Genomic DNA, 458,836 nt, shown 5'->3' on the forward strand with positions numbered 1-458,836 from the left:
GGCCGTCGGCAAGGGTAAAGGCCAGCTCCTGCACAAGGTTCGCACCGGCCTCTTGCATGTGGTAGCCCGAGATCGAGATCGAGTTGAATTTCGGCATGTGGTCCGAGGTATATTCGATGATATCCCCAATGATCCGCATCGACGGTTCCGGCGGATATACATAGGTGTTGCGCACCATGAATTCCTTGAGGATGTCATTCTGGATCGTACCGGAAAGCTTGGCCCGGTCATGCCCCTGCTCTTCCCCCGCCACGATGAAGCTGGCGAGGATGGGAATAACCGCGCCGTTCATTGTCATGCTGACGCTCACCTGATCCAGAGGGATACCGTCAAATAGGATCTTCATGTCTTCGACACTGTCGATGGCCACACCGGCCTTGCCAACATCCCCTTCGACGCGTGGGTGGTCGCTGTCGTATCCCCTGTGCGTCGCCAGATCAAAGGCAACCGATACGCCCTGCTGCCCTGCCGCCAGTGCGCGGCGGTAAAAGGCGTTGGATTCCTCGGCGGTCGAGAACCCGGCGTACTGCCGGATGGTCCAGGGGCGGCCGGCATACATCGTCGCCTTGACGCCGCGTGTATAGGGCGCGTCGCCCGGGATACCGTCCAAATGGGTCAGGCCGGCGATATCCTCGGCGGTGTACACGGGCTGTACAGCGATGCCTTCAAGCGTATGCCAGACCAGATCATCGGGGCCGCGCCCACGCAGTTCGCCTTCAGCCAGATGGCGCCAGCGTGCCTTGTCGCTCTTGGGGTCGGATGTCATGTGATTGTCCTCTTGTCATGTCGCCCGGCGGCGGGCTGATGCCTGCTCTTTTCCGGGTCGGGTCCTCTGTCAGTGTGGCCAGCCCATCGGCCCCGGCGGTCAGCCAGAACAGATCATCGGCGTATTGTTCTTGCAACGCCGCCACTTGTGCGGCGCTGAAAGGCTGCCAGCGGCCCGTATCGTCGGGCAGGATGGCAGGGTCTTCTCCGCGTTCAACCAAGGCGCGGCGCAGGGCCGGCAAATTGGGCGAACGGTTGAGCCAGCGGACCTCGCGCGGGGCGGGGGCCGGTATATCCAAACAGGTGTTGAGCAGCGCATCAGCGCGGCCTGCGTATTGTTCAAATGGGGCGATGCGAATCTCGGCCTCCGGCAGGGCGCAGGCCAGATCGGTGATCACATCGCGCCATCCACGCGGGCTGCGCGCAATCTCTTCGCGTGCGGCGGCGTCCGGCACACGGTGGCCACGTGCAACGGTATAGGCGGCGGCAGAGGCCCACCACAGGTCTTGTGCCCGCGTGCTCAGCACCACGCGGCTGACAATTCCGCCAAACGCGCTGCCGATGCGGGCCATACGTTCGCCGATGGCGGGGTATAACTTCCGCTGGCGCAGGCTGTGGCAAGAGGAGCCGATCATGTTTTCATCGCTGACCAGAAGATGCGTTACGCCGCGGTCAAGGCATTGCGCCACCTGCATCTGCACGCGGCCTTCGGCCCGGCGACACAGGTTGCGCCCCTTGGCCGCCGCTGGCTTGGGAAACAGCCCTGGAAAAACCGATTGCCGGGTGCGCGCCGGACCCCAATAGCCAATGGACTGTTCGGACAGGTCCGCATGGCTGTCGCGCAAATAATGCTGGAAACTGGTGGTGCCGCTGCGATGCGCCCCGATGTGCAGAATGATATCCATGACGGCGCGGCCCAATGCAGTGACAACGACCGCCCCGAACGGCCAAGACGCGGGGAACGCCCCAGTCATGCCGTCAGACCTCTTGCAATGAGCTTAATATGAAAATGCCCCGGTTTACCCTTCGCAATTGCCCCGCCAACCCCTATATCAGTAAGAACAGGAGCCTGAATGAAACGTCTTATACCGCTTGTTATTGCAGGGTTATTCGCCAGCGCCAGCCTTGCGCAGGATGTCACCACGCCAGAAACTGATCCACTGTTCTTGACGGCAGATATGGCTGATTTGAGCGAATTCCTTTGGAAAAAGCGGCCTGTTCTGGTCTTTGCGGATGGTGAAGACGACCCCGCGTTTGTCGCGCAGATGGAATATCTGCATGCCCGCGAAGAAGAATTACGCTTGCGCGACGTCATTGTGTTGACCGACACGGACCCCGCCGGGCGCAGCGCGATGCGGCTGAAACTGCGCCCACGCGGGTTCATGTTGGTGCTGATGGACAAGGAAGGCCGGGTTGAGTTGCGCAAACCCTTCCCGTGGGACGTGCGCGAAATCACCCGCAGCATCGACAAGATGCCCTCGCGCCAACGCGAGATCAGGGAAAGCAACGACCGCAAGGTCATCCGTTGATGCCCGCTCCCCCTGCTCCGCTGATTCCGATCCGGTTGCACCCTATTCGAACTCCATGATCACATCATCCACCGCCAGGCTGTCGCCTGCCGCTGCGTTGATCTTGCTGACCACGCCCTTTTTCTCTGCGCGCAGGTTGTTTTCCATCTTCATGGCTTCGATAGTGCATAGAATCTGGCCCTCCTGCACCTCGTCACCGACCTGTGCCTCCAGCTTGACCACCAGACCCGGCATCGGGCAGAGCAGCAGTTTGGAGGTGTCGGGCGGCATTTTTTCAGGCATCAGGGCAGCCAGTTCGGCCTGACGCGGGGTGCGCACATGCACCTTGAGGTCGGCGCCCCGGGTGCGAATACGGAACCCGCCCGAGATTTTGCCGACTTTCATCACCAACGGCTCGCCATCGACCGTCATATTGGCCAACTGGTTGCCCGGCGTCCAATCCCCGCTGACGCGGATGGTCTTGCTGTCGGCCGGCACCTGACCCGTCACCGCATCGCCAAACACCACGGTCGCCCCGTCGCGGTCGGCGTCGATGCGCAGGTTAAACGACTGACCCTGCACGGCGACATTCCAATCGCTGCCAACTTTACGTTCGTGGTTGTCCATCCGCCCGGACACCCGCGCGCGGCGAATTTCGGCGACGCGGTGCATCGCGGCCGTGGCGGCGGCAATGCGGCGCAGCGCGTCTTCGGGCAGGGTAACGCCGGTAAATCCCTCGGGGAATTCTTCGGCAATAAAGGCGGTCGTCATCTCGCCTGCGATGAAAATCGGGTGATCCATCACCGCCGACAGGAATGGCAAGTTATGCCCAATGCCCTCGACTTCGAAACTGTCCAGCGCGACACGCATCCGTTCAATCGCTTCGGCCCGCGTCGGCGCCCAAGTGCACAGCTTGGCGATCATCGGGTCATAATACATGGAGATTTCGCCGCCCTCGTACACGCCGGTATCATTGCGCACGACATGGGTATCCTGCGTGACCTCGGCAGGCGGACGATAACGGGTCAGACGGCCGATGGAGGGCAGAAAGCCACGGTATGGGTCTTCGGCATAGAGCCGGTTTTCGATGGCCCAGCCGTTCAGCTTTACATCAGATTGCCTGATCGTCAGCTCTTCTCCGTTGGCAACGCGGATCATCTGTTCGACCAGATCGACGCCAGTGATCATTTCAGTGACCGGATGTTCCACCTGCAACCGGGTGTTCATTTCGAGAAAGTAGAAATTTCGGGCGCCATCAACGATGAATTCGACCGTCCCGGCACTGGTATAACCCACGGCCTGTGCCAGCGCGACGGCCTGTTCACCCATCGCCTTGCGGGTCGCTTCGTCAAGAAAGGGGCTCGGCGCCTCTTCGACAACCTTTTGGTTACGGCGCTGGATCGAACATTCGCGTTCGCCCAGATAGATGCCATTGCCATGCGCATCACAGAGCACCTGAATTTCAATGTGCCGCGGCTGGGTTACAAACTTTTCGATAAAGATCCGATCATCGCCAAAGCTGCTGGCGGCCTCGTTCTTGGAGCTTTGAAATCCCTCGCGCGCCTCGTCGTCGTCCCAGGCAATGCGCATCCCCTTGCCGCCACCGCCCGCTGACGCCTTGAGCATCACCGGATAGCCGATCTCGCGGGAAATTTTCACGGCTTCTTCGGCGTCTTCGATGATCCCCATATAGCCGGGCACGGTGGACACACCGGCCTCCTGCGCGATCTTTTTCGACGTGATCTTGTCACCCATCTTTTCGATGGCACCAACAGGGGGGCCAACAAAGGCGACCCCGGCGGCCTCAAGCGCTTCGGCAAACTTAGCATTTTCGCTGAGGAAACCGTAACCAGGGTGCACGGCCTGTGCGCCACTTTCCTTGACCGCCGCCATCACCTTGTCGATGACAATGTACGACTGGTTGGCAGGCGGTGGCCCAATGTGGATCGCTTCGTCCGCCATCTGCACGTGCAGCGCCTGCGCGTCGGCGTCCGAATAGATGGCGACTGTGGTCAGCCCCATCTTTTTGGCGGTCTTGATGACGCGACAGGCGATCTCACCCCGGTTGGCGATCAGGATTTTGTCAAACATGGGCGGTTCCTCTGCTGCTTGTGATCAACGCAAAAAGCCGCGTCAGCCGAGGCTGCGCGGTGCGTGGTGTTAAAAATGGATCAAGACAACGGGCACGCCGGGGTGCGGCGTGATCCTTGATTGTCAGAAGGAAAGGATGGGCGGCGGTATTAGTAGCCGCGGCACTTTCCGGGGTTGAGCTGGCAATAGGCGACGTTGCCCGCAGCACCGATCGCTGCACCTTGCAGCAACGACCCGCTGGTGATCGCAGCAGCACCGGCGCCGATGGCTGCCCCGCCCAGTGCCTGTTCGCCAAGGTTGTCGCCGCAAGCGGCCAACCCGGCACATGCGCCAAGCGCGATAATGATCTTATGGATGGACATTGACCTGTTCCTTCACTGCTTCTGCCTACTCCGTTAACGCAGGGAGCCTTGCTTGGTTCCCGCCCGGAGTTATCTGTTGCCTCTGTGTAACCCTGCCCGCGCCCACTGGAAAAATCGGACAGCAATTCCAAGGGTTTGGCCTGCTGCCCGTTAGGGGAAGGGGTATGGTCTTGATGCTGAGCGGATCTATATAATGAAACCCGCCCCGCAGGATAGACATTGGCCGAAACAGCCGACGCGGCCAAGGGGCCAATCCCGGCTCGGCGGAAATCGGCAAAGCGGCGCTGAACGCGCAACGCAACTGGCGACAACGCGCCGATCACGTGTCGAATGCCTCGGGGAACGACGCGCGTGCCACGGGTACGTTCAACACCAACAGCGCCTCATAGCTGGCCGGGTCAAACGGATCTGTCGCAGGCAGCACCTCACGGCCGAAAAGCCAGGAAAGCCGCCCCGCATCCAGATTGCCGCGCTCAAACGGGTGTTCGCCAAAAGCTTCCCACAGCGCCTTCATAAAGGCGGCGTCGGCGCGTTTGTCGGGCGGACGTCGGTCAGACCGGCGTTCGCGCTTTGTAATTGGTGTGACGCCCTTGGGGTTGGGCCGCCGAATGGTGAATTGGAAATCGGTGCCGGGCAGACGCCCCGGAAAACCGCGATGTTTCAGCATATATGCCTGCATCACACACCCCTCCCGATTGCAGGGGTGCCGGTAGTGATGGCAGCAGGCGCGAACGCCTGCTGCCGGCCGACATTACTTGTACTTGCCGGTGTAGACTGGTTCGACCGAAATGGGCTCCGGGTCAACCACAACGTATTCTTCTTCTGTCTGGCCGCTTGTGCATGCGGCCACGGCAGCGATAAGTCCGAAAGCTGCCAGCAATTTGATGCTCTTCGACATCTAAGTCTCCTGTCACTGTTAGTGGGGCTCGGCACTGCGATACGCCTCGCCTGCCCCGATTCTGAGGTAAGGGATACTAGGGTATTCCTTGGCCACACCATAAGCGATTCAGTTGGCGATGGATATGGGGTGTCGCTCAATCGGCGGTGATGTGACTCCAAAGCCTCATTTGTTGCCTTGGGCGCCAGAAACGCCCCAAGATATAGTGGTCGCATTACAAACCTTCCCAGATGCAGGCCCCGTCCAGTGGACGGAAGGCCTCAAAAAACTGTGTCGCGTCAGGGTCGGGCACCCCAAATTCGGTGGCGCGATCCGCCAGCGAGACAACGATCACTTGCCCCTCCAGCGCATATTCCGTGATGTAGGGCAAGGCCATGGATTGGCACAGGTGCGCCATGTCGGGTGCAGCTACATCATAAGGGATCGCACCCGCCTCGCGGGCGATCTGCGGCGCGATAAAACGAAAGCGCAGCCAGACCTCGTCGCCCAGATCATCGACCAATACCTCTTGCAGTTCGACAGGCTGGCCCGACGGCACGTCGATGGCCAGCGCGGGGCTGGCGCCCAGCGTCAGAGCGGTCGCAAACACCGCCGCAAAGGTGCGCTGCTGACCTAGAGCGGCGGATAGACGCAGCATCCGCCTGGCAGCTGTGGCGCAGATATTACTTGCGGTAGTCATATGACCAATGCCCTGTGCTCCAGCCATGCTCTGGCACCAAACGCAGCAAAAGCAGACCAAGACCGGCGACGATCGCGACGCCACAGAGCCGGTTCGCCCACGCAATGCGCCCCGGTTCGCTGTCGGGGTGCGCGCGAACCTGCCGTGCAAAATGCACCGCGGCCCACATCACAGCAATGGTGATGAAAATATCCAGCCAGATCGTCGTACGGCTTGCGTACTCCCCGGCTGTCACCATGAGGCGAACCAGCAGTTTCCCGCTCAGATAGACGGTGACCGCCAACAACCACGGCCAACCGTTTGGGTATTGTTCTGTTTGTCTGGCCATCATACGCCCCCTTCAACCAAACCGTTACAGCGGAATATTATCGTGTTTCTTCCACGGCATGCTCGCCTTCTTATTGCGCAGCGATGCAAAGGCCCGCGCGACCCGTTTGCGCGTGGTACGCGGCTGGATCACCTCGTCGATGAACCCACGTTCCGCCGCGACAAATGGATTGGCAAAACGCGCCTCGTAATCGGCAGTGTGTTGCGCGATCTTCTCAGCGTCACCCAGATCGGCACGGTGGATGATCTCTGTGGCCCCTTTGGCCCCCATCACGGCGACCTCGGCAGTGGGCCAGGCATAATTGAAATCCGAGCGCAGATGTTTGGACGCCATCACGTCATAGGCCCCGCCATAAGCCTTGCGGGTGATCACGGTGACCATCGGCACTGTCGCCTCGCCGTAAGCAAACAGCAATTTCGCACCATGTTTGATCACACCGCCGTATTCCTGTGACGTGCCGGGCAGGAACCCGGGCACATCAACCAGTGTCAGGATCGGAATTTCAAAGGCATCGCAGAACCGTACAAAGCGTGCGGCCTTGCGGCTGCTGTCAATATCCAGACACCCCGCCAGCACCATTGGCTGGTTGGCCACCACGCCCACGGTGCGGCCCTCGATGCGGATGAAGCCGGTGATGATATTTTTCGCAAACTCGGCCTGAATTTCATAAAAATCTGCCTCATCGCCCAGTTTCAGGACTAGCTCCTTCATGTCGTAGGGCGTGTTGGCATTGGTCGGCACCAGCGTATCCAATGACGGCTCAATCCGATCAGGATCGTCAAAGAACGGGCGCACCGGGGGTTTTTCGCGGTTATTGGCGGGCAGCAGATCAACCAGACGGCGGACCTCGGCCAAGGCTTCGACATCATTTTCAAAGGCCCCATCGGCAACCGATGATTTGCACGTATGAGTGCGCGCGCCACCCAGTTCCTCAGCAGTCACAACTTCATTTGTCACTGTCTTCACCACGTCCGGCCCGGTGACAAACATGTAAGAGCTGTCTTTGACCATAAAGATAAAGTCGGTCATCGCTGGTGAATAGACAGCACCACCAGCACAAGGCCCCATGATCACGCTGATTTGCGGGATCACACCAGAGGCTTCGATGTTGCGCTGAAAGACTTCCGCATAGCCCGCAAGACTAGCCACACCTTCTTGGATGCGTGCGCCACCGGAATCATTGATCCCGATCACCGGTGCGCCATTCTGCACCGCCATATCCATAATCTTGCAGATTTTTTGCGCATGGGTTTCGGACAGCGATCCGCCGAACACGGTAAAATCCTGAGAGAACAGATAGACAAGCCGCCCATTGATGGTGCCCCACCCGGTGACAACACCATCACCCGCAGGACGTTGTTTTTCCATACCAAAATCGGTGCACCTATGGGCAACGAACATGTCAAACTCTTCGAAAGACCCCTCATCCAACAGCAGATCGACCCGCTCGCGGGCTGTCAGTTTGCCCCGTTTATGCTGCGCATCAATGCGCGCCTGGCCCCCACCCATACGGGCGGCTTCGCGGCGTTGTTCCAACTGTTCGAGAATGTCTTTCATGACGCACCCCTGCTATAATTTTTGCCATTCTATCGAAGCAGGCAGGGCAACCAAAGCGCAATTTTGCAAATTTGCAAATATATTGCAGCATTGAGATAGCAAATCGCAAAGCTGCAAATTACCTGGCGGCCCATGGACAATATCCAGAGCCAGGCATAATTCCTTTTGCATGTATATTGCGCCCCGCGTTCGTTTCTTAGACAAAACGACCCCGCCCCACATCGCCACCCTGATCCTGCTTGCGGGGCTGTCGGCCATGGTGATGAACATTTTTCTGCCCAGCCTGCCCGCGATGGCCGACTATTTCGGCACAAATTATGCCGCAATGCAGCTATCGGTGCCGCTTTATCTGCTCTTCAGCGGCTTCTTGCAGTTATTTGTCGGCCCGATATCAGATAATCTGGGGCGCCGTCGCGTGATGCTTTGGGCGATTGCGTTGTTTGTGGTTGCCACGGCGGGCTGCCTTTTGGCGCCAAATATCGGGACGTTCCTGTTTTTCCGCATGGCGCAGGCGGTGATAGCGACCGGTATGGTCCTAAGCCGCGCCGTGATCCGCGACCTTTATACCCAAGACCAATCTGCCTCGATGATCGGCTATGTCACCATGGGCATGGCGCTGGTCCCAATGATCAGCCCGGCTGTCGGCGGCGTGCTTGAACAAAACTTTGGCTGGCAGGCATCGTTCTGGGCGCTGCTTATCTTAGGCGGTCTGGTTGGGCTCATCACTTGGGCCGACTTGGGCGAAACCGCGCGGGCCACGGGCAAAACCCTGCGCCAGCAATTTGGCGAATACCCCGAGTTGCTGCGCTCGCCACGGTTTTGGGGCTACGCGCTGGCGTCCGGGTTCTGTTCAGGCGCGTTCTTTGCGTATCTGGGCGGCGCGCCATTCGTCGGCACGGTGGTGTTCGGCATGGAACCCGCGGTTCTGGGCCTGTACTTTGGCGCCCCTGCAATCGGGTATTTCGTGGGCAATTTCATCACCGCCCGCACGGCCACCAAACACGGCGTCAACAAGCTGGTGCTCTGGGGCTGTATCGCGAATGCGGTGGGCGGCATCGTGTCGCTGCTGATCTTTCTTGCGGGATATGGCACCCCGATCAGTTTTTTCGGCCTGATGACACTTGTCGGCCTTGGCAACGGGTTGTGTATTCCCAACGCGACCGCCGGTATGCTGTCGGTGCGGCCACATCTGGCCGGCACGGCATCGGGGCTGGGTGGTGCGATCATGATTGTCGGCGGTGCCGCACTCAGCGCGCTGGCCGGGGCGCTTCTGACTCCGCAAAGCGGGGCATATCCACTGCTATGGCTGATGCTGATCACCGCAATGGCTGGGGTGGCGTCGATCTGGGTGGTGATCCGCCGCGAAAAAGCATTGGGGCTTTAATCCGGCGTTAACTATACCCGCGCCACCTTGCGGTGGTTGGTTTGCAAAGTTAGGCTGTTGCAAACTGCAAACTTGCAAAGGCGGGCGGAATGGCGATTCAGAAACTCTACGCTGGCGTCAAATTACGCGAGACCCGCACCCGCGTCGGGCTGACGCAAAAGAACTTTGCCGCCCGCCTGGGGGTTTCCCTGCCCTATCTCAACCAAATGGAAAACAACAATCGCCCGGTCAGTACAAATGTCGTACTGGCACTTGCGTCTGAGTTCGGCCTGGATGTAACCGAACTGAGCAGCGGCGATGGCGAGCGTCTGGTCAGTGATCTGCGAGAGGCGCTGGCGGACCCGGTGTTTGCCGGGGACATGCCCGGCATGGCCGACATTCGCCTGACCGCCTCCAACGCACCGGGGTTGGCCCATGCCTTTCTCACGCTACACCAGAATTACCGTCAGGTGCATGAACGACTGGCGTCGCTGGACGAGGCGCTGGGGCGCGAAGACGCCCGTGCAACGCCATCGCCCTGGGAAGAAGTGCGCGATTTCTTTCACTATTGCGACAACTATATCGACGCCGTCGACCGCGCCGCCGAACATTTTGCATCGCGCGAAGGCGGGCATCGCAACATGCGCGTCGCGGCGGTGTCGTCGCTCGCCAATGCCGGCGTCCAGGTGATCTTTGACGACGCCGACCGCCTGCGCGCCTTTGACCCCCCCACCAAGACGCTGCGCATCTCGGCCCGTGCCGCGCCCGAAACCCAGACCTTTCAACTGCTGCTACAAATGGCGCTGACCCGGCAAGACGCCCTGCTGGAGGCGACCCTGGATCTGGCGCGTTTCCACAGCCGGGCCGCGCGCGATATCGCCAAGATTGGTCTGGCCAATTATTTTGCCGGGGCTGCCCTGCTGCCCTATGCGACATTTCAGGAAAAAGCCCAAGCCTGCCGCCATGATCTGGAGGTTCTGGCCGGGCATTTCGGCGCGTCCATTGAACAGATTGCGCACCGCCTGTCGACATTGCAGCGCCCCGGCGCAAAGGGGATTCCATTTTTCTTTGTCCGGGTGGATCAGGCGGGCACCATCACCAAACGCCACTCGGCCACACGGATGCAATTTGCCCGCTTTGGCGGCGCCTGTCCGCTGTGGAACGTGCACCGTGCGTTCGAGACGCCGGGCAGGTTCCTGCGGCAACTCGCCGAAACTCCCGATGGCGTGCGCTACATCTCTCTGGCGCGCGACATCTCCAAACCTGCGGGGCGCTTCGGCGCGCCGGTGCGACGCTATGCCATCGCATTGGGCTGCGAAGTGCGCCATGCGCCCGCACTGGTCTATGCCGATGGGCTGGACATAAACCGCGCGCAGGCATTTGAACCGATTGGGATTTCCTGCCGTATCTGCGAGCGTAAGGACTGCCATCAGCGGTCCGTGCCGCCGTTGGAACGCCAACTGGTGGTGGACCCAAATCTGCGCGACGTGCTGCCCTACCGGGTAGAGTGATCAGCGCTTGGCGCGCCGCCACCCCGCCGCGCGCGCCTCGGCCTCGGTGCAAAACCAGCGCTCACCCTTGGCCGTGTTGATCCGGGTCTTGGCGTAGAACTCCTGCCCCGGCAGGTGATAGATACGCGTGCCCTTGGCACTGATATTACCTTTGATTTTGCAGTCGCCGTTAGACTGCACCGTCATCGGAGCGCCGCTGCGCCTTGTGACGCGGTAGCGTGCAGGTGAGGTGGTTTTGAAGCCATGTATGCCCCGCCCGGCGACAAAGGCGGCCTTTTCGTCCAAATCATAGGCCATCGAATACTTACGATAGGCAAAGGCCAGCCCGTCCTGCACCAGCGCCTGCCCGACATCCCGGCCATCCGCCATACAGCGCGCCACGATCCGGTCATAGCGGTCGCGGTCCAGTGCGTCACAGCGCATCTGCGCGCCTTGATAACGGTCCCGCACCTGCCGCGTGGTCCAGTCGCCGCAGGCCCAGGGCTGTCCCCCCTCGGTCTGGCAGGTTTGCGCCGCCTCGAGCGCGTCGATGCCGTGCAAGCGGATACGCTGCCCCGCCACATCGAATGTATCGCCGTCAATGACCCGCGCAGTGCCGACGATCACCTCGTCCGCCTGCGCGACCGGCCCGAACGCCGCCGCCAAAAACAGCGTGAGGGCAAAACATGAACAAATTCTTAACATGGCGCAGGTATGCCGCCAGACTGGCCACCGGGCAAGTCCCTTTGTTAAGAAAGGTTAACGCACGCCTACCGCTGCGCCACTTGCCAGTTGGGGTGCAGCCAAGGTTCATCATTGGCGCGCGGCAACGGATCAAGGCCCAGCAGCAGGTCCGAAACTTTCTCCCCCACCATGATGGACGGCGCATTGAGGTTGCCGTTTGTGATGCGCGGAAAAATCGAACTGTCGGCCACACGCAGCCCCTCAACCCCAATCACCCGCGCCTGAGGATCGACCACCGCTTGCACGTCATCCGCGGCCCCCATCCGGCAGGTGCCACAGGGATGATAGGCACTCTCTGCGTGCTCGCGGATAAAGCCGTCGAGTTCGTCATCGCTTTGCAAATGGGCACCGGGCTGGATCTCGTGCTTGACGAACGGCTTGAACGCCTCCTGCGAGAAAATCTCGCGGGTGAGCCGGATACAGGTGCGAAATTCCTCCCAGTCATCGGGATGTGACATGTAGTTGAAACGGATCACCGGGTCGTCAGCGGGATCAGAAGACCGCAGCGTGACGTCACCACGGGATTTTGACCGCATCGGCCCGGTGTGGGCCTGAAACCCATGCCCCTCTGCCGCCGCCTGCCCGTCGTAGCGCACGGCGATCGGCAGGAAATGGTATTGAATATCAGGGTATTGCACGCCGGGCTTCGAGCGGATGAAAGCCGCAGATTCAAACTGGTTCGACGCCCCCATGCCCGTCTTTGTAAAAAGCCACTGCGCCCCGATTACGGCTTTGGACAGCAGGTTCCAGTGTTTATAGAGCGTGATCGGCTGACTTGCGGCCATCTGGATATACAGCTCCAAATGGTCTTGCAGGTTCTGGCCCACGGCGGGGCGATCTGCGACCACATCAATGCCATGCTCTGCCAGATGCGCGGCGGGGCCAATGCCCGACAGCATCAAAAGCTTGGGCGAATTGATCGACGATGCGGCCAAGATGACTTCGCCCGTGGCGCGGATCACCTCGATGCGCGCACCGCGTTTGACCTCAACGCCCACGGCGCGCCCGTCTTTGATTACCACCTTGCGGGCCAGCGCACGGATCAGCGTGACGTTGCCGGTCTTTTGCGCCGGGCGCAGATAGGCGTTGGCCGCCGACCAGCGCCGCCCGCCCCACACGGTCTGTTCCATCGGGCCAAAGCCTTCTTGCTGCTGGCCGTTGTAATCGTCAGTCACCGGGTAACCTGCTTGTGCGCCGGCCTGCACAAAGGCGTCAAATAGCGGATTGGCGCGTGGCCCGCGCGAGACGTGCAGCGGGCCATCGGTGCCGCGCCAAGTCGCATCGCCGCCATGGCCGCCATCGTGCCAGCTTTCCATGCGTTTGTAGTAGGGCAGCACATCGGCGAACCCCCAACCCTGCGCGCCCGTTTCCTCCCAATGGTCAAAATCCATTGCGTGACCACGGACATAAACCATCCCGTTAATGGACGATGACCCGCCGATGACCTTGCCGCGCGGACAGGCCAGTCGGCGCCCGCCCAGATGCGGCTCTGGCTCTGATTTGTAGCCCCAATCGTAGCGCGCCATATTCATCGGATAGCTGAGTGCGGCTGGCATCTGGATAAACGGACCTGCGTCCGTGCCGCCATGTTCGATGACGATAACGCGCCGCCCGGCCTTGGCCAGACGGTAGGCCATCGCACAGCCCGCCGACCCGGCCCCCACAATTACAAATTCAGCTTCCATAGTCACTTACCTTCCGTGATCCCACGCACACCCAGGGTCGCGCAACGCAGCGCGTGGCTTGTCCTTGGCGGCGGGAAATCGCATTCCATCCTTATGGTGGCGACTTGACGGATCAGACTGATCCTTCAAGCACCGCTCAGCCTTCGTTCATCGGCGCCTAGAATGGCGCTTCGACATCGCCCATACGTACGAAGACAGATTTCAACTGGCTGTAATAGTTGATCGCCGCCTTGGAGTTCTCGCGCCCGACACCAGAATTTTTCGATCCGCCAAAAGGGGCCTCGACGGGCGCGTCGTTGTAGCTGTTGATGAAACATGTGCCCGCTTCGAACCCGGCTGCCACGCGGTGGGCACGGGCCATATCGCGGGTGAACACCCCTGCGGCGAGGCCGAATTCAGTGTCGTTGGCACGGGCCATCACCTCGGCCTCATCCTCGAAATCAAGCACCGCCATAACGGGACCAAAGATTTCTTCACGGGCGATTACCATATCGTCGGTGACATCGGCAAAAACGGTGGGCTGCATGAAAAAGCCGTCACGCTCGATGCGCTCCCCGCCATAGACCAGACGCGCACCTTCAGCCTTGCCCTTGGCGATATAACCCAGCGCGATGTTCATTTGGTTTTCGCTGACCATCGGGCCAAAATTGGTATCTGGGTCCATCGGGTCGCCAACCACCGCGTTGCCCAGGCGTTCCGCGAGCCGCGCAAGGAAGGCCTCTTTGATGTCTTTGTGCACAAAGACCCGCGTGCCGTTGGAACAGACCTGACCGGAACTATAGAAGTTGCCCAGGATCGCGCCGCCGACGGCATTTTCGATGTCAGCGTCTTCGAACACGATCATCGGGGATTTACCGCCCAATTCCATGGTGACGTGTTTGATCCCCGAGGCAGCGGCGGCGTAGACCTTACGGCCCGTGGGCACGGAGCCTGTCAGCGAAACCTTATCGACGCGCGGGTCCGTCACCAGGGCATTGCCGACGTCGCCCATGCCCTGCACCACGTTGAACAGTCCGGCGGGCAAGCCTGCCTCGTGCAATATCTCGGCAACTTTCAACGCGCAAAGCGGGGTGGTTTCGGAGGGTTTGAAAATCATCGCATTGCCGCAGGCCAGCGCAGGCGCGCCTTTCCAGCAGGCGATCTGCGTGGGATAATTCCACGCACCGATGCCGACACAAACCCCCAAGGGTTCGCGCCGGGTATAGACCCAGTTTTCGCCCAACTGGATGTGTTCGCCCGTCAACGTCGCCGCTAGCCCGCCGAAATACTCCAGCGCGTCCGCGCCGCTGGTGGCATCAGCCACAGAGGTCTCTTGATAGGGTTTGCCAGTGTCCCATGTTTCCAGCACCGACAGATCATGGTTGCGGTCGCGCATCATGTCGGCGGCGCGGCGCAGGATGCGGCCGCGTTCGGTGCCAGTCATCGCGCCCCATGCGGCCTGCGCTGATCTGGCGGCAGTGATGGCTTTTTCGATAATCGCAGGTGTCGCGGCATGGACCGTCGCGATGACTTCGCCCGTGGCGGGGTAGATCACCGGGATCGGCGTGCCTGCGGTGTCTTCGATGTATTCACCAGCGATAAAATGGCTGGCCTTGGGTTGGGTATCATAGGGCATTGCAGAACTTTCTTGCCTTCGGCGAGGAATATTTAAGACCAAAAAGAGAGATCACTCTCCGCGGGGGAAGCGGTTGTTTTCTTCCAGCACATTCAGGTCCATGTGGTTGCGCATGTATTGTTCGGAGGCGAGACGCAGGGGTTGATAATCCCAAGGGTAATAGCCCCCCGAGCGCAGCGCGTCGTAGACCACCCAGCGGCGGGCCTGGGATTTGCGCACATCGGCGTCATAGGCGGGTAAATCCCAGCGGGCATCTGCCTGGGTTCGGAAATCTTTCAATGTGTCCGCGTGGGCGGGATCATTCGCGAGGTTGCTCAGCTCGTGTGGGTCGTCGTCGAGGTTAAAGAGCTGTTCGGGGTCGAGCGCGCAGCGGTTGTATTTCCATGCGCCCGCGCGCAGCGAGACCATCGGTGCATAGGAAGCTTCGGCGGCGTATTCCATGGCGACGGGTTCGGTACGTGCCACGCCCTGCCCCATCGGCACCAGCGACTGGCCAGTCGTCCATTCCATAACCTCGTCCATACTGACGCCCGCGAGGTCGCACAGTGTTGGGCAGACGTCGATGTTGCTGACCGGGGTTTTCTGTAGACCCGGTGTCATCTGCGGCGCGCAGATCATCATCGGCACGCGGGCGGCGCCCTCAAAGAAGGACATTTTGAACCATAGGCCGCGTTCGCCCAGCATATCGCCATGGTCGGACACAAAGAGAATGATCGCCTCTTGCCGCGTATCTTCGAGCGTTTGAAGGATCTCGCCCACCTTGTCGTCAAGGTAGCTGATGTTGGCAAAGTAGGCGCGGCGCGAACGGGTAATGTCGTCGTCCGTGATGTCAAAGCTGCGCCAGTCGTTGGCATCGAAAATGCGTTTGGAATGAGGGTCCTGTTCGTCATACGGGATTGCAGGCACCGTCGGGCGCAGCTGATCGCAGTCCTCGTAGAGGTCCCAGTATTTCTGCCGCGCGACATAGGGATCATGCGGGTGCGTGAAGCTGACGGTCAGGCACCAGGGGCGTTTGTCCAGCCCGCGCGACAGGTCGTAAATCTTGCGGGTGGCGTTGAAGGCGACCTCATCGTCGTATTCCATTTGGTTGGATATTTCGGCCACGCCTGCGCCGGTGACAGACCCCATATTGTGATACCACCAGTCGATGCGTTCGCCCGGTTTGCGGTAATCGGGCGTCCAGCCAAAATCGGCGGGATAGATGTCTGTGGTGAGGCGTTCCTCGAAACCATGTAGTTGGTCGGGGCCGACGAAATGCATCTTGCCCGACAGGCAGGTGTGATAGCCCGCGCGGCGCAGGTGATGGGCGTAGGTCGGGATCGACGAACAGAACTCTGCCGCGTTGTCATAGACGCCTGTGGCCGAAGGCAACTGGCCTGACATGAATGCCGCCCGCCCCGGCGCGCAGAGGGGTGAGGCCGTGTAGCAGTTACGAAACCGGGTCGACCGGGCCGCCAGTTTTTTCAGGTTGGGCGCATATAGGAAATCGGCGGGACCATCGGGAAAGAGTGTGCCGTTGAGCTGATCCACCATCAGGATCAGGATATTGGGCTGGGTCATTTGGCGGCTTTCAGCAACAGGTCGAGGGTCGACAAGGCGCTGGTGCGCGCGGCGTCAGCCGTGCCACGCCGCGACAGGGCCGCGCGCAGGTAAAGCCCGTCGATTAGAGCGGCCAGCGTATCGGCATCGGCCTCGGGCGTGGTGCTGATATCGCGCAGGGCATGGCGCAGGTTGGATCGCAGGCGGCGCTGATAGATGATCAGCAGGCGTTTTGTGTCCGGGCTGGTGCGCGATGCGGCATAAAGGGTCATCCAGGCCGCCACCGTGCCGGGGGCGAAATAGGTTTCGTCAAAGCTGGCAATGATAATTGCAGCGGCGCGGTCGCGCGGGGTCTTGGCCTTGGCCAAGTGCTTGCGCACCTCATCGCCATATTCAGACAGAATGTGGCGCATTGCGGCCAGAAATATCTGGTTCTTGCCGCCGAAATAATGATGCGCCAGCGCCGTCGACATGCCCGCACGTTTGGCGATCTGGCCTACGGTCACATCCAGCGACTGCGCAGCACCGATTTCGGCGATGGTCGCTTTGACCAGCGCATCGCGGCGAATGGGTTCCATTCCGACCTTGGGCATTGGATTCGATCCTTGGCGGTTGACCGCCTTAGGATAGGTGACTCTTTATTGACCCGTCAATCAAGAAAAACCTCAGACCTTGGCGGCAAGCGAAGGTGGCGTAATCTGTCGCTTTAGCATCGCCTCGCGCCAAGTGATGAATGTGACTGACCCCAGAATGACAGCGCCCCCCAGCACCACCCATATGTCGACCGGTTCGCCGAACACCACGAGGCCCAGCAGCGTCGCCCAGACCAGTTGCAGAAAAGTTACCGGCTGCGTCACCGTCACCGGTGCCGCGGCAAATGCCAGTGTCATGGTGAAATGCCCCGCTGTGGCGAAAAATGCCACCGCCGCCAGGAACAGCAGTTCATACCCGGTCGGCGCGATCCAGACCGGCAGGGCAAAGGGCGCCAGCCCAAGGGTGACAAAGATCGACAGCATCGCGACCACCATCGCCGGGCGCGCCTCGTCGGCCAAAAGCTTGGCCAGCAGGTACGATCCGGCAAAGACCACCGCCGCCACCAGCATCGCCAGATGACCACTTGAGACCTCGCGAAACCCCGGCCGCAAGATGATCGCCGCGCCCGCCAGCCCCAGGCAGACCGCCACGATCCGCCGCGCGGCCAATCGTTCGCCCAGGAATATCGCGGCCCCCACGGTGACATAGATCGGCGCGAGGTAATTCATCGCCGTGACTTCGGCGATGGGCAAGCGTGTCATGGCATAGAACCACAGGATTACGCCCACGGCATGCAGCAGCCCGCGCAGGCCAAACAGGCGCCATTGACGGCCGCTGACCGGTGTTGCCACCAGCGAGCGCAAGATCGGCAGCATAAACACCAAGCCGATGGCATAGCGCAGAAATGCAGCTTCGGCTGCGGGCAATCGTGGCCCCATATGTTTGACCAGCGCCGTCACCATGATAAAACAGGCCCCCGTCACCAACATCCAGAAAATCCCGACCACAGGGCGGTGTGCAACGGCAGAAGCTTCGACGGTTTGTGTCATGGCGCGACCCTTTCCCAATCCACCGGGAAGGGCAAGATCAGCGGAGAAAATTCTTCACATCGCAATCAATTTAATTGCGATCGCCCACATCGTCAGCGCGATCACAGCATCCAGCACCTGCCAGCTGCGGGGTCGGGCAAAAAGCGGTGCCAGCAGGCGCGCCCCATAGCCAAGGGTGAAGAAGAACACGAAGCTGGCCAGTACCGCGCCGGCGCCAAACGCCGCCCGATCAGAATACTGCGCCGAGATCGAGCCGAGCAGCACCAGCGTGTCGAGATAGACATGCGGATTGAGCCATGTGAGCGCCAGCAAGGTCAGAATGGCACGCGGCAGGCTGCGTGCGGCGCCGCCATCGGCCTCCAATACGTCGCCACCGTGCCAGGCCGACACCGCATTGCGCCAGCCATACCACAGCAGAAACGCCGCCCCGCCAAATCGCATCACCATCTCGAACCAGGGGGCAGCCTCTGCGAGTGCGCCAAACCCGGCGACGCCTGCCGCAATCAGCAGCGCGTCGGACACGGCGCAGGTGAGACAGACGGCAAACACATGTTCGCGCCGCAGCCCCTGACGCAAGACAAAGGCATTCTGCGCCCCAATCGCAAGGATCAGCGTCAGACTTAGGGCAAAGCCGGGCAGAAAGGACTGGTACATGGGGTGCAGGCTCCGGGCCGGACAATAGGTTGTCGTTGCTTACGCAGGCTGCGTTCATTAAGCAAACTCAATTAACTACGTCCAGATTAGGAAAACTAATGCTCGACAGCGCTCAACTCGCGGCCCTCGCCGCCATCCTGCGGCTGGGCAGCTTTGACGCGGCTGCGGGCGCGCTTGGCGTGACCCCCTCGGCAATTTCACAACGGCTCAAGGCGCTGGAGGATCGGGTGGGGGCGACACTGGTAAATCGTGGCCAGCCCTGCACCGCCACGCCCATCGGTCAGCGCCTTGCCAAACACGCCGAAGACATCGCACTGCTAGAGGCGCAGGCATTGGCGGCGGCGCGTCCCACAGGCGGCCCTGCCCCGCGCCTGCGCCTCGCCGTACCTGCGGACGTCATGGCGACCTGGCTGATCCCGGCGCTGGCGGCGGTGCCGGACCTCATGTTTGATCTGGTGATCGACGATCAAGACACCTCGGACGACTGGCTGCGCCGGGGCGAGGTCAGCGCCGCTGTCACCGGACAATCCCGCGCGGCACCCGGTTGTGACATCTGGTCGCTGGGCGCGCTGCGCTATTGCGCCACCGCCAGCCCGGATTTTGTGACCCGCTGCTTTGAACAGGGGGTGACTGCCGCATCACTCGCCTGCGCGCCGATGCTGGTATTCGATGCGAAAGACCAATTGCAACACCGCTGGATGATGCAGAAAACCGGCCAACGCCTTGGGCCGCCCACCCACCATCTGCCGTCGAGCCACGGTTTTGTCACTGCCGCCTGCGTTGGGCTGGGATGGGGTATGAACCCTGAAATGCTGGTGGCGCAGGATCTGACGGCGAGTCGACTGGTCGCGCTGGACGCCGAGATGCCGCTCGATGTGCCACTGTACTGGCAGGTGACGCGGATCATGGCCCCGGCGTTGGCCCCGCTGACCGCTGCCATCAGACACGCTGCGACCAGTGCCCTTGTGCCACCACAGGTTCAGACCACACCACCGGCCCCGATCTAGACCGTAATAAATCTGACACATTTAAGTGATCCAGGACGCGGCCCCTAGCGTAACCCTTTGTGCGACCCTATGTGCAGGTCAGAGTAAAAGGAACGATGTCATGTTAGACAAACAACAGAAGCTGGAAATCAGCCCCGCAGAACTGGCCGTGATCGAGGCAGCCCTGCACACGCAGTCAAAAATTCTTCACGTGCAGGCCAGCGCCGGCGGCACAGCCGCACGGACCCGCCTGAACGAGGTCAAACGCGTGCTGGCGCGCATCGCCCAGCAAACGCCCGCAGCGCAAGCCCCCTGCCGCACCCGCGCCTTTGGCTGGTTCAGCAAGCGTATGCCGGGCTGACCCGCGCACCGTCGAAACGGAAAAGAAAAACCGCCCATCTCTGACCAGAGTGGGCGGTTTTTTTGTCTCGGTCAAAGTCTGCGCATCAGACCCTAAAGCGCAGCCATTACCTCGTCAGAGGCTTCGAAATTGGTGGTAACGCGCTGCACGTCGTCGTCATCTTCCAACGCATCCACCAGCTTCATCAGCTTTTCCATGTTCTCAAGGTCCATGTCGGTGGTGGTGGTAGGTTTCCACACCAGCTTGGTCGAATCCGATTCGCCCAAAGATGCTTCGAGTGCTGTGGCCACGTCGTTCAGATCCGTGTCCATGCACCAGATCACGTGACCGTCCTCCGTGCTTTCGACATCCTCGGCCCCGGCCTCGATTGCCGCCATCATCACGGTGTCCGCATCCCCCACGGACGCGGGATAAGTGATCTCGCCCTTGCGGTCGAACATGAAACCCACGCTGCCCGTTTCGCCCAGATTGCCGCCGTTTTTGGTAAAGGTTGACCGGACGTTCGACGCGGTGCGGTTGCGGTTGTCGGTCATCGCCTCAACAATCACCGCCACGCCATTCGGGCCATAGCCCTCATAGCGGATTTCTTCGTAATCGTCGCCATCCCCGGCCTGCGATTTCTTGATTGCGCGGTCGATAACGTCCTTGGGCACGGAAACCGACTTGGCTTCTTTCACCGCCATGCGCAGACGTGGGTTCTTGTCCGGGTCCGGGTCGCCCATCTTGGCGGCCACGGTGATCTCCTTGGACATCTTGGAAAACACCTTGGCCCGAACCGAATCCTGACGGTTCTTGCGGTGCTGGATATTTGCCCATTTGGAATGGCCGGCCATGTATACCTCGTCTGGTTGAAAAACTCTTGCCACTCTATATGGCAGCCGCCGCATTGGAACAAGCCACAGCCCCATTCCCCACGTGCCCCGGTTTCTTAACGCCGAATTTGCCGCGGACGCCCCCCGTACTGCGCCAATCGACCGACCCGTTGGGCACCGCGCGGTTGGCCAGCTTGGGCCACCCATCCAAAGGCCACGCCAAATCTCACGCGCAACATCGGCTTTTACAACGTCAGCAACCAAGCTAGATACCTGCCCATGACAATAGATCAAATCATTCTCTTCAGTCTTTTCGGCGCGGTTTTCGGCCTGCTGCTCTGGGGCCGGTTCCGCTATGACCTCGTTGCTTTCTCGGCCCTGATGGCAGGCGTGGTGCTCGGCGTGGTGCCGACCAAGAACGCCTTTGATGGGTTCGGCCACCCCGCGACGCTGATCGTGGCGCTGGTGCTGGTGGTCTCGGCCGGGCTGGTGCGCTCGGGTGCTGTGCTGTTGATCACCCGCACGCTGGTCGATTCGACGCGCTCGCTTGGCGCGCATATCACGTTGATGGGGGCAATCGGCGGCGTGCTGTCCGCCTTTATGAACAACGTGGCGGCGCTGGCACTGCTGATGCCCGTCGATATCCAAACCGCCCGCAAGGCTGGCCGCGCGCCGGGGCTGAGCCTGATGCCGCTCAGCTTTGCCACGATCCTTGGCGGCATGGCCACGCTGATCGGCACCCCGCCAAATATCATCATCGCCTCAATCCGCCAGGAATCTTTGGGCGCGCCGTTCAAGATGTTTGACTTTGCCCCCGTGGGCGGCATCGCCGCCGTTGCCGGGCTGATCTTTGTGGCGCTGGTCGGCTGGCGGCTGATCCCGGCCCGCGATGATGGTCTGCTGGATGCCGAAGACATCTCGCAATACATCGCCGAACTCACCGTGCCCGAAGACAACAAACAAATCGGCAAACGCCTCGCAGAATTGCAAGAGACGGCAGACAAAGCCGATGTTGCGATCCTGGGCCTGATCCGCGACGGCCAACGCCGCTACGGCACCGCGCGCAACGTGTCGTTGCAAGCGGGTGATACGCTGGTCCTCGAAGCCACGCCAGACGCGCTTGACGAATTTCGCAGTACGCTGAGCTTTGCATTGGCCGATAGCCACCGCGAAAACCTGCTTAACGCCGGCGGCGAAGGCGTTGAACTGGTCGAAGTCGTGGTGCCCGAGGCTTCGCGTCTGAACGGGCGCACCGTGCAGGACGTGGGCATCACATGGCGCCAACGCACGGTGCTTCTGGGCCTGTCGCGGCGCGGCAAACGCATCACCTCGCAACTGCGCAACACACCTTTGCAGGCTGGTGATATTCTGCTGCTGCTGGTCCCGCGCGACACGGTTGCCCACGTCACCGACTGGCTTGGCGTGCTGCCCCTGGCTGACCGTGGGCTTGCGGTGACCCAAGACAGCAAAACATGGCTCGCCATCGGCATGTTCGCAGGCGCGGTTGTCGCTGCGTCCTTCGGACTGATCTACTTGCCGGTGGCCCTTGGGCTGGTCGTGGTGGGCTATGTGCTGACCAAGATCGTGCCTCTTGCAGAACTTTACACCCATATCGAATGGCCCGTCGTCGTGCTGCTGGGGTCCATGATCCCGCTTGGTGCTGCGCTGGAAACCTCAGGCGGGACCGAACTCATCGCAGGGGCGCTGGTGTCGCTGACCGATGGGCTGGCACCCTGGATCGTGCTGACCGTGCTGATGGTGGTCACCATGACCCTGTCGGATGTGCTCAACAACACCGCCACTACAATCGTTGCCGCGCCAGTGGGCATTCAAATGGCCCAGACCCTCAATGTCTCGCCCGACCCGTTTCTGATGGCTGTGGCAGTTGCCGCCTCCAGCGCGTTCCTGACGCCGATCGGGCACAAGAACAACACGCTGATCCTCGGCCCCGGCGGCTATTCCTTTGGCGATTACTGGCGCATGGGCCTGCCACTGGAAATCATCGTGGTCACCGTGTCGATCCCCGCGATCCTGTTCTTCTGGCCGCTTTGATCTCCTCTTTTTGGTCCTAAATATTCCCGGAGGTTTGGAGGCAGCGCCTCCAAAGGCGCATCTCATGCGCCTTGCCAAACGCACCCTTTGCCCCCTAGCGTGGCTGCAACATGGGGGGACTAAATGGACATCCTGATCAACGTCGTACTGCCGCTGTCGCTTGCAGTAATCATGCTGTCACTCGGCATCGGACTGACCGGGGCTGATTTTGCGCGTGTTGCCAAACACCCGCGCGCCTTTGGCATCGGCGCCATCAGCCAAGTCGTGCTGGTGCCACTTGCCGCATGGGCGGTGATCCTGGCCTTCGGTCTACGGGCAGAACTGGCGGTTGGCGTGATGCTGCTGGCCTTCTGTCCGGGCGGGGTCACCTCGAACATGCTTGCGAAACTGGCAGGCGGCGATGTCGCGCTGTCGGTATCATTGACCGCCGTGGTGTCCCTGCTCAGCATCCTGACGGTGCCGGTGCTGGCCGTTTGGGCAGTGGCGCACTTTATGGGGGATGCGGCTCCGCAGGTCTCTGTCACGACACTGGCGCTGGCGATGTTCCTGATCACCACGCTGCCAGTGGCCATCGGCGTCGCCATCCGCCGCTTTGCCGCCGGGACCGCCGATTGGGCCGAACCGAAACTTTCGGTGCTGGCCACGGTGCTTTTTGTTGTGATCGTGATCGCGGCCCTCGCAGGCAACTGGGCGCTTTTTGTCTCCAACCTTGCCAGCCTCGGCCCGGCCCTGATCACGCTGAACGCAGGACTGATGTGTGCCGGGCTGCTTTTGGCGGGTGCTGCGGGGCTGGCATGGCAGGCGCGCAAGACGATTGCGGTTGAAACCGGTATCCAGAACGCCACGCTGGGCATCACACTGGCAGCGTTGATCTCGGGCCAGTCGGATGGTTTTAGCACCTATGCCCTGCCCTCTGCTGTCTATGGCATCACCATGTATCTGGTGGCGCTACCATTCTTGGCGTGGTTTCGGCGCACAGCGTAACCGGCGGCCCAACGTAGGAAAGGCGCACCCACCGGGCGCGCCTTTCCTGTTCTCAGCTTACCGGCTGGCCTCAGACCACGTCGAGCGGATCTTCCTCGATTTCATCCGGCACGTCGGTCTCATCCGGCACGACACTCATCAAGGACATCACGTCTTCGATCACAATGTCACTGTCCGGTACCGCGTCGCCCACATCCCAGTTGGGATCATCGCTGGCCGACACGCCCAAGACTTCGCCGCCTGCCTCGTCTGAATCGACCACCAGGCGCATGCCCGACAGGTCAATGTCAGCAAAAGTCAGCGGCCCGTCGTCCGACCACAACGTAAAGTTGGTGGTGGTGACATTGCCATCGGCGCTGTCCGGCACCAGGCCAAACTGCAGACCGACGTCAAAGTTCTCGCCCACACCCGCACCGTTTGGCAAGGCAACGACGCCATTCGCATCCGTTTGGATATCGGTGACTTCGCGGGTGTTTTCATCCGGGAAGACGTTCAGCGTACTCAGGCCGCTGTTGTCGGCAAGGTTGAAGAAGATCCCGTCAATGTCTACCGGTTCGTCAGCGAAATCCGTCGGGGTCAGGTTAAAGTACAACTGCCCATCAGGTGTTTCCGTTACGGACACATTGACCTCGGCCGGATCGCCCAGCGTGAAGTTCAGCGTGGTCTTGCCATCACTGGGATCGGTCGGCTCGCCACCGCCATTGGTGCCACCAGAGCCAGAACCCTTCGTCCCGCAAGAACCGGAACCCTTCGTACCGCCAGAGCCGGAGCCCTTGGTGCCGCCAGAGCCGGAACCCTTCGTACCACCAGAGCCGGAACCCTTGGTGCCACCAGAGCCGGAACCCTTGGTGCCGCCAGAGCCGGAACCCTTCGTGCCGCCAGAGCCGGAGCCCTTCGTACCACCAGAGCCGGAGCCCTTCGTACCACCAGAGCCGGAACCCTTCGTACCGCCAGAGCCGGAACCCTTCGTACCGCCGGAACCAGAACCCTTCGTGCCGCCAGAGCCGGAACCCTTGGTGCCGCCAGAGCCGGAACCCTTCGTGCCGCCAGAACCGGAACCCTTCGTGCCGCCAGAACCGGAACCCTTCGTGCCGCCAGAGCCGGAGCCCTTCGTGCCGCCAGAGCCGGAACCCTTCGTACCGCCAGAGCCGGAACCCTTGGTGCCGCCAGAGCCGGAACCCTTCGTACCACCGGAGCCGGAACCCTTTGTGCCACCGGAACCAGAACCCTTCGTGCCACCAGAGCCGGACCCCTTCGTACCGCCAGAGCCGGAGCCCTTCGTACCACCGGAACCAGAACCGGTCGTACCGCCAGAGCCGGAACCCTTGGTGCCGCCAGAGCCGGAGCCCTTCGTGCCGCCAGAGCCGGAACCCTTACCGTCTGTGCTGCCGTCGTAAAAATTGGCCAGATTTTCGTCATACCACTTTGCGAATGACGATCCTTCAACGCCGCCGTTGTGATAGGATTTGGTGCCGCTGGCCTTGCAGCCCCCTGACCCCATGGTACCGCCCGAACCCGATCCTTTGGTACCACCAGAGCCCGAGCCGCGGCGATCATCGCGCGCCCACTTTGACCGATTGCCCCCTCGGCCACCGCCGTGGCCGTCCCAGCCTTTGGAAAATCTATACCCCATCGCTACAATCCCTCTCTGTATGCTCACGAAATTTTTTTACGCCGCAATAGGCATCAAATGCCCTGCGTGACCCTTAGGGATGAGAAATTAGCAAATCCGTCATAGTCTCGACAAATTCTTTCCATATTTTCATGAAATTAGACGAAAACCGAACCCTTTTCGGAAACAGTCCTGCGGCCGCTTTGGTATTGTCGTTCAACCGCCGCCAATACCGCCAGGCCGCACCGAATCAACTTTTGCAATCCGCCATGAAACGCCATGCTTTCGCCCCATAGGCGCCGTACCCCTGCCCGCAGAAAACTGTTACACCCGCGTCAGACATCACCGGAGGGCCCAATGGCAAAACCCAAAGAGAAAAGCGCACAGGCACAGATCGTCGCAGCGGCACGGGCGCATTTTGGTCAGGACGTCGCGCGTGTCTCTGCGCCCGGTGGCGAAAACCGGTCCAGCTTTCGGTTGCACATGACCGACCGCACCGTGATCGCCACACTGCGCCCGAATTTCCGCCGCACCCACCTTGAGGCGCATGTGCTGACCCAACTGGGGGCGCAGTGCAGCGACCTGCCAGAATGTCTGGGCGTTGTGGGCGACATCATGTTTCAATCCGACGTCGGCAAACGCCGCCTGAATGTCGAAATTGCCAAGGTCGACGCCCCGCAGCAGATCGACCTCGCCGCCGAGGCTGTTGGCGCGATCTTTCGCATCCACTCTGCCGCGCGCCGAACCGATCTCGACACGATCATGCCGCATCTGGGCAATAACCGCGACTGGGTGATGAATTTCGTCGATGCCGTCGATTTCCTGAAAGGGCTTGCCGGGGGTATCCCCGACAGCTTTGACCGCATCGCAGCCTACGAGCGTATCGACGCACCGGCGCAGCAATTCGTAAAATGGGACTGCCGATCGGGCAACGCCGCCATCGGACATGATGATCGGTTGCGCTGGTTTGATTTTGAATATGCCGGCCTGCGCCACGGCGCCGAAGACATCGCCTGGCTTATCGGTGACGAAGCCTGGCCAATCGCGCCGCAAGCTATGGTCGACGTGGTAATCGACGCCTTTGACCCGACCTGCGGCATCCCGATGGAGGACTATCTGGATTACCTGTCGGTCTACCTGACGTTCCACGCGGTGCAGCGGCTGAAACTGATCAGTAAAGAGGCCAAGAAACGCGGCTGGCTGAGCAAGGACCGCATCCGCCGCTATGACGATGCTGGCGTACACCCCGACTTTGCCGCGCAGATCTGCCGCGTCGGGGCATATTTTTCTGACCAGTCAGAGCTGACCGCACCGCTGACCAAAAGCTTTATCGAAGCGCAGCGCGGGTTCGAGACAATCGCGGCGCAGGAGAACCAGCGCCGCGCCTGACGGCTACCAGAAGAACGGGATGATCAGACTGACCAGCAACGACATCGACAGGTTCAACGGGATACCGATGCGCATGAAATCGGTGAACTTGTACCCGCCCGGCCCATAGACCAGCGTGTTGGTCTGATAGCCGATGGGCGTTGCAAATGCACAGGATGCCGCGATCATCACCGCCACCACCAATGGCCGTGGGTCCATGCCCAGGGCTGTGCCAAGGCTGATGGCAATCGGGGTCATGATCACCGCCACCGCGTTGTTGCTGACGATTTCGGTCAGCGTTGTGGTCAGCAAGAAGACCGCGAAAATCACGTAAAAGGGCGACAGGTTGGCCAGATTGGGTGAAATACTGTCGACAATCAGGGTGATAGCGCCCGAATTCTGCAAGGCGGCACCAACTGCCAACATCGCAAAGATCAGCGCCAACAGCCGCCCTTCGACAAATGAAAACGCCTCTTCCGCGTCGATGCATCCGGTGACCAGTACCAAGGCAACGGCAACGACCGCCAACAGCAGGATCGGCGCGACGTTAAAGGCGGCCAAGGTCACGATGCCCACCAGCGCCGCGATGGCAATCGGCGCATGGCCCCGGCGAAATGCCCGTGCCGACGGGTGCGAAACATCGACCATGTTCATATCACTGGCCAGACGCTGGATGTCTTCGCCGGCCCCTTCCAGCAGCAACGTATCGCCAACTTTTACAATCAAATCATCCAGTTGCAGCCCGATGTTCTGGTTGCGTCGATGCACCGCCAGTGGATAGACACCATAGCGCCGCCGCAGACGCATGGACCCCAGCGACCGACCGACCATGCGGCAGCCCGGCGTGATCAGCACCTCGACCGTGGTGGTTTCCACCGCCGAAACCTGATCCACCCGCCGCAGTTCCTTATTGGCCTGAAGGCTCAGCAGTTCGGTCATCTGGGTGCGCAGCACGACGCGATCCCCGACCTGCAACTGCACACCTGCCATGTTGCGCCGCAATGACTGATCGCCGCGCACCACGTCGATCAGCCGCACGCCTTCGCGCTTGAACAGCTGCACGTCCAGCACGTCGCGACCGATCAGGTTACTGTCGGTGGGGATCACGGCCTCTGTAAAGAATTTCATCTTGGATCTGTCCGACAGCATGTTCGCCATACTGTCACGCCCCGGCAGCAGCTTGTTGCCGAACAGCGCCATATAGATCAGCCCCCAGGCACAGACGACCAGACCGATCGGCATAATTTCAAAAATGCCAAAAGGCGCCAACCCCTGCGCGCGTGCAACACCATCCACCAACAGGTTGGTCGATGTCCCGATCAGCGTCAAAGACCCGCCCATGATGGCGGCATAACTAAGCGGAATCAACAGCTTGGATGCCTTGGTGCCCAGCGTGCGCGACAGTTGCACGACCACCGGGATCATCACCACAACCACCGGCGTGTTGTTCATGATGGCACTCGCGGCCATGACAGAAATGATGACCCCCACGACTGCGGTCTTGGGATGCGTCTTTGCCGAACGCTCCGCCAGCCGTGTCAGCACATCCAGCGCGCCGGTGCGCACCAGCGCGCCCATGATGATAAACATCGCCGCGATGGTCCAGGGTGCTGGGTTCGACAACACGGCAAGCGCATCGTCATAGGGCAAGACACCGATGGCCAGCAATAGTGCCGCACCCGCAATCGCCACCACTTCGGTCGGGAAGGATTCGCGCAGAAACAACACGAACATCAGGCCCACCACCACCAGTGTCAGCACAGCAGCTTCCATAGGCGAAAAGTTTAGAAATTCCATTCAGGACAGTCCAGTCATCCAGATCACAGCCCCTTCGGGCGGGGCCATGCGCAGTTTCGCTGATTGCCCTGCATGCCGCAAGCGCTGCCGTAACAGCCGACTATTTTTCGGCTCAGGGCGCGCTCGCCTGCAACAGCCCGCCTTGGCGCACCGGTACAACGCGTGTGGCGCGCCCGGTGCGGTTGTCGGTCTCGATATAGACGCCAGACAGGGTGGCCTCGCCATTGGCGGGGGTAAAGCGTTCACGCGGCATGCCGGTGATAAAACGGCGCATTGGCTCGGCCTTGTCCATACCGATGACAGAATTGTAATCGCCACACATACCCGCATCGCTCAGATATGCCGTGCCGCCGGGCAGGATCATCGCGTCTGCCGTTGGGACATGGGTGTGGGTGCCGACGACAAGGCTTGCACGTCCGTCACACCAATGGCCCATGGCCATCTTTTCACTGGTTGCCTCGCAATGCATGTCAACGATTACCGCCTGCGCCAGCCCACCCAAGGGGTGAGACTTCAGCACTGGCTCAAGCGCCGAAAAGGGATCGTCAAAGGGCCGCTTCATGAAAACCTGACCCAGCACCTGCGTGACCAGAACCTTGCGCCCATCCTGCGCCGTAAACAGACGTGCGCCCTGCCCCGGTGCCGATTTGGAAAAGTTCAATGGCCGGATGATCCTCGGCTCCTGCGCTGCATAGCTCAGCATGTCCTTTTGATCAAAGGCATGATCGCCCAGCGTCAAACAGTCCGCGCCAGCGTCCAGCAATGTTTTGGCATGCGCCCCCGACAGCCCCATGCCCCCGGTCGCGTTCTCGCCGTTCACCACGACGAAATCGAGCTTCCACTCCTGCCGCAGCCGCGCCAGATTTTCCGTGATCGCGCGCCGTCCGGCCCGGCCCATCACATCGCCAAGAAAGAGTATTTTCATGCCCATGACCTAGGCCGCGCATTCGAGACGAGCAAGCCCAAATCCCTTTTCGCTTTGCCAAATAAATCTCATCCGGGGTTTGGGGGTGGAAAACCCCCATGGTGTCGCTTGGGTCTTGGGATGCGCAAACCCCAGATGTCAGCTCCGCACCTCAGCCCTTCGGCACCTCGATAACCCCCGCCTCGGTCACGATCAGGTCCAGCGGCTCGTCCGTCGGCTCCAGCGGAATGTCATCACACTCTTGCCCGGCAAAGGCAAAACCTATCGCCAGCGTCGCCCGTCTGGCCCGCAACATTTCTAGCGTGCGGTCATAAAATCCACCGCCATAGCCCAGCCGCGCACCCTGCCGGTTGAACGCCAGCAGCGGCACAATCAGGATTTCCGGCTCGAAAAAGTCGTTATGTTCCGGGATCATTGCGCCAAAGGCCCCGGCCACCATCTGCGTTTCCGGCGTCCAGCGCGAGAACGACAGCGGGTGATCCGGCCACATGATCACCGGCACGCCGACCGGGCCATGGGCGCAGGCCTCGGCCATCGCGGGGCGTGGGTCAATCTCGGTACGGATCGGCATGAACCCCGACAGCGGCACCCCACGATAGCCCGCCAAAACCTCGGATAAATAACCCGCCTGCGCCCCATTGGCCCCGTCGAACAAGGGCTTTCGCCGGGCAAAGGCGTTTTTTCGCGCCACGGCTTTCGCCTGCGTCCAACCGTTCACAGCAACACCATGGCCGCCAATCCCAGAAAGGCAAAGAACCCCACGACATCGGTCACCGTCGTCACAAAAGCCCCCGACGCCAGCGCCGGATCAACCCCGACCCGCTCCAGCAAAATCGGAATGCCGGTGCCAGCCAGCCCCGCCACCACCATGTTAATTACCATCGCCGTGGCAATCACATAGCCCAGCGCGGGCGAGCCGAACCAGATGATCCCGACAACGCCCATCACCAGTGCAAAGATCAGCCCGTTGATCAGACCCACCAAACATTCGCGCCGGATCACCCGCCAGACGTTCGACCCGGTCAAATCGCGTGTCGCAATCGCACGCACCGCCACGGTCAGGCTTTGCGTCCCCGCATTGCCCCCCATCGAGGCGACGATGGGCATCAGCACTGCCAGCGCCACGATCTGTGCAATCGCCACTTCAAACTGCGAAATAACCATCGACGCCGCAATCGCCGTCACCAGGTTCACCGCCAGCCAGGGCAGACGCTGCTTTGTCGTCTCCAGCACCCGATCCGACAAAGACCCCTCACCAACACCCGCCAGTCGCAGGATATCTTCTTCGTGTTCCTCGTCCAGCACCGCCATGGCGTCATCAATCGTGATGACCCCGATCAACCGGCCCTCGTCGTCGACAACCGGGGCCGAAATCAGGTGATATTGGTTGAACGCATAGGCCACGTCCCCCTCGTCGCGCATCGCCGGGATCACCTGAAAGGTATCCTCCAGAATGTCGCGCAGCATGGTGTCGCGTTTCGACCGCATCAATTTGCCCAGCGTCACATTGCCAACCGGGTGCAGGCGCGGGTCGACCATCACGATGTGATAAAATTGGTCCGGCAGGTCTTCTTCCTTGGTCACGCGCAGATGGTCGATCGCTTGGCCCACGGTCCAGTGCTCTGGCGCCATCACCACCTCACGCTGCATCAGACGGCCGGCGGAATATTCCGGCCAGGTCAGCGCCTGCTCGACCGCGACCCGGTCAGAATCCTCCAGCGCGCCTAGGATGGCTTCCTGCTGGTCGTCCTCTAGGTCTTCGATCAGATCGACAACATCATCGCTGTCCATCTCGCGCACGGCCTGGTTCAGCACCTGTGGCGTCAGGATCGAAATGACTTCCTCGCGGATCGACTCGTCAAGCTCTGACAGGATTTCACCGTCAAACTCGCGGTCATACAGCCGGATCAGATCCCGCCGATCACCTTCGCTGATCTGTTCCAAAAGGTCGGCGATGTCGGCCGCGTGCAGCGGTTCCATCAGCGCGGTCAGCAGCGATTGATCACCGTATTCCACCGCATCCAGAATCGCGGAAACGGCCTTGCGATCCAACCGGTAAGCTTGGGTATCCGCTTCACTTTCGACGGGGGTCTGCATCTCTTCGATCTGGTCCGACATGCGCGTGCCCTCCGCTATCTATCCGGTTCGCGCGACCATAAGCATCGCGCCGATGGGACACAATGCCGCCTGCGACGCTTAACCGTTGTTCCCGTCTCCCACGCGGCATAAACAACGAATATGACAGAACAACATATCCTCCTTGGTCCGACACTCACATATACCGGCAGTCCGATGCAGGGGGCATGGCAGGACGCCGTGCACATCGACACCGCTGGTGGCGTGCTCATCGAAAATGGCCAGATCACCGCGATGGCCAAGGGCGAGAGCCTGACCGCTGCGCACCCACAGGCCAAGGTGACCCGTTACACCGACGCGCTGATCTGCCCCGGCTTTGTCGATGCCCATGTGCACTACCCGCAGACCGCGATCATCGCGTCATGGGGCAAGCGGCTGATCGACTGGCTCAACACTTATACCTTCCCCGAGGAAATGCGCCTTGCTGATCCGGCCTACGCGGCCGAGATCGCCGCGCGTTACCTTGATCTTACACTCGGCCAAGGCACTACGACCGTGGCCTCCTACTGCACCATACACCCTCATAGCGCCGACGCCCTGTTCGACGCCGCCGCCGCCCGCGGTCAGCGCATCGTCGCAGGCAAGACCTGCATGGACCGCAACGCGCCCCAAGGGCTGCGCGACACCCCGCAATCGGCCTATGACGACAGCAAGACACTGATCAACCGCTGGCACGGAAAGGGGCGCGCCACATACGCCATCACGCCGCGTTTTTCGCCTACGTCCACGCCAGACCAACTTGCCGCCCTTGGTGCACTCTGGGCCGAACACCCGACCTGCCTGATGCAGACCCACCTCAGCGAACAGACCGATGAAATCGCATGGGTGCGCGACCTTTATCCGAATGCCCGCGACTACCTCGACACCTATGAAACCCACGGGCTGCTGGGCGAACGCGGCCTCTACGGCCACGCCATCCACCTTGAGCCGCGCGAGGTTGACCGCCTGTCCGACGTCGGAGCAGCCCTTGTCCACTGCCCCACCTCCAACACATTTATCGGCTCCGGCCTCTTCGATATGGCCCGCCTCAGCGCGCGATCCATTCCCATCGGTCTGGCCACCGACACCGGCGGCGGATCGTCATTTTCCATGCTGCGCACCATGGCCGCGGCCTATGAAATCGGCCAGCTGCGCGGCACCCCGCTGCACGCGGCACAGCTGATCTGGCTCGCCACCGCCGGATCGGCCCGCAGCCTACATCTGCAAGAAAAGGTCGGCAGCCTCAAACCGGGGATGGAGGCCGACGTCACCGTGCTGTCACTGACCTCGACCCCTGCGATCACCCAACGCCACCAAAATGCCGCCGACATCTGGGAAAGCCTCTTTGCCACGATCATGATGGGCGACGACCGCGCCATTGCCGACGTCTGGGTCGCGGGCCAACGACGAGGATAACGCGCCAACGTCCCTGCCCCCCCTTCAGCCCATCAAATAAGATCAATCCCGCGCCCACCCCGCAGCGCGGGGGCCGCTTTCACCCTAACAGGGTGCCGCCAGCACCATCACCCAGACGTTACCCTCGGCTCTGGCCAGACCAAAACCGCGCACCTTGCGGTGCATTATATTCTGGTAATGCCCTTGCGATCCGGCCCAGCTTTGCATCACTGCGGCCAGTGACTTCTGCCCTTTGGCGATGTTTTCGGCCGCAAAGCACCATTTGTAGCCCTGCGCGCTGATCCGCTGCCCTACGGTTGACCCGTTTTTACCCTGATGGCTGAAATAGTCATGCCGCGCCATATCCTGCGCATGCGCAGCAGCCGCACGTTCCAACACTGGATCATAGACCACCGCCGCCCTGCCCTTGGCCGCGCGCAACCCGTTTACGGCCGACAACGCCGCCGGATCGGCCCAGACTGGCAGCGCCATGATTGCCAAGACCACCGTTAAAATCCGCATCATAATGCCAACTCCCGTGCCAGTTCGTTGTGCCGTGCCACCTGCGCCGCCAAATCAATCGTCGTTACCTGACCATCGCGCACCACTTGGCGGCCTTCAACAAAAAGATCCCGCACTGCGGTTGGCCCGGCCAGCAGCAGCGCCGCCGGGTCCCAACTGCCAGCACTTGCCACGCCGCTTACATCCCAGATCGCCACGTCTGCGCGCTTGCCCACCGCCAGCCGCCCGCAATCGGGACGCCCCAACACATCGGCCCCGCCGCGTGTGGCCAGTTCTAACGCTGTGCGCGCGCTCATCGCGTCAGCCCCACGCGCCACCCGCTGCAACATCATCGCCATGCGCGCTTCTGCCACCAGATTACCGCTGTCATTACTGGCCGATCCATCCACACCAATCCCCACCGGCACCCCCGCATCCAGCATCGCACGCAGGGGTGCGATCCCCGACCCAAGGCGGCAGTTGGAACAGGGGCAATGCGCCACACCGGTGCGGGTGCGCGCAAACAGGTCAATCTCTGCCGGGTCCAATTGCACGCAATGCGCATGCCAGACATCGTCGCCCAACCAGCCCAGACTTTGTGCATATTCTCCGGGTCGACAGCCAAAGTTGGCCAAGGAATAGGCCACATCTTCGGCGTTTTCAGCCAGATGGGTGTGCAGCATCACCCCCTTGTCACGCGCCAGCAGGGCGGTATCGCGCATCAATTCACGGCTGACCGAAAACGGCGAACAGGGCGCCAGCCCGACCCGGCACATCGACCCCTCTCGCGGATCGTGAAAGCCGTCGACCACTCGAATGCAGTCTTCCAAAATGGCGGCCTCCTCCTCCACCAACATATCCGGTGGCAGGCCCCCCTTGCTCTCGCCGATGCTCATCGACCCACGCGTAGGGTGGAACCGCAGGCCCAATTCAGCGGCCGCATGGATCGTATCCTCAAGCCGCGCACCATTTGGATAAAGATACAGATGATCCGAGCTGAGCGTGCAGCCCGACAGCGCCAATTCTGCCAGCCCCACCTGGGCCGACACGAACATATGCTCCGGTCCGAACCGCGCCCAGATCGGGTACAGTTTTTGCAACCAGCCAAACAACAGCGCGTCCTGCGCCCCAGGCACCGCCCGTGTCAGGCTCTGGTATAGATGGTGATGCGTATTTACCAAACCCGGCGTCACGACACAGCCATTGGCCAGTACAACCTCGCCGACGGTCTGCAACCCCGGCCCGATCGCGACAATCGCCCCATCGCGGATCAGAATATCGGCACCTGACAGCTCGCGCCGGTCGTCGTCCATGGTCAGGATATGATCCGCATTGCGGACAAGAATTTCAGCCATCAGTCACACTTCCAATGGCCCGTCTCATGAAAAGTGTGCGAGGCCGGTGGAAAACGGGCATGAAGAACCGACCAGCACCCATGTAATCCACGGTTGCAGGGCCGGTCAATCTTTACCGCCGCTAATGGTTAGCCAAAATCTCCAGCGCCTGCGCGTGGATTGCCGCATTGGCCGCTGCGATTGCGCGTCCGCCTTCGTGCACCGGGCCGCCACGCCAGTCGGTCACGATGCCGCCTGCCGCCTGTACCACTGCAATCGGGGCCTGAATGTCGTAGGATTGCAACCCGGCCTCGATCACCAGATCGACCTGCCCCGAAGCCACCAGCGCATAGGCATAACAATCCATACCATAGCGCGTAAGCCGCGCGCGGCTTGCCACGTCTTGAAAACCTGCGGCGTCCTGCGGTGTACCGACTTCAGGAAATGTAGTGAAAACAACCGCCTCTGTCAGATCGCGCGGGGTGCGGGTGGCCAGATTGCTGCGCCCATGCGGCCCCTCAAGCACGGCACCATCCGGCGCGCCTTCGAAGCGCTCGCCAATATAAGGCTGATCAATAATGCCGTAAAACGGCCCCGAGGCATCCGAAACCGCAATCAGCACCCCCCAGGTCGGCGTCCCGCTCATGAAACCACGGGTGCCATCAATCGGGTCCAGCACCCAGGTTAGACCCGATGTACCCGCCCGCGCGCCATATTCCTCGCCGAGGATCGCATCGTCGGGCCGCGCGCGTGCCAGTATCTCGCGCATGGCGCGTTCGGCGGCGCGGTCAGCTTCAGTTACCGGATCAAACCCGGCCGTCAGCTTGTTGTCCGTCGCCAGACCCACACTGCGGAAATACGGCAGGATCACGCGCCGCGCCGCATCCGCCATCTCATGCGCCACGCGGCGAATATCTGTATCAAATGTCATGTTTCTGACCTGCCAGCTTGCCCTGTGCAAGGCAAGCCAAAGCCACCGCGCCCTGCTGTCTCTTTTCAGTCTTATAGCCTGGACAGGGCGTTTGAAGGGGGCAACGCCCCCCAAGGCGTGCTCAAATTACGCGACGTCGCTCAGCACACGCGCAAGTTCAAACAACCGACGTCGCTGGTTTTCGGGGATCGCATAATAAGACCGCACCAAATCCATCGCTTCCTTGTCGCCCATCAGATCGACAGGCAAACCCCGCACCGGTTCAGCACCTTCTGCCGCCTCGTCCCGCAGACCTTCGAAAAAGAACGACACGTCGACATCCAGCGCATCGGCGATGTCCCACAGGCGCGACGCACTCACACGATTCGCCCCGGTTTCATACTTCTGGATCTGCTGAAATTTAATTCCCACCAATTCAGCAAGCCGCTGCTGCGTCAGGCCTGTCAGCCATCGCCGCTGCCGGATGCGCTTTCCGACGTGGATATCTACCATATGTGCCATGACATATTCTTCCCTATTGATAACACGTGCCAAAGTGCCAATGACGTTTGCCGAGCTTCGCTCCTCGCTCCTCAAATACCCGGAGTGGGCCAAGTCGGTTGATGCGCTCAGCATAGGCTTTTCGACCCATTCGGCAATTTATTTTCATCTGCATTGATTAATGTCAGTCGGGCGAATTCACAACCTAGGGTATTGTTCACAAGTTAAATGAATGACCGCCCCGGCGCGAAATCCCGCTCGGCGCGGCCGGAAATCTTGTCCGGTCACGCCGACGTTTCGAGCGTTTTCAAGGGCTTCGCGGCCACAGGTATAGGTAGTATCCGCGCAGATCAACACACGCGTTCGGCGTAGCGTTGGCACCACGCCAGGCGGCAAATCGGCATTGACCAGCGCGAAATCACAATAGGTTGATTCTTGCCGATCTGCCCGAAATTGCCCTGTTCCGCGCCCGCAATTGGCGAAACCGGCGTCACACGGCCCGCAGCCGCGTCGGGTGATTCACCGCAAATGCGCTGCGCAGCAGACCCGCCATCGCGCTGTAAACCTCGCCCGCAGCGGCATCCGACACGTAGAGGTTGATCAACTGGCACGGCAGTGCCGGCAGGCTGCCATTGTGGTCGATTTGTTCCAGATGCGGGGGCTGTGTGCCTTCAATCATCGCATGTACGGCCAGATCGGCGCTGACCGTAGCTTCGATGGTGCGGTCGCTTTCGGTATCCACGCTCATCTCCCACTGGATTCCCTTTTCATCCAGTGCCGCCACCACGCGGGGCCGGAAGGTACAGAACCGACAGAACGCCAGTTGCAGTGGCCGCTGCCGCCAGGCCGCGCCGCCGGCAGCACCCAGCCAGACCAAATCCTTTTTGATCAGGGTTTCGCCATTGCGGTCCAGGTCCACCTCGGTGGTGAGGATCAGATCGATGTCGCCCTTGGCAAAGCGTTCTTTCAGCGCGCGGGTGTGCGACGCATCCAGATTCACCTTCACCCGGGGATAGGCCGCATGGAACTGCTTCAAGACCTGCGGGATCGCTGGATAAACAATGTCATGCGGCACCCCTAGCGTGATCTCCCCTTCAAAGGCCTGATCGGTCAGGCGACCAATCACCTCGTCATTCAGCGCGATCATGCGGCGCGCATAGACCAGCAATTGCTCGCCCGAGGCCGTCAGCGCGATGGTGCGACCCGACCGGTCAAGCAATGACAGGCCCAGCATCTCTTCTAACCGCTTAAGCTGCATCGACACCGCCGATTGTGTCAGATGCAAGAACCCGGCAGCGCGGGTGACGCCACCGGAATCGGCCACCGCCACAAACGAGCGCAACGTCGTGATGTCGAGATTTCTCATATATCATGATCCTTGATGGAGTCTGCAACAAACATTCGTTTTCATTCTGCATCATTCACACCGATACTTCAATATACCAGGTGCAAAAAGGAATCGCATCACATATACTGAAGGATACCAACGATGACATATATCTCCAACACCGGCTGCGCGGCCGTCAGCGCGCCCAATACTCCAAATTCGTCGCTTCGGCAGTGGATCGCCCTGTGGCGCAGCCGCCGTGCTCTGGCGCGGCTTGACGCATGCCAATTGCGTGACGTCGGCATCACCACGGCGCAGGCAGCCCGCGAAACTGTCCGCGCGCCTTGGGATGTGCCGCAAACATGGCGGAACTGATCCACGATTTCACCGTGAAATCAGACATTAAGACCCTTGAAATATGTGCGCTCAGCCCCGATATTCAACGCAATACGTGACCGATGTCTTCGGCACGCCACTTTGCCAATTGGAGGTCATCACATGGCTGACGTGAATACCATCCGGTCAACGACCGGTACGCGCACCGCCGAAATCGACGCGGGTCTGCGCGCACATATGAACAAGGTGTATGGCACCATGTCTGTTGGCATGCTCATCACCTTTGCTGCCGCCTGGGCGCTGTCTGGTCTGGCGGTCACCACCGACCCTGCCGCCGGCGTCGCACAGCTCAGCGAAAGCAAGTATCTGACGCAACTGGGCTATTACCTTTACGCTTCGCCACTGAAATGGGTCGTTATGTTCGCCCCGCTGGCATTCGTCTTTGGCTTCAGCGCGATGATCAACAAGATGTCCGCCGCCACCGCGCAGACGGTTTTCTATGCCTTTGCCGCCGTGATGGGCATCTCGATCAGCTCGATCTTTCTGGTCTTCACCGGCTACTCTATCGCGCAGGTCTTCCTGATCACATCAATCGCCTTCGCGGGCCTGTCGCTTTATGGCTACACCACGAAAAAGGACATCTCCGGCTGGGGCAGCTTCCTGATCATGGGCGTAATTGGCCTGATCGTTGCGTCGATTGTGAACATCTTCCTCGCCTCCTCGGCGCTGATGTTCGCAATTTCGGCCATCGGTGTTCTGATCTTCGCGGGCCTTACCGCCTACGACACGCAAAAGATCAAGACCGAGTATCTGGCCCATGCGCACCACGGTGATACCGAATGGCTGGGCAAAGCGGCCATCATGGGCGCACTGAACCTGTATCTCGACTTCATCAACATGTTCATGATGTTGCTGCAACTCTTCGGCAACCGCGAATAATTCACGCCACTGCGTTGACGAAAACAAGGGCCGATCCTGCAAAGGGTCGGCCCTTTTGCATAGGGAACGCCGCCAATGACAATCATCAAATCCGGCCATGCCAAGACGAGGCAAAGCGCTTTAGATGAAGCTTTGGGGCCTTATACCGCACATCTGATCACCGACACAGCCGGGCTAACCCAGTTTGGTGCGCTCATCGAAGAGCTTTCTCCCGGCGCGCATTCTTCCTTCGCCCACTGGCACGCCAGAGAGGATGAAATGATCATGATGTTGAGTGGCGAAGTCATGGCAATCGAAGATGGCGTCGAAACCGTACTTGCGCCCGGCGATGCCGCCTGCTGGCGCGCCGGTGATCCGGTTGCCCATACTCTTTTTAACCATAGCGCCGCGGTCGCACGCTATATGGTGATCGGTACCCGCGCTGCGTCCGACAAAGTTACCTACCCTGAGCATGACCGCGTCCTGCATTTTGACCGCCCTGCAAAAACACGCCGCTATACCACTGTGTCTGGCAAAGAAAGCGGCCCGCCAGTCAAGTGACCCTGCCTTCTTTTTGGTCCTATATATTCCCGGGGGTTTGGGGGCTGGCCCCCAATTATGTCGTATCTGGGGACGTAACGACATCTCGCTCCAGACCGCGATCTACCCTTTAGCATCAAAGCCAGACATCCTAGATTAGCGTTCGTTCGGCCTCGCGACTACGCAAATTGAATGGCCACCGGGATTGCGCCCACCGCCCATATCCAGACAGCTGTCATCATACCGAAATTGCTGATAGGATCGCCCGGCCATAAACGCCAAAACAGCCACAATAATAAGGCTCACTGCGTATTTCAGCTGCATGGCGACTGCACATTACTCTTAACGACAACGGCGCATCCACAAATAAACATGGCCGCTTCGTTAGGCCAGCACACCAAACACCCGCCCCACCAGCGCTGTGACGGCCATCGCCATTGTACCCCAAACCACGACGCGCCGAATGGCGGGCCAGACCGGGGCACCACCCAGTTTTGCGCCACCGCTGCCCAGCAGGATAAGCGCCAGCACCGCAACCAGTGCCACAGCGGTCCCGCGCTGCCCCGCAGGGGCCAGCACAGCGGCAAGCAACGGAAGACCGCCCCCCAAACCGAACGCCAGCGCCGACGCCCCTGCCGCTTGCAGCGGATCGGCCTGCCCGGCCAGCCCAAACATGCCCAGTTCTTCACGCGCATGGGCTCCCAGTGCGTCGTGATCGGTCAATTGTTCCGCTACCTGAAGTGCCAGATCGCTCTCGACGCCACGGCTTTCCAGCCCTTCGGCCAATTCACTAAGCTCATAATCCGGGTCTTCGATCAGCGCCACGCGCTCGCGCTCTAGGTCCGCTGCCTCGACATCGGCCTGCGCCGACACCGATACATATTCCCCCGCCGCCATAGACAACGCCCCCGCCGTCAGCCCCGCGAGGCCGGTCAGCAGCACGTTACCATGGGTCATGCCCGCAGCGCTTACGCCGACCAGCAGACTGGCCGATGAAACGATACCGTCATTGGCGCCCAGAACGGCGGCGCGCAGCCAATTGCTGCGGTTGATGAAATGGCCTTCTTTGGGCATCGAATTCCGCTGTCGGCCTTGGCCGTTAAGTTAGTAGGCTTTCCAGATCGACGTATCGGCCGGGAAGATCACCGGTCGGTCGCCGCCAACCCCGGTAAAGCCGACGCTTCCGGTGGGCTTCGCACGGCTGATGGGGGCGCAGGCACCCAACAATAAAATCATGATCACGGTCGTCACTTTGGCAGTCATCTTGGCCTCCCCAGGCAACTTACTCCATTGGTATCGCCCGGAATGTGTGACAACGCAAGCTGCGCGCCGGATGTTGCGCGGATTGCCGGAGGGGCGCACGCCCCTGCGACGTGATGTTAAAGGTTACTGCGTAAAACCCATGGCTATCGCGATACCCGCCGCAGGACTTTCCACCCTGCGGCACCCGACAGGATCAGAGGCCAGGGGCAACCGGGCCATGTCGATGCATTGAGCATGCAGGGGAAACCCTGTCTCTTATATCCGAACTGGCGGCGCCGCCTCTTTAACAACGGCCTTACCACCTTTTCAGACAATCCTACCCGGCCTTACCCGGCAAGAACCGACCCAGCCCGGCACAATCCGGCCCAATCCGGCACAATCCGGCCCAATCCGGCACAATCCGGCCCAATCCGGCGTAGTGCAGCATCGCTGCGCCCAACAGGGCTGCGCGTCAGATGCAGACCCCCCCCGATGCTGTGATCCGCGTCAAAGCTTGATCGCTTGCATAACCTGCGGCTCCACCACGTCCACACCGGGTAACCCCTGCGCCAGTTCCTGCGCCGATTGCGCCAACGCGTCAAAGGTGCGGTAATGACAGGGGATCACCGTCTTGAACGCAAAATAGCGTTTCGCGGCATAGGCGGCCTGCGCCATGTCCATCGTGTAATAGCCGCCCGCCGACAGGATGCCGATATCGGGCTTAAAGTAGTCCCCGATCCAATCCATGTCCGCCATGATCCCAGTGTCCCCGGACATATAGATCGTGCGCCCTTCGCCTTTTATGACAAACCCGGCTTCGCTGCCCATATAGCGGCGGCTGCTGTTGGTCATCGCACTTGATGAATGTGAGGCAGGCACCAGTGTGGCCGTCACCTTTTCGCCCAACGGCGCGGTGCCACACATATTGAACGCATGACCTTCGGTTGCGCCTTGTTCGGCCAGAAATTGCGCTAACTCATACATGCCCGACACCGGCGCCTGGGTGGTCTTCGACACCTCAACCACGTCGGTGATGTGGTCAAAATGCGCATGCGTCACCAAAATCTGCGTTGCCCCCTCAATCGCGGCGGCGTGCTGGTCGGCGGGCAGCATGGGGTTATCATGCAACCATGGGTCGATCAGCAGCACCTGATCCTCGATCTCGATACGGAATGATCCGTGCCCCAGCCAGATGATGTTCATAAGTTGCTCCTTGGGTGATTCACTGACGCAACCGTAATGTGTTTTTCAACTATGGCGAGCCTCCGGCGACAGGTTTATTTACCAAGATGAAGACCGCAGGCCGGCCGCACACTTGCGAGGGCGCGTCTGGGGCGGTAGAGGACGGGCAAAGAGATGGAGATGTTCATGTCAATTGACGAAAGCACCGCCGCGCGCGTCGCGAAACTGGCCCGGATCAAGGTCGAGCCTTCGGCCCTGCCCGCGCTGGCGCAGGAATTCAACACCATTTTGGGGTTCATTGAGCAACTGAGCGAAGTGGATGTCGAGGGCGTCGAGCCGATGACCTCTGTCACCCCGCAAAAGCTCAAGCGCCGCGTTGATGAGATCACCGATGGCGATCAGCAGTCCAAGGTGCTGGCCAATGCGCCCGATGCCCGCGAGGGTTTTTTTGCCGTGCCGAAGGTGGTTGAATAATGACAGATCTGAACAAAATGGGCCTGGCCGAGGCCCGCGATGCCCTGCGCAGCGGCGACGTTACCTCCAAGGCGCTGACCGAAGCCTGCCTGTCTGCCATTGAGGGTGCCGGCGCGCTGAACGCCTTTGTCCACCACACACCCCAGATCGCAATGGATCAGGCCGCCGCCGCCGACGCGCGCATTGCCGCAGGCGATGCTCCCGCGATGTGCGGCCTGCCGATTGGCATCAAGGATCTATTCTGCACCAAAGGCGTGCCGAGCCAAGCGGGCAGCCGCATCCTGCAAGGGTTCCTGCCCGAGTATGAAAGTACAGTAAGCCAAAAGCTGCAAGACAGTGGCGCGGTGATGCTGGGCAAGCTCAACATGGACGAATTCGCCATGGGGTCGTCCAACGAGACCTCCGTGTACGGCAATGCCGTAAACCCCTGGCGGCGCGGCAATGACGACACGGCGCTGACGCCCGGCGGCTCGTCCGGTGGCTCTGCCGCCGCTGTGGCCGCTGATCTGTGCCTTGCCGCCACCGGCACCGATACCGGTGGGTCGATCCGCCAGCCCGCCGCCTTTACCGGCACCGTGGGGATTAAACCGACCTATGGCCGGTGTTCGCGCTGGGGCATCGTCGCCTTTGCCTCCAGTCTGGATCAGGCCGGACCGATGACCAAATCGGTGCGCGATGCCGCGATCATGCTGGGTGCCATGTGTGGCCACGATCCCAAGGACAGCACCAGCGCCGATCTGGCCGTGCCCGACTTTGAGGCGGCCCTGACCGGCGACATCCGGGGCAAGAAAATCGGCATCCCACGCGAATACCGCATGGACGGCATGCCCGAAGAGATCGAAAAACTGTGGTCGGATGGCATCGCCATGATGAAAGACGCCGGGGCCGAGATTGTCGACATTTCGTTGCCGCACACCAAATACGCCCTGCCCACCTATTACGTCATCGCCCCCGCCGAAGCCTCAAGCAATCTGGCGCGTTACGACGGCGTGCGCTATGGCCACCGCGCCAAGCTCGACCACGGCGATGGCATCACCGAAATGTATGAGAAAACCCGCGCCGAAGGCTTTGGCCACGAGGTGCAGCGCCGCGTGATGGTCGGGACCTATGTCCTGTCGGCCGGTTTCTATGACGCCTATTACAACCGCGCCCGCAAGGTCCGCACGCTGATCAAGCAGGATTTCGAGAACGCCTTTGCCGATGGCATCGACTGTATCCTCACACCTGCCACCCCCTCTGCCGCCTTTGGCCTGGGCGAGATGACCGATGCCGATCCGGTGGCGATGTATCTCAACGATGTTTTCACCGTGACGGTAAATCTCGCGGGCCTGCCCGGCATCGCCCTTCCCACAGGGCAGAACGCCCAAGGGCTGCCGCTGGGTCTGCAACTGATCGGGCGGCCTTGGGAAGAGGCTGATCTGCTGTCATCCGCCTATGCGCTGGAACGCGCGGCTGGCTTTGTGGCCAAGGCAGATAAATGGTGGTAAACCCCGGTTTGTTAAGCAACTGGCAAGAGCGGATCACATGATCACACGGACTATTCTAGCGATGACGGCGGGCGGCCTGTTGGCAGCCTGCCAACCTGCGATACCTGATTCCGGGCAAGGCGTGGGGTTTAACGACAGCTTTGAAGCGCAGCAGCAACAGCGCGACGCAGCGCTGGCCGGGGGCAACGTGCCGGCACCCGCCGATGTCTCGTCCACAGCGCTCGGCGCGGCGCCCCAGATCGCACCCGACGACGGCTCGCCCGAGGCAACTGCCGCCGAAACGGCGCGGGTTCTTGCCGCCACACGCGCGGGCGGCGCCAGCAATGGGCTGGGCAATGATGCCGCGACCAATTCCGGTATCGCACCGGTCAACGCCAGCCCCTCCAACCCGGCCCCGGCCGTGGTCAATGCGGCAGGCATCTCGAACGAGAATAACTTTGACGCCGTCGCGGGCGAACGCAGCATCGGCGACGACGCCGCGCGCATCGCCGCCAACCGCGCGCAGTATCAGGTGGTTCAGCCAGAAGCCCTGCCCGAACGCGCCAACAGTGGCCCCAATATCGTGGCCTACGCGCTGCAAACGAAACAGCCCGTTGGCCAACAGATCTACAGTCGGATCGGGTTGAACAAGGCGCGCAAGTTCGAACGCTCCTGTGCCGAATACAGCCACCCCGACCAGGCCCAGATCGCCTTTCTTGAGGCAGGCGGGCCAGAGAAGGACCGTCAGGGCATGGACCCCGATGGCGACGGCTTTGCCTGCGACTGGAGCCCTGTACCGTTCCGCCGGGCCGCCCAAGGCTGACAGGTGCCGACCCTCGACATCGCGGCGCACCCCTCGCCCAATTGCGGGCCACGCCGCGATGGTCTGCACCCGCATCTGATCGTGATCCACTACACCGCCATGACCAGCGCCAAAGCGGCGCTGGCGCGGCTCTGTGACCCAGAGGCCGAAGTTTCGGCGCATTACCTGATCTCGAACCACGGTGACGTGACGCAGATGGTGGACGAGGGCCAGCGAGCCTGGCACGCAGGTGCGGGGGAATGGGCCGGGCAGGACGACATCAACTCGCGCTCCGTGGGGATCGAGTTGGACAATCGCGGCGATCACCCGTTCTCAGAGCTTCAGATGCACGCGCTCGAAAGCCTGCTGGCAGGCATCATGGCGCGCCACAGCATCTCGCCCGCTGGCGTTATCGGCCATTCCGACATGGCACCGGGGCGCAAATCTGACCCCGGCGCGCGGTTTGACTGGGCGCGGCTGGCACGCCTCGGTCTGGCCCGTGCAGCGGGCAACGGCCCTGCCCCTGACACCGCCGATGCCGCAAGCTTCCGCAAGGCGGCGCAGGCTGCAGGTTTCACCGCCACCTGCGATGACGTCACGCTGCTTGATACCGTGCGCCTGCGGTATCGCCCCCATGCAACCGGCCCGCTGACCCCTGCCGATCTGGCGGTACTGCCAGACGCATAGACGCCCCGCCGCCCCCCGTTCACTTTGCAAATAAACTCTAATCCCGTAGCCGCCGCAGACCCCGCAGCCGCTATTGACGCGCGCGCAGCACAAGACTAGGTCAGCCAAGCGCGGAAGGCTGGATGGCCGCTTTGTTGATCTGCTTGCAGATCAACGGGGAGGAAAGTCCGGACTCCCAGAAGAAACGGTGCCGGGTAACGCCCGGGCGGGGCAACCCGACGGAGAGCGCCACAGAAAATAAACCGCCTTTGTGACGGGTCGGGCAACCGAAACCACCACAAAGGTAAGGGTGAAACGGTGGGGTAAGAGCCCACCGCGCCGCTGGCAACAGGGGCGGCATGGCAAGCCCCACCGGGAGCAATGCCAAATAGGGACCGCGTGCCGCCGATCTTCGGGTCGGGGGCGGGGCACTTCTGCCCCAGCAGGTCCGGGTTGGCAGCTATAGCTGCGTCGGTAACGGCGTGGTCAGAGGAATGGTCATCAAACGCCTTCGGGCGGGAACAAAATCCGGCTTATAGGCCTTCCGCGCATCTATTCCGGCCTTAGGACACATCAAAAAGGACGCTCAGCCATGGATCTGAACGGAAAAACCGTAATTGTAACCGGTGGCAGTGACGGGATCGGGCGGCATATCTGCCTCAAGCTCGCAGCCCAGGGCTGTCATGTGGCGGTGCTCGGCCGCAATGCCGAACGGCTTGATGCCGTGGCCGCCGAAGCGCGCGCCGCCGGCGCACCCAGCGCCCGCGCCTATGTCTGTGATATGCAGGTCACCGATCAGATCACCAGCACGGTGCAGGCCATCACAAATGATTTCGGCAGCGTCGACATTCTGGTGAACAATGCGGGCATCTGGCACAAGACCGGCCCGCTCGACACGATTGACCCTGCCATGATCGACGCCACTGTGGCCACCAACCTGACCGGCACCATCCACCTGACGCGCGCGCTGATCGGCGCATTGCGCAGCCGCCCCGAGGCTGCGATTTTGAACGTCGTGTCGAAATCGGGCGTGGTGGCGCAGGCCGGGCAATCGGTCTACACCGCCACGAAATACGGCATGCGCGGCTTTACCGAGGTGCTGAAACTCGACGAGGCCGACAGTGGCGTGCGCGTTGCGGGCCTGTACCAAAGCGGCACCAACACCGGGATGTTTGCCAAAGCAGGCGAAGACGTGCCGAACCATATTTTCACCGAACCGGATGATCTGGCAGATGTGGTGGTCTTTATGCTGTCACGGCCCGCAAAGCTGTGGATGCACGATGTTCGGGTAGAACTGTAACCCGGCCCGTCGCTTTGTGCGGCTTTTGCTGTTGACTCGGACCCGCATCCGGGTAAAAGCCGGACTTCAGAATTCACGCACGCCTCACCGGAGGGCTGTGCAGCAGGAGAAGAGATATGGCTAAGCCAACCACGATCAAGATCCGTCTGAACTCGTCCGCGGGCACAGGCCATTTTTACGTCACCAAAAAGAACGCGCGCACCATGACCGAAAAGATGGTCATCAAGAAATATGACCCCGTTGCGCGCAAGCACGTCGAATACAAAGAAGGCAAGATCAAGTAAGATCGCCTGACCTGACCGATTTAAAGGCCACGCCACTGCGCGTGGCCTTTTTCGTTTGCCCGGCCCGTGTTTGCCCGGCGCGTGTTTTCCCGGCATTGTATTGCCCGTCGCCCGCCCCCGCGCCGGGCAGCACCCGCCTGCCTATGCGTCATCCCCCCGGCGGCTGTCAGCGAGGTAATAGGTGAATATCCCCCCCGCCACCACGCCGACGACCAGCGCCTTGGCCGCGAACTGACCTGTTAGCTCACCGCTGAGAAACGCATAGATCACCGCCACCATTTGCCCCAGCATGACCGCCGCCGCCGCCAGCAGCGTCAGATAGGTCAGCCATTTGCGAATCGTCGACCGTTTTAATGCCGGGTCCACCGCCAGCCGGGCGCGGTCCCGCAGGCTGAGCCACAGGTACATCGGCACGGTGACCAGCAGCACCGCAACCGCCCATCGCATCTGGTCGAACGATCCACGCACGTCGGGCTCAAAGGCGCGGTCGATCAGCGCATGGAGCAAGGACACAAGATAGCACGCGCCAAACAACAGCACCCCGAACATCAAGGAATAGACAAAGAAATCCTGGGCCGACAACGTCGCCTGCGGCCGCGGCACGGGCGGCGAAAAGGGGCTATCAGCCCAGGCGCGCATCGCTTCGTCGACCTCGCGCACGCTCCACCCCGACTGTACCAGGACGGTTGCAATCTCGTCGCGCGATTTGCCCGTCGTCAGCGCGTCGCGCACAAAACGTGACAATTCCTTATTGCTGGCCATCCCCTGCCCCTTTTCTTTTGGCTGCGAAAAACGCCTTGAGCATCGTTTCCGCCTCGACCCCCGCTATGCCGTCATAGACCTGGGGCACATGGTGACACTGGGCGTGCGAAAACACCCGCGCGCCCTGCGCCACCCCGCCCGATTTGGGGTCGGCCGCGCCGTAGTACAGCCGCGCCACCCGCGCCGCTGCGATGGCGGCGGCGCACATGGCGCAAGGCTCCAGCGTGACATAAAGCGCGTGATCGACCAATCGCTCTGACCCTGCCGCGGCACAGGCCGCACGGATCGCCAGCATTTCTGCATGTGCGGTGGGATCGTTACGCGCGCGGGTCTCGTTGCCGGCGCTGGCCACCACCTGCCCGTCCGGCGCCACGACCACGGCACCCACCGGCACCTCGCCGCGTGCGCCAGCGCGGCGCGCCTCATCCAGCGCCCGGTCCATGTATGATCGAAATTCCATGTCCCCACATGGCCGCAAATGCCACCCTTTCGCAAGGCAATCAGATAGGATAAGCGCTAGGCATGAACGCAAAAACGCCCTCAGACACAACCGACAGTGACACGCCGAAGGGCGACCGCATCGCCAAGGTGCTGGCCCGCGCCGGCCTCGCCTCGCGCCGCGAAGCCGAGCGGATGATCGAAGCCGGGCGCGTGCGCGTCAACGGCGAACAGATCACCTCGCCCGCGCTTAACGTCACGCCCGCCGACAAGATCACCGTCGATGGCGCCCCCGTGGGTGACCCCGAACCGCCACGCATCTGGCTATATCACAAGCCCACCGGGCTGGTGACAACCAACCGTGACGAAAAAGGCCGTGGCACGATTTACGACGACCTGCCCGAAGACATGCCGCGCGTGATGTCCGTGGGTCGGCTTGACCTCAATTCCGAAGGGCTGCTGCTGCTGACCAACGATGGCGGCGTGAAACGGCGGCTGGAACTGCCCAGCACCGGTTGGCTGCGCCGCTACCGCGTGCGCGTAAACGGCCGCCCCTCGGACGAAGCGCTTGAGCCGCTGCGCCAAGGCATCACCGTCGACGGCGAGGATTTCCAGCCGATGACGGTCACCATCGACCGCCAGCAGGGCGCGAACGCTTGGCTGACGATCGGCCTGCGCGAAGGCCGCAATCGCGAGATCAGGCGCGCGATGGAGGCGGTGAACCTCAGCGTGAACCGGCTGATCCGTATTTCCTATGGCCCCTTCCAACTGGGCGAGCTGAAGCCCGGCGCGGTCGAAGAGTTGCGCCGCAAGGTGGTGCGCGACCAACTGGGCATGGAACTGGAGGACGACAGCGGCACCGCGGTCAAGAAACCCACCAGCATCCGCCGCGGCCCGCGCCGCGTGCCCGGTGGCTTTGGTGGTGCCGGCCAGCCCGGCAGACCGGGGCAAAAAACCGAAGGCGACGACAGCGCACCGCGCAAATCAGACAGCCGCAAGCCGGCCCATGGCAAACCCTACGCGGGTAAAACGGGCGCCGCCAAACCGGGTGCGGGACGACCGGGTTCGGGAAAACCGGGGGCGGGAACACCGGGCGGGGGAAAACCCGCCGGGCGCAAGCCGGGCAAGCCTCGGCCCAAGCCGACGCGGTAAGCGACCAACGCGCCACGACAGCCAGACAGCGTCAGACCTATCGCAGCGCGGGTCAGCCGCGCGTGATGCGATCGGGTGCCGCCCCCCCGTGGGCAGACGCCTTTGATTTCGGGCCAGGGTGCAAACCGTCATGGGTAATTCACATTGGCCCTCTATCCCCCTAAAGTCATGGAACCAATTTCAATGGGGGCCGTGCCATGACCGATCTTTTGACCTTTGAGAACCTCGGCAATCTATTAATGCTGTGTTTCCTGCAAGCGGTGCTGGGGTTCGACAACCTGCTTTATATCTCCATTGAAAGCCAACGCGCGCCGGTGGCCCAACAGGCCGCAGTGCGCAAATGGGGTATCGTGATTGCCGTGGCCCTGCGTGTGGTGCTGCTCTTTGCCATGATCCAACTGATCGACGCGATGTCAGAGCCGTTCTTTATCCTCAACTGGGAGGGGGTGCTGACGGGAGGCGTGAATTTCGCCACGCTGGTGTTCATCATCGGCGGGATTTTCATCATGTACACCGCCGTGAAGGAAATCGGTCACATGCTGGCCATCGAACACCTTGATACCGACGTGAACGCGAAATCCGGCAAATCGGCGGCGCAGGTGGTGATGCTGATCGTCTTCATGAACCTGATCTTTTCGTTCGATTCGGTGCTTTCGGCGCTGGCGATTACCGATGTCTTTGTAATTCTGGCCACCGCAATCCTGTTGTCCGGGCTGGCAATGCTGCTGCTGGCCGAACATGTCACACGTTTCCTCGAGGCCAACCGGATGTACGAGGTGCTGGGCCTGTTCATCCTGCTGATCGTGGGCATCGTGCTGCTGGGTGAGGCCGGACAGGCCGCCGCCCACGCCATGCATGACACCACGCTGGCCCTGCGTTTCTTTGGCTACGAAGTGATCCCGATGTCAAAAACCACCTTCTACTTTTCGGTGCTGGTGCTGGTGGCGGTCGAAGTGATCCAATCAGGCTACAGCCGCAAGCTGAACGCGGAACGCCGCACCGGCGCGCGACGTTGAGGCACTGGCGGGGCGGCGGGCTGCGCCTTATGCTGATACCGGAGGGGTGTAATGGCCAGATTGTTTCTATTTCTGATGTTCTTGGCGCTTGGCATTGCTATTGTCCTCGCAGTGGTGTCAACGCTCGCGCGGCTGGCCGACAGCGCGGGCACGGCCCTGGGCCCCATCTGGGGCAGTGAAAAAGGAAATCTGATGGCACCTACCCCGTTTCAGAAAATCAGCTATGTGGCCTTGCTGCTGGTGCTGCTGGGCGTGACCAGCGGCTGGCTGGGGGGGCTTTAGGCATGGCGCAGCGATACGGCGGTAAATTCAGCCCCGATTCAGACGCCGAGGTCGGCACCGCCACCCCGCGCCGACAGGTGACTGTTGATCCCGCAGGCGGGCGCGTGAACCTGTTGTTCCTGCCGCCGCTGGTGCTGGCCTTCAGCTCAATCGCCGGGGGGGCCGGGCAGCTTGTGCTGGGCCTGCTGGGCGCGCTTGTATTGGCATCCGGCGTCTGGCTGCTGCGTGCAGGGCTGCGCGCCGAGGCGGCCTATCACAGCCGCAAGGTGGCCCGCCGTCCGGCATGGCCACGCAAGATCTTTGCCGCCGTGCTGACGGGCGTCGGTGCTGCCATCGCGGGTTATAGCTCTGAGCCGGGGCTGGTGGCGCCGGTGCTGTTCGGTCTGGCCGCAGGCGGGTTGCATATTGCGGCATTTGGCGTCGATCCCATGACCTCAAAGGGGATGGAAGGCGTCGACGAGTTTCAACAGGACCGCGTGGCGCGGGTGGTCGACGAGGCGGAAAAACTGCTGGCGTCGATGTCTGACGCGATCAAACGCGCAGGCGACCGCCGGGCCGAGGCAAGACTGGCGCAATTTCAGGACACCGCCCGCACCCTGATCCGCACGGTCGAGGAAGACCCACGCGACCTGACGGCGGCGCGTAAGTTTCTGGGCGTTTACCTGCGCGGCGCGCGCGATGCGACGGTCAAGTTTGCTGATATCTTTGCCCGGACCGGCGACGCGCAGGCGCGCAGCGACTACATGGCCCTGCTGGACGATCTGGATCAGAACTTTGCCGCGCGCACGGCAAAATCTCTACTGGATGACCGCAGCGACCTGACGGTAGAAATCGAAGTGCTGCGCGAGCGGCTGTCACAGGAAGGGGTGCGCCTTGATGATGCAATGTTCACCCAAAACATTAAGGAACCCAAGTAAATGACTGAATCTGTTCGCGAAAAGGCAGGCCAATCTCAGGCTCTGGTCAATGAAGTCAACGCCGTGGTTCTGGCCGAACCCACGGACGCCAACGCTATAGTATCGCTTGAGCAGGCGGACGTGCCGCTGGGGGCCGAGATCAAAAAACGCATGGGCGAGATCGACATGGGCGATACACAGTCCATCGTGTCCTTCGGCTCTGCCGCGCAGGCAGAGTTGCAGGAAATCTCGCAGGCGATGTTGCAGGATGTGCGCAACAAGGACGTCGGTCCGGCGGGCGACAGCCTGCGCAGCATCGTCAGCGCGATCCGGGGGTTTTCAGTATCCGAACTGGACGTGCGACGCGAACGCAGCTGGTGGGAACGTCTGCTGGGCCGCGCCGCGCCCTTTGCCAAATTCACCGCGCAGTTTGAACAGGTGCAAGGCCAGATCGACCGCGTCACCGACAATCTGCTGGGCCATGAACACACGCTGCTCAAAGACATCAAATCGCTTGATCTGCTGTATGAGAAGACGTTGCAGTTTTACGATGAACTGGCGCTCTATATTGCGGCGGGCGAGGCCAAGCTGGCCGAGCTGGACAGCACCACGATCCCGGCCAAGGAAAAATCCGTGGCCAAGGCGAAAGAGGCCGATCAAGTCATGGTGGCGCAAGAGCTGCGCGACATCCGCGCGGCGCGTAACGATCTGGAACGTCGGGTGCACGACCTGAAGCTGACACGCCAGGTGACCATGCAATCGCTGCCCTCGATCCGTCTGGTGCAGGAAAACGACAAGTCGCTGGTGACCAAGATCAATTCAACCCTCGTGAACACCGTACCGCTGTGGGAAACCCAGTTGGCGCAGGCGGTTACGATCCAGCGCTCTGCCGAAGCGGCCACAGCGGTGCGCGAGGCGAATGATCTGACCAACGAATTGCTGACCTCAAACGCCAAGAACCTGCGCGATAGCAACAAGATCATCCGGCAGGAAATGGAACGTGGCGTATTCGACATCGAAGCGGTGCGACAGGCCAACGCCGACCTCATTGGCACCATCGAGGAATCGCTTCAGATCGCGGATGAAGGCAAAGCCAAACGTGCCGCCGCCGAAAAGGAACTCAAGGAAATGGAGGCCAAGTTGCGCGATACGCTGGCCTCGGCCAAAGCCAGCAAGACGGGTCTGGGCGATACCACTGCTGGCGCTGTTCCCAGCTGAAACGTGATGAGATTGCCTGTGCAACATAGGGGCCAGCGCCCGATCTGGCGCTTTGGCGTGGTGGGGATGGCCGCGGCGCTGCTGCTTGCGGGTTGTGACATGTTGCAGCCCGCGCAGCCTGCATCGCTAAAACCGCAGGCGCGGCCCGCTGCCGTTCCGCTGCCCCCTCCCGTTGTGGCAAAGCCGACCTCGCAGAAAAGTGCGATGCTGCGCAGCTATCTAAATCAGGTGCAGACCGCGCAACTGGGACAGGGATTGCTGCGCGAGGACGGCGGCGGAGAGGACACCCCCTATACCGCCGACATGCTGGCGCGCAATTTTGAGCAGATCGCGTTTTACAACGAATATGACGGCAACTTTTCCGGCCGGGGCGGACAAAGCCCGCTGCGCCGCTGGATCGAGCCGGTGCGCATGAAGGTTATCTTTGGTGATGGCGTGCCACCGTCGCAGCAGCGCTCCGATGCCGAGCATGTGCGCGCCTATGCCAACCGCCTGGCGCGGCTGACGGGGCATCCTGTGTCTGTCACCACCGGCACGCCGAACTTTCTGGTGATTGTCGCATCAGAGGACGATCGTGATCAGGCGCTGGAAGAGGCCGCAGCGCAGGTGCCGGGCGTCAGCGCCGGTTCGCTGCGTGCGATGCGCAATATGCGCCGCGACACCTATTGCGCTGTGGCAGCCTATGCTGCGGGGCCCGATGCCAATGTCTATACCGCCGCCGTGGCGGTGATACGTTCGGAAAACCCCGATTTGCTGCGCCTGTCATGTATCCACGAGGAACTGGCCCAAGGTCTGGGTCTGGCCAATGACAGCCCCGGCGCGCGGCCGTCGATCTTTAACGACGACGATGAATTTGCCCTGCTGACCAATCAGGACGAACTGCTGCTCAAGATGCTGTACGACGCCCGCCTGACCCCCGGCATGTCCGCCCAGGAGGCCGAGCCCATCACCCGCATCATCGCGCGCGAATTAACGGGCGGGCCATTGTGATGGGGCCACTGCCTGCCCGTCTGATGGCGGCTGAGGTGGCACTTACCCAAAGCCTTGATAAGCCCACCGCACCCCAATACTCTACCGCCAAATAGAACAAGGACCATTCCCATGGGCATTTTCGATTTCCTCTCCGGCCAGTTCATCGACGTCATCCACTGGACCGACGACACCCGCGACACGATGGTCTGGCGGTTTGAGCGTGAAGGCCATGAGATCAAATACGGTGCCAAGCTGACAGTGCGCGAGGGTCAAGCGGCGGTCTTTGTGCATGAGGGGCAACTCGCGGATGTGTTCACCCCCGGCCTCTATATGCTTGAGACCAACAACATGCCCGTCATGACATCGTTGCAGCATTGGGATCACGGTTTCAAAAGCCCGTTCAAATCCGAGATTTATTTCGTCAACACCACCCGCTTTAATGATCTCAAATGGGGCACAAAGAACCCGATCATCGCGCGCGATCCTGAATTTGGCCCGGTGCGCCTGCGCGCCTATGGCACCTATAGCGTGCGCGTGAGTGACCCCGCCAAGTTCCTGACAGAGATTGTCGGCACCGATGGTGAATTCACCATGGACGAGATCAGCTTTCAGATCCGCAACATCATCGTGCAGGAGTTTTCGCGCACCCTGGCCAGCGCGGGTATTCCCGTCCTCGACATGGCCGCTAACACCGCTGACCTGGGCAAGCTGGTGGCGACTGCCATCGCGGCGCAGATTGCGGAATATGGTCTGACCATCCCGGAACTTTACATTGAAAACATCTCACTCCCGCCTGCGGTTGAGGCAGTGATGGACAAACGCACCTCCATGGGTGTGGTCGGAAATCTGGGTGATTACATGCAGTTCCAAGCCGCCGAGGCCCTTGGCCGTGATGGCGCGGGTGGCGGCGCGATGCAAACCGGGCTGGGCGCTGGTCTTGGCATGGCCATGGGTCAAGCGGCTGCGGCACAGGCCGGGCCATGGGGCGCAAAGCCCGCCGCTGCCGCCCCTGCGGTTGCGCCCCCTCCTCCGCCACCGCCGCCGATGGAAAAGGTCTGGCATATCGCCGATGCGGGCGTCACCTCAGGCCCGTTTTCCAAGGCCGCGATGGGCCGCAAGGTGTCTGAGGGTGGGCTGGGCCGTGACAGCATGGTCTGGACACCGGGCCAGGACGGCTGGCTGCGTGCCGAGGATGTGGCAGAGCTGGCGCAACTGTTCACCGTGCTGCCACCGCCCCCACCCCCCGCATGACGCGGCAGGCGGTTTTTCCCGCCGAGCTGGCAGCACTTGTCGCCGCCACTGGTTTTTCCCCCGCCGTCCGCGCGGGGGACTTTCTGTTTCTGACCGGCGCAACCGGTGGTGATGCAGATGGCCAGATGCCCCCCGACGCCGACACACAGGTGCGCCGCGCCCTGACCAAAGCGCTGAGCGTCATCACGGCCGCCGGAGGCGACACCGACAGCATCGTGGAAATCACCAGCTATCACACGCAGTTGCGCGCGGATTTTGATGTGATCGATGCAGCCCTGCGCGAGGTGTTGGGCCTGCCACTGCCCGCATGGACCGCGGTTGAGGTCGCGGGCCTCAGGCGGGTGGGTGCGGTTGTGGAACTTCGGATCGTCGCCCATCTGCCTGGGCAGTGAAACTATATCCCGCGACGCTGCGTGGTTCTGTCATGCGCCTGCCCTTTCATATGCCCCACCGCCGCAGCGCCCTGAAGGTGCTGCATTGGTCGATGCTGCCGCTGCTGATCTGGTTTATTCTGGTCACACCAGAAGATGTGCTGCCGTTTGGTCCCACCGCCTTTCGCGCCCATTCCGCGCTGGGGTTGATCTTTGTTACCGCCTGTCTGCTCTGGACTGCCGATTACCTGCGCCGAGGTCTGGCCAGCCGACCGGGGCCGAAACTGCCACCCTGGGCGCGCAGGGTGCATCAGGTCATGCACCGCGCGTTGATCTGGGGGTTATTCGGCGTGGCGCTGACGGGGTTCGGCCTGGGTCTGACCGCGCCGCGCCTGCTTATGGCGGCGGATGTCCTGCCCATTGCCCCGCCGCTGAACCTGCCGCGCGCCCATGAGGTAATCGGCCAGATACATATCTATGAATTTTACCTGCTGGCCGGGCTGACAGCGCTGCACGCGGCTTTTCACTTGTGGCGGCATCTGGCCCTGCGCGATAACGCGCTGCGCATCATGATACCGAAACTTCTGCACCGGTTCCTTTAGCAGCCGGGCTTGCCGCCACAGCAGGCGACCACAGTAGCGTTGTTCTGACAGCAGTCGGTCATGAGATAGCGCATGACTTGACCAATTTGCGCAAAATCAACGGCATAGACCATCTGGCGCGCGTGACGTGTGGCAGTGATCAGCCCGGCGTCTGTCATCGCAGACAGATGAAACGACGCCCGCGAGGGCGCAGCACCAACCTGCCCTGCCACAGCGCCGGCGCTCAACCCCTCTGGCCCGGCCTGCACCAGCGATTTCAGCATCCGCAGCCGTGTGGCATTGGACAAGACCGCAAAAGCAGCCAGCGCACGAGTTTCATCCATATTTCAATTTCTCTTGAAGTTTCATCAAAGCTCTGCCAATTATATTTCAATGATTCTTGAAATGAAAGCTTAAAACCATGAATTTCGCAACCCTGCTAGAGACGCTCAGTGCCGCCCCCGCCGATCTTCCCCTGATCTTTGAAACCAGCGACGGCGCGATAGGCGCAGGCTATCACGTAACCGAATTCAAACATGCGCAGATCACCGGCATCGACTGTGGCGCGCGGCTGTCCAATTGGTCAGAGGCGACGCTGCAACTGCTCGATGGCGCGGGGCGCGCCCATATGCGGCTGTCGACCTTCACCAATATACTGCGCCAAAGCATTGCCCAAGTGCCCGGCCTCGGCACCGCGCCGATCCGCGTGGAATTTGCGCCGGGCAATGCCGGGATGCGCAGCTATGACATGCAGGCGCCCGAAGTTTTTGGCGACCGCGCCGTGATCCGGTTGCGCGACGCCCGCGCGATATGCAAACCCGCCCATGACAAGGGTGGCACCTGCGGCACGGCGGCGGACCAGCGCACAGGGGCAACGGCCACGACAGGCTGCTGCGCCTGAACAGTCCACCTGCGGTCGGTGCCTGCCGATCCCGTCCCCCGGCGTGCGATTTTTGCGCGCCGGGGCTGGCACGCCCCGTGCTTCGTCGTTAGGCTTCGGCGCGATTGCCCCCGCGTGAGCCAAGCTGACAGCCATGACTGACACCGATATCCCCCCGCCGCCGCCCTCTCCACAAGACGAACACCGCTTTCCCTGTGACACCTGTGGATCAGACATGCGCTTTGATCCCGCCGCCGCGCAACTGGTCTGTGATCACTGCGGCAACACCGACACCATCGCCGGCACCGGGCGGCATACGCAGCCGATCCGCGAGCTGGATTTTCGCGCGGGCCTCGAAGCGGCCTTACCGGATATGGAGATGGAGGAAACCCGCGTCACCACCTGCCCCAATTGCGCAGCTCAGGTGGAATTTGCGCCGGGCAAACATGCCACGGAATGTCCGTTCTGTGCCACGCCGGTGGTGGTCGACACGGGCACCAACCGGCATATCAAACCGCGCGCCGTGCTGCCCTTTGCCCTGACCGAAGATACCGCGCGTGATGCAATGACGGATTGGCTGGGTGCGCTGTGGTTTGCACCCAATGGCATTCAGGATTACGCGCGCAAGGGCCGCAGGATGCAGGGGATCTACGTGCCCTACTGGACCTATGACGCCGATACCAAAAGCAGCTATCGCGGTGAACAAGGCACCGTCTACTACGAAACGCGCACGGTGATGCGCGATGGCAAACGCGAACAACAGCAGGTGCAAAAGGTCCGCTGGCGCGCGGCATCGGGGCGGGTCAAACGGTTCTTTGACGATGTGCTGGTGCTGGCCTCGCTGTCCTTGCCCAAGACATATACCGATGGCCTACAGCCCTGGGATCTGACCGCGCTGGAACCCTATGCGCCGGAATATCTCGCCGGGTTCCGCGCCGAAGCTTACGGTGTGTCGCTTGAGGATGGCTATGCCCAGGCCCGCGCCCATATGGACCGGGTGATTGAGCGGGACGTGAAGTTTGACATCGGCGGCGACCGCCAGCGTGTACACGACATCCAGACGCAGATCAGCGATGTCACCTTTAAACATATCCTGCTGCCGGTCTGGCTGGCGGCCTACAAATACCGCGGCAAAACCTACCGCTTTGTCGTGAACGGGCAATCGGGCAAGGTACAGGGCGAACGCCCCTATTCAGCGATCAAGATCACCATCGCCGTGGTGCTGGGGCTGATCGCCGCCGCCATCGCGGGCTATTTCATGGCGCAGAAATGACGGCAGAGTATGACCAGTTCACCGCCCTGTTGCAGGGGCGGTATTCCTGCCGGGCGTTTCGCCCCGATCCAGTTCCTGCCGACGTGATCACCCGGATCGTCAGCGCCGCGCGGCGGGTGCCGTCATGGTGCAATGCGCAGCCTTGGCAGGTTACGATCACCACAGGCGCCGCGACCGACAGCTTTCGCACCGCGCTGATGCAGGCCGCCCAAAGCGACACCCCCGCCGCGCCCGATCTGACCTGGCCTTCAGGGTACAGCGGGGTCCACGCCGAACGCCGCCGCACCTGTGGTTTCCAACTCTATGGCGCCCTCAAGATTGAACGATCTGACCGGGCCGCCCGGCAGGCACAGATGCGGCGGAACTTCGCGCTGTTTGACGCGCCGCATGTGGCGATCGTGACCAGCGGGGCCGAACTGGGCCCTTACGGCGCGATGGACTGCGGCGGCTTTGTCACGGCCTTTACGCTGGCCGCCACCGCCCTTGGCGTCGGCACGGTGGCCCAGGCGGCCATCACCGCATACGCCCCCCTGGTCCGGGCGCATCTGGATCTGCCCGACAACCGGCTGGTGCTATGCGCCATCTCATTCGGCTATCCCGACGACACCGACCCCGCCAACCGGTTTCGCACCGAACGGGCCGAAGTTGACGACATCATAGATTGGAAATCCTGACATGCGCGCCTTGCTACAACGGGTCACAGACGCATCGGTCACCGTTGACGGATCGGTCATCGGTCAAATTGGCCCCGGCCTGCTGGTCCTGATCTGCGCCATGCCCGGTGATACCACAGCGACGGCCGATGCGCTGGCGTTGAAAATCTCGAAACTGCGGCTGTTCAAAGACGGCGCGGGTAAAATGAACCTAAGCCTGACCCAGACCGGCGGCGCCGCGCTGGTGGTCAGCCAATTCACCCTCGCCGCCGACACATCACGCGGCAACCGCCCCGGTTTCTCAGGTGCCGCCAAACCCGACGACGCCAACTCACTCTACGAACACTTCGCCGGCGCCCTCGCCGCGCTGGATATCGCCACCAAAACCGGCCAGTTCGGCGCTGACATGTCGGTCGCCCTGACCAACGATGGCCCGGTTACGCTCTGGCTGGATACGGCGGCCCCTTAACTCTTTTTGGTCTTATCTATTCCTCGGGGGGTCTCGGGGGGCAGACAGCCCCCCGGCTCTACGTCAAATGGGGCGGGGCAGACAGCCCCCCGGCTCCACGTCATATGGGGCGGGGCAGACAGCCCCCCGGCTCTACGTCAGCCACCCCGCGCTTGCCTCAAAACTCGACAACCGCCCGGATCGACTTGCCCTGATGCATCAACTCAAAGCCTTCGTTGATCTGGTCCAGCGTCAGCTTATGCGTGATCATCGGATCGATCTCGATCTTGCCGCTCATGTACCAATCAACAATCTTTGGCACATCCGTGCGCCCCTTGGCCCCGCCAAAGGCAGTGCCACGCCAGACGCGCCCGGTGACCAGTTGAAACGGCCGGGTTGAGATTTCGGCCCCCGCCGCCGCCACCCCGATGATGATGCTTTCGCCCCAGCCCTTATGCGCCGCCTCAAGTGCTGTGCGCATGACCTTTGTGTTGCCGGTGGCATCAAAGGTGTAGTCGGCCCCGCCTTTGGTCAGTTCGACCAGATGCGCCACCAGATCGCCCTCTACGTTTGAAGGGTTCACAAAATCGGTCATGCCGAAATAGGTGCCGATTTCGGCTTTGTCGTCATTCAGATCGACACCCACGATCTGATCCGCCCCGGCAAGCCGCAGCCCCTGAATGACGTTGAGCCCAATGCCGCCCAGACCAAAGACCACACAGCGCGCGCCGATCTCGACTTTGGCGGTGTTGATCACCGCGCCAATGCCGGTGGTAACACCGCAGCCGATATAGCAAATTTTATCAAAAGGCGCGTCCTTGCGCACCTTGGCCAGTGCGATCTCAGGCACGACCGTGTGGTTGGCAAAAGTCGAACAGCCCATGTAATGATGGATCGGCGTGCCATCCAGCATGGAAAACCGCGTGGTGCCATCGGGCAGCAGGCCCTGGCCTTGGGTGATGCGGATTTTCTGGCAGAGGTTGGTCTTGCCCGACAGGCAATACTCGCACTCACGACATTCCGGCGTGTAAAGCGGGATCACGTGATCGCCCACTTCCAGCGTGGTCACGCCCTCGCCTACCTCCAGCACCACGCCAGCACCTTCATGGCCGAGGATCGCGGGAAAAATGCCTTCGGGATCATCGCCCGAGCGGGTGAATTCATCCGTATGGCACAGGCCCGTGGCTTTGATTTCAACCAAAACCTCACCGCGTTTAGGCCCTTCGAGGTTCACCTCCATGATCTCAAGCGGTTGTCCGGCGGCAACGGCGACAGCGGCGCGGGTTTTCATCATGGGGGATCTCCTTGGGAATGATCAGGTATGTCTTTTGCCTATATGCCCTGCCGCGCGCCTAAATGTCCATTTCCGACAAAAGCGCCGCCCAAGACGCCCCGTGCATGTCACGGTCGTTGATCGCCCCCTGCACCGTGGGGCGCGGCAGGCTGATTTTGACGACGTTCAGCGACGCGATGTCGAACCGCTTGAGGTCTTGCGAATTGGCCCCCAGCAATGCTGCCACAGCAGTATTATCCAACCGTGCCACAACATCTTTGTACGCCGCGTCGGACCCGCAGAAGATGTCGATGGTCAGCCAGAACGGTCCCGCGTTTTTCGACCGGACCTTTTGGACGATATCGCCTAACGCGCTCATGGTTCCAGCACCTCCAATGAAAAGGCCTGCATCGGATCGTCCAGCGTCATGATGTGGTGCAGGGCAAATTCATAGACCGCGCCACGCGGCATTTCAGCAGGCGAAAACGGAAAGGCAAAGGTGGGCTGTTCTTCTTCCGAGGTCAGCGGATGGTGCAGCAGATAGGGGTTCAGCATCTTTCCCAACTCGTCGGCCAGCGCCATGTCGGGGGCCGTGATGATCGCCAGCACGCCCACCTCAACCGGGGGGGCTACATTGGTTTCCAGATCACCAAAGCTGGCGTTCTGCCCGATCAGGCGCAACTCGATACCATAGCTGTCGGGTGCTGCGTCCAGCCGGGCGGCGGCTTTTTCCAGGCATTTGCGGGTGATATTATCGGCCCAGATTTTGGCGTTCTGCACATAGCGGTGATCGCGCAGCAGCACCATCAGCACGGTCTGATAGCCCGCCACCCGCGCCCCTTCAAGTTTGACCGTGTAATCATCCGAAGCCACCCAGCGCGCGCCGGTAACATGCACGCGGGTATCATCCAGCGCGCGGTAATGGGCCTGCGTCACATCCAGATGCCCGCCCGGTTCATACAGGATGAACGGATCGGAGTTTTCATAAAGCATATGCGCAGAGACGGTATGCGGCGTCGCCTTTGCCCCGTCGGCCAGCGGGTGAATGGTAAACCCACCATCATCGTCAAATTCGACCATCAGCACGCCAGATTGCGGATTGCTGGCACATAATGCGCCACATTCACCGATCTTGGCGGCGTGCCATGCCGCGCCCGCGTCGATGCCCTGTTGCAGGGGCAAGGCCGCGATGATGGCCGTATCGGTGGTGCGCCCGCAGATGATGATATCGGCCCCGGTATCCAGCGCCGCCGCCACCTGTTCGGCCCCGGCCAGTGCCACGATATGGGTGCAGGCGCGGATGCCATCCGCGTCGATTTCCGGCGCGCCAGACAGCGGCGTGATGCGCCCCGCCTCAAAGGCCTCTGCGATGTGATCGGGGTCTTGACCGGACCGCAACACGGCGATGCGCGGGCCTGTGCCCTGCTCTGCCGCGATCTCGCGCGTGATGTCGAGCATCCAGTCAACAGCGCTGTCGCTGCCGCAGGTGCCTGCGGTGCCGATCACCAGCGGGCAACCGGCCTCGGCCTGCGCCGCCATCAGCCCGGCCCATTCCAATTTGATCGACGCGCGGGCGTATTTCGACACGCCGCGCCCCAGATACGAGGGGCCGCTGTCGGTCGATCCGCCGTCAATCGCAATGATATCAGGGCGCGCATCAACGCCGCGTTGCAGGGCCGCAAGGTCATAGTTCAGACCCAGCGCCCCGGAGGGGATCAATACCTTAACCATGGCTTAGTCCGTAACCGCCTGCGGCCGTTTCAGCAAGCCACGCATGAACATCGGTGCGACAAAGCCAGCGATGGCAAATATCCACAACCCGATGGCAATGGGCGATGAGAAAAGAAACATCGCATCCCCATCCGACAGCACCATGGCGCGGCGCAGGGCATTTTCCATGTTACCGCCCAGCAGGATACCAAGGATCACAGGCACCGTCGGGATATCCAGCTTGCGCAGAACATAACCCAGCACGCCAAAGCCGACCATCAGCAGCAGATCAAAATAGCTCCCCGAGAGCGAGTAGATGCCGACAAAAGATATCATCGTCACCCCCGGCAACAGCACCCATGCAGGCACCATCAGGATTTTCACAAAGATCTTCACCATCGGCACGTTCATCAAAAGCAGCACCACGTTGGCAATGAGCAGTGACGCGATCAGTCCCCAGACCACTTCGGGCCGGTCGGTAAACAGCGTTGGACCCGGTGTGATGTTCAGCGTCATCAACAACGCCAAAAGAACCGCCGTGGTGCCGGACCCCGGCACGCCCAGTGTCAGCATCGGCACCAGCGCGCCGCCCGCAGCGGCGTTATTGCCCGCCTCTGGGGCCGCGACGCCTTTGGGCACCCCGGTGCCAAAGCCGCCTTTGTCGCCCGCCAGAGCCTTTTCAGACATATACGCCATGAACGATCCCAACGAGGCGCCGGCGCCGGGCAGGATACCCGCGATGAACCCCACACCGGACGAGCGCAGCATGGTCCATTTCGTCTCGTTGATATCTTTCCAAGGGATACGCACCTTATCGAGCTTTACGCCGATCGACGATCCCTTACCGTGACTTTCAATAAAGAAGAACACCTCCGCAATGGCGAACAACCCGACAATGGCCACGAGGAAATCAACGCCGTCCATCAGGTGCATATTGCCATAGGTCAGACGCGGCATACCCGAGTTGTTGTCGACGCCGATCATCGCAATCGCCAGACCGATACACGACGCCAGCGCCGCCTTGGCCTGATTGTTCGACGCCATGCCACCCAGTGTGCAGAACGCCAGCAGATATAGCGCAAAATATTCAGCCGGGCCAAAGAGATAGGCAACCCGCGCCAGCATCGGGGCCAGCAGCATCAGCCCCACGGTGGCCAGAAACGCACCTACAAAGGACGCAACACCGGACAGGACCAGCGCATCGCCCGCGCGGCCCGCCTTGGCCATCGGGTAGCCATCCAGCGTGGTCATCAGTGCCGGTTCATCACCGGGGATGTTCAGCAGGATCGAACTGATCCGCCCGCCATACATCGCGCCGTAATAGACGGAGGTCATCAGCACCAGCGCGCTGGTGGCATCCAGCCCCATGGTAAAGGTCAACGGGATCAGAATTGCCACACCGTTCGAGGGCCCGAGCCCCGGCAGCGCACCAATGATCGTGCCAAGAAAACACCCAACTACCGCCAACATCAGCGTAAAGGGCGATAACGCCACGCCAAAACCCAGCGCGAGGTTTGCAAACAGGTCCATTGGCTACATCCACCCCTTAGGGAAACCGACCAGGCTGAGGCCCAATGCGTACTTAAAGACGATATAAAGTCCCACCGACAGGCCGACACCCGCCGCAACCGCAGGCAGGGGGCGCGGTGAGATCTGATAGCTCAGGATACCGGCGGCAATCGCCGTTGGAATAACAAAACCCAGCGGTTTCAACGCAAAGGCATAGGCAACCAGCACCACCACGGCCACAAGCAGCGCCACAAAGGTCGGTGCAGCGGGCCAGTCAGGGTCAGGATCGGGGCGCAGGATCATCACAAGCGATGAAATCGCAGCCACCGCACCGATCAGCATCGGAAAGGCCCGCGGCCCTACGGGATCAGCAAGAAAGCTGGTCTGAATTTGCGTCGCGCTGGCCATATAGGCCAGCGCGAGAAACAACATGACCAGACCGAAAATCCGGTCAGAGGCCATTACTGGATGACCCCCAGTTCCTTGGACATCGTGTTGATATCGGCAATCAGCCCGTCAACATAGGATTGGAAATCACCACCCACTTTGGTGAACGGGGCAAGACCATTGGCCTCCATCGCGGTTTTCCACTCTTCGCTGTCCGCGACCTGTTGCAATTTACCGGCCCATTCGTCGAACTTTTCGTCCGAAATGCCCTTGGGCACATAAAGCCCGCGCCAGTTCACCGCGACCACGTCATAGCCCTGTTCCTTGGCTGTTGGGATGTCGTCAAAGCCCGGCACGCGCTCTTCTGTCAGCACTGCAATCACCCGGACTTCGCCGGATTTCACAAACCCCACAACTTCTGACATGTCGCCCGTCATTGCTTGGGTAAAACCACCAACAGTCTGCGTGATGGCATCTGCGCCACCGTCAACACCAATGTATTTGATCTTTTTGATATCGGTGAACCCGGCCTCTTGAAGGATCATCAGTGGTTTCATGTGGTCAAACCCGCCCACGGCAGAGCCGCCAGCAAAAGCGACGGAAGAGGGGTCTTCCTTGATCTTATTGACCATGTCATCGAGCGTCTGAATTTCGCTGTCCTTTGCGACGACGATCACACCCGGATCGGCCCCGATGGCGCCCACGAAACGCACCTGATCGGCGGTCATCCCGGCGTAGGCGTTCTGTGCCAGACGTGTGGTTGTTGCCGACGAGGCGGCGATGATCAGATCGGCGTTGTCGTTCTGTTCGGTCACCACGTGACCAAAGGCCAGACCGCCGCCCGCGCCGGCCATGTTGGTGACCTGAATGGGTTTGTCGACCGCGCCGATGTCATACATGATCTTGCCGATCTGGCGGCAGGTGAAATCCCAGCCACCGCCGGGGTTGGCCGGCGCGATACATTCGGCGGCTGACACGGCCCCTGCCGCGCCCGTTGTCAGCACGGCACTGGTCATCAATGCTTTGAAAAAGCGGAATTTCATGGTTGTCCTCCCAGACTTGTTTTTCGTGAGACCGGTCCAGAATCAAGGTCCGGTCGGCGTCATCGTCCAACCCTAAAGGGTTCAAGAGCCACAGTGCAATAATTCTGTGGCTGGAATGTCGCATTCCGCCCCCCGGCCCGTCACCCCCCCCGATCAGGCGCGTCTGGTCGGCAGGTCAGCCAGTGATGGGCGCGTTTGATTTGATCCGGCGCAGCACGACATTCGTGGTGGCCGAATTCACCGCCGGTTGCAGGAACAGGAAACTCTCAAGAAACGCGTTATAGGCGTCGATGTCGCGGCACAGGATGCGCAGGTGGTAATCGGCCTGCCCCGTTGTGGCGAAACATTCCGTCACCTCATCGCGGGTCTGGACAGCGGCGATGAACCCCGCCAACGCCTGCGCGTCGTGACGGGTCAGATGGACATGCACCAGCGCCTCAAAGGCCAGTCCCATCGCCTGCGGATTGACGATTGCGGCATAGCGTTCAATCACGCCCGCCTGCTCCAGCGCTTTGACCCGCCGCCAGCAGGCCGAGGCAGAAATGTTCAGCCGCTCGGCCAATTGCGCATTGGGCAATCGCGAGTCCCTTTGGATCAGGGCCAGCAGTTTGCGGTCGGTTGCGTCCATCTGGATCATGGTAAATTCTTTCGGATAAGTGCCAGTTGGCAGCAAATCTATCCGAAAATCCCCCGTAATGCCAATTAGAAAGATGCGTAAATTCAGGCAAGCTGCGCTATATTACCGACAGCAAGGAGACCGACATGACCCAAGCCAGCCATGATTTCAGCACCTACCAACTTGACGACCGCTATGCCCGCACGACGGGTCGCGTGTTCCTGACCGGCACACAGGCGCTGGTGCGGATCATGCTAGATCAGGCGCGGCGCGACCGTGCGGCGGGGCTGAACACCGCGGGCTTTGTGTCGGGCTATCGCGGCTCGCCGTTGGGGGGGCTGGATCAGGAATTCTGGCGCATCGCAAAACGGGTCGAAGAAGCGGGCGTGAAGTTTCTTCCTGCGGTCAACGAAGACCTTGGTGCCACTGCCGTTCTGGGCGCGCAGCAGGCGCATCTGGATCCGCACGCCGAGGTCGAAGGCGTGTTTTCCATGTGGTACGGCAAGGGGCCGGGCGTGGACCGTTCTGGCGATGCGTTGAAACACGGCAACGCCTATGGCTCTGCCCCCAAGGGCGGCGTGCTGGTCGTCGCGGGGGATGATCACGGCTGTGTGTCGTCGTCCATGCCGCATCAATCGGACGTCGCGTTCATGTCGTGGTTCATGCCCACGTTGAACCCGGCATCGGTGGCGGAATATGCTGAATTTGGCGAATACGGCATCGCGCTGTCGCGGTTTTCGGGGACTTGGGTAGGGTTCAAGGCGATATCGGAAACCGTGGAAAGCGGGGCGTCGGTGGACCTCACGCCCGACCGCGTGTTCAACCAGCCTGAGTACACCGCCCCTGCGGGGGGGCTGCATGTGCGGCTGGGCGATCTGCCATCGCCGCTGATCGAAAACCGCATTCATGACAAGCTGGAGGCCGTGCAGGCCTTTGTGAACGCCAACCCGATCGACCGCCATATCTACGAGATCAAAGAGGCGCCTTTTGGCATCGTGACCACCGGCAAGGGCCACCTCGACACGATGGAAGCGCTGCGGTTGCTGGGCCTCGACGAGGGCAAATGCCGCGCCTTGGGGATCGACATTTACAAAATCGGCATGGTCTGGCCACTGGCCCTGCGCGATGCGTTGGATTTCGTGAAGGGCAAGCGCGAAGTGCTTGTGATCGAAGAGAAACGCGGCATTATCGAGAGCCAGTTCAAGGAGGCGTTTTATGACTGGCCCGGCTCCAAACCCGCGCGGATGGTGGGCAAGCACGACGAGAACCTCAAGGATTTGGTGCCATGGACGGGCGAGCTGTCCCCGCTGAAGCTTGCCCCGATCATCGCCGCACGGCTGGATGCGTTTTTCCCCGGCGAAAATCTGATCGAAAAGGCCCGTGCGCTGACCAATCAGCCGCCTGTTCTGCTCAACGTGCCGGGCGCCACCCGCACCCCCTATTTCTGTTCGGGCTGCCCGCATAATTCCTCGACCAAAGTGCCGGAGGGATCGAAAGCCAATTCTGGCATCGGCTGTCACGTCATGGCGTCTTGGATGGACCGCGACACCGCCGGTTTTGCCCAGATGGGCGGCGAAGGCGTGCCGTGGATTGCAACGTCGCTGTTCAACGGTGGCAAACATGTATTTCAGAACCTTGGCGAAGGCACCTGGTATCATTCCGGGTCGCTGGCCATTCGTCAGGCGGTCGCGGCCAAGACGAATATCACATACAAGATTCTATATAACGATGCGGTCGCAATGACGGGCGGTCAGCCAGTCGATGGGCCGGTTTCGGTGGCCGCCATCGCACAGGCCAGCCGGGCGGAAGGCGTGGCGCGGATCGCGCTGGTCTCGGACCGACCCGAGCTGCTGCCCAAGGCTGATTTCCCATCCGAGACGACGTTCGATCACCGCCGCGATCTGGACCGCGTGCAGCGTGAACTGCGCGACATACCGGGTGTCACGGTTCTGATCTACGAGCAGACCTGCGCGACGGAAAAGCGGCGCAAGCGCAAGCGGGGGCAGATGGATGACCCCAAGAAATTTGTGATGATCAACGATCTGGTTTGTGAAGGATGTGGCGATTGCAGCCTTGAATCCAACTGTTTGAGTGTTGAGCCGAAAAAGACCGAATTCGGCACCAAGCGTCAGATCAACCAATCGACCTGCAACAAGGATTATTCCTGCCTCAACGGTTTTTGCCCGTCTTTCGTGACGGTCGAAGGCGGCACAAGGCGCAAGCGCTCTGGCGCGGGATTAGATGTGGCCACGTTGTCTGCCGCTCTGCCGATGCCTGCCCTGCCCAAGCTTGACCAGCCGTTTAACCTGCTGGTGACGGGCGTGGGCGGTACCGGCGTTGTGACCGTGGGCGCGCTGATCACGATGGCGGCACATCTCGAAGGGTTGGGATCAAGCGTGCTGGATTTCACCGGCTTTGCCCAGAAATTCGGGACAGTTCTGGGCTATGTGCGCATCGCCGCCACACCTGATGACGTGCACCAGGTGCGCATTGATCAAGGTGCGGCGGACGCTGTGATTGGCTGCGATATGGTTGTCAGCTCCGCGCCCAAAGCATCGGCGCATTATCGGCGGGGAACGCGGATCGTGCTGAACCGGGCGGAAATGCCGACCGGCGATCTGGTGCTCAACCGCGACGCCGATCTGGCGATTGATGAACGCGAGGCGGTGATTGCCGCGGCGGTGGGTGCCGAGAACCTCAGCGCCTTTGACGCCAACCGCATGGCCGAAGTGCTGATGGGTGATGCGGTTTTTGCCAACGTTATGATGCTGGGATATGCGTGGCAAAAGGGGCTGGTGCCGGTGTCTCTGACAGCACTGGAACAGGCGATTGAACTGAACGGCGTGGTGCCCGACAAAAACCGCGCGGCCTTTGGCTTTGGCCGGGTGATGGCGGGTGATCCGCAGGCGATTGAGGCGCATCTGGCCCCTGCCCCGGTGGTCGATGATACCGTAGACGCCCTGATCGCGCGGCGGATGGAATTCCTGACGGATTATCAGAACGCGGCCTATGCGACCCGCTACAAGGCGCGGCTGGACGGGTTGGCGGCGGCACTACCTGCCGGGTCCGATGATCTGGTCCGTGCGGCGGCGAAATCCCTGTTCAAGCTGATGGCCTACAAGGATGAATACGAGGTCGCGCGGCTGCATCGTCAAGCTGGGTTTGCGGATAAGATCGCCGAGAATTTCGAAGGCGATTACAAGGTGAAGTACCACCTCGCCCCGCCGATGTTCCCCACCGGAACTGACGGGCGCGGGCGGCCCAACAAGCGGCAGTTCGGGCCGTGGATGGGGCCTGTGTTTGATGTGCTGGCACGGATGAAGCCCCTGCGTGGCACCTGGGCGGATGTGTTCAGCTATGGCGCGGATCGCAAGCTGGAAGTCGGGTTGATCGCATGGTTCGAAGGCGTCATGGCCGCAGCGCCAGCGTTGGCCCCGGATCAGGCGCTGGAGGTGCTGGCGGCACCGATGGAGATACGCGGCTATGGGCCGGTAAAGGAAGCGGCGGCAGAAAAGGTACAGGCTGAGGTGGCGCAGGCGCTGGCCTAGGCCGCGCTGTATGTCACCCGCCCGTTACAGATCGTTGCCACGGTGCTGGCCTGCGTAATCTCGGCCGGCGGCAACGTGGTGATGTCATGGCTCAACACCGCGACATCGGCCATCATCCCGGCCTCAAGCCGACCTTTGCGGGCCTCGTTGAATTCGACCCAGGCGTTGTCGCGCGTATAACTGGCCAGCGTTTCCATCAGGCCCTGGGTCTGGTCGCGCCAGCCCTTGCCCATGTCCTTTGGCGCGATGGCGGCCTTGATGTTGGTCATTACCTCAACACCGATCACCGGCCAGTCGGTTGAAAACACCACCGGCGCCCCGGTTTCGCGGATCTGCTGCCAGGCATAGGCGCCTGCGATCTGATGATCATGCAGGTACTTCGGCACGCCTTCTGACGGAAAGATATGACCAAAGGGCGCGTGCCCCGGCTGGATCGACGCCACCGCCCCAAGCTCGGCAATACGTGGGATATCGTCGGGGTGCATACATTCCAGATGTTCAATCCGGTGGCGGCTGTCGCGGGTGCCATTGGCGGCGCGTGCGGCCTCGTATGCATCCAGCGTGCGCCGGATACCTGCGTCACCGATGGCATGCACGACGATCTGCAACCCCCGCGCGTCGATGGCGGTGCAGGCGGCGTTAAACTGATCTGCCTCGAACACGGCATCGCCACAGGTGTCGGTGGTGCCGGGGTATGGCTCCAACATCAGGGCGGTGCGCCCCTCAATCACGCCGTCGATGAACATTTTCACATAGCCGGAATAGACCATATCGCCGGAATATTTGTTCTGCATCTCGACCGCCGCATCAAGCCTGTCCAACGTATCGTGGCTTTTCAGGTGCAGCGGCACGGCGGTGCGACAGAGCAATCGGCCCTCGGCCTCCAACTCACTCAACAGTTCAAGCTGGTAAAAATTGCCATCCATGCAGTGCAGCGTCGTGATGCCCTGTGCCGCGCAGTGGCGCTGACCTGCGACAATCACATCCTTGTCCTGTTCGCGTTCCTCCGGCGTTGGCGCTGGCTCGGGATCGCGCCCAGTGACCAAGCCCGCCAGATCGCGCCCGCCATGGCGGGTCAGTTTAAGGATTTCGCCAAAGGCATCAAATTCGCGGAACTCGCCCGTGGCCAGCCCGTCGTCCCCCATGACAACGGTCGCCCCGGCCTCAGTTTCCTTGCCGTGCAGCAGGCCTGCCAGTTCCAGCGCGGCGGTATTGGCCCAGACGGTATGGTGGTCGGGCGCAAACATGGCAAAGGGGCGGTCGGGGCAGACCTGATCCAGCTCTTGCCGCGTCGGCGTGCGGTCGGGGTGCAGAATGGCGTAATCGGCCTGCACGGCAAAGATGATGCGGTCGCGGGGATTGGCGGCGGCATAAGGGGCCACCACATCGCGCAGCGCCAGCGGGCCCTGCACGCCCATCAAATCAAGGCAGGACAGTTCAACCGAGCCGCCGAAAAGATGCACGTGGCTGTCGATGAACCCCGGCAAAACGGTGCCACCCTTGGCATCTATGATCTGACTGTCCGGCCCGGCCAATGCGCGCATGTCGGCATCCGTGCCAAGTGCTGCAATCTTGCCGCCCGCGATGGCCAGCGCCGTGGCGCCATCCGGCGTATCGGCAAAGGTGATCAATGCGCCGTTTAGAATGATGATGTCTGGAGTCTGTGCCATGGGACAAGCCTTTGCGCGGGACGGAAAAAGGGCGTGCCCGGTATAGGCACGCCCCAGCGGTTTACTTCTGTAGTTCAGTCCATATCTGGGTATAGATCTTGGACACTTCAGGTGGGCAGGTTTCGGCAATATACGCCGCCGCCTTGAGATCGGCAGGCACCACGATTTCAGGCGCTGATTTCATCTCGTCGGACATAAACTCTTCGGAGCCTGCGATGCCATTGGCGTATTTCGCGAAGGATGACAGCATCGCGGCATTTTCTGGGTCCATGATAAAGTTGATGAACAGTTTGGCGTTGTCGACATTCTTGGCATCCGAAAGGATCGCGGCATTGTCCATCCAGACCGGATAGCCCGTCTGAGGATAGCCAAAGGCGATGTCTGGGTTCTGGTCACGCGCGCGCATCGACGCACCGTTCCAGTTTACCCCGGCGGCTAGGTCGCCCTTGGCGTATTTTTCGATGTTGCCATAATCCATCGACAGCCAATCTTTCTTGGCATCGACCAGCGTATCGCGGACCTTTTTCAGCACGTCCTTGTCGCCGGTGCAGGTCTCTCCGCCGACATAGTGGATCGCCATCCCCATGACGTCGTTCATTTCAGGCACCACGTTAACTTTGCCCTTGAGCGCATCCGGGGTTTTGAAAATGATGTCGGCGGTGTTGATATCGCCATCGTATAGCGCTGTGTTCACGGTCACGCCCACGGTGCCCCACTGCCATGGCACCGAATGTTTGCGGCCGGGATCAAAGGCCACATCCATCCACTGCGGGTCGATATTGGCGTGGTTTGACAATTCGGCGGGGTCGAGCTCCATCAGCATGCCCTCGCCTACGAAGATCGGGATGTAGGTGCCCGACGGCACAACAATATCAAAGCCGTGCCCGCCGGCCTTGATCTTGGCCAGGGCCGTGTCGTTGCTGTCGTAATCGGTGATCGTCACCTTGACGTCATGTTCTTTCTCGAACTTCTCGATCATTTCGGGCGAGGTGTAGTTGCCCCAGTTATAGATGTTCAACTCGCCTTCGGCCATCGCGGCCCCGGCGACGGCGATCAGCGCCGTAGTGGTGAGAAATCTTTTCATTGGTCGTCTCCCTTTATTGTTGGTCGTTCTGTTGGTGGTCATGTTTATTTTTTGGCCCGGCTGACAAAGAAGAAGGCGATGACCATGGTCACCGATATCGCCAGAAGGACGGTCGAGATGGCGTTGACCTCGGGTGTGACCACCCGGCGCAACTGCCCCAGCATGTAGGTCGGCAACGTATCCTGACCTGCGGATTTCACAAACTCCGTGATCACCACATCATCCAGGCTGATGACAAAGGCCAGCATCGCCCCGGCAAGGATACCTGGCCAAAGTTGCGGCAATGTGATGCGCCGGAACACCTGAAACGGCGTGGCGTAGAGATCGGCGGCAGCTTGTTCAAGGTTCAGGTCCATCCCCTGTAGGCGCGCGCGGATCGGCAGATAGGCAAAAGGGATGCAAAAGGCGGAATGCGCCAGAACGAGATAGCCAAGCCCGGTGTACCCGGTCCAAACCTTGACGCTGGCAAAAAGGATCAGCAACGCCACGGCGGTCACGATCTCGGGCACCATCAGCGGCTGGTTGATGGCGGCAAAGACAGCGGCATAGCCCCGGAACGGGCGCACGCGGGTGGTGGCCAGCGCAGCCAGCACAGCACAGCCAGTGCTGATCAGCGCCGCCCAACACGCCAACACCAGCGACCGCACGGTGGCGTCCTGCACCTGCTGGTTGTCCCAGGCGCTGCGATACCATTGCAGCGAAAAACCCTCCCAGATCGCGATGGAGGTGCCGGCGTTGAAACTGTAGATCACCAGAAGGACCACAGGCAGATACAGCAGCGCAAAACACGTCAGCGCGATCGGGGTAAATCCCCATTGGCGGCGAATGTCGAAACCAGATTCCTTAGCCATGGTGCACCTCGTCTTTCCCGGCGGCCCGCACATAGAAAATCAGCGCCACCATCACGATAACCAAAAGCGTGATCGACAGTGCCGCCCCCAAGGGCCAGTTTCGCCCCTGCCCGAACTGCAACTCGATCAGATTACCCAGCATCAACTGCTTGCCACCGCCCATGACGCGCGGGGTCACATAGGCCCCAAGGCTGGGCACAAAGACAAGGATCGACCCGGCAATCAGCCCCGGTTTGACCAGCGGCAGGATCACCCGGCGCAGCACGGCAAAGCGCGTGGCGTAAAGATCATATCCCGCCTCGACCAGTGAAAAATCCAACCGCTCCATGCTGGCATAAAGCGGCAGCACCATCAGGGGCAGGTAGACATAAAGCATCCCGATCATGATCGCGGTTTCGGTGAACAATATCTGGATCGGCTGATCAATCACCCCTGCCCAGATCAGCAGCGAATTCACGGTGCCTTCATTGCGGATCAGCTCCATCACCGCGAAGGTGCGGATCAGCAGGTTGGTCCAGAACGGGATCATGATCAGGAGCATCCAGATGTCGCGGCGGTGCGGCGGCCGGGTGGCGATGAAATAGGCGGTGGGAAAGCCAAGGATTACCGCGCCAATAGTCGTCAATAGCGACAGTTTCACCGACCGCCACAGGATCGACAGATGCGCATCGGCAAAGCTAAGCGTGTCGTCAAAGATATCGCGCTGCAAAAAAACGTTGAACCAGGCGTCGGTGGAAAAATCCCACTCGATCCCGCCGTAATCACCCGGCGACAGAAACGAATAGGTCAGCGTGATCAAAAGCGGGCCAGAGGCCGCCACCACAAGGATGATCAGCGCGGGCGCCAGCAGCAGCCAGCGGGTGCGGGCGGCGCGTTTGTCGGCTTTGCTTGCCAGATCATCCATCGCTCAATCCTTCAGCACTTGGCCGACACCGCCGGGGAAACTGACCCCGACCGCATCACCGATGGCAAAGGGCGTGGCGGCACCGGGTGTGTTCTGCGCACGCACGACAAAGCGGTCATCGCCGCTTAGCGTCACATGGTAATGGGTGTCGGTGCCGAAATAGACGATGTTGTCCAGCCGCCCGGTCAGTAAACCCGCGTCGGGCGCGACAAGGCTGGCGTGTTCGGGGCGCACCGCCAAGGTGGCACCGCCGCCCTGCCCGCCCATCACCGCGCGCGCCTTGACGGTCTTGCCCGATGCCAGCTCGGCCTCTGCCACCGATCCGCTGACGCCCCGCACCGAGACGGACAGGAAATTGGTATCCCCGATAAAATCCGCGACAAAACGTTCTGCGGGATGTTCGTAGATATCGGTCGGGCTGCCGATCTGGCGGATTGCCCCTGCGTTCATCACGGCGATCCGGTCCGACATGGTCAGCGCCTCTTCTTGATCGTGCGTGACAAAGACAAAGGTGATGCCGGTTTCCGATTGCAGGCGTTTCAGTTCGATCTGCATGTCCTTGCGCAGCTTGAAATCCAGCGCGCTGAGCGGTTCATCCAGCAGCAACACCTTGGGTTTCGGGGCCAATGCCCGGGCCAGCGCCACGCGCTGCTGCTGCCCGCCTGATATCTCGCCGGTGCGCCGGTCCGCCATTTGGGTCATCTGGACCAGCGCCATCATGTCGTCGACCGTGGCGGCGATTTCGGCTTTGGGCTTGCCCAACATCTCAAGCCCGAAGGCGATATTCTGGCGCACTGTCAGATGCGGAAACAGCGCGTAGTTCTGAAACACCGTGTTTACCGGGCGTTGATGCGGGGGCAATTGCAACAGGTCCTGCCCGTCCATCGTGACCGTGCCCGCCGTCGGATCGACAAAGCCCGCGATCACCCTCAGCAGCGTTGTCTTGCCACAGCCCGACGGCCCCAGCAGCGTAAAGAATTCGTTTTCGCGGATCGTGACCGAAACCTCATTCAAGGCCATAAAGCGCGACGCCCCCGCGCCATACGCTTTGCTGACGTGATCAATTTCGATCATATGACCCCCCTCGGGTGTTTATGCGGCATTTTGCCGTCATTGTGGATGCCACAGCGCCCGGCCCCGATACGGCGCAGGCGCTCACAACCCAGTCATGTATGACTGAGCCGCGCCAATCGTCGGGCAAACCTGTATGGCAACAGCTTCACGCTACTCCGAAGCCAAAACACAAATCAAGCCAGTAGGTTTTTATTTGATCAAATCTTGAGGATAGCCAAATGGCTGCCTAAAAATCCATCACCCCAGAAGCTGCGTCTTGAAATCACCACGCAGTCCGGCCTCCAGCAACTCCAGATCGGGCGAGCAACTGCTGTACTGCGCCACCATGCCCGGCGGAATGACAAACGCGTCGCCCGCCGTCAGATCACGCGGGTCCTGGCCTTCGGCGCTTAACGTCATGCTGCCCGCCATCACAAAGCTGAAATGAATATCGGCGTCATGTTTGCTGGGCGGTGGGGTGCCGGTGTCAAAGCGTGCCACCTGAATGCCTGCCACGCCCTTGGTGCCGGCCGTGATGCCGGTGTCGCGCGCGGTGAACCCCGGAATGCGGAACGGCGCCCATGTCGCCTGATCCTTGATGTGATGCACAAAGGTCTGCCCATCCCATTCGCGCGCGGGGTCGCCGGTGCCGTTTGGCAGGGTCATATCGTGGTCGATGGTGGTCACGTGTTCTGCGGGCACGCCGATCTCGATCACCTCGATCTCGGGCGAGGCATGGACAACGCGGTGGCGGATACCCGGCGGCTGGGTCACGCAGTCGCCCGCGTGCAGGCGCATCATATCACCCTGATCTTCGTACAAGATGTCGACCCAGCCCTTGTAGCAGAAAATCAACTGAAAGCCGACCGTGTGGTAATGCACCATATCCGGCACCGGCCCGCCATCGGGGATGCGGATGTGGCTGGCGATGATTGACCCGCCAAGGCGCGACGGAATCAGATCACGGTAGTGCATTCCCGCGCGGCCAATCACCCACGGGGCCTCGTCCGCCAAGCGGCGCACGGCGAATTCGTGGCGCGTGACGGGCTGTTCCACCTGCGGACTGCGCGGCACGATTTCGACCCGCGTGCCGTTCGGGGCGATCAGGTGGCGCTGGCCATCGGCAAAACTGTCGGGATCGTCGGTCAGGATACGCAGATGTCCCGGCGCCACGTCCGCCCCGCGTTCGATCCGCACACGGATGCCATGGCCGGAAAAACTGGCAACCGACGGATCATCGGCGGGAAAAATATTCTCAAGCCGCATCCCCAATGTCTTGGTGAAAAAAGGCAGATCGTGGCGCAATTCCTGCGTGGGCAGCAGAAATTCAGCGAGGATATCGGATGGTGTCGTCATGTACTGGTCCCGTCATGTGATTTTGTCGCCACTTGATCGGTATCGTTTGTAACCGTCAACCGTCAGTCATCGCCGCGCTACACCCTGTGAAGTCCTTCCGCGGTGGCCAAAAATGTTAATTTTCCCAATATATTATGAGCCCGAGGCGCCGCTTTACAGTTATGCGTAGACTGCAGATGTAGCGGCACGGTCGAGGTCACGCCGCGATGGACACAATTGCCGCTAGTGACAGCACCGAGGCGCGATAGCGTCAAGACCGAGGCACCTACCTGCGGTGGAAAACGCGGCGATAATCCACCCAAAACACCTTATTTTGTTGACAAAATCAACTCCCAAGAATGTCCCAAAAGCAATCTGATAGCGACGCCTTTTCGCCCTAATTCGCGCCTAACTTTAGCCTAATCGCTCTCGAATTCTGGGCGAATTTACGGAGTTTTTGTCCACAATTAGAAAGGAAATAGAAATGTTAGCACTCCACCACACAAAGCGTGCCGCTGCGAGCGCCGCCTTGATCATCGCCAGCGCCACGTCGGCCCATGCCGCCGAAGTGGCAACGACCAACCTCAACGTCTCCGCCCTCGTGCTCGACACCTGCGTATTGTCGGCGGCAACGGGCGTGTCCTTTGCCTCCATCAACACTGCCGAGGCGTCTAACGAAGTCACCCCAGGTTCGGTGGCCGTGGTCTGCACATCGCCGCGTAGCGGTCTGACCGTCAGCCTTGGCGCCGGTGAAAACGCCAGCTCAGGCACGCGCTACATGGCTGACGCCACAAACAACAAGCTGCCCTACTCACTTTACAGCGACTCTGGCCGTCAAAGCGCTGTCGGCGTTGATGGTCTGATCTATTCGGGTGCCGTTTCGGCTGCTGTGCCGCTGGTACTGCCGGTTTACGGCCAGATCCCACAAGGCAACTACAACGCAGGTCTCTATTCCGACACCATTCTGGTGACCCTTAACTACTAATCCGCATCCCGGATCAATCGAGATATCAGTAAAGAGGAAACTCCCATGCCAATGTCGCGTTTCAAATCTCACCTGTCCTCCGCCACCCTTGGCGTTGCACTTATGATCACTGCGGGTGCCGCACCGGCGCTGGCCAACAACCTATCGGTATCGCCCACCCGCGTGATCGTGCCGAAGGCAAACCAAAGCACATTGACCGTCAAGGCCGATGGCAACGAACAGTCCATCGTTCAGGTACGGGTGATGGAATGGAAAGAAGGCACGGCACCGGACCGGCTGAAAAAGACACGCAACGTGGTGATCAGCCCGCCGGTGGCCCAACTGCGCCCGCGCCAGGAGCTGACCGTTCGCATCGTGCGCACCAAGAAACGCGCCGTGCGGGGCCGCGAATGTTACCGCGTGCTGGTCGATCGCCTGCCCGGAAAGGAACAAAGCGGCCAAGCGGTCAAGCTTCAGGTCCGCCACTCTGTTCCGCTGTGCTTTACCTCGTAACCCGACACTGTCGGTTCCCCTTGTAGCGACAGGATATGCACTGCGCTGCTCGGTGATCGCCCTGGGGGGGCCAAAAGGGAAAGATCATGGGAAAGTATTTTATACGCACCACGTTGATTGCTCTGGCTGCAGCTCCCTTTGGGTTGCGCGCCCAAGAAGACACCAGCATGCCACTGCCGATCACGGCCACTGTACCCGATGCGCCTGTGGATTTCATCGAAGACACACCGCTGTTTCTGGCCGTGTCGATCAATGGCCGCGATACGGGCCTTATTGCAGAATTTACCGCACATGCGGACGACAACCGCATTTCGATCCATCGCAAGGAACTGGGCGAAATCGGCGTGCGCGCGCCTGCCGGGCTGCGTGGTCAGATCTATCTCGATGCGTTGAAAGGCCTGCATTACAGCTACGATCAAAGCGCCCAGACGATCCATATTACCGCTGCCCACAAGGCCCTTCTGCCCAACGTAACCTCCGCCGCCCAGCGCCCTGAACACCTCGAACCCGAACGCGAATTCGGTGCGGTGCTCAACTATTCGTTGGCGACAGAGCTTGGCGGCAGCCAGACCCGCTCCGGGGTCGGGTTCAACGCCTTTTCCGCCTCGCTGGACGGCTGGGTCTATACCCCGATCGGCACGCTCAGCAATTCCGGATTCTACCGCTATTTCGACACCAATGGCGGGGGCGATTTCACGCGCCAAGAGACCACCTTTGAATTTCACAAACCTGACCGCGCGCTGACCCTTGCGGTGGGTGACATCACCTCGTCCTCCCTGCCCTGGAGCCGCGCCGTCCGCATGGCCGGCGTGCAGCTGCGCCGGGACTTCAGCCTGCGCAGCGATCTGGTGACGGATCAACTGCTGGCCTTTTCGGGTGCCGCCGCGGTGCCGTCCACAGTGGATGTCTTTATCGACAATAACCGCGCCTATAGCACCGAAATCAACGAGGGCCCGTTCCAGATCGAGGATGTGCCGCTGTACCACGGCTCGGGCGAAGCCGAGATCGTGATCCGGGGCCGCGACGGCACCGAAAAGCGCCGCAACGTGTCGTTCTTTGCCTCGCAAAACCTGATCAAGAAAGGCGTCGCCGATTATTCCATCGAAGCGGGTGTTGCGCGCGAGGATTATGGCCAGCAAAGCAATCAATACGGCCAAGATGCCCTCGTGTCGGCCACCATGCGCTATGGCGTCACCGACACGCTGACCCTGCTGGCCCATGCCGAGGCGAAATCGGACCTGACAATGTTCGGCGTGGGGTTTGCCGCTGTGCCCTATGCGCTGGGCGAGCTGACCCTGACCGCCGGTGGCAGCAAGTACCAAGATGACACTGCGGGGTTTCTCCACGGCACATTGCGCACGTCGCTCGGGCCCGTTGACCTGTCGATCAGCAGCACCCGCGCGCAGACCGGCTTTGCCGACCTGGCCTTTGCCACGGGGGTTGATTTTCTCGGGCCGGGTCAGGTCGCCAACGGATCGTTGCTGGAATTTCCCGAAGCGCTGGACGTGGTCAGCCTGGCCATTCCAGTGTCACGTGATGGCCGCAAGCTGGGCCTGAGCTATGTCAATTCGCGGCGCGCCACATCCAGCGATCAGATCGTGTCGGCCTCCTTTGGTCATTCGCTGAAAAAGGGACGTGGATCGTTCAACATCAGCGCATCGCATAACCTTGTTGCCGAAGAAACCCGCGTTGCCATGGGTATGTCGATGTCGCTGGGCAAACGCCGCCATGCACGCGCATCGCTGAACCGCGATGGGTCGGGCAAGACGTCGACCAGCCTGTTCGTGTCGAAATCCAAAACCGAAAAGATCGGGGCCTATGGCTATGACCTGCAACTGGACCAGCGCAATGGCGACCTGAACCTGCGCGCACGCGGCGAATACCGCAGCCGCTTTGCCGAATACGCCCTTGAGGCGCAGCAGGCCGGGTCCGACACCTATTTGCGTGGCCAGATGGATGGCGCGCTGGTGCTGAGCGGGGGCAAGATCACCGCCGGCAATTCGATCACCGACAGCTTTGCGATGGTCGATGTCGGCGTGAAAGACGTGCCGATCTACCTGCAAAACCGCGAAGTGGCCCGAACCAGCCGCACCGGGCGTGCCATCGTGCCGGGCCTGTCGTCCTTTCGCCGCAACCGCGTCTCGATCAATGTGGCCGACCTGCCCGCCGACGCCTTTGTGGGCATCACCGCCATGGATGTGGTGCCAGACCGGCGCGCCGGTAATTACGTCGATTTCGGCGGCTCGTCCTCGCAAGCGGCGTTGGTTGTGCTGCGGCTGGCCGACGGACGTTTTGTGCCTGCCGGATCGACCGTGCGGGTCAACGGCGGCGCTGACGAATTTGTGGTCGGCTATGACGGCGAAACCTGGCTTGAAAATATCAAGGCCAGTAACCGTATCAGCGTCAACACCCGCGACGGCACCTGCAACGCTGCGTTTGCTTACGCCGCGAGTGCCGATCTTCAGGATGTTGTAGAAGGGGTGGTGTGCTTATGACCTTCCTGCGCGGCATCGCCCTTGTCCTGCTGGCCCTGCTCTGCGCCCCGCGCGGTGCCGCGGCCGGGCCCTGTACCGCCTCTGTCACCGACCTGAACTTTGGCACCGTATCGGTGCGCGCCGGGGCCATCAACCAGACGTCGGGCCTGCTGGATATCCAGTGCAGTGGTCTGTTGACCATCTCGAGCGTCTGCGTGCATTTTGGCCCCGGCAGCGGCGGTGCAGGCGGCAATAACTCCCCCCGCTACATGCGCAACGCCCTCGGCAGTGCGCTTGCCTATGAATTACGCCCCACCGGCCTTGGGGCCGCCTTTGGCACCTTGAACACGATCCGGGTGCCGCTCATCATCGGCGCGCTGGGCATCGGCGGGTCGGCCAAGGTGCCGGTCTACGGGCAGATCGTGTCAAACAGCGTGTCCGTCGGATCGGGGATGTACGCGTCGACGTTTTCCGGCCCCAGCAATATCTCCATATCTTACAGCATGATCACATGTGACCTGCTGGGCGGCAGCGATCCGGTGACCGCCTTCACGGTGTCTGCCGATGTGGTGCCCAGTTGCGAGGTCGACGTGACGTCGATGAATTTCGGCACGATCCCCTCGGCACTGGCCGGGTCGGTGGACAATCAGGCAACCGTCAACGTGCGCTGTACCTCGGACACCAGTTATTCCATCAGCCTTGATAACGGCACCGGCATCGGGGTCACCGGACCGACCGGCCGCAAGCTGCGCAACCTGGGGCATAGTCTGCTTTATGGGTTGTATCAAAACGCCGCGCGCTCGATGCCCTGGGGCGATCAGCCCGGCACCACCGTCTCAGACGTGGGCGCGGGCAGCAATCAAGCCTTTACAATCTATGGCCGTATCTTTGGCGGGCAGAACGCGCGTGTCGGGGTCTATCAGGACTCCGTTGTCGTAACCATCAACTACTAAACACGCAACCTGCGGTAGCATCCTTTCCCCGAGGCTTGAAATGCCTGCCCGGATACGCAAATCTGTTGGCATATTTAATCACAGAAAGCATTTTCATGGCCCCTGCGTGGTTCACCCGGCATTTTTCACCTCTCTGCGCAGCCTTGATCGCCCTATCGGCAGCGGTGCCCGCCACCGCCGGGACGCTAACCCCCAAGGTTGATCCCGTCATGGGGTGCTTTGTCGAACTATCGGGTGACATCACCGACGGCGACACCGACAGGGTCCGCCCGCTGATCGAGGCGATGCATGCGAGTGACGGCTACCAATACGCCGAAGATCAATACTCCCAGACCAAAGGGCGGGTCTGCCTGAACAGCGGCGGAGGGTCGCTGCTGGAAGGGGTGAAATTGGCCAGCTACTTTGCCGCCAATGGCGTTGGCACCGCCGTCGCGCGCGGCAATGCCTGCCTGTCGGCCTGCGCAGTGGCTTTTATGGGCGGCACCACCAGCTATGAAAACGACACCGGCTATCAGGCCGACAGGGTGCTGCACCCCTCAGCCCGGCTCGGCTTTCATTCGCCCAAACTCAGCGTCAGCGCAGGGCAATATGATGAAATCGCCGTGAACAAAGCCTATGTGATCGCACTGAAAAGCGTGGCGACCCTGTTGGAAATATCGCCGCAAATTCGCTTTGCAAATTCCCTGGCGACCCGGATGCTGGCGACCCCTGCCGACGACATGTACATTTTAACCACCGTGGGCGAGGCCGCGCGCTGGCGTATCGCCATCGCCCCGATCAAGGAACCCAAGGCGCTGACCCACGACGGCATGCTCTGGTCCTGCCGCCACGTCGATGCGGCCGATCTCGATTATAGCGACCGCGGCATCGCCTATGGCGACGGCACGGTTTCACGCGACGCCGATGGCACATGGTTGGGCGTTATGTCCGACGGTTTCCGCCAAGAAGGCGCGACTGGCTGCGAAATGTCCTTTACCCCGCTCAAGCCGAACCAACGTCCGCGCAGCGTGCCATCCGGCTGGGCGACGATCACAGGAAGCTATGTGCATACCTGGACCTACCAGACCTATGCCGCCGCAACCCCGATTACCGATCTGATCCTACCCGACGACACCCGTGCCGTTCTGCGCGGGCCCCAGGACCAACGCCGCACCCGGCAGTTTTCAGGGCGCTGCATCGTGTTCAAAGGCACGACCATCATGGACAACGATCCATGCAACTTGGCGCGGGTCCAACAGCGTGACACCGAAAAGCGCAGCCGCACCATAGACACCTTCATCTGGCCGTCAGGGGCGAAAACCGTGGTGGAAACCAACGACGGCCCACAATCGACGGAACGGGTCCAACTTAACGGTGCCGACACCGTAGCCGAGATATGGTCAGATGCCGGCAAGGCCCAGCGCGCGGTGGTCGAACGATACGCGGCACAGAACGGCAACAGCAGTCCTCTGGTGGTGTGCTGGCCAAACCCGGCCACCGGAAACCGGTTTTGCTATCTCGATTCAGTTGCCTCGCACCGCACCGAGTTTTTCGAGGAGATCGACGAATGAAACGCCTCACCTTCATCCTTCTCACGCTGCTGCTGCCGCTGGCCGCACATGCCGAAAACCGCATCGCGCTGGTGGTCGGCAATGGCGCCTACGAGGTTATCGGCCGGCTGCGTAATCCGGTCAACGATGCGCGTCTGATTGCGCAGTCCCTGCGCGACGTCGGCTTTGATGTGACCGAAGTTGTCGACCAGACCGAGGACCAGATGGGCGATACCATCGACGATTTCGTGGCCCGCGCCCGCGATGCCGACGTGGCGGCGGTCTATTATGCCGGGCATGGGCTGCAAAAAGATGGCGAAAATTACCTGATGCCGATTGACGCCGAACTGCGCAGCGAAAGCGCCATCTCGCGCGAGGGGATTGCGCTGAATGACCTGACGGCGGCGCTGGCGGACGTGCCGATCTCGATGATCTTTCTCGACGCCTGCCGCAACAACCCCTTTGCCGAAGCCCTGATGAGTGCTGCGGCCTCCGATGGGCGCAGCGCGGGGATCAAACGCGGACTGGCGGTGGTACGCACCCCCGGCGACATGCTGGTCACCTTTGCCACCCTGCCCAATACCGTGGCACTCGATGGCGCGGCAGACAATTCGCCCTTTGCCATCGCTCTGGCACAGCATATGGGCACGGCGGATGTCGAAGTGTCGGTGCTGATGAAACGTGTCACGGCCGATGTCATGACCGCCACCGGCAGCGAACAACGCCCCCAGCAACTGTCGCAGATGATGACGGAATTCTACTTTAACCGCAGCGCAGGCGGAGGCGCTGCGGCGCCCACCAAGGCCGCGAGTACCCCCGCCCCGGTCAGCGCACCCGAACGCGCGCTCTTGTCAGTCTACCCGCCCCGCGTGACGGTGGGCGAAGAGGTATCGGTGGTGGCCGACCTCGGCGCGGGCTGTACGCCGACGTTTTTCAACCTCTCACCGGGGCGCAAATTCACCCCGATCCCGCTGGAGTTCTTCAAGAAAACCAGCCTCGACAATGGCCAGATCCGGTTTGAAATCTCGCCCGGGTCACGGTTTGGTCTGGTGGTGCAGGAACAGGACGAACCGGGTGAAAACATCCTCGGCTATTTCTGCCCCCCCGCCAGCCTGACTGACCGCGAGGCGCAGAAATCCGTGCTGCGTGACATCGTTGGCCAGATCGCCAAGGGCACCGAAGACGGCAGCGTCCCCGCCCCGGGTCACGGCAATGTCGCTTATCAGGCACGTCCCTATGTGATCCACTGATCACACCAGCGCGCGCGCTCCCCTGAGCATATCTTTTGGACCATAAATACCCTCGGGGGGTCCGGGGGGGCTGGCCCCCCCGGGCAGAACGCCACGGGGTTCCGGGGGGGGGGCCGCCCCCCCCCCGATTGCGACCGTCAATCTGGCGCGCGAAACCCGCCCATGTTGCCGTCCGCGATGAAACGTGCCGAAATCCACCCCGGCTGCGCGCCATCCTGCACCTGAAACCACAGTGCCTGACTGTCCTGCGTCACGCGGCAATCGCTGACTGTGATCCCCTGCCCGTCACCCAACTCGCCTACTATGGCAGTATCCAGCCCCGGTTCTACGCGCATGTTCACTGCCGCGCGGGTGGTGCGCTGCCAGGTCTCATCGAATGCCCAGGCGATGCCGGTGCGGTCCTGAGACCATGCCGTAAAGCTGCGGTGGAACACACCACCGGGACAGCCCAGCGCATCGGCCAGCACCGCCACCGTCGCCAGCGTCTCGGGCGGCTCGGCCAAGGCGCACCACCGATCACCCGGATGGCTGCCATCGGCGCAAGGCACCGGCGTGCGCGTGACATTCAGCAGCAGACGTTGATCCGCTGTCACCCCGATCTGACAGCCCTCACCCGAGGTAAAGGACGCCGAATATCCGGCCCAGCGGCGTGCATCCGCGAACTCCGACAGCGTCACCTCGCGCGCGTCCGACGCTGACAGGAAATCATATTCATCCGTGACAATAGTTGTCTCGACCGTCGAGGCATGCAGCAAGGACCGGCACATTGCCTCCACCGCAGACATCGGCAGGGCGTATGCATACACCGGGTTGGCCAGCGGCCCGCTGGTGACCGGTAGAAATCCCAGATCAAGCGCGCGTTGTCCCGCGCGCACCTCAAAGAAGCTATCCGCCTCGCGATGGTTCAGCGCCTCTTGCACCAGGATTACCGGATTGGTTTTGTCGCGCAAAATTTCAGTATAGCTGGCCATGATGTCGTAAGTCAGGTTCATCACCTCGCGCACCTGCGCGGTCTGCGTCGCCACATGCTCTGGCAACGCCCCCATGTGAAAACCCAGGCGCGCGCCGGTCTCGATAAGCCGCGACGCGTCCGATCCTTCAAAATCGCGCAGGGTCGCCGCCAGCGCAAAGGCCATCGCGCAGGCTGACAAGCACGCGTCCCCGTCCAGCACATAGGTCGCAATCAGCGCCGGGTCCTGCGAACTCAGGTTATCCTTCAAAGCCTTGCCCAGCTTGATCCCTTCAAGGAAATTGCCGCCCGGACTGTCGAGCACCAGCACCCAGGCGTAAAACTTCCCCTCGTCCCACAGCGCTTGCTGCATCTGTGCCAGCTTTTCGGCATCGCCGGTTTCGATCACACCGCTCAGCCGAAAGACCCCGTAACCGGGCGGCGCGCCAGTTTGATCAACGCCCTGGAATGCCGCAACCGGCTGATACATCAACCGCAGCGCGTCAATATGCCCGCGCAGGTCATCGCGCCGCTCGATGGTGGCGGCAGCGGCTGCCGTCGCGCTCAGGATCAGGGCCACCGATAGGGCCAGAAGGCGGTGCATCATGTCACCGCGGGATCAGGACAAGTTGCACCCGGCGGTTCTGCGGCCCAGCCGGATCAGAGGGTGTTTTCAGCCGTGCAAACCCCAGCCCCGTGGCCGAGGTCCGCGCCAGCGGAATCCCGGCGGCCTGGCTGACGAAATAGGCAACTTCCTGTGCGCGGCGCTGGGACAGATCACGGTTATAGGCGTCCGATCCCACGGCGTCGGTATGGCCAATAAAAGCCAAGGTATAATCCGCAAATCTCGGATCGCGCAGCACGGTCGATAACTCAGCCAACCGCTGCGCCTGATCGCCCCGGATACCGGCGGAATTGTAGTCAAACAGGATTTCCATATCTATCGACGGCAACGCCTGCGCGGTATTTACCTGCTGCGCCTGCCCGGTGGTGCTGGTCGTTGTGGTCGCGACCTTTTCGCGGTCAATCACACCCAGGTTCACAACATCGTCGATCGACAGGCTGGCCCCCGACCGCAGTTCGGAATTGTTGCAGGCCGCCGGGTCCAGCAGGCAGGTTTCAATGTCGCTGTTGGCCGCCGTTGCCGCCGGGGCGCTGTCACCGCCCAGATCAAAGGATTCCAGCGTCAACTCCTGCGCCGATCCCGGCAGCGCCGCGCACAGCGCCAGCGCTGCCGCGTACCATATGGTCGTTTTCCGTTTCATCATCTTTCTCCCTCCCTTGAGACGCGCCAATACAGCGGTCAGGGGCTTACGTTAAAAGTTACAAAGTTCGTGGCGCTGTTGCCCTCGTCCTGCGACACGCGGTCTGCAGCCTCGATCGCGATGCCGCGCAGCAGGGTCTGCGACCGGCTTGCCGCGTAGTCCCTGACCGCGGCGGCATTCATCCGCGCCGCCCCCAGCCCGCCTTCGCGGCAGAACGCCAGCATCGTGTCGTTGATCCCCGGGCTGTCAAAGCGCAGCCTTAGCCCCGATCCGGGATAGGGGATTTCACGGGTTTCGCCCGCCTCAAGAAAGGCTGGCCCCAGCAGGTCTTGCGGCAACTCCTCGATCCCGTCCTGACCTTCGATATAGAAAATCTGCAATTCACAACGCCGGGTGCTGGTGACAGAAAAGCGCAGAAAATCACCCACGTGCACGTCGGTCTGGGGCACGCTAATCGCCAGTTTGACCCGGTCGCCCGCAGGGGGCGCCACGGCGGCGGGCATCGGCAGGCTGACAGCGGGGGCAAAGGTAATCTCGCCCTGCGCCGACAACCGGTCCACCACATCGCCCAACTGCGTCTCAAACCCGCCCGCACCGTAGCCGGCGACAGAATAACCGCCCTGTGGGCGATAGGCCCGCCATTCGGTCAGGCGCGGCAGGACATCGGCGTAATGGGCCACGATCTCGCTGCGGTGCAGTTTTGTGCCTGCGTCCAGCCGCGCGATCCAATCGCTCAGCAGCAGACCCAGTTGGGCATCACCGGTCTGCCGCGCACGGTCACGAAATGTCGGCACATCCAGGAAAAACTCACGCGCCAACCCGGCCAGATCGACAGTATCGAAATGCTTGTCCGCGAGGTAGGTCATGATCTCGCCCCCGCCCGCCGACATCGGTGCAGCAAGGCTGGTGGGCCGCCCGGTCGCCGACACTTCGGTTGCGTTCAACGCCCCCAGCGCGTCCAGAAACGCGGCTGAATCGCGGCGGTAGATCTCGCTTAGCTCCGCGTTGTCGATGTACATGTCCAGCAACATATCGCGCTGATCACGGTCAAACCTCTGCGCGGCTTCGATCACGTCGCGCAGCTGATCGCGTTTGGCAATCATGCCGTTGGCGTGGCAGTCGAAACACGAACGGGCGTTTTCGATCTCGACGCCCTTGCCGATCGGCTTGTTGCGAAACGACACGATAGATGCAGGCCCGACCAGCAGACGCGCGCCCAGATTTGTCGACAGATAATACCCCTGCAAGCCATTGGGCAGTGAAAAGATCATCTCGCCCCCGTCGTGGTGAAAGCCCTGCGTCCCGGTGCGGGTCTGGGGTAATTCAAACGGGCCATCGGGATGCAGGACCAGCGATTGCAGCCCGTCATCCCCGGCAAAATCATAGGATTTCCAGTAATACCCCCCCTGCGGCAGATCGAACCGTTCCAGCATCCGATTGTGATCGGATACACCAGAGGCACCAGGCAACATCGCCGCCCGGATCATCTGACCATCCAGGATGGCACGGTCCACGTCCAGCCCCAGCCGCGCCTCCAGATCGCGGATGTGATCGGTCAGGCCCAGGAACATATCGTAATAGGGTGCTTCGGACGCGAAATGCGTGAACCAGTCGGCCCGCATCACGGGCACCGGGGTCTGCGTGGCGCGCGCCATTGTGCCCAGCACCGGATCACTGTCAGGGTCGACCGCATAGGGATAGGGCGTGGCAAGATCCGCCCATGCCTCGGGCGAAAAACCCGACGCGCGGGCGTGGTCGGTATAGACACCCGTGGTCAGCGCGGCCCACATGTCGGCAGTCCAGCCATAGTCGCGCATGTCGATGCGCACGATAGCACCTTCGGTGCCCGCAACCGGCGTCACTGCCACCACGCGCGGCCCCCGCGATACCGAATTGATAAACTTGTTCAGCGCCGCATGCAGATAGACTATCGGATTGCGCCGCGCGCCACTGTCGGCACAGTCGATCTCGGCCAGCGGCGTGGCGGCAAAACTCATGTAGCGTATATACGGGCGGTCGCGCTCGGCCAGCGCGGCCAGGTCGGTTGCGATCGACAGCATCCGCGCCCCCCGCGTGCCGCCCGCGAACAGCGGATGGGTCGCGGCACCGTCGGACACGGCGGCCCCGGTCTCGCTCTCACTCTCGGTCTTGGGCGCGGCTGCGGATGCCGCTTCGGGCGGGGCCAGCCCTTCGATCCAACGGCGCAGGGTACCGACCTCATCGGCCGTCATCTTCTGGCCGAGTGGCATCCGATCTGATGCAATGGATTCGTACAGCGGCGAGGCGTCGGCGTTGCCCGGCACCACGATGCGCTTGTCGAACGGCATGTCGGCAATGTCGCCGGTGGGAAAGACCGCCGAATACGTCTTGCCGGGCGCATGACAGGACCGGCAATGGGTTTCGATCACCTGATCCGCCTGCCCCGTCAGCGCAGCGTCTGTCCCGGCGGGGGCCGTTGCGGCGGCGGGGACGCTGGCGGTCACTGCACCGCTTGCCTCACAATAGGCATCTACCCGCGCCACCAGCGCCTTGGCACCAGTGGTGTCTTTCAGCACATCCTCGACGGGCGGCGTGTCAGCCGATGCGGCAGTTTGTACGGGCGCGGCTGGCGGCAGCGTCGCAGGGTCCAGCGGACTGCCCGACAGATAGGCATAGATTGCGGCGCGGTCTGCAATCGGCAGCGTCGCCAGCTGCGCCGAAATGCGCCGCATCGCGGGCGCGGTCATCGGGTTGCCGTTCAGCTTGCGCCCTTCGGCCAGCGCCCCGTTAACAAAGGCCTCGGGCCCAAAGCTGGCGATGCGTTCGGCGCTGATATCGGGGGCGTAATCCCCCAGCAGGCCCACCTCGCCCATAAACGGGCGGTCGGCGTCCAGATCATAGCGAAACCCAAAGCCGGTGTCGCGCGGCGTGTGACATTCGGCGCAGTGGCCCACCGCCTCGACCAGATACTGCCCGCGTGCCATCTGTGGATCGGCAGGCGGGATCAAGGCATCGCGGTCGGATGTCCAGCCGTTGAGAATTTTCTGGCTGACAAAACTGATGTCATGCGGCTTTGACGGGGCATCGGACTGCGGCAGGTCCGCCATATACGCGCGCAGGTCCAGCGCATCTTCGGGGCGCATCCGCGCATAGGCGGCAAAGGGAAAGACCGCCCCGTAATAGCGGTGGCCGTCGGGGTCCATGCCCCCCAGTACCGCATTCAGGAACTCCGCGTTCGACCAGCCACCGATACCCGCGCTGGGATGTGCGGTAATGTTGGGCGCATAAAGATCGCCAAACTTGGTCGGGATCGCGCGGCCACCGGCCAACAGGTTCGCATCGCCCTCGGTGCCGTGACATGTGGCACAGCCGGCAGCGGCAAAGATCACCGCGCCATTTGCCGCATCTGCGTCGTAATCGGCAAAGTCACCTGCGCCAAACGCCCCCTGCCCGACCGCGGCACTGCCACTGACCGCCACGGCAAGCGACGACGTCAACAGTACAAAAAGGTTCAGTCGGGGCATGGCAAATCTATCCTATCGAAATTCAAATTCTTCGTAATGCAGGCTGGCGGGGCGCTGGCCCATCTGTTTCAGATCACGCAACATCGCCAGACGCATCGGGGCCGGGCCGCAAAACCAAAGGCCCGCCGCGTTAATCGGCATATCGACAATCTGCACCAGACGTTCGGCACTCAGACGGCCATCGGTTGTGCTGGCGTGCAGCGTGACGTGAAAACCGGGGCAGCGCCCTTCGGCGGCGCGCAGACGGTCAAGGCCCAGCGCCTCGTCCGCATCGCGCAGGCAATAAACCAATTCAATGCGCCGGCTGTCCTGCGCCGTCAGACTGTCGGCAAAGCTGAGAAATGGGGTGATCCCGATCCCCCCCGCCAGCCAGATCTGATTGGCCTCGCCCCGGCGAAAATCGAATCCCCCATAAGGGGCCTCGACCGACATGGTGTCGCCCTCGGCCACCGACGTCGCCACCTGCCGCGTATAATCGCCCAGCGCCCGTATCGACACCTGCACAGACCCGTCCGCCGCGATGCGCGACAGGGTAAAGGGGTGCGGCTCGCGCAGGCCACGCCGGTTGAAACGCACCACGGCAAACGACCCCGGCCGCGCCCCCGCTAACCCGCGTCGGCCAACCGGCGTGGCAGAAATGACCGTCGCCAGCTTGTGCCGCTCCACCGTGTCGACGCGAAACCGCCGCCGCCGCAACGGGGCCAGCACCTGCGTATAGACAAAAGACCCGATGCCCAGCGCAGCCATCACGACCAGATACTGCGCCGTCAGCGCATTGGCGTCAAACGGCACTTTGACAAACAACTGGTGCAGCGTCAGGGCGACAAAAACCAGCCCCAGCGCCCGATGGGTCCAGCGCCAAATATGATAGGGCAGCAGGTCGCGCCGCAGCCGCGGCACCCGTTTGATCCAAGACAGCAACAACAGCGCCAGCAGCACCCAGAACGCATATTTCGCAATATCAACCGACGTCTTGGCCAGCCCCGTCGCCACGATCTGTCCATCAAGGTCCATACCGACAAATTTATGAAACAAGATCAGGGGCAGCACCGCAATTCCGGTCCATTTATGCACCTGATACAGTCGGTCCAGCCCCCCGGCGAGGCGGTGCACCACCGGCGGGCGCGTCGCCAGAAACAGGTTGAGCGCCATCAGGCAATAGGCCGACGCCCCGGCACACAGCGCGGCCACGCTTTGCACATTGGCCCGCCCCGCATCCAGCAGGATCAAAGCCCAAGGCACCACAACCCCAATAAACAAAACTGTGGCAAAGACGGGCAAAATCTAAAATCCTCTCGGCGGCAATATTACATAACCTGCGACAAAGCCCGATTCTGATCAATGCTAACAAGATGAAATTTCGTGATTTTCGCGCTGTTGTCACCGCAGCCACGCAAAATTCACGCAGGACTAGAAAACCTCGGTGCGATACCGCGGTGCGGGCTTTCATGCGGCCAATAGCCTGCCGCGCGGCCCGCATGGCTCAATACTTGCGGATCTGGTCAATCAACGCGCATTACCTCCCGCAGCGTCCATGGTGGCCACGAATAGAGGCCGCGCAAAGGCAGTGCCGACCGTAAAACCACCGCTTGATCAGCCTGAAATTAGCAAAAACGCCCCGTTCTTGCCCTGTTCTGCGCGTAAGCTCCTCTTGGCGGTGGCAGTGGCAACACGTAGACCTACCAAATCTGGGGGATCAACCTATGAAACACCCCAGAGTTATGTATCATCAGGGCATAATCCGGCAAAATTCCGCTGAAATCGGACCCGCCGACGAAGAATTCCACATGCTGCAACTAAAAGTAGAAGTCCTGTCACAATTTCGCCCATTTTCTCAGGCCAAATCGTTAACAGGACATAAACGCTCACAAATCCGCCCTGTCCCGCAGTACAAAGAGGTAGCCACCATGAGAATCCTTGCCGTCGACGATGATCCATTTATACTGGAACTGCTTCCGGTGGTGTTTCGCCAGGCCGATTTCCCATTTGTGAGCGTTGCCTCCTCGGGTCCTGCTGCGCTGGCCATGCTGGCCGACCCGGACGAAGAATTTGATTGCCTGCTGCTTGACATCGAAATGCCCGACATGGACGGCATCACCCTGTGCCGCCATATCCGCAACCTGCCCAACTATTCCAACAAGCCGATCCTGATGCTGACGTCGAAATCCGATGCCGCCTCGATCGAACGTGCCTTTTCGGCGGGGGCGAACGACTACATCACGAAACCCTTTGACGTCAAAGACATCGCAACGCGGATCAAAGTGGCGGAACGGATGTTGGAAAACACTGACAAAGCCCCGCGTCTTGACCCAAGGGTCATGGACGATGCTGCCCGGCCCGGCGTGCATGATTTCGACGTCGAAGATCCGGTGCATATCCACGGTGTCAGCCAATTGGTGCTGCCGTTTTCGCTGGGCAACTATCTGTCACAACTGTCGCGCAACCATCTGGACATTTGTCAGGTCTTTGCCGCCAAGATCGAAGGTATTGATGCGCTGTATGCAAATTGCACCAGCCGTGAATTTGCCGTCGCCGTGGCCGCAGCGGCCCGCGCCATCGCCAAGGTGGTCGATTGCCCCGAACTTCTGATGACGCATAACGGCAGTGGCACGTTGCTTTGTATCGTGACCGGCGACACCCTGCCCACATGGCCCGAGATCGAAGATTTGATCCAAGCCGCCTTGAATGACGAGGCCCCGCGGCACGGCGATGGTCGCGAGATGCAGGTCACACTGTCCGTCGGCGGGCCGATCCACCCCAACGCCAGCCGAACCCAGCGCGTCAGAAAGACATTCGACCGCGCCATTCGCCGGGTGGCGATGCGCCAGAAGGTCAAGCTGAACACCCCCGCGCCCGAAACACCGACGGTCTCTGCCGCGCACTAAAACGCCAAACAGGGGCGCCCCCCCGCGCAACAGCCATCATGTTACAATAAACCTCAGTCGCTGGTCGGCTGAGGTTTGTTTTTGGGGTGGTCACCTTTTGCCCGGCGCTGCACATCGCCCAAACTCGGCCGTGCCCCGTCGGCACCGCCCGCCGCCGTCAGTTGATCGGAAACTGCTTCAGGCACTGCCCGGCATTGCGGCGGTAATCCTCCAGCGTGTCGACCACGCCCCGGCGGTCACGCATCTGCACCATCGCCGCCTTTTTCTGCCGCCATGTCCCGCTGACGTGGCGATCCAGGATGCGCACGGTGATGCCCAGGATCACCTCTTTTTCGTCCTCGCCAATCAGCTCTGCTGCCGACAGCGCCACCGCCGTCAACGCCAGCGTATTGGCACAGCGCAGCGCCGCCGCCTCATTGCCCTCATAGACACGACCGGCACTGGCCTGCGCGGGCATCACAACCGCCAGCCCCGCAATCAGCCCCAACAGCGGGGCGATACGGCGCACCTCAAAAAACCTTGAACGTCATGGTTGTCAGCGACCGTTCGATGCCTTCGATGTCCAGCAAATGATCATTGATATACACCCCCACGTCCTCGCCCTTGGGGATATAAAGCTTCATCAGCAGGTCATAGTCACCCGAGGTGGAATACAGCTCGGAATGGATTTCGCGCAGGGCGATATCTTCGGCCACGCGGTAGGTCGTACCGGGGCGGCAACGGATCTGGATAAAGACACAAGTTGTCATGGGAGGCCTCTTTCGTGTTCCGCTCAGCGTCCCATATGGCGGCGTTGGCCGCAATCCCTGTTTCGGTCCCAACCCGATCACGATGTGCGGCGGCAACGGTCACGGCAACCCGGCCCGCACGGGGCTTGGCGTGGCGGCGCGCACTGGTATAAGGGCCGCAACACCAGCCCCGGAGAAGCCCCATGCGCACCGCCACCCTGACCCGCACCACCGCCGAGACCAACATCAAGGTCGAGATCAATCTTGACGGCACCGGCGTCTATGACAACCAGACCGGCGTCGGCTTTTTCGATCACATGCTGGACCAGCTGTCGCGCCACTCGCTGATCGACATGACTGTGCGCGCCAAGGGCGATCTGCACATCGACGATCACCACACCGTCGAAGACGTGGGCATCGCCATCGGTCAGGCGCTGACCCAGGCGCTTGGCGACAAACGTGGCATTCGGCGCTATGGCGCCTGCCTGCTGGCGATGGACGACGCGCAGCTGCGCACTGCCCTTGACCTGTCGGCGCGCCCGTTTCTGATCTGGAACGTGGATTTCCCCACCGCCAAGATCGGCACGTTTGACACCGAACTGGTGCGCGAATTCTTTCAGGCGCTCAGCACCCATGGCGGCATCACGCTGCACGTCGATGCGCTGCACGGGATCAACAGCCACCACATCGCCGAAGCGGCGTTCAAATCCGTCGCCCGCGCCCTGCGCGAGGCGGTCGAAACCGACCCGCGCACCGCTGATGCCGTGCCCTCCACCAAAGGCGCGCTGTAACAGATGCTGACTGCGATCATCGACTACGAATCCGGCAATCTTCATTCCGCCCACAAGGCGTTTGAACGCATGGCCCGCGAGGTCGACGCAGGCGAGGTTGTCGTGACCGCCGACGCCGACGTCGTCGCAAGCGCCGACCGTCTGGTGTTGCCCGGCGATGGGGCATTCCCCGCCTGTATGGAAGCGCTCAAAGGCGCCAGCGGCTTGCACGACGCCATGGTCGAAGCGGTCGAAACCCAAGGCCGCCCGTTTCTGGGTATCTGTGTCGGGATGCAGCTCATGGCCAGCATGGGCCGCGAATACCGCGATACCCCCGGCCTTGGCTGGATCGCGGGCGAGGTGACGGCGATCACCCCCGCTGATCCCGCGCTGAAGGTGCCGCACATGGGCTGGAACGATCTGGTGATCGACCATCCGCACGCCGTGTTCGAAGGGCTAAGCACCGGGGACCACGCCTATTTCGTGCACTCCTACCATATGGCGGTGACAAACCCAGCTGAGCGTCTGGCACATGTGGATTATGCGGGCGACGTGACGGCCATCATCGGGCGGGACACGATGCTGGGCATGCAATTCCACCCCGAGAAAAGCCAGACCACCGGCCTGCGCCTGATCGCGAACTTTTTGAACTGGAAACCATAAGGACCATTGCCTGCCGCTTGTGACTGGCTTGTGACGGGCGGGTGGCCTCGATAGTCCTTACCGCAGCCGCGTCCAGACCTCGTCACGGCAGTTGTCCCCGTCACAGGTATGCAGCTTCATCCGGTTGCCCTGCACCTGCATCCGCGTGTCCAACATGCGGTTGCGCGCTGGCTCCCACAGGCGGCCCGAATAGCTGCCATCGCCCTGTGGCACCATATCCCAGACGATCTTGCGCCCTACGAAACTGGACGGCGTATCATAGCCGCGCCGGTCCTTGGTCCGCTCAACCCGGCCACATAGGGCGTCGCCACAGGGTTTGGTGCGCACATGCACCACGAGCCCCGACCGGTCCGGGGCCGATTTCCACAGACCCAACGGCACGTCGGCCTGCGCAACAGCGGCGCCACTGACCAAAAATGCACTCAATATAGATATTTTACAAAAAGACATTGCATCACTCCCCCAAGCGATACCCGGCCTTTATCCGCTGCCCGAATAGGCAGCCCAAAGGCGCAGACCTAGCATAGACCTGCGCCCTGAGTCGTTCAATTGATTTCTAAAACGCGGGGGGTTACTTAACCCGCTGCCAAGTACCACCGCTCCGGCAAACACCCAGTACGCAGCCCTTCACATTCAGTGAATTGCCCGACAGCACCAGCTTGCCGCCGTAGGTCTTGTCGCGGTCTGGCGAATAGACCTTGCCGCCACCATAGTTGCCGCCGCCTTCATTCTTCATGTCCCAGATCATCTTGCGACCCTGGTTTTTAGACTTGAACGGCTTGTTGTTGGCATCAAAGGACTTTTCCAACGTGCCACAGATCGCCGCGCCGCATTCCACCACCTTGATCTGGCCGGAATTGCCGTTGTCATCCTTGATGGTCTGCCAGGTGCCAACGATCGGGTCCGCCGCATAGGCTGCCCCCGCCATGCTGATCCCCAGTATCGCCGCTGCAAATAGTTGTTTCATGATCTCTCCTCCCGATCTGCCACAACTCTGCGCCAACACAAATCATCCGGCAAGATTGACCTTAGGACACAAACCACAAAACGTTGTGCAACCTGCGCAAGGTTTTGCGATCTGCGCCCTGGGTCGCGTTGCATAATCTGCCGCTACGTGCAAAACCCCGCCCAAACTCAGCACAAAGGGCCGCGCCATGATCCTCTACCCCGCGATTGATCTCAAAGACGGCCAGGCCGTGCGTCTGGTCCATGGCGACATGGACCGCGCCACCGTGTTCAACGAAGACCCCGCCGCACAGGCCGCCGCCTTCGTCGATGCAGGCTGCGAATGGCTGCATCTGGTCGATCTCAACGGCGCATTTGCCGGCACGCCCGTCAACGCCGCCCCGGTCGAAGCGATCCTGAAACGCTGCAAAGTGCCCGCCCAACTGGGCGGCGGCATCCGTGACATGGCCACGATCGAGGCATGGTTGGATAAGGGCCTTGCCCGTGTCATCCTCGGCACCGTCGCCGTGGAAAATCCCGATCTGGTGCGCGAGGCCGCCGCCGCTTTCCCCGGTCAGGTTGCGGTGGGCATCGACGCGCGCGAAGGCCGCGTGGCGACCAAAGGCTGGGCGACCGAAACCGATGTCATGGTCACCGATCTCGCACGCTCGTTCGAGGACGCAGGCGTTGCCGCGATCATCTACACCGACATCATGCGCGATGGCGCGATGGGGGGGCCAAACATTGACGCCACCGCCGCACTGGCCCGCGCCGTGTCGATCCCGGTGATCGCCTCGGGCGGCGTGTCGTCTCTGGCCGATCTGGTGGCCCTGCGCGACACCGGCGTGATCTCAGGCGCAATCTCTGGCCGCGCGCTCTATGACGGCGCGATTGACTTGGGTGAAGCCTTGGCCGCCCTCGCCGACTGATTCCTCGCTCTGCCAACGGCCCGGAATCAAGCCGCAGGTGCCGGGCCATCGCCTGCCCGTCGCTCCCTTTAATGCGCACCGTTGGTGTGACGGGCTGACGATCTCAAAACCCCATTTAACCACGCGCACCATGTAACGCCCATACTGCCGACGGCCCGGAACAAGCGTAGCGCCGGGCCATCGCCTGCCCGCCCCACGGGGAGGCGATATAGATAGGCTGGGCGCACCTCTGATAACTCCCACCAAGGCTGCACTATAAAGCGGGGCGGATCAGCGTATTGGGTCGCCTGCCCGTCGCACCAAAGGTGCGCCATTCACGTTGGCACGCCTTTGGCGTGACGGGCAGGCGATGGCCCTCGGTTCGGATGTTACTTCGGGCGCCAAACAGGGTGTTTTTCCAATTGGCTCGAAGGACCGCTATGCGGACGAAGCCGCCCTTACCGACGCACTAGTCTAGCCTCAGTATCAGGCTAAAGTGGCCATTCAACTAATCGAAACAAGGGCACCATTCATGGCAGAGATACTTGAGCTTGTCGTGGCGTTCTTAGCGATGTGGATATATGGCACTGAAGATAATCCCAAGCATCCCTTCTGGCGAAATAGCGTAAGAATAATCGCATTCTCAGGGGTTTTTGTCTCAACGGCAGGCTTTTTAGGCTTGCTCGGGAACTTCGAGTTTCCTTTTCTCATCACTCTCATCTGGAGTTTTTGTTCTCTGATCGTCATTTCTGGAGAGTACTATGTGGGATCAAAGAAACTTTGTTTGGCAGCATTTATTGCATATTCGATTTGGTTGGCCGTCGCCATTGCTACAGAATTTTCATAAGGCGCTCTAGGGCTCAAACCAGACCCTCGCCACATCCAGCGCCTGTCCCCCGTCCATGGCACAGCCTCCGCGCCATGCGCACCACGTAACCCTTCGTGAACAAACCCACCGCGCGCGCCGTTAACCCCGCCCTCCGATGTCCCGCCGCTGTACGGCTGCTGTACAGGCTCTGTACAGAATACGCATGGCCAAACCCCTGCTTTTCAGGCCGTTGACCCTGTTTAGCGGCCCCTCCGTTGCGCCGCCCACCGATCGTTGCGTGCCACACCCTCGAACACCATCGCACTTGCCCCCCTCTGCGCACCCCGCTACATCACTCCCATGTTGAAAACCCGCATCATCCCCTGCCTTGATGTCGCCGATGGCCGCGTGGTCAAAGGCGTGAACTTTGTCGGCCTGCGCGACGCCGGTGATCCCGTCGATGCCGCCATCGCATACGACGCCGCAGGCGCGGATGAGCTATGTTTTCTTGATATTCACGCCACCCATGAAAACCGCGGCACCATGTTTGATCTGGTCCGCCGCACGGCTGAACACTGCTATATCCCGCTGACCGTGGGCGGCGGTGTGCGCACCGCGGCCGACGTGCGCGCCCTGCTGCTGGCCGGGGCGGATAAGGTCAGTTTCAATTCTGCTGCTGTGGCCGACCCCGATGTGATCGCCCGTGCGGCGGATCAATTTGGCAGCCAATGCATCGTCTGCGCCATCGACGCCAAGACCGTAAGCCCCGGAAAATGGGAGATTTTTACCCACGGCGGCCGCAAACCCACCGGCATCGACGCGGTTGAATTTGCACAGCTCGTCACGGCCAAGGGCGCGGGTGAAATCCTGCTGACGTCAATGGACCGCGACGGCACCAAACAGGGGTTCAACCTGCCCCTGACCCGCGCCATTTCCGATGCCGTCAGCGTGCCTGTCATCGCCTCTGGCGGGGTGGGAAATCTGGATCATCTGGTTGACGGTGTGATCAAAGGTCACGCCTCTGCGGTGCTGGCCGCATCGATCTTTCACTTTGGCGAATTCACCGTGGCACAGGCCAAACGCCATATGGCCGCCGCCGGCATCCCCGTGAGGCTGACATGACCCTGAATGATCTCTACACCACTATTTTAGAACGCAAATCCGCTGACCCGGACAGCAGCTGGACCGCGCAATTGCTGGCCAAAGGCCCAGAAAAATGCGCCGAGAAATTTGGCGAAGAAGCCATCGAAGCCATCATCGAAGCCGTCAAAGGCGACCGCGCAGCGCTCACGTCAGAGGCGGCGGATGTGCTGTATCACCTGCTGGTGATGCTGGCCGCGCGTGATGTCCCGTTGGACGATGTGCTGGCCGAGCTGGCCCGCCGCCAGACGCAATCGGGCCTTTCGGAAAAGGCTTCGCGCACAAAGGGTTAATCCCGCGGCGCTGGCTATTCTCCGATTTCGCGTTCGATTTCTTCACGTGGCGGTGTGCAGCCGCTGGCCGACCCCAATGCGACGATTAAAACAAGGCCCAGAAACACCGCCTTTACCGTTATGTTCAACATCCCGCGTCCCCCTCTGAGATGATCAGATGGGCGTAGCATAGCATAAATCGCCCCTGTTTTCACGGGGCTAGAGTTTGCTCGATATCACGCCCGTGGCAAATCCGCCCTGACGCAGCTCACCGAACAGCCGCTGATATTCGATCTTCGGACAGCGGTTCTGGATCACCGTCACGCCGCGCGCCTCGGCCTGTGCGGCCGCTTTGCCATGTTCCACGCCGATTTGCATCCAGATGGTCTGGAGGTCTGGAAACGCCGCCAGCGCCTCTTCTACGATGCCAGGCACCGCGTCAGAACGGCGAAAGATATCGACCATATCCACCGGCGTTTCGATGTCAGACAGTGCACCAACCACAGTTTTGCCAAACAGTGTCTCGCCGCTGTGCATCGGGTTTACCGGCACCACGTGATACCCCTTAAGGTCTAGATAACGCGCGACAAAATAGCTCGGGCGCACAGGGTTCATCGACACGCCCACCACGGCAATGCGGCGCGCACGGGTCAGAACATCTTTCAGCAGGGCATCGGAATATGTCATCGGTCGATCCTATGCAGCCCGCGCGCCCGGCGCAACGGCCAGCTGTGTCGTGGCCAGCCAGCTTGCCGCGATCATCACCGCCGCCGTCCCAAGGCACAGTGGCAGCCCGCCCAGTTGATAGGTCAGCCCCGACAGGACCGTGCCCAGCAGCCGCCCCGCAGCATTTGCCATGTAATAAAATCCGACATCCATCGTCACCCGCCTGGCATCGGTAAAGCTTAGGATCAGGAAGGAATGCAGCGACGAATTGACGGCAAAGACGGCGCCAAAGATCAACAACCCCAAGACGACAGCGCCCGTCAGCAAGGGCGAGGGTTCGGCCATGATCCACACCAGCCCCGCCAGCACGGCGGGTACAATTATCAACCCGCCAACCCAGCGGCGTGCCTGCGACAGCAATTCACCTGGGCCCCGTGACGCCGCGCGCAAAATTTGCGGCGCCCAGCCCTGCACCACACCGTAAAGGATGGTCCAGACGGCCATGAACGTCCCGATCATGAAAAAAGCCGCGCGGTTGCCGTCGTGGCTGCCATCCGACAGCACGGCATAGAAATAGATCGGGATACCCACAACAAACCACACATCACGCGCGCCGAATAGGAACAGCCGGGCTACGCTCAACCAATTGATATCTCTGTTCTTTGACAGAACTTCTGAGAATTTGGCCTCCTTGCGACCGACAGGAAGCCCCGCGGGCATACCGACCAGCACAGCCACGAGGATGACAAACAAGATCGCGGCCATTGTCAGTACCGAGGGCACAAATCCAAAGACACCCAGCACCACCGCCCCCAGCAGAAACCCCAGCCCTTTCACGGCGTTCTTGGACCCGGTCAGCACCGCAACCCACCTGAACAGCCCCGCATCCTCTGCCGGGGCAAGAATTTTCACCGCACTTTTCGAACTCATCTTGGCCAGATCCTTGGCCACGCCGGACAGCCCCTGCACCAGCATGACAAAGGCCACCGAGGCGGTGATGCCCCAGCCCGGATCAAGCTGCGCAAGGGCCAGAAGCGCCACGATCTGCAACATCAGCCCGGCATAGAGCGTTGAGGCGAGGCCAAAACGTGCGGCGATCCAACCTGCCGACAGATTGGTCACCACCCCCGCAACCTCATAGAGCACAAAGAGATAGGCCAATTGCACAGGGGAAAACCCGAGCGTGTGAAAGTGCAGCAGCACCAGCATCCGCAAGGCCCCATCGGTCAGCATGAACGCCCAATAGGCAGCCGTTACAGTGACATAGGCGCTGAACCCGGCCGGGCGCGTCACAGCGCGCCGCCCACCATCAGCGCCACGTCTACCAACCGGTGCGCATAGCCGTATTCATTGTCGTACCACGCATAGACCTTTACCTGCGTGCTATTCACGACCATCGTCGAGGGGGCATCGATGATGCTGCTGCGCGTGTCATTGGTATAGTCCGACGACACCAGCGGACGTGTTTCATAGCCCAAGATGCCCTTCAGCGGCCCGTCCTCGGCAGCGGCTTTGAACAGCGCATTTACCTCCTCCACCGTGGTGTCGCGGGCCATCTCGAAAACGCAATCCGTGATCGAGGCGTTCAACAGCGGCACGCGCACGGCGTGGCCATTCAGCTTGCCCGCGAGTTCGGGATAGATCAGCGTGATCGCCGTAGCAGAGCCGGTTGTGGTCGGTATCAGGTTGGTCAGCGCCGAGCGCGCGCGACGCATGTCCTTGGCCGGGCGGTCGACGATGGTCTGGGTGTTGGTCACGTCGTGGATGGTTGTGATCGATCCGTGTTTGATCCCAATCCCGTCAAGCAGGACCTTGACCACCGGGGCAAGGCAATTCGTCGTACAGCTGGCCGCCGTGACGATGTGGTGGCTGGCAGGGTCGTAGATTTCATCATTCACGCCGTAGACGATATTTGCGGTTGGTCCGTCCTTGACGGGGGCAGATACGATGACCTTTTTGACCCCCGCCGCAAAATACGGGGCCAACTTGGCCTCGGTCTTGAACGCGCCGGTGCAATCTATCACCACGTCAACGCCTGCCAGGGGCAAATCCTCCAGAGCGCGGCTGCTTGTCACCGGAATGCGAATTCCGTCGATGGTGATGGAACGATCATCCGATGCGAAATCCGCCGCCCACCGCCCGTGGATGGAATCAAACTCCAACAGATGCGCGTGCATTTCGGGGTCGCCAACCGCGTCGTTGATAAAGGCGATTTTCGCCCCTCGTTCCGATAAGGGACGAAGCGCGAGTTTACCAATGCGGCCAAGGCCATTGAGGGCGTAGGTGGTCATGTTGGTCTATTCCTGTGTCGCAGTTAATGTGCCAATCGCGTCGATGCGCCGTTGCAGCGAAGCGCCGTCTAGCGTTTGCAACGGCAGGGCGGTGAAGGCGCTGATCCTGTTGTGCAACGCTCCGTAGGTCTGATGAAAAGCCAGACGTTTTTCAGCGTCGGTGCCTTCGGTCTTTACCGGGTCCGGCATCCCCCAGTGCCCCGACACCGGCTGCCCCGGCCAAGGCGGGCAATCCTCGTTTGCGGCGCGGTCGCAGACGGTAAAGACAAAGTCCATGCGCGGGGCGTCGGGGGCCTGAAACGCCGCGATATTCTTGGCGTGCAGTTGCGATACGTCGTGGCCTTTTGCCACAAGCATTTCCACGGCAAAAGGGTTCAGCGCCGAGCGCTGCGCGGTCCCCGCAGAGTGGCCATTAAAGACCCCCCTTCCCAGATCGCGCAGGATGGTTTCGGCGATGATTGAGCGGGCGGAATTGCCGGTACAGACAAAGAGCACGTTCAGCTTTTCCCGCGCGCGCGGCGCGGCGGCGTTGAGCAGATCAGCAAGCTGCGGCGGACATAAATCCGCCCGCCCGCCGCAGCAGTCGAAAAACAACTCGTCGACTACCGCGCGGGTCGCATCAAGATTGATGGCGTATAGCAAACGGGTCCCGTCGCGCCGCTGAGTAATCAGGTCCGCCTGCGTCAGGGCCGCCAGATAGACCGACGCGGTGCTTGCCTTGAGACCCAATGCCAGGGCAATTTCACCCGCTGGCACCGCATCCGGGCAGCGGCGCATGAGCAGTCGAAACACTCCCATCCGTTGTGGATGACTGAGCGTCGCCAAGCGGTTGATCAACATTGATTCCATATTTCATGGATATTTAAAATATAGTCGCCCTGTCAAGAGTAATTCCTAAATCACGGTCGTCACACAAAGAGGGTGAGGCGATACGAGGAAAACCTGTCGTCTGCGTGACGACCCGCTAAGTCTGCGCGCCGACCCGCCAGCCCGGATTAGGCAAGCGTCGGGTGAAAACACGCACATCAAGTCACTGTTGATGCGCTTTGAATGATATAGGCGGATAAAATGCCCCTTTCCCACCGCCCTGCTTTGCAGCATCAATGGCGTCTTCACTCCTTAAAGGATCCAGCCATGACAAACTCAGACGACAGCGCAGTAAAAGTTCACTATATCTGCCAGACATATGTCGAAAAGCTGCCCCGGGTTGGTGAGCAGGTAAGTTTGAAAATCGACAAGCAATTTCAATACTCCACTGCATCGGAGGCCCAGAACCGGGCCGAACGAGAAGCCCGGTCCGAAACCTGCCTTGGTGCCGATGCCTACATGGTGAGCGAGGATCCAAGCTCTGGCGAGGTTGGCCCGCCGAGTTTTCTGGTCAGGCTCGGTGATGTCCCGGAAATCGACGATTTCTAAGGTTTCTGGGATTGCTGGGCTTTGTTGCACAAATCGGCCATATCTCTAACTTCCCCGTACCTCAGACCGATTTAGCCGACGGCTTCGTTGCGGGCTCGCGCTCTGGGCGTATCCTGCTTTCACATCTTGGCAGTTTTGCGCGGCGGGGTGACCGCATGGGCATTGCGTGCTGCAATCGCATCATGGCATTTGCGCGTATCTCCAGCGTTTCCGCGTCGATCCCTAGGTCTACCTTGCGCCACAAGCAGCGTTTGGGGCCACCATGCTTGCGAGCATTCCATTCCCCCTCACCCTCGGCCTTGATGCCGGTGCTATCCACAAGCAGGTGCAGCGGCCCCGCCGCCCCCTCATGTGGAATGGCAACGGATAATGATCTTAGGCGGCGACACAGAGTACTGAAGTCCGGCACCGACCAGTCCAATCCGCCACGTTTCAGCAGGTTCTCAACAAAACCAGTTGTTTACCGCAAGGGGTGACCAAACAGGACCTTCGGAGGCAGACAGGTTTGAATGGCAGCATCACTACAGGCTTGCTGCCATCCTCGTCGACCGGACGGCGTTGCCTCCCAAACCATCTCCGCATCAAACCAGAACGACAGCGATCCCCGTTTCTTAAGCGAAGATTATACTCTGCCCAGTTCCGCATTTTGTACGTCGTCGGTGTCCAGCTACTCATATCGGCCTGCTGCTACGCTGGGTTCATGTCGTTGAGCCTCCCCCTTTGAAGTGCTCCGCCCCTATAGTTCGGAAAGCCGAGGACCAGAGATGGCGATTAAGAGACCTAAGCCTGACGAGATTGTCGCGAAGTTACGGCAGGTTGAAGTTCTGATGGGGCAAGGCATGCGCCGGATTGATGCGATCCGGCAGATCAGTGTGACTGAACAAACCTCCTACCGTTGGAAGAAGAAGTACGGTGGAATGGGCACGGAACAGCTCAAGGAACTGAAGCGGCTACAGAAAGAGAACGAGCGCCTTCGGCGTGCGGTTTCTGACCTTACATTGGACAAGCTGATCCTAAAGGAGGCCGCATCGGGAAACTTCTGAGCCCATCGCGTCGGCGGGCCTGCATTGACCGCGTGCGCAGTCGGTTCAAGGTTTCTGAACGACGGGTTTGCCGCGTTCTGGGCCAGCACCGGTCCACACAACGTCGATGGCCGCCAAAACAGGTGCATCTTGTGCGACAATAATCGCGGTCATAGTCGGCCTCCTTTACAGTGTGGTTTGTGCAAAACCACTGTAGGGACCTGAGATTTGGCAATGACCACCTGCAGCGCTGTTTGAGGGCTGCGCTGGTGGCCATAGCCTCTCAATCAGCGTTATTCCGAATGTGTTATGGCCCTGAGTTCATCGCTGAGGCCGTCAGGGAATGGATTAAGACAGTTGGAGCAAAGACTGCATATATCGAACCAGGATCGCCCCTCTCGGGACATCGCCATGCGATGCCCTGCCGGGCAGTGCATCGGAGAACGGCTACTGCGAAATATTCAATGGACGGATGCGAGACGAATTTCTCAACGGCGAAATCTTCTACTCGCTGCGGGATGCCCAAATTTTTATCAAAAAGATGGAGGAACCACTACAACACCGAACGACCCCAAAGTGCATTGGGCTATCGCCCACCGGCACCAGAGGCCATCGTGCCGATGGGCCAAAGGCCAATCATGCACTAACTTTCAATTTGGACCACTCATGTGAGGCTGCTCAGCAGCGGATACCGCGGCCCCTTAACTCTTTTTGGTCTTATCTATTCCTCGGGGGGTCTCGGGGGGCAGACAGCCCCCCGGCTCTACGTCAAATGGGGGGCAACAGCCCCCGCGCGCGCCGCTCAAAACTCGACAACCGCGCGGATCGACTTGCCCTGATGCATCAACTCAAAGCCTTCGTTGATCTGATCCAAGGTCAGCTTATGCGTGATCATCGGATCGATCTCAATCTTGCCGTTCATGTACCAATCGACAATCTTTGGCACATCCGTGCGCCCCTTGGCCCCACCAAAGGCCGTGCCACGCCAGACGCGCCCGGTGACCAGTTGAAACGGCCGGGTTGAGATTTCGGCCCCCGCCGCCGCCACCCCGATGATGATGCTTTCGCCCCAGCCCTTATGCGCCGCCTCAAGTGCTGTGCGCATGACCTTTGTGTTGCCGGTGGCATCAAATGTGTAGTCGGCCCCGCCTTTGGTCAGTTCCACCAGATGCGCCACCAGATCGCCGTCAACGTTTGAAGGGTTCACGAAATCGGTCATGCCGAAATAGGTGCCGATTTCGGCCTTGTCGTCATTCAGATCGACGCCCACGATCTGATCCGCCCCGGCAAGCCGCAGCCCCTGAATGACGTTGAGGCCAATGCCGCCCAGCCCAAAGACCACACAGCGCGCGCCGATCTCGACTTTGGCGGTGTTGATCACCGCGCCAATGCCGGTGGTAACACCGCAGCCGATGTAGCAGATTTTATCAAAAGGCGCGTCCTTGCGCACCTTGGCCAGTGCAATCTCAGGCACGACCGTGTGGTTGGCAAAGGTCGAGCAGCCCATGTAGTGATGGATCGGCGTGCCATCCAGCATCGAAAACCGGGTGGTGCCATCGGGCAGCAGGCCCTGGCCTTGGGTGATGCGGATTTTCTGGCAGAGGTTGGTCTTGCCCGACAGGCAATACTCGCACTCACGACATTCCGGCGTGTAAAGCGGGATCACGTGATCGCCCGGTTCCAGCGTGGTCACGCCCTCGCCCACCTCCAGCACCACACCGGCCCCCTCATGGCCGAGGATCGCGGGAAAAATGCCTTCGGGATCATCGCCCGAGCGGGTAAATTCGTCGGTGTGACACAGGCCGGTTGCCTTGATCTCAACCAAAACCTCACCGCGTTTAGGCCCCTCTAGGTTCACCTCCATGATCTCAAGCGGTTGTCCGGCGGCAACGGCGACAGCGGCGCGGGTTTTCATCATCTTTAGGTCCTTTTCAGTTATTTTTCGGGCGGAGACTGCGCGCTTCTGCTGCCAGACAATCCAGATCAGGCGACGTCAGACTATTCAGAAATGCTTCCAAATCATCAATATTGGCCTCTGATAAACCCAAAGGCGCAATCAGAGGTGATTGTTCAGGATGGCCCGGACCACCCATATTGTAAAAATCAAGGACAGCGCGAAGCGTGTTCAACGCACCGTCATGCATATAGGGGCCTGTCATAGCTACGTTGCGCAAATTCGGTGTCCGGAACTTCCAGCGATCCGCCGGATCTTCGGTCACTTCATAGCGCCCCAGATCAGCCTCAAGCGGCGCGCTCACCGATTTCACACGGGCAAAATCAACATCTACGAATACGTCCGGCGCCAATTGTACCGTAACGCTTTCAGGCGGATGTTGCCGCTTTTGTTCACGCATGAAACCGTACCCTGTATCGTGCAGGGATTGATCGGTGAACAACGAAAAATCATCCGCCACTGTATGGCAAACTGCGCAATTAGCCTCGCCCATAAACAGATCAAAGCCACGTTTGACATCATCCTGCACCGCCTCCGCTATGCCGGCGAAATACCAATGATCAAATGGGCTGTTCCCGGCAATCAGGCTGCGTTGATAGGCGGCCAATGCTTGCCCGATGCGATCAAGAGATGCTTTCGCACCAAAAGCGGCGTCGAAATGATCAAGGTAATCCTGATCCCTGTTCAGAAACGACACAACCCAACCGACCGAAGGATTTGCCATTTCGTTACGTGCCACCATGGGCGCTATGAATTGCGTTTCAAGTGCCGGGTCACGCCCGTCATGAAACAGGGGGGCAAGAAACCCGACGTTGAGCAAAGATGGGGCATTGCGCTTTCCGCTACGACCCTCGACACCTACCGCGCGTTGCAGCTCCCATGTGGTAAAGCCCTGTTCGGGCACGTGGCACATGGCGCATGACATGGTGCCGTTGATCGACAGACGCCGATCGAAAAACAGCTCGCGGCCCAGTTCAATTTTTTCAATTGTAGGCGGGTTGTCCTCAGGGTGAACCATGGGTGGCAACCCCAATTGTGGCTCCATGCTCCGGCTGAGCGCCTTTTGCGCCCAATCCGCATCGCCCGCATGTTCGCAGTTTTGGGGCGCGATTTTATGATCTGTCCCATCTCGCGGCGTGTCGTAGGAATCGGCCATAGCGGCCGTCGCCCCGCAAGTCACGACACCAACGCCGAACAACAGGGTTTTCGCCCAAGACAGACAGGCCACTTAAAGCAAACCTTCTTCTAGCAGCAGCGTTTCGACATCGCCCATCAACAGCCGTGGATCAATCAGCCCCAAACCATAGATATTTCGGATCTGACCCTCGCGATCGACCAGATAGATGCGCAACAGATGGCTGATCTGCTCTTGGTCAGTTGACCGGTCCACAACCTGCCCGAACCCTTCGAGTATCGGGTTCAGAGCCGCCTGCCCCGAAGTCGTCAGCACATGCCAGTCAAGCTTTCTGCTGGCCGTGTCGCTTTGAGTGATGGGATAGGCGAATGCCTCAATCGCTTCGACCGTGTCACGCTCGGGGTCAAAGCTGATTGTCATCAATTGGACGTTTTCATGCAGCCCCGGAATTTTGGCGCTGGTGTCGTGAATATCAAACAACGTCGACATCGCCAGCGGACAGCCGTTGATATCCCCGCAGTTCAAGTAAACAAAGCTGACAAGTGATACCTTGTCTTGCAACAAGTCAGACAGTTTCCGGCTGTTGCCGTGGATATCAAGCACCCTGCCCTCAGGTGCCTTCTTGATTACATTCAAGGCATAGCTACCCGGTTGGGGTGGTTCAAACTGGAAGGCGTCGTTGTGTTCAAAGGCAGATGAAAATGGTTCAATCTTCTGGCGTTTTTCTGTGTCGCCAAATGCACCCAGTTGCCAGCCCGCGGTCGCGGACACGGCGACAACAAGAAACGACATTGATAAAAGGGCGAGACGCATCGCACACCTGCTTTGTGGTATGTTTCAGGAACGGGCCAGACCGCCCGAGGGCGATCCAGCGATTTATGTGGCTGTCGGATTAGCTGTACAGCGCCGCGCTGCCAAAGCGCATGATGTGCGCGCGGCCCAGCTGGGCTTCGTAGAAGTCGATCTCAAAATCGTCGATCAACGCGCTACCATCCCATTTGTAGGCTTTGACATATTGCGCGTCATCCGCGCCCTTCTTGTCCCAATTGCCCAAAAGCGATGACGTGAAATAGACTCTTTCACCATCCCAGCTTTGGCTGACCATATTAACCTGTGGCGCGATCTTCTTTTCATAAATCTGCTTGGGGTTATGCGGGTCGGACACATCGAACAGGCGTGTCATTCCGTCCATAAAGCTGTTTATCCACAGGGTTTGATCGTTCGCGGCGATGGAAATATCCACTGGCAATGGAATATCCGCCGGATTGCCGATATCGGCAACTTCCTTGGCCTGCCATTCTCCGGCATCGTCTTCGTAAATCAGCCAAAGCTTAGATGTCAGTGCAGTCGTCGAAAACGCATAGTTCGCGTTTGGCCCCCAGGGAAAACGGATCTCCAGTGGGGCACCGGGTACGTTGAACACTTTCTTGGGCTGGCGCGTGTGAAGATCCCATTGCACGATCGTATTGCCAAAGCGTTTCATCGCTTCGGGGTCTTGCAGCATCTGACCGAAATCCATCATGTAATTCGACCACCCGGTGAACGACGAGGTCAGCATGATGTTCTTGCGGATCAGCGCGCGAATATCATAGCCGTAGCCATCAGCGACAGCATCGCCCACCGCGACGGCGCCCTGCATGTCGTCCTCGGTTGGCATCCAGTAGGTGGCGATATATTCGCCGTCGTCGTTGTACTCGACCAACGCGGTACGCCCGCCGTGGTCTTCATCATTGCTTAGGCCGGTAATCATCATGCGGCCGGGAAGTGCAAAGAACGTGTGCGGCCCGACGACACCACCTGAATCCTTGACGAAGGTCTCAATGGTCTTGTGCAATGTGGGATTGCTGGGGTCGGTGTGAACGTCGAAAATAAACACCCGGTTGGTATCCAATCCACCGGCCCAGAAATACCGCCGATCCGCGCTAAAGCCGCCGTGGTGCGCCTCGTTGCGGCCGCCAACTGATACAGAGTTGATAATCTGCCCGCGCGTGTCTGATCCGGGCCGCACATCAACAGTGACAAGCTTGTCCTGCTCGTCACCCATACCTTCGACACCCAGTGTCCAGATATAGATATACTCCTCATGGCCTGTGATCATCGGCATGTAGGGCGATTGGCAAGTTTCATCCGCCGATGCGTTAAATGGCATCACGCCAAGCGCTAAGGCCGATGTGGCCAATGCTCCGAATTCTCGTCTATTCATGACTTCCTCCCTGTCATTTTTCATTTAGTCTCGTACGATCGTTATCCTTGTAAACTGCGGGTAGCCCCCGGTGTTTCGACATCGGGAAACTCTGGCTTCACATCCAGAACCGAACAATGCTGCAGTGCCGCCGCCGCACGAAGCGCCTGATCGGTCAGAACGGGCAGCAATCTGTTCTGGATTTGCGGTGCAATTCTCGCCGTTGGCCCCACCACGCCAATGCTGAACACCGACCCGATGCGATCTATGTGAATGGGGACAGCAACGCTGGTTACCCCTTCGTCAATCTCACCGTTACACACCGCATAGCCGTATCGGCGCACTTGCTTAAGCTCTCTTTGTAGCGTTTCAGCGTCGGTAATCGTATTGGATGTAAAGCGAACCGGGGCGGCATCGAGCAAATCAAGCTGCAAATCAGCGGCAAGATGCGCCGCAATTGCCTTGCCAGAAGAACAGGCATGAACCGGACGTGGCCCGAGGCCCGGATAGATATACGATACGGCCGGATCACTGGGCGTTTCGATAGCAATAATGTCCACGCGCCCACCGCGATACCGGGCAAAAAATGCCGTCTCGCCAAGATCACCCGCCATCTTCTGCATCATCGCCGACACAGCGCGGATGACATGGCTGTCTGCCTTACCGGTCAAAGCGATGCGGACAAACCGCATGCCAAGCACGTATCGCCCGTTTTCGACCTCGTCGAGAAAGCCACATTCCACCAACGCCGCTACATTTCTGTAAATCGTCGGCTTTGGCAGGCCCGTCATTGCCGTCAGTTCACGAACACTAACTGGCGCAGGAGCACCTGTGATTGCCTCGAGTAGTTTGATGAGTCTTTCTTGCATATGATTCTCATCATTCGGAATATTTTATCACATTTCAAGATATTTTATGCATCTCCTCCAATACTCAAGGTCACCCACGTCTTGATAAGAGAGCGGATAGCGCAAATACCAACGCACCGCGCAAAAGGATCAGGTCACGAGAGAAGCGAAGGTGTTTGAACGGAACTTCGCGCGGCATACCTCACCTGAAAACCCCGAAAACCGGCGAGACTAGTGGATTAACGCACCAGTCTGTTCGTTCGATTTTTGGGGATAGCTCACGAAGTTCTGCGCCAATATGCTGTGCAGACCTGCTTGGTCTTGTCGAGGCTCAGGTCATTTTTAAAATACTTACGCAGCTGCTGCGCGTTCGCGAATTCACCCGCAAAAAATGCATACCCGATGTCTGTTGTCGTAAGAGCTTGCGCATACTCGAGAATGGTTGCCTCGAATCTATCCGGGGCAACTGTATGAACGTGCAGTTTGGTTTGCGGCAAGTAATCGTGATGCGAAACACCCGCAGGCAGAGCGATGACGACATCACCCACCGCGTCACGGGGCAGCCGGGACATCAACTGTGCAACAGCAGGCAGGCCGGTGCCATCAGCGGCCAGAAAATAGCTCGCGGCCTCAGGCAGCGCGGTGATACCTACCGGCCCCATAGCGCCGATTTGTTGACCTGATCGCGCCTGCTGGGCCCAGCGGGAAATCAGACCGGAGCGATGGCGCACCACGTCGACTTCAACCTCTTCGGTCTCGGGGCGGATGTCTTTAAGTGTCAAATATCGCGCGTGAAGCGCGTTATCACCCGTGGGCCAGACCGGCGCGCCGTTGGCTCCCATCACCGGCCAGATTGCCGCGCGTGTGGGATCGCACGGCAAGATCAGTCGCACGTGCAACCCTTCGGTCTGTAACCTGGCTATATCGGGATACTGTAGGGTAACCCGCTGCATGCCCTTGAACAGAAGCGTGCTGTTCAGCACGGTTAGCAGGCGAAAATTACGCGGTAAGATGCCAACCTCTTGGGCGACACCTTCCCAGCGGATGGTTTGCGCCACTTCGGGGCTGAGCGCCGCGATATGCTGCACCATACCTTCCTTGGAAAACTGCATAGCGTTTTCGCCCGGCGCCCCAAGGGTGACATCAAGTGCGCGCTGCCGCAGGGCAAATTCCACCCGGTAGCCGTCCTGCTCGAACACATGGGCCCCTTCTCCATCGGCGCGAAAACCCATGCCGTGATCATCGCGGAGATGCGACAGTATTTGCGACAGCATATCTTGCGGCGCATCGAGCAAGAGGGTGGTCTTGGCTGAGGCAGTGATCATGACGATCCCTTTGCGGCTGCTGGGAAAAGCAAAAAAACGCGGCGCGCGAGGGACGCACCGCGTTTAGGCTCACCAGCTATGCGAGAGTTTCACGGTGACTTCACGGCCAGGGCTGTAAAAGTCTGCGTAGAATCCACCATAGGACGTGTGCTTTTCGTCAAATAGGTTGGTGACATTGGCTGAGAGCGACGTCTGCGCGGAGAGGTCGTAGGTCACCGCTGCATCTACCACGACAAAACTGCCGGTATCGCCCGTGGCGTTGCTGTCGCTGTAAAAATATCCGCCGTTGAACCGCGCCCCTAGACCAACGGTCAGGTCGCCCCGACCGACATTATCCCAGGTCCGGCTGGCCCAGATCGAGGCCACATTTTCCGACACCAGACCGGGCCGATTGCCGACATTGCCCGATGTGCCGTTCTCTTTGATCTCGGCGTCAAGGTAGCTGTAGGCTGCGGTGAAAGTATAAGCGCCCATCTCGGCCTTGGCTTCCAGATCCAGCCCACGCACCCCAATCTCCCCAATCGTTTCTGGCAAGTTGGTCACCGGGTTAGTGCGCGTGATGTTGGATTTCGACAGGTCATATACTGACGCTGTCAGCAGGGCATTGGTGCCTGCCGGTTGCCACTTGGTGCCCAGTTCAAACTGCTCACCCTCTTCCGGCTCTACGCCAAATCCTGCTGGCACGACGGATTGCGCATAGCTGCCGAAGATCGACACATCTGGTGTGATCTTGTAGCTCAGGCCGATCCGCCCGGTGGTCTCGCTGATGTCATTTGTCTGCACGGTATTGCTAAGATTGTTGTTCTGGGTGACATCGATCCAGTCATGCCGCAGTCCGAAAGACGCAATCAGACGTTCGTTCCAGTTCAACTCTTGTTGGACATAGATCGCCTTACCTTCCGTCTCGGTATCAAGATCAGCAAAGATCGGCACGCTGGCCGGGCGGCCCGTATAAACCGGGGTGTCGCGGTCCACCGAAGGCGCAGGCCCCCAGAAACGCTGATTGGATTCATCTGACCAGGAGAATTCGATCCCTGCCGTGGTTATGCTGGCCGCCCCCGCAAAAAAGCTCTCGTATGTTAGATGCATGTCGGTGATGAAGCTTTTGCCGGTGCTGTCGCTGGCAAAGAACGCGCGGTCGACTGTCGCATCGGCGGGTGTGCCATCGCTGACATAGGCATAGCCGAAGTCAGAGGCGCTGTCGCTATAGCGTAGGGTCCCTGCAAAGCTCAGCCCATTGCCGAAATCATGCGCGCCTAGTAGCGATACCGTCGTCCGTTCGGTGCCGCGATAATTGTAGTCCGGTTCGCCATAAAAGACATCACCGCGGTCAAAGTCACCGCCTGCCGGAAAGCCACCGCTACCCGGCACAGAGTCGCGGTTCAGGTGGTCGACGACAACGGTCAGTTCGGACGCGTCCGATGGCCTCCAGGTCAACCCGCCCATAGCGAAAAGTTCGTCATTCTCGGAATAGGGATATTCAAGCTCACCGTTACGCAACAGCCCGGTGAAGCGATAGCTTAGTGTGTCGGCCTCATCCAGTTTGTCACCAAAATCGACTCCGGTCTCGAGACTGCTGAAGGAATCGATCGAGGTGTAAACGCTGCCAAACCGCTCTGCACGGGGTCTCTTTGTGACGTAATTCACAGACCCGCCTGGATCCGAAACGCCAAAAGTAGATGAGGACGCACCTCTGATCACTTCGACACGTTCGAAAGCAAAAGGTTCCTCGCGCAAGCTGCCAAAGTTCGCCCCGAGGCTCAGCCCATCGCGATAGGTGTAGGCATCGAACCCGCGCAGGATGAAATAGTCGAACCGATCATCTGCACCGTAGCTGTTGGTGGTGACACCGGCGGTATAGTTCAGCACTTGTTCGACATTCGTGGCGCCACGCGCCTCGATGTCGCGGCTGGTGATCACGGAAACGCTTGCAGGAATGTCGAGAATTTTCCCTGACAACTTGCCACCTGAGCTTAACTCGGTCGCGACGATGGATTGGGCGTCCGCTGCGCCGGAATTTTGTTCGGCGACATCCAGGAATACATCATCAAGTTGAAAGCGGTCCTGCGCAATCGCAGTGCCTGATGCAAGCGTCGTGCAGCACAACAAAACTGATTTGAAAGAGCCGCGCCCAATGCGACGATAGCTTACGGGGGATACGGACATAGCGGGCTCCAGATGACATAGTGAAATACTCAGGTATTTCTTAGCTATAGATTTTCCAGGTGGCCAGACATATTCCGACTAATTTACTAAACTATTTTCATGCAGCCTGTTCTGGGTTTTTTGTGACTGTCCTGTGCCGCCCGATCGGTATCATCGCCGGCGTTTGTGATACCGGGTCTACGACGATGCGGCAGGTCAGCCCAAAGACAGAATGCACGAGTTCTTCGGTGAGGATTTCAGCAGGAGGGCCTTCGGCGTGAATGCCACAATCGGCCAATGCGACCAGGTTATCGGCATATCGCGCCGCAAGGTTTAAATCGTGCAGCACCATCACAATCGTTGTGCCATGATGGGTATTTAGATCAATCAATAGATCCAGAACTTCGATTTGGTGCGCGACATCGAGGAACGTCGTCGGTTCATCCAGCAAAAGAAGGTCCGTTTCCTGCGCCAAAGCCATCGCAATCCATACGCGCTGTCGCTGCCCCCCGGACAGGGTATCGAGTTCGCGATCTGCCAGCGTGTCTGTACTTGTAATGGTCAGCGCCTCAGACACGGCGCGATCATCGGCGGCGGACCAGCGCGAAAACAATCCGTGGTGCGGGTGCCTTCCCCGTCCGACTAGGTCAGCAACCGTGATGCCTTCTGGTGCTATGGGCGACTGCGGCAGCAGGCCCATCATCTGCGCCAACTTGCGCGACGGCATTTGATGAACGGACTGTCCATCCAATAGGACGCACCCAGATTTGGCAGGCAATATCCGCGACAGAGTGCGCAGCAGTGTGGATTTCCCCGAGGCATTACCCCCAACAATCGCTGTGATACGCCCCGCCGGAACAACAAGTGAGACATCCTTCAGGATTACGCGCTTTTCATAGCCAGCGCTGAGATCATGTGTTTCGAGACGACGTTCGCGGGTCACATGGAGCCCCCATTTTTGTTGGCATGGACAATAAGATACAAAAGGAAGGGTGCGCCTACGGCCCCCGTGACGACCCCCACCGGCAAACGAGACGGCAACAAGAACTGGCCGGTGAAATCTCCTGCAAGGACCAGCACCGCACCAATCAGCCCTGCCGCTGCCAACAAACCCTTTGAGCCGCGAAGCAGACGCGCGGCGATCGGGCCGGACAGGAATGCCACAAAAGCGATAGGACCTGTGGCTGCTGTCGCAAAGGCCACAAGGCCGACTGCCGCCAACGAAACTCGGAGCCGCGTGGCGTCAGCACGTACCCCCAAGGCCTCGGCGGTGTCATCGCCAAGGCGCAATACCTCAAGATCGCGGGCGGTCATCGCCAGCAACCCACCAAAGAACAACAGCGACGCCGCAACGGGCAGCACCTGAGACAGCTGGGCCCCATTCAGGCTGCCGGTTAGCCAACGCATGGCGTCGGCTCGGTCCCATGCCGGTGCTTCCAGCAGCACATAAGCGGTGACGCTGTCCAGCATGGCCGAGACACCGATGCCGATGAGGATCAGCCGCGCCCCGGCGGCACCGCGTCGCGAAGATAAGCCCCAGATCAACGTGGCCACACCGAGCCCCGCACCAACCGCAACAACCGACACAATCCATCCGTCGAAGGAAAGAATTACGATGGCAAATACCGCCGCCGCCCCGGCGCTGGCGCTGATCCCGATAATGTCGGGGCTGGCCAGCGGGTTGCGGAGCATGACCTGAAACGCCACTCCACCCAACCCAAAGCTAAGCCCTGCAAGCAGCCCCAACACAGCACGTGGAAGTCGTAACTCGGAAATCACAAAAGAAGCGCCGGCTTCGGACCGCCCCAGCAACGACGCGAGAACGTCAGGCGGCGCAGTACAGCCGCGCCCGCAACTGAGCGTGAGCCATGTCAACGCCGCAACCGAGGCCACCAATATGGCGAGCACTCCGACGCGACGCAGCTTCAGCCGATACCGGCCGGGGGCGACGGTAATGCTGGCTGCTCCTATCATAGCCCCCGCATCCTGCGGTTCCGGACCGTCCAGATAAAGAAGGGCGCACCCACAAATGCTGTGACGATGCCCACATCCAACTCGTTGGGGCGCGCAACGACCCGGCCAAGCACGTCAGCAAATCCAAGCAGGCTGGCCCCGGCGAGTGCCGACATCGGCAGCACGAATTTATAATCAGTGCCGACCAGCATGCGGCAAAGATGCGGCACCACCAACCCGACAAAACCGATTGGCCCACAAAGCGCCGTAGCCGAGCCGCACAAGATGATGGCCCCCGCAGCCGCGACGAGACGGCCCAAAACGACATTCTGCCCCAATCCCGCAGCCAGCTCCTCGCCCAGTGCCAGCGCATTCAGGATGCGCGCAGAGGCCAGGCTCAGGATCAGCCCGGCAGCAAAGAATGGTAAGGCAGGCAGGAATGTCTCAAAGCTTGCCCCGCCTACCCCGCCGACCTGCCAGGACTGGACACTGCCCGCGATGTCGTTGCGCGGCAGCACCACCGCGATGATAAAGGCTGTCACCGCAACCGACGTTGCCGTTCCCGCCAAGGTGAGCTTGAGCGGTGTCGCCCCACCCTGCCCGATTGAACCTATCACGTAGACAAACAAGGCTGTCAGCGCGGCCCCGGCAATGCCCAACCACAAAAAGGTCGCCGCACCGCTGATATCGAACCAGGCGATCCCCGTAACGACGAACAAGGCCGCCCCTGCATTGACGCCCAAGATACCCGGATCGGCCAGTGGGTTGCGGCTGATACCTTGCATAATGGCGCCCGCAAGCCCAAGCGCGGCCCCGGCCAAGACGGCCAGCGCGGTGCGTGGCATCCGGACCGCCACGGCCGCCGCGCCAATGCTTTCGACCTGACTAGTCACTCCGGCCCAGACCTCGACCCAGGTCACACTGCGCGCGCCAACCGTCAGTGACAGGCCTGTCATCAACAACAAAAGTCCGATCACCGCAACAATACCTGCGGTACGCTGCGGGCGATGGGATGTCATTCGTTGCCGCGCGTTGCAGCTTTGCTCAGCTGATTAAGGTAATCATCCAGCACGTAGTCGATCGACAGCGGGGTTGGATTCGCCGCCGTGCCCATCGGATCATTGGCCAACAGCACAACAGATCCGCGTGCCACTGCCGGAAACCGTGCAATCAGAGGGTTTTTCGAAAGTTCATCCAGACGCACTTGGTCGCCATAGGTCACCACGACGTCAACGTCGTCAAACAGGTCGATCCGCTCGGCGCTGACACGTCCCGAATATTTCCCGGCTTCGCTGGCCTCGCGGACCGCCTGCGGGGTGTCCATTCCGAGATCTGTTAGAAACTGAACGCGCTGGTCAGCGGCGGCGTAAAAACCAATAGTGCTCAGATCGCGCGGATCCAGATGGGTGACAAACATGCCGGTTTTCCCGGCCAGTTCAGGGTGCGCCGCGCGGGCCGCCGCAATCCGCTCTTCAACCTGCGCAACCATCGCATCCCCCTCGGCCAACATGCCCAGCCCCGCTGCGTTCTGTCGTATCATTTCACGCCAGGTGGTGGTCCAGGCGGCGTCTGGATAGGCAATAACCGGCGCGATGCGGCTGAGCGTGTCATAGTCGGTCTGGGACAGACCGGAATATGCCGCCAGAATGATGTCGGGCTGAGTGCTGGCCACCGCTTCAAAATCGATGCCGTCGCCCTCGTCAAAAAGCACAGGCGTTTGCGCACCCAGCTCAACCAGCTTGTTGGTGACCCAAGGCAGCAACCCATCGCCATCGTCATCGCCCCAAGATGCACGCGCAAAGCCGACCGGCACTATACCCAAGGCGAGGGGCACTTCATGGTTTGCCCAACCAACCGAAGCCACCCGCGCGGGACGTTCCGTGATCACAGTTTCTCCAAAAGCATGTTCAACCCTGACCGGGAATTCCTCTGCCACAGACGCAGTCGCAAAGAGGAATAGGCAGAGAAATGGCAGTGGTCTGAGCATGGCGTCTTCCTATTCCGATTCTTTTAGTCAACTATTGCGTGATATGTCGCCGCTGAACCGAATGCAACACTGTGAACTCTTTGATTTTCGTGCGAGGCGTGACCTTAGCGTCCCTCGACACTGACCGAGAAACGCCACTGCGCGCCGGGGGGCGGGGATGGAAACGGTGCTGCTTGTCGGACAAGGGCAAGCGCGGCATCATCCGCGCCGCAGAGCCGGAGCCGCGGGTGATCCCAGCCTGAGCCAACTGACCGTTCTGAGCTATAGAAAAGCTTATGCCCGTTGTGCCATTGGACTTCACGCGCGGCTTTCCTGCACGTGCGACGCGCTGCATCACCTTGCCGGGATAGTTGCTTACCGCTGCACCGCGCGAGTTGGCGGCAGCCGTGTTTCTCTGGCCCGAGCTGGTTGTTTTAGTGGCGTCTCCTGCACTTGGCGTTCCTTGGTATTGTTACGCGCAGCATTGCCCCGCGGTACCTTCGGCTTGGCCTGTGTAGCCTGAGCTGTACGCTCCGCCACGGTCATTTTATGCGCATGTTCTGCCAGCTTGGAATCCTTGCGAAGCAGCAGATTGGGTTCGGCATCCTATGACGTGTTCAAAGGCCGACTTGGTTACACAATGTGCGTCGCAGAAACCTTTTTGCTTGTGCGGAGGGGTGCTGCGTGAGCGATTTACGAGTAAGCATAGGGTCGGAAAATCTTGTGCTGTAGACCGCAGCGAATGACTGATTTCCGCCGCCTGACAGAGCCGGACATAAAACGCACAAGTTTTCGCAGTTGCGGCGAAAGACGGGGTTTTCGGCCTGGCCGACCTTAGTGTGTACCGCAGCGAAGGACCGCTCTCCGCCCTTGGTGTCGACCGACATGAACGGCCCATTCGGCTCCCGAATTACGTTCAAATTATGCGATGCGGCTTCCGCAAAGCTGACGTTCCCGCGACGCAGGCTATGTCAAATGGACCTACCCACTGATCGGGAGAGGGGACGAGATATTTCAGTCGTCGCCAAGGTTGCGTAGAATCCCATCAGCATTGATAATTGACTGAGCAATCTCAAACGTCGTCGTTCTTTTGGCCATAGCTTGCTTACGAATGACGGCGTAGGCTCCTTGTTCGTCAATCCCGTGATGCCGCATCAGGATAAACTTCGCGTCGTTGACCTTTTGCATGTTGCCTAGGCGATCGCGCAACTTGGACAGGTCTTTCTTAAATCTGATCTGTTCTGCCCAGTAACGCCTCGCCATGAGCATACTGCTGAGAACACCGGATGCACGCATCGGTTTTGTAAGCAAAGCGTGGGCACCGATCTCGAAGATCGATTCCAGCGTGGAAGGGTTCTCATAGCCGATCACAGCAATCACTGTCGGCGGCTCGTGTCCACTGCTGTTAAGGAAGGACTTGATGCGACTGGTTGGCTGATCCGTGACATCAATGAACACAAGATCGAATTTTTTTTGCAGGACCTCAGGCAACGGCCACGCGTTCTCGAAATTGCATCCAATCCGATTGACCTGCTGTAGCAGGTCGTCCGCGCTGCGGTCTCTTTGATGGACGACCAATGTGTGGAGGTCCCTCAACTCCTGAATGAAATCACTCATGTATCATAGCCTTGTTTGGATCACCTTCTGTGTCCTGAAGCTGCGGTCATGAATCTCAGGATACACCAGATAGGGATCGGGCTTGATAGAGCGGCGTAGTTTGTTTTCGATGACGAATTCGCCATCCACATCGACCCGTGCGATGCGCGATTGAAGGTACGTGTGGTTGTTGTCAGGGTCGATCTTGATCTGCCCTTGCGGGGCATCAAACGTCTGGCCCAGCAAAGCATCGTGCAGGCTCTCGGTATCCATCTCGCCAACCTCTTCAAGAACGGCGGCAAACATATGCATCTGGCTGTAAGCCGCCTCACAACAACTGGTCACGTCGCTAACGGTACCGAACTTCTCTTTGTAAGCCTTCAAGAACTTGCGGTTGGCAGGTGAGTTGATCGTGCGGAAATACGGCGCGGCAGTAATATGCCCCACAGCGGCCTCCGGGCCAATCGCGGCTATTTCGGCCTCGTTCGTAGTAAGACTACCAATCGGACATATGCGTCCATCGCCGCCAGCTGCATGATAGGCGCGATAGAAATCGATGCACATTTGTCCTACGACAGTCGAGAAAATCGCATCAGGCTTCATATCCACGATCTCACGAGCGATATCGGCAAACCCCACTGCGTCCGTGTCAAAGCCAAGGTAGTGCTCACCCAGAATTTCGCCGCCGCCTTGGCGTAGCACGTTTCGCATCACTCGGTTTGACTCGCGCGGGTAAATATAATCGGACCCTACAAAATAGATGCGCTTGCCAAACGTGTTCATCAGATAATTTGCCAAAGGCACGCTGTTCTGGTTGGGCGTCGCGCCGCCGTAGATCACGTTAGGCGAATATTCGAATCCTTCATAGAGAGTAGGGTAGAAAAACAGTGCGTTTCGCCGCTCGACGACCGGCAAAACCTCCTTGCGTGAGGACGACATGTAACAGCCGAACAGCGCCGTGATCTTGTCATCGACGATGAGCTTTTCTGCCATTTCGCCGTAGTTGGACACGATTGAGCCGGGATTGTAGCTAACCGGTTCGATCATGCGCCCCCGCACACCTCCGCGCATGTTGATTTCGTCAATTGCAAGAAGAGTGCCATTGAGCTGTGATTGCTCGATGATCGCCGTCACACCCGACGTCGAAAAGAGCATTCCAATTTTCCAGCTATCCTGCTTATTCACTACATCTATCCCTTTTCAAACATGCCCAAAGACGATTTTGTCAGCGTTCAGCCATGCGATCAGCCTGATTGAACTACCTCCTTCGGACATATCTTCCTTCATACCCGGTTCCAGCAGAAAGGTCGCCAGTGGAAACTCCAGATGCCGCCGCATGGCGCGCCTCAGTCCGCGAGCGCCGAAGCGCTTGTCATATCCCTGCTCGGCCAAGTATCCGCGCACGGCATCGTCGATGCTAATAACGACGTCATGTTTGCGCAACCTTCGATTGAGACCCTCCATCTCGACATCGACAAGCTCGGGCATCGTGTCACGACCCAGCCAGTTGAACGTGTCGACATGATCGATACGGTTCACGAATTCGGGTGGAAAACGATCCAGCAAACACGTCATCACGATATCCTGCGCGCGCGTGCGCCGATCCTTGACCTGCCGTTTGAACCTCGACAACAGTCCGGTCCGTCCCTCCTCCAGCTCCATCAATTCGCGTGCGCCAAGATTGGATGACATGAAGATGATCGCGTTTCGGAACGAATAGGTCCGCTCACCGGAGGCTACCGTAAGCAAGCCGTTGTCAAATACATTGAGCAGCGCCAGAACCACCTCGTTGCTGGCCTTTTCCAGTTCGTCCAGCAACACAATACCGGGCAAATTGCGGGTGCCTTCAATCTTTTCCGCGTTAAGAATGGTGGTCCCTTCTTTTGAGCCCACGTAGCCTGGAGGCGCGCCGGTGAAAGAGGCAGCGTAATGTTCCTGCGCCAGCGTATTCATGTCGATCCGGCACATGGCATCCGCGTCGCCATAAAGTGCGCGCGCAACCGTGCGCACTGTTTCCGTCTTACCAACGCCGGTGGGGCCGCAGAACAAAAGCGACGCCAGCGGCTTGCGTGGATCTCCGATATCGGCCCGCACCACTTTGAGAATTTCAAGCAATTCTTCAATCGCTCTATCCTGCCCGATGATTGAGCTGCGCAGCTCACGCTCAACCACGCCCATGTCGAAGGAAAATCGTGAGTTCAGGATACGGCCCCCCTCTGTGCATTTGGAGTGGCTAATCTCGCGGGTGTTTTCATCCGCCAGCGCACGATTGGTTTGCGCCTCACGTTGGGTCGCCTGTATGCGGTCGCTCAGAAACGGCATTGAAGATCCTCGGGATAATGTCGGTGGTAACGCAGCGCGCAAACGGCGCTGCGTCAGAGGTTTGTTGCCAGGTCGTCAACCGGCCTCTTTTTCCTTAGCGCCCGTTGGCAGATTTCCGACTGGACATTGCGCCGTGCCGATGGTTTCGCGGGTGATCTTATGAACATCCTCGCGGGTCTTTTCGGCGTCGTTGACCCAGTTGCGGTAGAATTCAAACGGGCAATCTGCCACTCCGAGATCGCCATCGCCTGATGCGTGGACCCCGGTATAACCACGATGCAGCAGCTTGAAGAGGTGGTTCTGCGACTGGTCGTTCGCCCGCGCGTCACGGATCTGGGATAGTGACATCTGAGCATATTGGATGCCCATTTCCTCGGTCCCGCATTCGCCTAACGTTCTCCCGTCGAAACCGATCAATGCGGAGTGACCGAAATAGCAGTAGACCCCGTCGAAGCCCGCCGCGTTGGCAACCGCCACATAGCAGTTGTTTGCCCACGCCATCGCCTTGGACATGATGATTTGCTGTTCCTTGGCTGGGTACATGTAGCCCTGACACCGCACAATCAGTTCGGCCCCCTTCATCGCGCAGTCGCGCCAGATTTCGGGGTAGTTGCCGTCATCGCAGATGATCAGACTGACTTTCATCCCCTTCGGGCCTTCGGCGACGAAGGTTTCTCCGCCCGGGCACCAGCCCTCGATCGGGCACCATGGAAGGATCTTACGGTACTTCTGTACGATCTCGCCTTTGTTGTTCATTAGAATGAGGGTGTTGTAGGGGTTCTTTTTCGGATGTTCCTCGTGGCGTTCTCCGGTGATCGAAAACACGCCCCACACATTGGCCTTGCGACAGGCACGGGCGAAAACTTCGGTCTCGTCGCCGGGAATGCTGGCGGCGGTCTCCATCATCTCGTCAGGGTCGTACATGATGCCCTGGGTGCTGTACTCGGGGAAGATCACCAGATCCATCCCAGGCAGGCCCTGTTTCATGCCAATGACCATTTCGGCGATCTTCTCGGCGTTTTCTAACACTTCTGCCTTGGTGTGCAGGCGCGGCATCTTGTAGTTTACGACCGCAACGCCAACGGTGTCGTCGCTGCTCGAAATATCTCCATGTCTCATTTCCTGTCCTTTCATATTGACCGGGTTGATTGTGGTAATGAACCTGCGTTTTCAGAATGTCAGGTGTTCCTCCACGACGGAGTCTGTTAGCTCGGAAGAGGTGCCGCTGAGAACGACACGCCCCTTGTCGAGCACGAGAAAGCGATCCGATGCAGCGCGCGCGAACGGCACGTTTTGCTCGACCAGAATAATCCCCAGTCCCCGGTCGCGGTTAAGCTGGATGATCGCATCCTCGATCTGTTTGACGATGTTGGGCTGAATGCCTTCGGTCGGCTCATCCAGCATCAGGATCTTGGGGTCCATCGCCAGAGCGCGGGCAATCGCCAATTGCTGCTGTTGCCCCCCCGACAGATCGCCACCCTTGCGCGAAATGAAATCCCTAAGCATCGGGAACATGTCGAAGAGGTATTCAGGAATGTCGCGTTTGCCGTCAGCGCGCGCGAAGGTGCCCATCAGGATATTCTCGCGCACCGTGAAGCGCGGGATGATTTCACGCCCCTGCGGGATATAGCCGATGCCCTGAATAGCCCGTTGCGGCGTGCTACACTTCAAAAGGTCGGTGCCGCCAAACTGCAAACCGCCTTGGCAATTGTCGGTAAGGCCCATGATGCTCTTGAGCAGGGTCGTTTTGCCAACACCGTTCCTGCCCAACACCGACAGAAACTCACCCGGTCTCAGATCAAAGGTCACACCCTGCAGGATCGGGCTTTTACCGTAGTAGGAATACAGGTTGTTAGCGCTCAGATGTTCCATGTTTCAGTGCCCCAGATACGCGGTCTTGACCGCTTCATTCGCCTCGATCTCTTCGATCGAGCCTTCGGCCAGCTTGGTGCCCTGATTCATCACGATGATCCTGTCGGCGACGGTGCGCACGAAAGACATGTCGTGCTCGACGACGATCAGAGTGTGGTTCGAGCTGAGCGAGCGGAAGATCTTGGCGGTGCGGTCCGTCTCTTGGATCGTCATGCCAGCTGTCGGCTCGTCCATCAGGATCAAGCGGCTGTCCTGTGCGATCAGCATGGCGATCTCCAGCCATTGCGTCTCGCCGTGCGACAGGTAGCCGGCGGGCTCCTCCGACTTGTCCGCCAACCCGACCAGATCAAGGATATCCCGCACCTTGGCGTTGCGGCGGACCGACGGATTGGTCAGCGCGTGCCAGATGCCAGGTCTCAACGATCGGGCAACAGACAGGTTTTCGGCGACTGTGAGTTCCTTGTAGACGGAAGGCACCTGGAACTTTCGACCAACGCCGAGGCGCGCGCGCTCAAATTCCAAGAGCGTCGAAATCTCGGTGTCATCTAATCGGATCGAGCCGCCTGTGGACTGCGTCTTGCCGCATATCAGGTCCAGTGTGGTCGACTTGCCTGCACCGTTGGGTCCCAGCAAACACAGGATCTCACCCTTCTCGACATCAAAACTCATGCCATCAACCGCCCTCAGGCCGCCGAACGTCACTTGCAAATCTCTGACTTCAAGCTGCGCCATGATCAGCCCTCCTGCTTTGAATTGAGGGAAGCATCGGCTTGCGGCATCTCGCGGCTGGGTGCGTTGCGACGCAGGGCACGGGCCGTGTCAACGATGACACCGTAGATTCCGCGCGGCATAAACATGACCACCAGCAGAAACATGACGCCCAGCATCATGTGCCAGCCTTCGACAAACACGTCCGACAAGCGGCCCTCGGCCAAGTTCACCAGGATCGCCCCGACTGCCGCCGCCAACACGGATTCGCGCCCACCGACCGCGCACCAGATGACGATGGCCAGACTGAACGAAACGCTCATGTAAGTGGGCGATGCAAACTGCAGCACCAGCGCGTAGATCATCCCTGCCAAGCCGGCGAGAGCCGCCGATATGCAAAAAATGACCGTCTGATAATTGGCGACATTGTAGCCGAAATACCGGGTCCGCTCCGGATCTTCGCGGATTGCGCGCAGGATCAAGCCAAACTTGGAATGTGTCAGGTAGAGCCCAAAAGTCAGCGCGCCCATCAAACAGCCAGCGACAAGATAATAGAAGGAAACGCTATAGATATCGACAGCCCAGCCGAACAAAACCAGCGGTGCCAGCCCGGTCAGACCATTCTGCCCACCAGTGATGCCCTGCTGCTCGATCACCAGAAGTTGGAACGCCACGAGGAATGCAAGCGTGATCACGGCAACAAATACCCCCGCAATCCGTGCGCGAAACATGAAGATCGCGATCAGTCCACCCACAGCCGCCGGCACAAGAAGCCCGGCCAACAGGGTAAATGTAAGCGAGTGAAAGGGCACCCATAGTAGCGGCAACGCCTCTACGTTGTTCCACCCCATGAAATCCGGCAGGCTCTGGCCGCTGGCCTTCAACTTAAGGTGCATCGCCATGGCGTAAGAGCCCATGCCGAATGTCGCGGCCTGCCCGAGATTGAGCAATCCGGCCGTGCCCCACGACAGCGCCAGTGCCATCGAGACGATGGCTAGGCTGAGGTAGCGTGAAAAGGTGTTCAACTCGAACGCATCGTAGCCGAAGAAGGCGGGCACTGCGAATAGGATCACCGCAGCAAAAACGGCCAGCCCCATAATATCATATGATAATCTTGTGTTCATCAACTCGCTCCTCAGCGGCGGGTGTCAGAGGGAAAAAGACCGCGTGGGCGGAAGCGGATCAAGACAATGATCCCCGCCAGAACGGCGATCCGCCCCAACGTGTCGTTGATCACGATCGAGAAAAGCGCGGTCACTTCGCCAATCAGCAGCGCAGCAGCAGCCGTGCCGACCAAACTGCCGAGACCGCCGACGATCACCACGAGAAACGCATCTACAACTAGGCCCGTGCCCATGGTGGGAATAGTGCTGAACAATGGCGTTATAAGCGCGCCCGCGATACCCGCTAGACCCGCGCCATAGGCGAACGTGACCGAGTAGACCTTCTTGGCCTCGATTCCGTAGCACTCGGAAATTCGGCGGTTTTGGATGATGGCACGCAGTTTCATGCCAAATTCGGTTCGGGTCATCAGCAGCAATGTGCCCGCCAGAATGAACAGCGAAAATGCAATAACGAAGAGACGATAATTGGACATCACAAGCGCGCCAATTTCGACATTGCCCGACAACCACTCAGGGCCGCGCACGAATTTCGACTCGGGGCCGACGCCCAGCCGGATCGCCTGCTGCAAGATGATCCCGATCCCCCACGTCGCAAGTATTGTATCCAGCGGGCGTGTGTATAGTCGCTGCACGATGACCTTTTCGATCACCCAGCCCGCCGCAGCCACGGCAAGGAAAACCAGCGGCAGAGCAGTGATCACGCCCAATCCCGCATGGGTTTGCAATGCCCAAGTGGCATAGGCGCCCAACATGACGAATTCGCCATGCGCCAAGTTGATCACGCCCATAGTGCCGTAAATGATTGCAAGGCCCAGAGCGATGATGAGCAAGATAGAGGCGATGCTCAGACCGGCAAAAACTTGGTTGAAAACTACATCCATTAGGACAGCCCTCTCCGTTAGTCCGGCTCAAGATGTGAGCCGGACTGTGTTGGGTGTTGAGGTTTCAGGTGATGTAAAAGGCCAGGGTCAGGCTTTGACCAGACCCTCGCCGGTGCATTCCTGCCCCGGATAGGCCGCAAAGGGCTTTGGTGCTATGCGCTCATCTGATTGCAGGATGACCTTGGCCTGCCCGTCCGACTGCCACTGGCCAACCTTTGGCCACAAATGGGAGTGCAGATTATCGTCGATCAGGATCTCACCCTGCGGCGCCATTATAGTCATACCCACCGCTGCATCGCGGATCGCACTGGGTGTAATGTTGGCCGGGTCAAGTTTCTCGAGCGCGGCCTTGAACTGATAGACTTGGAAGTAAGCCGCCTCACTGACAAAGTGCGTGACCTCATCCGCGCCGAACCGTGCCTTGTAGTTTTCGACAAACTTTTCATTCGCGGCCGATTCATGGCCCATGAAATACGGCGCAGAAGAGAAGTGGCCTGCCGCCGCCTCGCCGCCTATGGCCTTCACCTCGACCTCGGACCGGGTCAAGCTACAAACCGGCATCTTTTCTGGATCAAGTTCAGCCGCGTGATACTGACGTGCAAAGGCCACGTCCGAGTCGCCAACGAGGGTCGTGAATATCACGTCCGGTTCTTCGGCACGAATACGGTTGATTGCCGAGCTGAAATCGGAATGACCCATCGGCACGTATTCTTCGTGTACGACCTCGCCACCGAGTTCATTCAAAAGGATTCGACAATAGTTGTTTTCCTCTTTGGGATAAACATAGTTATTGCCTATCATATAGAATTTTTTACCAAAATTCTCTACCAGCCATGGAAGAAGGATGTCTTGCTGCTGATTGGGCACCGCACCGCCATACATAATGTTGCGGGAACACTCGCGGCCTTCATAGAGGGTCGGATACCAATACAGGTTGTTGCGCTGCTCGGCGATGGGCAGAACTGCCTGGCGGCTGGACGAGGTGTAGGAGCCAAAGACGCTTACACATTGATCACGGATCATCAAACGGCGTGCACGATCGGCATAGGTCGCTGGATCCGAGGCAGGATCTTCGATGATCGGGCGCAACTGCTTGCCATGTACGCCCCCCGCGGCATTGATCTCTTCGATCGCCATCAGCGCGGCGTCATGCAGCGTGTGCTCCACAACGGCCACAGCGCCCGTTAGCGAGAACAGCAGCCCGACCGGAATGTCGTCACTTGCTGCATATGCGCGGCTCGCGCTGCCAAGCAATGCTGGCATCGACAGCCCACCTGCGAACCCCATGGTTCCGGCAGCCCCCGCACGTCCAAGAAAATCCCGTCTTTTCATTGTTTCACTCCCCATTTATCTCACGACCGCGTCATGGTTAAACGCAAAAAAATAGCCCTCGACCGCAGTTGATGCTGCGATTGAGAGCTACATTGCTCGTGAATTTATGTATGAACTCGCATTTGAGCTCGACCCAATACTTCACAGAAAAGCGATTCTACGCAAGATAATTATTCACTCCGGCCAATCAATGGGAGATTCCAGTCGTCTTTGGGAAACCGGATCTGGCTCTGATGAACAAGAAACACAGGGGTTTGTCTTGTGAATTTGCAGTGATATGTGAACGCCGTAAGCTTGAGCTTCTCCCCATCCTCTGGACATGATCATGCGTCGATCAAGCTACTGCTTTGCACCTTCTGATTCGGCTTCATTGTTCAATTCCCTGCCGAGAGACCATAGCTGGCGGCTCGCCCCAAAGGCGAAGTGTGGCCGTTGGGGACGAATTCGAACCAGTCCACAATAAGACCGTGAGAGTGCCAGTTAAGCCGAGCCGAGAACATGTGTCTTGTTGTGCGCTATGCGAGACCTGTGGCGATGCAATACGGCGCCTGATTTCGAGATCATCTGAATGTTGGCTCTCAACTGGGCAACGTTGCGTCCTTGCAACTGCAGCGAAGGTCCGCAATCCGCCCTTCGTGTCCGATGACGCGAACGGCCCAGAGCCGACCTTGGGCGTAGTCCCCGAATGCTGCCGTCGCAGCCCGCATTGCTGCCATTCGCTGCGAAAACAATACCAGAATGTGCCCGAACTTACACTTCGCGAACCACGGTGGAGTATGCTGCGCTTACCCCATTGGATGCGCATCGCACATGTATCTGTTGCAAGGAACAGGAAAGACTGTAAGTTGCCTCTGTTTGATGTCTTGGGTTTGTCTGACTTCCCTGCGCCCTTTTCTATTGGAAGCTCCATGCGACTTAATGCCATTCTATATCACATCAGAGTGTGATGAATGCTTTTGAGTTTTTTTCGACTAAACACCCAACAGCGCAAGATGTGTGCGTCTGTAATGCCCGGGTGTCAGCCCTGTTAGCCTTTTGAAGGCGCGAGACAAATGAGCTTGGTCAGCGAAACCGGTTGCGTAGGTGACATCCGCAATTGGACGACCGCGGGACAGCAGGTCTTGGGCCTTGCGTAGGCGATACTGCAAATGCCAAGCGTGTGGTGGCAAACCTTCCAGCCGGGTGAAGCTTCGTACAAGACGAAACTGATCTATGCCTGCGACCTCTTCAAGATCAGCAAGGCTAACATTTTGATCGGTCCGGGACGCCAAAAATTCCTTGCAGGTTTGGATTGCACGGGCCTCGGTTCCTGTCTTGATTTGTGGCAGGGGCTCACTGGTATGTGCAGCCATGAACCGGCTCAGCACCGTCATGATTGCCTCTTCCTGCGCCAGTAAATCGGCCTCACCAAACAAATGGAACAGCGTCGCAAGCTTAGCGATTAGATCAGCATCTTCGATGACTGTGGCACATAAGAATTGTGCGCTTTTCGCGCCGGAGAACCTCTGAACCATCGCGGTTGGAATGGTGATTGTCCGGTAACACCAGCCATTATCATCCTGCGGCTCGCCGGCATGCACTTCGTTGGGAGGCATTGCGATCAGCACGCCGCGCCCGCCCAGATGGGTCTCTCCTCGGTACCGGATGCCCTGAGTGCCGTCATCCACCAGTGATAGCATCAACCCATCATGGCTATGGCGTGGAAACCGATGGTTGCGGAACCGTCCGCACACGATTTCCGTGCCGCCTAGCTCGTTCAACCGCAGGCCTTTGGGTATGTCATTACTCATGTCCATCGAACTTATTGATAGCTCAAGCAGCAACAAATCAAGTGTTTTCAACGGGGACAGAAAGTAAATTTGAGCGGAGGCAATAAATGCCAAGAACGTTCAAGAAATGCGCCTGGAACCCCGCCATCCTTCGTCTCAACATGCATTTATGGAGCAGGATGATGAATAAATCTTTACCACCGGGAGCAAACGAATACGAAACCCTTTGGCCCGGCGGGTCTATCGCTGTCCCCATTTTTGAACCCGCTCCCCGCCCCGCCAAATTAGACGGTCTAACGGTGGCTTTCGTTTGGGATTACGTGTTCCGCGGCGACGATATCTTTCCAATCCTCCAAGAGGCATTGGCGAAAGCGTACCCAACCATGACGTTCGTGAACTACGATACGTTTGGCAACACCTTTGGCGGAGACGAACATGGCGTCCGCGACCGTCTGCCAGAGCTGTTGGCAGCCAATGATGTTGATGTGGTCATTTCCGGTGTCGGGTGCTGCGGGGCATGTACGCCTGCGGTTATGCGGGCCAGTGCTGCGATTGAGCGGGCTGGCGTGCCGACTGCGTCGCTGGTTTGTCAGGGATTTGTGGCACAGGCCCATGCGATCTCACCAGGTCAGGGCTGTGCGGCGTTGCCAGTGGCCACTTTGCGCGGCCATGTCGACAGCCAGTCAGACGAAGAATTACGCGCTGCGGTGCTGGAACACACATTGCCGATGGTGATCAAGTGCCTGACCGAGGCACCCATTGCGCAAGGTGCCGGGGCGGATAGTTTTGCACCAGAGGATATCGTCGCAAGTGGGCCGTTTGAGGAGATCAACCGCATCTACGACGACAAGGGCTGGTCCGATGGCCTGCCGATCGTCCCGCCAACGCTCCAAGCCGTTAAGGCTTTCTTGAAGCACACACCCGACGCGCCTGATCGGCAGATTGGTGTTATACAGCCGTCGGGCTCTGCCATGACAATCTGGAATGTTGCCGTGAACGGCGTCATGGCGGGGTGCCGCGCGCAAGATATGCCCATTCTGGTGGCAATTGCCGAGGTACTCTGCGCCCCTGAATATGGTGTTGAGCATAGTGGGGATACCACTGGTGGCGATGCGCTGATTATTCTCAATGGTCCGATCCTTGAGCAGTTGGGATATAACTGTGAAAACGGCGCGATGCGGGACGGTGCCCGCGCCAACAATACGGTGGGGCGTTTCCTGCGGCTTATCTTGCGCAACGTCGGGGGGCTGCGCCCGGGAGCCGGAGACAAATGCACCTTTGGCCATCCTACGCGTATCGCCCTGGCAGAACATGAAGCCGAGGTTGCCAAGCTGGGCTGGCCTAGTTTTGCAGAGCAGCGTGGCTTTGCACCTGGCAGCAACCTTGTCACCATTGGCCGTTTTACCGGCGATACAGTTGTCGGGTCGGTCTATGGCCGCGATCCTGATGCGATCGCACAATACCTGGCCGATGGTTTGATCCGTCAGTCCGGGTGGGAGCTGATCTTTACTGTTGGCCTGGCCCCCGGCACGCACCGGCCTTTGGTGGTGATCAGTCCGATGATCGCCAAGACCCTCGCCAAGGCAGGTGTTGATCGCTCTGGGTTGCAGGAACTGCTTTTCAAACACGCCCGAATGCCCGCCTGGAAAATGGAGAGTTTTGTGGGAGCCTTCACAAACCTTGTGCCCGGCAGAAGAACGCTGAACCAGCTTCATGCCGAAGGCTTGGCCTCGGATCAATTCGCGCTGTCAGACGATCCAAACAGGCTGGTGCCAATTGTGGAACGGCCCGAGGACATCCTGTTGGTGGTGTCCGGCGATCCTTATCGCTCTAACGCGATTATCCTTGGCAGCAACGGCATCCACGGGTTTCCGACCAGCCGTGAAGTTCGTCGTCTCGACAGTGCGTAGCTGCCTGTCAGGCATGGGTAACACTGTGCCTGACAAAGGCCACCACGGCCACGAGAGATCTTAATAAAAGTGGCCAGACAAATGGCTGCACCACGTAACAGGGAGTTCGATATGCTCGATCATTTAGGACAAATTCCAGCCGATGCCGCGCGGCGCTATGGCGACATGACCGCGCTGGTCTTCGAAGACAAATCATTCAGCTTTAATACTCTGAACGCTCTGATCGAGGCGGCTGCGGGAGGGCTGAGCAATCTGGGCATAGCGCAGGGCGACACCGTCACGCTTTACGCCGCCAACTCATGGGAATGGGTCGTCAGCTACTATGCGATTGCGCGACTGGGTGCGGTCATCAACCCCGTCAACACAATGCTGACCCCGGCTGAGATTGAATATGTGGTGACAGATAGCGGTGCCAAGGCAATCATCGCATCCGCCGAAAAGATTGATGCCATAATGGGAGTGAAAGAGGTATCAGAGGTAGCCGCCATTATCTCGTTCGGAGACTACCCTGTAGAAGGAACCGTTTCGTTTAACGAACTGTTGGCCTCTGACGAAGTGGCCCCTCCGTTGAAAGATGTAGACCCAGGCGCACTGGCATCCATCGCCTATACATCTGGTACAACGGGCCACCCAAAAGGCGCGATGCAGTCGCACCGGGCCGTGATCATCAACAGCGCAATGACCAGCCAGATGCACATGCGTGGCCCTGATGATAAGGTCGTCAGCGCGCTGCCCTGTCCGCATGTCTATGCTAATGTGCTGATGAACGGGATGATGATGTGCGGCACAAAATTGATCCTGCACGCTAAGTTCGATGCAAGTGCAGTGCTGGCGGATATCGCGCATCGCAAAGCAACCGTGTTCGACGGCGTCCCGGCCATGTACATGTATTTGCTGAACTGCCCGGAATTGGCGGGTGCCGATCTTTCCAGCCTGACCAGATGCTATGTTGGCGGTCAGACAATGCCGATCGCGACGATGGAGGCGGTTGAAGCCGCATTCAACGTTCCCCTGATCGAACTGTGGGGAATGACAGAAATTGCCGGACTGGGCGCGACCCATCCGCGATTGGGTCAGAACAAACACGGATCTATCGGCTGTGCTCTTCCATATTGCGAGTTGCGGATCGCAGACGCCGAAGATCCGGCTAAAACGATGCCGACCGGTGAAGTCGGTGAATTGATGGTCCGCGGTCCGACGGTAATGATGGGGTACTACGGCGACCCGGACAAAACGCGAGAAGCGCTTGAGCCGGATGGTTGGCTGCACACGGGCGACCTTGGCGCAATGAATGCAGAAGGCTGCTTCAATATTGTAGATCGCAAAAAAGATATGATCCTGACTGGAGGGTACAATGTTTATCCCGCTGAGATTGAGCGGGTTCTCGCGACCCATCCCGCCGTCGCATTAGCCGCCGTCGGCAAGCAATTTGATGTTTTGAAGGGCGAAATCGCCAAGGCCTACGTGGTCTTGAAAGATGGCGCAACAAGCACCGAAGATGACATAATCGCCTTCTGCCGGGCATCCCTTGCCGCGTACAAAAGCCCTCGCAAGGTTCAGTTTGTGCAAGACTTGCCCAAAACAAGTACTGGCAAGATCATGCGCCGAGAACTTCATACGTTGGATGATGTTGGGGTAACTTAAGATTGAGACGCCCCGCGGAGCGGATGTCGTTACCATGCACCGCGACCACGGCGATCATGTCCCGGAAGGACTGCTGCGCACCGTCGTCCCCGCCGCCCCGGCAAGCTGGATCAAAGCCTTGGCAGACCATGCCGCGCTCAGCTTCGCCGATGCGTCGGCAGAGGCACCGCACGCGTCGCGGAAAGGGTTTAAGGTCTACCCCCTCTTCGCAGATTTCGTCGCCTCACGTGTCGAGAAATACGCCCGCTTCCCCTCCACCCCAGCGATTTTCCTAACCGGCGGCCAGCCTCCGCAGGTGGGAGAAACATTTCGACAGAGCGACCTTGCGGCGACCCTTCAGACCGTGATTGATGCTGAGGCAGATGCGCAGGCGACGACCGGCTGGACGGGCTCGCCGCTGCACGAGCCGCTTTGTCTGACGTCAGCGCTTATGGGTCCAAATAGCGTTATTTGATAAGAGAGTGTTGTTGGCACATGGCTCTGTTGCACAAAGCCTCTGATGTCCGAGGTTCCCCTTTCCCCGGACGGATTCATCCCACGGCTTCTGTGACAGGTATGCCAAGCGCGGTGTAGCCGTTCATGACGGCGATGCGGATCTGGACCTCCTCGACCTGTCGATCAAAGTCCCGCGCCATGAGGCGCTGCCCCAGCAGTTTCATACAGTGCATCTTCGTTTCGGCACGGCTTCGTCGGTGGTATCCGCTCCAGTTTCGCCAGATCGCACGGCCGAGATATTTCACCGCCCGCAGGGCCTCGTTTCTGGCGACTGCACCAGCGGTGACGGTCTTCCACGGCTTCGCGTTCTTGCGGGGCGGTATGACGGCCTGGGCGCCACGGTCAGCGATCGCATCATGGCACTTGCGGGTATCATAGGCGCCGTCAGCAGTGACGCTGCCGATCTCCTCGCCTGCCGGGATCTGGCTGAGCAGGTCGGGCAGGACCGGTGCATCGCCGATATGGCTCCCCGTGATCTCGACGGCTCGAACCTCCAGTGTTTGCTCGTCGATTCCGAGGTGGATCTTGCGCCATACGCGCCGTTTGGGGCCGCCGTGCTTGCGCGCGTGCCACTCGCCTTCGCCCTCAACCTTGATGCCGGTGCTGTCGATCAGCAGGTGCAGCGGCCCTTTGGAGCCACGATACGGGATGTTGACGGCGAGAGTCTTCTGGCGGCGGCTCAGCGTGCTGAAGTCGGGCACCGACCAGTCAAGGCCGATCAGGCGCAACAGGCTTTCGACGAACCCGGTCGTCTGCCTGAGTGCCATGCCGAACAGCACCTTCATTGTCAGGCAAGTCTGAATGGCAGTATCGCTGTAAGTCTGCTGGCGACCACGCTTGCCTACCGGCGCGACCTCCCAGCTCATCTCGGGATCGAACCAGATAGTCAGCGAGCCCCGGCGCTTGAGCGCTTCATTGTAGGCTGGCCAGTTCCTGGTCTTGTAAGTCGGGGGGGGTGTGTCTGCTCATGCAACCCAGCTACCACGCTGGATTCACGAGATGAATCCCTCACAGGATTTGTGCAACAGAGCCCTTCTGACCGATAAAGTGCGCAGCCAGGGAGTCATTCTGGCGAACACCTCAAAAGGTAAAAGGCGGGCGCGATTTACTATCGCCCATGAGCTTGGTCACTTTTTGATGGAGAAGCACCAGTTATCAGAAATTGGCGGCTTTCGATGTATGACAGGAGACCTGCGCGAGAGCAGAGAAGGACGGCAGCACCTAAGCCAAGAGACGCAGGCAAACCAGTTTGCCATTGCGCTTCTTGCGCCGACTTATCGCGTTGTACCGTTACTCAAAAAAGATCCGGACCTGCGCGACGCACAACGCATGCGCGACGATCTCGACATCAGTCTCGAAGCTTGTATTCGATTGATGATCAACAGCCGAGACGAGCCACTGGCGGCGGTCTGGTCTCACAACGGCCGTGTCCGCTACGTCGTAAGATCAAAAGAATTCCCGTTCATCTCACTCAATAGAGGAAGTGCCCTGCCCCGGTCATCGGCAGCGGTTCGAGCAATTTCCAACGGCACGTTGGGAATGACAGAGCTCTGCGAAACACACTCATCCGCGTGGACTTCCAAGCCAGAGTTGGAACTCTACGAACAGACCCGTTTGGGGAATAATGGGCATGCCGTAACGATGCTATGGGCAGATTTACCGGATGATGACGATGTTGACGATGGGAGCCCAGACGAGCTTGGAATGCCCGGATTCAGGTAGCAATTCCGTCGCTCGAAACTGGCTCCCTGTTTTTCCTAGCTTCTTCCCTGTTTTCGCCAGCTGCGTCCCTGTTCAGCGCGGTATAGTTCCCTGTTTCAAAATTAACAGGGAAATAGTTCGTAATGCTCTGTAATCATGTTGGGAATCGCGACATAGATCGCCAAATTTGGCTGTAGTCCGGCCAAAATAACCAAATTTCCCTGTTAATTCCCTGTAAAATAGGAAATTTAGTCTGAGATCGGTTCGACAAAGACTGTGACCTCCACCATTTCACTTCTTATCAACTGCTTAGACAAGTTTGTGATCTGGTGTGCCAGTATGGTGCGACATCAAACATGCATAGTGCATCCTATCTAAGCCTAAGCAGACATGGCATTTATTACTTCCGGTGGCCCATTCCGAGGAACTTTCACCCATGCCAGAAAGTCTCGCACGTTCGATTATCGCTAGGAACCCGCCTGCCCCGCGTCGCTCAGCGCCTCTCACGTGCTCTGATCGTCTCTGGACAAGCCGTGACCAACCAACCAACGGTGCAGGCCATGAGATATGATGAAATGCGCCAGCACATCGAAACCCACTTTCGCGCTGTCCTGCAAAAATACAAAGACCGCCTACTCTCAGAAGGCGGTGGGTCCGGTCAACGGGCGGACGCCCTGAGGCGATCAATAAGCCTCGTAGAGGACGACATCTGGCGTGAGGTAGCTCCCCCCGCAGCCCGACAAGCAAGGTAGGGACCTCCTGAGCCAATTTAAGGCCCGTGAGGGCATCGGCAGACTAACTGCTGAGCAGGATGGATTGCTATTGCAGGCATACCGGAAGGGCTACCGCAGTTTCTTGGCATCAGCGTTAGACTACAACGCTAATTTAGACCAGTACGACCTCTCCCAACCTTCCCACAGTCCACGGCAATCGACTGATGCCGCACACCCTCAAAGCACTGACACACAGCCAGACGTAATTGCCTATGACACAACGGTGCAGGACTATCTGAAAGAAGGGCAAAGGGGCGAGCTATGGGCCGCAAAGACAGTTAGCAAATAACCGATGCGTTAAAGCTACTTGGCATGATCACTGACAGTAAACCTACAGCTTACTTGACCAAGACAGATGCACGTGAAGTCAAGGACGTTGTAACTAAGCTGCCAAAGAATAGAAGCAAGGATCGCCGCACATGTAACTTGTCACTCGCTGACATGTGGGATGTTGAAGGGATCGACAAGCTCTCCACCCGAACAGTCAACGCATACCTCAGTACCTTCCAATCGTTTGCAACTTGGGCCGTGAACAACGGACACGCAACTGCGAATGTGTTTGCTGGCACACCGCTTCACGCGCGTCACGAAGAGCTGCCGCCAACTTCTTACATAGATTTGGGTGACCGCGCATGCTCTTAACATCGCCGTTCACGCTGGTAAGCTCTCCTTCACGTTCCGTGACATTACAGATGACGACCCCGAACTCGATCATTCCCGCCTTCTGAAAGGCAAACGTGGCAACAGTCGAAAACCTCCCATCGAATGTGCTCAGTATTTCGTGGAAAACCGGGTAAGAATTGGAAGATGTTTCACATCTGGCCCATTGCAGGCTTCTGAGGCTTCCACTTTCGCTGTATTGCGGCTTCTCTATTTTACACTGCCGTTTATTCACCATTCGAAACTTTGTTCACATCCCTTGCAAACGTTAAGGACACCCAGATGCAAAGCACCGGAACACAAGGCAAATCCAGCTACAGGTTATTCGGGCTTAGTGTCCTCTCAGACATTAACCTTCCCGAACTGGGTCCTCCTGCGAGCGATCAGGATTCGACGAACATGGACGTTTCCATCGAGCTTGGAGCAGTCGCCACTTCCCTAGAAGATGGCGTCCGTGTGCATGGTTATTTCGAGTTTAACAAAACAGAATGCCTCGTGGATATCGAGGGCATTGCCCAGCTTGAGATCTCAGGTGGGAAACGTATTGTGGTCGAGCCGGTTCAGGGAGCGGCAGAGAACGACATCCGGGCCTATCTCTTTGGAACCGGTATGGCAGTGCTGCTGCACCAGCGAAAATGCCTTCCCCTGCACATCAGTGCGGTGCAATCTCCGGCCGGTGTAATAGCATTCACGGGCGAATCTGGCGCAGGTAAGTCTACGCTGGCAGGTCTGATACATAAAAAAAGTGGCTGGCCGATGCTATGCGATGATCTGGCAGTCGCCACTCAAAGCGAAACCAGACCGATCCTGCATGGCGGAATGCTTCGACTAAAGCTTTGGAGCGACGCAATAGAGCGCCTGTCAGCAACAGCTGATATGACGACCCGCGACACCACGCGCGAGGACAAATATCACCTGATCTCTCCAAAAATGTTTGTAAATGGTCCACTGCCAATGACTGCGCTTTTGATGATCGGCGAATCCAACGACATATCAATCCGTCCCATAAACGGCGCGGCTGCGTTTTCTTCTATTATGAATACCATTTATCGCCCTGAACTTGTAAATATCTTCAATGACCGGGCGACGATTATGAAATATTGCGCAAAGATTGCTGAGCAGATAGACGTATATTCGTTTGAGCGTCCTTGGGATGTTTCTACTATGGACGAAGGCGCTGACCGAATTATCGAATATTTCTCCTGACCGCTCAGGGTTCGATAATACGAATTAATTCATATTTTTTTAGCTCGGTTATAAATTCCAAGACATCGGCTTCAAGTTCGGCTTGATCAACATCAAAACGGCTTGAAAGTTTTAATATTAAATCCGCAATCTTTGTAGGCCCATCAAGAATTGCGAATATTTCTGATCCAACCTCGTTTAGCCCCAGAAAAGATCCCTTGTCGTCATTGTAGATGACCAACTCATCGCCAACGCTTGCGTCAAAGAAATTTTCTACTTTTTCGATTACACTTTCTCGGTTTACGAGATATTCCCGATTTACGAGCATTCCACCCTCACGGATTCTACTTCTATAACATTCTATTAAACACATATTCAAACAATTCTGCTAAAGAAAAAGGGCTAGACCTTGCGAATGAGGCAAAAAGGTGCTATCTTTATGGAATTAATGATTACTGGATTAATATAAACTGGGGGAATGTAGGATGACTAATTTGAAAGAGTGGGCGAAGCCCGAAGTTAAGCAGCTTGGCGTTGAAAACACGCTCAGCAGACCTCCTGCGGCGCAGTCCGAGGCGCAACACAACTCGCAGCAAAATCACATACCAGGTCTAGCGTTTACATCCTGAACTGGCTTTGAAAATGAGACGTTAGTAACTCCGCAAGTATATTGCGGGGTTACTTTTTTGGCAGATCGAATGCGTCTACATAGCTCATGATAGGCGCATACTTCTCCATCTCTTCAACTCCAAAGACAACCATATCTCCTGCACTGAGCCATGCATGGGCCAGCATTTCATCTTTTTCAGATCCCGAACCTGTATTCGCCCCCAAGACAAGCGCATTTGAGACAGCGAAACGCCTTAGCATCGCCTTTCCTGCTATCGCAATCATCAGGCACGTAAAGCGATCGCCAAAGCTGCGCGCAACCGCGTTGATTGCCCATCTAACATCCCGGATATCGTCACGTGATACGGGTTGAGGCGTTCGCCAGTCTCCGGGCCGCTTTTGACCAAGCTTAGGAGCCTCTCGCACGAATCCCGTTTTTTTGACAATGATCCATGCCCGAGACAGGTGATAGATGGCCGTAAAAAGAAGGATCTTTCGACGCAGCGGTTGTCGCAAAAAGGTAATGAAACGGGACATTGGTTTCCTGTTGCTGTGTTGTTGGGGAATGCCCTATTATGACTGAGCAGCCTAATACAAATAGATAGTCGGTGACATTTTGAGCGCAATATTTGGACGTGTCGAGTTGTTTGGGCAACCCTTTGACCGCGAAAAGTTCAATGCGTCGCTGGACGCGATCTCGCACTACGGACCAGATGGTTCGGCGTCTGTGGTCACTGATAAATTCGGATTTGGCGTGCAGCGGCTCAACTTATCCAACAAGGACAACTCCGCATTAAACCCTGCAAGGATGGCTGATTTGGTCGCGGTGTCTGATGCCATTGTAAACAACCGCGCAGATGTTGAGAAGTCTTTGGGTATTTCTTCGGTGGACGCGCGGAGCCTGTCCGACAATGATCTGTTACTTCGGTCATATGCAAAATGGGGTCAGGCCTGCCCTTTGCACATCCAGGGCGATTACGCGATTGCGATCTTCGACCAGAGCGCGAATACTTTATTCTTGGCCAGGGACCATATTGGCACCAGGCCGCTTTATTGGGCGAAGCGGAACAAAACGTTTATTTTTTCGACCGATATCCGGGCGATCTTGGCCTGTGAAGATTATGATTGGCCGATAGACGACAGAACTGTCGGCCGCCATGTCATGGGCCCGTCACGTCCGCTGAGAACCACTTTCTACAAAGACATGAACATCCTATCGCCGGGGTGCAGTCTTTGGGTGGAGCGTGACCGCCTGCAGGAAAACCGCTGGTGGGATCCCCATAACGTACCGGAAATTCGGTACAAGTCCTCCGCCGATTATGTTGAGCATTTTCGCGAACTCATGGCGCGGATCGGCGCGGACTATACTGCAACAACGGGGAACATCGGATCACATATCAGCGGCGGCATCGACTCCAGTGCGGTAACAGCATTTGCGTCCAAAGCGCTTCAATCGAGAGGGCTGAATTTAACTGGCGCCTACACTTGGGCGCCGCCCGTCTCCGAAGAATACCCATTCTTGAGCAAGACCGACGAACGGCACAACATTTTACAGATCAGCGACGACTTAGGGGTGCCAGTGCGTTTCGGCACCGCGAGCGGAGCCACTCAGCACCACTATTTGGAATGGGAGCTGGAGCTAAACGGCATCGCAGACCTGTCGGACGAAGTGCCCGTATTGGAGCACGCAAAGAACGATGACCTTCGCGTTCTACTGTCAGGTTGGGGAGGAGACGAAGCGTTTTCCGCGCACGGAATGGGGTATCTCGCCTATACCCTGAAACACTTTCAAATCGCGGAAGCGCGAAAGGTTTTGAGGTTTTATACAGGCTCAAATCGTTTCAGACCTAGACAATCTGCGCGCAGATTATTGGAATGGGGTTTGACCCCATTGCTGCCCGATACACTTTACCTCCGCTTCGCACCGTTCGTGAACCTCTTCGAGGGTGGCGCCTTTGCCAGCCAACATGTCCTTTCAATGAACCTCGATCCAGCCCCTTATATCGGCGAAGATATCCGATTGATCAGCAACCCAAGACATTACCTGGCGAACCTGATGGGGATGCAGCATCTCAATATGCGTATGGAGACATGGGCCGCGTGGTCGGCTCAATTTGGGTTTCAGTACCGCTATCCGCTGCTTGATCGCAGACTTCTTGAATTCGTTCTTGGGATGCCAATGCGGCTATTTTTTGAGGACGGGTATGCTCGTTATCTGGCGCGGATGGTCACAAAGGATATATTGCCGGATCGATTAACAAAGCACGATCAGGCCAATGAGGTTCTGCGTGATGCCAATCACATTGCGTGTTGGAAGGCACTTCGGAATGATCTTCGTCAGGGAAAGTTCCAAGGCGAGAGCAAATGGATTGATCTTGAAGCCCTTAAAGAGAGGATTGAAGCGGCGCCAGAAGAGTTGGACCATTCTAACTTACCGGATCTTGCCAAGATCTTGGCCGCTGTTCGGGTCTGGCACATGGAGCAACGTGTGAACGCGATGTGAGGTTACCATGTTAGGTCTGGAGCGCTTTGTCAGGATGGTTGCAGATAGCGGGCATTGATTACGCGCGAGGCAGTTTCAGATGCCGTTCTGGACGATTGACGCAGTTTGGCACAGTGTTGCAATGTGGGAACAACTGTGTCCCTGCCCTCACCCCGACTGACGCGATACGTAGCATGCGCGCTCTGACTGGCGTTGGCGCGGCGCTCCTTGCATCTGAAGCGTCGTTGCACTGGACGGAAGCTATGCGTGATCGGCCTGTGGATGAGGCAGGCGCACGACTAGGCGTCGATGTGACAACTGTCGAAGGCCGTCTGCCAGCAACCGCGTATGCCCTCTTGCAGGAAGGGATAAGTAGCGGCGGGTATCCACTCCTGCCCAAGAAACCCGAATATACGCGCATCGGCGCCGAGGCAGCAGCGCTTTACGAGTTGATGAACCCTGGCACCATTCTCGAAACAGGCGTGGGCGGCGACCCCGCCAAACAGCGCTCTTTGCAAGATTTCATCGAAGCCGCTGGGGCAGCGTTCGCGCGCGGTGATTTACGGCTTCAAGAAGGTGAACTGGCGCAAGGCTGGGTCGATGATTTCCCTAAACTGACAGAAGATGAGCGCCGTTTGGGAGAGCTTCGAGGTTTCACCCCAGAAAGGATCGAACAATGGTTGAAAACGTATCCTGCCGAGGATCTGGGCCTACCGAACCACACCGGGACGCCGGTCCCCGACGCCCCCACCGACAACATCATTTCAACGCCGATCCCGGAATAGGCAGGACCAAATATCGTTGAAGCTCGACCTGGGACCGTAACGACACCTGACGGCAATAGTATCCTGCCATATGGCGGTAAGGGAGACGGCGCACTGTTCGACTACAAGGTCTGGGCTGAACAACCTTAAATACCCGAGATGTTTGGTCAAAAACCCATACGTTTCTGCCCTGCCAACCTAGAGCCGCCATTGGTGCGACCGCAGCGAAAGCTTGCTTTGTCCGCACAGCAGACCTCACTGCGCAACGCAGCGGATGACCGCAATCCGCCCTTAACGTGGGTGACGAGAACGGCCCATACCGGACCTTCACTTCGGCCTCAGTGAAGGTCCGCCCGATACACAACATTTTCATATTGCTTGTGCGGTCGTCATCGCAGAACGCCTCGCAGTCGCTTGGCCACAAGTCAGGGGGCGGGTAGATAAGCGGCGATCTCTTTTCCCCTGCCTGCCGCGTAGTCCTGCGCTACTTGGGTCCAGTCGATGCGGGCCGCTTGGGTCCAGTCTACGCCGACATACTTATCTGGCATAACCTTGCCTGCGGCATCCAGCGTTCCGGATTTGCCGTAATCCACGATCCGCTGCCCCTCCTCAAAGGCGTAAAGACTTTGGTCCCATCTTTCGCCTTTCAGGGTCAGCCCCAGGGACCGGGTAATCGGGCTGTATTCAGCGGTGAACAAGGTGCCGAAACCCTCCCCATAACGATCCTGCAAGAGCGGAGCGCGAAGAAACTCCCGATTGAGCCTGCGCGGTGCGACGCGAAGCCGATCCAGATGGGCGCGGCGTTCAAAGCTGCGGGTAAAGCCCGGCCGGTCGGCACGGGTCGGCGCAGTTTGGTGGTTGGTGGCTATGGCCTTCGACATCACTCTAATTCTACCGCCGGGAGAAAGTTCGATGCTTGCCGTGCGCCCCGAGGCATCCGCAAGCACCAGATTATAAGCCATATGCGACGGCACACGGCGCAAAACCTCCAACGCCTCTGGCACGCTGTCGCAGGTTTCCAAAATGTAGCGCAGGATTGTGGTCACGCCAAAGCCGGGACCAGTTTCAGACCGCCCGCCATAGGCAAGCGCCACAGAAAGCCCAGCGTCGTTGATGCCATCAGACAAGCCCCAGAGAAACTCCACCATCCCCATTACCGCACGACCAGTCCATTCCGTCCTCAGCAACAATCCCTCATTTAGGTCCGGCGACAAATCATAGTTGCGCACCAGCCGGACATCATTTGCATCCGCGATGGCGGCGAGCGAACAGCCCCCCAGATAGGTCGGCGGGCACCAAGTGGACAGGAACCGCGCCGCGCGATCCGAACCGCCGGCGATTAAGACCAGTCGGTCGTAGGTGGGGATCAACTCTGGCATGTGACGCTCGATGGCCGCGCGGCAATCCGCTCTGGAGGGGCCTTGGTCGCCCCCGCGCCCTGTGAACCATGCCTCATAAGCGGGCCATGACCGCTGCCAGCGCGCCGCCCATTTAGGTCCAGGGGTGGCTTCGCAAACGGCGTCAAAGGTCAGTGTCATCTGGGTCATATCAAGCGCCCTTTATGGGTTGTTCAAAGAAAAAGCGGATCATTTCAGCACTGGCATCCGGGCCTTTGGGATCAGTGTAAGACCCCTCCCTCTGGCCGCCAGACCACGCGTGGCCGAGCCCGGAAACAGTCCAATGTTCGAGCGTCGGTTCCCCGCTTGCAGACGCACAGCGCAGAACGGAATACGGCCGCCCGCCGTGGTTGCCGTGCTCGACCGTCTCAAGCGTCTGGCCCGGGCCAGTGTCTCGGACCTGCCGCGCCACCGCTTCGCCGTTAGACTGGTGAACGGTCGTGTCTGAAGTGCCGTGAAAGACAATCGTCGGAATATGCGATTTCTTCTGCAAAGGCTCCGCCGTCGGCCCTGCCATGGCTGCAAAGGCAGAGGCCACGTCCTTTGCCGATCCATAGGCCAAACCTGAATGCACGCCGACGGCGGCAAAGACGTCCGGGTAGGTCTCTCCCAGAATGACGGCCATGGCCGCCCCCGCAGACAGCCCCGCTACAAAGGTGCGGTCCTTGGCGATACCGTGGGTAGCGCAGACCTGTTGCACCATTCCAGCGAGGATCGCAGGCTCACCCGCGTCACGGCGTTGATCCCCACGGCTGAACCAGTTCCAGCAGGACTGCGTATTGTTGCGCCGCGACTGGGCGGGATAGACCACGATGAAGCGGTGCTTTTCGGCCAGACGGTTCATGCCGGTGCCTGCGGCAAAGTCCTCGGGCGTTTGCGTGCAGCCGTGCAGCATGACGACGACGCCACTGGCGCCCTCCGCAGCGGATGCAGGGATATAGGTGCGGAAGCTTCGACTGCCCGCCGTGCAGGCGAATGTATCGCTGAGAAAGCTGGCACCAGCTGGGATGTCTGCCGCCGGTGAGGCGGGTGGTGGGGTCGCGGCCCCCAGCTTTGACAGAAGATCGTTAATCGAAGGCATGGCAGGCAGTTCTGATGCGTGCAACGGCCCGGCCTGCCCGGCAAGGCCATGCTGTGCCAATGTGCGTTGCACCAGATCATTGGCAGCGATCAGGCGTGCATCAGGGGTCGCCCGGCGCATGGCACCGGCGTTAAAGAGTTTCATCTTATGTATCCTTGTTAAGGGGTGCGCATCTTACTTGATGCGGTCGGCGAGCGCCTTTTTGATATCCGCGCTGGCCTGTAGGGCGCCCAGCACGGTGATTGATCCGATTGTCTCGAGCGCCAATTGCGGGGTCACATCCGAGGCAATCCGCGCCAGCCCGACCACCTTGACATGCAGCACCTCTCCGGCCGCTTTCAGCGCTTCCAGATCAGCCACTGTATAATCGCGCAGGCCAAGCTCCATCGTGTGGCGCTCAAGCGACTTGCTCACCACGTCGACATGGTTCTCAAGCTGGTTACGGATTGCTGTGCGGATCAAGTCGGTTCGGTTTGAATAGAAACCTTCCTGCACCAGCAGGTCGATCCTTCCCAAATCCACATAGCCAAGGTTGATCGTGATCTTCTCGCTGTCAGGTGTCTTCTCACGCAGTTGCCGAATATTGCTCATAATCCAATCTCCATCCATATGGATGGTATATGGATGCCGCTTCGCCAAGTTGCAAGATCAGACGGCAGTAAAGTTCGCTCAAGCGCGCACCTCAAAGCTCCCCGTTTACTCTTCACCCCAGCGCACTAAATTTCTAACTAGATATCAGGTGGAGAAGAACACTAGTTATCAGGTGGAGAAGAACAGCAGAATGAACGCAACCGAGACAGCCCATGATGCTCCGTTTTCTGACCATGCTACGAACTTCTTTAGATTCTGATGGCCGGTGGTTCCTATCCCGTCACTCCGGACGGACGGTATTTTTTGGTAAAGAACCGTTTGTGGCGTTGCACTAATCCCGCCCTGCCCGAGGCGAAACGCGCGGCGCTTGTAAAAGAACTCATGCAAGCTCGCTCGGCGGTGAAAAATGCAAAGACGGATGAGGAAGTGAACGATGCGCGTGGACGGGTACATGCGGCCAAGGTGGCGTTGGGCGAACGTGGCCCGGTTTGGTGGAAAGACCGCGCGCCGGACGTGAACCGCCACCACCCAAAGAATACGCCTTACGTCGATTGGTGGCGCGGCCTGCCGCAGGATTAACCTGTGTTCTTGGCGATGGCGATACGGTAGATTCCGCTGAAAGACTTGGGATCGACCCGCGCACCACCTTGCTTGATTAGAATTGCTCCCTCGCCTTCCAGCCTGATTGCCTGTTCACGAATGGGTTCCATTAGAGGCCGCCACGCCGCGTCGTTCTGCCCACCAAGATGTCGGGCAACTTCAGAGGGACAAATGGTCTTGTTCGCACCCCGCGCTGCTGCGAGTTCGACAATAGCTGCGGCAATGCGCTCAGGATTCATCATTGGACCTCATGTGGCGAACCGTCCAGAACATCTATGTGCAACCCGTTGCGCGACGCTCGGTCCACCAGCGATACTTCCAGCGCTCCCCGGTTGAGGAACGCGCGGTCCGCCCACAGCATGAGACGCCAACCGCGCTTGGTTTCACGCCATTTTCGTCCTCGTATATCAATCTTCGAGGTAGCCGCATAGCCGTCGACCACCTTCTTGAGGTCCGCCAACTTCTCCTGCTCCAATTCCTACGTAGATGCATGCCGGCCAATCCTAAGCTGGTGATTGGTCCGTTTCCTTTCGCCTCCCGCGGGCTAAGTCTTCTTGGGAGCGCGCCTCAAGTCCAAGGCGGCGCAGGGTGCGCTTGGCGTCAGATATGAAAGACCCAGATGACAGTTCCTAAATCCCTTCAAGAAACCTCGAAGCGCGAGACGATCGCCGAGCGCACCAGTGCTGCAGCGACCGAAATCATCGATAAGGAAACCAGCCAGCGATTAGAAAAGACCGCTCGGCTGCGTCAAGCCCGGCTGAAGCAAGAGCAGGCTGGCAATCTCAAGACTTCGAAGACGGCCTGACTAAATGCGTGCCGGCCGATTTCATCAGTACAGGCTGAAAGTCGGTCGTCGCGCTTTTTCCCGAGCCTACACCTGAGCCCTTTTTCGGAGAAGACAGGCACGGCGACCAGCCCTTCGCACCTCATGGTGCAGTCTGCGCTGAAACTTCTTGTGGCTGTGAAGGCATGTCGTGTCAAAGCTTCTAAAGAAATCTTCGAGAGCTTCGCATGCTTGATGTCCCCTTAGCGGGACTTTGCTGCCGTTCGCTGCGGACGCACGGTTTCCGTTGCCGTTGAGAAGACCTCTTGGAGGAAGGGCGGAGCGAGGACTTTCGCTACTGTGGCGATTTGGCCTTGTTGTCGGGGATTAAGCAGCCATTCAGCATGAGTTGATTATAAGGAAGTCATCGACAAAAGGGTGAGCTCTTAACCAGTCGTCAACCAGCTACGGCGGCGGTCACGATAATTTCGACACGCAGGTCGGCATCCGCCAGTTTGGCTTCTCCGCAGGCGCGTGCTGGGGCTGCGCCTTGGGGAACCCATGCGTCCCAGACCTCATTCATCGCATCGAAATCCGCCATATCTGCGAGCCAAATCGTCGCCTGCAGCATATGCTCGCGCGAAGAACCCGCTTGGTGCAACAATCTGTCGACGCGACCAAGGCAGTCCTCGGTCTGTTCGACCACTGTGGTTCCGCTGCCGACTTGCCCACAGAGGTATACAACGCCCCCGTGTTTCACGATTTTGCTCATACGTTGATTGGTGTGGATGCGTTCGATCATGGTCATACTCTTTCAGGGGCCGGAAGGGGAGGAGTCGCAGGCTGGGCAGCGGTGTCGCGGCGGGTGAGATGGCGCAGGTAGCGGCGCTCGAACCCCCGGAAGGTCCATGTGATGCACAGCACAATGAGGAAATAGAGCAGGGCTGCGGTGATGAACCCTTCATAAGCGAGGTAATAGCGCCCGTTCAGCCAGCGCCCGACGCCCAGGATGTCTTGCAAGGTGATCGTGCTGGCGATGACCGAGCCGTGCAGCATGAAGATGACTTCATTGGAATAGGCGGGGATGGCGCGGCGGAAGGCCGAGGGCAGGATGATCCGGCGCATGCGGCTGCGGTAGGAATGGCCGGTAGCGATGGCCGCCTCGACCTCGCCAGTTGGCGTATCCGCAATGGCACCCCGCAGCAGTTCGGTCGTATAGGCGGCAGTGTTGAGCGTGAAGGCAATGAGCGCGCACCACCAAGCCGAGGACAGGATCGGGTCCCACAGGAAGCTTTCGCGGATCACCTCAAACTGGCCGACACCGTAATAGATCAGATAGGTTTGCACCAAAAGCGGCGTGCCGCGAAAGACATATGTGTAGCCCTGCACCAAGGGGTTAAAGACCCGGTGTTTCGACGCGCGGGCAATGGCCATGGGGATCGACAGCAAGCCGCCCAACAGCAGCGACAGGAAGGTCAGGTTAAGCGTCACCCAGACGCCGTAGATGAAGCGGTCAAAATTCTCAGCGATCAGGGCGATGTCGAGCGGGATATAGGTCAGCAGGTTTTCCATCATCACGCCCTCACCACACCGCGGTTGTAATGACGTTCCACCGCGCGCAGCAGTAAATCAGAGATGCCAGTCAGCAGCAGGTAGATGACAAATGCTGCCGCCATGAAGGTAAAGAGCTGTCCCGTCGAACGCCCGGCGGTGAAAGCGTTATAGACCAAGTCTTGAAGCCCGATGACCGAGACCAGCGCCGTGGTCTTGAGTTGCACCAGCCAGTTGTTTGTAAAGCCCGGCAAGGCAAAGCGGACCATCTGCGGCCAGATGATATGACGAAAGATCAGGGATTTGCGCATTCCACAGCTGATGCCAGCCTCGATTTGCCCGCGCGGGATCGCCATGATCGCACCGCGAAAGGTCTCGGTGAAATAGGCACCAAAGATTACACCGATCGTGCCTGCGCCTGCGGCGAACTGGCTGACCTCGACATAGCCCCAGAGGCCCGTAATCGCGCCGATATTATTAAGCGTCACCTGACCGCCAAAGAACACCAGCAGGATCAGCACCAGATCCGGCACCCCGCGCACGATGGTGGTGTACGCGCCGGCCAGTCGCTGGGCCAGACGGTTGGCGGAAAGTTTCGCCCAAGCACCGAGCAGGCCAAAGATCAAAGCGATGACCAGCGATGTGAGCGCCAGTTTGATCGTCATGATCGTGCCGTCGATCAATTGTGATTGGTATTCCAAAAGCAGGTTCATCGCGTGTTCCTCAAAGGATCATCAGGGCAGCGCGGGGCCGCCCTGATGAATGGTGTAAGGCGGAAACTCACTCGCCCTCGGGACGGCCGCCGTAGATGTCGAAGGGGAAGTATGTGTCGTTGATCTCGGCATAGGTGCCATTCTCGCGGATCGCGGCAATCGCTTTGCTCAGATCTTCGCGCAATTCGTCCTCACCCTTGCGCACCGCGATGCCCACGCCTTCGCCGTAGCATTCAACGTCTGTATGATCGCCGCCGAGGAAGGCATAGTCGGCCCCTGCCTCTGCACTCAAGAAGCTTTCCTGTGCGATCAGGCTGTCAGAAAGCTGCGCGTCCACGCGGCCAAGCGCCAGATCGCGGAACACTTCGTCTTGCGAGCCATAGAGGACGATCTCGGCATCGGGGAACAACTTTTCCGCATAGCACTGATGTGTCGCGCCGCGCTGCACACCGATGCGCTTTCCGGCCAGACCTTCGGGCGTGCCTTCGAAGTCGGCGTCCTTGGAGGCCACCAGACGCGCCGGGGTCTTGTAGTATTTGTCAGAGAAATCAATCTGGCGCTTGCGCTCTTCTGTGATCGACATGGAGGCCACGATGGCATCGAACTTGCGAGCTTTCAGCGCCGGGATCATGCCGTCCCATTCTTGCTCGACCAGTTCGCATTCACGCTGCATCTCGACGCAGAGTGCCTTTGCAATGTCGATGTCAAAGCCGACAAGCGTGCCGTCGGATTCCTTGGAGGAGAACGGAGGATAGGCACCTTCGACGCCGATGCGCAGCGTGTCTTGGGCAGCCAGCGGCAGGGCGACGGCGCTCAGTGCAATGGCAGCAACGCTGCTTAGGATGGTTTTACGAAACATGGGTTGGTCCTCTTTTGTGGTTGGTCAGTTCATGCGTGATAGAAACGCTTGGAACTCTGGGGTTTGCGGGTTGGAAAACAGCTCTGCGGGCGGGCCTTCTTCACAGACCTCGCCCTGGTGCAGAAATACGGTTCGGGTGGATACATCGCGGGCAAAGCCCATCTCGTGTGTCACGACGAGCATGGTGCGGCCCTCTTCGGCCAGATCACGCATGACGCCCAACACTTCGCCCACCAATTCAGGGTCCAGCGCCGACGTTGGCTCGTCAAACAGCATCACGTCAGGGTCCATCGCCAGCGCCCGGGCTATTGCCACGCGCTGCTGCTGACCGCCCGACAGATGCGCGGGGTAGTAGTCCGCCCGGTCCGACAAGCCGACCTTTGCGAGCAGTGCTTCGGCCTTTTCGCGGGCCTGTGCTTTGGGGGTGCCTTGGACGTAGAGCGGGCCTTCCATGACGTTTTCCATCACGGTCATATGCGACCAGAGGTTAAACCCCTGAAACACCATCGCCAGACGGGCGCGCATCCCTTCGACCTGTCGCAGGTCTTGCGGCACGATCTCGCCGCGACGGTTCTGCGTCATCCGCATTTGCTCGCCTGCCAGCCAGACCTCGCCGGAATTCGGCGTCTCAAGGAGGTTGATGCAGCGTAAAAAGGTGCTCTTGCCGGAGCCGGAGGCTCCAAGAATGGCGATTACCTCGCCTTTTTGCGCCTCAAGCGACACGCCTTTGATGACGTCATGCGAGCCGAAGCTCTTGTGCAGATCTTTGACTTTCAAGGCTGCGGGGGCGCTCATGCGGGTTCCTCCTGAGGGTGTGAGAGTGCGGCCAGCTCGCCCAAGGCAATCGGCTTGATCGGCGAGCGGGCACGGGGCGGGGCGATAGGATGGTCGGGCGGGGCGTCGGCGCTGAGCAGGCCGCGCAGCGTGGCGTCGCACATGCGGCCCTGACAGGGGCCCATGCCACAGCGCAGGGATGTTTTGATCTGGCGGTGGCCTTGGGCGCCTTCTCGGATGGCTTGTCGAATGGCACCGGCAGAGACTTCTTCGCAGCGGCAGACGATGGTGTTGTCTGATGGGGCAAGTACCTCGGTCGGCGGAGGGTATGCGGCATCAAGGAAGGGCCGAATGGCGCGGGCGCGGAACAACGCGGCGCGGGCGCGGGCGGCACGCTGATTGCGGGTGTCGCGGCTAATGCGACCAGATTGGCACAAGATACCTAACGCTGCCAATTCACCAGCCGCCGCAGCCGCCTCCGCCCCGATAATCCCAGCACCGTCTCCGGCCACATGCAGACCCGGCTGGTCGGTCGCACCCCAGATATCATGTTCGGGCTGAAAGGCAGCCTGCGCGGCGTTCCAGTGATGCGTGATCCCCGCAGCCCTTGTGATATGGGTGCCCGGGATCACACCCTGATGGGTCAGCAGCAGACCACAGGTGAGGCTTTGATCGCGCCCTTTCGTCCGGAAGGAAAACTGGATTTTGCCGCTCTCGGTCGTGGTGGCGTGGAAGCCCGACGCAGCGGTGTAGCGCGGCACAGCCGCTTTGCGGATCTTGGCAATCAGGCTCAGCCCTTTCAGCAAGGTTGGCAAGCCAAACAGGGCGCGGGGCAAATGGGGTGATGCACCCAGCATCTGCCGATACGTCTGTGTCTCGACCAGCGCCTGTGGGGGGTTTCCGGCGTCAATCATCTGCGCCGCTATCAGATAGAGCAGCGGACCAGACCCTGCGAGCACCGCATCCTTGGGCAGCATCCCAGCGGTCTTCATCAAAATCTGCGCGGCCCCTGCTGGCATCACACCGGGGAGCGTCCAGCCGGGAAAAGGCACAGGGCGTTCCTGCGCACCGGTTGCCAGCAGCACATGGGCAGCCGAGGTTGTCTGACTTTTGCCGCCGCGCGACCAAGTGACCTGCGGCCCTTTGTCGAGCCGCCAAACCATTGCGCCAGATTGGAGAGTGATGCCAGGATGCTCGAGTGCATCAACCAAATCCGCCCCGGCGGCATAGGCTTGGCCAAGAAAGCCGCGCTTGCTTCGGTTCTGAGCCACATTGCGATAAATCTGACCGCCCGGCTGGGGCTGTTCGTCCAACATCAACACCTGCAAACCGCCACGCGCCGCGACGGTTGCTGCCGACATGCCTGCGGGCCCGGCACCAATGATAATCACATCAACCTCAGCCACCTTGACCTCCGTTCAAATCACGCAGGCCCGTTTGGCGTCTGACGGTCATACCCTCGCGCAGAAGGGTCATGCAGGCTTGGGTGTTGGGCGTGCCATCGACCTCGACCAGACAGTCAAAACACACACCCATCATGCAATAGGCCGTGCGCGGTGCGCCCTGTGCAGTCCGCCGCGTCCACGCGCCCGAATGGGCCAGCAGCGCCGCTGCGACAGTGACCCCGGCGGGCGCAGTGGCAAGCGCGCCATCCAGCGTAAACTGCACACGATCCCCGGTCTCAGGCAGCGTGCGAAAGCGCGAAGCGACATTCATCGAAAGCCTCCAGATCAGGGGTGGCGGATGTATTCAGAATCCACTCAGCGAGCACGCTGGCGTGTAGTGGGGCCAGCGTGACACCGCTGTGGCAGGTCACCAGAAAGGCGCCGGGATTCGAGCCCGATTTGGCATAGACTGGGTAGCCGTCGGGCGACATGACCCGCAGCGCACCCCATGCCCGGACAACCCGCACATCGGCAAGCGCAGGAAAGACCGTGACCGCATGGTGCGCGAGTTTGGACATGATGGGCAAAGTCTCACGATCATCCAGCCCTGCATTCGCCTTGGTGCCGCCAATCTGCACGCCGCCCTCGTCGACCTGCCGGATGGTGCTGGACAGGAACGGCAGGCGGTCGCCCAGCTTCTCGGTGATCAGCAACTCGCCAAGCTGCGGCCGGACCTGTGTGATGAACCCAAGATCGCGGGCCAGAGTGGCAGCGCCCAGCCCGGCACAGAGTACGACCTGCTCCGTGTAAACGACTTCCCCACCCGCCAGCGCCAGCGCAAAACCACCCCCAAGTTGTGGCCTGATCGCGGCAACGGTGGCTCCCAGTGTCACACGCCCGCCCATCGCCTGAACCGAACAACGCAGGGCACGGAGTAAGCGGAGCGGATTTACATGGCCATCGCAAGGCGAGAAGCTTGCGCCGACAACCCTTGCTCCAATGTCTGGCATTTGGCTGCGCAGGTCATCCCCGTTGAGCATCTCATAGCTGGCGCGTCCGCCCAGATGCGCTGCTTGCTGGTCCAACTCGGCCTTGAAGGCGTCCATCTCTGACGGATCGGTAAAAAACTCGTAGCCCCCGGATTGGTCGAGTGCCACGTCAATGCCCGATAGCTCCTGCAACTGCTGCGCAAAGCCGGGCCAAGCCGCCAGCGCATCCATCGTCCAATGAGCGTAAGGCGCGAAATCAGCGCCTTTGCCTTGCCCCCAGATGAGACCAAAGTTCCCCTGCGACGCACGTGCATCACTGTCTACCCCATCCAACACCCGGACACGCCGTCCGGAAAATAGCAGGCCGAGCGCTACAGAAAGGCCGACAAGGCCGCCGCCGACGATGGTTATTTCAGGTGTGCGTTGATGCATGCGATTCCTCCATCATTTAGATCGCAGCATTGCCTTCATAAGAATAATCGTAATATTTTCGTAAATCATTCTCTGAGGTTATGAATCGCCATGCTCGCTCGGCTCACTCACCGTCAAATCGAAGCCTTCCGCGCTGTGATGGAGACCGGCAAGGTCACCTCCGCAGCTGTCGTCTTGGGAACAACGCAGCCCTCGGTCAGCAAACTAATTGCGGATTTAGAACGCGCGGCTGGCTTCGACATGTTCGAGCGGCAAGGCAGGCAGGTCGTGCCCACCCCTGAGGCGCGCGCGCTTTATGAAGAGGTTGAGCGGGCTTTCGTCGGGATGATGGAAATTTCCCGCGTCATTGAGGACATTCGAGACTTTCGGACCGGCAGCTTGCTGATTGCGGGGATGCCAGCACTGGCTCTGAAACTACTGCCCGATGTGATCGCCGAATTCATCGCAGACGAACCCGGAATCACTGTATCCTTGCGCATCCGAAGCTCTCAGGCGGTGCTGCGTCATCTAAGTTCGCAGCAATTCGATCTCGGCTTTGCTGCCTTGGACAACGACCATCCGGCTGTCCTGCGCCGCGAGTTGTTCACGGCACCAATGCTGGCCGTGCTACCCCTGTCTCACGAGCTTGGGCGGAAAACAGTGCTCTTGCCGGGAGATTTCGATCAACGCCCATTCATCGCGCTCGGCGCAGAAATTGGAACCCGCTCCGAAACAGATGCATTTTTACTCGCGGGCGGTGCTCGTCCTCGGATCGTTGCCGAGGCGCAATTGTCTGCGTCGATCTGTGAATTGGTGGCCGCTGGGGCTGGCATTTCAATAGTAGAGCCTGTGACAGCAACGCATTTTGGCAATCTCGGTAAGATCCTGGTGCGCCCTTTGTCGCCTGTTCAGCCATTTCGATATGATCTGCTTCTACCAGCCACGCGCCAACCGTCGCGCATAGCGGAGCAGTTTCTGAAATTAGTTGAAGCGCGGTTTGATGCGCTTCTTGGTGTTTAAGGATAGCGTCTCGAGCGAATTTTTTATCTTAACGAACGTGCGGGTCGAACGGCAGCTTCAGGAAAGCCGTGGTGCGGCAACGGCAGTTCAGGCAGAGGTCCGGGTAGGGCCGCCCCCTGCAAAGAATGCGATTCTGCGACTGCGAATAGCTTCACACTCGGCACGGTCACTAAGGGCTCTAACCTGCCGTTAGCTGCGGATGCACCCCGGAAAATAACGGGGCGCCGCCCCGAGCGCCCTCTTCTTCGGATTGCCGATTTTAGTTTGCGGGCGCGGCCAATGGTGGCTCTGCGCCCATGGTGTCGACCGACACGAACGCCCATAGCAGTCACCCAAACGTTGATCTTAAGCTGCGGTGCAGTCCGTCGAAGCGGTCATTCGTGTTGAACGTAGCATTCGGCGCTGTCAGACTATTCTAGGAGCGAGACTTTTTCGGGGAGGCCCCGTCGCTTCGGAGTTTGTCCAGAACAACAACCGACCCGGCAACCGATGCAAGGAGGAAGCAAGACTGCGGCGGGGCATCCGCGTGAACGGGTCAAGAAACTTTTTCCGAGCAGGGATTTCCGCTAACACTACCGACTTGCGTTAGTAGTGTTAGCGATGTGCTGTTCAAGGTACTGAGGATGGCTGAGCCTTGGTTATCGTGGTGGATCGACCAGATCGAGTTGAAGGGGCCAAAATAATCAATCCTTTAAATACTTCACCCGAATTTGGCATCATCCAAGCAGTCCTCGACGCAGCAAGGCAATTCGATGTGAAAGACCGAGCCTTCTTTCTCCACGCTTTCATAATGCAAGCGACCGTCCATTTGCTGTATAATCCGCTGAGAGATATACATACCAAGCCCCGTTCCTTCGCCGGAACGGGTACTGCTACCGTCGATCTGGCTAAAGCGGCCGAAAACGATCTTCTCGCTGTCCGCAGGAATACCACGTCCGTGGTCCCGCACCGAAACGCGCGCCAGACCGTTGTGTATGCTGAGCGAGATTTCAATCGAGCCGCCGCCTTCAGGGGTGAACTTGATCGCGTTGCAGATTACATTGTCAATTACCTGACGCAAACGGAACGGATCACCGGCGACGATTGGCACGATGTCCATATCGTTTTGGCGGATCAGCTCGACCCGCCGCGCGGCGGCCATCTGGTTGTTTTCTTCCAGCGCATTGCTCAACATCTGTGAGATGTCGATTTCCTCGATTTGCAGTTCGAACTCGTTCAGTTCCAGCTTCTGCACGTCGAGAACATCATTGATCAGCCGTAACAGGCGGTTGGCATTGCGCTGAGCAATCACCAACGCCTTGCTGACCGGCGCGGGCATCACACCGAGCTTACCACTCATTGCCATATCCAACCCGCCCTTCAACGACGTCATCGGCGTGCGCAGTTCATGGCTGACGACGGCAAGGAAGTTATCTTTCGCCTCGGCAGCCTGATGTGCCGCAGTCAGAGCCGATTGAAGGGATTTCTCGAAGTGCACCCTCTCGGTGACGTCGAAAAAGGTAACGCTCCAGCCGATATTGCGGCCAGCAGGATCAATCGGACAAGCGATATGGACGGCGCGCGGCTCATAAACACGATCACCCACACTAAATTGCTGACCAAATACCGCCCCACACAAGGGCTGGACATCGTTGATAAATGCCAATGCGTCGCTCTGCAGGCGCGCAATCGGGGGCGTCTCTGGCGTGTCGTCGTTGAACAATTGGGCCGCCGCGGCGGCGTTCCAGGAGATCGGTTTGTGATCCTTGTCGATGACCAAAACAGGATCGCGGGAGACGTCGAACAACGCGTCGCGCCCCAGCGCTTTGGTATCCAGGACACGGTTAGTGACCAACATCCAACTGTAAGCAATTAGCCCCAGCGAGAACATCATCGACGTCGGATCAATGCCGAAAACAGTGACCCCCGCAAAAACGTAAAGACCGTTGGCTGTCAGCGGGGCGCAGGTAACCACGACCAAGGTCATCAGCAGCACACTCGCACTGCCGCTTGTGCCCAGGATGCCGCGCACGAGCAGCCAGACCGCGCGGATGACAAAGCCATACAGCATTAGCGCCGATGCGAAAAACATAATTCCATGGACGTAATGTACGCGAGTGCCGTCCTCAGAGAGGTAGGTGGCTTCGGTGAACATCAGGTGATGCCAAGGGTCGGTCAGCGCTAAGAGCGAGATGACCGTTGGTATGCCGATGACGAGGCCACGGAGCATGGGAGTTTCGGTCAAATCCCGGCCGCGCACGAACTCTTCGATATGCAGGCACCACGTGACCGGCAAAACCGCGATTGCCAGCCACGCAGAGAGCGCCCAGACCAATTTGGGCTGAAAACCCGTCGAGGCAAGTTCCATCCCGAGTGAAAAAACCCACCATAAAATGGCGCAAAAAGAGGCAATGAAGTACTTTTTGCCTTCAAAATCATGGCTCCGCCAGATCCACGTCATGACAAGGAAGGCAAGCCCCCAAAGACCAGCGATCCCGATCAGCACTGGGTCGTATGAATATGTAAAAAACCCAGTCATCGTGCTGTGAACCTCATAATATACTTAAGTCCCGCGTGTGATCTCGCTTGTTATGCGGTGTAATATACTTGTTTTTGTGGTGAAAACATGGCGCAGCATTGCGGCGCGAACTCGTTAGATCATCAATCTGGAATATGAAGCCGTTCGATCAATTGACAGCATCCATCACTACGGTCTCGAAGCGGACCTTCGCGGCGGCTGCACCCAGAAAATTTAGAGGCGCAGTCCAGAGTGTGCGCTTTCTTCGGCTGGACCATTATAGTTCGCTGGCGCAGCGAACGTCCGATTCCCGCCCTTGGTGTCGATAGAGTCGGACGGCCCATGCGGATGATGACGGTTCCAGGGGTTGGTCCGATTGCCTCACTCACCATCAAAGCCGCTGTCAACGATCCGACGCGTTTCAAACGATCCCGCATTGTTGGCGCACATTTTGGCCTGACCCAGCGACGCTATCAATGCTGTGACTACGCCGATCCCGGTCGCAGCTTCAAAGCAGGCGACTGGGCTGTCCGCGCGCCGTTGCGGTATTTTCACTGCAAACTCGCCGTCTTGCACCAAGGCAACATGTTCTGAGTAGACCTTTAACATCGCATTCGAACGATGGGGGTACCGATGGGGCCAGAATGACACTGATGCCGCCAACATCCTGATTTTATGAGATAATGACTTTATAAGTGGTGCCCGGGGGCGGAGGTTGTGTTCCTCCTACAGGCACTTCTTCAGCTGGCATCTCCAGCAAAACAAGGGTTAGCGTCGTGGACCACCCGGTGTCAACAGGCACCAGATGGTCTACGGTTTGGTCTACGGTTTTTGTTTCGTGGCCTGTGGCATGCGCTTGCGGAGCATCTTCTTGCCCATCGCGAGTGCGAATGCATCTTGATCGATCTCTGGTTTCCCATTTACGAAGCGGATAATCCCGCAGTCTGCGCTGCCGGTCTTCCTCAGTTCGGGTAGGAACAGTTCAGCTAGCTCCCTGACGTCGCCTGCATCAGTGAGATGCCCACCCCAGATGTCTTCATGGGTAAGTTCGTATCCATTTGGCGCAGGACAGTAGCGCTCTTCGCCCATCATGAATAGACCATCCTCAGCGAGGGTCGGTGCAACAGTTCCCAAGACCCAAGACTTGAAGGGTTCGACAGCCTGCGCCTTGCTCACCAGAATAAGCATGTAGAGACCAGCTTCTGAGATGAGGTCCACTTCCTGCTGAGTGCCATTGTCATGCTCCAATACGTGAATGGTCCATTTCTTTGGGTGGAGAAGCCGGTGGCAGCTAGCGTCTTCAGGAAACCCGAGCAATTTCCAAAGTTGGTTGTCGAGTACGAACCACTCGTTTCCGTCTTCGTCCACAATGGTCTCAACGTGGATGGGCAGTGTGCAAAAGGTTTTGATGTCCATTGCGTTGGATGTGGTCATGGTAGTTCCTTTCCAGTTGTCGGAGAGCGTCACTGAGGGCGCATGGGTATGCTCGCGCAGGTCTTGAGTTCGCCCACAGAGGAGCGTTGTTGTGACGCGTTACAGGCAGGCTGTGGTGATGCGGCAAGATCAGACCAGCGAGGTGGTCGTTCCTTTGAGCAATGGTGGCACTTATTCCCCTGAGACCCGCCCCGGCACTTACCAGGAAGGGGGAAAACGCAAACGCCGCGCATATAGATAAGGCGCTGAGATATGCGCCCCCAAAACATCCTGAGGCACTGCAAGCCCGTCGCTTTAGTTAACTGCATGATGCCGGTGAAGGGAGCATCGGTTTGGGTCGACCTCGAGATGCTTGAGGTCTTTATGCTGCTATGTTCACCAGACCCTCGATGACCTCACCAGTGGGCGGGTCTGGAACTTCGCCTCGGACAACTTGAACGACACCTGCGTCCCATGGTGACATGCGGCAGTATCGATCAGCTGCTTGGGAGATCGTGCAGTGACCACGACAACCCCGATAGAACAGGTGCTTTTTGTCAGGGCTTGGATGAAGCAGCTTCGGCATGGTCAGTATCTTCCTGATCTTTGGTGATTGTCCTGTTCTGGCCAGCTGGACGACCTCCTGAAGGTATCCCAGGCGGTCGAACGGGGGCATGGAGTAGAGAGACTCCGCCATTCTCATGGCAAGTTCGAAGACCTCGTGTTGCTCCCTTCGGACCGTGCCATAGTTGGCAGCATTTACAGGCAGCGCCTTCCTGCGCTCTCGTTGTGAAAGGGCTTTGCAGCAACTTGCTGAACAGGACGTCTTGTTGGACCGGAAGGGGAAGGCCGTGCCACAGTTGCGGCATGTGCGTGAGGTGGGGCTGATAGACATAGATCGCTTTCTTTGAGGGTGACCCCTCAGCTGCGAACATCACGCTGGCCTCAGCTCGACTGAGCATGAGCTATGGAAAGACCCAGACCCCGTCCAAGCGGGGAACATGCAGGTCTTCTTGCTGAAGGGGGATGAGTGACGAAAAGCGTCGTCAGTACCTATAGGGGAAACTACAGGGACACTTGAGTTAGGCCCAAGGACCTAGGTGAAGACCCATGATCACAGAAGCAACTACACGTCGATAATGACAGCAGCCTTTCCATGCAGAGTAAAACCATGGGGTACTCAGGAAACGAGAAATTTGATCACTCTCGCAGACCCTGAGGGACAGGATTGTGGAGACCCATTGATGCTCTCCTCCACGACGACACTCATGATCATCGGATCATCAAGTTTGGTCGAGAAGGAGTCGCTTCTAGGACGATACACCGCGATGAGGAGGTAATAGACCTCGCGACACATAATGATGGGTCTTGTAATGGTGGCACTTAGTTAGGCTAGGTCGCCGCGCACATACTCTCTCCAACCAAAAACCACATTCGCGGGAGAGTAAGGGGTGAGGGGTAGGCATTGGTAGCTGAACTTCCCATAGCCACTATAGATTTAAGCTATAGAGGTCCTAGGTCTCCTAATGATTGACCAGTGCTGGACACCTCTTCGACAACGCCCAAGGTCTCTTCCCATATACGGACGCTGCGGTGGAGGCGAACCGACGGTACAGAGTGAATAACTGCAAAGCTGTTGAAGTCACAGCACGTTAGGGCATAGCCGAATGCAGAAACTTGGAATAACTTCAGAATTAAATGGGGCGATGAGTAATAGGATGACGCTAAACAGGAAGTCGAACTGATGTAACCTCAATGTTTGGGCTCGGTAAAGCTTCGATGCAATGCCCGAACCACATAACTAAAGTTAAAGATTTTTAAGGGGGGGGATGGAGACAAAATCAAATAGGCGGAACGGAACCTCTACCGATTCCCACAGTCCTCCGTTCTGATTTATGGGAATGTGAGGTGCAACCTCTCCAACAGACAAAACTGCAAGAAAAGTGGTTCTTTCCGATATCGACCAAATATGAAAATTGTAGTTATTAGAACGTTTCGCCGTCTGCCATTCAAAATTAGTTAAGTGAAATTTCGCACTAGAAACTGATGCAGTCGAGCACTTTGTTTCTATCTTAAGCGGCGTTTCATTCGATCTTGAAACCCGGGTGAGAACATCATAGCCATAATGATTGCTCTCTAGCGCCATCCACTTTGGCCTAAACCCTGTTCTATCCATTTCAAAACGCATCGACATTCTTTCACCAACCCGACCGGTTTCGAGTTTCTTCTTATCTCCTTCATTGCGCGTCAACGCAGCCAATTCATCCCAAAAGTCTATGGTTTCTTGGTCGAAATCATCAGCCAGACCAGCTTCATGAAAGAGTTGCAAGATTTCAGGAGGTGATTGCAGCAGAACTTGCATCCGTCCTCTTTTAGCTAGCTGCAACCAGGGGTCTCTACGTCTTAAGAAGTATTCTTTCAAGAGAAAGCGCAGCTGGCTCCTTGGCTGAGATAATTGAAGGCACGCTCTCCCGCGCTCAGTTACGATGTAACATCCCGCAGAATTAACACACACCCAATCAAGAGATTTCGCGTGACCTACAATTGTTCGCGTCGAAATGGGCCCAAAGTTGAGTGAGGCAAGCTGTTGGCTTTCTATCTTTTGTCGCTCAACAATAGAAAGCAAATTAATACATCCATAAGCGGCGCTGGGTGTAAGAAAAATTGCCATTACGGCTGACCAAACGTCGCGGCAAGTGCTTGAATATCTCCTAAGTCGAGGGCTGCTGTATCAAATTCCGCGTCTTCAGAAACTTGCAGAGGAGAGATGTTCAAATGGCTGTCATTTAAAACCCGGGCCATTGCATCAACTTTGACTCCAAGGCGGGTTCTAACCGTCTCATCGATGGTGCCAACGCACTCAATGACTTCAAGATGGGTCAGTTGGTCATTCGGCAAACCAAGCCTGTGAATCCGATCCTCCGATTGAAGGTACTGTGCCGCATTAAAGTTCCTGTCCAAGTAGATCGCGTGATGGCAAACTCGATGTAAGCTAATGCCCTCGCTAGCCGCTGCAGGGTTGGCGATCATGACCTGAACTTTGGGGTCGTCGTGAAACTTCTTGATTTTCCCTTCCCTGGTATCCTCGTCTTCGTCACTACCAGCGTCAACTCCACCATGGATGTAAACTGCTCCTAAATCACGGAAACACTCCGCCAGATATTCGACGTTCTTAACAAACGAAGTCCATACAAGCACTTTATGCCCATCCTTTGTCAGTTCTCGCGTCCGATTAATGACGTAACGAATTTTTGGACCATCGCCTTCAGCAAGAGCATCAGAAAGCTCATCAGCAAATTTAAACTCCTGTCGGTTTGCCAGCAACGCTGGATTTGAGACAAACTGAAGTAAACTGGTGACTGACCTACCGAACCTCCTTAGCGCAAACTTTGTATTTTCAGATAGTGCGCCTTCTGCCTCTCTAGCGATTTCACTTCGAAGGAGGCGGTAAAGTCTCTCCTGAGCTGGGTCCATCTCTAGCTTCTTAAGGCTTCTTAATACTTTAGGAAGCTTCAGTTCGGCTTTATTTGTCCGTACATATACCCTCTGAATAAGGTCGACGACAGAATCCACGCTAGCTCTGACTTCAGGATATAGGAAATTGAATTGTGGAATCAGGTCTTCAACGGACTGCGGCATCGGAGTCCCACTCATAATGAGCTTGCTTTTTGGAAGGTGTGAAAATTTCAGAATGGATTGGGTGGCTAAACTATTCTGATTTTTGACGCGATGGCTTTCGTCAAGAAAAACATGTACGTCGTTTTCAAACAGGAAACTCGAGATGTGGTCACTTACCCGAACGAGCTGTTGATATCCAATGATCATCAGTTTCGGCCGATCTCGAAGCTGGGCTGGGATTCTGTCTGTCTTACGCAACCTTTCAAATTGGACGTCCAATGCTGGAAGACATTCCTTAATTTGTTCATCCCACGCTGAGAAAGCATTTTTGGGAGCTACTACCAACAGATTATCACCTTCAGCAGCACAAAGAGCAAAGAAGGCAAGCGCTTCAGTAGTCTTTCCTGCTCCCGGGACGGAAAAGGTGGCTCCACTCCGTCTAGCGACTAATTTCGAAACATTTCGAACCTGCTGAACTGTTAACTCACGTTCAAAGCCAACCGATTTTAGTCGCTGCTTTAAATCTGAGCTATTAATGAGTGGTAGGTCCTCTGATAGGAAACTCTCCTGTCGTGTCCTAGCATCGTTCAACATATCATTGGCGATTGTTGAAATTGTAAAATGCTGTCCCGATCGAAGCTGGAAAGCAGAAATTACATTAAGAACTTCTGGGCGAATGGCCAAGAATGCCCACCAAGGCAACGAAACAGTGTAATTCCCTTCTCTCTGTGCGGCTTCCGACGCATCTAAGCAAACTCCGCACAATAATTTCAACCATTTTTGGTTTTCGTCACAAGGGCTCCAGCTCAAGACAGCTAATTTGCCGTCGTGTTGATAATCAAATGAGAGCAATTTAATTGGTCCGGGAACTAATGAAGTCTCTAATTTTATGCAACGATGCTTCTAACTCATCAAGCTGAGCACTTGCTCCTTCGATGATTGCTTCTGGGTTCAAGCCAAGGTTTATGGCTTCTGTAAGGAAAGTTTGAGACTTCTGTAAATTCTCCAACAAGTAATTTGATCTCAAAGCGTCACTCAGTTTTGACTTCTCGCTTTCCAAGGTTGCTGCAATGATGTCCTGAGCCTTCGTCAGGTTTCCCTTAGTGTTGTTAATTTCAGCGACAAGTTTCATGTCGCCTGCGCCGCCGTCGAGTGCGGATGATCCTCCGAATGCACTAACTGCATCATCGTCGACAGATGCCTCCAAATTCTGAGGGAACGCCTTTTTAAGTCGCTCTTTTACCGGACCGAGATGCTGGCCTAACTTGGGTATGAACAGATACAACCTTTCGCCTGCCGCGTCGGGATCATCAATATAGTGGAATGCCAGCTCCTTTAGCACCTCCCGGTCAGCCACACTGTCTTGCCCCTTCATAGCCTTGTTAAGACGTCTAAAGGTATGTTCGGTCTCTTTTAGTTCGGACCATATATTCTTCTTGTTTCTACTTTCTAAGTACTCTGCTCCTAAGCTTCGAATTTCGAAAAGCTCCTCGATATCTTTAGGCTTTTTCCCATACTGCTTAGCGAGATCTTGAGTGCTGTAACCAAATAGTTTCCGCTTCTGTTCGAACATTTTGGCTTCAGCGTGCCATGAGTAGTCACTCCTGATATCTCTTTCGATTTGCAGCCGTGATTCTAGTGAGTCAAGCTCTCTGTCGTCACATTTGCCCAAAACAACTACGTCGACATGGCTAAAATGAGAATATTTCGGTGCGTCTTCACGATAGAGTGCGCGCCAACAGCACAATCTACGGTTGCCGTTTATCACAAAGCCATTTTCGTCAAGTAAGAGAGGTTCAACTTGTCTGTTTTTTGGGTCTTTGAACTTTTCTAACAACCCTTCTTCACTGATCATATTACCCAGAATTTCATGTTGAGCCTCCTGAAGAGTATAAAGCTCCGGATCACCAGCAGAAAAAAAATCTTCGGCCTTGTTATGTAAAGTCACCCATTCTTCTTGAATTGAAGAAGTGCGCCCGTTCGCTATTCGATACTTCGGTAGGTCGATCGCAACCCTGATAATTGGAAAACTTGCAACTTGGCCTTGAAAGTTCTCTATCCGATGGAGGGCACCGCCTTTTTCCTTCGCCTCGTCGACCAACTCAGCAAAAGCCTTTCTCCGCGCGGGCAGAGGCATTCCAAAGCGATTGTCAGGAGTAGATTTCCCATGTTGCTGATTCATTTAATTACCTCAATTACTGAAATGAAATCACGGTTAACGGCATGTGAATTACTTTACGAAATATCGTTAGCTCGCTCTCAAGCCTGTCAGAGTTAGCTAGATTGTCACCTAGTTCTCTTGCTGCGGGGGCAGTAGGGAGGATAAATACGCCGACCCGAATAAGATCATTTAGATACATTTGTTGGAGCTTTATCAGATCGGCATACATGCGAGACATATTGCCAGACGTTTGAATGCAGAGTCCAACTCTATTCTTTTGAGAGGCAATAGTTATTTTTGACCCGTGTGCTACTTTGACAGTTCCCGTCCAGCCGTGCTTTTTTAGCTCCGTTAGAACTTCGTTTCGAAGTGTCGGACCGTAGCCCCGATTGACTGGAACCTGGCAGGCCCTCAACGCACGACGGATTTCACCGGCCTCTAGTTGCGGCAAAGCCTGATCGCCACCCAGATGCGAAAATTGAAACGTCTCCATAAAATACCGTTAATTGAGTGCTCATCTGAGCAACCATACTGTCCACAGGCGCGGCGTCCATCAGAAAATCCAGCCGGGCCTTCGGAAGCGTGCGCTGTTCGACCTTGGCGTATGACAGGTACCTCACACAACCATTCAATTGACGTTGTAAGGACGCGATTAAGACCATAATTTAAAGAGAATGGGGGAGCACTGGACGGGATTGATCATTTGAAACGCGCGGAAAATAGTGGGAAGAAGCTCACCGAACTCGAAGCGTCGATTGTAAAGGGCATGCTTTTGCGAGGCGACAGGCAACATGATATAGCCGCTTGGTTTGGCGTTAACGGAGGCAGGATCGGAGAAATAAGCAAAGGGCGGAAGTTCCTAGGCATAGCTCCTAGGACAAACAACCTACCGAGACCCGGGCCTTAACTTTCCGGCCAAGCCTCGGAAAGCCTAATTCATGAGTTCAGGAAGCTTAGGAGCAAAACTCGCGGCATTCTTAGTCATGATGATCTATCCCCCTGCACAAAGGCTCTGGCGATGAGCATGCTAGATCAGCTTGAAGCAATCCTTGCAGATTAAGGATTACAGCTTCGGCCGCATGAGCTTGCAGGCCATGATTGGTGCAGGCATAGCTACTTTCGTCTGATGCATTCAGTATTCGCTGGATCTCGTTGTTTAGACCTGCTATCGAGGCAGTGACGATTTGGAAGTGGACGAGCTGTGCGGGTTATCGATCTTTACGCGGGAGTAGGTGGTTGGGCCATGGGCTTCAAACTAGCTGGGTTCGAGATAACGAAATCCTATGAGTGGTGGCAAGCAGCCGCGGATACCCACCACGCGAACAGCTCGTCCGATGTAGTAGTTGGAGATATTAGGAAGCTCGACTTACGATCGCTCCCGAAAAACATTGATATCGTGGTAGGGAGCCCTCCTTGCACTCAGTTCTCTTACTCGAACCGCGGTGGGTCTGGCGATGTTTCGGATGGGCTGGTAGACCTAGAGAAATTTCTAAAAGTAATAAGACATGTTCGACCTAAGGCATGGGCGTTCGAAAACGTCCCGCGTGTGAAAAACGTCCTCGAACAGGAGCTTGCTACAGGAGGAACGCTACACCAGTACGCAGACCTTTTTGAGAATGCCTGCATTGAAGTTTTTGATATTTCTCAGTTTGGAGTTCCTCAAAGGAGAAAAAGATGCATTGCCGGAAGCTTTGATTTTGAGCTTCTACGATCATATTCCGAGGTGACTAGTCGTCCGACATTGGGTGACGTCGTTAATTTATTGGATGCTGGTCAAGACCCTATTTTTGCAACGCCAGCTCCTTTTGAAATTAGTGACAATGAGCCTGAGGAACCTCTTAATTGGGAGGAAGAGAGGTTCAACAGAGACATGAAAGTCGCTCATCCTGTCTATAATGGCATGCCATTCCCGGACCCCTTCGATAAATCAAGTAGAACCGTGACTGCGACATGCACCAGAGTCTCTAGAGAAAGCCTGGTGATTAGGGATGGAAAAAGTGCAAAGTTCCGAAGATTGTCCGTCCGAGAAAGAGCTTCTTTACAGAGTTTTCCAGTTAATTTTCAGTTTTTGGGCCGCAGCCACGCGCAGAAGCTTAAGATGGTTGGGAATGCGATTCCACCAGCTTTCACCTATCTCATCGCAGAAGCCATGAAGGGCACTCGAAAGGAAGACTTGCGCCCAACTTCAACCATTGATGCAAATGCTATACTGCCTTGTCATTCGGGCATTATTACGAAACCAGATAGCAGCGGGCGAACCTATCCGATTGCAAGGCGGTTCCGTTTCAGTATTCCTGAGCTTATCTTTAAGAGCGGAACGCGGTTCGAACTCTCGAATGCTGGCGGCTCTGAAAATTGGGAAATTGTATTCTATTATGGAGATTCCAAGCGCATCCAAAGCAAGAGGATCTTTCAAAGTACTGTTTCTCACGCTGCCTGTCGCTCCTCCAAAGAGCTACGGTTTCTCATTGAGGAAACACTTAAAAAGCTAGAGCTTTCGCTCGGTGCACTAGACCTAAAAAGTATGCAATCCACCTGGAACCATACAGGCACTGGACTACACCCTTTTAAATTTATCGACAATTTGGGGGACCTCGTGAAGTCTGAACTGGAAAGCAAGCAGTGGGCTGAGCTTGATCAGAAAAACCTTCAAGAATATGTATACTCAATTATTTACCCTCAACCGGATTCTGAACGAATTGGTGAGAAGAAGATTTCAAGATATCTTTCAGAAATAGCAATTGGGTCGGTGGTGGCAGCGTACCTGAACAGCAAACTGTCGCAATCTCCAAAAAGCGAATTTGAATGAGTATATGGGAAGAGACCTTGGGCGTTGTCGAAGAGGTGTCCAGCACTGGTCAATCATTAGGAGACCTAGGACCTCTATAGCTTAAATCTATAGTGGCTATGGGAAGTTCAGCTACCAATGCCTACCCCTCACCCCTTACTCTCCCGCGAATGTGGTTTTTGGTTGGAGAGAGTATGTGCGCGGCGACCTAGCCTAACTAAGTGCCACCATTACAAGACCCATCATTATGTGTCGCGAGGTCTATTACCTCCTCATCGCGGTGTATCGTCCTAGAAGCGACTCCTTCTCGACCAAACTTGATGATCCGATGATCATGAGTGTCGTCGTGGAGGAGAGCATCAATGGGTCTCCACAATCCTGTCCCTCAGGGTCTGCGAGAGTGATCAAATTTCTCGTTTCCTGAGTACCCCATGGTTTTACTCTGCATGGAAAGGCTGCTGTCATTATCGACGTGTAGTTGCTTCTGTGATCATGGGTCTTCACCTAGGTCCTTGGGCCTAACTCAAGTGTCCCTGTAGTTTCCCCTATAGGTACTGACGACGCTTTTCGTCACTCATCCCCCTTCAGCAAGAAGACCTGCATGTTCCCCGCTTGGACGGGGTCTGGGTCTTTCCATAGCTCATGCTCAGTCGAGCTGAGGCCAGCGTGATGTTCGCAGCTGAGGGGTCACCCTCAAAGAAAGCGATCTATGTCTATCAGCCCCACCTCACGCACATGCCGCAACTGTGGCACGGCCTTCCCCTTCCGGTCCAACAAGACGTCCTGTTCAGCAAGTTGCTGCAAAGCCCTTTCACAACGAGAGCGCAGGAAGGCGCTGCCTGTAAATGCTGCCAACTATGGCACGGTCCGAAGGGAGCAACACGAGGTCTTCGAACTTGCCATGAGAATGGCGGAGTCTCTCTACTCCATGCCCCCGTTCGACCGCCTGGGATACCTTCAGGAGGTCGTCCAGCTGGCCAGAACAGGACAATCACCAAAGATCAGGAAGATACTGACCATGCCGAAGCTGCTTCATCCAAGCCCTGACAAAAAGCACCTGTTCTATCGGGGTTGTCGTGGTCACTGCACGATCTCCCAAGCAGCTGATCGATACTGCCGCATGTCACCATGGGACGCAGGTGTCGTTCAAGTTGTCCGAGGCGAAGTTCCAGACCCGCCCACTGGTGAGGTCATCGAGGGTCTGGTGAACATAGCAGCATAAAGACCTCAAGCATCTCGAGGTCGACCCAAACCGATGCTCCCTTCACCGGCATCATGCAGTTAACTAAAGCGACGGGCTTGCAGTGCCTCAGGATGTTTTGGGGGCGCATATCTCAGCGCCTTATCTATATGCGCGGCGTTTGCGTTTTCCCCCTTCCTGGTAAGTGCCGGGGCGGGTCTCAGGGGAATAAGTGCCACCATTGCTCAAAGGAACGACCACCTCGCTGGTCTGATCTTGCCGCATCACCACAGCCTGCCTGTAACGCGTCACAACAACGCTCCTCTGTGGGCGAACTCAAGACCTGCGCGAGCATACCCATGCGCCCTCAGTGACGCTCTCCGACAACTGGAAAGGAACTACCATGACCACATCCAACGCAATGGACATCAAAACCTTTTGCACACTGCCCATCCACGTTGAGACCATTGTGGACGAAGACGGAAACGAGTGGTTCGTACTCGACAACCAACTTTGGAAATTGCTCGGGTTTCCTGAAGACGCTAGCTGCCACCGGCTTCTCCACCCAAAGAAATGGACCATTCACGTATTGGAGCATGACAATGGCACTCAGCAGGAAGTGGACCTCATCTCAGAAGCTGGTCTCTACATGCTTATTCTGGTGAGCAAGGCGCAGGCTGTCGAACCCTTCAAGTCTTGGGTCTTGGGAACTGTTGCACCGACCCTCGCTGAGGATGGTCTATTCATGATGGGCGAAGAGCGCTACTGTCCTGCGCCAAATGGATACGAACTTACCCATGAAGACATCTGGGGTGGGCATCTCACTGATGCAGGCGACGTCAGGGAGCTAGCTGAACTGTTCCTACCCGAACTGAGGAAGACCGGCAGCGCAGACTGCGGGATTATCCGCTTCGTAAATGGGAAACCAGAGATCGATCAAGATGCATTCGCACTCGCGATGGGCAAGAAGATGCTCCGCAAGCGCATGCCACAGGCCACGAAACAAAAACCGTAGACCAAACCGTAGACCATCTGGTGCCTGTTGACACCGGGTGGTCCACGACGCTAACCCTTGTTTTGCTGGAGATGCCAGCTGAAGAAGTGCCTGTAGGAGGAACACAACCTCCGCCCCCGGGCACCACTTCTTCGGTTAACACCTTGGTAACACTCCAGCTTTTATCTCGAGCTAGGAGCCGTAGACCATGTCGGCTCACGTTGCCTCCTTCATCCACTTCCGGAGAACGCTTAAAGGGTATCCAGACCCGTATCCGTGGCCTACACCTTCCGTTTGCCAGCCGCCGATCTGATCGACAACATCGGCAGGACACTCGATGGCCCTGAGGCGGTCCCGCATCGAGTGGCGGAAGCTGTGCATGGTGCAACCCTCTGGCACGTATTCCTTCATCCATTTATTCAGTGCTGCGCTTGCGGCGTTGGCGTTTGTGTTGACGGATTTGTTGTACCTTGGGAAGGCAAACTGAGAGGACCCATTTTGTTGGAGGATGCGTTCTGCTGCCCACCGGGCCTCACCCTCAAGAGGAACTTCTCGTTCACTACCCCTCGTCTTCAGACGACGCCAAGGGTGTTCACGGACCCGGACGGTAAGCGACCCGTCGTCTTCGCTGACAATGTCGTCCTTGCTTAGACCTGCAGCTTCAGCAAGTCGCAAGCCTGGGTCTGAAACCAAGGCAACGAGCCAGCGCAAATCATCGTCAATCTCCCGGCATTTGACCTGCACAACCTCCAGTGTATCTGAAGGGATTGGGTTGCGATCTGAAACACCTGCTGATCGGTCATAGTAGACCCCGGCAAATGGGTTGTTCAGCGTCAATCCCTGTTCGCTGGCGGCGAAATTCGTAACCGCTCGCACGGTGCCAAAGACCCTTGTCAGGCTGCTCCCTGCCAGTCCACGCGCAATCAGTGCGTCCCGGAACGCGTTCGCATCAGCCTTGGTGTAGATGTCGAGGTGCTTGTCGCCACAGGCATCAATGACGTAACCACACGCTCTCTCAGCTGCCCGGTGGAAGGTGACCGGACGCCCCTTGCCCTTCTGCTGAAGGTAAATCTCCACGGCCTCTGACAACAGCACAAATGAAGAGACACTGGCGTGTGGCATTGGAGGAGACCCAGCGATCGCCGCAGTTCCCAGCCGCAACATATGCTTTCCCGGCATGTCCGCGTCCTGAGACCTAAGGTGAAACCAGTAGTTATCGAGTTGATCTGCTGCCTTTCTGGCTCGCGCATCAGCGATCTTTGCCGATCGTGTCCGAAGCGAATAGGCGATCCGAGGTGACGAATAATGCCGAAGCAGCTCTTTTGGGATGCGACGACTGAAGTAGAATACACCGTCTTTTACGAAGGTGAACGTGGGTGAAATGGTCTCCGACATGGTCTACGGCTCCTAGCTCGAGATAAAAGCTGGAGTGTTACCAAGGTGTTAACCGAAGAAGTGGTGCCCGGGGGCGGAATCGAACCACCGACACGAGGATTTTCAATCCACTGCTCTACCCCTGAGCTACCCGGGCACGGGAGGCCCCCTAAGGGGTCGGGTGAGCGGGTTCTAGGGCGTTGGGCGCGGGGTGTCCAGCCCATTTTCGCAACCAATTTGCCTTCCTTGCATCAAGGACGAAAAAAGTTGCTCTAGTGGGGCTTTGGATCTGCATCCAGTGCGGCTTCGGCAGCTTCGATAGCGGCTTCGATGTCGTCAGGTTCCTGCGACGGTACGGCGTAGCTGCCGTTGAACCAGCGTGCCAGATCGACATCGGCACAGCGGCGCGAACAGAACGGGCGGTGGTCGGCTGTTACGTCGGCCTTCCTGCAAATCGGGCATTTCATGCGTCGCGCTCCGCGATCACCTCGGCCAAGACGGGGCGTGCGCGTTTGCGTTGCAATTCGTAATGGCCCAGTGGCGTCCAACCGACCAAAGTCGTCTCTACGTCGTCGCCCCGGAACGCAGCGCGCAGTGCGCTTTCGAAACTGCGGCGGTCTTTCTTGGGCATCGGTGCCAGATCCAGTGTGATTTGGCCGCCAAGGCCGCGCAGGCGCAGGGCGCGTGGCAGCGCGCGGGCGCAGGCCATATTGGCTTTGATGCCCGCCGCCAGCGACGCATCACTGCCCGTGTTCACATCAACAGCGACCAAGGCGCGCGTGGGCTCGACGTACATCGACGCACTGCCCCCAAGCGGCACATGAGACTGGCCGAGCGCGTCAAGCGCCTCCAGCACGCCGTGTTCGGCAAAGCCACCCGCCTCTGTAACCACTTCCGCGGGGGCCGCCCAATCGCGCCAGGCCAGCAGATGCGGCCCGTCGCCTTCGGAGAGGGTTTCCATTTCGTGCCCCGCATCGCCGGCAACCGTGTCGGCCAAGGTCAGCATCGCGGCGATGTCTTCGGCAATGTCCTCTGCGTCGGCCCCGGCGCAGGACGACCGCAAGATCACCCCCTGCCCGTCACCTGCACCGGCATCATGGGCAATCTCCAGCAGGCGATCACGCTCGGCTTCGTCCTTGATGCTGCGCGAAATATTCAGCCCCGGCGCATCAGGTGTTGCGATCGCGTAGCGCGACTTGAACAACAGCTTTTGCGTGACGGGGATCGCCTTGCCGGGTTCGGCGTAACCGCTGACCTGAACAAGAATCGTCTGTCCCGGCGCCAACCCCTTGATCTGGCGCAAAAAGGCCGACCCATCGGGGGTTTTCAGGAACATCCCGCCCTGCCCCTTTACGGGACGGTCGGCAACGGCGCGGTAAACAGTGCCCACACGGGGCGCGTCGCTGTCCAGATGCAGGTCTTCCAGCCTGCCATCCACCATAAGGGCGGCGGCCTCAACGGCGCCGAGGTGATCCAGAATAATTGTTCGGCCCTTCATGCGGTGCCTCCGTTCAGGGGGTATCCTGCTGCGCGCAGCAGGTTTGCAGCTTCGGCCAATGGCAGGCCGACAATACCGGTGAATGATCCACTGATCCAGGGAATCAACATGCCTGCTGGACCTTGGATGCCATAGCCGCCCGCTTTGCCGCGCCAATCGTCAGTGGCCAGATAGGCGCGCAGTTCTTCGTCAGACAGGGACTTCATCTTGACCGTGCTTTGCACGTCGCGCTGCCAAATCTTGTCGCCACGCTTGACGGCGACGGCCGTGATTACCTTGTGGCGTCGGCCCGACATCAGGCGCAAAAACGCCTCCGCCTCCTTGGCATTATCTGGCTTGCCCAGAATGCGTCGGCCTAGGGCCACGGTGGTATCGGCGCATAGCACGATATCGTCCACCCCCGCCGATACCGCTGCCACTTTCTCGCGCGCCATGCGCGCGCAATAAGGGCGCGGTAATTCGGCCTTCAACGGGGTTTCATCTATGTCTGGGGCGCGGATTGCATCCGGTACGACGCCGATCTGCGCCAGCAGTTCCAGCCTACGTGGCGATCCAGATCCGAGAATAAATTGCATTTGCCACTGGCCCCATAATCTACAGGCCAGCGGCCCAGCAAGGGCCGGGCGTGGCCCTGCCTGCGCTGTTCACCGCCCTCAGGCCGTGCCGCTTACTTGAAACGGTAGTTAATCCGACCCTTGGTCAGATCGTAAGGTGTCATTTCCACCTGTACCTTGTCGCCTGCCAGAACACGAATGCGATTCTTACGCATCTTGCCTGCCGTATGCGCGATAATCTCATGGCCGTTTTCCAGCTCGACCCGAAACGTCGCGTTAGGCAGAAGTTCCTTCACGACACCGGGAAATTCGAGCGTATCTTCCTTGGCCATGGTCTCTCCTTGATCAAAATACCCTCAATCTGAGGGCGCAGGCTTAAATGGGCGCATTTTACCCGATTTTCAAGGGGGATTCAGCGCAAGGCGACGTTTATCGCCATACCGTCACGCCCAGCCTGATCATTCCAGTGGCTTCGGTTGAGCACAATGCCGTCGCGGCGCACATGTGCGACCTGCGCCAGATCGACTTCGGCATAGGTCCAGCCGGGGGTGTTCACCTCGGCCACGTTGAGCACGCCGGTAGGCGGAAACCCCTTATCTGGCGGGCCAAACACCCCGCCCGCGCCAAAGGATTGGCCCAAAGCATAGGACCACGCGGCATCCCCCACGACCGAGGACATTGCCGTAATGCATTGATTTTCCAGCGCCCGCGCCATCGATCCGATGCGCACACGCCAATATCCGCCCAGGGTTTCGGTCACACTTGGCACCGCGATGATATCACAGTCAGACAGGGCGCGGCCCAGCAGGGGAAACTCACTGTCATAGCAGATTAGAATCCCGATCTTGCCCAGCGCCGTGTCAAACACCTGCAAGGCATTGCCGCCGATCACATCCCATTCCTCGCGCTCAAAACGCGTCATGATCTGTTTGTCCTGTACGCCGACCTGCCCCGTTGGTGTGATCAAACGGGACGATTCACCGGGCGGGTTTGCGTCGCCGCAGGACCAGAGGCCGCGACGATATGCACCCCGTGTGCTGCCGCCAACCGCAGGTGCACCGCATCCGCCTCGGCCAGTTTGTCCGAAACGGAAAAGAGTGATTTCTCCAGATCACCGGCCACGTCCAACCCGTCTAGCGTCGCCAGCTCCATCGCGCCGTATTCGGGAAAGACCAGCAGTTCCGCGCCCTCGCCCGCCGCCGTGCCGACCCATTCCGCCAACTTGTCTTCATACTGCGCCCACGAGGACAGAATATCGAGGGGATAGGCAGCGGTAGCGATTTTCATGGGGGAAGCTCCGGTAGGGTTCTGCGCAGTTTGCGCAGGTTTATACGCAGCTTCAAGGGGGCGCCCGGCGGGCAAGCATTAGTATGCGTTGTTTCACCTTTGCGACATATCCGGTATCAGCGCGTCATAAATACTTGACGCAACCGCGCCAGAGTTTCACAAAACCGGAAACCATCGGGGGCAGCCATGCTGAAAAAAGGGGTCACCCTGCGCGGAATCGAAATCTTTGAGGCTTTGGCGCAATCGGGGTCCGTGGCACAGACGGCGCAGGCCACCGGCCTCAGCCAACCCGCCGTTAGCCAGCAAATGCGCAACCTTGAGGCGGCAATAGGTGCTGAACTCATTGATCATACCCGTCGTCCCATGCGCCTGACGCAAGCGGGTCAGATGTTTCTGCGCCGCGCCGGGGCCGCCCTGTCGGAACTGCGCCAAGCCCAAAGCGAGGTCACGGTGATGGACCTTGCGCATCTAGACGAGTTGAACCTTGGCGTGATCGATGATTTCGACGACGACCTGACCCCACGCCTTGCCACGATCCTTGGCGACAGCCTGACCGAATGTCGCTTTCGCATGATCACCGCAGGCAGCAACGAACTTGGGCAGGCAATGCGCGAGAAACGTCTGCATATGGCGCTGTCAGCGCAGATCGACGCGCCGCTGGGGACGGTGCTGGAGTATCCGTTGGCGCGTGATCCGTTCATACTGGTAGCGCCTGCGGGCTGTACCGACGACCCCGCCTTCCTGCTGGCTGGCAATGGCTCCTTGCCGTTTCTGCGTTACGCGGCAGATCAGTTGATCGCGCGCCAGACTGACAGCTTTCTTGCCAGCCAAGGCTTTCAATTACCTGCACGATTCGAAATTGGCAGTCACTTGGCCCTGATGGCCATGGTGGCGCGCGGTATTGGCTGGGCAATCACCACGCCTCTGGGTTACATGCGCGCCGCGCGGTTTCATGATGGCATGGTGGTGCGCACCTTGCCCGACCCCGGCTTTGCCCGCACCATTTCGTTGTTTGCCGGGGCGGAATGGTCCGGGGCGGTGCCGCTTGATATCGCACAGACAATGCGCCGCCTGATGCAGACCCATATGATCGCTCCCGCCATTGCCCGTCTGCCCTGGCTGGCCGAGGGATTTCACCTGATTGATGCTGAATAGAGGCCCGACATGACCAAGATTGTAATCCTCACCGGCGCAGGCATTTCCGCTGAAAGCGGTTTGGAGACCTTTCGGGCCGAAGACGGGCTATGGGCGCAGCACCGGGTTGAAGATGTCGCCACCCCGGAGGGGTTTGCCCGCGACCCCCGGCTGGTCGTCGATTTTTACAACGCACGGCGCGCGCAGGCCGCCACTGTTGCACCAAACCCGGCGCATCAGGCGCTGGCGCGGCTTGAGGCATCGTTTGATGGTGAGGTGGTGCTGATCACCCAGAACGTCGACGACCTGCATGAACAAGGCGGGTCGGCGCGCGTGATGCACATGCACGGCGCGCTCAAGGGCGCTCTGTGCGCCACGTGCGATCATCGCTGGCCTGCGCCCATGGTCATGCAGCCAGGCGACCCCTGCCCCGCTTGTGGCGCATCTGCGGCGCGGCCTGACATCGTCTGGTTTGGTGAAATGCCCTATGACATGGACGTGATATTTGACCATCTGAGTGGCGCGGACATCTTTGCCGCCATCGGCACTTCGGGCAACGTCTATCCTGCGGCGGGCTTCGTGGCAGAGGCCCGTCGCGCGGGCGCACATACAATCGAATTTAACCTAGAACGCTCTGCCGTGGGCAACCAGTTTGCCGAACACCGGATCGGTTCCGCCTCACAAACGGTGCCGGCCTGGGTGGATGAGGTCTTGCGCGGGTGATCTTCATCTAGGGGCGGAATTAAGGGCCCGGCCCGCCGTCTGTTACGGACAAACAACGTCACGCCGTCCCAAAACGCAAAAACCCCGGTCCTTTCGAACCGGGGCCTTGCAAAATCTAACCTGTCGATGGCTTAGGACAGAACGTCAGCCGTCGCGCTGGACTTGGCGATCGCCTTTTTGATCTTCAAAGCGTTGACCGACAGTTCAACGTCCTTGGCTTTTGCCAAATACTTGTCCAGACCACCGCGGTGATCAACGCTGCGCAGAGCAGCGGCAGAGATACGCAGCTTGAAACCACGACCCAGCGCTTCGGATTGAAGCGTCACGTCGTTCAGGTTCGGCAAGAACCGACGGCGTGTACGGTTGTTGGCGTGGCTTACGTTATTGCCCGTCATCGGGCCTTTTCCGGTCAATTCGCAACGGCGCGACATGGGTTCATCCTTTTGTTTTTGTGTCTGGCCAGCGATCCGGCGTAACACATACATAGGGGCCGCGCAGAGCCGACCCTGAATTGGTTCGCTGGCTTTAGTGGGAATCGCGGCAGCCGTCAACCCGAACCGCCCGGCAGATGTGTATTTCCTTTTGCATCCGACGCCGGGATTTGCGATGCAAGCCTATGACCATACACATGCGCGCCCTTCTTGTTCACCTGTTTACCGCCACCGGAGCCGTTTTGGCCATGCTCGCCATGCTGGCAGCGGTGGAGGGCAAATGGGATTTGATGTTCCTCTGGCTGGTGATCGCCTTTCTCGTCGATGGAATCGACGGGCCGCTGGCGCGAAAATTCGATGTCAAAACCAATGCACCGGAGTTTGACGGCGTCTTGCTCGATCTGATCATCGACTACTTGACCTATGTTTTCATCCCCGCCTTTGCACTGTTTACCTCTGGCCTGATGGACGGATGGAGCGGTTGGGCCATGATCATCATCATCACTTTTGCCAGTGCCATGTATTTTGCCGACACCCGGATGAAGACCAAGGACAATTCCTTTTCCGGCTTTCCCGGCTGTTGGAACATGCTGGTGCTGGTGCTTTTCGCGCTGAAACCGGAATGGTGGGTCAGCCTGATCGTCGTGACGATTTTGGCGGTCGCCATGTTTGCCCCGATCAAATTTGTGCATCCCGTGCGCACCGAACGCTGGCGCACGGTCACTTTACCGATGGCGCTCGGCTGGACGTTCTTTGCCGGTTGGGCCGCATGGGTCGATTTCCACCCCCAAAGCTGGGCGCATTGGGGCCTTGTCGTGACCTCCATCTATCTGGTTTGCGCGGGCGCTTTGCAGCAGTCGACCGAACCGCGCGACAGCTAAAAAACCTCTTGACCTCAACCGTGGTTGAGGGCCCATCACTGGCCGCATGACCATTGATACATCCCCCTCTCGCGACGCCTATGTTCCCTGGACCGAGTTCCTGCGCGGTGGCTATGGCACGTCACTGGCGCTGGTTTGCTTGGGTGTCTGGCTGCACGCCGCCGACAGTCTGATTGTTGCCACCATGCTGCCCGCCATCCTCGCCGACATCGGCGGCGAGGCATTCGTCAGCTGGACGGTCTCGATCTATGAAATAGGTTCAATCGTTGCGGGTGCGGCCAGTGCGCTGCTGAGTATGCGCTACGGGCTACGCGCGCCGATGACCCTTGCCGCGCTGCTGTTCGGTGCGGGCTGTTTGCTAAGTGCCGTTAGCCCCGCGATGAGCCTGCTGCTGGTGGGGCGTGTGTTGCAGGGTCTGGGCGGCGGCGGGCTTACCGCGCTCAGCTTTGTTGCCATCGGGGTTTATTTTCCGCGCCGCTATGCCGCGCGAGCGCTTGCGGTTGTCTCGGCATTCTGGGGAATGTCAGCCTTTCTGGGGCCGCTGATAGGGGGACTATTTGTTGAATATGGCAATTGGCGGCTTGGCTTTGGCTTTTTTGCCGCCCAGGCCATTGCCCTTGCCCTATGGATTGCCCTGCGACGCGAAACGGCGCTGCCACCCCGCACCGCAGAGCACAGCCGCTTTCCGGTGTCGCGACTGGCGCTTTTGTGCCTCGCGGTCGTGCTGATCTCGACCGCAGGGGTTAAGGTTGAACTCTACCGCACCACCACGCTGATCCTGGCCGGTCTGATTTGTCTGGTCTGGTTTTTCCTGCGCGACACCCGCGCCAGCGCCGACCGCCTGTTCCCCAAGGCCCCGCTGGACCCGCGCCATGCGACCGGAGCCACGCTTTTGATGCTGTTGATGCTGCCGATGGCGACCATCGCGATTACCGCATACGGGCCCCTGCTGATGACGGCCGTCCACAACACGTCAGCCCTGACCGCCGGTTATGTGATCGCCTGTTCGTCCATCGGCTGGACCCTGACCGCAATCGCCGTCAGCGGATCAGCGGAAAAGCACGACCGCATGTGGATCGCGCTTGGCATGGGGGTGACCACGTTCAGCATTGTCGGCTTTACCTATGCCCTGCCTGCCGGGCCGGTCTGGGTCATTGCGCTGTTTGCCCTGCTCGAAGGCGGTGGTTTTGGCCTCGCCTATACCTTTATCCTACGCCGCATCACGGCGCTGGCAGACCAAGACGAGGTGCAGCGTGTCACCGGCGCCATCCCGACCATCCAGCGGATCGGCTATGCGCTTGGTGCCGCCTATATCGGGATCATCGCCAATGCCTCTGGCTTCCTGACCATGCAAACCCCGGCAGAGGCAGGTGCAGTGGCGCAGATCCTGTTCTTGTCCTGCCTGCCGTTGGCTGGCGTGGGATTGCTGGCAATGATCGGGCTGATCCGCCCGCATCCCTACGATCAAAGCCTTAGATAAGAAGGCTGGCAGCACCTTCATGGCGCAGCAGCGCCACCTTGGTTTCGACTCCGCCCGCCCCGGAAAACCCGGTCAGCCCCTTAGCCCCCATGACCCGGTGGCAGGGAATGATAATCGGGATCGGATTGCCGCCACAGGCCTGCCCCACGGCCTGCGCCGGCACGCCAAGGCGTTTGGCGATGTCGCCATAGGTCACCGTATCGCCAAAAGGGACCGCCAGCATCGCGGCACAGACGTCGCGCTGAAAATCGCTGCCCTTGATCCGCAGAGGCAGATCAAAGCCCTCGCGCTTGCCTGCGGCATAATCCGCCAACTGCGTAGCCGCATTGTCCAGCACCTGCGATGCATCCTGCCGCACAACCCGCGCCCAGCCAAGTGCGACGATGGCCCCGTCCTCTTCGGACAGGGTCAGATCGCCAAACTGGGTGGGCACGGTGCGGTACTTCATCCCCGCATCATGCGCTGTGTCGGCGCGCCGCTCAATCCGAAAGCTGCGCATAGTAGGCGCCGGGTTACCCCAACACCTCGCTCACCGCCGCATCACAGCGCCCACAGACGCCGGGATGTTTGTGAGTGCCGACATCGGGCAGCACTTTCCAGCAGCGTTCGCATTTCGCGCCCTCGGCCTTGGCAAAGATCACGGCCACACCATCGGTCTCTGGCATCCGGAAGGCATCTTGGGGTGCCGCATCGCCCGTCACGGTGATGTCTGACGTGATGCTGACATCTTCGAACGATACGCTTTCCAATGCCGCGCGCTGCGCCTCATCGGCGACGTAAACGACCGGCGCTGCCTCAAGCGATGCCCCGATCACCTTGTCGGTTCGCTGCACCTCAAGCGCCGCAGTCACCACCCGCCGCGCCGCGCGCACCTTGGCCCATTTTGCGGCCAAATCATCATCCAGCCAAGCAGTTGGCGTTTCCGGCATATCAACCAGATGCACCGAAGTTCCCTCGCTCGGGAAACGCTCCAGCCAGACCTCTTCCATGGTAAAGACCAACACCGGGGCCAGCCATGTGGTCAAGCGGTGGAACAGGATATCAAGCACGGTGCGCGCGGCGCGTCGCCGCAAGGTGTCGCCGTCACAGTACAAGGCATCCTTGCGCACATCGAAATAGAATGCGCTTAGATCAACCGTGGCAAAGGTAAAGACCGCCTGAAACACACCTTGGAAATCGAACTTGGCATAGCCATCGCGCACGACTTTATCCAGTTCAGCCACCCGGTGCAGCACCCAGCGTTCCAATTCTGGCATATCGGCGGGTTCAACCCGATCCGCCTCGCTGAAATCGTTCAGCGCGCCCAGCATATAACGCATGGTATTGCGCAAACGGCGATAGCTGTCAGCCACACCTTTCAGGATTTCATCCCCAATGCGCTGGTCCGCCGTGTAATCCGCCTGTGCTACCCAAAGCCGCAGAATATCCGCGCCATACTGCTGCACGATCTTTTCCGGCACGATGGTATTGCCGATGGATTTCGACATCTTCATGCCCTTGGCATCGAGCGTAAACCCATGTGTCACCACATTACGATAAGGCGCGCGGCCCGTGGTGCCGACCGATTGCAGCAGCGAGGAATGGAACCAGCCGCGGTGCTGGTCGGTGCCTTCCATATAGACATCGGCGATCCCGTCCTCGGAACCATCCTCGCGGTCGCGCAGCGTGAATGCGTGGGTTGATCCGCTGTCAAACCACACGTCCAGAATATCGGTCACCTGGTCATAGTCATCCGGGTTCACGATACCGGACAGAAACCGTTCTTTGGCCCCATCGGCATACCAGACATCCGCGCCATCGGCCTCAAATGCCTCGACGATCCGCGCGTTCACCGCCGGGTCACGCAGCAGGAAATCCGCGTCTGTCGGCAGCGCGCCCTTTTTGGTAAAACAGGTCAGCGGTACGCCCCAGGCGCGCTGACGGCTCAGCACCCAGTCGGGGCGCGCCTGCATCATCGAATGCAGACGATTGCGCCCGGATTTGGGCACCCAGTTCACATTGTCGATCTCGGTTAGCGCACGTTCGCGGATGGTTAGCCCGTGCATGTCCAGCCCATCGCCCACCACCTTGTCGATCGCAGCGAACCACTGCGGCGTGTTGCGGTAGATGACGGGGGCCTTAGAGCGCCATGAATGCGGATAGCTGTGCTTGATCTTGCCACGTGCCAGCAGCCCGCCGACCTCGATCAGCTTGTCGATGATCGCGGCATTTGCGTTGCCTTCCTTGCCGTTGGGCTTCAGGATCGCCTTGCCGCCAAAGAACGGCAGATCATCGCGGAAACGCCCGTCTTCCATGACGTTATAGGTGATGACCTGCGCCAACATGCCCAGATCGCGGTACAGCTCGTATTCCTCAAGTCCATGCGACGGCGCGCAATGCACAAAACCCGTGCCTTCGGTGGCGGTCACGAAATCGGCAGCCCGGAAATCGCGCAGGTCGTCCCATTCGCCGTTGCCGCCTTCGGCCCCAGCCAGCGGATGCTGGAGCGAGATTTTGGCAAGCTCGTCGTTGGTCACATCGCGCACACGTTTCCACATGCCATCCTCAAGCCGCGCTCGGCCAAGGACATCGGCAGCCAAATCATCGGCCAGCAGATAGCGATCCCCGACATTGGCCCAGCATTCGTCGGGCGTGGCTGTCACTTCGTAGAGGCCATAGGAAATGCCCTCGCCGTAAACCACGGCCTTGTTGCTCGGCATGGTCCAAGGTGTCGTGGTCCAGATCACGACCTGCGCGCCATCCAGATCGCCGCCGCTTTCGACCACTTTGAACTTCACCCAAACCGTGTGGCTTTCCTTGTCGTGATACTCGACCTCCGCCTCGGCCAGCGCGGTTTTTTCAACCGGCGACCACATCACGGGCTTGGACCCTTGATAAAGCGTGCCGTTCATCAGGAATTTCATGAATTCTTCCGCGATGACCCGTTCGGCGTGGAAATCCATCGTCAAATAGGGGTTTGCCCAATTGCCGGTGATGCCCAGCCGCTTGAATTCCTCGCGCTGCACGTCGACCCAGCCGCGGGCGAACTCACGGCACTCGCTGCGAAACTCGTTGATCGGCACCTGATCCTTGTCGCGGCCCTTCTTGCGGTACTGCTCTTCGATCTTCCACTCGATCGGCAGACCGTGACAATCCCAGCCCGGGATATAGCGCGCGTCAAACCCCATCATCTGATGCGAACGCACGATCATATCCTTGATCGTCTTGTTCAGGGCATGACCGATGTGCAAATGCCCGTTGGCATAGGGCGGGCCGTCATGCAGCGTGAAAGGCGGGCGGCCCTTTTTCTCGCGCAGGCGGTCGTACACGCCGATCTGCTCCCAGCGGGCGAGCCATTCAGGTTCGCGCTTGGGCAATCCGGCGCGCATCGGGAAATCAGTCTTGGGCAGGTTCAACGTAGCTTTATAATCGGGGGTCTCGGCGCACATGGCGGGCGTCCTTCGGGGTTTTGGGATGGCAATTATGGATGGGTCGGTGCGAGTGGCTCAAACACCTGTGCCCGGCGGCTCAATGGATCAGAGCGCCGGGGATATAATTCGAATAATGATCGCAGCAATGCGTGTCATACCGCGCTTATAAACAGCGCCCCCAGCCCCGACAAGCCCCATCGCCCCGGCTGGTTTCGGCCATGAATAGCCCTGCGGGGTCGGTCATGCACTGGGCCTGCCGCGCAGACGCAGAAACAGGCTTTCTTCGTCATTGTTCTTGAAAAACGGCACCGACGCGGGTGGCGAGAAATCACGCGCCCGCGCTTCGACCTCGGCCAACACCACTTCCGTGATAAAGGGCATGTCGAACTTGCGCGCCTCGCTCAGCGGCACCCATTGCAGATGCGACAGCTCATCACAGGCCGCGTCGAAATCATCCAGATCGCTGGCAATGTCGTCGGCATCCACCAAAAAGAACCGCGCATCGAATCGACGCGGGCGGCCCGGTGGAGTCAGAGCGCGAAACACGAACTGCAAGGCAGAGGCCGCAGGCAGATGGCCCGTGGCGGCAAAGGTTTTCCAATCATCAGAAACCGGACCCTGCCAGGCTCCGGGTGTGCCAAGCACAAGCCCGGTTTCCTCCCAAAGCTCGCGCACGGCGGCCACGGCAATGGCATGGGCCAATGTGGGGTCAGCATCTTCGCACAACCGCGCCGCACATGTTTGAGGCAGGGGTGCTGCGAGCGGCACATCGGCGTCGCCCACGTCGACCGCCCCGCCCGGAAATACAAATTTCCCGGGCATGAACACCGCCTTTGCCCCGCGCTGCCCCATCAGGATATGCGGCGTCACATGGCGATCTCGCAGAACGATCACCGTAGCGGCGTTGCGGATCTGGCTTTTATCAACGGTCATCTTGGCGCGTCCTTTGCAGGTCTACAAAGGGGGCAAGGTCACTCTGCGCGGCCGAAACCGCCCATTTCCTTGGCCCATTGGAACCCAATCAGCGCCCCCTTCAGTCTGGGCAGAAGGTAAAGCGACAGCGCGGTACATCCAACCGCAAAAATCGTAAACAGCGTCAGAGGTTCGGGACGCCACGTGACAAAGGCGATATGCAGCCCCGGTGCCATCAGGTGCCCCACGATCAGGATCGTCAGATAGGCTGGTCCATCATCGGCGCGGTGGTGGTGGAATTCCTGCCGACATACAGCGCAGTCGTCATTCACCTTGAGATAGCTGCGCAACAGCGGGCCAGACCCACAATTGGGGCACTTGCCACGCCAGCCGCGCAGCATTGCGGACCAGCGCGGCCGTTCCTGCGCATCCGGTAGCGCGGTGTCTGTTGATAACTCTTGGGTGTACTGCGTCATGTCTGCCTCCTCGGGCTTGGCCCTAGATGGCGCTTTGATCGGCAGAAATAAACCCCGCAGACCTGCCTTGCGGCGCCATGTCGCAAAGGGTCGAAATAAAATGGCGCTTGTAGCGACGGAAACGGATCGCTGCTCCGTTTGATACCTATCGCCGCCCAGACAGGGAGGTGATGAAACCACCGAGGAGTATAACAATGACAATGCTTACAATTGCAAAGATCGCTGCGCTGAGTGGGATGCTGGCGCTGGGTGCCGCTGCGGCCACGGCAAAGGAACCCGACGCCGCCGCGCGGTTCAAGGCGCTGGATGCCGACGGCAATGGCGAAGTGACGCAGGCCGAGATGCAGGCGCAAAGCGCCGCACGATTTGCAAAGGCGGACGCGAACGGCGACGGTTTTCTGACATCGAATGAATTGCAGTCCGCGGACGACGCCCGCCGCGCGGCACGGGCGAAACGGCTGCTTGATCGTCATGATGGCGACGGCAACGGAAGCCTTGATGCCAGTGAATTGGCCGAGATGGGTGGCAAACGCCAGTCCGCCCGCGAAGGTAAGATTATGGAACGTCTCGACACAAACAACGACGGCAAGCTGGCGATGGAAGAAATGGCGGCGCGCCATGACCCCGCCAAGATGTTTGCGCGACTGGACCAGGACGGAAACGGCACGCTAAGCGCCGAAGAATTTGCCACCGCCCGCGAACACGGCATGCGCGGTAAACATGGCATGCGCCACCACGACAAGCCGGTGACGGAGTAAAAGCGCCATTTGCCGGGCGCGCTTGTCAGTCACACGCCCGGCAGGTAGCCAGAAGTCATGAACAACGCCGCTCTGGACCAGACTGCCGCCGCCCAGGATGCAGAATTGTTGCTGCGCTACGCGGCGGGCGATCCGGCAGCAGCGCGTCTGTTGTCAACCCGACTGACGCCCCGGATCTATGCCCATGCAGCCCGTGTGCTGGGCGATCGATCCGAGGCCGAAGACGTCACACAGGAAACCATGCTGCGGTTGTGGCGCATCGCACCCGAATGGCGCGCAGGCGAGGCGCAGGTCAGCACATGGGCCTTCCGTGTGGTGGCCAATCTATGCACCGACCGGCTGCGGCAGCGCGGCCGTGTCTCGACCGGGCTGGACGACATCGACGCGGCGCCAGATCCGGCGCCGACGGCCGCCGCACAGATCCAACACCTGACGCGGTTGGACGCGCTACAACAGGCCCTGGCCACGCTGCCCTTGCGGCAGCGTCAGGCGGTGGTGCTGCGGCATATCGACGGGCTGCCCAACCCCGAGATTGCCGCCATCTTAGACGTGGGCATCGAAGCGGTGGAAAGCCTGACCGCACGGGGAAAACGGGCGTTATCGGCGGCCTTGGCCAGCCAGAAGGATGCATTGGGGTTTAACGATGAAACGGCCTGACCCAGATAGTGATATCACCGCGTTGGAAGACGTCTTTACGGTCGCGCGCGCGGCACCTCCCCGCCCGTCAGACACGCTGCAACAACGTGTGTTGGCAGACGCGTATGGCCTGCAACCGTCTGTCGGTCCCGCTGTGGGCACGGCACCTTTCTGGGCCGCACTCTGGCGGACATTGGGCGGCGCGCCGGGGTTGGGCGGGCTTGGGACTGCCGCGTGTATCGGGATTTGGCTGGGCATCGCACCGCCCGCTGCGGTGCCAGATCTCGCGGGCCAGATCTTTGCAACCGAGACCGCTTTGACCGATGGTACCGGCGATGACATCTTGGCAGAGTTCGACATCTTTGGCTGGGACAACGGCAGTGACGAAGGATAACGGAATGACACCGCAACGATATACATCAGGCCGCACACTACGATGGGCACTGGGGCTGTCGCTGGCGCTGAACCTGCTCGTGATCGGGGCTATTGGCGGTGCCGGCTGGCGCCACGCCCAAGGCGGACCAATGGGGTCAAACGCCCCAGGGCTGCGCAGCTACGCTTCACCCTATGTACAGGCGCTGCCCAAGTCAGACCGCCGCGCTTTACACACCGCCATGCGCAACGGTGACAACGCCAAACACCTGAGCCGCGACGCCCGGCGCGCCCTTTATGCCAGAATGCTGACCGCCCTGCGTGCCGACCCTTTCGACGCTGCCGAAGCGCAGGCGGTTCTGGCTGCGCAGTCACAAGCCGTGATGACGGTGCAGGCTGACGCCCACGCTGCATGGTTGGTTCAGGTCGGCGCGATGAATGCTGCGGCACGCGCTGAATATGCCGACGCTCTTGAGGCACGGCTTAGCCGTGGCAAACGCCATGGGGACAAAAGGAACCGCTGACGTCGACTTTCGCGATACCTGTCTCGCTGCATAAGTCCAGAAGACGCCTGCGGTACGGGCGGCCTTAGGTTTACGTTTAACCTGCCGCAAGCCGATGAGCGGGATTCGCATCGACGCTTGTGCTAAAACTCTTCCCAGCCCCCACCAGTGTCAGCCTGCGGCTCCATCGCGACGGCAGCATTTCCCACCTGTTGTGCGGCCAGCGCCCTGGGTGCCGATGGGGTCGCGGAATTTACCGCCACCGATTTACGGGCAGAAGCGGGCGTGTCCGACAGTCGGAAGCGGGCGACGGCGTTGGCCAAGGCATCTGCCTCGGATGTCAGGGCGTGGCTGGCCGCGGTGGTTTCTTCAAACATTGCGGCGTTTTGCTGGGTCACGTGGTCCAGTTCCGTCACGGCGCTGTTGATCTCGGCCAAACCACTGGATTGCTCGCGCGCCGACGTTGCGATGTTGGATACGCGGTTTGAAATCTCTGACACCGAGGTCACGATCGCCGCCAATGCAGCGCCCGTACGGTCCACCAAATCAACTCCCTGCTGAACCTGATCACCCGATGACGAAATCAACTCGTTAATCTCGCGCGCGGCATCGGAAGACCGCTGGGCTAGGGCGCGCACTTCGGTGGCGACCACGGCAAAGCCACGGCCTGCTTCGCCTGCCCGAGCGGCCTCAACCCCGGCATTGAGGGCCAGAAGATTGGTCTGAAAGGCAATGTCGTCGATCACGCTGGTGATCTTGGATATCTCCTGCGACGAATTTTTAATCCCGTCCATGGCATCTACGGCCCTGCGGGCCACCTCGCCGCCTTGCTCGGCGTTTTTCTGCGCCTCGGCGGACATCTTGCTGGCGTCGTCGGCACCCTCGGCGGCTGACCGCACAGAGGCCGTCAACTCGTCCAGGGCCGCTGCAGTTTCCTCCAGTGTTGCCGCCTGTTTTTCAGTCCGGCGCGACAGATCATCCGCTGCCGATGTGATTTCGGTAGTCTCGTTTCGGATGGAATCGGCATTATGCATCACCGACCCCATCGCGTCGCGCAGTGATGACACGGTGGCGTTGAAGTCTGACCGCAGCTTTTCATACGCCGACGGAAAGACAGTCGCGATGTCACAGCTCAGATCGCCATCTGACAAATTTGTAAGCGCTACGCCCAGTGCTTCCACCACGTCTTTCTGCTCCACCGCGATGCGGCTACGTTCGGCCTCAGCGCTGCGCATCGCATGATCCGCTTCGGTCACATCCGCCCCCAGGAACAAAAAGCTCTGCACATCACCGTCTGGCCCTGTAATCGGATTAAAGCTGCCTTCGACGATGCAGGGCTCTTGGCCCGGTTCCTTGTGCATTTCGAACCGGCCATGCAGCGCCGCACCTTCCAGAACCTGCGGGAACAAGGCCTTGACGGCCTGCGTATTGTTCAGGTTCTGACCAAATATCTGGTCGATCGGAGCGCCTGCCAATGCAGCACCTTCAACCCCGGTTAGTCGTCCGGCATTCTCATTTGCATCCCGCACCCGGCCCGCGACATCAAATTCGACGCGAATCTGGTTGCTATCAATGGTGCTGATCAAGACGGCATTTCGTTGCGCCGCCGTACGATCAGCCCATTCAACGACTGCGCCGATATGGGCGCCATCGTCGCTCAAGGCGGCGTTGATCTTGATGCTGATCACCCTGCCCCCGACACGCACATTTACCTCGGCGTTACTGGCAGCATCAGGTGTTCCCTGCATGCTCACCAGTGCCGCCTCCATATCCGCCATCGCCGACAAATCAGCGCCTTTAAGGCGTTCCGGTGCAACGCCGGGCCATACAGAGTTCAGGTCTGGCATAAGATCGCCCAACAACGTCGCACAGGACGGGTTGATCAAGATCACTTTAAAATCTTCATCCACCATCATCATAGAAGCTGATGAGCCCACAAATGCCGCACCGCGAAAGGCAGATTCGACAGACGCGAGTTTTGCGTCGGCCAGTGTCAGGCGAAAATCATCCAGTTTGGCAGCCATCTGGCCAATCTCGTCAGCGCGATTTGTGTGCGGAATATCAATCTCGTATTGCGCATCCGCCACCTGCACCATTGCCCCGCGCAACTGCGTGAGCGGGCGAGACATCCGCGATAGCAAAAAGTACCCTGCCCCGATCAAGGCGATGACCAACACCGCAAGCCCGATAAGAGCAGTCTGAAGCGTTTTGTCGGTCAGCGCCGCTGCGCTGTATTCATCGGTCCAGCCCGTGACGACAGATCCGACAATCGCGTCCTCACCACCGAACCGAACGGGGATTGCCACCAGCATTCCATTCGCGCTCATGGCAAGGCCCTGTCGTTCCAGCGCCTGTTGGGCCAGGGTCTGTGCCGCACCTTCATCAAAGGCGTCGGCTGGCGTGGTATACATGGATGCCCCGGCACTATCCGTGACCATGGCACCCAACGCATCCTGCCCAGCAGCCTGCATCACACCGCTGACGATTTGATCCACTGCGTCTACATTACCAAACTTGATTGATCCGCCCATCTGCATCGCCAGAAGGCGCGTCACCTCTTCGGCCCGGGCGGAGACCTGCAGTTCCATTTGACTGCGTTGATGAACATAGCTCGTTGCCTGCATCGTCGCGACAACCGCCATGACGCAGATCGCAACCATAAAGGTACATTTGAAAAACAGACTGCGGAATGGATTTAGCCGCCGATCGTCGATGCCCGCCTGCGTCATTGCAATTTCCTCTCAACACGCGTTCGCCCCACGAAAGGGGTGATTTCCACGGCAGGTTACGCAGGCAGGTCTTACATCGGCATTAACAGCGCCTCGCGCACAAAGAACTGCAAGCGCATGCAACAAGCCCTTAATAAGAGCGGGAAAAATACCGGTATGTTTAAGTTTTAGTAGAAGTTGAGAGATTTTTGCGACGATCTGGTGACACACTCGATCAGCCATAGCTGTCTGAACGGCGGCGTCACCAAACAAATCAGTGGTGCGGGCGGTGGGCGTTGAAACCTCGTATCTAGCGGTCTCAAAAACCATCAGCTAGCAAGCAACCCTCTGGAAAATAATGACACTTTGTTATCTCCCTGTATCATCTAGTCTCGACATGTACCTCTGAATACCATACCGAGAGGTGGACTATGGGGTGGACCGGGAGCGAGTGTTTATGGTCAAAAACAGGTTAAGCGCACGCGGTATTATGGCGCTGAAGTCGGGTAAGTACTGCGACGGCGCTGGGCTTTGGCTAGTAAAGTCGGACTTGAAGAATGGCAAATGGGTTCTGCGGTTAACAGTCCATGGCAAACGCCGTGAGATGGGTCTGGGTACTTGGCCAGACGTTAGCCTGGCCGATGCCCGAGAGAAGGCTGACGAAGCTCGGCGAGAACTGCGAAGTGGCTGCGATCCTATCCGAGAACGGCAAAAGCGGCGCATGGATGCCCAGCGAAATCTGCATCTGTTTCGAGATATTGCTAGGGATGCGTTTGATGCTCGAAAAACGGAACTAAGAGATGACGGAAAAGCTGGGCGCTGGTTCAGCCCGCTTGAGTTGCATGTTCTTCCAAAGCTCGGCCATGTCCCCGTTGCGGACATCACTCAGATTGATTTGCGTGATTGCCTAGCTCCAATCTGGCACACAAAGGCAGAGACCGCACGCAAGGCGCTGACCCGAACCTCCATCTGTATGGAACATGCTGCAGCTTTGGGTATTGATGTCGACTTGCAAGCGCCCAAGAAAGCCCGCGCATTGCTCGGGAAGCCGAACCATACCACCACCAACATCCCCGCGCTTTCGTGGCAAGACGTTCCGACGTTCTATCAAAGCCTAGATGAAGGAACCGTTACGCATCTAGCTCTTCGGCTTTTGATCCTCACTGGTGTGCGTTCTAGGCCGCTTAGATTCATGAGAGAAGAACAAATTGAAAATGATCTCTGGATCATACCGGCCGACCAGATGAAAGGAAGAAAAAATGCGACTTCTGACTTCCGAGTGCCACTCCCCGCTGAGGCCTTAACCGTTATTGCCAAAGCACGAGAGCATGCGCGTGATGGCTACCTCTTTCCCAGCGTTCGCAAGGGCGTCATCTCCGACGCCACCATGTCACGCTTAATGGAACGTCGGAACATGCAAGCTCGCCCGCATGGATTCCGCTCAAGCCTCCGAGTTTGGCTGGCAGAAAAAACAGATGCGAGCCATGAGGTGGCGGAGACTATGCTTGGCCATATTGTGGGCAGTTCCGTCGTGCGTGCTTATCGGCGAACGGATTTCCTCGAGCATCGCCGTGCACTTCTCGAGCGCTGGGCGTCGCATTTGACGTTAGGTTCTACTTCCCTATTTAGTCTGGAAGGTAAATGACCATAGAAAAACGTTATCTCCCGTTGTTTGATAAGGAAGGCGCGTGGGCCCTCCAACGTCCAGATCTATATGTCCTGATCCGCATGTCTGTGCGAGAAGATCAGGGAGACGATATCGTCGAGCAAAGCTATAAGTATATGGTTGAAGGCTCCGACAATACTCGGGCCGGTTTGAACGAAGTAGAAGCTTTACTCGAGCAGAAATACATTAGCGGGCATAAGATTGATCGGCGGTATGCAGCAATGGTATTGACGGAGTTGGTACGTCTCAGCTTGAACGGTGAAGAACCTACCGTGGGCAAAGCGCTCAAATTGGTAGCCCACGAATTGCGAGCAGAAAGTCCACAGACCCAAGAAGAGTCATATATAGGTCGGGCAAAAACCGCCTTCAGCAAATGGCGCAGTACTTGCCATCTACAAGCAGCATTTCGCATCCAAATTGCGGGCTCAAAAATCTTCGAAGCCGATCTCGAGCGGTTTAACAAATTTCTTGCGATAGCAAAGGCCCTAGAGATATTCGTAGATGATACATGTGCTCGAGGAAAGCTGACTTGGAACCCCTGGCGTGTTCCCGAGCAAATCGCTCCGGCCTTTTCAGGGCAAATAACTCGGCTTAGTGCTGCGGAACGAGCACTTATCTCAACACCATATCGCACGCCGTCGAAGCCACTTGATTAAAACGCTAGCCTAACAATTTGTTGCGTAGGGCGGCGGTGCTCCACTTCAATGAAAACCTACCATGGACCTGTCGCGGTTTGATGCCGCTCCTTTGATAATTGTTACGACAATGCTGCCGTCGAAACGTTCTTCAAAACCATCAAGGCAGAGCTGATCTGGCGACGGTCATGGGAAACACGGCCGCAAGCCGAGATGGCAATCGTCGAATACATCAACGGCGTCTACAATCCGCGCCGCAGCCATTCAGCACTGGGCTGGAAAAGCCCAGTCGCTTTCGAGCGGAAGGTGGCCTAAACGAGCACCGGGGGCGGCACGAAAGCGCGACAGGTCCACCAGACCTCCTCACCGCGAAGTCGTCACCCGATTTTCGCCCTACTAGCGCTCGCTATCCGAACATGAAAATTCGGGCCGAAAGGCTCATGCTTAGATGAGCGAATTCTGAAATTTACACTATACTGCAGCGTCATTTCAGTTGTGATTTCCACGTCTTGCCGCAAAAATTTGGATGATGACGGCCAAGAATTTTACAAAAGAAAGCAAGAAAAGTACGTGAGATTTTCCGTTTTACTGTTTAAAAACAAAGCAGTTATCCTACAGGCGTAAGGATACACAAAACAGAACAAATCAATAATTATATTTGTTGGTGATGGCTGTGCGAACCAGCAACTGGCTGGAAGCGTCCAAGTGTTGAGGCCGGAACAAAGACATCTGGAAGTCCGGACATAGCTACGAAAAAAAGAGGGGGGTAAAAAAACTTTGACCCTCCCGACCCCAAGTAAATCCGTCTCTAACAGCCTCACCCTAAATCGCATGGAGGCACCTGAAAACATGTCCAATCAATCAATTTCTCTCGGCGCCAGCGTAGATCCGTTGCTCAAGGTTGGTGAAGCAGCCGAAGTGCTCGCAATCAGCATACCAAGCTTTTGGCGCCGTGTGGCAGATGGCTCAATTCCAAAGCCAATCAAATTTGGAAAATCGTCACGCTGGCTGCACTCGGAAATCCAAGAAGTAATCGAAGAAGCGAAAGCTCGTCGCTAAGGCAAAGCTACAGCTGCGCCAAGTCGCCTAAGTAGCAACCGGCTAGCCACCTCCAACATGCATCTGAATACGCCAGAGTTGTGCTCCCGGCATGGTCAGACGCCCTGTCTCGAAAGGTATTCACATGAACGGCGAAATGGTATTTGCCCAGTTCGGTCTGCAACAGATGATGCGGTTGTTCCGAAATCTTGAACATTCAGAACTTGGGCTGCTCATGCGCATTGCACTCGAAAACTGTTTGATGCAGGGACCATTAAAACTCAACAACTCTAAGCTTCCAGGTCTTCTCGGATGCAAGACAAGAAAGACATTTCTGCGCCAGATCGAAGCGCTTAAGAACAAGGGTGTAATACGGGAAACCGAAGAAGGCCTTATTGCCGACATCGCAGAAACGGCTATTGAGCATTTTCAGAAAAAATCTAAGGACGCCGCGCGAGCGGTCAGCGCTCGCAAAGACCGCCAGATGCCCTGCAGTGAAACAGAGCCAGAGCAGGCGGAAATTTCTCCGGTGCAGGGGGAAGTCGGCGATAACAATGCTGCTTCATTTGGTCGTCGAAACGCGGTCAGTAAGGTGGAGGGGGGCGTCGCGTTGCCTATCGATCGCCTAATTGAAGACCTCAAACATCTTGCAGAGAGCAATGGGCAAGGGAACCTTTCTGACGAGCTATACGAATTTAGTGAGAAGAGGCTTGTCGAGACATGGCTCACGCTCCCCCTCTCTCCTGAAAAAATTGCTGACAAAGTTACCAAATTACTAGTTCAAAAAAACAAAAAAGGCGGAGGTAAGATCTCATCTTGGAAGTACTTTGACCCAGCAATAAAGGGGATGGTCAACGCCGATGCTGCAACGTTTCAGTAGCGAAAATAGATGCGTTCGCACGCAGGTTTAATTAGGCAAAATGTCCAATTTAATGCGGAAATCCGCGCTGGGTGTTTAGGGAGTTCCATGGGGTATTACTTACAAGGCCAAAAAACATGACATTTGGAGCCAAAAATTTGAGAACGCCAATAGAATGGGGCGAAGAAGAAGACTGGCAACCACAGGTGCCTTATCCACAGCTCGAGCCGCTGGTTCGAAGCTGTCCATTCGAGCTTGTTACAGGGCGCCGCCATCTTGAACTCTGCATGGATTGTCTTTTCAAAAGTTGTGAGGACTTGCGCGCGTTGGGGCTGAATGATGATGGCGATCCGTTGCCAACTTCGGCGCGAGCGAGGTGTGGAGCGAAAACCCGGAAGGGATCAACTTGCAAATTACCAGTTATGCCGGGAAAGTGCCGCTGCTGGTTCCACGGTGGCGCGTCTACAGGACCAAAAACTGCGGAAGGTCGTAAGCGCATTGCGGAAGCTCAGCGCAAAAGGTGGGCTAGCCGTCGGTAGCTTGGTCTACGAGGTGTCGAAAAACTTGTGTTCCACCCCATGCGTCGCCGTCGAGCCAGAGTGTTGATTGTCACCGAGAACTGGCCCGGCATTGTCACCGAGACTTGACCCACCCAGTTTTTATGTTCTTTGCGTTATGATGGCGTCAATGCCGCGGTCTCCTTTCGTTTCTTCTTGGCTGTCGCGGAGCTGGCTTTGAACCGGTAGCTGTCATTGCCGGTCTCGAGAATGTGGCAACGATGTGTGAGGCGGTCGCGGAGCGCGGTGTAGGGAGGTGGTCCTAGAAATTCGACCAGTTTGCAGCCTTGTTAAGATGGATCAGGGGTTTATTTAGGCTGCTAAGCTCATTGGTTCTGTTTTGCTTTCATAGGACTCGTCTGGGGTCAATATGCCGTGTGCCGAGTGGGGTCGTTCCACGTTGTAGTAGGCCAACCACTTTCCGATACCAGCTCGCGCCTGTGAACCTGTTTCAAAGGCGTTCAAATAGACGCACTCATACTTCAACGATCGCCAGAGCCTTTCGATCATGCGGTTGTCGCGCCATGCGCCTTTCCCATCCATGCTGATCCTACGGCCTGCTCGGCGCGGCGCTGGCGTGTGGCCCATTCCCCGACAACACGACGGCCGCCCTTGAATCCACTTGCCCGCAGCCGGCGCCAGAGTTCGGCGCCGTTCCGGCAGCCGCCCGCCCATTCCCGCTTCAACTGTGGCAGCCAGAGGGTCAGGCTGCTCTCGCGGATGCGGAAAACGTCCTCACGTTCGCCGCGAACGATTTGGCGGACCAGACCTCGACTCAGCCCGGTAAGGCGCACAATGCGTCTGATGGGAGTGCCGTCATTGGCCATCTGGCGCACCATCCGGTTGGTCTGCTGGCGGCGCTGGAAACCCTCATATTGCAGCTTCTCCGCCGCCGTCAGCAGTTTTGGATCCAGTGTCTTCGCCCCGATCGACTTGCGGATGGCAGCCATGCTCAGCTAACACTGTGCTCACACGACACCTGTGTCGGATCCGGACACCAGTCGGACACTTAGAAAAAAGCCCCGAGCGTACTAACGCGTCGAGGCCCTTGTTTGTTGGTTGCGGGAGGGCGCAACCAGCGTTGTCGAACAAAGATAAAGTGCAGGATCTAAGGACAAGTTAGCGCCGTTGCCGGACGAACGGGTAACTCGCGAACTGTACTGATTTTGGCGCGAACGGCCCTTACCGGCCATTCATTACCAGCTCCGGCGCCGCGGCGCAGCTTCACCAGACCGGTCGTTCGTTAATTGCGCAGCGGAGTCCAACTTGAAGACCCCTTGGCAATTTCCGAAGCGAGCGAGATATAGCGCGTAGAGCGGGATCTACACGACCGGCCCTGACTTACGGTTCGCGAAATTGTGGGGGGAGGGAAAGTTGCCTACCCTAAAGAACCGTTGAGCATGACGCGCAAGTTTGGCCGACTTGAGCAAGTTGAGTTCACGCAGTTCGCAGCCTTGCATTGCAGGCGGCTGGGCTAAAGCCGCAACCTTGACCTCGCTGCGGATCCTCAAGTATGCAAACAATGAACTTTACGCGCGTATAAATCCTGAAATCGAGGCGCAACATGGCCCCAACTAAAATCCGCAACATGGAAGAGTTCGCGGCCATCAGCGGCATCTCCCGGCCTACGCTCTCGAAGTATTTCAATAATCCTGACAGCGTCCTGAAGTCGACCCGACAGCGCATCGAGGCTGCGCTGGAAAAGCATGACTACAGGCCGAATGTCTATGCGATGAACCAGAACCGGCAGACGACCCGGAACATCGGGGTCATCGTGCCCAACCTCGCGGACCCGTTTTTCAACGAGATCGGACGTGCCGTAGAGGTCGCCTGCATTGAGGTGGGCTACAGCCCCATCCTGCTCAGCTCTCATGGCAAACCGGAACTCGAGGCGGAAAACCTGGAATCTCTGCGGTCGCTGAAACCAGCCGGTGTCCTACTGGCACCTTTTGGGCGCGGGTCCGACAGCAAAGCCATCGAGAAGTTCGGCAAGGATGTTCCAATGGTGCTCTTCGATGCTAATATCAGCGATACGGGGGCGGCTTTTATCGGCACCGACAACTTCCAGAGTGTCGGCTTGATCGTCGAATACCTCTGTCGCAGTGGTGAGCCGCCCTGTCTTTTCGAGATGGAAACCCCATCCAATCCGAATGCGATCAAACGGCGCCAGGCCTATCAGCGGAGCATGGAGGTCCACGGATTTGCCCCGCATATCTTTCAGGCGAAAGGCAGCGGTTGGGATTTCGAGGAAATCGGCCAGTCCGAAGGGGGCGCCTTGATCCGCGACGGGGCCTTTCCAACCAACACCGTTCTGTGCAGTAACGACCGACTGGCGATTGGCATGTTGTCGGCAGCCTACAAGCTTGGGCGCAAGGTCGGGCATGGTGCGGATTGCGACATCCGCATCGCGGGGCATGACGACCACCCTTTCTCGCGGTTCACCTGCCCATCGCTGACCACGATTGCACAGGATTATGCGGCTATCGCGGAGCGCGCCGTAAGCTCGCTTTTTCGAATCATCGACACTGGAAAAACGCCTCCCGAGCGCGACGAGACGCTCTTCGAAGGCAAGCTCGTGCTGCGCGACTCTGCCTAAGCTACAATCACCAAACAATAAATTGGTTAGTATTTACGCGCGTTAAAAATAAATTGACTGCGCGCAAGGTCAGGTCGTAGGGTTTCTCCACATTGGACGTTCAGGGAGGAACAAATGTCCCAGCTCAAATCGCTATATGCCGCGACGGCCATCTCTGCGCTGACCACCGCGGGCGCCTTCGCCGAGACCACCGTCACCATTGCCACCGTCAACAACGGCGACATGATCCGCATGCAGGGTCTGGCGTCGGAGTTCGAGGCACAGCATCCGGATATCAAACTCGAATGGGTGACATTGGAGGAAAACGTTCTGCGCCAGCGCGTAACGCAGGACGTGGCAGCCAAGGGCGGCCAGTTCGACGTGATGACAATCGGCACCTATGAAGTTCCGATCTGGGGCCAGCAGGGCTGGCTCGTGTCCCTGAACGACATGTCCGATGAATGGGACGCGGATGACCTTCTGCCGGCGATCCGCGACGGTCTGACCGTGGATGGCGAGCTCTATGCCGCGCCCTTCTACGGCGAAAGTTCGATGGTCATGTACCGCAAGGACCTGATGGAGAAGGCCGGTCTGGAAATGCCGGAGGCGCCGACCTGGGAATTCATCAAGGAAGCCGCCGCTGCGATGACCGACAAGGAAAACGAGATCTACGGCATTTGCCTGCGCGGTAAGGCCGGTTGGGGGGAGAACATGGCCTTCCTGACGGCCATGGCGAACTCCTTCGGAGCGCGCTGGTTCGATGAGGACTGGCAGCCGGAACTGAACGGTGCGGAATGGACCGAGGCGGTCAATTTCTACATGGACCTGATGCAAAACTACGGCCCTCCGGGTGCTTCGACCAATGGTTTCAACGAGAACCTGTCGCTGTTCCAGCAAGGCAAATGCGGGATGTGGATCGACGCCACCGTCGCAGCGTCCTTCGTGACCAATCCCAACGATTCAACCGTAGCCGAAACGGTCGGCTTTGCCCTGGCGCCAGATAACGGGCTGGGACGTCGCGGCAACTGGCTCTGGGCTTGGTCGCTGGCCGTTCCGGCCGGATCGGATGCAACCGAGGAAGCCAAGACCTTCATCGAATGGGCGACTTCGAAGGATTACACCGCGCTGGTCGCCGAGAAGGAAGGCTGGGCCAATGTACCCCCCGGCACCCGCACCTCGCTCTATGAGAACCCCGAGTACCAGGAAGCCGCCCCCTTTGCGGAAATGACACTGGGGTCAATCAATGCCGCCGATCCGACCAACCCGTCGGTAAAGCCCGTGCCCTATACCGGCGTGCAGTTCGTCGCGATCCCGGAGTTTGCAGGTATCGCCACGCAGGTCGGCCAGGAAATCTCCGCCGCACTGGCCGGGCAGCAATCGGTCGAAGAGGCGCTTGAAAAGGCGCAGACACTGACGCTCGACGAGATGGACGCCGCCGGCTACTGACGCGGCGCGCTGCGGGCGGTACACAACGCGCCGCCCGCTCCCCCTGTTCTTTTTCGCGCATTCACCGTTTGATCCAAGGATGGCCCCGGGGCCGTCAACAGGAGAGATCAGCCATGGCGACTCAAAACTCCCGATCCGCGGCCCGCCTGATGATGGCACCCGCCGTGATCCTGCTGCTGGGATGGATGCTTGTCCCGTTGGTCATGACCCTGCTGTTTTCGTTCAAGAAATACCTGCCTCTGCGCGGCGGTGATCTGGGTTGGGTGGGGTTCGACAACTACTTCCGCTTTGTGACCTCCAGCGCCTTCTGGCCCTCGGTATCGGCCACGCTGATCATCGTCGGCGGGGTCCTGATCATCACCGTGGTTCTCGGTGTCCTGCTGGCGATCTTGCTAAACCAGCCGATGTGGGGCCAAGGTATTGTCCGTATCCTCGTGATCTCACCCTTCTTCGTGATGCCCACCGTCTCGGCACTGGTGTGGAAGAATATGTTCATGGACCCGGTGAACGGGCTCTTCGCGCATATCTGGAAGTTCTTCGGCGCAACCCCGCTGGAGTGGCTGAGCCAGGCCTCGATGCAGTCCATTATCCTGATCGTCTCTTGGCAGTGGCTGCCCTTCGCGACCCTGATCCTGCTCACCGCGATCCAGTCGCTTGACCGCGAGCAGTCGGAAGCCGCCGAAATGGATGGCGCGACCCCGCTCCAGCGATTTGCCTATGTCACCCTGCCGCATCTGGGCCGCGCCATCACTGTTGTGGTGCTTATCCAGACGATCTTCCTTTTGGGCATCTTCGCCGAGATCTTCGTCACCACCCAAGGCTCCTTTGGCACCCGCACGCTGACCTACCTGATCTATCAGCGCGTGTTGGAAAGCCAGAACATTGGGCTTGGCTCCGCCGGCGGTGTTTACGCCATCATCCTCGCCAATATCATCGCCATCTTCCTGATGCGCATGGTTGGCAAGAACCTCGATAAGTGAGGAGACCATCATGGCACGCGCAGTCACATCACGACGCAAGATCATCAATACCGCCGCCGCATGGACGGTGGGCCTGCTGATCTTCTTTCCGATCCTCTGGACGATCCTCACCAGCTTCAAGACAGAGGCTACGGCAATCGCCGACCCGCCGGTCTTCATCGGCTTCGAGTGGACCTTGGCGAACTACGCCACGGTGCTCGAGCGGTCGGATTATGCCCGCTTTCTTTGGAACTCCATCATCATCGCGGGCGGATCGACCATCTTGGGCATTCTGGTTGCCGTCCCCGCCGCGTGGTCCATGGCCTTCGTGCCGTCCAAGCGGACCAAGGACATCCTGCTGTGGATGCTCTCTACCAAGATGTTGCCGGCGGTCGGAGTGCTCTACCCGATCTACCTCATCTTTATCAAACTGGGCCTGCTGGACAGCCGCACTGGATTGGTGATCGTCCTCATGCTGATGAACCTGCCGATCATCGTCTGGATGCTCTACACCTACTTCCGCGAAATCCCCGGCGAGATCCTCGAGGCCGCGCGGATGGATGGGGCCAGCCTGAAGGAAGAAATCCTCTACGTGCTGACGCCGATGGCGGTGCCCGGGATCGCCTCGACCCTGCTGCTGAACTTCATCCTTGCCTGGAACGAAGCCTTCTGGACGCTGAACCTGACGGCGGCCAAGGCGGCCCCGCTTACGGCCTTTATCGCCAGCTATTCCAGCCCTGAGGGACTGTTCTACGCCAAGCTCAGCGCGGCATCGACCATGGCCATCGTGCCAATCCTCATCCTCGGCTGGTTCAGCCAGAAACAACTTGTCAGCGGTCTGACCTTCGGCGCCGTCAAATAGGAGACACGGGAACAATGGGACGTATCACACTGGACAAGGTCTCCAAGAGTTTCGGCGATGTAGAGGTGATCCCGCCGCTGGACCTGACCATCGAAGACGGCGATTTCACGGTCTTCGTAGGCCCCTCGGGCTGTGGCAAGTCGACCCTGCTGCGGCTGATCGCGGGGCTGGAGGACACCACCGGCGGGCAAATCCGCATCAACAGCCAGGATGCGACCCATGTGCCACCAGCGAAACGGGGTCTGGCAATGGTCTTCCAGTCCTACGCGCTCTATCCGCATATGTCGGTACGCAAGAACATCGCCTTTCCGATGAAGATGGCCGGTGTCCCCGAGGACGAACAGGCGCGCCGCATCGAAGGGGCGGCCAAGGCCCTGAACCTCACCGATTACCTCGACCGTCGCCCTGGGCAGCTGTCGGGCGGCCAGCGCCAGCGGGTGGCCATTGGCCGCGCCATCGTGCGCGAACCGGCAGCCTTCCTTTTCGACGAGCCGTTGTCGAACCTCGACGCGGCACTGCGGGTGGGCATGCGGCTGGAAATCAGCGAGTTGCACAAGCGCCTGCGCACGACGATGATCTACGTCACCCACGATCAGGTCGAGGCAATGACCATGGCCGACAAGATCGTGGTGCTCAGGGCAGGCCACATCGAACAGGTCGGCAGCCCGCTGGAACTTTACCGCGCTCCGCGCAACACCTTCGTGGCGGGTTTCATCGGCTCGCCCAAGATGAACCTGATCGAGGGCCCGGAAGCCGCCAAACACGGTGCTAATATCATCGGCATCCGGCCCGAGCATATTGATGTCGTAGCACAGGAAGGCACCTGGCAGGGCACCGTCGGCGTGGCCGAGCATCTGGGTTCCGACACCTTCTTTCACATCCACAATACCGGCCTTGCCGAGACCCTGACGGTCCGGGCCTTGGGCGAGGTCACCCTGAGCCATGGCGACACGATCCACCTGTCCCCCAGGGCCGACCAAATTCACAAATTCGACGCGAAGGGCCTACGGATCGAATGACGCAACATACGACAACACCCTGGTTCGGGCGGGCTGACATGACGACAGATCTTTCGCTTTCCACGCTTCCACAGCTTCCGCAACGAGTCTCAGTGCCGTCCTATAAGCGCGCGGATTCTGTCGCCCGGCATCCTGCACATTGGGATGGGCAACTTCCACCGCGCTCATCAAGCTGTCTATCTGGACCGGCTATTTGACCTTGGCGAGGGGCACGACTGGGCCATCGTGGGCGCTGGCGTCATGCCCTTTGACGCCGAACGCCGCGCCGCCTTGGAGGCGCAGGACTGGCTGACCACTGTGGTCGAACTTAGCCCCGGAACCTACAACGCGCGCGTGACCGGCGCGATGATCGATTTCTGCCCGATCGACGCGCAGGCGATCATCCAACGGATCGCCAGCCCCGAGATCCGCATCGTGTCGCTGACCATCACCGAGGGCGGCTATTTCATCGACGCCGCGAGTGGCAGTTTCGATGCTGCGCATCCGGACATTCGGCATGACGCATCGACACCCGAAAGCCCCGTGACGGTCTTCGGCATCCTGCTTGCAGGGCTGCGCCGGCGCCGTGAAAGGGGGCATCCACCGCCCACCATATTGTCGTGCGACAACATTCCCGAGAACGGCCATGTCACGCGCCAAGCGCTGAGCGGGCTGGCTGGACTGGTGTCTGACAAACTGCAGGACTGGATCACGAACGATCTCGCTTTCCCCAATTCGATGGTCGACCGTATCACGCCCGCCACCTCAGCAGCGAAACGCGCGATGGTGGCCGAGACCTTCTGCATTAACGACGCTGCACCCGTCGTCTGCGAGCCTTTCACGCAATGGGTCATGGAAGATCACTTCCCTCTGGGCCGACCGGCCTTGGAAAAGGTCGGCGTGCAATTCGTGGACGACATCGCCGCCTATGAGACGATGAAACTGCGCATTCTCAACGCCAGCCATGCCGCGCTGTCTTATCCCGCGGCGTTGATGGGCTATGACTGTGTGCATGAGGCGGTTGCCGACAGGGATATCGCTGACTGGATCCTGCAACTGATGCGGACAGAGGTCATTCCCGTCCTCGCACCGATCCCCGGCGTGGACTACCAGCAGTATCTCGCCACCTGCCTCGACCGTTTCGCCAATGCAGAGGTGCGCGACACCATCGCCCGGCTTTGTCAGGACGGCTCGAACCGCCAGCCCAAGTTCATCCTTCCCACCATCGCGGATGCACTGAACACTGGAGGGCCGCTCGACGCGCTGGCACTCGAAGTGACGCTGTGGTGCCGCTATTGCGCGGAAAGCGATGTGCTGGATGATCCGCGTGCCGAGCGGCTGCGCGAAGCGGCTCGCCAGTCCCGCCGGAGGCCAACAGCCTTTCTGGACCTGACGGAGATCTTCGGCAGCCTCGGGCAACAGGAGCGTTTCGCGCAGGCCTTCGCCCGGCAGGTCGAGGCGGTCTGGACCGGCGATGTCCGTTCGGTTCTGCGCAGCCTCTTGAACGGGAAAGCGGCTTGAGATGATCCTATGTTGCGGCGAAGCGTTGATCGACATGCTCCCCGCCCCGACGGCGAAGGGGCAGAACGCCTTTGTCCCCAATCCCGGCGGAGCGGTATTCAACACCGCCATTGCGCTTGGCCGGTTGCGGGCCGACGCGGGCCTGCTGACCGGCCTTTCGACGGATATTTTCGGCGCCCAACTGGTAGAGGCGCTGAAGGCCAGCCATGTGGACGCCAGTCTGGCGATCCGCTCGGACCGCTCAACAACGCTGGCCTTCGTGCAGTTGATCGATGGACAGGCCCGCTACAGCTTCTACGACGAAAACTCCGCCGGGCGGATGTTGACGGGCGCAGATATGCCCGCGGTACCAGATCGGTTCAGCGCGCTCTTCTTCGGCGGCATCAGCCTCGCCTGCGAACCGGCCGCGGAGGCCTATGCCGAGCTTCTGGCGCGCGAGGGAAAGACCCGCGCGGTCATGCTGGATCCGAACATTCGGCCCGGCTTCATCGAAGATGCCGAGCGCTATCGCGCGCGTCTGGACGCTATGCTGACACAAACGGATATCGTCAAGGTTTCCGACGAGGATCTGGCCTGGATCGTTCCCGATGGATCATCGGTAACCGAAAGGGTCGCCGTTCTGCGTAAGCGGGGACCCGCCGTGGTGATCGTCACCCGCGGTGGCGAGGGGGCGACCGGATATCTGTCGGACGGCACGGAGGTGCAGGTCTCCGCCGCGCGAGTGTCGATAGTCGATACTGTCGGGGCCGGAGATACGTTCAACGCGGGCGTTCTGGCCAAGCTGGCTCACGCAGGGCACCTCAGCAAAGAAGCACTGGCCTCCCTGTCGGCGCAAGAGCTGCAGGAAGCGATGGCCTATGGCGCAAAGGTGGCTGGCGTCACCGTCTCACGCGCCGGTGCCGATCCCCCCTGGGCCCAAGACCTCTGACAGGCAGATCACTTCCCCCGCCGTCCTATTTTGGGAACTGTAATGTTGGCGCCACCACAGTTTTTGCAAGTCCAGTTTGGCCGAAAGCGCCATAAGGTTAGCACCGCCAAACTCGCTCGGAACGGCGTCGGCGGCCACGCCCCCCACCGGTCGGCAGGCTGACGCCATGGTATCGCGCGTCATCCCCGTTGACCCTTTCGACCTCGTCAATTTCGGCGCGACCGGTGATCTTGCTCGGCGCAAGATAATTCCGGGCCTGTTCCACCGATTTGTGGTGGGACAAATGCCCGCGGAAGCCCGCATCATCGGGGCCGCTCGTAGCGAGATGACCCGCGACGCCTTTGTTGAACTGATCAGAGAAAGCCTGAAGGAATTTGCGCCGAGGTCGGCTGAAGAGCCCGCCCAGATCGCCGCTTTCCTAAAGACCCTGCACTGAGTCTGCGTCGATGCCACCGGCGAGGCGGGCTGGCGCGAGTTGGGCGAACATCTGCGGCCGGAGGCGGCGCGTGCTTTCTATCTGTCGGTCTCGCCTGCGCAATTCGGTGCGATCGCCGACAATCTGGACGTACATGGTCTTGCCACGCCTCAGGCCGCATCGTCGTGGAGAAACCCTTCAGCCACGACCTTGCCTCAGCCAAGGCACTGAATGCCGACCTGCGGCGCGTATTCGATGAAGGACAGATCTAACGGATCGACCATTATCTGGGCAAGGAAACGGTGCGGAACCTCATGGTGCTGCGCTTCGCCAATGCGCTCTGGGAGCCGCTGTGGAATTCCACGCATATCGACCACGTGCAGATCACCGTGGCCGAAAGCCTCGGCGTTGAATGGCGGGGGGAGTATTACGACCGCTCCGGTGCCATGCGCGATAAAGTGCAGAACCACCTGATGCAGCTCTTGTGCCTCACTGCGATGGTGCCGCCGTCGCGCCTCAAGCCCGACGCGGTGCGCGACGAGAAGCTCAAGGTAATCGAGGCGCTCGATCCCGTCGCACCCGACTGCATCGCACGCGGGCAATACCGCGCCGCCAACGGCGAAGGCGGGTATTGCGATCACGCCGGCGATCCACAGACGCTGATCGAAAGCTTCATCGCCATGAAGGTGAACATCAGCAACTGGCGGTGGGCCGGCACCCCTTTCCACCTGCGGGCCGGAAAGAAGCTACGGGCCCGCACTTCCGAGATCGCCATCACCTTCCGCGATCCCCCGCATATGACCTTCCCCAAGTTGGAAGGTCGCCGAGGCAATGCGTTGATCATCCGGCTGCTACCCGACGAAGGCATCACCCCACGCACGACGATCAAGTAGCCGGGTCCCAGCGGCATGCGGGTGGTCGAGGCCGCTTGGGCTTGGGTCGATCCGATCATCCGCGGCTGGGAGGACGCCCGCCAAAGACGCACCCCCTATGACCCCGGCAGCGCCGGGCCGGAAGACACGTTGATGCTGCTCCATCGCGATGGCCGCCGCTGGCGCAATCTCGAGCCATGAGGCGCGGATGATGTTCTTGCCGCCATTTTAATCCCGGCGTCGTGCCCCAGAGGCACGTACCGGAGAAAAGGAGACCCAAGATGAGCCAAACTCTCTCTTAGTTTAGGCCGCCATTGGTCCCAAAAACCCTGACTACGGACAGTCCGGTGTCCGCTTCGGATAACACATGTCAACGTCGATCATTATTGACGTTTAGAATTCAACCGACCTATGCGGCTTGGCGGTGAATTGATCGCAAGGATTGACATCGCAAGCAAGACACCTGCGAATTTGCAGCCCAGCTAGCCATTCGAACCAATAGCGCGCTGCATTCCGGCGGTGCAATTTAGAGCTAGGCTGCCGATCCCGGCTGCTAAAGATTTACGGGAGAAATGACATGATGAGTAACTTACGTGCTGCAGTGGCCACGCTACTTTTTGCAATGCCATCGGCAGGGTTTGCACAAGACGGAACAATTCTGGTGATCGCTAGCCATCCAGTGATTGACTATGAGCAATGGCGCGCTGTCTATGATGGTTTTGCTGACGAACAGAGGGCGGGCGGAGTTCTGGAAGAAGAGGTTCTGCGAGATATTGAAAGCCCAAACATGGTTTACGTCCTGCATCGGTTCACAGACGTGGCCGCTGCGAACGCATATTTCGCATCACCCGTTCTTCAAGCTGGGATGGAGGATGCTGGTGTTGCCGGGCCGCCCACGATCGCGATCGTTCGATCTGCGGACTAGGAAGCATACTAGCAATCCACCTCTCAATTCAGTTTTTTTGGCCCGGGTAAATCTCTGGCCAGATCAGCTTTGAAGATCTTCGAAGAATTGCCTACTGTGCAATGGCTTTGTTACTGCTTTTAGAAATTTGCCTTACTGCCATCCTGCGGAAATTTTTCGGCAACAAATTTCATGAATTTGCGTACACGTGGTTCCTGGTACGCCTCCTTAGATGCAACAAGCCAAAGCCCGCTTTGCATTTGATTGTCTGTGAAACACATTAAAAGCTCGGACGATTGATCACCTTCGACACAGGGAAGCGCTCCGACCGCCTCTTCAGTGCGAAGCGATGCAGCCATGGATACAACAGAATCCACGGTGCTAACAATTTTTGATTTATCCATATGCTGATCTACATAACTCATAGCTTGGACGCCATTCACCATTGCATCAGGGAAACGCAGGTAGGGGTGTTCCTTTAGCTCTTCAATGGAGCGCGGAATGCCGTTGGCAGCCAAATATGACTTGCTACAGTAAATGCCCCACCTGACCGGGGGAAGTTTTCTGGCAACCAATGTGTCGCCCGATATTTTGTCAGCGGCACGCAAAGCAACATCTGCTTCGCCATTTTCCAATGATATGTAGCTCTCGGCTGAATTCGTCTCAAATTGCAGGTCTGGATTTTTTTTATGATACTCGGATATTAGCGGAAGCATCCAATGCGCCATACTTGAGTGGGCTGCAGTCACGCGTATTTTTCCGCTTGATGCCCTTCCGAGTTGATTGGCCCGCGTTTTGACGCTTTCGGCTGCTTCACCCATGCTTGCAGTCACTTCCAGCATGTTTCTGCCCTGAGCAGTGAGTGTGTACCCTCTGGTATCGCGCTCGAACAGCGTCAGCCCAAGCGCCGCTTCCAGCGCCTGCATGCGCCGTCCAACCGTCGTCTGGTTGATGTTCAATTTTCTTGAAGCCGCCAAAGTAGAGCCTTCTCGCGCGACAGCAAGGAAGATGCGGATGTCGTTCCAGTCCAGCATTGTTGCTTACCCCTAAGAGCATCCTGCACGGATGCCTAACCACTCTGCAAGTGCAGACATACCCACGACCGCTGGCCGTGGCTCATATTGTCCATGCGACACTTTCAACAAAGGAAATTAAACATGGACGCCTTACCCACCAAAACCCGCGAAATTCACAACCACCATATGGACAGTACGGTCTGGAACGATATCGATTTCCGTGACGATGACATCGTTATCGCGACCTATGCAAAGTCGGGCACCTCCTGGATGCAGCAGATCGTAAGCCAGCTGATCTTTCAGGGTCAGACGGACTTACCCATCTCGGAAATGTCGCCTTGGGTTGACCTTCGTGTGCCACCGAAAGAGGTTAAGCTTCCGGCAATTGCCGCACAGACGCATCGCCGGTTTCTGAAAACCCATTTGCCGGTTGATGCCTTGGTCTTCTCGCAAAAGGCCAAATACATCTATGTCGGGCGCGACGCCCGGGATTTGGTGTGGTCCTTGCACAATCACCACAGCAACGCGAACGCGATGTGGTACGAGACTCTAAACAACACGCCCGGGCGGGTCGGCCCCGAGATTGGAGTCCCGCCCAAAAGGGCTGCAGCATATTTCACGCATTGGCTGGACAATGACGGAGCGCCATTCTGGCCCTATTGGGAGAATGTCCGCAGCTGGTGGGAGTTGCGCGATCAACCCAACGTGAAACTCGTTCACTTTGCAGATCTCAAGCATGATTTGCGTGGTCAGATTGCCCAAATAGCCGCATTCCTCGACATCGAGGTGACGCCCGACCTGATGGAGAAAATTCTACATCATTGTTCATTCGACTACATGAAAAACCATGCCGCAGATTCTGTACCACTGGGCGGTGCTTTCTGGGATGGCGGTGCGAAAACATTCATTCACAAAGGTACAAACGGGCGCTGGAAAGACACACTGTCAGGAGAAACAAGCGAACGTTATGAGCAAAATGCTGTCAAGGAACTTGGTGAGTCTTGCGCCGCCTGGCTCAAAAACGGCGCGCTGTAAGCCTGCGTCTGGTGCGTCGGTCTGAGCCGCCGCTGTCATTCAAAAAGGAAGTTATGAGTAAATGGCACATTCAATCATCAACTCAATGTCATTGGCGACTACCCTTTCCCTCGGTCATTGTCAGATCGGCGCCGCGCAAGACGCAATAATGATCGTTCAGCATCAAGTTGCTGACTACGTGGACTGGAAATCCGTTTTCGACGCCGCTCTAGCAACTCGGCAAAGCGTCGGCGAAGTTGCATACAAAATCTTGGTAGATCCGGCTGACAGCAATTCCGTGACGGTTATTCTTCAATGGGACACCGTTGAACGCGCTCAGATATTCGCTGCGGATCCTACTCTCGAAAACGGAATGCGAGGTGCCAGAGTTGTTTCCGAGCCACAATTCACCTTCTGTAAGATATCGGATGGCTGAGAACCGCTAGCGGAGAGGCGTCCCGAAATTGGGGTGTGATGGACACTTTGCATGTAGTCAGACTTTCAATAGCCGCCGTTCGCCGCAAACCCGCGATATGGTCAAGATCTTTCCTGCACCGCAGCAAACGTGCAAAGCCTGACAAGAAAGGCGCTCGCGCTGTGTTCTAAGCAATATTTTCTGCGCCTGCAACACGGTGTTTTTCCACAGAATCGGCTCAAACCTGTCTTTCGCCGCGTGTGCAAACAACATCAGCGCCGAGGAGTGAGACGAACGGCAGCAGTGCGGGACAAACCCGACATTGGCCGTATGTCCGCTGTTGATGAAACCATAGTTATTTCGGCAAGCCAAAGAAACGTGGAGCGCGGGTGCGGTATTTACGGTAAGGTGCACCGTAGACCTTTTCGAGCCAAGGTTCCTCGGCGAAGGGTGCGAGTGCGAAGGCGACTACGCCGCCTATCGCGATGACCCATGCAGACGGAGCGGCGGACAGGATTGCCCATCCAAGCAGTATGCCCATGTCGGCGACGTATTGCGGGTTTCGCGACCAGCGGTAGAAACCATCAGTCTTAAGCTCCGCTTCCGCACCGCTCGTTGCGTCCATGCCGATACCCAAAGCCGCAGTCCAGACCACTACGTTACCTGCAAGGATCAACGGCAGTCCGATAGTCCCTCGAAGCCAAAGGGGTCAGCCTAAGGCGTTCCATTGAATCAGGCCCACGATAATTGCGCTGCCGAAAACCGCGATGGTGGGCATCCAAACTATGATCTGACTATACCAACTCACCTGCCGAGGGGGCCAGAGGCGGCGATCCGGGACAAAGATCGACCAGACCAGCATCGCGATCAACGCAGCTTCGCAGAAAAGGGCGATGATCAACGTGACGGGAACAAAATCGGTCATCCGTGCTGGTCCTCGCCATGTCCCCGACCCCCAAACTCGGATGGGTCATTGCAAGCGTGGCGCGCACATTCCAGCTCCAAAGCGGTGTGCTCGATGTCGTATAGTTCAGACAGTGCGGCCTTGATCCGGTCCTTTACAGCGTCTGCGTCATTCCAGCGTCCCTCCGCAATGACGATATGAGCGTCCAGCGCAGCGCGATGTTCGTCCATCTGCCAGAAATGTGCGTGGTGGATGCCAGTCACGCCGTCGATGCTGCGCACCGTATCGAGAACCGCATCAGTCTCGATCTCGGGCGGGGAGCCGAGCATCAGGATACGAATGACCGGGCCAATCTCGCGGAACGATTGCCACAGGATGTAGCCTGCGATCAGAACCGTCACGATAGGGTCGATCAGCCGCCAATCATAGAGTAGGATCAGCGTGCCTGCGATGATCACAGCCACAGAACCGAGCGCGTCTGCCACATTATGCAGAAAAGCCGCACGGATGTTCATACTGGATTTCGACATGGCGTAGGTCAGTGCAGCGGTTACCGAGTCCACGACCAGCGCGATACCTGCTATGACGACGATAATCCAACCCTCAACATCCTGAGGTTCGGCAAAGCGCATCGCGGCTTCATAAAGCAAGTAGAGGCCGAGCACGATGAGCGTTGTATAGTTGATGAGTGCCGCCACAACCTCGACCCGGCCGTATCCGAAAGTCATCTCCGCATCCCGTGGCCTTCGCGCTATTTTGCGCGCGCCGAAAGCGATGATGAGCGAGATCGCGTCGGAAAAGTTATGCAGCGCGTCCGCGATCAAAGCCAGCGATCCGGACATTATACCGCCTATGACCTGCGCGAACGTGAGCCCCATATTGACCGCAATGGCTGCGAAGACGCGGCGGTCGCCCGCTTGCGCGTCGACGTGATGATGATGGCCGTGTCCCATATCGGTGGCTCCTTTCGATTCGTATTCTTTCCTTGTAGATACGATCTACAGCGACTGTAGCTTCAAGGGGCAAATGTGAAAGAGTATTCAATCGGGCAGATGTCGCGCCAGACGGGCGTGAAGGTGACGACGATCCGCTACTACGAAAGCCGTGGCCTAATCCCGTCACCTGCGCGCACGGAAGGCGGGCAGCGGCGATACGACGACGCCACGCTTGAACGGCTGGCATTCCTGCGCCATGCGCGGGAATTGGGATTCGGACTCGATGACATCGCGGATTTGATGGCTCTGGCCGAAGAGCCGACCGAAGATTGTGCGCCCGCCCATGAGATCGCGCGAAAGCAGCTCGCGGCAGTGGACCGACGCATGAAATTTCTTGCGCAGCTTCGCAAGGAACTGGCGCGGATGGCAACTGCGGACGATAAGGGGCAAGCTGGGCATTGCCGTGTTATCCAAGTGCTCGGCGATCACCGCCTTTGCATCGGCGCGCATGAAGCACCAACAAACCTGACTACAATCAACAGCGATTAGGCGAACGTCATGGCCTAACCAGACATTCGCTGCACTCTGACGAGCGAACAGGTTGGGCTCTTTGCTGCCGTTAGCTGCGGTTGAAAGTGCCACGTGCTGCTGAACGTCCGCTTTCTCATACAGTGGACCTATACTGCGCTACTGCGGCGTAGGTCTGCTGTCCGCCCTCAGTGTCGGGCGCAGTGAACGGCCCAAAGCGGACATTCATGGAATGGTCTGTCGTTGTAACACAGCTTTCCGAAAGCGGACCTTGGGCGTTCTGGACGTTGGTAACGAGGAGCCACGCAATATCTTGCAACCCTCGCGGTATCAGTGTGTGATCTGCTGCTGATACGGAAACCCGCCCCCACAGTCGGAAACATCTGAGCGAAAAATACGCGACTTCTGGAAAAATGTTGGCTACCGAACTTGTTGCGAAGATGGCGAGCACCAGCTACCGTTTTCACGGATATTAATGTTTGCGAAATGTTCGTTAACAATTGATCTTGAGAGTTAATGAAGAGAAAAATTGAATGAGCGGCATTGCATTAAATCAAATTCGAAATGAACTCCTTAGCGCATTTCCGAATACGCCAGCGCTACAAAAGCTGCCGATACTGCGACCGAGTGATGAAGCTTTACTGTACGGCTGGTTTGCTGAAAACTGGGCTGCAAGCCAGCCTAAAAGAATTTCTGATTTATCGGTACTGGGAGTATTGCGCACCAGTGTTTCGAAAATTCAATCCATTTTTCGTGATCAAGTTCTATCTCCTGTTCAATCAATAGTTGCAGCTATTGTGGCTGCTGGCAGTCATGAACCTATAATTGCCGGCGGCGACGGCTCGGCTGGAGTTCCAGAGCGCGCTGACCCACCACAAACAAGATCAACGCGCAACCATGAGCCCGCAGCTGCTCTGCTTAGCAAAGAATTGAACCAAAGTATTTCAATACTACGCCGACAAGACGGTGCAGAGAAGGTTCTTCAAGCGGGCTTAACTTCCCGCCAACTTGGGCGCTATCTGGCAAAACTGCATGGAATGCAAAAAACGCCGATTGAAATTGTCGATTCTTTGCAACCTGCCTCTGAAGCCACTGTAAGGCAAGAAGTTGAGAAAGCAGGATTGAAATGGTCAGAGAAAGCAATCTTGGCATTAACATTCATTCAAACGATGGTCAGTGTAGCATCACTTGCAGTCGTGATCACTGCGAGCAACGCATCCGAAAACACACCGCCCATTGGAGAACCTTCCTTAGAGCCATTGCCTCCGAGAATTGTAATTACGCTAAATGATAGTCGGCCGCAGATTACGATTCCACAGCTTGTTGAAGTTGAGGTATTTGACACAATATCGCAAGATAGTCGCGGTGTTTCGATAAGAGAAAGCCCAAGCAAGGAAGCTAAAAGACTTGGCGTATTGGATGAAGGTGCCAGAGTACATCTAGGTCATGTCAGCAACCCAGATAACAGATATTCACTTATTAGATATTCCAACGAAAGTGGCGAGTTCAAATTTGGTTGGGTCCTCACCGAAAAGCTACGTCGGATAGATTGAACTAGCTTGTGCGGCGCGATCTTGCGGTCCACCAGCCAACCCAGCATCGGACCTGATCCGTATGCGGTGTCTGCAGTGATGTGTTCCGGGTCCAAGTCGAAGGTGTCTTTGACCCTGCCCAGCATCGTGCGCAGGGAACCTACTTGCCTTTGTCGTCAATGAACGCTCGCATGATCTCCCACAAAGCTTTAACGGATGTCTGCTTTGGCGTATCCGGCTTAACTATTGCAGTTGTGCAGCGAACGTCCGCTCTCCGCCCATAGCGGGCATTCGAAGGCTCCGCAGCGAACGGCAGCTTCGAGCCCACTTTGCCAAAATTCTGCGACGCGGCGAATGGTAGTGATTGTAGGGTAACCTAATGCAAGTTGGCGAAAAATTTCTTGTTTATGGACCCGTTATAGGTGACTTAGCCCGGAACGGCTGGCCACTTGGGGAAACTTACTCTGGGGGCAAAATACCCAAATACGGGTGGCGAATTGAGGAATACTGAATGCTCGTGGCGATGGAAGACAACGATTTTTCTGAAATCATTTTAGGTTTGCCCCCGCGTGGTTTGCGGCTCCCCGATAGCCCAGTGGCTCCAGTCGCCGTTCTCGAAACTTTGCGATCACTTGCTTCCTCAATCGCAGCTGATTTTACTCCCGCTGCGTGGATGTTTGTCGAAGATGGTGAGGTTGCGGGTATCTGCTCCGTTGTAAAACCTTACGTAGAAGGTGGGATCGAGATCGGGTATGGAGTGGCCCCAACACGTCAACGGAAGGGCGTAACCAGTCGAGCACTGGCTGAACTTTTGACATGGGCGCGGAACGACGAGCGCGTCCATGAAGTTATAGCGGAATGTAGTATGGACAACACCGCATCCCAGATTGTTCTCGCCCGAAATGGTTTTGTGAAAACAGGGCAAAGGGTGGATGAACAAGACGGTAATCTCATCTGCTGGTCCGCAAAAACCCTTAGATGATCGGATGTCTCACGCCGGTTCGGGTGCTATATTAATTCGCTGCAACCACACCCTTGGTCCAAAAGAGAATTGTCTCGGCCCGCAAGTGTTCCTGCAACGCGGCCATCTACCACTGCGGGGTGGGGTTGGTCACTAAGTCCGCAGACCGACGTTCCAGCCGACAAAATGCTGCACTGCGCATGAATGTCAGCAATGTGAAAGCTGCATCGCGGCGATGTGAAGTGGTCAGGCAAAACTGGACAGCGTGCTAAGATGTATCCAACCTTGAAGATAGGATACACAAATGACGAAGAGACGCAGTTTTTCAGACAAGTTCAAAGCTACTGTCGCGCTCGAGGCGCTCCGTGGTGACAAGCCCGCGCAAGAGATTGCAGCGAAGCACAAAGTTCATCCAACGCAGGTGACGACGGGGAAGCGACAGGCCATTGATGGGCTGACCGGGGTATTTTCCGATAAGGTCCGGCGGGCCGAAGATAACGAGGCCGAAGTCAAAGAGCTTCACGCGAAGATCGGAAAGCTGGCGGTCGAAAACGATTTTTTGTCACAAGGGCTAAAGCGATGAGCCCGACCGAACGCAAGGCGCTGATCAACGCTGACCGCACAGATCTGAGCCTGACCAAGCAGTGCAAGTTGCTGAATATTAGCCGGTCGTCGCTTTATTATACGCCGGTCGGTGTGAATGCTGAGACTTTGGAATTGATGAACGAGATTGATCGGGTCTTCACGAAATACCCGTTCTTTGGCAGCCGCCAGAGCGCAGCTTATTTGCCCAGAAACGGGTTCCATGCAGGTCGGCATCGTGTGCGCCGCTTGATGGGTGTCATGGGGCTACAGGCCATCTACAAAGGCCCGAACACCAGCAAGAAGCATCCTCAGCATCGCATTTACCCCTACCTGCTGAGAAACCTGCCGATCACGCGACCCAATCATGTTTGGTGCAGTGACATTACTTACACCCCCGTGCGACGTGGCTTCTTATATCTGGTGGCGATCATGGACTGGGCGACGCGCAAGGTGCTGGCGTGCCGGCTATCGAACACATTGGATGCCAGCTTCTGTGTCGAAGCCTTGAAAGAAGCCATCGCCGAATATGGTAAACCCGAAATTATGAATACGGATCAGGGGTCGCAGTTCACGGGTGCAGCCTGGATCAGCACTTTGACTGAGGCTGACGTCAAAATATCGATGGATGGTCGCAGCAGATATCTCGATAACATCTTCATCGAAAGGTTGTGGCGGTCCTTGAAGCAGGAGGCTGTTTATCTGCACGAACTGAAAGACGGGTTCCAAGCCAAACGGGTGATTAAAGATTGGATCAGCTTCTACAACACCGAGCGGCCACACACCGCCCTCGACAAGCAAGCACCAGACGACGCATTCTTCAACACACAACGACATCAAAAGGCGGCATGAAACCCACCAGATTACATCTTAGCTGAGCCGCAAAACTGTCCTAAAAAGCAGGACCACTTCAGTATTCCTTGGTACCTTCGAGCAATTTCAAGCCGCTTCAATCTTTCGGGAGAGCACATTCGGATGTTTGTAGGGTGTTTTTAGATCAAGAGTTGAAGCGTTAGAAAGCTCTATTGAAGATCTGGCAAAAGCAGTAGCTATACTAGTGGCAGTGGTGAACCGGCGCTAGGCTTGGACCGGCCTACTACAAACGCTCATTCCGATTGCTTGGAAAACAGCCTATTGGTAGTAGGCCACATTGTGTCCCAACGGCGAATGTTATTTTACGCGTAGTACGGCCAAACACTCGCCATCACAAATTACCGTGCCAGTGCACTTCTCTGATGCGAATATTATGACACCTCAAGGCAATTGAGAATTCCTGTACTCTAGCATCACCTTTTGGGTATTGTTCTCAAAATATTCAAGGCACGTGCTCGAAGGCGTCGGACCACTTGCGAGGTCCAATTCCAATCAAGATCTCCAGTGACCTTGCACGCCGATTTATATTTGGATGCCGTCGCATTGGCTCCCCCGACACATGGCAATGACTTCACCATCATACAAACCGGAGAAGTTTCTTAAAATTGAAAACGGCCACAACCGAAGTTGTAGCCGTTACTGGGTTAGCCATGTGCTGTAGAAAATTCATGGCTGCCTGAAACCTAACTTGTTCCGAAAAAAGTGGCAAACGTTTTGTTGACCCGTTCGATTGAGCTTTTTTATGTTTCTGGATCCCCTGCCTCACTTTTGCCCAAACCCAACGAATCGACGAGTTCGCTTTATCTCATAGGTTGCATACGTTCATTTCCCTCAATCTTAAGATGCAGTCCGTTTCATCAATCCATCTCGCATTGAGCAATACCTCCAACCCTAGAAACAGTGATGCAATCTCTGGTTGAAAATATGGCAGAAATCGGGACAACCCGTGACACAGTTTCGCCCCTATCTATAATCCAAGTTGAATGGAGTCTGGGGTGGACTTGGTCAGAAAGGTTCGGTTGGCACAACGGGTGATAACGAGATGCAAGTTCTAATCTTGTTACCATCTGCGATCCGACTCGCCTTACGGATTGTTGTTTACAAGGGTCAAGAATTGACATTGCCCTGTCTGCAGCCGCCCTTCTGAAAGTTTATGCACATCGCTGCATCCCAGACGTTCCAGTTCGAAGAAATTTGGATGCGAAAGCGCAATGCGTAAAACTTGGAGGCGAGGCAAAAGTGCTGACAGTGCTCTAGAAATGTCCCGAGGTTTTCACGAGCCGCGCTCGGAGCGCGGCTTGTCGGCCCGGGTATTTCTCGATTCGAGTAGCCGACGCAGAACGCGCATTTTGTTTTCAGTTACCACGTTTGCAATGGTGCTGGTAGTCTGGCTGATGCTACTCGCGGCGGTTCTCGGATCTAACCGTGGGCTGGAGGCCGCCCTGCCTGATCGCATCAAAGCGTTAAAGGAAGACCTTGCGGCCGCCGACCCAGATGACTGGAGGAACGATGTCAGTACAGGTCTAGGTCTAGGTCCTGCTGCAATCGATATTTATGCTGAGCATCAAGCACAACAATATCGTTGCATGAATGACGTTTCAGCGGGAAAACGCAACAGCTCGTCCAGCCAAAAACAGAAAATCTATGCTGTTGTACCTGTTGATCTGCCTTGGGCAACGAAGTCGTTATATCGAAGCTGTGACTCCATCCAAGTGGTTATGCCTACGTGGTATACCGCCGGCCTGGTCGGTGAAAGAGTCAAAGTATCCGGTGTCGCTCAAGATACTCGAGATCCTTGCTCAACTATACAAATACGAGGGATGCTGACATCGAGATTTTGCCGATTATCGCGTTAGAGCTCTCACATATCGTTCAGTTAAGCACATTTCAGGGGCGTATTGAAGTTGCCGAGGCGCTATCAGATTTTGTTGTTAACACATCTCAAGTTAAAAGCCTGATCGGATACTGTGTTGACGCCAGTCAACTTGTGTCTGTCGGGCCAACAACATTCGCCGATATCTTACGCCCCTTCGCAAATGCGCTGAACAATAGGGAACTTACCTCCTGTGTGACCGTACCAAGCAACACTACAGCGAGCATATTGATCATCGCAAATTGGTTGTTCGATACTGTCATCGTCGACGGCTATCGAACACCGTGGATCGGCTCTGCACCACAGCCTCTTGCCGACGACGGCTGGTTTGAAGCACATGTTGCTTTCGTAAGAAATTATGTCGATTCAGATAAGCTGGTAGTTAAACTTGGTAACCACGCAGTGGACTGGGTATCAGGCCAGCCCCGTCCTAGTGTGCTAACCATTGCCCAAGTGATGTCCGCGCTCGCAGATAGGTCTATTCCACCTGAGTTTGATCCAGCAGTTGGAAACAGCCAGGCAAGTTATGTTGACGCTGAGGGTTTGCAACATCGGGTATGGATGCTTGATGCTGCAACCGCCCACAATCAAATCTTGGCACTTAACAAGCTGAATGTCGCTTCGCTTAGCTTAGCTGGCTTGGGATATGAGGATCCCGGAATTTGGGCAGTTTTGGACCACCTGACCCATGGGGTTGAGCTCTCACCTGATGCCGTAACGACCGTCATCTTTTCGGATTACGTTGAACTTTTGGGAAGTGGCCCGTTTGTGGCCCCTGTATCGATGCCCCAGCCTGGAGAACGCGCGGTTGTTACAGATCCTGTCACAAGCGCCATATCTTCGGTCGTGTATTCCAAAGTTCCCAAAGCAAGCACCGTACGGCTTTACGGAGCGGGGCAGCCAAACAAAGTTGTTCTGACTTTCGATGATGGCCCACACTCTCAGCATACGGCTGACACGCTAGATATCTTGCGTGATACCAAGACTCCGGCAGCCTTTTTTGTACTCGGAAATAATGCTGTTAAGTCCCCCGACTTGATAAAACGCATTCTCGAGGAGGGCCATGAGTTGGGTTCTCACACTTACTCGCACCCTAAAATGGGTAACCTGTCTGCATCGCGCGCAACGGTCGAGGTCAACTCAGTACAACTCTTTATCAACGGCCTAACCGGTAAAAGCATGCGACTTTACCGTGAACCTTATATGCGTAGCGGCGGGCCAATTACGTCCAAAGAGGTAGCCTCTCTTCTGCCTTTGGAGGAGGCTGGTTACGTCATTGTAGGGATGGACGTCGTGCCGCGAGACTGGATTGCGCAAAGTGCCGACGAGCTGGCAGTTGAAATTATCAGACAAGTTGAAGAAAATGCGGGTGGCATCGTCCTCCTTCACGATGGCGGTGGTGACCAAAGCCAGACCGTGGCGGCGCTTCCCAAAGTTATCACAGAGCTACGTAGCAAAGGTTATGAATTTACGTCTGTTGCTGATCTCTTGGGTACGACAGCAGAAGTGCTGATGCCCGAAAGCGACCGCATTACGGCAACTTTTGGGACTGTGTCCTTCTTTGCCGTTGGTAATGGTTGGTCCATCCTTAAGTTTATGTTTTGGGCGGTATTTGCTGTCGGGATGTTCCGTTCGATCACGCTGCTGTTGCTGACAGCAAAACGCAAACCCCATTTGCCACCAACCTCGGACCACCAACCGTCGGTTACGATTGTCATCCCTGCGTACAATGAGGGCAAGGTGATAGAAAAATGTATCCGACAGGCACTCTCGACCCGCTACGACGACTTTGACATCATCGTGGTTGATGACGGCTCAACCGATGACACTTACGATAAAGCCATTAGTTTCGCTTATCATCCTCTAGTGACGGTTTTGTCGCAATCCAACGCTGGCAAGGCATCTGCATTGAATGCTGCACTCGACGAAGCACAAAGTGATATTCTGATCTGCATCGACGCGGACTCACAGATTTCGCCAGACGCAGTCGGTTTGTTGGCCGCACACTTTAATGATCCCAAGATTGGCGCCGTTGCTGGACGGGTTGTTGTTGGGAACCGCAGCAATCTGCTAACGCGCCTTCAAGCGCTCGAGTACATCACCGCCCAAAGCATAGAGCGGCGCGCAAAGGAGTTCCTGAACGCTATGACGGTCGTACCGGGCGCCATCGGTGCATGGCGCACCACAGCGCTTATGGAAGCCGGGATTTTTTCTAACGAAAGCCTGACTGAAGATGCCGATATGACGATGGCAATCATCCGTACAAACTATCAGGTAGTCTATGAAGATCGAGCAATTGCGACAACTGAAACACCCGCAACTCTCCGAGGGCTGATGGCGCAACGGCTGCGTTGGTCGCTCGGAATGATGCAGTCTGGATGGAAACATGTCGGGGCCGTTCCGGAAGGTCGCAAGTTGGGGATTGTTGCGCTACCTGACTTAGCAATTTTTGGTTACTTGATGCCCCTTATTGCGCCACTTGCCGACCTGTTCTTACTACTTCTTGCCCTGGATTTTGTGGTAAATTTTGGCACGGATCAGCCCATTGCATCAGGCCTTTTCGAGAACCCGCAGATCATTGCGTATCTGGCGCTTCCGGCCTTGGAAATTCTGAGCGTTGTCGTTGCGTTCCGTCTTGACCCGAAAGAGGATCGCCGTTTGATGTGGTTGATGCCTTTACAACGTGTATTCTATCGGCAAGTTTTGTACATCTCTGTTATACGTGCACTTTGGCGCGCTGCGACAGGGTCATTGGCCACTTGGGGCCGCACGACTCGGGTCGGGTTCAAGTATGATCAGGCAAAGTTGGCATGATTGATCGTAGGCAGTTTCTGCAATGGGGCTTGGCCGCGCCGATGTTGCTCCCTTTCCCAGTTGTGGGCCGCGCAGCGAGCAAAATATCCCAGAATACTATTGTCGTGATCGATGGGATTCACAGCGATACCGACCCTGACAAGATCGCTGTAGTCTTGGACGTTTTAGCTGAACAAGGGCTACCTGTTACCTGTCTGATCGACGCCGCCCCTCAAAACCTCGCAAAGCTCCGTCCCAACAATGTGCTGTCGAAGTTGTTAAAGAAAAAATTGTTAAACCAACCCGGTTTAGTTCAGCTGGCACCGATCGTCAGAAACCTGGCGGCCCTGACCCCATATTTTCAAGCGCGTGCGGTATACGATGCGCAATCGGCGTTGCAACGGGCGCTGTGGGACAGTTCGGAAATGCGGTCAGACTTCTCCATCAGCAGTACCATTGCCTGCGACATGCTGGATAGCATTGTAGCCCCTTCAGGGGTACGCGCATGCGGCATTCGGAATGTTCTAATGCGACCCCAAATCACTACAAGGCTTAAACCAGAGGCGTGGAGCGACGGTGTGGTTAGGCTGATTGGAGGACAACGCTTACTACTTTGGTCCCCAGAACTTTCTTTCCAGGCGATACCGACGCTGTCGGTAGAACGTGTCCTTTATCTTTCGGCTGACGATTTTTCAGCACGATCTCTAGCAAGTTTACGTTCGTCTGCTCTCGCTTTTACAAAGCGCGTGATGCTGCAGAACAGTGACTATTGGATAAACCCCATCCTGGCATCGGACATTCAGTACCGCGATAACTATGGGTACAAAAGAAACATTGCCTTGCACTTTATTGCTGGTGCCGACGCTTCGCCAGAGTTTCACAACATCCTAACTGATTTCAGACTTGAGCTGATCAATGCGGGATTGCCCTCGAGCTTTGCCGTTGATGCGTCGCCATCCAGCCGACCCGGCTATTGGATAGACGTAGAAGGAATGCGCGCTGCCGACTCGCCAATTCGGCCTGTTGATGTGTTCAACGCCACTGACGGCGCGGCTTTTCCTGAAATAGATGTTAACTCTTCCACGACTTTTGGAACGGCCGTGGTGCTTTCAGAGCGAAGTGATACGGGGCTGGATGCACGCAACATTTTGAAGCTTCCGTCCGTTCAAGTCGACGATGAAAAAGCCCTGAAAGATTTGGCGACCGGTTCAGTTGGAACGGCAGACTGCGTTCTGGTGATTTCTGACAATATCTTGAGGGATCGACCGCAGCGAATTGCACTCAAACGAGCACTATATGAGATCGCTCGAGATGGCATCTCCGACGTTACAACGTTACCCGATTATGTCAGGCGTATAGTACCCACAGGTCCTTATCTGACGCACTTTCGTAGGACGCAGAACTACCAGAAAATACCCGAGCCTGCCCTTGTCAAGGGTGAGAGTAACGAGCGCGAGCGGTTGATGGCAGATGCGAAAGTTGCCTGGTCCTATTTTGACCGTTGGACAAATCTGGAAACAGGACTCTGTCCCGCGACGGTAAATTTTTCTACTGGCTCGCACAGGCTGCATGAAGCTGTCACGATGTGGGATGTTGGTAGCCACATCAATGCGCTGATGGCCGCGGCAGACTTAAAGCTTATCACTGCCGAAACGTTTCAACGGTCAATCCGCAAGATCTTACCCAACATTGCTGGTAGGCGGTCACAAGGTCGACTTTTGCCGCAAGGATGGATCGTCACCAATAAAGTAAGGTGGGGTGACCGGAATTTTGACGGCTGTGATGCTGGAAGGCTGCTGGCCGCGTTGTACAATCTGGACACTCACCCGCTTGCGAAAGACAAATCTGCACCGACTGTCGCATCTTGGAATCTGGAAGATGTTGTTAAGGAAGGCATTGTTTTCTCCGTCGAAAGTGGTCAACTAAAATCAACCTTCACATCGCACTGTGCACATTACGCAGCCTGGGCGTTTCGAACTTGGGGCATTGAAGTGCGATCCCCCTACGAGGTATTCCAAGGTAAGAGCGAAGCTGACGGCCAAATGGCACTGCTGGAGGTTAGCGGCCGGATAGGACCGCTTGGAGCAGAACCTCTCCTGATGGAAGCCTTGGAGCTCGGCATGTCACTTGAGTCTGCCTATCTGGCCGATGTGCTGTTTGCTGCACAACTTGAAGAGTATGAAGCTACTGGCAAACTTGTCTGTGTCTCGGAGGGACCAATCAGCAGCCCGCCATGGTTTCTCTACCAAGGACTTCAATTCGATGTGTCTGGAAGAGTGTGGGCGACTGATACGGTCGAAGGGCTAGAAGAGCATCGAACGGAAGCGTTTCGCGACAAACATCTCGCGATCAGTTCGAAGGCTGCGTACCTGTGGTCAGCTTACAAGGACCATCCCTTCTGCGATACTCTTGTTGGCCTCGTAAGGGAAAAGGCAAAATCTCCCTTTGGTTTTGCGTCCAGCATCAATCAAAGGACAGGTGAGGCCAGCTTAAACTACACTGATATCAATACAAATGCGGTCATACTGCAATCCATCGCTCATATGTTAAAAGCAGCGCCATAGCTCAATCGGGCGCTAGCAAACTCAACCCAAGATAGTGGAAAGTTGACAATACACAGCTTTTGGTGGCAAGCTAAAACTCCTACAGTTGAACAGCCGTTTAAGGCAGCAACGATTTCGTCGTATTCTTGATTTCATATGAGGCCGCATTTTATCATACGTCAGATGATCTGCATAACATGATGGACGGGCTTGGTTCAGTGCCGATTGGGGAACGCCCTTTGGGACTCGAAGTTGAGCTGGACGCCGAAGGTATAAACAAATGACTTCAACGCAGTTAAGTGAAACGGACCCATTCATGGTCATTCAGTTTCGCCTAAGACTAGTGCAAACGAAGAATAACGTTACAAAGGAAGCAGCAAACTGGCTCGAACGGATCGCGCGCCCGAAATCTTGGCAGCGCACCACGGTTTGAAGGTTTTGGGTTCGCATTTACTCAAGGCCTCAAGTTTTGCCCTTGGGCTGCATCAGTCGCATCCGGCGATCTGCCCACGAAATCTGGTGCGTTTAACAGGAGTGAATATTCTTAGGACGCTAACTGTAAAAAACCTAGAATTTATGAGAGGAGCACCGGTGGATGACCGACCATGAACGGATACAACTATTAGAAAAAGCGCTAATAAAATATGTCGAGTTGTACGGGTTTATTGATGAGGCCCGGAATTATTATTGCAAAAGCAATGCGAATGTAAGAACCGTACCACCAGCTCACCAAAACTGAAAAGTCACCAAGCGCTACCTGCACCATTTAAAGTCGAGACACCTCATATCGTCCGTTCTTTGCGAGACCTATCTGATGCGCTCGAACAAGTTTAGTCATGGAGCGCTCCAATCAAGAGCACGTTAGAAGGCCCGGACGTCCGAAACAGCGGAAAGCATGGTCAGCCAGGCAATGGCTCGACGTTACCGAGAAGCCCCTTGGCTCAATTTAGCAGTGAACTGCTCAAGTTGCTTTCGAGATCACTGCAGTGAGTCGTTGATCCTCGGAAAAATGACACATCTTTATCGGCGATAAAAACTCAGCAGGTATAATGTGGTTGAGGTGCTGAATCTCGGTGATTACTGAACACAACCCTTCCACTTCGGTCAATTATATGGGATTGCCCATCCGGCGAAAGCGGCTACGCGATGGGCATATGTTGTTTGGAGGAAGTGCTTTGCAGATCAGCCAATGCAAGATACCATCCTCATGGTGCGCAAACGGAAAAACCTTATTTTGCTTTGTCTGCTGTTGGGGCTGATATATTTAATATGGCTCCCAAAGGAACGTTGGAGGACCGTCTTTCTTACTGGTTATAGCTACTGGGACAACACCCCGCCAGGATCGGCTATTATCGGAAGACCCATAATTCACAAAACAGCAGGTGGAATTGGTACATTTGAAGATCCAATCACGCTAGCGGTTGGATGGCGCATTCATTTTGACCGCCACTTCGAGGACTTCAGGCCTGGCACTCGCTTCTATTTTCCACGCTTACGCAAATATGCCATTGTGGAAGACCTATGTGGAGACGGATCCCGCCCGCAGCAAGGGCCTTGCCACACGGGCTGGGAGGGTCATGCTTGGCTAGATATTTATGTGGATGGCAGCACAATGGATCCTGAAACCTCTGTCAGTTGCATGGAAAAGCTAACAGGCATTCAGAGAGTAATAATTAATCCCCGCCCAGGCTACTCGGTAGTCCCTGGTCGACTTGTCGAGTCTGGCTGCGAGGTTTTTTGACGCTCGGTTCAAAAAAATAGGGCCGCTCCGCAAATTGAACTCTCATTTTATATGACGACGGACACAAATGCAGCTAAGGTCCGGAAGGAGCCCACTTTTACGAAAAGACAGCCCTTGAAACGGTACTCTCTGACGATAGATTGGCTTTATGAACCAGCCGAATATGCGCCCCGAACTACTCGATTTTATATCAAGTCTCTCGCGCTTGGAGAAAATCCTTGCTCGACATGAGCAGGCGTTTTGGGTTTAGAAAATCACAAGAGTTCGGCAAATCTCTAGGAATTCAGACGACTACTGCATCGAGTTGTTCTTGGGCTTGTATGGTGGCATGGGAAGCTTTAACGGCCTAGTTTTAGATGCCCCAAGATCAGTCAACGACATGCTGAGCGGAGAGCGAACTCAGGCATATAAACTCGCACAGGTACTACGCTAGTACATTGCCAACGGCGGCAAAGTCCGCAGTGCAGACCTCCGCAACCCGAAATGCTGCGCCTTCGATCAATGTCTGCTTCGGGGAAGCTGCCGCGCAGCGTCGCACCAACTCCCGAATGTCGGCTATGGGCCGGAAGATGACTGTTAAACCGGCCACAGACCTTGGGAGGACTTAACGACAGCCAAAGGTAATCTCGCAGAAAATGAAGATTGACGGGCGTACTGTCAAAACTCAGGCGAGCGGCAAGCGCCGTTCTGCCATTGTCACGAACCAGCTGCAGCCTGCAGGTATTACCTCATCGTTGAATTCATAGGACGGATTATGAAGGTCCGCGCTTCCGCCGTTGCCAACAAAAAGATAAGCGCCAGGGCGCTCCAATAACATCTCTGAAAAATCCTCACCGGCCATGATTGGATCCAGATCACGGTGCGCTACGCCTGAGATAGCCTCGGCTACCTCGGCCGCCAGATCTGCTTCCTGCGCGTGGTTGACCAGCGGGGGTGGCCCCGAAATGTGGGTGACTTCTGCTACCGCGCCATAACCAAGGGCCGTTGCGGTTGCCAGCGCGTCAATTCGCGCACGCACCTGTTGCTGAACTTCTGGGTCGAACGTTCGAACTGTGCCAAGTAATCTTGCGGAGTCAGGGATCACATTGTAGGTGGCAGTTTCGGTGCGAAATCCACAAACCGACACGACTACCTTGTCCATCGGGTCTATGTTCCGCGATACGATGGATTGCAGCGCGACAACGATCTGTGCGGCGACCAATGTCGTATCGACCCCCTTTTGTGGCATCGCGCCGTGGCCCCCTGTCCCGCGCACGGTGATCTCGAACTTGTCCGGCGAAGCCATCTGCGGTCCTGTGCGCACCGCGAATTCCCCGACCGGCATCCCCGGCATATTGTGCATCCCGTAGATTTCCTCAATGGCCCAACCGTCCATTAAACCTGCCTCAATCATCGCGCGCGCGCCGCCGCCGCCCTCTTCGGCCGGTTGGAAGGCCAGTACGACCCTGCCGTCAAAATTGCGTGTCTCAGCCAAGTATTTCGCCGCGCCCAGAAGCATCGATGTGTGTCCATCGTGGCCGCAGGCATGCATCTTGCCAGGAATAGTCGAGGCATGCGGCAGGCCCGTCGCTTCTTGGATCGGCAGCGCATCCATATCTGCACGAAATCCGATGGTCTTGCCCGCAGGCCCTTTTTTGCCGTTGATAACACCGACCACGCCGGTGCCCCCAAAGCCGGTTATCACCTCATCACAGCCAAATTCTTCAAGCTTTGAAGCGACAAACGCTGCGGTCCGATGCTCTTCGAAGCGCAGTTCGGGATGGGCATGGATATCGCGCCGCCATGCGGCAATTTCCGGCAGCATTTCGGCAAAGCGATTTATAACGGGCATCCGATCCCTCCAGGCAGTTCTCTACACAGCCTGCGTCGAGTTTGCAGGACGGACAAGAGACCATCGTCATCCGACACGTTCAAACACTGCCCGAGTTCATACACCTCACAGTGTGGCTGTCGGATCTAAAGCGGTAGATGCTGGTGCGAGCCTACGGCCGGTCGACGTCCTTGTCCGCGTCGCCAGCATTGTTGAATGCTCAAACCCAAGTTTTAAGTCGGCGCAATTGGGTCCAGCCCGAAGCTTTCAACGAAAGGGCGAGTAGAGGTCCTGCCGAGCGGGCGCTACCGAGCACTCTCGCACTGGGGGATGCCCTCTCCGAAAGCTCTTAGTTCAATGTATCCAGAAGTTCGATCACGGCGTCAGCGCCGGCAGGGCTTGAAATTGCCAATGCCATCGGAGCAACGCCGCCAAGCTCTGGATTGGGCTTTTCCAGAAACCGCATGACGAGGGCACCATTGCCATGATAAATTCTGTCAGCAACAACATAGGCCCGCGCAAAATCGTAAAGAACCCAGCTTTTGACCGGACTCAGGGGGAGCTTTTCGGCTTTCGCCCTGCGGTAAGCTCGCTCTGATACGATCTTATGTGCAGGTTGGGAGTGCATGACCTCCCATATATTCTCAACGGAGGCCGCCGGAAGGCCGTTTTTGACTCGGGCCCTCAGCGTATCCTGATCGTCGACGTCTTCGGGTAATCCCAGAAGCTCTGAAACCCGGTTGTCATCCGTTGCGCGTGTAAGTTTGCCAAACATATTAAATTCCCCTTGTCCCCCGGGCTGACAGCTATGCCCCTCTTTCACAACCGGATAATTCCAACGGCCGTGCGCACAGCTAAAGTCGCAGACCTAAGATCGGGGTAAGTAAAAAACAGCAGCCCAGTTAACCCAGAATATCAACTGCGCCGCAGAAAGAACGACTGCTGTTCGTTGCAAGCGCGACAATTTTCATATCCCCATGTCTTTGTTGTGCGTGTGAGCTCAATACCTGGCCTGTCCCGATAACCCATGTCACCAGACTTAAAGAACGTCTAAAAACCTCGTGTGATGAGCGGGCTTGGATGGACTGGGCGTGGCGAAGAACGGTGGCTCTTGGCGTGTCCACTCCCCAGTGGGCACGCCAAGTCGGCCTCGGATAACTCGGCACCGGCCGCTTATTTCCACGGCGTGACGAGATATTTCTCACCGGTCTTCATCGCGCGGTAGTCGGTCACGGCTTCCTTGGTCAACATCTCCTCGAGATTGACCCGTTTCTTGTAGTGGCTGGCAAATGTCGTAGTCAGGTTCTCGAGCACACGCTTGCGCATCCGTCCTACGGTTTCCATGCCAACCGATTGAATGAAGGGAAATAGGAGCCAGCCTGACAGGGTCCAGCCAAAGCCGTAGCTCGGCGACAAGATTGTCTGGCCAACATCAAGACGTCCGTAGATGAACATGCGCTTTTGCCGGTTGGATCCATAGCGTGAATACTCGGCCATCTTGGTAACCGCGACCTGTTCCATCGCCTTGAAAACACTGTCGACCGATTTTCCCCCGCCGATTGGATCGAACCCGTAGAAGGCGTCGGTGTCGTCGATTGCGGCTCGGAGTTGATGCATGAAGTCGTCATCAGATGAATTGACAATATGGCTGGCGCCAAGCTGCTTAAGCAATTCAACCTGATCCTCTTTCCGCACGATATTGACCAGTCCGATGCCGTCTTCGTTGCAGATGCGGGTCAGCATCTGGCCAAGGTTGGAAGCCCCGACCGTATGCAGGATCGCGTTTTGCCCGTCCATTTTTGCATTTTCTACAAACCCGAGGGCGGTCATGGGATTGACGAAGCCGCTTGCGCCATCCTCGGCCGAATAATCGCCGAGCGGCAGGCACATGGCAGCCTCAGCGATACAATACTGGCTGTAGGCATTGCCCGGCACGCAAGCGACACGCTGCCCCATCAGCGCCTTGGCCGTGTCGCTGTCACCCGTAGCGACGACAGTGCCCGCGCCTTCATTGCCAGCGGGAAGTTTCAGCCCATGACGCGCATTGGATCCCGCATTGAAAGGCTCGCGCATGGTAGCGACGTATTTTCCAGGCGAATATTCTGCGTTTTCGAGATCGGCTGAACCGGTAAGAATGGCCAAATCCGACGGATTGATCGGCGCCGCCTCCATTCTTACAAGCACCTGATTGCCGGTAGGATCGGGAAAGTTAACGTCTTCAATCGCTACAGTGAGCGTGCCATTGCTTTCTAACGTTGTGAATAGCTGTTTGCCAGTGGTGCTCATGTCGATATCTCCAATTTTCGGATTCAGGATGCAAAGATGAATTAGGGTCGAAGACCCAGCAGATGGACACGAACGCACACTATGTCCACGTTGCCGACATAAGTGCAGGTCGCAGCTAACTGTAGGTCTGAGCCCATGTATGTACCGGCTGCTGTTCGCAAGTGTTCAATTGCACGTCTTCTGGAAGTCGCTGATATGTATCCGGCCTTTGGATCGGCTTAAGTATTTTGCCGTGGCCCTGTTGGGAGTACGCACGCGCCGCTGTCTCATTACTAACCTGATCTATGATGACCATCTGGGCTCTCAGACTTTGGGTGCGCCTTATTCCGTTCCATACAATTGAGGTTTACGAACATCGTGTGTGGTTGTGATCAGATCGCAGTCGCAAATTCCTTTTCTTTCCAATCAAAATCTTTGCCGGAGTTCAGGACGCTCCACGCAATGCGGGCCAACTTGTTGGCCAATGCGACACCAAGTTTGTTGTGCTGCATGCGCGTCGAAGCTGCTCCCAACCAAGTGCCAAAACTGAACTTGTGCCAGTTCTTCGGTCGCATCATGATGACCTGCGCCGCCTGCACAAACAGCATACGCAGATATCGACTGCCGCGTTTCGTGATGCGCCCCAAAATCGTCCGTCCACCCGTGCTATGTTGGCGCGGCACAAGCCCGAGCCAGGCCGCAAAGTCGCGCCCACGATCATAAGCCTCGCCGTTCCCGACAGCGGCTACCACTGCCGTTGAGATGATTGGGCCGATGCCCGGAATAGTCATCAGACGCTGACAGCTGGCCTCGCTTTTGCTGACAGCTTCAATCTCTGACGTGGTCATCTCGATCCGCTTGTCTATCCAGACCCAGTCCTGCTGAAGACCAAGGATTAACTTGCGCATCCGCAACGACATCTCATCATCGCGGTTGTCCAAAATGGCTTGGAGCGACGTGCGTAATGCGGCCACGCTTTTGCGAACGGTGATCCCTTGTTCAATCAAGAATGCGCGGATCTGATTCATCGTCGCCGTCCGGCGTGACCGGACGCGATGCAGAGCTTGCAAATCGAGCTGTTCCTGCGTCTTCTCAGAAACCGTCTTGAGATTGGGTCGCAGAGCGGCTTCCGCGATAGCTTCGGCATCATTGTAGTCGTTCTTCTGGCCTTTGTTGAATGGCTGAACGTAGACCGCTGGAATGATCCGGGGCTCGAACCCCAACTTGCGCAGCGTTCGGCTGACAAAATGCGCGCTCATGCAGGCTTCCATGCCCACTATGCAGCACGGCAGATCTTCAAACGTCGCGACCAATGCCATGCGTTTGATCTTCTTACGCAACACAAGCTGTCCGCCTTTATCAAAGCCAACCAAGTGAAAGACATCTTTGCCAATATCGATGCCAACAGACATCAGCTCATCAAAATCATTCTTCGCCATGCTACTTCTCCTATTTGCAGTATAGGCTAAGCTTAACCTGCTGGGTGAAGCAGCCGGTACATCCCATTACAAACCTCTCAGTCGGCGGCGGCTTTTGCGCTGCAGCAACCGAGCGGGTGACAAGAACGGCTCTCAGCGAATGCTTGACCTTGAGTAATCGCAACAATGGCAGACTTCTCAGTTCGGTCGTTGGTGATACTTGTAGCGGGTTCGATCTTTCTATGCCCTACGGACTGACGTGTAGTCACTTCTGAGACGCACCCGGACAATGGTCGGGTGTTCCCCAATACGTTTCACCTCAGCGATGCCCGAAGCTTCCACCAAGTCTGAAAGGCCTTATCTGATCGGCGCGGGGACTGCTGCTGCGCAGGAATAACTTGTTGCCGGACGTTTTACTCCGGCTTTTTTCCATCAGCAGATTAAGGAATTGTGGAGAAGCTCACGAAATCTGAATTCACACTGGGCTGCCTGATACGCTATCTGATTTCGTAATCAGTGGTGAACAGATAACTCGTGTCGGCGTCGAGATTGCGCGTCGTCGACGCGCGCTTTTCGCTGTCAGTGGAAAACTCCCCGTGGGACGTCTTGGCAGCGCTCACGACGCTTTCAATTGCAATCGCAATAACCTCGCGAATGTCGGCCCAGTTGTTACAAAATGCGCATCCTGCCTCGGAGAGCGGGTCTTTTTGGCACCTATGAGAAACTGGCGAGGCACACAAACCACAAAGGATAGTGTTCTCGTCGGCGGCAGTTAAGCATTCCAACATCGAAAGACTCTTTTCCCACTATGATTTGAATCGAAGACTTTGCTCCTGGATTGATCCAAGTGGCGAAAAGCCTGATCGACTGAGTATGAACATGTTATGAACCATTGCGATTTATCGCCCTTTACTCAGAACATATCGTCTTTCCAGCCGCTGACTTTACTGGAACAAACCCAGTCTTTACTGCCATTCTGCGACCCCAGCCAGCGAGCGCTGGTTCGTCCAGTCGCTTTGACGCCTGTTCTCCAGGTCTTGCGCTCCCCCTGATCGACGCCAGATGCGCCACAGTCCTCTCTCCCGCCTTCTTGTTCGTTACAAAACCGCATATAAATGCGTCCTTGGCAGTTATTTTTGAATCGAGCATAGAAGTCGTTGTTCTTCCACTCACTAGTTATTGTTACGCAATCTTGTGTAGGAGCATAGCATCCGTCGCTATCCTGCGACACGGCGGGGCTGCTGATTAGGAAGACCGCCGCAGCCATTGGGGTAAGTCTCAGGCGCATGAATATTTCTCCTGATGGTTTGAAAAGAAGCGTCCAGTTTGAACTGCTCAAACCTTGGGACTGCCTGCTCTACAACACAATCTATCGAAATCGATAGTGTCACGCCCGTCAAAGGGCGATAAATCCCCGTTTCACCGCCAGTGCAATCGCCTGCTCGCGTGTGTCCGCTTTCAGTTTGCGCCGCGCGGAAAGAATATTCTTCCTAACGGAAATTTCAGCTATTCCCATAATGTGGGCTATTTGTGCATTGCGAAGTCCATGAGCAAGATACTCAAGCGTTTCTCTTTCCCGGCCAGCCAATCCTGTTTCGGGTAATGCAACCTCGCCGCTATCGTCGTTAGTTTGGGTATCCGGCGCTCCGATATTGGCGACCATAAATGTGCTTAGAATTCTGAATTTTGCTAGAAAATCGGTGCAGAAGAAGCTTTTTGTACTGAACTCTGAGTTAAAGGTAACTGCATTGCGCGCATCCGAAACACCGGAGTCGAAGGGGATCAAATGAAGTGACTTGTAGCCCGCATCAAGCAGTCCATGATTGAGGTTGTACCAGCCCATGTCATCATGTGAGGTTTCAGTTCCTGCGCTAATTGTCAAAGCTGATCGAGATACCTTCGTATGTTCGGTCAACCTGTCAGACTGATAATGTTTTTGATCAACGTATTCGCTCAACCATCCGGTGGACATCGTGCTTCGCATCCAGCGAGGTGTCCCGTCGTTTGTGCCGACGCACCCCATAGTAAGCGAATTGCCTCCTAATTCCGCAGAAAGCACATTCGCAGCAACCCATTTGGCATCTTGGCTGTCAGCCGAAGAAAACGCATCAAGTGTGTCATATAGAAAGTTTGTGACACTCAAACCACGTCTCCCGAAAAATCCGCTTGTTACGCAAGCAGCAAAACATCCCATGGTTAGAGTGAAACTGTTTGCGAACTCGGTCAATCCATTAGATCAAACTATCGCTTCACCTAGCTTCCGCTTAGATAACTGACAAAAGGCTTGTGAGCTGAAAGCGAGCCTGCCAGTACAATGCCGTCTAGCAGTGCTGCCCCACGGGATATACTCGCTAGAAAACAATAAACTCCGGGAGCCATCCGGTTCTGTGTTTGAGCGACTGCAATGTTCCTTTGAGGACTCCATCCTGCCCGCCGCACTCCTCGACGGTATCGGGTGTCAGCCAAGCCAACCCGTTTCGGAACCAGCACAAGTGGTTAGCAACGTGAGCAGGACTGCAACACCCACGGCGTAAATAATAAGTCGTCGCATCGTTAAAATCCGCAACCTAGGTCATATCTCGAAAAAGTAACACACAATATTGATCTGGCAAGTCAGGCGCGTGCAATGCCGCAGTTCGGCGGCTTGCTACAACTTGGTCGCCATGGCTCTAGTCATTCCGGAAAGTTCCGAAAAGCTCATAGACGGCCATAAGCCAAAGGGACGCAGTTAACGCAAGAAAGCCCCATGGCCTCCGCCGTATCCGGTTAAGCAATGTCTGCTTTTGCTCTTCTGGTTCGACTTCAGGCATGCTCACCAGGTTAACCCAAGTTCGCTTGAAAACAAGCCGACACTCAGGCGCAGGCATGCAACGTGAATTGCGCCTGACCGGTGTAAATCATTGCAATTTTATCAAAAATGGCGTTCTGTCGTTGCATATTTCGACCGGCTCACAGGTTTCATGGCTAAATGCTCATGATCATCCATCACTGAGTGGAAGGGAGGATTTTGTGAACAAGGGCGTGATCGTAGGCTGCATTTATGATGCAGATGGTAATCCATATTCAGGCGCAGGCGTGATACTTCATGCCATCATGTCAGGCAGGAACCCAATCAAGCTGCGCGACACCTACGCCAAAGGAAATAGCTCAATCGACATGGTCTATTCGAAGAAAGATGGTTCTTTCGGTATTCCTTTTTTTGGCACGGTGTCTGGGTTGCGGAGATGATGTCGCCGGGGGCAGCCAAAGTATCAGCTATCGGTCGAACAACCGGGCATGGCTCTGAAATCTGCCGGATCAACGTTGCACCTGATCTTCGGCGCTTGGTTACTATGCTGCCGTCGGGACTGATTGGAGGAGGCATGTCAAAGTTTTACGGAGGGATCGTGGCAAAAACGATGCCGAGTCTAAAAGGGCTTGAAGGAGCAAAAGACCTCCTTGACGAGCAGCAACCAGCCAAACATGCGTCCACGGCCAACCTTATCGCCATTGGAGGCGTCGAGATTTGGCTAAGCACAACAGATTGAGCTGAGCGCAACGCAACTGCCATGGCGTACACTACGGTCATCAGCATCCTAGTTACTCGCAAATCTTATCTCCCCCCACAAACCAGTGCGACCAGCAACCAATCCAACTGTAAGGCTTGATCAGGCCATTTCGTCCTTCAAGATGCCGACGCCTTCGCTCACAATGTGCATCTTGTCCGAGGAGTAAGGGCGCAGGAGCGAAAGTGCTTCTTCTGCGGTCCCGCAAAGCCACGCTTCATAATCTTCGGGGTCAAGGATCACGGGCATTCGATCCGGATGGATCGGTTTCACAACGTCGTTTGCATGGGTCGTGATCATTGTATGAGTCAACGTGCTGATCTTGTCATCTGGCAATCCGGGCTGAACGTCGCGCCACATCCCCGCAAATGCGAACAGCGGGCGAGCTACATCGCCTTTTAGTGCAAACCAGTAATCTGTAGCAGGGTTGCGGCCTTTGGCTTCCCGGAAACTCGAAGCTGGAATAAGACATCTTCGGTGTTGAAAGCTGTCCTTCCAAAGCCCGTTCGTTGCCACTTTATCTGCACGAGCGTTGTTCCAAGCCGCTGGCGCGATCGGCTTGCCTGTTTTCTTCGACACCTTGGCAGTCAAGAAGCCCCAGCTCATAGACACCAGTTCCCGTTCATCTTGTTCATCAAGCCGTACAACTGGTGCATCATATTTAGGCCAAATGGCGGTCAGCGGTTCTGCATTGCCCAGATGGTCGCGTTCCGCCTCAACACCAAAAAGGCTGCGCATGGCGTCTTGCGCCCTTGTCATCGAGTATAGATTGCACATGCCGACTAAGCCTTTTCATCTGCCCATATCCACTTGGCAATCTGCTTTACGGGACGCCTGACAGTCAATTCATTCAGCCTGGATGCAGGCGGTTTGTTCCACACCACCCGGATGTATTCCTTTGTGCGGCACCTTGAGCAAGGAAACGGCGGGACATGGACTTCATGCTGGGGGCCAAGCACCTTCAACAAGTCGCTTGCCCAGTAGTTGACGGATCGGCGGCAGAGTCCGCAATGCACGGTTATCAACTGACCTGATTGGGCAGCATCGCGCATTAGGCGATTGCGTTGACGGCTGGCGGATGGGTGAGAGGCTGGCATGCGTCATGATAGAACATTGTGCGAACACCCTTCAAGCGGGTCAGGTGAACCTGATGCGCTCGGAACTGACCGCGACGCAACAGGCGGAGCATCTGGCGAAACGAAAAGAACTTTGGGAGATACGGAATAACGCGACAACTAGTCGGGAAACTCCGGGTCAACCGAAAGGGTTTGCGGGCGAAACCGCAGCGGCAACGGGCACCTCGACGCGGGATATCCAAAGGGCCACCAGCCGCGCCGAAGGCGTCACAGAGGAAGTGCGCAACGAGACACGCGGCACAGACTTGGAGCGCGGCACTGTCCGGAAAAATCCCACTATAACTGCTGCTGCGGATCGAATGGATGTCGGCTTTGGGATTCAGCTTCTTTTACTTAGGTGCTGACCTAACAGTACAGCGCCCCTATAGTAAGGTGCATGCCTGATCATGAACACTCCATAGAAAAGACTTTCATTGCGCTCTCCGATCCAACGCGCCGCGCGGTGGTTCAGGCGCTTAGTGAAGGGTCAGCGACCGTCTCCAAATTGGCTACCCCATTCGACATGGCGCTACCGTCCTTCACACAGCACCTCGGCGTTCTAGAACGAGCTGGCTTAATTGTGTCGAGACGCGAGGGGCGGAGCCGTGTTTGTTCGCTGAACCCATCTGCTTTGAAAAATGCCGAAGGCTGGATGGCCTCCTATCGGGCGCAATGGGAACGCCGCATGGACCGGTTTGAAGCTCATCTTGAAAATGCGAAAAAGGATAAATCGAATGACTAACAGTACCACAAACACAGTTTCGGATTGGGCTTCGTGGCCTTTAGACAGAGAATTGGTCCTCGCACGCGTCGTTAACGCTGACCGTGAAACTGCTTTTCAAGCATGGACTGACCCGGCGCAAATTGTGCAGTGGTTTGGACCCGATGGGTTCCGCATCGAGTCTCATGAGGCCGACATCCGCGCAGGCGGCGTATGGCAGTTCGACATGGTGGCCCCTGACGGCACACGGTTCTCTAATCGCATGGATTTTTTGCGTGTCGAAACACCCAGCCTGATTGAAGTCGATCACGGGCAGGACATTGATGATGACGTTGACAGTTTCCGACTTTTGGTGACTTTCGATGAGCAGGACAACGGGAAAACCGTAGTCACTTAGCGCCAGATGCACCCGACACCAGAACGTCGCGCCAGCGTCATGGGTTTTGGCGCTGTTGAATTTGGCACACAAACGCTGGATAAACTCGCGGATCACGTTGCCACCAAGTCCAACCTTGAAGCCGCCAACGGCTGACCATAGCTCGTAGCGCTCCAAAGATAAGCAGCCGTTCGTTTGAAAAAAGGCGAACGGCTGCTTTGTCCGCATAGCCGCCATTCGCCGCGCCCGCAAACTAAAATCGGCAATCCGAGGAAAGAGGGCGCTCGTGGCCGCTCCCCAGTATTTTTCGCGGTGCATCCGCAGCGAATGGCGCCTTTCCGCCCCTTGTGTCGAGGAACACGAACGGCCCATAGCTGCCGTCCGGGTCTTAGAACTTGCTGCGCAACAGCATGCAGAAAGCCGACATTCCACCGCGGTCGGCGAACGTTCTGATCCTTTGGAATCCAAAAGGCAATCTTCGCGTGTTTGCCGCGGCTACAAACGCTGAACACACCATTCCTTCATGTCTCGTCCAGTGCAGATCAATCTGCTTCGCCCACAGTCCCATCCGATAGCACCGTGAGGAGAGGACACTCTGGACTGTCCGAACCGCTGCACTTCGCAATCGTTTCCGCCAAGATAGCTTCGATGTTCTGAAGATCCATTATCTTTGCCCGCACGACGTCGAGATGATGCCGCCCGCGCTTCTCAACTTCTGCACAAGTATGGCTGCCGCGATCTACCATGCTGAGCAGTCCTCGGATTTCCTCCATCGTAAAGCCCAGTTCACGCGCCCGCATGATAAAGCCAAGCCGCTCAACATGTGCCGCCCCATACCGGCGGTGTCCGGCGGGGCTACGCGGTGGGTCGGGCATCAGGCCGACGCCTTCATAATAGCGGATAGTCTCAAGGTTGCAGCCAGTCAGGCGCGCAAGGTCAGAGCGTTTGAGGTCACTCGCAACACCGTGATCACCAGACATGCGTTTTCTCCTTGATCCTGTAGTTGCTACAGACCCTATCTTGCAAGTCATCACAGGGCAACAAAGAGCAAAGCAATGACAGATCACACCGCCGCGACCACAAATCAGCACGAGGACCGATCCGGTTGGCTCGCCACCGGTGCAGGCGTGCTCGGGGCGTTGGCCATGACCTCCTGCTGCATCCTGCCGCTTGTTCTGGTCAGTCTGGGTGTGACCGGGGTCTTCATCGGTCAGCTCACCGCCCTTTATGCCTACAAGTGGGTGACTTTGAGCTTCGCGGCAGCGACGCTCCCCTACGGGTTCTGGAAAGCTTACCGCCCGGTCCCCGCCGAAACCTGCACGGACGGCACCTGTGCGCGCCCGATTGATCGCGGGCTGATGCGCGGGCTGCTCTGGGGCGCTTTGCTTGTTGTGCTTCTCGCCTTGGCCTTTCCGGCACTCTCGCCCTTCCTTTTGACGTTCTGACCATGAGGTCTCCCATGAAACTTTTTATCTCCACCATTGCGCTCATCCTTTCAGCCAGCGTAGCAATGGCCGCAGAGGCCACTACGCGCGTCGCTGTCGAGGGACTCACCTGCCCTTCGTGTAGCTACATCGTCGCCACTGCCATGAAGCGTGTGGAAAGCGTTGAAATCCTTGAGTTCATCGAAGGTGATGCCGAAAACGGTCTCTATGTCCTGCGCTATGACGATGCGCTCACCGACCCGGAGGCCATCATCGCTGCCGTGACTGGCGTTGGCTATGGCGCGTTATTGGCCACGGAGAGCGGATCGTGAATGAGGCAAAGGCACCCGACAACCAGAGCCGTCTGCTCAAGGTTGGTCTTATCGGCACTGTCATCGCTGCCCTCTGCTGTTTCACGCCTGTGCTGGTGATCCTATTTGGCGCGGTCGGACTGTCGGCGTTGCTGGGCTGGCTCGACTACGTGCTGCTGCCCGCGCTCGCCATCTTTATCGGTATTACAATTTACGCGCTCTGGAAGCGCCGCAATTCTGAAAGACCCTCATGAAAGACAGCACTTCGCCCACGAATGGTCCCTATGATCTCGCCGTGATCGGCGCCGGTTCCGCTGGCTTCTCCGCCGCCATCACCGCCGCCGAGGCCGGTGCCCGCGTGGCACTGATCGGTGCAGGCACCATCGGCGGCACCTGCGTTAACGTGGGCTGCGTGCCGTCCAAAGCCTTGATCCGCGCGGTCGAGAGCCTGCATCACGCGCGCGCGGCGGGTCGGTTTGAGGGGATTGAGGCCGAGGCCCGCGTGACTGACTGGGCGGCTACAGTTGCGCAGAAACAGGCGCTGGTCGAAGAATTGCGCATGGCGAAATACGCGGATGTTCTGCCCCGGCATGAGAATGTCGATTACGTTGAAGGCCGGGCGACATTCGATGATGAAGGCAAGTTGACGGTCGATGGCAGCCTCTTTCCGGCGGGAAAAATCATCATCGCCACCGGCTCCCGCCCGCATGTGCCTGCCATCCCGGGGATTGAGGCCATCGATACGCTCGACAGCACGTCAGCGCTGGAGTTGACCGCTCTGCCGGCCTCCATGCTGGTTCTCGGCGCGGGCTATATCGGCGTGGAACTGGCGCAGCTTTTCGCGCGGGCCGGTGTTGCCGTGACGCTGGTCAGCCGCCGCAGTGTGTTGCCCGAAGCGGAGCCGGAAGTATCGGCGGCGCTTGAGGGCTACTTGGCCGACGAGGGCATCCAACTGGCGCGTGCAAAAGGTTATGATCGCATCTCGAAGCAAGACGCCGCCATCGCACTGCATCTCTCGGATGGCCAAGTGGTGACAGCAGAACGGCTCGTGCTCGCAACTGGCCGCGTGCCTAACAGTGACGGGCTGAACCTCGCGGCTGCCGGGATCACGATGGATGCGCGCGGGGGCATCGAGACCGATCCTCATATGCGCACCACTAACCCCAACATCTGGGCCGCAGGTGATGTCACTGGCCGCGATCAGTTCGTCTATATGGCCGCCTATGGCGCCAAGATAGCCGCCCGAAATGCCGTGGCGAGCGATACACGCACCTACGACAACGCGACCATGCCTTGGGTCGTCTTCTCTGATCCGCAGGTGGCCGGTGTCGGGCTGAGTGAAGCGCAGGCCCGTGCCGCAGGCCATGAGGTCGTGACCTCCGTTCTGCCACTTGACGCCGTGCCGCGTGCGCTGGCGGCCCGCGATACGCGCGGGTTGATCAAACTGGTGGCCGAGGCGGGGAGCAAGCGGCTGCTGGGCGCGCAGATCATGGCGCCGGAGGGGGCCGACAGCATCCAGACCGCGGCCATGGCGCTGAAGGCCGGGCTGACCTACGAGGAACTTGGCGATACCATCATGCCCTATCTGACCACCGTCGAAGGGCTGAAACTGGCGGCACAGACTTTCGAGAAGGACGTGGCCGCCCTGTCCTGCTGCGCGGGGTGAAGACATGACAGATCACTCTAATTACGATTGGCTGCGCACCCGGCGCGGCAGTCTGCTCGCATGGTGGATCCCCATCGGCGCGATGCTTCTGGCGCTTCCGCTTGCTGATGGCCCCAAAACCGCAATCTGGGTCGCCGCACTTGCTTGTATGGGCATCGCCTGTCTGCGCAATGCCCATCGCTGTGGCCGTGTGCATTGCCGCTACACGGGACCGTTCCTGCTGGCGATGACGCTGCCGGTGCTTGCGTATGGGGCTGGCGTGTTGCCTTTGGGCGACGACGGTTGGCGCTGGCTTGGGCTGTCGGTCGGCGTCGGCGTGACTGGGACCTGGTGGCTTAGTGAACAAATGCTCGGACGATACCGTTGAGCCTGCAACAGATGTCTTCCGAACTCTCGACTTCAAGGAAATTTCATGACCGAAACAGTTGATCTGATCGTCATCGGCGCCGGCATGGCCGGGGTCAACGCTGCGAAAAAGGCCGCGCGCGCAGGCTGGTCCGTCGCCATCGTAGACGAACTGCCCTACGGCGGCACCTGTGCGCTGCGGGGCTGTGATCCAAAGAAGATGTTGCGCGCCGGGGCCAAGGCGGTCGACGCCGCGCGGCTGCTGAGCGGCAAGGGAGTGGCCGGTGACACGCCGATCGATTGGCCCGCGCTGATGAAGCACAAGGAAAGCTTCACGGACCCGGTGCCTGAGAACATGGAGGACGGGCTGAAGAAAGCCGGTGTGCAAACCTTGCATGGATCAGCTCGTTTTACCGCAGCGGATCGGATCGAAATTGATGGCCATGGCGCAATCATGACGCAAAGAACATAACAACTAGGTGGGTCAAGTCTCGGTGACAATGCCGGGTCAGTTCTCAGTGACAATCAACAGGCGGAGACAAGACGTCTGATTGGTGGCACTTTAGGAAAGCCAGCAAAAATTTACTCATATCACCGCTCGTTAGTCGAAACGTGCATCACCACGCCAACCAGCAAAAATAAACGAGACCTAACGTCAAAACTACGCGCAAAAAAGGTGGACTGTTGGGTGGTCTTAATTAGGGGCTAACAGTTTAACAATTTGAAAATAATAAAAATTAGTAAAAATTTTGGTGCGGGCGGTGGGACTCGAACCCACACGGGGCTACGCCCCAACAGATTTTAAGTCTGGTATGTCTACCATTCCATCACGCCCGCATCGCGGCGCACAATAGCCATCGCGGGGCCGGTGTAAATGTCAGATGTCGCGATCACGCGAGCCAAGCGGTGCTCCGTCGGCCAGAAGCGCCGCTTCGGACAGCCATGGATTGTTCTCGACCGCCGCCAGCAACTGCGCCCGCGCCTCGTCCAATCTGCCCAAATTCATCAAGGTTAATGCACGCCCCGATTGGGCGGCGATGTGGTGCGGTTGCAGCGCCAAGGCCCGATCCAGATCGCCCAAGGCCTTTGCATAGTCCTCGCGCAGAAAGTGGATATAGGCGCGCTGGTTGTGGCCTTCGGCATAGGTGGGGCAATAGGCCACCAAACGATCGAACTCTTTCAACGCGCCCAAGAAATCATAGGTGTCGCGCCGCGCCATCCCGGCATCAAGCACCGCCTGGGCCGCCTCGTCAGGCGCGCGCAGCCACACCTGCCACATTTCGTTCGAGATCCGGCGACCCGCGTTGGCATCAGGAGCGGCCTGCGCCCTTGCGATCAGGTTAAGCAGTTCGCGGCTGATGTCCTGCGGTGCCGGGCAGTCCGCAAAGGCAGGGGCGGCCATAAGGGCCAATATGATCAGGCTGCGCATTACTGAATGATGGCGCGCCGGACACATCCGTCAAGTGGCATCGGCCAGCATCGTCTCCTTCACCGCCTCCATTGCCACGTAGGTCGACGTATTGGCGACATGGGGAAGCGATGAAATTATCTCTCCTAGAAATTTGCGGTATTCAGACATGCTCCGTGTCCGCACCTTGAGTAGATAGTCAAAATGACTGGCAATCATATGGGCCTGTTCGATCTCCGGCACTTTCGCCACGGCAGCGTTGAACGCCCGCAAGGCCACTTCGCGCGTGTCGCTCAGCCGAACTTCGACAAAAGCCACATGATCTAGCCCCAAACGGATGGGATCCAGCAGCGCGCGGTAGCCCAGAATGACACCGCTTTCCTCCAATCGTCTAAGCCGCGCCTGTGTCGGCGATTTGGATAGGCCGATGCGTTTGGCGAGGTCAGTTATGCTGATCCGACCATCTTCCGCCAGCACGGATAGAATCGCTTGATCAAAGCGGTCCAGATCAGAATGCCCATTTATCATCATCTCACCCCTGAACTTAGTTACTATCGACTGCCAATTTTGTCATCTTCAGGCATTTTAACTGTTCAACATCCGCTATTCTAGGCCAAACACTCAATGGAGCAAGCCATGGCCCGCGTTTCTACCTCCTCTCTGCGCCACACAATCGATGCAGGCACCTATGCCGACACCGCCGATGTCCTGCCACGTCTGATCAGCGCTGCCCGGCTGAACGCCGAAGATCGCGCAACCATCTGCGCTGATGCCGCTGGGCTTGTGCGCGATATCCGCGCGGCAACCTCGCCCGGAATGATGGAAGTATTTCTGGCAGAATACGGTCTGTCCACCGACGAAGGTGTGGCGCTGATGTGTCTGGCCGAGGCGCTGCTGCGGGTGCCCGATGCCGATACCATTGATGCCCTGATCGAAGACAAGATCGCCCCGTCCGACTGGGGCCGCCATATGGGGCACTCTACCTCCAGCCTTGTGAACGCCTCCACCTGGGCCTTGATGCTGACGGGCCGCGTGCTCGACGATGATCAGCCCGGTCCGGTGCGCCATCTGCGCGCTGCGATCAAGCGGTTGGGCGAACCCGTGATCCGAACCGCCGTATCCCGCGCGATGAAGGAGATGGGCCGCCAATTCGTGTTGGGCGAAGACATCACCGCCGCGATGAAACGTGCCAGCGGTATGGAAAAAAAGGGTTTTACCTATAGCTATGACATGCTGGGCGAAGCGGCCCGGACCGAGGCCGACGCCAAGCGCTATCACCTGAGCTATTCGCGCGCGATTTCCGCCATCGCCACTGCCTGCACGGCCGATGACATCCGCAAGAATCCCGGCATTTCGGTCAAGCTTAGCGCGCTACACCCGCGTTACGAAGTTGCCCAAGAGGCTGCCGTGATGCGCGATCTGGTGCCACGCCTGCGCGCGCTGGCGCTGCTTGCCAAATCGGCTGGCATGGGTTTGAACGTCGACGCAGAAGAAGCCGACAGGCTGGCGCTGTCACTGGATGTGATCGACACGGTGATGCAGGAACCAGCACTTGCTGGCTGGGACGGGTTTGGCATCGTGGTGCAGGCCTACGGCCCCCGCGCCGGGCTGGTAATCGACGCGCTTTATGAAATGGCCGAACGTCACGACCGCAGGATCATGGTGCGTCTGGTCAAGGGCGCGTATTGGGACACCGAGATCAAGCGCGCTCAGGTCGAAGGGATCGACGGTTTCCCCGTCTTCACGCAAAAGGCCGCGACCGACGTGTCCTACATCTCCAATGCGCGCAAGCTGTTGGGCATGACCGACCGGATTTACCCACAGTTCGCCACCCATAATGCCCACACGGTTGCAGCGATCCTGCACATGGCTGACGCCCCCGAAAAATACGAATTCCAGCGCCTGCACGGGATGGGAGAGACACTGCACAATCTGGTAATGTCCAAAAATGGCACCCACTGCCGGATTTACGCCCCCGTCGGCGCGCATAAAGATTTGCTGGCTTATTTGGTACGGCGCCTTTTGGAAAACGGGGCCAACTCCAGCTTTGTGAACCAGATCGTCGACGAATCCGTTGCCCCCGAAGTTGTCGCGGCAGACCCCTTTGATCAACTGGCGTTGCCTGCGGCAACCATCCCCAAAGGCCCTGAAATCTTCTTGCCGATGCGTGCCAATGCGGTCGGCTTTGACCTCGCCCATGCCCCCACGCTCAGCGCGATCGAGGACGCACGCGGTCCTTTTGAGACATCCAAATGGAACGCTGCCCCGCTGCTTGCGACGAAACCCGCGCCAGGCAAACCTGTCGATGTGATCAATCCGGCCAACGGCACATCGCCCGGCACCGTGCACCCCGCATCGCCTGCCGATGTTGCCGCCGCCCTAGACAATGCCGCCCCCTGGGACGCCGATCTGGATGTCCGTCGCTCGGTGTTGCTGAAAGCGGCCGATCAGATGGAAGCCCGCTATGGCGAGATTTTCGCCCTGCTGGCGCGTGAAGCAGGCAAGGGTCTGCCCGATTGCGTGGCCGAACTGCGCGAAGCGGTGGATTTCCTGCGCTATTACGCGGCTCAGGCCACAAACATGCCCCCCAGCGGTATTTTCACCTGCATCTCGCCGTGGAACTTCCCGCTCGCCATCTTCTGCGGACAGGTTTCGGCGGCGCTGGCCGCAGGCAACGCTGTGCTGGCCAAACCAGCCGAGCAGACCCCGCTGATCGCCTATCTCGCGGTCGAGATTTTTCACGATGCCGGCGTACCACGGACAGCGCTGCAACTGCTGCCAGGAGCCGGTGATGTAGGTGCGGCGCTGACCTCGGATGCCCGGATCAACGGGGTCGCCTTCACCGGCTCTACCGCCACCGCGCAACGAATACGTGCCGCAATGGCCGAACATTGCGCCCCCGGCACCACGCTGATCGCCGAAACAGGTGGTCTGAACGCGATGATCGTCGACAGCACGGCCCTGCCGGAACAGGCGGTGCAAGCAGTCGTCGAAAGCGCGTTCCAATCCGCCGGCCAGCGCTGCTCCGCTCTGCGCTGTCTCTATGTGCAGGAGGACATCGCCGAAGACCTGACCAAAATGTTGATCGGCGCGATGCAGGCGCTGACGATGGGGGACCCTTGGCACCTCAGCACCGATGTCGGCCCGGTCATCGACGATGCCGCCCGCAAGACCATCGCCGATCACATCGCCGCCGCCCGCGCGGATGGCCGTGTGATTGCAGACTTGACCGCCCCCCAGGGCGGCACCTTCGTCGCGCCCACCATCATCAAAGTGAACAGTATCGGCGATCTGGAACGTGAGACCTTTGGTCCCGTGCTGCATCTGGCCACCTTCAAGAGCCACGAGCTCGACAAGGTAATCGACGCCATCAATGCCACTGGCTACGGGCTGACATTTGGCCTGCACACCCGCATCGACGACCGGGTACAGCACGTGTCGGAACGCATTGAAGCGGGCAACATTTATGTCAACCGCAACCAGATCGGCGCGATTGTGGGCAGCCAGCCCTTTGGTGGTGAAGGGCTTTCGGGCACCGGGCCAAAGGCGGGCGGTCCAAACTACCTGCCGCGGTTCAGTCGCCCCGACCGGCAGAACAGTGATGCCAAGTGGGACAATGTGCAGGCGCAGCTGCCTGCGCTGCCGACGCATGACGCCACGGTGCTGGAAACTCAGTCCATGCCGGGGCCGACTGGCGAATCCAACCGCCTGTCCACCCTGCCCCGGCCCGCGCTGCTGTGCATGGGTCCAGGTGCGGAGACTGCTGCGGCACAGGCCAAGGCAGTACGCGCCCTGGGCGGCACAGCAATTGAAGCGACGGGACAGATCGACCCGGACGCGCTGACCGATGGTCCGGCCTACGGCGGCGTGCTTTGGTGGGGCGATGTGCAGACCGCACGCGCCATCGAGCTGGCAACCGCTCGGCGCAGCGGGCCGATCCTGCCGCTGATCAACGGGCTGCCTGACACCGCCCGCGTCCGCGCCGAACGCCATGTCTGCGTCGACACCACCGCATCGGGCGGCAATGCGCAACTGCTCGGCGCGATGGCCTAACGCGGCTAGCACTTCAAAAGAGGCCCTGTTACGTCAGGGCCTCTTGACCGCACCGCGCCCTTGGCCAAATGTGTCGCCCATGTTTCCAATCCGCGATCATAACCCCTCGGGCCGCACGCCATATGTCACCTATGCGCTGATGGCGGCGAACATCGGGATATTTCTCAGCTACGTCGGCCTGATGTCAGATGCCAACGCAATCGGGGAATTCTATTTCAACTGGGCCCTGCTGCCCGCCAGACTTGCATCTGGCGAGGGCTGGGTTGGTCTGATCACCTCCATGTTTCTGCACGGCGGCTGGATGCATATTGCTGGCAACATGTTGTTTCTATGGATTTTCGGCGACAATATCGAAGACGAGATGGGCCACTTTCCCTACCTGCTGTTCTACCTCGCATGTGGTGTGGCTGCGGGGCTGGGGCAGGTTATCTCAGAACCCACATCTTATGTACCCATGGTAGGCGCATCGGGGGCTATCGCGGGCGTGATGGGCGGCTATCTTCTGCTTTATCCCAAGGCCAAGGTCGACATCCTGATCATCTTTATCGTCTTCTTTCGCATCTTCCCGATCCCGGCCTGGATCATGCTGGGCGTTTGGTTTGGGATGCAGTTCATCGGGGGTATGGGCGCGACACCCGAAAGCGGCGGCGTTGCCTATTGGGCGCACGCAGGCGGCTTTGTCGCAGGTGTGCTGCTGACCCTGCCAGTCTGGCTGCGCCGCGGGGGCGTGCGTTTCTGGGGCCGTACCCATGGCCACCCGCCTCACGCCGCCGCCAGCTACGCCGCTCTAGAAAGCCGCATTCCGAAGGTAAAACGCCGATGACCGATGTTTCCGAAGTCCGCCGCGCTTCGTGTCACTGCGGCGCCGTCGTGATCGAAGCGACGCTACCACAGGGTCTGGCCTCTGCCACGCGCTGCACCTGTTCTTTCTGTCGCCGACGCGCCGCCGCCGCCGTGACCGCCATCGCCAGCAGCGTGAGAATTCTGCAAGGCGCCGACAACATCAGCCTATACACTTGGGGCAGTCACACGGCGAAGCATTACTTCTGCAAGACCTGCGGCATCTACACCCACCACCAGCGCCGCTCTGACCCGCGCGAATGTGGCGTGAACCTCGGCGCGATCGACGGCGCCGCGCCATGGGAGCAGGAGCCGCTCCCCTATACTGATGGCATCAACCACCCGTCGGATCGGAAATAGCGCGCGCAGGCGCGGTACTCGCCCGGCTCCTTACAACGACGGCAAAACTCCCTGCATCCGCTGAAGGACGCTACCGCCGCCTTCTGTGGCCTCGGCGCGTGCGCCGACGCTCTCATGCAGCCGCTCTGACGGGTCCGTGCCTACCAGGCGACGACGGCGTGTCATGAACACCTTGCCATATCCCCGCCATGTCCCAACCGACGGCGCGGTGGCATCTTGCACAAACCGCTGCGCCCAACCCTCGGGCAAAGGCAACCCACAATCCTCGGCCCGCGACAGCACCCAGACCAACGGAATGTTCGACAATGGCCGTGCCGCCTCGTATCCGCCAAGTTGGCCGCCAATGTCACCATGGGTCCCAGGAAACCACACCTGCTCCACCCGCCCCTCATAGCCTTCAGGTGTTGTCCACTTTACCGGGGCATAGGCCATTCGAGATTCGTTGAGGGCCAGCGCATGAAACCCGTTCTTCACCACCCCGCTCAGATCGTGATTGTGAAAGGCATGCAGCGGCTCTGACAGACGCCACAAAAACGGCGCGTTGATGCCAAGCGATTTCACCGTGTCCCAGATGGCAATCGCCTCGATCTCGACCGGCAGCTCGTGGCAGTGCGCAGCGGCAAAGGCGCGCGACAGATCAGTGATATCATGGGCTTCGTAGTGGCGATACACATCACGGATGTTACGTTCGGTCGCGGCCTCGGCGCGCAGCAACCCGACGCGGTCGATCACCCCGGCAAGCGACCGTACCGCATAGGCACCACGCGAATACCCCATCAGAAAAATCCGGTCGCCAGGGCGAAATCGTGACGCCAGATAGCCGTATGCGCGCCTGATCTGTCGGTTGATCCCGCGCCCGGCCGCCACATCAGCGGCGCTGCGCCAGTCGCGCCATTGCAGCCCCGGTTCGTAGTAGATCGACAGCGCGCTGCCCATCTCGCGGCACAGTTTATAGGCAATCCCGGCGTTGGTTTCCTGACCTTCGTCGAGCGACGACATCGTGCCATCGAGTATTATCACATGGGTCACGGCCCCCCGGCGTGGACCGAAATCCGACGCCGGGCGCTGCCAAAGCCGCCCGAACAGGCGTTTCAGAAAACCGTTATTCTGCCGCGATGGTGCCACCTTGCAACATCTCCCATACCCGGTGAGGGGTGAACGGCATGTCCACCTGCCGCACACCGCGATCCCACAGCGCATCCTGCACCGCATTTGCCACCGCCGCCAGTGCGCCGACAGTGCCCGCCTCGCCGCAGCCCTTCATCCCCATGATATTGGCCGTCGACGGCACCGGCTCGGACGTAAAGGAAATATTCGGCAAATCAGCAGCGCGTGGCAAGGCATAGTCCATGAACGATGCTGTCAGCAGCTGGCCGTCTTCGTCATAGACAACGCGTTCTTGCACCGCCTGACCAATCCCTTGGGCGACACCGCCGTGCACCTGCCCCTCGGCCAACATCGGATTGATAAGGTTGCCGAAATCGTCCACCACGGTATAGCGTTCAACCGTCGTGATCCCCGTGTCCGGGTCAATCACCACCTCGGCGACATGCGCCCCGTTGGGGAAACTGCGCGCAGGCAGGCTGGCACGTTCATGATGTGTCAGCAGATCGTCGCGCCCCTTGGCGCGGGCCATATCCGCCACCTCCAGCATCGTCGGCGTCAGGTTTGACCCCTCGGCACGGAACCGTTCATCATCGAATTTGACCGCGCTTGCCTCGACGCCCATTTCTTCGGCCAGAAATGCGGTGAAGACGCTCGTCATCTTGGCCACCGTGGCCAGCGTCGCGTTGTTCTGCGTGGTCACCGAGCGTGAGCCCCCCGTGCCGCCGCCCTGTTTGATCAGGTCGCTGTCACCCTGTACCACATTGATCCGATCGGCCGGGATACCCGTTTGATCGGACAGGAAACGGGCATAGACGGTTTCATGGCCCTGGCCGTTGCTTTGGGTGCCGACATAGATCGTCACGCTGCCATCCTCTTCAAAGACCACCTTGGCCCCTTCCGAAGGATCACCCAAAATACTTTCGATATAGTAACAAAGTCCCTGCCCCCGTAGCAGTCCGCGTTTCGCATCCGCTGCGCGCCTCGCGGCAAAGCCATCGCGGTCGGCCTCGACAGCGACACGAGTCAGCAGGCGGTTAAAATCACCGACGTCATAGGTTTCATTTGTGGCAGATTTATAAGGAAACTGATCGGGTTTGATAAAGTTGATCCGCCGCAACTCCCACGGGTCTACACCCAGCTCACGCGCGGCGCGGTCCATAAGCCGCTCAAGTACATAGATCGCCTCTGGCCGACCGGCCCCGCGATAGGCATCGACCTGTACCGTGTTGGTATAGAACCCTTCGACGTGCAGGTAGGTCGTCTGCACATCATAGACACCCATCAGGACCCGGCTGAACAATTGGCTTTGGATCGGCTGGCCGAACTGGCTGTTATATCCGCCCAGATTGCACCGCGTATCGACGCGGTAGGCCGTGATCTTGTGGTTCTTATCAAAGGCAAACTCGGCCCATGAGGTCAGATCACGCCCGCCATTATCCGTCAGCATCGCCTCGGTACGTTCAGACATCCAGCGCACCGGGCGGTCCAGCACCCGCGCCGCCTGTGCCACGCAAAAATACTCAGGATAGGCCATCGCCTTCATGCCGAAACCGCCACCCACGTCGGGATTGGTCACGCGCACGTTGTCCTCTGGCAGACCAAAGGCCTTTACCAAAAACCCTTTGGGCTGCCACACGCCCTGCCCGTTGTTGGCAACATGCAGACGCTCGCCATCCCATTCGGCGTAACAGCCGCGCGGTTCCATCGAATTGACGATGATACGGTTGTCCTCAATCTCAAGCCTCACCCGGCGCGCGGCATCCTTAAAGGCCGCCTCGACCGCCTCTTCGTCGCCCATGCCCCAATCGAACGCCCGGTTATCGGGCGCTTCGCTGTGCAAAGTCTCGCCCCCCGGACCCAGATCAACCTTGGCGGGCAGGTCGTCGGCGTCGAACATGATCAATTCGGCGGCATCGCGGGCCTGTTGCATCGTTTCCGCGACGATCATCGCGACCGGTTCGCCCACATAGCGCACGCGGCCCTTTGCCAGCATGGGCCGCAGCGGCGCCGCGCCGCTGCTGCCATCGCGGTTCTTGACCACGGTCCCGGGCATTGCCACATCCATCCCCGCCGCTTCGAGATCTTCGCAGGTCAGCACCAGATGCACACCCTCGGCTTGGCGCGCGTCCGAGACATCCAACTCGGTAATCGCGCCATGGGCGATGGGGGAGCGGAAAAAGAACCCGTGTAGCGCGTTCGCGGGGGCAATGTCATCGACATACCGCCCCGCGCCGGTCAGAAACCGCACGTCCTCAACGCGCTTCACCGATTGGCTTTTCCCGAACTTTTCCATGCGACGCACATCCTCACCTAACTTTGACAGTCAGGCGCAACATGGGCGGCGCAGGCGCGAGTGTCCAGAGGGGGAAGTGGCCGGCTTCAGGCGGCACACTTGATCGCGGCAGACCTGCTGAAATTTAGCGCATCCACCATTTCGACACGTTGCAGCCCATAGCCGTTGAATGCGGTGGACATCGCGATGGAGTAGGCCCCCATGCCACCAAACAGCACAAAATCCCCTGCTTGGGTGCCCTCAGGCAGAGGCAGGCCATCTGGCAAACGGTCCAGCGAATCGCAGGTCGGGCCAAACACGACGCGCGGCACGGTGGCGCCTCGGCGCGGCGCGCCCGTGGGGTCGAGAACCTGTACCAGTGCGGACAGCCCCATATCGCGCAGATCGGGCAATCCGCCATAGATGCCATCATTCAGGAACACCGTGCGCCCGTCGGCGCGCATCCCCTTGATGCGGGTCGCCAGAACAAAGGCGTCCGCCACCATCGCCCGGCCCGGCTCGCACAGCAGACTGGGCGCGTCGGCGCCAAATGCCTCGTCGACTGCGACCATGACGGCGGCAAAAACGGCCTGGTGATCTGGCGCGTCAAATCCACGATCCACGGCAAAGCCACCACCAATGTTTAGCCGCTTGATCGTGACGCCGGCCGCCCGCACGATCCCTGCTGCCGCACGCACATACTGTGCCCAGGCCTGCGGATCATTGCACTGCGTGCCAGGGTGGAAACACAGCGACGGGGCAAAGCCCATGTCCGCTACAATCCGCAACAAGACCGCCGCCTGATCCGGGGCCGCGCCAAACTTGGCCCCGAAATCATAGGCCGCCCCTTTGACCGGCAGGGCAAAGCGCACCGCCACCTCGGCCCCGCGCGGCACCTCGGCCAGTTTTGCCAGTTCCGCCGCATCATCTATCGACCAGCTTGCTACCCCTGCGGCAATGCCTGCGGCAACTTCGGCTTCGGACCGCACCGGATTATTGTAATGCAACACGGCCTTCGGACAGGCGGCGCGTACCGCAGCCATTTCCGCAGGCGATGCCACATCAAAGGCCGTGATCCCCGCAGCTACCAGATTGCTTAGAACCTCTGCGCGGTCGTTTGCCTTGACCGCATAGGTCACCAGCCCGTCAAAATCCGCCAGAAACCGCCGCGCTGTGGCCTGCAAGACATTAGGTGCCAGAAACATCATCGGCGCATCGGGCTGATGTTTGGCAAGATAGGCGGCGGGTGTGGCGGACAGGGGGGCGCTATGCTGCATCGAAAGGGGCCTCTTTTTGATTCCAAGGTGTTTTCCATATTTCAGCGCAGATTCTTGTCGATTCAACGTATCACTACGTCTATATTGCATGAAACTTCCGACAGATTGCCGACATGACCATACAAATTGACGAAACAGATCGTGCGCTCATAAGCGCCCTGCAATCGAACGCCCGCCTGCCGGTGGCCGATCTGGCGCGGGGTTTGGGGCTTGCGCGCTCGACCGTGCAGGCGCGGCTGGAACGGTTGGAACGCAGCGGGGTGATCGCTGGCTATGCCGTGCGTCTGGGTGAAGCCGCCCGCGCACCGCTGCACGCCACAGCCTTGGTCAGCATCGAACCGCGCTCCGGCCCCGCTGTCCTGAACCGCCTGCGCAGCTTGGCTGGCGTGCAGGTCGTGCATACCACTTCTGGCCGCTTTGACCTGCTGGTACAGATCGCGGCACAGACCACCCAAGAACTCGACGAAACCCTCGATCGCATTGGCGAAGCACGTGGCGTGAAAGGATCGGAAAGCCTGATCCACCTCAGCACCAAGATCGACCGACGTAGCTAGGGCCCGCACTTGGGCTGTGCCATAGGTCTTTCCCTTGCCGCCGCAGCCCGCTAAATGGGGCGCAACAAAAGGGATATGATCATGGCACTCGAAAAGACCTTCAACGCAGCAGAGGCCGAAAGCCGCATTTACGCCGACTGGGAAACCAAAGGCGCGTTCAAGGCCGGCGCGAATGCCAGCCGGGCCGAGACCTTCTCCATCATGATCCCGCCGCCCAATGTGACGGGCTCGCTGCATATGGGCCATGCCTTTAACAACACGTTGCAGGATATCCTGATCCGCTGGCACCGGATGCAGGGGTATGACACCCTGTGGCAGCCCGGCCAGGACCACGCAGGCATTGCCACACAGATGGTGGTGGAACGCGATCTGGCCGCCACCGGGCAGCCCAGCCGCCGCGAATTGGGGCGCGAGGTGTTCACTCAAAAGGTCTGGGAGCAAAAGCAGAAATCCGGCGGCACGATCATTGACCAGCTGCGCCGCCTTGGTGCCTCCTGCGATTGGTCGCGCAACGCCTTTACCATGTCCGGCGCGCCAGGATCGCCTGCGGGCGAAGAAGGCAATTTCCACGATGCGGTGATCAAGGTCTTTGTGGATATGTACAACAAGGGCCTGATCTATCGCGGCAAACGCTTGGTCAACTGGGACCCGCATTTCGAAACCGCGATTTCTGACTTGGAGGTCGAATCCACCGAAGTCGACGGCCACATGTGGCACTTCAAGTACCCCCTCGCGGGCGGCGCGACCTACGAATATGTCGAGAAAGACGAAGACGGCAACGTCACCCTGCGCGATACGCGCGATTACATCGCCATCGCCACCACGCGCCCCGAAACCATGCTGGGCGACGGCGCGGTTGCAGTTCATCCATCAGATGAACGTTACGCGCCAATCATTGGAAAACTATGCGAAATTCCGGTTGGACCAAAAGCGCAGCGCCGCCTGATCCCGATCATCACCGATGAATACCCGGACAAGAATTTCGGTTCGGGTGCCGTGAAAATCACCGGCGCGCATGACTTCAACGACTACGGCGTTGCCACGCGCAACAACATCCCGCTTTACGCGCTGATGGACACCCGCGGCGCAATGCGCGCCGATGGCCTGCCCTACGCTGAGGCCGCCGCCCGCGCCCAAGCAATTGCCGAAGGCCGCGAAGACGCCCCCGCCGACGCGACCGAGATCAACCTCGTCCCTGATGACTATCGCGGGCTGGATCGGTTCGAGGCGCGCAAAAAGGTCGTCGAGGAAATCACCGCCGAAGGTTTGGCCGTCATGGTCTCCGTCCCCGTGATCGACGAAGAAGACGGGCAGGAAAGTTCAAAGCTGGTCCCCTTTGTCGAAAACAAAAAGATCATGCAGCCCTTTGGCGACCGCTCCAAAGTCGTGATCGAACCGATGCTGACAGACCAATGGTTTGTCGCCACCGACAAGATCGTGCAGCCCGCCATTGATGCGGTGCGTTCAGGCGAAGTGGCGATCCTGCCCGAGCAGGACAAAAAGGTCTATTTCCACTGGCTGGAGAATATCGAGCCTTGGTGTATCTCGCGGCAATTGTGGTGGGGCCACCAAATTCCGGTTTGGTTCGACGATGAAGGCAATGAATATTGCGCCCCGACCGAAGCTGAGGCACAGGCGATGGCGCCGGGCAAAAATCTGCGCCGCGACCCCGACGTGCTCGACACATGGTTCTCCTCCGGCCTCTGGCCTATCGGCACCCTTGGCTGGCCCGAACAAACCGAGGAATTGGAAAAATACTTCCCCACCTCCGTCCTCGTCACCGGGTTTGACATTATTTTCTTCTGGGTCGCCCGGATGATGATGATGCAATACGCCGTGGTGGGTGAGCGCCCGTTTGACACCGTCTATGTCCACGCGCTGGTGCGCGACGAGAAGGGCAAGAAGATGTCGAAAAGCCTCGGCAATGTCCTCGACCCGCTCGAGCTGATCGACGACTTTGGCGCCGACGCCGTGCGCTTTACCGTCACCTCGATGGCCGCCATGGGGCGTGACCTGAAACTCAGCACCCAGCGCATCGCGGGCTACCGTAATTTCGGCACCAAACTGTGGAACGCCCACCGTTTTGCCGAGATGAACGGCGTGTTCTCCGGTGCACCCGCGCGGATGCCAAAGCCGCAGGCAACACTGAACAAGTGGATCGTCGGAGAGACCGCCCGCATCCGCGAAGAGGTCGACGCGGCCCTCGAAAACTACCGTTTTAATGATGCTGCCAACGCGCTCTATGCCTTTGTCTGGGGCAAGGTTTGCGACTGGTATGTGGAGTTGTCCAAGCCCCTGTTGCAGGACGACGCGCCGGAGGCAGAGGAAACGCGCCAGACGATGGCCTGGGTGTTGGAGCAATGTCTGATCCTGCTGCACCCGATCATGCCCTTTATCACGGAAGAACTGTGGCAAACCACAGCCAACCGCGACGAATTGCTGGCGTTGACCGATTGGCCAACCTACGAAACCACCGATCTGCTGGACGCCGACGCCGACCGCGAGTTGAACTGGGTTATCGGGCTGATCGAAAGCATCCGCTCAGCGCGGGCGCAGATGCATGTGCCTGCGGGTTTGCAGGTGCCGATGCTGGTCACCGACATGGATGCCGCAGCACAGGGGGCATGGGATCGCAACGAGGCGATGATCAAACGTCTGGCCCGCGTCGAAGCGCTTGATAAGGCGGATGATTTCCCTAAAGGAACCGTGTCTATCGGTGCGCCCGGTGCAACCTTTGGTTTGCCGCTGGCAGGGCTGATCGACATCGACGCCGAAAAAGCGCGCTTGCAGAAATCGCTCGATAAGCTGGGCAAGGAAATCGGCGGGCTCAAGGGGCGGTTGAACAACCCCAAATTCGCGGCCTCAGCGCCCGAAGAGGTCGTGGCCGAGGCGCAGGCAAACCTTGATGCGCGTCAGCAAGAAGCGGACCAGTTGCAAGCGGCGCTGAACCGCCTCGCCGAACTGGGTTAACGCGACATCCGTGCAGCACCAGCCAGAGGTCTGGCGCTGCACGGCAGGCTGGCGCCCTTAAGGCAGGACGCGCGCGGCACCTCTACTTGAACACAGCGGGGCGTTTGCCAAATTCGGCGGCGATCACTTCCATCTGGTGGGGTTTGCCAAGCAGATCCGCCTGCTCTCGTGATTCCGCCAGCAAGATGTCCTCCGCCGAGGCCGCCGTTTCAGCGTAAGATATCAACCTCTTGGCAGCGCGGATGGCGCTGGGGCTTTTGCCCACGATGACCTCGGCTAATGTCGTCGCGGCGGCCAGCGGGTCATCGGCCAATTCTGTCACCAGCCCCCACTTCTCGGCCTGCACGCCATCGACTGCCTGCGCCGTGAAGGTCAACCGGCGCAGCACGTCCGAGCGCAGCAGACGCGGCAGCAACACCATGCCCCCCATGTCGGGCACGATACCCCATTTCATCTCCATCACCGCCAACTTGCTATCCGGTGCGGCGATGCGAATGTCTGCTCCCATCGCAAGTTGCAGGCCCGCGCCATAGACGGCGCCGTGCAACGCCGCGATCACGGGAATCTCCATCCGGTGCCAGACCATCGCCACCTCTTGCCACTGGTTCGTTGTACCATCGCCATGACTGCGCGGCATGATCATTTCGGTCGGGTCTTTGCCGATCATCCCCGACAGCCCGGTGATGTCGATCCCAGCACAAAACGCCTTACCCTCGCCCGACAGCACGACAACACGCGCGTCAGAGCCTGCAACCTCCTGCCCCGCTTCGATAATTTCGTCTATCATCTGCTGGTCGAGGGCGTTCATCTTGTCGGCACGGGTGAGGGTCACAAAGGCGATGTGATGGTCAAAACGGGTGGTGACGCGGCGCATAGGGCTCTCCTGATCTGGTTTGGCACAGTTCAGCCCATTCCGCACCGCCGCGCCAGCGAAACGTCACGGCAGCGCAGGCTCTTGCCCCGCCTGCGCGCGCAACATATCACCCACCCATGACACATGTTCGCCTCACCCCGCTTGCCGAATCCCTGCCCGCCAATGTGCCATTTGTCGGCCCCGAAGCGCAGGAGCGTGCCCTTGGCCGTCCTTTTGCCGCGCGGCTGGGAGCGAATGAAAACGTCTTTGGCCCGTCTCCCCGCGCGATCGCAGCCATCGCGGCCGAGGAGCACTGGAAATACGGCGATTCCGAAAGTATCGACCTGCGCCGCGCCTTGGCGGACATGCACGGTACCGCCATCGACAATATTGTGGTGGGCGAAGGTATTGATGGGCTGCTGGGCTATCTCGTTCGGTTGCTCGTTGGTCCCGGCGATGCGGTGGTGACCTCAGACGGGGCCTATCCGACGTTCAACTATCATGTCGCGGGCTTTGGCGGCACCTTGCACAAAGTGCCGTACCGTGACGATCACGAAGACCCCGCAGCCCTGTTTGCCAAAGCCGCCGAAGTGGATGCCAAGCTGGTCTATCTCGCCAACCCGGACAACCCGATGGGCAGCTGGCACAGTGGCGATACATTGCTGCGCGCCTTGGATGATCTGCCCAAAACCTGTTTGCTCCTGCTCGACGAAGCCTATCTCGAATGCGCCCCTGAAGGCACAGCGCTGCCGCTCCGCGCTGATGACCCGCGCGTCATTCGGATGCGCACCTTTTCAAAAGCATACGGGCTGGCAGGCGCACGTATCGGCTATGCCATCGCGGCACCTGACCTGATCATGGCCTTCCACAAGGTGCGCAATCACTTCGGACTTGCTCGTGCGGCCCAGGTGGGCGCACTGGCCGCATTGCAAGATCAGGACTGGCTGGCGCAAACGCTGGCGCAGATCGCCGAGGCGCGCGATACCATTTCCGCAATTGCCATCGAAAACGGGCTGTATCCCCTGCCGTCCGCGACAAATTTCGTGGCAATTGACTGTGGCCGGGACGGCACCTTTGCCAAGGCGGTTCTCGATGCGCTGATCGCACGCGGCATCTTTGTGCGGATGCCATTTGTCGCGCCGCAAAACCGCTGCATACGTGTCAGCTGTGGCACGCCAGAACAACTGGCCTTGTTCGCCGCCGCCCTACCTGACGCACTGAAAGATGCAGGCGCGCCTTCCCTTTAATCTTTTTTGGACTAAAAATACCTTTGCACCACTGCCACCCCACGCGGGGGGGGCTGCGGGCTAGTCGCCTCCACCTTGCGCAATCGCCTTAGCGGCGGCGGCCAACGCACCGTCACCATGTTCGATTTTCAGTGCCTGCATTCCCGCTTCGACCCCGCCGAGCAGCCCCATGATCATGTGACCATTGACGTGTCCCATGTGACCCAGGCGGAAAAACCCGTGCCATGCCGCGTCCCCCGGCGCGGCCATGCCCAGCCCGATACCAAGTGTCAGACCCAGATTGCCCTGCACCCAGTCGCGCAGCCGCGTGGCATCGGGCGATTGCAGGCGCAGCGCTGTCACCGCATGGCTGCGCAGACTTCGGTCTTCGATATTGATCCTTAGCGTGCCGCGCGTCGACCAGGCTTCGCAGGCGGCCCAGACAGCCCCGGCCAATGTCGCGTGGCGCTGCCAGACCTGTTCAATGCCTTCGGCGTGGATCATATCGAGCGCGGTGCGCAGCCCGTAGATATGATGTGTCGGCGCGGTGCCGCAGTGATACTGATAAAACTCCTGCGGATGGGCGCGCGGCGACCAATCCCAATAGCGGCTGACCCGCGGCAGGGCCTTGCGGGCCGCCTCGGCGCGGTCATTGAAAAACACAAATCCCAGTCCCGGTGGCACCATCAGACCCTTTTGGCACGCGGTTACCATGATATCGACACCCCAGGCGTCCATCTCGAACCGGTCACAGGCAAATGATGCGATGCAATCGGCCATCAGCAACGCTGGGTGGTCGCAGGCATCCATCGCGGCACGCAGTCCGGCAATGTCATTGCGCACTGAGCTGGAGGTGTCGACATGCACGCCCAGTACCGCTTTGATCTCGTGCGCCTTGTCCTCAGCCAAACGCGCTGCGACCTGCGCCAGATCCATCGCTGCGGCCCGACCAAAGTCCATGATTTCGACCTCGGCCCCCAGATCGGTCGCCATCTCGCCCCAGCCGATAGCAAAGCGGCCCGTGGCCGGCACCAGCACCTTATCACCGGGGCGGATCACATTGCTCAGCGCCGCCTCCCATGCCGCGTGGCCGTTGCCGATGTACATCGCCACGTGATGTGTTGTGCGCGCCACGCGGCGCAGATCGCGCATCAAATCCGGCATCATGTCAGGCAGTTCGCCCGCGTAGATGTTTGGGGCGCCGCGATGCATGGCATTCAATACCGCATCGGGCATCACAGAAGGGCCGGGAATGGCAAGGTACGAACGGCCGGGGGCCTGTTTCAAGGTCGTGGTCATGGCGGCGACAACATATCCATTGGGGTTAAGAAAGGCGTAGTTATGCCGCACCTTATCTGCGCCACCGGGCGGGTCAACGCAGATCGTGCGTTGCATCCGCTTGCCCTGCAAGCCCGGCTTTCGTACACCAGAGGCTGCATTGCCCCAAAAGGACCGTGGCCCCTCGATGAATGACCAAACCTACACTTCGGGACAATTGCTGCGCTGGCTTTGGCAGGGATACCTGAAAAAACACCTGGGCCTGATGTCCATCGCGGTCTTCTTTATGGTGGTCGAGGGATCGACCCTTGGCGTGCTGGCCAAGCTGATGGAACCTATGTTTGACCGGGTTTTTGTGGCCGGGCAGCAGGATGTACTGATCTGGGTCGGGCTGGTACTGATCAGCATCTTCGCCCTTCGCGCTTTTGCCAGCGTGGTGCAAAAGGTGCTGCTGACGCGGATCGCAATGCGCTCTGCTGCCGAGATGCGGTTCGATCTGCTGGACAGAGCGATGCAGCAGGACGGGGCATTCCACCAAAGCCATCCGCCCGGTTTTCTGATTCAGCGCGTTCAGTCCGATGTAAACGCCGTCGGTGACGTCTGGCGTGCCGTGATCACCGGGGCGGGGCGCGACCTTATCGGGCTGATCATTCTGCTGGGTGTGGCCATCGCCATTGATCCGATCTGGGCGCTGATGGCCTGTATCGGGGTGCCGCTGATGGTTCTACCGGCGGCGATTGCGCAGCGCTTCGTGCGCGCCCGCTCGCGCGAGGCGCGCGATCTGGGGGCCAATCTGGCCACCCGGCTCGACGAGGTATTTCACGGAATTGTCCAGATCAAGCTGAACGCGCTCGAAGAATATCAATCGCGCCAGTACCGCGCTCTGACCCGTACCTTTATCCGCACCGAAGTGCGCGCCGCATTTGGCAATTCAGCCATTCCGGCGATGATCGACCTGATGTCGGGCGTCGGTTTCATGGCGGTGATCATCTACGGCGGCTCCGAGATTATCGCGGGCGAGAAAACCATTGGCCAGTTCATGACCTTCTTTACTGCCATGGGCTTTACCTTCAGCCCGTTGCGGCGGCTCGGTGCCATCAGCGGATTGTGGCAGATGGCCGCCGCCGCGCTGGAACGGATCAAGGAACTGATGGATGCACCACTACTGCTGAAATCCCCGCCTAACCCACAGCCCGCCCCAACCGGACCGCCCGACATCGCATTGCAGGACGTCGATCTGTCCTATGGTGACGCCAAGGTGCTGGACAAACTGACCTTGACCGCCAAGGCGGGGCAGACAACGGCGCTGGTCGGTGCCTCGGGCGCCGGCAAATCGACGATCTTTAATCTGCTGACCCGGCTGATTGATCCGCAAAACGGCAGCGTCAAGATCGGTGGTACAGCAACCGTTGACATGGCCCTGCCCGATCTGCGCGCGATGTTTTCCGTGGTGACGCAAGAGGCGCTGCTCTTTGACGAAACCCTGCGCGAAAATATCGTGCTGGGCCGTACCGACGTCACTGACGAAGCTTTGAACGACGTGCTGAAAGCAGCGCATGTGGCCGACTTCCTGCCCAATCTGGAACACGGGTTGGAAACCCGGGTCGGCCCGCGCGGCTCTGCCCTCTCGGGTGGCCAGCGCCAGCGCATCGTCATCGCCCGCGCGCTGTTACGTGACACGCCGATTCTGTTGCTTGACGAAGCCACTAGCGCGCTTGATGCGCAGTCAGAACAGGTGGTGCAGGACGCGCTTGATCGGCTGGCAAAGGGCCGCACGACTGTTGTGATCGCACACCGCCTGTCGACCATCCGCAGCGCTGACAAGATCGTGGTGATGGACCGCGGTCAGGTCAAAGACGAAGGCACCCACGAGGAACTGCTGGACCGGGGCGGGATCTATGCCGACCTATATCGCCTGCAATTCCGCGATGGTAAAACCGTGTCGGACGCGCGCGGCCTCAGCGCGCTCAGCGCGCAGGCGCGGCGGGAACGGATGCAGCAGCCCAGTCTGTTGCAGCGGATCGGCACGCGGCTGTTCGGATAATCAGTCGCGCCGGTATGCCTGTGCCAGACGTTCGGGCGACACCCCGGCGCCGTAGCGCAGCAAGGTCCACAGGTTGCGCCCCCCGCGCCGCAGCCAGCCTTGCTGCCGGTATTTTACGGCAGAGGTGATGGCATCACACCCCAGTGGCTGCAACCGCCCGCGCAATGCGCGCGCCAGCGCCACGTCCTCCATCAAGGGCTGATCGGGATAACCACCTGCCGCATTATAGAGGGGGGTTGGCAGCAAAAGTCCCTGGTCACCGTAAGGCAGCCCCAGATGGCTGCGCAGGTTGGCCCATCCGGCCACCAGCCGCCCGGGCAGACCGCCCCGGTCAAACCGCAGCCGGAACCAGCCCGCCGCATCCCCTACCAGATGATCGCGCACCGCCCCGGTCCACCCCGGTGCCAAAACCGTGTCCGCGTGCAGCACCAGCAGCCACGCACCCTGCGCCGCCGCACATCCGCGCCGCAACTGCCCACCACGTCCGGCGGGGCCCGTCACAGTATCGGCACCCCACGCCTGAGCAATCTCGCGGGTGGCATCAGTCGATCCGCCATCGCTGATGATCAATTCGCGGATCAACCCGGCCTCCAATCCTTCGACCAACGCGGCAAGGCAGGCGGGCAAGTCAGCCTCGGCATCAAGGGTCGGAATGATCACAGAGATCGGCGCGCGCATGGTTGCCCCTTTTGGATAGCCGTCCCAGGTTATATGTCATGGCAAAGATGAAAAGGACAACAGCATGACCCAGCGCCGCATCCTGCGCCTGACAGGCCCTGACACCCTCGATTTCCTCCAGGGAATTGTGACGAATGACGTCAGCAAGCTGACCAGCGGGCTGGTCTACGCCGCCCTTCTGACGCCGCAGGGCAAATACATTGCCGATTTCTTTCTTGTCGCTGACGGAGATGACGTGCTGCTGGACGTCGACGACAGCCTTGGCGATATGTTGGGCCAGCGCCTTGCGATGTACAAATTGCGCGCAAAAGTGGCGATTGCGCCCACCGACCTGCACATGCACCGCGGCACCAGTGATATGCCCCAGGACGCGCACCCCGACCCCCGCCATCCCGCGATGGGCTGGCGCGCATATCGCACAGCACCACAGACCGACGACACCACTGACTGGGACGCCCTGCGCGTGGCGCACCTGATCCCTGAAACGGGGATCGAACTAACCCCCGACACGTTTATCCTAGAAGCCGGATTCGGCCGCCTGAATGGGGTGGATTTCCGCAAGGGTTGCTATGTCGGGCAAGAAGTCACCGCGCGGATGAAGCACAAGACAGAGTTGCGCAAAGGGTTGGCCCAAGTCGCGCTCTCGGGCAGCGCAGCGATTGGGGCTGCAATTACCGCAGATGGCAAACCCGCAGGCACCCTGTTCACCCAATCGCATGACCGCGCCATCGCCTATCTACGTTTCGACCGCGCCGCGGGACCGATGCAGGCCGACGATGCCACGGTGGAATGGACCCCAAAACAGCCAAGCTGAATGCAAAACAGCCCCGGCGAACCGGGGCTGCTGAGACAACTTGAATTGTGACGTCGCGTCAAGCGCGTTCGACATATTCCATGGTTTCGGTGTTCACGACGATATCCTCGTCCTGTCCTACGAAGGGTGGAACCGACACGCGCACGCCATTGTCCAGCAGTGCAGGCTTGAATGAATTTGCCGCTGTCTGGCCTTTGACCACTGGCTCGGTCTCGACGATCTTGCAAACCACTTTCTGCGGCAGACGCGCGTTCAGCGCCTCTGCGTCGTGGTACTCCACGACGATCATCATGCCGTCTTGCAGGAAGGGCCGTGTATCGCCCAGCAGATCAGCAGACAACTGAACCTGCTCATAGGTTTCCGTATCCATGACAACCAGCATCCCACTGTCTTCAAACAAGAATTGCTGATCTTTCTGTTCCAGACGCACCTTTTCCACCTTGTCGGCAGAGCGAAAGCGTTCGTTCAATTTCGACCCGTTGCGCAGGTTGCGCAGTTCGACCTGGGCAAAGGCACCGCCCTTACCGGGTTTGACGTGATCGACTTTGACAGCCGCCCAGAGGCCGCCGTTATGTTCAAGAACGTTCCCGGGGCGGATCTCGTTTCCGTGAATCTTTGGCATATGACAAAACCTGAGGCAAAAGGTTGATGATACTTTGTCGGGTTCTATATCTGGAGGGAAGAGCCCCTGCAAGCAGGCGATATGTAGTGCTGCACCCGCAGCGAGATATGCGCCCTGCGCATGGGAGTTATGCGAAAAATCGGTATCCGAATCGAACAACATCCGTCATAAGGAACCCCACGCCGAAATGACAAGAGCAAGAATAATAGAAAGGACGACGAGATGAAAGATTTCGTTGATGGCACTGCTTTCAATAACGAACAAGGCAACCGTGCCCGTAAACTTTTTGCTGCCGTGGTACTGGCCGCTTTGGATGACGCGATTGCCGACGATAAGAAGTATGGCAATGGCCCAGAACAGATTGCCCGCTGGGCACGTTCGCGCGATGGTCGCGAAGTGCTGAGCTGTGCCGGCATCGACCCGAACGAACGGGTTGTGTCCGGTCTGATGGACTTTGTCGGCAAGGGTGTCCGCACCTCCGTCGCCCTGTCCCGTGAAGAATCCGAGCGTCGCCACGCCGCTCAGCAGGCCGAAGCCGCCTGATCCGACCTTTCCAGCCGGAACAATTGACGCAGCCCTCGGGCTGCGTTTTTTTGTGTCCAACGGCTCCTTCTCCCGCCCCCTCTTTCCACTGAAGTGAAATTAGGCCAGTTTGCGCCAAACTTGTAAAAAGGGCTTGCCATGACCAAAGCCATCATGATCCAGGGCACCGGCAGTAATGTGGGCAAGTCGATGATCGTGGCAGGCATCATCCGCGCTTGCGTCCATCGCGGGATGCGCGTGCGGCCGTTCAAGCCGCAAAATATGTCCAACAATGCCGCCGTGACCAGTGACGGGGGCGAGATCGGCCGCGCGCAGGCACTACAGGCCCGCGCCGCGGGAGTGGCTCCCCATACCGACATGAACCCGATCCTGCTCAAACCGCAAAGCAGCACCGGCGCGCAGGTGATCGTTCAGGGCCAGATTGCAGGCCAACAAGAGGCCGCGGATTTTGGCCGTAAGAAATCTGCACTGATGCCTGCCGTTTTACAATCATTCCAGCGCCTTGCGGCAGATTGCGACCTGATCGTCGTCGAAGGTGCAGGCTCTCCGGCGGAGACGAACCTGCGTGGCGGCGATATCGCCAACATGGGCTTTGCCACCGCAGCGGGCGTTCCTGTTGTGCTCATGGGCGACATTGACCGGGGCGGCGTGATTGCCCAGATCGTCGGCACCCAAGCGGTGCTGGACGATAGCGATAACGCCCTCATCCGCGGCTTTGCAGTCAACAAGTTTCGCGGCGACCGCAGCCTCTTTGATGCTGGCCGCGACGATATCGCCGCACGCACGGGCTGGCCCAGCCTTGGTGTGATCCCGTGGTTTGATCAGGCACATCGCCTGCCCGCCGAAGACGTGATGGACCTGCCCGCGCGTGCGCGCTCTGGCGGGGCGGGCTGCGTAATCGCGGTGCCCCGCCTGCCGCGGATCTCGAACTTTGACGATCTCGATCCGCTGGCGGCCGAACCCGGCGTTGATCTGCGCATGATCATGCCCGGTACCCCCCTGCCCGCCGACGCCGATTTGGTCCTTCTGGTGGGCAGTAAGGCCACGATTTCCGATCTCGCCGCCCTGCGCGCCGAAGGCTGGGACATTGATCTGGCCGCCCACATCCGGCGCGGCGGACATGTCTTGGGCCTGTGTGGCGGATATCAGATGCTGGGGCGCAGCATCGCAGACCCCCACGGTATCGAAGGCCCCGCCAGCCGGGTGCCCGGGCTGGGGCATCTGGACGTGGAAACGGTGATGGAACCGCTGAAACACCTGGCGCTGAAATCCGGCATCCATCCGGCCAGCGGCACCGTCCTCAGCGGCTATGAAATCCACATTGGCGAAACCCATGGCCCCGATACCGCGCGCGCCTGGCTGCGCTTTGATGACCAGCCCGAAGGCGCCGCCGCGCCCTCGGGCCGTGTCGAAGGCTGCTATATGCACGGCATCTTCAACTCTGATGCCTTCCGCCGGGCCTATCTTGAAAAATTTGGCGTCACATCGTCGCTGGATTTTGAAACCGGTGTGGACGACACGCTTGATGCGTTGGCCGCTCACGTTGAACGCTATATGGACATTGACCTGCTGCTGACCCTTGCCGCAGACATCGGTTAACCCACGCCTGCTGGCTTTCGTCGACCTTTAGAAACATCTTGGCAAAGACGTCAACGGCGGCGGTGGGCAACGCCGTTTATCCGACCAATGCATCTTTCTGAACCTGTATGGTCTGCGCCAGGGCTGCCAAAACCAGCTCCGGCCCTGCACCCTTCACATGTGCGCCTTCTGACAGCATCCGCCGCCACTGCCGCGCACCGGGACGTCCCGCGAACAGCCCCAGCATATGCCGCGCAATCTGGTTCAACCGCCCGCCCGCGATCAGATGCGCCTCGATATAGGGCAACATGGCGCGCACCGCATCTTCGGCTGTCGTATCGTCACCCTGCCCAAAGATACGCCGATCCGCGGTGCTCAGGATATCGGCGGGGGCGTGATAGGCGCTGCGCCCGATCATAACGCCATCCAACCCGCCCGCAAGAAGGGCCTCGGCCTGATCAAGCGAGGTGATGCCACCGTTCACCGAGATATGCAGGTTTGGAAACAGCCCTTTCATGCGGTGCACGATGTCGTAATCCAACGGCGGGATATCGCGGTTTTCCTTGGGCGAAAGCCCCTGTAGCCAAGCTTTGCGCGCATGGATCGTCACGCGGGTACAGCCCGCCCCAACGATCCGGGCCAGAAACTCTGGCAAGGTATCGTCAGGGTTCTGATCATCCACCCCAATACGACATTTGACCGTCACCTCGACATCACAGGCCGCCCGCATCTCTGCCACGCAATCGGCAACCAAGGCGGGCTGCTGCATCAATACCGCGCCAAAACAACCAGACTGAACCCGGTCCGACGGACAGCCGACATTCAGGTTGATTTCATCATACCCCGCCTGCGCCCCCAGCCGCGCTGCTTGCGCCAACTCTGCCGGTTCCGACCCACCCAATTGCAGTGCGACCGGATGCTCTGACGGATCGTGATCCAGCAAATGCAGCGCGCCCCCGCGCACCAGCGCCGGCGCCGTCACCATCTCAGTGTAAAGCAATGCATTCCGGCTCAGCAGCCGGTGCAGGTAACGACAGTGCCGATCGGTCCAGTCCATCATGGGTGCCACGGATAAACGCGCAGCCAATTCTGTTTTTCTTCTGGACATATTACACAGACACGGTTGGAGGGAGGATGCGACGATCTCCTCGGGTTTTAACGGGCGTTCACGCGGTCTCTTACCCAATTTGCGGCCTGTAGCACAAGTCAACCGGCAGGCCGGCACTGCTGAGCCGTGTTTTAGCTGACCGCCCTGCGTGAGGCTGGCGTGATCCGTATCAACAAAGCTCGACGTGTCTCGATCATCATTGACCCGGTATCAATGGCGCGGCGGCGCTATAGGTCGTGCAGCCAACTATGTCATCGCTGCCACGTGTTCGTAGTACGATGCTCGGCTCAAATGTCGTATGTTGCCGCAACGGCTGAAACAAGCCTCGGATGCGGCACCCCAGCCCCTGCAGCATCGCCTCGACCAACATCAGCGCATGGTATTTGTCTCTCGTTTGGTCCGATTGCAGCCGGGCGAAGATATCGGCGTCTTCCTGTCAGAAATTGATCTGGATCAAGAATCCCCCGCGCCCCTTCCGATAAGTCTGTCAAAACCCCTTGCTGGACCTTTGACGTGTCTGTTTTTCAATCAACCGCTCCTAAAGTCGACCAAACCCTTGTGCTGACCGCGCCCTCTATCCGCTGTGGCGGCTGCGTTGCCGCGATCGAGCGGGCGTTGGCACCCCTTCCCGACGTTGCCACCGTGCGCGCCAATCTCACGCTACGGCGCGTCAGTGTCACGCTGACGGGCGCAGAAGGTCAGGCCGGGGATCAGATCAAGGCCGTTCTTGCCGAGCTCAATCATATCGGCCACCCCGCGCGACTGATCGACAGTGCAGACCTGACCGAAGAAACCAAAGACGATACCGAAACCGCGTTGCTCAAGGCGGTGGCTGTCAGCGGGTTTGGCGCCATGAATGTGATGTTGCTGTCTGTTGCGATCTGGTCGGGGGCCACGGCCGCAACGCGTGACAGTTTTCACCTCATCTCGGCGTTGATCGCCGTACCTATTGTGCTTTATGCCGCGCGTTTCTTTTTTGTGTCGGCATGGGGCGCGCTGCGCCGGTCGCGCATGAACATGGATGTGCCGATTGCGCTGGCGATTGGTCTGGCCCTAGCGATGAGCCTGTTTGAGACAGCGCGCGGTGGTGAAGATGTGTTTTTCGACGCGGCGGTGACGCTCACGTTTTTCCTGCTGATCGGGCGCTATCTGGATCACCGGATGCGGGGCAAGGCGCGTTCGGCATTGACCGGTCTACAGCGGCTCGCTGTGCGAGATGCGTGGCACGTGACCCCCGACGGCACGGTGCGGTCCGTGCCAGCAGATGCCATTGTGCCGGGCATGATCCTGCGTATTCCGGCAGGCGAACGGATGCCGGTCGATCTGCGTATCGTGTCGGGCGCGACTGACCTCGACCGTGCGCTTGTCACCGGAGAATCGCTTCCCGTTGCCGTGATGTCGGGCGACGAGGTCGAGGCGGGCGCGCTGAACCTGACGGGGCCTGTGGATGCCGTCGCGCTGCGGCCCGTCGCCGACAGCTTTCTTGCCACGACGCTGCGGATGTTGGCGGGTGCCGAAGCGGGCCGTGGCACCTATATCCGTATCGCCGACCGCGCCGCACAGCTTTATGCCCCTCTGATCCACCTTGTCGCCTTTGCCACCTTTGTCGGTTGGATGCTGGCAACCGGTGACTGGCACCGCGCCGCCTTTGTCGCCATCAGTGTGCTGATTGTGACCTGCCCCTGTGCATTGGCGCTTGCCGTGCCCGTCGCCCATGTTGTGGCCTCGGGTCGTCTGATGGGCGAAGGCGTGCTGATGAAGGACGGGTCCGCGATGGAGCGGCTGGCCGGTGCAACCCGCGCGGTCTGGGACAAGACCGGCACCCTGACCGACGGTGTGCCTGTTCTGGGTAACCTGCCCGACGCGGGAGAGAATACGTCTGCCGCGGCAGCGCTTGCAGCGCATTCAACACATCCCGCCGCGCGCTGCATCGCGGGCCTGCGCCCTGCCCGGTTGGGCGCGGCCACTGATGTTACCGAACATCCGGGTTTCGGCATTGAGGGCCGCATTCAAGGGCGGATGGCGCGGTTAGGCCGCCCGTCATGGGTGGCAGAGATTGCAGGCACCCAAACCCAAGGCGAAGGCCCGGCGTTTGCGTTCGCCGATGCCGCGATGCTGCGTTTTGCACTGCACGAGACACTGCGCCCCGGCGCGCGAGATGCCGTGACTGTATTGTCCCACAATGGCCTGCCCAGCGAAATTCTGTCGGGCGATGCCGCGCTGGCAGTGGCCCGTGTCGCCGACCAGCTTGGCATTGTGGACGCGCGCGGTGATATGACGCCCCAAGATAAGGTCGCCCGCCTGCAGGAATTACTCGATCAGGGCGAACGTCCCCTGATGATCGGCGACGGGCTGAACGATACGGCCGCAATGGCAACGGCCTATGTGTCGATGTCCCCTGCCTCTGCGACCGAAGCCGGGCGCGCGGTTTCCGATTTCGTGTTCTTGCGTGACGGGCTTGATGCGGTGCCGCTTACCCTTAAGGTCGCGCGCAAGACGGCGGCGATCGTGCGGCAGAACTTCGGCCTCGCCATCGCCTATAACTGCGTGGCGATACCGCTTGCAGTGGCGGGTCACGTCACGCCCCTGATCGCCGCGATCGCGATGTCCGGTTCCTCGATCGCCGTGGTGGCAAATTCGCTGCGGCTGAACCGGCGTGCCGTTGCCGAACCCGCCCGCATGGCCCTGCGCGAGGTGGCGGCATGACGATCCTGCACCTTTTGATCCCGATCACACTCCTGATGGGCATGGTTGGCCTGCTGGCGTTTTTCTGGAGCCTGCGCACACAACAATACGAAGATCTTGCCGGTGATGCCGAACGCATCCTGCACGATGACGACACCCCTATGCCCCCCCGCCGAAAGGAAGAAATCAAATGATGGAACGCTTGACTGTCGCAGAGCGTCAAATGGCAATGTTGCTGACCGCAATCGTGGCAATGGCCGGGGTCCTTCTGGGCGTCATTGGCCGCGGGGATGCGATGGGGGTCCACGGGTGGATCACATTCATCTTTGCCGGGGCGCTGTTCTTTGTGGTGGGCAATGCGCTTTATGCCGCGCCGCCGACTGAGGACCGCACGATCAGCTATTACGACGACCCGACCAAGATCGGCATCTTGCTGTCGCTCTTCTGGGCGGTCATTGCGATGGGCATGGGCGTCTGGGTCGCGGCACAGCTGGCCTGGCCCGAACTGCGTTTTGATGCCGCATGGTCGAGCTTTGGGCGCATCCGGCCCGTGCATACCTCGGGGGTGATCTTTGGCTTTGGGGGTAACGCGCTGATCGCCACCTCCTACCACGTGATGCAACGCACCTCGCGGGCGCGGCTGGCGGGGCATGTGTCGCCATGGTTCGTGCTGCTGGGCTTCAATCTTTTCTGCATCGTCGCCGCGTCGGGCTATCTGATGGGCATCACGCAATCCAAGGAATACGCCGAGCCCGAGTGGTACGCCGATATCTGGCTGGTGATCGTCTGGGTCGCGTACTTCGTGCTCTATATGCGCACGCTGGCCCGCCGGAACGAGCCGCACATCTATGTCGCCAACTGGTATTACCTCGCCTTTATTCTGGTGGTGGCGGTCCTGCACATCGTCAACAATCTCGCTGTGCCCGCATCCTTTGGCGCCGCGAAAAGTTATTCCGCCTTCTCGGGGGTGCAGGATGCCATGACCCAGTGGTGGTATGGCCATAACGCCGTGGCCTTTTTCCTGACCGCCGGTTTCCTTGGCATGCTCTACTATTTCCTGCCCAAACGCGCCGGGCGGCCGATCTATAGCTACCGCCTGTCGATCCTGTCGTTTTGGGGCATCGTGTTCTTCTATATTTGGGCCGGGTCGCACCACCTGCATTACACGGCCGTACCCCAATGGGTGCAGACGCTGGGCATGACATTCAGCGTCATGTTGCTGGTGCCGTCCTGGGCCAGCGCGGGCAACGCGCTGATGACGCTCAACGGGGCATGGGGCAAGGTGCGCGATGACGCGACCCTGCGCTTCATGATGGTTGCGGCGGTGTTTTACGGGCTGTCGACCTTTGAGGGATCGTTCATGGCGGTACGCGCGGTAAACTCACTGTCGCATTACACCGACTGGACCATCGGCCATGTGCACGCCGGTGCAATGGGGTGGGTCGCGCTGATCACCTTCGGGTCAATTTACGCGGTGGTGCCGATCCTGTGGCGAAAGGAATCCATGTACTCGTGGAAACTTGTGGAATGGCACTTCTGGCTCGCCCTGTCGGGGACCGTCGTTTATGTCTTTGCGATGTGGAACAGCGGCATCATCCAGGGGCTGATGTGGCGCACCTATTCCGAAAGCGGTACGCTGGCCTATTCCTTCACCGACACACTTGTTGCGATGCACCCCTACTATGTTGCGCGCACCATTGGTGGGGCGATGTTCCTGGCCGGTGCCATCATTGGGTCTTTCAACGTCGTCATGACGATCAGAAATGTCCGGGAAGGCACGCCCGAGCAAGATTTTCCAACCCGATCCGAAGCGGGTGAACCCGCCGTACCAGCCGCGGAGTAAGCAGCATGTTGCATAAAATTCTCAAACCGTTTTCGAAGTTCTTCGAATTTCATGCCCGCACCCATTACCGCGCGGAACGGCATTCCTTGAAACTGACCATCGGGATCATTGCGGCCTCGGCCATCGGCGGCTTTGTCGAAATCGCGCCGCTGTTCAGCATCGACGAAACCGTGCAGGCAGACCCGGACATGCGGGTCTATACCCCGCTTGAGCAGGCCGGCCGGGACATCTATATTCGCGAGGGTTGTTATGCCTGCCACAGCCAGATGATCCGCACCCTGCGCGATGAGGTCGAACGCTATGGCCCCTATTCGCTGGCAGTCGAAAGCCAATATGACCACCCAATGCTTTGGGGGTCAAAGCGCACCGGGCCTGACCTTGCGCGCATCGGTGAAAAGTATTCGGACGACTGGCAGGTCAGACATCTGGTTGACCCGCGCGCCTTGGTGCCGGAATCGGTGATGCCGCAATATGCCTTCCTGCTCGATACGCCGCTGGAAACCGCCAGTCTGCCCGGACGGCTTGCCGCTCTGCGCGTCGTTGGCGTGCCCTATAGCGACGAACAGATTGCCAACGCCAGCGATGACGCCCACGGCCAGGCGCATCCCGAAACCGACCGCGCCGATGCCGTCGAAGAGCGCTATGGCGAGGCCACCAACATCCGTTTCTTCGATGGCCGCACCGACCGGTTGACCGAAATGGACGCCCTGGTGGCATATCTTCAGATCATGGGCGGCCTGACGGATCTGCCGCAAATGACACAACTGACCAAAGGAGAGTGACATCGTGGATCTGAGCTATGACACCCTATCGGCCATCGCCAAGTCCTTTGGCCTTTTCTATCTGATCGCCCTGTCGATCGGCATCACCATCTACGCCTTCTGGCCGAGTTTCGGAACACGTTTCGACAAGGCCGCCAACAGCCTGCAAAATGACGAGGATGGCCCATGTCAGTAAAAGAACGCGATCCGCTGACCGGCCACGAAACGACGGGCCACGAATGGGACGGGATCACCGAACTTAACACCCGCGTGCCGCGTGCCGTGTGGTTCTTTGTCGCCGTCACCCACATCTGGGCGTTGGTCTATTGGGTGCTGATGCCCGCCTGGCCGGGCATCACAACCTATACCAAAGGGCTGCTGGGCTATCAGGACGCGGCCCGGATTGAGCGTCAGGTCACGCAGGCTGCCGTCGAACGCTCCGACTGGACCGATGCGCTGACCACCCTGTCCGCCGATGAACTCATGCAGGATGCAACGGTCATGGCGCATGTGGCACGCACCGCGCCGACGGTGTTCGGCGACAACTGCGCTGGGTGCCACGGCACTGACCTCGGGGGCGGCCCCGGATTTCCCAGCCTTGTCGACGATGCATGGCTCTGGGGTGGCGACAGCGACACGGTGATGGAAACCCTGCGCGTCGGCATCAACGCCCCCCACCCCGAGACCCGCTTCGCACAGATGCTGGCCTTTGGCGAAACCGGGATGTTAACGCGACCGCAGATCCGCACCGTTGTCGACTACGTGCAGTCCCTGTCGGGCCTCGACACACGCCAATCGCCCGCGCGTTTAGCAGAAGGCGCCACCCTGTTTGCGGAAAACTGTACCTCTTGCCACGGCGACGATGCACAGGGCATTCAGGAAATGGGCGCGCCGAACCTCGCCGATAATGCGTGGATCTATGGTGGCGACGATGCATCGATGTTCACCACGATCAACATGGGCCGCCAGGGTTGGATGCCCGCGTGGGAAGACCGACTGACAGAGGCCGACAGGATGCTTCTGACGCTCTACATCCAAAGGCGCGCAGCAGAGGCGGCAGAATGACCCGCGCCCGGTTCTTGTCGATTACCGGGGCGCTGGTGCTGCTGTCGGGTTTCGTCGCGGCCAATGCCCATCTTGTCACCGTCGCAATCGGGTCCCAGACCGATTGCGTTCTAGATCCATCGCACAAGGAAGGCGTCGCAAACCGCGCGGCGAAACCATCATGCTAAGTGACCGCCCAAATCAATCCGATACACCGGCGCAGCCCAACAATGCCCACGCCGATGACCCGATCCCGAAGGTTGTGCCGCCCCTGCCGCGCAGCAGCCCGCATGGGCGCGACCTGCCAATGCGGAGGGCGTTTAAATGGCTCGGACGCGGCTGGGCCGATCTGACGAACAACCCGGTACCAAGCGTGCTCTACGGTCTCGGCGTCTTTGCCGTGTCGGCTCTGATCGTCTGGGCGCTGTTCCAGTTCCGCTATGAATATGCGCTGTTCCCCGCGTTGGCCGGTTTCATGGTCGTTGGTCCACTGATCGCCAACGGTCTTTATGAAAAAAGCCGCCGCATTGAACGGAAGCAAAAAATCACATTCATCGAAATGATCTTTGTGCGCCCGGCCTCAAGTTATCAGGCACTGTTCATGGGCGTGATGCTGCTGGGGCTGTTTCTTCTGTGGCTCCGTGCGGCCGTGCTGATCTATGCCTTGTTCTTTGGCCTCGTCGCCTTTCCCGGCACGGACGACCTTGTTCCGATGCTGTTCGGGACCCCGACCGGCTGGGCGTTGCTGGTGACCGGTGGCGCTGTGGGGGCACTCTTTGCCGCCTTTGCGTTCGCAATCAGCGTCTTTGCCATCCCGATGTTGCTGACCGAACGGACGGATGCGCTGTCGGCGATGGGCATTTCAATGGCGATGGTCTGGGCCAACCTGCCTGTCATGCTCACCTGGGGGGCGATCGTGCTGGCGCTGTTTCTGATCGCCCTTGCGACCGGGTTCCTGGGGATGGTGGTGATCTTTCCGGTGCTTGGACACGCCACTTGGCATGCCTACCGCGATGTCAGGGCGCAAGATCACCAACAGGGCGAAAGCGAGCGGATGTTCATCAAAACGGCGTGACCATCCGCCCCCTCACGGGCTTACCGCTTGTTCAGATAGGCCCGTGACACATGACCGCGAAGGATCTCGCCTGCTTGAGCGATACGTCGCACCAGCGGGTCCCGCCAGTCTGCTGGCAGCTGTGAACCCGCAGAACAGTGCCGTTGGGCAGGCCCACAATCACCTTATAGCCCACCCCCGGCCCGCTGCGCATCTTCAGCAAATCCTCGTCCTCGACACCCGCGACCTCGTAATCACCCAGCGACGCCGCCGCAACGGGTGCGCCGACCAGAACTGCACCCAGCGACAGTGCCGCCAACGCCGCAGATATGAATTTACGCATCACTTGCTCCTGCTTATTGCCTCGACCAGATCCATAACGATTTTGGCGGTCAGAAGGAACCGCAGGCGGCAGCCACCTGCAGACGCCAAGCGGCGGTTTCACGCCGCCCGATCCCCCCGGCCCCGTACGGTACGGCCCGACACGCCGCGCGCGTATATTTGTGTGAACTTTTCCAACAGTCAGGCGTTAGAGACCAAGCACTGCTGCAGCGCACAGAGGGGACACCGCATTGAACGACATATCCGCCATTAGGCGATTGCTGGAAGTAATTGTTTTAATTTCGTTATTTGTAACAGCCTATTTTGCCAAAGACCTTCTTCTGCCAATCCTTCTCGGATTTTTGATGGCGCTCACGCTCAGCCCGCTTAACCGGACGCTTGAAAAGATCGGCCTGCCCCGCCCCTTGGGGGCGGTGCTGTTGATTGGCGCAGTGGGTACTTTGATTTTTGTGTTGGTCGGCCTCTCGGCGGGAACCGTGGCCTCTTGGGCCGATGACATCCCCAGCATGGGCGCTGAAATCCGCGAAAAATTGCGCAGCTGGGTGGATACAGTTCAGAACGTGCGCTCTGCCACCGAACAGGTGGAAAAGATGGCCACGGAAAACGGTGCCGCCGCAGAGGTGGTCGTCAAACAGCCCGGCCTGATGAGCAACGCCATGAACACCGGTGCCAAGATCGGCGGCACGTTAGCCGTGATGCTGGTCCTGGCGCTGTTCCTATTGGCGTCGGGGGACATGTTCTATCTCAAGCTTGTCCAAAGTTTCCAGACATTCACAGGCAAGAAACGCGCACTTATGGCCGTCTATGACGTTGAGCGGCGGGTGTCGCGCTACCTGCTGACAATCACTTTGATCAACGGGGGGCTGGGCGTGGCCATCGGGCTATACCTCGCCGCACTCGGCATGCCGGCGCCCTATGTCTGGGGTCTCGCCGCCTTCCTGCTGAACTTTTTGCCTTATATCGGCGGGTTCATCGGCAGCGTTCTGGTGGGCGCCTATGCGATCATCACATTCGACACCGTCAGCTATGCCATCCTGGCCCCCATCGGCTATCAGATTTTGACGGGCATCGAGGGGCAGTTGGTGACCCCTTATCTGGTCGGTCGGCGGCTTGAGTTAAACACGGTCGCTGTGTTTCTGACGGTTGTGTTCTGGGGATGGCTTTGGGGCATGGCGGGCGCGCTGGTTGCTGTCCCGTTCCTTGTGGTGTTCAAGGTGATCTGCGACAACGTGACCGCGCTGCACATCGTGGCCAACTTTCTGGACAAGTCAGGGCCAGATGATGCCCGCGACGAAACCCCAAAAGCCACCGTGTCCGCTGCGTCATCGGACGGGTAGCTACCCGGCCAATGACGGCAGCCAAAGCACGATTTGCGGGAACGCGACCAGCAGCCCAATTGTCACCGCGTCGGCCAGGAAAAACGGCATCACGCCGCGGAACACATCCTGTACGCTGAGGTCAGGACGCACCCCGGCCACGACAAAGCAGTTTAGCCCGATCGGCGGCGTGATCAGACAGAACTCGGCCATCTTGACGACCAGAATACCGAACCAGATCGCACACATCGGCCCGGACATGCCAAAGGCGCTGTCGGCGGCGCTGACAAATTCGCCTCCGTTCAGCGCCATCACAGCCGGGTAGACGACCGGCAGCGTTAAAAGAAGCATCCCGATCGCATCCATGAACATGCCCAGCACAGCATAGGCCAGCAGGATACAGATCAAGATCAGCATCGGCGACGTCTCCAGCGCTGAAATCCAATCGGCAAAGGCGCCCGGAAGATCGGCAAAGCCCAGAAAGCGCACATAGATCAACACGCCCCAGATGATTGTAAAAATCATAACCGTCAGTTTCGCGGTCTCAAGCAGCGCGTCCTTAAGCTCGGCCCAGCGCATACCGCGGAACACGGCCATACAGAACACGATAAAGGCGCCCACGGCCCCCCCTTCGGTCGGGGTGCCCCAGGCGTCGCCAAAGGGGTTGTAAACAAAGAAGATGATGATCACGACGACCGCCACGATGGGCAGCGCGGCGGGCAGCGATTCAAACCGCTGCTTCCAGGTAAAGCCCGTCACAGGCGGGCCGACATTTTTCCAGATCATCGCGATGCCGATGATCAGAACGGCATAGACCACGGCGGAAAACGCACCGGGGATAAAGCCAGCGAGCAGCAGTTTGCCCACGTCCTGTTCGACGATGATGGCATAGATCACGAGAATGGCGGAGGGCGGGATCAGCGAGGCCAGCGTGCCACCGGCGGCCACGACCCCTGCCGCGAACTGCTTGTTATAGCCAATCTTCAGCATTTCGGGAATCGCGATGCGCGCAAAGACGGCGGCCGTTGCGACCGACGCGCCTGACACGGCGGCAAAACCTGCGGTGGCAAATACGGTCGACACAGCCAGCCCCCCCGGCACCCAGGCGAACCAGCGTTTCGCCGCCTCGAAAAGGGCGCGCGTCAGGCCAGCGTAATAGGCCAGAAATCCGATCAGGATGAAGGTCGGGATCAGCGACAGTGTCTGGCTCGACACCTTGGCATGCGGCACCTGCCCCGCCGTCTTGATTGCCACGGTCAATGCCCAGCCGAAATGTTCCCACTCCATGCCCTTCTTGGCCCAGAAAATCCAGATCAGGCCGATCAGCCCGGCCATGGCGGCGGCAAAGGCCACCCGCATGCCCAGCACCACCATAAGCAACATGCCGCCAGAGACCCAAAGGCCAATATCAATAGGGTCCATCAATCGTGTCCATCCAGATGTTCGGCCTCGGCCATGGCTTGGTCGGCGGCGGATTGCACCAGCGGCACAGCGACGGGGCGGTCTAGCCCCAGCACCAGCGCGCGGCCATAGCCCCAGATTTGCAGACAGAGCCGCAGCGAAATTACAGAAAAGGCAGCAGGGACCACCAGCTTGGACGGCCAGATCGGCAGGCCGATATCAATCGAGCTGTCGCGGCTCCACAAAGGCGCGCCAAGGTCAAAGCTACGATCAAAATGCGCCCAGGCGCCCCAGGTCAGGGCCAGCATTAACACCAGAATCAGAACCACCGACAGCAGTTCCGCCGCCCAGAGCGCACGGCCCTTTAGTTGCCCGATCAAGATGTCCATGCGCACATGGCCACCGTTGCGCTGGGTATAGGCGATGCCCATGATGGCGATAAACGGCATCGCCGCTTCGATCCAGTCGACATAGCCCGCGAGCGGCGAGGCAAAGAACTTGCGCCCCCCGACCGACCACACCGCCAGCACCATCAACATGAAAACTGCAACGCCCGATATCAGGGCAAAGAAGGTTTCCAACTTGAGCAATGCCCGGTCGGCGCGGCTGAGAAAGCTGCTGTCCTCCAGCACGGCGGATGATCCGGCCATGGGCAGTTCCTTTTGATATAGAAATGGGTAGGCCGCGCGTCAGCACGCGCGGCCCGGATCACGTATCAGTTCGACGCGCGATGCTTTTCCAGGGTTTCCATAACCAGATCATAAAGCTCCTGACCGGGTATGCCCTGCGCTTCCATGTCCTTGATCCACGCTTCACGGGCCGGATCAGCGGCCTTGGACTTGAACTCGGCAAGTGTTTCAGAGCTGAATTCAACCTTCTGAACGCCCTTTTCCTCAAGGATGCCGTCCCATTTCTTCAGCAGCTCGCCATAGTTGGCCAGATAGTGATCCAGCGCCTCGTCAACCGAGCTGTCCAGCGCGTCACGCTCGGCATCGCTCAGTGCATCATAGGCGTCGATATTCACCACAACGGGGCAGTTTACGGTGCCGGGGTTCAAGTTAGCCGTCCACCAGTCGGCCTTGTTGATTGTGCCAAAGCTAAGGTGCGCGTGCTGGGCAAAGGCCACGGTATCCACGACACCTGATTCCATCGCATTGTAGGCTTCGGATGATGTCACCGATGTCGGCACAGCGCCCACGGCTTGAAATGCTTCACCCAGACCGCCGGTTGCGCGCACGCGCATCCCTTCAAAGTCCTTCAATTCCTTGCGCGGCTCGCCGGTGCCGACCAGATTGTACTGCGGCATGGGCGAGGTCATCAGCATCCGCGCATTCCACTGTGCCATCTCCTTGGCCACGGCCGGGTGCGCATAAACGGCGCGGCTTACCGCCACTTCTTCCTTGAGGTCGGAAACCCCCAGAAATGGCAGTTCCAGCACGGTGATCGCGCGGTTTTTGTCAGGGTGATATCCGGCACAAAACTGCGCCATCTCGAAGGCCCCGATGGAAATACCATCAAGGTTATCGGTATTCTTGGACAGGCTGCCATAGCTGACATTGATGGTGAATTCGCCACCGGTCTTTTCGCTGACCAGTTCCGCGATCTTTTCAACGTGTTCGGTAAACGCGCGGCGTTTGCCCCAGACGGATGCATTCCATTCGGTCGCTGCCGCTTGGCCAACAAAGGCAAAGCTCAACGCGCAGGCGGCGGCGCCGCTCAGGTATTTGTTCATGATTTCTCTCCCTAGGTGCGGCCCCGTCGCGGGCCGCTTGCCGCCAAGGCTAGCGCGCGCAGCCCGGCATGCCAACCCTGCGAGTGTCCCGCGCGCGCTGTCCTCGGTCAGGGCAGACGCCCCGTTGACTGGCAAGCGCATGAAAAAACGGGGGCAATTTCCCACAACGGGACGAAAATTTACAAACGCCTCGGATTTCGGGAAAAACCTTTACACGCAAGCCTTTGTATTTCAGTTGCTTATTCCCTTCTTTTCCCGCGGCGTTATGATCACCGCGAGGAGGAGGCCGCAGTTGGGCATGGCCCAGTGATCTGCGGCACCGCACAGCGTATCTATAAGGGAGGGATATCCATGATCGAAACCACCGCAAAGACCTATCCGCCGTCCGCCGACATGGCCGCCAAGGCCCATGTGGACGCGCAGAAATATGCCGCGATGTATCAGGCGTCGATCACCAATCCCGATGCCTTCTGGCGCGCCCAAGCAGATCGTGTGGACTGGATCAAACCCTTCACTCAGGTAAGCGACGTGAACTTCGAACTTGGCTCGGTCAACATCAACTGGTTTGCCGACGGGCAGTTGAACGTCAGCGCCAATTGCATCGACCGCCACCTGGCCACACGCGGCGACCAAACCGCAATCATCTGGGAGCCGGACAGCCCCGAAGAAGCGTCCAAACACATCACCTACCGCGAATTGCACAGCCAGACCTGCAAAATGGCCAATATCCTGCGCGATATGGGTGTGGCACGCGGTGACCGCGTGATCATCTATATGCCGATGATCCCCGAAGCGGCCTATGCCATGCTCGCCTGTGCCCGGATCGGCGCCATTCATTCCATCGTCTTTGCGGGCTTTTCGCCAGATGCGCTTGCCGCGCGCGTCAACGGGTCAGAGGCCAAGGTGGTCATCACTGCCGATGAGGCCCCGCGCGGCGGCAAGGCGACCCCGCTCAAGGCCAACGCAGACAAGGCGCTGGCGCAATGCGCCGACCATGTGAAATGCCTCGTGGTGCGCCGCACCGGGGGTGATGTCGCCTGGGACGATGCACGCGATGTCGATTATTCCGCCCGCGCGCTCGGTGCTGCCGACAGTTGCGCGCCCGAGGCAATGAATGCCGAAGATCCGCTGTTCATCCTCTATACCTCCGGCTCTACGGGCATGCCCAAGGGCGTCGTACATTCCACCGGCGGCTATCTGGTTTACGCCGCAATGACCCATGAAATCACCTTCGATTACCACGACGGAGACATCTATTGGTGCACGGCCGATGTCGGCTGGGTGACGGGCCACAGCTATATCGTCTATGGCCCACTGGCCAATGGTGCCACCACAGTGATGTTCGAAGGCGTGCCGACCTACCCTGATGCCTCGCGGTTCTGGCAGGTCTGCGAGAAGCATAAGGTCAATCAGTTCTACACCGCCCCCACCGCCATTCGCGCCTTGATGGGGCTCGGCGACGACTATGTGAAAAAGGCCGATCTCAGCAGCCTGCGCATCCTCGGCACCGTGGGCGAGCCGATCAACCCCGAAGCATGGAACTGGTACAATGACGTCGTGGGGGGCGGGCGCTGCCCAATCGTCGACACCTGGTGGCAGACCGAAACCGGCGGCCACCTAATGACCCCCCTGCCCGGCGCCCATGACATGAAACCCGGGGCAGCGATGAAACCCTTTTTCGGAATCAAGCCGGTTATTCTCGAGCCGACCAGCGGTGCAGAAATCACGGAAAACCCTGCCGAAGGCGTGCTATGCATCGCCTCAAGCTGGCCGGGGCAGATGCGCACAGTCTGGGGTGATCACGAACGCTTTGAAAAAACCTATTTCGCCGACTACCCCGGCTATTACTTCACCGGTGACGGCTGCAAACGTGATGCGGACGGCGATTACTGGATCACCGGCCGCGTCGACGACGTGATCAACGTCTCTGGCCACCGCATGGGCACCGCCGAAGTGGAAAGCGCGCTTGTCGCCCACCCCAAGGTCGCCGAAGCAGCCGTGGTGGGCTATCCGCACAAGATCAAGGGCCAAGGGATCTACTGCTATGTCACCTTGATGAGCGGGCAGGAACCGAGCGAAGACCTGCGCGCCGAATTGCGCAACTGGGTGCGCGGTGAAATCGGCCCAATCGCATCGCCCGACCTGATCCAATGGGCACCGGGTCTGCCCAAAACCCGGTCGGGCAAGATCATGCGCCGCATCCTGCGCAAAATCGCGGAAAACGATTACGGCGCACTTGGGGATACGTCGACATTGGCCGACCCGTCGGTGGTGGACGACCTGATTGAAAACCGCATGCACCGGTAAGACATCGCCGGCACCCCAATCAACGGATCACACCAAAAAAGAGCCGCCCAAACCGGGCGACCCTCTTAATCTCTTTTTGGGTCTCATATTCCTCAGGGGGAGTTTGAGGGGGCGGAACGCCCCCTCATCCCAGCAAGGAAAAAACCTTAACTTCAGCCGTCTACGCGCTGCAGTTTGATTTCGCCCACGCCGATGGCAAAGTTAACGCCGGTCTGGGTGTTTACGCTCAACGGCTGCAGGGCCAATGTGTTTTCGGAACCCCCTGTCATCAGGTTGGCGCCTGCGCCCACACCGACGGTCGCTTCGGCCGACACACCCTGATAGGTGCCGTTCAGCCCGCCTTCGTTAAATTCCTGCTCAGTGGGGGCCATCACCAGCCACGACATCTGGCCGTTCTGGGTCTTGCCGATATCGACACCCCAGCGGCTGATCTCGCCGACATAGGTTTCGTCTGCCAGACCGTCCTGGACCGGGTTGAACGTGCAGTTCAGTTCACGTGTCGACCCAAAGATAAAGCCTGTACCATCGCCAACGTCACAGGACAGCGAGCCCACTTCGGTGTGGTCCACGGTTTCATTGTCGGCCATTGCGGTCGTGCCAAAAGCGGTCGCGCTCAGCAAGGCGGCGCCAAGTGTCAGTCGTGTTGCGTTCATCATGGTCATGTCAGTCACTTTCCGGCGCTGTATCGCGCCTTTTCTGGTGTGGTCGGCATTCGGGTGCCATGGTCTGGCGGTGGGCCGCGTGCCCTCCACCCTCTTCCGACAGCCAGCACCGGGTCCGTCCGACGGTGCCCGATGTTGCCTCTCATCGCAGACACAACACGCGCCTCGCGCCCTTGTTCCCGGCAATCGCGCAGACGTCCAAACAATTCCTTTTCCGCAAAACCGCCACAATGCCGTCGCGCCCCTGACGCCAAGGTCGTGCAGACAGGCGGGCATGACCCAACGCGCCCGACCCATAATCTCGCACGCCGCCCCCGCTTCGGGTGGGACGGATTCCGTGACTGCATCTGCTGGACAATTGCGCGCGCGCATGGCACCGCTTGCCGCCATGAATGACGACATGATCCCCCTCTCGCCCCAAGGCGACCACGCGCAGGACCTGCGCCGGGCCTTTGGCCAGTACGGCACCGGGGTGACCGTGGTGACAGCCCAAACCGCACAGGGTCCGCTGGGCATGACGGCCAATTCTTTCTCGTCCGTCTCGCTTGACCCACCTTTGGTGCTCTGGTCGCCCGCCACAGCGTCCAAGCGGCACGACAGCTTTGTCGCGGCTGCACAGTTCTGTATCCATGTCCTCAGCGCCGATCAATTGGCACTGGCCCAGCATTTCGCCGCGCAGGGGCATGACTTTTCAGGGCTTGACTGGTCCAAGGGGCCGCACGGCGTGCCGACCTTCGCAGGCTGCCTCGCCACTTTTCACTGTGCGACCTACGCGGTACATGCCGCCGGGGATCACTCCCTGATCTTGGGGCATGTCCAGCAGATTGCCCTGCGCGCCGAACCCGGCGCGGGGCTGATGTTTGATCAGGGTCGTTACGGCCGTTTTATCCCCGAAGAAGACCTCTGACCCTGCGAAACCGGGTCAGTAATCCTTTTCAAAGAATATCCCGATACTGCTGTCGCCGTCCGACCCCAGCGTGCCCTTGGCCTTGAGACTGCTGGTAATATCCAGGTTCAGCGAGACATCCGCCGTGCCGTCGGACGCGGCTGTGACATCGGTATAGACATTGTCCGACAGATACTTCCCGATCCGCAGTGCGGTCGCACCATCATCCGTGGTGGTGACATCCAGATCATCCAGCCCGAAGCCTTCGCGCAGGTTGGCAATGATACCGCCGCCCCCTCGCCCGGCCAGGGTTGCCACGGCACTCGCGAGTTGCAACGCCTGAAACGCCGAGATTTCGCTGATGTTGCGGCCAAACAGCAGCTGCGCCAAAACCTCGTCCTGTGGCGCGGCGGGGGTGGATTCGAATACAACTTCGGGTTCGTTCGCCGGACCAAGCAGGATCACCCGCACTTCGCCGGTCTTTGTATCTGTGACCGACACAAAGCGGATATAGGGGATCAGATCACCCTGAAACTGGATCGACCCTTCGACCAGATCAAAACGCTTGCCCAGAATATCAAGCCGCCCGCGCAGCAGCTCAAACCGCCCGTCAGAAATGATGCGATTGGTCGACCCCGTTAGGCGCAGCGTCCCGCCCAATTCGGCGTCCAGACCCCGGCCTCGCACGAAAACGCGATTCGGCGCATTAATCCGCAAATCCAGCCCAAAACCCGGCCCAGTGGGGCCAGCAACCGGATCATCCCCGGCCCCATCCCCGATCAGACCGGCCTTGGCGCGGGTGCGCGTGACATCCGGGCGTGCGCCGATATGGGTGATCGGTGGAATGTCCCCGATGCTGGTCAACCCGGTCGAGGGCACGTTGACGCGGGTTTCGCCCACGTCGATCTGCCCCGATATCTGGGCGCCGCCGGTCAGCGGCCCTACGACCCGCAGTGCCCCGTCCAGCGTGGTGGTATAAAGCTTGGGATCGCTGAAAACGAGGCCTTGCAACGCGATGCTGAGGTCGGCGGGCAGCGCCGGTGTCAGCGTCACACCGCCGCCGATACGCAGCCGTCCACCCGCCACGGCATCGCCCGTGATATCGACCTGGGCGCGGTTGTTGCCCAGCCGAATATCCGCCACGATATTGCGCAGCGCGACGCGCAGGTTGGGGGCGGTCAGCGTCGCGCCATTGGTGGTTATCGTACCCGTTACAGACCCCAGCGCCGCGGGGCCATTAACGCTGAGATCAAACTGCGCCTGTCCCTGAAGGTCGCGCGGCGCAAGGAACGGCCGCGACAGGCCAAGCGGGGCGTTGCCCGAGATATCAAGGTTCAGCGTGCCATCGCTATTGACCAGCCCGGCAATGCTGGCTTGCGTGCCCGCCGGGCCGCTTGCTTGGGTATCAAGCCGCCAGGCATTGCCTTGCCTGCGCGCCGATCCCGTCACCGAGAGCGGGCCGGACACCTTTTCCACAAGCGCCCCGATGTTGGGCAGCATCACGTCGAAATCCACCGCCGCATCGGGCCCTGTGACCACACCGCTGACCGACGCCCGCGCGGCATAGGGTCCGGTGGCGCTGGTGTCGATCGCAATGCCCGCCGGGGTCTGGCGTACCACCCCCTGCGCGGCCAGCGGGCCACTGACCCCAGGCACCAACGGGTTCACATTCGGAACCGACAGATCAAAGGCAAGCGACATGTCCGGGCCGGTGGCCAGGCCCCGGGCGGATGCCCGCGCGCTGTAGGGGCCGGCGGCATTAACGTCGACCACGAACCCCTGATCGGTCTGGCGCAACGTCCCGTTTACATTGGCCGGGCCATTGATCTGCGGCACAAGCGGGTTCACGTTGGGCAGGGCCAGATCAAACTGCACATCTAGCCTGGGCGTCAGCAGGCCTTCGGCAGATAGGTTGGCATCATAGGGGCCAATGGCATCCACCGTTGCCCGCCAGCCCTGCGGCGACTGGCGCAGGGTGCCGCTGGCCTTGACCGGGCCGTTGACCTGTTCTGCAAAGGGTTTGATATCCGGCACATCAGCCGTGAAATCCAGCGCCGCATTTGGGCCTGTCGCCAGACCCTTGGCCGTCAGCTGGGCACCATAAGGGCCATCCGTGGCCGCATCCACTGACCAGCCGCGCGCCTCCTGTGTGGCCGTGGCGGTCACGGTCACCGGGCCCTGGTACTGTGGCACCACCAGCGACACATCGCTAAGGGTAAATTTGGCCTCTGCGCGGCTGTCTTCGCTGCGCAGTTCTGCCGCGCCGATCAGGCTGATCGCATCGTTTTCCAGTTCAAGATCACGCAGGAAGGTGCCGTTTTCGTTGCGCTCTGCCGCCATGCTCAGCGTCGTGCGCCCAGCCAGCACCGCATCGGCCTGCGGGATGCCGACCTTCAGGTCCTGCGTGCTGCCCACCGCGACCAGATCGAATTGCCCGCCCAGCGGCGTCACTGTGCCTTTCAGCGCAAGTGCTGTCTGCCCGTCCAGCTCGCGACCCACCAGCGCCGAAAAGCGGCTGAGGTCAGCCGCCGTCAGCGCCATGTCGAGCCGTGTCAGAAAGCCGCTTTCGAGACCGTTGATCACCGCCTTGCCGGTCAACCCATAGTCGGCCCCGGCCAATTTCAGACCGCTGATCCGGATCGGCTGCCCTTCGATGTAGTTGATATTGGCCTGGCCGCTGATATCCCGCCCCACCGCCTCCGCGCTGGCGGCATCCGTCAAGGCGAGGCCCTTGGCGGCAAATGTCATGTCACCCAAGAATTGCCCGACAGAGCCCAGATTACCTTGCAACGTGCCATCCAGCGCCAGTGTGGTCTGATCAATCACGATCCCCGCCGTGCTCAGCGCCGTGATGTCAAAACTTGAGGCAAAAACCTCGCCATCGTTGGCGTTGTAATCGACCACCAGATTGACCCGCTCGACCGTTGTGCCCTCGCCTGAAACGGGCAACAGGATCGGGGTGCCGTCTGGATTGGCAATGCTGCCCTTGATGTCGATCAACGTGGGCCATTTGTCCTGATTTAACGTAACAGTGCCGGACAGTTTTGCCGCAGAGGCATCCAGCGCAAAGGTGCTGACCTCTATCGCGCCGTTGCTTTCCAGCAGCGCGTCGATCTTGAGCCCGACATCGGTGCCAAAAAATTCCCGATACCGCGGGGCCAAAAGCGCGGTGATGTCACCGCCAATGTCCGCCTGAATACGCCGATCCGGCGTTTCAGATGCCCGGCGAGAGGTCTGCGCACCCAAGGTGATCTGGCCCGACAGACGCTCCTGCCCATCTGTGGCGATGGTGACGTCGGATGCGAAATCGTTCAGCGGCCCCTGCCCCGCGACCGTCATGTGCACCGAAGGTTGCCCCGGTAAGCCCAGCAGCCGCGCCGCGATGCCCTCGCGGTCTTCCGTCAGGTTAAGCAACAGATCCAGCACATCATCGCTGCGGTCGAGGTTCGCCTTGATCGCGAATTCGCCTCTCTTGCCGTCGGTGCGCTTGGCCAGAAAATCAACATCACCAACCGTGTCGGTCAACCGCGCATTGGCCTTGATGCTCAATTGCGCCGCCTCGCCCAGCAAAGGCGCGCCAAGGTTGATCTCGTCCACCGAGAAGTCGGCGACCTCGATCGACACTGGCAGGTCCGGCAGGGCAAAGGGTTTGGCCTCGGCATCGGGCAAGGCTTCGGTTTTGGAAACCGGCAGGCGCGGTATGTCCAGACGCCCGGCAGTCAGGCTTTGCACCTCAAGCCGCCCACGCAACAGGGCGGATCGGTTCCAGTCCAGAACCACGTCCTCAAGCGTCAGCCAAATGCCGTCTTTGTCCGCAATGGTCATCCGCTCGAACGATGCGGCCGCGCTGAGCGCGCCGGAGAAACCATCAATGCTGACGGTACGCCCTGCCCCGCTCAACGCGTCCTGTATGGTGCGGGTCAGAAAGCTTTTGTCGTCGTCCTGCGCCATTGCGGGGGTAAGACAGGCAAGCCAGAACACGGCCGCGCCCAAGAGGTTAACAAATACGCGCATCAAAATGCCTGCCCGATACCGATATAAACCTGGAAATTCTCGCCAGTTTCAGGGCCGGAGGTGGGCACGGCGACATCCAGCCGGATCGGCCCGATCCCCGTGGCATAGCGCAGGCCCAGCCCGGCCCCCGAATGCCAGGTGCCCGACCCGTTATAAAATTCCTCTGCCCCGATATAGCCCGCATCGGCGAAACCGACGACGCCGATCTTGTCCGTCACTTTGACCCGCGCTTCGGCTGAAACGCCAAGCAAACTGCGCCCGCCAACCACATTGCCGCCCCCCAGATCGACACCAAGCGACTGATAAGGCTGCCCTCGTACGGTGCCACCGCCACCGGAATAGAAAAGGTAATCCGCCGGCGCCTGTGCCAACGTCGGCCCGCTGACCGATCCCAATTGCCCGCGCAGCGCCAGGGTGACGGGGCGCGCCTCGCCGAATGTTCGGAACACCCGCGCGTCGATATAACTGCGCAGCCCGCTGGCCGACCCCGACAGCGCCAGGAAAGGTGTGATGCTGGCCTTGGCATAATAGCCATCCGTGGCGTCCAGATCACTGTCACGGTAATCAAACTCGACCCCAAGCGGCAGGGTCAAAAGTGTATAGCGGTTGGTGCCAAAGGCATCGCGTGTTTCTGCCCGCCGCAGGCCAAGGCCTGCGGTATAGGTGCGTTCCTCACTGGCGATGCGCTCGATCCCGGCTTCGAGGTCCAGCTGACGGGAAAAGAAATTCACTTCGTCAAGCTGTTCGACCTTGGCCAGAGCATAGAAATCCGTGTCGGCGTTAAAGGTCGCCGGGCGCTCGAACCGGGCTGCCAGTTTATAGTCCTCGCCGCCGGAATTGCCGCCGATGCCCTTCACTTCGGCCTCCAGCCGCAACCGCTCGGCCCCGCCCAACAGGTTGCGGTGCATCCAAAAGGTGCTCACCGTGAGCCCTTCGAGCGAGGAAAGCTCGGCCCCGAAACCAAAACGACGCGGCTTGGCCTCTGTCACCTGCGCGGTGATCGGCAGGGTGTCATTGGGGCCGATACCGTCTGCCTCAATCAGGGCCACGGCGCTGAACGCGCCCGTCCGCCGCAAACGCGCGGTGGCCAGTTTAAGCGCCTCTGGTGAAAAGACTTCGCCGGTGGGGACACCGGCAATTTCCAAAATCCGCTCGCGGCGCACATCGCGGTTGCCCGCAACGCTCAGCGCGCCAAAGCGCAGCCGCGGACCAGGGGCCAGCCGCAGATCGGCCGCGATGGTCCGTTCAGCATGGCGGGCCGTCAACTGCTGATCCGCCAGCGCCGCCTTGGCGTGGCCCTGATCGCGCCAACCGCTGACACCGCTGGCCACCGTATCTTTCAACACGCCCAGACTGGCGGTCTGACCGGGGGCGAATTCTTCGGGCAGTTCGGTGCCTTGGGCCACCGGCGCGATGCGCGCGGCAGAGAATCGAAACAGTGGCCCGGGGGCAAGGGTGATCACCGCCCGGTCGATACGGCGGGGCGGCTGTACCGGTGGGATCGCGGCGGCATCTACCCCGTCGAGGGTAATCTTGATCGTGGGACCAAAATAGCCATTGTCATAAAAAATCGCCAGCAAACGCGCATAATCGGCCTGCGCCGCCGCTACCACCTCCTGCGGTGTCGGATCAGCATCCTCGGCGGTCTGCTCTACCAGCAGCGACCCACCGGCAAGGGTCTTGTATAGATCCGACTCCTCCGGCAGCCCCGTAATCTTCAGCTCAGCCGCCGGGGCGGTTGTTGCCAGCCCCAAGACCAGAGCAATTGCTGTCGTGACGGTAGCCTTTTGATGCCTCACGCGATGATCCCCCATTGCGTCTTTGCTGCGATCTATGGCGCAGTCCGGTCAACCCCTGTAGGGCCGCCGTTTCAACTAGACCTGTTAAACGATATTACCAGCCGTATCGCAATCCTGCCACGCTACGCTTGGCAATAAGTGATCGCAAAAATGCGGCGAATACGTCTTAGGATATGTCGGATATTGTTTCGAAGGGGGAAACGGCAAGGCAACTGCCGCTGGCTTGGGCCAAATTGGTGCGGTCGGAGAGACTCGAACTCTCACGGGTGTTACCCCACAGCGACCTCAACGCTGCGCGTCTACCATTCCGCCACGACCGCACGCCATGGATGGTGCGTGCGGTTTAGCCAAAGACCGCAGGCTTGTGAAGAGGCAATCGGCAACAAAAAACCCGGCGTCCCAAAGACGCCGGGCCGGGGCCTGTGTTACAGGCCCTATTCGCTAATCGAAAAGGTCGGCAAGCCGGTGCTTGAGGCGGGCTGCACCAATGGCTGCAACGGCGCAGGTGCCCCGCCCGCGCGCATCGCGGCCTGTCGGATCAACTCGGTACGCTCCGGCTGGCCCGGCACAAACACCGCCGCCGCCCCCGAATCCGCTGCGGCAAGCCCGGCGTCATACCACGCCATCGCCAAATCCGTGCGTTTCGCAGGGCCAAAGCCCTGGGCAAGGTGATGGCCCATCAATTCGCCGTACACGCCTTCGCCAAGCGTATAGAGCAACAGCGCAGAGCCCACGGCAACATCCATATTGTCGGTGCGATACCCAACCCCCAGACAAATCCGCGCCGTGCCCGACAGTTGCGCAGGCGACATGCCCGTGTTGGGCACAAAGGCCGCCACATCCGCCACCACCGCATCACGCTGTTTCAGCGAAAGGGCCGCAACCTGATCTTTCATCGCCGGGCCAAAACCCGCACATTGCTGCGCCACCTGGTCGGGGGTAAAGCCCTGGATCTGGGTGACCAACTCCTCGGATTTGGCGATGGCATAGGTCCGCGCAAGGCAGAATTGTTCGTTCAGCGCCGTATTCGGATCGGCCATGCCCGCCAGCGTGACAAAGCCGCCGTTGGTATTGGTGATCAGCGAGACCGTATTGCAGTGCGATGCCAGCGATGCCTGCGTCCCTGCCCCCATAAAGTTGGGCAAGGCATTGGTTGGCGCCGGGGCGACTGCAGCCGCAAGCGCGGTGGATCCCGCAAGCGCGCTCGCGGCCGGGGCGACCGGCTGCGGCGCTACTACGATCGTCGTGCTGGTTGCCGCCGGTGCCGTGTCCCCCGCCATTTCAGAGCGATACGTCTTGAGCAAGCCACGGGTGCCATCGGGCGTCGCCGCGACCTGTTGCTGCACCGCATAGCCCCCCGCCTGCGCACGATTATAGCTCGACACCAGCAGGTTCTGTTCAAACGCAGACAACTGGCCCGTCACCGGATAGCCCAAATAGGCCTGATACTGTGACACCGCATCGCGGGTCTTGCGGCCCAGCTGGCCATCCACCGTTCCGGCATTGAACCCAAAATAGTTCAACGACGCCTGAATATTCTTGCCCTCTTGTGTCGACGGGATGCTCGACCGTGTCGACTTCTTGCGGTAGGTCCGCTTGGACGTGGTGCGGCGCTGTTTCTTGGCATTTGCGCCGACGATACCGCCAATGATCGCACCCGCGATAAAGTCGCCGGCATCCGCTTCGACCCGTTCTGCGGGGATGACCACCAAAGAAGTGGCAACAACCGCCCCTGCCAAGTATTTGAAAAACATCGTTTCGCTCCAATATGAATCACAATATTGCGCTCAGGGTAACATAACGGGTGTTTTCGCCAAACATCTGATCCGATAAATTTGCCCCAAAAGGACGCAAAGCGCGCGCCATAACCAGCTTTGACGCTCGTGGGTGCGGAGCCTGAAATCCCTGTTTTGCGGAACTCCGGTTGATTCTGGCCCCCTGCCTGCACATTTAGGCAAGGTAGAAAAAAGGAACGCGTCATGCCCGAACAGCCTAACACAACAGACCAACCCGCCGTTCAGGTCGATATCGTTTCTGATGTCGTATGCCCGTGGTGCATCGTCGGGTATCGCCAACTTGAACAGGCGCTGGCAGCGGTCGGTGTCGGCGCCTACCTGCGCTGGCATCCGTTCGAACTGAACCCTGCCATGCCGCCCGAAGGTCAGAACCTGGCCGAACATCTAACTGAAAAATACGGCAGCACGCCGGCGCAATCGGCCCAGAATCGCAAACGGTTGACCGATCTCGGGGCGGACTTGGGATTCACCTTCAATTTTTCGGACACCAGCCGCATGGTTAACACCTTTGCGGCACATCAATTGCTGGATTGGGCGCAGGCCAAAGGTTTGCAACATCCGCTGAAAATGGCGCTTTTCGAGGCACATTTCACCAAAGGTCGCGATGTGTCGGACCGCGCCGTTCTGGCCGAGGTCGCCGCGTCGGTCGGGCTGGACGCGGCGGACGCCACCGAGGTTCTGGACAGCGGCAGCCATGCCGAGGAAACCCGCGCGCGCCAACAAGTCTGGACGTCACGCGGCATCTCCGGCGTGCCGTCAATGATCTTTGACGGGCGCTACCTGCTGACGGGTGCGCAGGGCGCTGAGACCTATGCGCAGATGTTGCAAAAGGTTCTGGCCGAGAAAGACGCGGCTTAGGGTCAGGACCCATTAATCTTACAACACCAGTTTTACGGATTTTGTTTCTGACAAGGCGCAGTGGCGCAGTGGCGCAGTGGCGCAGTGGCGCAGTGGCGCAGTGGCGCAGTGGCGCAGTGGCGCAGTGGCGCAGTGGCGCAGTGGCGCAGGAATAGTGGTTCTATTTCAAGGCACTGCAACGCATTTCAGTAGCAATATCCGTCAAACCCTTGGGGCGCGCATTTCATGTCATCTCGGCAGCGCGGGCCGCTTGCTCATAGACCCACTATGTCCGCGCGTCCCAAGCCCCTGATATTTCGTGAAATGCGCGCTGGTGCCGTAGGATTAATGGGTCCTGATCCTAGCCCCCTCCCAACAGCGCCATAACGGTCAGCGCGGCCAACAGCATCCAGCCGAAATGCCGCCCCCGCGTGATGGTAAAATTTGCCACCGCCCCGGCTGCATAGATCACCGCCACACCGATGGCGATGGTCTGGCGCACGCCCATGTCCTCAACATAGGCTGCCCAAAGCAGCGCAACACCGCCAAGGGTCCAGTAAAAGGTGCTGAGGTGAAACACCGCCCCATTCAGAGCCGTGATTGCGGGAATGTCGCTGCGCATCCGCGCCAACACCTGGGTCTGGCCCAGATATCCATGCACACCCCCCGCCACGATGCCCCCGATGCCCGCCAGAAGTAACAGCAGATTGTCCATCTCAATCCTACATACAGTTATGTATGGAACTGGCTAACCCGCCCTCTGGCGCAGGTCAATACACAAGTGTATGGTGCGGCAATGACAACACGTTTGAGCAAAGATCACTGGCTGGACCACGGGCTGACCCAACTGGCCGCTGCCGGGCCAAAGGCCCTCAAGGCCGAGCCGCTGTGCAAGGCCCTTGGCGTGTCGCGGGGCAGCTTCTATTGGCATTTCTCCGATCTGGAGGATTTTCACGCCCAGATTTGCGCCCTATGGCGGGATCGCGTGACGGAGGCCGTGATTGCGGAGAACCGCAACAACTCCCACACGGATGCAGCGCGGCTCACACGTCTGATGCAGGCGGCCTTTGGCGATAACAGCGGTATTGAACCTGCCATGCGCGCATGGGCGCAAGACAATGCGAAAGTGCGCGCGGTCATCGCAGATGTCGATGCGCGCCGACTGACCTATCTGGCCGAAATCATCCGCGCCGCTGGCGTGCCCGAGAAGCAGATCACCCCCCGCGCCCGTTTTGTCTATGCCGCCTATCTGGGCCAGCCGTTTTTGGCCACAGCCGCAGACAGCCGATTTAACGCAGATGACATAGATGCACTGGCGGCGCTGGTGCTGGTTTGGTAGACGCAGACCTATGGTTGAATGGATTATATCAGACGGGCTGACCGATTACCGCACCGCCGAAGCGTGGATGGAATCGCGCGCCAGCGAGATCGCGGCGGGCACGGCGAACGAATGTATCTGGCTGGTCGAACACCCACCCCTTTACACGGCGGGCACCTCGGCCAAGCTGGCGGACCTCACAGACCCTGACCGTTTCCCGGTGTATGAAACCAAACGCGGCGGGCAGTATACCTATCACGGGCCGGGTCAGCGGGTCGCCTATGTCATGCTCAATGTCGCAGCGCGCGGGCGTGATGTGCGCTGCTTTGTGCGCCAGCTTGAGGATTGGGTGATCGCCACCCTTGACCAGTTCAATCTGCGCGGCGAAATTCGCCCTGGCCGTGTTGGCGTCTGGGTGCAGCGCCCGGAAAAGCCACGCCAACCCAACGGACAACCCGCCGAAGACAAGATCGCCGCCATCGGCATCCGCCTGCGCAAATGGGTCAGCTTTCATGGCATTAGCATCAACGTAGAGCCTGACCTGAACCATTTTTCTGGCATTGTGCCCTGCGGCATTACCGATCACGGCGTCACGTCATTGGTCGATATGGGCCTGCCCGTCACGATGGACGATGTCGACATCGCCCTGCGCGCCAGCTTTGATGCGGTGTTTGATCACAGCGCCAAGGGCAGTTGCAACCAATCCGCATAGATCCTGTCGCGGTGCGCAATCAGGCTCGGGTCCAATGCGGCGCGGGTCGTATCATCGAGCATTGAAAAGGCGACGCGCGTGGCCGGATGCATGGCGCATTGGTCCTGTGGCAACGGATCGAACAACGCCATGAAGGCGGCCGCGTAGATATCCGCCGCGCTCAGCCGATCTCCAACATAATATACTCCGCCATTCACGGCCAGCTTATGCGCCAATGTCCTGAGGTGCTTGCCCACCGCCGCGCCTGCCCCGGTCCCGCTTGCGGCATCATAGCCGTACTTTGCCCCCAGATAGGCCGCGATCTTGGGGTGAAAACCCGGTGCCCCGCTCTGGCCTGCGTGAACTTGCTGCAACCGCCGCTGCCAGCCCAGCCCGCCGGGGGCCGCCAGATCGGAAACGATGCGCAGAATCTCTGCCCCGTGATCCGCAGGCAGCAGCGCCGGTTCGGGCGCGATACGTTCGGCAAGCTGCACAATTTCGATGGCCTGATCTATCGGCGCCTCGTCCTGCCAGAACACCACCGGCGCAGAAGCCCGGCCTGACCAAGCCATCTGCACCGCGTCGGTTTGATCCAGTCGCACTGCCTGCCAGTCGATGCCCTTGACGTGGAACAGCCCCTTGGCGGCCTCACCCCAAGGGCTCGGCACACCACCCACGACAATCATCCTCAGCCCCGATGCGCCCTGCGCATTGGCCGTAGAAACATAGTCAAACGCCATGCCAACCCCTCATGCCTTGCCACGACCTGCGCGGCTTTGGACATGTTAATCAGCCCCCCACAGCCTAACGCAAGCGCTCCGAACGGCAAATTGGCCAAAAAATACCCCCCCTGCGACCATCGCGCCCATTGCCCCCGCGCATCGGGCGCACTAAAACGGGCGCAACTGCGCATTGCACCGATCTGGTGCAGTGCGTCCAATTCACATGCAGGAGGCATCGCATGGCAGACGCAGCCATTCACGGCCAAGATCACCACGACGAGCGCGGTTTCTTTACCCGCTGGTTCATGTCCACCAACCACAAAGACATCGGTATCTTGTACCTTGTCGTTTCGGCCCTGGTGGGCCTCGTTTCGGTGGCATTCACCGTTTACATGCGCCTTGAACTGATGAACCCCGGGGTTCAGTACATGTGCATGGAAGGCGCGCGTTTCATCGCAGACAGCGCCGCAACCTGTACGCCCAACGGGCATTTGTGGAACGTTCTGATCACGGGCCATGGCATCTTGATGATGTTCTTCGTTGTGATTCCCGCCCTCTTTGGCGGCTTTGGCAACTATTTCATGCCCTTGCAGATCGGCGCGCCTGACATGGCGTTCCCGCGCATGAACAACCTGAGCTTCTGGCTTTATGTTGGCGGCACAACGCTGGCGGTCTGTTCGCTCCTTTCACCGGGTGGCAATGGCCAGCTTGGCTCGGGCGTCGGCTGGGTTCTTTATCCGCCGCTGTCTGTCCGCGAAGGCGGCATGTCGATGGATTTCGCGATCTTTGCGGTACACGTATCTGGTGCCTCGTCGATCCTGGGCGCGATCAACATGATCACCACTTTCCTGAACATGCGCACACCGGGCATGACCCTGTTCAAAGTGCCCCTGTTTTCGTGGTCGATCTTTGTCACAAGCTGGCTGATCCTTCTGTCCCTGCCGGTTCTGGCGGGCGCGATCACCATGCTGTTGATGGACCGCAACTTTGGCTTTGCCTTCTTTGACCCTGCAGGCGGTGGTGACCCGGTTCTCTACCAGCACATCCTGTGGTTCTTTGGTCACCCCGAAGTGTACATCATCATCCTGCCCGGTTTCGGCATCATTTCCCACGTCATCGCGACCTTCTCGCGCAAGCCGGTGTTTGGCTATCTGCCAATGGTCTGGGCGATCATCGCGATTGGGGCCTTGGGCTTTGTCGTCTGGGCGCACCACATGTACACCGTGGGCATGACCCTGAACCAGCAGGCCTACTTTATGCTGGCAACCATGGTCATCGCGGTGCCGACAGGCGTTAAGGTGTTTAGCTGGATCGCAACAATGTGGGGCGGCTCGATCGAGTTCAAGACGCCGATGCTTTGGGCCTTTGGCTTCCTGTTCCTGTTCACCGTCGGCGGCGTGACCGGCATCGTGCTGAGCCAGGCCGCCGTGGACCGTTACTACCACGATACCTACTACGTTGTGGCGCACTTCCACTATGTGATGAGCCTGGGTGCCGTGTTTGCCATCTTTGCAGGGATGTATTTCTACCTGCCCAAGATGTCGGGCCGCATGTACCCTGAATGGGCAGGCAAGCTGCACTTCTGGATGATGTTCATCGGGGCCAACCTGACGTTCTTCCCACAACACTTCCTGGGCCGTCAGGGCATGCCACGCCGCTACATCGACTACCCAGAAGCGTTTGCCTACTGGAACCAGTGGTCAAGCTGGGGTGCCTTCCTTTCCTTCGCATCGTTCATCTTCTTCTTCGGGATCATCGCCTACACCCTTCTGCGCGGTGCGCGGGTGACAGCAAACAACCCTTGGAACGAATTTGCCGATACGCTGGAATGGACCCTACCCAGCCCACCCCCAGAGCACACGTTCGAGATCCTTCCAAAGCAGGAAGACTGGGATCACAAGCACGGCCACTAACGGCCAAAGCGATCAGACAACTGGCAAAGGCATCGATGCAAATCGGTGCCTTTGTTCTTTTCCACCCCGGACAGTCCGCACAGAATCGCGCGCGCCTTCGTCTCAGGCATAGCCACCACCCCCAACAGCACCCGTATCGCCGCACCGATAGCGGCGCACGTCCCCGCGCGCAGGTGCCAGCGCCATCCCCCCACTCATGTCCCCAACGGCACCTCGGCGCGATCCTGCATTTTTTTCGCGAGAACCAGTTTTTTCCCCTTGCAGCCGCGCCCCCACATGAGTATCTCGACCTCACCAAACGGATGCGGGCGTAGCTCAGGGGTAGAGCATAACCTTGCCAAGGTTAGGGTCGGGCGTTCGAATCGCCTCGCCCGCTCCAATTTGGTCCTGCCTACCCAGCAGGAAACAACAAGGCCGCCTTCGGGCGGCCTTTGTTCTTTTCAGGACAGGCCCACCAAAATTCACGCTGTGCCAGACTTGTCGAACGGCCCGCGCTTGGGTAAGAACGAATAAAGAACACCCATCAAGCAACACGCCGACCGTTGATCTTCGTCAGCGCAGCGGGTTTTATGGACAAAAGAGGGCGGGCACGATGCTGACATCTGTAGAACTATGCGCCGGTGCGGGCGGCCAGGCCCTTGGGCTTGAACAAGCGGGCTTTGCCCATACCGCCCTGGTCGAGATCGACAAACACTGCTGCAACACCCTGCGCCACAACCGCCCTGACTGGCACGTCATCGAAGACGACGTGCGCATCTTCAAGGAACGCGCCGCCGACTACAAAGGCATGGACCTGCTGGCCGGTGGCCTGCCCTGCCCGCCTTTTTCCATCGCAGGCAAACAGTTGGGCGAAAAGGACGAACGTAACCTTTTCAACGATGCCATCGACATAATCGACGCCGCCCGCCCCCGCGCCGTGATGATCGAAAACGTGCGCGGTTTTCTGGGCGCCGTGTTTCACGACTACCGCGAAAAGCTGAAAACCCAGCTCGACAAACTGGGGTACAAGACCGACTGGCGCCTGCTCAACGCGTCCGATTTCGGCGTGCCGCAACTGCGCCCGCGCGTCGTCATCGTGGCGATTCCAAAGGACCGCGCCGATTTCTTTGACTGGCCCGAACCGAACCCGCACAATCCACCAACCGTGGGGGAAACTCTGCGCGATCTGATGGCGGCAGGCGGGTGGCGCGGGGCAGAGGAATGGGCGGCCAAGGCCGATGAGATCGCCCCCACCATCGTCGGCGGCTCCAAGAAACACGGCGGGCCAGACCTTGGCCCCACCCGCGCGCGCGCCGCATGGGCCACGCTGGGCGTCGAAGGGCGCACGCTTGCTCCCGCCGCACCAGATGCCTTTCACACCGGAATGCCGCGTCTCACCGTGCCGATGGTCGCGCGCATTCAGGGTTTCCCCGACGACTGGCACTTTACCGGGGCCAAGACAAACGCCTACCGCCAGGTCGGCAACGCCTTTCCGCCTCCCGTGGCGCAGGCTGTCTCTGCCCAGATTGCCAAGGCGCTGCGCAAGCGCGTGCTACACGCGGTCAGCGCCTGATCATGCCTGCCTCGCCGTGCTGTGACAGGGGGCTGCGGTGAAACAAAACGTGCCCCCCAGCGTCGTCGGCCACGGCCACCGCGACCACGCCCTACTGGGCGCGATCGCCGACGACATCACCCGGCGCGCAGGCGGTGACGCCGCGCTTGCCGCGGCGTTTTCCGCGATGCTTCGTCAATGTGTGGACGACGTGATCATGACGCCCAAAACCGGGCGGAGGTCCTACGACGAGCTGGAAAAGACCGAAAAGACCTATATCGGCACGCGGGTCGAGATCGAATTGCGCGCCATGCTGAGCTTGCCCAAGGGCAAGCTTGATACGCTGATTCTGGGTCATGATGTCGACATCAAGAACACGATGGGCAGCAACTGGATGATCCCGACCGAGGCGATTGACCATCCCTGCATCCTTGTCGCCGCTGATGAGATGCGCGCCCTGTGCTATCTGGGTCTTTTCGTCGCGCGGCCCGACTACCTGACACTGGGCCAAAACAAGGACGCCAAAAAAAGCGTTTCCGCGCAGGGGTTTGAAAATATCCTGTGGCTGCTGCGCGACCACCCCTATCCGCCGAATTTCTGGCGCACCGTGCCGCCAGAGGTGATCGAGCGGATATTCACCGGCAGCTCCGGCAATCAGCGTATGGCCAACCTGTTCCGCGAGGTCCAGCAGCAGCCGATCACCCGCGACGTCGTCGAGGCCGTGGCCCAACAACAGGATTTTATGCGACGCATCCGGTCAGACAAAGGCCGCGGAACGCGCGATATCCTTGCCCGCGAGGGGATTTTGCTGCTCTCGGGCCACTACGACGCCCCCCTGATCGCCGCGCTGACCCTGCCTTCGTGCTCAGGCAGCGAATTTGTGTCGTACCGTCCCGTTGCGCAGGCCGAGGTCGATCTGGCGGCTGATCATGGCATCGCGCTGGAATGGTGTGCAGCCTGCCCCTGAGGGAGCGCAGTGCCTGTCATTCGGGCCGACATCAAACGACAGACGCCGGGCGATCCCCGTCGCTCCAACGCTAAATCCCACACGCCCCCCTACTAAAAAAAACGCCCCATGGAGACCACGGGGCGTAAAGGTACGGAACGAGGGACAGTTAACTCTCAGGCAGGCGTTCCGGGCCTGCCATCATGCATTCGATCTAAGGATCAAAATCCAATTTCAAAGGGGTAGCCCGGATTCTGTGAATACAGCGTTAATTTTGGGCAATATCCTGCCCAAAATCCGCGTTTCATCCCCGCCGACTGGCATAAAGCGCAATCGCCGCCGCATTCGACACGTTGAGCGATCCAAAGCCCCCCGCCGCGTCGATCCGCACCAGCGCATCTACTGTCTCGCGCGTTTTTTCCCGCAGCCCCGGCCCTTCGGCGCCCAGCACCAGCGCCACGGGGCGGTCCCGGCGGCCCTCGACGGCCTCTTCGATGCTCTGGGTCGCGTCGCCGTCCAGCCCCAGCACCAGATACCCCATATTTTGCAAGGCGCGGATGGTATCCGCCAGATTGCGCACCCGCAGATAGGGTTGACGTTCAAGCGCGCCGCTGGCGGTTTTGGCCAAGGCCCCGGTTTCGGGCGCCGAATGATGCCGCGTGCCAATCACCGCCGAGGCACCCAGCACTTCGGCCGACCGCAGAATCGCGCCGACGTTGTGCGGGTCGGTCACCCGATCCAGCAGCAGCACCCGTGGTGCCTCATCCCCGATACAGACATCCTCAAGACGTCCCCAGCTCAGCGGCTTTACCTCCAGCACAGCGCCCTGATGCACCGAATTGGGATCAAGCGGCGGACGAAACTTGCGTGGGTCGACGACCTCGGGGGTGATTCCAGCCTCGGCAATCGCGTCTTCCAGCTTTGCTTGGGCATTTGGCGTCACCATCAGGCGCAGTTTCTCGCGGTTGGGGTTCACCAGCGCATCACGCACCGCATGCAGGCCGAAAAGCCATACAGTCTGGGCCGCTTCGACCTTCTTGTCTTGCTCTTTCTGCACGACCCATTTGGGTTTTTTCATCGCTTTATCCTTTCTGGCCACCTGTGGCGCCAGTTCGCGGGAATTTCGCCTTGACGCCTCTTAGGGTCGCTTGTAATCACGCCCTCACGTTGGGCGCAATCGCCACGACGTAGTGGGCGACAGGCCGCAAGGTGTGGCAGGGGACTGTAACTCCCTCGCGGAGACGCACGCCTGGTTCGATTCCAGGGTCGCCCACCATTAAGTCTCCGCAAAACCAACTCTTACCGATACACTTGTAATAGTATTTATATTTCCGCGGTTTAGCGAGCTGTAGAACGCCAGAGACCTCGCAATTGGTCTCTGATCAGAGCCATTTTAGGGGCAATTCAGGGAAAGTCTCAGCGGGGCAATTGCCTGTGAGGTCTTGGGCCTTTTCGATAATCTCACAGATTCGCAACTCCAAGGATCTGGCGTTGCGCCGTCCAATCCAGCGGCAGTTCAGGAAGGCTGCGCAATGTTTTTGCGCTGAGATGCGGCGGTTGTCGGCCTTCAAGGATCGCAGTTGAGATATCGGGCGCTAGCCAGGCAAGAGGCAGGATGCGACTAACAGATCCGCTGCGCAGACCTTCGCGTTCAGTAATTTGCTGGACGGACGCGGCTTTCCCCTCAAGGAGTTCCCGCGCCCAACGCCTTGCATCCGCAACCAGTGCGATGAGGTCTGGGTCGTGTTTCGCAGCGTCTTTGGCCGCGATGACAATTGGCTTGGCGCGGCCGTTTTGGCGTTTTTGGAACGGGATATCGAAAGCTGCCAACATGGAGTTTTCATCAGCATCTGGCTCAGCGAGCACTGAGAGGTTTGCTGAGACGCGCAAATGATCTTTCTGGATATCAATGCGATCCATCAGGCCAGGGAAGGTTCGGATCAAGGCGGTCTCGTCATTTCTGTCCATTTTAGCCAGATACATACCGGTTGCCCGTAAGATGCCGCCAACCTCACTTGCGTCTCTCGCCTGCCCTTTGATCTGATCCGCCAACCAGAATCTGTCAGCCAGCCGCTCCATAAGTCCGTTCTGAACAACACGTTCGATCTCATCTGCGGGCAATCGCTCGACCCCGGTTCTATCCTCGGAAGCGGATATTGCTGTCGTGTAGTACCAATATCGCTTGGTTCGCTTTGTCCCCTCCCCGCGCACCGATTTGCTGGCGTATGTCGTGCGCATTGATCGACCCTTCGAATCAAACAGAACGCCATCCAGAGGCCGCTTGGCAGATCGCCGATCTGCACTAATCGTCGTGCCACCATGGTCCGCCAATTGGGTTTGGACGCGCTGCCAGGTTGCGTCGTCAATGGTCGCCTCATGAAGCCCTTCATGCAGGTCTTCTTTGTGGCGCACCTTGCCGATGTAGATCGGATTGCGCAGAATGTTGTAGAGCGCACCGCGCGAGAAAGACGTGCCACCGCTGATACGCCCATGCCGGTTGGTCCGTACTTTACTGACAATACCTAACGCGTTCAGCCGCGCAGCCAATTGGCGGACCGATCCCGAAGCGAGATACTCGGTAAAGATCGTCCGGATTGCAGTGGCTTCTTCAGCGTTCACCACCAGCGCTCTGTCCTGCACGTCGTACCCCATCGGAACAGCGCCACCCATCCACATGCCTTTGCGTTTAGAGGCAGCGACTTTGTCGCGGATACGTTCAGCAGTCACTTCGCGCTCGAACTGTGCGAAGGACAGCAGCACATTCAGCGTCAGGCGCCCCATCGATGATGTGGTGTTAAAGGCCTGCGTGACCGACACAAACGACACCCCTTCCCCGTCGAACACCTCGACCATCTTTGCGAAGTCCGCCAGTGACCGGGTAAGACGATCTACCTTGTAGACGACGATGACATCAATGCGCCCGTCGCGGACATCATCCAGCAGTGCTTTAAGGCCCGGTCGTTCCATGGATCCACCGGAGAACCCGCCATCGTCGTAGCGGTCATTGAGCTCCGCCCAGCCTTCGTGCTTCTGGCTCACGACGTAGGCCGCACAGGCTTCGCGTTGCGCATCAAGCGAGTTGAAGCTCTGCTCCAGCCCCTCCTCGGTCGACTTACGGGTGTAGATGGCGCAGCGTTGGCGGATCATTGTTCAGCCCTCTCTCGCAAACCGAAGAACTTTGGTCCATTTCGGTTTATACCCGTTATCGCCCGCGCCACAGCGGACAGTGAGGAGTAGTTCTGGCCGTTCCAGCTGGCACCCTCTTCAAGCATCAAGACCTCGTGGGTGGCACCGCCCCAGTCCTTCAACAGACGGGTGCCGGGACCGGCTGAGGCGAACGGAGAAGGCCCTTTTCCTTTTATGCATCCGCCTTCGACCCTCCCCTTGATAATCCGGTGCCATTCCCGCCGAACCTTGGCGGCCTCAAAGCCCGCAGTGGCGGCTTGTGAATCCCATGCAAGCGCCAGGCGCATCAAACGCGCCGTGAAGGTTTTGGGAGGCTCGGTACCCCGATACGTTGTCCAAAGGCGGCGAAGGGTGGCCGCATCGGCTCTTTCTAGGTGGACCATATCCAACTGGGCGGTGGCCCGCGTCATTGCCCAATCTCCATCGACAAGGCCCGGTAGCGTGCCACATTGCCGGATTGATCAGGCTCGATCTCCACGCCGGACGTCAGCAACCGTGAGATCGCTGCGCGCACAGTGTGTGGTTGCCAGATCAAACACTCCTGAATCTGCGCAACTGTTGCCCCGATCGGGCGCAACAAAAGGTTGCGCGACACGTCAGTCTTGGTTCTGGCTTTCACAACCGGTTTGGGCCTTGTCGGTTTAACGACCTCCAACTCGGGCGGAACCGCGACCTGCCTATCCGAACCTGTGGTTTGTTCTATCATCTTGATCTCCATTCAGTTTGCAGGGCTTGCAAGCCCGGTACTGACTGAAGCCCGCTAATTCGGGCGGGAGATTGGAAATATATATCCTGCACTCATGCTTCTGTCGCAGTCGAAGTCCAGTGGTTTCTGCTGTGCTGGCGAATTGATCAGAATTGCATCTTTCACGAAGTTGAATTTTGTTCCAAGGAACGAAAGCGGTCGTTCAGGACTTGCGCAGCGACGGTGTCAAAAGAGCCCCAGAGTCACCGATGCTGCACCATGCGCGAATGTCCGCAATCGGGTGATCTGTGCTTGCTCGCCAGGCGGACCTTTTACAAAGAATTAGCACCCGAGGAGGGGCAAAAATCCACAACATTCTAAGCTACTGCGAACAAACCGCAGCGTTTCTTGGTCGCAATCATCCAATGATTGCGAAGATTTAACCAGCATTCTCGACCAATTTTCAAGAACGTTGCAGTTTTTTTCGTGCGCATGTCGAAATACCGGAATGGCGAACGTCCTAGGAGTATCGAAACACAAGAATCGGAAAACAAAAATTGTTTACAGTCACTCCAATCTACGCTCTCGCCGCCGCCGTTATCACACTGGTCTTATGGTTCCGCGTTACGTCTTACAGGGGGTCTCAGGGTATCTCGATCGGCGACAACGGTGATCTGAATTTGTTACAGCGCGTCCGCCAGCATGGGAACTGCGTTGAATGGTCCAGTTTCATTCTCATCATGATGATCTTGGCCGAGGGCATGGGCGCGCCGGGTTTGTACATCCATATCTCCGGGATCTTGCTTGTGATCGGCCGTGTGGCACATCCCTTCGGTCTTAAGATCGAGAATGCCGGTCATCCATTGCGGTACGTGGGCAATGGGACAAACATTTTAGCTGCCCTGATCATCATGGTCTGCCTTGGCGTGAACATTCTCGGCCTTTAAACCTATCTCATTGTACGAACTAATTGAATCTGAACTGAAGGAAAAGCCAATGAAATATATGCTTTTGATCTATAATAACCCCACCGAAGAACCTGCCTACGGAACCCCAGAATTCGATGCCATGATGGGTGGCTTCTTTGCCGCAAACGAACAAATGCAAGCAGATGGCGTTCTGATAGATGGGGAAGGTTTGCAAGGGATCGAGACTGCCACGTCTTTGCGGATCAAATCCGGCAAAGTTGAAACCATGGATGGCCCGTTTGCTGAAACGCGCGAACATTTGGGCGGATACTATGTTGTCGATGTGCCGGACCTTGACGCGGCGCTCAAATACGCGGCGCTGATCCCATCCGCAAACTTTGGCACAATCGAGGTCCGCCCTCTGATGGATTACAATCCAGCTGGATAACTTATGAAAAACGCCGCGCCCAAAGCCATTGCAGTCAACAACGCTGTCAATGACGTCATACGCAATGATAGGGGGCGGCTTATGGCTGGTTTGGTGTCCCGATTGGGCGATTTCCAACTGGCAGAAGATGCTTTGCAAGATGCGGCCATCTCTGCGCTGAAGCACTGGGGCCGATCCGGCGTCCCTGACAACCCAACCGCTTGGCTAATGAAGGCATCTTTTAACAAAGGCATCGACAGGATCCGCAAGTTAAACCGCGAAGGCCAGAAGGCAAAGGACTTGGGCTTGATTTTGGAAGATGAAGATACCACGCATGCTTCAGATGAAATCCCCGACGAACGGCTGCGGTTGATTTTTACCTGCTGCCATCCCGCCCTAGAAGAGAAGTCCCGCATTGCTTTAACCCTACGCACCGTCTGCAACCTGAACACCCGCGAAATCTCGGATGCGTTTCTTGATACCGAAAGCACCATGGGTCAGCGTCTATCGCGCTCCAAGGCCAAGATTAAGTCCAAAGGCATTGGCTTTGCCGTGCCCGAGCCAGCGCAATGGGCCGAGCGGTTGAACACTGTTTTGTCGACCCTCTATCTCATCTTCACCACAGGCTATGTGACTGGCGATGGCGGCTCTCGGAACCTCTGCCTTGAAGGCATGTTCCTGATGCGACTGCTGGATCGACTTAAACCAGGGGACGCCGAAGTTGAAGGTGCGTTGGCCCTCATGTTATTGACCCAAGCGCGTAATATGGCCCGTGTGTCCGCCGAAGGCGCAACGGTGCCAGTCTCAGAGCAGGATCACACACTATGGGATGCAGAATTGTTTCAAGAAGGCCAAGTGCTTTTGGCGCGGGCAGTTCGGCGCCGAACCCCTGGCCCGTTCCAGATCAAAGCGGCGATTGCCGATTGCCATATGGCAACCCCTGAACCTGATTGGGAGCAAATGTTGCTGCTCTACCAGTCGTTGTGGCGGTTCGAGCCAACCCCTGTTGTCGCGTTAAACTGGGCAGTGGTTCTCGCTGAAACGGGGCAGGCGGATCTCGCTTTGCAAAAAATCAACGGGCTAAAAGACGTTTTGGGTGGGTTTCAACCGTGGCACGCAGCTAGCGCGAGTGTTCTGCGTAAACTCAACCGCCCACAAAAAGCAGCGCAAGCCTATGCCGAAGCTATCGATCGCGCGCCAACCGAGGCTGATCGGCTGTTTCTTCAAGGCAAATTGAAACATCTGCGCACTTAGAGGCCTTGCGTTCTGGAGCGCGGCAATTGCTTTTTGGGTGTGGCCACTAGCTGTAGAAGCAGCCATTGACATCTAAACAGCGAAGGTCTGATAGGTCCGCTCAGCAGACCTCGGTGCAAGGGGCAGCGAAGGGCCGCTCTCCGCCCATCTTTCGAAAAACTCCCTGCTGCAACTGCAAATTTCGGGATCGTGGGAAACTGTTCTCTGACGAGCGGATTGCGCCCCGTGACGCCGTCGAAATTTGAGTAGTTCGGAATTTTCTTCCCAAATTTAGCCCCGACGCGCTGCATGAGAGTTTTTCAACACATTCCGCTCATAGAGCTCTGCTCTTTCGAAATGACAAAGTAGACACGAGGTTCTCGCTCTTCGCTCCAACGACGTTCTCGAATCTTTATACCGCTTCTTTCACCTGCCGCTCGTCCTGCGAGGCCAACGGCAGCCGCACCCAGAATGTGGTCTGCGAGTTTATCTGTGAACGGTAGCCGATCTCACCGCCCATATTCCCGACCAACTCCTTGGAGATAGCCAGCCCAAGTCCGGTGCCCTCTCGATCCCGTGTCAGATGTTCGGCCTGCTGCGAAAAAGGCTCGAATAGCCGCTTGCCGAACTCTGGGGAAATGCCACGGCCACTGTTGGTCACAGAAATTTGGAACGCCCCTTCATCGATCGCTGTCGTGACTTCAACCGTAGTGCCGCTGTCAGCAAATTTCGATGCGTTTGAGAGCAAGTTTGTAATTACCTGTTTCAGACGTTGAGCATCGGCATGAACGATGATGGGATGTTCGGCCGCATTGACTAAGATGGATATGTTGAACTTGTTCGCGAAAGGCTCATTGTCCGTGACGGTTTGGCGGACGATATCTACTGCATCGACCTGAGTGATCTCCACCGAGAAATGTCCTGCGGTAAGCTTTTGGAAATCCAGCAGATCGTTGACCACCTGTGTCAGCCGTTCGCTGTTTCTGTTCGCCATGCCCAACAGCTTCTCGACCTGCTCAGAGGCGCCCCGGGCAATCGCGCCAGCCAGCAGACGCAGGGCACCGTGCACCGAGGCGAGTGGGGTTCGCAATTCGTGGCTGACCGTAGCCACGAAGTCATTCTTCAGAGCCTCCAGTCTCTTGGTCTCAGTGATATCGACCATTTGAACAATGAGGCGACTGTCATTGACATGCTCCCGTCGATAGATCGATATCCTAATCGCGATATCGATGACCTCGCCGTTAGGCCGCACATATTTTTCCTCAACGCGAGATATGCTGAGGTTTCCGTCCAAGAGCCGTTTTACTTCGGCCTTAAGGTTTTCCAGCGTCTCCCCCTCGGAAAGCTGCCAGACCTTCTTTTGCTCAAGTTGCCCGGCGGCATATCCGAAGAGCGTGTAACAGGGATCATTCAAAAGCATGAAGGTCCCGTCAAGCGACATGACAGCCATGGCGACCGGCGCGTTGGACACCAACATCTCTAAGCCAGCCCTGCGCGCATCTGCAAGCGCAAGCGCGGTTTCAAGCGGAGTGATGTCGATCATCGTGCCCAGCACGCGCACCGGATTGCCCAGCTCATCGCGCTCCGTCACTCTGAGAATGGAACGCATCCAGCGCCAATCGTCGTCGCCAACGCGCATCCGGAACTTGGCTTCTGATCGTTTAACACGTCCTGCGATACATTCGGCATCCAGCGCTTCGACGTCTTCCTTGTCGTCCGGATGGATCCGTTCACGCCACTCGCGGTCTGAATCTTTACCGTTCGCATCGCACAGGCCCAGCAATTGGTACCAAGCGTCAGATGCGCGGCCCGAGCCTGTGCGCAGGTCGGATTCGAAGACACCAATCTGGCTTCCTTCAAGCGCCAGGTTCCAGCGTTCTTCTTGATCTCGCAGCGCGTACCAGGATTTAACGCGGCTCGTGATTTCGCTGACGTTAACGATGGTAAAAGGCCGATTCTCGGCGTCCCTGAAACGGCTCAGCCTCACTTCTCCATAGCGCGCATTGTCACCTGAGTAGAGAGAGATGATATTCTTGAAGTCCCCGATCTCAAGGCCGGTGCAATTCAGCGCGCCCTCAGAGACCGACAGGGCCGGCAAGAACGCCGAGATGTGCACCCCGGTGGTCTTTGCCGTCCTCTTCGGCAGCAAAGCCTCTGCGCTTTGATTGCTGAAGACAACAAGACCTTCCTGATCCACCACCCAAACGCCGAACGGACTATTCTCGACGATCGACTGAAACATCGCTTGGGCTTCAAGGTGTTTTGCGTACATTATATTATATCCACCAAAGCTGAATCTATTACCAACTATTGCCGTTATCTTCAGGCCCTAATGTTTTGCGCACTGCGAAAGACCGCCATCGCGACCGTACCCATGCAAACGCATGCTACCTTCGATCACGAAGTCGCGCTACGTTTCATGCTATTCGCAGCGTGTTGATCTTTGCATGGTGGGGAGATTCGGCATCACCGGCGTCGGATGAACGTGTTGTTGCGGGCAGATATTCGTCCAACGCGGCAGCGTCAGTGCAGACCACAGCGAGTGGCAAATTTTCCAATCCTGTCCCTAGGGTCAGGACCCATTAATCGATTGAGCTTGTCGCGTTGTCATGATTCACGATCCCCAGTTTTGGGGGATATTATGAGCAACTTATACTGGCTGAATGAGGCGCAGATGGAGCGTCTGCGGCCTTACTTTCCTAAGAGCCGAGGTCGTGCTCGCGTTGATGACAGGCGTGTTCTGAGTGGCATTATCTTCATCAATCGCAATGGTTTAAGGTGGTGCGATGCACCAACGGAGTATGGCCCACCAAAGACGTTGTATAATCGCTGGAAGCGTTGGAGTGATATGGGCGTGTTTGCCCGGATCATGATGGGATTGGCCGAACAAGACCCTGATAACAAAACTATCTCAATTGATGCAACATACCTCAAGGCGCATCGCACGGCTTCCAGCCTGCGGTTGAAAAAGGGGGGCGTGGACGCCTGATTGGGCAGACTAAAGGCGGCATGAACACCAAGCTGCATGCTGTAACAGACACCAGCGGCCGTCCTGTCCGCCTGTTCATAACCGCTGGGCAGGTCAGCGATTATACTGGTGCTGCGGCTTTGATGAACGGCCTGCCTGAGGCGGAGTGGCTTCTCGCTGATCGAGGGTATGATGCTGATTGGTTCCGCGAAACCCTTGCAGATAAGGGCACCAAACCCTGCATCCCGGGGCGCAAATCGCGCAAGAAGACCGTCAAGTATGACAAGCGACGATACAAACGCCGCAACCGCATCGAAAGAATGTTCGGCAGGCTCAAAGACTGGCGACGTGTCTCAACCCGTTATGACCGCTGCCCAAAGGTCTTCCTGTCAGCAATCGCTCTCGCAGCAACGGTTATATTCTGGTTATGAGTCCTGACCCTAGTCAACCGATGGCCGACCGGCTTGGCTTTAGAAATCGGCCGGATGGGCGCAGGTGCTACCCAGATCGACTAACCGATCAATCGAGCGCAGGAGGTGACCTTGGGGAAAATGACCATCCAGCCAGAACTCGTAGAAGCTGTCTGCGCTTCCTGTCTCGGTCCCATCATCCCTCATTCCTCCAGTTGCTAAGAAGAATTGGATCAGCAACTTACCCTTCTATCAAGCACGAGTCTTCAACAAGATAAGTCCCTCATGTCGAACAGTGATTACGGCTTTCTGAAGTCTTTCGTCCAATCTGCGAATTTGCACAAAGTGCTGGGCAACGAAGGCTGATAGGGCCACTTTGGCAGTCCGAGACCCCCGCTATCTCCCACAGAATTGTGCGGGTCGGCGATCCACAAAAGCTTTGCGTCCTTCAATATAGTCCGCGCTGCCGAAGCTCGCACTGATCAGCCCCTCAAGTTCGTCCCTCCGCCGGGCAACGCTGCCATCTGCAATTGCATTAAGGATTGCCTTATTACCCGCCTGTGACAGCGGCGCATTCTTCGCCATCAGGCTCAGGAATTCGCGGGCGCGTGCGACAGCATCTGCTTGGGCAAGCATGTCGACAAGCCCCAGGGACTGCGCCAGATCAAGATCAAAGATGTCTGCGCCAAGCAGGATGCGTTTAGCGCTCTTTAGGCCAACCTGCTCCATCAACAATTGACAGTCCATCAAACTATAAACGAGTCCAAGACGCCCTGCGGTGATCCCCATACGCGCATCCGCCACAGCGACACGAAAGTCGCAGGCAAGCGCGAGGCTCATGCCACCGCCAACACAATAGCCTGAGATTGCCGCACAGACCGGTTTTCCACAGTCCCGGATCGCCAGCACGGTCTCGTCATTAATGCGGTCGTACTCCATGCCCTGTTCGGCTGTCGCACGGCTCTCATCGAACTCGGAGATATCAGCGCCGGTACAGAAATTGCCCCCTGCCCCAGTCAGGATGACACCCTTAATCTCAACGGTCGCCGAGACCTCCCGGAAGATTTCCCCCAACCGTCGCCACATAGACAGACGCATGGCGTTCTTTTTCTCGGGCCGGTTCAGCGTGACCGTCATGATCCCCTGATCATCCACTACTGTAACGATGTCCTGCACTGCCTTCACACCTCTGTCCTTTCGATTTGGGTTCTTGTGCAACACTATCGGCCATGTTAGTGATTGTCGAGTGTATACAATATTACTTTAATTGGAGATTGCGAGATGCAGGCGCTCGAAGGTTTGAAAGTTCTGGAGTTGGCGAGTTTTATTGCCGGTCCCTATTGTGCGATGACGCTGGCCGATCAAGGTGCTGACGTGATCAAGATTGAGCGTCCGGGAGTTGGCGACGAAAACCGGACTGAGCCGCCCTTCGTCAATGGCGAAAGCGCACCGTTCATGCTGTGGAACCGCAACAAGAAGTCGGTCACGATGGATCTGAAAGACCCAGCACAGAAAGAACGCTTTCTTGAACTGGTCGACGAGGCCGATGTTCTGATCGAGAATTACCGCACCGGCGCAATGGACCGGCTGGGGTTTGGCTATGACGAACTTTCAAAACGCAACCCGCGCCTGATCTATGCTTCTATTTCTGGTTATGGCCGCAGTGGCGAATTTGCCACCAAGGGCGGGTTTGACCTCGTGCTTCAAGGCTTTACCGGGCTGATGGCGCTTACCGGGCCAGAGGATACCGGGCCCCACCGTATGCCGATTCCCGTTTGTGACATCACGGCGGGTATGCAACTGGCGATTGGCGTGCTGACAGCGCTCGAATCCCGCCGAAAGACGGGCAAGGGCCAGTGGGTAGAGGCCTCCCTCTTTGAAGCAGGGCTGTCACTGCAACTCTATGAATGCGCGGGCGTGTTTGCCACCGGTGAAGCGCCCGAACGGCTTGGCCAACGGCACCGAGGAGTGGCGCCCTATCAGATTTTCGCCACCAGCACCGATCACATCACCATCGGGGTGGCACAGCAGAATTTCTGGCTGAAACTGTTGCGTTTGCTGGGTCGCGAAGACCTTAATGACGACCAGCGTTTCGCCAACAATGCCGAGCGTGTGGCCAACACCCGTGAGTTGGTTCCTTATCTGGAGGCCGAGCTGGTCAAACAGTCAGCGGAACACTGGTTGGCGGCCCTTGAGGCCGAGGGCGTCCCCTGTGGCGTGATCCAGACCACCGACCGCGCGCTAGCGCATCCGCTCGCCAAAGAGCGCCAGATGGTTGTCCCGGTCAGCCACCCGGTGGCGGGGGAGCATCAGACCCTCGGCGTGCCGATCAAGCTTTCGGCGACGCCCGGCTCGGTCCGGCACCCCGCGCCGCTGCTGGGCCAGCACAACAGCGAGATGGACACGCTCTGGCGCAAAACTCGCGCACTCGCCGACGCTGGCGGGGCCAAGTAACCTGCCCGGGCGGCAGGTTCTGCCGCCCCCAACTCCCCCCAGCGTGCCAGAGACGCAATGTGCGGGCGCGGTACCGTTTTCCTACCTTTCAGCCACAGGTCGCAGCCATGAAGCCAGATTATCCCGATACCCTTTTGTTCATTGATGGCCAGTGGCGCGCGGCGCGCACGGGCGCCACACTTGATGTGATCAATCCCGCGACTGAAACGGTCATTGGCACGGTGGCCCGAGCGAGCAAGGCCGATCTTGACGACGCGGCGCAAGCCGCCGCACGCGGCTTTGACGCTTGGCGCAAAATGTCGCCGCTGGATCGATCCGCGCTGATGCGCGCCGCGGCCGATTTACTGCGGCACCGCGTAGAACGGATTGCCGCGATCATGACATTGGAACAGGGCAAGCCACTTGAACAGTCGCGGATCGAGGTGCGCGCGGCGGCGGACATCATCGACTGGTTTGCCGAAGAAGGGCGGCGCACCTATGGGCAGGTCATCCCGGCACGACATCCTGACGTCATGCAGCTCGCAATAAAACACCCCATCGGCCCAGTGGCGGCTTTTACACCGTGGAACTTTCCGATCAACCAAGCAGTGCGCAAGATCGCTGTCGCTTTGGCCGCAGGCTGCTCCATTGTCGTGAAAGCACCAGAAGAAACCCCCGCCGCGCCCGCCGAGCTGATCCGTGCCTTTGCCGACGCAGGGGTGCCTGCCGGGGTGGTAGGCCTTGTCTATGGTATGCCCGCCGAGATCTCCGAACACCTCATCGCGCATCGCGCCATTCGCAAGATCAGCTTCACCGGCTCGACCCCCGTGGGAAAGCTTCTGGCCGGTCTGGCCGGGCACCAGATGAAACCTGCAACAATGGAATTGGGTGGCCATGCGCCGGTTCTTGTCGCGGCAGACGCCGACCTCGACAAAGCCGTGACGCAGATGGTGGGCCACAAATTCCGCAACGCCGGGCAAGTCTGCATATCGCCAACGCGTTTCCTAGTGGAAGAACCGCTTTTTGACAGCTTTGTCGACAAGTTCGTGGCTGCTACAAAGGCCCTTGTCGTCGGGGATGGGTTCAGCCCCGATAGTGACATCGGCCCACTGGCCAACAGCCGCCGCATTCCTGCAATCGAAGCACTGCTGCAGGATGCCACCGCACAGGGCGCACGCATCGCGACAGGGGGCGCGAGGGTCGGCAATAAAGGCTGGTTCTTTGAGCCAACAGTGGTCACCGATGCCCCGACCAGTGCAGACATCATGAACGAAGAGCCTTTTGGCCCGGTGGCCATCATCAACCGCTACGCCACCCTTGATGCGATGATCGAGGAAGCCAACCGGCTCGACTACGGCCTTGCCTCCTACGCCTACGCGCGCGATCACACCACCATTCACCGATTTGCCAGCGAGGTGTCCGTCGGCATGATGAGCATCAATCATGTGGGGCTCGCCCTGCCAGAACTGCCCTTCGGCGGTGTCCGCGACAGCGGCTACGGCACCGAGGGCGGCTCAGACGCGATCAACGCCTATCTCGACACCCATTTTGCAACCATAAAAGCCTGATTTCCCGGCCCATTTACCTGGAGAGCCTTATGAAAGACGCCATCCCCAACGCAGACCTCAGTGCGGCCGGCCGTAAAACGATGCTGCACCCCGTCAGTTCGGTTGCCGATTTAGCCCGCACTGGCCCCACCCTTTACAAACGTGCAAAGGGCACCATGCTCGAAGATTCCACCGGCCGCGTGCATGTCGACATGGGGGCTGGGTTGTGGTGCGTCAATGTCGGCTACGGAAGGCCTGAGTTGGTTGAGGCCGGTGCCGAGGCGCTGCGCAATCTCAGCTACCAGCACCATTTTGGAAATTCAGCCGCCGAAGACACGGTTCGCCTGTCAGAGCGTCTTGTACAGCTCTTTGCCGAAAATGCGGGCGCGGCGCACCTCAACCGCGTTTTCTATGGCACCTCCGGGTCAGATGCGAATGACACGGCTTATAAGCTTGTGCGTTATTACAACAATCTGCGCGGCAAGCCGGCAAAGAAAAAGATCATCTCCCGCATCGGCTCCTACCACGGTCTGACCGCCGCCGCGACCAGCCTGACGGGGATTGAAGCCTATCACAAGATGTTCGACCTGCCGCTGCCAGGTGTGCTGCATACCTCCTGCCCGCATTACTACCGTTACGGCCAGACCGGCGAAAGTGAGGCGCAGTTCAGCGACCGCATGGTCGCCGATCTTGAGAACCTGATCAACCGCGAAGGGCCCGAAACCATCGGGGCGTTCATCGCGGAGCCGGTGATGGGCACGGGCGGGGTTTTCCTGCCGCCGCCGGGCTATTTTGAAAAGGTGCAAGCGCTGCTCGACAGACACGACATCCTGCTGATCGCCGACGAGGTTATCACCGGTTTTGGCCGCCTTGGCCATTGGTTTGGCACCGGCGCGTTTAATCTCAAACCCGACATCGTATCGCTGGCCAAGGGGCTAACCAGCGCCTACTTCCCAATGTCCGCCTCGATGATCAGCGACCGGGTTTATGATGTGCTGGCCGACAAATCAGATGAAACCGGCGCGTTTATGCACGGTTTCACCTATTCCGGCCACCCCGTCGGCAGCGCCATTGCGCTTGCCAATATCGACGTGATCGAGCGCGAAAATCTTGTCGAACGGGCGGGCACCTCGGGCCGCTATTTGCTCAAGGCGCTTCAGGACGCCACCGCTGACAACCCCTTTGTTGGTGAGGTACGTGGCATGGGGTTGATGATCGGGGTCGAATATGTCGCCGACAAAGCCACCAATACCCCCTGCCCCGAAGGCGCAGCACCGCACAAAATTGTCTCTAAACACGCCTTTGATCAAGGTGTCTTGCCGCGCGCCCTGCCCTTCTTGCCGGTGAACTCCTTTTCGCCGCCGCTGACGGCCACCACGGCGGAAATGGATGAAGGCGTCGCCCGCTTTGCCCGCGCCTTGGAGGCGGCGATGCCAGAGTTGGAAAAGCTGCTGGGCTAAAGGCCGCACTCTTGCGGACCGTCGCAGGCCCGCAGAGATCCCCAACAAAGCAAAAGGCGCCGATGGTCCAGTCCATCGGCGCCCTTTTTTTCGGGTTCGTCCCTCTGCGTTCAGCTCAAAAGACTTTGTGCAATATGACGGCCGATTGGCAATGAAGACGTCGCCGCCGGGGACGGGGCATTGCAGACATGCAAGGTGTGGCGCGTACGGATAAAGAGGAAGTCATCCACCAGCGTTCCGTCCTTTCGCACCGCCTGTGCGCGGATGCCGGGCCGATAGCGCGACAGATCCTGCAACCGAATCCGGTCGCAGTAGCGTTGTACCCGGCGTAGGTAGAGCCGTTTCAGCGCCGAGGCCGACAGTTCAGACAGGGCCGAGCCTGCATTGGTGGCCACCAGCCGCCAAAATCCGGGATAGCTCACCGAGGCCGCCAGATCACGCAGGCAGATGTCTGTCTTGTCATAACCTTCGCGTGCCATGGCCATTACCGCATTTGGCCCCACGGTAAAGCCACCATCCATCTTGCGCGTCAAATGCACCCCTAGAAAGGGCCGCGCCGGGTCGGGCACCGGGTAGATCAGGTGGCGGACAAAGTCTTCCGGTTGGTTGTTCACGCGGAAATACTCGCCGCGAAACGGGATGATGCGGAAATCAACTTGGGCACCAAAGGTCTGCGCCATTCGGTCCGCTTGCAACCCAGCACAAAAGACCGCCTTGCCCGCCGTAAATTGCCCCCTAGTTGTGCGCACGGTGACGCCCTGGGCGTCCTCGCTGCCGCCAATCACCTCGTGATCAAAAATCAGGGTGCCGCCTGCTTCTTTAAATTCCGAGGCCATGCTGCGGGTTACCTCCGCAAAATCGACGATGCAGGTCGAAGGCGACAGGAGTGCTGCTTCGGCCTTGACGTTGGGCTCTGCCGCACGGGCCTCGGCCCGGTTCATCCGCTCGATCTCGATCCCATTGGCGCGGGCGCGTTCCTCCAAGGCGTGCAGCCTTACGGTCTCGGCTTCGTCAACCGCGACAATCAGCTTGCCGCAAGCCTCAACCGCCACGCCACGCTCCTCGCAATAGCGCCGCATTTCCTGTTTGCCCTCGCGGCAGAACTGCGCTTTCAAACTCCCGGGTGCATAATAGACCCCCGCGTGTATCACCCCGGAGTTGCGTCCCGATTGATGTCGAGCGACGGCACTCTCCTTTTCCAACAACACGATGCGTGCTCTCGGGTGTGCCTGTTGAAGGCTACGGGCCGCAGCGAGGCCAACGATGCCTCCACCGGCGATCAGGTAGTCATAGGTCTTCATGGAACGGTCCTCATGTAGGTTCCGGCTAGCGCATCACCAGCTGCGGCAGCCAAGTTGTGAGAGGGGGCACCAGCGCGATGACGAAGGCACAGCAGATCAGCGCGAGGAAATAGGGCAGGATCGCCTTTGTGTAGGTCGCCACCGAAATCCCTGCGATGGCATTGACCAAAAACATGCACAGGCCCACCGGCGGGGTGATCAGCCCCAGCATCGTGCTGAACACCACCGTCACGCCCAGATGAACCGGGTCCATCATCAGCTGCGGGGACAGGGTCAGCAGAATAGGCACGATCAGAACGATCAGCACCACAGTTTCGATCAGCAACCCGAGGACCAAAAGCAGCACCACCACCAGACAGCGCAGCACAACCGGATCAGACGAGATCGACAGCAAAGCATCGGCTAACATCTGGCCAAAACCCTCACGCACCAAGATCCAGCCGAACAGATTGGACACCGCGATCACAAACATGATCATCGCAGTAAGGCGTGCCGCGCCCAGAACGATGGGCAGCAAGGCCCGCGGGGCCAATTGCCGAAAGATTACCATCTCAAGCAGCAGCGCATAAAAGACCGCAATGGCCGCGGCTTCGACAGGAGTAAAAATGCCTCCCACGATTCCGCCGACGATTATCACTGGAAGCATAAGATCTAACGCGGCATGGCGCAGTGCAACAAAGAACTCGCCCAGCTCGAACCGCTCGCGCGTGCGATAGTTTCCCCGCCGTGACATGACATAGACGGTGAGGATCAGAAAGCCGGTCATGATCAGCCCTGGCACGATCCCGGCAATGAACAGCTGACCGATGGAAACCTGCGCAACGGAGCCGTAGATTACAAAGGGCACGCTGGGGGGAAAGATTGGCCCGATGACCGAGGAGGCCGATGTGACGGCCGCGCTCATTGGCGCGGGATAGCCGGATTTCTTCATCGCGGGGATCATCGTCGCCCCCTGCCCTGCGGCATCGGCAGTGGCCGACCCCGACATGCCAGCCATCAACAAGCTCGACAGTACATTGACCTGCGCCAGCCCGCCGCGCACATGGCCGATCATCGCATCCGCTAATCGCAGCAGCCGTGCCATGATGCCGCCGCCATTCATAATTGCCCCTGCGAGCATAAAGAGCGGTGCCGCCAGCAGCGGGAATGAATCTGCCCCTGCGATCATGCGTTGACCCACCACGGGCCAAGGCGTGCCGGTCATGACGACATAGAGGATCGACGCCCCGGCAATCGCATAGGCAATCGGCACGCCGACAAGGGCCATGCCGAAAAACAGCAGGATGAGAACTTCAACCGCCATTGGATGTCTCCCCCGACACAAGCGTTGCGATGTCCTGAACCACTTGGGCCAGCACCACGAGCATGGTCGCAATCGCGCCCACAGGCAGGGCCCCGTAGATGAAATACATGCCGATCCCGAGCGCCGGAGACGTCTGGCTGCCGAGTGCTGCGATGGCAAAGCCGGCCCAGACGATCGCCCCCAGAATGGCCAGCACGACCAGATTGGTGACCACCCGCATCAAAAGTTGACCGCCCGGCGGCAACAGGGGCGCGATCCAGTCCACCCCGATCTGTTCGTTTTTGAGTTGCACCGAAGCAATCCCGATAAACGTAAGCCAAATCAGCATGAAACGCGCAAGTTCCTCGGTCCAGAAGGGGGGCGCGGAGAGGGCATAGCGCATCACCACTTGGGTGAAGACAGATAAGGCCAGCACGGCAAGCGCCGCGACCATCACCCCATGCAGAAGACCTATGGCGAGGCGGGCGATCTTTGAGCCGGTTCGGTCAGTCATGGCGCGGCTCCGGCTTGAGTTGCAATCCGTCACACAGATGCGACGGAGTGGCTGTGCCGAGACTGGCCTTAAGGGTCGCTTTTACGTCGGAGGGCCAAGGTGCGGATCGGCGTGCCTTCAGATCGACATGCATCGAGACTTGCTCAAGCACGGCAATCACCCGGCCGGCATCTGCTGCAGTCAATTCGTGACGGTATTTGATCCGTTTGGCGTCGACCCCAATCAGCGTAGAGTGAACCTCGACATCATCTCCAAGTGACGCCTCGCTAAGGTAGGAAACATGCGCGCCGAGGGCGAAAGTGCTGCACCCAGTGCGCGCCGCATAAGTTTCACCGATCTGGAGCGCATCAAGAAGATTATCCGTGCCCAGATCAAACAAGTGGGCGATCCAGGTTACATTTAGATGGCCATTATAGTCCGTCCAGGCCGATATGATTCGCCGTTCGACCGGCGCAACGGGTCGGTCCTGCCCCATTTCGTCTACCTCATGCCCCATACAACTCTCCCGGTTTTCAGTTATTTTCAGCGTCCAGTGCAATCTACGCCGCACTTCATTTTGTATACAGTAGACTAAACACAATATCTTTGCTATCCAATTTCTGACGGCGCATGGCGTCTGTCTAAAAATCTGCTGCTTGCGCCCTAATCGGCGGAGGCACGGATCCACAGGGAGCAAAAAATGATCAACCTTTCCATTCGACAGATTCGCGGACTGGCCTTCGCGACCGTTGTAAGCTGCGCAGCAGTGCTGCCCGTCGCTGGCTTTGCCCAATCCGTGACTGCCAATTTGAACCATCAAATGACCGGCACCGTGATCGACGAGGCGGTTCAGCGCATGGCAGCCGACCTTGAGAGCCAGAGCGATGGGCGCATTGCCATCAAAGTTCACTCTCGCGGCGAACTGGGGGGCGAGCGCGACATGTTTGACCTCATGCAAGTGGGGGCGATCGAAATGGGGGTAACCGGGTCCGTCATCGTCTCTGCTGTGGCACCGGAATATGGCGTTCTGGATGCGCCCTATCTGTTCAATTCGCCCGAGCATCTGGCCAAGGTGATGGACGGGCCAATCGGCGCAGGCCTCAAAGAGACCCTGATCGACCGTAAGGGCATTCGCATCATCGGCCGCATGGACCGCGCCCCTCGGCATCTGTCCACGGGCGGCAAAGAGGTCCGCACCCCGGCCGACCTTAGTGGGCTTAAAATCCGGATGCGCGAAATCCCCGCCCAGATCGAAGCTTTCCGCGCTCTTGGTGCAAGCCCGGTGCCGATGGCCTTTGGCGAGGTCTATACCGCGCTGCAAACCGGGGTGCTTGATGCCCAAGAAAACCCGCTCGATATCATCATGGGCACCAGCCTCTATGAGGTACAGAAAACGATCACCCTTACTGGTCATGTCCGCGAAGTGCAGTATCTGGTCGTCTCAGACATGTGGTGGCAGTCGCTGTCCGACGAGGACCGCGCCTTGGTACAACAGGCTGCGGACCAAGCCATGAGCTGGGGACAAGGCCGCGTCTACCAGGCGGACGCCGATCTGGTTGAAACGGCAAAGGGCAAGGGGCTGACCGTCATTGAACTGACCCCGGAGCAACGCGCGAGCTTCAGCGCCGGTGTCGCGGACCTGCCGCAGAGATTTGCTGGGAAATGGAAAGACGGTCTTTATCAGCAGATCGTCGACGCCGGGAAGTAATCTCACCTTAGCATGGCGCCGCACCTCCGCCGGCGGCATGCCCTCTCCAGCCTAGAAAGGCGCCACGTTGACCCCGCTTATCCTCAAAATGCCCAACGCCCGAAAGGTGCTGCGCCTTCTTGGTGCCGTCACTCCGCAGACCAAGCTGTTGATACTGCATGACCCGACAACCGCAGCGAACGCAGAAGCATTGGCCGTAGCGGCATCCGAGCTGGGCGCGCAGTTCAGCATGTTACGGGAAATGCCTGCCACACATCACGGTGGCCAATTGTCCGAAATTGCCGCCGCCGCAATGAAAGAAGCGGATCTAGTGGTTGCGCCCATGCAAACCAATGCGGCCCATACCAACGCCCGTCGCGCCGCGCAGGAAGAGGCGGGCACCCATGTGATCTGCCTTCCTGAGGCGATGGCCGATGATTTCTTCCTCGCCCCCGGCTGGAACGCGGATTTCGAAGCGCTGCGTCCGCAGATAGATGCATTGGGCGCGGCGCTCGACCGGGCCGAAACCGCCCGCGTCACCTCGCGCCACGGCACCGATATTACCATGTCGATCAAGGGCCGCCGGGGCCGTGCGTTGAACGGCTTTTCCAATAGCGTCGATATTTCCGCGGGCTATTGCCTCGAAGCCTCCATCGCCCCTGTTGAGGGCACGGCCAATGGCATCATCGTCGTCGATGCCTCGATCCCCGGTTTTGGGTTAATCGGGCCAGACCCCGTTGTCATCCACTACAAAGACGGCATGGCCACCTCTATTGAAGGAGGCCCGCAGGCCGACGGATTTCGCGCGCTGTTGGAAAGCTTTGACGACCCCAATGTTTACAACCTCGGTGAGCTTGGCATCGGCATGAACCCCGAGTGCCAGTTGGACGGGACAATGCTGAGCGATGAAAGTGTCTGGGGCGGGTTTCAACTGGCGCTCGGCACCTCCGCACCCGGGGGAAAATGCCAGGCTGCCGCCCATTACGACACGGTCCTGACAGGCGCCAAACTCGTCCTCGACGGCCAGACAGTTTTCGACGACCGAAACTTGCTTATCTAATCCCAACCCAGATTTCCACCACCGCGGGAAACTCTGGAAACTATTCAAAAACAAACTTGTATACAGTCCACAAATTGATTGACCCCCTCTTTCGCCCCGTTAATCTCAGTCAAACGAAGTGGTTTGCGGGGCGCGATGACACCGATACCACAAAGGAACCAAAATGCTCGAACGTATGGAAATGATGAAACCCGTGGGTGTGATCTTGGATCAATGCCTTAACCTGCAAGCGGGTGAACAATTGCTGGTACTTGCCGACACCGACAATCTGCGCATCGGCCAGATGTTTGCCCTTGCCGGACAGATGCGGGGAGCTGAAACGATTTTTTTGACATATAAACCCCGCAGCCGCCACGGCGAAGAGCTGCCGAGCATTATTGCAGAGGCCATGAAAGCCGCCGATGCTATCGTCGCCCCGACGGCTTTTTCGGTTAACCACACCTCGGCCCGCAAGGCGGCCAGCGATGCTGGCGCGCGGCTTATTTTCTTCCCCGGCTGTAAAGAGGACATGTTTCTCGACGGTTGCTTAGACATTGATTTCATCGCCCAGTCGAAGGTTATCGCCGATTTATCTGAGGTGCTTGAACGAGGCCGTGAGGTGCATCTGACCAGCAATGACGGTCGCACCGATCTAAAAATCAACATCGCTGACCGCCACGCGGTGCCCCAGAACGGCATCTGCCATGCGCCAGGCTCGATTTCCCCCCCTCCCTGCATCGAAACCGCCGTGGCCCCTGTCGAATACACCACCGAAGGCGTCGTTTGCATCGACGGAGCGGTGGTGCCGGGCGGCGAGGTGCTTGAACCTTTCATGCTGACATTTGAAAAGGGCCGTATCGTATCCGTCGATGCCTCGACAAAGGACGGCCGGATGCTTGATCAGCTGCTTGCCAGCTACAATGACAAGGAAATTTACAGCCACGTCGAGCTTGGCTTCGGCCTCAACCCCAAGGCAAAGATCGGCCGCGGCGTCGAACTCGAAGACGAAGGCGAGTTTGGCACGATCCACCTTGGCATCGGCAATGGCATCACCTTTGGCAGCACGATCCGCGCTTCTGGCCATATCGACCTGGTAGTGCGCCACCCCATCGTCAGCGTCGACGGCAAGGTGGTTTTGAAAGACCGCGAACTGTCGCTTTGACACATCCGGCGCAAGCGCGCGCAAGACGGGCTGCGCCACCCCATCCATCAGAACAGGGAGTTCTATGACATGACCGACTATAACAGACGCCAATTTCTAGCCGCGGCGGGCACCGGCGCACTCGCCATGACCTTGGCCCCCAAGGCGGCATTGGCCCGCGAGTGGCCGACCCGGCCAATCACCATCGTAATCCAATATGGAGCGGGCGGGGGCACTGATACGATCATCCGTGCTCTGGCCAAGGCGCTGGAGAAGTCCTTTGACGTGGGCATCCGTGCCGTCAATCAACCCGGCGCTGCGGGCGCCTTGGCGACCGACCATGTGGAGGGAAAGCGGCCCGACGGCTACTGGTTGCTCGGCAATGCCGATTACAACAAGATCTTCCGCGTGCTGGGCTATGCTGACGAAGCCCCTTGGCAGACGTGGCAGTTCTACAAGATTGGCCGCTCGCTCCCGGCCTGGGCTGTTCCGATCGACTCCCCTTATCAGACCCTCGGTGATGTGGTGGAGGCCGCCAAAGCCAACCCCGGCGGCGTTCGGATATCAAACTCCGGGATTGGCACGGTCTGGCACGAGGCCACGCTGGTCGCGCTGGAATATTCCACGGGCGCGAGCTTTAGCCATATTCCCTATCAGGGCGGCGCGCCTGCGGCCTTGGCGGCCCTTCAGGGTGAGGCTGATGTTGTGGCCACCGGCATTCAAGAGCAGGTCGAATATCTGCGCAGCGGCAAGCTGCGCAACATCGGCGTCTTCCTTGATGAGCCGCTGGAAATCGAGGGGCTCGACACGCCGCTGCAACCCGTCACGGCATCGGTTCCCGGGTCCGGCGATCTGGGGCTGATCCAAGGGGTCTATGCTTTGGCCGTGCGCCGAGATTCCCCGCAAGAGGTGCATGAAGCGCTGCGCGTAGCCGTGGCAGAGGCCGTCGCCGACGAAGGATTTGCTAAGGTCCTTGCAAATCGGGTTATGTTCCCCGAGTTCCTGACCGGCGAAGAGGCCGACCGCGAGGCTGCGCTTTTTGAATCCGTGACCTCATGGCTTTACCATGACAACGGTTTGGAAGGCCTGCAAAAGACCCCCGAAGAGGTCGGCATCCCCCGGCCCAAGGATTTTGCCGCCGCTTGGCCCCCTGCGGATTACAAAGCGATCTTCTGAGGATAAACTTTTTCTGCCCCCATACACTGGGGTATAGGGGCAGAAATCCGGGGCGGCCTATCCGCGCCTAATCAACTTCTACCAGCCTAAGGAGAGGCCTCATGAGCGCGCAACGAGACACCCATCTGTTGCCAAGTGTCCTGACAGCGGGCTTGGGCGGTGTTCTGGTCTTCAAAGGTTTGTCCATGCCGCACCCCCGAGGCTGGAGCTCTTCGCCCGGGTTGTTTCCGATCATCATTGGCGGGGTGCTTGTGTTACTTGCACTGCTGCTCTTGGCAGAAAGGCGGAAGTTACGTGCCCGACCTGCAGGGGCCAAAGTCTTTCCGCAGGTGCCGATCAACATGAAGGTCATCGGCGCGGTCTGCGGCTCGCTTGCGCTGTATATTCTAGCGCTTCATTACCTGCCTTACGAGCCGCCCACCTTTATCTACCTTGTCTTGGCCATGCTTGCCTTTGGCAGCCGGTCCGCGCCTTCTATCCTTTTGGCGGCGCTTGGCTTTACCGTTGTCATTTCAGTCCTCTTCACCCGGGTCTTGGGAACCTTGGTGCCCGGCAGCTACAGCCTGCTGGAACTAATCCCCTATTGAAACCCACGGCCCGGGAGGTCCATCTTGTTCAGCTTTTTTGACGCTTTTGGTGCATCGCCGATCCTGTTTTCGGTACTCGGCGCAGGTGCCGGTATCATCTGGGGGGCCATGCCCGGCCTGTCGATGACCATGGGCATGGCGCTTTTGGCAACCTTTTCCTACGGGATGGACATCCAAAGCGCCGCTGCCTTCTTAATGGGCATTTATACCGGCGCCACCTTTGGGGGTGCAATCAGCGCCATCCTTATCAACATTCCCGGCACGCCAGATTCAGTCCCCATTCAGCTCTGCGGCTACCCTCTTACGGAACAGGGCCGAGGCGGCGAAGCGATCGCCACCGCGATCTTCGCCTCGTTTATCGGCAATTGGGTCGGCCTCTTGGCGCTCGCGCTCGTGGCTCCGCTTCTGATCGTTTTTGCGCTGAACTTCGGGGCGTGGGAACAGTTTCTCCTCGCGCTATGGGGCATCCTTCTCGCAGGCAGCATATCGGGTGAGTCGGACAGCATGGTCAAAGGCTGGATCTCGGGCTGGATCGGCCTTGCCATCGCGATGGTCGGTCTGGAACCAATCCTTGGTTATCCCCGCCTTGTGTTTGATGTGCCTGAGTTACGCGGCGGCGTTGCCTTTATCCCGGTGCTGATCGGCCTCTTTGGCATTGCCGAGGTGATGAGGATCGCTGGCCGACACAGCCAAAACACCGAGGCGCGCCCCGTTGGCCGGGTCTGGCCGCGTTTCGACCTGCTGCGGCGCTACTACAGGTCTGCGCTGCGCTCCAGCGCAATTGGAACGGTGGTCGGCGTGATCCCGGGCGGTGGTGCGCCCATGGCAAATTTCCTCTCTTACGAAATAGGCCAACGCGCATCGGGCAAGCAATTCCATAAGGGCAGCATGGAAGGGGTGATCTGCACCGGAACCTCCGACAACGCCGCCATCGGTGGTTCGCTACTGCCCGCGTTGGCTCTGGGCATTCCCAGCTCAGCCGCCATTGCCGTGGTCATGGCGGCGCTGGCCTATCATGGCGTGGTGATCGGCCCTTCGCTTGAGCAGAGCCAGCCGGGTTTCCTTGTCTTTCTCTTTGGCACGCTGATCGTCGCCAACCTTGCCATGTATGTACTTGGCTTTGCCCTACTCAAGCCGATCATCCGTTTGTTGGCGATGCCACCTGCCCTGCTGATGCCGATGGTGGCAATGCTGTGTATGATCGGCGCCTATTCGGTGCAACTGTCGGTCTTTGACATGTGGGTGGCAATTGGCTTTGGAATTTTTGGCTATCTGCTGGTGCGGTATGACTTCCCGCTTGCCCCGATGGTGTTTGCCCTGATCTTGGGCAAAATTGCGGACGAAAATCTCCGTAAATCCGCGATCATCTTTTCCGAAAACACCACGTCACAGCTGCTGTCGCGGCCGATTGGCCTGATTATCCTTCTACTCATCCTCGTGACGATCCTTTATGGTATCGTCACGACGTTAAAGGCCAAGAGCCGCCCCGCGCAGGATGCTACCGATTTGAATGTTTAGGTTTTTTCCTTCGGGATTTGCACGAACAGGAAGGACAGAAAAATGAACAGTCATACTGGGCGGCCAAAGCTGCCGGACGTGCTCGGGCTTGAGTTGGCCGGCATCATCGAAAGCCGTATCATCCGGTTGGAATTCGAACCCGACACCCATCTGACGGAACAGCAAATCTGCGCCGAATTCGATGTCAGCCGCTCCCCCGTCCGCGAGGCCTTTCGCCAGTTGGAGGCCACCGGGCTAGTGGTGCGCCACAAGCGGCGCGGCGTGCGGGTGACCCCGATGTCCTATAAACATGTCGATGAAATCTATGTGGTTCGGACCCCGCTGGAGAGCATCGCTGCCGCGCTTGCGACTGAACATGCCAGCGAAGAAGACCTCGAGTATCTCGGCCAGACCGTCAGACAACTCGAAGAGACCCTCGCCTCAGACGATGCGGCCGGATTTTTTGCCGCCAATATAGACTATTTCGAGCGCATCCACAGCATCACCGGAAATGCCACGCTGCAAAACATTCTGCGCACCATTGAAAAACAGGCAATGCGCTATCGCTATTTTGCGCATCGGTACAGCAAAGACATGCAGAAAAGTTCCACCGCCAACCTAAGGCGCATACTAGACCGGATGCGCGACCGCGATGTCGAAGGTGTGCGGTCCGATACTGAAGCCATGATGGTGCAGGCGCATAAGCTCATCGTCGATGTGCTGAAGGAGTATCCAGCGCTGACCGAAAGCGCTGAAAGTTAGACAGCGCGCTCTGGTAGACAATCACTGCGCTTTCGAATTACCGAAACTCGACCTCTTGTTGCGCATTCCGGGGTGGTGTGCCCCCATCGGGTGGTGCAGTTCTATCGGTAATGCATGGTCGGCTATTAGTCTATCGGGACGATGCTTTCTGGCGCTTCCGGCCCTAAGCCGACCTTGGGAACCTATCTACTTGCTGCAGCGCTACACACCAAAGCGGACATCAATCAGAATTGCAGCTTTCGCAGTCTACGTATTGGCTAGTTTTTAGCAAAGGCACCCAGTCTAGTAGCATCCATCGCTGTTACATAAAAACAAGAGAGAGCTGATATCTCGTCACTAGGAGAGAGTTGTATTTTAGTGCCGTTCCGAAGGTTGCCCAAAACAACCAATTAACTACGAATATGATTCAACCAAGTCGTCACTAGCTTCGAATACTCAGTTTCAAAATGCTCACAAAACTGGAATTCAACATTTTTGTAGGCGCTATCCATAGGAGTAACTTTATTTGATAGATGCCAAAAGAAAATCAAGTGGGATGTCGTGCATACAACGAGAACTTTCCTCGCCTCATCAGAATCATGCACAAGCTTATCAAGTGACGCGATTGAACGGCTTCCAAACGAATTCGGGGACTCCATACCTTCAATTTTGAGCGCACTGATCGAGGCTCTGCCATCTCGCCAACTTTGCATCTCTCTACTGTCTCGTGAAAATCTACGCTCTGCAGTCGATATTGACACACCTGACAATCGCCCAAGGCCTATCGAAGTAAACTCATCTGCGACGAAGGTTGGTAGATTTAGTGTCTCAGAAATTATCGCTGCAGTCTCTTTCGTTTGTATATGTGGCGAAGCGTAGACCATATCTATCGCTGGCTCTAAAGCTGACATCTCCTCCGCAGCTATCAAAGCTTGAGACTTTCCAATTTCTGTTAAAGGCATCCCATCGCCGCCTGGCATACCAATCAAGTTCTTTTGCGACTGTGCGTGCCGCATGAATATAAACCTCACTTGTTTTGCCTTGTTGCCGGGCAGCCGTAGAAAGTTCCACGCTCATACAAACTTCGGTTTGCCAAAGATAAAGCTCCAAGAGTGATATGTGAGGTCAACTCCATACCCGGTAATATGCACGCACCCATTCCAATCATACACCCCTGACCTAAACTGCTTTCCGAACCGATGTTTGCATTAGACGCCACCGTACAAAAGTCGCCTAGCGAAGCGCGACTTCCGAACGTACTGTTGGCATTGAGGACGCAATGTAACCCGATACTGCAGAAGGGCCCAATATTCGCTCCGGGAAGAACAATGCATCCTCGATCTATGATCGATCCCACCATCAATCTTGCCGCAGGATGTATCAATGTACCATAGCTTTTGGGCGAAATCGTGTGTGCCATTTTATTGGCAATTTTAATTCTTGAAGCTGGTTCACCCACGCACAAAACAACCTTAAATTCCGATTGCTCTACAGCGCTGACCAAATCACTAGATCGACGCATCAGTCCTAAACCCGGTACAGGGCTATTTGTTGCGTAGTCATCAAAGAAAACTACAGCTTCAACGCCGATGTTTTTTGCAACATCGTATGCTGCAAGGCCGAGTGATGAAGCACCGTAAAGAATAACTCTCATCTAAACTAGAAGACGCCTTGGCCTACAGTACTTTTCTTGGACACTTGACCGTCCTTTAGGTTCACTTCGATCAACGCCCAATAGCTTTGTTTAGGACTTCGCAAAATCTGCCTGTACACTTGCTTCCCTTTGATGAAATGGGTTACTGCAGCGTTTGTTCCTACACCTCGAAGACCAAAAATAACTAAGCCGCATCCTGTTTCATTGTCTTGTGGGCTTAGCTCCCGGACGTAAATGGTCAGCGCATAATCCTTTGAGATACCATCTGTATCAGGATTAATTTCGGTCGAGTATAGGACGTCTTCAAAGTAGAAACCTTTGTCTGTAGATGAGAATTTAACTGGTATGCTCTCGTCAAATCTATCCAAGTATAGGGCAGTAAGCGAGTTGGTTAGAGGTCCGCCTAAACAAATGATGGGCCCACCATCGTACCGTCCCGCTTGCGCCAACGAGGCTCTTTCCAATTGAAGTTGGCCCCCAACACGTTCCACCTCAGAGCGCAAGTCTGAAAAAGCTTCTACATCCGTTAAGCTGACCTTTCCTAGGCTCCCGGCACTTCCAGGTTTGTCGACGATAAATGTTGGGATTGGCATACTGTATGACAAAAATGGCTTCCAGATCTGATTTCTATCTCGGAACCGATAGGCGGAGATAGCCCATTTTGAAAAATATCCGAAAAAGAACATCACAATTGCTGCAATAAAATTGGAAAGGGTGCTTAGGCTCAAATCAGTTACGTCTATAGGGTCCATCATACTAAAACTCAGACTTCAGATACATCAATGCGGCGACAGTTGGTGCGTGAGTGACAGTTCCGTCCTTAACTAGCCGAAAGGCTTCAAGCAATTCGACCGTCTGCGCATCCTTTTTGGGCAGATGATCGCCCACACGGTCATCAAGAAAAACATGAGTTTTATGAAAAGAAGTTGAAAAGTCCATATCGAGCGAGAATAACAACTCTGGAGCTGAGGCAACGAGACCAGTTTCTTCGAGAAACTCACGTACTACGCAATCATACGCATTTTCGTTTTCTCGAATCTTACCGCCGGGTAACTCGATTGTAGTTTTCCCATGTACCGGACGCTGCTGTGTAACCAAAACGATGCCACCTGTAGTCGAAACACTTGCTAAACATGCCGATTCCGGAAATCTGTATACCTCGCCTTTTCTAATTTTTTTCATGATAGCTACGGTTCGTTCCCGCTGTTCTCGCCGCTGTCACACAGGAGAGGGTGAGCCAGAACTCCAACCGGGTGTAAGACGAACGACTTGGTTAACATCTGTTGGTTATCGGTACTGCTAAGCTCGGACTTCTCGAACACTAAACCTTGCGTATCAAATGGCAACAATTACTTGCTTCGGGCTTTAGGCGAAGAAACAGGAAGCAACATAACTTGTAATTTGAATGTCTGGTTTCCACGATCCTTAGCTATTCTTCGCTGCCGCAGCGAAGGTCTGGAAACCGCCCTTGGAGTCGATCGCTGCATCACTATGGCAAAGGGAAACCCCTGCCCTATTGAGCCTAATTGAACCCAATTACAGAACTCTGGACTTGCTCCCAGAGCAAAAGGGTTTGGTTGTTGAGGTGTGTTTAATCCTGCATCTGATTTATGCACCGCAGATTGACCCTTGTTTTCATATCCGGGTCAGCCTGGTGCAAATATTTACGAATTTCCACCAAGCCTGCCTTGCTGGTTTTCAATCCGGTATCGCTCTGAGAATGCAATCGAGGCTTTCCCGTCCCAGCTGAATATGGCGCTCGATATCTTCGCATTCCTGCGGATCCTCTTCCGTCTCCAGAAGGGCTGTGAGTTCTTTTATCCCATCACGCAAAACCTCCTTCGTCCGAACGAGATCATTGTATTCGACCTTCTCTTCCTTGGTCATCGGACCGGCAAAGTGAACGCTGCCAGTCCGGAAATTGACCTTGACGTGATCCGGGTGCGGCAGCGGATCTGGAAGATCTGTGATATCAAATTTTTTGCGTCTGTCGAGCTCCCGCTCCCACTGAACCTTATACTCGATTGCCCTGGCCTAAAGCGGGTTGCGGACGGTGGTTTGCCAAAGCCTACGTCATAATCCGATGGGGTCGTCAGTGTCGGAGCGCCTGACTTCGTCCTGCTCATTCCGCAGCCTTCAGCTGTGCCAAGGGAGCTGACCAACCGCAGATAAGCTGTCCGCATCGTCCTTGGCGTAGCCACATCTGAATGCGATGTGTCAGGCACGGCAGTCGCATGTCAAACGCGATGAGACCGCCAGCGCAACGGCCTTTCATAGCACCGTCTCTTCCGGCAATCGCCTCCCCCATTCTGAGTTTCGCTCGTAATCTGCTATGCTGTCCCGAGATCCGCATCTCTGTGGATGGTTTAGACAGAAAGATATTTGGAATGCTGCACGTTGACGAGGAAATCACATCACTCTCGCGCCTGCGTGCGCTGCTGCCGACCGAGGGTTTCACCAATACTTTCATGAAGGTGACAGATGAATTGAACGATGTGGCGCGCGCGTTTATCGCGGTTGCGCCCTTTATCATCCTTGGCACCAAATCGTCACAGGGGTTGATCGACGTGTCCCCCAAGGGCGATCACCCCGGCTTTGTCGAGGTTTACGACACTAAAACCCTGATCATCCCCGATCGGCTGGGCAACCACCGCGTCGACGGATTTCAGAACATCCTTGAGGACGCGAATGTCGCGATCCTGTTCATTGTGCCAGGGCATGGCGACACCCTGCGCGTGGCCGGCAAGGCGCGCATCGTCAAGGACCGCGCGATCAGCAAACGCCACGCGGTCAATGGCAAGGAACCCCTGCTGGCACTGGTCGTCGAGGTGGAAGAAGCGTTCATGCATTGCTCAAAATCATTGATCAGGTCGCGCCTTTGGTATCCCGACACATGGCCCGCACGTAAAACTGCCCCGACACTGGCCCAATGGGTTATGGCCACCGTCGACAGGGATCAGACGCTCGACGACGTTCAAACGGATCACACAACGGACGAGCAAGAGCGGCTGTATTGATGGTCTGGGGGATGCTCTACCGTGCCCACACCACAGCCATGCCCGCCTCAGGGGATCAGCACATCACCCCGGGCAAAGCGCGCCACATCCATGCTCAGATCATCGTAAACCACCTGTATGGTGACATTCTGAACCGATCCGGGCTTGAAGGTCAGCAACGGGTTGCCGTCGTCTTCTAGAATAGCGTTGGGCGTTGAAAATTGCGTGTGACATGGCGGCAGCGGCCAATTCTGCATCGTTTCCCCATTTACCGAAATCGCCATCGCGGCAAGGCCGCAGCGCCAGCTCCAGATATGGGTGACATAGAGGTAGTCCTTGCCCTCGTATTCGCGCACGGCGATCCAACTGCCCTTGGTCGCGTTCAGTATCGGCCTAACCTCAAGCGCGGTCGTGAACTTGCCACTGGGGGTCTGGGGTTCGGCGATCAGCCCGGTCGGCACCACGCCCATGTTGTACCCGTCGCCCTGGGGCGCGGGTATGACCGGCGCGGCTGTGGGGGCCACGGCGGTTGGGGCGGTGGAAGGTGCAGGTGCCGCCGGCGCCCCTTCCAGCAAGGTACCCTGCCCAACGATCACACTGTCCGGCGCAATGGCGACCGTAGGAGGGGCCAGCGGCGCAATCGCGGGGGGCGTGCCCGCCTCGGCGGTCGCGTCGGGCTGCGGAGCCTCGGTGGCGGGTGTCGTCACGGCGGGGGGCGTCTGCGCCTGCGCGCTCTGCCCGGCCCCGTCCGTCTGCCCGTCTGCACCGTTCACCCCCGCCGCGATCATGGCGAATAATACATCAATCATCATAAACCCCCATTGTTGAATACACTATCATCCTGCGGCGCAAATGCCGCCTTTTGCCAAATCAATCTTGCCCCTATAGTGATCTAAAAAATCCGGGGGCCGCATTCGAGTATGGCACGCAAACCGCGCCTGTCGCAAACTTTCAACGTCGTTATTGTCGCCCAGCAGGGGCGTCTGGCCTATGAAGCACTGCTCTTTGCCGCCTCGCTGCGCCACTGCGCACCGGATTTCAAAGGCAGGCTGCTGGTGGCGGAACCCCAAAACGGCCCGCTGTGGAAAAACGACCCACAGATCAAGAATGACGAACTGCGCGCGGCATTGACTGATCTGGGGGCAGAAATCATCCCCTTTGACAGCAAACATTTCGGCAGCGCCTACCCTTATGGCAACAAGATAGAAATGCTCAGCGCCCTGCCCAAGGGCGAACCATTTGTGTTTTTCGACAGTGATACGCTGATCACCGGGGATCTGGCGGCAGTGCCGTTTGACTTTGACCGGCCCAGCGCGTCCCTGCGACGCGAAGGCACATGGCCGATCCCGCAGCTTTATGGGCCGGGATATACGGGCCTGTGGAAATCGCTTTATGACAAGTTTGATTTGGATTTCGACAGCAGTCTGGATCTGACCCAGCCGGACGAATACTGGCGGCGTTACCTCTATTTCAACGCGGGGTTCTTTTACTATCGCTGCCCGCATGAATTTGGCGAAAAATTCCTGCATTACGCGCTGGAAACCCGCGACAATCCCCCGGTCGAACTGTGCTGCCAGAGCTTTGATCCCTGGCTGGATCAGGTGGTTCTGCCACTGGTGATCCACGCCTTGGGCGGCGGGCGCAATGTCTTGCCCGAGGGGCTGATGGATGGGTCGGTGACGTGCCACTACCGACTGCTGCCGCTGCTTTACGCCCGCGAAAGCGATCTGGCCGTGCAGGTGCTGGAAGAAATCGCATCCCCCAACAAGATCAAAAAGGTGTTGAAGGGGCATGAGGCGATCAAGCGGATGATCTATCAGGGACGCGGGGCCAAGGTGCGGGCGCTGTTTGATCAGGACAACCTGCCGCGCAAGGAACAGGCGATCCGCAACCGGATTAAGTCAAATGGGTTCTGGATGCGCTAAATCGACTAGGACCCATGCCGCAAGCGCCGGGCCGTTCCCTGCCCGCCCCACGGGGGGCGGTGATGGGCCCCTACCTTGACCGTACGCAGGCCTCACCCGATCTTAACGCCCGCACCTCATTCTTATCCCCGTTGCAACAAGCCTACCCAAGGACCAGAGGCGCGAAACCATCCGCGCCATATCTGAACGGTTCAGACATGCAGGGATAAAATCCTGTCTCGTATATCCGATCTGGCGGCGCCGCCATTCTTACAGGCTTCCCACGATCCCCAACCGATAAAACGAAAAGACTGCACCGGGGGTCCCCGGCGCAGCCCTTCCGCGTTGCTTTTGCAGGTGCCTTAGCTGGGTTTATCCAGCAAGGTGTAGGTCGAGATCAGCGCGTCCTGTACTTGGGCGCGGGCGATCTTGCCCTTTTCAGTGCGCTTGCTGCGCGCGCCGATTGCTTTCTTGATCACACGACCGATCTGCTGGTTCAGCGACACGCGGGCGCGTTGGGCCGCGCGGCTGCCCGCTTCGGCGCCGCCACTGCTGGCCACGTCGTATTGCTTGGCAAAGGTGGCATCCTTGGCGGCATCTTGCACCACGTTCAGAATGAAATGATCCTCGAATTTGCCAGCGGCATCCATCGCCTTGGCACGCGCGACAACTTCGCTGATGACATGGCGCTTGGCTGCCAGACGCTGGGCCAACGCATCATCCGCCGGGGCAGATTCGATCACGTGGTTATCAACCAGCTGCTGCATGTAATGGGTCAGGTTCATACCGGCCGCCTTGGCCTGCGCATCCATGAAACGGCGCACGGCTGTTTCCATGGTAAAGGTGACGGTGCTGGCCTTGGCCAGTTTCTCAAGCCGTTTGGCACGGCGCGCGCCGCGATCCGCTGCATCACCTGTCGCCGCTGCTGCCACTGCCTTGCCTTTTGTAATCTTTTCAACTTTGCCCATTTCGGGTCTCCTATGTGAAAACATACTTGTGGTGTATGCGATAATATCGCCTGCGTCAACATACTTTGACTCTATGCGATAGCGGCGCGGCGATGACAGAAACGCCCGTTGAGTGCATCCTGCATTCGGCCTACACCTGTGCAAGCATTCCCACAGGAGGACAGAAAAATGACAGATGCCCCCGAACACGGCTTTGACACCCTGCAAATTCACGCAGGGGCCCGCCCCGACCCCGCCACCGGCGCGCGCCAGACGCCGATCTATCAAACCACCGCATACGTATTCCGCGACGCCGATCACGCAGCGGCCCTGTTCAACCTGCAAGAAGTCGGGTTCATCTATTCGCGCCTGACCAACCCCACCGTTGCCGTGCTGCAAGAACGCATTGCCACGCTAGAAGGCGGCGTTGGCGCGGTCTGCTGTTCGTCCGGCCACGCGGCGCAGATCATGGCTCTGTTCCCGCTGATGGGTCCGGGCAAGAACATCGTCGCCTCGACGCGACTATATGGCGGCACGGTCACGCAGTTCAGCCACACAATCAAACGCTTTGGCTGGTCTTGTACCTTTGTCGACTTTGACGACCCCAAGGCAGTGGCAGCGGCAATCGACGACGACACCCGCGCGATCTTTGGCGAGGCAATCGCGAACCCCGGCGGCTATATCATGGATGTGCGCGCCATCGCGGATGTCGCCGATGCGGCGGGCATCCCGCTGATCATCGACAACACCAGCGCCACACCCTACCTGTGCCGCCCGATCGAGCTGGGTGCGACGCTGGTTGTGCATTCCACCACCAAATACCTCACCGGCAATGGCACCGTGACCGGCGGGGCGGTCGTGGATTCGGGCAAGTTCGACTGGTCCGCAAATGACAAATTCCCGTCGCTCAGCCAGCCGGAGCCGGCCTATCACGGGCTGAAGTTCCACGAAACATTCGGTCCGCTGGCGTTCACCTTCCATGGCATCGCCATAGGCCTGCGCGACCTGGGGATGACCATGAACCCACAGGCAGCGCATTATACGCTGATGGGTACTGAAACCCTGTCGCTGCGGATGGACCGCCATGTGACGAACGCCGTGCGCGTGGCCGAATGGCTCGAAAAGGACGACCGGGTTGATTACGTGACCTATGCCGGGCTAAAATCCTCGCCCTACCACGATCGGATGAAAAAGGTCTGCCCCAAGGGCGCGGGGGGTCTGTTTACCTTTGCGGTCAAGGGCGGCTACGACGCCTGCGTGAAACTGGTCAACGCGTTGGAGATTTTCAGCCATGTCGCCAACCTCGGCGATACACGCTCACTGATCATCCACTCTGCCTCGACCACCCACCGGCAACTGTCGCCAGAACAGCAAGAGGCCGCAGGCGCTGGCGCAAATGTGGTACGCTTGTCGATCGGGACCGAAGATGCCAACGATCTGATCGCAGATCTCGATCAGGCGCTGACCAAGGCTGTCAGCTAAGCCTTGCGCGGGCTGTCACGCCCGGCGCTCTGATGACTTTGCGTGCGGGGCAGTGAAGCCCACAAAAAAAGAGGCGCTGCCGAACCAAAATCCGGCAGCGCCTTCTGTCTTTACCTCACGGCCTTTACGTTACTGCACGGGGGCGATGGCAAAAACCATCGTCACCTGCGCCTGCACCTCGACCTCGCCCTGGGCGATGGCGCTGTCCATTGCGGCACCCATGCGGGCCGCCTCGAACATCTTGGGCTGCGACGAATAAGAATTTTCCGTCATCCGCAGCACTGTTCCCAATTGCACCCCGGCCGCATCGGCCAATTGCTGCGCGCGCGCCGTCGCATCAGCGACCGCTGCCTTGCGGGCCTCGGCGAGTGCATCCTTTGGATCTTCCAGGCCAAAGTCCAGGCCGTTGAAATCATTCGCGCCTTCCTCCAGAACCGCATCCATCATGCCGCCCAGGGCCGGCAGGTCGCGGACTTTGACAGTGACGGAATTGCCCGCCTCGTAGCTGTTGATCTCAGGCTGCGTGCCATCTTCGCGCGGACGGTTGTCGTAGACCGGGCGCAGGTAGAACCGGCTGGTTTGGCGATCCTTTGCCGCGATACCCTGCGCGTCCAGCCGCGTCAGAATGGCACTGACCGCCTGTGTCACCTTGTCCATCGCCTCTTTCGCTGTTGCAGCATTTTCGGTGACGCCCAACGTGATCGTCGCCATATCCGGTTCTGCGGCGATGCGGCCCTCGCCGGTTACCACGATCCCTTGCTCTGCCTCTTGGGCGGCCAAAACACTGGCGCCCATGACCCAAATCAAGGCCACCCATTTAACTATACGCATGATCACGCTCCTTTCAGCTGTCATATGCCGCCGTATGTGCCCACTGGTTGACGACAAAGACAAGCGGCTGTGCGCCCCTCGCCCTTTCCATGGGCAAACTCCTGCTCTATCGTCACTCTCATCCCGGGTGTGTCTGTCGCCGCGCCTGACCCCATGTTAAAGTCATTGCGATGAAGCCAAATTTTGCCCTGTCCCTGTCGTTCCAAGGTATTCGTCTGCTGCACCGCGCAGCGGGTGGGTGGCGTGTTGTCGGGGATGTAGCTCTTGATGCCGAAGATATGGCCGCCGAGCTTGCCATGCTGCGCAAGACCGCCACCTCTCTTGAACCGGGCGGGCTGCGCAGCAAGCTGCTGATTCCCAATGAGCAGATCAAGTATCTGACCATCGACACACCCGACCAGTCGCCTGACGCGCGGCGCATGGCGGCCCAAACAGCACTTGATGGTGCCACCCCCTATGCCGTGGCCGATCTTGCCTTTGACATCAGCATCGACGGGCCGCGCACCCATGTCGCCGCCGTGGCGCAGGAAACCCTGGCCGAGGCAGAAGCCTTTGCGATGGAACACCGGTTTCACCCGGTCTGCTTTGCCGCCGTGCCCGATGACCAGCCCTACCTTGGTGCGCCCTATTTCGGCGCAACCAAAGCCGCCCCTGATTTGCTCGACGCGGGCGATGACGTCGAACCGGACGATGTCGCCGTTGTCGTGATCGGCGATGCGATTCTGCCGACCACTGCCCCTGTGGCAGAGGCCCCTGCAGCAGCGCAAATCAAAGCGCCCGAGGAACAGCCCCCCGTTACCAAACCGGACATTACCAAACCGGACGTTGCCACACCGAAGGTCGAAACCAGGCCCGAACCGACTGCGGCCCCCATATCCGAACCCCAACCCGCCAAGACAGACACCGCACAAACGGCCCCGGCTCCAGCCAGCGCCAAGCCTGCGCCTGTCGCCGGGCCGCCCAAACCTGCCCAGCCAAATGCGCCCCAGACAGGGCAGCAGCCCCCGACACACGCCAAAGCAACGCCCGTCGGGCCGCCTGCGCCATCGGCCAGCGGCGCCGCGCCCACAACGCCGCCCGTCGGCTTTGCCAGCAGACGCAGCACCGACCTGCCTGCGTCGGACGCGCCCCGCAGCCTGGGCGGACAACGCCGCGACGATCTGCCCGCCCCGGCAGGCACTGCGGCCCCGATGGCACCCAAGCCACCCGCATCTGACGGCACGGGCACCGAGGCGGGCGTCAACAGCGGCACCATGCAACCCGACAGCACATCGCTTGCCCCCGTGGCGTCAGCGGCCGCTGGCGGTTTCCTAAGCCGCCGCAAACCCAAACCCACCGGCCGTGGCACATCTGATCAGCCCAAAGGCAAAGCCGCAACGAGCCGCGCCCCCGCCAACGAAGCCGAACGCATGACCGTCTTTGGCGCCCGGCGCAGCACGGACGTGCGGGGCAAACCACGGTTTCTGGGCCTGATCCTGACAGCCGCGCTTTTGGTGTTCCTGGCCGGTGTCGCGGCTTGGGCCTCGATCTTTCTCGACGATGGGATGAGCCTGTCGCGGCTCTTTGGTGACCGCAGCCCAAGGGTGACCGCGTCGGGCCCGACGGCGGTCGACCCACAGCCCAGCATCGACGCCCCCGCCGATGATGACATCGAGATCGCATCGCTGGAGCCTGACCTGACGGATGAAGACGGCGCCGTGCTGGATGCGCTGCGCGTACCAGATGCACCACCGCCGCTGCCACAATTGACCGAAGACGAAATTGAAGCCCGTTATGCCGCCACCGGCATCTTTCCCCGCGCGCCGGACGTGCCGCCGGAGCCGGCCGGGCTGGTAGACATCGAAGACCTGTACCTGACGAGCATCGACCCCGTGAGCACCTCGACGGATGCCGTGGCCCTGCCCGCCGTCGACGGGTTCGTGACCGATGTTACGCCCGGCAATGTCGCCTCTCCCCCTGCGGCGGGGACACAATTCACGCTGGACGCGCGCGGTCTGGTGATCCCCACCGCCGCAGGGGCGCCGAGCCCGGACGGCTTTACCGTCTTTCTGGGCCGCCCGGAGGTGGTGCCGCCTGCCACCATGACACGCCCCGAGGGCGGCGAGGCGGTGGCCGAGGAAACCCCAGAAGCGCCCAACCCGCTGGCCAAATTGCGACCGCGCAACCGGCCAAATGATCTGGCCGAAACCACCGAGCGCGCGCAGCTTGATGGGTTGACCAAGGTCGAACTGGCCGGGTTCCGCCCCGCCATGCGGCCCCGGTCGGTGCAAGAAGAGGCCGCTGTGACCGAAGTTGCCGCGATAGAGACACCGCTTGCGACAGTCGATACATCGGCAGCCGTCGCCGCAGCCCTTGCCACGCCGCAGGCCTTTGAAAACGCGACAAAGCTTGCCGCCACCGCGTCGCGCCGCCCCGATGTGCGGCCGCGCAATTTCGCCCGGATCGTCAAACGCGCCGAGCGTTCAGCGCCCGCGCCCGAAACCCGTGTTGCCAGCGCGGCCAGCGCGGCCATCGTGGCGCCCCGCACCGTCACCCCGTCGATACCCTCCACTGCTTCGGTGGCAAAACAGGCGACGGTGAAGAATGCGATCAATCTGCGGCAGGTTAATTTGATCGGGGTTTACGGCAAACCGTCCAGCCGCCGCGCCTTGGTCCGCCTGAGCAATGGCCGCTACGAGAAGGTCGCTGTTGGTGACCGTCTGGATGGCGGGCGGGTGTCGGCGATCGGCGACAAGGAATTGGTCTATGTCAAACGGGGCCGCAACGTCGTCTTGCAGATGCCCAAGAGCTGACACCGGGCGCCGCGTTAGCGATCTATTGGGGGGCCAGCCCCCCAACCCAGGACATCTATTGGGGGGCCAGCCCCCCAAACCCAAGACATCTATTGGGGGGCCAGCCCCCCAAACCAAGCCGTCTATTGGGGGGCCAGCCCCCCAAACCCCCCGGGAATATTAAGACCAAAAAGAGAGGGGCCGGAGCGCAGGGTCAGGAGGCTTTCAACTCGCCATTGTCGATCTGTTCCTGTTCGATGGATTCGAACAGGGCCTTGAAGTTGCCCTCACCGAAACCGTCGTCGCCCTTGCGTTCGATGAATTCGAAAAAGATCGGACCGATCACGGTTTTGCTGAAAATTTGCAGCAGGATGCGGGTTTCGCCGCCGTCTTTGCCATCCACGTCTACCACGCCTTCACCGTCAATCAGGATGCCGTGCTTCTGCATCCGGTCCAGTGGCTCCTCGTGGCCGGTCACGCGGTCCTTGCTCATCATATAATAGGTCTCGGGTGGGCCCGGCATGAATTTTAGCCCATTGTCGGCAATTGCATCGGTTGCGTCATAGATATTGCGCGCGCCGACAGCGATGTGTTGGATGCCTTCGCCATTGTATTTTTTAAGATAGGCAACAATCTGCCCGGTTTCGCCCCGGTCTTCGTTGATCGGGATGCGGATGCGCCCGCAAGGCGAGGTCAGCGCGCGACTGGTCAGACCCGTGAATTTGCCTGCAATGTCGAAAAACCGGATTTCGCGGAAGTTGAACAGATCGCCGTAGAACTTGAACCACAGGTCCATGTTGCCCTTGTGGACGTTATGGGTGAGGTGATCGAGATAATAGAAACCGACCCCCTCCGGTTTGGATTGCGCGATCCAGTCGTATTCCCAATTGTAGGGCGATGTGTCGTAATACTGGTCCACGAAATATAAAAGCGACCCGCCGATGCCCATGATCGCCGGCACGTCGAGCACCTTGCCGTCACCTTTGTATTCCTCGGCACCATTGGCAACCGCATGGGCCAGCGCCTTGTCGGCATCGACCACCCGCCAGCCCATGGACGGGGCGCAGGGGCCATGGTCTTTGACAAAACGGGCGGCAAAGCTGTCGGGGTCGTGGTTCAGCACATAGGTGATATCGCCCTGCTGCCAAAGTTCGATCTGTTTGGTCTTGTGATTGGCGACATGGGCATAGCCCATCTTGCTAAAGACATCGCGCAGGGATTCCGGATCAGGGCTGGCGAATTCGACGAATTCAAAGCCGTCCGTGCCGGCGGGGTTTTCCGCGTTGATCGTCGATTTTGGTGCGTCATGTGGAAAGGGGCCCATGGCAGTCTCCTTGAAGGTCTGGTTTGACCGCATCCTATCGGCGGTGTCGCGCTGTATCTGCGCATTGTTGGGCATCGGACTGTTCATTTTCACGCGTTTGCCGCATAGTTTTGTCAAAGCATGCGGGAAAGACGCACGATGTTGGATGAAATAGACACGCGGCTGCTGACAGCGCTGCAAAAGAACGCGCATCTGACGGCGCAGGAACTGGGTGACATGCTGCATCTGTCGCCCAGTCAGGCGGGGCGGCGGCGGCAGCGGTTGGAAGCTGATGGGTATATTCGCGGCTATCATGCGCGGCTGGACCCGGTGGCGCTGGGGTTGAACGTACAGGGGTTCGTTCAGGTGCATCTGGGCACCCATGGGCCGGATCATTCCGCCAGTTTTGCGCGGCTTATCGCCACGCGCCCCGAGATCGTGAGCGCATGGACAATGACGGGGGATGCGGACTACCTTCTGAGGGTCTACTGTGCTGATTTGCCGAGCCTGAACAGCCTGATCCACGATGTGCTGCTGCCGCATGTCGCAGTGGCGCGGGTGCACAGCCAGATCGTCATGGACCAGCTAAAGCAGGACGGGCCGCTGCCGACCTGATAATACGACCCGACCCGAAAGGACCCCCATGGAAGGTTTCCTGTTCCAAGCCTCGATTTACCTGGCCGCCGCCGTCATCGCGGTGCCGATTGCAGCGCGGCTGGGGCTTGGGTCTGTTCTGGGCTATCTCGCGGCGGGCATTTTGATCGGGCCGGTGTTCCATCTGGTTGGGTCAGAAACCAAGGATCTTCAGCATTTTGCGGAATTCGGCGTCGTGATGATGCTGTTCCTGATCGGGCTTGAGCTGGAACCCCGCGCGCTGTGGGACATGCGGCACAGGCTGCTGGGGCTGGGTGGATTGCAGGTGGTTCTGTCGACCGCCGCGCTGATGGGGATCGCAATGGCCTATGACCAGTCCTGGTCGGTGGCGCTGGCCATTGGCCTGACGCTGTCGCTGTCATCGACCGCGATCGTGTTGCAGACCCTGTCGGAAAAGGGGCTGATGCAGACCCAGGGCGGCAGATCGGTGTTTTCGGTGCTGCTGACCCAGGACATCGCGGTGATCCCCATTCTGGCCTTTCTGCCGCTGCTGGCGATTGGATTCCCGGCGGGGATGTTGCCGGACGGGTCGATTTCGCTGGATGCTGACCAGATTGAAACCGCGCATAAAGCTGTGGAAGGCAACGGCGATGACTTGGCCCATGCCGCCCAGAGCTTTGTCCAGAGTCTGCCGGCCTGGGGGGTCACGCTGGTGACACTGGGGGCCATCGCGTCGATCATTATTGTCGGCGTGTTCTTTACCCGGCCGGTGTTCCGCTTCATCCATTCCGCACATCTGCGCGAGATGTACACGGCGCTGGCGCTGCTGATCGTGGTGGGGATTTCATTCCTGATGATGGTGGTGGGGCTGTCGCCCGCACTGGGGGCGTTTCTGGCCGGTGTAGTGTTGGCCAGCAGCGAATTTCGCCATGAGCTGGAGACCGACCTTGAGCCATTCAAGGGGCTGCTGCTGGGCCTATTTTTCATCACCGTGGGGGCGGGGATCAACTTTGAGCTGTTGTTTGCCAAGCCATTGATCCTTGTCAGCATGGCCCTGCTGGTGATTATCGTGAAGGCGCTGATCCTGCTGGTGCTGGGGCGGGCGTTCAAACTGCGCGGGCGCGACAGTTGGCTGTTTGCGCTGGCGCTGGCACAGGCGGGTGAGTTCGGCTTCGTGCTGGTCAGTTTTTCTGTCGCAACCGGTGTCATGCCCGATCCGATTGCCGAAACGCTGCTGTTGGTGATCGCGCTGTCGATGCTGATCACGCCGCTGTTGTTCATCCTTTACGACGGGATCAGCAAGAGGATGACCGACAGCGGCCCGATCGTGCCGGACGAGATCGACGCAAAGGGACCGGTGATCATCGCTGGGGTGGGACGTTTTGGCCAAATCGTGAACCGGCTGGTGCAGGCGAGTGGATTTCAGACCGTGGTACTGGACAATAATCCTGAAACCATCGCCGTAATGCGGCGGTTCGGGTTCAAGGCGTTTCTGGGTGACCCGACGCGCCCTGACATCCTGCGCAAGGCGGGGCTGAAGGACGCACAGGTTCTGGTGGTGGCGCTGGATGATCAAAAGGCCGCGCTGCAACTGATCGCCTATGCCCGCAAGCAGCGGCCCGATCTGCATATCGTGACACGCGCCCATGACCGCACCGATGTGTACCGCCAGTATCAGGCGGGTGCCAATGACATCGTGCGCGAAATGTTCGACAGTTCATTGCGCGCGGGGCGTTACGTGTTGGAAAACATGGGGCTATCGGACTACGAAGCGAATGAGGCGGAACGCATGTTCTATAGCCATGACCGCGCATCGGTGCGTGAATTGGCGACACTTTGGCGGCCTGATGTTCCCCCGTCAGAGAACAAGGCCTATGTGGCCCGCGCCAAGGAATTGCAGAAAGATCTGGAAACGGCCTTTCTCAACCGGGGTGACGAGGATGACAAAAAACGCGCCTGAGCGACGTGGCCAAGCCAATCGCCCGTCCGTCCGGGCGGGATGGCGACGATCGCGATACCAGAATCGCTACCCGTCGCTAACCCCCGCTTCGGCAAAGGTTGCCATGCCCGCGTGACAGGCCAGCGCGCCCTTGAGCACGGCAATGGCCAGCGCGGCACCGGATGCTTCGCCCAGACGCAGGCGCAGGTTCAGCAGCGGCTCTTTGTCTAATATCGCCAACAGGCGGGCGTGGCCGCTTTCGGCGCTTTGATGGCCGGCCACTGCGTGATCCAGCGCGCCGGGCTGTGATTTCTCAAGGCAGAGCGCCGCGGCACAGCAGATAAAGCCATCAAGGATCACCGGGATGCGCAGGCTGCGCGCGCGCGCCATGGCACCCGCCATCGCAGCCAATTCGCGCCCACCCAGACGGCGCAGGGTTTCAAGCCCATCGCCCTGCCCTGCGTGCAGCGCCACGCCTTCGGCCACCACCTGCGTCTTGAGGGCCAGCCCGGCGTCGTCCACACCGGTGCCGCGCCCTGTCCAATCACGGGCGTCGCCGCCCGCCAGCGCACAGGCCAGCGCAGCCGCAGATGTCGTGTTGGCGATGCCCATTTCACCCACGACCAGCAGATCGGCCAAGGGGTTCACCGCGTCCCAACCGACGCGCAGGGCGGTAACCAGATCGGCCTCATCCATGGCGGGGCCTGCGGTGAAATCTGCGGTGGGGCGGTCAAGCTCTAGCGGCACCACATCCAGATCGGCGCCGTTCACGCGGGCGATCTGGTTGATCGCCGCACCGCCCAGTTGAAAGTTCATCACCATCTGTCCGGTCACTTCGGCGGGAAAGGCCGATACACCACGCGCAGCAACGCCATGATTGCCCGCAAAGACAATCACCTGCGGCGCGGTGATTTCCACCACCGCCCCGCCGCGCCAGCCGCGATACCAGACCGCCAGATCCTCAAGACGCCCCAGCGCGCCGGGGGGTTTGGTCAACTGGCTGTCATGGCTCCGGGCCGCCGCCTCGCTTGCGCTGTCGATGCCGGATTGAGCGCCCAGCAGCGCGCGAAAATCAGAGAGTGTGGCGAAAGACTGGGACATATCGGGCCTTTTTGCGGATTGTTTCCAGCCCTGTCTAGCCTTAGCTTGACCCGGCTGTAAGTGCCGAAGGGGCGAAATCATGGCCATTACCGACATCGGCAAAACTTGGGCCAGTTTCGCGCCCCAACTCAGGGCAAGCTTTCGCGCCCGTGACATTCCCATGGCCTTTGCCCTGCTGACCCGCCTGCCCTTGCCGCATTTTCACGCCGCGACCGAGGCCCGCCGCCCCGCCGCGCGGGGGGCTTGGGCCTATCCGCTGGTGGGGATCGTGCTGGCCCTGATCGCGGCGGGTGTCGGAGAAGCCTTTGGCCGCATGGGGGCGACCCCGGCACTGTCGGCGTTTTTCGTCCTGATCGTGCTGGTGATGCTGAGCGGCGCTATGCACGAGGACGGGCTGGCCGATTGCGCCGACGGCTTTTGGGGCGGGTGGAGCGCGGACAAGCGCCTGCGCATCATGAAAGACAGCGTCGTGGGCAGCTACGGGGTGATTGCGCTGGTGCTGTCGCTGTTCCTGCGTTGGTATCTAATCAGCGAATTGATCACCGATGGCGCGATGCTCTGGCCGCTGGTGATCGCGGCCTGCGGGTCGCGCGCTGCGATGGTCTGGGTGATGAACAGCCTACCGATCGCGCGCCGCGACGGGCTGTCGGACCGCACAGGGCGGCCCGGCGCCGTCGCCACGGGGCTGGCCTTGGGGCTGGCGGTTATCGTGATGATCGCCGCACCTGATGTGTCGGCGTTTTGGCTGTTCGTGCTGGCGGGCTTTGCTACGCTGGTGGTGCGGCAGGTGGCGCGGCGCAAGATCGGCGGGCAGACCGGCGATGTTCTGGGGGCGACGCAACAGGTGGTCGAGATCGCCTTGCTGATCGGCTGTCAAATGATGGTGTTTGGCTGGGACGCCACATAAAAAACACCGCGCCCCATCGGGACGCGGTGTAATCAGTAACATCTTCAGAAATCGCCAACCTCGGGCCGGGACATTCTAAGCGCAGCTTAGGCTGCGATTTTCTAGGCGCAGCTTAGGCCGCGACACTCCATGCGCAGCTTAGGCCGCGACGCGGCTTTCCAGCACATCGCCGACCTGCTTGGCTGCGGCCAGTTCATCACCGCCGCTGACGGCAGCAACTTCACGGGTCAGACGCTCAAGCGCTGCTTCATAAAGCTGACGTTCGGAATAGCTCTGCTCGCGCTGGTCGTCGGTGCGGTGCAGGTCGCGCACGACTTCAGCAATTGCAATCAGGTCGCCAGAGTTGATCTTTTGCTCATATTCCTGCGCACGGCGGGACCACATGGCGCGCTTGACCTTGGCCTTGCCCTTGAGGGTTTTCATCGCGTGGTTGATCACATCGGGGCTGCTAAGCGCGCGCATGCCGATTTCGGTCGCCTTGTGGGTCGGAACACGCAGGGTCATCTTGTCTTTTTCAAACGAGATCACAAACAGCTCCAGCGAAATGCCGGCAACTTCTTGTTCCTCGACCGAAATGATTTGCCCCACACCATGTGCGGGATAGACGACGAATTCATTCGGGCGGAAATCAAGCTTTTTCGATTTGGTCATATAGATCGCTCCTTGGGGCGCGGGGCAGAACCGCTATTTTCACATAACATCTGAACAAACAGTCAAAGACACATGCGGGCGAGAGCCTCTCGGCTTGCGTCCGGGTGCATCTGATCTTGAAGGGTGATTTCAACCGCAGCCACGTGGTTGAGACATTTCATGCCCGTCTGTTACAGCTTTGAGACCATCATAACACAGAATCGGACCATCCGAAAGCGCCACCAGCGGTGCCCCATAAAACGCGACGCACTTTCAGGGGCTTACACGTATTTCCCAAGCTTTTGGATAGAGGCTTAGGCGCGAATCAGCCGCCTTCGCCTGGGGCCTCGGAAAACAGCTCCATCTTGCCCTCTTTGCCGTCCATCTCTTCGGCGTCGGGCAGCGGGTCTTTCTTGGTGATGATCACCGGCCAAAGCTCAGAATATTTCCGGTTGAACTCGACCCATTTTTCCATGTCCGGCTCTGTATCAGGCTTGATCGCGTCGGCGGGGCATTCCGGTTCGCAGACGCCGCAGTCGATACATTCATCCGGGTGGATGACCAACATGTTCTCGCCTTCGTAAAAGCAATCCACCGGGCATACCTCGACACAGTCGGTGTATTTACAGGCGATGCAGGCGTCGTTCACGATATAGGTCATGCGGTCAACTTTGGCTGAGAGGTCTGATGACTAGCTAAATCAGGGGGCAGGATCATTCAAGGTGGCGCGCCTTAGAAAGATCAAGCGCCCTTCGGTCGCGTTTGGTCGGGCGGCCTTTTCCTTCAAACGCCGGATTCTCGGGCGGTTTGTCCTTTGATTTTGGCTGAGGTGGGGACAGATCGGTGTAAAGCGCCTGTGCTTCGGGGGCCGGGCCACGCCGATTGCCCACGGCCTCGATGCGGATCACGCGAATATGATCACCCTGCACAAAGGTCAGCACGTCGCCGGGGCCGACGATGCTGGCACGTTTATGGGTGGGGTTTTCGTTGATACGCACCGCGCCCGCCTGCACCTGGGCGGCAGCAAGCGAGCGGGTCTTGAAGAAGCGGGCGTGCCACAGCCATTTATCGAGCCGTAGTTTTCCGCCCGCTTCTGCCAATTACTTGTTGTCCTTCAGCCCCATCAGCGCGGCTGCAAAGGGGTTGTCAGGGTCGATGGCCTTTTCCTTGCGTGGCGGGCGGGCCGAGAAGTTCTGTGTCTTGGCGCCCTTGTCGCCACCGGGTGCGCCCTTACGGCCGTTGCCCTGTGGTTTACCGCGGCCCTTGCCTTGGCCTTGGCCTTGTGGACGTTCGCCACCACTGCGACGGGGGCCTGCGTTGCCGCGTGGCGCGCGCGCCCAGGTGAAGGTATAGAAAACCTCCATCTCGGCCCCGGCGATATCAGCATCGGGGGCTGTGCCAATTGGCGTTTCTTCTTGTGGCACCTCGGAGATGCCGTCTGACACTTCGGCGGTGTCTGCGGGCTCTGCCGCGATGGGTGCTATGCCTTCGTCCGGCAGGGCCGCGACCCCTTCTGGGGTGTCTGCAGGCGCTGGTGCGTCGGGTGTTTCGATAATGCCGCCCTCAGGCTGTTCGGCGGCAACGTCCATGATGGGTGTATCGGCGGCGGGCGCGTCCTGTTCGGCTTTTGGCATCACCTCGGTCACCGGTTTGACCTTGGTGCGTTCACCCTTTTCGGCCTTATAGCCCAAGCCCTGCATGAGGTCCGAGAACTGCTCAAGCGTCATGCCGGTGATCGACAACATGTCCGGCTTGGCCTCGAACCCGCCGCGCGAATCCTGGGCGCGCAGCATGTCGGCCAGACGTTCCAGCATGTCGATGCGGATCGCGCGGGCGCCCGCGTTGCGGTAGCCTGCCATCGTGTCGGCACCGGCGGGCGCATCGGCCTCGACCGGGATTGTGACCAGACCGGGGGGCGGCGATTCCGGGAATTCCGACAGGCCCTTGGTCAACGACCACAGCACCAGCCGCAGACGGGTGGGCGCTGGTTTCAACAGCAGCGGCATGAAGATGGTGAACTGGCCAAAGCGGATGCCATGCTTGCGCAGCGCGCCGCGGGCCTCCTGATCCAGCGACTTGACGTCGTCAGCGACCTGTGCGCGCGGCAGTAGGCCAAAGTTTTCAACCAATTGAAAGGCAAAGCCACGGGCCAGCCCGCTCAGTGCCTCGTCCTTGCCAAGGGCCACGAGCGGCTCGAACAGCGCTGCGATCTTGCGGTCGATAAAGTGTTGCAGGCGGCGTTGCACCTTTTGTGCGACCTCTGGTCCGGCAATGTCGTCGACAAACACCTCGACCTGCGGCTTGAGCCCCTCAGGCCCCGCCACCAGTTTGCCAACAGCGGAATTGCCCCACATCAATCCACCTTGTTCGGTGAAATCAATTTCGGTGTCGGGGGCGTTGTAAAACCGGTCAGCGCGCAGATGGAACTGCGGGGCAAGCGCCTGCAAGGCAGCGGATTTAATCGTTTTATCCTCTGCGGCACCCGCACCTTTGTCCGCCCGAAAGCGGAACCCGTCCAGCTTGCCTACAAATTCACCCTCGACGGTGACTTCTCCGGTCTCGTTTACATCGGCCACCATGGCTTCCTTCTGTCCAAGCCGGCGCAACAACACAGAGGTGCGCCGATCTACAAATCTTTGCGTCAGGCGTTCGTGTAACGCATCTGACAAGCGGTCTTCTACGACACGCGTCGCCCCGCGCCAATGGCTTTCGTCCTTCGTCCAGCCCTTGCGTTGGGCAACGTAAGTCCAAGTGCGGATAAACGCCAGTCGCTTGGACAACGCATCAATGTCGCCATCGGTTCGATCAATTCGTTTGATTTGTCGCGCCAGCCAGTCGTCGGGGATGTGGCCGCGCTGGTGCAGATCGTTAAATATGGTCTCAAGCAGGCCCGCATGTTCGGCGTGGCTTATGCCGCGAAAATCGGGGATGCGGCAGACATCCCATAGCAATTTGACCGACGCCCCATCGCTGGCACGAGCAAAAACCTCGTCTACCTGGGCCAGCGCCTTGAGCGCGCGCAGATCGTCTGCCTCGCGCGCGCGCACCAGGCGTTCATGGTCAGGCGGCATCTCGAGCGTCTGGATCAGGCGGTCGATGCTGCCAAATTGCAGCGCGTGATTGCGCCAGTTAACTTTCTTCTGCGGCGTAAAACTGTGATCCATGATCGCACGGGCGACCTGATCGTCCAGCGGCGGTGCGTCGCCCGTCACGCCAAAGGTGCCGTGGTTGAACCCGCGCCCGGCCCGGCCTGCGATCTGGGCCAGTTCGTTGGGGGCCAGCGGGCGCATCCGGTGGCCGTCAAATTTGCTCAGCGCGGAAAACGCGACGTGTTCAACATCAAGGTTCAGCCCCATGCCGATGGCATCGGTGGCAACAAGGAAGTCAACGTCGCCGTTTTGATACATCGCCACCTGCGCATTGCGCGTGCGCGGCGAAAGCGCGCCCATGACCACCGCCGCCCCGCCCTTCTGGCGGCGGATCAGCTCAGCAATTGCATATACATTCTCAACCGAAAACCCGACTATTGCACTGCGGGGCCGCATTCGGCTTATCTTTTTCTGACCAGAATAGATCAGATCGCTCATCCGGTCACGCCGCATGAAATCGACGCCCGGCACCAGTGCCGCAATCGTGCCGCGCATGGTGTCAGAGCCCAAAAACAGCGTTTCATGTAGCCCGCGTGCGCGCAGCAGACGGTCGGTAAAGACGTGGCCACGTTCGGGGTCGGCGCAAAGCTGTATCTCGTCGATGGCCACGAAATCGGCGCCCATGCCTTCGGGCATCGCTTCGACCGTACAGACCCAATACTGGGTGCGCGGCGGCACGATGCGTTCCTCGCCCGTGACCAGCGCCACCACCGAGGGACCACGCAGGGCGACGATGCGGTCATAGACCTCGCGCGCGAGCAGACGCAGCGGCAGGCCGATCACCCCGGTGCGGTGCGCCAGCATCCGTTCGATGGCATAGGTCGTTTTGCCCGTATTTGTCGGGCCAAGAACGGCCACGACTCGCGTGTTACCTGCCACCAGATGTTTCCTGAATTAAAGTTCGCGCCCGATGCCGTCGCGCCGCAGCGCGTCCAGCGCCATCTGCGCATTTCCATGATGGGGGTTAAGCGCCAGCACTTTGCGATAAAGCGTGGCGGCGCGGCGCAGATCGCCAAACTCCTGCACCATGACGGCCAATCCAAAGATCGCGTTGTAATTGTCGGGGTTCAGCGCCAGCGTGCGTTCCAGATCATCCAGCGCAGGCCCGTAAAGGTTGGCACGGTAATAAGCCTGGGCGCGGCTGTGATAGCCTTCGGCGAAATCCGGCGCATGGTCGGTCAGCGCGGTCAGATGATCGATGGCCAGCACGGCATCGCCCGCATCCAATGCGTCGCGGCCCCGCTTGAGCAGCAAATCCATCGCGGCAGAGCCTGAGCGCGACCAGATGGTTTCGACCTCGCGCGCGATGCGGCCTGCCTCTGCCTCTGGGGCATTGCGCAGTTTATCCAGCAATTGCGGCGGCACCGGGTCGGCCATCGCCAGACCCGACAGCAACACAAGGCCACCAAGTGCCGCAACGGTATGTTTGAGGTTGACGGGTTTGATGCGCATAACAAAGGTGAATGTAACAGGCTGCCGCCGCAATTCCAGACGTGTCGGCGCCATTTGCCAAAAAAGGGCGTGAGATGAGCGATATTGTGAACGAAGCGGTTGTTGTACTGAACGAAAAACTGGCAGGCAGCGACTTTGGCGGCACTGCCAAGTTCGACATCGAGGGCGAAGGCGCGGTGATGATGGATGCAAACGGTGCGCGCGCGGGTGACGAAGAGGCCGATGTGACGCTCAGCGCTGCCGCCGACACGTTTCAATCCATCCTGTCAGGCGACACCAACCCGACATCGGCCTTCATGACCGGCAAACTCAAGATTGATGGCGACATGGGCATGGCGATGAAGCTGGCCGCAGCCTTGTCCTGATGCAGTTGGACCCGGCCCCGCTTTTTACCGATATCGCCCCCGGACCAGAGGGCGGCGTGGCGCATTGGGCCACGACATCGGATGGCACGCGGATCAGGCTGGGTCACTGGCCGCTAAAGGGGGCACGCGGCACCGTGCTGCTGTTCCCCGGACGCACTGAATACATTGAAAAATATGGCCCCTGTGCCGCGGAGCTTGCGCAACGCGGGCTGGGCACCATGGCGATCGACTGGCGCGGTCAGGGACTGGCCGACCGGATGCTGGACGATCCGCGCATTGGCCATGTCGATGCTTTTGGCGATTATCAAAAAGACGTCGCCAGCATGGTGCGCGCCGCGCGCACGCTGAACCTGCCGCGCCCCTATTTCCTGCTGGCTCACTCCATGGGCGGCTGCATTGGTCTGCGTGCGGTGATGGAGGGGTTGCCGGTACAGGCCGCCGCCTTTACCGGGCCGATGTGGGGCATCTATGTCGCGCCGCACCTGCGGCAGGTTGCCTGGACCCTGGCGCAGGTCATGCCACGGATCGGCCAAGGCCACCGCCTGCCCCCCGGCACCAAGCTTGAGCCCTATGTGATGACGGCACCCTTTGAGGACAACATGCTGACGACCGACGCGCAGATGTACGACATGATGCGCGATCAGTTGCAGGCGCATCCGGAACTGAGCCTTGGTGGTCCGAGCTATGTCTGGCTGCGCGAGGCGATGGCGGAAACCCGGCATCTGGCCAGCCGCGCCGCGCCCAGTGTACCTTGTGTGACATGGCTTGGCAGCAACGAACGCATCGTCGCCACCCCACGCATTCACACGCGAATGCAGCATTGGAGCGGGGGACGGCTGGAAATCGTTCCGGACGGCGAACACGAGGTTCTGATGGAGACCGAAGAGCTGCGCAAACCGGTCTTTGACGGCATTGCCAAACTGTTTCTGGGCACAATCAGCCACTGAAACCCGGCTAAATTTCCATTCACCCTGTGCAAGTGCCGATCGGCCCCTACATTGGGCGCCATGACACGCGAGCCGATCCTGACCTTTACTGAAGACGGCATTTATTGCCCGGCGGGTGATTTTTACATCGACCCCTGGCGCCCGGTGTCACGGGCGCTGATTACACATGGGCATGCGGACCATGCCCGTGACGGAATGGGTAGTTATCTGGCGACAGACGCGGCGCTGCCGGTGATGCGACACCGGTTGGGCGATATCGACGCCGAAGGGATTGCCTATGGTGAGGCGCGCCAGATCGGCGGCGCGCGGGTGTCGTTTCATCCGGCGGGCCATGTGCCGGGGTCGGCGCAGATCCGGGTCGAGGTGGGCGGCGAGGTTTTTGTCGCCTCTGGCGATTACAAGGTGATCGACGACGGGATGTCGACGCCGTTTGAGCCCGTCAAATGCCACCATTTCATCACTGAAAGCACCTTTGGATTACCGATCTTTCGCTGGGCCGATCAGGCTGAGGTCGCCGCTGATCTGAACGCCTGGTGGCGCGCCTGTGCCGCGGCCGGCAAGACGGCGTTTCTGGGCGCCTATTCGCTGGGCAAGGCGCAGCGGCTGCTGCACATGCTGGACCCCGAAATAGGGCCAATCTTGACCCATACGGCGGTCGAAAACACCAATGCTGTGCTGCGCGGTCAGGGCATCACCCTGCCCGATACCACGCCAGTGACGCCCGATCTTTCCCCCAAGGACCATCCCGGCGCGCTGGTGTTGGCACCGCCCTCGGCGCTGGGGAGCCAGTGGGCGCGGCGGTTCGGGCCGCAAGAGAGCGCCTTTGCCTCGGGTTGGATGGCGCTGCGCGGGGTACGCAGGCGGCGCGCGGGGGATCGTGGGTTTGTTATCTCGGACCATGCCGACTGGGCCGGGTTGCTTTGGGCGATCGAACAGACCGAGGCGGAAAACATATATGTAACGCATGGTTACACCGATGTCTTCACGCGATACTTGAACGACCAGGGTTGGAATGCACAGGTGGTGCCGACCCAGTTCGAGGGCGAAGCGCCTGACAGCGGGGACAGCGGATGAAACGCTTTGCCGCCCTGTTTAATGCGATTGATCAGTCGACCAAGACAACGGTGAAGGTCGCGGCTTTGGCTGACTATTTCGAAACTGCCACCGAAACCGACAAACTGTGGACCGTGGCGCTGTTTTCGGGGCGCAGGCCCAAGCGGGCGGTGACCACGACGCGGCTGCGTGAATGGGCAGCAGAGGCATCAGGCGTGCCGCTGTGGCTGTTTGAGGAAAGCTATGCCATCGTCGGTGACCTGGCCGAAACAATTGCGCTGGTGTTGCCGCTGAACAGCACGCAAGACGATCAGACATTGACCCATTGGATCAATGCCTTGCGCGGCCTTGCTGATGTGGATGAGGCGCAGCGCAAGGCATTTGTGCTGACCGCGTGGCAGCAGTTGGGCGGCACCGAACGGTTCCTGTTCAACAAGCTGATCACTGGCGGGTTTCGTGTGGGTGTCAGCCAGAAACTAATGACCCGCGCCCTGTCGCGCGCCACGGGCAAACCGGAACCGGAACTGGCGCATCGGTTGATGGGAAACTGGCACCCCGACGATGTGACATGGCACAGCTTGATCGAGGCGGCGGACGCCAGCGCGGACGCGTCGCGGCCCTACCCGTTTTACCTTGCCCATGGGTTGGACGACACGCCCGAGGCGCTGGGTGATCCCGGCGACTGGCGGGCAGAATGGAAATGGGATGGCATCCGGGGTCAGCTTATCCTGCGCGACGGCGATTATTTCGTCTGGTCGCGCGGCGAAGAGCTGATGACCGACCGTTTTCCCGAACTGGCCCGCGCCGCCGATCACCTGCCGCCCGGCACTGTGCTGGACGGCGAGTTGCTGGTCTGGAAACCCGGGGCGGATCATCCGTCATCGTTCAACGCGTTACAGTCGCGCATCGGGCGCAAGACGGTACCGAAGAAACTGTTGGCCGAGGCGCCAGTGATCCTGCACGCCTATGACCTGTTGGAATGGCAGGGCGAGGACATCCGCGACCTGCCCTTTGCCAGGCGCCGCGCCCTGCTGGAGGCCGCCTGCGCCGATCTGCCTGCGGACGCGCCGATCCGGCTGTCGCCGCAGCACGCGTTTGATACGTGGCCTGATCTGGCTGTTCTGCGCGATACGGCGCGCGAGGCACAGGCCGAGGGGCTGATGCTGAAACGCGCTGACAGCCCCTATCTTGCTGGCCGCAAGAAAGGCGACTGGTGGAAATGGAAGCTGGACCCGCTGACCATCGACGCCGTGATGATCTATGCACAATCGGGGTCCGGGCGGCGCGCCAACCTGTTCACCGATTTCACCTTTGCTGTGTGGAACGGGAATGATCTGGTGCCCTTTACCAAGGCCTATTCGGGTCTGACAGATGCTGAATTCCGGTCCATCACCGCTTGGGTGCGTAAAAACACGTTGCAACGCTTTGGCCCGGTGCGTCAGGTCACCGCCCACCATGTGTTCGAAATTGCCTTTGAGGGCATCCAGGCCAGCCCACGGCACAAATCCGGCGTCGCCCTGCGGTTTCCCAGGATGCTGCGCTGGCGCAAGGATAAACCGCTGCAAGAGGCCAATACGTTAGACGATCTAAAAGAAATGCTGCGTATCTATGGGTAAGGCGTGGTTGTCCCTGCCGCCCGGGACGCATAGATATTGCAAAACGCAAATGAGGTTTACCGATGTTTCAGCTTCCCTTCCCGCTCTGCGATGCCAACGCCACGTCCGGGGGCAAAAATCTGGGCGATCTGCCGGAATGGGATCTGAGCGATCTGTACAGCAGCGAGGATGCGCAAGAGTTAAAGCGCGATCTCGACTGGTTGGAAGAAGCCTGTGCCAGCTTTGCGCGCGATTACGAAGGCAAACTGGCTGATATCGACGCGGCGGAACTGCTGAATTGCGTGCTGCGCAATGAAAAGATCAATCAGATCGCAGGACGCATCATGTCGTTTGCGGGACTGCGGTATTACCAGCTGACCACCGATTCGGGCCGCGCCAAATTCATGTCGGACTGCCAGGAAAAGATCACCAACTTTACCACGCCGCTGGTGTTCTTCACGCTGGAACTGAACCGGCTGGAGGATGATCACCTGTCGGGTCTGCTGGATCAGAACCCCGATCTGGCGCGCTACAAACCGGTGTTCGACCGCATCCGTGCGATGAAGCCTTACCAACTGTCTGACGAGATGGAGAAATTCCTGCACGATTTGGGCGTTGTCGGAGATGCCTGGGAGCGGATGTTCGATGAAACCATTGCGGGTCTCGAATTTGAAGTCGACGGCGAGCAGATGGGCATCGAGGGTACGCTGAACCTGCTGACAGACCCTGACCGTGACAAGCGTGAGGCCGGTGCGCGTGAGTTGGCGGAGGTGCTGGGCGCCAATATCAAGACGTTTTCGCGGGTGCATAACACCCAGACCAAAGAAAAAGAGGTGATCGACCGCTGGCGCGGCATGGAAACCGCGCAGACCGGGCGGCACCTGTCAAACCATGTGGAACCTGAGGTGGTCGAGGCGCTGCGCAATGCCGTGGTGAACGCCTACCCCAAACTTAGCCATCGGTATTACGAGCTGAAGCGCAAATGGCTTGGGCTGGATGTCATGCAAGTCTGGGACCGCAACGCGCCCCTGCCGATGGAAGACCCCAAGATCGTCGACTGGGCGCAGGCCGAAAAGACGGTGATGGACGCCTACACCGCCTTTGACCCACGAATGGGCGAGTTGGCAAAGCCATTCTTTTCAAAGGGTTGGATTGATGCGGCAGTGAAGCCGGGCAAGGCACCCGGTGCTTTTGCGCATCCCACGGTAACGGACGTACACCCCTATGTGATGCTGAACTACCTTGGCAAACCGCGTGACGTGATGACGCTGGCGCATGAGTTGGGCCACGGCGTGCATCAGGTGTTGGCGGCGGATCAGGGTGAAATGCTGTCGTCGACCCCGCTGACATTGGCCGAAACCGCCAGCGTGTTTGGCGAAATGCTGACCTTCCGCAAGATGCTGGACGGGGCCAAAACCCAAGCGCAGCGCAAGGTGCTGCTGGCGGGTAAGGTAGAGGACATGATCAACACTGTCGTGCGGCAGATCGCGTTCTACGATTTCGAATGCAAGCTGCATGACGCCCGCCGCAGCGGCGAGTTGACCCCCGATGACATCAACGCGTTGTGGATGTCCGTCCAAGCCGAGAGCCTTGGGCCAGCCTTTGAGTTCATGGACGGCTATGAGACCTTCTGGGCCTATGTCCCGCATTTCGTGCATTCACCGTTTTACGTCTATGCCTATGCGTTCGGCGATGGGTTGGTGAACGCGCTTTATGCCGTTTACGCCGAGGGCGAGCCGGGGTTCGAGGACAAATATTTCGACATGCTCAAGGCTGGTGGCTCGAAGCACCACAAGGAATTGTTGGCGCCCTTCGGGCTGGACGCCAGCGATCCGGCGTTCTGGGACAAGGGGCTCAGCATGATTTCGGGCTTTATTGACGAACTTGAGGCAATGGAATAACCCATAATATACCCTCGTCGGTGGGGAACATTGGGGGTTTGCATGTCTGTGCTTGAGCGAAACAACGTCACGGTGATCGGCTCTGGTGCCAAAGCGATGGTTTTTGCCCATGGCTTTGGCTGCGACCAGTCGATGTGGAAATACGTGGCCCCCGCGTTTGAGCGCGACTACACTCTGGTGCTGTATGATCTGACCGGGGCCGGGCAATCCGACCTTTCGGCGTATGACTTTGGCGCCTACGGCGATCTTGTTGAACACGGCCGCGATCTTACCCGGATCTGCGACGCGCTAGAGCTGGACCGCCCGATCGTGGTGGGCCATTCTGTCAGCGGGATCACCGCTGCATTGGCGGCCAAGGCTGATCCGGACCGGTTTGACCGGCTGGTGATGGTATCGCCGTCGCCGTGTTTTTTGAACGATGGCGAATATCAGGGCGGTTTTGATCGCGACGATCTGCAACCCATCGTCGATTTTATGCAGGAAAACTATCTGGGCTGGGCCGAACAACTGGCCCCGACAATCGCAGGGCAGCAGGCGGACGGCGCCGCCGCGCAGATGCTGACACAAAGCTTTTGCCGCACCGACCCCGAGATTGCCCGCCATTTCGGCCGCACCACGTTCATGTCCGACCGCCGCGCGGATATGAAGGGCGTCACCACGCCGACCTTGATCATCCAGTGCAGCGACGACGCCATCGCGCCTGTTTCCGTGGGCAAATGGATGCAGCAAGCCATTCCTGGCGCTGTCTTGGCCGAGATCGACGCCGTCGGGCATTGCCCTCATATGACGACGCCGGACACTGTTATCGCTGAGATCCGCAACTATCTTGGCGCAGGCACCGCGTAAGGTGACTGACAAAAAAGCAATTTCGACGACCGATGCACAGTTATTGATCGAAGAAGCCCAAAACGGCGTTGTCGTTACCGATCGCAATGCAAACATCACCTATTGCAACAAGCGCTTTGCCATCTGGGCGGGCCGCTCGCAGGAGGAACTGATAGGCCTGCGTATGGCCAAGCTGCTGGACGTGCCGGGGCGGGTCTACTTCGAAACTCATATTCTGCCGATGCTGCTGTTGCAGGGCTATGCACGTGAAATCCTGTGTCGCCTCAAGGGCGAAACGGGTGATCCGGTGCCGATCTTGCTGAATGCCGCCACCCATCCTGCGGACACCGGGGACGACAGCCGGTTTGTCTTTACCATCTTTGATGCAACCGAACGGTCGATGTACGAAGGCAACCTGCGCGAGGCGCGCAAGAACGCCGAAGAGCTGGCCGCAATTGTCCGATCCGCTCAAGTGGCGATTTTCAGGATTGATGCGGCGGGGCATGTCAAACACTGGAATGCCAGTGCGGCGCAGATGTTCGGATTTGATGACCAGAGTGCCAAATGTGCGCCGATCACTGAACTGATCGCCCTGACCACCGCCGACGACTGGTTGACGCCAAATTTGCAGCAGCTGACCGCCTCGGACAAGCCGCATTATTTCGATGCCGAGACCCCTGAGGGGTTACATCTGACCGTGTCACTGGCCCGTATCTTTGATCCCGGAACGGGCAGTCGTGACAACGATTATTCACTGCTGATGCGCGATATCACCCCGCGCGTGCAGGCAGAGCGCCAGTTGCAGATTGCGCTGCAAGAGTTGAACCATAGGGTCAAAAACAACCTCGCCGTGGTCAGCGGGATCGCGCGCCAGACGTTTCGATCGCCTGAATCGAAGGATGATACCGCGCGTTTCATGGCACGGCTGCAATCGCTGTCGCAGGCGCATGATCTGCTTGTGACCAACCGCTGGCAAAGCGCAGATCTACGCGATCTGGCAAAGCTTACGGCGCAGAATTCAGGGATAGAGACACGGTTTCACATTGACGGGCCCAAGGTCGAGCTGCCGCCGCAAAGCGTGGCGATGCTGGCGCTGGCGCTGTTTGAATTGATGACAAATGCGATTAAGTACGGGTCGCTGTCGCAGGACGGCGGCGTGGTGCATCTGACTTGGCGGATCGAAAAGGCGCCTCAGGGGCCGCAGTTTCACCTGTCCTGGCGCGAAGCAGGTGGCCCGCCAGTGGTTCAGCCGGCGCAGAAGGCGGGATTTGGATCACAGCTTATCAATCGGTTGGTCACCGCCGAACTGGGTGGCACCGCAGAGCTGACGTTTGGGGAAACCGGCGCGCTTTACAAACTTACCGCGCCTTACTGGGACGCGTGAAGGGCGCTATTTCAGTTGGCTGTCCTTTGACCCGCGCCGATTGATACCGCCGCGCGCCTGCACGGCACCGTCGCGTTCCCGCACACAGTCGATACACAGTTTGACGCCGGGTAAGGCCGCGCGCCGCGCCTCTGGAATCGGCTCTTCGCATTCCGCGCAATGGGTCAGGCTTTCGCCTACCGGTGCGCGGCGCGACTTCATCCGCGCCAGTTCATCCGATATGGATGCCTCGATCTGTTCGCTCACCGCACCGTCGCGTGCCCAGCCGCCTGCCATGTCATGCCTCCGTCATCTCAGGTGTCAATGATATTAGTACGCCCAAGCGCCACGTCACGCTTTATCCGCATGCGCGGCGGGGCTAGCGTGAGAACAGACATTTCAGGAGCCTATTACATGCGTATTTTCAAGATCATTCTGACCGGCCTTTTGGTGGTCATCCTGCTGGGGTTGGTCGGCTTTTTCGCCTTTGCCCCGGCCTATATCGAAAAGGCGCGCAACGCGGTCGCCCCGCACGACCCCTACCCGGTGACCGACGCCGCCCGTGCGCTGCATGCTGACATGATCGTGGGTGACTGGCACGCCGACCCGCTGCTGTGGGACCGCGATCTATCGCAGCGTGGCGGTTACGGGCAGGTGGATGTCCCCCGCCTGATCGAAGGCGGGGTGACGGTGCAGGTCTTTACCGCCGTCACCAAATCGCCAGCAGGCCAGAATTACGACAGCAACTCCGCCGAGGCGTTTGACAACATCACCGCGCTGGCCATCGGTCAGCTTTGGCCGCTACGCACTTGGAACAGCCTGCTGGAACGCGCGCTTTATCAGGCGGAAAAGCTACACCGCGTCGAAACCGCCCTGCCCGACAGCTTTCGCATCATTCGCAGCCGCGCCGACCTTGACGCCCTGATTGCCGAGCGGCAGGCAGGCAAGCAGGTGGTGGGCGGCATCCTGGGTATTGAGGGCGGACATCCGCTGGAAGGCGAGATTGCCAATCTCGACAAGCTTGAGGCGGCAGGCCACCGGGTGATCGGCTTGCAGCATTTCTTTGACAACGCGCTGGGTGGCTCACTGCATGGCCAGGGCGACCACGGCCTGACCGACTTTGGCCGCGCTGTGGTGGCCGAGGTTGCCGGGCGGGGTATGGTGCTGGACCTTGCGCATTCCAGCCCGCAAGTGGCGCGGGATGTACTGGCAATGACGGATATTCCGCTGGTGGTCAGCCACACGGGCGTGCGGGCGCATTGTGACGTGAAGCGCAACTTTCCCGACGATCTGATGCGTGAGATTGCAGCAAGCGGCGGGGTGATCGGTATGGGCTATTGGGACGAGGTCGCCTGCGGCGATATTACCCCCGCAGGCATCGCCAAGATGATCGTCAAAGCGGTCGAGGTCGTGGGCGTTGACCACGTGTCGCTGGGATCAGATTTTGACGGATCGGTAGCCACGGCATTTGACACATCAGAGATGCCCGCACTGACACAGGCGCTGATGGATGCGGGCATGGCCGAGGGCGACATTCGCAAGGTCATGGGCGAGAACATGCTGCGGGTGCTGCGCGCGCGGTTGCGGTAAAATCTGACACCGGATGAGCCGGGCGGTGCCGAACCACCCCACTGAAGTGGCGCTGCCCGGTTCTGAATTTGGAACAATGGCTACAAGTAGAAATGCCCCGCCCAGCATGGCTGAACGGGGCATTATCATTCGTCGTCATTCGTCATCATTCGTCGGGGAACATCAGGCGTTTGCCATCATTCCCTTTTCACGGGCCAGATCACGCATCCGCTTTTGCAGCTTTTCAAAGGCGCGCACCTCGATCTGGCGGATGCGTTCGCGGCTGACGTCGTACTGGCCCGAGAGATCCTCAAGCGTCACTGTCTCATCCGACAGGCGGCGCTGGGTCAGGATGTCTTTCTCCCGGTCGTTCAGCACATCCAATGCCTCGGCCAGCATCTCGCGGCGGGTTTCCAACTCGTCGCGCTCTGCATAATCGCCGGCCTGATCCGCGTCTTCGTCCTCCAGCCAGTCCTGCCATTGCATCGTGCCTTCACCTTCGGACCCGACGGTGGCGTTCAGCGACGCGTCACCGCCCGACATCCGCCGGTTCATCGAGATCACTTCGGCTTCGGTTACGCCCAGTTGGGTCGCGATGGTTTTCACGTTTTCGGGGCGCAGGTCGCCTTCCTCGAGCGCGCCGATCTTGTTCTTGGCCTTGCGCAGGTTGAAGAACAATTTCTTCTGGCCCGAGGTCGTGCCAAGCTTGACCAAGGACCACGACCGCAGGATGTATTCCTGAATGCTGGCCCTGATCCACCACATCGCATAGGTCGCAAGGCGGAAGCCCTTTTCAGGGTCAAAGCGTTTGACCGCCTGCATCAAACCCACATTGGCTTCGGAAATAACTTCGGCCTGGGGCAGGCCATAGCCGCGGTAGCCCATCGCGATCTTGGCCGCCAAACGCAGGTGAGACGTCACCATCCGGTGTGCCGCCTCGGTGTCCTGTTCTTCGACCCAGCGTTTCGCCAGCATGTATTCTTCTTCCGGTTCCAGCAGTGGGAACTTGCGGATTTCCTGCATGTAGCGGTTCAGGCCGCCTTCGGGTGTCGGTGCGGGCAGATTTGCATAATTCGCCATGTCATGTCCCTTCCCCCATGTTTCCGGGGTCTATGTTAGTGTGCTTAACATACCATATGGTGGCCCCGGAATGGGCTTTCAAGTCAAAGGTAGATCCGTGGTCTGTTAATAATCGCACAATACCTGTGAATAAAAGGTAACCGCTGCGTGTCCTCACGCAAAGGTGTGATCTGCGGATCAGGGGGGGCCGGCATTGGCGCCCAGACGCAGCAGGTTCAGCAAATCTGACATGTCCTTGGGCAAAGGCGCCTCAAAACGCACGTTTTCACCGCTTACCGGATGTTCGAAACCCAGAACCGCAGCGTGCAGCGCCTGACGCGGGAAGAGGCGCACGGCGTCGGCGGCGATCTCGGGCATCGCCGTCTTGGCAAGTTTGCGCCGCCCGCCATAGGTCGTGTCGCCGACCAACCCGTGACCGGCATGGGCCATATGCACGCGGATCTGGTGCGTGCGTCCGGTCTCTAGCCAACATTCCATCAGCGCCAGCACCGGCGGGGTGCCATAGCTTTCGACAGTGCGGGCGCGGGTCACGGCGTGGCGACCGCCCTGAAACAGCACCGCCTGACGCTGCCTGTCGGTCTTGTGACGGGCAAGTTGCGTTGTCAGCCGCAGGATATTGCCGGGGTCAAATGATGCGCCTTTGATCCCCCGCAGGCGAGGGTCGTTGGCGTCTGGCACGCCGTAAACCAGCGCCTGATAGTACCGCTCGACCGTGTGTTTCTCGAATTGCTTGGCCAGACCGTGATGTGCTGCATCAGATTTAGCCACCACCAGCAGACCCGTGGTGTCCTTGTCGATCCGGTGCACGATGCCGGGGCGCTTCATACCGCCAACACCAGACAGATCATCACCGCAATGGGCCAGCAGCGCGTTGACCAAAGTGCCCGAAGGCGTGCCGGGTGCGGGATGCACCACCATCCCGACAGGTTTGTTGACCACGATCAGATCGTCATCCTCAAAAACCACCTCCAGCGGGATCGCCTCGGGCAGGATGTGGCTGTCTTCGGCCTCTTCGACCTCGATCACGCCCGACTGCCCTTCCAACACCCGCGCGCGCGGGTCGCGGACAACCTGACCGTCGATCATGACTGCGCCGTTTTCGATCAAGCGCCCCAGACGGGTGCGCGACAGGTTCGCGTCCTCTGGCACATCCCGCGCCAGCGCCTTATCAAGACGCGATGGCGGGTCTTCCGCGAAAATAAAATTGATACGGCGGTGCGACATGGACAATCCTGATGAACCGGCAAACCTGCGGTTTCTGCGGCGGCTGGTGACGGTGTTGACCGTCGTGATGATTGGCGGGGTTCTAGTGGTGATCTTGCTGCTTGTCACCCGTTTGCGTGATGCGGGGCCAGATATGCCTCAGGCGATCACCCTGCCCGATGGCACCGAGGCCCAAGCGTTTACCCAAGGGCGTGGCTGGTATGCCGTGGTGACGCAGGACAATAAAATCCTGATCTTTGACCAGATCTCCGGAAAACTGCGCCAGACCGTAGTGATTGAGTAGCTTTAGTCAGGCCAGCAATCAGGCCGGGCGCGCTGGGTCGTCGCCTGCCCGCCCCATGTGGGGGGGACACTGGCGCCTATTCTCAGCCGCGGATGATTTTGGCAAAGCTGTTAAAAATCGGCTCGTTAGAGCAGATGATTTCGCCATCGGCCAGGATATCGCGCCCGATCCGCAGAGGTTCGACAAAACCGCCGGCCTCTTTCACGATCAAACTGCCGGCAGCCAAGTCCCACGCATTCAAGCGCCGTTCCCAGAAACCATCATATCGACCTGCGGCGACGTAGGACAAATCCAGCGCGGCGGAGCCCCAGCGCCGCACACCAGCACAGACCGGCAGCAAACGCCCCAAATCCTTGAGGGTGTCCGGCAGATCGGCGCGGCCGGCAAACGGCAGACCGGTGGCGAAAATCGATTCGATCAAGCGGTGACGTCCAGAAACCCGCAAGCGCGTGTCGTTCATCCAGGCACCGGCGCCTTTTTCAGCAAAGAACATTTCGTCCTTGGCAGGGTCAAACACCACGCCCGCGACAATCTGGCCCTTATGCTCCAACGCGATGGAGACAGACCAATGCGGCAGGCCGTGCAGGAAGTTAGTCGTGCCATCGAGCGGATCGACAATCCAGCGGCGTGTCGGGTCCTGGCCCTCGTCCTCGCCGCCCTCTTCGGCCAGCCAGCCATAGGTGGGGCGCGCGCCCATCAGGTCTTCTTTGATGATCTTTTCGGCACCGATATCGGCGCGACTGACGAAATCGCCCGCACCTTTGACCGACACCTGCAGGTTCTCAACCTCGCGGAAGTCCTTGACCAAGGCGCGGCCAGCCCTGCGGGCTGCCTTGATCATGATGTTGAGATTTGCACTGCCAACCATTTGTGAGAACCTTTGTGAATATAAGATGCGGCGTATAGACCCAAGGTGCGTGATTGCCAAGGGGCTGGACCGCTTTGCTGGGCAAAGGGTATGGCACGTTTCTTGATAAATGGTCGAATAGCGTTAAGGTCGGGAAAGTTACAACGACGGATCGACCACATGTCCCATTCGCGCGCACTGTTCACCTGCTTGATGTTGTTTGCAACCAGTGCGACATCGGAACCGGCAAGAGTGATGGAACCCGGCATTCCCGCGTTTCCGAATTTTACCTGTTATCACATTGATGCACGTTCGGGCTGGCAATCTGTGAACACGGACAACATGCACAACGCGGCCGTTCTAATCTTTGGGTCGGAAAACCGCGAGTTACAGCAAAAAGTTGGGACGGGCCCGCACCACGGATGGAGCGTGGACGCGGCGCATTATTCGACTGTGGGTGCGTCAGGCCACACCGGCGCGGATGCCACCGCGCTGCGCCCCTATGACCAGTATAAATATGACGCAGATTACCCCTTTGGCGCTCTGCTGATGCGCTGGGATGGCGCGGGTCGCGTTTTGCCACTGGAAGGGTTTGAAGGTGCGATCGAGATGCCTAATCCAACCCAGTTCATCGAATTTCGGATAAATGACAGTGATGCGTCACTGGGCGACAATGGTGGTGAAATCGTGCTTTGCGTGATCGACGCACGGCGTTTGCAATAATCAAACTCAAACCGATTGCAATTTGCGCGCCTCTTGGCCTGCCAGCAGCAGCAATTGGTCCATGAATGGCTTGCCCAGATCGTCACTGCGCACCGCAGCGTATAGCCGCCGGGTGATGCCCTGTGCCGTTAGCGGGCGCGTGACGTAGTCAGAGGAGTATTTCACCTCGCGCACCACCCAATCGGGCAGCACCGACACCCCACGGTTGGACGCGACCAGCAGCAGGATCACCGCCGTCAGTTCAACCTGCCGGATGGCGGCGGGTTCGACTTTGGCCGGGATCAGAAGCTGGCTAAAGATATCAAGCCGCGAACGGTCGACCGGATAGGTGATTAGGGTCTCGCCGCGAAAATCCGCCGCGTCGACATAGGGTTTTGCGGCCAGCGGGTGCGTGGAGGCCGCCACAAAAACCGGATTGTAATCAAACAGTTCGACAAATTCGACACCGGGCAGCTCTTCGGGGTCCGACGAGACCACCAGATCGACCTCCTCGCGCAGCAGCGCGGGCAGTGCGTCAAAGGCAAGGCCGGGGCGGATGTCGACATCGACGTCAGGCCATTTGCGGCGGAACTGTTCCAGCACTGGGAAAAGCCATTCAAAACAGGCATGACATTCGATGGCGATGTGCATGCGCCCCGTGCTGCCTGCGCGCAGGCCGGTAAATTCGTCCTGAAGCGCCTGCACCTGCGGCAAGACCTGTTGCGCCAGCTTTAACAGCCGCTGCCCGGCGGGCGACAGTTTGAGCGGTTTGGACCGGCGCACGAATAATTCGACCCCTGCCTGATCTTCCAACCCCTTTACCTGATGGCTCAGGGCGGATTGGGTAATGTTCATCTGCTCGGCCGCACGCGCAAGCCCGCCTGCCTCGTGGATGGCCTGAATTGTGCGCAGATGACGGAACTCAATGTGCATATGAGGTGTTCCTCATGTTCAAGATGAAAGTTATGAATTTGTCTCACACCGCTGGATGTGAAACAAGAGACGAAACTCGACAAAAGGATCACCCAATGACCGCCCCTGCCGTTTCCTTCGAAGTCTTTCCGCCGCGATCGGTCGATGCGGCGTTCAAGCTGTGGGATACCGCGCAGGCACTCGCCCCGCTGGCCCCGCGCTTTTTCTCTGTCACCTACGGCGCAGGCGGTACAACCCGCGACCTGACCCATGATTCGGCCCATGTGCTGCACCGCACCTCGGGCCTGCCCGTCGCAGGGCATCTGACCTGCGTGGGCGCTACCCGCGCCGAGACGATGGACGTTGCCCACAAGTTCGCCGATGCAGGGGTGCGCGATATCGTGGCGCTGCGGGGTGATCCCCAAGCGGGCACGGACAAATTTGAAGCCCACCCCGATGGATTTGCCGACAGCTGTGAATTGATCGAGGCTCTGGCCAAGACTGGAAAGTTCACCATCCGCGTCGGCGCCTACCCCGATCCGCACCCCGACGCCGGCAACCAACAGGCCAATATTGATTGGCTGAAGCGAAAGTTTGACGCGGGCGCGGACGAGGCGCTGACGCAGTTCTTCTTTGAAGCCGACACATTTCTGCGGTTCCGCGATGCCTGCGCAAAGGCCGGTATCGACAAACCGATCACACCGGGCATCATGCCAGTCGTTAACTGGAAGTCTGCGCGCAACTTCGCCACCCGATGTGGCGCTGTGGTCCCTGATTGGGTCGATCAGGCCTTTGACGCGGCGATCCGGGATGATCGCCACGATCTGCTGGCAACGGCCCTGTGCACCGAGCTGTGCAGCGAGTTAATCGACGAAGGTGTTGATGCGCTTCATTTCTACACGCTGAACCGGGCCGAGCTGACGCGCAACGTTTGCCGTGCCTTGGGCGTTACACCGCAGGTCGCATTGGCGGACGTAGCGTAATATTTCGCCTATCCGCTTGCCGCGCCTGCGCTTGTGCTTAACATCTCCGGCAATTCAATTGCCGGAGATTTTTTATGCCCCGTATTGCCCAAACCCCCGATGACCTGCTGTCCCAGGCCGAGGCGCTCAAGCTGTCGGGGCTGGAATTCATGCAGGCGATTCTGGATGGCACCAATCCCGGCCCGCCGATTGGCGAGACCATGGGGTACGCCCTGCACGCAGTGGAGGCGGGCAAGGTCACCTTTCGCGGCACGCCGGAGTTCAACATGACCAACCCGCTCGGCACGGTGCATGGCGGCTGGTACGGCACGTTGCTCGATTCTGCGATGGCCTGTGCGGTGATGACTATGATCCCGCGCGGATCGGTCTATACGACGTTGGAATTCAAGATAAACATCCTGCGTGGCATCCCCTTGGGCACCCAGATTGATTGTGTAGGCGTGACAGATCACGTTGGTCGGTCTACCGGTGTTGCGCATGGCGAGATCAGGGGTGTGACCGATGGCAAGCTTTATGCCACAGGCACAACCACGTGTATCGTCATGAAGCTGGCGTAAAAAAGGGGGGGTGGTACCACCTCCTGGTCTCGAACCAGGGACCTCCTGATCCACAATCAGGCGCTCTAACCAACTGAGCTAAGGCGGCACTGGGGCGGATTTAGCGCCCACGCGCGCAGATTGCAAGAGCCAAGACGGCAAAGTTTTCGTCAGCTACAATTGGATAAACCAGGTCTGTTCGATATTCGGTTTGCCAAAGGACACAACCGGCCTGCTGTTGGTCAGTGTCCAGCCATTGCGGGCATAAAGCGCGCCTGCGGCAGCGTGGGATTCGTGGGTCCACAGTTGCATGGCCTGAAATCCAGCATCGCGGGCGAATCCCATGCAACTGTCCAACAGCCGCCGTCCCAGCCCTTTTCCACGGGCCTCTGGCACCAGCATGAAGAGGCGCAGTTTGGCGGTGGTGTCGTCCAGTGCCACGCAAAAGATCGACCCGAGCCGCTGATCGCCATCCCAGGCAATCCACCCTGCCTCGCGCGTGGCATCGTGGTCTGCGAGAAAGTCGTCAACGATCTGCGCCACCAATGTGCCAAAGCTATGATCAAAGCCTTCGGCACGGGCATAGTGAACCTCGTGCTGCTCAATGAGCCAGTCGCGGTCCTGGGCGGTAAATTTGCGAATCTCTATGTCATCCATGGTCCAACATGTGCCGAAGCCTGCTTGCCTTTCAAGGCGTGCCGCGCTAGCGATACAGCCCATCACAGCGGAGAACCCCCATGGGCATCGACACCGAGCGCGACATCGAAGCAAACTTGCAAATCGGGCCAACCGACAAGGGCATGGTGCGGCTTTTCGTGGAAGGCGGCGGTGTGGAACTGCCGATGGATTTCACGCCTGACGAGGCGGTTGAGATCGCAGAGGAAATTATGGCCGCCGCGCACCGTGCGCGCAGTGGCGGTGGTGGCAACAAGCGCTAGGCAAACGCTGACGCTGCGTAAAAAGGCGGATAGTCTCAATCGCGCCGCGCACACCCGGATGTTTATCCGGCACGAAAAATAAGGGACGTCAGGACCAGCCGATATACATGTCGGGGTCGCGCAGGCGGTGCAGGCGCGCGGCGGCGTGGCGGGCGAATTTCTGGACCATCACCTTGCGACGTGCCGCAGCGAGTTTGGATTCCTCGCCCATGCGAATGATCTCTGCCCCGTAGGCATCCCCGATGATCAACCCGCTGTCGTCAGGCAACAGGTCGAGCGGAAAATCCTCGTCCACGGCCCAAAAGAACCGATCCGCCCATTCCAAGTAACCGCGCCATTTTGCATCCGACATGTAATCGGCGCGCGATGACTTGCATTCCACCACCCAGACTTCGCCTTTGGGCCCCAGCGCCATGACGTCGACCCGCAGACCGCGCGTCGGCACCAGTTCTTCGACGCAGGCAAAACCGTGGCTGGCAAGATGGCGCATCACCCCGCGCGCGAGCAGTTGGCCCGGTTGAAATTGGAGAAGGTCGGTATGGGTCATGGCGATAAATATGAACATTTCATGAACATTGACAAGAGGCCGCCCGCCTATGGTGGTAATTACGCGGCTTCCCCCTATCTTGAAGCCGGGTGAGGAAAAGGGAATCCGATGGCAAACCGTGAACCGATGACCGAAGCGCAGGCGCGCGGGGTGCGCTATGCGCGCGAACTCGAAGGCCATCTGACCTGGCTTGATACCTTTTCCGGTACGGCGCTGGGGGTGTTGGCGGTGGCATCTGGCATCTACACCTATCTGGGGGTGTCGTCCCTGCTGGATGACAATGGCGCGATGTCGGCCTTTGCCGCGATTGCCTATTCTGTGGCAGTGTCTGTCGCCATCTTTGTATTCTGGTCCTACCTTCTGCGGTTGTTCCCGGCTGTGCGCACCACGCGCGCGCGCATGGGACTGCTGGGCGCGATGGGACTGGGATCGCTGGCGATCATCGCGATGTCCAGTTGGCTGAACGCCGCGGCGCTTGCCGGGTCGGCAGCGGTAGAGCAGCATCTGGCCAAGACCGTGCAGGATTATCAGGTGTCGCTGGAACGCAGCCACGAGATCGCGCTGTCGGCACAGGGGCTGGAGCGTGATGTGGCGCGGGTGCGGCAGAGTTTTGAGGACCTGAGCGAACAGGAGGCCGCAGGCAGCCTGTCGGGCCTTGCCGGACGCGGCGCAGTGTTTCGCGTGCTGCGGCAGAAATCGGCAGAGCTGTCCGGGCTGGAGGCACAGATCGCGACACAGACGCCACTGGTCAACGACGCCTTTACCGAGGGTAACCAAATCCTCAGCCGGATGCGCGCGTTGACGGTGGAGCCGGGCCCGGTCGAGGCGCGGTCGGTTGAGTTCTCTGAACAGGCGGTGCGTCTTGCGGGGCTGATCACCCGACTGCGGCAATTGTCGGTGGCACCGCTGGTGGAGCGGGCAGCGCAGGATCTTGCGGCGTCGGTTGTCCTGCCCGAGCTTGACGGCAGCAACGCCGAGCAGCGCGGCGCGCAGGGGGCGACGATCACGTCCGTGCTGGAAGTTCTGGCGCAGCGCGCGGCCACGCTCGAACGGGCGGCGCAGGATGTGCAGTCCATGGCCCCTGCAACCGACACCACCTATACGCCGATTTCCAGCGCCGATGCGGTGATCCTTTATGCCCGAAATTTTGTACCGTCATGGGCCGGTGCCATTGCGATTGATCTGTTGCCCGCCGTGCTGGTGCTGATCCTTGCCATCACCCAGGGTGCAATCCGGTCGGGCCGCGAGGGTGCTGCGGTTGAGGACACACTGACGCTGGCGGAACTGCGCGCCGCGCTGGCGGCAATCCGCGACGTGGATGAGGCGATGCACGACAACCCGGCACGGCAGCAGCACCCGGTTCAGGCCAAGCCGGACACTGCGGCGCAGGTCACGCCGATTAAAAGCACATGAGCGACAGCGCCCCCACTGACAAGCCCCGCGCCCCGGTTGTGGGCCGCATCCTGATGGGGGTGCTGATTTTTCAACTGGGTCTTGCGGTACTGCTGTTCTGGGGCGATCTGGGAGAGGGGCTGCGCCTGCCCGGATTTGGCCCGCGTGCTCCGGAGCTGACCGAGCCGATCCGCCCCGGCGACCAGACACGCCGGTTTCGCCCCAACCGTGCGCCCAACCCCGGCCAACCGATGCCCGAAACTCCCCTGCCCGACCGCTTGGTTCTGACCCCGGTTTCAGGTGGCAAGGCGGCATTGCTGGAAGGCGCGATCATGGCGGGCGATGCGGAACGGGTCACAAAGCAGTTGCAGGCGCTTGAGCCGCAGCCCGAGCAGGTCTTGATCAATTCGCCCGGCGGATCGGTGCAGGATGCGCTGGATCTGGGCCGTCACCTGCGCGGCGCCGGGATGACAACGGCGCTGCGGGAGGGCGACATATGCTATTCCGCCTGCCCCTATCTGCTGGCCGCCGGGGTGACGCGCACGGTACCGGACAGCGCATCGGTGGGCGTGCATCAGCATTATTTCGGGGAAAGCACGATCCTGCCCGCCTTTGTCGCGGTGGAGGATATTCAGCGCGGCCAGGGGGCGGTTATGACCTACCTCGATAAGATGGGGATTGACCCGCTGGTGATGCAGCACGCGCTGGTGACACCACCGGATGAGATTTACGTGCTGCTGCCGGAGGAATTGCGGCGCTACGGGTTTATCGACAGCGAGTAACAGGTGGGCCGCCCCCGTTGAAACCAGGCGGTTCATACTTCAAGGCTTGACATGATACCTTTTGGTATCTATTTAATGGGGTACCAAAAGGTATCTCAAAGGTCTTACAATGCCCGATCTTACACAGCTTACTTTTCGCGCGCTGGCCGATCCGACACGGCGCGACATTCTGAAACTGCTCAACCAGCAGGACATGACCATCGCTGATGTTGCGGGCCGTTTCGACATGACCCGCGCGGCGGTGAAAAAGCATCTGACGATGCTCAGCGACGGCGGATTGATTACCGTTGAGGCGCGGGGCCGTGAAAAGATCAACCGTATCAACCCAAACGGTTTTGCCCCGGTGCGGGGCTGGTTCGAATATTTCGACAGCTTCTGGGACGACCGCCTCGACGCCCTCAAAACAGCCATCGAAAAGGAAACACCATGACCGCCAATACTCTGCGCAAGACCATCTACTTACAAGCAAGCCGCGAAACTGTCTGGGCGTTTCTGACCCAACCCGACAAGATCAAGATCTGGTTTCATGCCCCCAAATCCCCTCTGAAGGAAGGCTGCGACCTGGCCCTTTATGGTACCGACAGCGGCGATCAGCTGTGTTGGGGCCACGTCCGCGTGGCGCGCGCGCCGGAATATCTGGAATACACCTTTACCATCAAACCGATGGACGGCGCTGTCAGCACGGTTAAATGGTCGCTTGACGAGGTGCCGGGTGGCACACGCCTGTCGCTGGTGCACGAGGGGCTGCCCGAAGGCCAGGCGGCGTTTGGCCTAACACTTGCGCTCGACAAAGGCTGGGAGACCCACCTGGACCAAATGCGCGACCATCTGCACAAAGACCTGAACTGACCCCTTGCCGCAGGGCCCGTCTCGCCCTACCTAGGGATGGACGGGTTCTGCGCTGTTCGTGAACGTTACATTCCAGTGGCCTTAAGCAAATCCGAGGGAGCTGGCTCTGTTCGAGCTCTGGTTCGGTTATCCGGCGCCCACCTGTACATACAGGTCCTCGGGAATATAAAACAGCAACGGCAGAGGTGGTTCCCGTCACTTTCCCCCGATACGTTGCACCGGTGACGCCACTATCGTCGGCGGGGGCCTAAAACGCCTCTGGGCGCGCCTCGCGGGCCATGTGATCCAGCACTGCGTTCACAAAGCTCGACTCGCGGCCTTCGGGAAAGAAGGCGCGCGCCACTTCGACATATTCGTTAATCACCACGCGCGGCGGCGTGTCCGTGTCGCGAAATTCGGCTCCGGCGGCGCGGAACAAGGCCCGCAGTGTCGGGTCGATGCGCGCAATCGCCCATTTGGCGACGATGGCGCGATCTGCCATTTGGTCAATCGGCGCCTGATAGTTCACGGCCGTTTCCAACACATGCGAGAAGTGATCCACATCACCTTCCTGCATTTCCTCACCGTCATAGACAGCGCCAAAGCGGTGGTCGATGAATTCGTGCCGCACCTTGTCGACCGTCTGCGACGAATGTTCCATCTGGAACAGCGCCTGAACGGCATAAAGCCGCGAAGCCGATTTCATCTTGCGTTTCTGGTTGCCCGAAAGCCCGCTGGTGGTCATGTGATGTCAGATCCGTCTGTATCGCCGGCCATCAAAGTGTCCTGCCCGAATGGCTTGAACCCGATGCCCTTGCTCTGGCGGCCCCACTTACGGGCGAGTGCGATCAGATGCAAGGCCGCAGCCGCCGCTCCGCCGCCTTTGTTCTGGCCGTCCGGGTCGGCGCGCACCTCGGCCTGCTGGCGGTTTTCGACCGTCAGAATGCCGTTGCCGATGCACAGCCCCTGTAGACCGAGCAATTGCAGCGCGCGACTGCTGTCGTTGCAAACAGTCTCGTAATGCGTGGTTTCGCCCCGGATCACACATCCCAGCGCCACATAACCGTCAAAGCTGCTGCGCCGGTCGGAAATGCCGATGGCAGTGGGGATTTCCAGCGCGCCGGGCATTTCAACAACGTCATAGGCGGCACCTGCGGCCTCAAGTTCGGCCTTGGCGCCTTTCAGCAACCCGCCTGCGATGTCGGAATAATAGGGCGAGACCACGATCAGCACCTTTACCGGGGCGTCAAACGTTGGGCGCGGCAGGATGGTATGGGATTCAGAGGCAGCCATGGGTTACTCCGTCGTGATGGGCCGGGTGCCCACGATTTCCAGCGCATAGGCATCAAGACCAAGATAGCGCGTATCAGGGTTGTCAGTCAGCAGCACCAGTTTGTGCAGCCCCATCGACGACAGAATCTGCGCACCAAGACCGGTGCGTTTCACGGTGCGGGGGGCATCGTCGTCTTCTGCATCCAGCCGCAGACGGGGATAGGGATCGCGGAACAAAACAACCGCGCCGCGCCCCTCGTCCGCGATGATCTGCATCGCGCGGGGCAATTCGTCAGCCGGGCTGGGGCCAAGGCCAAGGATATCCTCCAGCGCATTGATAGCATGGGTACGGATCAGGACCGGCGCGGGTGTCGAAATATCGCCCTTGGTCAGCACGACGTGATCGGTGCCGCTGATCTGGTCGGCAAACACCCGCATCCGCCAGTCCCCGCCATAGGCCGATGTCACGGTGCGGGTGTCACGTTCCACCAGCAGGTTGTCGTGCTTGTGCCGGTAGGTGATCAAGTCGCTGATGGTCCCTATTTTCAGGCCGTGGTGGGCGGCAAATTCGACCAGATCCGGCAGGCGCGCCATCTCGCCGTCGTCTTTCATGATCTCGCAGATCACGCCCGAAGGGTGCAACCCGGCAAGGCGCGAAATATCCACCGCCGCCTCGGTATGGCCCGCGCGTACCAGCACGCCGCCATCGCGCGCGCGCAGCGGAAACACATGGCCCGGCGTGGCAATATCCGCCTGTCCGGCCTGTTCGGAAATCGCCACCGCCACGGTCAGCGCGCGATCAGCGGCAGAAATCCCGGTGCTGACCCCCTCGCGGGCCTCGATGCTGACGGTAAAGGCGGTTTCGTGCCGCGACGAATTATTGACCGCCATCATCGGCAGGCCCAGATGATCGACCCGATCAGCGGTCATCGGCAGACAGATCAGCCCGCGTCCGTGGGTTGCCATGAAATTGATTGCGGCGGCATCGGCAAACTGTGCCGGTATCACCAGATCGCCTTCGTTCTCGCGGTCCTCGTGGTCGACCAGAATGAACATGCGGCCCTGCCGCGCATCTTCGATGATATCCTCAATCGGGGAAATGGCTTTGCTGAGCCCTGTTTCGACCGGTCCGGGTTTTTCAAATTGCATCGCACGCCCTATCTATCGCTTGCCCGGCACATACCGCGCCGCGCCCCCGTTTACCAGAGCCGGCACTCGCACCATGCAGCTTCGTCTTGCCAGGTAAAATCATGCGCCGCAGCGCCCGCGCAAGACACCATCGCGTCAGGGGGCAAAATACCGCGCGGCATCGACATAGCCCGCAGCACGCGCCGCACCGTGCCATTCGCGTTCCAGGGCCGTGTCGCCCACGATCAAGACCTGATCTGACAGCAGTTTCTGACCGGTGATCACCCCGCCCAGATGATCGCGCATCTCGGCCCAAGTTTGGGTAAATTTGGGCGCTGGGGCGGCCATGTCCAGCACCGGGTTCGCCGCCGCCACCGCCCCCGCAGCCAGCGGGGCATGGACCAGCGCCAGCCGCTTCGCACCAGAAATCGCCTGAACGGCCTCGGCCCGGTCCAACGGCATCTGCGGCGCATCTGCACGCATCACCCGCAGCGCGTTGGATGAAAACAATATACCCATGATATCGCGCCCCGAGGCTTTGCGCACCGTCGCATAGGTCGCATAGTCCAGCCCCAGCGCGCGGGCGCGGGCGACGTGCATCTTGACCACCATCAGGGGGATGGTGTTTGGCATCGCCTCCTTGCGGGCCTGTTGCCACTGGAAACTGCGAAACTTATGGCCGCGTTCCATGTTGGGGCCTTGGTTATGACCGATGCCCGCAATAGTGGCGGCATTGCTCATGACATCTCACCCAGGCGCGCGACATACCGGGCCAGCGTGTCAATCTCCAGGTTCACCGGATCGCCGACCTTGGCATCACCCCAAGTTGTGACCTCTTTGGTATGCGGAATGAAATTAATGCCGAAATCACAGTCATTTACCTCGTTGACTGTCAAGGAAGTGCCGTTCAGCGCCACCGATCCCTTCTGCGCGATAAAACGCGCCAATTCCAGCGGGGCACGTAGGGTCACGCGGGTGCTGTCGCCTTCGTCCCGCATCGCGATGATCTCGGCCACGCCGTCGACATGGCCAGACACGATATGCCCGCCCAGTTCATCCCCCACCTTGAGCGCGCGCTCAAGGTTCAGCCGTCGGCCCACCGCCCAGCGATTGCGCCCGATGTTGGTCTTTTCGACGGTTTCGGCGCTGATCTGCACCTCGTACCAGTCCGCCCCCAGCCCCACGACCGTCAGGCAAACCCCATCACTGGCAATTGACGCGCCCATGTCGATGCCGCTGGTGTCATACCCTGTCTGGATACGCGCGCGCAGATCGCCTTCCTGCTCCAGCTTGGTCACAATGCCAATATCGGTGATGATCCCGGTGAACATGAGGCCGCACTCCTTTGGTGTTTCGATGCAGTGGTAAACCCGCAATCAGATGCAGGCAAGTGGCCGCCATGCCACATTATCGCCTATATTCTGTGGTGAATTGTGACTGTTCTGCACTACAACAGGAACCACAATGACCGCTGCCGCCCCCCAAACCAGAAGCTTCCTGTTCCTACAGGGGCCGCATGGACCGTTCTTTAACCGTCTGGGAAAAATGCTGCGCCTTGCCGGTGCGGATGTCTGGCGCGTCGGGTTCAATGCGGGCGACCGTGCGTTCTGGTTTCATCCGCGCAGCTATATCCCCTTTCGGGGTCACGCCGCGGACTGGCCGTCGACATTCGCGGGCCTACTGGACGAAAAACAGGTCACCGACATCGTGCTTTACGGCGATACACGCCCGATCCACGCGCAGGCGGTGGCCGAGGCGAAACGCCGTGGCATCACCGTTCATGTCTTTGAAGAAGGCTATATGAGGCCCTATTGGGTCACCTATGAACGCGGCGGATCAAACGGACATTCGCGCCTGATGGACATGACGATCGCACAGATGCAGACAGCGCTGGCGCGGTCGGACATGGAGGCCCCCCTGCCCCCCGGTCACTGGGGCGACATGCGCCACCATATTTTTTACGGCGCGCTTTATCATTGGTTCGTGATGTTCCGAAATGGCGACTACCGCAATTTCCGCCCGCACCGCAGCCTGCCGGTGACCACGGAATTTCGGCTGTACCTCAAACGTCTGCTGTTGATGCCGGTGCTGGCGGCAGACCGGCTGTTGGCGACGTTACGCATCCGAATGGGGGGTTTTCCCTATCATCTGGCCTTGCTGCAACTGGAGCATGATGCCTCGTTCCAGATGCATTCGCCCTTTGATACGATGGCGGATTTTCTTGAAGTGGTGATTGACGGGTTCGCCAAGGGCGCACCGCAGCATCATCATCTGGTGATCAAGGCGCACCCGCTCGAGGATGGCCGCGTGCCGGTGCGCCGCGACGTGAAACGCCTGGCGCGGCACTACGGCGTGTCTGACCGTGTGCATTTCGTGCGCGGTGGCAAACTGGCCCAGCTTCTCAATGACACACGGACCGCCGTGACAGTGAATTCAACCGCAGGTCAGCAAGTGCTGTGGCGCGGAATTCCGCTTAAGGTGTTTGGCCGCGCGGTCTATGCCCAGCCCGAATTTGTATCCGACCAACCACTGGCCGAATTTTTCGCCGCGGCGAGCCGTCCCGATAACCGCGCCTACAAGGACTACCGCCGCTATCTGCTTGAAACGTCGCAAATTCCCGGCGGTTTTTATGCCGCACGCGGGCGCCGCCAGTTGCTGCGTCAGGTCGTGGATATGATGCTGGCCCCCGAAGACCCCTATGATGCGTTGGAACAAGGCACCGCGGCCCCACGGCAACAGTTGCGCGTCGTCACCTGAGTTAAGCCCTTCCTGCCTGTAGCTTTTTTGTAAAAGCTGCGCTAACGTGCGGTCAATTACGTCAAAATAATTGGCGAATTCGAGGCAGAATAATCAGGTCGAGGAGACCGGGCAGTGAAATCCGTATCTTTCCGGTGGGCGCGTCCCATCGCAGTTCTGGCGGCTTTGGCCGTTGTTTCGTCTTGTGGATTGCCACAGGTGGGGCCAAACAAACGGCAAATTTACGCAGGCTCCGTCCAGAAAGAAGGCGATGCGTTCATCGTTGAGGTCAATGACCGCGTGACGCGCGCGACCGCCGTGACCGAGGCCTTGGGCTTCTCTGAAAGTTTTAAGAACGCTGCGCGCTTGGGCTCTGATACGATCCAGCCTGGTGATATCCTTGGCATTACCGTCTATGAAAACGTCGATGATCCGCTCTTGGGCGTCGAAGGAGCACCTGCGACCACCCTCGAAGAAGTGCAGGTCGATGGTGCCGGTTTCATCTTTATCCCCTATGCTGGACGGATCAAGGCAGCAGGCAATTCGCCCGAAGCGATCCGCCGCATCATCACCGCCAAGCTGGGCGAACAGACCCCTGACCCGCAGATCGAAGTGCGCCGGGCAGCGGGCGACGGATCGACCGTGTCGTTGATCGGGTCGGTCGGGGCGCAGGGTGTCTATGCGATTGAACGCCCCACGCGCACACTGGGCACCATGCTGGCGCGTGCCGGTGGCGTGACGATTGTGCCGGAAATTGCCCAAGTGACCGTGATCCGGGGCAACCAGCGCGGCAAGATCTGGTTCCAGGACCTTTATAACCATCCAGAGCTCGACATCGCCCTGCGCGCCGGTGACCGTATTCTGGTCGAGGAAGATACCCGTTCGTTCACTGCCCTTGGCGCCACCGGGGGCCAGGCACAGGTGCCTTTTGAATCGCAAAACCTGTCCCTGCTCGAAGGCATTGCGCAGGTTGGCGGGCTGAGTGCCGCGTCGGCCGATCCCACCGGGGTCTTTGTGTTCCGCAATGAACCTGTCGAAGTGGCGGCACAGGTGCTGGGCCGCAATGATCTGCAAGGCACACAGCGCATGGTCTATGTGCTGGACCTGACCAAACCCAATGGCATGTTCATGGCCCGTGATTTTGTGATCCGCGACGATGACACCATCTATGTCACTGAAGCGCCGTTCACACAGTGGAGCAAGGTGATCGCTGCCATCACAGGCACAGCCGGTTCGGCCAGCAGCCTGGCATCGATAACCGGCAGCGAATGACACCCCCCGGTGGCTTTCGAAGCTGACCCATATCAATCCCCCGCCGCCGGTTCTGCAAGGAACCGGCGGCTTTTTATCTATAACGGCGGGTTTTTGACCCAGGCCCGCGTGCGGCGCATCATGGCATTGGCGGGCTATTCCCTGCGGCTCGGCCTGCCGGGGGTTGACGATGCGGTGGCCGTCTGGGGCAATTCGCCCACGGCGCACCGGGGCCTAAGCATTGCAAAGCGGCGCGGGGTGCCGGTGGTACGTGTCGAAGATGCCTGGTTGCGGTCGCTGCATCCGGGCCGGGCCGGAGAACCGCCGCTGGGCCTGCTGATCGACCACCGCGGCGCGCATTTCGACCCGACGCAGCCCTCGGATCTGGAAATGCTGCTGACCGAACATCCCTTGGACAACACCGCCCTGCTGAACGCGGCTCGCGGCGGCATGGCGCGGATCGCCGAAGATCACCTGACGAAATACAGCGCCTTTGACCCTTCTGCCCCCCTGCCCGCCCCCGGCTATGTGCTGGTGATCGACCAGACCCGTGGCGATGCATCGGTTATTGCATCGGGTGCTGATCGGGGCCGGTTTCTGGAAATGCTGGTCTTTGCGCAGGAAGAGCACCCCGGCGCCCGCGTCATCATCAAGACCCATCCCGAAACCGCGCAGGGGTTCCGGGCGGGGTATTTCGGACCTGAGGATGAAAACGACCGCATCAGCCTGCTGGGCGATGCCGTAAGCCCACAGGCGCTGTTCGAAGGGGCGGTGGGCGTTTATACTGTGTCGTCGCAATTGGGGTTTGAGGCGATATTTGCGGGTCATAAGCCACGGGTCTTTGGCAAACCCTTCTATGCGGGATGGGGATTGACCACCGACGAATTCCCGGTGCAACGCCGCCAGCGCGTGCTGACCCGCGCGCAGCTGTTTGCAGCGGCGATGATCCTCTATCCGAAATGGTATGACCCCCATCACGACCGCCTGTGCGACCTCGACATTGCCATCAACGCCTTTGCCGCCCAGACCCGCGCCTGGCGCGAAGACCGGCACGGCTGGGACGCGCATGGCATGCGCCTGTGGAAACGCCGCCCCCTGCAGCAGTTCTTTGGCGGGGTCAAACCGATGCGGTTTATAGGCGACGGCGCTAAGGCAGCGCCCTCGGCGCGGCGGCAGATGATCTGGGCCAGCAAGGCGACCGAGGCGCATGACGGTGCACTGCGGGTCGAGGACGGGTTTGTGCGGTCGCGCGGGCTGGGGGCGGAACTGGTGCCGCCGCTGTCGCTGGTGTGCGATGATCTGGGCATTTACTACGATCCGTCTCGCCCCAGCCGATTGGAGAAATGGATCGAAAAACGTAGCCGTCTGCGGCCTGACCAGCGCGCGCGGGCGCAAAATCTGATCGCGGCGCTGACGGATGCGGGGCTGAGCAAGTATAATCTGGGCGGCGCGAAAACAAAGCTGCCGCCGGGGCGGCGTATCCTGGTGCCGGGGCAAGTGGAAGATGACGCGTCGATCCTGACCGGCACGGACATCGTGCGCAGCAACGCCGCATTGCTGGCCACTGCGCGCGCGGGAAACGAGGATGCCGTGATCGTCTACAAACCGCACCCGGATGTCGAAGCGGGGCTGCGCAGCGGCGTGGTCGAGGCCCCGGATGCGGATGTTGTGGTGCACAAGGCGGACCCGGTGGCGTTGCTGGCGCAGGTCGATGTGGTTTGGACGATGACGTCGCTCATGGGGTTCGAGGCACTGCTGCGCGGGGTGCCGGTTGTCACCTTGGGCGCGCCCTTTTATGCGGGCTGGGGACTGACCGAAGACCGGGGCGACGTGCCACCCCGCCGCCGCGCCGAGGTCACGCTTGAGGGGTTGGTCCATGCTGCGCTGATTGATTATCCGCGCTATTTGGACCCCAAGACCGGTCTGCCCTGCGCCGTCGAGGTTGTCGTGGCGCGGCTGGCGGCGGGGGATTTGCCGCAGGTGCGACTGGGCAATCGGCTGCTGTCAAAGCTACAGGGGCTGTTGGCGAGCCAGGCGCATATGTGGCGCGGGCGGTAGGCGCCGGGGCTCTGCCCCGGACCCCGAGGGTATTTTTGACCCGAAAAAGCTGAAGTGTGTGTTGGGCTAGCCGCGTGTCCAGATGTGTAGCAGGTCGGGGCCGATTTGCTGACTGGACTGAAGGGCGTAGCGCGGTGCCGCTGACAGGCGCGCCAACCCCATGGCGCCGATGCCTGGCAGGCCTTCAGCGCCGATGATAACCCCAGCAGTGAAACCGACCAGTTGATCCACCAGATCGGCCTCAATCAGCGAGGCGGCCAAGGCGCTGCCGCCTTCGCAGAAGATGCGGGTCAGGCCGTGGGTGCCGAGCTGGTGCAGGACGTCGTTTGCATCAAGCTGGCCGTTGCGCGCGCCACAGGCCAGCAGAGTGGCACCCAAATCGGACCATATGCGCATCAGTGCCGCGTCAGCATCATGGCCGTGGCACAGGATCAGCGGCACCTGTGCTGCACTGCGTGCCAGTTGGCCCATCAGCGGCAGGTCAAGCCTGCGCGAGGCGACCACGCGGGCAGGTTGATGGCCCACACCGAGATCGCGCACCGTCAGGCTGGGGTCATCCTTGCGCGCCGTGCCGCCCCCGACCATGACGGCATCATGGCGGCTGCGCATGGCGTGGGTCAGGCGGCGCGCGGGGCCATCGGTGATCCATTGGCTTTCGCCAGTGCCGGTGGCGATCCGCCCGTCAAAGGAATTGGCCAGCTTGAGCGTCAGCATCGGGCGGCCAAGGTCGGTACGACAGAAAAACCCGGCGTGATCGGCGCGGGCCTCGTCCTCCTGCACACCGACATCGACGCAGATGCCTGCAGCGCGCAGCATCGCGATGCCACGTCCGTTTACCCGCGCGTCATCGTCGCCTGTCGCCACGACCACTCGGGCCACACCCGCGTCGATCAGGGCCTGGGCGCAGGGGGGAGTCTTGCCGTGATGGGCGCAGGGTTCGAGCGTGACATATACGGTGGCACCGCGTGCCGCCGCACCGGCCTGTGCCAAGGCTTCTGTCTCAGCATGGGGGCGGCCCGCCGGCTGTGTCCAACCGCGCCCGATGATCCGACCCTCGCGCACAATGATGCAGCCCACGGCAGGATTGGGCCAGACCCGGCCCTGTCCACGCCGGCCCAAGCTGAGGGCCAGCGCCATGAAACGTGTGTCGTTCACTCTTCCGGCAGGGCGTCGGGACGCAGTTCCTGCACGAATTTGTCGAAATCGTCCGCCGCTTGGAAGTTCTTGTAAACCGACGCAAAGCGCACATAGGCCACCGTGTCGATCCGCGCCAGCGCCTCCATCACGATCTCGCCGATCTGTTTGGAGCCAATGTCGGTCTCGCCCATGCTTTCAAGACGGCGCACGATGCCACTGATCATCTGATCAATGCGTTCAGGATCAATGGGGCGTTTCTGCATGGAGATACGGATCGAGCGTTCCAGCTTGTCGCGGTCAAAATCTTCGCGTTTGCCCGAGGTCTTGATCACCACGAGATCGCGCAGTTGAACACGTTCGTAGGTCGTGAACCGTCCGCCGCAGGCGGGACAAAAGCGGCGGCGGCGGATGGATACGTGATCCTCTGCCGGGCGGCTGTCTTTTACTTGAGTGTCGATATTTCCGCAAAACGGGCAGCGCATGGGCCGTCCCCCCTTATTATCCTGCCTCACTTGTGGGGCAATTCGCCCTCTTGCCTACAGTTATATGTGACCCGCGAGGTTTTGGGTAGTGGCGAATTTCAGCGCTACATCTTGCGGTGCGGATTGTGGCAGGAACCCAACGGTATTGCGCGACGCCGGGCGGCGATGGCTACCGGGGACCGGGGCCTATCGCGAAAAATGCGCCGCTATTTGCCGGGTGTGCGGCGCATCGCGGTGTTCAAAGAGGTAGATGCCCTGCCAGGTGCCCAGCATCATGCGCCCTGCGGTAACGGGGATGCTCAACGTGACGGGCAGCATGGCGGCTTTGATATGGGCGGGCATATCGTCGGGACCTTCCATGACATGCCGCAGGTAGGCCATTTGCGGCGCATCGGCGGGTGGCACCAGACGCGCGAAATAGGCCAGCAAATCGCGTTGCACATCAGGATCGGCATTTTCCTGGATCAAAAGTGAGGCCGAGGTATGACGCACCATCAGTGTCAACAGACCGTTGCCTTGCCCGGCAAGCCACCGCGCGACATCCGTCGTGAATTCGTAGAGCGCCTGACCCTTGGTCTGGACGGTGAAACAGGTCTGCATCCTTAGCTGCCGACCCCGCGCGCGTCACGGCAAAACCCCAAGGCGTGATCGACCGAGAGCGACGACCCGGCGCGTGCCAGCGATGCGCCAACAAGAAACACCGGCGCAGGGTCTAACCCTGCGGCATCAGTTGTAAACAGGACCGGGGCGCGCTGGCCCAGCCCCGGTGTGCGGGCCACGGCCACATAAAGACGCTGATACCCTGCGGCCCCCAGCACGTCGCGGGCATAATCTGCGGCGGCGCACCACATCCCACGTGCGCCCTGCCCGGCATCGCCGATGACCAATATACCGCCGGGTGCCGCGTCGACACGTACGCCGTTGTCAGCCTCAAACGCCTGAGCAGCAGGCGCCAACGTCAAAGCCGTGCTGAGCATGGTGAAGGAGACTAATCGTAACATTGCGCACCTCATGCGGCTAAAGATCGTTCAGTTCGATCAGGTAATCCTTGCAGAACTGGCGGGCGTGGTGGCTGGGCAGGTTTTCCCCGGCCCGGCGCACGGTAACAGAATAGGACTGGGCCGCCACGCCGTCGACCCGGCCCGGATCGGTGGTGAACACAACGCCCTTGGTGCCAACACCGCTGACAGATGGGCCGCGCGGGGATTTAACATAGAGCCGCTGATCACGGGGCAAGCCGAGCCGCGTCTGAGCGAAGCTGGCAGCGGCGCACCAGATGCCGCGCGCGCCTTCGCCGTGGTCCTCGATCACTTCGAAATCACTGGTGTTCAGCGGAACAACGATCAGCCAGTTTTCGGCTTGGTAGGCCTGGGCCGCGACAGTGGCAGGCACGAGGCAACAGCACAGGGCATACAGGAACGGGCGCATGGCAAGACCTCTCTTTGGGATACACCATATCTAGGGTGGACCGCGCGAAGATCAAAATCACAGATGCGTTGAACCTCGTGCGGGGCAGAGGATCAAGATTGCGGCGGCGCGGCCCAAGGGCGCGCCGCCGCGAAAGTTTACTGGTCCAAGAACGAGCGCAGCTTGCGCGACCGGCTGGGGTGCTTGAGCTTGCGCAGGGCCTTGGCTTCGATCTGGCGGATACGTTCGCGCGTCACGCTGAACTGCTGCCCCACCTCTTCGAGAGTGTGATCGGTGTTCATGCCGATACCAAAGCGCATCCGCAAAACACGTTCCTCGCGCGGTGTCAGCGACGAAAGCACGCGTGTCGTGGTTTCCTTCAGGTTTTCCTGAATGGCGGAATCCAGTGGCAGGACGGCGTTCTTGTCCTCGATGAAATCGCCAAGCTGGCTGTCTTCTTCGTCGCCGATTGGCGTTTCGAGAGAGATCGGCTCTTTGGCGATCTTCATCACCTTGCGAACCTTCTCCAAAGGCATTTGCAGCTTTTCAGCCAATTCCTCTGGTGTTGGTTCGCGGCCAATTTCGTGCAGCATCTGGCGACCGGTGCGGACCAGTTTGTTGATCGTTTCGATCATATGCACCGGAATACGGATGGTGCGCGCCTGATCGGCGATCGACCGGGTGATTGCCTGACGGATCCACCATGTCGCATAGGTCGAGAATTTGTAGCCGCGGCGGTATTCGAATTTGTCCACGGCCTTCATCAGGCCGATGTTGCCTTCCTGAATGAGATCAAGGAACTGCAGGCCGCGATTTGTGTACTTCTTGGCGATCGAAATGACGAGACGCAGGTTCGCTTCGACCATCTCCTTCTTGGCCTGACGGGCTTCTTTTTCGCCCTTCTGGACCTGCTGCACGATGCGCCGGAATTCCGAAATGTCGAGGCCGACATACTGACCAACCTGCGCCATGTCGGTGCGCAGCTCGTCCACCTTCTCGGCGGAGCGTTCGATGAACATCTGCCAGCCGCGACCGGACTTTTCGGCCATCCGCTCCATCCAGTTGGGGTCCAGCTCGTAGCCGCGGTATTCGTCGACGAATTCCTTGCGGTTGATGCGCGCCTGATCGGCCAGTTTTACCATGGCTGAATCGATCTGCATGATCCGGCGGTTGATGCCGTAAAGCTGGTCAATCAGTGCTTCGATACGGTTGTTGTGCAGGTGCAGTTCATTCACCAGCAGCACAATTTCCGAGCGCAGCTTCTGGTAGGTTTCTTCCTGCTTCTTCGAGAAGGAGCCATCTTCGTTCAGCGTCGCAGAGATGCGGCTGTCCTGCATCTCGCTCAGCTTGATATAGTCGTCGGCAATGATATCGAGCGCTTCGAGCACCTGCGGCTTCAGCGCCGCTTCCATCGCCGCCAGGCTCATGTTGGCCTGTTCGTCTTCATCCTCGTCGTCATCGGTGGCAATTGGGTTGCCGTCTGCGTCCAGTTCGGTCTTGTCACTATCGGCCTTCGCCTCAGTGGTGACGCCGGGCGTGACAACGGGTGTGGTTTCCTCATCCTCGCCCATCTGGGTGCCAAAGGTGGCTTCCAGATCAATAACGTCGCGCAGCAGAATGTCCTCTGACAGCAGTTCGTCACGCCAGATGGTGATCGCCTGAAAGGTCAGCGGGCTTTCGCACAGGCCCGCGATCATCGTGTTGCGGCCGGCCTCGATGCGCTTGGCGATGGCAATTTCGCCCTCGCGGGACAGCAGTTCGACACTGCCCATCTCGCGCAGGTACATGCGCACCGGGTCGTCGGTCCGGTCCAGCTTTTCAGAGGTGCCCGACGATAGGGTGACATCGCGGGTGGAATCCGTGGTCGTCAGATCGGTGGAGCCTTTGGCCTCTTCCTCTTCTGCGTCCTCGTCTTCGATGATGTTGATGCCCATCTCAGACAGCATCGACATCACATCTTCGATCTGTTCCGAGCCGACCTGATCGGGCGGCAGCACCGTGTTTAACTGGCCATAGGTAATATAGCCCTTCTCACGCGCCTCGCCGATCATCTTTTTGACGGCGGCTTGGCTCATGTCGAGCGAATGACCGGAGTCCTGATCGTCAGTCTTAGCATCTTCGTTTGTATCTTTGGCGGCCATATCGTGCTCCTCCAGCGCGTCAGCGCGAATCACCCACAGGTGATTCGGTTTTCCGAATCATGCGGGGTTCCGGGTGATTCTTAAAGCCGATACCCTGCTTTTTCCTAAAGTCCTGCGAAAAGGTCACGCTGAAAGCTCAGCTGCGGCCCTTTGGCTTTTCATATTTGATCGTTCCCAGCAGCGTATCCAGAGCGCTGCGTTCCGTGCGGTTCATGCGCGCGCCATTGTCGCCCACTTCGTATTCTGCCTTGTCTTCCTGGCCTGTACGGCTGGCCCTGTCTGCGGCGCGCGCCGCTTCTGTCAGTCGCCATGTCACGCCTTCGTCCGCTGCCCCGCTCAAATCCTCGGCGGCTTCCGCGATCTCGGCGTGCAAGCCGCGCAGGGATTCCAGCTTGGCCAATTCCTCGGCCACGGTCATCCGGGCCATGTCGATGTCGTCAGGGTTGCGAATGCAGGGCGTAATGGCAACGTGGCGCTGCGCCATCAAGATTTCAAGGGCGTCCGGCCCCAGAGCGTTCGAAATTTGGTCGCGGATCACCTCGGGCCCGGCGTGGCCGTGGCGCAGCATGACGTCGCGCAGGCGGGCGTGGTCGGGATTGCTACATTCCATCGCCTCAAGCCCCGCCTCAAACGCTTCGATCAGACTTGGGCAATTCGACAGAACCGCCAAGATCACCGCTTCGCGCAGGTGTTCGGGCGTCTGATCGTCAGCCGCTATGCCCAGCGCCGATGCCTTGGTGCTGGCGAGCGTCGATTGCGCCGCACTCCAATCGCCGCCCTTGCCCTTGCCGCGCCCTTTACCGCCGCCGCCGGGCTGAAACGCCGCGCGTTGCGGTTTTTGCGGCCGGAACAACTGCCAGCGCAGGTCTTTGATCTCTTGCCCATAGTGGCTGCGGATCGACGGATCGCGGATCAGCTTGATCTTTTCACGCAGTGATTTGTCCAGTGCCGCCTTGCGTTCGGGGCTGTCAAACACCCGACCTTCGGTTTCGCGCTGCCACAGCAGCTGCACCATGGGCAGCGCCGCATCCAGCAGCTTTTGCAGCGCGCCGGCACCCTGAGCGCGCAGCAGATCGTCCGGGTCCAGTCCTTCGGGCATCACGGCAAAGCGCAACGACTGCCCGGCCTCAAGCAGCGGTAGCGCCAGATCAATCAGCCGCAGTGCCGCGCGTTGACCCGCCGTGTCACCGTCCAGCGTGATGATCGGTTCGGGTGCGATGCGCCACAACATCTGCAACTGGTTTTCGGTGATGGCGGTACCCAGCGGGGCGACGGCAGCGTGAAACCCGGCCCCATGCAGGGCAATCACGTCCATATACCCTTCGGCCACGATCAGCGGCTGGCCCCGGCCCGCCGCCGCACGGGCGTCTTTCACATTATAAAGGCTGCGGCCCTTGTCGAACAATTCAGTCTCAGGCGAATTGAGGTATTTCGCCTTATCGTCCGGGTCCATCGCACGGCCACCAAAAGCGATGGCGCGCCCACGCGCATCGCGTATCGGATACATGATGCGCCCGCGAAACGTGTCATAGGGTTTGCTGCCTTTGTTGGATGGTTTGGCCAATCCGGCGCCCAAAATCAGCTCATCCGCCACGCCCTTGGATTTGAGCGCGTCCCACAGCCCCTGCCATGTGTCGGGGGCAAAGCCGATTTCCCAATGCGCCTGCGCCTGCTCTGACAGGCCGCGCCGCGCTAGATACTCGCGCGCCTGTGTCGCAGCACCGGTGCCCAGTTGCAGGCGGAACCACTGCACCGCCTGTTCCATCACCTCGGCCAGTTGCGTGCGTTTGTCAGCCTTCGCCTGAGAGCGGGGGTCTTGTTTTGGCACCGGCATCCCGGCTTCGCGGGCCAGTATCTCAACCGCTTCCATGAAGCTGACGTTTTCCGTCTCGCGGATGAAACTGATGGCGTCGCCCTTGGCGTGGCAGCCAAAGCAGTAATAAAACCCCTTGCGGTCATCGACGTGAAAGCTGGCAGATTTTTCCTGATGGAACGGGCACGGCGCCCACATGTCGCCCTTGCCCTGGTTGGACTTGCGCGCATCCCACACGACCTTGCGCCCCACCACCTGAGACAGGCTGGCGCGGTCACGCAGTTCTTCCAGAAATCCAGGGGGCAGGCTCATGGTTCTATATATTGGGCGCACCGGATCAGAGTCCAGTGCGCACGCCCTGCTTCACTTCGCAAAATAAATCTCCGGGGGGACGGGCCGCAGCGCCGCGTCGGGGGCAACGCCCCCTGCCCCGGTCGGTCGTCAGGCGCCAGCGGCTATTGCGCCAGACACATCTCATTCCATGCCGCCGCCAGATCCTGTTCTTTCACGTCGCGCATTTTCATCTCATAAACCCAAGGGGTGACAAGCGGAATCGCGGTATTGAAATTTTCAGGCCACGTGGCTTGGGCGGTAACGATTTTGGTCACCTCGCGTTCCTTCACCCGGTCCAGCCGCGCTTGACGCACGGCCGCCACCACGGCGGCCTGATGGCCACAGCTGACTTCCTTTTTCGAGGCCGCCAGCGCCGGGCCCGTCACCGCCATGCTGGTTGCGGCCAGCAGCGCCGCGCAAATTGTCGTCTTCATAAGATCGCTCCATCTGGTCAATACACACGAGGATTCGGGCCCCCGCAGCAATCTAGCCGCGCGATGCGACCGCTGCCATAGCCTGTTTCACATCATGCACCAAACTGCCAATCATCGACCGGAACACTAGGATGAGGAACGCATCCGCCCCAGTGCGCGTGATCGAGGCCGCCATATGTTGCACCTGACAGCGCGCGGTTTGGCCAGTCTTGAACGTCGCCGGGCGCAGGTCCAGCGGCACCAGCCGCGCCAGCACATCGACCGATGCTGCCCCGCTCAGGCTGACGGCGGCCCAGCCGTCAGAAACATCGACCACCGCCCCATGATCAGCCAGAGCAGCCGCGGGCTGCGGCCCGATCAACAGTGCCTCGTCGCGGCCAAACCAGATGCAGCGGGTGCCGTCCTTGGCCGTGCTGCGCCCCGGTTTGGGCAGCGCCACACCCTGCGCGGATTGCAGCGCGTCAGACAGGGCCGCTTCATCGCCAAAAGGTGACAGCGACGTCAGCGTGCCGGGATCAACCGCCTCAAGCGCTGCCTTGCCGATGCGCAGCGGCAACAGATCATTCGCGGGGAATTTAGCGAGTAAGTCAGCCACGTGTGCGCCCTCCTTCGGGATCAACAAAGACAGGCGGGCAAATCTCGACCTCGGCCTCAAGCCTGCGCAGATGATCGACCATGCGCATCACCTCGCCATATCGCGCCGGGCCGCGCTGGACAAAGCCCAGCCCGATATAGGTTCCCACATCGGGCGAGAACCCGACCGACGTAACATAGCCCTGATTATTCTCGCGCACCGCCTCGGCGCCGGCATCAAACAGATGCGCCCCAGCGCTAAGCAGTTTGACCGCGCCCACAGGTTTCAGCCCGACCAGCCGCTCGCGCTCGGGGTCCATCAGGCCGGGCCGCTCAGACATCGTTTTGCCGATGCAATCTTTCTTGTCCGACACCATCCGCCCCATGCCAATGTCAAACGCCGTGGTGCGGCCGTGGATTTCGGAATGGGTGATATGGCCCTTTTCGATGCGCAGCACATTCAGCGCCTCCATGCCATAAGCACCGCCGCCCATGGCGTCGGCCCGGCCCACCAAAACCTCGAACAGATGCGCGCCGAAACGTGCAGGCACGGCAATTTCATAGGCATGTTCCCCCGAGAAGGAGATGCGGAACAACCGCCCCTTTACCCCCATCACCGTCACATCCCCACAGGCCATAAAGGGCCAGCTTTCGTTGTCGATCTTTTGATCCAGCAGCCCGTTGATCAGATCACGCGCCTGCGGCCCCGCCACCGCGAACTGCGCCCAGTGTTCGGTGACCGAGGTAAAGCGGACCTTCCATTCGGGGTGCAGACATTGCGTCACAAACTCCAGATGTCGCATCACCGCACCAGCAGCGGCGGTGGTTGTGGTCATCAGGTAATGCTGTTCGGCCAGCCGCGCGCAGGTGCCGTCGTCCATCACATGCCCGTCCTCGCGCAGCATCAGACCATAGCGCACGCGTCCGACCATCAGTGTGCTGAACGCGTTGGTATAGACAAAATCCAGCAGCTTGGCCGCATCCGGCCCTTGAATGTCGATCTTGCCCAGTGTGGACACATCGCAGACACCCACGGTGCGGCGCACATAGCCAACCTCGCGGTCACAAGACTGCCGCCATGTCTTTTCATTGCCACGCGGGAAATAACTGGGGCGATACCACAGTCCCGCCTCGATCATCGGGGCGTTCATGGCAAGGCTGGCCGCATGGCTGGTGGTAAACCGCTCGGGCGCAAAGCCCTTGCCCTGCGCCCCCGCCCCCATCGCTGCAATGGCAATAGGCGAATAGGGTGGGCGAAAGGTGGTCGTGCCAGTTTCGGGAATGCCGCGCCCGGTGGCATCGGCCAGAACCGCCAGAGCCCCGATGTTCGAGGTCTTGCCCTGATCCGTGGCCATCCCTTGCGTGGTATAACGCTTCATGTGCTCGACCGAGCGAAAGTTCTCCACCGCCGCTTGTTTCACATCCTTGACGCAGACATCGTTTTGGAAATCGAGCCAGGCACGCCCCTTGCCCGCCACCGCCCAAAGGGGTGACAGGGCATAGGGCGTATCCTCGGCCTGCGGCAGATCGACCGCCACCGCCTTGCGCCCCAGCACCTGCAATGCCTGCGTCGCGGCCTCTACCCCGGCGGCAAGGCATCCGTGGGTCGAAAAGGCACCGTTACAGGCACCCGCAGCGATCATGTTAGGCACAGCGCCGGGCGTTGGCACGAAGGCCTGAATGTCGGGGTTCCAACTGGGCCGCGCGTTCATATGGCAGGTCAGATGTACCGACGGATTCCAGCCGCCCGACATCGCCAGACAGTCGGTCTGGATGGCATGTTCACCGCTGGAGGTCCGAATGGTGATCGCCTCAAGTTCCTTGCGTCCGGCGGAGTTGCACACCTGCGCGCCCGAATAGACGGGGAATTCCGCCCCCTCAAACGTCACGCCCGCGCGGCTGTCGATCAGCGCCGTCACATGTACGCCCGCCGCCATCAGATCACGCGCCGTGCGGTGGGCGTCATCGTTGTTGCCAAATACGGTGATCTGTTTGCCGGGGCTTACCCCCCAGCGGTTCAAATAGGCCCGCACGGCACCGGCTGTCATGATGCCGGGGCGGTCGTTGTTCTGAAACGCCACCGGCCGCTCAACTGCCCCTGCCGCGAGCACCGATTGCCTTGCGGCGATGCGCCAAAAACACTCCAGCGGGGCGCCGCCGCCGCGCCGCGCGCGATGCTGGTTCACCCGTTCCAACGCGCCAAACATGCCGCCATCATAGGCCCCGGTTACCGTGGTGCGCGGCATCAGGCGCACGTTGTCCATCGCCGCCAGCTCCGCCACGACACCTGCCGCCCAGGCATGGCCGGGCTGATGCCCGATGCTGCCGCTTTCGGCGTTCAGCCGTCCGCCCATCAGCGCATCCTCATCCGCGAGGATCACATCGGCCCCGGCCCGCGCTGCCGTCAGCGCCGCCATCAGCCCCGTAGGCCCGGCCCCGATCACCAGTAGATCACAATAGGCATAGGCCTTTTCGTAGACATCCGCGTTCGCATGCCCGCTGAGCGCCCCGAGCCCCGCCGCACGGCGGATGATCGGCTCATAGACCGTCTCCCAGAACTTTCTGGGCCACATGAAGGTCTTGTAATAAAATCCCGCCCCCAAAAACGGTGCCGCCAGATCGTTCACCGCCATCACGTCAAAGCCAAGGCTGGGCCAGGCGTTCTGGCTGCGCACGTGCAACCCGTCGTAGACCTCTTGCATGGTAGCGCGCACGTTTGGCTCGGCACTTGCCCCGGTGCCGGTTGTGACCAGCGCATTGGGTTCTTCGCTGCCCGCGCTCAACACACCGCGCGGGCGGTGATACTTGAACGAGCGCCCCATCAGTTTCACCTCGTTGGCAAGCAGTGCTGAGGCCACGGTGTCCCCCGCAAAACCGCTAAACGAATGTCCGTCGAACCGAAAGCTGACCGGCGCACTGCGGTCGATCAGACCCTTGCCTGCGACCCTCATGCCATCGCCCTTTTCACATCTGCGGCCAATTCGACGCTAACGACATCGTGGCTGACTGTGTTGCGCGTCACCACAAGCCAGGCGCCACAGCCGCCCTCGTGATGCCACAGGTCCCGCGTTTCTCCCGCCGGGTTGTCGCGCAGGTGCACATAGTCTTCCCACGGGCCATCCCCGGCATCGGCATCAGGCCGTGCCAGCGCCACCGCCGCGCCCTGATAGTAAAACTCGCGCCGGTCACGCGATCCACAGATCGGACAGTCAATGCGCATTGCACACCCCCAAAAAGGCCGAAACCCCCTGTTTCACCTTGCCAAATAAACGCGTGTCCAGCATCGCCACCCTCAATGTAGGTTGTGCTGAGACCCGGTGGCCTCTTCATCCATCAGCCCATACCCGGTGCGAAACCGGTCCAGACGGAACTTGGCCGCAGGTTCGTGATGGGTCTCCGTTGCCATCAGATGCGCAAAGCTGAACCCGGACCCCGGCACCGCCTTGAAGCCGCCGTAACACCAGCCGCAGTCGATGAACAAACCCTTGGTATCTGTCTTGTCGATGATTGGGCTGCCGTCGGGTGTCATGTCCATGATCCCGCCCCAGGATCGCAGCACCTTGGCCTTGCCGATCATCGGCATCAGGGTCATGCCCGCCTCCATCACATGTTCCATCATCGGCATGTTACCGCGCTGCGCATAGGAGGCATAGAAATCCAGATCGCCGCCAAAAACCAAACCGCCCTTGTCTGACTGGCTGATGTAGAAATGGCCCATGCCGAAACTGACCACATGGTCGATCACGGGCTTTAACCCCTCAGTCACGAAAGCCTGCAAGACATGACTTTCAATCGGCAGACGCATCCCGGCCATCGCCGCCACCTGCCCCGAGCGGCCCGCGACCACGATACCCACCTTCTTGGCCCGGATCGCACCGCGTGTGGTCTGCACACCGCGCACCTGCCCGTTTTCGATGTCGATGCCCGTAACCTCACACTGCTGGATCAGATCAACCCCACGCTGATCAGCTCCGCGGGCATAGCCCCATGCCACCGCATCATGGCGCGCCGTGCCGCCGCGCTTGTGCAGCAGACCGCCGTAGATTGGAAAGCGCGTGTTGTCGAAATCGAGATAGGGCAGATACTTGCGCACGCCCTCCCGGTCCAGCAATTCGGCATCGTCGCCCTGATTGATCATCGCATTGCCGCGCCGGGCAAAGGCATCGCGTTGGCCATCGGAATGGAACAGGTTGATCAACCCGCGCTGCGAATGCATCACATTATAGTTCAGGTCATCTTCCAGACCTTCCCACAGCTTCAGCGAATGACTGTAGAACTCTGAATTGCCCGGAAGAATGTAGTTTGCCCGCACAATCGTGGTGTTGCGCCCTACGTTTCCGCCACCCAGATAGCCCTTTTCCAGCACAGCGATGTTCGTCATGCCGTGGTTTTTGGCGAGGTAATAGGCGGTAGACAACCCGTGCCCGCCGCCGCCGATGATCACGGCGTCATATTCCGCCTTGGGTTCGGGATCGCGCCAATGCGGCCCCCAACCCTTGTTGCCGGTCAACCCTTCGCGCAACACCCGCAACCCTGAAAACCGCATCCCTCACCCCTCTCAGCAGACCTGACCACTGAACCAACTCCGCCCACAAGTATCAATGATGGAAAGTTCTTTTGCAGCAGTTAGCGTCAGGGATTAGTCCAGCAGCGACGCCGCCGTAGCGCCCAACGCCTTCATCGCGTCGCGGTATGGAAACGGGCCATGGCTTATCCGCGCCACGCCGCAAGCCGCCAGCGCTGAAATATCAGGTGCTGCGGGCGACTTCATCACGTTCACCGGCAGGTCGCTCTGCGCACAAACCTGCGCGATCAGCCCCGCATCTGCCAGCCCCGGCACGAACACACCGTTCGCCCCCGCCTCGGCAAAGGCGCGCGCGCGCATGAGTGCCGCATCGACATGGTGCGCGTGGTCTTCTGGCTTGCTCTGTAGAAACAGATCGGTGCGGGCGTTTATAAACAGCGCCACGCCCTCGGCGTCGGCCGCCGACCTGATCGCCGCAATCCGGGCCACCTGTACATCCAGATCGTGCAATCCGCTGCCGCCCACCACCTGATCCTCGAAATTCAGCCCGATCGCGCCGGTTTGTACCAAGGCGCGGGTATTCTCGCCCAGACCCGCCGGGTCCACCGCATAACCGCCCTCAAAATCAATGCTCACCGGCAGATCAACGGCGCGCACGATCTCGGCCGCCGTGCGCAGCAGCGCCGGCAATGGCAATGCCTGCCCGTCCTCATACCCCTGCGCCGCGGCCACAGACCACGACCCCGTGGCAATGGCCGCCGCCCCCGCCCCAGCCACTGCCCGCGCCGATCCTGCATCCCAGACATTATATAGCACCAGTGGCCTGCCCTTCTGGTGCAATGCCGCAAAGTTCTGCGCCTTGTCTTGCTGTGTCATCTTTCACCCCTGCTCTGCACGGCATAACCGCGCTCCAAATCTATCAACGCCTGCTTGCGCCAAAGCCCACCGCCATAGCCCGTCAACGCACCATCCGCGCCCAGCACCCTATGGCAAGGGATGACAATGGCAATCGGGTTGGCCCCATTTGCCCGTGCCACCGCGCGGGTGGCATCGGCGCGGCCGATGGCGCGGGCAACGTCAGAATAGCTGCGCGTTTCGCCTGCCGGTATCTGGCGCAACGCGCGCCATACCTGCTGGGTAAACGGCGTCCCGCGCGGGGCGAGCGCTGTCTCAAACTGCGCAGAACGACCTGCGAAAAACGCGTCCAACTCGCCTTCGATCTGATCGGTTGGGGCAAACCTGCCAAAGCCCAGACGCCCCTTGACCGCAGCATACAGCCGCTGCAACGCGCCGGGCAAGGCCCGACGCTCGGTGAATTCCAGCAAATGCAGGGCGCTGGCGTCGCTGACGGCAATCATCACGCCCAGCTTTGTGTCGATCCAATCGGCACGCAGCAGCGCGCCCCGCGTGGCGAACCGCCCCGGCGGCAGGCCAAGCCAACGTGCAAAACCCGCCCGAAACGCTGCCGGAGACTCGTATCCCGCCTCCAGTTGCGCATCAATCACGCGGCCCCCCGATGGCAGGGTGGCAGCACCGGTGCGCAGCCGTGCCTGACGCGCCATGTCCAGAAAGGTCAGACCATACTGTCTCTTAAAGGTCCGCCGAACGGTCGAGGGGTCATGCCCGCGCGCGATAATGTCGGCCTCGCTCCAGCGGTGCGCGGGATCGCGCTGCAAAGCGTCCAGCAACCCCAAGATCATGGGATTGCCCTGAGCCGCCGGGGCCAAAGGGTGGCACCGCTTGCAGGGCCGATACCCTGCCGCGAGACAGCCCGCGATACTGCCGTAAAATCGGCAATTCTCGCGCCTTGGCTTGCGGGCCGGGCAGGTCAGCCGACAGAACACCCCGGTCGACGTCACCCCGACCCAGGCACAGCCGTCAAAGCCTGCGTCCCGTGCCAGCAGCGCATCATAGAGTGCGTTATCATCAGGCAAATCAAACATCATGCCTCGTCATACTGCGACACCTATGCGTCTGTCCGCCTGACTTCGGGCAGTTATTCAAACAAACCGAAAAAACCTAAACATCAACGCCCCCTCTTTCTGGTCAAAATATTCCTGGGGGGTGCGGGGGGCAAAGCCCCCCGCGGATCGGCGCGCCCTGGCGCGCCGATCTCATGGGCTCAGATCAAAGACCCTTGGCGCGGTAGCTGGCGGCGACCTTTTCGATCGACACCAGATAGGCCGCCGTGCGCAGGTCATCGACATCGTCGCGCCCGTGCCAGACCTTCGCCATGGATTCGTACGCCGTACTCATCGTGTCATCGAGACCCGACCGTACCAGCTCCAATTCCCCGGCACCGCGCAGGTACTTTTCCTTGAAATTGGGGCTCAACGTCCAGCCAAGCTGCTTGTCCGCACTCAACCGCTCCAGTTCATCGACCACCAACTGATGGCGCGATTCCTCAGCGCGGCGCTGCATACGGCCAAAGCGGATGTGGCTCAGGTTCTTGACCCACTCGAAGTACGAGACCGTCACACCGCCCGCGTTGGCATACATGTCAGGCACAATCACACAGCCAGCCTTGCGCAGGATCTCGTCGGCGCCCGCAGTCACGGGACCGTTGGCTGCCTCGATGATCAGCGGTGCCTTGATACGCTTGGCGTTGCTCATGTTGATCACGCCTTCCAGCGCCGCCGGAATCAGGATGTCACATTTCGCTTCCAGCAACTTGGCCCCATCGGCCTCGCAATGGGTATCGGGATAGCCTGTGATGGTGCCGTGTTTGGCGATCCACTGGTGTACCGATTCCACGTCGAGACCGTCTTCGTTATGCAACGCACCGTCGCGCTCAATGATGGCCGTGATCTTGCAGCCATCCTCTTCGCTCAGAAACTTGGCCGCGTGGTAACCCACGTTGCCCAGCCCCTGTACGATCACCCGCTTGCCTGCCAGCGGGCCAGTCAACCCTGCTTTCCTAAGGCCCTCAGGATCGCGGAAGAAGGCGTGCAGCGCATATTGCACCCCGCGCCCGGTCGCTTCGGTCCGGCCTTGAATACCTCCGGCATTGATCGGCTTGCCTGTCACACAGGCCACGCCGTTGATGTCGGTGGTGTTCATGCGCTTGTACTGGTCTGCAATCCAGGCCATCTCGCGTTCGCCGGTGCCCATGTCGGGCGCAGGCACGTTCTGGCTGGGGTTGATCAGGTCGCGCTTGATCAGCTCATAGGCAAAACGCCGCGTGATCAGCTCCAGCTCATGCTCGTCATACTCGCGCGGATCAATGCACAGCCCCCCTTTGGAGCCACCAAAGGGCGCTTCGACCAGAGCGCATTTATAGGTCATCAGCGCCGCCAGCGCCTCGACCTCATTCTGGGTCACGGCCATGGAATAGCGGATGCCGCCCTTGACCGGCTCCATATGTTCCGAATGCACTGACCGATAGCCGGTGAAGGTGTGAATGCGCCCCCGCAGACGTACGCCAAAGCGCACCGTATAGGTGGCGTTACACACGCGAATCTTCTCTTCCAGACCGGGCGGCAAGTCCATCAGCGCTACTGCGCGGTTGAACATGATGTCTACGCTGTCGCGAAAACTTGGCTCGTTGGCTGGGTTCATCAGTGTCTCCTTTTCTCGCCGGGCGCACCACATTGGTACACGACTCACTTGCCGACAAGTGAACTCGGGCCGACCCTAATGCGCATGTTTGCAAGGTGCGACTTTTTTAATCGTTAACGGCGGTAATGTTCTGCGACTCACCCAATCGCGGGCAATTGTGGCGGATCGTCTCCAATGCGGAAACAACCCTCGGCAGAGCCGGTCCATTAACGCCAATAACAGCTGTAAAACGCCCGGTTTCGCCCTTCGCCCGCCCCATTTTGGCCATCTTCAACCGTCACAAGTTGGTCAAGGCATAGTCCGTCAAATGCACTTCGTCCGTCTATTGAGGCCGAGGTATGAAAGGTTAAAGACAATGACATATGATGTTTGCGAAACCGGGCCAGAGCGCCATACCCCAGCCGACAGGCTGAGTGCATTCGCCCGCAACGAAGATGGCATGGTAACAATCTTTGCCTGCTTCTTGATCCTCATGATGCTGATGCTGGGTGGCGTGGGCGTTGACCTTATGCGCCACGAACGGGATCGCGCCAAATTGCAGGCGGTCTCTGACCGCGCCGTGCTGGCCGCTGCCGACCTTGACCAGACGCTCAGCCCCGAAGCGGTTGTGCGCGATTACTTCGTCAAGTCGGGCATGGGCGATTACGTCTCAAGCGTGTCCGTCGATGAGGGGCTGAACTACCGCACCGTGACGGTAAACGCCTCGAACCAGATCGACACCATCTTTATGCGACGCATGGGCCGCGACACATTAAACGTGCCCGCCCGATCTGTTGCCGAGGAAAAGGTGAACAAGGTCGAAATCTCCATGGTGCTCGATATTTCGGGCTCGATGGCTGCCAACAGCAAGATGGTCAATCTGCAAGACGCTGCGGGCGTGTTCATCGACACCGTTCTCAAGCCGGAAAACGAAGATCTGATTTCGATCTCTGTCGTGCCCTACACCGCGCAGGTGAATGCCGGATCTGGTATCGTCAACCAATTGAATGTCACGCGAAAGCATAGCTACTCCTATTGCGTGGATTTCAAGGACAGCGACTTCCATGATGCCGCGATCAGCCAGGCCACCAGTTATGAGCACATGCAGCATTTCGATGAGGGCTGGTCCTTTAACGGCTACAGCCGCGACAATACCGGGCACTATGACAACATCAGCAACCCTGGTTGCCCCAAGCGGAGCTACGAGGTTATCCAGCCGTTTTCGCAAAACGCCAACGCGTTGAAAAACCGGATTAACCAATTCCGGCCGCGGGCCAATACCTCGATCCATATCGGGATGAAGTGGGGCGTGGCGATGCTTGACCCGGCTTTCCGTCCCATCAACGAGAACCTGGCAGTTGATGCAGTATTCAAATCGCGCCCGGCGTCTTACACCGACAACGAGACGCTCAAGACCGTGATCCTGATGACCGACGGCGAGAACGTGACGACCCAACGGATCAACAGCAACTACTACGCCAATGACAGCCACGCGCGCCATTGGAGCGACTATCCGCTGAACTGGTATCTCAACAACTATGTGCGCAGCAGCGAACATTGGAAGTGGAAGTGGACCAAGTACACCGCTTCGCAAGGTGACAATATGCTCGACGACATCTGCGATGCGGCAAAGGCCAAGGGGATCGTTATCTGGTCCATCGGCTTTGAGGTCACGGACCATGGCGCCGCGGTAATGAAAAACTGCGCCTCGTCCCCCAGCCATTTCTTCCGGGTCGAAGGTGTGCAGATTTCCGACGCGTTCAAGGCGATTGCCCGCCAGATCAACCAACTGAGGCTGACACAATGATACATGCACTCATCAATGGGTGGCGCCGGTTTCGTCGTAACGACGACGGGTCTGCCATGCTGGTCGAATTCGCTGTCATGATGCCGCTGCTGTTTGGCTGCTTCATGATGGCGGTGGAGATGGGGATCTATTCGATCCGCCACATGTTCCTCGACCGGGGCCTGGATACAACAGTCCGTTTCATCCGGCTGAACACCAACACCCCAATGACCCATGCCCAGATCAAGGACATGGTTTGTGACAACGCCGGTTTCCTCAAGGAATGCGACGAAGCGCTGCGCCTTGAAATGATCCCGGTTGACCCGCGCAATTTTGCGTCCTTTGACCAGCCGGTTGATTGCGTCGACCAGTCCCAGCCTGCGACCGCCGAACGCGGTCTCATTCTGGGCAAGGAACACGAACTGATGCTGCTGCGCGCCTGCTTCCGGTTCAAGCCTATCTTCCCGACAACTGGTCTGGGCTATGCGCTTGAGAAAGACGGCTCAGGCAAGGCGCGCATGGTTTCAATGGCCGCCTTTGTACAGGAGCCGAACTGATGTTACGTTTCACACTGACTGCCCTTGGCGGTGCCCTCAAGCGATGCGATTTCCTGCGCCGCGAGGATGGCACCATTGCAATGGAAACCATGATCGTCCTGCCGCTGATCTTCTGGGCGTATCTGTCGACCTTCTCGATCTTCGATGCCTTCAGGATGTATAACCTGAACCAGCAGGCGACCTACACGATCGGTGATGCCATCTCTCGCGAGACGGTTCCGATCAATGATGACTATCTGCGCGGGTCGCAGGAATTGTTCGAGTTCATGACCCGCGGCGCCGGCAATACCGCGATCCGGGTCACCTCGATCTGGTATGACGCCGCACAGGACAGATACTATACCGACTGGTCGAAAAGCCGGGGCTGGGTGCTTGGGCTGAGCAGCGAAGACGTCAAAAGCTGGCACGCCAAACTGCCCGTGATGCCCGACAAGGAACGTGTGGTGCTGGTCGAAACATGGCGCACCTATGACCCGCCGTTCAAAACCGGGCTTGAGGAGCGTGACATCCACAACTTCATCTTCACACGCCCCCGCTATGCACCGCGCGTCTGCTGGGTTGATTGCAACAGCTAAGGCGCTGTCGCCCAAAGCAGGCAAAACCGGCCCCTGATCCAAACCGTCGATGGAACAGGATGGGGCCACCGGGACCACAAAAACAGGACTCTCGAAGGCAACTTCGGGAGTTCTTTCATATCTATGCCCCGTGCATATCTGTACCACCGGGGGGGGGGCGCTTGCGCCCGTTTTGCAAACCACAGCCAACTTTCGCGGCGCTGGTGAAAATGACCCTTTGGTCGACATTCGCTCCTGCACCATCAAGGTCGCAGAAAGAAAGCCTTTTGGTGACGCCCCGTCTTGGAAAGCGCCACGCGTTTCTCTACCCTACCGAAAAGCGGAGCTTGATCATGACCGAAATCTTGGCGCTTGCCAGTACGAACCTCTTGTCGCCAATCATTTTGTCATTTGTTTTGGGTCTGGGTGCCGCGATGCTGCGCTCGGACCTGTCGATCCCCGAAGCGATTGCCAAAGGCATGTCGATCTATCTGCTGTTTGCCATCGGTTTCAAGGGCGGCGCCTCCGTTGCGGATCACGGCATTGATATGGCGCTGCTGCTGTCGGTTGGCGCAGGGATTCTTTTGTCGTTCGGCTTGCCCTTGTTGGCCTTTGCGCTGTTGCAGGTACTCACCAATTTCTCCCGGCTGGATGCAGCGGCCGTGGCGGCGCACTACGGCTCGATCAGCATCGTGACCTTTGTCGCTGCCACGTCGATCCTTGAGGGGCGGGCGATCCCGTCCGAAGGCTACATGGTCGCGGTCGCGGCAGCGATGGAGGCCCCGGCGATCCTGTCGGCCCTGTGGTTGGTGTCACGCAGTGGCACCGGGGCGCGGATGGAGCCGGGGCTGATGCGGGAGATCATGTTGAATGGCTCTATCGTGCTGCTGGTCGGCAGCTTTGTCATCGGCATGATGACCGGTGCAAAGGGACTGGCTGAAATATCTCCCTTCATTGTGGCCCCGTTCAAGGGCGTCCTTTGCCTGTTCTTGCTGGACATGGGGCTGGTGGCCGGGCGCGGATTACGCCAATCGAAGGGCGTTCTTGGGTTGGGGGCGGTGACATTCGGCATCGTGATGCCGCTGGCCGGATCGGTCCTTGGGCTGGTCCTGGGCATGATGATCGGGCTGTCGGCGGGCGGTGTGGTGCTGTTGATGGTGCTGGCCGCGTCGGCCTCTTATATCGCCGTGCCGGCCGCGATGCGCGTCGCCCTGCCCGAGGCAAATCCGGCGATTTACCTCACGCTGTCACTCGGCGTAACTTTCCCTTTCAACCTGACCATAGGCATCCCCCTCTATGTGGCAGTGGCCACTCAGCTGATCGGAGGCTGACATGAAAATGAACCCTGCAAAGCGCGTTGAAATCGTGATCGAAAAACCGCTCGAAGGCCGCCTGACCGAAGCGCTCAACAAGGCCGGTGTGACAGGCTATACGATAATTCCGGTGCGCGGCGGGTCAGGCCGGTCCGGGACGTGGACGCGCGAAGGTCAGATTGGCCGGGCGGGAATGGTCATGGTCATCTGCCTGATCAAACCCGAACGCCTGGACACGCTGCTCGACGCGGCCTTTGCGGTGGTAGAGCGTCATATCGGCGTGGTCTCAGTCACCGATACGTCCGTCCTCAGGGCCGAGCGTTTCTGATTTACGCAGGCTTAAGCGGCGCAGATCGGTCGCACCCCGCGCTCAGACGTCCTTGAAGTCGCGCTGCGCCAGTTTGATCGCGATGATCTCTGACATCGGTTTGGTATGCCGACCCGGCGTCATACCACCTACCCCGATCCGCCGCCCCATGCGCCACCACATACCCGGCCGCCAAACCCGCGGCCCCGGCGTGGTCGTCTTTAGCAAAAACCCGTTGGATGGTTTAAACGCGAAAAAACCGCGATCCATGCTTTCGATGTCGTCGATCCGCGCGATCAGCGTGCCGTCGGTGTCGCGCAGTTCGGTTTCCGTCAGCACGATCCCACCGGCGGTGGCACGGCGCATCTTGTCGGCCATCCAGATCGTGCCGCCCCCGACAACAATCAGGAAAAGCTGCCAGCCCGCCGCCGGGGGCCGTACAAAGGCGACATAGATCAGCAAGACCCCCAGCAACGCCAGCGACACGAGCCCCAGAATCCGCCGCCCGCCGGTCGCCCTCGCCACAGCCAATTCGGTATTTTCATCAATCGGTTGGGTCATCGCACGCTCCGGTGTTCTGCCCAGCAGGGCATAAAAGTCTGTTGGTGGCCCGCAAGGCGCGCCTAGTCGCGCTTGCCCGCAAAGCGCAGGGCCCAATCTTCGCGATCCTCGTCGCTGATCTTGGCGAACAGCACCTCGGGCACGTCAAAGGCATGTCCGGGTGCCAGGGTCGATAATGCGGCTGGCACATCTTCCGGCCAGTCCATCGCATCCACCCGCATCGCCGCCAGCATGGATGCCGCCGCCGTGGGGATAAAGGGCGCGGACAATACCGCATAAAAGGGGATCAGGTTCAGCGCCAGGCGCACCTGCGCCGCTGCGCGGTCGGGGTCTGTCTTGAACGCGGTCCAGGGCGCTTCGGCCTGCAAGTATTCGTTGCCGGCCGCCCAGATACCACGCAATTCGGCCGCGGATTTGCGCACCTCCATCGCTTCCATATGGGTCTGATACCGCGCCAGACGTTCGCCCAGATCTGCAATCAGCGCCTGCTCCGCCGGACCGTATTCGCCCGCCTCTGGCACCGCCTCGCCAAACTTTGACCGGCAGAATTTGGTGATCCGGCTGATAAAGTTGCCCAGCACATCGGCCAGATCCTTATTCACCGACGCCTGGAAATTTTCCCAGGTAAATTCCGCATCCGATGTCTCGGGCGCATGGCTCAGCAGCCACCAGCGCCATGTGTCGGCCGGCAGGATTTCCAGCGCCTGATCCATGAACACGCCGCGCCCGCGCGAGGTGGAAAACTGCCCACCATCATACGTGAGGTAGTTAAACGATTTAATATAATCGACCAGCTTCCAAGGCTCGTTCGACCCCATGATCGTCGCCGGAAAGCTTAGCGTGTGGAACGGCACGTTATCCTTGCCCATGAACTGCGTGTAACGCACATCATCCGCGCCTTTGTCGGTGCGCCACCAGCGCTCCCAGTCGGCACCTTTGCCGGCATCAACCCATTCCTGCGCGCAGGCGATATATTCGATGGGCGCGTCGAACCAGACATAGAAAACCTTGCCCTCCATCCCGGGCCAATCGGCGTCACCCCGCTTGACCGGCACACCCCAGTTCAGATCGCGGGTAATCCCCCGGTCCTGCAAACCGTCACCATCGTTCAGCCATTTCTTGGCGATCGACGTGGTCAGCAGCGGCCAGTCCGCCTTGGTATTGATCCAGTCGTTTAACCGGTCTTTCATCTTGCTTTGGCGCAGGAAAAGATGCTTGGTCTCGCGCATTTCCAGATCGGTGGCGCCAGACACGGTGCTGCGCGGGTTGATCAGGTCTTCGGGGTCCAACTGCTTGGTGCAATTGTCGCATTGATCGCCGCGCGCATCCTCGAAACCGCAGTTCGGGCAGGTGCCCTCCACATAGCGATCGGGCAGGAAACGGCCATCGGTGGGCGAATATATCTGGCTTTGCGTGACTTCTTCGATCAGCCCCTCATCGGCCAGCACAGCAGCAAAATGCTGCGTCAGCTTTTGGTTCTGCGGGCTGGATGACCGGCCGAAGTGATCAAACGACAGGCCAAAGCCCTCTGCGATCCGTGCCTGAACGCCGTGCATTTCCGCGCAGTATTCTGCCACCGGCTTGCCCGCCTTGGCAGCGGCCAGTTCGGCGGGCGTGCCATGCTCATCTGTAGCGCATAAAAACAGCACCTCATGGCCGCGCCCACGCAAATAGCGCGCGTATAGGTCAGCAGGCAGTTGGCTGCCCACCAGATTGCCCAGATGTTTGATCCCGTTGATATAGGGGATGGCGGATGTGATGAGGTGACGTGTCATATGATTATTCCCAGTGCTTGTCGCAGCCTTAGCGCATGGAAAACCTCAGTGCCAGCGAAAGGCGTCAGCGCCTGTCGCGCGCCCGGCCAAACAAGCGCCCCACAATGAAGGATGTGCGCGGGGCGACGACATAGGCTGTGCGCTCTGTCCTGGTCGGACGTGCCCGCATCCGGGTCAGGCCAAAGATCACCAATACCCCGTGCCCTACCGCGATCATCACAAACAGCGCCCCCGCGCCATAGGTGTCGATCAAAACAGAGGCAAGATAGGGCGCACCAATGGCCCCGACGGCGAAAAAGAACATCAGGGCGGCGGACAACTCCACCCGTTCGTCCGCGCTGGCAAAGTCATGGGCATGGGCTGCTGCCACCGAATAGATCGGAAATGTCGTGGCCCCAAACAGCGCCGCTGTCAGCATGATGCCATAGGTGCCCAGCCCCGACGCCATCACCGTGATGCCACAGCTCGCCATCGCCGCCACGGACAGCCAGATCAGCACCCAGCGCCGGTCGTATTTGTCTGCCAGCCAGCCCATAGGATATTGCGCCAGCGCGCCGCCCAGCACAAAGGCCGACAAAAACCAGGCGATCTGCCCGGCGCTCAGCCCCACCTCCTGGCCATAGATCGGGCCGACCATGCGAAACGACGCGCTGGAAATCGCGGCCACCACCACACCCGCAGCCGCCAGCGGCGAACGATCCACCGCCAGACGCGGGCGCAGGCGCGGATGGCTTGGCGTGTCCGGTTGCGTGGCAGTGGTCAGCGTCAGCGGCAACAGCGCGGCACAGCATCCGATGGCCAGCAGATTGTACGAAACATAGGACGCGGGCGCCAATACCCCGATGATCATCTGCGCGGCAAGCGAGCCTGACATGTCCACCACCCGGTACACACCCATGGTGCGGCCCCGCGTGTCGTTGGTGACCTTGGCCTGCAACCAGGCTTCGATCACGGTATAGCAGCCCGCCACGCACAGGCCCGACGCCACCCGCATCAGCGCCCATGCATAGGGGTTCACCACCATCATATGCGCCATCAGCCCGATGGCCCCGGCGGCGGTAAAGGCGGCAAAGGCGCGGCTGTGGCCAACGCTGCCCATCAGGCGCGGCGCCCACCAACAGCCGATGAAAAAGCCAAGGAAATGCGCCGAGCCCAACAAGCCGATTTCCTGTCGCGAAAACTGCAACTCCAGCCCCGACAAAACATCCAGCGGCCCCACCCCTCCGGTCGAGAGCTGCAACAAGATGACAGACAAAAACAAGGCGGCGAATGAAATGAGCAGGCGCATATCCCGGCACATTTACCCAAAACGCGCGCCCGTAACAGCACCAATGCGGCACAGGCCGACTTTTGCAGGGCAGCGGTCGCGTTTCGGGCGGCGCGGCAGCTATCTGCGGACCGTATCTAGGGTTGGGGGTTGCAGCGCGCCGACACAAGGCTAGTTTGCCCGGAACCAATACGAGGATGCGGACATGAAGATGAATAAACTGGGCAGCAGCGATATCGACGTATCGCATCTCTGCCTTGGCTCCATGACATGGGGCACGCAGAATACCGTCGACGAAGGCCACGATCAGATCGACCGCGCGCTGGCTGCCGGTATCAACTTCATCGACACAGCCGAGATGTACCCCGTCAACCCGATCAGCGCCGAAACCGTGGGCCGCACAGAACGCATAATCGGCCTTTGGGTTGAGCGTGACATGCGCCGCGACGAGGTGGTGCTGGCCACCAAACACTCAGGCGAAGGCATGCAACACGCCCGCGAGGGTGCCCCGATTTCCTCGGCCACCATCCGCGAAGCCGTAGAAGGGTCGCTGCGCCGCCTCAAGACCGATTACATCGATCTGTACCAATTCCACTGGCCCAACCGCGGCAGCTATATGTTTCGAAAGAACTGGGATTTCGACCCCTCCGGCCAGAACCGCGCCGACACCATCGCCCATATGGAAGACGCGATGGGTGCGCTGCAGGACGAGGTCAAACGCGGCACGATCCGCGCCTTCGGCCTCAGCAACGAAAGCGCCTGGGGGCTCACCCAATGGGCCGCTGTGGCCGAGCGAACGGGCGGCCCGCGCCCGATCTCAGTGCAGAACGAATATTCGCTGATGTGCCGGCTGGCTGATACCGATCTGGCCGAAACCTGCGTAAACGAAGCGATCGACGTGCTGGCCTTTTCGCCCTTGGCCGCGGGCCTGCTGACCGGCAAATACCAAAACGGCAAGGTGCCCGAAGGATCGCGCCTGTCACTCAATCAGGATTTGGGCGGACGCATCACGCCGCGCGCCTTCGATGCTGTCGCCGCCTACCTCGATGTGGCGCGCAAGCATGGGCTGGACCCCGCGCAGATGGCACTCGCCTGGTGCGCGACACGTCCCTTCATGGGCTCGGTGATCTTTGGCGCCACAACCATGGCCCAACTTGAAACCGCGCTTGGCGCCGCCGATCTGACGCTAAGCGACGAGGTCATGAAGGACATCGACGCCGCCCACAAAGCGCACCCAATGCCCTATTGACGACGCGCGCGCCTTTCCCCCCTTCCCTCTCTTTTTGGTTAAAATATTCCTGGGGGGTTTGGGGGGCTAGCCCCCCGATTGCCGCATCTGCCGCGCCGAGACCCCATGCGCGGCACGAAACGCCCGCGCAAAACTCGCCTGCGATGCAAACCCCGTCGCCAGTGCAACCTCCTGCAACGGCAGATGCGTCTGGCGCACCAACCGCTCCGCTTCGCCCAAACGCAATGTCAGGTAATGCCCCTGTGGTGTCACCCCCAGACGCGCCTGAAACTGCGCCTGCAACGCCCGCGCGCTGACCCCAAGACGGCGCGCCAGACTGGCAATCGGCAACGGGGTTTCCAATGCGCCCTCCATCAAGGCCTGCGCGCGGGCGGTCAGGGCGGAATGGCGCATATGCCCCTGACGGCTTTGCGGGCGATCGGGCGGCGTGGCCAGATCATAGATGAACACCCCCGCCACCTTGGCCGCAAGCGCAGCACCATGGGCCTCGCGGATCAGGTGCAACATCATTTCGATCGCCGGGGCCGCACCGGCGCAGGTCAGCCGCTTGCCGCTGATCTGATAGCGGCTGTTGCGCAGCCGCACGCGCGGGAATTCCGCGGCAAAACGCTCCAGATCCTCCCAGTGCGCCGTCGCCTCGTGCCCGTCCAACACCCCGGCCCGCGCCATCACCCAAGGCCCGCCATCAATCCCCGCAATCGTAACCCCTTGGCCTGCCAAACGTCGCAAACTGGCCTGCAACGCAGGCGTGGTCTGCGGCTCCAGGTCAAAACCCGCCACGATCAGCAACAGATCGGTGCGGGCCACCTGATGAATGGGCGCGGCAGGTATTTCCAACCCGCTGGTCAGGCGCACCGCCGCTGCTTGCGGCGTGGCGAACTGCCAGTCAAACAGCGTCTTGCCCGCCTGCCGATTGGCTGCGCGCAGCGGGTCCACGGCGGCGGCGAACGATAGGGTGTTGCAGCCATCCAACACCAACAATGTTGTGCGGGTCGGAGATATTCTTGCAGATTTCATCAATTCCTCTTCGCTTTACGCAAAGTTATAGGCATAGATCTGCGCCACGATACGGCAAAATTCAATGACAGGAGCCATCCCATGCCGCTGACCATGAGCAAAGAGGTATTCATCACCTGCGCCGTTACAGGCTCTGGCGCCACCCAAGACCGCAGTTCCCACGTTCCGCGCAGCCCGGCCCAGATCGCCGACAGCGCCATCGCGGCGGCCAAGGCAGGGGCGGCAATTGTGCATTGCCACGTGCGCGACCCCGAAACCGGCAAGCCCAGCCGTGATTTGAAACTCTACCGCGAAGTGACCGACCGTATCCGCGACAGCGACACGGACGTGGTTTTGAATCTGACCGCAGGTATGGGCGGCGACATCATATTTGGCGGGGTTGAAAACCCGATGCCCCCGATCGACGGCACTGACATGGTTGGTGCCACCGAACGGGTCGCGCATGTCGCGGAATGCCTGCCCGAAATCTGCACGCTGGACTGCGGCACGATGAACTTTGCCGAGGCCGATTATGTGATGACCAACACACCGGGCATGTTGACGGCAATGGGCCGTATGATGACCAACCTCGGCGTAAAGCCCGAGATCGAAGCCTTTGACACCGGGCATCTGTGGTATGCAAAACAACTGGTCAGCGATGGTGTGCTGGACGCCCCTGCGCTTGTGCAGCTTTGCATGGGGGTGCCATGGGGCGCGCCGGACGACCTCAATACCTTTATGGCGATGATCAATAACGTGCCTGACGACTGGACATTCTCGGCCTTTGGCCTGGGGCGCAATCAGATGGCCTATGTCGCCGCCTCAGTGCTCGCAGGTGGCCACGTGCGCGTCGGGCTTGAGGACAATCTGTGGCTGGACAAAGGTGTGCTGGCCGAGAATTACCAACTGGTCGAACGTGCGGGCACCATCATCGAAAACATGGGCGCCCGGCTGATGACCCCGGCGCAGGTGCGCGAGAAACTGGGTTTGCAGAAACGGGCGCCAAAGTGAGCAACGCACCGATCCAGCGTCGGGGCGCCCTGGTGCTGCTGCTCGCCGCCCTTACACTGGTCGGCTGCGGCGGCAAACCGACACTGCAGCCCGCAGGTGTCTACCGCGACACCACTGCCCTCATCGGCGCAACCAGCCGCTATGATGCGGCGCGCTTTGCCGGGGTGTGGCAAGTCCGCGCCGCCTACCCCGGCGACGAAAGCCTGCGCGCCGTGGCGCTGATCGACCGCGGCGGGCCGGTATTTCAGCACGCAGTCCGAACCTGCCCCGCGGGAGGTGATTGCCAAGACCTCGGTCACCTTTGGCGCGCCACGGTCGAGGGGCCGGGGCGCTACACCGTCAAGGACCCGCAAACCGGTGCCGACCACAAGCTGTGGGTGCTCTGGGTCGATGAAGGATTCCGCACCGCCGTTGTCGGTACGCCCGATGGGCGTTTTGGCTGGATACTCGACCGCAACACCAGCGGCGGCGCGGATCGCATCACGGCGGCGCGCGAGATTTTGGATTTCAACGGCTATGACCTTGGCCAGTTACAGGTAAGACAATGAGCAACTTAAAAGACCCCAAGATTGCCGCCGTCATCGGTGGCGGTGTCATCGGCGGCGGCTGGGCCGCGCGGTTTGTGCTGAACGGCTGGAACGTGCAGGTCTATGACCCCGACCCAGAGGCCAAGCGCAAGATCGGTGAAGTCATGGCCAATGCGCGCCGCTCCCTGCCCGGCCTGACGGATGTGGCCCTGCCGGGTGAAGGCACGATCACCTATCACGACAGCATCATGGAAGCGGTGCAGGGGGCCACGTGGATTCAGGAAAGCGTGCCAGAGCGGCTCGACCTCAAGCACAAGACATTCGGCGCGATCCAGCAGGCCTGCGATGCGGAGGCGATCATCGGGTCGTCCACATCGGGGTTCAAACCGTCCGAGTTGCAAGACGGCATGGCGCGCCCCGATCAGATCATGGTCGCGCATCCGTTTAACCCGGTCTATCTGTTGCCGCTGGTCGAACTGGTGCCGGGCAATGGCATTGACGGCCCCAAGGTCGATCGCGCCAAAGCCATTCTCAGCAGCCTTGGGATGTACCCGCTACACCTGAAAAAAGAAATCGACGCCCATGTGGCCGACCGTTTCCTGGAGGCGGTCTGGCGCGAGGCGCTGTGGCTGGTCAAAGACGGCATCGCCACGACCGAGGAAATCGACAATGCCATTCGCTATGGCTTTGGCATCCGCTGGGCGCAGATGGGCCTATTTGAGACCTACCGCGTGGCGGGCGGCGAGGCCGGAATGAAGCATTTCATGGCGCAGTTCGGCCCCTGCCTGTCCTGGCCCTGGACCAAGCTGATGGACGTGCCGGAGTTCACCGATGAACTGGTCGACCTGATCGCGGGTCAGTCCGATGTGCAATCGGGGGCCTATTCGATCCGCGAGCTGGAACGTATCCGCGACAACAATCTGGTGACCATGATGCGGGGCCTCAAGGCGCAGGATTGGGGGGCGGGTGCGCTGCTGAACACTCACGAACAGCAGATGCGCGCAGGCACGCCCTTGGGGGCTGTGGCCGCGGATATCGACCCTGCCCAGCCCGCGCTGACCGCGCGGCGCACCGTGCCGTTGGACTGGACCGATTATAACGGCCACATGACAGAGGCCCGCTATCTGCACGCCTTTGCCGACGCCACCGACCGTTTCATGGAGATCATCGGCTGCGATGCCGAGTATATTTCGAACGGCGGCAGCTACTTTACTGCCGAAACCCATATCCGCCATCTGGACGAGGTTCACGCCGGCACAGTGATCGAGATCACAACGCGGGTGATCCTTGGGGCAGGTAAAAAGATGCACCTCTGGCATGAGATGCGTGCAGGTGAACGGCTCTTGTCTACGGGGGAACATTTCCTGCTGCACGTCAGTCTCGAGACACGCAAGCCCAGCGCCCCAAGTGCGGAGATCGAGGCGAACCTCAGCCGCTTTGCCGCCGGACACGCGACCCTGCCGGCCCCCGAGGGATTGGGCCGCGCCATCGGTGCGCCAAGATGAAGCAGGTCCTGATTACCGCTGGTGCCTCTGGCCTTGGGCGCGCCATGGCCGAGGGGTTTGACGCGGCGGGCTATGGCATCTGGGTGACGGACGTGGATGCGGCGAGGCTGGACGCCTGCCCCGCCCATTGGCAACGCCATCTGGCAAGTGCGGCGGATGAGGATGCGATGCGCGGCGTGATCGGGCAAATGGGCCAAATCGATGTGCTTTGTGCCAATGCCGGGATCGCGGGGCCAACCGCGCGGGTTGAGGATGTGGCGCTGGACGACTGGCGCGCCTGTGTCAGCGTCAATCTGGAAGGCGCGTTTCTGGCGGCGAAACATGCCGCCCCGCGGATGAAAGCGGCGCAGAGTGGCGCGATTGTGCTGACGTCATCCACCGCCGGGATTTATGGCTATCCTAACCGCGCGCCCTACGCGGCAGCGAAATGGGCGGTGATCGGGCTGATGAAAACCCTCGCGATGGAGCTGGGGCCCTTTGGCATCCGCGCCAATGCGATCTGCCCCGGCGCGGTTGAGGGGCCGCGCATGGAAGGCGTGCTGGCGCGAGAAGCCACAGCCAAGGGCATGACCCGCGATCAGGTTTATGACGGCTATGCCAGCGGCACATCCATGCGAACCTTTGTCGAGGCGCGGGATGTGGCCGATATGGCGGTGTTCCTCGCCTCCGACAGCGCGCGCCGGGTCTCGGGACAGGTGATCGCGGTGGATGGACATACGGAAAACCCCGATCCGAAAGTTACCTAGCGAATGACGCCACGCAGATCGCTGAGGTAGTCAGGAAAATCACGTGCGGTATGCGTCGCCTCGCGGATCAACACATCGAAATCCTGTGTGAACATGTCGATCCGCTGGCGGTCGCGAAACGCCATATAGTGCCCACCCGCGTAGTATACCGCCAGAAGCGGACCAAAGATCGTGACCGGCGCGGAATATAGCCGTCGTGCGTCGAACAAATAGACCCGCAGGCGGGGGTACAACTGGCGTGTCAGGGTGATCAATTGGTCGGTTTGGGCCAGCCGCATCGGCGCGGGCAGCCCGGCATAATACCCGGTGCCGCGCAGAAAACTGTCGACCTCGAACATCGGCATGGCAATTTCATATTCCGACAGCGATCCGCGCATCCAATCCAGCCGGTCCCGCGAGGCGTTGATCGCCTGCTGCGTCGTGCGCCCCAGATGCGGCCCATATTCCCATTCCAGCATGGCATCGGTTTTCAGCATATCCGGCAGGGCAGCAGGCACGTGGCGGATTTTGTAGCCTGCCGCCTCACGGTGCCAGTCAAAGATCTGTTCATCCACCAGCGCACGCGGGGCTTGCGACACCTTTAGGCTGTTCGACAGCATGTCGGCGGCACTTTCCGGTCGGTCCGACAGCCCCAAAAGCCAATCTGACGACACCCCAAGTGCGGCGGCGCAGGCCCCCACCACATGGGCGCTGGGCAGGCGGGCGGCATCATCGGTCAGGGCCTGCGACAAGGTGGATCGGTCCGCCCCGATGCTGCGCGCCAGCCCGCTTTGGGTGCTGCCCGCATTTGCCATGGCGCTGACCAGCCGGGTGCGGAACAGACGGGCGCGCTCAATCTTGGTGATATTTACTGTCATATGGTGACATTTATCACAGTTTGTAGGCGTTGTTAACCGTTATCAGAATGGCCGGGGGGACAGCGGCGCGCTATCACAGATGCGTTACTCACCTTAATGAAAGCCGTTATGCCCGCAAATCCACTGCGTTTTTTCCAGCCGTCTGCCCGCGGGTCCCTTGTTGGACGTTTGCCCCCCGCCGCCCGACACTGGGATTGGCCCACGCTGATGCTATTTGGTGGCTGTCTTGGCATTTGGGGCAGCGCGCTGTGCCTGCCTCTCGGTTGGCTATGGCTTTCATTGCCGCTGCTGGTGCTGGCGCTGACCCTGCATTCCTCGCTAAGCCATGAGTTGCTGCACGGGCATCCGTTTCGAAATGACCGTGCATCGACCCTGCTGGGGCTGTTTCAGCCGGGGCTGTTTGTGCCCTATCTGCGGTTCAAGACATTGCATTTGGCGCATCACAATGATGCCCGCCTGACCGATCCCTACGACGACCCGGAAACCAACTACCTTGACCCGGCGGTCTGGGCGGGGTTGCCGCACCCGGTTCAGGTGCTTTTGCGCCTCAACAACACGCTGCTGGGGCGGATCGTGCTGGGGCCAGCGATTGGCACCGCCTGTTTCCTGCGCAGCGATCTGGCCGCGATAAGGCGCGGCGATTGCCAAGTGGCCCGCGACTGGCTGGCGCATCTGCCGGGCGTGGCGTTGACCCTGTGGTTGGTTGTGCTGTCGCCCTTGCCCCTGCCGCTCTATCTGCTGGCCTGTTACGGCGCGCTGTCGGTGCTGAAAATCCGCACCTTTCTTGAACATCAGGCTCATAGCCGTGCCTCTGGCCGCAGTGTCATCATCGAAGACCGGGGGCTGCTGGCGTTTCTTTTTCTCAACAACAACCTGCATGTGGTGCACCACATGCACCCCGGCGTGTCATGGTACCGCCTGCCCGCGCTCTACCGTGCCCACCGCGCGCGCTATCTGCGGCGCAACCACGGCTATGTCTATCGGTCCTACGGGCAAATATTCCGGCAATTTCTGACCCGCAGCAAAGATCCGGTGGCACATCCGCTCTGGCAAAGCCACGGGAATTGAGCCAATAGACGGGTATGAACAGCCCCTATATGCCTGATCTGTGGATCATCGTCTCTGTCGCTGCCGCCGTGTTCCAAACCGGGCGCTTCATGCTGCAAAAACATCTGGCAACGGCGACCCTTACCGCCGCCGGGGCGACGTTTTCGCGGTTCCTCTACTCCGCGCCGTTCATCCTGCTGCTGCTCGCTGCGTACCTGGGCACCACGGGCCGTGCACTGCCCACGTTGGGGCCGGGTTTCTGGCTTTATGGGGTTGTTGGCGGCACCGCACAGATCATGGCGACGGTCTGCGTTGTTATGCTGTTCAAACAACGCAACTTTGCCGTCGGCATCACCTTCAAAAAGACCGAAGTTATCCAGACCGTGCTGATGGGCTGGATCGTGCTGGGCGAAGGCGTGGCCCCACTGGGCTTTGCCGCCATCGCCCTTGGCGTGGTCGGGTTGCTGCTGCTCTCAGGTGGGGCCGAAGCCAAGGGCTTTCGCTTGCGCGACCTGAACAACCGCGCCGCCGGGCTCGGCATCGCGTCGGGATTTCTCTTTGCCATTTCTGCTGTGTGCTATCGCGGCGCGTCGCTGGCCGTCGTCGAGGACGACCCGATCCTGCGCGCTACGGTCACCTTGGCCGCCGTGGTGATGATGCAAACGCTGATCATGGCCGCCTGGCTGCGCCTGCGCGAACCGGGACAGATGCGCGCCGTCTGGTCGGCGCGCCGCGTCGCGGTCTGGATCGGGCTGACGTCGATGGGCGGCTCATTGTGCTGGTTCATCGCCTTCACCCTGCAAAACGCCGCCTATGTAAAAGCGGTGGGTCAGGTTGAGCTGATCCTCAGTGTCGCCGCCACAACGCTGTTTTTTCACGAAAAAATAAGCCGCCGCGAATGGGCAGGGATGGCAGTTCTTGCCGCGTCGATCCTGATGCTGGTGCTGGTGGCCTGACACTCCGCCGCCACCTCCTCTCTTTTTGGTCCTAAATATTCCCGGGGGGTTTGGGGGGCTGGCCCCCCATTAGGAGTCGTGGTCTGGGGGCTGGCCCCCCAATAAGAGTGTTGGCTTGGGGGGCTGGCCCCGGTCATAGACATTTCGAAAATCGTCGAAATAATACTTGCGCCGCTCAATCATTTCTATATTTCTAGAAATATGAAACAAGAATCACCCCCCCCCGCCCTCACCCTTGCCGCCAGCAGCTTTGCTGCACTGGGCTCCGAACAGCGCTTGCTGGTGCTGCGCACCCTGGTCCGCGCGGGGCCGGACGGGCTGAGCATCGGCGCTCTGGGCGACCGGACCGGCGTGACGGGTTCCACCCTGACCCACCATTTGAAACTTCTGGCCGCCTCCGGGCTGGTGCAGCAAACGCGCCAAGGCCGCAGCACCATCTGCGCCGCCGTCGCCTACGAAGAGGTGCGCGCGCTTGCGACATTCCTTTTGACCGAATGCTGCGCGGACGCAGCAGACACCTGCGAGGCGCATAACCATGGCTGATACAACCCATTCCCACCCCGCCCCACGCTTTGGCCCCTTCAGAACCGCATGGGCCTTTACCGCCGCCCTGCTGCTGATCCTCGCCCTGCTCGATCCGGGCGCGTTCTGGCCCACCGTCAGCTTCACCGCGCGCGCATTGGCAGGCACCGCACCCTTCATTGCCTTTGCCGTGCTCGCCGTCGCCTACCTCAAGGCCAGCGGGGCCGAGACATTGCTGGCCCGCGCGTTCGAGGGCAATCCCGCGCGGATGATCGTGATGGCCGCCCTGCTGGGTGGGCTGTCACCATTTTGCAGCTGCGAGGTCATCCCGTTTATCGCCGCCCTGCTCGCTGTCGGCGCGCCACTGGGAGCGGTTATGGCGTTCTGGCTGGCCTCGCCGCTGATGGACCCGGCGATGTTTGCCATCACCACCGGAACGCTGGGGTTTGACTTTGCGCTGGCCAAGACATTTGCCGCCGTAGGCTTGGGTCTATTTGGCGGGTTTGGCGTGATGCTGTTGGCCAACACCCCGATCTTTAATGACCCGCTGCGTGCGCAGCCGCAGACCGGCAGCTGCTGTTCTACGAAAAAACCCTTCTCAGGCCAGCCGGTGTGGAAATTCTGGCAACACGCCGACCGCCGCGCGAGTTTTGCCGATACGGCCCGCACCAATGCGCTGTTCCTGGTGAAATGGCTGACCCTGGCCTATGTCGTCGAAGCCTTGATGCTCACCTACGTTCCCGCCGACTGGATCGCCGGTGTGTTGGGCGGTGATGGTGTGATGCCGATCATCCTGGGCGCCTTGGTCGGCGCACCGGCCTATCTGAATGGCTATGCCGCCGTGCCGCTGGTGGACGCGCTGCTGACGCAGGGAATGACCCAAGGTGCCGCAATGTCCTTTGTCATCGCGGGCGGGGTCAGCTGTATCCCCGCCGCGATTGCAGTCTGGGCGCTGGTCAAGCCGCGTGTCTTTGCCGCCTACCTTACCTTTGCAGTGATCGGGGCCATTCTGGCGGGGATGATCTGGCAAGCGGTGGCATAACCGGAAACGCCACCCTGATCACTTAGACCCGGACGGCGGCGACCCAACCCCAACCCCGGCGGCCTCACCTCAGGCTGCGTTCGCCTTGGGGGTTTTGTCGTCACTCTCGACGTGTACCGCCTGCCGCTTGCCCAGGCTTTTCTGCGCCCGTCCGGGTTCCATGCTGGCCTCGGCATCCTTGAGCGGCAACTCAATATAGAACGTGGTCCCGGCGCCCGGATTTTTGAAATAATCGATTTTCCCACCAAGGGCTTCGATGATGCGCTTTGAGATGTTCATACCAAGCCCGGTGCCGCCCACCACGCGCTGATCCGAGGAATCGATCTGCGAAAACTCGTCGAACACCTTTTCGCGCTCGGACTCCGACAGGCCAATACCCTCATCCACGACAGAGATCCGCACCACGTCACCGCGTTTTTCAGAGGTGACGAACACGCGCCCTCCGGCGTGCGAAAACTTGGCCGCGTTCGATAGCAGGTTAGACATCACCTGCTGCACGCGTTTCTCATCGGTCACAACATCGGCGTCGTCGGATGGATTTTCATAGCTCAGCGACACCTTAAGATTGACCGCAAAAGATTGATTGAGGTCGATGGCATCTTCGATCATCGTCTTCACGCCCAGCGGTTCAAGATCAAAGTTGACCTTGCCTGCCTCGAACTTCTGAAGGTCGAGAATTTCGTTGATGATCGAGGTCAGCCGCGTCGAGTTGCGCTGCGCGATCTTCAGCACCTTTTCCATCTGTGGCGACATCTCCCCCAGCACCCCGGCGCAGACCATATCCAGCGACCCCTTGATCGAGGTCATCGGCGTGCGCAGCTCGTGGCTGATGGTCGAGACAAATTCGGTCTTGGCCTTAAAGGCAATCTTGGTTTTCTCGTGCTCGACCCGCAGATCTTCAAGCTGCTGTGCATTGGTGCGGTACATCTTCAGAAAGATGCGCGAACAGTCGACGATGAAATACAGCACGAAGACCACCGTGAACAACTGCGTCCACAGCTCTGATTCCAGTGTCGCTCCGGTGCGGATGATGTCCCAGGTCGGGATAAACAGAAAGGTAATGCCGTAGATCGCCAGACGCAGCATCAGCACAGGCAGGATGTGGTGATTGTTCATCGATGCGAACAGCGCCGCCGCAAACAAGAAGAACAGCGGCATAAAATGCGTGGTCGCCCCCTGCTGCAAGGCAATGCCCAAGGCAAAATAGCTAATGACACCTGCACTAAGTACGGTGCCGATGTAAATCCGCTGCATAAACAACCGCGCCAAACGCGGGCTGCGGCCGCGCCATTTCGTGATGCGCAGGAACAGAATGTAGTCATAGATTTCCGAAAGAGCGATCAGGATCAACGTCGAGATCGACAGCCAAATATCGTAGTAAAACGCCGCCAGACAAATCGCTGCGGCGAAAATCATCTGACGCTGCCAGAACAGATTAACGCCGACTATCGAATAGTCTCGCATTTGGCGGACGACGACATGGTCTGCCTGTGGCCACACCTGTGTTGGGCCATAAATGGGATCGGTTTGCGTCATTGCGCTCTCGTTTCTGTTCGTTTCTTATGTATCTAAAGTGCCTAAATGTTCAGATTAAGGCGATACTCGTTCAAAAACTGTTGCAGTATGGCACCAAAGTATAGGTGTGCGCAGCAATTCTCCCATCATTACATTGAACTTAGTCAGAACTATGGCTTTTTTATGCAACTAGAGGTTACGTTGTATTATAGTAACAATTCTGCACAGAGGCGGCGACTGAATGAGTTTGCACGGTGGGAATTTCAGCGGAAAGTTTTGGCAAGATATCCTGCCCGAGTTGACACCGCAGGATGCGAAAGCGCTGGAATCGAAAGATAAACGCTTGTTGACCCGGTCGGCCCCTTCCACGGACCCGGCACAAGACCCGTTTAGCCCACAAACACTGGCCCGACAGAACCCGTACCTGCGCGCCACCACACTGTCGACCATGAACATGCACCAGCATGGTGAGTTGTTCGTCAATTTCCTGCGCGCCCGGCGGTCGGTCTTTATCGAGAACAAAGGCTGGGATCTGCCGCAGGTCGATGACATGGAATTTGATCAATACGACACGCCCCGCGCCCGCTGGATCGTGCTGCATGAATACGGCGAGGTTATGGGCGGCGTACGCCTGATGCCAACTACATCGGTCTGTGCGCAGTACAGCTACATGTTGCGCGATGCTCAATTGGGCCTGTTGCCTGACATTCCCCAAGACGTTCTGTTTTTCAAAGCCCCCGTGCGCGACGACATCTGGGAGGCGACGCGGCTGTTTCTGTCCGATGCCGTGGCTGCGCATCGGCGCATCGCGTTTCAGCGCATTTTGATGAACCAGATGGCCGGCGCTGCCTATGCCATGGGTGCCACACATGTTCTGGGGATCGTGCCTGCCACCTTCAGCCGCTGGATGACGCGTCTGCGTCTGATGAGCGCGGTGCCCGTCGGCCCTGTGCAAAACATCGACGGCGACAAAACCCAGGCCGCGCTGATGAACGTCAGCTATATTGGCGAAACACTCGCCAATAACGAAACCAGCCTGCTACAGACAACATCGGCGGCCTGACCCGGCTGACCTCGGTGCGGTATCACGCTGTTTTCACGGCACAACGCCCCGCTCACCCACCGCCGCCCGCCGCTGGCACGCCATTTGGCCCGCCATCTGCGCGACACGATGCACTGCACATGCAGGAGGCATTGTACATTTGTTCGATATTACGACATACTCTGGCCAAAGTCGGTGGATAAACCGTTAAGATACCTCTGATACAAAGAGGGCGCCTCGAGGCGGCAATCAGCACCAACCGGAGCAGGGAATGCTGGAATTTGAAAATGTATCCAAGTCCTATTGGACCGGGACTCAGCACAAGGTCATCCTTGACCGGGTGTCGTTTCGCGTGGAATTGGGACATTCCTTGGGTATCCTCGCGCCCAATGGCACCGGCAAGACGACCCTGATCAACATGATGGCAGGCCTTGAAAAACCCGACGAAGGCGAGATCCGCCGCAGCTGCAACATCTCCTTTCCGCTGGGATTTATGGGCGGCGTCGTCGGCAAGGTGTCGGCGATGGAAAACGCCCGCTATATCGCGCGGCTTTATGGGCTCGACCCCGACTATGTCGAAAGCTTCTGCCGCTGGCTTTGCGGTCTGGGCGAATATTTCGATCAGCCGCTGGGCACCTATTCGGCAGGGATGCGCGCGCGTTTTTCCTTTGCGCTGATGCTGGCACTGGATTTCGACATCTATCTGATTGATGAAGGGATGCCCGGCACCACCGACGTCGAATTCAACCGCAAGGCAGGCGACATCCTTCAGGAACGTCTGCGCACCACCACGATCATCATCGTCTCGCACCAGGCACAGACGCTGGAAAAATTTGCCCGTTCCGCCGCCGTCCTGTTGGGGGGCAAATTGCATATGTTCGATACCTTGGAAGAAGCGAAACAGCTGTATGACTACGAAACCCAAGGCTAGAAAATTCCGCATCCGCCGTGCCGCCCCCAGCCTGCCGTCCGGCGGGAGTGCTGCCGCGTCCAGTGCCGCGCTGCACGACGAGGATGATATGCCCACGCGCGCGCCTGCCTCCGCAACCGCCAATCTTATGGCTGCCGCCAGCAGCGCCTCCAGCACCAGAACCGCGCCGTCCAGCACGCCGAAACCTGTGGTAAAACCTGAAACGGCCTCCGCTCCGACCTCCGCTCCGGCTGAGCCGAGCCGCGCAGGCGAGGTATCATCGGCCAGCGAAGTGTCGGGCGAACTGGACATGGATGCGATCCGCCGCGAAGGGCTGACAGGCCGGCAACTGCGCATGGCGCGCCGCGTCGCGCAAAAGCATCAGCTCGCGCCGACATCGGATTTTGACGCCGTGCGCCTGCTGCGCGAAAAGGGCATCGACCCCTTCCAACGCTCCAACATGCTGGAACTGGTTGTGCCGCAGGCGGGGGGCGAACAACACGAAGGTGGCGCGGGTGATGCGCTGGCCGGTCTGCCCGCACAACGCGGCGGCGCAGGTACGGACCGTGTGCAACTGCCGCAGACCCTGCCACCCAAGGGCCGCAACTTGCCCTCAACCGAAGCAAGCCCGGCCGAACGCCGCCAGCGTGAGATCTCTGACATCCAGCGTGATATTTCGCGCCGCCGCCGCCGCAAGGGCGTCATGCTCATGGTGCGGCTGGCGTTCTTTGTGATGCTGCCGACGTTCTTTGCGGGCTATTATTTCTACAAAATCGCCACACCAATGTATGCCACCACCAGCCAATTCCTGATCATCCAGAACGAGGGTGGCGGCGGTGCCAGCCCCTTTGGCGGCTTGCTGCCCACCCAATTTGCCAACAGCGCCGATAGCATCGCGACCCAGGCCTACCTGCAATCCAAGGACGCCATGCTGCGCCTGACCGAAGACGCTGGTTTCAAAACGCATTTTTCCGATGACAGCATCGACCCGATCCAGCGTCTGGCGGAAAACCCCAGCGACGAAGAGGCGTACAAGTCGTACAAGAAGAACGTAAAAATCGGCTATGACCCGACCGAAGGCGTGATCCGCATGGAGGTGATTGCCGCCGACCCCGAAGTCTCGGAGCAGTTTTCACAACGCCTGCTGACCTATGCCGAGGAACGGGTGAACAACCTGAGCAAGCACAAACGCGAAGACGGGATGCGCGACGCCAAGACCGGCTATGAAACCGCGCTGCAACAACGCCGCGACGTGCAAGAAAAACTGATCAAGCTTCAGGTCGAAAACAACGTCGACCCCGAGGCGATGATCGCAGCAATCCGGGCCCAGATCACCCAGTACGAGACGCTTTTAATCGAAAAGGAACTGGAACTGGCCGCGCTTATGGACAACCAGCGCCCGAACAAGGCCAAAGTCGACGGCGTGCAGGGCGATGTGCGCAGGCTCCGTGATCAGTTGGCCAAACTTGGCGAACGTATGACATCGGCCAATGACGGCGAAAATTCGCTGGCTCAGCAGGCCATCGCGTCACAGCTCGCCCAGGCCGATCTGGCCGCCGCCGACATGGTGCTGCAAGCGGCGCAAACCGCAATGGATCAAGCCCGGACAGAGGCTAGCCGCCAGGTGCGCTACCTTACCATCGCCGTCAATCCCGTCGCCCCGGACGAGGCCACCTACCCGCGCAAGTTCGAAAACACGATCTTGGCTTTCCTGATCTTTGCAGGCATCTACCTGATGTTGTCGCTCACGGCATCCATTCTCAGGGAACAGGTAACCTCATGACACACGTAACCGTCGGCAATGTGATCATTGGCCAGGACCGTCCGCTGACCGTCATCGCAGGCCCCTGCCAATTGGAAAGCGAAGACCACGCGCAGATGATCGCCGGCGTGCTGAAAGAGGCCTGCGAGGCCGCTGGCGCGCAGTACATTTTCAAGGCAAGTTATGATAAGGCCAACCGCACCTCCCTGTCGGGCAAACGCGGCATGGGGATCGACGCAGGCCTTAAGGCGCTGCAATCTGTTGGCCGTGCAAATGGCGTGCCGGTGCTGACCGACGTCCACACCGAAGCCCAATGCGCCATCGCCGCCGAAGCCGCTGACGTGCTGCAAATTCCGGCCTTTCTGTGCCGCCAGACCGACATGCTGCTTGCCGCAGGTGAAACCGGCCGCGCGGTCAACGTCAAAAAGGGTCAGTTCCTCGCGCCTTGGGAAATGCAGAATATCGTCGACAAGATCGAAAGCACCGGCAACCGCAACATCCTGCTGACCGAACGCGGCACCACCTTTGGCTACAACACGCTGGTCGCCGACATGCGCAGCCTACCGCAGATGGCGCAGACCGGATATCCTGTCGTGATGGACGCGACCCATTCTGTCGCCCAGCCCGGCGGCAAGGGCGGATCGTCCGGCGGACAACGCGAATTTGCCCCCGTCATGGCCCGCGCCGCCGCCGCCATCGGGGTGGCTGCGATCTTTATGGAAACCCATGACGACCCCGACCGCGCGCCCAGCGATGGCCCCAATATGATCTACCTCGATCAGATGCCCGGACTGATCAAACTGCTGATGCAGTTCGATGCCCTGGCCAAGACCCATCCCCTGACCTTCTGACTTTTGCAAACTGCGAGTATTTGACGTGAAAAAACCGGCCACCACCGTGACCCAAAACACATGGGAATTTTTGCGTGATCCCATGATCACCCCCACGGGTTTCCGCGAATATGACGCCCGCTGGAAATACCCCGACGATATCAACCTGCCCGGCATCACCGCGCTTGGCCTCGGCCTTGGTACCCAGATGCATGCGCGCGGCATCGAACCTGTCATCGCGGTTGCCAACGATTACCGTGACTATTCGCTTTCGATCAAAAATGCGCTGATGCTGGGGCTGATGCAGGCCGGGATCACCGTCAAGGACATCGGCCCCGCCCTGTCCCCCATGGCCTATTTCGCCCAGTTCCACCTCAATGCCCCTGCGGTCGCTATGGTCACTGCCTCGCATAACCCAAACGGCTGGACCGGCGTCAAAATGGGGTTCGAGCGCCCACTGACCCACGGCCCCGATGAAATGAGCGAACTGCGCGATATTGTGCTTGAAGGCCGCGGCCAGCAGCGCCCCGGCGGCGCTTATGAATTTGTCGACGGCGTGCGCGAGGCTTACCTCGATGATCTGGTGGGTGACTTCAAGATGACCCGCCAGCTCAAGGTTGTCTGCGCCACCGGCAACGGCACCGCCTCTGCCTTCGCGCCCGAGCTTTTTCGCCGTTTGGGCGTCGAGGTGGTCGATAGCCACAACAGGCTCGATTACACCTTCCCGCATTACAACCCGAACCCCGAAGCGATGGAAATGCTGCACGACATGGCGGCATCAGTCACGGGCTCGGGGGCTGACTTTGCCCTTGGTTTTGACGGCGACGGCGACCGCTGCGGCGTGGTCGACAACGAAGGCGAAGAGATTTTTGCCGACAAGATGGGCGTCATCATGGCCCGCGACTTTGCCCGCCTCTACCCCGGCAGCACCTTCGTGGCGGATGTGAAATCCACTGGCCTCTTCGCGTCCGACCCAGAATTGCAAAAACACGGGGCCAAGGCCGACTACTGGAAAACCGGTCACAGCCACATGAAGCGCCGGGTCAAGGAATTGGGCGCGCTCGCAGGGTTCGAGAAATCCGGCCACTACTTCCTCGCCGAACCCATCGGACGCGGCTACGACTGCGGCATGCGCGTCGCGGTAGAAATCTGCAAACTGATGGACCGCAACCCAGACAAGAGCATGGCCGACCTGCGCCGCGCCCTGCCCCAGACTTGGGCAACGCCCACCATGTCGCCCTACGCTTCGGACACTGAAAAATACGACATCCTCGACCGTCTGGTGCTCAAACTGGTGGCCAAGGCCGACGCTGGCGACCTGATCGGCGGCCGGGCAATCAAGGAAGTGATCACCGTCAACGGTGCCCGTGTGATGCTCGACAACGGCGGCTGGGGCCTTGTACGCGCCTCTTCCAACACGCCCAATCTGGTGGTGGTCTGCGAAAGCCCGGAATCTGAGACCGAAATGCGCGCCATCTTCGCCGACATCGACGCGGTCATCCGCACCGAACCCGGCGTTGGCGACTACGACCAGACCATCTGATCCGATCCTGCTTTCTTTTTGGTCTTAATATTCCCCGGGGGTCTGGGGGGCTGGCCCCCCAGGGTATCCTTGGTCTGGGGGGCTGCCCCCCCAAGTTTCGCTTAGTCTGGGGGGCTGGCCCCCCAGGTGTCGCTTGGTCGGGCGGGCAAAGCCCGCAGCCCAGGCCCCTACCCCAGCGCCGCTGTGCAGAAGTCCCGGATCAGCTCCGCATTCTTGACCCCCGGCGCGCTTTCCACCCCGGATGATACATCGACTTGCCGCGCGCCCGTCAGCGCAATCGCCTCAGCCACGTTGCCTGCCGTCAGGCCACCTGCCAGCATCCAGGGCCGCGGCCAGCGCCGCCCGGCAATCAGGCGCCAGTCAAAGGCCAGCCCATTGCCCCCCGGTAGCACCGCGTCTTTCGGCGGCTTGGCGTCGATCAAGAGCTGATCCGCCACCGTCACATAGTCATTCAGCGCCGCCAGATCACCAGCGTCCGCGACCCCCACCGCCTTCATCACGGGCAGGCCATAGCGCGCCTTGACCTCGGCCACCCGCGCCGGGGTCTCGCTCCCGTGCAGTTGCAACATGTCCAGAAACGGCACCGCCGCCAACAGTGCATCCAGTGCCGCATCATCGGCATTGACCGTCAGCGCCACCTTGCAGATGCCATCGGGCACGGCTTGGGTCATATGCGCCGCCGCCTCCAGCGACAGATGCCGCGGCGACCTTTCAAAAAACACAAAGCCCAGCGTGCGCGCGCCTGCGATAAGCGCCGCAGGCACATCCGCCGGGTCGGTCAGTCCGCAGATTTTAACGTTCACATTCTCGGGCATTACGCAGGCTTAGCTGGCTTCGTCCAAAAGCGCCAGAACCTCATCTTTGCCCTCGTGCTTTTCACCCTTCAGCCGCGCCACTTCGCGTTCCAGCCGCCGTGTCTCGCGCGCCAAACGTGCCTTCTCGGCCCGCTCACCATACTCGCGGATCCACTCCCAGACAAAACCGACCAAAAGCCCCACAATGATGCTACCCAGGATCACGATAAACAGGGGCAACTCGATGTTGGGGTTCACCGCAAACCAGCCCGACACCTCGGTCGGCAGCATCTGCAACGATACAAACGCCCGGTTTGCCAAGGCGATAGAGATCAGCGCCAGCGCAAAGATGGCGATGCAGAGATAACGAACGTAACGCATTAACTTTTCCCGTTCAGACGGTCCCGCAACAATTTGCCGGTTTTAAAGAAGGGCACGTGTTTTTCTTCGACATTAACGGTTTCACCCGTGCGTGGGTTCCGGCCCACGCGGGCGTCGCGTTTTTTCACCGAAAACGCGCCAAAGCCGCGTAGCTCCACCCGGTCGCCCTGCGCCATCGCGCCGGTGATCTCGTCAAAGATCGTGTTCACGATCCGCTCAACATCGCGTTGATACAGATGCGGATTGTCGTCGGCGATCTTTTGGATCAACTCTGAACGGATCATATCGCGGTCCCCCCCGGGATTTTTTTTTGTTGGTTTCGCACCCAACTATAGGAAAAAAGAAACCACTCGGGAAGTGATTGCATCACATCCGTTTTTGATTTTTTCGCACGAACGTCCTGTTTTTTCGGCTTTTTTCCGCCAACGCCTCATTGCGGCCCAATCTGGCCTCAGTCCCCGGCACCAATGTCGACACCCCGGCAGGCCGATTCGCGGCGCCGCCTCGGGCCGGTTGGTGCGGTTTTCAGACCGCACCGGGATCAGGCACACCTGCCCAGAAATTTGCCTCAGCATCTTGCGCGACACCGCCCCGGCGAACGCAAAAGGCCCCGCATGTTGCCATGCGGGGCCTTTCGGATTTCAACGCAACAGCGCTTACTTGTCTTCGTCGCCTTTCAGCGCCGCACCAAGGATATCGCCAAGCGATGCGCCGGAGTCGGAGGAACCGTACTGCTGTACCGCCTCTTTCTCTTCTGCAATCTCACGCGCCTTGATCGACACGCCCAGACGGTGTGCCTTGGCATCGACGTTGGTGATGCGCACATCAACCTTGTCACCAACCGAGAAACGCTCAGGGCGCTGTTCGGCACGGTCACGCGACAGATCGGAACGACGGATGAAAGATTTCATGCCTTCGTATTCGACCTCAACGCCACCTTCTTCGATGGACGTCACTGTCACAGTCACGATCGAACCGCGCTTCACGCCGCCAACGGCTTCGGCAAACTTGTCGCCGCCAACACCTTTGATCGACAGGGAGATACGCTCTTTCTCAACGTCAACCTCAGAGACAACCGCGCCGACCATGTCGCCCTTGCGGTAGTTCTGGATCGCGTCTTCGCCGCGCTCGTCCCATGACAGGTCGGACAGGTGAACCATGCCGTCGATGTCGCCTGGCAGGCCAACAAACAGACCGAATTCGGTGATGTTCTTGACTTCGCCTTCGACTTCGGTGCCCTCGGGGTGTGTTTCTGCAAACACTTCCCATGGGTTGCGCATGGTCTGTTTCAGACCCAGCGACACGCGGCGCTTGGCACCGTCGATTTCCAGCACCATAACTTCGACTTCCTGAGAGGTCGAAACGATCTTGCCGGGGTGTACGTTCTTCTTGGTCCAAGACATCTCGGAGACGTGAACCAGACCTTCAACACCTGGCTCCAGCTCAACAAATGCGCCGTAGTCGGTGATGTTGGTCACGCGGCCAGTGTGCGAGGATTCCAGCGGGTACTTGGCCTGAACCAGATCCCATGGGTCTTCTTGCAACTGCTTCATGCCAAGGCTGATGCGGTGTGTCTCTTTGTTGATCTTGATGACCTGCACCTTGATCGTCTCGCCAATGGCGAGGATCTCGGACGGGTGATTCACACGGCGCCATGCCATGTCGGTGACGTGCAACAAGCCGTCAACGCCGCCCAGATCAACAAACGCACCGTATTCGGTGATGTTCTTGACCACACCATCGACGGTCTGACCTTCGGTCAGGTTGCCAATGACTTCGGCACGCTGTTCGGCACGGGATTCTTCGAGGATCGCGCGACGCGATACAACGATGTTGCCCCGGCGACGGTCCATTTTCAGAACCTGGAACGGCTGCTTGAGACCCATCAATGGGCCGGCATCGCGCACGGGGCGCACGTCAACCTGCGAACCGGGAAGGAACGCAACCGCGCCGCCCAGATCGACAGTAAAGCCACCTTTGACACGGCCAAAGATCGCGCCTTCGACACGCTCTTCTGCGGCATAGGCTTTTTCCAGACGGTCCCAAGCTTCTTCACGGCGCGCCATCTCACGAGAGATAACCGCTTCGCCGCGCGCGTTTTCGACCTGACGAAGGAATACTTCGACTTCGTCGCCAACTTCGATTTTGGGTGCTTCGCCGGGATCAGCAAATTCTTTAAGCTCAACGCGGCCTTCCATCTTGTAGCCGACGTCGATGATGGCTTGGCCCGCTTCGATTGCGATCACCTTGCCTTTGACAACTGTGCCCTCTTCGGGCGTGTCCATTTCGAAGCTTTCGTTCAAAAGGGCTTCGAATTCGTCCATTGCTTTGGTCATGTAGTTTATCGTTTCCTTTATGGCGTTGTTTCTGGCCGCGCGGTTGTCTCCGCCGGTCTGGGATTGCATTTGGTCGTCGTGGTGGGCCACGCATAAGTCACGTGGTGGGCCGGGACGCAAAGAAAATAGGGCCGGTTGAAACCGACCCTGCCTGAGATATCGCGCCCGAAGCTTGTATCCGCCCCTTAGACAAGGGCGCGTATAGGGCAATTCACGCGCTCTCGCAAGGGCCAAGGACCTTCCTGACATCTTTCGGCAAAGATATGTTCATCCGCGCACCAAACCCGCGCGCTGCTGCGAATTGCGACGCAAAAGCCGATGTGCCACACTTTCGATAACAACGGAGTCTGATCTATGTCGCTGGAATTTCTGCTGACTGCACTGGTTGTTGTCCTGCTGCCGGGCACGGGGGTCATCTATACACTCGCCGTAGGCCTCGGGCGGGGGTTCTGGGCCAGCATCGCAGCGGCATTTGGTTGCACGCTGGGCATCTTGCCCGCCGCATCGGCCAGCATTGTCGGGCTTGCCGCCGTGCTGCACACCTCGGCGCTGGCGTTTCTGGTACTGAAATATCTTGGCGTCGCCTATCTGCTTTATATGGCTTGGAAAATCCTGCGCGATGACAGCGTGATGCAGGTCTCGAACGCCCCCCAAGACCAGTCATTGGGGCCGATCGCCTTGCGTGGGCTGTTGTTGAATGTGTTGAACCCGAAACTGTCTTTGTTCTTCTTCGCCTTCCTGCCCCAGTTCATCACCCCCGGCAGTGGCCATGCCACAGGGCAACTGGTCCTGCTGGCGGCGGTGTTCATGGCGATGACATTCGCTGTCTTCGTTCTTTACGGGGCCTGCGCCGCCTTCATGCGCGATTACGTGATCCACCGCCCTGCGGTCATGCGCCTGATCCGACGCTGCTTTGCCGGCAGCTTCGGCCTGTTGGGCGCAAGGTTAGCGTTGACGGATTAACCCGCCCTCCTTTTTCGGGTTATAAATACCTCCTGGGGGGTCTGGGGGGGGGCTGCCCCCCCCCAGTTGCGCCCCCCGATCCCGGGCGCAACGCACGCTGCCATCAGTAGTGATTAACCCATGCGCGCTATACCCATCCCCGGTTAACCAATCCCGCAAGGTGACGCTTGCGGACACTGTGGTCTCAAGGCTCGCAACACCGGGCTTCCCGATACCGCGCATCGGCAGGGCATTCCTGTCAGGGAAAACAACAGACCGCAGCCCAAAACTGGGCGGCGCCGCCTTTTTCCACCGATCAGATTGGCCCAAGCGCCAGCATGACACAGTTATCAGACCCGCTTGGCCTCGATCAGGGCCACAGCGGCCGCAACCGCGTCGGCAATCGCCATCTCGGTGGTGTCGATCTGCACCGCGTCCTCGGCAGGCCGCAACGGGGCCTGATCGCGGTTCATGTCGCGCTGGTCGCGCGCTTTAACATCGGCCAGAACCCCCTCAAACGTAACATCCATGCCCTTGCCCACCAGTTCGGCAAAGCGGCGCTGCGCACGGACCTCCGGGCTTGCCGTTACGAACAGTTTGACTGGTGCATCGGGGCAGATCACCGTGCCGATGTCGCGCCCATCCAACACAGCCCCGCCCGCGCGGGTGGCAAAGCTGCGCTGAAACCGCACCAATGCCGCGCGCACGGCGGCGATCACCGCCACTTTGCTGGCCTCCTGCGCCACCTCGGGCGTGCGCAGGGCGTCGGCCTCCAGATCGCGGGGCACAAGGTTCTGCGCCGCTTCCGTCGGGTCGATCCCCAACAAGGTCTTTGCCGCCACGGCGCGGTAGAGCAGCCCGGTATCCAGATGCGCAAAACCGAAATGCGCCGCCACGGCCTTGGAAATCGTCCCCTTGCCCGAGGCCGCGGGCCCATCAATCGCCACTGTAAATCCGCTTGTCGTCACGCCATTCTCCCCTGCTGCGTATCTGCGCCGCGACGCATGGCCCAGACCGCCAGCAGCAACGCCACGGCAAGGACCAGCCATTTTCCTTGTGTCAACGCGCTGGCCAGCACAATCGTTGCATCTGTCGCCTGCCCTCGCAAGATCACGGCCACAAGCGCGTTTTCCGTCAGGTCCAGCACCAGATAGACGCCCGGCACCAAAAGCGCCAGCACCCGCACCATCGCAAGCCGCACGCCCGCGCCCCGCCAGATCACCCCGGCCAGTGTCCCGGCCAATACGATGGGAAACACCGTATCCAACACGCGAAACGCCCCAAGGTACAGCGCCCGCTGTTCCGCGCTCAACGCCGCCAGATAGGCCCGCGCCGCCGCCGGATCATAGCCGCGCAATCGGCTGTCAAATACGATGAGGCCGTCAGGCTCAAGCCAGAACTTCGACATCACCGCAAGTGCCACAAAACACAGCAGCGCCGCCAGACCACCGGCCCACAGCAGACGCACCGCGCCGGTCACGCCCCGTCGCGCGTCACCTGCGCGCCAAGGGCCGTCATCAGTGGCTCGAAAATCGGAAAGGACGTGGCAATCGGCCCGCCGTCATCCACCCGCACCGGCGCATTCGACGCCATGCCGAGGATGAGAAATGACATCGCGATCCGGTGGTCCAGATGGCTTTTGCAGACGGCGCCGCCCGGCACATTGCCGTGGCCCTTGCCGGTGACCGTCCACCAGTCGGGGCCATCCTCGACCTCAATGCCATTGGCGCGCAGACCCGTGGCCATCGCATCAATGCGGTCGCTTTCCTTGACGCGCAATTCCTTGACGCCGCGCATCACGGTCTGGCCGCTGGCATAGGATGCTACCACCGACAGCACCGGATATTCGTCGATCATGCTCGCCGCGCGCGCGGGCGGTACTTCGATGCCCTTCAGGTCAGGCGAAAACCGCGCCCGCAGATCGGCCACAGGCTCCCCGCCCTCGACCCGCTCGTTTTCATAAGTCAGGTCCGCGCCCATCTCGCGCAGCGTGGTGAACAACCCGGCGCGTGTGGGGTTCAGCCCGATCCCCGGCACCAGCACATCCGACCCCGGCACAATCAGCGCCGCACAGACCGGAAAAGCCGCCGAAGACGGGTCGCGCGGCACCTCGATATGCTGTGGACGCAGTTCGGGCTGGCCGGTCAGCGTGATGACACGCCCCTCATCGGTATCTTCCACCGTGATCTCGGCCCCGAACCCCGCCAGCATCCGCTCAGTATGGTCGCGGGTCGCCTCGGCTTCGATCACCACAGTCTTGCCCGGTGCGTTCAGCCCCGCCAGCAGCACCGCCGATTTTACCTGCGCCGACGGCACCGGAACCACATAGCGTACCGGCACCGGGTCTGCCGCGCCAACCAGCGTCATCGGCAACCGCCCCCCCTTGCGCCCGACAGTCTGACATCCAAACAGCGCCAGCGGGTCCGTCACCCGCGCCATGGGCCGCCCGTTCAAACTGGCATCCCCCGTAAAAGTCGCACAGATCGGTGAGGTCGCCATCGCCCCCATGATCAACCGCACCCCGGTGCCGGAATTGCCGCAGTCAATCACATTCTCCGGCTCGGCAAAGCCGCCGACCCCCACACCGTGCACTGAATAGGAGCCGCCCCCATGGTCCACGACCTCGGCGCCAAAGGCGCGCATGGCGCGCGCGGTGTCCAGCACATCCTGTCCTTCGAGCAAGCCCTTGATCGTTGTCTCGCCCACTGCCATCGCCCCCAGAATCAAACTGCGGTGCGAAATGGATTTATCCCCCGGCACTTCGGCGGTGCCGACAAGCGGCCCGCAGGCGCGCGATGACATGGGGATGGGGGTGCCGTGACTGGACATAATTACCTCTGATCTGCTCAGACAGTCAGTATCGCAGCTCGCGGGCAGCGTCCATCACCACCGCCCCTCTCTTTTTGGTTCTCATATTCCTCGGGGGGTCTGGGGGGCAGACAGCCCCCCCGGTGTAGGTTTCGGGTCTGGGGGGGGGGCAGACAGCCCCCCGGTGTAGGTTTCGGGTCTGGGGGGCAGACAGCCCCCCCGGTATAATGTCGCAGATTTGAGAACGACGCGGCAGACGCACACCCGGCGCAACCCGCCCGGAACAAAGACGCCGCCCTCAAGGCCAGCGCGCTCAGACCTTCTTAAATGTCAGATAATGCGGCACACGTCCCTCGCGCAGGGCCTTTTGCTCATACCGCGTCGACAGCCAATCGTCCCACGGCTTGCGCCAGTCCTGCGGCCCTTCGGCAAGCCATTCGAACCCGTGGCGCGGCACCTGCTCCAGCGTCTGACGCACATAATCTTCGATGTCCGTCGCCACCCGAAAGATCGCACCGGGCTTCAACACCCGCGCCAGGGGGGCCAGATGCTCAGGCGTCACAAAACGCCGCCGATGGTGGCGCGTCTTGGGCCAGGGGTCAGGATACAGCAGGAAAGCACGGTCGATACTGGCCTCGGGCAGCACGTCGAATATATCGCGCACGTCACCGGGATGGATTGCCAGATTGTCTACGCCCGCGCGCCTGATCTTGCCCAAAAGCATCGCAACGCCGTTGATATAAGGCTCGCAGCCGATGATGCCGACATCGGGGTTCTGACCGGCCTGGTGCACCAGATGTTCCCCCCCGCCAAAACCGATTTCCAGCCAGACAGGCCTGCCACCGAAAAGCGCAGGCAGATCCAGCGGCGTGCGATCGGGGTTTTCGTCCCAATCGACGGGACCGGGCGACAGGGGCGTCAGGTCTTCCTCAAGATAGGTGCGTTGGGATTGTTTCAGGGTCTTTCCCTTGAGGCGACCATAGAAATTCCGGCGGGGGCGTTTGGGCTGTGTCATGGCGGGTCATGTAGCCGCACCGCGCCGCCACCGCAACGGCTGAGATCGTCCGTTGGCAGCAGAGTCTACCGCCATTAACGCAATATTAGTTTCCCCGCCGCTAAAACCATCCCGACCCAGCCTGAGAGGGAGCCGACGGTGAACGCAGCAACGATAGTACCACCTACCGGCCCGGGCGGCGCGGTCAACCAGCCGGATTTTGCATCAATTCTGATCGTCGATGATCAGCGCTTTGACCGCATGCGCCTGCGGCGGCTCTGCGGCGACCTTGAGTTTGAGACCCATATTGCCGAAGCAGAAAGCCTGGCGGCCATGACCCGCAGCCTTAATAGCGACAAATTCGACCTGATCCTGCTGGATTACAACATGCCCGATGGCAACGGGTTGCAGGCGCTTGAGATGATCCGCAGCCATGCCAGCAATGGCCATGCCGCTGTCATCATGATCACCGGCTCGGAACAAAACGCTGTGGCGATCCAGGCGCTCAAGAACGGCTGTAGCGACTTTATCACCAAGGACGAATTGTCACCCGCCGCACTCTGCCGCTCTGCCATCAACGCCTTGCAGAAATCGACCCTGCAGATCGGTATGGAAACGCAGGATCAGAAACGCCAGCAGATGGAAAAGGTGTTGCAGCAATTTTCCAAGGAATGTGCGCAAGAGATCAAACCTGTGGTCAGCCGCATGTTACGTCAGATGCGCGACATGCGCGAACATGAGCCGAAAGATTCCGAAGAACTGGCCGATCAGGTCGGAAGAATCGAACGATCCTGTATGCGCCTGTGGGAGTTTCTGGATGATCTGGGCAGCTATCGCGGTAGCGATCTGGCGCAGGAAACCTTTGCCCAGACAACGGTGGCAGATGCGCTGGACATCGCACCGCGCCGTGGATCGGCACAGTCACCGCAAATGGCACCCGCCGCCCACGAACCTGCCCCCACCCCCCGGAGTTTGAAAAAGAGTGCGACCAAGCGCCCGACTTTGTTTGGTCCGCGCGGGTAGGCCGCAGGCCGCTCCGGCATTGTAGCTGAACGCCCCTGTCACGCAGATGCCCGTTGCAGATGTCTTGAATAGCTGACGGTCAGCGCCCGGACGGCGATGTTAATGGGGCCAGCCTCAGACGCAACGTTACTGGGCGCCAGCCCCCTTACAATAGAACACCGGGGGCCAGCCCCCCGGACATTAGACATCTGGGGGCCAGCCCCCAGACATTTGACAGCTGGGGGCCAGCCCCCAGACCCCCGGGAATATTTACAACCAAAAAGAAAGAAAGGCCGGGTGAGCGGTCGGGCAAATTCGGCACTGCCGCAACCGGGCGCAGGTTTGGGATGGGCGCGTGGCCCACCCCAGCGGTTCAGATCACAGCGCGGCCTTGAGCTGATCGACCAGATCGGTCTTTTCCCAGCTGAAGCCGCCATCGGCATCAGGGGCACGACCAAAGTGGCCGTAGGCCGCCGTGCGCGCGTAGATCGGTTTGTTCAGTTGCAAATGTTCCCGGATGCCGCGCGGTGTCAGGCTGATGATGTTGCGAATGGCCTTTTCAATGGCCGCATCGCGCACGTCACCGGTGCCGTGGGTGTCGCAGTAGATCGACAGCGGTTCGCTGACCCCGATGGCATAGGACAGTTGGATCGTGCATTTGTTCGCGAGCCCGGCGGCCACTACGTTTTTCGCCAGATAGCGCGCCACGTAGGCGGCAGAGCGGTCAACCTTGGTCGGGTCCTTGCCCGAGAACGCGCCGCCGCCGTGCGGGGCGGCACCACCATAGGTGTCCACAATGATCTTGCGCCCGGTCAGGCCCGCGTCACCATCCGGCCCGCCGATCACAAAGATGCCCGTGGGGTTCACGTGCCATTTGGTGTCGGCATCGATCCAGCCTTCGGGCAGGACTTCGCGGATATAAGGTTCCACGATGTCGCGGATATCGGCGCTGGTCTGGCTTTCGTCGGCATGCTGGGTCGACAGCACGATGGAGGCTACTCCCACGGGTTTGCCGCCTTCGTAGCGCACGGAAAGCTGGCTTTTCGCATCCGGGCGCAGGGTCGGTTCAGTGCCGTCTTTGCGGACCTCTGCCAGGCGGCGCAGGATCGCATGGGCATAGTGGATCGGGGCGGGCATCAATTCCGGCGTCTCGTCTGTGGCAAAGCCGAACATGATCCCCTGATCGCCGGCGCCTTCGTCCTTTTCCCCCGCCGCATCGACGCCCTGGGCAATATGGGCGGATTGTTCGTGCAGCAGGTTGGTGATTTCGCAGGTCGCGTGGTGAAATTTTTCCTGCTCATAGCCGATGTCTTTGATACAGGCGCGGGCGATGTCCTCGATCTTGTCCATGTACTGGCTCAGCTTGGCCTTGTCGCTCAGCCCGACTTCGCCGCCGATCACGACGCGGTTGGTGGTGGCAAATGTTTCTGCGGCGACCCGCGCTTCGGGCTCCTCGCTAATAAACGCGTCGAGGACAGCATCCGAAATCCGGTCGCAGACCTTATCCGGGTGGCCCTCGGAAACGGATTCCGAAGTGAAAATATAGTTTTGGCGGGACATATCGTGCTCCAATGAAAAAATAATGCGCCACGTCAGGAAGCCGTTGTGGTGCGCTTAGAAGGGCTTAGCCATGCGCCGGACAATGGTCAATCATCATCTCGGCGGTGGCGGCGACGCGCCACTGCCCCCAGCAGCAAGGCCCCCAGCACCACCGCAAGGGGCAGATCGCCACTGCGGCTGTAAAGCGTGGCGGCGGCGGGCAGTGGCAGGCGGGTGTCAACAAAACCGGCGGTGTTGAGGGGCAGCGCAGCCAGCACGCGCCCCTGCGGGTCGATCATCGCCGAAACGCCGGTATTGGCGGCGCGCGCCAGCGGCAGCCCCTGTTCAATCGCCCGCATCCGCGCCTGCGCCAGATGCTGCTGTGGCCCGGCGCCCTTGCCGAACCAGGCGTCATTGGTGATCTGCATCAAAAAGGCGGGACGGCTCTGGGCGGCGTTCACGTCATGGGCAAACACGGCCTCGTAACAGATCAGCGGCAGCCCGGCCCCCAGCGGACCAAAATCCAGTAGCCGCGCACCCGGCCCGGAGGAATAGCCATTGCCCGACTGTGCCGCCAGACCGTGGATGCCAAAGCGTGCCAGCAGATCGCCCATGGGCATATACTCGCCAAAAGGCACCAGATGGTGTTTGTCGTATAGTTGATCCACCGCCCCGGTCGCGTCCAGCACCACCAGTGAATTGTAATAGCGCATGTTGGCGCGACGCTGCAAGCCCAGTGCCACGGGGGCGCCGTTTGCCGCGACCCCGATCTCTGCCAGCGCGCTGCCCGCCAGGTCCAGCGCCCAGGGGATCGCGGTTTCGGACCAGATCACCAGATCGGGCACGCCGGTGCCGTCCGTCGGAGGGGCTGCGGTGAAATCAAGCTGGCGCTTGAAGAAGAATTCAAAAGTGTCGGGATTCCATTTGTCGCGCTGTGCGGCGTTGGGCTGAACCAACCGGACCACTTGATCGCTGAGTGGCGCGGGCGCGGCGCGGGGCGGCAGGATTAGAAGCGCCGCCATGATCAGCACGAAACCCGCCTGGGCCACCCGGAACGCGGTGGGGCCGCGCAATACCAGCACAGCGGCGGCGGCAAATAACCAAAGGTTCAGCGCATAGGGGCCAACCCAAGCCAGACCCTGCCCGGCCATGACGCCCACCAGCGCCTGCGACGGCATGCCCCAGGGAAACCCGGTAAAGATATAGGCGCGCAGCAATTCCACCGCGGCCCAGGCGGGGATCAGCGCCCAGATGCGCCGGGGCGACATCCACCGACCGAGGCCAAAGGCCAGCCCCCAAAACAGCGCCATGCCAGCCGCCAACAGCACCAGCGCAAAGGGCGCCATCCAGCCATGGCGCGCCACGTCGACCATGAAAGGCGAGACGATCCAGTGCAGCGTGTGCATGAAATAGCCAAGACCTAGGCCCCAGCCGAGAACCGCTGCGTGCCAGGTGGATGTCCCGTGGCGCGCGAACAGCCAAAAGGCAGCAACCAGCGCGGCAAACAGAACGAGAGGCAGATCATAGGGGGCCTGCCCCAGACCTGCGATGCCACCGGCCAGAACCGCCAGCACGAACGGAGCCCGCAAGGACCGACCCCGCGCCGACAGGTCTTTGATCATCCGCCAGCCCCATGGGTGCGCACGCGCAGCCGCTTGATCCGGCGCGGATCGGCGTCAATGACCTCAAATTCCGGGCCATCGGGGTGCAGCACCACTTCGCCGCGCGCGGGCACGCGGCCCGACAGCATAAAGACGAGGCCACCAAGGGTGTCGATTTCCTCTTCGTCCACGGTGTCGTGGTCGGTGAGGGAATGACCGATCTCGGCCTCGAAATCCTCTAGCGGGGTCTTGGCGAGGGCCAGATAGGTGCCGGGTTTTTCCACGGTCCAGTATTTGCCTTCGTCGACGTCATGTTCGTCTTCGATTTCGCCAATGACCTGTTCGATCAGGTCTTCGATGGTCACAAGCCCGTCAACGCCGCCGTATTCGTCGATCACCAGCGCCATGTGGCGCCGTTCGGCCTGCATCTTGGTCAGCAGCACACCGATTGTCATCGACGGCGGCACAAAAACCAGCGGGCGCAGCATGGCGCGCAGATCAAAGTTGGTGGTCTTGCCGTTGAAGCCGTGGTTCAGCGCCAGATCCTTGAGGTGGGCCATGCCAACGGGCGTATCAAGCGTGCCGTCATAGACCGGCAGGCGGGTCATGCCGCTGTCCTTGAATACCTGCACAAGTTCGTCCAGCGAAATGCTGACCGGAACGGCGGTGATATCCGCCTTTGGGATGGCCACATCGTCAACCCGCATGCGGCGCAGATTGATCATGCCGTGCGTACCAGGCCGATCGGCGCTGGATGTCGGCAGTGGGGTGGCATCGTCGGTGTCCGAGGGGCTAAGCGCCTCGATCACCCGTGAGAAAAAACCACCCGTGCGCGACGCGCCTTCGTCGAGTTGGCCTAAATCTTCATCTGTCAGCGCGCCCTGCGCCGCGTCAGATGATCCGTCTGTATCGCCCATTGGGTCCTGTCTGTTTTAAATCGGCCCGAGGGGCCCGCTATCACTATATGGGTCATCATGACCCATTTTGCCAAGTATTTCGACTTCGATCCGTTCCATCAGCGTGGCGTCCGGGTCACGTTCGTGATCATAGCCCAGCAAATGTAACAGCCCGTGAACAATCAGATGTGTCACATGCGCTGTTATTGGTCGATCCGCCGCCTGCGCCTCGGCTGCGCAGGTGTCATAGGCCAGCGCGATGTCGCCCAGTTCAAGCATGCCGTCAATGCCCGGCACCACAGGCAGCGGATCATCGCCGGGATCGGCCGCGCCGCGTTCTTCGGCGGGCCAACTCAGCACATTTGTCGGGGTCGCTTTGCCGCGGAAATCGGCGTTGAGCGTGGCAATCCGGCTGTCGTCGCAGGCCAGCAGCGTCGCCTCGGCCTGATCAGGGTCAAGCCCGAGGTGGCGCAGGGTGGCCTGCGCCGCGTCCTGCGCCAGCGCCTCAAGGCCGATCTGTTGCCAGCGTGGGTCTTCTATAACGATATCAAACTCTTGCATCAGGTCTGCGCGGGGACCAGCCCCCACACCCCCGAAGGTTGCCCTGGCAAAGCGAAGCCACGAAGGAAGACGTCAGGCAGCACCGGAATCTGCCTCATATGCTTCGATGATGGCCGCGACAAGCGGGTGGCGCACCACGTCCTTGGAGGTGAAGTAATTGAAGCTGATGCTGGGGATCGTCTTTAACAGCCGTTCAGCATCGGCAAGCCCCGACTGGGTGCCGCGCGGCAAGTCGATCTGAGTGCGGTCGCCGGTGATCACCATGCGCGACCCCTTGCCGAGCCGGGTGAGAAACATCTTCATCTGCATCGACGTGGCGTTTTGGGCCTCGTCCAGCACCACAAAGGCATTGGAAAGCGTGCGCCCGCGCATAAAGGCGAGTGGCGCGATTTCGATACGTTTTTCCTCGAGCAGTTTAGCAAGTTGTTTACCTGGCAGAAAGTCGTTCAGCGCGTCGTAGAGCGGCTGCATGTAGGGATCGACCTTGTCCTTCATGTCGCCGGGCAGATAGCCTAATTTCTCGCCCGCCTCGACAGCGGGGCGCGACAGGATGATGCGGTCAACGTGGCCGCCGATGAACATCGACACGCCCACGGCGACGGCGAGGTAGGTCTTGCCGGTGCCTGCCGGACCAATACCAAAGGCCATTTCATTGTCGAACAGCGATTGCACATAGGCTTTTTGTGCTTCGGTGCGGGGCTCCACGCGTTTCTTGCGGGTCTGGATTTCGATGCCGCCCGCGATCGGCATTTCCAACTGGTCGCCATCGCGCACGCCGGTACCGGCGCCGGAATTGCCCATGCGCATCATGCCGTCGATGTCGCCCGGTTCAACCGAACGCCCCCCTTCGAGGCGGGCATAAAGCGTGTTCAGCAGGTTTGTTGCCTGATCAATTGCCGGTTCCTCGCCCAGTATCTGAAGATGGTTGCCACGGCGGATAATCTGCACCTCGAGCGCCTTTTCGATGGTGGTCAGATGCGCGTCATAGGCGCCACAGAGGTCAATCAACAAGCGGTTGTCGGGAAAGTCGAGGACCCGTTCAGCCGCCTTTTCCTGGGTTGTCAGATCACTTGGGGACAATGCGCGTTTCCTTTATGTGCAGGGTCAACTTCAGATAGGCAGGCTGACGCGGATTACCATCCCGCGCCAACAAAAAGGGCCGGAGCGCAACGCGCTCCGGCCCGAATGTGCAGGCATGATGCGCCAAGATCAGTTCGGGTCCGGGACGGTGGACCCGCCCTTGAAGTCGCCAACCGTGTGCGTGGGGGCCGCCACGCCCGAGCAAACCGGCTTGCCGTATTTGTCGAGCCGTGCCGAGAGATAGCCCTCAACGCCGTCGTCGATGATCCAGTGGTCACAGCCGTGTGGATCGACCCAGATCCCGGCCTGAAGCTGGCTGAGGTGCTTTTTGTCGAAGCCGCGGTCGTAGGTCTTGTCAGACGGATAACCACGCCCCAGCCCTGCTTCATAGTCGGCACAGGCCGTCAGGCCGACGGCACAGGCGGTGACCATGAGAATTTTTGTCTTAATCACTTTTCTGTCCCCTCAACGAATGCAGATAATTTCGACACGGCGGTTTTTGGCCATGTTCGCAGCGGAATTGTTTGGCGCCGCTGGTACGCGTTCGCCATAGCCACGCACGTCCGAAATCTTGGCGCCAGCGTTGTTGGCGACACGGGCCACGGCGTTGGCGCGGTTGTAGGACAGGCGCATGTTGTATTCGTCCGACGCGCGGCTGTCGGTGTGCCCGGTGATGATATAGGACACGGCGCCGGTGGTGCGGAAGAAGTCAGCCAGACGGGCCTGCCCCTGACGCGAGATATTGTATTTGTCGGTTGCAAAGAACTGATCGGTTTCCATCACACCGCAGACATTGCCCCGGCGGCAGACCGGAATGCCCTGACGCGACACGTTCGGAGTCATGAACCCTTCGGCACCGTCATCCATCACCCAGTGTTCACAGCCATCGGGATCGACCCAGATGGTCGGGATGTAGACGCCTTTGTCACGGCCCTGTTGTGATTTTGTTTGCGCATCGGCAGGTGCGCCTTGCAGTGCCATTGCCGCCACCAGCGCCAGGCTGGCTGCCGCACGTACCGCATTGGAAATAATGTTCCCCACAGCTTTCGTCCTTATTCTGATCCCCACGGATGGGAGGCGCCAAGCAGATCGGCACAACCCCGCAATATAAAAACAGGTTAGGTAAATTTTGCGCTGCTGTGAAGCGGTCTTATCAACATTTTGTGTCTAATTCCGCTGCACTAACAATGAAATAGCCTGATTGTGGCTGATTTGTGGCAAATCAATGGCAGGGGATTGGCGACCAAGCGCAATTCAGATGAGCGTCACAGGCAGCGATTGCCGAAACGGCTGACGATTCTTGGGCGCGCTGACGTACAGGCCGACATGGGCAGGAAGCGGGGCTCATGGTGCAAACAATAGCGGCTATTTCAGCGGATCATTTCGCCTGGAGGGGTATATTGTTTCCAAATCTGGAAACAATTGCAGGGTAATATTCAATATTGATGCTGAGATAAGGACAATTGCCGCACCAGATGCTTGAAAAGCATTTTGGCCCCTCTATCCCTTAGATCATTCAGTCGTGGGGGCTGTCATCACTGCCGATTAAATCTGTGCAGCGCCTGTGGGGGAATGCCGGGCCGAGGGTTTCGGCCATCACACTTGGGATTAATTGAAATGATCAGGAAATTAATACTGGCCGCCGTTGTCGGGGCCATGGCGCTGCCTGCCGTGGCGGGCGGGACAAAGCATCACTATCACAACTATGGCTCCTATGGCCCAACCGGGAATGTCATCGTTGTGAGCTGCTATCGCGGTCCCTGGAACGAGGTGATCTGGGATCGACCGAATCCGGTGTTTGTCGATAGTTTGGTGGCCGTGGGCTATGACTTCTCGACGGCGTCGGCGATTGCAGAACGGGTCTGCAAGGATCAGGCGCTGGTGGGGGATGAGGCCGGGCTTAAGGCGAATATGGAGCGCATCTGGCGCGATCCTTCATCGCACCGCCGCCACAACAACTAAACGCGACAACCACGCGCGTCTGGGACGCGACAACCACGCGCGGGCGTTCAGATCAGGACGCCCGCCAGCGAATTTGTCTTGGCCTCGGTGATGCGCACGCGCTGGATGTCACCGATACCGGCGGTGGCGTTTTCGATATGCACCGCGTGAAGATATTCCGATTTACCGACCATCTGTCCGGCCATGCGACCGGTTTTTTCCACCAACACACTCAGCTCGCGCCCCACCATGCTTTGCTGGATTTCGCGCTGGTGTCCGGTGATCAGCGCTTGCAGGCGTTGCAGGCGGTCGTCGGCCACGGCCGGGTCGACCAGCGTGCGTTCAGCCGCGGGGGTGCCGGGGCGCGAGGAATATTTGAACGAATAGGCATAGCCGTACCGGACCTGCCGGACCAACTCCATCGTGGCCTCAAAATCGGCGTCGCTTTCTTCGGGAAACCCGACGATAAAATCGCCGGACATCACGATGTCAGGGCGCACGGCCCGGATGCGGTCGATCAGTTTGAGATAGCTTTCGGCGGTGTGGCTGCGGTTCATTCGTTTGAGGATGTGGTCCGACCCTGATTGTACCGGCAGATGCAGGTAAGGCATCAGCTTTTCGACGTCACCATGCGCCGCGATCAGATCGTCATCCATGTCGTTGGGGTGGCTGGTCGTATAGCGGATACGTTCCAATCCATCGAGTTTTGCCAAGGCGCGGATCAGCCCGGCCAATGTCATCCCGCCGTGATAGGCGTTGACGTTCTGACCCAGCAGGGTGATTTCGCGCACCCCCCGGTCAATCAGATCACGGGCCTCATCCAGTACCTTGGCGGCGGGGCGCGACACTTCGGCGCCGCGCGTATAGGGCACCACACAGAAGGCGCAGAACTTGTCGCAGCCTTCTTGCACCGTCAAAAACGCCGCCGGGGCGCGTTTGGCCTTGGGGCGCGACTGCAAGTGGTCGAATTTATCTTCTTCGGGGAAATCGGTGTCGAGCGCGCTTTGCCCGCTGCGCACGCGCGCCTCCATCTGTGGCAGACGGTGGTAAGACTGCGGACCGACCACCAGATCAACCGCTGGCTGGCGGCGCATGATCTCGGCCCCTTCGGCCTGTGCAACACAGCCCGCAACGCCGATCTTGAGGTTCGGGTTCGCCTCTTTCAACGGCTTCATGCGGCCCAGTTCCGAATAGACCTTTTCCGCCGCCTTTTCACGGATGTGGCAGGTGTTCAGCAGGATCATATCCGCGTCATCGGCCCTGTCGGTGGTGACATAGCCCTGCGCGCCCAGACTTTCTGCCATGCGTTCGCTGTCATAGACATTCATCTGGCAGCCGTAGGTCTTGATAAACAGCTTTTTTGGGGGCGTCATGGCGGTGTTCCAACAGGTTTTGGCAGATAGCGTCGTCTAACAGTGGCAGGCACGGCTTGCAATGCACCCGGAATTAGCCGATTCTGCGTCCTATCACTGCCAAGCGGGGGCATATGCGGTATCGCGATCTGGATGACCTAGTCAAAAACAGCGGCACAGCGCTGGCCACCGGGCCGGTCGCCATCGTGCTGATCGAGGACGAGGTCGAAATCGCCACGACGCTGCGCCATCATCAGCAGGCAGGGTTCAAGACCGTGCTGGCCCTGATGCCGCCCGACTTTGATCTGCCGCGTGATCTACAGGAAACCGTGCACCGGGTGGATTACAACATGTCGCTTGAGGGCGCGTTGGAGCGGGGCATCAACCGGATCATTGCCGCCGCACCGGGCCAATGGCTGTATTACTGTTATAATGCGGAATACCTGTTCCACCCCTTCTGCGAGACCCGCAGCATCGTTGAATTGCTGGACTTCCATACCGAAGAGCGCCGCCATGCCCTGCTGGCTTATGTGATCGACCTTTACGCCGAAGATCTGGAGAGCCATCCAAATGCGGTGTCGCTGGATCAAGCGCATCTGGACAGGTCTGGCTATTATGCGCTGGCCCGGGCGGATGCCGCCAACCATGGGCATCCCAAGGAACGGCAGTTGGATTTCTACGGCGGGCTGCGCTGGCGCTATGAAGAACACGTGCCGCCCGCGCGGCGCAAAATTGACCGCATTCCATTGTTTCGCGCCAAACCGGGGCTAAAGCTGCGCGAGGATCACACGTTCAATGACGAAGAATACAACACCTACGCCTGCCCCTGGCACCACAACATTACCGCCGCGATCTGTTCTTTCCGCACCGCCAAGGCGCTCAAGAGCAACCCCGGCAGCCGCTTTGATATCGACACGTTCAAATGGCACAACTCTGCCCCCTTTGAGTGGCATTCGCGCCAGTTGCTTGACCTGGGGTTGATGGAACCGGGACAGTGGTTCTGATCGCGACCATAGGCGACTGACCACCACGCGCCATTCTGCCACTGCGGCGGCTGCGCGCAGAAATGCCACTTGCGTTTAAGCGACATCAACCTATGACGGGGACAGCCAAACAGGGGAGTGCGGTATGTCTGTCAGCATGATGAACACATTCATCAAACCGATGCACAAGGAAGGCATCAAGTTTGTTGCGATCTTTGCTGCAATCACCGTGGTGCTGTTTCTGATTTCGGACATCCTGGGCTGGATCGGCGTCGGACTGACGGTCTGGTGCTATTATTTTTTCCGCGATCCCGAGCGCGTCACGCCCACGCGGCCCGGCCTGGTGATCAGCCCGGCGGACGGTATCGTGTCGCTGATCGAACCGGCGGTGCCCCCTGCCGAGCTGGGCATGGCGGACGTGCCTCTGACCCGTGTCAGCGTATTCATGAGCGTGTTCAACTGCCACATCAACCGCGCACCGGTGGCCGGCAAGGTGCACGCAGTGGCCTACCGCCCCGGTAAATTCTTCAACGCCTCGCTCGACAAGGCCAGCGCCGACAACGAGCGCAACAGCCTGTGCATCCGCATGGATGATGGCCGCGATCTGGCGGTGGTTCAGATCGCCGGTCTGGTCGCGCGGCGCATCGTGTGTTTCGTGAAACCGGGTGCCGCGCTGAATGCCGGTGAACGCTTTGGCCTCATCCGCTTTGGCTCGCGGCTCGATGTCTATTTGCCCGAAGGCGTGCATCCGATGGTCTCGATCGGACAGACTATGGTTGCAGGCGAAACCGTACTGGCCGACCTGAAACCCCCAGTTGCCCAGGCCACAAACTAAGGACAGACCATGCGCGCGCCCTCTGACAAACCCGGCGCGGATTACGCGCTGATCCAGCTTTTGCCCAATGTGCTGACCGTGACGGCGATCTGTGCCGGTCTGTCGGCAATCCGTTTCGGGGTGCAGGGCAATTATGTGCTGGCGGTGCAGCTGATCCTTGCCGCCTGCGTTCTTGACGGTCTCGACGGGCGGCTGGCCCGGCTGCTGAATTCCGACAGCAAAATGGGGGCGGAACTGGATTCTCTGGCCGATTTCCTGAACTTTGGCGTGGCGCCACCGCTGATCCTGTACTTCTGGGCGCTGCAAGATATGCGCAGCGCTGCTTGGATTTCGGTGCTGGTCTACGCGGTCTGTTGCGTGGTGCGGCTGGCGCGGTTCAATGTCAGCGACAAGATCGACAAAAGCGAAGAGAACGGCAAATCTGCGCCCTATTTCACCGGCGTTCCCTCGCCGGCGGGCGCGCTGCTGGTGCTGCTGCCGATGACAATTTCCTTTGCGTTCCATAACCGCGCACTGGTGCCGGATGTGGTGATCTGCCTGCATATGGTCCTGATCGGGTTCCTGATGATCAGCCGCATCCCCACCTGGTCGTTCAAGACCACAAAAGTGTCACGTGCCCATGTCAAATATCTGCTGGTCGGTGTCGCCGTGTTCGGCGCGGCTCTGCTGACCTACGCCTGGACCACGTTAGTGGTATTATGCGTTGCCTATATAACGATGGTGCTTTGGGGCCTGACGCGGCGCGCCAAACCCGTCGAAACCCAAGAGGACTAACAATGGATATCAAAGCGGTTCAAACCTCCTACGCACGCTGGGCGCCGATCTATGACAAGACCTTCGGTGCGTTGACCAGCGTGGGGCGGCGACGTGCCGTGGCCCATATCAACCGCGGCAAAGGATCGGTCCTTGAGGTCGGCGTCGGCACCGGGCTGTCGCTGTCCCACTACGCGCCGCACCTCCAGGTCACAGGCATTGATTTCAGCGAGGACATGCTGAAAAAGGCCCGCAACCGCGTGGCGCGCGAGCGGCTGACCTATGTCGCCGAACTGCGCCAGATGGACGCCCGCGCGTTGGATTTCCCCGATGCCAGTTTCGACACGGTGACGGCGATGCATGTGCTGTCAGTGGTGCCAGAGCCGGAAAAAGTGATGGGTGAGATTGCCCGCGTGTTGAAACCCGGCGGTCAGGTCGTGATCACCAACCACTTTGTGCGCACCACCGGCGTGCTGGCCTTTGTCGAACGGGTCTCGGCCCCCTTTGCCAACACGCTCGGCTGGCATTCGGATTTCCAGATGGAGACCGTCCTGCAAGAAGACGGCCTTGAAATCGAAGACCACCGCGCCCTGCCCCCTCTTGGCATGATGACATTCTTGGTGTTGCGCAAACACGCCAGCTAAACCCGTCAGGCTTTTCTGGGTTTCAAATACCCTCGGGGGTCCGGGGGCAGCGCCCCCGGGGGCGCAACTCACGCCGCGTCAGGACGTTGCCAAAGCATCGGAAACCAATCCTCGCGCAGGCGCTGGCCCTGCTGCATGTCATGCCCCGGAAAGGGCGGAGATGTCGGGCCGGGCCGCTGGGTGTAACGCGCATCATCCCCCAACAGCCGCAGTGAAAAGGCCCTGCGGCGCTGGGTCGAGGTATTGCCGCGCGCACCGTGCAGCGTGCCATAGTTGAACGCCACCGCATCGCCGGGTTCCATCTGCCATTCGCGGATGTCCATGCCTTCGGCCTCTGGGTCCGGCACGGGCATGTAGGGGGCAGGATCGAAAAATGCATCCCCCTTGGCCCAGCGTGTTGGCAGCACCGGTTTTTCCCAGCGGTGCGATCCGGCAACACAGCGCAGTGCGGCATCTGTAACGGGGTCGAGCGGTGACCAGAAGCTGACGGTTTGTCGGCCCTCGACAAAATAATACGGCCCATCCTGATGCCAGGGTGTCGCCATCGAGGTGCCCGGTTCTTTGACCAGCACGTGATCGTGGAACATCTGGGTGCTGTCGCTTTGCATCAGATCGGCGGCGACCTCGGCGGCGGGGCTGTGGCGGATCACTGTCTCGAATTCCTCGACGCGCTGCCAGTTGCAGTAGTCGTCAAAAAACCGCCCCACCTCTCCCGCCTTGGCATTGTTCGAGGCATAGGGGCCAGGGGCTTCCATGTTGCGCGCAACTCCCTCGCGCAGGGTTTCGACGTGGTCGGCAAACAGACCCTTGATCAGAACAACGCCATCGCGCTGGTAGCTGTCGATATGGTCTTGGGTGATCAGCGGGTGGGGCATGGCACTGTCCTTTTGTGGCACTATGGGGTGACAGTTGCCGGACCGCATCGTAGTTTCAAATAATATCTGAATAACAGTGAAATAGTCTGATGCTATATCTCACCCTGCGCCACTACGAATACATCATCGCCATTGCCGCGGCGGGCAGCCTGTCGGCGGCGGCGGCGGTGCTGAATGTCTCGCAGCCCTCGCTCAGCACGGCGTTGATCCGGATCGAAGCGCGGCTGGGGCATGCGCTGTTTCTGCGCGGGCGTGGTCAGGGATTTGCCATCACGCCGCAGGGGCAGCGCGTCGTTGCCGAGGCCCGTGCGCTGGTGGCGCAGGCGGCAAGGATCGAGGCGGCAGGGCGTCATCCCCTGCCCCAGCGTCACGTCACGCTTGGTTGTTTTGACGATCTCGCGCCTTTTGTGCTGGCCCCGGCGCTGGCGCTGATCCGGGCGCGGTTTACGCAAATCACGGTGCAGCCACGCATTGGCCGCTTTGACGATCTGCAAGAGGCGATGCTGGCTGGGGCGGTGGATCTGGCGATCACATGGGACATCGGGCTGGATGCGCGTTTCAAACGCGCCGACATGGGCCGCGTGCAGCCGCATGTGTTTGTCGCGGCGGATGATCCGCTCGCCAAAGCGGTGGATGTCAGTCTTTCAGATCTGGCCGACCGGGCCTTGATCCTGTCGGACGACGGGCTGTCGGTCCGTCATATGATGGGGCTGTTTCAGCGCCACGGCCTGCGCCCCAGTGTGGTGCACCGTGCCGGCACGGTCGAGGTGATGCGCGCCTTGGCGGCGCATGGCGAAGGGGTGGGCCTAAGCTATTCTGTGCCGCCGGGGGATCGCAGTTATGACGGCAAACCCTTGGTCACCCTGCCCCTGCGCGACGCCGACGCGTCAGAGCGTGTGATCGTGGCGCAGCTTGGCCGGTGGCAGGAGGGTGATCAACTGACGATGGTTCGTGATGCGGTGCTTGCCGCCGGGCTTCTGGGTCGCGCCTAGCGTTTGCGGCGCAGGCGGATCACCACATCTACCGACGCAATCTCGGCCCCGTCGGGGGCGTCGGGCACCTGTGCGATCACCAGTTGGTCAGAGGGCGCGTCGGTCAGTTTACCATCGTCTTCCCAATAGAAATGCGGGTGGTCGTGGGTGTTGGTGTCGAAATAGCTTTTGGAGCCGTCGACCGTGACCTCTTGCAACAGTCCCGCATCGCAAAAAGCGCGCAGGGTGTTGTACACGGTGGCCAGCGACACGGCATCGCCCTGCCCCTTGGCCGCGTCAAACAGGCTTTCGGCGGTGACGTGGCGGTCCTGGCCATCGCCCACCAGCAAACCAGCCAGCGTAACCCGCTGGCGCGTGGGCCGCAGGCCCGCCTTTGCCAGCCAGCACGTTGCGTTGAGTTGTTCCTGTTCGGTCATCTGCATCCCTGCCTTCTGTGCTTATATAGAGGATGCACAGGTCGGTTTTCAATTGAAAACCGTGGTTCCGCCCCCCTGCCCCGGTTGTCGCGCAGGTCTTGCGGCAGGGGCAAGCCCGGTGTTAGACCGGGGATAACGCGAAATACACGAGCAGGAGAGCCGCAAACATGGCCGATTACCCCACGAGTTTTGACAAAGAAGGTCTGCTGAAATGCGCGCGGGGGGAGCTGTTTGGCCCCGGCAACGCGCAATTGCCTGCCCCGCCGATGCTGATGATGGACCGGATCACAGAGGTTTCGGGTGACGGCGGCGCGCATGGCAAAGGTCATATCGTTGCGGAATTCGACATCACACCGGACCTGTGGTTTTTCGACTGCCACTTCCCTGGCAACCCGATCATGCCCGGCTGTCTGGGCCTTGATGGTCTGTGGCAATTGACCGGCTTTAATCTGGGCTGGCGCGGCTGGCAGGGGCGTGGTTACGCGCTGGGTGTGGGCGAGGTCAAACTGACCGGCATGGTACGCCCGGACCGCAAGATGCTGACCTACAAGATTGATTTCACAAAAGCGATCCAGACCCGCCGCCTGACCATGGGCGTGGCGGATGGCATCGTCGAAGCTGACGGCGAAGTGATCTATCAGGTCAAGGACATGAAAGTGGCGCTGAGCGAAAGCTGAGGGCACTGACACCGACACCAAAAGACAAACATCCAGGGGCTACCAACGCTGCGTGCAGCGCTGGTTGCCCCCATCAGGTTATGGCCTGACAGCCGCATAGATTGCACGCGCCAGCCAATTACCCGCATCGCGATATTTCTTGACGCTACGTCAACCCCACGCTTAGGTTTTATGTTATTAAATCACGCGCGGGGAAATTTCCTTTGACCAAAAGCCGCGAAATCTATGCCGCCTCACGCCAGTTTGCACGATCGAGTGACAAACGCGCTTGGGCAGAACTTGGCATCACCCTTGCTGCGTATCTAGCTGCGATGGTGGTGGGTTTGTCTACGCTGGGCACGTGGTGGCTGACCGCGCCTGCGGTGTTGCTGGCGGCGGCGATGGGGTTGCGGGTCTATATGATCCAGCATGATTGCCTGCACCGGTCGTTCTTTTCATCGCGTCGGCTGAACGATGGCACAGGCGCGCTGTTGTCGCCCATCGCGATGACCCCCTACAAGGCAACGCGCTATATTCACGGGCTGCACCATACCTATGTCAGCGATCTGAACCGCCGCGATACCTTTGAAATCTATACCATGACCCTGAGGGAATGGCAGGCGGCACCGTGGTGGAAACGCCTGAAATATCGCTATTACCGAAGCCCTGTCGTGCTGATCCTGATTGGCCCGTTTGTGTTGTTCGCCATCCTGCGGCGGATGCCGCTTTATGGGTTCAAGACCGGCATCGGTGATCTGATCGTGCATAACCTGCTGCTGGCCGCTATCCTTTGGACGGTCTGGACGGTGGCGGGTTGGGGCGGGATCGGGTTCTGGGCGGTGTCGGTCTATTTCGCTTGCGCCTTTGGCGGGCTGATCCCCTATATCGTGCATAATTTCGAAGACATGCACTGGGGCACACGCCCTGATCTGACATTTCAGACGGCAGCACTTGAGGGCAGTGCCGTGCTCGATTGGGGGCGGCTGTTTGATCTGATCACGATGAACATCGGCTACCACGACCTGCACCATCTCAACGCCAAGATCCCCGGCTACAAGTTGCGCCTGGCCCATGCCACGCTGGAGGCCGAAGGGCTGCTGCGGTCCGAAAAGATTGGATTTGTCGCAGGCCTGCGCTGCCTGCGCTGGAAACTCTATGACGAGGAAAAGGGGCGCATGGTGCCGTTTCCGATGGCGTTGCGGACCGGGCCACGCGGGCGGACGTCTCTGCCAGCAGAATGAGTGCGCAACGCCTTGGGCTGGTCATGGCCGTGTTTCTGGCGGCCTGTGGCAGCACCGGACCGATTTTCAACGTGAGTGATGCGCTATATGATTGGGTCAAGGCGCCGGGTGCTGTGACCCCCGGCTCTGATCAGGCCCCTGTCATCGCTGATCCTGTGGTGACCTTCCGGCTGGATCGCGGCGACCGCAGATCGACCCTGCAAACCGGCGAAAGCTGGCGCACGACGCAGACCTATCTCTTTGGCTTTGACGTGCGGCTCGACCCGCGCACGCTGGGTGGTGAACGGCTGGATCTGTCGCGCCTTTACCGCAAGGGCGCGCCTGCGACCGAACTGATCTCGGTGCAGCTGGATGCACGGCGCGGCGTGACGGTGTTGGGGCGCACCTGTATTGCGCCCGCCCACTTGGCCACGTGGCACCGGGTTGAGATGCGGATCAGACTGGCCGACAATGACACCGGGTATCTGGAGGTATTTTGTGACCGCAAGCCGATCTGGGCGCGCGTTAACATGCGCACCACCTTTGCGCCCGAATGCCGGATCACCGCGGGCTGTAACCGTGCCGTGCCCAAGCCCGAGCGTTATGAATGGCAGATCGGCCTGATGTCAGCGCGCGGCGTCGCACGGCCGGTTACCGTACAGATGCAGCGGCTGCATTACCGTGTCCTGTTTTACAAACCAAACCGGGTGGGGACGTTATAGCGCGCCGCCTTTCGCGCATTTTCGTGATCCCGCCCGGCCTGCCGGACACCATATCCGGTTGCGCCATCCCCCCCTGCTGTCTTACACCTTGAGCGGAATATTATAAGGAGTGCTGCCCATGCGCCGCGTCGTCGTCACAGGGTTGGGAATTGTCTCATCCATCGGAAACAACGCTGAAGAAGTCATGGCCTCGTTAAAGGCCGGGACATCCGGCATCGTGGCCAGCCCGGAAATGGCGGAACATGGCTTTCGCAGTCGGGTGGCAGGGACGTTGAAGATTGATCTGGCTGATCACATCGACAAGCGGACGCTGCGGTTCATGGGGCCGGGGGCGGGCTATGCCTATCTGGCGATGGGTCAGGCGATTGCCGATGCGGGTCTGGGTGACGATGTCGTGTCGAACCCGCGCACCGGTTTGGTGGCGGGCTCGGGCGGGCCATCGACCAGCGCGATGTTTGCCGCGCATAATGTGGTCAAGGATACCGGCGCGACCAAACGTATCGGCCCCTTTGCAGTGCCCAAGTGCATGTCTTCGACCGTAAGCGCGAACCTCAGCACGGCCTATAAGATCAAGGGCATCAACTATTCCATCACCAGCGCCTGTTCGACCTCGCTGCACTGCATCGGCAATGCGGCAGAGCAGATCATGATGGGCAAACAGGATGTGATGTTTGCCGGCGGTGGCGAGGAATTGGATTGGACATTGTCCTGCCTGTTTGACGCCATGGGCGCGATGAGCAGCAAGTATAACGACACCCCAACCGAGGCCAGCCGCGCCTTTGACGCCAACCGCGATGGTTTTGTCATCACCGGCGGCGGCGGGATCGTCGTGCTGGAAGATCTGGAGCACGCGCTGGCGCGCGGGGCGCATATCTATGCCGAAGTGACCGGCTATGCCGCCACATCGGACGGGCACGACATGGTTGCGCCCAGCGGCGAAGGTGGCGAACGCGCCATGCGTCTGGCGCTACAAACCCTGCCCGAAGGCCGCAAGGTCAGCTATATCAACGCGCATGGCACATCGACGCCCGTCGGCGACGTCGGCGAGATTGACGCGGTGCGCCGGGTGTTCGGCAAGGGCAGCACGCCGCCCGTCAGTTCGACCAAATCCATGACCGGTCACGGTCAGGGCGCGGCCGGCGCGATGGAGGCGATTTTCTGTCTGCTGATGCTCAAAGATGATTTCATCACGCCCTCGATCAACGTCAAAGAGCTTGACCCTGCCCTGGATGCGTCAGAGATCGCGACCACGCGGGTGGACAATGCCGGGCTTGATTCCGTTATGACCAATTCGTTTGGGTTTGGCGGCACCAATGGGTCGATGATCCTGTCAAAGTATCAGGGATAAGGAAACGTGATGTCGGACATGCTCAAGGGAAAGCGGGGCCTGATCATGGGCGTCGCCAATGAACGCTCCATCGCATGGGGCATTGCCAAGGCGATGGCCGAGGCCGGGGCCGAACTGGCCTTTACCTATCAGGGCGAGGCCTTTGGCAGCCGTCTGAAACCGCTGGCCGAGAGTGTGGGTTCCGATTTCATGGTGGACGTCGACGTGACCGACGATGCCTCGCTGGACCGGGCGTTTGAGGAACTGGGCGCACGCTGGCCCACGATTGATTTCGTGGTCCATGCGATTGCGTTTTCCGACAAATCCGAGCTGACGGGGCGTTTTCTGAACACCAGCCGCGCGAACTTTAAGAACTCGATGGACATCAGCGCATATAGTTTCATCGAGGTCGCCCGCCGGGCGCACCCTTTGATGGTCGAGAATGGCGGCACGTTGTTGACGCTGACCTATCAGGGCAGCAACCGCGTGGTGCCGAACTATAACGTCATGGGCGTGGCCAAGGCCGCGTTGGAAAGTGCTACGCGCTATCTGGCAAATGATCTGGGGCCGGAGGGTATTCGCGTGAACGCGATTTCACCGGGGCCGATGAAAACGCTGGCAGGGGCGGCCATCGGCGGGGCGCGCAAGACATACAAGCACACCGACCAGAATGCGCCACTGCGGGCCAATGCCACGCTAGAGGCGGTGGGCGGTACAGCGGTGTATCTGGCGTCCGATGCCGGGGCCTGCACAACGGGCGAGATCATTCGCGTCGATGGCGGATTTCACGTGCTGGGGATGCCACAGGCGGAGCATTTGTAGAATAATCCGAGGGCCGTCGCCTGCCGGCGCGCTATGCGCTTGATTCCGCGCCGTGGGCTATCTCAGCGCAGCGGCGGGGTTTGCCACAGCCAGATTTTCATCCCGCCATGCGCAATCGCAGGGCCAAGCGGCTTCCACGGCAGCCCGGTGGCGCGGGCCAGCGGCGGCTCTGACGTGATCAGGCCAATGCGCCAGCCCTTGAAGCGGGTTTTGAGCGTTTCGCCCAAGGTCCCGTAAAGCGGATACAGCAGTTTCTTGTTGCCGATCCGCCCGCCATAGGGCGGGTTGACGATCACCAGTCCGGGAGGGCCGTCGGGCGGGGCCACCTCGCCCGCGCCGTGGCAGGTGAACTGGCAGTAGTCCGCCACCCCCGCCCGCACAGCGTTGGCCTGCGACATGCGGATTGCGCCGGCGTCGCGGTCAGAGCCATAGAAACGCGCAGTGGGCGTTGCCGTCGACCCATTGCTGCGCATCTCTTCCCACTGATCCGCGTCGAAATTGGCGAGCTGTTGAAACGCAAAGTCGCGCGAACGGCCCGGTTTCAGGCCCGCAGCGATCTCGGCGGCTTCGATCAGGAAAGTGCCGGAACCGCACATTGGATCGACCACAGGCTCACCTACAATGTAGCCGCATTGGCGCAGCATCATCGCGGCCATGTTCTCGCGCATTGGGGCTTTGCCGACAGCTTCCTTGTGGCCACGTTTGTGCAGCGGCTCGCCCGAGGTATCTAGGCTGAACAGCACATTGTTGTCGTCGATCCGCACCTTTAGCACCAGTTCAGCCTCGGGGCTGATGGTGATGCCGTGGGTGTCGCGCAAGGCCGTTTCCACACGTTGCGTCGCAGCCCCGGCGTGATAGATTTTCGACGCTTTGCACGTCACCTGGACCTTGACCGGAACATCGGTGCGCAGCAGGTTGCCAAAGGGAAACTTGCGGCAGCGCTTGTCGAGTTGCGCCAGATGAAAGGCCATGAAGCCACCGATCCGCGCCAGCACCCGCCCTGCCCCACGCAATTCCAGATTGGCGCGCCAGACCTCAGGCCAGCCGCCCTGCACGGTCACGCCGCCGGGGTGCTGCACTGGGTCGGCAAAACCTTTTTCCACCGCCTCGGCGAACAACATGTCCTCTAGCCCCGGCGGGCAGACGAGGAATATCTCAAATGTGTCGGTATTTTCCATGCGCCCTGCATAAAGCGGCCGTGAGGGCGGCGCGAGGGGAATCGTGGGCGCAGGTGGGGGCGCTGCCCCCCGGCGCGTGCCGCACCGCCCCCCGAGGGTATTTATAACCCGAAAAAGCGGTCAGTGATGTCGTGTGCCTGCCGTTATTTTGGCACTTTTGCGGGGCAAGGTGCGACAATGGGATTTGCTGAGATATATCGCAATGAAGTGCTGCAATCGCGCCGCGACCGGGCGCGGCGGGCATTTTTCTGGGCGCGGGTGATGGGGCTGGTGTTGATGGTCACCGTCGCAGCCGCGTTGCGGTCAGAACCGGGACTTACCCGTCAGCTGATGCTGGCCGCGATGGACGCGGTCAAACCTGCCGTTCAGCAGGGCGACGTGGGGTTTCAGGCGCAAGGGGCAGACGGTGCGCCCGACAAACGCCTGCCGACCAGCCGGATCAAGATCAACCGGCCCGAAAGCTCGGCGGGCGGGGCGTTGATGAGCGGGGGCGTTGATGTGCAGGCATCGGCAGAGGCAGCGGCGCAACGCCTTGATGGGTTGCGCCACTGAACGTCGTGGGGTTGCCTTAGGCGATTTTGACCAGTTCGATATCGAATTGCAGGTCTTTGCCCGCCAGCGGATGATTTGCGTCCAGTGTCACGGTGGCGTCGTCCACCTCGACCACGGTCACCGGCAGGGCCTGGCCATCGGGGGTCTGCATTTGCAACTGCGTGCCCAGCTCCAGCGGGATGTCAGCGGGGATGCCTTCGCGCGGGACCGACTGGCGCATTTCGGGGTTCAGCGGACCATATGCCTGATCGCTGGGGATTTTCACGACTTTTTTGTCGCCCTCGGTCATGCCGGGCAGCGCCACGTCCAGGCCGGGGATGATCTGACCGGAGCCGACCACGAATTCCAGCGGGTCGCGGCCCTGCGAGCTGTCGAAGGTGGTGCCGTCTGTCAGCGTGCCTGTGTAGTGAATCTGTACGGTGTCGCCTGATTTGACCTCAGTCATAAGTCGTCTCCAATGTATCGGGGAAAGGGAGGAGGCCACGTATCTGCGCGGGTGCTCCAAATTCGGCGGCACCATGGCGAAAGTGACGGGCAGAGTAAACCCCCGCCCCTGATTTCGCGGAATTCAGCCCTTTTCGCCGCTGGCCGGGCGTGACATCCTGCCCCGGACACCCCAGCCGGAGCGACTTCATGAAACCTGTAACCACCTGTGTTTTCGACGCCTATGGCACGCTTTTCGATGTCGCCGCCGCCGCGCGGCAGGCCGCGGGCGAGCCTGCCTTTGCCGCCATAGCCGAGACCTGGCCGCAACTGGCCGATCATTGGCGGCTGAAACAGTTGCAATATTCCTGGCTGCGCGCGGTGACCGGGGCGCATTGTGATTTCTGGCAAGTGACGCAGGAAGGGCTGGACTGGGCGTTGGAAAAGATGGGTGTGGCGGCCGATGCAGCGCTGCGCGAACGCCTGCTGGCGCTGTATTGGGAATTGCAGGCCTACCCCGAAGTGCCCGCAATGCTGCGCGCGCTTAAGGACGGCGGCATGAACACCGCAATCCTGTCGAATGGATCGCCCGATATGTTGGCCGGTGCCGTCACATCGGCGGGGATCGGCGATGTGCTGGACGTGTCACTGTCGGTGGAATCGGTTGGGGTCTTTAAGCCAGACGCGTCGGTCTATGATCTGGTGGGCGCGCATTTTGGCTGTGCCAAGGATGAGGTTCTGTTTGTATCTTCCAACGGCTGGGATGCGGCGGCGGCAACCGGGTATGGCTTTGGCACCGCTTGGGTGAACCGGGGCGGTGATCCGGTGGACCGGCTGCCGTGGCGCCCGGCGCATGTGCTGCGCGACCTCACCGGCATCCCAGGCCTGGCGGGTCTGTAATGGCCGATTTTACCACGTCTGACGGCCTGCGCCTGCATTACACCGACGAGGGCGCGGGGCTGCCGATCCTGTGTCTGTCCGGGCTGACGCGCACCGGCGCGGATTTTGATTATGTCACCCCACATCTGGTCGGCAATCGGCTGATCAAGCTGGATTATCGCGGGCGCGGGCAATCGGCGTTCGATCCCGACTGGACGCATTACACACTGCCTATGGAATGCCGCGATGTTCTGGAACTGCTGGAACATCTGGGTCTGGCGCAGGTCGCCATTCTGGGCACCTCGCGCGGCGGCTTGAACGCCATGGGGCTGGCGATGGCCGCGCATCAGCATCTGCTGGGCGTGGCGCTGAACGATGTCGGGCCGGAGTTGGATGCGCAGGGACTGGATTTCATCATGGGCTATCTGGGGCGCAACCCGTCGGCCAAGACGCACGCCGATGCAGCGGCGTCGATGCAGCGTGCCTTTCCCGAGTTTCGCGATGTGCCCGACAGCCGCTGGCTGGAGGAGGCGCAGAAACACTATACTGCGGGCGACAACGGATTGTGCATAACCTATGATCCAAATCTACGGAATGCCGTGGCCGCTGCCGCAGAACAGCCTGCGCCCGACCTTTGGCCCTATTTCGATGCGATGGAGGGGTTGCCGCTGGCCTGTATTCGCGGTGCCAATTCCAACCTGCTAAGCGCGCAGACCGTGTCGAAGATGCAGGCCCGCCGCCCCGATATGATCACGGCTGAGGTGCCGGGGCGCGGCCATGTCCCGTTTCTGGACGAACCCGAGGCTGTCGCAGCACTGCACCAGTGGATAGGAAAAATGCAATGAATATTGAGATGATACGCGCCGCGGCCCAGCGGGCCGAGGGCCATGTGCGCCGCACCCCGCTGCTGAATTCCAGCTTTCTGGACGAGATCGCTGGCCGCCGGGTCTGGGTCAAGCCGGAGTGCCTGCAACACACCGGCAGCTTCAAGTTTCGCGGCGCTTGGTCGGCCCTGTCGGCGCTAGAGCCTGCGGTGCGCACCAAGGGGGTGATCGCCTTTTCCAGTGGCAACCATGCGCAGGGCGTTGCACTGGCGGCAAAGATGCACGGCGTGCCTTCGGTCATCATCATGCCCGAGGACAGCCCACGCCTGAAGATCGCCAACACCCGCGCCTACGGGGCCGAGGTGGTGCTTTATGACCGCGCGAACGAAGACCGCGACGCCATCGGTGCGCGGCTGGCACGCGAACGCGGTTTGACGCTGATCAAACCTTACGATGAACCACAGGTGATCGCGGGCCAGGGCACGACCGGGCTTGAGATCGCGGCGCAGGCGGCCGAGGCCGGGATCGACCGGGCCGATGTAATCGTTTGCTGCGGAGGCGGCGGGCTGACCAGTGGCATCGCGCTGGCGCTGGAGGCCGATGCACCGGGGCTGCGCGTGCGCCCCGCCGAGCCAGAGGAATTCGACGATGCGGCGCGGTCGTTGCAGTCGGGCAAGATCGAACGCAACCTGCGCAATTCGGGGTCTATCTGTGACGCGATCGTCACGCCGCAGCCGGGGGAAATCACCTTTCCGATCCTCAAGCGCCTGTGCGGCCCGGGCCTGGTGGTGAGTGAGAACGAGGCGCTGCGGGCCATGGGCCAGGCGTTTAACCGGTTAAAGCTGGTGGCCGAACCGGGCGGTGCTGTGGCGCTGGCGGCGGCGCTCTTTCGCGCTGATCAGATCGAAGGCGACGATGTCATCGTCACCATCTCGGGTGGGAACGTGGACGCCGATATCTTTGCCCGCGCGCTGGATACCCTCGCGTGAGGAGCGGACGAATATTTCTTTGCCCGCAACGGGTTGCGCGATATGAGGTGTACCGGGGGCTCTGGGGACGCTTGAGCGCCTGCCCAAACGCGCCCGATCGCATGCTGGCGTTGGATCGCGGTCAGATCATGGCCCATATCGACCTGAGGGAGGGAAGCTGATGCAGATTTTTGATACGGGCGAGGTGCGGTTGCACTACCGTGTGGACGGCCCGGCGGGTGGGGCGCCTGTTGTCTTTGCCAATTCGCTGGGCACCGACATGCGGCTTTGGGATCCAATACTGCCGCTGCTGGTACCGGGGCTGCGGGTCATCCGATTTGACAAACGCGGTCACGGGCTATCGACCTGCCCCGACGCCCCCTATTCAATGGGGTCGCTGATCACCGATACAGAACGGCTGCTTGATCATCTGAATGTGCGTGACTGTGTTTTTGTCGGTCTGTCGATTGGCGGCATGATCGCGCAGGGATTGGCAGTCAAGCGGCTGGATATGATCCGTGCGCTGGTCCTGTCCAACACCGCCACCAAGATCGGCAACCGCGCCATGTGGGCCGACCGGATTGCTGCCGTGGAACAAGGCGGCATCGAAAGCCTGGCTGACGCGGTGATGGAGCGCTGGTTTTCCGCCGATTTCCGCAAAACCCCCGAACTTGAGCTGTGGCGTAACATGTTGGTGCGCCAGCCTGATGCGGGCTATGCTGGCTGTTCAGCGGCGATTTCGCACAGTGATTTCCTGACGCCCACGTCGGGTCTGCGCCTGCCCGCACTTGGCATTGCCGGGTCCGAAGATGGATCAACCCCGCCCGATCTGGTGCGCGAGATGATCGACCTGATACCGGGATCAAAGTTCAAACTGATCCGCCGCGCAGGCCACCTGCCCTGCGTTGAACAACCGCAGGAATTTGCCGAGGCGATCAATGGTTTCCTCAAGGAGATTGGCCATGTCTGAACGCTATGATGCAGGCATGGCGGTGCGCCGCAAGGTCTTGGGCGACGCCCATGTCGACCGCGCCGAAGCCGCCAAGACCCCGCAGGACAAACCGTTTCAGGATCTGATCACGGAAGGGGCCTGGGGAACAGTCTGGGCGTCAGACGGCATCGCCCTGCGCGAACGGTCGATGCTGACGCTTGCGCTGCTGGCGGCGATGGGCAACTTTGAGGAAATCCCCATGCACATCCGCGCCTGCGCCAATACCGGCGCGTCAGAGCGGGACGTGATGGAGGCATTTCAGCACGTTGCGGTCTATTGCGGCGTGCCACGCGCCAACCACGCGATTAAATTGGCCAAGGCCACATGGGCAGAGATGGGGGCCGAAGTGGGGACCAAGACAGGGGCCGAAATGCCCGCCGAACAGAAAGCCTGACCATGGCCGCAAGCGTATTTGACAGCCCACTTTATGCCCGTTTGTTTGCCACAGGCGAGGCCGGTCGCCTGTTCACCGACAGCGCGGCGATCCGCGCGATGCTGCTGGTCGAAGGGGCGCTGGCCAAGGTGCAGGGCGCTCAGGGCGTGATCCCCGAGATCAGCGCCGCCGCCATCCACCGCGCAACGCTTGAAATCCAGGTCGACCCCGGTGCCATCGCCCAGAGCACCGGCGAAAACGGTGTCAGCGTGCCGGGGCTGGTCGCCGCCTTTCGCGCCGAAATGCAGGCCCCGGAACATGCGCAATACGTGCATTGGGGGGCCACATCCCAAGACATCATCGACAGCGCGCTGATGCTGCGCCTGCGTCAGGCGCTGTTGCTGGCCGAAACCGATCTGCGCGCCATTATCGCCGCACTGGGCAAGGGCGCAAGGGCGCACGCCCATCTGGCGATGCCCGCACGCACCTATGGCCAACACGCCACGGCGACCTCTTGGGGGGCGGTGCTGGCGGAATGGGGCAACCCACTGATCGACGCGCTGACCGCCCTGCCCGCGCTGCGCGACAGCGCGCTATGGGTGTCGCTGTCGGGCGCTGCTGGCACGGCGTCGGCACTGGGGCCACAGGCGGCGAAAACCCGCGCCGAACTGGCCCGCGCGCTGGGGCTGAATGATCCGGGACGCAGTTGGCACACAGACCGCGCCCCGATCCTGCGCATTGCCGATTGGCAGGGTCAGGTGATGGCGGCGCTGGGACATATCGCGCAATCACTGCTGGCGCTGACGGGCAGTGACATCGCCGAAGTGGCGCTGGCGCAAGCCGGGTCATCTTCGACCATGCCGCAGAAACAGAACCCGGTTGGCGCCTCGGCCCTACTCGCGCTGAGCCATCAGTTCACCGGATTGCGCGCCAGCCTGCAGGCGGCAGCCCAGCATCAGCACCAGCGCGACGGCGCCGCATGGTTTACCGAATGGATGGTGGTGCCGCCACTTTGCCTCAGCCTCGCCTCGGCGCTACAGCATGCCCGCACATTGGCCGAAGGCATCACGCCCCACCCGGTGCAGATGCACGCCGCGCTTGAAAACGGTCTGGGTCTGATCCACGCCGAAGCGCTCAGCTTTGCCCTTGCCGCTGTCATGCCCCGGCCAGAGGCGCAGCGCGTCACCAAGGCACTGTGCCAGGAGGCGCTGGTAAAACAGGTGCCGCTGGGCGATCTGGCACGTGCCGACTATCCTGACCTGCCCGTTGATCTGTTCCGCCCCGACGCGCAACTGGGCCGTGCCCCGACAGAAGCCGAGGCTTTTGCCGCCCGCGCCGCGGCGCTCTGACGGGTGAGGCTGCGTATCACGTTCATTCTGCTGACGGTGATGATCGACGCCATGGGTGTGGGTCTGATCCTGCCGGTGATGCCCGACCTGATCCGCGAGGTGACCGGCGGCGGGTTAAGCCAGGCCGCCCTGTGGGGCGGGGTGCTGGCCACGACATTTGCCGCGATGCAATTCATTTTCGGCCCGGTGCTGGGGGCGCTGTCTGATCGCTATGGCCGCCGTCCGGTTTTGCTGACGTCGCTGTTGGTGATGGCACTGGATTACGTGGTGATGGCGCTGGCAGGCAGTCTGTGGTTGCTGCTGGTGGGGCGCGTGGTGGGCGGCATCACGGCGGCGACCCATTCCAGCGCCTCCGCCTATATCGCGGATATATCAAAGCCGGCAGAACGCGCCGCGCGCTTTGGCCTGATCGGTGCGGGCTTTGGCGCGGGATTCGTATTGGGGCCGCTGATCGGCGGGCTCTTGGGCGAATACGGCACCCGCGCGCCATTCTGGGCGGCGGCGGGGCTTGCGGCGGCAAATGCCGTGCTGGGCTGGATCGTGCTGCGCGAAACCCTGCCACGGGCAAACCGGCGCGCCTTTGACTGGCGCCGCGCCAATCCGCTGGGGGCGCTGCGCCAGTTGGGGGCGCTGCCCGGTATCCGCCCGCTGCTGATGGTCTATTTCCTCTATCACCTCGCCTTTGCCACCTATCCCTCGATATGGGCCTATTTCGGGCAGGCGCAACTGGGTTGGTCACCGACAATGATCGGCCTGTCACTGGGGGTGTTCGGCGTGCTCATGGTGCTGGTGCAGGCCGGCGCGATCCGGCTGATCCTGCGGCAACTCGGCGAAAGTGGCACCGTGGTGCTGGGGCATCTCAGCGCGCTTGCCGGGTTTGTCTTTCTCGGCTTTGCCAGTTCGGGCGGTTTGGTGCTGGGGCTGACGGTGCTGGCGGCCCTGGCCGGGGTGATCCCGCCCGCCCTGCAAGGCATCATGTCGGCGCGCGTTGCCGCCGATGCGCAGGGCGAACTGCACGGTGCGCTCAGCTCGGCCACCGCGCTGTCGATGATCCTGTCGCCACTGGTGATGACCGCCATCTTTGCCCGCTACACCGGCCCCGCTGCCCCCATCTACCTGCCCGGCGCGCCCTTTTTGCTGGCTGCGGGGCTGACGGTGGCGGGGCTAGCGATATTCCTCAGCCGACCGCGCAACGTGACGTAATCGCGCCCCCGACACGTCGCAATCGCGCTTGCACGCCAAGCGTCATCCGGGCCACCCTGACAGGGACACCCTGCTGACAAAGGATAGCCCCCCGTGCAAACCATAAAAGCCGCCGTCTGCCACGCATTCGACAGTCCTCTGGTGATCGAGGATGTGCACCTGCGCGCCGCGCGGGGCAGCGAAGTCGAAGTGACACTGGACGCAGTGGCGATCTGCCATTCGGATATCTCCTATGCCAAGGGGGCCTGGGGCGGATCACTGCCCGCCGTCTACGGGCACGAGGCGGCGGGCCGTATCACCGGCCTGGGCGATAGCACCCGTGGGCTGACGCTTGGCGACAGCGTGATCGTGACCTTGATCCGCGCCTGCGGCAGTTGCCCCAACTGTGCCTCTGGCCATCCCACCACCTGCGAAACCCCCTATGACGGCGACCATGGCCCGCTGAAAACAGCAACGGGCGGCAAACTGCATCAGGCGATGGCGACCGGTGGCTTTGCTGAAAAGGTCGTGGTGGAACAGGCGCAGGTCGTAAAGATATCGGCCGATATCCCCAAGGACGCCGCGAGCCTGATCGCCTGCGGCGTGATCACCGGCGTCGGCGCGGTGGTCAACGCCGCAGGGCTGCGCGCCGGGCAGGACGTGGTAGTGATCGGCGCCGGCGGGGTGGGTCTGAACGCCATCCAGGGCGCGCGCATCGCCGGGGCCCGCCGCATCGTCGCGGTCGACATGAGCGACGAAAAACTCGCCACCGCGCGTGAATTTGGCGCCACCGACGGGGTGCTTGCCAGCGCCGACAAACCGTGGCGCGCGGCCATCCGCGCCATGGGCCGGGGCGCCGATGCCGTCATCGTCACCGTTGGCGCGATCCCAGCCTATGACAGCGCGCCGCGCTACCTCGCCGGCGGCGGCAAGGTGATCATGGTAGGCATGCCCCATTCCGGGGCGATGTCGACCTTCGAGCCGGTCATGCTCGCCGCGATGGGCCAGAGCATGATCGGGTCCAAGATGGGCGATGTGGTGATCCAGCGCGATATCCCTTGGATGGTTGATCTATACCTGCAAGGCCGTCTGCAACTCGATAGCCTGATCTCGGGGCGCTGGCGCTTGGACCAGATCAACGACGCCATCGCCGACACCCTGACCGGCGCGGCCCGGCGCAACGTGATCATCTTTGACCGCAAGGCCTGAGACACACGCTGCTCTTCTCTCTTTTTGGTCATCATATTCCACGGGGGTCTGGGGGGGTGTCCCCCCCAGCGGCCAGCCGCGAACGCGGCGCTATCCGGGTAAATCCCCAATCAAAATCGCGCGGAAGTCATTTACATTGGTCCCTGTAGGCCCGGTGTTAAACAACCCATTAATTCCGTCGAACGCCCCAAATGCATCATTGCGCTGCAACATTTGCAGCGGGTCAAGCCCGGCACGACGCATCGCCACCCCGGTATCCCCATCAACAAATGCCCCGGCGTTGTCTTCGGACCCATCAATGCCATCCGTATCCGCCGCCAGCGCCGTGATCCCCGCCTGTCCCTCTAGTGCCAGCGCCAACGACAGGGCAAATTCGCTGTTACGCCCGCCGCGCCCTTTGTTGCGCAGGGTCACCGTGGTTTCGCCCCCCGACAACAGCACCAGTGGCGCGGGGTGGGGAAACCCGCTGGACTGCGCCTGACGCGCCAACGCGGCGTGGACAATGGCCACATCCCGCGCCTCGCCCTCGATCGCATCGGACAGCACCCAGGCGTTCACGCCGCGGGCCTGCGCCGCCTTGGCCGCTGCCGCCAGCGACAGCCCGGCAGAGGCGATGATACGGGTCCGGGCGCAGTCGCTTTTGCTCGCTGTGCCTGCATCATTCAGACCATCAAGATAGGCCATGCAGACCTCCGGCAGCATGATCCCGCGCGCCGCGATGTCGGCGCGGACCTTTGCCGCGCTGCACCGCCCCGGCACCGTCGGGCCAGAGGCCACGGCGCCGGGATCGTCGCCGGGCACATCTGACACAACAAGGCTGACCACCTGCGCCGGGGCGGCCATTTCGGCCAGACGCCCGCCGTTGATCCGACTGAACTGCTTGCGAATGTCATTCATCACCGAAATCGGCGCGCCAGAGGCCAGCAGCGCGGTGTTGAGCGCCTGGATGTCACCCAATTCCAGCCCGTCGGGCGGCGCGGGCAGCAGCGATGACCCACCGCCGCAGATCAGTGCAATGACCAGATCGTCGGGGCCAAGCCCGGTGACCGCCGCCATCAGGGCCTCGGCGGCGGCCACACCTGCGGCATCTGGCACCGGATGTGCCGCCTCCATCACTTTGATCACCTTGCAGGGCGCGCCGTAACCATAACGCGTGACCACCACACCGCTATAGCCCCCCTGCCAGCGCGCCTCAAACGCCTGTGCAAGCTGTGCCGCCCCCTTGCCTGCGCCCACGACCACCGTGCGCCCTTTTGGCGGCGGCGGCAGCGCGTCGGCCAAAATCTTGACCGGGTCGGCCGCAGCCACAGCGGCGTGGAACAGATCGGCCAGAAATTGCTGTTTCGGTGTCATGGAAGGCTCCTCTGTCAGGCTGCACGATCTTCACCGCGTGGCCCGCCAAGTCAACCGGTGCGCGCCATCAGAAAATTCCGCGCACCCAGCAGCCCGAAATCGCGGTTCTGATAGAGACAGAGCGGCACCTGTGCACGCCAGGCGCTGTGCCGTCCCCCGGCGTTGAAACTGGCCAAAAATGCCGCGTCGAATATCCAAGGGTTCGACAGCGCCACGCCGCCGGTCAAAAACACCCCGCCCCGCGCGCCCACCAGCATCGCGATATCGCCGACAAACCCGGCCAGATACTGCGAAAACAGTCCAATCGCGGTGCGGGCATGGGGGTCTTTGCCCCCGCGCGCGGCGGCAAAGACCGCGGCTGCGTCCGTCAGCATGGCCTCGACCCCATCGGCGCGGGCAATGGCGCGGTACCACAGCGGCAGACCAGTGCCCGACAGGATCGCTTCGGCCTCGACCGCGAGGGCCTTGCCCATCTGCACCTCGGGCCACAGCGTAATCAACTTTTCGAAATAGGCACATTCGGCGGCGCTGTGCGGCGTCAGGCGCATATGGCCGCCCTCGCCCGGCACGGCCTGCGGAGTGCCCTGCCGCCAGACCATCGCCCCGACCCCCAGGCCGGTGCCCGGCCCTATGATCACCCGTGGCCCCGGTTGCAGGTGCGGCCCGCCCTGCAAGAACCGCACATCGGCCTCGTCCAGCGTGGCAAGCGACCATGCGGCGGCTTCGAAGTCATTGATGATATGGACGTCGGCGCAGGCGCAGGCCGCTGTCAGGTCGGCTTTGCAGACGCCCTGCGCCGCGTTGGTCAGCGTCACGCGCCCGTTGGTCACCACCCCGGCGGCGGCGATTGCGACACCACTGGGCGCGCTCGCTTGTGTCTGACAAAAGGCGGCACAGACTTGGCGCAGGCTATCGCCGCCCGTGGTGGTCTGGCTCTGCCGCGCCGTGATCATGCCATCCGCATCCACGGCAGCGAGCCGCATGTTGGTCCCGCCGACATCCCCCACCAGATACCACATACGCCTGCCCCCTTGGCGTGCCGTCTGCCCGCCTGTCCGTCTGCCCGCCGCGCGGCAGGGTCAACGCATTTTTGGGTAGCGTCAATCAGATTGCGACGCTTCGTGTCACGGATAACACCCGCAGGACGGCGGCGCGCCCTTACGTGCGGTGGTTGATCCGATCCACCACCCCTGCCGCCCATCGCTGCGTTGCTTCGCCAAAACAATCGTGCAGAGAATCGACCGCGACAACGCTGCCCAGCGCCAGCCGACCCAAAAGGCACAGCCCCGGCGCGGCCTGCCCCTGCGCATTCACCACCTGACCATCCTGCGCCGTATGAGCCGCCAATCCATCACTTACGGGGTGCAATATCCCACGCTGCATCAGGTCGGGCAGCAGCGGTGGCACGATCTGCGAAAGCTGCGGCGATGGCAGCACCGCGTCGATCATCACCGATACCGTGATGTCATGCGCGTCTTTCTTCAATGTCCAGCCACCCGGGGCGGTGGCAATCTTTGGGTCCGCGGCGAAGGTCAAGTCGATCACACCGGCGGCCACAAGGGCGCGCATTTCGCGTGCCGACGCAAGGGGCGGCCCGTAGGAATAGCGCTTCAGCCCCTCGTCAAAGCCGACAATCGCCTTCGCCGTATCCGCCCCGACATCCGCAGGGTTGAAATGAGCACGAAAGGTATCTTGCCATTTGCGCCAGACCTGACCCGTTGCATAGCCCACGGTTGGCGGGCTGGCCCCCTCGGCCAGCGCGATACCCCGCTGAAGGATGTCATGGGCGCTGCCGGATTCCTGCGTGGCCGGAGCCTGCCATTCGATTTGCAGCCAGTCTGAAACCTGCGCCGACTGGGTGGCGACCAATGCATCGGTCAGCACACGCGCGACGGTCTCGGCCAGGATTTGATTGATCAGGCGCGCCGCACGTTCGGGGTCTGCGCCCACGGCCAGGTCCAGTGCTGCGGCGAATGCTTTGGTCTCACTCGGTAGCGGGTCGAACACGGCATCAAGATGGGTGGTCTCCGGCTTGGGAAAAGGCGCGTGACCGTCCAGCGAGAATGCAATGACCTTTTCCGGCTCGCGCCCCGATGGCCGATAGCTGTCGCCCTCGAAAACCCCTCCCTGTGCCGTGGTAAGGGCGCGGTAGACATCATACGCTGACAAGCCTAGCCCCCGGATAGAGACCCTTTTGCGGGACCATGCCGACGCCTGCCGCTCCAACACGCGTGCCGGATAGGCCTGGGCCAGCGTCGCCGATACCTGCTGCACATGTGCCTGCCATTCGGCCAGTTGATCGTCGGGCTCTGTTTCGGGCTGGCCCAGCGTCAACAGCACCTCGTGGTAGGGTCCAAGCCAGCGGTCCGCGACCCGCAATTCCCACCCCGTGGTGCACGGCCTGATCAGGGTGACTGTCGTGGCATGGCAGGTGATCGGCAGCGCATCCAGCGCCATCAAATCGCTCAGCCGCGCCTCAAGATAACGGCCCAGATCAGCGCGGGTGGGAAAACTGTCTTGCGGCGGCGGACGGTCCAGCCAATCGCCAAAGCGACCACAGCTTGAAAAGGACGGCGGGCGGATGTCGATGTCACGCATCGGGATATTCAGCAGGCACAACGGGCTTTCGTCGGGCTGAAAATTCGGGCCGGCACCGGGGTCTTGCGACGGGTCAAACACGTCAATCGTCAGGGTTTGCGGATCATGCAGCATCCGTTCGGCCAAGGCCTCAAGCGCACCGACGCCGCGCGGCCCAAGGCCGATGACCGCGAGTTTTGTCACCTGTTCGCCCATACCGACCTCGTGCATGCAGTAAGACTCCGCTGTCTTGCACACTAGTGTTCGTAGATAGCTTGCCGCGTTGCAACCCCAAGCCGGGTCAGCGCGTTGATAACCAAGGGTGCCCCCGCCCCGACGATTTGCCGTGCCCATTGGCTGCGCTATGGTGTCGTGAACGTGGCAGGGATATTCTTGACCAAGGTCGGACGCCTTGGTGCGGATGAACAACAATTGTGGGCAGGCGCAAAAATGAAAGCCAAGCGAGGGCCGGAGCAGAGGAACGAGGTCGTGATGACCCATGGGGTTGTCACGGCGGACCCTGACGAGTTGTTCCACGGCACGGGATGGCGCGCCGGGCGTGCCGTTCTCAAGGAGGCGATCCTGAGACTTTGGAGCGACGACGCCTTTGGGCTGGCGGGCAACGTGGCGTTTCGGGCGCTGCTGGCAATCTTTCCGTTTCTGATCTTTACCAGCTCGCTGACGGCTTTCATCGGGGACCGGGCGATGGCCGACGACCTTGTGACCTTTCTGATCGCGATCGTGCCGCCCGCGCTGATCGAACCCATCGTGTCCGAAGTGCAAAAGGTGATGACGGTGCCGCGTGGTGATGTTCTGAGCGCCGGTATCCTGATGACGATCTGGTTTGCGGTTGGCGGGGTCGACGGGCTGCGCGTGGGGCTGAACCGCGCCTACGGCATCCGCGAAACCCGGTCTGCGGTCGTGCTGCTGGGGGTTCAAATCGCGATGGTTGTCCTTGCCAGTCTGATCTTGGTGCTGGTCAGCTACCTCTTGGTGCTGGCCCCACGCGCCGGGTCATGGCTCCATACATTGGTGCCGGGGTTTGATCCTGCCTCGGTCACGATGGGCCTTGTTCGCTTTCCTGTTTCGGCGGTGATTCTGGTGGTGGCGCTGTTTGCCGCGCATGTTTTGCTGCCTGCACGCCGGACGCTGTTTTCCAACATCTGGCCCGGGGTGGCCGTCACGGCAGCGGCCTGGACGTTGCTCGCTGCGGTCTTTTCCTACTACCTGCGCAGTTTCGGCACCTACGCGAGCTATTACGCAGGCATGGCAGGGATAATCGCGGCGCTTTATTTCATGTATCTCGCCGCGCTGGTGCTGATCTTTGGCGGAGAGCTGAACAGGGCGATGAGGATCAGACGTCTGGCAAAAGTGCTAAGCGAGTGATCCCTCACCGCAGATACCGTCGCGGACCGCGCAGCAAAAACGGGTCATGATATCCG

435 protein-coding genes, 6 tRNA genes, 2 other RNA genes, 12 pseudogenes and 1 riboswitch (2 of these 456 cut by a window edge) are annotated in these 458,836 nt (G+C 59.5%); of the genes and pseudogenes, 219 read left to right on the forward strand and 236 right to left on the reverse strand.

The features are described from left to right. Positions 1–766: the beginning of a methylmalonyl-CoA mutase gene (gene scpA / locus AC1965_RS11785; protein WP_483884065.1), read on the reverse strand. It extends 1,376 nt beyond the left edge of the window; the window shows 766 of its 2,142 coding nt (coding positions 1–766); its start codon is at positions 764–766; the stop codon falls past the left edge of the window. After that, positions 717–1,739 (reverse strand): hypothetical protein, encoded by a 1,023-nt coding sequence (locus AC1965_RS11790; RefSeq protein WP_483884066.1) that lies wholly within the window; start codon positions 1,737–1,739, stop codon positions 717–719. Before AC1965_RS11790 ends, scpA begins: the two co-directional genes overlap by 50 nt. Positions 1,740–1,838: 99 nt before the next feature. Here AC1965_RS11790 and AC1965_RS11795 point away from each other — a divergent pair, with 99 nt between their 5' ends. Next, positions 1,839–2,294, forward strand: a complete 456-nt coding sequence (locus tag AC1965_RS11795) for a DUF4174 domain-containing protein (protein WP_483884067.1) — start codon at positions 1,839–1,841, stop codon at positions 2,292–2,294. Positions 2,295–2,336: 42 nt separating this feature from the next. On the opposite strand, the gene AC1965_RS11800 is transcribed toward AC1965_RS11795, so the two are convergent. The 7 genes from AC1965_RS11800 to AC1965_RS11830 all read right to left on the reverse strand — a co-directional run bounded on the left by AC1965_RS11800 (position 2,337) and on the right by AC1965_RS11830 (position 8,188). Next, a complete protein-coding gene (locus tag AC1965_RS11800) occupies positions 2,337–4,364 on the reverse strand; it encodes an acetyl-CoA carboxylase biotin carboxylase subunit (protein WP_483884068.1) in 2,028 nt (675 codons plus the stop codon). Positions 4,365–4,513: 149 nt separating this feature from the next. Next, positions 4,514–4,726, reverse strand: a complete 213-nt coding sequence (locus AC1965_RS11805) for a hypothetical protein (protein ID WP_483884069.1) — start codon at positions 4,724–4,726, stop codon at positions 4,514–4,516. Between the two features lie 319 nt (positions 4,727–5,045). Next, positions 5,046–5,393, reverse strand: coding sequence for a hypothetical protein (locus AC1965_RS11810; RefSeq protein ID WP_483887034.1), 348 nt, complete (start codon positions 5,391–5,393; stop codon positions 5,046–5,048). A gap of 84 nt (positions 5,394–5,477) precedes the next feature. Then, positions 5,478–5,624, reverse strand: a complete 147-nt coding sequence (locus AC1965_RS11815; RefSeq protein ID WP_483884070.1) for a hypothetical protein — start codon at positions 5,622–5,624, stop codon at positions 5,478–5,480. A gap of 214 nt (positions 5,625–5,838) precedes the next feature. Continuing rightward, on the reverse strand, positions 5,839–6,261 hold the full coding sequence (locus AC1965_RS11820) for a DUF6497 family protein (protein ID WP_483884071.1): 423 nt from the start codon (positions 6,259–6,261) through the stop codon (positions 5,839–5,841). Between the two features lie 25 nt (positions 6,262–6,286). Continuing rightward, a complete protein-coding gene (locus AC1965_RS11825; protein WP_483884072.1) occupies positions 6,287–6,631 on the reverse strand; it encodes a hypothetical protein in 345 nt (114 codons plus the stop codon). A gap of 24 nt (positions 6,632–6,655) precedes the next feature. Beyond that, positions 6,656–8,188, reverse strand: a complete 1,533-nt coding sequence (locus AC1965_RS11830; protein ID WP_483884073.1) for an acyl-CoA carboxylase subunit beta — start codon at positions 8,186–8,188, stop codon at positions 6,656–6,658. 169 nt (positions 8,189–8,357) lie between these two features. Here AC1965_RS11830 and AC1965_RS11835 point away from each other — a divergent pair, with 169 nt between their 5' ends. Together AC1965_RS11835 and AC1965_RS11840 are read left to right on the forward strand one after the other, a co-directional pair. Next, entirely contained in the window at positions 8,358–9,572 is a 1,215-nt protein-coding gene (locus tag AC1965_RS11835; protein ID WP_483884074.1) for a multidrug effflux MFS transporter, read from the forward strand. Positions 9,573–9,661: 89 nt separating this feature from the next. Continuing rightward, positions 9,662–11,062, forward strand: a complete 1,401-nt coding sequence (locus AC1965_RS11840; RefSeq protein ID WP_483884075.1) for a helix-turn-helix domain-containing protein — start codon at positions 9,662–9,664, stop codon at positions 11,060–11,062. Here the strand turns inward: AC1965_RS11840 and AC1965_RS11845 are convergent, their stop codons facing one another. The 7 genes from AC1965_RS11845 to AC1965_RS11875 all read right to left on the reverse strand — a co-directional run bounded on the left by AC1965_RS11845 (position 11,063) and on the right by AC1965_RS11875 (position 18,861). Further along, complete coding sequence (locus AC1965_RS11845; protein WP_483884076.1) at positions 11,063–11,746, reverse strand: thermonuclease family protein; 684 nt, start codon at positions 11,744–11,746, stop codon at positions 11,063–11,065. 65 nt (positions 11,747–11,811) lie between these two features. Next, entirely contained in the window at positions 11,812–13,470 is a 1,659-nt protein-coding gene (gene betA / locus AC1965_RS11850; RefSeq protein ID WP_483884077.1) for a choline dehydrogenase, read from the reverse strand. Positions 13,471–13,627: 157 nt separating this feature from the next. Continuing rightward, positions 13,628–15,085, reverse strand: coding sequence for a betaine-aldehyde dehydrogenase (gene betB / locus AC1965_RS11855; protein WP_483884078.1), 1,458 nt, complete (start codon positions 15,083–15,085; stop codon positions 13,628–13,630). Between the two features lie 51 nt (positions 15,086–15,136). Then, a complete protein-coding gene (gene betC / locus AC1965_RS11860) occupies positions 15,137–16,645 on the reverse strand; it encodes a choline-sulfatase (RefSeq protein WP_483884079.1) in 1,509 nt (502 codons plus the stop codon). After that, positions 16,642–17,217, reverse strand: coding sequence for a choline-binding transcriptional repressor BetI (gene betI, locus AC1965_RS11865; RefSeq protein ID WP_483884080.1), 576 nt, complete (start codon positions 17,215–17,217; stop codon positions 16,642–16,644). The genes betC and betI overlap by 4 nt, the downstream gene beginning before the upstream one ends. Before the next feature lie 72 nt (positions 17,218–17,289). Next, a complete protein-coding gene (locus AC1965_RS11870) occupies positions 17,290–18,207 on the reverse strand; it encodes a DMT family transporter (RefSeq protein WP_483884081.1) in 918 nt (305 codons plus the stop codon). A gap of 54 nt (positions 18,208–18,261) precedes the next feature. Further along, positions 18,262–18,861: a LysE/ArgO family amino acid transporter gene (locus AC1965_RS11875; RefSeq protein WP_483884082.1), complete on the reverse strand. Its 600-nt coding sequence runs from the start codon at positions 18,859–18,861 to the stop codon at positions 18,262–18,264. Between the two features lie 98 nt (positions 18,862–18,959). On the opposite strand from AC1965_RS11875, the gene AC1965_RS11880 reads away from it, so the two are divergent. Together AC1965_RS11880 and AC1965_RS11885 are read left to right on the forward strand one after the other, a co-directional pair. Beyond that, on the forward strand, positions 18,960–19,868 hold the full coding sequence (locus AC1965_RS11880; RefSeq protein WP_483884083.1) for an ArgP/LysG family DNA-binding transcriptional regulator: 909 nt from the start codon (positions 18,960–18,962) through the stop codon (positions 19,866–19,868). A gap of 100 nt (positions 19,869–19,968) precedes the next feature. After that, a complete protein-coding gene (locus AC1965_RS11885) occupies positions 19,969–20,208 on the forward strand; it encodes a hypothetical protein (protein ID WP_483884084.1) in 240 nt (79 codons plus the stop codon). A 92-nt stretch (positions 20,209–20,300) separates the two neighbouring features. On the opposite strand, the gene AC1965_RS11890 is transcribed toward AC1965_RS11885, so the two are convergent. Beyond that, complete coding sequence (locus tag AC1965_RS11890; protein WP_483884085.1) at positions 20,301–21,041, reverse strand: YebC/PmpR family DNA-binding transcriptional regulator; 741 nt, start codon at positions 21,039–21,041, stop codon at positions 20,301–20,303. A 258-nt stretch (positions 21,042–21,299) separates the two neighbouring features. Here AC1965_RS11890 and AC1965_RS11895 point away from each other — a divergent pair, with 258 nt between their 5' ends. Both AC1965_RS11895 and AC1965_RS11900 read left to right on the forward strand, forming a co-directional pair. Further along, a complete protein-coding gene (locus tag AC1965_RS11895; RefSeq protein WP_483884086.1) occupies positions 21,300–23,072 on the forward strand; it encodes an SLC13 family permease in 1,773 nt (590 codons plus the stop codon). Between the two features lie 123 nt (positions 23,073–23,195). Further along, complete coding sequence (locus tag AC1965_RS11900; RefSeq protein WP_483884087.1) at positions 23,196–24,056, forward strand: bile acid:sodium symporter family protein; 861 nt, start codon at positions 23,196–23,198, stop codon at positions 24,054–24,056. Positions 24,057–24,126: 70 nt separating this feature from the next. Here AC1965_RS11900 and AC1965_RS11905 read toward each other — a convergent pair whose 3' ends face one another. Next, entirely contained in the window at positions 24,127–25,689 is a 1,563-nt protein-coding gene (locus tag AC1965_RS11905) for a hypothetical protein (RefSeq protein WP_483884088.1), read from the reverse strand. A gap of 336 nt (positions 25,690–26,025) precedes the next feature. Between AC1965_RS11905 and AC1965_RS11910 the strand changes: the two genes are divergently transcribed. Continuing rightward, on the forward strand, positions 26,026–27,057 hold the full coding sequence (locus tag AC1965_RS11910; protein ID WP_483884089.1) for a hypothetical protein: 1,032 nt from the start codon (positions 26,026–26,028) through the stop codon (positions 27,055–27,057). Between the two features lie 3 nt (positions 27,058–27,060). Here AC1965_RS11910 and AC1965_RS11915 read toward each other — a convergent pair whose 3' ends face one another. From AC1965_RS11915 to mgtE, 4 genes are all read right to left on the reverse strand, one after another. After that, entirely contained in the window at positions 27,061–28,833 is a 1,773-nt protein-coding gene (locus AC1965_RS11915) for an SLC13 family permease (RefSeq protein WP_483884090.1), read from the reverse strand. A gap of 112 nt (positions 28,834–28,945) precedes the next feature. Next, complete coding sequence (locus tag AC1965_RS11920) at positions 28,946–29,758, reverse strand: TIGR00282 family metallophosphoesterase (RefSeq protein ID WP_483884091.1); 813 nt, start codon at positions 29,756–29,758, stop codon at positions 28,946–28,948. A 151-nt stretch (positions 29,759–29,909) separates the two neighbouring features. Then, the gene (locus AC1965_RS11925) at positions 29,910–30,476 is read right to left on the reverse strand and encodes a 5-formyltetrahydrofolate cyclo-ligase (RefSeq protein WP_483884092.1); all 567 of its coding nucleotides are present in this window, start codon (positions 30,474–30,476) and stop codon (positions 29,910–29,912) included. Continuing rightward, the gene (mgtE, locus tag AC1965_RS11930) at positions 30,473–31,876 is read right to left on the reverse strand and encodes a magnesium transporter (protein ID WP_483884093.1); all 1,404 of its coding nucleotides are present in this window, start codon (positions 31,874–31,876) and stop codon (positions 30,473–30,475) included. Before mgtE ends, AC1965_RS11925 begins: the two co-directional genes overlap by 4 nt. Before the next feature lie 120 nt (positions 31,877–31,996). Here mgtE and guaD point away from each other — a divergent pair, with 120 nt between their 5' ends. Beyond that, positions 31,997–33,289 carry a guanine deaminase gene (gene guaD, locus AC1965_RS11935; RefSeq protein WP_483884094.1) on the forward strand — a complete coding sequence of 431 codons (1,293 nt, stop codon included), beginning with the start codon at positions 31,997–31,999 and terminating at the stop codon, positions 33,287–33,289. An 84-nt stretch (positions 33,290–33,373) separates the two neighbouring features. Here guaD and AC1965_RS11940 read toward each other — a convergent pair whose 3' ends face one another. The 5 genes from AC1965_RS11940 to AC1965_RS11960 form a co-directional block, all read right to left on the reverse strand. Then, the gene (locus tag AC1965_RS11940; protein ID WP_483884095.1) at positions 33,374–33,793 is read right to left on the reverse strand and encodes a CAP domain-containing protein; all 420 of its coding nucleotides are present in this window, start codon (positions 33,791–33,793) and stop codon (positions 33,374–33,376) included. Further along, positions 33,790–35,124: an 8-oxoguanine deaminase gene (locus AC1965_RS11945; protein ID WP_483884096.1), complete on the reverse strand. Its 1,335-nt coding sequence runs from the start codon at positions 35,122–35,124 to the stop codon at positions 33,790–33,792. Before AC1965_RS11945 ends, AC1965_RS11940 begins: the two co-directional genes overlap by 4 nt. 121 nt (positions 35,125–35,245) lie before the next feature. After that, positions 35,246–36,034 (reverse strand): histidinol-phosphatase, encoded by a 789-nt coding sequence (hisN, locus tag AC1965_RS11950; RefSeq protein ID WP_483884097.1) that lies wholly within the window; start codon positions 36,032–36,034, stop codon positions 35,246–35,248. A gap of 126 nt (positions 36,035–36,160) precedes the next feature. Further along, positions 36,161–36,535 carry a helix-turn-helix domain-containing protein gene (locus AC1965_RS11955; RefSeq protein ID WP_483884098.1) on the reverse strand — a complete coding sequence of 125 codons (375 nt, stop codon included), beginning with the start codon at positions 36,533–36,535 and terminating at the stop codon, positions 36,161–36,163. Between the two features lie 469 nt (positions 36,536–37,004). Then, positions 37,005–37,880 carry a LysR family transcriptional regulator gene (locus AC1965_RS11960; protein ID WP_483884099.1) on the reverse strand — a complete coding sequence of 292 codons (876 nt, stop codon included), beginning with the start codon at positions 37,878–37,880 and terminating at the stop codon, positions 37,005–37,007. A gap of 123 nt (positions 37,881–38,003) precedes the next feature. Here AC1965_RS11960 and AC1965_RS11965 point away from each other — a divergent pair, with 123 nt between their 5' ends. The 3 genes from AC1965_RS11965 to AC1965_RS11975 all read left to right on the forward strand — a co-directional run bounded on the left by AC1965_RS11965 (position 38,004) and on the right by AC1965_RS11975 (position 39,656). Beyond that, the gene (locus AC1965_RS11965; protein WP_483884100.1) at positions 38,004–38,216 is read left to right on the forward strand and encodes a DUF1127 domain-containing protein; all 213 of its coding nucleotides are present in this window, start codon (positions 38,004–38,006) and stop codon (positions 38,214–38,216) included. A gap of 123 nt (positions 38,217–38,339) precedes the next feature. Beyond that, positions 38,340–39,116: a Bax inhibitor-1/YccA family protein gene (locus AC1965_RS11970; protein WP_483884101.1), complete on the forward strand. Its 777-nt coding sequence runs from the start codon at positions 38,340–38,342 to the stop codon at positions 39,114–39,116. Positions 39,117–39,191: 75 nt separating this feature from the next. Next, positions 39,192–39,656, forward strand: a complete 465-nt coding sequence (locus AC1965_RS11975; protein ID WP_483884102.1) for a cupin domain-containing protein — start codon at positions 39,192–39,194, stop codon at positions 39,654–39,656. Between the two features lie 363 nt (positions 39,657–40,019). Here AC1965_RS11975 and AC1965_RS11980 read toward each other — a convergent pair whose 3' ends face one another. From AC1965_RS11980 to AC1965_RS11990, 3 genes are all read right to left on the reverse strand, one after another. Then, positions 40,020–40,709, reverse strand: a complete 690-nt coding sequence (locus tag AC1965_RS11980; RefSeq protein WP_483884103.1) for a VIT1/CCC1 transporter family protein — start codon at positions 40,707–40,709, stop codon at positions 40,020–40,022. Positions 40,710–40,739: 30 nt separating this feature from the next. Further along, positions 40,740–40,898 (reverse strand): hypothetical protein, encoded by a 159-nt coding sequence (locus AC1965_RS11985; RefSeq protein WP_483884104.1) that lies wholly within the window; start codon positions 40,896–40,898, stop codon positions 40,740–40,742. Between the two features lie 486 nt (positions 40,899–41,384). Continuing rightward, on the reverse strand, positions 41,385–42,080 hold the full coding sequence (locus tag AC1965_RS11990) for a metal-dependent hydrolase (RefSeq protein WP_483884105.1): 696 nt from the start codon (positions 42,078–42,080) through the stop codon (positions 41,385–41,387). A 165-nt stretch (positions 42,081–42,245) separates the two neighbouring features. Between AC1965_RS11990 and gatC the strand changes: the two genes are divergently transcribed. The 7 genes from gatC (at position 42,246) to rpmG (ending at position 47,051) form a co-directional block, all read left to right on the forward strand. Continuing rightward, entirely contained in the window at positions 42,246–42,533 is a 288-nt protein-coding gene (gatC, locus tag AC1965_RS11995) for an Asp-tRNA(Asn)/Glu-tRNA(Gln) amidotransferase subunit GatC (protein WP_483884106.1), read from the forward strand. Beyond that, positions 42,533–44,020, forward strand: coding sequence for an Asp-tRNA(Asn)/Glu-tRNA(Gln) amidotransferase subunit GatA (gene gatA / locus AC1965_RS12000; protein ID WP_483884107.1), 1,488 nt, complete (start codon positions 42,533–42,535; stop codon positions 44,018–44,020). Before gatC ends, gatA begins: the two co-directional genes overlap by 1 nt. Before the next feature lie 37 nt (positions 44,021–44,057). Next, positions 44,058–44,822, forward strand: a complete 765-nt coding sequence (locus tag AC1965_RS12005) for a hypothetical protein (RefSeq protein WP_483884108.1) — start codon at positions 44,058–44,060, stop codon at positions 44,820–44,822. Between the two features lie 3 nt (positions 44,823–44,825). Continuing rightward, a complete protein-coding gene (locus tag AC1965_RS12010) occupies positions 44,826–45,488 on the forward strand; it encodes an N-acetylmuramoyl-L-alanine amidase (protein ID WP_483884109.1) in 663 nt (220 codons plus the stop codon). A 110-nt stretch (positions 45,489–45,598) separates the two neighbouring features. After that, positions 45,599–46,019: RNase P RNA component class A (rnpB, locus tag AC1965_RS12015), an RNA gene on the forward strand. A gap of 40 nt (positions 46,020–46,059) precedes the next feature. Next, entirely contained in the window at positions 46,060–46,767 is a 708-nt protein-coding gene (locus tag AC1965_RS12020; RefSeq protein ID WP_483884110.1) for an SDR family oxidoreductase, read from the forward strand. A gap of 116 nt (positions 46,768–46,883) precedes the next feature. Continuing rightward, positions 46,884–47,051 (forward strand): 50S ribosomal protein L33, encoded by a 168-nt coding sequence (gene rpmG, locus AC1965_RS12025; protein WP_007119221.1) that lies wholly within the window; start codon positions 46,884–46,886, stop codon positions 47,049–47,051. Between the two features lie 141 nt (positions 47,052–47,192). Here rpmG and AC1965_RS12030 read toward each other — a convergent pair whose 3' ends face one another. Both AC1965_RS12030 and AC1965_RS12035 read right to left on the reverse strand, forming a co-directional pair. Further along, positions 47,193–47,813 (reverse strand): DUF5671 domain-containing protein, encoded by a 621-nt coding sequence (locus AC1965_RS12030; RefSeq protein ID WP_483884111.1) that lies wholly within the window; start codon positions 47,811–47,813, stop codon positions 47,193–47,195. Further along, entirely contained in the window at positions 47,800–48,273 is a 474-nt protein-coding gene (locus AC1965_RS12035) for a nucleoside deaminase (protein ID WP_483884112.1), read from the reverse strand. Before AC1965_RS12035 ends, AC1965_RS12030 begins: the two co-directional genes overlap by 14 nt. A gap of 62 nt (positions 48,274–48,335) precedes the next feature. Here AC1965_RS12035 and AC1965_RS12040 point away from each other — a divergent pair, with 62 nt between their 5' ends. The 9 genes from AC1965_RS12040 to AC1965_RS12080 all read left to right on the forward strand — a co-directional run bounded on the left by AC1965_RS12040 (position 48,336) and on the right by AC1965_RS12080 (position 56,011). Beyond that, positions 48,336–49,403, forward strand: coding sequence for a pseudouridine synthase (locus tag AC1965_RS12040; RefSeq protein WP_483884113.1), 1,068 nt, complete (start codon positions 48,336–48,338; stop codon positions 49,401–49,403). A 197-nt stretch (positions 49,404–49,600) separates the two neighbouring features. Next, positions 49,601–50,419, forward strand: a complete 819-nt coding sequence (locus tag AC1965_RS12045) for a TerC family protein (RefSeq protein ID WP_483884114.1) — start codon at positions 49,601–49,603, stop codon at positions 50,417–50,419. Between the two features lie 51 nt (positions 50,420–50,470). Further along, positions 50,471–50,701, forward strand: coding sequence for a hypothetical protein (locus tag AC1965_RS12050; RefSeq protein ID WP_483884115.1), 231 nt, complete (start codon positions 50,471–50,473; stop codon positions 50,699–50,701). Between the two features lie 2 nt (positions 50,702–50,703). After that, entirely contained in the window at positions 50,704–51,618 is a 915-nt protein-coding gene (locus AC1965_RS12055) for a 5-bromo-4-chloroindolyl phosphate hydrolysis family protein (protein WP_483884116.1), read from the forward strand. Further along, positions 51,619–52,815 carry a toxic anion resistance protein gene (locus AC1965_RS12060; protein WP_483884117.1) on the forward strand — a complete coding sequence of 399 codons (1,197 nt, stop codon included), beginning with the start codon at positions 51,619–51,621 and terminating at the stop codon, positions 52,813–52,815. Between the two features lie 6 nt (positions 52,816–52,821). Next, the gene (locus AC1965_RS12065; RefSeq protein WP_483884118.1) at positions 52,822–53,805 is read left to right on the forward strand and encodes a DUF2927 domain-containing protein; all 984 of its coding nucleotides are present in this window, start codon (positions 52,822–52,824) and stop codon (positions 53,803–53,805) included. A gap of 111 nt (positions 53,806–53,916) precedes the next feature. Next, complete coding sequence (locus tag AC1965_RS12070) at positions 53,917–55,038, forward strand: SPFH domain-containing protein (RefSeq protein WP_483884119.1); 1,122 nt, start codon at positions 53,917–53,919, stop codon at positions 55,036–55,038. Further along, on the forward strand, positions 55,035–55,430 hold the full coding sequence (locus AC1965_RS12075) for a Rid family hydrolase (RefSeq protein WP_483884120.1): 396 nt from the start codon (positions 55,035–55,037) through the stop codon (positions 55,428–55,430). The genes AC1965_RS12070 and AC1965_RS12075 overlap by 4 nt, the downstream gene beginning before the upstream one ends. Further along, on the forward strand, positions 55,427–56,011 hold the full coding sequence (locus AC1965_RS12080; protein WP_483884121.1) for a cytochrome b/b6 domain-containing protein: 585 nt from the start codon (positions 55,427–55,429) through the stop codon (positions 56,009–56,011). Before AC1965_RS12075 ends, AC1965_RS12080 begins: the two co-directional genes overlap by 4 nt. On the opposite strand, the gene AC1965_RS12085 is transcribed toward AC1965_RS12080, so the two are convergent. Further along, on the reverse strand, positions 56,008–56,334 hold the full coding sequence (locus AC1965_RS12085) for an ArsR/SmtB family transcription factor (protein ID WP_483884122.1): 327 nt from the start codon (positions 56,332–56,334) through the stop codon (positions 56,008–56,010). The two genes, AC1965_RS12080 and AC1965_RS12085, sit on opposite strands and share 4 nt — an antisense overlap. A gap of 77 nt (positions 56,335–56,411) precedes the next feature. Between AC1965_RS12085 and AC1965_RS12090 the strand changes: the two genes are divergently transcribed. The 4 genes from AC1965_RS12090 (at position 56,412) to dtd (ending at position 59,265) form a co-directional block, all read left to right on the forward strand. Continuing rightward, on the forward strand, positions 56,412–56,891 hold the full coding sequence (locus AC1965_RS12090) for a DUF6428 family protein (protein WP_483884123.1): 480 nt from the start codon (positions 56,412–56,414) through the stop codon (positions 56,889–56,891). Between the two features lie 133 nt (positions 56,892–57,024). Next, a complete protein-coding gene (locus AC1965_RS12095) occupies positions 57,025–58,143 on the forward strand; it encodes a primosomal protein N' (replication factor Y) - superfamily II helicase (protein ID WP_483884124.1) in 1,119 nt (372 codons plus the stop codon). Continuing rightward, entirely contained in the window at positions 58,140–58,817 is a 678-nt protein-coding gene (locus tag AC1965_RS12100; protein WP_483884125.1) for a nitroreductase, read from the forward strand. Before AC1965_RS12095 ends, AC1965_RS12100 begins: the two co-directional genes overlap by 4 nt. Before the next feature lies 1 nt (position 58,818). Beyond that, positions 58,819–59,265 (forward strand): D-aminoacyl-tRNA deacylase, encoded by a 447-nt coding sequence (gene dtd, locus AC1965_RS12105; protein WP_483884126.1) that lies wholly within the window; start codon positions 58,819–58,821, stop codon positions 59,263–59,265. A 157-nt stretch (positions 59,266–59,422) separates the two neighbouring features. On the opposite strand, the gene AC1965_RS12110 is transcribed toward dtd, so the two are convergent. From AC1965_RS12110 to AC1965_RS12140, 7 genes are all read right to left on the reverse strand, one after another. After that, entirely contained in the window at positions 59,423–60,535 is a 1,113-nt protein-coding gene (locus AC1965_RS12110) for an S-(hydroxymethyl)glutathione dehydrogenase/class III alcohol dehydrogenase (RefSeq protein ID WP_483887035.1), read from the reverse strand. Positions 60,536–60,596: 61 nt separating this feature from the next. Further along, the gene (locus AC1965_RS12115; protein WP_483884127.1) at positions 60,597–60,896 is read right to left on the reverse strand and encodes a DUF4387 family protein; all 300 of its coding nucleotides are present in this window, start codon (positions 60,894–60,896) and stop codon (positions 60,597–60,599) included. Further along, on the reverse strand, positions 60,893–62,248 hold the full coding sequence (locus tag AC1965_RS12120; protein ID WP_483884128.1) for an acyclic terpene utilization AtuA family protein: 1,356 nt from the start codon (positions 62,246–62,248) through the stop codon (positions 60,893–60,895). Before AC1965_RS12120 ends, AC1965_RS12115 begins: the two co-directional genes overlap by 4 nt. Positions 62,249–62,251: 3 nt before the next feature. Next, entirely contained in the window at positions 62,252–63,757 is a 1,506-nt protein-coding gene (locus AC1965_RS12125) for a tripartite tricarboxylate transporter permease (protein WP_483884129.1), read from the reverse strand. A 3-nt stretch (positions 63,758–63,760) separates the two neighbouring features. Beyond that, complete coding sequence (locus tag AC1965_RS12130) at positions 63,761–64,198, reverse strand: tripartite tricarboxylate transporter TctB family protein (protein ID WP_483884130.1); 438 nt, start codon at positions 64,196–64,198, stop codon at positions 63,761–63,763. Continuing rightward, on the reverse strand, positions 64,198–65,166 hold the full coding sequence (locus AC1965_RS12135; RefSeq protein WP_483884131.1) for a Bug family tripartite tricarboxylate transporter substrate binding protein: 969 nt from the start codon (positions 65,164–65,166) through the stop codon (positions 64,198–64,200). Before AC1965_RS12135 ends, AC1965_RS12130 begins: the two co-directional genes overlap by 1 nt. A gap of 175 nt (positions 65,167–65,341) precedes the next feature. After that, positions 65,342–65,803 carry an Lrp/AsnC family transcriptional regulator gene (locus tag AC1965_RS12140; RefSeq protein ID WP_483884132.1) on the reverse strand — a complete coding sequence of 154 codons (462 nt, stop codon included), beginning with the start codon at positions 65,801–65,803 and terminating at the stop codon, positions 65,342–65,344. Between the two features lie 125 nt (positions 65,804–65,928). Between AC1965_RS12140 and AC1965_RS12145 the strand changes: the two genes are divergently transcribed. Then, positions 65,929–69,330, forward strand: coding sequence for an indolepyruvate ferredoxin oxidoreductase family protein (locus AC1965_RS12145; RefSeq protein WP_483884133.1), 3,402 nt, complete (start codon positions 65,929–65,931; stop codon positions 69,328–69,330). Here AC1965_RS12145 and AC1965_RS12150 read toward each other — a convergent pair. The 6 genes from AC1965_RS12150 to AC1965_RS12175 form a co-directional block, all read right to left on the reverse strand. After that, on the reverse strand, positions 69,327–71,000 hold the full coding sequence (locus tag AC1965_RS12150) for an amidohydrolase (protein WP_483884134.1): 1,674 nt from the start codon (positions 70,998–71,000) through the stop codon (positions 69,327–69,329). The genes AC1965_RS12145 and AC1965_RS12150 overlap by 4 nt on opposite strands. A 61-nt stretch (positions 71,001–71,061) precedes the next feature. After that, a complete protein-coding gene (locus AC1965_RS12155) occupies positions 71,062–72,084 on the reverse strand; it encodes an ABC transporter substrate-binding protein (RefSeq protein ID WP_483884135.1) in 1,023 nt (340 codons plus the stop codon). Positions 72,085–72,128: 44 nt separating this feature from the next. After that, positions 72,129–72,935 (reverse strand): ABC transporter permease, encoded by an 807-nt coding sequence (locus AC1965_RS12160; protein WP_483884136.1) that lies wholly within the window; start codon positions 72,933–72,935, stop codon positions 72,129–72,131. Beyond that, positions 72,928–73,839, reverse strand: coding sequence for an ABC transporter permease (locus AC1965_RS12165; RefSeq protein WP_483884137.1), 912 nt, complete (start codon positions 73,837–73,839; stop codon positions 72,928–72,930). Before AC1965_RS12165 ends, AC1965_RS12160 begins: the two co-directional genes overlap by 8 nt. A gap of 3 nt (positions 73,840–73,842) precedes the next feature. After that, positions 73,843–74,913: an ABC transporter ATP-binding protein gene (locus tag AC1965_RS12170; RefSeq protein ID WP_483884138.1), complete on the reverse strand. Its 1,071-nt coding sequence runs from the start codon at positions 74,911–74,913 to the stop codon at positions 73,843–73,845. Positions 74,914–75,150: 237 nt separating this feature from the next. Next, positions 75,151–76,248, reverse strand: coding sequence for a cupin domain-containing protein (locus tag AC1965_RS12175; RefSeq protein ID WP_483884139.1), 1,098 nt, complete (start codon positions 76,246–76,248; stop codon positions 75,151–75,153). A gap of 463 nt (positions 76,249–76,711) precedes the next feature. On the opposite strand from AC1965_RS12175, the gene AC1965_RS12180 reads away from it, so the two are divergent. The 6 genes from AC1965_RS12180 to AC1965_RS12205 all read left to right on the forward strand — a co-directional run bounded on the left by AC1965_RS12180 (position 76,712) and on the right by AC1965_RS12205 (position 83,910). After that, positions 76,712–77,212, forward strand: a complete 501-nt coding sequence (locus AC1965_RS12180; protein ID WP_483884140.1) for a Csu type fimbrial protein — start codon at positions 76,712–76,714, stop codon at positions 77,210–77,212. A gap of 45 nt (positions 77,213–77,257) precedes the next feature. Further along, a complete protein-coding gene (locus AC1965_RS12185) occupies positions 77,258–77,704 on the forward strand; it encodes a fimbrial biogenesis chaperone (protein WP_483884141.1) in 447 nt (148 codons plus the stop codon). Positions 77,705–77,790: 86 nt separating this feature from the next. Next, entirely contained in the window at positions 77,791–80,199 is a 2,409-nt protein-coding gene (locus tag AC1965_RS12190) for a fimbria/pilus outer membrane usher protein (protein ID WP_483884142.1), read from the forward strand. Continuing rightward, positions 80,196–81,131: a Csu type fimbrial protein gene (locus AC1965_RS12195; protein ID WP_483884143.1), complete on the forward strand. Its 936-nt coding sequence runs from the start codon at positions 80,196–80,198 to the stop codon at positions 81,129–81,131. The genes AC1965_RS12190 and AC1965_RS12195 overlap by 4 nt, the downstream gene beginning before the upstream one ends. 65 nt (positions 81,132–81,196) lie before the next feature. Continuing rightward, positions 81,197–82,681 (forward strand): COG3904 family protein, encoded by a 1,485-nt coding sequence (locus tag AC1965_RS12200; protein ID WP_483884144.1) that lies wholly within the window; start codon positions 81,197–81,199, stop codon positions 82,679–82,681. After that, a complete protein-coding gene (locus tag AC1965_RS12205; RefSeq protein WP_483884145.1) occupies positions 82,678–83,910 on the forward strand; it encodes a caspase family protein in 1,233 nt (410 codons plus the stop codon). The genes AC1965_RS12200 and AC1965_RS12205 overlap by 4 nt, the downstream gene beginning before the upstream one ends. Positions 83,911–84,047: 137 nt before the next feature. On the opposite strand, the gene AC1965_RS12210 is transcribed toward AC1965_RS12205, so the two are convergent. Genes AC1965_RS12210 through AC1965_RS12225 form a run of 4 tightly spaced genes read right to left on the reverse strand, consistent with a single transcriptional unit; the run spans position 84,048 to position 90,908 of the window. Continuing rightward, entirely contained in the window at positions 84,048–85,466 is a 1,419-nt protein-coding gene (locus tag AC1965_RS12210; protein WP_483884146.1) for an SH3 domain-containing protein, read from the reverse strand. A 1-nt stretch (position 85,467) separates the two neighbouring features. After that, positions 85,468–86,127, reverse strand: a complete 660-nt coding sequence (locus AC1965_RS12215; protein ID WP_483884147.1) for an OmpA family protein — start codon at positions 86,125–86,127, stop codon at positions 85,468–85,470. A 35-nt stretch (positions 86,128–86,162) separates the two neighbouring features. Beyond that, the gene (locus AC1965_RS12220) at positions 86,163–89,627 is read right to left on the reverse strand and encodes a c-type cytochrome (RefSeq protein ID WP_483884148.1); all 3,465 of its coding nucleotides are present in this window, start codon (positions 89,625–89,627) and stop codon (positions 86,163–86,165) included. 12 nt (positions 89,628–89,639) lie between these two features. Next, complete coding sequence (locus tag AC1965_RS12225; RefSeq protein ID WP_483884149.1) at positions 89,640–90,908, reverse strand: ferredoxin reductase family protein; 1,269 nt, start codon at positions 90,906–90,908, stop codon at positions 89,640–89,642. A 626-nt stretch (positions 90,909–91,534) separates the two neighbouring features. On the opposite strand from AC1965_RS12225, the gene AC1965_RS12230 reads away from it, so the two are divergent. Continuing rightward, the gene (locus AC1965_RS12230) at positions 91,535–92,512 is read left to right on the forward strand and encodes a response regulator (RefSeq protein ID WP_483884150.1); all 978 of its coding nucleotides are present in this window, start codon (positions 91,535–91,537) and stop codon (positions 92,510–92,512) included. Positions 92,513–92,669: 157 nt separating this feature from the next. Here AC1965_RS12230 and AC1965_RS12235 read toward each other — a convergent pair whose 3' ends face one another. Then, entirely contained in the window at positions 92,670–93,020 is a 351-nt protein-coding gene (locus AC1965_RS12235; RefSeq protein WP_483884151.1) for a hypothetical protein, read from the reverse strand. 1 nt (position 93,021) lies between these two features. Further along, positions 93,022–93,261, reverse strand: coding sequence for an Lrp/AsnC ligand binding domain-containing protein (locus AC1965_RS12240; protein ID WP_483884152.1), 240 nt, complete (start codon positions 93,259–93,261; stop codon positions 93,022–93,024). Between the two features lie 182 nt (positions 93,262–93,443). Between AC1965_RS12240 and hisB the strand changes: the two genes are divergently transcribed. Next, positions 93,444–94,031 (forward strand): imidazoleglycerol-phosphate dehydratase HisB, encoded by a 588-nt coding sequence (hisB, locus tag AC1965_RS12245; RefSeq protein ID WP_483884153.1) that lies wholly within the window; start codon positions 93,444–93,446, stop codon positions 94,029–94,031. A gap of 3 nt (positions 94,032–94,034) precedes the next feature. After that, entirely contained in the window at positions 94,035–94,673 is a 639-nt protein-coding gene (gene hisH / locus AC1965_RS12250) for an imidazole glycerol phosphate synthase subunit HisH (protein WP_483884154.1), read from the forward strand. 57 nt (positions 94,674–94,730) lie between these two features. Here the strand turns inward: hisH and AC1965_RS12255 are convergent, their stop codons facing one another. Beyond that, on the reverse strand, positions 94,731–95,123 hold the full coding sequence (locus AC1965_RS12255) for a DUF2147 domain-containing protein (RefSeq protein WP_483884155.1): 393 nt from the start codon (positions 95,121–95,123) through the stop codon (positions 94,731–94,733). A 121-nt stretch (positions 95,124–95,244) separates the two neighbouring features. Further along, on the reverse strand, positions 95,245–95,640 hold the full coding sequence (locus AC1965_RS12260) for a DUF2147 domain-containing protein (protein ID WP_483884156.1): 396 nt from the start codon (positions 95,638–95,640) through the stop codon (positions 95,245–95,247). A 187-nt stretch (positions 95,641–95,827) separates the two neighbouring features. Between AC1965_RS12260 and hisA the strand changes: the two genes are divergently transcribed. The 4 genes from hisA (at position 95,828) to AC1965_RS12280 (ending at position 98,767) form a co-directional block, all read left to right on the forward strand. Continuing rightward, positions 95,828–96,547 (forward strand): 1-(5-phosphoribosyl)-5-[(5-phosphoribosylamino)methylideneamino]imidazole-4-carboxamide isomerase, encoded by a 720-nt coding sequence (hisA, locus tag AC1965_RS12265; protein ID WP_483884157.1) that lies wholly within the window; start codon positions 95,828–95,830, stop codon positions 96,545–96,547. A 511-nt stretch (positions 96,548–97,058) separates the two neighbouring features. Further along, positions 97,059–97,373 (forward strand): hypothetical protein, encoded by a 315-nt coding sequence (locus AC1965_RS12270; RefSeq protein ID WP_483884158.1) that lies wholly within the window; start codon positions 97,059–97,061, stop codon positions 97,371–97,373. Positions 97,374–97,694: 321 nt separating this feature from the next. Next, complete coding sequence (gene hisF / locus AC1965_RS12275) at positions 97,695–98,456, forward strand: imidazole glycerol phosphate synthase subunit HisF (protein ID WP_483884159.1); 762 nt, start codon at positions 97,695–97,697, stop codon at positions 98,454–98,456. Next, entirely contained in the window at positions 98,453–98,767 is a 315-nt protein-coding gene (locus AC1965_RS12280) for a phosphoribosyl-ATP diphosphatase (protein WP_483884160.1), read from the forward strand. Before hisF ends, AC1965_RS12280 begins: the two co-directional genes overlap by 4 nt. A gap of 198 nt (positions 98,768–98,965) precedes the next feature. On the opposite strand, the gene AC1965_RS12285 is transcribed toward AC1965_RS12280, so the two are convergent. Genes AC1965_RS12285 through AC1965_RS12300 form a run of 4 tightly spaced genes read right to left on the reverse strand, consistent with a single transcriptional unit; the run spans position 98,966 to position 102,552 of the window. Continuing rightward, positions 98,966–99,433 carry a CoA-binding protein gene (locus AC1965_RS12285; protein ID WP_483884161.1) on the reverse strand — a complete coding sequence of 156 codons (468 nt, stop codon included), beginning with the start codon at positions 99,431–99,433 and terminating at the stop codon, positions 98,966–98,968. A 9-nt stretch (positions 99,434–99,442) separates the two neighbouring features. Next, positions 99,443–100,705, reverse strand: a complete 1,263-nt coding sequence (gene arsJ, locus AC1965_RS12290; RefSeq protein ID WP_483884162.1) for an organoarsenical effux MFS transporter ArsJ — start codon at positions 100,703–100,705, stop codon at positions 99,443–99,445. Beyond that, positions 100,702–101,703, reverse strand: coding sequence for an ArsJ-associated glyceraldehyde-3-phosphate dehydrogenase (locus AC1965_RS12295; protein WP_483884163.1), 1,002 nt, complete (start codon positions 101,701–101,703; stop codon positions 100,702–100,704). Before AC1965_RS12295 ends, arsJ begins: the two co-directional genes overlap by 4 nt. A gap of 6 nt (positions 101,704–101,709) precedes the next feature. Next, positions 101,710–102,552 (reverse strand): arsenate reductase/protein-tyrosine-phosphatase family protein, encoded by an 843-nt coding sequence (locus tag AC1965_RS12300; RefSeq protein WP_483884164.1) that lies wholly within the window; start codon positions 102,550–102,552, stop codon positions 101,710–101,712. Positions 102,553–102,837: 285 nt separating this feature from the next. On the opposite strand from AC1965_RS12300, the gene AC1965_RS12305 reads away from it, so the two are divergent. Then, entirely contained in the window at positions 102,838–103,119 is a 282-nt protein-coding gene (locus AC1965_RS12305; protein ID WP_483884165.1) for a hypothetical protein, read from the forward strand. A 122-nt stretch (positions 103,120–103,241) separates the two neighbouring features. Here AC1965_RS12305 and AC1965_RS12310 read toward each other — a convergent pair. Then, positions 103,242–103,794: pseudogene (locus tag AC1965_RS12310) on the reverse strand (IS5 family transposase); the annotation flags it as partial. Between the two features lie 89 nt (positions 103,795–103,883). Between AC1965_RS12310 and AC1965_RS12315 the strand changes: the two are divergent. After that, a pseudogene (locus AC1965_RS12315) lies at positions 103,884–104,755 on the forward strand (integrase core domain-containing protein); the annotation flags it as partial. 188 nt (positions 104,756–104,943) lie between these two features. On the opposite strand, the gene AC1965_RS12320 reads toward AC1965_RS12315, so the two are convergent. The 22 genes and pseudogenes from AC1965_RS12320 to AC1965_RS12425 all read right to left on the reverse strand — a co-directional run bounded on the left by AC1965_RS12320 (position 104,944) and on the right by AC1965_RS12425 (position 129,367). Then, the gene (locus tag AC1965_RS12320; RefSeq protein WP_483887036.1) at positions 104,944–106,056 is read right to left on the reverse strand and encodes an S-(hydroxymethyl)glutathione dehydrogenase/class III alcohol dehydrogenase; all 1,113 of its coding nucleotides are present in this window, start codon (positions 106,054–106,056) and stop codon (positions 104,944–104,946) included. A 16-nt stretch (positions 106,057–106,072) separates the two neighbouring features. Next, a complete protein-coding gene (locus AC1965_RS12325; RefSeq protein ID WP_483884166.1) occupies positions 106,073–107,251 on the reverse strand; it encodes a cytochrome-c peroxidase in 1,179 nt (392 codons plus the stop codon). 72 nt (positions 107,252–107,323) lie between these two features. After that, complete coding sequence (locus AC1965_RS12330) at positions 107,324–108,022, reverse strand: SCO family protein (protein WP_483884167.1); 699 nt, start codon at positions 108,020–108,022, stop codon at positions 107,324–107,326. A 100-nt stretch (positions 108,023–108,122) separates the two neighbouring features. Next, positions 108,123–109,433: a methanethiol oxidase gene (mtoX, locus tag AC1965_RS12335; protein ID WP_483884168.1), complete on the reverse strand. Its 1,311-nt coding sequence runs from the start codon at positions 109,431–109,433 to the stop codon at positions 108,123–108,125. 41 nt (positions 109,434–109,474) lie between these two features. Further along, positions 109,475–110,281: an IclR family transcriptional regulator gene (locus tag AC1965_RS12340; protein ID WP_483884169.1), complete on the reverse strand. Its 807-nt coding sequence runs from the start codon at positions 110,279–110,281 to the stop codon at positions 109,475–109,477. Positions 110,282–110,347: 66 nt separating this feature from the next. Then, positions 110,348–110,459, reverse strand: a pseudogene (locus tag AC1965_RS12345) (IS6 family transposase); the annotation flags it as partial. A 79-nt stretch (positions 110,460–110,538) separates the two neighbouring features. Beyond that, the gene (locus tag AC1965_RS12350) at positions 110,539–111,585 is read right to left on the reverse strand and encodes a siderophore-interacting protein (protein WP_483884170.1); all 1,047 of its coding nucleotides are present in this window, start codon (positions 111,583–111,585) and stop codon (positions 110,539–110,541) included. Positions 111,586–111,654: 69 nt separating this feature from the next. Next, positions 111,655–113,751, reverse strand: coding sequence for a TonB-dependent siderophore receptor (locus AC1965_RS12355; protein WP_483884171.1), 2,097 nt, complete (start codon positions 113,749–113,751; stop codon positions 111,655–111,657). 97 nt (positions 113,752–113,848) lie between these two features. Then, entirely contained in the window at positions 113,849–114,673 is an 825-nt protein-coding gene (locus tag AC1965_RS12360; RefSeq protein WP_483884172.1) for an ABC transporter ATP-binding protein, read from the reverse strand. After that, complete coding sequence (locus AC1965_RS12365) at positions 114,670–115,704, reverse strand: FecCD family ABC transporter permease (RefSeq protein WP_483884173.1); 1,035 nt, start codon at positions 115,702–115,704, stop codon at positions 114,670–114,672. Before AC1965_RS12365 ends, AC1965_RS12360 begins: the two co-directional genes overlap by 4 nt. Then, complete coding sequence (locus AC1965_RS12370; protein WP_483884174.1) at positions 115,701–116,702, reverse strand: FecCD family ABC transporter permease; 1,002 nt, start codon at positions 116,700–116,702, stop codon at positions 115,701–115,703. The genes AC1965_RS12365 and AC1965_RS12370 overlap by 4 nt, the downstream gene beginning before the upstream one ends. Beyond that, positions 116,699–117,670, reverse strand: coding sequence for an ABC transporter substrate-binding protein (locus AC1965_RS12375; RefSeq protein WP_483884175.1), 972 nt, complete (start codon positions 117,668–117,670; stop codon positions 116,699–116,701). The genes AC1965_RS12370 and AC1965_RS12375 overlap by 4 nt, the downstream gene beginning before the upstream one ends. 993 nt (positions 117,671–118,663) lie before the next feature. Further along, complete coding sequence (locus AC1965_RS12380) at positions 118,664–119,266, reverse strand: ANTAR domain-containing response regulator (RefSeq protein ID WP_483884176.1); 603 nt, start codon at positions 119,264–119,266, stop codon at positions 118,664–118,666. 3 nt (positions 119,267–119,269) lie between these two features. After that, positions 119,270–120,430: a transporter substrate-binding domain-containing protein gene (locus AC1965_RS12385; protein WP_483884177.1), complete on the reverse strand. Its 1,161-nt coding sequence runs from the start codon at positions 120,428–120,430 to the stop codon at positions 119,270–119,272. A 15-nt stretch (positions 120,431–120,445) separates the two neighbouring features. Continuing rightward, a complete protein-coding gene (locus AC1965_RS12390) occupies positions 120,446–121,567 on the reverse strand; it encodes an AAA family ATPase (protein WP_483884178.1) in 1,122 nt (373 codons plus the stop codon). A 75-nt stretch (positions 121,568–121,642) separates the two neighbouring features. After that, on the reverse strand, positions 121,643–122,686 hold the full coding sequence (locus AC1965_RS12395; protein WP_483887037.1) for an aliphatic amidase: 1,044 nt from the start codon (positions 122,684–122,686) through the stop codon (positions 121,643–121,645). Positions 122,687–122,737: 51 nt separating this feature from the next. Further along, positions 122,738–123,439, reverse strand: a complete 702-nt coding sequence (urtE, locus tag AC1965_RS12400) for an urea ABC transporter ATP-binding subunit UrtE (protein ID WP_483884179.1) — start codon at positions 123,437–123,439, stop codon at positions 122,738–122,740. A 3-nt stretch (positions 123,440–123,442) separates the two neighbouring features. Further along, positions 123,443–124,171, reverse strand: a complete 729-nt coding sequence (locus tag AC1965_RS12405) for an ATP-binding cassette domain-containing protein (RefSeq protein WP_483884180.1) — start codon at positions 124,169–124,171, stop codon at positions 123,443–123,445. 2 nt (positions 124,172–124,173) lie between these two features. After that, the gene (gene urtC, locus AC1965_RS12410; RefSeq protein WP_483884181.1) at positions 124,174–125,271 is read right to left on the reverse strand and encodes an urea ABC transporter permease subunit UrtC; all 1,098 of its coding nucleotides are present in this window, start codon (positions 125,269–125,271) and stop codon (positions 124,174–124,176) included. Between the two features lie 11 nt (positions 125,272–125,282). Further along, positions 125,283–126,152, reverse strand: coding sequence for an urea ABC transporter permease subunit UrtB (gene urtB / locus AC1965_RS12415; RefSeq protein WP_483884182.1), 870 nt, complete (start codon positions 126,150–126,152; stop codon positions 125,283–125,285). Positions 126,153–126,239: 87 nt separating this feature from the next. Further along, positions 126,240–127,484: a transporter substrate-binding domain-containing protein gene (locus tag AC1965_RS12420; RefSeq protein ID WP_483884183.1), complete on the reverse strand. Its 1,245-nt coding sequence runs from the start codon at positions 127,482–127,484 to the stop codon at positions 126,240–126,242. 971 nt (positions 127,485–128,455) lie between these two features. Continuing rightward, positions 128,456–129,367 carry an AraC family transcriptional regulator gene (locus AC1965_RS12425; RefSeq protein ID WP_483884184.1) on the reverse strand — a complete coding sequence of 304 codons (912 nt, stop codon included), beginning with the start codon at positions 129,365–129,367 and terminating at the stop codon, positions 128,456–128,458. A 185-nt stretch (positions 129,368–129,552) separates the two neighbouring features. Between AC1965_RS12425 and AC1965_RS12430 the strand changes: the two genes are divergently transcribed. The 3 genes from AC1965_RS12430 (at position 129,553) to AC1965_RS12440 (ending at position 133,261) form a co-directional block, all read left to right on the forward strand. After that, positions 129,553–131,163 (forward strand): UGSC family (seleno)protein, encoded by a 1,611-nt coding sequence (locus tag AC1965_RS12430; RefSeq protein ID WP_483884185.1) that lies wholly within the window; start codon positions 129,553–129,555, stop codon positions 131,161–131,163. A gap of 81 nt (positions 131,164–131,244) precedes the next feature. Beyond that, the gene (locus AC1965_RS12435; protein ID WP_483884186.1) at positions 131,245–132,807 is read left to right on the forward strand and encodes a class I adenylate-forming enzyme family protein; all 1,563 of its coding nucleotides are present in this window, start codon (positions 131,245–131,247) and stop codon (positions 132,805–132,807) included. A 34-nt stretch (positions 132,808–132,841) separates the two neighbouring features. After that, positions 132,842–133,261, forward strand: a complete 420-nt coding sequence (locus AC1965_RS12440) for a gamma-glutamyltransferase (protein ID WP_483884187.1) — start codon at positions 132,842–132,844, stop codon at positions 133,259–133,261. A gap of 76 nt (positions 133,262–133,337) precedes the next feature. Here AC1965_RS12440 and AC1965_RS12445 read toward each other — a convergent pair. Beyond that, positions 133,338–134,255: pseudogene (locus AC1965_RS12445) on the reverse strand (IS5 family transposase); the annotation flags it as partial. Between the two features lie 46 nt (positions 134,256–134,301). Between AC1965_RS12445 and AC1965_RS12450 the strand changes: the two are divergent. The 3 genes from AC1965_RS12450 to AC1965_RS12460 all read left to right on the forward strand — a co-directional run bounded on the left by AC1965_RS12450 (position 134,302) and on the right by AC1965_RS12460 (position 137,642). Next, positions 134,302–135,024 (forward strand): ImmA/IrrE family metallo-endopeptidase, encoded by a 723-nt coding sequence (locus AC1965_RS12450; protein WP_483884188.1) that lies wholly within the window; start codon positions 134,302–134,304, stop codon positions 135,022–135,024. A 335-nt stretch (positions 135,025–135,359) separates the two neighbouring features. Further along, the gene (locus AC1965_RS12455; protein WP_483884189.1) at positions 135,360–135,755 is read left to right on the forward strand and encodes a DUF6538 domain-containing protein; all 396 of its coding nucleotides are present in this window, start codon (positions 135,360–135,362) and stop codon (positions 135,753–135,755) included. A 963-nt stretch (positions 135,756–136,718) separates the two neighbouring features. Then, positions 136,719–137,642 (forward strand): hypothetical protein, encoded by a 924-nt coding sequence (locus tag AC1965_RS12460; RefSeq protein ID WP_483884190.1) that lies wholly within the window; start codon positions 136,719–136,721, stop codon positions 137,640–137,642. A gap of 4 nt (positions 137,643–137,646) precedes the next feature. Here the strand turns inward: AC1965_RS12460 and AC1965_RS12465 are convergent, their stop codons facing one another. Then, on the reverse strand, positions 137,647–137,949 hold the full coding sequence (locus tag AC1965_RS12465) for a PqqD family protein (RefSeq protein WP_483884191.1): 303 nt from the start codon (positions 137,947–137,949) through the stop codon (positions 137,647–137,649). Positions 137,950–138,299: 350 nt separating this feature from the next. After that, entirely contained in the window at positions 138,300–138,767 is a 468-nt protein-coding gene (locus AC1965_RS12470; RefSeq protein ID WP_483884192.1) for a lasso peptide biosynthesis B2 protein, read from the reverse strand. A 79-nt stretch (positions 138,768–138,846) separates the two neighbouring features. Between AC1965_RS12470 and AC1965_RS12475 the strand changes: the two genes are divergently transcribed. Next, positions 138,847–140,733 (forward strand): asparagine synthetase B family protein, encoded by a 1,887-nt coding sequence (locus AC1965_RS12475; RefSeq protein ID WP_483884193.1) that lies wholly within the window; start codon positions 138,847–138,849, stop codon positions 140,731–140,733. A 242-nt stretch (positions 140,734–140,975) separates the two neighbouring features. Then, positions 140,976–141,497: a hypothetical protein gene (locus tag AC1965_RS12480; protein WP_483884194.1), complete on the forward strand. Its 522-nt coding sequence runs from the start codon at positions 140,976–140,978 to the stop codon at positions 141,495–141,497. A gap of 404 nt (positions 141,498–141,901) precedes the next feature. On the opposite strand, the gene AC1965_RS12485 is transcribed toward AC1965_RS12480, so the two are convergent. Genes AC1965_RS12485 through AC1965_RS12495 form a run of 3 tightly spaced genes read right to left on the reverse strand, consistent with a single transcriptional unit; the run spans position 141,902 to position 144,545 of the window. Continuing rightward, complete coding sequence (locus tag AC1965_RS12485) at positions 141,902–143,023, reverse strand: C45 family autoproteolytic acyltransferase/hydrolase (protein ID WP_483884195.1); 1,122 nt, start codon at positions 143,021–143,023, stop codon at positions 141,902–141,904. Position 143,024: 1 nt separating this feature from the next. After that, the gene (locus tag AC1965_RS12490; RefSeq protein WP_483884196.1) at positions 143,025–144,098 is read right to left on the reverse strand and encodes an extracellular catalytic domain type 1 short-chain-length polyhydroxyalkanoate depolymerase; all 1,074 of its coding nucleotides are present in this window, start codon (positions 144,096–144,098) and stop codon (positions 143,025–143,027) included. Positions 144,099–144,128: 30 nt separating this feature from the next. After that, a complete protein-coding gene (locus AC1965_RS12495; RefSeq protein ID WP_483884197.1) occupies positions 144,129–144,545 on the reverse strand; it encodes a CopG family transcriptional regulator in 417 nt (138 codons plus the stop codon). A gap of 399 nt (positions 144,546–144,944) precedes the next feature. Here AC1965_RS12495 and AC1965_RS12500 point away from each other — a divergent pair, with 399 nt between their 5' ends. Then, on the forward strand, positions 144,945–145,124 hold the full coding sequence (locus tag AC1965_RS12500) for a hypothetical protein (RefSeq protein WP_483884198.1): 180 nt from the start codon (positions 144,945–144,947) through the stop codon (positions 145,122–145,124). Here the strand turns inward: AC1965_RS12500 and AC1965_RS12505 are convergent. Then, positions 145,121–145,387, reverse strand: coding sequence for a DUF3253 domain-containing protein (locus tag AC1965_RS12505; protein ID WP_483884199.1), 267 nt, complete (start codon positions 145,385–145,387; stop codon positions 145,121–145,123). The genes AC1965_RS12500 and AC1965_RS12505 overlap by 4 nt on opposite strands. Positions 145,388–145,764: 377 nt before the next feature. On the opposite strand from AC1965_RS12505, the gene AC1965_RS12510 reads away from it, so the two are divergent. Next, a complete protein-coding gene (locus AC1965_RS12510; protein WP_483884200.1) occupies positions 145,765–145,950 on the forward strand; it encodes a hypothetical protein in 186 nt (61 codons plus the stop codon). A gap of 415 nt (positions 145,951–146,365) precedes the next feature. On the opposite strand, the gene AC1965_RS12515 is transcribed toward AC1965_RS12510, so the two are convergent. From AC1965_RS12515 to AC1965_RS12550, 8 genes are all read right to left on the reverse strand, one after another. Continuing rightward, entirely contained in the window at positions 146,366–146,710 is a 345-nt protein-coding gene (locus tag AC1965_RS12515) for a RidA family protein (protein ID WP_483884201.1), read from the reverse strand. Positions 146,711–146,712: 2 nt separating this feature from the next. Continuing rightward, entirely contained in the window at positions 146,713–147,483 is a 771-nt protein-coding gene (locus tag AC1965_RS12520) for an ABC transporter permease (protein ID WP_483884202.1), read from the reverse strand. Further along, the gene (locus AC1965_RS12525) at positions 147,483–148,172 is read right to left on the reverse strand and encodes an ABC transporter permease (RefSeq protein ID WP_483884203.1); all 690 of its coding nucleotides are present in this window, start codon (positions 148,170–148,172) and stop codon (positions 147,483–147,485) included. Before AC1965_RS12525 ends, AC1965_RS12520 begins: the two co-directional genes overlap by 1 nt. 67 nt (positions 148,173–148,239) lie before the next feature. Continuing rightward, positions 148,240–149,031 carry an ABC transporter substrate-binding protein gene (locus AC1965_RS12530; protein ID WP_483884204.1) on the reverse strand — a complete coding sequence of 264 codons (792 nt, stop codon included), beginning with the start codon at positions 149,029–149,031 and terminating at the stop codon, positions 148,240–148,242. Between the two features lie 24 nt (positions 149,032–149,055). After that, positions 149,056–149,826, reverse strand: coding sequence for an ABC transporter ATP-binding protein (locus tag AC1965_RS12535; protein ID WP_483884205.1), 771 nt, complete (start codon positions 149,824–149,826; stop codon positions 149,056–149,058). Continuing rightward, complete coding sequence (locus tag AC1965_RS12540) at positions 149,823–151,211, reverse strand: FAD-dependent oxidoreductase (protein WP_483884206.1); 1,389 nt, start codon at positions 151,209–151,211, stop codon at positions 149,823–149,825. The genes AC1965_RS12535 and AC1965_RS12540 overlap by 4 nt, the downstream gene beginning before the upstream one ends. Further along, positions 151,204–151,521, reverse strand: coding sequence for a (2Fe-2S)-binding protein (locus AC1965_RS12545; RefSeq protein WP_483884207.1), 318 nt, complete (start codon positions 151,519–151,521; stop codon positions 151,204–151,206). The genes AC1965_RS12540 and AC1965_RS12545 overlap by 8 nt, the downstream gene beginning before the upstream one ends. Continuing rightward, positions 151,487–152,611: an NAD(P)/FAD-dependent oxidoreductase gene (locus AC1965_RS12550; RefSeq protein WP_483884208.1), complete on the reverse strand. Its 1,125-nt coding sequence runs from the start codon at positions 152,609–152,611 to the stop codon at positions 151,487–151,489. The genes AC1965_RS12545 and AC1965_RS12550 overlap by 35 nt, the downstream gene beginning before the upstream one ends. Positions 152,612–152,701: 90 nt before the next feature. Between AC1965_RS12550 and AC1965_RS12555 the strand changes: the two genes are divergently transcribed. Next, positions 152,702–153,610, forward strand: coding sequence for a LysR substrate-binding domain-containing protein (locus AC1965_RS12555; protein WP_483884209.1), 909 nt, complete (start codon positions 152,702–152,704; stop codon positions 153,608–153,610). A gap of 700 nt (positions 153,611–154,310) precedes the next feature. Here the strand turns inward: AC1965_RS12555 and AC1965_RS12560 are convergent. Further along, positions 154,311–156,128: a sensor histidine kinase gene (locus tag AC1965_RS12560; RefSeq protein WP_483884210.1), complete on the reverse strand. Its 1,818-nt coding sequence runs from the start codon at positions 156,126–156,128 to the stop codon at positions 154,311–154,313. A 327-nt stretch (positions 156,129–156,455) separates the two neighbouring features. Here AC1965_RS12560 and AC1965_RS12565 point away from each other — a divergent pair, with 327 nt between their 5' ends. After that, on the forward strand, positions 156,456–156,701 hold the full coding sequence (locus AC1965_RS12565; RefSeq protein ID WP_483884211.1) for a transposase: 246 nt from the start codon (positions 156,456–156,458) through the stop codon (positions 156,699–156,701). 228 nt (positions 156,702–156,929) lie between these two features. Here AC1965_RS12565 and AC1965_RS12570 read toward each other — a convergent pair whose 3' ends face one another. The 5 genes from AC1965_RS12570 to AC1965_RS12590 form a co-directional block, all read right to left on the reverse strand. Then, complete coding sequence (locus tag AC1965_RS12570; protein ID WP_483884212.1) at positions 156,930–157,541, reverse strand: BRO-N domain-containing protein; 612 nt, start codon at positions 157,539–157,541, stop codon at positions 156,930–156,932. 1,786 nt (positions 157,542–159,327) lie between these two features. Further along, on the reverse strand, positions 159,328–160,191 hold the full coding sequence (locus AC1965_RS12575; RefSeq protein ID WP_483884213.1) for a protein NO VEIN domain-containing protein: 864 nt from the start codon (positions 160,189–160,191) through the stop codon (positions 159,328–159,330). Further along, positions 160,191–161,990 carry a DEAD/DEAH box helicase gene (locus AC1965_RS12580; protein WP_483884214.1) on the reverse strand — a complete coding sequence of 600 codons (1,800 nt, stop codon included), beginning with the start codon at positions 161,988–161,990 and terminating at the stop codon, positions 160,191–160,193. Before AC1965_RS12580 ends, AC1965_RS12575 begins: the two co-directional genes overlap by 1 nt. Before the next feature lies 1 nt (position 161,991). Then, complete coding sequence (locus AC1965_RS12585) at positions 161,992–163,320, reverse strand: hypothetical protein (protein WP_483884215.1); 1,329 nt, start codon at positions 163,318–163,320, stop codon at positions 161,992–161,994. Positions 163,321–163,333: 13 nt separating this feature from the next. After that, positions 163,334–163,792: a BglII/BstYI family type II restriction endonuclease gene (locus AC1965_RS12590; RefSeq protein WP_483884216.1), complete on the reverse strand. Its 459-nt coding sequence runs from the start codon at positions 163,790–163,792 to the stop codon at positions 163,334–163,336. A gap of 750 nt (positions 163,793–164,542) precedes the next feature. On the opposite strand from AC1965_RS12590, the gene AC1965_RS12595 reads away from it, so the two are divergent. Together AC1965_RS12595 and AC1965_RS12600 are read left to right on the forward strand one after the other, a co-directional pair. Next, positions 164,543–166,108 (forward strand): DNA cytosine methyltransferase, encoded by a 1,566-nt coding sequence (locus tag AC1965_RS12595; RefSeq protein WP_483884217.1) that lies wholly within the window; start codon positions 164,543–164,545, stop codon positions 166,106–166,108. A 1,562-nt stretch (positions 166,109–167,670) separates the two neighbouring features. Next, positions 167,671–168,282: a BRO-N domain-containing protein gene (locus AC1965_RS12600; RefSeq protein WP_483884212.1), complete on the forward strand. Its 612-nt coding sequence runs from the start codon at positions 167,671–167,673 to the stop codon at positions 168,280–168,282. A 195-nt stretch (positions 168,283–168,477) separates the two neighbouring features. Here AC1965_RS12600 and AC1965_RS12605 read toward each other — a convergent pair whose 3' ends face one another. From AC1965_RS12605 to AC1965_RS12635, 7 genes and pseudogenes are all read right to left on the reverse strand, one after another. After that, positions 168,478–169,656 carry a DUF6538 domain-containing protein gene (locus AC1965_RS12605; RefSeq protein ID WP_483884218.1) on the reverse strand — a complete coding sequence of 393 codons (1,179 nt, stop codon included), beginning with the start codon at positions 169,654–169,656 and terminating at the stop codon, positions 168,478–168,480. Between the two features lie 61 nt (positions 169,657–169,717). Further along, positions 169,718–169,792 (reverse strand) — tRNA-Phe (locus AC1965_RS12610). A 115-nt stretch (positions 169,793–169,907) separates the two neighbouring features. Next, positions 169,908–170,102, reverse strand: coding sequence for a DNA gyrase inhibitor YacG (locus AC1965_RS12615; protein WP_483884219.1), 195 nt, complete (start codon positions 170,100–170,102; stop codon positions 169,908–169,910). Then, a complete protein-coding gene (locus tag AC1965_RS12620; RefSeq protein WP_483884220.1) occupies positions 170,099–171,133 on the reverse strand; it encodes a ribonuclease E/G in 1,035 nt (344 codons plus the stop codon). The genes AC1965_RS12615 and AC1965_RS12620 overlap by 4 nt, the downstream gene beginning before the upstream one ends. Further along, entirely contained in the window at positions 171,130–171,708 is a 579-nt protein-coding gene (locus AC1965_RS12625; protein ID WP_483884221.1) for a Maf family protein, read from the reverse strand. The genes AC1965_RS12620 and AC1965_RS12625 overlap by 4 nt, the downstream gene beginning before the upstream one ends. A 92-nt stretch (positions 171,709–171,800) precedes the next feature. Beyond that, positions 171,801–172,019 carry a translation initiation factor IF-1 gene (gene infA / locus AC1965_RS12630; protein WP_005978431.1) on the reverse strand — a complete coding sequence of 73 codons (219 nt, stop codon included), beginning with the start codon at positions 172,017–172,019 and terminating at the stop codon, positions 171,801–171,803. 80 nt (positions 172,020–172,099) lie between these two features. After that, positions 172,100–172,974: pseudogene (locus AC1965_RS12635) on the reverse strand (carbon-nitrogen hydrolase family protein). Between the two features lie 186 nt (positions 172,975–173,160). On the opposite strand from AC1965_RS12635, the gene AC1965_RS12640 reads away from it, so the two are divergent. Both AC1965_RS12640 and AC1965_RS12645 read left to right on the forward strand, forming a co-directional pair. Then, a complete protein-coding gene (locus AC1965_RS12640) occupies positions 173,161–174,129 on the forward strand; it encodes a LysR family transcriptional regulator (protein ID WP_483884222.1) in 969 nt (322 codons plus the stop codon). Between the two features lie 9 nt (positions 174,130–174,138). Then, positions 174,139–174,831, forward strand: a complete 693-nt coding sequence (locus AC1965_RS12645) for an NAD-dependent deacylase (RefSeq protein ID WP_483884223.1) — start codon at positions 174,139–174,141, stop codon at positions 174,829–174,831. A gap of 131 nt (positions 174,832–174,962) precedes the next feature. On the opposite strand, the gene rpmB is transcribed toward AC1965_RS12645, so the two are convergent. Next, on the reverse strand, positions 174,963–175,262 hold the full coding sequence (gene rpmB / locus AC1965_RS12650) for a 50S ribosomal protein L28 (protein ID WP_483884224.1): 300 nt from the start codon (positions 175,260–175,262) through the stop codon (positions 174,963–174,965). Between the two features lie 185 nt (positions 175,263–175,447). Here rpmB and AC1965_RS12655 point away from each other — a divergent pair, with 185 nt between their 5' ends. Next, entirely contained in the window at positions 175,448–176,143 is a 696-nt protein-coding gene (locus tag AC1965_RS12655) for a CDP-alcohol phosphatidyltransferase family protein (RefSeq protein WP_483884225.1), read from the forward strand. 46 nt (positions 176,144–176,189) lie between these two features. Next, positions 176,190–177,623, forward strand: coding sequence for an MFS transporter (locus AC1965_RS12660; RefSeq protein WP_483884226.1), 1,434 nt, complete (start codon positions 176,190–176,192; stop codon positions 177,621–177,623). Here AC1965_RS12660 and AC1965_RS12665 read toward each other — a convergent pair. The 4 genes from AC1965_RS12665 to AC1965_RS12680 all read right to left on the reverse strand — a co-directional run bounded on the left by AC1965_RS12665 (position 177,616) and on the right by AC1965_RS12680 (position 182,421). Then, positions 177,616–178,071 (reverse strand): methylated-DNA--[protein]-cysteine S-methyltransferase, encoded by a 456-nt coding sequence (locus tag AC1965_RS12665; protein ID WP_483887038.1) that lies wholly within the window; start codon positions 178,069–178,071, stop codon positions 177,616–177,618. The genes AC1965_RS12660 and AC1965_RS12665 overlap by 8 nt on opposite strands. A 64-nt stretch (positions 178,072–178,135) precedes the next feature. Beyond that, a complete protein-coding gene (gene ileS / locus AC1965_RS12670) occupies positions 178,136–181,051 on the reverse strand; it encodes an isoleucine--tRNA ligase (protein ID WP_483884227.1) in 2,916 nt (971 codons plus the stop codon). Between the two features lie 222 nt (positions 181,052–181,273). Further along, complete coding sequence (locus AC1965_RS12675) at positions 181,274–181,966, reverse strand: NUDIX hydrolase (RefSeq protein ID WP_483884228.1); 693 nt, start codon at positions 181,964–181,966, stop codon at positions 181,274–181,276. Between the two features lie 38 nt (positions 181,967–182,004). After that, a complete protein-coding gene (locus AC1965_RS12680) occupies positions 182,005–182,421 on the reverse strand; it encodes a DUF983 domain-containing protein (protein WP_483884229.1) in 417 nt (138 codons plus the stop codon). Between the two features lie 194 nt (positions 182,422–182,615). Between AC1965_RS12680 and AC1965_RS12685 the strand changes: the two genes are divergently transcribed. From AC1965_RS12685 to AC1965_RS12700, 4 genes are read left to right on the forward strand one after another with little or no spacing between them, the layout of a single operon-like run. Continuing rightward, complete coding sequence (locus AC1965_RS12685) at positions 182,616–183,179, forward strand: EF-hand domain-containing protein (RefSeq protein ID WP_483884230.1); 564 nt, start codon at positions 182,616–182,618, stop codon at positions 183,177–183,179. Between the two features lie 57 nt (positions 183,180–183,236). Continuing rightward, on the forward strand, positions 183,237–183,836 hold the full coding sequence (locus AC1965_RS12690) for an RNA polymerase sigma factor (RefSeq protein WP_483884231.1): 600 nt from the start codon (positions 183,237–183,239) through the stop codon (positions 183,834–183,836). Further along, positions 183,823–184,209, forward strand: a complete 387-nt coding sequence (locus tag AC1965_RS12695) for a hypothetical protein (protein WP_483884232.1) — start codon at positions 183,823–183,825, stop codon at positions 184,207–184,209. The genes AC1965_RS12690 and AC1965_RS12695 overlap by 14 nt, the downstream gene beginning before the upstream one ends. Positions 184,210–184,213: 4 nt before the next feature. Further along, the gene (locus AC1965_RS12700) at positions 184,214–184,711 is read left to right on the forward strand and encodes a periplasmic heavy metal sensor (RefSeq protein WP_483884233.1); all 498 of its coding nucleotides are present in this window, start codon (positions 184,214–184,216) and stop codon (positions 184,709–184,711) included. A 122-nt stretch (positions 184,712–184,833) separates the two neighbouring features. Here AC1965_RS12700 and AC1965_RS12705 read toward each other — a convergent pair whose 3' ends face one another. Continuing rightward, entirely contained in the window at positions 184,834–187,419 is a 2,586-nt protein-coding gene (locus AC1965_RS12705; RefSeq protein WP_483884234.1) for a methyl-accepting chemotaxis protein, read from the reverse strand. Positions 187,420–187,888: 469 nt separating this feature from the next. Between AC1965_RS12705 and AC1965_RS12710 the strand changes: the two genes are divergently transcribed. The 6 genes and pseudogenes from AC1965_RS12710 (at position 187,889) to AC1965_RS12735 (ending at position 192,135) form a co-directional block, all read left to right on the forward strand. Continuing rightward, the gene (locus AC1965_RS12710; protein ID WP_483884235.1) at positions 187,889–189,043 is read left to right on the forward strand and encodes a tyrosine-type recombinase/integrase; all 1,155 of its coding nucleotides are present in this window, start codon (positions 187,889–187,891) and stop codon (positions 189,041–189,043) included. Next, positions 189,040–189,720 carry a hypothetical protein gene (locus tag AC1965_RS12715; protein ID WP_483884236.1) on the forward strand — a complete coding sequence of 227 codons (681 nt, stop codon included), beginning with the start codon at positions 189,040–189,042 and terminating at the stop codon, positions 189,718–189,720. The genes AC1965_RS12710 and AC1965_RS12715 overlap by 4 nt, the downstream gene beginning before the upstream one ends. Before the next feature lie 96 nt (positions 189,721–189,816). Beyond that, positions 189,817–190,014, forward strand: a pseudogene (locus tag AC1965_RS12720) (integrase core domain-containing protein); the annotation flags it as partial. A 534-nt stretch (positions 190,015–190,548) separates the two neighbouring features. Further along, the gene (locus AC1965_RS12725) at positions 190,549–190,758 is read left to right on the forward strand and encodes a helix-turn-helix transcriptional regulator (protein WP_483884237.1); all 210 of its coding nucleotides are present in this window, start codon (positions 190,549–190,551) and stop codon (positions 190,756–190,758) included. A gap of 124 nt (positions 190,759–190,882) precedes the next feature. Then, positions 190,883–191,617 carry a hypothetical protein gene (locus AC1965_RS12730; protein WP_483884238.1) on the forward strand — a complete coding sequence of 245 codons (735 nt, stop codon included), beginning with the start codon at positions 190,883–190,885 and terminating at the stop codon, positions 191,615–191,617. Between the two features lie 401 nt (positions 191,618–192,018). Then, positions 192,019–192,135 carry an HGGxSTG domain-containing protein gene (locus tag AC1965_RS12735; RefSeq protein ID WP_483887039.1) on the forward strand — a complete coding sequence of 39 codons (117 nt, stop codon included), beginning with the start codon at positions 192,019–192,021 and terminating at the stop codon, positions 192,133–192,135. 134 nt (positions 192,136–192,269) lie between these two features. On the opposite strand, the pseudogene AC1965_RS12740 reads toward AC1965_RS12735, so the two are convergent. The 3 pseudogenes from AC1965_RS12740 to AC1965_RS12750 form a co-directional block, all read right to left on the reverse strand. Continuing rightward, a pseudogene (locus tag AC1965_RS12740) lies at positions 192,270–192,401 on the reverse strand (ATP-binding protein); the annotation flags it as partial. 64 nt (positions 192,402–192,465) lie between these two features. Continuing rightward, a pseudogene (locus AC1965_RS12745) lies at positions 192,466–192,714 on the reverse strand (integrase core domain-containing protein); the annotation flags it as partial. Beyond that, positions 192,681–193,106: pseudogene (locus AC1965_RS12750) on the reverse strand (ISL3 family transposase); the annotation flags it as partial. The pseudogenes AC1965_RS12750 and AC1965_RS12745, both read right to left, overlap by 34 nt. A gap of 611 nt (positions 193,107–193,717) precedes the next feature. Between AC1965_RS12750 and AC1965_RS12755 the strand changes: the two are divergent. The 9 genes and pseudogenes from AC1965_RS12755 (at position 193,718) to AC1965_RS12795 (ending at position 203,654) form a co-directional block, all read left to right on the forward strand. Then, a complete protein-coding gene (locus AC1965_RS12755) occupies positions 193,718–194,749 on the forward strand; it encodes a LacI family DNA-binding transcriptional regulator (RefSeq protein ID WP_483884239.1) in 1,032 nt (343 codons plus the stop codon). Between the two features lie 114 nt (positions 194,750–194,863). Continuing rightward, the gene (locus AC1965_RS12760; protein ID WP_483884240.1) at positions 194,864–196,174 is read left to right on the forward strand and encodes an ABC transporter substrate-binding protein; all 1,311 of its coding nucleotides are present in this window, start codon (positions 194,864–194,866) and stop codon (positions 196,172–196,174) included. A gap of 113 nt (positions 196,175–196,287) precedes the next feature. Further along, positions 196,288–197,154 carry a carbohydrate ABC transporter permease gene (locus AC1965_RS12765; RefSeq protein ID WP_483884241.1) on the forward strand — a complete coding sequence of 289 codons (867 nt, stop codon included), beginning with the start codon at positions 196,288–196,290 and terminating at the stop codon, positions 197,152–197,154. Positions 197,155–197,164: 10 nt separating this feature from the next. Further along, on the forward strand, positions 197,165–197,995 hold the full coding sequence (locus AC1965_RS12770; RefSeq protein WP_483884242.1) for a carbohydrate ABC transporter permease: 831 nt from the start codon (positions 197,165–197,167) through the stop codon (positions 197,993–197,995). 14 nt (positions 197,996–198,009) lie between these two features. Then, the gene (locus AC1965_RS12775) at positions 198,010–199,014 is read left to right on the forward strand and encodes an ABC transporter ATP-binding protein (RefSeq protein WP_483884243.1); all 1,005 of its coding nucleotides are present in this window, start codon (positions 198,010–198,012) and stop codon (positions 199,012–199,014) included. A 144-nt stretch (positions 199,015–199,158) separates the two neighbouring features. Then, positions 199,159–200,514 carry a mannitol dehydrogenase family protein gene (locus AC1965_RS12780; RefSeq protein ID WP_483884244.1) on the forward strand — a complete coding sequence of 452 codons (1,356 nt, stop codon included), beginning with the start codon at positions 199,159–199,161 and terminating at the stop codon, positions 200,512–200,514. Position 200,515: 1 nt separating this feature from the next. After that, a complete protein-coding gene (locus AC1965_RS12785; RefSeq protein WP_483884245.1) occupies positions 200,516–201,442 on the forward strand; it encodes a carbohydrate kinase family protein in 927 nt (308 codons plus the stop codon). A gap of 166 nt (positions 201,443–201,608) precedes the next feature. Then, positions 201,609–202,930: pseudogene (gene zwf / locus AC1965_RS12790) on the forward strand (glucose-6-phosphate dehydrogenase). 376 nt (positions 202,931–203,306) lie between these two features. Beyond that, positions 203,307–203,654, forward strand: coding sequence for a putative quinol monooxygenase (locus AC1965_RS12795; protein WP_483884246.1), 348 nt, complete (start codon positions 203,307–203,309; stop codon positions 203,652–203,654). 119 nt (positions 203,655–203,773) lie between these two features. Here the strand turns inward: AC1965_RS12795 and AC1965_RS12800 are convergent, their stop codons facing one another. After that, positions 203,774–204,667 (reverse strand): LysR family transcriptional regulator, encoded by an 894-nt coding sequence (locus AC1965_RS12800; RefSeq protein ID WP_483884247.1) that lies wholly within the window; start codon positions 204,665–204,667, stop codon positions 203,774–203,776. Positions 204,668–204,790: 123 nt separating this feature from the next. Here AC1965_RS12800 and AC1965_RS12805 point away from each other — a divergent pair, with 123 nt between their 5' ends. Further along, the gene (locus tag AC1965_RS12805) at positions 204,791–205,684 is read left to right on the forward strand and encodes a sulfotransferase domain-containing protein (protein ID WP_483884248.1); all 894 of its coding nucleotides are present in this window, start codon (positions 204,791–204,793) and stop codon (positions 205,682–205,684) included. Positions 205,685–205,745: 61 nt separating this feature from the next. After that, positions 205,746–206,099, forward strand: a complete 354-nt coding sequence (locus tag AC1965_RS12810) for a hypothetical protein (RefSeq protein WP_483884249.1) — start codon at positions 205,746–205,748, stop codon at positions 206,097–206,099. A 334-nt stretch (positions 206,100–206,433) separates the two neighbouring features. On the opposite strand, the gene AC1965_RS12815 is transcribed toward AC1965_RS12810, so the two are convergent. Genes AC1965_RS12815 through AC1965_RS12825 form a run of 3 tightly spaced genes read right to left on the reverse strand, consistent with a single transcriptional unit; the run spans position 206,434 to position 207,935 of the window. Beyond that, positions 206,434–206,754, reverse strand: coding sequence for a methyltransferase family protein (locus AC1965_RS12815; protein WP_483884250.1), 321 nt, complete (start codon positions 206,752–206,754; stop codon positions 206,434–206,436). Positions 206,755–206,787: 33 nt separating this feature from the next. After that, positions 206,788–207,003 carry a hypothetical protein gene (locus tag AC1965_RS12820; protein WP_483884251.1) on the reverse strand — a complete coding sequence of 72 codons (216 nt, stop codon included), beginning with the start codon at positions 207,001–207,003 and terminating at the stop codon, positions 206,788–206,790. Continuing rightward, positions 207,000–207,935 (reverse strand): cation diffusion facilitator family transporter, encoded by a 936-nt coding sequence (locus tag AC1965_RS12825; RefSeq protein ID WP_483884252.1) that lies wholly within the window; start codon positions 207,933–207,935, stop codon positions 207,000–207,002. Before AC1965_RS12825 ends, AC1965_RS12820 begins: the two co-directional genes overlap by 4 nt. A gap of 75 nt (positions 207,936–208,010) precedes the next feature. On the opposite strand from AC1965_RS12825, the gene AC1965_RS12830 reads away from it, so the two are divergent. Beyond that, a complete protein-coding gene (locus AC1965_RS12830) occupies positions 208,011–208,466 on the forward strand; it encodes a MerR family transcriptional regulator (protein ID WP_483884253.1) in 456 nt (151 codons plus the stop codon). A 512-nt stretch (positions 208,467–208,978) separates the two neighbouring features. Next, positions 208,979–209,998 carry a hypothetical protein gene (locus AC1965_RS12835; protein ID WP_483884254.1) on the forward strand — a complete coding sequence of 340 codons (1,020 nt, stop codon included), beginning with the start codon at positions 208,979–208,981 and terminating at the stop codon, positions 209,996–209,998. A gap of 8 nt (positions 209,999–210,006) precedes the next feature. Here AC1965_RS12835 and AC1965_RS12840 read toward each other — a convergent pair. Further along, positions 210,007–210,153: pseudogene (locus tag AC1965_RS12840) on the reverse strand (IS5/IS1182 family transposase); the annotation flags it as partial. Positions 210,154–210,488: 335 nt separating this feature from the next. Between AC1965_RS12840 and AC1965_RS12845 the strand changes: the two are divergent. From AC1965_RS12845 to AC1965_RS12865, 5 genes are all read left to right on the forward strand, one after another. Then, positions 210,489–210,959 (forward strand): GNAT family N-acetyltransferase, encoded by a 471-nt coding sequence (locus tag AC1965_RS12845; RefSeq protein ID WP_483884255.1) that lies wholly within the window; start codon positions 210,489–210,491, stop codon positions 210,957–210,959. A gap of 283 nt (positions 210,960–211,242) precedes the next feature. Beyond that, a protein-coding gene (locus AC1965_RS12850; protein ID WP_483884256.1) for an IS3 family transposase occupies positions 211,243–212,372 on the forward strand; the annotation gives its coding sequence in 2 pieces (ribosomal slippage) (positions 211,243–211,516 and positions 211,516–212,372; 1,131 coding nt in all). A gap of 1,816 nt (positions 212,373–214,188) precedes the next feature. Then, positions 214,189–217,080, forward strand: a complete 2,892-nt coding sequence (locus AC1965_RS12855; RefSeq protein ID WP_483884257.1) for a glycosyltransferase — start codon at positions 214,189–214,191, stop codon at positions 217,078–217,080. Next, complete coding sequence (locus AC1965_RS12860; protein WP_483884258.1) at positions 217,077–219,623, forward strand: DUF3131 domain-containing protein; 2,547 nt, start codon at positions 217,077–217,079, stop codon at positions 219,621–219,623. Before AC1965_RS12855 ends, AC1965_RS12860 begins: the two co-directional genes overlap by 4 nt. A gap of 2,018 nt (positions 219,624–221,641) precedes the next feature. Further along, a complete protein-coding gene (locus AC1965_RS12865; RefSeq protein ID WP_483887040.1) occupies positions 221,642–221,776 on the forward strand; it encodes a hypothetical protein in 135 nt (44 codons plus the stop codon). 231 nt (positions 221,777–222,007) lie between these two features. On the opposite strand, the gene AC1965_RS12870 is transcribed toward AC1965_RS12865, so the two are convergent. From AC1965_RS12870 to AC1965_RS12890, 5 genes are all read right to left on the reverse strand, one after another. Further along, on the reverse strand, positions 222,008–223,174 hold the full coding sequence (locus tag AC1965_RS12870) for a M20 aminoacylase family protein (protein WP_483884259.1): 1,167 nt from the start codon (positions 223,172–223,174) through the stop codon (positions 222,008–222,010). A gap of 328 nt (positions 223,175–223,502) precedes the next feature. After that, positions 223,503–223,928 (reverse strand): antitoxin Xre/MbcA/ParS toxin-binding domain-containing protein, encoded by a 426-nt coding sequence (locus AC1965_RS12875; RefSeq protein ID WP_483884260.1) that lies wholly within the window; start codon positions 223,926–223,928, stop codon positions 223,503–223,505. A gap of 398 nt (positions 223,929–224,326) precedes the next feature. Next, positions 224,327–225,439, reverse strand: coding sequence for a zinc-binding dehydrogenase (locus AC1965_RS12880; RefSeq protein WP_483884261.1), 1,113 nt, complete (start codon positions 225,437–225,439; stop codon positions 224,327–224,329). Between the two features lie 371 nt (positions 225,440–225,810). Next, complete coding sequence (locus AC1965_RS12885) at positions 225,811–226,857, reverse strand: IS110 family RNA-guided transposase (RefSeq protein WP_483884262.1); 1,047 nt, start codon at positions 226,855–226,857, stop codon at positions 225,811–225,813. A gap of 1,375 nt (positions 226,858–228,232) precedes the next feature. Further along, complete coding sequence (locus AC1965_RS12890) at positions 228,233–229,063, reverse strand: response regulator transcription factor (RefSeq protein WP_483884263.1); 831 nt, start codon at positions 229,061–229,063, stop codon at positions 228,233–228,235. 638 nt (positions 229,064–229,701) lie between these two features. Between AC1965_RS12890 and AC1965_RS12895 the strand changes: the two genes are divergently transcribed. Continuing rightward, positions 229,702–230,064 carry a hypothetical protein gene (locus tag AC1965_RS12895; RefSeq protein ID WP_483884264.1) on the forward strand — a complete coding sequence of 121 codons (363 nt, stop codon included), beginning with the start codon at positions 229,702–229,704 and terminating at the stop codon, positions 230,062–230,064. A 134-nt stretch (positions 230,065–230,198) separates the two neighbouring features. Further along, on the forward strand, positions 230,199–230,363 hold the full coding sequence (locus tag AC1965_RS12900; RefSeq protein ID WP_483884265.1) for a hypothetical protein: 165 nt from the start codon (positions 230,199–230,201) through the stop codon (positions 230,361–230,363). A 120-nt stretch (positions 230,364–230,483) separates the two neighbouring features. Here the strand turns inward: AC1965_RS12900 and AC1965_RS12905 are convergent, their stop codons facing one another. After that, a complete protein-coding gene (locus AC1965_RS12905; RefSeq protein ID WP_483884266.1) occupies positions 230,484–231,119 on the reverse strand; it encodes an SOS response-associated peptidase in 636 nt (211 codons plus the stop codon). A 403-nt stretch (positions 231,120–231,522) separates the two neighbouring features. Between AC1965_RS12905 and AC1965_RS12910 the strand changes: the two genes are divergently transcribed. Genes AC1965_RS12910 through AC1965_RS12925 form a run of 4 tightly spaced genes read left to right on the forward strand, consistent with a single transcriptional unit; the run spans position 231,523 to position 232,749 of the window. Continuing rightward, a complete protein-coding gene (locus AC1965_RS12910; RefSeq protein WP_483884267.1) occupies positions 231,523–231,861 on the forward strand; it encodes a hypothetical protein in 339 nt (112 codons plus the stop codon). Positions 231,862–231,893: 32 nt separating this feature from the next. Further along, entirely contained in the window at positions 231,894–232,238 is a 345-nt protein-coding gene (locus tag AC1965_RS12915) for an ArsR/SmtB family transcription factor (RefSeq protein ID WP_483884268.1), read from the forward strand. Continuing rightward, positions 232,231–232,614 carry an SRPBCC domain-containing protein gene (locus AC1965_RS12920; RefSeq protein ID WP_483884269.1) on the forward strand — a complete coding sequence of 128 codons (384 nt, stop codon included), beginning with the start codon at positions 232,231–232,233 and terminating at the stop codon, positions 232,612–232,614. The genes AC1965_RS12915 and AC1965_RS12920 overlap by 8 nt, the downstream gene beginning before the upstream one ends. Before the next feature lie 6 nt (positions 232,615–232,620). Continuing rightward, positions 232,621–232,749, forward strand: a complete 129-nt coding sequence (locus AC1965_RS12925) for a hypothetical protein (protein ID WP_483884270.1) — start codon at positions 232,621–232,623, stop codon at positions 232,747–232,749. Positions 232,750–233,135: 386 nt separating this feature from the next. Here the strand turns inward: AC1965_RS12925 and AC1965_RS12930 are convergent, their stop codons facing one another. Beyond that, positions 233,136–233,573, reverse strand: a complete 438-nt coding sequence (locus AC1965_RS12930; protein WP_483884271.1) for a MerR family transcriptional regulator — start codon at positions 233,571–233,573, stop codon at positions 233,136–233,138. A gap of 75 nt (positions 233,574–233,648) precedes the next feature. On the opposite strand from AC1965_RS12930, the gene AC1965_RS12935 reads away from it, so the two are divergent. From AC1965_RS12935 to AC1965_RS12960, 6 genes are read left to right on the forward strand one after another with little or no spacing between them, the layout of a single operon-like run. Next, a complete protein-coding gene (locus tag AC1965_RS12935) occupies positions 233,649–234,038 on the forward strand; it encodes a mercuric transporter MerT family protein (protein WP_483884272.1) in 390 nt (129 codons plus the stop codon). Positions 234,039–234,052: 14 nt separating this feature from the next. Further along, positions 234,053–234,349: a heavy-metal-associated domain-containing protein gene (locus AC1965_RS12940; protein WP_483884273.1), complete on the forward strand. Its 297-nt coding sequence runs from the start codon at positions 234,053–234,055 to the stop codon at positions 234,347–234,349. Next, positions 234,346–234,582: a mercury resistance system transport protein MerF gene (gene merF, locus AC1965_RS12945; RefSeq protein ID WP_483884274.1), complete on the forward strand. Its 237-nt coding sequence runs from the start codon at positions 234,346–234,348 to the stop codon at positions 234,580–234,582. The genes AC1965_RS12940 and merF overlap by 4 nt, the downstream gene beginning before the upstream one ends. Beyond that, positions 234,579–235,994, forward strand: coding sequence for a mercury(II) reductase (gene merA / locus AC1965_RS12950; RefSeq protein WP_483884275.1), 1,416 nt, complete (start codon positions 234,579–234,581; stop codon positions 235,992–235,994). The genes merF and merA overlap by 4 nt, the downstream gene beginning before the upstream one ends. Before the next feature lie 4 nt (positions 235,995–235,998). Further along, positions 235,999–236,361 carry a hypothetical protein gene (locus AC1965_RS12955; protein WP_483884276.1) on the forward strand — a complete coding sequence of 121 codons (363 nt, stop codon included), beginning with the start codon at positions 235,999–236,001 and terminating at the stop codon, positions 236,359–236,361. A gap of 45 nt (positions 236,362–236,406) precedes the next feature. Next, a complete protein-coding gene (locus AC1965_RS12960; protein ID WP_483884277.1) occupies positions 236,407–236,811 on the forward strand; it encodes an FAD-dependent oxidoreductase in 405 nt (134 codons plus the stop codon). Between the two features lie 278 nt (positions 236,812–237,089). Here AC1965_RS12960 and AC1965_RS12965 read toward each other — a convergent pair. From AC1965_RS12965 to AC1965_RS12975, 3 genes are all read right to left on the reverse strand, one after another. Beyond that, positions 237,090–237,176: transfer RNA gene (locus tag AC1965_RS12965), tRNA-Leu, on the reverse strand. A gap of 40 nt (positions 237,177–237,216) precedes the next feature. Continuing rightward, positions 237,217–237,768 (reverse strand): tetratricopeptide repeat protein, encoded by a 552-nt coding sequence (locus AC1965_RS12970; protein WP_483884278.1) that lies wholly within the window; start codon positions 237,766–237,768, stop codon positions 237,217–237,219. Between the two features lie 30 nt (positions 237,769–237,798). Then, a complete protein-coding gene (locus tag AC1965_RS12975) occupies positions 237,799–238,275 on the reverse strand; it encodes an Lrp/AsnC family transcriptional regulator (RefSeq protein ID WP_483887041.1) in 477 nt (158 codons plus the stop codon). A gap of 108 nt (positions 238,276–238,383) precedes the next feature. Here AC1965_RS12975 and putA point away from each other — a divergent pair, with 108 nt between their 5' ends. The 3 genes from putA (at position 238,384) to AC1965_RS12990 (ending at position 243,000) form a co-directional block, all read left to right on the forward strand. Then, positions 238,384–241,800, forward strand: a complete 3,417-nt coding sequence (gene putA, locus AC1965_RS12980) for a bifunctional proline dehydrogenase/L-glutamate gamma-semialdehyde dehydrogenase PutA (protein ID WP_483884279.1) — start codon at positions 238,384–238,386, stop codon at positions 241,798–241,800. Between the two features lie 79 nt (positions 241,801–241,879). Beyond that, positions 241,880–242,623 carry a rhomboid family intramembrane serine protease gene (locus AC1965_RS12985; RefSeq protein WP_483884280.1) on the forward strand — a complete coding sequence of 248 codons (744 nt, stop codon included), beginning with the start codon at positions 241,880–241,882 and terminating at the stop codon, positions 242,621–242,623. Further along, positions 242,620–243,000 carry a GFA family protein gene (locus AC1965_RS12990; protein ID WP_483884281.1) on the forward strand — a complete coding sequence of 127 codons (381 nt, stop codon included), beginning with the start codon at positions 242,620–242,622 and terminating at the stop codon, positions 242,998–243,000. Before AC1965_RS12985 ends, AC1965_RS12990 begins: the two co-directional genes overlap by 4 nt. A gap of 30 nt (positions 243,001–243,030) precedes the next feature. Here the strand turns inward: AC1965_RS12990 and AC1965_RS12995 are convergent, their stop codons facing one another. From AC1965_RS12995 to AC1965_RS13005, 3 genes are all read right to left on the reverse strand, one after another. Beyond that, positions 243,031–244,125 (reverse strand): DUF2235 domain-containing protein, encoded by a 1,095-nt coding sequence (locus tag AC1965_RS12995; protein WP_483884282.1) that lies wholly within the window; start codon positions 244,123–244,125, stop codon positions 243,031–243,033. Beyond that, the gene (locus AC1965_RS13000; RefSeq protein WP_483884283.1) at positions 244,103–246,400 is read right to left on the reverse strand and encodes a xanthine dehydrogenase family protein molybdopterin-binding subunit; all 2,298 of its coding nucleotides are present in this window, start codon (positions 246,398–246,400) and stop codon (positions 244,103–244,105) included. The genes AC1965_RS12995 and AC1965_RS13000 overlap by 23 nt, the downstream gene beginning before the upstream one ends. A gap of 86 nt (positions 246,401–246,486) precedes the next feature. Beyond that, positions 246,487–247,656, reverse strand: coding sequence for a type III PLP-dependent enzyme domain-containing protein (locus AC1965_RS13005; RefSeq protein ID WP_483884284.1), 1,170 nt, complete (start codon positions 247,654–247,656; stop codon positions 246,487–246,489). A 119-nt stretch (positions 247,657–247,775) separates the two neighbouring features. On the opposite strand from AC1965_RS13005, the gene AC1965_RS13010 reads away from it, so the two are divergent. After that, positions 247,776–248,210, forward strand: a complete 435-nt coding sequence (locus tag AC1965_RS13010; RefSeq protein ID WP_483887042.1) for an Lrp/AsnC family transcriptional regulator — start codon at positions 247,776–247,778, stop codon at positions 248,208–248,210. 81 nt (positions 248,211–248,291) lie between these two features. Next, the gene (locus AC1965_RS13015) at positions 248,292–251,180 is read left to right on the forward strand and encodes a valine--tRNA ligase (protein ID WP_483884285.1); all 2,889 of its coding nucleotides are present in this window, start codon (positions 248,292–248,294) and stop codon (positions 251,178–251,180) included. Positions 251,181–251,262: 82 nt separating this feature from the next. Here the strand turns inward: AC1965_RS13015 and AC1965_RS13020 are convergent, their stop codons facing one another. Then, positions 251,263–252,054 carry a crotonase/enoyl-CoA hydratase family protein gene (locus AC1965_RS13020; RefSeq protein ID WP_483884286.1) on the reverse strand — a complete coding sequence of 264 codons (792 nt, stop codon included), beginning with the start codon at positions 252,052–252,054 and terminating at the stop codon, positions 251,263–251,265. Positions 252,055–252,170: 116 nt separating this feature from the next. Between AC1965_RS13020 and AC1965_RS13025 the strand changes: the two genes are divergently transcribed. Next, complete coding sequence (locus AC1965_RS13025) at positions 252,171–253,280, forward strand: pyridoxal phosphate-dependent aminotransferase (protein WP_483884287.1); 1,110 nt, start codon at positions 252,171–252,173, stop codon at positions 253,278–253,280. Positions 253,281–253,340: 60 nt separating this feature from the next. On the opposite strand, the gene AC1965_RS13030 is transcribed toward AC1965_RS13025, so the two are convergent. After that, entirely contained in the window at positions 253,341–254,558 is a 1,218-nt protein-coding gene (locus AC1965_RS13030; protein ID WP_483887043.1) for a pyridoxal-phosphate-dependent aminotransferase family protein, read from the reverse strand. A gap of 166 nt (positions 254,559–254,724) precedes the next feature. Between AC1965_RS13030 and AC1965_RS13035 the strand changes: the two genes are divergently transcribed. After that, positions 254,725–256,581 (forward strand): ABC transporter ATP-binding protein, encoded by a 1,857-nt coding sequence (locus AC1965_RS13035; RefSeq protein WP_483884288.1) that lies wholly within the window; start codon positions 254,725–254,727, stop codon positions 256,579–256,581. On the opposite strand, the gene AC1965_RS13040 is transcribed toward AC1965_RS13035, so the two are convergent. Continuing rightward, positions 256,582–257,259: a TIGR04283 family arsenosugar biosynthesis glycosyltransferase gene (locus tag AC1965_RS13040; RefSeq protein WP_483884289.1), complete on the reverse strand. Its 678-nt coding sequence runs from the start codon at positions 257,257–257,259 to the stop codon at positions 256,582–256,584. 64 nt (positions 257,260–257,323) lie between these two features. On the opposite strand from AC1965_RS13040, the gene ygfZ reads away from it, so the two are divergent. Beyond that, entirely contained in the window at positions 257,324–258,073 is a 750-nt protein-coding gene (gene ygfZ / locus AC1965_RS13045) for a CAF17-like 4Fe-4S cluster assembly/insertion protein YgfZ (protein ID WP_483884290.1), read from the forward strand. 58 nt (positions 258,074–258,131) lie between these two features. Here the strand turns inward: ygfZ and efp are convergent, their stop codons facing one another. Continuing rightward, complete coding sequence (gene efp, locus AC1965_RS13050; RefSeq protein WP_483884291.1) at positions 258,132–258,695, reverse strand: elongation factor P; 564 nt, start codon at positions 258,693–258,695, stop codon at positions 258,132–258,134. A 222-nt stretch (positions 258,696–258,917) separates the two neighbouring features. On the opposite strand from efp, the gene AC1965_RS13055 reads away from it, so the two are divergent. Together AC1965_RS13055 and AC1965_RS13060 are read left to right on the forward strand one after the other, a co-directional pair. After that, positions 258,918–259,238 (forward strand): DUF6280 family protein, encoded by a 321-nt coding sequence (locus tag AC1965_RS13055; protein WP_093915679.1) that lies wholly within the window; start codon positions 258,918–258,920, stop codon positions 259,236–259,238. Between the two features lie 138 nt (positions 259,239–259,376). Beyond that, positions 259,377–260,837: a cobyric acid synthase gene (locus tag AC1965_RS13060; RefSeq protein WP_483884292.1), complete on the forward strand. Its 1,461-nt coding sequence runs from the start codon at positions 259,377–259,379 to the stop codon at positions 260,835–260,837. Positions 260,838–260,913: 76 nt separating this feature from the next. On the opposite strand, the gene dusA is transcribed toward AC1965_RS13060, so the two are convergent. After that, positions 260,914–261,876: a tRNA dihydrouridine(20/20a) synthase DusA gene (dusA, locus tag AC1965_RS13065; RefSeq protein ID WP_483884293.1), complete on the reverse strand. Its 963-nt coding sequence runs from the start codon at positions 261,874–261,876 to the stop codon at positions 260,914–260,916. Between the two features lie 561 nt (positions 261,877–262,437). On the opposite strand from dusA, the gene AC1965_RS13070 reads away from it, so the two are divergent. From AC1965_RS13070 to AC1965_RS13105, 8 genes are read left to right on the forward strand one after another with little or no spacing between them, the layout of a single operon-like run. Next, positions 262,438–264,630, forward strand: coding sequence for a heavy metal translocating P-type ATPase (locus AC1965_RS13070; protein WP_483884294.1), 2,193 nt, complete (start codon positions 262,438–262,440; stop codon positions 264,628–264,630). Further along, on the forward strand, positions 264,627–264,803 hold the full coding sequence (ccoS, locus tag AC1965_RS13075; RefSeq protein WP_483884295.1) for a cbb3-type cytochrome oxidase assembly protein CcoS: 177 nt from the start codon (positions 264,627–264,629) through the stop codon (positions 264,801–264,803). The genes AC1965_RS13070 and ccoS overlap by 4 nt, the downstream gene beginning before the upstream one ends. Then, the gene (gene ccoN, locus AC1965_RS13080) at positions 264,800–266,452 is read left to right on the forward strand and encodes a cytochrome-c oxidase, cbb3-type subunit I (protein WP_483884296.1); all 1,653 of its coding nucleotides are present in this window, start codon (positions 264,800–264,802) and stop codon (positions 266,450–266,452) included. Before ccoS ends, ccoN begins: the two co-directional genes overlap by 4 nt. A 5-nt stretch (positions 266,453–266,457) precedes the next feature. After that, positions 266,458–267,234, forward strand: coding sequence for a cytochrome-c oxidase, cbb3-type subunit II (gene ccoO / locus AC1965_RS13085; RefSeq protein WP_483884297.1), 777 nt, complete (start codon positions 266,458–266,460; stop codon positions 267,232–267,234). A 4-nt stretch (positions 267,235–267,238) separates the two neighbouring features. Beyond that, positions 267,239–267,409, forward strand: coding sequence for a cbb3-type cytochrome c oxidase subunit 3 (locus AC1965_RS13090; RefSeq protein ID WP_483884298.1), 171 nt, complete (start codon positions 267,239–267,241; stop codon positions 267,407–267,409). Beyond that, on the forward strand, positions 267,400–268,278 hold the full coding sequence (gene ccoP, locus AC1965_RS13095) for a cytochrome-c oxidase, cbb3-type subunit III (RefSeq protein WP_483884299.1): 879 nt from the start codon (positions 267,400–267,402) through the stop codon (positions 268,276–268,278). The genes AC1965_RS13090 and ccoP overlap by 10 nt, the downstream gene beginning before the upstream one ends. After that, complete coding sequence (locus tag AC1965_RS13100) at positions 268,275–268,445, forward strand: hypothetical protein (protein WP_483884300.1); 171 nt, start codon at positions 268,275–268,277, stop codon at positions 268,443–268,445. The genes ccoP and AC1965_RS13100 overlap by 4 nt, the downstream gene beginning before the upstream one ends. After that, positions 268,439–269,332 (forward strand): DUF2189 domain-containing protein, encoded by an 894-nt coding sequence (locus AC1965_RS13105; RefSeq protein ID WP_483884301.1) that lies wholly within the window; start codon positions 268,439–268,441, stop codon positions 269,330–269,332. Before AC1965_RS13100 ends, AC1965_RS13105 begins: the two co-directional genes overlap by 7 nt. Before the next feature lie 31 nt (positions 269,333–269,363). Here the strand turns inward: AC1965_RS13105 and AC1965_RS13110 are convergent, their stop codons facing one another. Further along, positions 269,364–269,654, reverse strand: a complete 291-nt coding sequence (locus AC1965_RS13110) for an SH3 domain-containing protein (RefSeq protein ID WP_483884302.1) — start codon at positions 269,652–269,654, stop codon at positions 269,364–269,366. Between the two features lie 256 nt (positions 269,655–269,910). On the opposite strand from AC1965_RS13110, the gene AC1965_RS13115 reads away from it, so the two are divergent. Beyond that, positions 269,911–270,990, forward strand: a complete 1,080-nt coding sequence (locus AC1965_RS13115) for an AI-2E family transporter (protein WP_483887044.1) — start codon at positions 269,911–269,913, stop codon at positions 270,988–270,990. On the opposite strand, the gene AC1965_RS13120 is transcribed toward AC1965_RS13115, so the two are convergent. The 3 genes from AC1965_RS13120 to AC1965_RS13130 form a co-directional block, all read right to left on the reverse strand. After that, positions 270,991–272,391, reverse strand: coding sequence for a TRAP transporter large permease (locus AC1965_RS13120; protein ID WP_483884303.1), 1,401 nt, complete (start codon positions 272,389–272,391; stop codon positions 270,991–270,993). Then, positions 272,391–273,020, reverse strand: a complete 630-nt coding sequence (locus AC1965_RS13125) for a TRAP transporter small permease subunit (RefSeq protein WP_483884304.1) — start codon at positions 273,018–273,020, stop codon at positions 272,391–272,393. Before AC1965_RS13125 ends, AC1965_RS13120 begins: the two co-directional genes overlap by 1 nt. A gap of 65 nt (positions 273,021–273,085) precedes the next feature. Then, positions 273,086–274,102 carry a C4-dicarboxylate TRAP transporter substrate-binding protein gene (locus tag AC1965_RS13130; RefSeq protein WP_483884305.1) on the reverse strand — a complete coding sequence of 339 codons (1,017 nt, stop codon included), beginning with the start codon at positions 274,100–274,102 and terminating at the stop codon, positions 273,086–273,088. 351 nt (positions 274,103–274,453) lie between these two features. Between AC1965_RS13130 and acs the strand changes: the two genes are divergently transcribed. Continuing rightward, entirely contained in the window at positions 274,454–276,409 is a 1,956-nt protein-coding gene (acs, locus tag AC1965_RS13135) for an acetate--CoA ligase (RefSeq protein ID WP_483884306.1), read from the forward strand. Positions 276,410–276,561: 152 nt separating this feature from the next. Here acs and AC1965_RS13140 read toward each other — a convergent pair whose 3' ends face one another. Next, positions 276,562–277,071 (reverse strand): DUF992 domain-containing protein, encoded by a 510-nt coding sequence (locus AC1965_RS13140; RefSeq protein ID WP_483884307.1) that lies wholly within the window; start codon positions 277,069–277,071, stop codon positions 276,562–276,564. A 370-nt stretch (positions 277,072–277,441) separates the two neighbouring features. Between AC1965_RS13140 and AC1965_RS13145 the strand changes: the two genes are divergently transcribed. Continuing rightward, positions 277,442–277,978, forward strand: coding sequence for a flavin reductase family protein (locus AC1965_RS13145; protein WP_483884308.1), 537 nt, complete (start codon positions 277,442–277,444; stop codon positions 277,976–277,978). Positions 277,979–277,993: 15 nt separating this feature from the next. Here the strand turns inward: AC1965_RS13145 and AC1965_RS13150 are convergent, their stop codons facing one another. From AC1965_RS13150 to AC1965_RS13165, 4 genes are all read right to left on the reverse strand, one after another. Further along, complete coding sequence (locus AC1965_RS13150; RefSeq protein ID WP_483884309.1) at positions 277,994–281,971, reverse strand: translocation/assembly module TamB domain-containing protein; 3,978 nt, start codon at positions 281,969–281,971, stop codon at positions 277,994–277,996. Beyond that, positions 281,971–283,770 carry an autotransporter assembly complex protein TamA gene (locus tag AC1965_RS13155; protein WP_483884310.1) on the reverse strand — a complete coding sequence of 600 codons (1,800 nt, stop codon included), beginning with the start codon at positions 283,768–283,770 and terminating at the stop codon, positions 281,971–281,973. Before AC1965_RS13155 ends, AC1965_RS13150 begins: the two co-directional genes overlap by 1 nt. A gap of 234 nt (positions 283,771–284,004) precedes the next feature. Further along, a tRNA-Leu gene (locus AC1965_RS13160) sits at positions 284,005–284,090 on the reverse strand. Positions 284,091–284,204: 114 nt separating this feature from the next. Next, entirely contained in the window at positions 284,205–285,524 is a 1,320-nt protein-coding gene (locus AC1965_RS13165; protein ID WP_483884311.1) for a peptidoglycan-binding domain-containing protein, read from the reverse strand. A gap of 225 nt (positions 285,525–285,749) precedes the next feature. Between AC1965_RS13165 and AC1965_RS13170 the strand changes: the two genes are divergently transcribed. Then, positions 285,750–286,424: a DsbA family oxidoreductase gene (locus AC1965_RS13170; RefSeq protein WP_483884312.1), complete on the forward strand. Its 675-nt coding sequence runs from the start codon at positions 285,750–285,752 to the stop codon at positions 286,422–286,424. Between the two features lie 340 nt (positions 286,425–286,764). Here AC1965_RS13170 and AC1965_RS13175 read toward each other — a convergent pair whose 3' ends face one another. After that, positions 286,765–287,118: a hypothetical protein gene (locus tag AC1965_RS13175; RefSeq protein ID WP_483884313.1), complete on the reverse strand. Its 354-nt coding sequence runs from the start codon at positions 287,116–287,118 to the stop codon at positions 286,765–286,767. A gap of 81 nt (positions 287,119–287,199) precedes the next feature. On the opposite strand from AC1965_RS13175, the gene AC1965_RS13180 reads away from it, so the two are divergent. Beyond that, a complete protein-coding gene (locus AC1965_RS13180) occupies positions 287,200–287,742 on the forward strand; it encodes a TetR/AcrR family transcriptional regulator (RefSeq protein WP_483884314.1) in 543 nt (180 codons plus the stop codon). Between the two features lie 10 nt (positions 287,743–287,752). Further along, complete coding sequence (gene lipB / locus AC1965_RS13185; RefSeq protein WP_483884315.1) at positions 287,753–288,433, forward strand: lipoyl(octanoyl) transferase LipB; 681 nt, start codon at positions 287,753–287,755, stop codon at positions 288,431–288,433. Here the strand turns inward: lipB and AC1965_RS13190 are convergent. Beyond that, the gene (locus AC1965_RS13190) at positions 288,397–289,152 is read right to left on the reverse strand and encodes a glutathione S-transferase family protein (protein WP_483884316.1); all 756 of its coding nucleotides are present in this window, start codon (positions 289,150–289,152) and stop codon (positions 288,397–288,399) included. The genes lipB and AC1965_RS13190 overlap by 37 nt on opposite strands. A gap of 221 nt (positions 289,153–289,373) precedes the next feature. Between AC1965_RS13190 and AC1965_RS13195 the strand changes: the two genes are divergently transcribed. From AC1965_RS13195 to AC1965_RS13210, 4 genes are all read left to right on the forward strand, one after another. Continuing rightward, positions 289,374–291,047: a cytochrome c oxidase subunit I gene (locus tag AC1965_RS13195; protein ID WP_483884317.1), complete on the forward strand. Its 1,674-nt coding sequence runs from the start codon at positions 289,374–289,376 to the stop codon at positions 291,045–291,047. Between the two features lie 304 nt (positions 291,048–291,351). Further along, a tRNA-Gly gene (locus AC1965_RS13200) sits at positions 291,352–291,426 on the forward strand. Between the two features lie 213 nt (positions 291,427–291,639). Then, positions 291,640–292,599, forward strand: coding sequence for a DNA cytosine methyltransferase (locus tag AC1965_RS13205; RefSeq protein WP_483884318.1), 960 nt, complete (start codon positions 291,640–291,642; stop codon positions 292,597–292,599). Between the two features lie 37 nt (positions 292,600–292,636). Further along, positions 292,637–293,545: a NaeI family type II restriction endonuclease gene (locus tag AC1965_RS13210; protein WP_483884319.1), complete on the forward strand. Its 909-nt coding sequence runs from the start codon at positions 292,637–292,639 to the stop codon at positions 293,543–293,545. Positions 293,546–293,828: 283 nt separating this feature from the next. On the opposite strand, the gene rlmB is transcribed toward AC1965_RS13210, so the two are convergent. Then, the gene (rlmB, locus tag AC1965_RS13215; protein ID WP_483884320.1) at positions 293,829–294,602 is read right to left on the reverse strand and encodes a 23S rRNA (guanosine(2251)-2'-O)-methyltransferase RlmB; all 774 of its coding nucleotides are present in this window, start codon (positions 294,600–294,602) and stop codon (positions 293,829–293,831) included. Between the two features lie 114 nt (positions 294,603–294,716). Here rlmB and AC1965_RS13220 point away from each other — a divergent pair. Beyond that, positions 294,717–294,800 (forward strand) — tRNA-Tyr (locus tag AC1965_RS13220). 185 nt (positions 294,801–294,985) lie between these two features. On the opposite strand, the gene AC1965_RS13225 is transcribed toward AC1965_RS13220, so the two are convergent. Genes AC1965_RS13225 through AC1965_RS13235 form a run of 3 tightly spaced genes read right to left on the reverse strand, consistent with a single transcriptional unit; the run spans position 294,986 to position 297,416 of the window. Further along, a complete protein-coding gene (locus tag AC1965_RS13225) occupies positions 294,986–296,671 on the reverse strand; it encodes a recombinase family protein (protein ID WP_483884321.1) in 1,686 nt (561 codons plus the stop codon). Next, on the reverse strand, positions 296,668–297,120 hold the full coding sequence (locus AC1965_RS13230; protein ID WP_483884322.1) for a DUF2924 domain-containing protein: 453 nt from the start codon (positions 297,118–297,120) through the stop codon (positions 296,668–296,670). The genes AC1965_RS13225 and AC1965_RS13230 overlap by 4 nt, the downstream gene beginning before the upstream one ends. Further along, the gene (locus tag AC1965_RS13235) at positions 297,117–297,416 is read right to left on the reverse strand and encodes a DUF3489 domain-containing protein (RefSeq protein WP_483884323.1); all 300 of its coding nucleotides are present in this window, start codon (positions 297,414–297,416) and stop codon (positions 297,117–297,119) included. The genes AC1965_RS13230 and AC1965_RS13235 overlap by 4 nt, the downstream gene beginning before the upstream one ends. A 536-nt stretch (positions 297,417–297,952) precedes the next feature. Here AC1965_RS13235 and AC1965_RS13240 point away from each other — a divergent pair. From AC1965_RS13240 to AC1965_RS13250, 3 genes are read left to right on the forward strand one after another with little or no spacing between them, the layout of a single operon-like run. Continuing rightward, a complete protein-coding gene (locus tag AC1965_RS13240) occupies positions 297,953–298,342 on the forward strand; it encodes an MAPEG family protein (RefSeq protein ID WP_483884324.1) in 390 nt (129 codons plus the stop codon). Between the two features lie 49 nt (positions 298,343–298,391). After that, the gene (locus AC1965_RS13245) at positions 298,392–298,751 is read left to right on the forward strand and encodes a YciI family protein (protein WP_483884325.1); all 360 of its coding nucleotides are present in this window, start codon (positions 298,392–298,394) and stop codon (positions 298,749–298,751) included. A 3-nt stretch (positions 298,752–298,754) separates the two neighbouring features. After that, complete coding sequence (locus AC1965_RS13250; protein WP_483884326.1) at positions 298,755–299,984, forward strand: RNA polymerase sigma factor; 1,230 nt, start codon at positions 298,755–298,757, stop codon at positions 299,982–299,984. A gap of 391 nt (positions 299,985–300,375) precedes the next feature. Here the strand turns inward: AC1965_RS13250 and AC1965_RS13255 are convergent, their stop codons facing one another. Further along, positions 300,376–302,235, reverse strand: a complete 1,860-nt coding sequence (locus AC1965_RS13255; protein WP_483884327.1) for a PAS domain-containing sensor histidine kinase — start codon at positions 302,233–302,235, stop codon at positions 300,376–300,378. Positions 302,236–302,604: 369 nt separating this feature from the next. Here AC1965_RS13255 and AC1965_RS13260 point away from each other — a divergent pair. Then, positions 302,605–303,362, forward strand: a protein-coding gene (locus AC1965_RS13260; RefSeq protein ID WP_483884328.1) for an IS5 family transposase whose coding sequence is annotated in 2 segments (ribosomal slippage) — positions 302,605–302,926 and positions 302,926–303,362 — 759 coding nt in all. Because the reading frame shifts where the segments join, the coding sequence is not laid out codon by codon here. Between the two features lie 42 nt (positions 303,363–303,404). Here AC1965_RS13260 and AC1965_RS13265 read toward each other — a convergent pair. Both AC1965_RS13265 and AC1965_RS13270 read right to left on the reverse strand, forming a co-directional pair. Further along, positions 303,405–303,541 (reverse strand): annotated as a pseudogene (locus AC1965_RS13265) (IS5/IS1182 family transposase); the annotation flags it as partial. Between the two features lie 196 nt (positions 303,542–303,737). Then, positions 303,738–304,526, reverse strand: a complete 789-nt coding sequence (locus tag AC1965_RS13270) for an enoyl-CoA hydratase/isomerase family protein (protein ID WP_483884329.1) — start codon at positions 304,524–304,526, stop codon at positions 303,738–303,740. Positions 304,527–304,622: 96 nt separating this feature from the next. On the opposite strand from AC1965_RS13270, the gene AC1965_RS13275 reads away from it, so the two are divergent. The 3 genes from AC1965_RS13275 to AC1965_RS13285 all read left to right on the forward strand — a co-directional run bounded on the left by AC1965_RS13275 (position 304,623) and on the right by AC1965_RS13285 (position 308,781). Then, entirely contained in the window at positions 304,623–305,795 is a 1,173-nt protein-coding gene (locus AC1965_RS13275; protein WP_483884330.1) for a CaiB/BaiF CoA transferase family protein, read from the forward strand. Between the two features lie 107 nt (positions 305,796–305,902). Beyond that, positions 305,903–307,342, forward strand: coding sequence for an NAD-dependent succinate-semialdehyde dehydrogenase (locus tag AC1965_RS13280; protein ID WP_483884331.1), 1,440 nt, complete (start codon positions 305,903–305,905; stop codon positions 307,340–307,342). Between the two features lie 29 nt (positions 307,343–307,371). Next, complete coding sequence (locus AC1965_RS13285; protein ID WP_483884332.1) at positions 307,372–308,781, forward strand: aminotransferase family protein; 1,410 nt, start codon at positions 307,372–307,374, stop codon at positions 308,779–308,781. A gap of 110 nt (positions 308,782–308,891) precedes the next feature. Here the strand turns inward: AC1965_RS13285 and lhgO are convergent, their stop codons facing one another. From lhgO to AC1965_RS13305, 4 genes are read right to left on the reverse strand one after another with little or no spacing between them, the layout of a single operon-like run. Next, positions 308,892–310,082, reverse strand: coding sequence for an L-2-hydroxyglutarate oxidase (gene lhgO / locus AC1965_RS13290; protein WP_483884333.1), 1,191 nt, complete (start codon positions 310,080–310,082; stop codon positions 308,892–308,894). A gap of 25 nt (positions 310,083–310,107) precedes the next feature. Further along, positions 310,108–311,385, reverse strand: a complete 1,278-nt coding sequence (locus tag AC1965_RS13295; RefSeq protein ID WP_483884334.1) for a TRAP transporter large permease — start codon at positions 311,383–311,385, stop codon at positions 310,108–310,110. Continuing rightward, positions 311,375–311,878: a TRAP transporter small permease gene (locus AC1965_RS13300; protein ID WP_483884335.1), complete on the reverse strand. Its 504-nt coding sequence runs from the start codon at positions 311,876–311,878 to the stop codon at positions 311,375–311,377. Before AC1965_RS13300 ends, AC1965_RS13295 begins: the two co-directional genes overlap by 11 nt. Beyond that, complete coding sequence (locus tag AC1965_RS13305; RefSeq protein WP_483884336.1) at positions 311,871–312,374, reverse strand: acyl-CoA thioesterase; 504 nt, start codon at positions 312,372–312,374, stop codon at positions 311,871–311,873. The genes AC1965_RS13300 and AC1965_RS13305 overlap by 8 nt, the downstream gene beginning before the upstream one ends. A 183-nt stretch (positions 312,375–312,557) precedes the next feature. On the opposite strand from AC1965_RS13305, the gene AC1965_RS13310 reads away from it, so the two are divergent. From AC1965_RS13310 to AC1965_RS13340, 7 genes are all read left to right on the forward strand, one after another. Further along, positions 312,558–313,565 carry a TRAP transporter substrate-binding protein gene (locus tag AC1965_RS13310; protein WP_483884337.1) on the forward strand — a complete coding sequence of 336 codons (1,008 nt, stop codon included), beginning with the start codon at positions 312,558–312,560 and terminating at the stop codon, positions 313,563–313,565. Between the two features lie 88 nt (positions 313,566–313,653). Then, entirely contained in the window at positions 313,654–314,604 is a 951-nt protein-coding gene (locus AC1965_RS13315; RefSeq protein WP_483884338.1) for an aminopeptidase, read from the forward strand. Positions 314,605–314,767: 163 nt separating this feature from the next. Then, positions 314,768–315,745: an aminopeptidase gene (locus tag AC1965_RS13320; protein ID WP_483884339.1), complete on the forward strand. Its 978-nt coding sequence runs from the start codon at positions 314,768–314,770 to the stop codon at positions 315,743–315,745. 69 nt (positions 315,746–315,814) lie between these two features. After that, on the forward strand, positions 315,815–316,900 hold the full coding sequence (locus tag AC1965_RS13325; RefSeq protein WP_483884340.1) for a tripartite tricarboxylate transporter substrate binding protein: 1,086 nt from the start codon (positions 315,815–315,817) through the stop codon (positions 316,898–316,900). A 101-nt stretch (positions 316,901–317,001) separates the two neighbouring features. Beyond that, positions 317,002–317,487 carry a tripartite tricarboxylate transporter TctB family protein gene (locus AC1965_RS13330; protein WP_483884341.1) on the forward strand — a complete coding sequence of 162 codons (486 nt, stop codon included), beginning with the start codon at positions 317,002–317,004 and terminating at the stop codon, positions 317,485–317,487. 24 nt (positions 317,488–317,511) lie between these two features. Continuing rightward, the gene (locus tag AC1965_RS13335) at positions 317,512–319,005 is read left to right on the forward strand and encodes a tripartite tricarboxylate transporter permease (RefSeq protein ID WP_483884342.1); all 1,494 of its coding nucleotides are present in this window, start codon (positions 317,512–317,514) and stop codon (positions 319,003–319,005) included. Between the two features lie 42 nt (positions 319,006–319,047). Further along, the gene (locus tag AC1965_RS13340; RefSeq protein WP_483884343.1) at positions 319,048–319,746 is read left to right on the forward strand and encodes a GntR family transcriptional regulator; all 699 of its coding nucleotides are present in this window, start codon (positions 319,048–319,050) and stop codon (positions 319,744–319,746) included. Between the two features lie 389 nt (positions 319,747–320,135). On the opposite strand, the gene AC1965_RS13345 is transcribed toward AC1965_RS13340, so the two are convergent. The 5 genes from AC1965_RS13345 to AC1965_RS13365 form a co-directional block, all read right to left on the reverse strand. Next, on the reverse strand, positions 320,136–320,741 hold the full coding sequence (locus tag AC1965_RS13345; RefSeq protein ID WP_483884344.1) for a histidine phosphatase family protein: 606 nt from the start codon (positions 320,739–320,741) through the stop codon (positions 320,136–320,138). Between the two features lie 11 nt (positions 320,742–320,752). Next, positions 320,753–321,379: a PglD-related sugar-binding protein gene (locus tag AC1965_RS13350; RefSeq protein WP_483884345.1), complete on the reverse strand. Its 627-nt coding sequence runs from the start codon at positions 321,377–321,379 to the stop codon at positions 320,753–320,755. Positions 321,380–321,384: 5 nt separating this feature from the next. Next, complete coding sequence (locus AC1965_RS13355; protein WP_483884346.1) at positions 321,385–322,134, reverse strand: hypothetical protein; 750 nt, start codon at positions 322,132–322,134, stop codon at positions 321,385–321,387. 1 nt (position 322,135) lies between these two features. Then, positions 322,136–322,561, reverse strand: coding sequence for an NUDIX hydrolase (locus AC1965_RS13360; RefSeq protein WP_483884347.1), 426 nt, complete (start codon positions 322,559–322,561; stop codon positions 322,136–322,138). A gap of 516 nt (positions 322,562–323,077) precedes the next feature. After that, a complete protein-coding gene (locus AC1965_RS13365) occupies positions 323,078–323,266 on the reverse strand; it encodes a hypothetical protein (RefSeq protein WP_483884348.1) in 189 nt (62 codons plus the stop codon). Between the two features lie 500 nt (positions 323,267–323,766). On the opposite strand from AC1965_RS13365, the gene AC1965_RS13370 reads away from it, so the two are divergent. Further along, complete coding sequence (locus tag AC1965_RS13370) at positions 323,767–324,396, forward strand: MSMEG_1061 family FMN-dependent PPOX-type flavoprotein (protein ID WP_483884349.1); 630 nt, start codon at positions 323,767–323,769, stop codon at positions 324,394–324,396. 47 nt (positions 324,397–324,443) lie between these two features. On the opposite strand, the gene AC1965_RS13375 is transcribed toward AC1965_RS13370, so the two are convergent. Next, a complete protein-coding gene (locus AC1965_RS13375) occupies positions 324,444–325,187 on the reverse strand; it encodes a hypothetical protein (RefSeq protein ID WP_483884350.1) in 744 nt (247 codons plus the stop codon). A gap of 108 nt (positions 325,188–325,295) precedes the next feature. On the opposite strand from AC1965_RS13375, the gene AC1965_RS13380 reads away from it, so the two are divergent. Then, positions 325,296–326,300 carry a hypothetical protein gene (locus AC1965_RS13380; protein ID WP_483884351.1) on the forward strand — a complete coding sequence of 335 codons (1,005 nt, stop codon included), beginning with the start codon at positions 325,296–325,298 and terminating at the stop codon, positions 326,298–326,300. Positions 326,301–326,641: 341 nt separating this feature from the next. Here the strand turns inward: AC1965_RS13380 and AC1965_RS13385 are convergent, their stop codons facing one another. Then, positions 326,642–327,247 carry a hypothetical protein gene (locus AC1965_RS13385; RefSeq protein ID WP_483884352.1) on the reverse strand — a complete coding sequence of 202 codons (606 nt, stop codon included), beginning with the start codon at positions 327,245–327,247 and terminating at the stop codon, positions 326,642–326,644. Positions 327,248–327,415: 168 nt separating this feature from the next. Here AC1965_RS13385 and AC1965_RS13390 point away from each other — a divergent pair, with 168 nt between their 5' ends. Continuing rightward, positions 327,416–328,708 carry an O-acetylhomoserine aminocarboxypropyltransferase/cysteine synthase family protein gene (locus AC1965_RS13390; RefSeq protein WP_483884353.1) on the forward strand — a complete coding sequence of 431 codons (1,293 nt, stop codon included), beginning with the start codon at positions 327,416–327,418 and terminating at the stop codon, positions 328,706–328,708. A 129-nt stretch (positions 328,709–328,837) separates the two neighbouring features. On the opposite strand, the gene AC1965_RS13395 is transcribed toward AC1965_RS13390, so the two are convergent. Further along, the gene (locus AC1965_RS13395; protein ID WP_483884354.1) at positions 328,838–329,539 is read right to left on the reverse strand and encodes an SIMPL domain-containing protein; all 702 of its coding nucleotides are present in this window, start codon (positions 329,537–329,539) and stop codon (positions 328,838–328,840) included. 170 nt (positions 329,540–329,709) lie between these two features. Between AC1965_RS13395 and AC1965_RS13400 the strand changes: the two genes are divergently transcribed. Continuing rightward, positions 329,710–332,331 carry a hypothetical protein gene (locus AC1965_RS13400; protein ID WP_483884355.1) on the forward strand — a complete coding sequence of 874 codons (2,622 nt, stop codon included), beginning with the start codon at positions 329,710–329,712 and terminating at the stop codon, positions 332,329–332,331. Positions 332,332–332,524: 193 nt separating this feature from the next. On the opposite strand, the gene hppD is transcribed toward AC1965_RS13400, so the two are convergent. Next, entirely contained in the window at positions 332,525–333,634 is a 1,110-nt protein-coding gene (hppD, locus tag AC1965_RS13405; protein ID WP_483887045.1) for a 4-hydroxyphenylpyruvate dioxygenase, read from the reverse strand. A gap of 138 nt (positions 333,635–333,772) precedes the next feature. On the opposite strand from hppD, the gene AC1965_RS13410 reads away from it, so the two are divergent. Together AC1965_RS13410 and AC1965_RS13415 are read left to right on the forward strand one after the other, a co-directional pair. Further along, complete coding sequence (locus AC1965_RS13410) at positions 333,773–334,228, forward strand: Lrp/AsnC family transcriptional regulator (RefSeq protein ID WP_483887046.1); 456 nt, start codon at positions 333,773–333,775, stop codon at positions 334,226–334,228. Positions 334,229–334,256: 28 nt separating this feature from the next. After that, entirely contained in the window at positions 334,257–336,167 is a 1,911-nt protein-coding gene (locus tag AC1965_RS13415; protein ID WP_483884356.1) for a monovalent cation:proton antiporter-2 (CPA2) family protein, read from the forward strand. Positions 336,168–336,233: 66 nt separating this feature from the next. On the opposite strand, the gene cobT is transcribed toward AC1965_RS13415, so the two are convergent. Further along, positions 336,234–337,247, reverse strand: a complete 1,014-nt coding sequence (gene cobT / locus AC1965_RS13420) for a nicotinate-nucleotide--dimethylbenzimidazole phosphoribosyltransferase (RefSeq protein ID WP_483884357.1) — start codon at positions 337,245–337,247, stop codon at positions 336,234–336,236. Positions 337,248–337,326: 79 nt separating this feature from the next. Between cobT and cobS the strand changes: the two genes are divergently transcribed. Beyond that, positions 337,327–338,154 carry an adenosylcobinamide-GDP ribazoletransferase gene (gene cobS / locus AC1965_RS13425; protein WP_483884358.1) on the forward strand — a complete coding sequence of 276 codons (828 nt, stop codon included), beginning with the start codon at positions 337,327–337,329 and terminating at the stop codon, positions 338,152–338,154. A 138-nt stretch (positions 338,155–338,292) separates the two neighbouring features. Here the strand turns inward: cobS and AC1965_RS13430 are convergent, their stop codons facing one another. From AC1965_RS13430 to AC1965_RS13450, 5 genes are all read right to left on the reverse strand, one after another. Then, entirely contained in the window at positions 338,293–338,805 is a 513-nt protein-coding gene (locus tag AC1965_RS13430) for a CarD family transcriptional regulator (RefSeq protein ID WP_483884359.1), read from the reverse strand. A 304-nt stretch (positions 338,806–339,109) separates the two neighbouring features. Continuing rightward, on the reverse strand, positions 339,110–339,445 hold the full coding sequence (gene fdxA, locus AC1965_RS13435) for a ferredoxin FdxA (RefSeq protein ID WP_483884360.1): 336 nt from the start codon (positions 339,443–339,445) through the stop codon (positions 339,110–339,112). Between the two features lie 52 nt (positions 339,446–339,497). Further along, positions 339,498–339,884, reverse strand: a complete 387-nt coding sequence (locus AC1965_RS13440; RefSeq protein ID WP_483884361.1) for an RNA-binding S4 domain-containing protein — start codon at positions 339,882–339,884, stop codon at positions 339,498–339,500. Continuing rightward, positions 339,885–342,812, reverse strand: coding sequence for a helicase-related protein (locus AC1965_RS13445; protein WP_483884362.1), 2,928 nt, complete (start codon positions 342,810–342,812; stop codon positions 339,885–339,887). Between the two features lie 15 nt (positions 342,813–342,827). Then, positions 342,828–343,385: a tetratricopeptide repeat protein gene (locus AC1965_RS13450; protein WP_483887047.1), complete on the reverse strand. Its 558-nt coding sequence runs from the start codon at positions 343,383–343,385 to the stop codon at positions 342,828–342,830. A gap of 74 nt (positions 343,386–343,459) precedes the next feature. Here AC1965_RS13450 and AC1965_RS13455 point away from each other — a divergent pair, with 74 nt between their 5' ends. From AC1965_RS13455 to AC1965_RS13485, 7 genes are all read left to right on the forward strand, one after another. After that, positions 343,460–343,750: an SCP2 sterol-binding domain-containing protein gene (locus AC1965_RS13455; RefSeq protein WP_483884363.1), complete on the forward strand. Its 291-nt coding sequence runs from the start codon at positions 343,460–343,462 to the stop codon at positions 343,748–343,750. Continuing rightward, positions 343,750–344,697 carry an alpha/beta fold hydrolase gene (locus AC1965_RS13460; RefSeq protein WP_483884364.1) on the forward strand — a complete coding sequence of 316 codons (948 nt, stop codon included), beginning with the start codon at positions 343,750–343,752 and terminating at the stop codon, positions 344,695–344,697. Before AC1965_RS13455 ends, AC1965_RS13460 begins: the two co-directional genes overlap by 1 nt. 60 nt (positions 344,698–344,757) lie before the next feature. Beyond that, a complete protein-coding gene (locus tag AC1965_RS13465) occupies positions 344,758–345,771 on the forward strand; it encodes a ligase-associated DNA damage response exonuclease (protein WP_483884365.1) in 1,014 nt (337 codons plus the stop codon). Beyond that, positions 345,768–347,366, forward strand: coding sequence for an ATP-dependent DNA ligase (locus AC1965_RS13470; RefSeq protein ID WP_483884366.1), 1,599 nt, complete (start codon positions 345,768–345,770; stop codon positions 347,364–347,366). The genes AC1965_RS13465 and AC1965_RS13470 overlap by 4 nt, the downstream gene beginning before the upstream one ends. Before the next feature lie 62 nt (positions 347,367–347,428). Further along, positions 347,429–349,246, forward strand: a complete 1,818-nt coding sequence (locus AC1965_RS13475) for a M3 family oligoendopeptidase (protein WP_483884367.1) — start codon at positions 347,429–347,431, stop codon at positions 349,244–349,246. Positions 349,247–349,288: 42 nt separating this feature from the next. Beyond that, complete coding sequence (locus AC1965_RS13480; RefSeq protein ID WP_483884368.1) at positions 349,289–350,092, forward strand: alpha/beta fold hydrolase; 804 nt, start codon at positions 349,289–349,291, stop codon at positions 350,090–350,092. Position 350,093: 1 nt separating this feature from the next. Further along, a complete protein-coding gene (locus AC1965_RS13485) occupies positions 350,094–351,455 on the forward strand; it encodes an HWE histidine kinase domain-containing protein (RefSeq protein WP_483884369.1) in 1,362 nt (453 codons plus the stop codon). 6 nt (positions 351,456–351,461) lie between these two features. Here the strand turns inward: AC1965_RS13485 and AC1965_RS13490 are convergent, their stop codons facing one another. Continuing rightward, entirely contained in the window at positions 351,462–351,731 is a 270-nt protein-coding gene (locus tag AC1965_RS13490; RefSeq protein ID WP_483884370.1) for a DksA/TraR family C4-type zinc finger protein, read from the reverse strand. 117 nt (positions 351,732–351,848) lie between these two features. Here AC1965_RS13490 and AC1965_RS13495 point away from each other — a divergent pair, with 117 nt between their 5' ends. Continuing rightward, the gene (locus AC1965_RS13495; protein ID WP_483884371.1) at positions 351,849–353,024 is read left to right on the forward strand and encodes a dipeptidase; all 1,176 of its coding nucleotides are present in this window, start codon (positions 351,849–351,851) and stop codon (positions 353,022–353,024) included. Positions 353,025–353,186: 162 nt separating this feature from the next. Here AC1965_RS13495 and rpoH read toward each other — a convergent pair whose 3' ends face one another. Both rpoH and AC1965_RS13505 read right to left on the reverse strand, forming a co-directional pair. Further along, positions 353,187–354,083: an RNA polymerase sigma factor RpoH gene (gene rpoH / locus AC1965_RS13500; protein WP_483884372.1), complete on the reverse strand. Its 897-nt coding sequence runs from the start codon at positions 354,081–354,083 to the stop codon at positions 353,187–353,189. 177 nt (positions 354,084–354,260) lie between these two features. Beyond that, entirely contained in the window at positions 354,261–355,307 is a 1,047-nt protein-coding gene (locus AC1965_RS13505; RefSeq protein ID WP_483884373.1) for an RluA family pseudouridine synthase, read from the reverse strand. On the opposite strand from AC1965_RS13505, the gene AC1965_RS13510 reads away from it, so the two are divergent. Next, the gene (locus tag AC1965_RS13510; RefSeq protein WP_483884374.1) at positions 355,306–355,590 is read left to right on the forward strand and encodes a DUF6476 family protein; all 285 of its coding nucleotides are present in this window, start codon (positions 355,306–355,308) and stop codon (positions 355,588–355,590) included. The genes AC1965_RS13505 and AC1965_RS13510 overlap by 2 nt on opposite strands. Positions 355,591–355,672: 82 nt before the next feature. Here AC1965_RS13510 and AC1965_RS13515 read toward each other — a convergent pair whose 3' ends face one another. Further along, the gene (locus tag AC1965_RS13515) at positions 355,673–356,458 is read right to left on the reverse strand and encodes an inositol monophosphatase family protein (RefSeq protein ID WP_483884375.1); all 786 of its coding nucleotides are present in this window, start codon (positions 356,456–356,458) and stop codon (positions 355,673–355,675) included. 234 nt (positions 356,459–356,692) lie between these two features. On the opposite strand from AC1965_RS13515, the gene AC1965_RS13520 reads away from it, so the two are divergent. Further along, positions 356,693–357,160 (forward strand): hypothetical protein, encoded by a 468-nt coding sequence (locus AC1965_RS13520; RefSeq protein ID WP_483884376.1) that lies wholly within the window; start codon positions 356,693–356,695, stop codon positions 357,158–357,160. Positions 357,161–357,166: 6 nt separating this feature from the next. Here the strand turns inward: AC1965_RS13520 and AC1965_RS13525 are convergent, their stop codons facing one another. Continuing rightward, on the reverse strand, positions 357,167–358,072 hold the full coding sequence (locus AC1965_RS13525; RefSeq protein ID WP_483884377.1) for a LysR family transcriptional regulator: 906 nt from the start codon (positions 358,070–358,072) through the stop codon (positions 357,167–357,169). A 95-nt stretch (positions 358,073–358,167) separates the two neighbouring features. On the opposite strand from AC1965_RS13525, the gene metF reads away from it, so the two are divergent. Further along, complete coding sequence (metF, locus tag AC1965_RS13530; RefSeq protein WP_483884378.1) at positions 358,168–359,034, forward strand: methylenetetrahydrofolate reductase [NAD(P)H]; 867 nt, start codon at positions 358,168–358,170, stop codon at positions 359,032–359,034. Between the two features lie 74 nt (positions 359,035–359,108). After that, entirely contained in the window at positions 359,109–359,591 is a 483-nt protein-coding gene (locus tag AC1965_RS13535; RefSeq protein ID WP_483884379.1) for a PaaI family thioesterase, read from the forward strand. An 11-nt stretch (positions 359,592–359,602) separates the two neighbouring features. On the opposite strand, the gene AC1965_RS13540 is transcribed toward AC1965_RS13535, so the two are convergent. Both AC1965_RS13540 and AC1965_RS13545 read right to left on the reverse strand, forming a co-directional pair. Continuing rightward, a tRNA-His gene (locus AC1965_RS13540) sits at positions 359,603–359,679 on the reverse strand. A gap of 65 nt (positions 359,680–359,744) precedes the next feature. Continuing rightward, positions 359,745–360,227 carry a GNAT family N-acetyltransferase gene (locus AC1965_RS13545; RefSeq protein ID WP_483884380.1) on the reverse strand — a complete coding sequence of 161 codons (483 nt, stop codon included), beginning with the start codon at positions 360,225–360,227 and terminating at the stop codon, positions 359,745–359,747. An 80-nt stretch (positions 360,228–360,307) separates the two neighbouring features. Here AC1965_RS13545 and AC1965_RS13550 point away from each other — a divergent pair, with 80 nt between their 5' ends. Continuing rightward, positions 360,308–360,508 carry a DUF6324 family protein gene (locus AC1965_RS13550; protein ID WP_483884381.1) on the forward strand — a complete coding sequence of 67 codons (201 nt, stop codon included), beginning with the start codon at positions 360,308–360,310 and terminating at the stop codon, positions 360,506–360,508. Between the two features lie 88 nt (positions 360,509–360,596). Here AC1965_RS13550 and AC1965_RS13555 read toward each other — a convergent pair whose 3' ends face one another. After that, on the reverse strand, positions 360,597–361,055 hold the full coding sequence (locus tag AC1965_RS13555; RefSeq protein ID WP_483884382.1) for an MmcB family DNA repair protein: 459 nt from the start codon (positions 361,053–361,055) through the stop codon (positions 360,597–360,599). A 108-nt stretch (positions 361,056–361,163) separates the two neighbouring features. Here AC1965_RS13555 and AC1965_RS13560 point away from each other — a divergent pair, with 108 nt between their 5' ends. The 5 genes from AC1965_RS13560 (at position 361,164) to ssrS (ending at position 364,274) form a co-directional block, all read left to right on the forward strand. After that, positions 361,164–362,468 carry a hypothetical protein gene (locus tag AC1965_RS13560; RefSeq protein WP_483884383.1) on the forward strand — a complete coding sequence of 435 codons (1,305 nt, stop codon included), beginning with the start codon at positions 361,164–361,166 and terminating at the stop codon, positions 362,466–362,468. Beyond that, on the forward strand, positions 362,465–363,229 hold the full coding sequence (locus AC1965_RS13565) for a COG3904 family protein (protein WP_483884384.1): 765 nt from the start codon (positions 362,465–362,467) through the stop codon (positions 363,227–363,229). Before AC1965_RS13560 ends, AC1965_RS13565 begins: the two co-directional genes overlap by 4 nt. A gap of 109 nt (positions 363,230–363,338) precedes the next feature. Further along, the gene (locus tag AC1965_RS13570) at positions 363,339–363,659 is read left to right on the forward strand and encodes an ArsR/SmtB family transcription factor (protein WP_483884385.1); all 321 of its coding nucleotides are present in this window, start codon (positions 363,339–363,341) and stop codon (positions 363,657–363,659) included. Beyond that, positions 363,656–364,078: an SRPBCC family protein gene (locus AC1965_RS13575; RefSeq protein WP_483884386.1), complete on the forward strand. Its 423-nt coding sequence runs from the start codon at positions 363,656–363,658 to the stop codon at positions 364,076–364,078. The genes AC1965_RS13570 and AC1965_RS13575 overlap by 4 nt, the downstream gene beginning before the upstream one ends. Before the next feature lie 41 nt (positions 364,079–364,119). After that, positions 364,120–364,274, forward strand: a non-coding RNA gene (gene ssrS / locus AC1965_RS13580) — 6S RNA. A gap of 51 nt (positions 364,275–364,325) precedes the next feature. Here the strand turns inward: ssrS and nusB are convergent. The 5 genes from nusB to AC1965_RS13605 all read right to left on the reverse strand — a co-directional run bounded on the left by nusB (position 364,326) and on the right by AC1965_RS13605 (position 367,788). Further along, positions 364,326–364,802 (reverse strand): transcription antitermination factor NusB, encoded by a 477-nt coding sequence (nusB, locus tag AC1965_RS13585; RefSeq protein ID WP_483884387.1) that lies wholly within the window; start codon positions 364,800–364,802, stop codon positions 364,326–364,328. Then, positions 364,799–365,350: a 6,7-dimethyl-8-ribityllumazine synthase gene (locus tag AC1965_RS13590; RefSeq protein ID WP_483884388.1), complete on the reverse strand. Its 552-nt coding sequence runs from the start codon at positions 365,348–365,350 to the stop codon at positions 364,799–364,801. The genes nusB and AC1965_RS13590 overlap by 4 nt, the downstream gene beginning before the upstream one ends. 3 nt (positions 365,351–365,353) lie before the next feature. Continuing rightward, on the reverse strand, positions 365,354–366,478 hold the full coding sequence (gene ribB / locus AC1965_RS13595; protein WP_483884389.1) for a 3,4-dihydroxy-2-butanone-4-phosphate synthase: 1,125 nt from the start codon (positions 366,476–366,478) through the stop codon (positions 365,354–365,356). A gap of 135 nt (positions 366,479–366,613) precedes the next feature. Further along, positions 366,614–367,198 carry a hypothetical protein gene (locus tag AC1965_RS13600; protein WP_483884390.1) on the reverse strand — a complete coding sequence of 195 codons (585 nt, stop codon included), beginning with the start codon at positions 367,196–367,198 and terminating at the stop codon, positions 366,614–366,616. Beyond that, positions 367,195–367,788 (reverse strand): riboflavin synthase, encoded by a 594-nt coding sequence (locus AC1965_RS13605; protein WP_483884391.1) that lies wholly within the window; start codon positions 367,786–367,788, stop codon positions 367,195–367,197. Before AC1965_RS13605 ends, AC1965_RS13600 begins: the two co-directional genes overlap by 4 nt. 133 nt (positions 367,789–367,921) lie before the next feature. On the opposite strand from AC1965_RS13605, the gene AC1965_RS13610 reads away from it, so the two are divergent. The 3 genes from AC1965_RS13610 (at position 367,922) to AC1965_RS13620 (ending at position 372,502) form a co-directional block, all read left to right on the forward strand. After that, positions 367,922–369,214, forward strand: coding sequence for a capsule biosynthesis protein (locus AC1965_RS13610; RefSeq protein WP_483884392.1), 1,293 nt, complete (start codon positions 367,922–367,924; stop codon positions 369,212–369,214). Positions 369,215–369,328: 114 nt separating this feature from the next. After that, positions 369,329–370,465 carry a polysaccharide biosynthesis/export family protein gene (locus tag AC1965_RS13615; protein ID WP_483884393.1) on the forward strand — a complete coding sequence of 379 codons (1,137 nt, stop codon included), beginning with the start codon at positions 369,329–369,331 and terminating at the stop codon, positions 370,463–370,465. Between the two features lie 93 nt (positions 370,466–370,558). Beyond that, complete coding sequence (locus tag AC1965_RS13620) at positions 370,559–372,502, forward strand: capsular polysaccharide biosynthesis protein (RefSeq protein ID WP_483884394.1); 1,944 nt, start codon at positions 370,559–370,561, stop codon at positions 372,500–372,502. A 66-nt stretch (positions 372,503–372,568) separates the two neighbouring features. Here the strand turns inward: AC1965_RS13620 and ribD are convergent, their stop codons facing one another. The 15 genes from ribD to AC1965_RS13695 form a co-directional block, all read right to left on the reverse strand. Continuing rightward, positions 372,569–373,639, reverse strand: coding sequence for a bifunctional diaminohydroxyphosphoribosylaminopyrimidine deaminase/5-amino-6-(5-phosphoribosylamino)uracil reductase RibD (gene ribD / locus AC1965_RS13625; protein WP_483887048.1), 1,071 nt, complete (start codon positions 373,637–373,639; stop codon positions 372,569–372,571). Between the two features lie 14 nt (positions 373,640–373,653). Then, entirely contained in the window at positions 373,654–374,121 is a 468-nt protein-coding gene (gene nrdR, locus AC1965_RS13630) for a transcriptional regulator NrdR (RefSeq protein WP_483884395.1), read from the reverse strand. Positions 374,122–374,307: 186 nt separating this feature from the next. Beyond that, the gene (locus AC1965_RS13635; protein WP_483884396.1) at positions 374,308–374,721 is read right to left on the reverse strand and encodes a secondary thiamine-phosphate synthase enzyme YjbQ; all 414 of its coding nucleotides are present in this window, start codon (positions 374,719–374,721) and stop codon (positions 374,308–374,310) included. Positions 374,722–374,723: 2 nt separating this feature from the next. Continuing rightward, positions 374,724–375,122, reverse strand: a complete 399-nt coding sequence (locus AC1965_RS13640; protein ID WP_483884397.1) for a hypothetical protein — start codon at positions 375,120–375,122, stop codon at positions 374,724–374,726. A gap of 16 nt (positions 375,123–375,138) precedes the next feature. Beyond that, positions 375,139–375,549 carry a hypothetical protein gene (locus AC1965_RS13645; RefSeq protein ID WP_483884398.1) on the reverse strand — a complete coding sequence of 137 codons (411 nt, stop codon included), beginning with the start codon at positions 375,547–375,549 and terminating at the stop codon, positions 375,139–375,141. 137 nt (positions 375,550–375,686) lie between these two features. Further along, positions 375,687–377,669: an RNA polymerase sigma factor RpoD gene (gene rpoD, locus AC1965_RS13650; RefSeq protein ID WP_483884399.1), complete on the reverse strand. Its 1,983-nt coding sequence runs from the start codon at positions 377,667–377,669 to the stop codon at positions 375,687–375,689. 136 nt (positions 377,670–377,805) lie between these two features. Further along, the gene (gene dnaG / locus AC1965_RS13655; RefSeq protein ID WP_483884400.1) at positions 377,806–379,794 is read right to left on the reverse strand and encodes a DNA primase; all 1,989 of its coding nucleotides are present in this window, start codon (positions 379,792–379,794) and stop codon (positions 377,806–377,808) included. 143 nt (positions 379,795–379,937) lie between these two features. Next, a complete protein-coding gene (locus tag AC1965_RS13660) occupies positions 379,938–380,249 on the reverse strand; it encodes a hypothetical protein (RefSeq protein ID WP_483884401.1) in 312 nt (103 codons plus the stop codon). Positions 380,250–380,301: 52 nt separating this feature from the next. Continuing rightward, positions 380,302–380,844, reverse strand: coding sequence for a sarcosine oxidase subunit gamma (locus AC1965_RS13665; RefSeq protein WP_483884402.1), 543 nt, complete (start codon positions 380,842–380,844; stop codon positions 380,302–380,304). Continuing rightward, the gene (locus AC1965_RS13670; RefSeq protein ID WP_483884403.1) at positions 380,837–383,773 is read right to left on the reverse strand and encodes a sarcosine oxidase subunit alpha family protein; all 2,937 of its coding nucleotides are present in this window, start codon (positions 383,771–383,773) and stop codon (positions 380,837–380,839) included. Before AC1965_RS13670 ends, AC1965_RS13665 begins: the two co-directional genes overlap by 8 nt. Beyond that, positions 383,770–384,042: a sarcosine oxidase subunit delta gene (locus AC1965_RS13675; protein WP_483884404.1), complete on the reverse strand. Its 273-nt coding sequence runs from the start codon at positions 384,040–384,042 to the stop codon at positions 383,770–383,772. Before AC1965_RS13675 ends, AC1965_RS13670 begins: the two co-directional genes overlap by 4 nt. Before the next feature lie 72 nt (positions 384,043–384,114). Beyond that, positions 384,115–385,368 (reverse strand): sarcosine oxidase subunit beta family protein, encoded by a 1,254-nt coding sequence (locus AC1965_RS13680; RefSeq protein ID WP_483884405.1) that lies wholly within the window; start codon positions 385,366–385,368, stop codon positions 384,115–384,117. 93 nt (positions 385,369–385,461) lie between these two features. After that, entirely contained in the window at positions 385,462–386,223 is a 762-nt protein-coding gene (locus AC1965_RS13685) for an isocitrate lyase/PEP mutase family protein (RefSeq protein ID WP_483884406.1), read from the reverse strand. Beyond that, the gene (locus AC1965_RS13690; RefSeq protein ID WP_483884407.1) at positions 386,220–387,293 is read right to left on the reverse strand and encodes a bifunctional transcriptional activator/DNA repair enzyme AdaA; all 1,074 of its coding nucleotides are present in this window, start codon (positions 387,291–387,293) and stop codon (positions 386,220–386,222) included. The genes AC1965_RS13685 and AC1965_RS13690 overlap by 4 nt, the downstream gene beginning before the upstream one ends. Before the next feature lie 181 nt (positions 387,294–387,474). Continuing rightward, entirely contained in the window at positions 387,475–388,905 is a 1,431-nt protein-coding gene (locus AC1965_RS13695; RefSeq protein WP_483884408.1) for a Glu/Leu/Phe/Val family dehydrogenase, read from the reverse strand. Positions 388,906–389,260: 355 nt separating this feature from the next. Between AC1965_RS13695 and AC1965_RS13700 the strand changes: the two genes are divergently transcribed. The 5 genes from AC1965_RS13700 to AC1965_RS13720 all read left to right on the forward strand — a co-directional run bounded on the left by AC1965_RS13700 (position 389,261) and on the right by AC1965_RS13720 (position 393,422). After that, on the forward strand, positions 389,261–390,691 hold the full coding sequence (locus AC1965_RS13700; protein ID WP_483884409.1) for a TadE/TadG family type IV pilus assembly protein: 1,431 nt from the start codon (positions 389,261–389,263) through the stop codon (positions 390,689–390,691). Beyond that, the gene (locus AC1965_RS13705; RefSeq protein WP_483884410.1) at positions 390,688–391,227 is read left to right on the forward strand and encodes a TadE/TadG family type IV pilus assembly protein; all 540 of its coding nucleotides are present in this window, start codon (positions 390,688–390,690) and stop codon (positions 391,225–391,227) included. Before AC1965_RS13700 ends, AC1965_RS13705 begins: the two co-directional genes overlap by 4 nt. Next, on the forward strand, positions 391,227–391,802 hold the full coding sequence (locus AC1965_RS13710) for a TadE/TadG family type IV pilus assembly protein (protein ID WP_483884411.1): 576 nt from the start codon (positions 391,227–391,229) through the stop codon (positions 391,800–391,802). Before AC1965_RS13705 ends, AC1965_RS13710 begins: the two co-directional genes overlap by 1 nt. A gap of 332 nt (positions 391,803–392,134) precedes the next feature. Further along, positions 392,135–393,112: a sodium-dependent bicarbonate transport family permease gene (locus AC1965_RS13715; protein ID WP_483884412.1), complete on the forward strand. Its 978-nt coding sequence runs from the start codon at positions 392,135–392,137 to the stop codon at positions 393,110–393,112. 1 nt (position 393,113) lies between these two features. After that, entirely contained in the window at positions 393,114–393,422 is a 309-nt protein-coding gene (locus AC1965_RS13720) for a P-II family nitrogen regulator (RefSeq protein ID WP_483884413.1), read from the forward strand. A 42-nt stretch (positions 393,423–393,464) separates the two neighbouring features. Here AC1965_RS13720 and AC1965_RS13725 read toward each other — a convergent pair whose 3' ends face one another. The 3 genes from AC1965_RS13725 to AC1965_RS13735 all read right to left on the reverse strand — a co-directional run bounded on the left by AC1965_RS13725 (position 393,465) and on the right by AC1965_RS13735 (position 397,025). Next, positions 393,465–393,962 (reverse strand): hypothetical protein, encoded by a 498-nt coding sequence (locus AC1965_RS13725; RefSeq protein WP_483884414.1) that lies wholly within the window; start codon positions 393,960–393,962, stop codon positions 393,465–393,467. Positions 393,963–394,024: 62 nt separating this feature from the next. After that, positions 394,025–395,737 carry a methionine--tRNA ligase gene (gene metG, locus AC1965_RS13730; protein WP_483884415.1) on the reverse strand — a complete coding sequence of 571 codons (1,713 nt, stop codon included), beginning with the start codon at positions 395,735–395,737 and terminating at the stop codon, positions 394,025–394,027. 64 nt (positions 395,738–395,801) lie between these two features. Further along, a complete protein-coding gene (locus AC1965_RS13735; protein WP_483884416.1) occupies positions 395,802–397,025 on the reverse strand; it encodes an MFS transporter in 1,224 nt (407 codons plus the stop codon). A 184-nt stretch (positions 397,026–397,209) separates the two neighbouring features. Between AC1965_RS13735 and AC1965_RS13740 the strand changes: the two genes are divergently transcribed. Continuing rightward, on the forward strand, positions 397,210–398,253 hold the full coding sequence (locus AC1965_RS13740; protein ID WP_483884417.1) for an aldo/keto reductase: 1,044 nt from the start codon (positions 397,210–397,212) through the stop codon (positions 398,251–398,253). Between the two features lie 66 nt (positions 398,254–398,319). Here AC1965_RS13740 and AC1965_RS13745 read toward each other — a convergent pair whose 3' ends face one another. Further along, complete coding sequence (locus tag AC1965_RS13745; RefSeq protein ID WP_483884418.1) at positions 398,320–399,270, reverse strand: GlxA family transcriptional regulator; 951 nt, start codon at positions 399,268–399,270, stop codon at positions 398,320–398,322. 81 nt (positions 399,271–399,351) lie between these two features. Here AC1965_RS13745 and bcoG point away from each other — a divergent pair, with 81 nt between their 5' ends. Genes bcoG through AC1965_RS13765 form a run of 4 tightly spaced genes read left to right on the forward strand, consistent with a single transcriptional unit; the run spans position 399,352 to position 403,038 of the window. After that, on the forward strand, positions 399,352–400,260 hold the full coding sequence (gene bcoG / locus AC1965_RS13750) for a 3-dehydrocarnitine:acetyl-CoA trimethylamine transferase BcoG (protein ID WP_483884419.1): 909 nt from the start codon (positions 399,352–399,354) through the stop codon (positions 400,258–400,260). Next, a complete protein-coding gene (locus AC1965_RS13755; RefSeq protein WP_483884420.1) occupies positions 400,257–400,808 on the forward strand; it encodes a lipocalin family protein in 552 nt (183 codons plus the stop codon). The genes bcoG and AC1965_RS13755 overlap by 4 nt, the downstream gene beginning before the upstream one ends. Further along, a complete protein-coding gene (locus AC1965_RS13760) occupies positions 400,805–402,292 on the forward strand; it encodes a carnitine 3-dehydrogenase (RefSeq protein WP_483884421.1) in 1,488 nt (495 codons plus the stop codon). The genes AC1965_RS13755 and AC1965_RS13760 overlap by 4 nt, the downstream gene beginning before the upstream one ends. After that, positions 402,289–403,038: an SDR family oxidoreductase gene (locus tag AC1965_RS13765; RefSeq protein WP_483884422.1), complete on the forward strand. Its 750-nt coding sequence runs from the start codon at positions 402,289–402,291 to the stop codon at positions 403,036–403,038. Before AC1965_RS13760 ends, AC1965_RS13765 begins: the two co-directional genes overlap by 4 nt. On the opposite strand, the gene AC1965_RS13770 is transcribed toward AC1965_RS13765, so the two are convergent. Then, positions 403,035–403,895: a helix-turn-helix domain-containing protein gene (locus tag AC1965_RS13770; protein ID WP_483884423.1), complete on the reverse strand. Its 861-nt coding sequence runs from the start codon at positions 403,893–403,895 to the stop codon at positions 403,035–403,037. The genes AC1965_RS13765 and AC1965_RS13770 overlap by 4 nt on opposite strands. A gap of 207 nt (positions 403,896–404,102) precedes the next feature. Between AC1965_RS13770 and AC1965_RS13775 the strand changes: the two genes are divergently transcribed. The 4 genes from AC1965_RS13775 (at position 404,103) to AC1965_RS13790 (ending at position 407,462) form a co-directional block, all read left to right on the forward strand. After that, the gene (locus AC1965_RS13775) at positions 404,103–404,963 is read left to right on the forward strand and encodes a fatty acid desaturase (protein ID WP_483884424.1); all 861 of its coding nucleotides are present in this window, start codon (positions 404,103–404,105) and stop codon (positions 404,961–404,963) included. A 14-nt stretch (positions 404,964–404,977) separates the two neighbouring features. Beyond that, positions 404,978–405,898, forward strand: coding sequence for an EamA family transporter (locus AC1965_RS13780; protein WP_483884425.1), 921 nt, complete (start codon positions 404,978–404,980; stop codon positions 405,896–405,898). Between the two features lie 201 nt (positions 405,899–406,099). Then, positions 406,100–406,441, forward strand: coding sequence for an ArsR/SmtB family transcription factor (locus AC1965_RS13785; protein WP_483884426.1), 342 nt, complete (start codon positions 406,100–406,102; stop codon positions 406,439–406,441). Continuing rightward, entirely contained in the window at positions 406,434–407,462 is a 1,029-nt protein-coding gene (locus tag AC1965_RS13790) for a permease (RefSeq protein WP_483884427.1), read from the forward strand. Before AC1965_RS13785 ends, AC1965_RS13790 begins: the two co-directional genes overlap by 8 nt. A 69-nt stretch (positions 407,463–407,531) precedes the next feature. Here AC1965_RS13790 and AC1965_RS13795 read toward each other — a convergent pair whose 3' ends face one another. Beyond that, entirely contained in the window at positions 407,532–408,998 is a 1,467-nt protein-coding gene (locus AC1965_RS13795) for a sensor histidine kinase (RefSeq protein WP_483884428.1), read from the reverse strand. Positions 408,999–409,218: 220 nt separating this feature from the next. Between AC1965_RS13795 and AC1965_RS13800 the strand changes: the two genes are divergently transcribed. The 5 genes from AC1965_RS13800 (at position 409,219) to AC1965_RS13820 (ending at position 415,064) form a co-directional block, all read left to right on the forward strand. After that, positions 409,219–410,040: an acyl-homoserine-lactone synthase gene (locus AC1965_RS13800; protein WP_483884429.1), complete on the forward strand. Its 822-nt coding sequence runs from the start codon at positions 409,219–409,221 to the stop codon at positions 410,038–410,040. A gap of 250 nt (positions 410,041–410,290) precedes the next feature. Beyond that, positions 410,291–410,950, forward strand: a complete 660-nt coding sequence (locus tag AC1965_RS13805; protein ID WP_483884430.1) for an ABC transporter ATP-binding protein — start codon at positions 410,291–410,293, stop codon at positions 410,948–410,950. Next, a complete protein-coding gene (locus tag AC1965_RS13810; RefSeq protein WP_483884431.1) occupies positions 410,928–412,712 on the forward strand; it encodes a KpsE/RkpR family capsule polysaccharide export protein in 1,785 nt (594 codons plus the stop codon). Before AC1965_RS13805 ends, AC1965_RS13810 begins: the two co-directional genes overlap by 23 nt. After that, on the forward strand, positions 412,709–413,542 hold the full coding sequence (gene kdsA / locus AC1965_RS13815) for a 3-deoxy-8-phosphooctulonate synthase (protein WP_483884432.1): 834 nt from the start codon (positions 412,709–412,711) through the stop codon (positions 413,540–413,542). The genes AC1965_RS13810 and kdsA overlap by 4 nt, the downstream gene beginning before the upstream one ends. Positions 413,543–413,624: 82 nt before the next feature. Next, the gene (locus AC1965_RS13820; protein WP_483887049.1) at positions 413,625–415,064 is read left to right on the forward strand and encodes a phosphomannomutase/phosphoglucomutase; all 1,440 of its coding nucleotides are present in this window, start codon (positions 413,625–413,627) and stop codon (positions 415,062–415,064) included. Positions 415,065–415,231: 167 nt separating this feature from the next. Here the strand turns inward: AC1965_RS13820 and AC1965_RS13825 are convergent, their stop codons facing one another. From AC1965_RS13825 to rpsA, 4 genes are all read right to left on the reverse strand, one after another. After that, positions 415,232–415,879, reverse strand: coding sequence for a phosphoribosylanthranilate isomerase (locus AC1965_RS13825; RefSeq protein ID WP_483884433.1), 648 nt, complete (start codon positions 415,877–415,879; stop codon positions 415,232–415,234). Between the two features lie 9 nt (positions 415,880–415,888). After that, positions 415,889–416,239, reverse strand: coding sequence for a lipopolysaccharide assembly protein LapA domain-containing protein (locus tag AC1965_RS13830; protein WP_483884434.1), 351 nt, complete (start codon positions 416,237–416,239; stop codon positions 415,889–415,891). Continuing rightward, positions 416,239–416,523 (reverse strand): integration host factor subunit beta, encoded by a 285-nt coding sequence (gene ihfB, locus AC1965_RS13835; RefSeq protein WP_483884435.1) that lies wholly within the window; start codon positions 416,521–416,523, stop codon positions 416,239–416,241. Before ihfB ends, AC1965_RS13830 begins: the two co-directional genes overlap by 1 nt. Before the next feature lie 372 nt (positions 416,524–416,895). Further along, positions 416,896–418,563 carry a 30S ribosomal protein S1 gene (gene rpsA, locus AC1965_RS13840; RefSeq protein WP_483887050.1) on the reverse strand — a complete coding sequence of 556 codons (1,668 nt, stop codon included), beginning with the start codon at positions 418,561–418,563 and terminating at the stop codon, positions 416,896–416,898. A gap of 366 nt (positions 418,564–418,929) precedes the next feature. Between rpsA and AC1965_RS13845 the strand changes: the two genes are divergently transcribed. After that, positions 418,930–419,538, forward strand: a complete 609-nt coding sequence (locus AC1965_RS13845; RefSeq protein WP_483884436.1) for a LysE family translocator — start codon at positions 418,930–418,932, stop codon at positions 419,536–419,538. Positions 419,539–419,867: 329 nt separating this feature from the next. On the opposite strand, the gene cmk is transcribed toward AC1965_RS13845, so the two are convergent. The 4 genes from cmk to trmB form a co-directional block, all read right to left on the reverse strand. Beyond that, positions 419,868–420,485: a (d)CMP kinase gene (cmk, locus tag AC1965_RS13850; protein ID WP_483884437.1), complete on the reverse strand. Its 618-nt coding sequence runs from the start codon at positions 420,483–420,485 to the stop codon at positions 419,868–419,870. Then, positions 420,482–420,997 carry a hypothetical protein gene (locus tag AC1965_RS13855; protein WP_483884438.1) on the reverse strand — a complete coding sequence of 172 codons (516 nt, stop codon included), beginning with the start codon at positions 420,995–420,997 and terminating at the stop codon, positions 420,482–420,484. Before AC1965_RS13855 ends, cmk begins: the two co-directional genes overlap by 4 nt. Beyond that, on the reverse strand, positions 420,994–422,346 hold the full coding sequence (aroA, locus tag AC1965_RS13860) for a 3-phosphoshikimate 1-carboxyvinyltransferase (protein ID WP_483884439.1): 1,353 nt from the start codon (positions 422,344–422,346) through the stop codon (positions 420,994–420,996). Before aroA ends, AC1965_RS13855 begins: the two co-directional genes overlap by 4 nt. A 292-nt stretch (positions 422,347–422,638) precedes the next feature. After that, complete coding sequence (gene trmB / locus AC1965_RS13865; RefSeq protein WP_483884440.1) at positions 422,639–423,340, reverse strand: tRNA (guanine(46)-N(7))-methyltransferase TrmB; 702 nt, start codon at positions 423,338–423,340, stop codon at positions 422,639–422,641. A 138-nt stretch (positions 423,341–423,478) separates the two neighbouring features. On the opposite strand from trmB, the gene AC1965_RS13870 reads away from it, so the two are divergent. Beyond that, positions 423,479–424,342 (forward strand): response regulator, encoded by an 864-nt coding sequence (locus AC1965_RS13870; RefSeq protein WP_483884441.1) that lies wholly within the window; start codon positions 423,479–423,481, stop codon positions 424,340–424,342. Between the two features lie 357 nt (positions 424,343–424,699). Here the strand turns inward: AC1965_RS13870 and metK are convergent, their stop codons facing one another. The 7 genes from metK to AC1965_RS13905 form a co-directional block, all read right to left on the reverse strand. After that, complete coding sequence (gene metK / locus AC1965_RS13875; protein WP_483884442.1) at positions 424,700–425,881, reverse strand: methionine adenosyltransferase; 1,182 nt, start codon at positions 425,879–425,881, stop codon at positions 424,700–424,702. A 4-nt stretch (positions 425,882–425,885) separates the two neighbouring features. After that, positions 425,886–425,936, reverse strand: a riboswitch (SAM-SAH riboswitch). A gap of 31 nt (positions 425,937–425,967) precedes the next feature. Then, positions 425,968–427,482, reverse strand: coding sequence for an apolipoprotein N-acyltransferase (gene lnt, locus AC1965_RS13880; RefSeq protein WP_483884443.1), 1,515 nt, complete (start codon positions 427,480–427,482; stop codon positions 425,968–425,970). After that, complete coding sequence (locus tag AC1965_RS13885) at positions 427,479–428,378, reverse strand: hemolysin family protein (protein ID WP_483884444.1); 900 nt, start codon at positions 428,376–428,378, stop codon at positions 427,479–427,481. The genes lnt and AC1965_RS13885 overlap by 4 nt, the downstream gene beginning before the upstream one ends. A 15-nt stretch (positions 428,379–428,393) precedes the next feature. Then, positions 428,394–428,918, reverse strand: a complete 525-nt coding sequence (ybeY, locus tag AC1965_RS13890) for an rRNA maturation RNase YbeY (RefSeq protein WP_483884445.1) — start codon at positions 428,916–428,918, stop codon at positions 428,394–428,396. A 72-nt stretch (positions 428,919–428,990) separates the two neighbouring features. Then, positions 428,991–429,998, reverse strand: coding sequence for a PhoH family protein (locus AC1965_RS13895; RefSeq protein ID WP_483884446.1), 1,008 nt, complete (start codon positions 429,996–429,998; stop codon positions 428,991–428,993). 129 nt (positions 429,999–430,127) lie between these two features. Next, positions 430,128–430,448 (reverse strand): hypothetical protein, encoded by a 321-nt coding sequence (locus tag AC1965_RS13900; RefSeq protein WP_483887051.1) that lies wholly within the window; start codon positions 430,446–430,448, stop codon positions 430,128–430,130. A 15-nt stretch (positions 430,449–430,463) separates the two neighbouring features. Further along, entirely contained in the window at positions 430,464–431,039 is a 576-nt protein-coding gene (locus tag AC1965_RS13905) for an OmpA family protein (protein WP_483884447.1), read from the reverse strand. 576 nt (positions 431,040–431,615) lie between these two features. On the opposite strand from AC1965_RS13905, the gene AC1965_RS13910 reads away from it, so the two are divergent. After that, positions 431,616–431,960 carry a hypothetical protein gene (locus tag AC1965_RS13910; protein WP_483884448.1) on the forward strand — a complete coding sequence of 115 codons (345 nt, stop codon included), beginning with the start codon at positions 431,616–431,618 and terminating at the stop codon, positions 431,958–431,960. Between the two features lie 47 nt (positions 431,961–432,007). On the opposite strand, the gene miaB is transcribed toward AC1965_RS13910, so the two are convergent. Beyond that, on the reverse strand, positions 432,008–433,312 hold the full coding sequence (miaB, locus tag AC1965_RS13915; RefSeq protein WP_483884449.1) for a tRNA (N6-isopentenyl adenosine(37)-C2)-methylthiotransferase MiaB: 1,305 nt from the start codon (positions 433,310–433,312) through the stop codon (positions 432,008–432,010). Between the two features lie 113 nt (positions 433,313–433,425). On the opposite strand from miaB, the gene AC1965_RS13920 reads away from it, so the two are divergent. From AC1965_RS13920 to AC1965_RS13935, 4 genes are all read left to right on the forward strand, one after another. Next, positions 433,426–434,295 (forward strand): hypothetical protein, encoded by an 870-nt coding sequence (locus AC1965_RS13920; RefSeq protein WP_483884450.1) that lies wholly within the window; start codon positions 433,426–433,428, stop codon positions 434,293–434,295. 124 nt (positions 434,296–434,419) lie between these two features. Beyond that, positions 434,420–435,109, forward strand: a complete 690-nt coding sequence (locus tag AC1965_RS13925; protein ID WP_483884451.1) for a phosphatidylserine decarboxylase — start codon at positions 434,420–434,422, stop codon at positions 435,107–435,109. 9 nt (positions 435,110–435,118) lie between these two features. Further along, positions 435,119–435,883, forward strand: a complete 765-nt coding sequence (gene pssA, locus AC1965_RS13930; protein WP_483884452.1) for a CDP-diacylglycerol--serine O-phosphatidyltransferase — start codon at positions 435,119–435,121, stop codon at positions 435,881–435,883. Positions 435,884–435,885: 2 nt separating this feature from the next. Continuing rightward, positions 435,886–436,506: a class I SAM-dependent methyltransferase gene (locus AC1965_RS13935; protein ID WP_483884453.1), complete on the forward strand. Its 621-nt coding sequence runs from the start codon at positions 435,886–435,888 to the stop codon at positions 436,504–436,506. A 68-nt stretch (positions 436,507–436,574) separates the two neighbouring features. Here the strand turns inward: AC1965_RS13935 and AC1965_RS13940 are convergent, their stop codons facing one another. Then, positions 436,575–437,381 carry a phytanoyl-CoA dioxygenase family protein gene (locus tag AC1965_RS13940; protein ID WP_483884454.1) on the reverse strand — a complete coding sequence of 269 codons (807 nt, stop codon included), beginning with the start codon at positions 437,379–437,381 and terminating at the stop codon, positions 436,575–436,577. A gap of 89 nt (positions 437,382–437,470) precedes the next feature. Between AC1965_RS13940 and AC1965_RS13945 the strand changes: the two genes are divergently transcribed. Further along, positions 437,471–438,373, forward strand: coding sequence for a LysR family transcriptional regulator (locus tag AC1965_RS13945; protein WP_483884455.1), 903 nt, complete (start codon positions 437,471–437,473; stop codon positions 438,371–438,373). Here AC1965_RS13945 and irrA read toward each other — a convergent pair. Next, the gene (gene irrA, locus AC1965_RS13950; protein WP_483884456.1) at positions 438,370–438,789 is read right to left on the reverse strand and encodes an iron response transcriptional regulator IrrA; all 420 of its coding nucleotides are present in this window, start codon (positions 438,787–438,789) and stop codon (positions 438,370–438,372) included. The genes AC1965_RS13945 and irrA overlap by 4 nt on opposite strands. Positions 438,790–438,956: 167 nt before the next feature. Between irrA and fabA the strand changes: the two genes are divergently transcribed. The 5 genes from fabA (at position 438,957) to AC1965_RS13975 (ending at position 443,536) form a co-directional block, all read left to right on the forward strand. Next, the gene (gene fabA, locus AC1965_RS13955; protein ID WP_483884457.1) at positions 438,957–439,466 is read left to right on the forward strand and encodes a bifunctional 3-hydroxydecanoyl-ACP dehydratase/trans-2-decenoyl-ACP isomerase; all 510 of its coding nucleotides are present in this window, start codon (positions 438,957–438,959) and stop codon (positions 439,464–439,466) included. Between the two features lie 203 nt (positions 439,467–439,669). Beyond that, positions 439,670–440,686 carry a fatty acid desaturase gene (locus AC1965_RS13960; RefSeq protein ID WP_483884458.1) on the forward strand — a complete coding sequence of 339 codons (1,017 nt, stop codon included), beginning with the start codon at positions 439,670–439,672 and terminating at the stop codon, positions 440,684–440,686. Further along, positions 440,683–441,387: a hypothetical protein gene (locus AC1965_RS13965; RefSeq protein WP_483884459.1), complete on the forward strand. Its 705-nt coding sequence runs from the start codon at positions 440,683–440,685 to the stop codon at positions 441,385–441,387. Before AC1965_RS13960 ends, AC1965_RS13965 begins: the two co-directional genes overlap by 4 nt. 118 nt (positions 441,388–441,505) lie before the next feature. Beyond that, positions 441,506–442,735, forward strand: coding sequence for a beta-ketoacyl-ACP synthase I (fabB, locus tag AC1965_RS13970; RefSeq protein WP_483884460.1), 1,230 nt, complete (start codon positions 441,506–441,508; stop codon positions 442,733–442,735). Positions 442,736–442,744: 9 nt separating this feature from the next. Then, complete coding sequence (locus AC1965_RS13975; protein ID WP_483884461.1) at positions 442,745–443,536, forward strand: enoyl-ACP reductase FabI; 792 nt, start codon at positions 442,745–442,747, stop codon at positions 443,534–443,536. Positions 443,537–443,598: 62 nt separating this feature from the next. Here the strand turns inward: AC1965_RS13975 and AC1965_RS13980 are convergent, their stop codons facing one another. Beyond that, the gene (locus AC1965_RS13980; RefSeq protein ID WP_483884462.1) at positions 443,599–444,714 is read right to left on the reverse strand and encodes a THUMP domain-containing class I SAM-dependent RNA methyltransferase; all 1,116 of its coding nucleotides are present in this window, start codon (positions 444,712–444,714) and stop codon (positions 443,599–443,601) included. Between the two features lie 177 nt (positions 444,715–444,891). Here AC1965_RS13980 and AC1965_RS13985 point away from each other — a divergent pair, with 177 nt between their 5' ends. Further along, complete coding sequence (locus AC1965_RS13985; RefSeq protein ID WP_483884463.1) at positions 444,892–445,266, forward strand: hypothetical protein; 375 nt, start codon at positions 444,892–444,894, stop codon at positions 445,264–445,266. Between the two features lie 16 nt (positions 445,267–445,282). On the opposite strand, the gene AC1965_RS13990 is transcribed toward AC1965_RS13985, so the two are convergent. Continuing rightward, positions 445,283–445,711, reverse strand: coding sequence for an FKBP-type peptidyl-prolyl cis-trans isomerase (locus AC1965_RS13990; protein WP_483884464.1), 429 nt, complete (start codon positions 445,709–445,711; stop codon positions 445,283–445,285). Between the two features lie 188 nt (positions 445,712–445,899). Here AC1965_RS13990 and AC1965_RS13995 point away from each other — a divergent pair, with 188 nt between their 5' ends. The 8 genes from AC1965_RS13995 to AC1965_RS14030 all read left to right on the forward strand — a co-directional run bounded on the left by AC1965_RS13995 (position 445,900) and on the right by AC1965_RS14030 (position 453,464). Then, positions 445,900–446,589, forward strand: coding sequence for a haloacid dehalogenase type II (locus tag AC1965_RS13995; RefSeq protein WP_483884465.1), 690 nt, complete (start codon positions 445,900–445,902; stop codon positions 446,587–446,589). Then, a complete protein-coding gene (locus AC1965_RS14000) occupies positions 446,589–447,413 on the forward strand; it encodes an alpha/beta fold hydrolase (RefSeq protein WP_483884466.1) in 825 nt (274 codons plus the stop codon). Before AC1965_RS13995 ends, AC1965_RS14000 begins: the two co-directional genes overlap by 1 nt. Further along, on the forward strand, positions 447,410–448,381 hold the full coding sequence (locus AC1965_RS14005; protein WP_483884467.1) for a threonine ammonia-lyase: 972 nt from the start codon (positions 447,410–447,412) through the stop codon (positions 448,379–448,381). Before AC1965_RS14000 ends, AC1965_RS14005 begins: the two co-directional genes overlap by 4 nt. 160 nt (positions 448,382–448,541) lie before the next feature. Next, a complete protein-coding gene (pcaD, locus tag AC1965_RS14010; RefSeq protein WP_483884468.1) occupies positions 448,542–449,330 on the forward strand; it encodes a 3-oxoadipate enol-lactonase in 789 nt (262 codons plus the stop codon). Then, positions 449,323–449,745 carry a 4-carboxymuconolactone decarboxylase gene (pcaC, locus tag AC1965_RS14015; protein ID WP_483884469.1) on the forward strand — a complete coding sequence of 141 codons (423 nt, stop codon included), beginning with the start codon at positions 449,323–449,325 and terminating at the stop codon, positions 449,743–449,745. Before pcaD ends, pcaC begins: the two co-directional genes overlap by 8 nt. Positions 449,746–449,747: 2 nt before the next feature. Then, positions 449,748–451,073, forward strand: coding sequence for a lyase family protein (locus AC1965_RS14020; RefSeq protein WP_483884470.1), 1,326 nt, complete (start codon positions 449,748–449,750; stop codon positions 451,071–451,073). A gap of 3 nt (positions 451,074–451,076) precedes the next feature. Continuing rightward, positions 451,077–452,276, forward strand: a complete 1,200-nt coding sequence (locus tag AC1965_RS14025) for a TCR/Tet family MFS transporter (RefSeq protein ID WP_483884471.1) — start codon at positions 451,077–451,079, stop codon at positions 452,274–452,276. Between the two features lie 93 nt (positions 452,277–452,369). Next, complete coding sequence (locus tag AC1965_RS14030) at positions 452,370–453,464, forward strand: zinc-binding dehydrogenase (RefSeq protein WP_483884472.1); 1,095 nt, start codon at positions 452,370–452,372, stop codon at positions 453,462–453,464. Positions 453,465–453,554: 90 nt separating this feature from the next. Here the strand turns inward: AC1965_RS14030 and AC1965_RS14035 are convergent, their stop codons facing one another. The 3 genes from AC1965_RS14035 to AC1965_RS14045 form a co-directional block, all read right to left on the reverse strand. Beyond that, entirely contained in the window at positions 453,555–454,817 is a 1,263-nt protein-coding gene (locus AC1965_RS14035) for a glycerate kinase type-2 family protein (RefSeq protein WP_483884473.1), read from the reverse strand. A 50-nt stretch (positions 454,818–454,867) separates the two neighbouring features. Continuing rightward, positions 454,868–455,836 carry a glucokinase gene (locus AC1965_RS14040; RefSeq protein WP_483884474.1) on the reverse strand — a complete coding sequence of 323 codons (969 nt, stop codon included), beginning with the start codon at positions 455,834–455,836 and terminating at the stop codon, positions 454,868–454,870. 139 nt (positions 455,837–455,975) lie between these two features. Next, on the reverse strand, positions 455,976–457,625 hold the full coding sequence (locus AC1965_RS14045; protein WP_483884475.1) for an FAD/NAD(P)-binding protein: 1,650 nt from the start codon (positions 457,623–457,625) through the stop codon (positions 455,976–455,978). Positions 457,626–457,844: 219 nt separating this feature from the next. On the opposite strand from AC1965_RS14045, the gene AC1965_RS14050 reads away from it, so the two are divergent. Next, positions 457,845–458,780, forward strand: coding sequence for a YihY/virulence factor BrkB family protein (locus tag AC1965_RS14050; protein ID WP_483884476.1), 936 nt, complete (start codon positions 457,845–457,847; stop codon positions 458,778–458,780). Here the strand turns inward: AC1965_RS14050 and AC1965_RS14055 are convergent. Further along, a protein-coding gene (locus tag AC1965_RS14055; protein WP_483884477.1) for a poly-gamma-glutamate hydrolase family protein crosses the window boundary here: on the reverse strand, positions 458,769–458,836 show its 3' portion. 520 nt of this gene lie beyond the right edge of the window; 68 of the gene's 588 nt are visible here — the last part of the coding sequence; the start codon falls outside the window, past its right edge; it ends in the stop codon at positions 458,769–458,771. The genes AC1965_RS14050 and AC1965_RS14055 overlap by 12 nt on opposite strands.

The organism is Sulfitobacter sp. KMM 9851, assembly GCF_057178245.1.

Coding starts and splice junctions, on each gene's coding strand:
- AC1965_RS11790 (WP_483884066.1), bottom strand. CDS start 1,739: ATGACTGGGGCGTTCCCCGCGTCTTGGCCGTTCGGGGCGGTCGTTGTC.
- AC1965_RS11795 (WP_483884067.1), top strand. CDS start 1,839: ATGAAACGTCTTATACCGCTTGTTATTGCAGGGTTATTCGCCAGCGCC.
- AC1965_RS11800 (WP_483884068.1), bottom strand. CDS start 4,364: ATGTTTGACAAAATCCTGATCGCCAACCGGGGTGAGATCGCCTGTCGC.
- AC1965_RS11805 (WP_483884069.1), bottom strand. CDS start 4,726: ATGTCCATCCATAAGATCATTATCGCGCTTGGCGCATGTGCCGGGTTG.
- AC1965_RS11810 (WP_483887034.1), bottom strand. CDS start 5,393: ATGCTGAAACATCGCGGTTTTCCGGGGCGTCTGCCCGGCACCGATTTC.
- AC1965_RS11815 (WP_483884070.1), bottom strand. CDS start 5,624: ATGTCGAAGAGCATCAAATTGCTGGCAGCTTTCGGACTTATCGCTGCC.
- AC1965_RS11820 (WP_483884071.1), bottom strand. CDS start 6,261: ATGCTGCGTCTATCCGCCGCTCTAGGTCAGCAGCGCACCTTTGCGGCG.
- AC1965_RS11825 (WP_483884072.1), bottom strand. CDS start 6,631: ATGGCCAGACAAACAGAACAATACCCAAACGGTTGGCCGTGGTTGTTG.
- AC1965_RS11830 (WP_483884073.1), bottom strand. CDS start 8,188: ATGAAAGACATTCTCGAACAGTTGGAACAACGCCGCGAAGCCGCCCGT.
- AC1965_RS11835 (WP_483884074.1), top strand. CDS start 8,358: ATGTATATTGCGCCCCGCGTTCGTTTCTTAGACAAAACGACCCCGCCC.
- AC1965_RS11840 (WP_483884075.1), top strand. CDS start 9,662: ATGGCGATTCAGAAACTCTACGCTGGCGTCAAATTACGCGAGACCCGC.
- AC1965_RS11845 (WP_483884076.1), bottom strand. CDS start 11,746: ATGTTAAGAATTTGTTCATGTTTTGCCCTCACGCTGTTTTTGGCGGCG.
- betA (WP_483884077.1), bottom strand. CDS start 13,470: ATGGAAGCTGAATTTGTAATTGTGGGGGCCGGGTCGGCGGGCTGTGCG.
- betB (WP_483884078.1), bottom strand. CDS start 15,085: ATGCCCTATGATACCCAACCCAAGGCCAGCCATTTTATCGCTGGTGAA.
- betC (WP_483884079.1), bottom strand. CDS start 16,645: ATGACCCAGCCCAATATCCTGATCCTGATGGTGGATCAGCTCAACGGC.
- betI (WP_483884080.1), bottom strand. CDS start 17,217: ATGCCCAAGGTCGGAATGGAACCCATTCGCCGCGATGCGCTGGTCAAA.
- AC1965_RS11870 (WP_483884081.1), bottom strand. CDS start 18,207: ATGACACAAACCGTCGAAGCTTCTGCCGTTGCACACCGCCCTGTGGTC.
- AC1965_RS11875 (WP_483884082.1), bottom strand. CDS start 18,861: ATGTACCAGTCCTTTCTGCCCGGCTTTGCCCTAAGTCTGACGCTGATC.
- AC1965_RS11880 (WP_483884083.1), top strand. CDS start 18,960: ATGCTCGACAGCGCTCAACTCGCGGCCCTCGCCGCCATCCTGCGGCTG.
- AC1965_RS11885 (WP_483884084.1), top strand. CDS start 19,969: ATGTTAGACAAACAACAGAAGCTGGAAATCAGCCCCGCAGAACTGGCC.
- AC1965_RS11890 (WP_483884085.1), bottom strand. CDS start 21,041: ATGGCCGGCCATTCCAAATGGGCAAATATCCAGCACCGCAAGAACCGT.
- AC1965_RS11895 (WP_483884086.1), top strand. CDS start 21,300: ATGACAATAGATCAAATCATTCTCTTCAGTCTTTTCGGCGCGGTTTTC.
- AC1965_RS11900 (WP_483884087.1), top strand. CDS start 23,196: ATGGACATCCTGATCAACGTCGTACTGCCGCTGTCGCTTGCAGTAATC.
- AC1965_RS11905 (WP_483884088.1), bottom strand. CDS start 25,689: ATGGGGTATAGATTTTCCAAAGGCTGGGACGGCCACGGCGGTGGCCGA.
- AC1965_RS11910 (WP_483884089.1), top strand. CDS start 26,026: ATGGCAAAACCCAAAGAGAAAAGCGCACAGGCACAGATCGTCGCAGCG.
- AC1965_RS11915 (WP_483884090.1), bottom strand. CDS start 28,833: ATGGAATTTCTAAACTTTTCGCCTATGGAAGCTGCTGTGCTGACACTG.
- AC1965_RS11920 (WP_483884091.1), bottom strand. CDS start 29,758: ATGAAAATACTCTTTCTTGGCGATGTGATGGGCCGGGCCGGACGGCGC.
- mgtE (WP_483884093.1), bottom strand. CDS start 31,876: ATGTCGGACCAGATCGAAGAGATGCAGACCCCCGTCGAAAGTGAAGCG.
- guaD (WP_483884094.1), top strand. CDS start 31,997: ATGACAGAACAACATATCCTCCTTGGTCCGACACTCACATATACCGGC.
- AC1965_RS11940 (WP_483884095.1), bottom strand. CDS start 33,793: ATGATGCGGATTTTAACGGTGGTCTTGGCAATCATGGCGCTGCCAGTC.
- AC1965_RS11945 (WP_483884096.1), bottom strand. CDS start 35,124: ATGGCTGAAATTCTTGTCCGCAATGCGGATCATATCCTGACCATGGAC.
- hisN (WP_483884097.1), bottom strand. CDS start 36,034: ATGACATTTGATACAGATATTCGCCGCGTGGCGCATGAGATGGCGGAT.
- AC1965_RS11955 (WP_483884098.1), bottom strand. CDS start 36,535: ATGGCACATATGGTAGATATCCACGTCGGAAAGCGCATCCGGCAGCGG.
- AC1965_RS11960 (WP_483884099.1), bottom strand. CDS start 37,880: ATGAGAAATCTCGACATCACGACGTTGCGCTCGTTTGTGGCGGTGGCC.
- AC1965_RS11965 (WP_483884100.1), top strand. CDS start 38,004: ATGACATATATCTCCAACACCGGCTGCGCGGCCGTCAGCGCGCCCAAT.
- AC1965_RS11970 (WP_483884101.1), top strand. CDS start 38,340: ATGGCTGACGTGAATACCATCCGGTCAACGACCGGTACGCGCACCGCC.
- AC1965_RS11975 (WP_483884102.1), top strand. CDS start 39,192: ATGACAATCATCAAATCCGGCCATGCCAAGACGAGGCAAAGCGCTTTA.
- AC1965_RS11980 (WP_483884103.1), bottom strand. CDS start 40,709: ATGCCCAAAGAAGGCCATTTCATCAACCGCAGCAATTGGCTGCGCGCC.
- AC1965_RS11985 (WP_483884104.1), bottom strand. CDS start 40,898: ATGACTGCCAAAGTGACGACCGTGATCATGATTTTATTGTTGGGTGCC.
- AC1965_RS11990 (WP_483884105.1), bottom strand. CDS start 42,080: ATGAACATCATCTGGCTGGGGCACGGATCATTCCGTATCGAGATCGAG.
- gatC (WP_483884106.1), top strand. CDS start 42,246: ATGTCAATTGACGAAAGCACCGCCGCGCGCGTCGCGAAACTGGCCCGG.
- gatA (WP_483884107.1), top strand. CDS start 42,533: ATGACAGATCTGAACAAAATGGGCCTGGCCGAGGCCCGCGATGCCCTG.
- AC1965_RS12005 (WP_483884108.1), top strand. CDS start 44,058: ATGATCACACGGACTATTCTAGCGATGACGGCGGGCGGCCTGTTGGCA.
- AC1965_RS12020 (WP_483884110.1), top strand. CDS start 46,060: ATGGATCTGAACGGAAAAACCGTAATTGTAACCGGTGGCAGTGACGGG.
- rpmG (WP_007119221.1), top strand. CDS start 46,884: ATGGCTAAGCCAACCACGATCAAGATCCGTCTGAACTCGTCCGCGGGC.
- AC1965_RS12030 (WP_483884111.1), bottom strand. CDS start 47,813: ATGGCCAGCAATAAGGAATTGTCACGTTTTGTGCGCGACGCGCTGACG.
- AC1965_RS12035 (WP_483884112.1), bottom strand. CDS start 48,273: ATGGAATTTCGATCATACATGGACCGGGCGCTGGATGAGGCGCGCCGC.
- AC1965_RS12040 (WP_483884113.1), top strand. CDS start 48,336: ATGAACGCAAAAACGCCCTCAGACACAACCGACAGTGACACGCCGAAG.
- AC1965_RS12045 (WP_483884114.1), top strand. CDS start 49,601: ATGACCGATCTTTTGACCTTTGAGAACCTCGGCAATCTATTAATGCTG.
- AC1965_RS12050 (WP_483884115.1), top strand. CDS start 50,471: ATGGCCAGATTGTTTCTATTTCTGATGTTCTTGGCGCTTGGCATTGCT.
- AC1965_RS12055 (WP_483884116.1), top strand. CDS start 50,704: ATGGCGCAGCGATACGGCGGTAAATTCAGCCCCGATTCAGACGCCGAG.
- AC1965_RS12060 (WP_483884117.1), top strand. CDS start 51,619: ATGACTGAATCTGTTCGCGAAAAGGCAGGCCAATCTCAGGCTCTGGTC.
- AC1965_RS12065 (WP_483884118.1), top strand. CDS start 52,822: ATGAGATTGCCTGTGCAACATAGGGGCCAGCGCCCGATCTGGCGCTTT.
- AC1965_RS12070 (WP_483884119.1), top strand. CDS start 53,917: ATGGGCATTTTCGATTTCCTCTCCGGCCAGTTCATCGACGTCATCCAC.
- AC1965_RS12075 (WP_483884120.1), top strand. CDS start 55,035: ATGACGCGGCAGGCGGTTTTTCCCGCCGAGCTGGCAGCACTTGTCGCC.
- AC1965_RS12085 (WP_483884122.1), bottom strand. CDS start 56,334: ATGGATGAAACTCGTGCGCTGGCTGCTTTTGCGGTCTTGTCCAATGCC.
- AC1965_RS12090 (WP_483884123.1), top strand. CDS start 56,412: ATGAATTTCGCAACCCTGCTAGAGACGCTCAGTGCCGCCCCCGCCGAT.
- AC1965_RS12095 (WP_483884124.1), top strand. CDS start 57,025: ATGACTGACACCGATATCCCCCCGCCGCCGCCCTCTCCACAAGACGAA.
- AC1965_RS12100 (WP_483884125.1), top strand. CDS start 58,140: ATGACGGCAGAGTATGACCAGTTCACCGCCCTGTTGCAGGGGCGGTAT.
- dtd (WP_483884126.1), top strand. CDS start 58,819: ATGCGCGCCTTGCTACAACGGGTCACAGACGCATCGGTCACCGTTGAC.
- AC1965_RS12110 (WP_483887035.1), bottom strand. CDS start 60,535: ATGAAAACCCGCGCCGCTGTCGCCGTTGCCGCCGGACAACCGCTTGAG.
- AC1965_RS12115 (WP_483884127.1), bottom strand. CDS start 60,896: ATGAGCGCGTTAGGCGATATCGTCCAAAAGGTCCGGTCGAAAAACGCG.
- AC1965_RS12120 (WP_483884128.1), bottom strand. CDS start 62,248: ATGGTTAAGGTATTGATCCCCTCCGGGGCGCTGGGTCTGAACTATGAC.
- AC1965_RS12125 (WP_483884129.1), bottom strand. CDS start 63,757: ATGGACCTGTTTGCAAACCTCGCGCTGGGTTTTGGCGTGGCGTTATCG.
- AC1965_RS12130 (WP_483884130.1), bottom strand. CDS start 64,198: ATGGCCTCTGACCGGATTTTCGGTCTGGTCATGTTGTTTCTCGCGCTG.
- AC1965_RS12135 (WP_483884131.1), bottom strand. CDS start 65,166: ATGAAATTCCGCTTTTTCAAAGCATTGATGACCAGTGCCGTGCTGACA.
- AC1965_RS12140 (WP_483884132.1), bottom strand. CDS start 65,803: ATGATCCAGATGGACGCAACCGACCGCAAACTGCTGGCCCTGATCCAA.
- AC1965_RS12145 (WP_483884133.1), top strand. CDS start 65,929: ATGACCCAAGCCAGCCATGATTTCAGCACCTACCAACTTGACGACCGC.
- AC1965_RS12150 (WP_483884134.1), bottom strand. CDS start 71,000: ATGGCACAGACTCCAGACATCATCATTCTAAACGGCGCATTGATCACC.
- AC1965_RS12155 (WP_483884135.1), bottom strand. CDS start 72,084: ATGAAAAGATTTCTCACCACTACGGCGCTGATCGCCGTCGCCGGGGCC.
- AC1965_RS12160 (WP_483884136.1), bottom strand. CDS start 72,935: ATGGCTAAGGAATCTGGTTTCGACATTCGCCGCCAATGGGGATTTACC.
- AC1965_RS12165 (WP_483884137.1), bottom strand. CDS start 73,839: ATGGATGATCTGGCAAGCAAAGCCGACAAACGCGCCGCCCGCACCCGC.
- AC1965_RS12170 (WP_483884138.1), bottom strand. CDS start 74,913: ATGATCGAAATTGATCACGTCAGCAAAGCGTATGGCGCGGGGGCGTCG.
- AC1965_RS12175 (WP_483884139.1), bottom strand. CDS start 76,248: ATGACGACACCATCCGATATCCTCGCTGAATTTCTGCTGCCCACGCAG.
- AC1965_RS12180 (WP_483884140.1), top strand. CDS start 76,712: ATGTTAGCACTCCACCACACAAAGCGTGCCGCTGCGAGCGCCGCCTTG.
- AC1965_RS12185 (WP_483884141.1), top strand. CDS start 77,258: ATGCCAATGTCGCGTTTCAAATCTCACCTGTCCTCCGCCACCCTTGGC.
- AC1965_RS12190 (WP_483884142.1), top strand. CDS start 77,791: ATGGGAAAGTATTTTATACGCACCACGTTGATTGCTCTGGCTGCAGCT.
- AC1965_RS12195 (WP_483884143.1), top strand. CDS start 80,196: ATGACCTTCCTGCGCGGCATCGCCCTTGTCCTGCTGGCCCTGCTCTGC.
- AC1965_RS12205 (WP_483884145.1), top strand. CDS start 82,678: ATGAAACGCCTCACCTTCATCCTTCTCACGCTGCTGCTGCCGCTGGCC.
- AC1965_RS12210 (WP_483884146.1), bottom strand. CDS start 85,466: ATGATGCACCGCCTTCTGGCCCTATCGGTGGCCCTGATCCTGAGCGCG.
- AC1965_RS12215 (WP_483884147.1), bottom strand. CDS start 86,127: ATGATGAAACGGAAAACGACCATATGGTACGCGGCAGCGCTGGCGCTG.
- AC1965_RS12220 (WP_483884148.1), bottom strand. CDS start 89,627: ATGCCCCGACTGAACCTTTTTGTACTGTTGACGTCGTCGCTTGCCGTG.
- AC1965_RS12230 (WP_483884150.1), top strand. CDS start 91,535: ATGAGAATCCTTGCCGTCGACGATGATCCATTTATACTGGAACTGCTT.
- AC1965_RS12240 (WP_483884152.1), bottom strand. CDS start 93,261: ATGACAACTTGTGTCTTTATCCAGATCCGTTGCCGCCCCGGTACGACC.
- hisB (WP_483884153.1), top strand. CDS start 93,444: ATGCGCACCGCCACCCTGACCCGCACCACCGCCGAGACCAACATCAAG.
- hisH (WP_483884154.1), top strand. CDS start 94,035: ATGCTGACTGCGATCATCGACTACGAATCCGGCAATCTTCATTCCGCC.
- AC1965_RS12255 (WP_483884155.1), bottom strand. CDS start 95,123: ATGTCTTTTTGTAAAATATCTATATTGAGTGCATTTTTGGTCAGTGGC.
- AC1965_RS12260 (WP_483884156.1), bottom strand. CDS start 95,640: ATGAAACAACTATTTGCAGCGGCGATACTGGGGATCAGCATGGCGGGG.
- hisA (WP_483884157.1), top strand. CDS start 95,828: ATGATCCTCTACCCCGCGATTGATCTCAAAGACGGCCAGGCCGTGCGT.
- AC1965_RS12270 (WP_483884158.1), top strand. CDS start 97,059: ATGGCAGAGATACTTGAGCTTGTCGTGGCGTTCTTAGCGATGTGGATA.
- hisF (WP_483884159.1), top strand. CDS start 97,695: ATGTTGAAAACCCGCATCATCCCCTGCCTTGATGTCGCCGATGGCCGC.
- AC1965_RS12280 (WP_483884160.1), top strand. CDS start 98,453: ATGACCCTGAATGATCTCTACACCACTATTTTAGAACGCAAATCCGCT.
- AC1965_RS12285 (WP_483884161.1), bottom strand. CDS start 99,433: ATGACATATTCCGATGCCCTGCTGAAAGATGTTCTGACCCGTGCGCGC.
- AC1965_RS12295 (WP_483884163.1), bottom strand. CDS start 101,703: ATGACCACCTACGCCCTCAATGGCCTTGGCCGCATTGGTAAACTCGCG.
- AC1965_RS12300 (WP_483884164.1), bottom strand. CDS start 102,552: ATGGAATCAATGTTGATCAACCGCTTGGCGACGCTCAGTCATCCACAA.
- AC1965_RS12305 (WP_483884165.1), top strand. CDS start 102,838: ATGACAAACTCAGACGACAGCGCAGTAAAAGTTCACTATATCTGCCAG.
- AC1965_RS12320 (WP_483887036.1), bottom strand. CDS start 106,056: ATGAAAACCCGCGCCGCTGTCGCCGTTGCCGCCGGACAACCGCTTGAG.
- AC1965_RS12325 (WP_483884166.1), bottom strand. CDS start 107,251: ATGGCCGATTCCTACGACACGCCGCGAGATGGGACAGATCATAAAATC.
- AC1965_RS12330 (WP_483884167.1), bottom strand. CDS start 108,022: ATGTCGTTTCTTGTTGTCGCCGTGTCCGCGACCGCGGGCTGGCAACTG.
- mtoX (WP_483884168.1), bottom strand. CDS start 109,433: ATGAATAGACGAGAATTCGGAGCATTGGCCACATCGGCCTTAGCGCTT.
- AC1965_RS12340 (WP_483884169.1), bottom strand. CDS start 110,281: ATGCAAGAAAGACTCATCAAACTACTCGAGGCAATCACAGGTGCTCCT.
- AC1965_RS12350 (WP_483884170.1), bottom strand. CDS start 111,585: ATGATCACTGCCTCAGCCAAGACCACCCTCTTGCTCGATGCGCCGCAA.
- AC1965_RS12355 (WP_483884171.1), bottom strand. CDS start 113,751: ATGTCCGTATCCCCCGTAAGCTATCGTCGCATTGGGCGCGGCTCTTTC.
- AC1965_RS12365 (WP_483884173.1), bottom strand. CDS start 115,704: ATGATAGGAGCAGCCAGCATTACCGTCGCCCCCGGCCGGTATCGGCTG.
- AC1965_RS12370 (WP_483884174.1), bottom strand. CDS start 116,702: ATGACATCCCATCGCCCGCAGCGTACCGCAGGTATTGTTGCGGTGATC.
- AC1965_RS12375 (WP_483884175.1), bottom strand. CDS start 117,670: ATGCTCAGACCACTGCCATTTCTCTGCCTATTCCTCTTTGCGACTGCG.
- AC1965_RS12380 (WP_483884176.1), bottom strand. CDS start 119,266: ATGAGTGATTTCATTCAGGAGTTGAGGGACCTCCACACATTGGTCGTC.
- AC1965_RS12390 (WP_483884178.1), bottom strand. CDS start 121,567: ATGCCGTTTCTGAGCGACCGCATACAGGCGACCCAACGTGAGGCGCAA.
- AC1965_RS12395 (WP_483887037.1), bottom strand. CDS start 122,686: ATGAGACATGGAGATATTTCGAGCAGCGACGACACCGTTGGCGTTGCG.
- urtE (WP_483884179.1), bottom strand. CDS start 123,439: ATGGAACATCTGAGCGCTAACAACCTGTATTCCTACTACGGTAAAAGC.
- AC1965_RS12405 (WP_483884180.1), bottom strand. CDS start 124,171: ATGGCGCAGCTTGAAGTCAGAGATTTGCAAGTGACGTTCGGCGGCCTG.
- urtC (WP_483884181.1), bottom strand. CDS start 125,271: ATGAACACAAGATTATCATATGATATTATGGGGCTGGCCGTTTTTGCT.
- urtB (WP_483884182.1), bottom strand. CDS start 126,152: ATGGATGTAGTTTTCAACCAAGTTTTTGCCGGTCTGAGCATCGCCTCT.
- AC1965_RS12420 (WP_483884183.1), bottom strand. CDS start 127,484: ATGAAAAGACGGGATTTTCTTGGACGTGCGGGGGCTGCCGGAACCATG.
- AC1965_RS12435 (WP_483884186.1), top strand. CDS start 131,245: ATGGCTGCACCACGTAACAGGGAGTTCGATATGCTCGATCATTTAGGA.
- AC1965_RS12440 (WP_483884187.1), top strand. CDS start 132,842: ATGCACCGCGACCACGGCGATCATGTCCCGGAAGGACTGCTGCGCACC.
- AC1965_RS12450 (WP_483884188.1), top strand. CDS start 134,302: ATGAATCCCTCACAGGATTTGTGCAACAGAGCCCTTCTGACCGATAAA.
- AC1965_RS12455 (WP_483884189.1), top strand. CDS start 135,360: ATGCATAGTGCATCCTATCTAAGCCTAAGCAGACATGGCATTTATTAC.
- AC1965_RS12460 (WP_483884190.1), top strand. CDS start 136,719: ATGCAAAGCACCGGAACACAAGGCAAATCCAGCTACAGGTTATTCGGG.
- AC1965_RS12465 (WP_483884191.1), bottom strand. CDS start 137,949: ATGCTCGTAAATCGGGAATATCTCGTAAACCGAGAAAGTGTAATCGAA.
- AC1965_RS12470 (WP_483884192.1), bottom strand. CDS start 138,767: ATGTCCCGTTTCATTACCTTTTTGCGACAACCGCTGCGTCGAAAGATC.
- AC1965_RS12480 (WP_483884194.1), top strand. CDS start 140,976: ATGCGTGATCGGCCTGTGGATGAGGCAGGCGCACGACTAGGCGTCGAT.
- AC1965_RS12485 (WP_483884195.1), bottom strand. CDS start 143,023: ATGACCCAGATGACACTGACCTTTGACGCCGTTTGCGAAGCCACCCCT.
- AC1965_RS12490 (WP_483884196.1), bottom strand. CDS start 144,098: ATGAAACTCTTTAACGCCGGTGCCATGCGCCGGGCGACCCCTGATGCA.
- AC1965_RS12495 (WP_483884197.1), bottom strand. CDS start 144,545: ATGAGCAATATTCGGCAACTGCGTGAGAAGACACCTGACAGCGAGAAG.
- AC1965_RS12505 (WP_483884199.1), bottom strand. CDS start 145,387: ATGATGAATCCTGAGCGCATTGCCGCAGCTATTGTCGAACTCGCAGCA.
- AC1965_RS12510 (WP_483884200.1), top strand. CDS start 145,765: ATGACAGTTCCTAAATCCCTTCAAGAAACCTCGAAGCGCGAGACGATC.
- AC1965_RS12515 (WP_483884201.1), bottom strand. CDS start 146,710: ATGATCGAACGCATCCACACCAATCAACGTATGAGCAAAATCGTGAAA.
- AC1965_RS12520 (WP_483884202.1), bottom strand. CDS start 147,483: ATGATGGAAAACCTGCTGACCTATATCCCGCTCGACATCGCCCTGATC.
- AC1965_RS12525 (WP_483884203.1), bottom strand. CDS start 148,172: ATGAACCTGCTTTTGGAATACCAATCACAATTGATCGACGGCACGATC.
- AC1965_RS12530 (WP_483884204.1), bottom strand. CDS start 149,031: ATGTTTCGTAAAACCATCCTAAGCAGCGTTGCTGCCATTGCACTGAGC.
- AC1965_RS12535 (WP_483884205.1), bottom strand. CDS start 149,826: ATGAGCGCCCCCGCAGCCTTGAAAGTCAAAGATCTGCACAAGAGCTTC.
- AC1965_RS12545 (WP_483884207.1), bottom strand. CDS start 151,521: ATGAATGTCGCTTCGCGCTTTCGCACGCTGCCTGAGACCGGGGATCGT.
- AC1965_RS12550 (WP_483884208.1), bottom strand. CDS start 152,611: ATGCATCAACGCACACCTGAAATAACCATCGTCGGCGGCGGCCTTGTC.
- AC1965_RS12555 (WP_483884209.1), top strand. CDS start 152,702: ATGCTCGCTCGGCTCACTCACCGTCAAATCGAAGCCTTCCGCGCTGTG.
- AC1965_RS12560 (WP_483884210.1), bottom strand. CDS start 156,128: ATGACTGGGTTTTTTACATATTCATACGACCCAGTGCTGATCGGGATC.
- AC1965_RS12565 (WP_483884211.1), top strand. CDS start 156,456: ATGATGACGGTTCCAGGGGTTGGTCCGATTGCCTCACTCACCATCAAA.
- AC1965_RS12570 (WP_483884212.1), bottom strand. CDS start 157,541: ATGACCACATCCAACGCAATGGACATCAAAACCTTTTGCACACTGCCC.
- AC1965_RS12575 (WP_483884213.1), bottom strand. CDS start 160,191: ATGGCAATTTTTCTTACACCCAGCGCCGCTTATGGATGTATTAATTTG.
- AC1965_RS12585 (WP_483884215.1), bottom strand. CDS start 163,320: ATGAATCAGCAACATGGGAAATCTACTCCTGACAATCGCTTTGGAATG.
- AC1965_RS12590 (WP_483884216.1), bottom strand. CDS start 163,792: ATGGAGACGTTTCAATTTTCGCATCTGGGTGGCGATCAGGCTTTGCCG.
- AC1965_RS12595 (WP_483884217.1), top strand. CDS start 164,543: ATGGGCTTCAAACTAGCTGGGTTCGAGATAACGAAATCCTATGAGTGG.
- AC1965_RS12600 (WP_483884212.1), top strand. CDS start 167,671: ATGACCACATCCAACGCAATGGACATCAAAACCTTTTGCACACTGCCC.
- AC1965_RS12605 (WP_483884218.1), bottom strand. CDS start 169,656: ATGTCGGAGACCATTTCACCCACGTTCACCTTCGTAAAAGACGGTGTA.
- AC1965_RS12615 (WP_483884219.1), bottom strand. CDS start 170,102: ATGAAATGCCCGATTTGCAGGAAGGCCGACGTAACAGCCGACCACCGC.
- AC1965_RS12620 (WP_483884220.1), bottom strand. CDS start 171,133: ATGAAGGGCCGAACAATTATTCTGGATCACCTCGGCGCCGTTGAGGCC.
- AC1965_RS12625 (WP_483884221.1), bottom strand. CDS start 171,708: ATGCAATTTATTCTCGGATCTGGATCGCCACGTAGGCTGGAACTGCTG.
- infA (WP_005978431.1), bottom strand. CDS start 172,019: ATGGCCAAGGAAGATACGCTCGAATTTCCCGGTGTCGTGAAGGAACTT.
- AC1965_RS12640 (WP_483884222.1), top strand. CDS start 173,161: ATGCTGAAAAAAGGGGTCACCCTGCGCGGAATCGAAATCTTTGAGGCT.
- AC1965_RS12645 (WP_483884223.1), top strand. CDS start 174,139: ATGACCAAGATTGTAATCCTCACCGGCGCAGGCATTTCCGCTGAAAGC.
- rpmB (WP_483884224.1), bottom strand. CDS start 175,262: ATGTCGCGCCGTTGCGAATTGACCGGAAAAGGCCCGATGACGGGCAAT.
- AC1965_RS12655 (WP_483884225.1), top strand. CDS start 175,448: ATGACCATACACATGCGCGCCCTTCTTGTTCACCTGTTTACCGCCACC.
- AC1965_RS12660 (WP_483884226.1), top strand. CDS start 176,190: ATGACCATTGATACATCCCCCTCTCGCGACGCCTATGTTCCCTGGACC.
- AC1965_RS12665 (WP_483887038.1), bottom strand. CDS start 178,071: ATGAAGTACCGCACCGTGCCCACCCAGTTTGGCGATCTGACCCTGTCC.
- ileS (WP_483884227.1), bottom strand. CDS start 181,051: ATGTGCGCCGAGACCCCCGATTATAAAGCTACGTTGAACCTGCCCAAG.
- AC1965_RS12675 (WP_483884228.1), bottom strand. CDS start 181,966: ATGACCGTTGATAAAAGCCAGATCCGCAACGCCGCTACGGTGATCGTT.
- AC1965_RS12680 (WP_483884229.1), bottom strand. CDS start 182,421: ATGACGCAGTACACCCAAGAGTTATCAACAGACACCGCGCTACCGGAT.
- AC1965_RS12685 (WP_483884230.1), top strand. CDS start 182,616: ATGACAATGCTTACAATTGCAAAGATCGCTGCGCTGAGTGGGATGCTG.
- AC1965_RS12690 (WP_483884231.1), top strand. CDS start 183,237: ATGAACAACGCCGCTCTGGACCAGACTGCCGCCGCCCAGGATGCAGAA.
- AC1965_RS12695 (WP_483884232.1), top strand. CDS start 183,823: ATGAAACGGCCTGACCCAGATAGTGATATCACCGCGTTGGAAGACGTC.
- AC1965_RS12700 (WP_483884233.1), top strand. CDS start 184,214: ATGACACCGCAACGATATACATCAGGCCGCACACTACGATGGGCACTG.
- AC1965_RS12705 (WP_483884234.1), bottom strand. CDS start 187,419: ATGACGCAGGCGGGCATCGACGATCGGCGGCTAAATCCATTCCGCAGT.
- AC1965_RS12710 (WP_483884235.1), top strand. CDS start 187,889: ATGGCGCTGAAGTCGGGTAAGTACTGCGACGGCGCTGGGCTTTGGCTA.
- AC1965_RS12715 (WP_483884236.1), top strand. CDS start 189,040: ATGACCATAGAAAAACGTTATCTCCCGTTGTTTGATAAGGAAGGCGCG.
- AC1965_RS12725 (WP_483884237.1), top strand. CDS start 190,549: ATGTCCAATCAATCAATTTCTCTCGGCGCCAGCGTAGATCCGTTGCTC.
- AC1965_RS12730 (WP_483884238.1), top strand. CDS start 190,883: ATGAACGGCGAAATGGTATTTGCCCAGTTCGGTCTGCAACAGATGATG.
- AC1965_RS12735 (WP_483887039.1), top strand. CDS start 192,019: ATGCCGGGAAAGTGCCGCTGCTGGTTCCACGGTGGCGCGTCTACAGGA.
- AC1965_RS12755 (WP_483884239.1), top strand. CDS start 193,718: ATGGCCCCAACTAAAATCCGCAACATGGAAGAGTTCGCGGCCATCAGC.
- AC1965_RS12760 (WP_483884240.1), top strand. CDS start 194,864: ATGTCCCAGCTCAAATCGCTATATGCCGCGACGGCCATCTCTGCGCTG.
- AC1965_RS12765 (WP_483884241.1), top strand. CDS start 196,288: ATGGCGACTCAAAACTCCCGATCCGCGGCCCGCCTGATGATGGCACCC.
- AC1965_RS12770 (WP_483884242.1), top strand. CDS start 197,165: ATGGCACGCGCAGTCACATCACGACGCAAGATCATCAATACCGCCGCC.
- AC1965_RS12775 (WP_483884243.1), top strand. CDS start 198,010: ATGGGACGTATCACACTGGACAAGGTCTCCAAGAGTTTCGGCGATGTA.
- AC1965_RS12780 (WP_483884244.1), top strand. CDS start 199,159: ATGGGCAACTTCCACCGCGCTCATCAAGCTGTCTATCTGGACCGGCTA.
- AC1965_RS12785 (WP_483884245.1), top strand. CDS start 200,516: ATGATCCTATGTTGCGGCGAAGCGTTGATCGACATGCTCCCCGCCCCG.
- AC1965_RS12795 (WP_483884246.1), top strand. CDS start 203,307: ATGATGAGTAACTTACGTGCTGCAGTGGCCACGCTACTTTTTGCAATG.
- AC1965_RS12800 (WP_483884247.1), bottom strand. CDS start 204,667: ATGCTGGACTGGAACGACATCCGCATCTTCCTTGCTGTCGCGCGAGAA.
- AC1965_RS12805 (WP_483884248.1), top strand. CDS start 204,791: ATGGACGCCTTACCCACCAAAACCCGCGAAATTCACAACCACCATATG.
- AC1965_RS12810 (WP_483884249.1), top strand. CDS start 205,746: ATGGCACATTCAATCATCAACTCAATGTCATTGGCGACTACCCTTTCC.
- AC1965_RS12820 (WP_483884251.1), bottom strand. CDS start 207,003: ATGACCGATTTTGTTCCCGTCACGTTGATCATCGCCCTTTTCTGCGAA.
- AC1965_RS12825 (WP_483884252.1), bottom strand. CDS start 207,935: ATGGGACACGGCCATCATCATCACGTCGACGCGCAAGCGGGCGACCGC.
- AC1965_RS12835 (WP_483884254.1), top strand. CDS start 208,979: ATGAGCGGCATTGCATTAAATCAAATTCGAAATGAACTCCTTAGCGCA.
- AC1965_RS12845 (WP_483884255.1), top strand. CDS start 210,489: ATGCTCGTGGCGATGGAAGACAACGATTTTTCTGAAATCATTTTAGGT.
- AC1965_RS12860 (WP_483884258.1), top strand. CDS start 217,077: ATGATTGATCGTAGGCAGTTTCTGCAATGGGGCTTGGCCGCGCCGATG.
- AC1965_RS12870 (WP_483884259.1), bottom strand. CDS start 223,174: ATGCCCGTTATAAATCGCTTTGCCGAAATGCTGCCGGAAATTGCCGCA.
- AC1965_RS12875 (WP_483884260.1), bottom strand. CDS start 223,928: ATGTTTGGCAAACTTACACGCGCAACGGATGACAACCGGGTTTCAGAG.
- AC1965_RS12880 (WP_483884261.1), bottom strand. CDS start 225,439: ATGAGCACCACTGGCAAACAGCTATTCACAACGTTAGAAAGCAATGGC.
- AC1965_RS12885 (WP_483884262.1), bottom strand. CDS start 226,857: ATGGCGAAGAATGATTTTGATGAGCTGATGTCTGTTGGCATCGATATT.
- AC1965_RS12895 (WP_483884264.1), top strand. CDS start 229,702: ATGCAACGTGAATTGCGCCTGACCGGTGTAAATCATTGCAATTTTATC.
- AC1965_RS12900 (WP_483884265.1), top strand. CDS start 230,199: ATGTCAAAGTTTTACGGAGGGATCGTGGCAAAAACGATGCCGAGTCTA.
- AC1965_RS12905 (WP_483884266.1), bottom strand. CDS start 231,119: ATGCGCAGCCTTTTTGGTGTTGAGGCGGAACGCGACCATCTGGGCAAT.
- AC1965_RS12915 (WP_483884268.1), top strand. CDS start 231,894: ATGCCTGATCATGAACACTCCATAGAAAAGACTTTCATTGCGCTCTCC.
- AC1965_RS12920 (WP_483884269.1), top strand. CDS start 232,231: ATGACTAACAGTACCACAAACACAGTTTCGGATTGGGCTTCGTGGCCT.
- AC1965_RS12925 (WP_483884270.1), top strand. CDS start 232,621: ATGCACCCGACACCAGAACGTCGCGCCAGCGTCATGGGTTTTGGCGCT.
- AC1965_RS12930 (WP_483884271.1), bottom strand. CDS start 233,573: ATGTCTGGTGATCACGGTGTTGCGAGTGACCTCAAACGCTCTGACCTT.
- AC1965_RS12935 (WP_483884272.1), top strand. CDS start 233,649: ATGACAGATCACACCGCCGCGACCACAAATCAGCACGAGGACCGATCC.
- AC1965_RS12940 (WP_483884273.1), top strand. CDS start 234,053: ATGAAACTTTTTATCTCCACCATTGCGCTCATCCTTTCAGCCAGCGTA.
- merA (WP_483884275.1), top strand. CDS start 234,579: ATGAAAGACAGCACTTCGCCCACGAATGGTCCCTATGATCTCGCCGTG.
- AC1965_RS12955 (WP_483884276.1), top strand. CDS start 235,999: ATGACAGATCACTCTAATTACGATTGGCTGCGCACCCGGCGCGGCAGT.
- AC1965_RS12960 (WP_483884277.1), top strand. CDS start 236,407: ATGACCGAAACAGTTGATCTGATCGTCATCGGCGCCGGCATGGCCGGG.
- AC1965_RS12970 (WP_483884278.1), bottom strand. CDS start 237,768: ATGCGCAGCCTGATCATATTGGCCCTTATGGCCGCCCCTGCCTTTGCG.
- AC1965_RS12975 (WP_483887041.1), bottom strand. CDS start 238,275: ATGATAAATGGGCATTCTGATCTGGACCGCTTTGATCAAGCGATTCTA.
- putA (WP_483884279.1), top strand. CDS start 238,384: ATGGCCCGCGTTTCTACCTCCTCTCTGCGCCACACAATCGATGCAGGC.
- AC1965_RS12985 (WP_483884280.1), top strand. CDS start 241,880: ATGTTTCCAATCCGCGATCATAACCCCTCGGGCCGCACGCCATATGTC.
- AC1965_RS12990 (WP_483884281.1), top strand. CDS start 242,620: ATGACCGATGTTTCCGAAGTCCGCCGCGCTTCGTGTCACTGCGGCGCC.
- AC1965_RS13000 (WP_483884283.1), bottom strand. CDS start 246,400: ATGGAAAAGTTCGGGAAAAGCCAATCGGTGAAGCGCGTTGAGGACGTG.
- AC1965_RS13005 (WP_483884284.1), bottom strand. CDS start 247,656: ATGCAGCATAGCGCCCCCCTGTCCGCCACACCCGCCGCCTATCTTGCC.
- AC1965_RS13015 (WP_483884285.1), top strand. CDS start 248,292: ATGGCACTCGAAAAGACCTTCAACGCAGCAGAGGCCGAAAGCCGCATT.
- AC1965_RS13020 (WP_483884286.1), bottom strand. CDS start 252,054: ATGCGCCGCGTCACCACCCGTTTTGACCATCACATCGCCTTTGTGACC.
- AC1965_RS13025 (WP_483884287.1), top strand. CDS start 252,171: ATGACACATGTTCGCCTCACCCCGCTTGCCGAATCCCTGCCCGCCAAT.
- AC1965_RS13030 (WP_483887043.1), bottom strand. CDS start 254,558: ATGACCACGACCTTGAAACAGGCCCCCGGCCGTTCGTACCTTGCCATT.
- AC1965_RS13035 (WP_483884288.1), top strand. CDS start 254,725: ATGAATGACCAAACCTACACTTCGGGACAATTGCTGCGCTGGCTTTGG.
- AC1965_RS13040 (WP_483884289.1), bottom strand. CDS start 257,259: ATGCGCGCGCCGATCTCTGTGATCATTCCGACCCTTGATGCCGAGGCT.
- ygfZ (WP_483884290.1), top strand. CDS start 257,324: ATGACCCAGCGCCGCATCCTGCGCCTGACAGGCCCTGACACCCTCGAT.
- efp (WP_483884291.1), bottom strand. CDS start 258,695: ATGCCAAAGATTCACGGAAACGAGATCCGCCCCGGGAACGTTCTTGAA.
- AC1965_RS13055 (WP_093915679.1), top strand. CDS start 258,918: ATGAAAGATTTCGTTGATGGCACTGCTTTCAATAACGAACAAGGCAAC.
- AC1965_RS13060 (WP_483884292.1), top strand. CDS start 259,377: ATGACCAAAGCCATCATGATCCAGGGCACCGGCAGTAATGTGGGCAAG.
- dusA (WP_483884293.1), bottom strand. CDS start 261,876: ATGATGGACTGGACCGATCGGCACTGTCGTTACCTGCACCGGCTGCTG.
- ccoS (WP_483884295.1), top strand. CDS start 264,627: ATGACGATCCTGCACCTTTTGATCCCGATCACACTCCTGATGGGCATG.
- ccoN (WP_483884296.1), top strand. CDS start 264,800: ATGATGGAACGCTTGACTGTCGCAGAGCGTCAAATGGCAATGTTGCTG.
- ccoO (WP_483884297.1), top strand. CDS start 266,458: ATGTTGCATAAAATTCTCAAACCGTTTTCGAAGTTCTTCGAATTTCAT.
- ccoP (WP_483884299.1), top strand. CDS start 267,400: ATGTCAGTAAAAGAACGCGATCCGCTGACCGGCCACGAAACGACGGGC.
- AC1965_RS13100 (WP_483884300.1), top strand. CDS start 268,275: ATGACCCGCGCCCGGTTCTTGTCGATTACCGGGGCGCTGGTGCTGCTG.
- AC1965_RS13105 (WP_483884301.1), top strand. CDS start 268,439: ATGCTAAGTGACCGCCCAAATCAATCCGATACACCGGCGCAGCCCAAC.
- AC1965_RS13110 (WP_483884302.1), bottom strand. CDS start 269,654: ATGCGTAAATTCATATCTGCGGCGTTGGCGGCACTGTCGCTGGGTGCA.
- AC1965_RS13120 (WP_483884303.1), bottom strand. CDS start 272,391: ATGGACCCTATTGATATTGGCCTTTGGGTCTCTGGCGGCATGTTGCTT.
- AC1965_RS13125 (WP_483884304.1), bottom strand. CDS start 273,020: ATGGCCGGATCATCCGCCGTGCTGGAGGACAGCAGCTTTCTCAGCCGC.
- AC1965_RS13130 (WP_483884305.1), bottom strand. CDS start 274,102: ATGAACAAATACCTGAGCGGCGCCGCCGCCTGCGCGTTGAGCTTTGCC.
- acs (WP_483884306.1), top strand. CDS start 274,454: ATGATCGAAACCACCGCAAAGACCTATCCGCCGTCCGCCGACATGGCC.
- AC1965_RS13140 (WP_483884307.1), bottom strand. CDS start 277,071: ATGACCATGATGAACGCAACACGACTGACACTTGGCGCCGCCTTGCTG.
- AC1965_RS13145 (WP_483884308.1), top strand. CDS start 277,442: ATGGCACCGCTTGCCGCCATGAATGACGACATGATCCCCCTCTCGCCC.
- AC1965_RS13150 (WP_483884309.1), bottom strand. CDS start 281,971: ATGCGCGTATTTGTTAACCTCTTGGGCGCGGCCGTGTTCTGGCTTGCC.
- AC1965_RS13165 (WP_483884311.1), bottom strand. CDS start 285,524: ATGTTTTTCAAATACTTGGCAGGGGCGGTTGTTGCCACTTCTTTGGTG.
- AC1965_RS13170 (WP_483884312.1), top strand. CDS start 285,750: ATGCCCGAACAGCCTAACACAACAGACCAACCCGCCGTTCAGGTCGAT.
- AC1965_RS13175 (WP_483884313.1), bottom strand. CDS start 287,118: ATGGACAATCTGCTGTTACTTCTGGCGGGCATCGGGGGCATCGTGGCG.
- AC1965_RS13180 (WP_483884314.1), top strand. CDS start 287,200: ATGACAACACGTTTGAGCAAAGATCACTGGCTGGACCACGGGCTGACC.
- lipB (WP_483884315.1), top strand. CDS start 287,753: ATGGTTGAATGGATTATATCAGACGGGCTGACCGATTACCGCACCGCC.
- AC1965_RS13190 (WP_483884316.1), bottom strand. CDS start 289,152: ATGGCGTTTGACTATGTTTCTACGGCCAATGCGCAGGGCGCATCGGGG.
- AC1965_RS13195 (WP_483884317.1), top strand. CDS start 289,374: ATGGCAGACGCAGCCATTCACGGCCAAGATCACCACGACGAGCGCGGT.
- AC1965_RS13205 (WP_483884318.1), top strand. CDS start 291,640: ATGCTGACATCTGTAGAACTATGCGCCGGTGCGGGCGGCCAGGCCCTT.
- rlmB (WP_483884320.1), bottom strand. CDS start 294,602: ATGAAAAAACCCAAATGGGTCGTGCAGAAAGAGCAAGACAAGAAGGTC.
- AC1965_RS13225 (WP_483884321.1), bottom strand. CDS start 296,671: ATGATCCGCCAACGCTGCGCCATCTACACCCGTAAGTCGACCGAGGAG.
- AC1965_RS13230 (WP_483884322.1), bottom strand. CDS start 297,120: ATGACGCGGGCCACCGCCCAGTTGGATATGGTCCACCTAGAAAGAGCC.
- AC1965_RS13235 (WP_483884323.1), bottom strand. CDS start 297,416: ATGATAGAACAAACCACAGGTTCGGATAGGCAGGTCGCGGTTCCGCCC.
- AC1965_RS13245 (WP_483884325.1), top strand. CDS start 298,392: ATGAAATATATGCTTTTGATCTATAATAACCCCACCGAAGAACCTGCC.
- AC1965_RS13250 (WP_483884326.1), top strand. CDS start 298,755: ATGAAAAACGCCGCGCCCAAAGCCATTGCAGTCAACAACGCTGTCAAT.
- AC1965_RS13255 (WP_483884327.1), bottom strand. CDS start 302,235: ATGTACGCAAAACACCTTGAAGCCCAAGCGATGTTTCAGTCGATCGTC.
- AC1965_RS13275 (WP_483884330.1), top strand. CDS start 304,623: ATGCAGGCGCTCGAAGGTTTGAAAGTTCTGGAGTTGGCGAGTTTTATT.
- AC1965_RS13280 (WP_483884331.1), top strand. CDS start 305,903: ATGAAGCCAGATTATCCCGATACCCTTTTGTTCATTGATGGCCAGTGG.
- AC1965_RS13285 (WP_483884332.1), top strand. CDS start 307,372: ATGAAAGACGCCATCCCCAACGCAGACCTCAGTGCGGCCGGCCGTAAA.
- lhgO (WP_483884333.1), bottom strand. CDS start 310,082: ATGAAGACCTATGACTACCTGATCGCCGGTGGAGGCATCGTTGGCCTC.
- AC1965_RS13295 (WP_483884334.1), bottom strand. CDS start 311,385: ATGGCGGTTGAAGTTCTCATCCTGCTGTTTTTCGGCATGGCCCTTGTC.
- AC1965_RS13300 (WP_483884335.1), bottom strand. CDS start 311,878: ATGACTGACCGAACCGGCTCAAAGATCGCCCGCCTCGCCATAGGTCTT.
- AC1965_RS13305 (WP_483884336.1), bottom strand. CDS start 312,374: ATGGGGCATGAGGTAGACGAAATGGGGCAGGACCGACCCGTTGCGCCG.
- AC1965_RS13310 (WP_483884337.1), top strand. CDS start 312,558: ATGATCAACCTTTCCATTCGACAGATTCGCGGACTGGCCTTCGCGACC.
- AC1965_RS13315 (WP_483884338.1), top strand. CDS start 313,654: ATGCCCAACGCCCGAAAGGTGCTGCGCCTTCTTGGTGCCGTCACTCCG.
- AC1965_RS13320 (WP_483884339.1), top strand. CDS start 314,768: ATGCTCGAACGTATGGAAATGATGAAACCCGTGGGTGTGATCTTGGAT.
- AC1965_RS13325 (WP_483884340.1), top strand. CDS start 315,815: ATGACCGACTATAACAGACGCCAATTTCTAGCCGCGGCGGGCACCGGC.
- AC1965_RS13330 (WP_483884341.1), top strand. CDS start 317,002: ATGAGCGCGCAACGAGACACCCATCTGTTGCCAAGTGTCCTGACAGCG.
- AC1965_RS13340 (WP_483884343.1), top strand. CDS start 319,048: ATGAACAGTCATACTGGGCGGCCAAAGCTGCCGGACGTGCTCGGGCTT.
- AC1965_RS13345 (WP_483884344.1), bottom strand. CDS start 320,741: ATGCGGCACGCACAGTCGCAAAAGAACTTGATTGGTATGCCAGGCGGC.
- AC1965_RS13350 (WP_483884345.1), bottom strand. CDS start 321,379: ATGAGAGTTATTCTTTACGGTGCTTCATCACTCGGCCTTGCAGCATAC.
- AC1965_RS13355 (WP_483884346.1), bottom strand. CDS start 322,134: ATGATGGACCCTATAGACGTAACTGATTTGAGCCTAAGCACCCTTTCC.
- AC1965_RS13360 (WP_483884347.1), bottom strand. CDS start 322,561: ATGAAAAAAATTAGAAAAGGCGAGGTATACAGATTTCCGGAATCGGCA.
- AC1965_RS13365 (WP_483884348.1), bottom strand. CDS start 323,266: ATGACCAAGGAAGAGAAGGTCGAATACAATGATCTCGTTCGGACGAAG.
- AC1965_RS13370 (WP_483884349.1), top strand. CDS start 323,767: ATGCTGCACGTTGACGAGGAAATCACATCACTCTCGCGCCTGCGTGCG.
- AC1965_RS13375 (WP_483884350.1), bottom strand. CDS start 325,187: ATGATGATTGATGTATTATTCGCCATGATCGCGGCGGGGGTGAACGGT.
- AC1965_RS13380 (WP_483884351.1), top strand. CDS start 325,296: ATGGCACGCAAACCGCGCCTGTCGCAAACTTTCAACGTCGTTATTGTC.
- AC1965_RS13385 (WP_483884352.1), bottom strand. CDS start 327,247: ATGGGCAAAGTTGAAAAGATTACAAAAGGCAAGGCAGTGGCAGCAGCG.
- AC1965_RS13390 (WP_483884353.1), top strand. CDS start 327,416: ATGACAGATGCCCCCGAACACGGCTTTGACACCCTGCAAATTCACGCA.
- AC1965_RS13395 (WP_483884354.1), bottom strand. CDS start 329,539: ATGCGTATAGTTAAATGGGTGGCCTTGATTTGGGTCATGGGCGCCAGT.
- AC1965_RS13400 (WP_483884355.1), top strand. CDS start 329,710: ATGAAGCCAAATTTTGCCCTGTCCCTGTCGTTCCAAGGTATTCGTCTG.
- hppD (WP_483887045.1), bottom strand. CDS start 333,634: ATGGGCCCCTTTCCACATGACGCACCAAAATCGACGATCAACGCGGAA.
- AC1965_RS13410 (WP_483887046.1), top strand. CDS start 333,773: ATGTTGGATGAAATAGACACGCGGCTGCTGACAGCGCTGCAAAAGAAC.
- AC1965_RS13415 (WP_483884356.1), top strand. CDS start 334,257: ATGGAAGGTTTCCTGTTCCAAGCCTCGATTTACCTGGCCGCCGCCGTC.
- cobT (WP_483884357.1), bottom strand. CDS start 337,247: ATGTCCCAGTCTTTCGCCACACTCTCTGATTTTCGCGCGCTGCTGGGC.
- cobS (WP_483884358.1), top strand. CDS start 337,327: ATGGCCATTACCGACATCGGCAAAACTTGGGCCAGTTTCGCGCCCCAA.
- AC1965_RS13430 (WP_483884359.1), bottom strand. CDS start 338,805: ATGACCAAATCGAAAAAGCTTGATTTCCGCCCGAATGAATTCGTCGTC.
- fdxA (WP_483884360.1), bottom strand. CDS start 339,445: ATGACCTATATCGTGAACGACGCCTGCATCGCCTGTAAATACACCGAC.
- AC1965_RS13450 (WP_483887047.1), bottom strand. CDS start 343,385: ATGCGCATCAAACCCGTCAACCTCAAACATACCGTTGCGGCACTTGGT.
- AC1965_RS13455 (WP_483884363.1), top strand. CDS start 343,460: ATGAGCGATATTGTGAACGAAGCGGTTGTTGTACTGAACGAAAAACTG.
- AC1965_RS13460 (WP_483884364.1), top strand. CDS start 343,750: ATGCAGTTGGACCCGGCCCCGCTTTTTACCGATATCGCCCCCGGACCA.
- AC1965_RS13465 (WP_483884365.1), top strand. CDS start 344,758: ATGACACGCGAGCCGATCCTGACCTTTACTGAAGACGGCATTTATTGC.
- AC1965_RS13470 (WP_483884366.1), top strand. CDS start 345,768: ATGAAACGCTTTGCCGCCCTGTTTAATGCGATTGATCAGTCGACCAAG.
- AC1965_RS13475 (WP_483884367.1), top strand. CDS start 347,429: ATGTTTCAGCTTCCCTTCCCGCTCTGCGATGCCAACGCCACGTCCGGG.
- AC1965_RS13480 (WP_483884368.1), top strand. CDS start 349,289: ATGTCTGTGCTTGAGCGAAACAACGTCACGGTGATCGGCTCTGGTGCC.
- AC1965_RS13490 (WP_483884370.1), bottom strand. CDS start 351,731: ATGGCAGGCGGCTGGGCACGCGACGGTGCGGTGAGCGAACAGATCGAG.
- AC1965_RS13495 (WP_483884371.1), top strand. CDS start 351,849: ATGCGTATTTTCAAGATCATTCTGACCGGCCTTTTGGTGGTCATCCTG.
- rpoH (WP_483884372.1), bottom strand. CDS start 354,083: ATGGCGAATTATGCAAATCTGCCCGCACCGACACCCGAAGGCGGCCTG.
- AC1965_RS13510 (WP_483884374.1), top strand. CDS start 355,306: ATGGACAATCCTGATGAACCGGCAAACCTGCGGTTTCTGCGGCGGCTG.
- AC1965_RS13505 (WP_483884373.1), bottom strand. CDS start 355,307: ATGTCGCACCGCCGTATCAATTTTATTTTCGCGGAAGACCCGCCATCG.
- AC1965_RS13515 (WP_483884375.1), bottom strand. CDS start 356,458: ATGGTTGGCAGTGCAAATCTCAACATCATGATCAAGGCAGCCCGCAGG.
- AC1965_RS13520 (WP_483884376.1), top strand. CDS start 356,693: ATGGAACCCGGCATTCCCGCGTTTCCGAATTTTACCTGTTATCACATT.
- AC1965_RS13525 (WP_483884377.1), bottom strand. CDS start 358,072: ATGCACATTGAGTTCCGTCATCTGCGCACAATTCAGGCCATCCACGAG.
- metF (WP_483884378.1), top strand. CDS start 358,168: ATGACCGCCCCTGCCGTTTCCTTCGAAGTCTTTCCGCCGCGATCGGTC.
- AC1965_RS13535 (WP_483884379.1), top strand. CDS start 359,109: ATGCCCCGTATTGCCCAAACCCCCGATGACCTGCTGTCCCAGGCCGAG.
- AC1965_RS13545 (WP_483884380.1), bottom strand. CDS start 360,227: ATGGATGACATAGAGATTCGCAAATTTACCGCCCAGGACCGCGACTGG.
- AC1965_RS13550 (WP_483884381.1), top strand. CDS start 360,308: ATGGGCATCGACACCGAGCGCGACATCGAAGCAAACTTGCAAATCGGG.
- AC1965_RS13555 (WP_483884382.1), bottom strand. CDS start 361,055: ATGACCCATACCGACCTTCTCCAATTTCAACCGGGCCAACTGCTCGCG.
- AC1965_RS13560 (WP_483884383.1), top strand. CDS start 361,164: ATGGCAAACCGTGAACCGATGACCGAAGCGCAGGCGCGCGGGGTGCGC.
- AC1965_RS13565 (WP_483884384.1), top strand. CDS start 362,465: ATGAGCGACAGCGCCCCCACTGACAAGCCCCGCGCCCCGGTTGTGGGC.
- AC1965_RS13570 (WP_483884385.1), top strand. CDS start 363,339: ATGCCCGATCTTACACAGCTTACTTTTCGCGCGCTGGCCGATCCGACA.
- AC1965_RS13575 (WP_483884386.1), top strand. CDS start 363,656: ATGACCGCCAATACTCTGCGCAAGACCATCTACTTACAAGCAAGCCGC.
- nusB (WP_483884387.1), bottom strand. CDS start 364,802: ATGACCACCAGCGGGCTTTCGGGCAACCAGAAACGCAAGATGAAATCG.
- AC1965_RS13590 (WP_483884388.1), bottom strand. CDS start 365,350: ATGGCTGCCTCTGAATCCCATACCATCCTGCCGCGCCCAACGTTTGAC.
- ribB (WP_483884389.1), bottom strand. CDS start 366,478: ATGCAATTTGAAAAACCCGGACCGGTCGAAACAGGGCTCAGCAAAGCC.
- AC1965_RS13600 (WP_483884390.1), bottom strand. CDS start 367,198: ATGAGCAATGCCGCCACTATTGCGGGCATCGGTCATAACCAAGGCCCC.
- AC1965_RS13605 (WP_483884391.1), bottom strand. CDS start 367,788: ATGTTCACCGGGATCATCACCGATATTGGCATTGTGACCAAGCTGGAG.
- AC1965_RS13610 (WP_483884392.1), top strand. CDS start 367,922: ATGACCGCTGCCGCCCCCCAAACCAGAAGCTTCCTGTTCCTACAGGGG.
- ribD (WP_483887048.1), bottom strand. CDS start 373,639: ATGGCGCTGGCCCTCAGCTTGGGCCGGCGTGGACAGGGCCGGGTCTGG.
- nrdR (WP_483884395.1), bottom strand. CDS start 374,121: ATGCGCTGCCCGTTTTGCGGAAATATCGACACTCAAGTAAAAGACAGC.
- AC1965_RS13635 (WP_483884396.1), bottom strand. CDS start 374,721: ATGCAGACCTGTTTCACCGTCCAGACCAAGGGTCAGGCGCTCTACGAA.
- AC1965_RS13640 (WP_483884397.1), bottom strand. CDS start 375,122: ATGTTACGATTAGTCTCCTTCACCATGCTCAGCACGGCTTTGACGTTG.
- AC1965_RS13645 (WP_483884398.1), bottom strand. CDS start 375,549: ATGCGCCCGTTCCTGTATGCCCTGTGCTGTTGCCTCGTGCCTGCCACT.
- rpoD (WP_483884399.1), bottom strand. CDS start 377,669: ATGGCCGCCAAAGATACAAACGAAGATGCTAAGACTGACGATCAGGAC.
- dnaG (WP_483884400.1), bottom strand. CDS start 379,794: ATGAGCCTGCCCCCTGGATTTCTGGAAGAACTGCGTGACCGCGCCAGC.
- AC1965_RS13660 (WP_483884401.1), bottom strand. CDS start 380,249: ATGAAGACGACAATTTGCGCGGCGCTGCTGGCCGCAACCAGCATGGCG.
- AC1965_RS13670 (WP_483884403.1), bottom strand. CDS start 383,773: ATGAGGGTCGCAGGCAAGGGTCTGATCGACCGCAGTGCGCCGGTCAGC.
- AC1965_RS13675 (WP_483884404.1), bottom strand. CDS start 384,042: ATGCGCATTGACTGTCCGATCTGTGGATCGCGTGACCGGCGCGAGTTT.
- AC1965_RS13680 (WP_483884405.1), bottom strand. CDS start 385,368: ATGCGGTTTTCAGGGTTGCGGGTGTTGCGCGAAGGGTTGACCGGCAAC.
- AC1965_RS13685 (WP_483884406.1), bottom strand. CDS start 386,223: ATGACACAGCAAGACAAGGCGCAGAACTTTGCGGCATTGCACCAGAAG.
- AC1965_RS13690 (WP_483884407.1), bottom strand. CDS start 387,293: ATGATGTTTGATTTGCCTGATGATAACGCACTCTATGATGCGCTGCTG.
- AC1965_RS13695 (WP_483884408.1), bottom strand. CDS start 388,905: ATGAACCCAGCCAACGAGCCAAGTTTTCGCGACAGCGTAGACATCATG.
- AC1965_RS13700 (WP_483884409.1), top strand. CDS start 389,261: ATGACATATGATGTTTGCGAAACCGGGCCAGAGCGCCATACCCCAGCC.
- AC1965_RS13705 (WP_483884410.1), top strand. CDS start 390,688: ATGATACATGCACTCATCAATGGGTGGCGCCGGTTTCGTCGTAACGAC.
- AC1965_RS13710 (WP_483884411.1), top strand. CDS start 391,227: ATGTTACGTTTCACACTGACTGCCCTTGGCGGTGCCCTCAAGCGATGC.
- AC1965_RS13715 (WP_483884412.1), top strand. CDS start 392,135: ATGACCGAAATCTTGGCGCTTGCCAGTACGAACCTCTTGTCGCCAATC.
- AC1965_RS13720 (WP_483884413.1), top strand. CDS start 393,114: ATGAAAATGAACCCTGCAAAGCGCGTTGAAATCGTGATCGAAAAACCG.
- AC1965_RS13725 (WP_483884414.1), bottom strand. CDS start 393,962: ATGACCCAACCGATTGATGAAAATACCGAATTGGCTGTGGCGAGGGCG.
- metG (WP_483884415.1), bottom strand. CDS start 395,737: ATGACACGTCACCTCATCACATCCGCCATCCCCTATATCAACGGGATC.
- AC1965_RS13735 (WP_483884416.1), bottom strand. CDS start 397,025: ATGCGCCTGCTCATTTCATTCGCCGCCTTGTTTTTGTCTGTCATCTTG.
- AC1965_RS13740 (WP_483884417.1), top strand. CDS start 397,210: ATGAAGATGAATAAACTGGGCAGCAGCGATATCGACGTATCGCATCTC.
- AC1965_RS13745 (WP_483884418.1), bottom strand. CDS start 399,270: ATGAAATCTGCAAGAATATCTCCGACCCGCACAACATTGTTGGTGTTG.
- bcoG (WP_483884419.1), top strand. CDS start 399,352: ATGCCGCTGACCATGAGCAAAGAGGTATTCATCACCTGCGCCGTTACA.
- AC1965_RS13760 (WP_483884421.1), top strand. CDS start 400,805: ATGAGCAACTTAAAAGACCCCAAGATTGCCGCCGTCATCGGTGGCGGT.
- AC1965_RS13765 (WP_483884422.1), top strand. CDS start 402,289: ATGAAGCAGGTCCTGATTACCGCTGGTGCCTCTGGCCTTGGGCGCGCC.
- AC1965_RS13770 (WP_483884423.1), bottom strand. CDS start 403,895: ATGACAGTAAATATCACCAAGATTGAGCGCGCCCGTCTGTTCCGCACC.
- AC1965_RS13775 (WP_483884424.1), top strand. CDS start 404,103: ATGCTATTTGGTGGCTGTCTTGGCATTTGGGGCAGCGCGCTGTGCCTG.
- AC1965_RS13780 (WP_483884425.1), top strand. CDS start 404,978: ATGAACAGCCCCTATATGCCTGATCTGTGGATCATCGTCTCTGTCGCT.
- AC1965_RS13785 (WP_483884426.1), top strand. CDS start 406,100: ATGAAACAAGAATCACCCCCCCCCGCCCTCACCCTTGCCGCCAGCAGC.
- AC1965_RS13790 (WP_483884427.1), top strand. CDS start 406,434: ATGGCTGATACAACCCATTCCCACCCCGCCCCACGCTTTGGCCCCTTC.
- AC1965_RS13795 (WP_483884428.1), bottom strand. CDS start 408,998: ATGACGCAAACCGATCCCATTTATGGCCCAACACAGGTGTGGCCACAG.
- AC1965_RS13800 (WP_483884429.1), top strand. CDS start 409,219: ATGAGTTTGCACGGTGGGAATTTCAGCGGAAAGTTTTGGCAAGATATC.
- AC1965_RS13805 (WP_483884430.1), top strand. CDS start 410,291: ATGCTGGAATTTGAAAATGTATCCAAGTCCTATTGGACCGGGACTCAG.
- AC1965_RS13810 (WP_483884431.1), top strand. CDS start 410,928: ATGACTACGAAACCCAAGGCTAGAAAATTCCGCATCCGCCGTGCCGCC.
- kdsA (WP_483884432.1), top strand. CDS start 412,709: ATGACACACGTAACCGTCGGCAATGTGATCATTGGCCAGGACCGTCCG.
- AC1965_RS13820 (WP_483887049.1), top strand. CDS start 413,625: ATGATCACCCCCACGGGTTTCCGCGAATATGACGCCCGCTGGAAATAC.
- AC1965_RS13825 (WP_483884433.1), bottom strand. CDS start 415,879: ATGCCCGAGAATGTGAACGTTAAAATCTGCGGACTGACCGACCCGGCG.
- AC1965_RS13830 (WP_483884434.1), bottom strand. CDS start 416,239: ATGCGTTACGTTCGTTATCTCTGCATCGCCATCTTTGCGCTGGCGCTG.
- ihfB (WP_483884435.1), bottom strand. CDS start 416,523: ATGATCCGTTCAGAGTTGATCCAAAAGATCGCCGACGACAATCCGCAT.
- rpsA (WP_483887050.1), bottom strand. CDS start 418,563: ATGGACGAATTCGAAGCCCTTTTGAACGAAAGCTTCGAAATGGACACG.
- AC1965_RS13845 (WP_483884436.1), top strand. CDS start 418,930: ATGTCGCTGGAATTTCTGCTGACTGCACTGGTTGTTGTCCTGCTGCCG.
- aroA (WP_483884439.1), bottom strand. CDS start 422,346: ATGTCCAGTCACGGCACCCCCATCCCCATGTCATCGCGCGCCTGCGGG.
- trmB (WP_483884440.1), bottom strand. CDS start 423,340: ATGACACAGCCCAAACGCCCCCGCCGGAATTTCTATGGTCGCCTCAAG.
- metK (WP_483884442.1), bottom strand. CDS start 425,881: ATGTCCCGCCAAAACTATATTTTCACTTCGGAATCCGTTTCCGAGGGC.
- lnt (WP_483884443.1), bottom strand. CDS start 427,482: ATGATCAAAGACCTGTCGGCGCGGGGTCGGTCCTTGCGGGCTCCGTTC.
- AC1965_RS13885 (WP_483884444.1), bottom strand. CDS start 428,378: ATGGGCGATACAGACGGATCATCTGACGCGGCGCAGGGCGCGCTGACA.
- ybeY (WP_483884445.1), bottom strand. CDS start 428,918: ATGCAAGAGTTTGATATCGTTATAGAAGACCCACGCTGGCAACAGATC.
- AC1965_RS13910 (WP_483884448.1), top strand. CDS start 431,616: ATGATCAGGAAATTAATACTGGCCGCCGTTGTCGGGGCCATGGCGCTG.
- miaB (WP_483884449.1), bottom strand. CDS start 433,312: ATGACGCCCCCAAAAAAGCTGTTTATCAAGACCTACGGCTGCCAGATG.
- AC1965_RS13920 (WP_483884450.1), top strand. CDS start 433,426: ATGCGGTATCGCGATCTGGATGACCTAGTCAAAAACAGCGGCACAGCG.
- AC1965_RS13925 (WP_483884451.1), top strand. CDS start 434,420: ATGTCTGTCAGCATGATGAACACATTCATCAAACCGATGCACAAGGAA.
- pssA (WP_483884452.1), top strand. CDS start 435,119: ATGCGCGCGCCCTCTGACAAACCCGGCGCGGATTACGCGCTGATCCAG.
- AC1965_RS13935 (WP_483884453.1), top strand. CDS start 435,886: ATGGATATCAAAGCGGTTCAAACCTCCTACGCACGCTGGGCGCCGATC.
- AC1965_RS13940 (WP_483884454.1), bottom strand. CDS start 437,381: ATGCCCCACCCGCTGATCACCCAAGACCATATCGACAGCTACCAGCGC.
- AC1965_RS13945 (WP_483884455.1), top strand. CDS start 437,471: ATGCTATATCTCACCCTGCGCCACTACGAATACATCATCGCCATTGCC.
- irrA (WP_483884456.1), bottom strand. CDS start 438,789: ATGACCGAACAGGAACAACTCAACGCAACGTGCTGGCTGGCAAAGGCG.
- fabA (WP_483884457.1), top strand. CDS start 438,957: ATGGCCGATTACCCCACGAGTTTTGACAAAGAAGGTCTGCTGAAATGC.
- AC1965_RS13965 (WP_483884459.1), top strand. CDS start 440,683: ATGAGTGCGCAACGCCTTGGGCTGGTCATGGCCGTGTTTCTGGCGGCC.
- fabB (WP_483884460.1), top strand. CDS start 441,506: ATGCGCCGCGTCGTCGTCACAGGGTTGGGAATTGTCTCATCCATCGGA.
- AC1965_RS13975 (WP_483884461.1), top strand. CDS start 442,745: ATGTCGGACATGCTCAAGGGAAAGCGGGGCCTGATCATGGGCGTCGCC.
- AC1965_RS13980 (WP_483884462.1), bottom strand. CDS start 444,714: ATGGAAAATACCGACACATTTGAGATATTCCTCGTCTGCCCGCCGGGG.
- AC1965_RS13985 (WP_483884463.1), top strand. CDS start 444,892: ATGGGATTTGCTGAGATATATCGCAATGAAGTGCTGCAATCGCGCCGC.
- AC1965_RS13990 (WP_483884464.1), bottom strand. CDS start 445,711: ATGACTGAGGTCAAATCAGGCGACACCGTACAGATTCACTACACAGGC.
- AC1965_RS13995 (WP_483884465.1), top strand. CDS start 445,900: ATGAAACCTGTAACCACCTGTGTTTTCGACGCCTATGGCACGCTTTTC.
- AC1965_RS14000 (WP_483884466.1), top strand. CDS start 446,589: ATGGCCGATTTTACCACGTCTGACGGCCTGCGCCTGCATTACACCGAC.
- AC1965_RS14005 (WP_483884467.1), top strand. CDS start 447,410: ATGAATATTGAGATGATACGCGCCGCGGCCCAGCGGGCCGAGGGCCAT.
- pcaD (WP_483884468.1), top strand. CDS start 448,542: ATGCAGATTTTTGATACGGGCGAGGTGCGGTTGCACTACCGTGTGGAC.
- pcaC (WP_483884469.1), top strand. CDS start 449,323: ATGTCTGAACGCTATGATGCAGGCATGGCGGTGCGCCGCAAGGTCTTG.
- AC1965_RS14020 (WP_483884470.1), top strand. CDS start 449,748: ATGGCCGCAAGCGTATTTGACAGCCCACTTTATGCCCGTTTGTTTGCC.
- AC1965_RS14035 (WP_483884473.1), bottom strand. CDS start 454,817: ATGACACCGAAACAGCAATTTCTGGCCGATCTGTTCCACGCCGCTGTG.
- AC1965_RS14040 (WP_483884474.1), bottom strand. CDS start 455,836: ATGTGGTATCTGGTGGGGGATGTCGGCGGGACCAACATGCGGCTCGCT.
- AC1965_RS14045 (WP_483884475.1), bottom strand. CDS start 457,625: ATGCACGAGGTCGGTATGGGCGAACAGGTGACAAAACTCGCGGTCATC.
- AC1965_RS14050 (WP_483884476.1), top strand. CDS start 457,845: ATGAAAGCCAAGCGAGGGCCGGAGCAGAGGAACGAGGTCGTGATGACC.